The sequence below is a fragment of the Pseudomonas sp. DY-1 genome (assembly GCF_003626975.1).
GTDB lineage: Bacteria > Pseudomonadota > Gammaproteobacteria > Pseudomonadales > Pseudomonadaceae > Metapseudomonas.
Genome location: NZ_CP032616.1, coordinates 3,780,718 through 4,125,000 on the forward strand (window position 1 = coordinate 3,780,718; position 344,283 = coordinate 4,125,000).

The following is a 344,283-nucleotide window of genomic DNA, read 5'->3' on the forward strand; positions in this document are numbered from 1 at the left end:
GCCCTGCTGGCCGAGGAAGGACAGGATCAGCGGAGCGAACCGGCCGATCAGGCCGCTATCCATCCCCAGCGAACCGAACGCCTGGCTCACGTCAGTCATGCTGTGCATCTGCTGACCGGCGAGCACGCCGGGCTGACTGCCCAGGACGTTGCCCGACTGCTGGCCGAGCAAGCCGCCGATGCTGCTGAGCAACCCCTGGGTATTAGGATCAGTGAGCACACCTACACCCGGCACCGCCTGGTCGAGCTGGGCAAACTGGTCGGCCGGCAGATTGTTGCGCGCCAGGCCGAACAACGCGGTCAGTCCACCCAGAGCCTGCTCCGGGCTGACTTGCAACTGGCCACCCAACTGCTCCAGCAACGCCGCCGACTCCGCTGGCGCAACACCCGGTGCCGTCTCCTGATGCCCGCTCGCGGCAGCGGCGGCGACGACATCGCCCAGGGTAACGGCGAATACCGGGCTGGCCGCCAGGGTCAGCATGGTCGCCAGTGTCAGGCTTCGGGAAATGTGCATAGGTCGACCTCAAGGAAAAGTCCGCGCCGGAACACTACGTACCGGACTGTGAGCGGAGACTCGGCCTTATGACTGCGGCACCGGGGTCTGCGTTCCCGACATTCTGTCGGTTGCCTGGCGTCGCCCCCGGACATCCCTGCACACGGCAGCCGTGAACTAGCCTTGAAGAACACCCTCCCCGGTCTGCCGCCATGAGCGAAAACCGCATCGCCGAACTCGATGCTGCCCTCCCCGGCCTGGCACGCAAGATTCGCGTACTGGAAGCCATTGCCTGGCCCGATGGCATCGAAGAACGCTTTCTCGACGACTGGCGCGCCGGGCGCCCGAGACTCCCCGAAGTGGCACTGACCCCCCGGGATCACAGCGCCGAGATCGAAGCCCTGGAAACCCTTGCCGGCCAATGCGACAAGGGCCACCCGGCCGGCGCCTTCCTCGCCGCCACCGCACGCAGTTACGCCTGCGCCGGACACATGCTGGGCGCCATCGGCACGCCAGCCTTCAGCGACTACTCCGCGCGTCTCTACCAGCGTCCCGATCACTACTACGAACGGCAGAAAATGACGCCCCTGGACGCGGCGCGGTTCTTCCTCGACACCACCGACGCCCTTCTGGACAGTCGCTGCATCCCCGCGACCGACGCTTGCATCCCCGCCGAGGACTTCGCCACCTGGATGCGCACCGAAGTGGACGCTTTCTTCGGCCCCGACAAGGTTCGCGTCGTGGTGGACCCGGACCTCGCCTCAAAAGCCATCGCCGGCGCCACCCGCATCCGCCTGCGGGCTTCCGCGCGTTTTTCCGAGCTGGACAAGGCCCAGCTGCTGCAGCACGAGGCATTCGTCCATGCCGGTACCGCACTGAACGGTCGGGCGCAGAAGCGCCTGACCAGCCTGGCCCTTGGCGCACCGCGCACCACGCTGACCCAGGAGGGCATCGCCATGCTCGCCGAGCTGATCACCGGCAGCATCGACATCCAGCGGCTGCGCCGTATCGCCCTGCGAGTGGTGGCGGTACAGCAGGCACTCGACGGTGCCGACTTCATTGAGGTGTTCAAGGGCTTCCTGGACGCAGGGCAGACCGAAGAAGAGTCGTTCCGCTCAACCCAGCGCGTGTTCCGAGGCGCCGATGTCCGCGGTGGCAGTGCTTTCACGAAGGACGCGTGCTACGTGATCGGCATGCTTGGCGTGCACACCCTGTTGCGCGTGGCGGTGCGCGACAACCGCCCGGAATTGCTGCGCCAGCTGTTCGCCGGGCGGATGAGCGCAGGCGACGTGGTGCGCCTGTCGCCGCTGTTCGAATCCGGCTGGCTGGAGCAGCCACGCTACGTTCCGCCCTGGGCCGCCGACCTGCGTCGCCTGGCCGCTACCCTGGCGTTCTCCGCCTTCGTCGGGCGGATCAAGCTGGATATGGTGAGTCTCGAGCGCTTTGTCGAACTGGAAGAAGAATGATGCCCTTGCAGGTTTACTACTTTTCGCCGGATACAAAAAAAGGGGCCCCGAAGGGCCCCTTGAGGGACAGACGCCGCGGCTGTCACATCACGGCGTCGGGGGTATTGCAGTCGATCAGGCCGCGCTGAAGGTCTTGTGCGGGTCGATGACGAACTTCTTCGGCACGCCGGCATCGAACTCGCCATAGCCACGCGGTGCGTCGTCCAGGCTGATGACCTGCACGCCCACCACTTCGGCGATATTGATGCGGTCCCACATGATCGCTTGCATGAGTGCGCGGTTGTACTTCATCACCGGGGTCTGGCCAGTGTGGAAGCTGTGGGATTTCGCCCAGCCGAGGCCGAAGCGAATACTCAGGCTGCCGATCTTCGCCGCGGCGTCCACGGCACCCGGATCTTCGGTGACGTAAAGGCCGGGGATACCGATCTTGCCGGCCACGCGGGTGACTTGCATGAGCGAGTTCAGCACAGTGGCCGGGGCTTCGTGCTTGGCACCTTCGTGGCCGTGGCCGCGAGCTTCGAAGCCCACCGCATCCACCGCGCAATCCACTTCCGGCTCTCCCAGCAGCGCAGCGATCTGCTCGTGCAGCGGGGTGTCCAGCGACAGGTCGGCGATCTCGAAGCCCTGCGCCTTGGCGTGGGCCAGTCGGGCGGGGTTGAGGTCGCCGACGATAACCACGGCGGCGCCCAGCAGGCGAGCGGAGGCGGCAGCGGCCAGGCCGACCGGGCCGGCACCGGCCACATACACGGTGCTGCCCGGGCCAACGCCGGCAGTTACGGCGCCGTGGTAGCCGGTGGGCAGGATGTCGGAAAGGCAGGTCAGGTCACGGATCTTCTCCATGGCCTTGTCGCGATCCGGCAGCTTGAGCAGGTTGAAGTCGGCGTAGGGCACCAGCACGTACTCGGCCTGGCCACCGGTCCAGTCGCCCATGTCGACATAGCCGTAGGCGCCGCCAGCGCGGGCCGGATTGACGGTCAGGCAAACGCCGGTGTGCATTTCCTTGCAGGAACGGCAGCGGCCGCAGGCCACGTTGAAGGGTACGGAAACCAGGTCGCCGATCTGCAGGTTCTCTACGTCACGGCCCTTCTCGATCACCTCACCGGTGATCTCGTGGCCAAGCACGAGGCCTACCTGGGCGGTGGTACGACCGCGCACCATGTGCTGGTCCGAGCCGCAGATGTTGGTGGAGACGACTTTCAGGATGACCCCGTGCTCGATCTTCTTGCCGCGAGGGTCCTGCATTTTGGGGTAGTCGATCTTCTGGACTTCGACCTTGCCCGAACCGAGATAAACGACACCACGATTACCAGACATGCGTAATTCTCCGTTGTTGTTGTGAATACAAAGGCGCGACCGACGGCCACGCGGCCTTGCACTGGAGCTTGCGTCTGTTGCCGGAGCCCACCGGTGAAACCTGGCAGAGGCGGACTCCGTGAAAGCAGGGTGCGCCGTGCGCACCATTGAATCTGACGGAAGAAGGCGCACCCTCTCCCCCGACCCTCTCCCGGAAGGGAGAGGGGAAAAGCCTCAAGCGTTGAGCACCACCGTGCGGTTGGCGTTGAGGAACACCCGGCGTTCGATGTGGTAGCCGACGGCTTTGGCCAGGGTCAGGCACTCGATGTCGCGGCCCTTGGCGATCAGGTCTTCGGGGTAGTGCGCGTGATCCACCGCTTCGACGCCCTGGGCGATGATCGGACCTTCGTCCAGGTCGTTATTGATGTAATGCGCCGTGGCCCCCACCAGCTTGACGCCCTTCTGGTAGGCCTGGTGGTAGGGCTTGGCGCCCTTGAAGCCGGGCAGCAGCGAGTGGTGGATGTTGATTGCCCAGCCATCGAGCCTTTTGCACAACTCGGGTGACAGCACCTGCATGTAGCGGGCGAGCACCACCAGTTCGGCACCCGTGTCCTCGATCACCTGCAACACCTTGCGCTCTTGCGACGGCTTGTCGTTCGGGTCGAGGGGGAAGTGGTGATAGGGAATCCCGTGCCAGCGGGCGAGCGGCTCCAGGTCCGGGTGGTTGGACACCACTGCGACCACATCCATGGCCAACTGGCCGATACGCTGGCGATAGAGCAGGTCGTTCAGGCAGTGGTCGGCCTTGGACACCATCAGCACCACCTTCGCGCGATAACCGGGCGGCGTCAGTTCCACCTGCATATCGAAGGGCGCCAGGCGCTCGGCGAGGCCGGCGCGGAAGGACTGCTCGTCGAAGTCGTCCGGCTGGCGGAACTCGACACGGATGAAGAAGCGCGAAGACAGCCGGTCATCGAAGGAATGGTGTTCGGTGACGTAGCAGCGCTGCTCGAAGAGAAAGCGCGTCACTGCATCCACGGTACCGAGCACGCTCGGGCAGTGGGCGGTGAGAATCCAAGTATCGGGTGTGCGGCTCATCTCGATCTCCAACGGCGCAACAACGTAGGTTGGTGCTGAGCTTGCGAAGCCCAACAAGGAGCGCGCAGCGCTCCCTGAAGTCCATCCGGGCCCCGAGTCGTTGGGCTTCGCTGCGCTCTGCACCAACCTACGAGGAACCCGTATCGGTCAGGCCTTCACCGCCAGTCCGTATTCCGCGCTGGCATCCTGCAGCCAGAGCCAGAAGTAGTCGGAGAAGCTGCGGCGGATCAGCAGTTCCCAGGTGTCTTCGCCGGTATGGCGAATCACCAGCGAGGCCTTGGCAAAGGTGCTGCCAACGGCCTTGCCCACCGGGAAGTTGCTCGGGTGCACGTCGTAGGGGGTCGACTTCATCAGGACCTCGCGGGCTTTGGGCCCGGAGAGCTCGAGAATGGTCTGGCCGCCGCTGACGTTGACCACGGAGATGTGCTGGCCGTCCAGCGCCTTGCGCAGACGCTGTTCGACCTCGAACTCCTGGCCGCTCGGCACGATCAGCAGCCACTCGTCCGGCCCCAGCCACTGCAGCGAAGTCTCGCCACTGGCTACCAGGGTCAGGGCCACCGGCAGCTCCAGGCCCAGGGCGCTGTGCACGCCACCAGCGAAAGCCGGGTCCTTGGCGTCACCACGGATCACCAGGTGGCCGAGGAGCTTCTTCTCGCGCAGGGTAACCCCTGCGCTGCTCTTGCCTTTGCGCGCCAGCTCGTCGAGGCCGGCGTGGTACAGCGGCGATTCGGCATGGGCGGCATCAGGACGCTGTTTGTAGACGTTCACGTTAGACATTCTGGCGGTCCCCTTTCGGGTCATAGAACACGGAGCTGCAGATTTCGGCTTCGATCACGCTGCCATCGGCCAGCGGTGCGAACACGCGCTCGCCCATGCGCTTGAGGCCACCCTTGACCACGGCCATGGCGAAGGAATAACCCAGGGTCGCGCTCATGTAGCTGGAGGTGACGTGGCCGACCATCTTCATGGGGATGGACTGCTTCGGATCGAACACCAGCTGGGCGCCTTCCGGCAGCACCTTGTTCGGATCGATGGGTTTGAGGCCCACCAGTTGCTTGCGGTCTTCGCGCAGGCAGTCCTCGCGGTTCATGCCACGCCAGCCGATCCAGGAGAAGGCCTTGTTGCGACCGACGCACCAGCCCATGTTCAGGTCGTCCGGGGTCACCGAACCGTCGGTGTCCTGGCCGACGATGATGAAGCCCTTCTCGGCCCGCAGTACGTGCATGGTTTCGGTGCCGTAGGGGGTCAGGTTGTACTTCTTGCCCGCCTCGACGATTTTTCCCCAAACGCCCAGGGCATAGTCGGCCTGCACGTTGACTTCGTAGGACAGCTCACCGGTGAACGAGATGCGGAACACTCGTGCCGGTACGCCACCCACCAGGCCTTCCTTCCAGGTCATGAAGGGGAAAGCATCCTTGTCCAGGTCGATGTCGGTAACTTCGGCCAGCAGCTTGCGGCTGTTGGGGCCGGACAGGGTCATGGTGGCCCAGTGGTCGGTGACCGAGGTGAAGTACACCTTCAGTTCCGGCCATTCGGTCTGGTGGTAGATTTCCAGCCATTCCATCACCCGAGCGGCACCGCCGGTGGTGGTGGTCATGATGAAGTGGTTCTCGCCGACGCAGGCGGTCACACCGTCGTCGAAGACCATGCCATCTTCCTTGCACATCAGGCCGTAGCGGGCCTTGCCCACGTCCAGCTTGGTCCAGGCGTTGGTGTACACGCGGTTGAGGAACTCACGCGCATCCGGGCCCTGGATATCGATCTTGCCCAGGGTGGAAGCGTCGAGGATGCCCACGCTGTCACGCACGGCCTTGCATTCGCGGGCCACTGCGGCGTGCATGTCTTCGCCGCGCTTGGGGAAGTACCACGGACGCTTCCACTGGCCGACGTCTTCGAACTCCGCACCCTGCTCCAGATGCCAGCGCTGCATCGCGGTGTAGCGCTTGGGCTCGAACAGGTGACCGCAGTGACGACCGGCTACCGCGCCGAAGGTCACCGGGGTGTAGTTCGGGCGGAACATGGTGGTGCCCATCTCGGCGATGCTGATGCCCATCGAACGGGCGGCAATGGCCAGACCGTTGATGTTGCCCAGCTTGCCCTGGTCGGTACCGAAGCCCAGCGCGGTGTAGCGCTTGACGTGTTCGACCGACTCGAAACCTTCACGGGTGGCCAGTTCGATACCGGCGGAGGTGACGTCGTTCTGCAGGTCGACGAACTGCTTCGGCGCGCGGGAAGTGGACTTGTCGTGGGGCACCTGGAACAGGCCCACGGACGCTTCTTCCTTACGTTTCTCGGTCTTGGGCAGAGTGCCTTCGACCAGTTTGAAGCCGGCTTCGCCAGCAGCCTTGGCACCGGCCTCGAAACCGTCGGCCAGAGCATCGCCCAGACCGAACACGCCATTCACGGCACCGGCGCAGATGCGCTTCTGGAAGCCCTCGCCGGGCACGAAGGCGAGGATGTCTTCACGCCAGGTCGGCTTGCCGCCCAGGTGCGACGCCAGGTGTACCACCGGGCTGTAGCCGCCGGAGCTGGCAATCAGGTCGCATTCCACCACTTCACCCGGACTGGTGACCTTGTGGCTCTTCAGATCGATGGCGCAGATGCGGGCACCTGTGACGCGCTTGCTGCCACGCGCCTCGACCACGGCGCTGCCGGTGAGGATACGTACGCCACGGGCGCGGGCCTCTTCGACCCAGGCACCGCGCGGGTTGCTGCGGGCGTCGGCCACGGCCACCACTTTCTGGCCGGCGTCGAGCCAGTCCAGCACGACACGGTAGGCGTAGTCGTTGTTGGTGGACAGCACCAGTTGGCGGCCCGGGGCCACACCATAGCGATTCACGTAGGTGGAGATGGCGCCGGCGAGCATGTTGCCGGGGACATCGTTGTTCGAATACACCAGCGGACGCTCGTGGGCACCGGCGGCCAGCACCACACGTTTGGCGCGGACGCGATGAACGCGGTGACGGGCCTGGCCATGGGGCGCGACTTCGCCCAGGTGGTCAGTCAGGCGCTGATGGATGGTGAGGAAGTTGTGGTCGTGATAGCCGTTCACCGTAGCGCGCGGCAGCAGGGTCACTTCCGGCAGTTTCGCCAGTTCAGCGATGGCCTTGGCCGCCCATTCCGAGGCGGGCTTGCCGTCCAGGGTCTCGCGGGTGTCCAGCAGGCTGCCGCCGAACTCTTCCTGCTCGTCAGCCAGGATCACGCGGGCACCGCTGCGGCCGGCGGCCAGTGCAGCGGCGATACCGGCAGGGCCGGCGCCGACCACCAGCACATCGCAGTACTGGTTCAGGTGGTCGTAGATGTCCGGGTCGACTTCCAGGGGCGCACGACCGAGGCCGGCGGCCTTGCGGATGTACTTCTCGTAGGTCAGCCACAGGTTCTGCGGATACATGAAGGTCTTGTAGTAGAACCCGGGCGGCATCATGCCACCGCCGACCTTGCCGAGGATGCCCATGACGTCGTTGTTCACATTCGGCCAGCCGTTGGTGCTGGTCGCCACCAGGCCTGCATAGAGGGCCTGCTGGGTGGCACGTACGTTCGGCACCTGGGAACTTTCGGTGGAGCCGATCTGCAGCACGGCATTGGGCTCTTCCGCACCGGCGGCGACGATGCCGCGCGGACGGGAGTACTTGAAGCTACGGCCGATGATATCGACGCCGTTGGCCAGCAATGCGGCTGCCAGGGTGTCGCCGGCAAAGCCCTGATAGTTCTGGCCGTTGAAGGTGAAGGTCAGCGGCTGGCTGCGATCGACGCGGCCACCCTTGGGAAGGCGATTGACCTGGCTCATGCCGTTACTCCTGCGGTCGCGGCTTTCTTGTCGCCGACGTTGGCCTCGGTGACAGTGGGCTTCTCACCGATCTTGTAGGTTTCGAGGATCTCGTAGCTCACGGTGTGGCGCGTGGCGTTGAAGTATTTGCGGCAGCCGGCAGCGTGCACCCACAGCTCGTGGTGGATGCCGCGCGGGTTGTCGCGGAAGAAGATGTAGTCGCCCCACTCCTCGTCGGTGCAGGCGTTGGCGTCCAGGGGGCGCGGAATGTGCGCCTGGCCCTTGGCATGGAATTCCTCTTCGGAGCGCAGCTCGCCACAGTAGGGGCAGAAAATGTGCAGCATGGCGATTCTCCTTAGTGAGCCACGGCAGCGGCGCCGTGCTCGTCGATCAGTGCGCCGGTATGGAAACGGTCGATGGAGAAGGGCTTGGCCAGCGGGTGCATCTCGCCACGCGCCAGGCTCGCCGCGAAGACGTGGCCCGAACCCGGAGTGGCCTTGAAGCCGCCGGTGCCCCAGCCGCAGTTGAAGAACAGGTTCTTCACCGGGGTCTTGGAGATGATCGGGCAGGCGTCCGGGGTGGTATCCACGATGCCGCCCCACTGACGGTTCATGCGCACGCGGGAGAGGATCGGGAACATCTCCACGATGGCCTGCAGGGTGTGTTCGATGGTCCCGTAGGAGCCACGTTGGCCGTAGCCGTTGTAACCGTCGATACCGGCACCGATGACCAGGTCGCCCTTGTCCGACTGGCTGATGTAGCCATGCACGGCGTTGGACATGATCACGCTGTGGATGATCGGCTTGATCGGCTCGGACACCAGGGCCTGCAGCGGGTGGGATTCCAGCGGCAGGCGGAAACCGGCCTGCTTGGCCATGTGGCCGGAGTTACCGGCGGTGACCACGCCGACGCGCTTGGCGCCAATGAAACCGCGATTGGTCTCGACACCGATCACCGCACCATCCTGCTTGCGGAAACCGAGCACCTCGGTGTTCTGCAGCAGGTCGACACCCAGGGCGTCGGCGGCGCGAGCGTAGCCCCAGGCTACGGCGTCGTGACGGGCCACGCCCCCACGACGCTGAACGGTGGAACCCATGATCGGATAACGGGTGTTCTTGCTGCAGTCGAGGAAAGGAATCTCCTCGGCTACCTGGCGGGCGTCCAGCAGTTCGCCGTCGACGCCGTTCAGGCGGTTTGCGTTCACCCGGCGCGCCGAGTCACGCATGTCCTGCAGGGTGTGGCAGAGGTTGTAGACACCGCGCTGGGAGAACATCACGTTGTAGTTCAGGTCCTGGGACAGGCCTTCCCACAACTTCATCGCGTGCTCGTACAGCTGTGCCGCCTCGTCCCACAGGTAGTTGGAGCGGACGATGGTGGTGTTGCGCGCGGTGTTGCCGCCGCCCAGCCAGCCCTTCTCCACTACCGCGACGTTCTTCACGCCGAATTCCTTGGCCAGGTAGTAGGCAGTGGCCAGGCCGTGGCCGCCACCGCCGACGATGATCACGTCATAGACCGGCTTCGGCGTCGGATTGCGCCACATGCGTTGCCAGTTCTCGTGGTGGCTCAGGGAGTGCTTGAACAGGCCGAAGCCGGAATAACGTTGCATGCTCGGACTCCTGGATCAGCGGTAGACGGGGAAGTCGGCGCAGAGGCCGGCAACCTGCTTGGCCACCTGGGCTTCGACGTCGGCATCGCCGAGGTGGTCGAGGATGTCGCAGATCCAGCCAGCCAGTTCGGTGCTCTGCGATTCCTTGAAGCCACGGCTGGTGATGGCCGGGGTGCCGATGCGGATGCCCGAGGTCACGAAAGGCGACTGTGGGTCGTTCGGTACGGCGTTCTTGTTCACGGTGATGCCGGCGCGGCCAAGGGCGGCGTCCGCTTCCTTGCCGGTCTTGCCCTGCTTGATCAGGCTGACCAGGAACAGGTGGTTGTCAGTACCGCCGGACACCACGTCGTAGCCGCGATCGATGAACACCTTGGCCATGGCCTGGGCGTTGTTGATCACCTGGGCCTGGTAATCCTTGAAGCCGGGTTCCAGCGCTTCCTTGAAGCACACGGCCTTGGCGGCGATCACGTGCATCAGCGGGCCACCCTGGGCGCCGGGGAACACGGCGGAGTTCAGCTTCTTCTCGATCTCTTCGTTGGACTTGGCCAGGATCAGGCCGCCACGCGGACCGCGCAGGGTCTTGTGGGTGGTGGTGGTAACCACATCGGCGTAGGGCAGCGGGTTGGGGTACAGGCCGGCGGCGACCAGGCCGGCGACGTGGGCCATGTCGACGAACAGCAGCGCACCCACCTTGTCGGCGATGGCACGGAAGCGCGGGAAGTCGAGGGTCTTGGAGTAGGCGGAGAAGCCGGCGACGATCATCTTCGGCTTGTGCTCGACAGCCAGGCGCTCGACCTCGTCGTAGTCGATCAGGCCGGTGGCGGTATCAAGACCGTATTGCACAGCGTTGTACAGCTTGCCGGAAGACGACACCTTGGCGCCGTGGGTCAGGTGGCCGCCGTGGGCCAGGCTCATTCCGAGGATAGTGTCGCCGGCGTTCAGCAGGGCCAGGTAGACGGCGCTGTTGGCCTGGGAACCGGAGTGCGGCTGGACGTTGGCGTAATCGGCGCCGAACAGTTGCTTGGCGCGGTCGATGGCCAGCTGCTCGACCTTGTCGACGAACTCGCAGCCGCCGTAGTAACGCTTGCCCGGATAGCCTTCGGCGTACTTGTTGGTCAGGCCGCTGCCCTGGGCTTCCATCACGCGCTTGCTGGTGTAGTTCTCCGAGGCGATCAGCTCGATGTGGTCTTCCTGACGGTGCTCTTCTTCCTGCATCGCGCTGAACAGTTCGTCGTCGTAACCCTGGATCTGGTCTTGCTTGCTGAACATCGATGATCTCCTGCGACAACCCGCTGTCGTCTCTGTTGTTTTGGGGGCCCGGAACCGACCACTGGAGGGCTGTCGGTATCTGCCTGTTGGGGCCGATTGTGCGAGTTAGCCCGACACCCCGTTTGCCTGTTTGCGACGTGTAAATGCCCAAACCTACCCTGCCGACGAAGGAATACCGTTCGATTACCGGAGACCGTCTCGCTGAACCCCGGATGTCGGGCAGGGACGCCGCTGATGCAGGGCTGGAATGGGTGTAAGCTGGACCCCGGCGCCGGCCCGCTCCAGCGCCGCAAAACAATAAAAAGACAGAACTGCACTTCGACTTCTGCCTCACCCGCCAATACCCAAAAACGACAGTCGATGCAGCGGAGGAAAAACCAATGGCTGTTGCAAACCTTGCGGCGCCGTCCGTCGACGAATTCCAGGCCCAGCCCCGGCCGGCCGCAGTGAAGACCTTCGGCTTTCTGCTGATCCCCAACTTCACCACCATCGGCTTCGCCTCGGCGATCGAGACCCTGCGCATGGCCAACCTGGCCGCCAAGCGCACCCTGTTCCACACCTTGCTGATCGCCGCCGACCACGAACCAGTGCAGGCCAGCAACGGCATGCGCGTGGTTCCCGATCACAGCCTTGACGACGCCCCCGAACTGGATGCCCTGTTCGTCGTCGGCTCCAACCCCATGCCGACCCGCTATGACCGGCGCCTGCTCAACTGGGTGCGCAAGCTGGCCCAGCACGACGTGGCACTGGGCGGAATCTGCACCGGCAGCCACCTGCTGGCCAGCGCTGAGCTGCTCAAGGGCTATCGCTGCACGGTGCACTGGGAAGACATCGAGCAGGTGAAGGACAAGTTCCCCGGCATCGTCATCTCCAACCAGCTGTTCGAGCTGGATCGCGACCGTTACACCTGCTCCGGCGGCACGGCGTCCATGGACATGACCCTGCAACTGATCGCCCGTGAGCCGGGTGGCGTGGAGATCGCCACCCGCGCTGCCGAACTGCTGCTCTGCGACCGCATGCGCAGCGCCCGCGAACAGCAGCGCATCCCCTTGCGGCAGAAGCTCGGCCACGCACAGCCGAAGCTGAGCCAGATCGTCGCAATCATGGAAGCCAACCTGGAAGAACCCCTGGAACTGGAAGAACTGGCGCAGCTCAACGAAGTGTCGGTGCGCCAACTGGAACGCTTGTTCCACAAGTACCTGGACCGCACCCCCAGCCAGTACTACCTGGAACTGCGCCTGAACCGCGCCCGCGACCTGCTGCTGCGCAGCGAGTCGCAGGTCCGCGACATTGCCCTGGCCTGCGGCTTCGCCTCACCGGCGCACTTCTCCAAGTGCTACAGCCGCTTCTTCGGCCACTCGCCGCGCGGCGAGCGCAAGCAGAGTCCCTTGCACTCCTGATCGGCGACCGAGAACTGTAGGGCGAATTCATTCGCCAAGGGCAGCGAAGCCGCCCCCCCTCAGGCTCACAGAGCAGACCTGTGGTCTGCTTGGCGAATGACTTAGCCCCTACAAGGGAGTCACCTTGTGCCTCGCCGAAAACAAAAACGCCGCCCTCCTCTCGGGGGCGGCGTTTTCATTTCCGTACCTCGCGCGTCAAGCGTCCTGTTCAACTCCTCCGCTCAGGGCCACTACCGGCTTCTTTGCCAACAGCCAATAGGCCAGCCCTGATACCAGGATGGCGGGGAAGCTCGCGGTGATCTGCTCGGCTACGTCCTTGAACACATGGGCCAACACGAAGTACACCGCAAAACCTAGCACCAGCGCAGTGATACCCGCCGGGTTCCAGCCATTGCTGCCGTAATAGGCGCCGCCGGACTCGGCAAAGAGGTCGCGGTCGCTGATGCGCTTGCCGCGCACGCAGAAGTAGTCGACCAGGATGATGGTCCAGAGCGGGATGAACAGGCCGCCGATGACGCCGAGGAAGGTCTCGAAGTAATGCAGGAAGGAGTCAAAGGCCATGGGCACGAAGCACAGCGCCAGCTGGAGCACAACGATAATCGCCAGGGCCTTTTTCGGGGTCAGGCTCTTGAACGCCCCCAGCAGCCCCATGCCGGAGCCGTAGAGCACGGTGACGTTGGTGCTGACGGTGGCGAAGATCAGCACCAGGAAGGACACCAGGCCTAGCCCCAGGGTAGCCAGGGTGGAGCTGGGGTCGGAGTTGTTGGGGTCGATGCTGCCGGTTTGCAGTGCCACCCCGATCGTGCCGATGGCGCCGATCAGCATGAACCAGCCCTGCCCTACGTTGAGCCCCAGCCAACTGCCCACGGTGGCAGCCTTGCCGGTCTTGGCGAAGCGTGAGAAGTCCGCCACCTGGGCCCAGGTCCAGGAGAAACCGAAGGCCAGGTCAATGTAGAAGGCCACCGAGTGGGCCGGGTTCGCCACCTTGAACGCCATCAGCTCACCCAGATCCCACTGCGACAGCACGATGTAGCTGACCCAGACACCGAGCACCAGCAGCAGCACGCCTGCCACGCGCTCCAGATAGCGGATCGCCTCATGGCCAAGGAAGGTGATGATGCCCTGCGCCACGGCGGTCAGCAGTATGCCGAGCACCATCGGTCCCGCCGAGCCGGGCTGGCCGAAGGTCGGCCAGCCGAACGCTGCGCCGAACACGTGGGTGAGGGAAATAGCGGCAATGAAGCTGTTCACGCTGGGCCAGCCGATCAGCACCAGGAACTGGGCCACGCCGGTCAGGCGCGACCCCTTGGTGCCCAGGGCGGGACGGGCCACCACGGCCGTACTGGCACCGTAGCGGTAGCCGATATAGGCCACTGCCGCCCATGGAATCATCATCAACGGTAGCCAGAGGAGGCTGTACTGCAGGACGAAGACCATGCCCAGTGAAGCGGCCATGCCGCCGAAAAACCAGGAACCGGTGTTGATGCCGGAACCGAACCAGGTCCACACGGTGTCGCCGAAGCCGTAGCTGCGCTCCGCCGGTTTGACCTGATTGAGTCCGTACTCTTTGTGCGCGTCTGAATTCGACATAGCTGAAACTTCCTCGCGAACCGCCGCGGCGGTCACTTGTTGTAATTGTGAAGTCGCTTGTTCTGTTCGGGGTGGCGCAATGCCTCGTCAGGTGGGCGGGAACTCCTCGCGGATAGCGTCGGCAATGCCCTGGACGCAGACCTCCAGGATCAACTCGCCCTTCTCTCGGCTGGCCGTCTTCGCCGACGACAGAGTGCCCGGCGCCGGCGTACGGGCCGGGTCGACCGGAAACACGTCATAGGGTGGGAAGGTTGCAGGTGGGTGATCGACGACGCGGTCCAGGTCCACCAGGTCCGGGTACAAAGCCAGCATCAGGGAGGTCTCGAAGACGCCGCCGTGCTCGATGTCCCAGCCGAGGAAGCCCTCGGGATAGAGCTGCTGGATCACAGCCGGGTCCTTGACGAAGTCCCAGTAGGAGAGCACCACCACTTTGAAGTCCTGGATGCCGGCATAGCGCAGCTCGCGCAGGGCGAGGTCGATGCCTTCGACGATGAACATGGAATTTTCGTAGTGGCCGTTCATCAGTACCAGGCGACGCGCACCATGGCGCGCCAGCTCGCGGATGATGTCCTGCACCGTGCCAGTCAGGGTGGCGCCATCCAGGCTGGTGGTGCCGGGGAAGTGATTGCCGCCGCCGGACTTCTGCTGGGACTTGTAGCCGTACTGCAGCCCCGGCATGACCAGCGCACCAATGCGCTCGGCGACCCGCTTGCACACCGCCGTGGGCAGCAGCACATCGACGTTCATGCACATGTGATGGCCGTGCTGTTCCAGGGCGCCGACCGGCAGCATGAGCACGCAGTCACCTGCCGCGACACGCGCCTCGTACTCCTTCCAGGTCAGCTCACCTACAAAAACACTCTTGCTCATCGAAATACTCCAGGAATTGTCGGCGCCAGACGGACTTCCGCTCATGGCATTGCAGCAGAAGTGAATGGCCGACTTTTGTACGTATCCGACCCGAAGTTGGCAGGATCGCCAGTCCTCAGTCGTCCGCCAGTGCGCGGTGCGCCGTCTCGCAGATGCACAGCATCGCCAGCAGGGCCACGGCCGCCGCTGCCACCAGCATCCAGGCCGGTGCGAGCTTGTCGCCGGTCTGGCTGATCAACCAGGTGGCGATGAAAGGCGCGGTGCCGCCGAACAGGGCATTGGCCGTGTTGAAGCTGAAGGCGAAGCCGCTGTAGCGCACTCGTGTCGGGAAGACCTCGGCGAGGAAGCACGGCAGGGTGCCGTCGTTCATTGCCAACATCAGCCCGAAGGCGATCTGGATCAGCAGGATGAAGGCGAAGCCCTGCCCTTCGAGCAGACCGAACAGCGGCACCGTGAGCCCCAGGAACAGCAGCGACGCACCGATCAGCATGGTTTTGCGGCCGAAGCGGTCGGACAGCTTGCCCATCAGGAAGATGAAACCGATGTAGGTCGCCAGCGACACGGTAGACGCCAGGAAGGAATCGGTTTCGTTCATGCCCATCTCGGTGGATAGATAGGTCGGCATGTAGCTGAGGATCAGGTAGAAGGCCACCGCGTTGAGGCAGGTGACGCCAATGGCCACCAGCACCTTCCTGCGGTGCACGCCCATGAGTTCGCGGATCGGCACTTTGTGCTCCGCTTCCTTCTTCTCCATCGCCTGTTCCATTTCGCGGAACTTGGGGGTGTCCTGCAGGTGCAGGCGAATGTAGCGGCCAATCAGGCCCAGCGGCGCGGCCAACAGGAACGGAATACGCCAGCCCCAGCTGTGCAGTTGCTCGGTATCGAGCTGCGAATAGAGCAGTGCCGCGAACAGCGAACCGAACAGCAACCCCGCCGCCGTACTGGCCGGCACCAGGCAGGTGTAGAAACCGCGCTTGTTGTCTGGCGCGTACTCGGCGAGGAAGGCCGCCGCGCCGGCGTATTCCCCGGAGGCGGAGAAGCCCTGCACCAGGCGGATCAGCAGGAGCAGCAGCGGCGCGAACATGCCCACCTGGGCGTAGGTCGGCAGCAGCGCGATGCAGAAAGTGGCGCCAGACATGATGAGGATGGACAGGGACAGGGCGTTACGCCGGCCGTAACGGTCGCCGATATGGCCCCAGACGATGCCGCCGATGGGGCGGACGATGAACGAAATGGCGAACACCGCGAAAGCCGCCAGCAGGCCGGTGGTCTTGTCGGTGGCAGGGAAGAACACGACTGCGATCACCGCGGCCAGATAGCCGTAGGCGGCGTAGTCGAACCACTCCACGAAGTTGCCCATGAAGCTGGCGGTCGCCGCGCGGCGGAGGGTGCTGCGCTCGCTGCTGGCCATCTGGCTGTCGGACTGGCCATAGGCCAGGGTCTGGTTGGATGTACTCATTGGGCACCTCCGTCGATCGGGAGGTGCGCCTGGAAGACTGGAGTATGGACGGGAGCGCCCCGACCGTTGTTGAAGGACACACTGTCGGCCGCTCCCCGGAGGAGCGTTCCTGCAATAAACCTGACCATTGCCTGTACCTCTATTGTTATGTCGTGTTAGTTCGGCAGCGGGTAGTCAAAGGGCGGCGCGTGCGCGGGGCATGGGCCCCGTGAATGCCGCGCGTCGATTCTTGTTGTGGTGAGGCAAAACCACGGCCCGCGCAGGAGGTCGGCTCTGCGCGGGCGTGGGTTGGATCATTTGCGGATGATGTTTTTCTCCGGGCCGTAGGGGAACTTGGTGATGTTTTCGGCACCGTTCTCATTGACGATCAGGATGTCGTGCTCGCGGTAGCCACCGGAGCCCGGCAGGCCCTCCGGCAGCATGATCATCGGTTCCATGGACACCACCATGCCCGGCTCCAGCACCGTGTCGATGTCCTCTCGCAGCTCCAGCCCGGCCTCGCGGCCGTAGTAGTGGCTGAGGGTGCCGAAGGAGTGGCCGTAGCCAAAGGTGCGGTACTGCAGCACGTCGTGCTTGAGGAATATCTCGTTCAGCTCGCGGGCGATATCGCTGCAGCGCGCACCGGGCTTGATCAGTTTGAGGCCGGCTTCGTGGACCTCGACGTTGACCTGCCACAGCCGCAGGTGGTCGTCGGAGCAATGGTCGAGGAACAGGGTGCGCTCCAGCGCGGTGTAGTAGCCGGCGATCATCGGGAAGCAGTTGAGGCTGAGGATGTCGCCCTTGTTCACCTTGCGGGTGGTCACCGGATTGTGCGCACCGTCAGTGTTGATGCCGGACTGGAACCAGGTCCAGGTGTCCATCAGCTCCACTTCTTCGAAGGTGTCGGCAATGGCGCGGACCATGGCCTGGGTGGCGTGCAGCGCCACTTCATACTCCGGCACCTGGTCACGCAGCGCTTCCACCACCGCCGCGCCACCGATGTCGGCGATGCGCGCGCCGTGACGGATCATCACGTGCTCTTCGGCGGACTTGATCATGCGCATGCGCATGCAAGCGGCGGCCACGTCGACCAGTTCGGCCTCTGGATAGCGGGCGGCCAGCTTGTCGCGGTTCTGCAGGTTCAGGTGGTCGTGTTCGATGCCGATGCGGCGGGCCTTGGGCAGGGCCTGCTGGATGGCGACAAAGTAGTTATCGCGCTGCCAATCGGTGTAGACGATGTTGTCGGTGCCGACGGTGCGGCGCCACGGCTGGCCACCGTCGATGTTGGCGCTGATGCTGATGACGTCGTCCTGGGTGACCACCAGGGCATAGGGGCGGCCGAAGGAGCAGTAGAGGAAGTCGGAGTAGTAATTGATGTTGTGGTACGAGGTGAAGATCGCGGCGTCGATTTTCTCCGCTGCCAGATGAGCGCGCAGCTTGGCTTGGCGGTTGGCGTATTCCTGGGCGGAGAAGGTGGAGCGAACCTTGTCGCCGTTACGGATGCGGAGTGTCTTGGGCATTTGCATGGCGGTGAACCCTTGTTGTTTTCCACTGACTCGACACACCGGGCTGGTGGGCCGTTGGAAAGCATTGCAACAGAAGCCCCCCACCATCTTTTGTACGAATCCGACCCGAAATTGGTCAGATCCGCTGAGGTCATTGCCGGGGCTCCGAGCGGGGTCAATTGCCCTCACCCAAAGGGAGAGGGCGCTTTCCGTGCGCAAGGGGGGCCGGGGGTGAGGGCAGTTGGGTTAACTCGGACTAGCCAGCAGGCGCGAATGCTCTTGTGTAGGGGCGAATTCATTCGCCAAGGGCGGCGCAGCTGCCCCCGACAAGGCCAATGGCAGGACTGCTTCCTGCTTGGCGAATGAATTCGCCCCTACAAGGAAAGCCCCGAGCCTTTCTGCCCCAGCAAAAAAACGGGCCCGGACCGTGCTGCCAGGCACGGGCGGGCCCTAAGGTGGTGCCAAGGGTGCTCAGTGCATCGCGGCGCGGCAGAGATGCGGCTTGTCCAGCCGTTCGTTGCTGGGCGGGATGCCGAAGTGCTCGCGGTAGCACTTGGAGAAATTCTGCGCGGAGACGAAGCCGCAGCCGAAGGCCACCTGCACCACCGGCAGGGCGGTCTGGCGCAGGAGCTGACGGGCACGCAGCAGGCGCAGCTTGAGGTAGTAGCGTGATGGCGAGCAGCACAGGTACTTCTGGAACAGCCTTTCCAATTGGCGCCGCGACAGCTCGATGAAGCTGGCCAGATCATCCAGTTCGATGGGCTCTTCCAGGTTGGCCTCCATCAACGCGATCACTTCCTGCAGCTTGGGCTGCGCGCTGGCGAGGGCATCGCGCAGGGTCAGCCGGCTGGCCCAGGCCGGAATACTTTCGCCGTCCTGAAGCAGACCGGCCTCGGCCAGCACAGCGCGGGCAGACCCCAGGGCACCCAGCTTCACGCCGTGGGCAGACAGGTCGCGGAGTTGCGCGAGCAATCCGGAGTCGGCGAGTGGCGCGCCGTCGCCGCCGCAGAGGATCAGGGCGTCCAGTTCGCGTGCCTCGGCGAGTCTGCCTTCGGGCGTCAGTTGCATGCCGTTGTCGGCGCGCACCGGGGTGCCGTCGCAAGTCAGGGTGCACCAGCGATAGAGGCCCGTTGCGGACAACTGGTTGGCCAGCCGCAACGACTCCAGCGCACCGGCCAGGGCGATCAGGCTGAATTCGTCCAGCAGCAGGAAGCCGATGGATTCGAGGCGCTGCAGGGGCTTGGCAAGAGTCTGGAAGGCGCTCATGGCATCAGCACTCCACGGCACTCACGGCCAGACCACCGCGCGAGGTTTCCTTGTATTTGTCGTGCATGTCGGCGCCGGTGTCGCGCATGGTGCGGATCACCCGGTCCAGCGAGATGAAGTGCTCGCCATCGCCGCGCAGCGCCATCTGCGCCGCGTTGATCGCCTTCACCGCGGCAATCGCGTTGCGCTCGATGCACGGCACCTGCACCAGCCCGCCCACCGGGTCGCAGGTCAGCCCGAGGTTGTGCTCCAGGCCGATCTCGGCGGCATTCTCCAGCTGCGCCGGGGTCGCCCCCAGCACTTCCGCCAGCCCCGCCGCCGCCATCGCGCAGGCCGAGCCGACTTCGCCCTGGCAGCCCACTTCGGCACCCGAGATGGACGCGTTCTTCTTGCACAGGATGCCCACCGCCGCCGCGCCGAGGAAGAAGTTCACCACGTCGTCCTCGGTGGCCTCGGGGTTGAAGCGCATGTAGTAGTGCAGCACCGCCGGGATGATCCCCGCCGCGCCGTTGGTGGGCGCGGTGACCATGCGCCCGCCGGCGGCGTTTTCCTCGTTCACCGCCAGGGCGTAGAGGTTCACCCATTCCATCGCGCTCATGGTCGAGCCAATGACGTTGGGCTTACCCAGTTCCTGCAGGCTGCGGTGCAGCTTGGCGGCGCGCCGGCGCACGTTCAGCCCGCCGGGCAGGATGCCCTCGTGGCCGAGGCCGTTGGTCACGCACTCCTGCATGGCGTCCCAGAGCTTCAGCAGTCCGGCGCGGATCTCCGCTTCGCTGCGCCAGGCCTTCTCGTTGGCCAGCATCAGTTCGGCAATGCGCAGGTTGTGGCGCTGGCAGAGTTCCAGCAGCTCTTCGGCGCTGGAGAAGTCGTAAGGCAGCTCGGTGGTGTCCTGGTCGAGCTGGCCGGAGCGGGCCTGGGCCTCGTCGACCACGAAGCCGCCGCCGATGGAGTAGTAGGTGTCGCGGTGCAGTTCACCCGCCTCGCCTTCGACGATCAGCGTCATGGCGTTGGGGTGGTACGGCAAGTTTTCCTCGAGCAGCAGCAGGTCGCGCTGCCAGTCGAAGGCCACCGGGTGGCTGCCGCCCAACAGCAGTTCGCAGGACGCCTGCAGCGCCTCGATGCGCGGGGCGATCTGCTTCGGGTCGACCCGATCCGGCCATTCGCCCATCAGCCCGACCAGGGTCGCGCGGTCGGTGCCGTGGCCGACGCCGGTGGCCGACAGCGAGCCGTACAGGCGCACCTCGACCCGCGTCACCTGCTCCAGCAGGCCGCGCTCGCGCAGCGCCGTGGCAAACAGCGCCGCCGCCCGCATCGGGCCCACGGTGTGCGAGCTGGAAGGGCCGATACCGATCTTGAACAGGTCGAACACGCTGATAGCCATGCCGGTTCCCCGAATACATCTGTGGGAGCGATTTCAATCGCGATTGCAGGCCGCAGGCCTGCCCTTCCCTACAGGATTCTCCCGATCCGGCATCAGCAGAATCTGTCCGTATCCGACCCGAAAATGTACGGGGGCACCGCCCTCGCCCACAGAAACCGGGGATCATGCTGTGGATAAGCTGTAGAGCCACCGCCCAGCCCCAGGCACTGCGCCACTTCCAACCAAATGGTCAATTCTTGAACCATTTCAGCCACTTGTAGAAAGAGCTGCCCCCAGAATCTGTGCAGGGGCTTGTGGATAAGGTGTGAGCGTCCGGCCAGGGGCCCGGTGGCCGGGGCCTTTGCCGGAGCTGATCAGTAAATGCACAGCCCAGGGAAAATTAAACGCACGCTTAAATTTTGTAACCCGCGCCACCCCCGGCTTTGGCTGCTGGTATAAAAGTTTCCGTTCAAATTATGAGCAGCCCGAGACCCAGGCTAACGTTCAAGTCACAAGAACAACGGAGACCCGCCCCATGAATCCCGGCACCCAGGTAGAGGCTGATTTCATCGTCCTGCCCAGCGACACCGCCAAGGCCCTGCCCCTCTCCCCTGACGACGATTTCCCCGAGGTGTTCGCCACCTCACGCATGATCGCCCTGATGGAGCTGGCCGCATCGCGCTGCATGCGTCCCCTGCTGCAGGACGGCCAGCTCTCGGTGGGCGTCGGTGTGGATATCCGCCACCTCGGCGCCACCCCGGTGGGCGTCCGCGTATCGGCCCGCGCCACCTTCCTCGGTCAGGAAGGCAAACTCTACCTGTTCAAGGTCGAAGCCTTTGACGAGGGCGGCCTGATTGGCGAGGGCCAGCACAGCCGCGCCATCGTCGCCACCGACCGGCTGCTTGCCGGGGCCCATGCCCGCAACCAACGCTGAACCGAATTCCCCATGACACGACCCGATGCCCGGCCCCGGCGCTTGCGGCTGCCAGACGGCCGCACCCTGGCCTACCAGCTCTACGGCGCCAGCGAAGGCCGCCCGCTCTACTACTTCCACGGTTTTCCCGGCAGCCGCCTGCAAGCCGCGCTGCACCATGAACAAGCCCTGGCGGCCGACGTCTGCCTGGTAGCGCCGGATCGGCCCGGTTTCGGCTGGTCCGACTACCAGGCTGGTCGCAGCATCCTCGACTGGGCCGACGACGTGGCCTTCATGGCCGATACCCTTAGCCATCGGCGCTTCGGCGTGGTCGGCGTGTCTTGCGGTGGCCCCTATGCGCTGGCCTGTGCCCATCAGATGGGTCAGCGCCTGGACTACGTCGGGCTGCTGGCCGGCATGGGACCAATGGACATCCCCGAACTGCGTACGGCGCAATTGCCGGCTCTCAAGGTGATGTTCGGCCTTGCCCGCCTCCATCCCCGCTTTGCCAGCCCGCTGCTGTCACTGGATCGACTGATGTTCCTGCACACCCCGGAGCGCGCACTGAAAGGCCTCGCTGGCCTTCTGGCAGAGCCGGATCGCCAGTTGCTGACAGATGATCCACTGGCTGCGCAAGACTTCGCGACCTTTCTGGCCGAGGCCTATCGCCAAGGCATTCGCGGTGCCTGCCTGGAAGCTGGGCTGATCGCCGCGCCCCGTCCCTACGCGCTGGAAGATATCCAGGCGCCCGTGCACCTCTACCAGAGCGGCCTCGACCGCCACGTACCGGAGGCCATGGGGCGCTATCTCCAGGCGCGCTTGCCCCGCGCGAGCCTGCGCCTTTACCCACAAGAGGGGCATCTTTCCATCGTGATCAACCAGTTCCCCCAGGTGCTGGCGGACTTTGAACATTCCCGGCAGAACGAGGCAGCCTGACATGAGTGATTCCCTGACCTACCGCGGTGCCGTCTATCCCTGGCATTGCGATCACATGGGTCACATGAACGTGATGTGGTACGTCGGCAAGTTCGACGAAGCGACCTGGCAGCTCTTCACGCTGTTGGGCCTGGCCCCTTCGCGCCTGCGCGGGGAGAACGCCGGGATGGCGGCGGTGGAACAGCGGATCGAGTACCGCCGCGAGCTGCATGCCGGGGATGTGGTGTCCATTCACTCGCGGGTGCTGGAAGTGAAGGACAAGTCGATCCGCTTCTGCCACGAGATGCGCAATGACGAGACCGGCGAGATCGCCGCCGTCACGACCCTGGTGGGCGTGCACCTGGACACCTTGGCACGCAAGGCCCGGGCATTTCCGGAAGATGTCCGCACGCGGGCGTTGGCCTGGCAGCCCGTCGACTGACGGCTATCCCCACAAAGCGTGGACGTTCCTGTGGACAAACTGTGGGAGCGGCCACGCAGCCCGCGAAATGCCTGGGCTGCAGCCGATCGATCAGATTGTGTTCAGCCGTTCAGCTGACTCAGGCAGGACTGGGACACCTTGATCAGGCGTTGGTGAGTCTGTTCGGGCAAGGGGGTTTTCTGGGTCTTCAACACTTCGAGTTCGGTGGTGCTGAACTCGCTGCTGACGCGGTCGGCGGCGCAACTGCAATAACGCTGTAGCTTGTCGCCGGGGACATTGGCCTGGGCACTGGTCTTGCACTCCTGAATGAAGTGGTCGCGCTCGCCGCTCGGCCATTCGGCGGCTACGGCCGGCAGGCCGACCAGCACGGGGATGAACAGGGCAATCAGGGTCGGGTAACGCATGTCGGTTCCTCCTTCCTGGGCAGGGCGTCGCCGTGAGGCGGGCTCTTGGTTTCTGAGGGTTGGATGGCCTCGGGAGTTCCCCTTGCCTGACCAGGCGCCAGCCATGGAAAAGGATGTCGCCTCTAACGAATCCCAAGCGTCCAACCTGGCGTAAAGTTAGGCCCCATACGCCTGTGCCTGCAGGCGAACGGACAGAAGGACCAGGACATGACCGACCAGACCCAGCAATTCGCCAGCGACAACTACTCCGGTATCTGCCCGGAAGCGTGGGCCGCGATGGCCGAGGCCAATCGTGGCCATGAACGCGCCTATGGCGATGACCAGTGGACCGCGCGGGCCGCCGACCATTTCCGGGATTTGTTCGAAACCGACTGCGAAGTCTTCTTCGCCTTCAACGGCACCGCGGCCAACTCCCTCGCCCTTGCCTCTCTGTGCCAGAGCTACCACAGCGTGATCTGCTCCGAGACCGCCCACGTCGAGACCGACGAATGCGGCGCGCCGGAATTCTTCTCCAACGGGTCCAAGCTGCTGCTGGCCAAGACCACCGACGGCAAGCTGACCCCGGAGGCAATCCGCGAAATTGCCCTCAAGCGCCAGGACATCCACTATCCGAAACCCCGCGTTGTCACCCTTACCCAAGCTACCGAAGTGGGCACGGTCTACCGTCCCGAGGAAGTCCGCGCCATCAGCCAGGTGTGCAAGGAACTGGGCCTGAACCTGCACATGGACGGAGCGCGCTTCTCCAATGCCTGTGCCTTCCTCGGCTGCTCGCCGGCTGACCTGACCTGGAAGGCCGGGGTGGACGTACTCTGCTTTGGCGGTACCAAGAACGGCATGGCAGTAGGCGAGGCCATCCTCTTCTTCAATCGCGAGCTGGCCGAAGATTTCGACTACCGCTGCAAACAGGCCGGCCAGTTGGCTTCGAAAATGCGCTTCCTCGCCGCTCCCTGGGTTGGCCTGCTGCAGGACGATGCCTGGCTGCACTACGGCAAGCACGCCAACGCCTGCGCCCAGCTGCTGGCCGAACTGGTTGCCGACGTACCGGGCGTGAGCCTGATGTTCCCGGTGGAAGCCAACGGCGTGTTCCTGCAGATGTCCGAGCCGGCGCTGGACTACCTGCGCGCCAAGGGCTGGCGTTTCTATACCTTCATTGGCGCCGGTGGTGCCCGCTTCATGTGCTCCTGGGACACCGAGATGGATCGCGTGCGTGAATTGGCCGCGGATATCCGTGCGGCGATGGGGGCCTGATCCACGCCTCCCGCTTCCTTCCCCTGTGGGGGCGAATTCATTCGCTAAGGGCCGCGCAGTTGCGCCCTTGTCGCTCCGGCGGGCAGGCCTGCGGCCTGCATAGCGATTGAAATCGCCCCCACAAGTTTCTCCCACAGACGTGCGCCCCGCCCTTTTCCCGCCTTACCCCCGTTTTCCGTGGATCAAGCTGTGGACAATCTGTAGAGCCAAGGCTGCAGCCCGCGCCAGCCGTGGCATCCCAGTACTTGGATATTTTCTGATCTATTTCAAGAACTTGCGATTTATTCCACACAAAATCTGTGCAGCGAAAGGTACACAAACTGTGGAAAACTTCCTGAAGCCCTAGTCTCGCCTGCGATACACCGAATTGTTCATCTTTTGACCAAGCAACATCAGCGGGCCGATTACCCCCAGATCATGTGGATAAGACTGTGGAAAATCTGTTGATGCCGCTGTATAGCTAAAGCCCCGTCTTTTCTGGCCTTCAGCCTTTTTCACACAAAATAGATCCCGCTCGCCGAAAACTTTCACACAAAAGTCGTGAAGAACCCTGTGGAAAAACTCTTTGCAAGTCACCCAAAGCCAGCATTCGCGGGCTGTACAGCCTGTCGATCAATTACCGATCAGTCGAACTTTTTTGCTTCCGAACGCCCCTGATCGCACCTTGAACGGTGGAAAACCCTGCTCTTACTCACAAAGCCGGTGGATCCTTCTGTGGACAAGCTGTACAGACACTTGCCGGGACCAGGAATGGCGCGGCCTGCAGTGATTCGTACATTTTTCAAGCAATATCAACAGGTTGCGGAAAGCGCCGGACATCCGGGGCAGGCATGGGGCGCCTGCCTATACTGGAAACACCCAGTGTGCGGAGGTACTCATGGCGAACTACTCGGTGGAATCCATTCGAACGGTCGCCCTGGTCGGCCATGGCGACAGCGGCAAGACCAGCCTGACCGAAGCCCTGCTGCAGAGCAGCGGCGCGATTGCCAGCGCCGGCAGTCTGGAGCGCGGCGACACGGTTTGTGACTTCGATCCACTGGAGCGTGAGTACCGCCACTCCCTCGCCTCGGCCCTGGCGCACTGCAGCCACGCGGGTGCCGAACTCAATCTGATCGACACGCCCGGCTACCCGGACTTCATCGGCCAGTCCATTGCCGCCCTGGCGGCGGTGGAAACCGCACTGGTGGTGGTCAATGCACAGAGCGGCATCGAGCTGACCACGCGCCGCATGATGGCTATGGCCGCCGAACGCGGGCTGTGCCGGATGCTGGTGGTGAACAAGATCGACGCCGAGCGGGTCGATCTCCCCGCCTTGCTGGCCAACCTGCGGGAAGTCTTCGGTAAGGAGGTGCTGCCGCTGAACCTGCCAGCAGACAATGCGAGCCGCGTGGTGGATTGCTTCTTCGAGCCGGCCGGCGATGCCGACTTTTCCTCGGTGGCCGAAGCGCACCAGGCCCTGGTCGACCAGGTCGTGGAAGTAGACGAGGAACTGATGGCGCGCTACCTGGAGCAGGGCGAGATCGCTCCGGCGGAACTGCACGAACCCTTCGAGCGGGCACTGCGCGAAGGGCACCTGATTCCCCTGTGCTTCACCTCTGCACGCACCGGTGCGGGAGTGGCCGAGTTGTTGGATATCCTTGCGCGCCTGGCTCCCAACCCAACTGAGGGCAACCCCCCGCTCTTTCTCAAGGGCGAGGGAGCGAATGCCAAAACCTTCCGTTCCCGGCCTGACCCACAGCAACACGTACTGGCCCACGTCTTCAAGGTGGTGATCGACCCCTTCGTGGGAAAGCTGGGCATTTTCCGTGTACACCAGGGCACCCTGATGCGCGACATGCAGTTGTTCGTCGGCGATGGGCGCAAGCCTTTCAAGCTCGGTCATCTTCTGCGCCTGCAAGGCAAGCGCCATGAGGAAGTGACCCGACTGGTCCCCGGTGATTTCGGTGCCCTGACCAAGGTGGACGAAGTGGAGTTCGATTCGGTCCTGCACGACTCCCACGACGAGGACCAGATTCATCTCAAGCCCCTGGATTTCCCAGCGCCCATGCAAGGCCTCGCAATCGAGGCCAAACGCCGCGGCGATGAACAGCGCATCGCCGAGGTGCTAAGCCGGCTGCAGGCAGAGGACCCGTGCGTGAAGCTGGACTACCAGGCCTCCACCCAGGAGACCGTGTTGCGCGGCATGGGCGAGCTGCACTTGCGCTACCTGCTGGATCGCATCACCGGCACCTACAAGCTGGAAGTGGAAACCCGTCCGCCCAAGGTCCCTTATCGCGAAGCCATTACCCGCCCCGCCGAGGGGCACAGCCGACACAAGAAGCAGACCGGCGGCGCCGGCCAGTTCGGCGAGGTGTTCCTGCGCATCGAGCCATTGCCGCGCGGCAGCGGGTTCGCCTTCACCGATGAGGTGAAGGGCGGCGTGATTCCGTCGCAGTTCATACTCTCGGTGGAGAAGGGCGTGCGCTCGGTACTCGCCTGCGGGCCGCTGGCGGGCCTTCCGGTAGAGGACCTCAAGGTCACTGTCTATGACGGCAAGCACCACCCGGTGGACTCGAAGGACATCGCTTTCCAGGCTGCCGGACGCAAGGCCATGCTCGATGCCCTGCGCGCCGCCTCCGAAGTGGTGCTCGAACCAGTGGTGGCGGTAGAAGTAACCGCGCCGGAAGCCAATCTTGGGGATATCACGACGGACCTCATCGGCCGTCGCGGCCAGGTCACCGGTACAGAGTCGCTGTCCCAGGGCCTCGCGCTGGTATTCGGCCAGGTTCCCCTGGCAGAGCTGGACGGCTACGCCGGTCGCCTCAAGGCAATCACTCAGGGCCATGGCGCCTTCAGCATGATCCTCAGCCACTACAGCGCCGCGCCGCAGGACGTGCAGCAGAAACTTGCCGGGAGCTACAAGGCGGTGCAGGAGGAGGATTGAAGCGGGTGCAACTGCGGTGTTGTCTTCTGTAGGAGCGAATTCATTCGCGGAAGCGGACCGAAAGTTCGTCGTGAACCTTTCACGATTGAAATCGCTCCCACAGCCGGTTTGCTACTCACTCAGACCAACCCCTCCGCCTTCAACGCCGCCTGCACGGCCGGGAGTGCTGCTACGCGCCCCTGGAAGGCCTGGAGATCGGGGCAGTCGGAGATATCCATGTTCACGAAACCGGTCCAGTTGGTCACCGTGAAGAGATAAGCATCCGCCGCAGTGAAGGCATCGCCGGTGAGGAACTGGCGACCATGCAGCTGTTGCGAAATCCACAGCAGGCGCCGGTGAGCCATGCCGGCGTAGGTGGCCTTGGCCTTTTCATCCAGTGCCGAGTTGAACAGGGCACCCAGTGTCTTGTGCACTTCGCTGTTGATGAACGCCTGCCACTCCATGACGCGATAGCGCAGCAAGTCGCCATGTTGCGGCATCAGGTCGGTGCGCCCGGCCTCGTCGCACAGGTACTGGCAGATCACCGGCCCTTCGGTCAGCGTCTGGCCGTTGTCCAGCTCCAGCAGTGGCACATAACCCTTGGGATTGCTGCGGTAGTAGTCCCAGTTGTCCGCCGTCTTGTGTGTAGCCAGGTCGACCTTCTCCAGGGTGAAGGGCTTGCCTATATCGCACAGGACGATATGCACAGCGAGGGAACAGGCTCCGGGGGAGTAATAGAGTTTCATGGCATGGGCACCTCAGGCAGGTCGCAAGGGACCGGCGCAGGCAGCGCGCCGGCGGAAAAAGGCCCGGACAAGCATAGCGGGGGTTACCCCCACGAACAGTGGACCAGGCTGTGGACAAGCTGTTCGTGCCTGGCGCTTGCCCGCAAGCTGCGCCTTCTGCCGAGGTTTGGTGGTTTTTTCAGCGAATTCAGCAAGTTGCACACAACAGCTGTGCAACGCTGCGTCCACAAGCTGTGGATAGATGGCGCCAGCCCTCGACCGACGCGGGCTGGCAGGAACTGCTCAGAAAACCATCAGTAGTCGATGGACACATCGCCCTTGGGAACGCTGCAGCAGGAAAGGATGTAACCCTCGGCGACGTCTTCGTCGGTGATGCCACCGTTGTGTTCCATCTCCACCTCGCCAGCAGTCTTCATCACCTTGCAGGTTCCGCAGATGCCCATGCCGCAGGCCTTCGGGATGTGCAGGCCGACCTTGGCGGCAGCCGAATGCACGGTTTCGCCCGGCGCCACGCGGATGCTCTTGCCGGTGCTGGTGAACTCCACCAGGTTCATGTCGCCCGCCGGCACTTCGGCAGCGGCTTCGGCCGCCTCGGCAGCATGTTCATTAACTTCCGCGCGAATTTCTGGCGGCGTCGGGCCGAAGGCTTCTTCGTGATAGCGCTTCATGTCGAAGCCGGCAGCTTCCAGCAGGCGCTTGATCGCCGCCATGTAAGGCGTCGGGCCACAGCAGAAGATCTCGCGCTCCATGAAGTCGCCAGCGATCAGGTCGAGCATCGCGCGGTTCAGGTAGCCGCGATAACCGGACCAGGTTTCGCCGATTTCGTACTTCTCGCAGATCAGGTGCAACTTGAAGTTCTCGATGCGCGAAGCCATGTGGCGCAGTTCGCGGTGATAGATGATGTCCTTCGGCGTCCGCGCGCTATGGACGAAGATCATGTCCACCGCGCCATTGGTGTCGAAGAACCAGCGCGCCATGGACATCACCGGGGTGATGCCGACACCACCGGAGAGGAACAGCACCTTTTCCGCCGGGAAGTCGATGGCATTGAACAGGCCGACCGGGCCGTGCACTGGAATCACGTCGCCTTCTTTTAGGTTGTCGTGCAGCCAGTTGGAGACCTTGCCGCCGGGCACGCGCTTGATGGTCAGGGAGAAGCTGTAGGGCACCGACGGCGAGCTGGAGATGGTGTAGGAGCGCATGATCGGCTGGCCGTCGATCTCCAGCTCCAGGGTCACGAATTGCCCCGGCTTGAAGAAGAACACCATCGGTTGGTCGGCCATGAAGCAGAAGGTGCGTACATCCCAGGTTTCCTGGATCGCCTTGACGCAGCGAACCATGTGCCGGCCGTTGGTCCAGGTCTGGGTCGTGATCGGATTGAGGAAGTTGTTGGTCATGGACGCTGCTCCGCGCGTGGCCGGATATCGGCCTAATGTGGCGGATTGTGAATAACGCAAAAACGGCCCATTTACCTGTCCGCGACATTCACATGCTCATCGCGACCTGCCAGCAACCACCGGGGCTTGCGCGTCGGAAACGGATGTTCCCATGTCGCCCGTAGACAAGGTCGTACCTCCCAGCGCCAGCACACTCATTCCCAGCCGAACCATAAGGCTTCCGAGCGAACCACCCTCGCACCCGCAGCAGGGCAGCCAATCGGCAGGCGAGAAACGAGGGCAGGTCACGCCGCCTTGCGTGACAACCGAACCAGCCACTTATTTGCGGCGGTCGCCGGCGCGACCTGCCATTGAGGAGTTACCGATGGACGTCACTTCCACCCTGAGCCTGGGCGATCCGCTTGAACCCGCACGCAAGGCCACGGCCGAAATGCTCCGCGAACGCGATCACAGCTTCTCCCTGCCGCAGCCGTTCTACAACGATGAGCGCCTGTTCCAGATCGACATGCAGGAGATCTTCCACAAGGAGTGGCTGATCGCCGGCATGACCTGCGAAATCCCCGCCAAGGGCAACTACCTGACCCTGCAGATCGGCGACAACCCGATCATCGTCATTCGTGGCGCCGAGGGCCAGGTTCATGCCTTCCACAACGTCTGCCGCCACCGTGGCTCGCGCCTTTGCGTCAGTGAAAAGGGCAAGGTCGCCAAGCTGGTCTGCCCCTACCACCAGTGGACCTACGAGATTGACGGTCGCCTGCTGTTCGCCGGCACCGAGATGGGCGCCGACTTCGACATGAAGGAATACGGCCTGAAACCGGTGAACGTGAAGACCGCCGGCGGCTATATCTTCATCTCCCTGGCCGAGAACCCGCCGGCCATCGACGATTTCCTCGCCACCCTGGCTCACTACATGGAGCCGTACGACATGGAGAACACCAAGGTGGCCGTGCAGACCACCTTGAAGGAAGCGGCCAACTGGAAGCTGGTGCTCGAGAACAACCGCGAGTGCTACCACTGCAACGGTTCGCACCCGGAGCTGTTGAAGACCCTGCTGGAATGGGACGACGTCACCGACCCGCGCGCCAGCCAGGCCTTCAAGGACCAGGTCGCCGCCTGCACCAAGGCCTGGGACGAGGAGAAGATCCCCTACGCCCACGCCAGCTTCGGCCTGCGCAACCGTATCGTGCGCATGCCCCTGCTCGACGGCACCGTTTCCATGACCATGGACGGCAAACAGGGCAGCAAGAAACTCATGGGCCGCATCAAGAACCCGGACCTGGGCTCCATGCGCATCCTCCACCTGCCGCATTCCTGGAACCACTGCATGGGCGATCACATGATCGTGTTCACCGTGTGGCCCATCAGTGCCCAGGAAACCGTTGTCACCACCAAATGGCTGGTACACAAGGACGCGGTAGAAGGTGTGGACTACGACGTGCAGCGCCTGCGTGAAGTCTGGGATGCCACCAACGACCAGGACCGCCGCCTGGCCGAAGAGAACCAGCGCGGCATCAACTCCACGGCCTACCAGCCCGGCCCGTACTCCAAGACCTACGAGTTCGGCGTGATCAACTTCCTCGACTGGTACAGCGAACGCATGCTCAACAACCTGGGCGATACCCCGGCCACCAAGCTGCGCCAGGTCAACGAGTAATTCATCCAGAGAGCTCCGCGAGGCGACCTCGGTCGTCCTCCTGGAGCCGGAGGAACAGCCATGTCCGTATGCCTGGGCTTCGCTATTCTCCTGACGTTTTACGGACTGGCCTCGAGCCTGCTCAAGGCCTGGTCCGAACGATCACACTGAGGTCCCCAAGGACCACCCTCGCCCTCGTCGGGATGTCGGCCCTGACGGGGGCTTTTTTTGCCGGCCATTCCTGATCGCTGCGAGCCAGCGCCCTTCCTGACACACCGTCAACCAAGAAAAACCTTCAATGATCTCCAGATACTCAGAGAGATTGGTTGTGTGAAATTTCCCATTCCAGACGAATTGAGGATAAACACACACTCCTTATAGGAAATCTCCGAAGGATGCGAAGCGACTTCAGACGGACCGCGAATTCCTACAGAAAAATCGGAAACCTCAAGATCTAGTACGTCAGAGCCGTCTGATCTTTACTGACCCTACGTCAGACAGAGGGTAATGCCATGAAGAAAATCCTTATCTCCGTAGCGCTGCTGCTGACCGTAATTTCAGCGGTTTCTCACGCAAGCGACGGTAAGACGACTCATGGAGTCATTCACTTCGTAGGAAGCATTGAGAGGGGGCCATGTGAGTATTCCACAGCCACCTGGCACCGGCATGCGGGTCGCGCCAACGGCATCAGCCCAAACGGCGCCGGAGCAGTCCCCGCCGCGAGCGGGCTGTGCGCAGGAGTGGCTGACACGTCCTCCATCAGCACCTTTGAAGTCGCCAGCACCTCCAGCTCGACGATCCGCGGCAAGGTGGTGGTAGTCACGTTCAACTGAATGCACCAGGCCCCCACCGGACCTTGTCAGGCCCCCGGTGGAGGCAGCGCCCCACCGCACGTTCTATCGCAGAACAGAGGGTGTTTAATCACGAAATGTCGGGTCTTCCATCAGGTGATCCGAGATACAGATCGACCACGCCCTCGCGCAGAATCCATTCCAACCCGGGCAGGCACACAAGCTCCTGAACGTCGGGCTGCACCCGGGTCTGAAACCGACGCCTCGCCTGACTTCCTTTCTTTGCACGCTTCGCCACAAAGCACCAAGAGACTCGCGAAAGCCATGCAACAGGGCCGCTGACAAGTTTCACGACGTTTTCCAGCCCCGCCGAAAGTGGCCTTGAGAAATCGGCGAGAAACGAGCTACCGACGTCGTCGTAAATTCCTTACAGAGCCAAGAACCCCATCCGACATACCCAAAACTCAACAGGGATTATCGTGGCCCGGCATTTCGATGCAGCACTTTTCGTGATCAATTTATCTTGGAGTAAAGAATGAAAAAGCTCTCCCTCGCGTTCCTCGCCACGTCCGTCATCGCCGCCAGCGGCTCCGCCTTCGCCGCCACCGATGCTGGTCATGGCCAGATCAACTTCACCGGCATGATCAACAACGACGCCTGCTCGGTCGAAGGCGCCGCCGGCAAGGACAAATCCGTTTCCGTACCTATGGGCACCGTCTCCATCAAGGACATGGGCAGCGACACCGCACCAACCGGTGGCCGCCTGGCAGCCGCTGACTTCAACCTGAAGATCAACTGCAACGAAGGCACCAAGGTTGCCATGCTGTTCGACGCCAAGTCCGGCTCCGGCGTCGTTGCCGGTAAAAAGGTCCTGGCCCTGAACCCCGGCACCGAGTCCGCCAAGAACGTCGGCATCGCCATCATGGACAGCAATGGCCAGATCGTCGACCTGAGCGCCCCGGCTACCGCCAAGATCGAGAGCGAGCTGAACGGTGCCGACGCCACCCTCACCTTCTCGGCCGCCTACGTCACCACCGCTGACCCGAAGTCCGCCACTGCGGGTAAAGGTGACGCGACCCTGCCGTTCACCCTGCAGTACGAATAAGCCGGTACTGCGTCCCTGAAGATGGGCGAGGCCACCCGGCCTCGCCACCTCCCTGGTACCTGGTGGTAAAGCCTATGCTCCGTCGTACGATCTCTGCCTGCCTGGGCGCACTGAGCCTGGTGCTGGCGTCCCAAACTTTCGCGGGAATATCCCTCAGCTCCACCCGCATCATTCTCAACAGCGCCGACAAAGAGGCCAGCGTCACCGTCCGAAATGGCGGCCAAGATGTCCTGGTCCAGTCATGGATCGATAGCGCAAATGACACGGACGCCCCCCCACCTTTTGCCGTGACCCCACCCCTGGCACGCGTCCCGGCGAACGAGCAGCAGTTACTTCGCGTCCTGTTCGAGGGTAGCGGCATGCCCGGCGACAGGGAGTCGGTGGTGTGGCTGAACGTCCAGGAAATCCCCCAGGCCACGGCTGCCGAGAACACGCTGCAACTGGCGGTACGCCAGCGGATCAAGGTGTTCTTCCGCCCGGCGGGCCTGAACGGTGAAGCCAGCAAGGCCCCCGAGCAACTGCAGTGGCAGTTGGTGTCCAAGGCCGGCAAGACAGAGCTCAAAGTGCGCAACCCCGGCAACTATCACGTGTCCATGAGCGACGTGAAGCTGGGAAGCGAAGTGGCCGTCGAATCCGTGATGGTCGCACCTGGCGACGAGAAGACGTTCAGCATCCCGCGTCCGATCTCCGCGGGCTCCGTCGAGCTGTCGTTCTCCAGCATCAATGACTACGGCGCACAGGTGCCTTACTCCGCACGGCTCTCGACCGGCAGCTCCGCGGGCACCTCGGCAAAACGCTCCGACCGGGCGTCGTAACGGCCCCTTCCCTAATCCTCTGGTTCACCTCTGGCGGGCGTCACAGGCTCCTGCCTGGCACCGCTCATTCACCGGGGGTGAACCAGGCTTTTCGCAGGCATTGAGAAATGAGCAATTGGCCCAGTCACCCATCGGAGCAGAACGCGAAGTTGGCGGCAGCCAACCGGCAGCCCCCGCCGATGATACGCCCCAGCAGACTCGCGCTAGCCATTGCCCTGGCTCTTCCCTCGATGGTATTCGGCGCCGAGCATCCCGAACCGCTGCCGGTGGAAGATCCACAGATCGAATCGTTCAACACCACCTTTCTGAAAGGCGCGCCTTCCGCAGTCGATCTGCAGAACCTTCTGCAGGCTAACAGCGTCCTGCCCGGCAACTATCGGGTTGACCTTTACACCAATGGAATACTGGTCGGCCGCCGGGACATCGACTTCCTGCGCAACCCGCAAACCAGTGTCGTCGAGCCCTGCCTGAACTTCGACCTGCTGCAGTTGTTGGGCATCGACATGGCCAAGCTGATAGAGCAAGGCAGGCTCAGCCCCGAGGCGGACGATACCTGTCTTGATCTGGCGACGCTGATCGACCAGGCCGTACTGCGTTTCGACTCGACCCGCCTGCGCCTGAACGCCAGCATCCCCCAGGTCGCCATGCTTCGGGGCCGTCGTGGCTACGTTGATCCGGCGCTCTGGGACAACGGCGTCAACGCGGCTTTCGTCAACTACCAGTTCAATGCCAACCGGAGCCGGGATGACTACGGCCGGCAGACTGCCAACAACATGGGCCTGCGAAGTGGCATCAACCTCGGTTCCTGGCGCCTGCGCAACGAATCCAACTATCGGACCGGTACTGGCCGGCCGAGTACCTTCAAGAGCAACCGCACCTATCTGCAGCACGATGTCACCCGCCTCAAGGGGCAGTTCACCCTGGGCGAGATCTACTCCGATGCCGACCTGTTCGACAGCGTGCGCTATCGCGGCATCAAGCTGGCGTCCGACGAAGCCATGCGCGCAGACAGCGAGCGCGGATACGCGCCGGTCATTCGCGGCGTGGCGGAAACCAACGCAACGGTGGAAATCCGCCAGAACGATTACATCCTCTACTCCACGACCGTTTCACCGGGTCCGTTCGAGATCAGCGACATCTACCCCACCGGCTCCAATGGCGACCTGGAAGTCACCATCATCGAGGCTGATGGCCGCCGCCGAGTAAGCCGGCAGGCCTTCTCCAGCCTGCCGACCATGGTCCGCGAAGGTCAATTGAAGTACAGCGTTTCAGCCGGTGAGTTCAACAGCAACAGTGATGACCAGCAGACGCCTGGATTTGTCAGCGGTACTGCCGCCTATGGCGTGAGCAGCAACCTCACCAGCATTGTCGGCGCCCAGGCGACCCAGGATTTCAACGCCGTTTCGGTCGGTGCCGGCCGCAACACGTCGCTTGGCGCTGTGTCAGTCGACCTGACCCACTCAGCCAGCAAGGTGCGCGGACTTTCCGCGCGTGGTAACAGCTTGCGGGCGCTGTACGCCAAAACCTTCACTGGAACCGATACCAGCTTCACCCTGGCGGCCTACCGCTATTCCACCGAGGGCTACCGGACGCTCTCCGATCATGTCCAGGAGCTCAGCAGCGGCATGCCGGCTACCAGTGGCCGCTCGAAAATCCGTACCGACCTGACCGTCAACCAGACCCTGGGGCAGCGCCAATACGGCAACCTCTACATCAACGCCAGCGACGAGCGCTACTGGAATCGTGGAGGATCGCGCAGCTATTCCGCCGGCTACTCCAATGGCTGGCGCGACGTCAGCTACAGCTTCAGCGTGAGCCAGACGCGAAACATCGGCTCCTCCGGCCAGTCGAACGACGACACCCAGTTCAACCTGTCCGTCTCCTTCCCGCTGGGGTCGAGACCACGCGCGCCACGTGCCTATGTCTCGACCACCAGCCAGAAGCACAGCGACAGCACCCAGGTAGGGGTTAACGGCTACCTGTCCGATGACAACGATACTTCCTACTCGGTGCAGGGCAGCAAGAACAGCGGCAGTGGCAGCTCAGCATCGGCCAGCCTGAACAGCCGCACGTCGATGGCGGACATAACCCTGGGTTACAGCAAAGGCAGCGGCTATACGGCAGAGAGCCTCACCCTGGCCGGCTCCGTTGTCGCCCATGCAGGCGGGATCAACCTGGGCCAGCCAGTGGGCGAGACGTTCGCCCTGGTGGAAGTCCCCGATATCCCAGGCGTTGGCCTCAGCAACTACAGCGGTGTGAAAACCGGTTACAACGGCTATGCGGTAATGCCCAACGCCCAACCCTACCGGGTCAACTGGATCACTCTGGACACTCGCAACCTTGGCGGCGGTATCGAAATCGAAAACGCCACGCAGCAGGTGGTACCACGCCGCGGAGCTATAGTCCGGGCCCGGTACGAAGGGAAAAAGGGTCGCCGCGTCCAGTTCCAGCTGTTCGACAGCCTGGGCGAGCCTATTCCGTTCGGCGCCTCGCTGGAGGATGCCAGTGGCAAGCAGCTCGCCATCTCGGACCCGAGCGGACGGGCTCTGGCTATGGTCGAAGAAGAGCAGGCCACGCTGACCATCAAGTGGAGCGGCAAGCAGTGCTCCGCCCCCTACGCGCTACCGCCGCAGGACAAATCCAGCAACTACCAGCGCTATCGGCTCAACTGCCAGGGCTGACGGACGAAAAGTCAGCCTTCGGGTCGTTCTGCAAGGTCATTGCGACGGGCGAATTCGATCAGCTCCAGCAAAGACCCGAGGTTGAGCTTCTGCTGAATGCGAGTCTTGTAGGTGCTGATGGTCTTGTTGCTAAGCAGCATGCGCTCGCCAATTTCCTTGTTCGACAGGCCGGTCGCCAGGTACTGCAAAACCATCAGTTCCTGGTTGGACAACCGCTCCACCAGCTCACTTTCGCTCAGCACGGGTGTCTGGCTGCCATTCAGCGAAGTGGACGGAAAGACCGTGAATCCAGCGTTGATGGCGTTGATGGCCGTCAGCAGGTTCTGCAAGTCCTCTTCCTTGCTGACAAAGCCCTTTGCCCCTGCCTGGAAGCAGCGCTGGGCGAAGCCCTCCGCCGATTGCGAGGTCAGCACCAGCACATGACTGTCCAGTCCCAGCGCCTGGATTCGCGAGATGACATTCAGGCCATCGAGACGTGGAATGCCGATATCCAGAATGACGATATCCGGCTCATGCTGGCGGATCAGCTGCAAGGCATCGACGCCATTGTCAGCCTCACCGACGACTTCCATCCCATTGCGCTCCAGCAACATGCGGACGGCCATGCGAATCACTGGATGATCGTCGACGATCAGGGCACTTCTCATTGCAACCTCGAAAAAGGGGCCAGACATCCATGACGCTGCACCCAAATTTGGCCGAAGCCGACCACCGATGAAATTTCCTACAGCCGCCTAGGAAGCATCGCCTAGCTGGAGGCGTGCATCGCTATGTAACTTGGCCGTTATCCCAAATTATGTCGAGCCCGCCATGAAGAACCTGAGCATTCTGGTCCTGGAAGACGAACCGTTCCAGCGCCTGATCGCTGTGACCGCCCTTCGGCAGCTGGGGCTCGTGAATATCCACGAAGCGGAGGACGGTGCCAGCGCCTTGTCCCTGCTCAAATCCTGCGGCGGGGTCGACATCGCGTTCTGCGACCTGCGCATGGCCGGCATGGATGGAGCAGCCTTCCTCCGCCATGCCAGCCAGGCCGGCGTCATCCGTTCGGTGATCCTCAGCAGCGAAGTGGAACCCGAGCTGCGTCAAGCAACAATAGCCATGATCCGCTGCCTTGGATTGGACTTCCTCGGTGACCTCGGCAAGCCCTTCGACATGCAGCGCGCAGCCGGCCTGCTGGAACGCCACGCCGCACTTCCGGCAAGGATAGAAGCCTTCACCACGACGAGCGCGCCACCCACTCTGGAGGAGATCCTCGAGGGCCTGGCGCAAGGTGAATTCGAGCCGTTCTTCCAGCCGAAGGTGTGCATGGAAAGCGGTGAACTGCACGGCGCCGAAGTTCTCGCGCGCTGGCGCCACCCACAGCGGGGCCTGTTGTCGCCGGGCCATTTCCTGCCCGTCATGGAACGCCATGGCCTGATCGATCGCCTGTTCTGGCAGCTCGTCGAACAAGGCCTCGAACTGCAACAGGAACTCGCCCGCAGCGGCCGTCAGGTGAACCTCGCCTTCAATATCCATCCCCGGCAACTGGGCAACCTCGACATCGCCGAGCGCGTTGGCCTGGCCTTGGAATCGGCTGGGCTGCCAGGCTCCGGACTGACCTTCGAGCTCACGGAAACCGGCCTGGTAGAAGCGCCAGCAGCCAGCCTGGAAAGCCTCGTTCGCCTGCGCCTGATGGGTTGTGGACTGGCCATGGATGACTTCGGTGCCGGCTACTCATCACTGGATCGCCTGTGTGAACTGCCCTTCAGCCAGGTCAAGCTGGATGCCGCCTTCGTCCGCAAGCTGAACAACCAGCCACGCAGCCGGGCGATCATCAGCAGCGCCGTCGCCATGGCCGATGCCATGGACCTGACCCTGGTGGTGGAAGGTGTGGAAACCAACGAGCAGCGTGACCGTCTGCTGTCACTCGGTTGCAAGGTGGCGCAGGGGTTTCTCTTCGCGCGGCCACTGGATCGCAGTAGCTTCCGTAACCTGCTGGCCAATCATCCGCAGCCCGGAATTCACTGATCCCCCTGGGCCATCTCTGCCAACAACGCGCTTTCCAGCTCCAGCATCGCCCCGCGCAGTCTGTCCGCACCCGCGCGCAGGTCGGAGGGTTGTGGCGCTGGTAGCTTGCACGCCTGTTCGAGACTGTTGCAGGCGGCGATCAGCGTCTCCGCCCGGATCACGCGTGCGGCACCCTTGAGTCGGTGGGCGAGTTCCGCCAGTGCCGGCGCATCGCTCTTCCCGGCCAACTCGACCAAGGGCGCCAGATCCCGGCGATTGGTCTCCAGCAACTCGTTCACCAGATTGCGGATCAGCACGCTATCACCGCCGGTTAGCGGTGCCAGTGGCGACAGGTCGAACAGCGCGGTACCCGTCGATGCTGGCGTCGAGTTCGTATCGGCCACGGGCACGCCTCCAGACGCCCCCCAAAGCTTTTCTTCCAGCAGGTCGAGGCCGATTGGTTTGATCAGGCAGTCGTCCATGCCAGCCTGCAGTCCCCGCTCGACTTCTTCCGGCTGGGCATCGGCCGTAAGCCCGAGAATAAGCGTCGGCGGACGCAGCCCCTGGCGCTCTTCGGCGCGAACAGCGCGGGCAAGGTCGGCGCCATTCATCCGTGGCATATGGCAATCGGTGGCAATCACATCGAACGGATACGCCCGCCAGGCAGCGAGGGCCTCCACGCCATTCTCGACCGCAACCACTTCGTGTCCCAGGTAACCCAGTTGCTGGGCGAGGATCTGCCGATTCACCGGGTGATCATCGACCACCAGCACGCGCAACCTGCGGCGTTGCAGTACGCCATCGGACGAGGGCAGCGCCGGCTCGTCGACAGACTCGAGACGATGCAGGCGCAGCTCCACGTCGATCCGCGTGCCCTGGCCGGGCGTGCTGGTCAGGTTCAGCCGGCCACCCATCATTTCGCAGAGCGACCGGCTGATGACCAGCCCCAGGCCTGCGCCTTCTGTCTGGTGATTGCCACGCTCCACCTGGGCGAAGGGGCGGAACAGCCGCCCTTGCTCCTCCTGCGAGATACCGATGCCGGTGTCTTCGACAGCCAGATGGACACGCAGCAGTTCGCCTTCCAGTTCCTCACCGTGGATGTGCACACGAACATTGCCTTCGCGGGTGAATTTGATGGCGTTGCTGATCAGGTTGGAGAGGATCTGCTTGAAGCGCAGGGCGTCCACCAGCACGTCGCCCTGGATACTGGAATCGATATCCAGCAACAGGCTCAAGCGTTTCTGCCGCGCCAGCCCGTCGAACACCCTTGCCACCGACTCCACCAGCTCGCGCAGGCTGGCCCGTTGTGGCGCCAGGCTGAGCCGGCCCGACTCGATACGGGCGATATCGAGGATGTCGCCGAGCAGCGCCAGCAAGCTTCGCGCCGAGCCGTAGGCGACTTCGATGCTGGAGCGGTCGATGGGCTGATCGGCAGCGCGCTTCAATGCCAGCTCGAGGATTCCGATCACGGCGTTCATCGGCGTACGGATCTCGTGGCTCATGGTCGCGAGGAACGTAGTCTTGGCCCGGCTGGCTTCATCGGCCAGGTTCTTGGCCGACTCCAGCTCCTGCACCAGATGACGATGCTCCGTGATGTCGAGCCACCCGCAGATCACGCCCTTCACCTTGCCGGTGGAGTCCTGGAAGGGCTGGATCCAGTGATCGATCCACAGGCTCTTGCCGCCGAGTCGAACGTGGTGGACGCCCTTGATCATCCGCCCTTCCGCCATGGCCTGGAGGTACAGGCGGTGGAATTCCGGTGCTGCCTCGAAAACATCCGCGGGCAGCTCCATCGCGGTGAGGCCACGCCCCTGTTCCGGAGCCAGTCTGAGGCTGGTCGAATAGCTGCGGTTGCACGATAGCAGCCGCCCCTCGGTATCCCGCACATAGAGCGGTGGCGGCATGCTGTCGGTCAGGGTTTCGATGAAGCGCAGCTCGTCGCTGAGCTGGCGCTCGGCCGTCTGTCGGCGACGCACCTCGCGCCGCAGGTGCAGGACCCAGGCCAGAACGAGCAGCAACAACAGGGCCGAACCGATGAGGATGCGCTGAATCAGCGTGCTGTAGTCGCGCCAGGTCTGCGGGCTCATGCCCTGGCTTCCGCGCCAGCGATTGGAGGCTGCGTTCAGCTCGTCCGGCGAAATGCTGGCCAGGGCTTTCTCGATGATCGAGTACAACTCGGTATCGGCGCGGCGCACGGCGAAATTGGCAAGCGCCGGTTCGATGGGTACCAGGGTCGCGATCTTCAAACTGTTCTCGAACAGGGGCACGGTGTAGTACTGCGCCACCGGCATTGCCACCAACGCATAGTCAGCCTCGCCGGACCGGACCATGTTCATGGCATCCAGAGAGGAAACGGCGTCGACCAGTTGCATCTCCGGGTAGACCCGGTGGACCTCTTCCCGGGCCACGTTACCCCGGCTGACGGCCAGGCGCTGACCGCTCCTCCCGATCGGCTCGGCCTGCCCGCCTGCGTCCATGCGCGCCACCAGCACAAAGGGGCTGCTGGCGATAGGCCGGGTGAAGCGCAGCTGGCCTTCGCGCTCCTTGCTGGGGGTCAGGATGGCCAGGTCCGCATCGCCGCTTTGCAGGTTTTCGAGTTGGCGTGCCGGCCCCCCGGCATGACTGACTGCCTCGAAGCGCAGCCCGGTGCGTACCGAGACCATTTCCAACAGGTCCGCCACAACGCCACGCAACTGCCCGCTGTCGTCGAAGTACGCCAGCGGTGCCTTGTCGTCGTCTATCACCAGCCGCACGACTGGATGGGATTGCGTCCAGCGTGCTTCCTCGGGGGTTAGCGGCTGCAGGTCGCGCACTGGAATCACACCAATGCCCATCCAGCGCCGGGATATCTCGTCGAGCCGCGCCCGGCCAACCGCCCGCAGTGTGGCATCGAGGCTACGCAACAGGCGCTGGTCCTGCTCCCGAACGATGAATGCGATACCGACATCCGGCTGGTCGACAAAGCGGTCGAACCTGGCCATGCCGTAGAAGTTGCGGTTGAGCTGGTAATAGACCGGAAGCAGGTCGCCAAGCAGCAAGTCAGCCTCGCCGAACGCCACCGCCGCCAGACCATCCTCCACCGATCGGGCAACAACCTGCCGCGCGCCGGGATAACGCTGGCCGAGGGCCTGGTCGTGCCCAGGCACCAGGGCTACGGTGATGCCGGCAAGGTCCTGCGGGAAGTCGCGCTTATCGTCATAGCGGCGAAACAGCGCCAGGCGATCGGTCGCAATGGGCAGACTGCGAACGACCGGCAGGCCGGCACCGTCCTGCCCGTCGCCAACCAGCAGGTCAATCTCGCCGGCGACCAGGGCCTGCAGCAGGGCCGGCCGGTCAGCATAACGACGCAGCCGGACCTGCATGCCGAGCAATTGCTGGACCAGTGCCATAGCGTCGGCCGCGATGCCCTCGTAGCCACCAGCACGTCCGATGATTTCCATGGGCGCGAACTCGCCACCCGCAACCCCCAGCACCAGCTCGCGCTTTTGCCGTAGCCAGTGCCAGTCTTCCTCGCTGATCAGCAGTTCCTGCTGGTCGACCACCAGTTGGCTGGAAAGGACTAGTGGGCGGGCATCCTCCCAAGCGTAGGCAGCTGTCCCGGCCAGAAATAGCCAGCAGAGGAACAGGACAGGCAGCAGCCGTGCTCTGGAAATGAAATTACAGGTCACCTGGCCAGTCCGCCTCGAAGAATTGAATGAACAGAACATTAGTTGAGATAGGGCACTTTAATCGGGCTGGGGAACACTCCAGGAAGCTTGCCTACAGGCGCTGTAGGAAACTTCCTAAACGTCAAATCAAAAGGCAAACCGCCAATATACTTCCGGCCCTGAACATTCACCCGCTACTTGAGATACCCAAAAACAGTGCTGGCAAGCCTCAAGGGCAGGTGAAAGTTAGTACGAAGTTATCGGATCAGTCTGAACGACAAGTTGCTTAGATTCTGAATAGGATTTCAGTTAATGCCAACTTGACTCATCTCGGCGCTGAGCGAAACGAACCCAAACCTCAATGGGCCGGCGTGGCCATCCGCATCTTCGATAGCCCCCCCGTTTTCAACGGCAATTTCAGAAGGCCTGTGAGCGCTCCGTACTCATTGGAAACCTGACATGGAGAACCAACAGATGAACAAGGTACTGCTGATCGACAATCAGTCCATGATCCGATTTGCAACTCGTGTACTGCTGGAGCGAGAAGACTACGAAGTGGTCGGTGAGACCGAGAGCGGCGTAGAAGGCCTGAGCATGGCGCGTGCGCTTCGCCCCGACCTGGTGATTCTGGATATCGCCATTCCCAAGCTCGATGGCCTGGAAGTGCTGGGCCGGCTCAGCAGCATGGACGCCAACCTCAAGCTGCTGGTGCTGACATCGCTGCCGGCCTCGCTGTATGCCAACCGCTGCCTGCAGGCGGGCGCCACCGGCTACATGTCCAAGCAGGAACAGGCGGTCAGCCTGATCTCGGCCGTGCGATCGGTATTGTCCGGGTACAGCCTGTTCCCCAGCACCGTGCACCTGCCGGATTCCTCGCAGCGCGGAGAATGCAGCGATAGCCATCTGCTGGATACGCTGTCCGACCGCGAGCTGGCGGTCCTGCAGAATCTGGCTAATGGCAAGAACAACCAGGAAATCGCCAAGCAGCTGTTCATCAGCCACAAGACAGTAAGTACCTACAAATCCCGTTTGATGGACAAGCTGAAGACCCGCAACCAGGTCGACCTGATCGACTTCGCCCGCCGTTACGTGGTACCCACCCCCTGAGCGCACACGCCAGCCTGGTTTGACGCCGCCTCAGCGAGGCGGCGGCAGACCGATCACACAACCCACGTGCCGAGGCCGTGGCAGCTCGCAATGAGCCGCAGCGATTACCTCGACCTTCGCCGCCACAGGGGCAGCGAAAACCGCCGACCGCGAGGCCTCGGCATCCACGTTCATCAGCATCTGCTCGCTGGCCGCCAGCAACTCATCTCCCCCCTTCAGATACAGCCCGTGGTGGATTTGCAGCCGCTTGGCGTCATGGCCGAGCAGTTGCGTGCGCACCTCCACTTCGGCACCCAACTTCACCTCGGCCAGGTAATTGAGATGGCATTCCAGCGTGAATAGCGTGTGCCCCGTGACGGCACGTCCCTTTTCGTCAAGGCCGATTTCGTCCATCAAGGCATCGGTGGCGTAGCTGAAGATCAGCAGGTAGAACGCATCCCGCAGGTGACCGTTGTAGTCCACCCAGTCTGGAAGGACGGCGGTGCGGTAGGTAGTCAGGGCTGTGGGCATGCTATGGCTCCGATACAGGATGTTGGGCTGCGCTCCGCTCAGCACCAACCTACCGCATTCCCGTAGGTTGGTGCTGGCCTGCGAGGTCCAACGAATGGATCACTCGGCGAAGGCGAAACCGTGTGCCGACTTCGTTTCGCGGACGGCGCCAAGGACCGCCAGCAGGCAGTCGTCACGGTAGCGCTCCAGCTCGGCGATGCTGCGCGACCCCTGTTGCTCGGACGTGCCCTCCACCACCCGGTCGATCAGGGCGTCGGTCAGTTCCGGCGCCGGCAGGTAGGTCCACGGCAGTTGCAACGCCGGGCCGAACTGGGCCATGAAATGCCGCATGCCGGCATTGCCACCTGCCAGGGTGTAGGTCAGGAAAGTCCCCATGAACGACCAGCGCAAGCCGGCGCCGAAACGGATGGCATCGTCGATCTCGCCGGTGCTGGCCACGCCGTCATTCACCAGGTGCAGCGCCTCGCGCCAGAGGGCTTCGAGCAGGCGGTCAGCGATGAAGCCGGGCACTTCCTTGCGTACGTGCAGTGGACGCATGCCCAGTGCGGTGTAGATTTCGATCGCGGCCTGGACAGCCTCTGGCGCGGTTTTCTCACCGCCTACCACTTCCACCAGCGGCAGCAAATAGACGGGGTTGAACGGGTGGCCAACCACGCAGCGCTCCGGATGAACCGCGTCAGCGTAGAACTCGCTGGGCAGCAAGCCCGAGGTGCTCGAGCCGATGATCACATCCGGACGTGCTGCAGCGCTGATCTTCGCGTGCAGGTCGAGTTTCAGATCGAGACGTTCGGGAGCGCTTTCCTGGATGAAATCGGCATTGCGCACACACTCCTCGATGGTCTCGACAAAGCGCAGGCGCTCCTGCGAAGCACCGGGCGCCAGGCCCTGTTTCTGCAGCGCAGGCCAGGCATTGGCGATGCGCGAACGCAGGGCGGCCTCGGCACCGGGAGCCGGGTCCCAGGCGATGACGTCGAGGCCGTGAGCCAGGGCGCGGGCGATCCAGCCGCTGCCGATGACGCCGCTGCCGAGGGCGGCAAAGGTCTTGATCTGAGTGACGAAGGACATAGTGGCTCCTGGACGGGCAAATCGAATTGGGTTTCCGGGGAAACAGTCCGTAGGAGCGAGCTTGCTCGCGTAGCTCCTGGAAGCGTCATTCGCGAGCGAGCTCGCTCCTACACGTGCGTACGGTCAGCGGCGCTTGAGCTTCATCTTTTCGCGCCCTTCAGCCGGAGTCAGGGCACGGCCGCCAAGGCGCTGGATGATCTCGATGGCCCGTTCCACCAACTGGCCATTGCTGGCGTGCACGCCACGATCCAGCCAGATGTTGTCTTCCAGGCCTACGCGGACGTTTCCGCCCAGCAGCATTGCCTGGGCCACCATCGGCATCTGCGAGCGACCGATGCCAAAGCCTGCCCAGGTGATGCCCGGCGGCAGGTTGTCGGCCATGGCCTTCATGGTGGTGGTGTCGGCCGGTGCGCCCCACGGGATGCCCAGGCAGATCTGGATCAGTGGATCTTCCAACAGGCCTTCCTTGAGCATCTGCTTGGCGAACCAGAGATGGCCGGTGTCGAAGATTTCCAGCTCGGCCTTCACGCCGAGCTCGGTAATGCGCTTGGCGCCGGCACGCAGTTGTGCCGGGGTGGAGACGTAAATGAAATCGCCATCACCGAAGTTCAGGGTGCCGCAATCAAGGGTGCAGATTTCCGGCAGCAACTCCTCCACATGGGCCAATCGCTCCAGTGGGCCGACCAGGTCGGTGCCGGTGCCGAACTCCAGGGGCTGCTCGCCCTTGCCGATTTCCAGGTCGCCGCCCATGCCGGCGGTGAGGTTGATGATGATGTCGGTGTCGCTCTCGCGGATGCGCTCCACCAGCTCGCGGTACAAGGCCACATCGCGGCTCGGCTTGCCGGTCTTCGGGTCGCGCACATGGCAGTGCGCGACGGTGGCGCCGGCCTTGGCGGCTTCGATGGCGGCGGCAGCGATTTCCTTCGGAGTGACGGGAATGGCCGGATGCTTGCCGACGGTATCGCCGGCGCCGGTGACGGCACAGGTGACGATGACTTCGTAGTTCACGGTTGTTTCATCCTTCTGCGAGGCGATCGGAAACGGTGCGCGGGCTGGCCCGCGCACTGGGCGGTGCGTTGAGTTACTTCAGCGAAGCGAGGGCGCTATCGATGCCACTCTTACCGTCGAAGGTGGTGATCCCGGCGAGCCAGCCCTTGACCACTTCAGGGTTGGCCTTGAGCCATTGGCGGGCGACCTTGGCCGGGTCCTGCCGCTCCATGATCGGCTGCATCAGCTCCGCCTCCTGCGCGCTTGTGAAGCGCAGGTTGGTCAGCAGGCGATCTGCGTTGGGGCAGCGTTGGGCGAAGTCCGGAGCGGTGACAGTGGAGACCGTGGCGGCGCCATCATTGGGGCCGAACACGTCCTCACTACCGGTGAGGTAGGTGATGGGCATCTGAATGTTCATCGGATGCGGCTTCCAGCCGAAGAAGACTACCGGCTTGTTGTTCTTCACCGCGCGCTTGACCGCCGTGAGCATGGCCGCCTCGCTGGACTCCACCAGCTTGAAGCCGCCCAGGCCGAACTGGTTGGTGTCGATCATCTTCTGGATCGCGGTATTGGCGCCGGAACCGGACTCGATACCGTAGATCTTGCCGTCGAGCTGGTCCTTGAACTTCGCGATATCGGCAAAGGTGCGCAGGCCCGACTCAGCGGTGTAGGTGGGTACGGCGAGTACGGCGATGGCATCGCTCAGCGAAGGCTCTGCGGCGACCTTCACCGACTTGGCTTCGAGGAAGGGCTTGATGTTGTCGTCCATGATCGGCTTCCAGTAGCCGAGGAATACGTCGACCTGTTTCTTCTGGATGCCGGCGAAGATGATCTGCTGCGAGGCCTGGGTCTGGCTGGTCTGGTAGCCCAGGCTGCCAAGCAGTTCGTTGGCAACGGCGGTGGTGGCGACAACGTCGGTCCAGCCGACCACGCCTACGCGGATCTTCTGGCAACTGGCGTCTTCGGCGGCGAATGCGGCGGAACTGGAGAGGGCGAACAAACAGCAACCAGCGAATGCAGTAAGACGTTTCATTGATGCTCCCCTTGCGGCCAAACGGTTCATGTATTTGTTGTGCAGGAGCCGGGGGCGACTCCTTCCGTTTTCGGGCGCCACTACAACCCGATGGACACAAATTACGCAGCGTTGCGCCCAACGATTCGAACTAAAACGACCACCTGTTGAACAGGAACGACCACCTTTCTTGCGCTCTCCTGGCCATTCCCTTTTAGTGGGTTATCCCACCCGTGGAAACCGATCATGTCCCAGACTTTCAGCTTCCTTCTGCTGCCTGGCTTCTCGATGATGGGACTGATGTCGGCGGTGGAACCCTTGCGGGTGGCCAACCGATTTCGCGGCGAGCTTTACCGCTGGCACCTGCTCAGTCTGGACGGCGGGCCGGTAGCGGGCAGCAATGGCATGTCGCTGAATGTCGACGGCGGGCTGGAGACTCCACCGGACGGGGATTGCCTGTTCGTGGTCGCCGGCTTCGACCCGCTCGCCAGCTTCGGCCCACGTCTGGCCCACTGGCTAAACCGAGCCGAGCACGAGGGGTTGCTGCTGGGGGGGATCGATACCGGCAGCTTCGTGCTGGCCGAAGCCGAGCTGTTCAGCCGGCAGCGCCTGACCCTGCACTGGGAAGCCATCGAGGCTTTCCAGGAGCGCTACCCGGCGCTGAGCGTCACCCAGGAACTCTTCGAGATCGATGGACGGCGCATCACTAGTGCCGGCGGTACCGCCAGCCTCGACCTGATGCTCACCCTGATCGCCCGCAGCCACGGCGAAGCCCTGGCGCTGCAGGTATCCGAGCAGTTCGTGCTGGGTCGCATCCGCACCCAGCAGGACCACCAGCGCATGCAGGTCGCCAGCCGCTTCCATGTGCACAACAAGAAGCTGGTGCAGGTGATTGGCGAAATGGAGCGGCACAGCGAGACACCGCTGACTTCGCGGGAGCTGGCTGAACTGGTGAGCGTCACGCCGCGCCAGCTGGAGCGGTTGTTCCGTCTGCACCTGAAGGAGACGCCGTCGAACTTCTACCTCGGCCTGCGCCTGGAGAAGGCCAGGCAGCTACTGCGCCAGACCGACATGAGCGTGCTGGAGGTAGCGCTGGCCTGCGGCTTCGAGTCCTCGTCCTACTTCTCCCGCGCCTACCGCGCGCGCTTCAACACCTGCCCGAGCCAGGACCGGCATGAGCATCCGGATCAGGAGCCTGTGGGGGCGAATTCATTCGCCAAGCAGGCCGCAGGTCTGCCCTGAAACCTTGCAGGGGCAACCAGGCCACCCTTGGCGAATGAACACGCCCCTGCAAGGAACAAACCGCTGGCTACGCCACCCTCCCCTGCTCCGCCAGCGCCTGCTGGACCAGGGGATGCAGGCTTTCACCGTGGTGTTCCACTTGCCAAGCCATCAGTTCGATACGCATGGCCGGCGTCCAGAAGCTCTGCAGGTGTGTACGCACCCCCTTCACAGCCTGCTCCTTGTCCGGTTCGGAGGCGAAGAACTGGGCGATCTGGTTGGCCATCTTGATCAGATTGTCGGTGCTCATCGGCGTACCTCGACTTTTTCGGTCCTGCGGCGTTCCTTCAGCAGGCGCCGCTGTTCGTCACTGAACTGCTGATACCGTTTCTGCCATTCGGAGGGCTGGTAGACCCTTGAGACCTCCACCGCCGTCACCTTGTATTCCGGGCAGTTGGTGGCCCAGTCGGAGTTATCGGTGGTGATCACGTTGGCCCCCGATTCGGGGAAGTGGAAGGTGGTGTACACCACGCCCGGCGCCACCCGCTCGGACACCTTGGCACGCAGTACCGTCTGCCCGGCGCGACTGCCCACGCCCACCCAGTCGCCTTCGTTGATACCCCGGCTTTCGGCATCGCTCGGGTGGATTTCCAGGCGATCCTCCTCATGCCAGGCAACGTTGTCGGTACGTCGGGTCTGGGCGCCGACGTTGTACTGGCTGAGAATGCGGCCGGTGGTCAGCAGCAGCGGGTAGCGGCTGTTGACCTTTTCTTCGGTGGGCACATAGCCGGTGAGCATGAAGCGCCCTTTGCCGCGTACGAACTCCTCGATGTGCATGGTCGGGGTGCCGTCCGGGGCGGCGTCGTTGCACGGCCACTGCAGGCTGCCATGGCGATCCAGCTCGGCGTAGCTGACGCGCGTAAAGGTCGGCGTCAGGCGCGCGATCTCGTCCATGATCTCGGAGGGATGCTTGTAGTCCATGCGATAACCCAGCGCATTGGCCAGGGCCACTGTGGCTTCCCAGTCGGCCTTGCCGCCCAGCGGGTCCATTACCTTGCGCACCCGCGAGATGCGCCGCTCGGCATTGGTGAAGGTGCCGTCCTTCTCCAGGAACGAGCTGCCCGGCAGGAACACATGGGCGAACTTGGCGGTTTCGTTGAGGAAGATGTCCTGCACCACCACGCACTCCATCGCCGACAGAGCGGCAGTGACGTGCTGGGTGTTGGGGTCGCTCTGGGCGATGTCCTCGCCCTGGCAGTAGAGGGCTTTGAAGGTACCGCCGAGGGCCGCCTCGAACATGTTGGGAATGCGCAGGCCCGGATCGGGCTGCAGGGTTACGCCCCAGGCCTGTTCGAACTGGTGGCGCACCGCGTCGTTGGAGACGTGACGGTAGCCCGGCAGCTCGTGGGGGAAGGAACCCATGTCGCAGGAACCCTGGACGTTGTTCTGCCCGCGCAGCGGGTTCACGCCGACGCCCTCGCGGCCGATGTTGCCGGTGACCATGGCGAGGTTGGCGATACCCATGACCGCGGTGCTGCCCTGGCTGTGCTCGGTAACGCCGAGGCCATAGTAGATGGCCGCGTTGCCGCCGGTGGCGTAGAGGCGGGCGGCGGCGCGGATGTCGTCAGGCGACACGCCGCAGATCGGCCCCAAGGCTTCAGGCGAGTTTTCCGGCTTGCTGACGAAGTCGCGCCAGCGGGTGAAATCCGTTGCCTCGCAACGGGCGTCGACGAAGCTCTGGTTGACCAGGCCCTCGGTGACTATCACGTGGGCCAGGGCGTTGAGCATGGCCACGTTGGTGCCCGGACGCAGCGCCAGGTGCAGCTCGGCGCGGGCGTGGGGGGAATCCACCAGGTCGATGCGCCGTGGGTCGATGACGATCAGTCGCGCGCCCTCACGCAAGCGCCGCTTGAGCTGGGAACCGAACACCGGGTGGGCATCCGTGGGGTTGGCGCCGATCACCAGCACCACGTCGGCCTGCATCACCGAGTCGAAGCTCTGGGTGCCGGCGGACTCGCCCAGGGTCTGCTTGAGGCCATAGCCAGTGGGCGAGTGGCAGACGCGGGCGCAGGTATCGACGTTGTTGTTGCCGAAGCCGGCGCGCACCAGCTTCTGTACCAGGTAGGTTTCCTCGTTGGTGCAGCGGCTGGAGGTGATGCCGCCGATGGAATCGCGCCCGTACTTGAGCTGGATTCGCCGGAACTCGCTGGCTGCATAGGTAACCGCCTCGTCCCAGCTGACTTCCTGCCAGGGGTCGTCGATGTGCTTGCGGATCATCGGTTTGGTGATGCGGTCCGGATGGGTGGCGTAGCCGAAGGCAAAGCGGCCTTTGACGCAGGAGTGGCCGTGGTTGGCCTGGCCATTCTTGTCCGGGACCATGCGCACCAACTGGTCGCCCTTCATCTCGGCGCGGAAGGAACAGCCCACGCCGCAGTAAGCGCAGGTGGTGATGACGCTGCGCTCCGGCTGGCCCATCTCGACCACGCTCTTTTCCATCAGCGTGGCGGTCGGGCAAGCCTGTACGCAGGCGCCGCAGGAAACACACTCGGAGTCGAGAAAATTGTCGCCGCCCGCGGCAGCGACGCGAGACTCGAAGCCACGGCCGCTGATGGTCAGGGCGAAGGTGCCCTGGGTTTCCTCGCAAGCACGCACGCAGCGGTTACAGACGATGCACTTGCTCGGGTCGTAGTCGAAATAGGGGTTGGAGACGTCCTTCTGCTCATCCAGGTGATTGGCGCCGTCGTAGCCGTAGCGCACCTCGCGCAGGCCCACCTGGCCGGCGACCGTCTGCAGCTCGCAGTTGCCGTTGGCCGAGCAGGCCAGGCAGTCCAGCGGGTGATCGGAGATGTACAGCTCCATCACATTGCGGCGCAGGGTGGCGAGCTTGGGCGTCTGGGTATGGACCACCATGCCTTCGCTCACCGGCGTGGTGCACGAGGCCGGATAGCCGCGCATGCCGTCGATCTCCACCAGGCACATACGGCAGGAGCCGAACGCTTCCAGGCTGTCGGTGGCGCACAGCTTGGGGATGGTGGTGCCAAGCAGCGCCGCGGCACGCATGACCGAGGTGCCGGCCGGCACGCTGATCTCGCGGCCGTCGATGCTAAGGCTGACCTGCACGTCGCTTTCGCGGGCCGGAGTGCCCAGGTCGATGTCGCTGGCAGGATCGAAGATATTGATCATTGGTCGGCCTCCACTGGCTCAAGACCGAAGTCGGCAGGGAAATGCTTGAGAGCGCTGGTCACCGGGTAGGCGGTCATGCCGCCAAGAGCGCAGAGCGAGCCGTAGGTCAGGGTGTCGCAGAGTTCCTTGAGGAGAATCACCTGCTCGTCCCGCGCGGCGGCATTGGGAGCCGCCAGCAGGCGGTCCACCACTTCCACGCCCCGGGTGGAGCCGATACGGCACGGCGTGCACTTGCCACAGGACTCCTCGGCGCAGAACTGCAGGGCGAAGCGGGCCATGTGGGCCATGTCCAGGCTGTCGTCAGCGACCACCACACCACCGTGACCGAGCATCGCGCCCATGGCGGCGAAGGCCTCGTAGTCCAGCGGCGTATCGAATTGCGACGGCGGCACCCAGGCGCCCAGCGGGCCGCCCACCTGCGCGGCCTTCAGCGGGCGGCCACTGGCAGTGCCGGCGCCATAGTCTTCCACCAGCTCGCGCAGGGTCAGGCCGAAGGCGCGCTCCACCAGGCCGCCGTGACGGATGTTGCCGGCCAGCTGGAAGGGCATGGTGCCCAGCGAGCGGCCCATGCCGAAGTCCCGGTAGAACTGCGCGCCACGGGCGAGGATGACCGGCACCGACGCCAGGGTTAGCACGTTGTGCACCAGGGTCGGCTGGCCGAACAGGCCTTGCAGCGCCGGCAGCGGCGGCTTGGCACGGACCACGCCGCGCTTGCCTTCGAGCGAGTCCAGCAGAGCGGTCTCTTCACCGCAGATGTAGGCACCGGCGCCTACGCGCACTTCCAGGTCGAAGGCCAGGCCACTGCCGCCCACGTCTTGGCCAAGGAAGCCTGCGTCACGAGCAATGGCCAGCGCGGCGTTCAAGTTGTCCACAGCCTGCGGGTATTCGGAGCGGACGTAGATGTAGCCCTTGGTTGCGCCGACAGCGAGGCCGGCGATGGCCATGCCTTCGATCAGCAGGAAGGGGTCGCCTTCCATCAGCATGCGGTCGGCGAAGGTGCCGGAGTCGCCCTCGTCAGCGTTGCACACCACGTACTTCTGCTCGGCCACGGCCCCGCGCACGGTGCGCCACTTGATGCCGGCCGGGAAGGCTGCGCCACCCCGGCCACGCAGGCCGGAATCCAGCACAGCGGCGACGATATCGTCGCCCTTTTGGCTGATCGCGCGGCTCAGGCCCTCGAAGCCGTCGTGGGCGCGATAGTCATCCAGTGACAGCGGCCGGGTGATGCCGGCCCGGGCAAAGAGCAAGCGCTGCTGACTCTTCAGGTAGGGGATTTCCTCCACCGGCCCCAAGGCCAATGGATGGGCGCCCGCATTGCTTTGCAACGCGTCCAGTAACGACGGCACGTCTTCAGGTGCCACCGGACCGAACCCCAACCGACCCTCGGCGCTGTCCAGCTCCACTAGCGGCTCCAGCCAGTACAGGCCTCGGGAGCTCGTGCGCTTGATCTCCAGCGGCAGATTGCGCTGTTCGGCCTCGTGGGCGAACGCAGCTGCCACGTCGTCTGCCCCGACAGCGCGGGCGACGGAATCACAGGGAATGCACAGCCTCAGCATGAACCGTCCTCCAGGCAACCGTTCACCAGGGAACGCAAGCGCTCGGGCGTGAGCCGTGCATGCACGCGACCATCCAGTTCGAGGGCCGGCGAACAGGCGCAGGCGCCCAGACAGTAGACCGGTCGCAAACTGATCTGGCCATCGGCACTCGTACCGTGGTCGTCCAGCTCAAGTTGCTCGCGCAGCTGCGCAGCCAACTGTTCGGCACCCATGCTCTGGCAGGACTCGGCGCGGCACAGGCGCAGGGTATGGCGCGCCGGCGGCGTGGTGCGGAAGTCGTGGTAGAAGCTGATCACACCGCGCACTTCGGCCAGGCTGAGGTTGAGTGCATGAGCGATTTCGGGAATAGCGACGTCGGGGATGTACCCGACACCACTCTGGATGGCATGCAGGATCGGCAACAGGGCACCGGGGGCGCTCTTCTCGCGCTCCAGCACACTGTGGATCAGAGGCAGGTGAAGCGTCTCATCGGGCATACAGCGTTCCTCTGCTTCGCGGACGACAGGTCAATGCCATTCGTCGTCCGGAGGTATCGGCTGCGGCTCACCTGCCACGTCACGGAGCGTGGCCTTGCGGCGGCCGTCCTTGCGCCCTGTCCGGGCGTCTTTGCGCACTAGTCCAGAGCATTCGGGGAGCTTGCCATTCCCGCCATTCGGGAATTTCACCCCTGCGACCCTGCGCATCCTGAAACCGACCTTGGGGGAAATCGGCGCTCTTACCTTCTTTATAGGTGCTTCGCGCGCGTACTTGGGGCGAGGCGGACCTGTGGTGCTTCCGGGGATCAACTGATGCACTCCTGCAGGAGCGAATTCATTCGCGAAAGGGCTGCGCAGCAGCCCTTGTTGCTCCAAGGGCACGCCTTCGACGTGCAATCGCGAATGAATTCGCTCACACAGGCCGGTGCCAGCGCCTTGGAAACCCCCCATCCGAACCCCGCTTGCCCATTCGCGACCGGCTTGACGCTTTCGGCAATACCCCGGTCGCTTTTGCGCGATAGCGCCGGATTCCCCAGGGATATGCTCCCCTCAAAGCGCCGGCAGAAGATTCGGCGCATGGATAACAGGGGACAGCCTGATGAGCCCAGCCGAACTGCACGCCGACAGCATCGTCATCGACGGTCTGATCATCGCCAAGTGGAACCGTGAACTCTTCGAAGACATGCGCAAGGGCGGCCTGACCGCAGCCAACTGCACCGTGTCGGTCTGGGAGGGCTTCCAGGCGACGGTGAACAACATCACCGCGAGCAACAAGCTGATCCGCGAGAACGGCGACCTGGTGATTCCGGTGCGAACCACCGCCGACATCCGCAAGGCCAAGGAGCAAGGCAAGACCGGCATTCTCTACGGCTTCCAGAATGCCCATGCGTTCGAGGACCAGATCGGCTACGTCGAGGTGTTCAAGCAGCTGGGCGTGGGCATCGTGCAGATGTGCTACAACACCCAGAACCTGGTCGGCACCGGCTGCTATGAGCGCGACGGCGGTCTCTCCGGCTTCGGTCGCGAGATCGTCGCCGAGATGAACCGTGTCGGTGTCATGTGCGACCTCTCCCACGTGGGTTCCAAGACTTCCGAAGAAGTCATCCTCGAATCCAAGAAGCCTGTCTGCTATTCCCACTGCCTGCCGTCCGGCCTGAAAGAACATCCACGCAACAAGTCCGACGAAGAGCTGAAGTTCATCGCCGATCACGGCGGTTTCGTCGGCGTGACCATGTTCGCTCCCTTCCTCGCCAAGGGCATCGATTCGACCATCGACGATTACGCCGAAGCCATCGAGTACGTGATGAACATCGTTGGCGAAGACGCCATCGGCATCGGTACCGACTTCACCCAGGGCCATGGCAAGGAATTCTTCGAGTGGCTGACCCACGACAAGGGTTACGCCCGCCGCCTGACCAACTTCGGGAAAATCGTCAACCCGCTGGGCATCCGCACCGTGGGCGAGTTCCCCAACCTCACCGAAACCCTGCTCAAGCGCGGCATGCCCGAGCGCGTCGTGCGCAAGGTCATGGGCGAGAACTGGGTCCGCGTGCTGAAGGACGTCTGGGGCGAATAAGCGCTCTTCGCCCCTCTCCCTCTGGGAGTGGGGCCGGGGGTGAGGGATGTCGAATCCCGCTCGCCCCCCCTTAAACCCTCACCCCAACCCTCTCCCAGAGGGAGAGGGGGTTAATTCGGCCCGCAGCCGGGCCCAATCGAATTCCGGAGCTAGAACAACATGGCCAAACACGCCCCCGAACTGCCCATCGAAGTCGACAGCGAAACCGGTGTCTGGACCACCGACGCCCTGCCGATGCTGTACGTGCCCCGTCACTTCTTCGTGAACAACCACATGGGCATCGAGGCCGAACTGGGCCCGGAGCGCTACGCCGAGATCCTCTACAAAGCCGGCTACAAGTCCGCCTGGCACTGGTGTGAGAAGGAAGCCGAATGCCATGGCCTGGAAGGCGTGGCGGTGTTCGAGCACTACATGAAGCGTCTGTCCCAGCGCGGCTGGGGCCTGTTCCAGATCGAATCCATCGACCTCGACAAGGGCACCGCCGAGGTGCGCCTGAAGCACTCTGCTTTCGTCTACGTGTACGGCAAGGTCGGTCGCAAGGTCGACTACATGTTCACCGGCTGGTTCGCCGGCGCCATGGACCAGATCCTCCAGGCCCGTGGCAGCAGCATCCGCACTGTCGCCGAACAGGTGTACAGCGGCTCCGAAGAAGGCCACGACGACGGCCTGTTCATCGTCAAACCTCTGTAAGGCGAGGAAAGGGCAATGGCATTCGAAGCAATGTTCCAGCCGATTCAGATCGGCAAACTCACCATCCGCAACCGTGTGCTGTCCACCGCCCACGCAGAGGTCTACGCCACCGACGGCGGCATGACCACCGACCGCTATGTGAAGTACTACGAAGAGAAGGCCAAGGGCGGCATCGGCCTGGCCATCTGCGGCGGTTCCTCGGTAGTGGCCATCGACAGCCCCCAGGAGTGGTGGAGCTCGGTGAACCTGTCCACCGACCGCATCATCCCGCACTTCCAGAATCTGGCCGACGCCATGCACAAGCACGGCGCCAAGATCATGATCCAGATTACCCACATGGGGCGTCGTTCCCGTTGGGATGGTTTCAACTGGCCGACCCTGATGTCGCCGTCCGGCGTCCGCGAACCGGTGCACCGCGCTACCTGCAAGACCATCGAGGTAGAAGAGATCTGGCGCGTGATCGGCAACTACGCCCAGGCCGCGCGCCGGGCCAAGGAAGGCGGCCTGGACGGCGTCGAGCTGTCCGCCGTGCACCAGCACATGATCGACCAGTTCTGGAGCCCGCGCGTCAACAAGCGTACCGACGAGTGGGGCGGCACCTTCGAAGGCCGCATGAAGTTCGGCCTGGAAGTGCTCAAGGCCGTACGCGCTGAAGTCGGCGACGACTTCTGCGTCGGCATGCGTATCTGCGGTGACGAATTCCACCCGGACGGCCTGTCCCACGACGACATGAAGCAGATCGCCAAGTACTACAGCGACACCGGCATGATCGACTTCATCGGCGTAGTTGGCTCGGGTTGCGACACCCACAACACCCTGGCCAACGTGATCCCGAACATGAGCTTCCCGCCGGAGCCCTTCCTGCACCTGGCGGCCGGCATCAAGGAAGTGGTCAACGTCCCGGTCCTGCATGCGCAGAACATCAAGGACCCGAACCAGGCCACCCGCATTCTGGAAGGCGGCTACGTGGACATGGTGGGCATGACCCGCGCCCACATCGCCGACCCGCACCTGATCGCCAAGATCAAGATGGGCCAGGTTGACCAGATCAAGCAGTGCGTTGGCGCCAACTACTGCATCGACCGCCAGTACCAGGGCCTGGACGTGCTCTGCATCCAGAATGCCGCCACTTCCCGCGAATACATGGGCGTACCGCACATCATCGAGAAGACCACCGGCGTGAAGCGCAAGGTGGTCGTCGTCGGCGGCGGCCCGGCTGGCATGGAAGCGGCGCGTGTGGCGGCCGAGCGTGGCCACGACGTGACGCTGTTCGAGAAGAAGGATCAGCTCGGCGGCCAGATCACCATCGCTTCCAAGGCGCCGCAGCGTGACCAGATCGCCGGTATCACCCGCTGGTACCAACTGGAGATCGCGCGCCTGGGCGTCGACCTGCGCCTGGGCACCGCGGCCGATCCGGACACCATTCTCGACCTCAAGCCGGACATCGTCGTCCTGGCCAACGGTGGCCATCCGTTCCTGGAGCAGAACGAGCACTGGGGCGCGGCGGAAGGCCTGGTGGTCAGCAGCTGGGACGTGCTCAACGGCACCGTGGCGCCGGGCAAGAATGTGCTTGTCTACGACACCATCTGCGAGTTTGGCGGCATGTCGGCAGCGGACTATCTCGCCGAGAAAGGTGCCCAGGTTGAAATCGTCACCGACGACATCAAGCCGGGTATCGCCATGGGCGGCACCACCTTCCCGACCTACTACCGCAGCATGTACCCCAAGGAAGTGATCATGACCGGCGACCTGATGCTGGAGAAGGTCTACCGCGAGGGTGACAAGGTGGTGGCGGTACTGGAGAACGAGTACACCGGCGCCCGCGAAGAGCGCGTGGTGGACCAGATCGTCATCGAGAACGGTGTGCGTCCGGACGAGGGCCTGTACTACGCGCTCAAGGAAGGTTCGCGCAACAAGGGCCAGATCGACGTGGAGGCACTGTTCGCCATCAAGCCGCAGCCCTGCCTGAGCCAGCCCGGCGACGGCTACCTGCTGTTCCGGATCGGCGACTGCGTGGCCCAGCGCAACACCCACGCGGCGATCTACGACGCTTTGCGTCTGTGCAAGGACTTCTGATGAGCGCTCCCCTCTCCCTCTGGGAGAGGGGCCGAGGGTGAGGGGTGGCAAGGGCCGGTACGGACTCCCAGTAACGCCAAGCTTCCCTCACCCCGACCCTCTCCCAGAGGGAGAGGGAGCCATCCGTGCCGCTTCCAGGTCCCGGTAGGAGACCAACAATGCTGAACACCCTTCTTCCCATCCTGCTCTTCGCCGCCCTCGGCCTTGCCGTGCTTGGCGCCGCGAAGCGCTTTTTCATGTGGCGCCGGGGTAGACCCGCGAAGGTCGACTGGATCGGCGGCCTCATGAAGATGCCACGCCGCTACCTGGTGGACCTGCACCATGTGGTCGAGCGCGACAAATACATGTCCAAGACCCACGTGGCGACTGCCGGCGGTTTCGTGCTGTCGGCCCTGTTGGCGATCGTGGTGCATGGCTTTGGCCTGCACAGCCGGATCCTCGGCTTCGCCCTGCTCGCCGCCACCGTACTGATGTTCGTAGGCGCCCTCTTCGTCGCCAAGCGCCGCAGCAATCCGCCGTCCCGCCTGTCGAAGGGGCCATGGATGCGCCTGCCGAAGAGCCTGCTGATGTTCTCGGCGAGCTTCTTCATCGCCACCTTGCCGGTGGCCGGCATCCTGCCGGAAGGCTTCGGCGGCTGGTTCCTCGCCGGTATCCTCGCCATTGGCGTCGCCTGGGGTGTTTCCGAGCTGTTCTTCGGCATGACCTGGGGCGGCCCCATGAAGCACGCCTTCGCCGGTGCGCTGCACCTGGCTTGGCACCGCCGCGCCGAGCGCTTCGGCGGCGGCCGTTCCACCGGCCTCAAGGCGCTGAACCTGAACGACCCCGAGGCGCCCCTGGGCGTCGAAAAGCCTACCGACTTCACCTGGAACCAGTTGCTCGGCTTCGATGCCTGCGTGCAATGCGGCAAGTGTGAGGCCGTGTGCCCCGCCTTCGCCGCCGGCCAGCCGCTGAACCCGAAGAAGCTGATCCAGGACATGGTCATCGGTCTCGCTGGCGGTAATGACGCCAAGTTCGCCGGCAGCCCGTATCCGGGTATCCCGCTGGGCGAACACGCCGGTGGCCCGCACCAGCCGATCGTGGTCCAGGGCGGCAAGGGGCTGGTGGAAGCGGACACCCTCTGGTCCTGCACCACCTGCCGGGCCTGCGTCGAGGAATGCCCGATGATGATCGAGCACGTCGATGCCATCGTCGACATGCGCCGTCACCTCACCCTGGAAAAGGGCGCCACTCCGAACAAGGGCGCCGAGGTGCTGGAAAACCTGATCGCCACCGACAACCCCGGCGGCTTCGCCCCTGGCGGTCGCCTGAACTGGGCCGCTGACCTGAACCTGCCGCTGATGAGCGAGAAGAAGCAGGCCGACGTGCTGTTCTGGGTCGGCGACGGTGCCTTCGACATGCGCAATCAGCGCACCCTGCGAGCCTTCGTCAAAGTGCTGAAGGCCGCAAACGTCGACTTCGCCGTGCTCGGCCTGGAAGAACGCGACAGCGGTGACGTGGCACGGCGCCTGGGTGACGAGGCCACCTTCCAGCAACTGGCCAAGCGCAACATCGCCACCCTCAACCAGTACCGTTTCAAGAAGATCGTTTCCTGCGATCCGCACAGCTTCCATGTGCTGAAGAACGAGTACGGCGCCCTCGGTGGCAGCTACGAAGTCCTGCACCACAGCACCTACATCAACGAACTGGTGCAAGGTGGCAGCCTCAGCCTCGGCCAGCACAAGGGCGGCAGCGTGACTTACCACGACCCGTGCTACCTGGGCCGCTACAACGGCGAGTACGAAGCTCCGCGCGCCGTGCTCAAGGCCATCGGTATCGAAGTGAAGGAAATGGAACGTTCCGGCTTCCGTTCCCGTTGCTGCGGCGGTGGTGGCGGCGCGCCGATCACCGACATTCCCGGCAAGCAGCGGATTCCGGACATGCGCATGGTGGACATCAAGGAAACCGGCGCCGAGCTGGTGGCCGTGGGCTGTCCGCAGTGCACCGCGATGCTCGAAGGCGTGGTAGCGCCCCGCCCGGAGATCAAGGACATCGCCGAACTGGTAGCCGACGTGCTGATCGAGGCGCCGGTGGAAGCAAAAAAGCCTTCGGCGGTTAAAGCTGCCGTGGAGGTGGCGTGATGGTAGGCACAGCACTGGCAGCACGTGGAGGAGCGAGCTTGCTCGCGAACCGCCACGGCGCCGACGTGATCCCCTTCGAGAGCAAGCTCGCTCCTACGATGCATTCCGACTCGCCATTGGAGACCCGCCCATGAGCGACATCATCCGCCGCGACCCGCGTGCCGAGTGGATCGCCCGCAACCGCCTGCACCCCCTGCATGCCGCCATGCAAACGCAGGGGCAGACGAGCTGGATGGGCCCCAACGGCCTGATCCGCAAGAATCCCCACGCCGCGGCTGCCGGATTCATCGGCCCCAGCGGCGTAAAACGCATTGACCGCAGCGGTGCCCAGCAGGGCACTGCCGGCAAACGCAGCGCCGCCAGCGAGGTGATACAGCTGCCGCTGCACGTGATCGAACAACCGGCCTTCCACATCTGCGTCGTGCCGGACATGGTCGGTGGCCGTCTGTCCAGCCACGACAAGGACCTCCTCGGCCTGGCCAACAAGCTGGCCGGCAGCGAGGGTGCGGTGGTTGCCGTGCTCTTCGGCGAGGACAAGGAATCGGCCTTCGACACCGCAGGCGTTGACCGCATCCTGCGTATCGAAGGCAGCGAGTTCGATGGCTACTCACCGGAAGCCCGCGTGTTGGCGTTGAGCGCCGTGGAAAGCCAGTTGGCCCCACGTCACTGGCTGCTGCCCGATAGCCGCACCGGTGGCGGCGAACTGGGTCGTCGGCTGGCCGCGAAGCTGGGTGAGCGCCCGGCCACCCGCGTCTGGCAGGTCGCCAATGAACAGGCCACCGGACGCGCAGGTGCGGGTCGCGAAGACCTGGTACGCAGCGTGCCCCGTCTGATCCTCGCTGCGGCCGAGTGCGCAGAACCGGTCAGCGAAACCCGTCATGAAGCCCGTGAGCTGGACCTGACAGCGAACATTGCCCACAGCCTGCCACGCATCGAGGATCTCGGCCCGGTAGCCGTGGACCCGGCGCAGATCCCCATGGCCGAAGCGGAGTTCATTCTCTCCGGCGGCAACGGGGTGAAGGATTGGGCACTGTTCCACGAGGCCGCCGGGGCCCTGGGCGCTACCGAAGGTGCTTCCCGCGTGGCGGTGGACGACGGCTTCATGCCGCGCAACCGCCAGGTCGGCGCCACCGGTACCTGGGTCACCGCACGGGTCTACCTGGCCGTGGGCATCTCCGGCGCCATCCAGCACCTGCAGGGCATCGGCGCCTGCGACAAGGTGGTGGCGGTGAACATGGACCCGGGCTGCGACATGATCAAACGCGCCGATCTCTCGGTGATCGGCGACTCCGGCGCCATCCTCGCCGCGCTGATCCAGCTGGCCACCGAATACCGTCAGGGAGGGGCACGCGATGCCGCATGACGCACTGAAGATCGTCAGCCTGGTCTCCATCGGCGCGCATCCCACCTCGGGCCGTGCGCGCCGCGCCGACCAGGATGCCCGCGCGGTGGAACTCGGCCTGCGCCTGGCGGGCCCACGCCTGCGCGTGTTGCATGCCGGCAACCCCCATGAAGAAGCCTTGCGCGCCTACCTGGGTATGGGTCTGGATGAACTGATCGTCCTCGAGCAGGGACCGCAGGACGACGCCCTGCATTCGCTGGGGGACTTCCTCCGCGAGAGCGGCGCCCAGCTGGTGCTCACCGGCAGCCAGGCGGAAACCGGCGAAGGCTCGGGGCTGCTGCCCTACCTGCTGGCCGAACGCCTGGGCTGGCCGCTGGTAGTAGGTCTTGCCGAGGTGGAGAAAGTCGAAAATGGCGTGGCCCAGGTGCTGCAAGCCCTGCCTCGTGGCCAGCGCCGCCGGCTGAAGGTGCGCCTGCCCTTCCTCGCCAGTGTCGACAACGCCGCACCCACTGCGCGGCAGAGCGCGTTCGGCCCGGCCCGGCGGGGTCGCATCGAAGCGGAAGACGTCGAGCTGGTGGAGGATGTACTGTTCGCCGAGGCCCAGCTGCAACCGGCCCGCCCACGGCCCAAGCGGCTCAAGGTGATCAAGGCCAAGACCGGCGCCGAGCGGATGAAGGCGGCGACCGCCAAGGCATCAGGCGGTGGCGGCCAGGTACTCAAGGATGTCTCGCCGCAGGCGGGCGCCGAAGCTATCTTCAAACTGTTGCTGGAAGAGGGCGTGCTGCGCTGATCGCGCAGCACCTGACGCGGAGGAATAGCGCGATGATGCATGCCGATCTGATCGACCAGGAAGACTTTCGCGAGCGCCTGGTGGCGCTGGGAATCAGCATACCGCCAGGGGTGAGCGCCGAGCAGGCCTGCGAGCAGGCCGTGAGCGGTCTCAGCCCGGAGCGCGCGGTCGCCCTGCGGCGCCTGGTGGAAGAGTTGCTGGGGGGCAGCGCCACGCTGTTGCCGAACGTGCGCGAAGCCATTTCGCGCACCCTGCTGCCGGCACTGGTGCCACGCTGACACGCTGAATCCGGGAAACGAGAAAGGGCGCCAATGGCGCCCTTCTTCATTCCCGTAGGGTGCGCCATGCGCACCGCGGGGATTACGTGGTGCGCACGGCGCACCCTACCCACTCGTCGCGGGAGCGAATTCATTCGCTCCCGCGGGCCGAGACTTCACACCACCCGCACGCTGGCGAAGGTGGACTCGCCCTGGGCGCGGCTCAGTGCGACGCCGGCGGTGGACGGCGCGTTACGCACCAACTCGTCGGGCACCGGCATCAGGGCCACCACGTTGGCGTTCTGGCCGGCACGTTCGTCGCGTGGCGGAATGCCGAAGTACTCGCGGTAGCACTTGGAGAAGTGCGGCGTGGAGACGAAGCCGCACACCGAGGCCACTTCGATGATCGACATGGCGGTTTGCTTGAGCAGCTGACGCGCGCGGATCAGGCGCAGCTTCAAGTAGTAGCGCGACGGCGAGCAGTGCAGGTACTTCTGAAACAGGCGCTCCAGCTGGCGGCGCGAGACGTCGACGTAGCAGGCCAGTTCGTCGAGGTCGATGGGCTCTTCCAGGTTGGCCTCCATCAGCGCGACGATTTCCTGCAGCTTCGGCTGGTTGGTACCGAGCATGTGCTTGAGCGGCACGCGCTGGTGGTCCTGTTCGTTACGGATGCGCTCGTAGATGAACATCTCGGAGATCGCTGCTGCCAGTTCACGACCGTGCTCGCGGGCGATCAGGTGCAGCATCATGTCCATGGGCGCAGTGCCGCCGGACGAGGTGTAGCGATTGCGGTCGATGGAGAACAGGCGGGTACTGATGCCGGCACGCGGGAAAGCTTCCTGCATCGCCGCCAGGCATTCCCAGTGCACGCTGCATTCGAAGCCATCGAGCAGCCCGGCCTTGGCCAGCGCCCAACTGCCAGTGCACACGGCACCCAGTTGACGGCCCTGCCGAGCCTGGGACTGCAGCCATTGCACATGCTCGCGACAGACGCTGTGCTGGATATCGACGCCGCCGCAGACGATCACGGCATCCAGGGCCGGAGCATTGTCCAGGCCGCTGTCGGGGGTGATTTGCAGGCCGTCACTGGCGCTGACCGGGCGGGCGCCCTGGCTGAGGGTGTACCAACGGTAGAGTTCGCGACCGGAAAGGTGGTTGGCCATACGCAGCGGTTCCACCGCGGACGCCAGGGAAATCAGGGTGAAGTTGTCCAGCAGGAGAAAACCGATGGACTGGGGAACACGGTTCTGGGGTTGAGCCCCTTGGTTGAACTGTGACATTAGCGAAACCCTCAGACTAGGCACGGGCGGAGCCCCGTTTCGGGGCTTTTTGTTATGTCCTGGTACGGCTAAACCAGGTGATACCAAATCTAGGCAAAGGTCGTGCCTATCTTGATTGGTCATTCAATTAAAAATGGCGAGTTTCATCCAAGGCCCGTGCCACTGGGCCTAGGTGAGAGCGACAGAATCATTCTGTTTACGACTGCCCCGGCCCGTGCATTCCGGGGCCTGGGGCCTTAGGTAGCACTGGAGGTGTCAGCAAATGTCACCCCGCGCCGTAGGACACAATCGTCAGTAACAGACGAATGGTTCACACCGTGACCATTCGGTCTTACTCATTGCCACCGCTTTGCGCACCAGGACGGGGCAGCGGCGGGCAGGCTGGTCGATGAAGGCTCAACACTCGATCGCGCTGACAGCCAGACCACCGCGCGAGGTTTCCTTGTACTTGTCGTGCATGTCGGCGCCGGTGTCACGCATGGTGCGGATCACCCGGTCCAGCGAGATGAAGTGCTCGCCATCGCCGCGCAGCGCCATCTGCGCCGCGTTGATCGCCTTCACCGCGGCTATCGCGTTGCGTTCGATGCACGGCACCTGCACCAGCCCGCCCACCGGGTCGCAGGTCAGCCCGAGGTTGTGCTCCAGGCCGATCTCGGCGGCATTCTCCAGCTGCGCCGGGGTCGCCCCCAGCACTTCCGCCAGCCCCGCCGCCGCCATCGCGCAGGCCGAGCCGACTTCGCCCTGGCAGCCCACTTCGGCACCCGAGATGGACGCGTTCTTCTTGCACAGGATGCCCACCGCCGCCGCGCCGAGGAAGAAGTTCACCACGTCGTCCTCGGTGGCCTCGGGGTTGAAGCGCATGTAGTAGTGCAGCACCGCCGGGATGATCCCCGCCGCGCCGTTGGTGGGCGCGGTGACCATGCGTCCGCCGGCGGCGTTTTCCTCGTTCACCGCCAGGGCGTAGAGGTTCACCCATTCCATCGCGCTCATGGTGCTGCCGATCACGTTCGGCTTGCCCAGTTCCTGCAGGCTGCGGTGCAGCTTGGCGGCGCGCCGGCGCACGTTCAGCCCGCCGGGCAGGATGCCTTCGTGGCCGAGACCATTGCTCACGCATTCCTGCATGGCGTCCCAGAGTTTCAGCAGTCCGGCGCGGATCTCCGCCTCGCTGCGCCAGGCCTTCTCGTTGGCCAGCATCAGTTCGGCAATGCGCAGGTTGTGGCGCTGGCAGAGTTCCAGCAGCTCTTCGGCGCTGGAGAAGTCGTAAGGCAGCTCGGTGGTGTCCTGGTCGAGCTGGCCGGAGCGGGCCTGGGCCTCGTCGACCACGAAGCCGCCACCGATGGAGTAGTAGGTGTCGCGGTGCAGCTCACCCGCCTCGCCTTCGACGATCAGCGTCATGGCGTTGGGGTGGTACGGCAAGTTTTCCTCGAGCAGCAGCAGGTCGCGCTGCCAGTCGAAGGCCACCGGGTGGCTGCCGCCCAACAGCAGTTCGCAGGACGCCTGCAGCGCCTCGATGCGCGGGGCGATCTGCTTCGGGTCGACCCGATCCGGCCATTCGCCCATCAGCCCGACCAGGGTCGCGCGGTCGGTGCCGTGGCCGACGCCGGTGGCCGACAGCGAGCCGTACAGGCGCACCTCGACCCGCGTCACCTGCTCCAGCAGGCCGCGCTCGCGCAGCGCCGTGGCAAACAGCGCCGCCGCCCGCATCGGGCCCACGGTGTGCGAGCTGGAAGGGCCGATACCGATCTTGAACAGGTCGAACACGCTGATAGCCACGAGGCAACTCCGGTAAGGATCACACTTGGCGCCATGATCGACATTTCAACGAAGCAAGGACTTCCCACACCGACTTGCTCGTATCCAAATACGTCGTGCCCGATGCACGGAACGGCCTGCCCTTGCGGGAGCGAATTCATTCGCGAAAGGTGTACGCAGTGACTCCACAAGGAAGAAAGGGGCAGGCCCAAGGCCTGCAATCGCGATTGAAATCGCTCCCACAGGCGATCCCGCGCTCCCACCTGTTTCCTTGCATTACCCGCGACAGATAAGTTCTGAGTGCGACCGGGTCGGTAGTCAGGCGATGCGTCTGGCCCGCATCATTCCCGCGCCCGGGGGCGGGGGCCTGCAGCAGTCCGACAGCCACGCGAGTCCGGAAAACGACAATAAATCCTGCTGTGGATGGACCCTTCCCATGACTCGACCCACCACTCCCCTGCTGGCAGCGTCGCTGCTGGCTGTGTCCCTGTTCAGTGCCCAATCGACCCTGGCCGCCGCCGATCCAGAACGCTGTTCCACGGTGCATTTCGCCGACGTCGGCTGGAGCGACATCACCGTCACGACCGCCGTCACCCGCCACGTGCTGAGCGAGCTCGGCTACATCACCAAGGTCAAACGCCTATCGGTGCCCGACACCTACAAGACGATGAGTGACGGCAAGATCGATGTCTTCCTCGGCACCTGGATGCCGGCAAGCGAAAACGACATCCGCCCCTACCTGGATAAAGGCACGGTGGAGAGTCTCGGCGCCAACCTCACCGGCGCCAAGTACACCCTGGCGGTAAACCAGGCGGCCTGGGAAGGCGGTGTCAAGAGCTTCGCCGACCTGGCGAAGTTCAAGCAGCAGTTGGGCGGCAGGATCTACGGCATCGAACCAGGTAACGACGGCAACAAGCTGATCCAGAAGATGATCGCGGGGAACACCTTCGGCCTTGCCGACTTCAAACTGGTGGAGTCCAGCGAGGGCGGCATGCTGTCCCAGGTGAAGCGCGCCGAGCACCTCAAGCAATGGGCGGTGTTCCTCGGCTGGGAGCCGCACCCCATGAACAACCAGTTGCAGATGCATTACCTGGAGGGAGGGGACGACTGGTTCGGCCCGAATTACGGGGGCGCCACGGTCTACACCACCGTGCGCAAGGGCCTGACACAGGAGTGCCCGAACCTGGGGCGACTGTTGAAGAACCTCAAATTCAGCCTGGCCATGGAGAACCACCTGATGGAGGCCATACTGAATCAGAGCACCAATCGTAGACGCGAAGCGAAGGCATGGCTGAAAGCCAATCCCGACACCCTGGCTGCCTGGCTGCAGGGTGTCACCGCGCGTGACGGCAGCGCGCTACCGGTGACCCTTACCCAGGCCAAAGCGCCGTGATGCGTCGCACCCTGCGATATCCATAGGCCATGTCGTCGCGCAACATATGAACGTCGCAAACCGACAATTGCCAAGGCCTCAAGGCTTTATCGTTGAGTCACCCGATTTCGTCGCTGTCGGTTCCCGTGGACCGGCAGACCGTGAGCACACCGCTCCGGACCGAAGAACACAAGCGGCGACCTCCCCCCGAATAGAGGTCGGCCTAATAAGAAATTTCGGAAGTACGCGCACCTCCGGCCGAGGTGCTGAACCCGCCCAGGGAATGGGTTTCGTAACACTGCCAGAGGGCTGCGAGGTTCTCGAAACATTGTTATCCACACAGGCAAGACAGTCGGCATCACCGGGCTGAGCGTCGTCGAGCGCCGGTTCTGGCTCCGTGTAGCTGTCCTGGATGTCTACTGAAGGGGAAATATCCCATGCAGTCTGGAAAGATCGTGGTTCAAAACCTCTACAAGGTTTTCGGGCAACAACCACAAGAAGCAATCGATTTACTCAAGCAGGGCTGGAGCAAGGAAAAGATCCTGGCTGAGCGCGGCGCCGTGATTGGCGTCAGCGACGTGTCTTTCAGCGTCAACGAAGGCGAGATCTTCGTGCTGATGGGCCTGTCGGGTTCGGGCAAGTCGACCCTGATCCGCTTGATCAACCGTCTTATCGAGCCAACCGCCGGTGACGTGTTCATCGACGGGCAGAACGTCGCCAAACTACCCACGTCGCAATTGATCGACCTGCGTCGCCGCGACATGAGCATGGTGTTCCAGTCCTTCGCCCTGATGCCCTCGCGCTGTGTGCTGGACAACGCGGCCTTCGGCCTGGAAGTAGCAGGCAAGAGCAAGAAGGAACGCGAGAAGCGCGCCATGGAAGTGCTGGAGCAGGTCGGCCTGGCCAGCTTCGCCCACAAGTATCCCCATGAACTATCGGGCGGTATGCAGCAGCGTGTGGGCCTGGCCCGCGCCCTGGCCGTGGACCCGTCGATGATCATCATGGACGAGGCCTTCTCCGCCCTCGACCCACTCAAGCGCCGCGAGATGCAGGATGTGCTGCTGGACCTGCAGAAGAAGCACAGCCGCACCATCATCTTCGTGTCCCACGACATCGAGGAAGCCATGCGCATCGGTTCGCGCATCGGCATCATGGAAGGCGGCAAGCTGATCCAGGTGGGCACGCCCCAGGAGATCATCGAGAACCCGGCCAACGACTACGTGCGCAACTTCTTCAACACGGTCGATACCAGCCGCTACCTCACCGCTGGCCAGCTCAAGTCCGACAGCGTTCCGCTGTTCGTGCACAACGGCAAGGCGCCGGACGCACAGACGGTCTGCCAGAAGCTGCAGGCCCTGGACAAGCACTACGCCTTCATCGTCGACGAGAAGAACAACTTCCGTGGTTCCATCAGCCTCGAGAAGATCGCGCTGCTGGTCGAGGGTGGCCGCACCCTGGACCTGGAGCAGAACCTGCTCAAGCACATCGACCCAGTACCGGAAGACCTGCCACTCGACAGCGTCATCCAGCGCCTGGTGATCAACGAGGGGCCGATCCCGGTGGTCGACCAGAGTGGCCGCTATAGCGGTGCGATCAGCAAAGGCCGCCTGCTGAGCCGCCTGCGGGGAGAATGACGATGAGCGAGAAACTGGATCTTGGCAGCTGGGTGAATGACGTCGTCCAGCACCTGCTCGAAAACTACAGCGGCGCCTTCGAAAGCGTCGGCAACGTGGTCAGCGGCTTCTCCGAGCTGATCGAACGCTTCCTGATGTGGCCGCCGGCCTGGGTGCTGATCGCCGTATTCGTCGGCCTCGGCCTCTGGCGCATCGGCGTCAAGTTCGCCCTGTTCACCGCCGCATCGTTGATCCTGATCGTGCTGACCGGCTTCTGGGAGCAGACCGTGGTCACCCTCGGCCTGACCTTCTCGTCCACCTTGATCAGCCTGTTGCTCGGTATCCCGCTGGGCATCTGGGCGGCCAAGAGCGAGCGCGTCGCCGTGATCATCCGCCCGGTGCTGGACTTCATGCAGACCATGCCTGCGTTCGTCTACCTGATCCCGGCGGCCATGCTCTTCGGCCTCGGTCGCGTGCCCGGCATCATCGCCACGGTGATCTTCGCCATGCCGCCGGCGGTGCGACTGACCGCCCTGGGTATCCGCCAGGTGAACAAGGAAATCGTCGAGGCCGGTCAATCCTTCGGCTGCAACAGCTGGCAACTGCTATACAAAGTGCAGCTGCCGAATGCCATGCCGTCGATCATGGCCGGCGTGAACCAGACCATCATGATGGCGCTGTCCATGGTGATCATCGCGTCGATGGTCGGCGCCGGCGGTCTGGGTAACGACGTACTCGCCAGTATCCAGCGCCTGGACATCGGCCTGGGCTTCGAAAGCGGCATGGCCGTGGTACTGCTGGCGATCATCCTCGACCGCATCACCGAAAGCTTCGGTACCCGCCAGACATCGACCCGTGGCAGTGTCTTTGGCCGGCTCGGAGCCAAACTGCAGCGGCAGCAAGCGCACTAAGAACGCTTCACCTTTTCAATGTCAGGGAGTCGCTAATGAAAAAAATGAAGAAAGTCGCTGCATTGGGCCTGCTGGCCTGCGCGCTGGCCCAGGGTGCCTGGGCTCAGGAGCCGCAGAGCTGCAAGCAGGTTCGTTTCGCCGAGATCGGCTGGGCCGACATTGCCGCCACCACCGGCGTTGCCATGGTGCTGACCGAAGGACTGGGCTACACCCCGCGCAAGATCATGGCGTCTGTGCCCATCGCCTTCACCGGCGTGAAGAACAAGCAGATCGACGTCTTCCTCGGCTACTGGGCGCCCTCCATGGACGCGGTGATCGAGCCCTTCACCAAGGACAACGGCGTGAAGGTGCTGCCGACCCCCAACCTGGAAGGTGCCAAGTACACCCTGGCAGTTCCTACCTATGCAGCTGACGCTGGCCTGAAGAGCTTCCAGGACATCACCAAGTTCAAGGACCAGCTGGGCGGCAAGATCTACGGCATCGAGCCAGGCAACGACGGCAACCTGCTGATCGACAAGATGATCAAGGGCAACCAGTTCGGCCTGGGTGAGTTCCGTATGGTCGAGTCGTCCGAGGCGGGCATGCTGGTCCAGGTGCAGCGCGCGGTGAAGAAGAAGGAGCCAGTGGTGTTCCTGGGATGGGCACCGCACCCGATGAACACCCAGTTCGACATCACCTACCTGGCTGGCGGCGATGACGTGTTCGGCCCGGACTATGGCGCTGCCAAGGTCTTCACCGTGGTACCGCCGGACTACGAACAGCGTTGCGCCAACGTCGGCAAGCTGCTGAACAACCTGCAGTTCAATGTCGAAATGGAAAGCCAGCTGATGGAGAAGATCCTGGAGAAGGAAGATCCGGTGAAAGTCGCCACCGGCTGGCTCAAGGCCAACCCGGCCGTGCTCGACAAATGGCTGGCCGGCGTTACCACCTATGACGGCCAGGACGGCGCTGCTGCCGTGAAGAAACACATCGGCCTGTAATCCCCGGGCTCCTTCACGGAGCCCATTTCCTTGCATTTCGCCAATCGTGGCCCGGCGACGGGTCACGACGGGCACCGTCGCGAACCCGCCAGAGAACGGGCCATCGACCACGTAGTTGGCTGCCAATCCCACCTGATGGAGCAATACGTATGCGCAAGTTGAAATCCCTGTACCTGAAAACCCTCGGCGTCGCCGCCCTTGCCCTCGGCATGGGCATGGCCAACGCCGCTGACAAACCAACCCTGAAGATCGGTTTCGTGAACGGTTGGGACGACAGCGTCGCCGCCAGCTATGTCGCGGGCGAAATCCTCAAAGAGAAACTCGGTTATGGCGTCGAACTGAAGCCCGTCGAGCCGGCGATCATGTGGCAAGGCGTGGCCCGTGGCGATCTGGATGCCACCCTCTCGGCCTGGCTGCCCGCCACCCATGGCGAGTACTTCGAAAAGCTGAAGGACAAGGTCGTGGTGCTGGGCTCCAACTACAAGGGCGCCAAGATTGGCCTGATCGTCCCTGACTACGTGCAGGCCAAGTCCATCGAAGACCTGAACACCTACAAGGCCGACTTCGACGGCAAGATCACCGGTATCGACGCTGGCGCGGGTGTGATGCGCCGCACTGAGGATGCGATCAAGCAATACAACCTCGACATCAAACTGATGCCCAGCTCCGGCCCGGCCATGGCCACCGCCCTTACCCGCGCCGAGAAAGCACAGAAGCCGATCGTCGTGACCGGCTGGATTCCGCACTGGATGTTCGCCAAGTGGAAGCTGCGTTTCCTGGAAGACCCGAAGAAAGTCTATGGCGATGACGAGCACGTCGACACCGTGGTCAACCCTGGCCTGGAAGCCAAGGCCGCCGATGCCACCGCCTTCCTGAAGAAATTCTCCTGGAGCGGCGAAGAAGTGGGGGCCGTGATGCTGGCCATCCGCGAAGGCGCCAAGCCGGAAGCCGCTGCCAAGGAATGGATCGCCAAGAACCCGCAGCGCGTGGAGGAGTGGCTGAAGTAAGCCACGCTCGCGCAGTCCAAACGCCCTCGCCGGCCCTGCCTGCGGGGGCGTTTTGCTTTCAGGGAGTCCTGTGGGGTGAAATCATTCGTCAAGGGCGGCGAAGCTGCCCCTTTCAATCCCAGAGAGCAGGCCGTCCCTTCCCCCGATCAACCCGCTCGATTGATCGATCAATCAAATTCCCCCTAGACTGCGCGCTTCCAATTCCCACGCAAAATGGTGGAAGTACCCGATGCCCAAGGTCGGAATGCAGCCGATCCGTCGCTCGCAGTTGATCCAGGCCACCCTCGAAGCCGTCGACCAGGTGGGGCTCGGCGATGCCAGCATCGCCTATATCGCCCGCATCGCCGGCGTCTCAAATGGCATCATCAGCCACTATTTCCAGGACAAGAACGGCCTGCTGGACGCGACCATGCGCCACCTGATGGGGGCCCTGAGCAGCGCCGTACGCCAGCGACGCGCCGCCTTGCGCGAAGACACCCCCCGCGCGCACCTGCGTGCGATAGTCGCCGGCAACTTCGACGACAGCCAGGTCAGCGGCCCGGCCATGAAGACCTGGCTGGCCTTCTGGGCCGCCAGCATGCACCAGCCTTCCCTGCGTCGACTGCAGCGCATCAACGACCACCGGCTCTATTCCAACCTGTGCTGCGAACTGCGCCGTACCCTGCCCCAGGACCAGGCGCGTTCCGCCGCCCGCGGCCTGGCGGCGCTCATCGACGGTCTGTGGCTACGCGGCGCCCTCTCGGGTGATGGTTTCAATATCGAGCAGGCATTGCAGATCGCCTACGACTACCTGGACCAGCAACTGGCCAAGGCCGAGAGCTGATCCCTGAATTCGTTCGCGATGGGCAGCGCAGCTGACCCATTCAACATACCGGGGCAGACCTTCGGCCTGCTTGGCGATTGAAATCGCCCTACAGGACAAGCGCCCAGGCGTCATAAAAAAGCCCGGTCCAGAGACCGGGCTTCTTCATTGCAGAGTTGTTGGCCGATCAGGCCGCTTCGCCATGCAACTGGACGACTTTCGGGTGCTTCGGCGCTTGCTCCAGCGCCGCCACGTCGGCCTTCATCTGCTTGAGCAGGGCGAACATGTAGAGCAGCAGCACTACCGAGAACGGCAGGCCCGCCAACACGACCACTGTCTGCATCGCCGTGAAGTTGCCGGCGAACAGCAGGCCGATGGTCGCCAGGGTCACCACTACGGACCAGAAGATACGCAGCCAGTTGGGCGCGTCTTCGTCCAGGTCGCCTTCCTCGCGAGACAGGTTGGCCAGCATCACCGAGCCGGAGTCGGCAGGCGTGAGGAAGAGCACGAAGCCAACACAGATCGACAGGCCGATCACCGCCTTGGACCAGGGGTAATGCTCCAGCAGCAGGTAGATGGACATGGCCGGCTGCTCCAGCGCGGCTTTGCCGAGATCCGCTGCGTTCTGGTTCATCACCAGGTCGATGGCACTGTTACCGAATACCGACAGCCAGGCCAGGGTGAATCCCAGCGGAATCAGAAGCACGCCGCTGACCAGTTCGCGCACGGTGCGCCCACGGGAGATACGAGCCACGAACATGCCGACGAAGGGCGCCCAGGAAATCCACCAGGCCCAGTAGAAGAGGGTCCACAGGCCCATCCACTCTTCGCTTTTGCCGGACTGTCCGGTGTAGACGTAGAGGTCGAAGGTCTTCAGCACCAGGCCGTTGAGGTAGTCACCGAGGTTCTGCACGAAGCCGTTGAGCAGGTGCAGCGTCTCGCCGGCCAGCAGCACGAACACCAGCAGGCCGCTGAACAGGATGATGTTCAGGTTGGACAGGCGGCGGATGCCTTTCTCGATCCCGGATACCGCGGCCAGGGTGGCTACCGCGCTCATCACCAGGATCACCGCCAGCAGTGAGCCCTGGCTATGGGGCAGGCCGAACAGGTATTCGAGGCCGGAGGACACCTGCAGCGAACCGATACCCAGGTTGGTCACCAGGCCCAGCAGGGTCACGAAGATGCCGAAACAGTCCACTGCATTACCCACCGCGCCCTTCATACGGCGCTCGCCAAACAGTGGGTAGAGCGCCGAACGCAGCGCCAGGGGCTTGTTGTGACGGTAAGCGAAGTAGCCAACCGCCAGGCCCACCAATGCATAGATGGCCCAGCCGTGCACACCCCAGTGAAGGAAGGTCAACTGCAATGCCTGGCGCGCGGCGGCCTGGCTGCCCGGCTCGCCTTCCGGCGGGTTGTAGAGGTGGTCGATGGGTTCGGACGCCGCGAAGTACAGCAGCGAAATGCCGATGCCCGAGGAAAACAGCATGCCGGCCCAGGCGCCGTAGCTGAAGTCCGGACGGCTGTCGTCAGCACCCAGGCGCAGGTTGCCGTAGCGGGAGAAGGCGACATAGAGGACGAAGAACAGGTACGCACCGATGGCCAGCATGTAGTACCAGCCGAAGCTGCGCGACAGCCAGGCCTGGGCCTTGCCGAGCACGCTGCCGGCGCCCTCGGGGAACGCAATCAAGGCAACCGTGAGAAGCATGATCAGCGCAGTGGAGCCGAAGAACACGACCGGGTTCAGGCGCACCTTCTCATGATTTTTTGTTGTTGGAGCTTTACTCATTTGGAAATACCAAGGCAGTGAAAGCAGGCGCCCACAGGGCGCAACGACAGACCCGCGCCCGCGACCGGCGACGGGTGGCAACCCCCGGCCGAAGGCCTGAAATCAGGTGCGGCGAACTGCCGCATCCCGTTCCATGGTGCGCAGCTTATTCTTTGTTGTTTGAACGTTCAATAAAAATAAAGTAGGCTGATTTTCGACCTACCGGAATGGTTCCGGAAGCGGAGGAAACCCATGCCAAAAGTCGGAATGCAGCCCCTGCGGCGCACCCAACTGATTCACGCCACACTCGAGGCGGTGGACCAGGTAGGCATGGGCGACGCCAGCATTTCCTACATTGCGCGGCTCGCCGGGGTTTCCAACGGAATCATCAGTCACTACTTCCAGGACAAGAACGGACTGCTGGAAGCCACCATGCGCTTCCTCATGAACGATCTGCAGGACGCAGTGCGCAAGCGCCGCAAAGCCATGCGCGACGACAGTGCGCGCGGCTACATCCGTTCCATCATCGACGGCAACTTCGACGAGACCCAGGTCAACGGCCCGGCCATGAAGACCTGGCTGGCCTTCTGGGCCAGCAGCATGCACCAGCCGTCCCTGCGCCGTTTGCAACGCATCAACGACCTGCGCCTCTACTCGAACCTCTGCTGGCAGTTCCGCCGCGAACTCGATGTGGAAAGCGCCCGTACTGCAGCGCGTGGCCTGGCCGCCCTAATCGACGGCCTCTGGCTGCGCGGCGCGCTCTCCGGCGAAGCCTTCGAAACCGAGCAGGCCCGCCGGCTCGCCTACGAATTCCTTGATCAACAACTGACCAAGCAGGCGGCCTGAGCCGCCCGCCTTGCGCATACAACACCTAGAGAGGACAACCACCATGGCCCGATTCGAAGAACAGAAGCTCTACATTGGCGGCCGCTACGTCGACTCCACCAGTGGCGCCACCTTCGAGACCATCAACCCGGCCAATGGTGAAGTCCTGGCCAACGTCCAGCGCGCCGGCAAGGAAGACGTCGAACGCGCCGTCGCCTGCGCCATCGAAGGCCAGAAGGTGTGGGCCGCGATGACTGCCATGCAGCGTTCGCGCATCCTGCGCCGCGCCGTGGATATCCTGCGCGAGCGCAATGACGAACTGGCCGAACTGGAAACCCTGGACACCGGCAAGCCGCTGGCCGAAACCCGCGCCGTGGACATCGTCACCGGCGCCGACGTGATCGAGTACTACGCCGGTCTGATCCCCGCCATCGAAGGCGAGCAGATCCCGCTGCGCGAAACCAGCTTCGTCTACACCCGCCGCGAGCCCCTGGGCGTGGTCGCAGGTATCGGCGCCTGGAACTACCCGGTACAGATCGCCATGTGGAAGTCCGCCCCGGCCCTGGCCGCTGGCAACGCGATGATCTTCAAGCCCAGCGAAGTCACCCCGCTGACCGCCCTGAAACTGGCCGAGATCTACACCGAAGCCGGCGTGCCGGACGGCGTATTCAACGTGCTGACCGGCAGCGGCCGTGAAGTCGGCCAGTGGCTGACCGAGCACCCGCAGATCGAGAAAATCTCCTTCACCGGCGGCACCTCAACCGGCAAGAAGGTGATGGCCAGCGCCTCCAGCTCCTCGCTGAAGGAAGTCACCATGGAACTGGGCGGCAAGTCGCCGCTGATCATCTTCGAAGATGCCGACCTCGACCGCGCCGCCGACATCGCCGTAATGGCCAACTTCTTCAGCTCCGGCCAGGTCTGCACCAACGGCACCCGAGTGTTCGTGCCGCGCGCCCTGCAGGCCCGCTTCGAGGACAAGGTGGTCGAGCGCGTGAAGCGCATCCGCCTGGGCAATCCGGAAGACGCCAACACCAACTTCGGCCCGCTGACCAGCTTCGCCCACATGGAAAGCGTGCTCGGCTACATCGAAGCCGGCCGCAAGGAAGGCGCACGCCTGCTGATCGGCGGCGAGCGCGTCACCAGCGGTGAATACGCCAAGGGCGCCTACGTGGCCGCGACCGTGTTCAGCGACTGCACCGACGACATGACCATCGTCCGCGAGGAAATCTTCGGCCCGGTGATGAGCATCCTGGTCTACGACACCGAAGAAGAAGTGATTCGCCGCGCCAACGACACCGACTACGGCCTGGCCGCTGGCGTCGTGACCCGTGACCTGGCCCGCGCCCACCGTGTGATCCACAAGCTGGAAGCCGGCATCTGCTGGATCAACACCTGGGGCGAGTCCCCCGCCGAAATGCCGGTGGGCGGCTACAAGCAGTCCGGTGTCGGCCGCGAGAACGGCCTGACCACCCTGGCCCACTACACCCGCATCAAGTCCGTACAGGTCGAGATGGGCGACTACTACTCGGTGTTCTGACCGACGCCAGCGCCCAGGCGGCCCGGAGCATACCGGGCCGCACCATAGAACAAGATGCCGTGCCCCGGAGGCGACTCCGGTTTTTCTAGCAGGTAAGCCACATGTCCCAAGAATTCGATTACATCATCGTCGGCGCCGGTTCCGCCGGTAACGTGCTGGCCACGCGCCTGACCGAAGACGCCGATGTCAGCGTCCTGCTGCTGGAAGCCGGCGGCCCGGACTACCGCCTGGACTTCCGTACCCAGATGCCCGCCGCCCTCGCCTATCCGCTGCAGGGTCGCCGCTACAACTGGGCCTACGAGACTGATCCGGAGCCCTACATGAACAACCGCCGCATGGAGTGCGGCCGTGGCAAGGGCCTTGGCGGTTCCTCGCTGATCAATGGCATGTGCTACATCCGCGGTAACGCCCTGGACTTCGACGGCTGGGCCAAGGCCCCGGGCCTGGAGGACTGGACCTACCTGGACTGCCTGCCCTACTTCCGCAAGGCGGAAACCCGCGACATCGGCCCGAACGACTTCCACGGTGGCGACGGCCCGGTGAGCGTGACCACGCCCAAGACCGGCAACAACCCGCTGTTCCACGCCATGGTCGAGGCCGGCGTGCAAGCTGGCTTCCCGCGTACCGACGACCTCAACGGCTACCAGCAGGAGGGCTTCGGCCCCATGGACCGTACCGTGACCCCGGAAGGCCGTCGTGCTGCCACCGGTCGCGGCTACCTGGACCAGGCGCGCAACCGCCCCAACCTGACCATCGTCACCCACGCCCTTTCCGACCGCATCCTGTTCAGCGGCAAGCGTGCCATCGGCGTTGCCTACCTCAAGGGCAACAGCGACACCCCGATCACCGCGCGTGCCCGCCGCGAAGTGCTGGTGTGCAGCGGCGCCATCGCCTCGCCGCAACTGCTGCAACGTTCCGGCGTCGGCCCTGCTGCCCTGCTGCGCGATCTCGACGTTCCGGTCGTACATGACCTGCAAGGCGTAGGCGCCAACCTGCAGGACCACCTGGAGCTGTACCTGCAGTACGCCTGCAAGGAGCCGGTGTCGCTGTTCCCCGCCCTGCAATGGTGGAATCAGCCGGCCATCGGCGCACAGTGGCTGTTCCTCGGCACCGGTCTGGGCGCCAGCAACCAGTTCGAAGCCGGTGGTTTCATCCGTACCCGCTCGCAGTTCGAGTGGCCGAACATTCAGTTCCACTTCCTGCCGGTAGCGATCAACTACAACGGCAGCAATGCGGTGAAGGAACATGGCTTCCAGGCCCACATGGGTTCCATGCGCTCGCCGAGCCGTGGTCGCATCCACCTGAAGTCGAAGGACCCGCGCCAGCACCCGAGCATCCTGTTCAACTACATGTCCCACGAACAGGACTGGCAGGAGTTCCGCGACGGTATCCGCATCACCCGCGAAATCATGGGCCAGCCCGCACTCGACCCGTACCGTGGCCGCGAGCTGAGCCCGGGCGCGAACCTGAAGTCCGATGCCGAGTTGGACGAGTTCATCCGAACCCACGCCGAAACCGCCTTCCACCCATCCTGCTCCTGCAAGATGGGCACCGACGACATGGCTGTGGTGGACGGCCAGGGCCGCGTGCATGGCATGGAAGGCCTGCGGGTGGTGGACGCCTCGATCATGCCGGAGATCATCACCGGCAACCTCAACGCGACCACGATCATGATCGCCGAGAAGATCGCCGACCGAATCCGCGGGCGCAAGCCGTTGCCGCGCAGCACCGCCGACTACTACGTGGCGGGCGACAAGCCGGTGCGCGGAACCCCGGTTCGCAAGCTGTAAGGCACCTGCGCAACAACGAAGGCCCCTGGTGCAGCGCACCAGGGGCCTTTTCGTTTCGGGTCAATTTCCCTTGTGCGAATTCATTCGCGATCCGCGTGGCATCCCATTGCGGTTGAAACCGCTCCCACATCGGATTCCTGTTCGGCAACCCTACTCCGGCAGGTCCTGCCGAATCATCCAGTGCCCGCTGGGCGGCATCAGGCGGCTGATGTCGAATCGCTGAAGGCTGTCCTTGTCGATGACTTCGATTCGCGGGCTGACCCGCTGCGGCGACTGTTTGCCCTCCAGCGCACGGATCGCCAGATCCACTGCGACCCGTGCCTGGATAACCGGCGAGTCAGTGGGCGAGGCGAGGACCGTGCCGTCGGCGATTTCTTCCAGCACCCGCTCCGTGGCATAGAGCGAAACCACCTGGGCCTTGTAGCGGCTGCCGCCAGTACGCACCAGGTGGCCAGCAAAGGCCGCGGCCTCGGCATTGCCAAGGATGTAGTCGAGTCCGGGCTCACGCGCGAGTAACTGGCGCACCAGCACCGCCTGGGTGGAGCGGTCCACCGGGCCGTAGCCACCGCTTATCAGCGTCACCCCAGCCTGCGAGCCGAACTCTTTCAGCCCACGTTCGGCATCAGCGACCCAACCGGCATCCTCAGGACCCGGCAACCAACCCACGCGCACCGGTCGCCCGCCGCTGTGATCACGGATGTAAGCCATGGCCGCCTTGGCCATATCGGCAAAATCCACCTGGGACATCGCGGTGATGCCCGGGCAGTCGATGCGGTTGATCAGGTCGATCACCGGGACCTTGTCGCGATGCAGCAGGGCGATCTCGTCGCACAGCCCCTTGGCACCGATTGCGGCGATCACATACGCATCGGCGGCGAGCTGGATGCAGCGGGTCAGTTGCGCGCGCTGCATGTCCGGGAACTGGTAACCGCCGGCCTCGTAAACGCCGAGCTGTATGCCCTGGCGCTGCGCTTCCTCATCCAACCCCCAGGCCACGCCCCACCAGTAACGGTCCATGCCGTGGGGCAACAGGGCACAAATGCGCCAGGGCTTGCTCGCGCCGGTGAGCGGCCGGTAGCTGGCATCGCGTCCATCCACCTCGACCTGCAACGGAAACCACTCCGCGGCCAGGCAAGGGGCGGCGCTCATCAAGCTCAGCAGCAGCGCACAGAGGGTCCGCATGGAGACATTCCTTCCATGGTATGGGTTGGGAGGTTCGGATACTGGCAAGCCTAGCAGCCGTCGGCCAGTACGCCGTGATCCTTCGCGGGTGGAAAGGGAAGCGGCCGGCGCCTAAAGTGCGCAGGGTCCCGTAAGTAAGGATCGACATGGCCGAGCCCGTCTCCCTCGATGCCCGCACCACCCGCATGCTGCCCTGGCTGGTGGCGGTGGCCTTCTTCATGCAGGCCCTCGACGGCACCATCCTCAACACCGCCCTGCCCGCCATGGCCCGCGACCTTGCCGAAGACCCGCTGCGCATGCAGTCGGTGATCATCGCCTACATGCTGACCGTGGCCCTGCTTATTCCGGCCTCCGGCTGGATCGCCGACCGTTTCGGAACACGCCGGGTGTTCTTTGGCGCCGTGCTGCTGTTCAGCCTGGGCTCGTTGTTCTGCGCGCTGTCCTCGAACCTGCCGCAACTGGTGGGCGCTAGAGTGGTGCAAGGCCTTGGCGGCGCGCTGATGATGCCGGTGGGCCGGCTGGTCGTGCTGCGCGCCTATCCACGCACGGAGCTGGTGCGGATCATGAGTTTCATCACCCTGCCCGGCCTGGTCGGTCCGCTCATCGGTCCGACCCTGGGCGGCTGGCTGGTGGAATACGTCAGCTGGCACTGGATCTTCCTGATCAACATCCCGGTGGGCCTGGTCGGCGGACTTGCCGCGTGGCGCTTCATGCCCGACCTGCGCTGCAGCGGATCGGTCCGGCTGGACCTCTTCGGCTTCCTGCTCTTCGGCACCGCCATGGTGCTGATCACCATCGCCCTGGAAGGCCTGGGTGAGCTTCACCTGCCCCATGTGCGGGTGATGCTCCTGCTGCTCGGCGGCCTGGCCTGCCTCGCCGTCTACTGGCTGCATGCGGTGCAAGTCGAGCGGCCGTTGTTCGCGCCTTCGCTGTTTCGCACCCGGACCTTCGCCGCCGGCATTCTTGGCAACCTTTTCTCGCGTCTCGGCAGCGGCGCCTTGCCCTTCCTCACACCGCTGCTGTTGCAGGTCGCGCTGGGTTACCCACCAGCCCAGGCAGGGATGACCATGATCCCCCTGGCGCTCTCGGCCATGGCCGCCAAGCCCCTGGCCAAGCCCTTGCTGGACCGCCTCGGCTATCGCCGCCTGCTGCTCGGCAACACGGTGCTGCTGGGGGCGATGATCGCCAGCCTGTCGCTGATCGACGCCAATACACCCTACCCGCTGCTGCTCCTGCACCTGGGAGTACTGGGAGCGGTGAACTCGATGCAGTTCACGGCGATGAATACCGTCACCCTGCTGGACCTCGACGACCACCAGGCCAGCAGCGGCAACAGCTTGCTGTCCGTGGTGATGCAGCTGTCCATGAGCCTCGGCGTAGCGGTGGCGGCGGCGTTGCTCGGCGGCTTTGGCAAACCCGACGCGCCCAGCGTGCTGGAGGCCTTCCAGGCGACCTACTTGTGTGTTGGTGTACTGACCCTGCTGGCGGCGGCAATCTTCTTCCAGTTGCCGCCCGATAGCGGGCGTGCGGTGCGCCGCGTGCACCGCGATATCGACGAGTGACGGGGGAGGCGCGCAGGAGCCTGCTAAACTGCGCGCCATTTAGACTTTCAGGCCCGCCCCGTGACCACCACCGCCTTCTCTTCCCTGCCCCTCTCCGAGGCCACCCTGGCCAACCTGGAGACGCTGGGCTACCGCGACATGACGCCGATCCAGGCCCAGGCACTGCCGTTGATCCTCAAGGGCAAGGACCTGATCGCCCAGGCCAAGACCGGCAGTGGCAAGACCGCTGCCTTCGGCATTGGCCTGCTGGAGCCGCTCAACCCGCGCTTCTTCGGCTGCCAGGCACTGGTGCTCTGCCCCACCCGCGAGCTGGCCGATCAGGTGACCAAGGAAATCCGTCGCCTGGCTCGTGGCCACGGCAACATCAAGGTGCTGACCCTCTGCGGCGGCGTCCCGTTCGGTCCCCAGGTGGGCTCCCTGGAGCATGGCGCCCACGTCATCGTCGGCACCCCTGGCCGTGTCCAGGAGCACCTGCGCAAAGGCACTCTGGTGCTCGACGGCCTCAACACCCTGGTGCTCGACGAAGCCGACCGCATGCTCGATATGGGCTTCTACGACAGCATCGCCGATATCATTGGCCAGTTGCCGGCGCGTCGGCAGACCCTGCTGTTCTCCGCCACCTACCCAGCCGGCATCGCCCAACTGGCCAAGACCTTCATGCGCGAACCGCAGCAGGTGAAGGTCGAAGCCCTGCACGACGACAGCCAGATCGAGCAACGCTTCTACGAAATCGACCCGCGTCAGCGCATGGATGCCGTACTGCGTCTGTTGCAAAGCAACCGTCCGCAGTCCTGCGTCGCCTTCTGCCATACCCGCCAGCAGTGCCAGGAACTGGAAGCCCATCTGCGCGACAACGGCATTTCCGTACAGTCGCTGCATGGCGACCTGGAACAGCGCGAGCGCGACCAGGTGCTGGCCCTGTTCGCCAACCAGAGCTGCAGCGTGCTGGTGGCCACCGATGTCGCCGCTCGAGGCCTGGACATCGCCGGCCTGGAAGCGGTGATCAACGTCGAGCTGTCCCGCGACCCGGAAGTGCATATCCACCGCGTCGGCCGCAGCGGCCGCGCTGGCGAGAAGGGCCTGGCCCTAAGCCTGGTGGCGCCGGCCGAAGCCAACCGCGCCCAAGCCATCGAAGACCTGCAGCAAGCTCCGCTGAGCTGGCAGCGCCTCGATGAATTGATCGTGAAGAACCGCGATCCCCTGCTGCCGCCCATGGCCACCCTGTGCATCAATGGTGGCCGCAAGGAGAAACTTCGCCCCGGCGACATCGTCGGCGCCCTCACCGGCGAGGCGGGGATTCCGGGCAGCCAGGTGGGCAAGATCGCCGTCTTCGACTTCCAGGCTTTCGTCGCGGTCGAGCGCGGGATTGCCAAGCAAGCGCTTAAACGCCTCAGTGAAGGCAAGATCAAGGGACGCACCTACAAGGTTCGCATCCTCTGACCTGCGTCGGAATCCGACCTCTGCGAACCATTCGCAGCGCAGTCGTTCCGACGTGCAGGAGGCCTTGTCAGGGGCTGGACAGGCCGTGGCGGGCGAAGATGGACTGATAGGTGCCGTCTTCGCGCATGGCCTCCATGGCCTGGTCGAACTCCTCCACCAATTGCCGATGCCGTGGGTGGCTACGGCGCACCAGGATGTGCAAGCCATTCTCGCTGAGCGGCCGGGGCAGGAACTCCAGCTGGTCGCGAATGCCCGCCAGCTCTCCATTGAGGTAGAAGCGCGCTACCAACTCGTCTTCCAGGGTCAGTTGCACACGCCCGGCGGCAAGCATTCGTGCCCCCATCTGGAAGTTCTTCACCGGCACCTTGCTCAGTCCCGCATCGGCATCGAAGCTCGGCAGATAGCTATAGCCACGCACCACGGCAATGCTCTGGTGTTTCAGATCGGCCGACGACTGGAACAGGAAATCGCTGCCCTTGCGCTTGAGGAAGAGGACGCGATTGGTCAGGTACGGCTTGGAGAACTCACCGTAGCCCGCTCGCTCCTCGCTGTACCAGGCATTGACGATCAGGTCGTAATCGCCCACCTGGACTCCGCGTAGGGCGCGAGCCCATGGCACCTGGACAAACTCGGGGCGGTGCCCGGCGCGCTTGAGCGCGGTGCTCACCAACTCGCTCGCAAGTCCATTGCCCGGCAGACTGGCATCGGTGAAGGGCGGCCAGACATCGGCGGCCATGCGCAAGGTTTCAGCAGGGGCACTCGCGGTGGCGAGAAGCAGGGCGAAGAAGGCAAAACCACAGCGTCGTCTCATGCAAAGGCATCCGAGAACAGGTCTGGCCGGCAGGTAGCCAAGACTGCACGAAAACTTCGGCAGCGACCAGATACCCGGTACTTCCGTGCCTGATTCAGCGACCCCGCAATGTGACTCGCGCCGCGCTCCAGCATCGAATGCGACAGGGTGGCTGACAGCGCCACCCGCTGCCCTTAGGCTGTACCCGGCAGCACAGCCGTACACGGACATTCGCCCACAAGGCCCCTATGCCCTCGACCCGATTCACTCAAACGCTGCGCCGCCTCTGGGCGCTGGACAAGTTCAGCTACAGCCTGCGCGTCTTCGTCGCCCTCACTGGGAGCATGGCGCTGTGCTGGCAGCAGGACCGCCTGGACCTGCTGATTCCACTCTTCCTCGGCATCATTGCCAGCGCCCTGGCAGAAACCGACGACAGCTGGCAGGGGCGCCTGACGGCACTGCTGGTGACCCTCGGCTGCTTCAGCGTCGCCTCGCTGTCCGTGGAACTGCTGTTCCCCTATCCATGGGTCTTCGTCGGCGCCCTGGCCGTGGCCAGCTTCGGCCTGACCATGCTCGGCGCCCTTGGCGAGCGCTACGCCACCATCGCCTCAGCGACGCTGATCCTCTCCATCTACACCATGATCGGCGTCGACCAGCGCGGCGGTGTGCTCACCAACCTCTGGCAGGAACCCGCCCTGCTGGTGGCCGGCGCCGCCTGGTACGGCCTGCTCTCGGTACTCTGGCAGGCGCTCTTCACCCACCAGCCGGTGCAGCAGAGCCTGGCCCGGCTGTTCCGCGAGCTGGGACAGTACCTCAAACTGAAGTCAGCGCTGCTGGAACCGGTGCGCCAGCTCGACGTGGAAGCCCGTCGGCTGGAACTGGCGCGGCAGAACGGCAAGGTCGTGGCCGCACTGAACGCAACCAAGGAGATCATCCTGCACCGGGTCGGCAACGGCCGGCCCGGCCCCAAGGTCAGCCGCTACCTCAAGCTCTACTTCCTGGCGCAAGACATCCACGAGCGCGCCAGCTCCTCCCATTACGCCTATAACGAGCTGGCCGAAGCCTTCTTCCATAGTGACGTACTCTTCCGCTGCCAACGCCTGCTGCGCCAGCAAGGCGGCGCCTGCCAGGCACTGGGCCGCGCGATCCAGATGCGCCAGCCCTTCGACTACCTGGACGGAGCCCAGGCCCTGGAAGACCTGAACAAATCCCTGGAGCACCTGCGCATCCAGAGCAATCCGGCCTGGCGCGGCCTGCTGCGCTCGCTCAACGCGCTGGCGCGCAACCTCGGCACCCTTGACCGCCTGCTGATCGATGCCAGCAACCCCGACGCCCTCGCCGAAGCCCAGGACGCCAGCCTGCTGGATCGCTCGCCGAAAGGACTGAAAGACGTCTGGGAACGCCTCAGGCAGAACCTCACCCCCACATCCCTGGTGTTCCGCCACGCGCTGCGCATGGCCTTGGCCCTGACCGCCGGCTATGGCGTGCTGCACCTGATCCACCCCGAGCAGGGCTACTGGATCCTGCTGACCACGGTATTCGTCTGCCAGCCCAACTTTGGCGCCACCCGGCGCAAACTGGTACAGCGGATCGTCGGCACTCTGCTCGGCCTGGCGCTGGGTTGGGCGCTGTTCGACCTGTTCCCCAGCGCCCTGGTGCAATCGGTCTTCGCGGTGGTCGCCGGGGTGATCTTCTTCGCCACCCGCGCCACTCGCTACACCCTGGCCACGGCCGCGATCACGCTGATGGTGCTGTTCTGCTTCAACCAGATCGGCAACAGCTACGGCCTGTTCCTGCCACGTCTGGTGGACACGCTGCTCGGCGCGCTGATCGCCGGCCTGGCGGTGATCTTCATCCTGCCCGACTGGCAGGGTCGCCGGCTCAACCAGGTGGTGGCCAACACGCTCGCCTGCAACAGCCGCTACCTGCGGCAGATCATGCAGCAGTACGCCATCGGCAAACGCGACGACCTGGCCTACCGCCTGGCCCGACGCAACGCCCACAACGCCGACGCGGCGCTGTCCACCACCCTCTCCAACATGCTCATGGAGCCGGGCCACTTCCGGAAGGAAGCGGACATCGGCTTCCGCTTCCTGGTGCTTTCCCACACGCTGCTGAGCTATCTCTCCGCGCTCGGCGCGCACCGCAGCGAAACCCCCGGTGAAGCCCTGACGCCGACCATCAATGAAGCCGCCGAACAGATTGCCGAAAGCCTCGACTGCATCGCCCAGGGCCTGACCGACCGTCGCCCGATCAGTATCCATCGCGACGAGGAGGATGCACTCGCCAAGGCCCTGGAGCAGCTTCCGGAAGACATGGACGACCGCCCACGCCTGGTGCAGACCGAGCTGGGACTGATCTGTCGGCAGCTAGGGGCGCTGCGGACCCTGGCGGCGCATCTGCTGAATGAGGGGAAGGTGGCGTAGGAGAGTCATCCGCCGCCTGCACCACATGCCTTGTGGGAGCGAATTCATTCGCGAATGCTTTCCCACAAGTCGTAGGGGTTCATCCGTTCGCTACATTCAGTGAATTCCCAGCTTCGGCAGGCGCCGGCTTCTGCCACGGACTTTTACAGTCTTTGCCTTCGACATCAGGACGCAATGGACATGCCGAGCAAGGACCTCAGGGCGGGCAGAATTTCTCTGCCCGGCCAGATCTACCACATCACCACCACTACGGAAGGCCGACGGCCCCTGTTCAGGGACTTCACCCACGCCCGAATCGCCATCGCCGAGCTACGTCGCTTGCATGAGCAGAATGTGATCAATTCATTGGCCTGGGTACTGATGCCTGACCATCTGCATTGGCTGTTTCAACTCAGGGGACCCATCTCCCTTTCGACCGTCGTCAAGGTCTTCAAGGGGCGGTCCGCGAGACAGCTCGGAATGCAGTCGGGCATTGACGGCGTGGTCTGGCAGCCCGGGTTCCATGGCCACGGTTTGCGGCGGGGCGAGGATGTGTTGAAGGTCGCTCGCTATATCGTGTCCAACCCTTTGCGGGCAGGATTGGTGGCCCACATCGGCGACTACCCCTTCTGGGACGCACACTGGCTCTGAATGGAACCGAGCTCGTGGGGGCGAGTTCATTCGCGATGCGGGCCACTGGCCAGTCTCATCCTGCCGAATTCATTCGCGGTTTTCGCGAATGAATTCGCTCCTACAGGAAAACGCCCTGAAACCCCGGGTTACGCCCCCATCAACTCCTTGATCGTCTCCCCCACCTTCCGCACCGCCGCTTCGATCGCCGGGGTCGGCTTGGAGGAGTAGTTCATCCGCAGGCAGTTCCGGTACTTGCCGGAGGCGGAGAAGATGCTGCCGGCGGCGATCTGTACGCCTTTGGGCAGCAAGGCGCGGTTCAGGCGCAAGGTGTCGAAATCCTCGGGCAGCTCCACCCACAGCATGAAGCTGCCCTGGGGCCGGCTGGCGCGGGTGCCTTCGGGGAAATAGCGCATCACCCAGTCAATCATCTGGTCGCGGCTGTGTTGGTACTGGCTGCGCATGCGCCGCAAGTGCGGTTCGTAGTGGCCCTTGCCGATGAACTCGGCCAGCGCCAGTTGCGGCTGGGTCGCCGTGGCGCCGGTGGAGATGTACTTCATGTGCAGCACGCGGTCGAGGTAGCGGCCGGGGGCGATCCAGCCGACGCGGATGCCCGGTGCCACTGTCTTGGAGAACGAACTGCAGAGCAGCACACGGCCGTCGTCGTCGAAAGACTTGATGGTGCGCGGACGCGGGTACTGGTAAGCGAGGTCGCCGTACACGTCGTCTTCCAGGATCGGCACGTCGTAGCGCTGGGCCAGCGTGACCAGGGCGCGCTTGCGTGCCTCCGGCATGATGTAGCCCAGCGGGTTGTTGCAGTTCGGGGTGAGCTGGATCAGCTTGATCGGCCACTGTTCCAGGGCCATTTCCAGCGCCTCCAGGCTGATGCCGTTGAGCGGGTCCGTGGGCAGCTCAAGGGCCTTCATGCCGAAGCCCTTCAGGGTCTGCATGGCGCCGTGGAAGCTCGGCGAATCCACCGCGACTATGTCACCCGGCTCGCACGTGGAGCGAATCGCTACCGACAGCGCCTCGTGGCAGCCAGTGGTGATGACGATATCGCTGGCGGGGATCTGGCAACCGGAATCCAGCGCCAGGCGCGCCACCTGTTCACGCAACGCCTCGGTGCCGTAGATGCTGTCGTAGTAGAGGCCGCTGCCGTCCTGGCGTCGGCTGATCTGGCCGAGGCTGCGCAACAAGGGTTTCAAGGTCGGGCTGGTGATGTCAGGCATGCCGCGACCGAGTTGCAGGACGTTGTCCTTGGCGCTGCGCTTGATCAGATCGAGCACGTCGTTCCACTGCGATACATCCACCGGCCGCTGCGGCGCGCGGCTCATCGCCGGCAGCGCGGGTGTCTGACGGCGCGGCGGCACGAAGTAGCCGGACTTCGGCCTGGGTTCAGCCAGTCCGCCATCCTCGAGAATCCGGTAGGCCTGCTGCACCGTGCTCAGGCTCACGCCGTGCTCCAGGCTCAGTGCACGCACCGAAGGCAGGCGGTCGCCGGGGCGGTAATAGCCCTGTTCGATGCGCTCGCCAAGAGTTTCGGCCAGTTTGATGTAGAGCTTCATGACAGTCTCCTGAATCGGAGTTAACACGCAGCAGGACCATTACAGATGGGTGCTGAACTGGGGATTCAGATAGAAAATCACGCAATCTGTATGAAGAAAATATACAGATCGTGAATCTGTATTGTGAAATTGCCGACGGACATCATGTTCTCACCCCGATCCACCACAGGGCATGAGGAACGCAATGATGAACGGCCTGAGCGATGTACGCCTGACTCTCCACGCACGGGAACTGGAACAGGAGCAGCGCACGCCTGTATCCCTCGCATCCGCCCTGTCGGGCAATCGCTGGGACCGTTTCTGGATGCGCCTGCACACCCGTCGCAAGCTGCTGGAACTGGATGACCACGCCCTGCGGGACATTGGCCTGACCCGCGAACAAGCGCTGGATGAGGCCCTCAAACCCTTCTGGAGAGTCTGAGGGCCGGCCCGGCTGCTTCCTCAGGCGAGACGGAAGCGGCCGGTGTTCTGGGTCAGGGCGTGGCTGCCCTGCTGCAGCTGCTGGGCGGCCACCTGGACGGACTGCGCGCCCTGCAGCAACAGGTTGGCGGCCTGGTCCACCTGCTGGATGCTGCCGCTCACCTCGTCCGCCGTGGCGGCCTGCTGCTCGGAAGCGGTGGCAATCTGCGCCAGGCGATCACTCACCCGCTGCACCGCCTCGGCGATCCCGGAAAGGTCGGCGCCCATGGCCAGCACGTTATCCACGTCGGTTGCGGCCTGGCCGAAGGCGGCCTCGATCTGTGCCACGGTCTCGCCCACCACGGTCTGCAACGCTGCGACCGTTTGCGCGATCTCGGCGGTCGAGTCCTGGGTACGCCGGGACAAGCTGCGCACTTCGTCCGCCACCACGGCGAAGCCACGCCCCTGCTCGCCGGCCCGCGCCGCTTCGATAGCGGCGTTCAGCGCCAGCAGGTTGGTCTGCTCGGCGATGCCCTTGATCACATCCACCACCTGGTTGATCTGCCGGGTCTGCTCGCGGAGCTGCTGCAACGCAGCCACGCTGTTGCCCAGGTTGCTGCTGAGCTGATTCATGCTGGCGCTGGTGCGCGCGCTGCGCTGGTTGCTCTGCATGGCGATCTCACGTGTGTGCAGCGCATCACGGGCGGCGTCCTCGCAACTCGAAGCGACGCTCTGGGCAGTTGCAGCCAACTGGGTGGCGGCAGCGGCAATCTGGCTGACCTGGCCCTGCTGCTGTTCCACTGATACCAGCGTATTCCGCGCCTGGTTGCTGAGCTGCTCGACCGTGCCGCCCAGCTGTTCGCTTTCGCGATTCACCCCCAGCAACGACTCGCGCAATTGCGCCAGGGCTGCGTTGAGGGCCTCGGCAATGCCCGCGAGGTCGTCGCGCCCATGGACCCTCGCCGTGACCCTGAGATCACCGCCGCGCAGCCCTTCGGTCGCTTCGGTGATGCTCGCGGTGCCCCGGCGGATGGACTGGTTCAGGCACAGGAGCATGTACAACGCCAGCAGCGTCAGCGCCGCGAACCCCCCCATCACCTCCGTCATGCTGCCCAGCGCTTGTTCGCGATACTCGCCCAGGCGCGACGCCATGCGTGCCTGCAGTGCCTGCTGCAAGTCCTGCAGGCGACCGTTCAGTGCGTCCACCAGACTGACGAACTGCGCAGGTGTCAGGGTGAAAGGCGTTGACTCGAAGACCTGTTTGTCCACCCCGGCGAGGAAGCCGGCCATGCCTTCGTCCGCTGCGGCGAACGGCGCTTCCAGCGCGCTCATGTCACCCGGCGCCAGGGCCAGCGCCTTGCGGGCCTTGCGCAACTGGCGCGCGGTGTCCCCCAGGGCGCGACGCAGGTCGCGCAGAGCCACCCGGCTCTGCAGGGTGAAGTGCTGCGCCACCAACGCCCCATGGCCGTTACTGGCGAAGCTGCCCAGGGTTTCCTGCAGGCGCGGTTGCACGCTGGTGAGCTGCTCCATCATCAGATAGGTGTCGAGCCAGGGATCGAGGATCAGCCCGGAATCGGTGGCAACCTGTTCGCGCAGTGCCTGGAGCACCTGCAGGATGCCCTGGTAGCGCTCCAGCCCGTCGGGAAGCGCCAGGGACAGTACCCCGTCCAGCTTCACCTGACCGGCACGCCCCTGGAGCTCATCGAACAGCACCTGGCTCTGCCCGGCGATGCCTTCCACCTTGAGCTGCACCGCCACCTGATCCAGCGCCTTGGCCAATGCGGCGGCACGCTGTTCCAGCGCCGGGCGCGCGCGCTCGTCGCCACCCTTGAGGCGCGCCAGCAGGAAGCGCTGGCCATCGAGTTCATGCTGCACGACGGAAAGGGCCTGCACGACTCGCAAGCCGCTCAGTTCGCCGTCCACGACCCCGAGGCGATCACGGTAATCACCAACTATCACGGACAGGGCATAACCCAGGGGCAGGATGAACAACAGGAAGAGCAACTGGAACTTGCGGGCGAAACTGAAGCGCTCGAGTAGGCGTACCCCTGGCGTGAGCAAAGCTGTCATTGCGACCCCTCGTCTGGTTCCGGTCACCCGTGCCAGGCGGGAGGGTGTCTCCCGGGCAATGTGTCCGGCCTTTCGTTCTTTTTGTGGAGGACTCCCCTGGGAACGGGGATTAACCGCCGGAGAATAGTAGCTTTGTGCTATTGCACAGAAGAGGCCGGTCACGATCTCGACCGAGGATGTCGCGCGGCTGTATCAGGGCCAGGGCTTCCAGTCCCGAGACGGCTTGTTCAATGGAGCCTGCAGCCGCTGGAAGCCAGGTTGCGCCTGGAGCTTGCGCAAGGCTTCGGTCAGGCGCTTGTCCACGTGGCTGCCACGCGGCGTATCCGGTACCAGCCACCTCACCGGATAGAGGCCGAAATCCTGGGCGCGCAGTTGTTCACGCAGTCCCAGGCGATCGATTTCGTGCTCGGTCTCGTTCACGGCGAAGACGTAGCCATCGATGCGGCCGCGCACCAGCTTCTGCAGGCTGGCCTCGATGCTGTTGCCAGACAGCGCCGGAAAGCCAAGCCAGGGCGCATGGGCGCGATCAGTCTCGACCTTGTAGGGAAAGGCCAGGCTGCGCAGGGCCGGTGTCACGGTCGGCGCGGCGAGCTGCTCCTGTAGCTCATCCACGCGCCAGCTGTGTCCCAGCAGCGGCATCAGTTGCGCCTGCTGGCCGGCATCGAGACCGCTTGCGGCCAGCCGCTCGCTACTGAGCGCATGGGCCGGATCAAGCAACTGGGCGACGCTCAGGCTATTGGCACGCCGGGTGAACAGACCGAATCGAACCTCCCAGAGCAGGCCCGAGCCATAGCGCAACCCAGCCGGCAAACGCGGCAGGTTGCCGAGAAACGGCACCTGGAACTCGCACTGACCGTTCTGCAGCAGGTGAAAGGTGCGTGCGAAAGGGATGATCTGCAGCTCGAAATCGATATCCGGGAGCTGCTGGTCCATGGCTCGAACCAGGTCCAGCAGTGGTCCGGTGCCATCCGCTTCGGCCAGTCCGGGGACTTCAGCCACGGCCACTCGCCATTGCTCGGCAGCCGCGACGGTGCCGGCCCAGCACAGGCACAATCCGAGGCACAGCAACGAGAGTCGGCGCATGAAACACCCCAGGGCAGCAGTACGCCTGAGTATAGGTGCGCCCTCTATCGCAGCAGGCTGACCATGCGCTGGATCGCATCCTGGTGCGCGGACACCAGGGCCAGACCACCGTCGGCGTCCAGGGCATCCAGCGGAGGCGCCAGCTTACGGTAGGCGGCCAACTGCTCGATGGCTGGCAGCCGGGCCTGTCGCCCCTCATCGCGCAGGGCGTGGTAGAGCCCCAGGTTTACCAGATCGATCAGGCTGAGCCGGCCGCCACTGTCGACGTCCCACTGCCTGACGCTGCGCACGACGTCGATGTAGCTCTGATCCACCGCCCATTTCTTCAGCACGATCACACTCAGGGACTGGCCGTACTCCTGGCAGAGACGTGCGTAGACCTCTGGGCTCGGGACCTGGCTGGCGTCCTTGAAGGCGGAGAGCACCGCCAGATCGCCGACATCACAGAGCAGGCTGGCCAGCATTGCGTGGTCTGGCGAGGTGAAACCCAGGGGGCGGGCAAGCACCGCACTGATGGCGGCATGACGTGTAAGCCGTCCCCAGACACCGATGAACAGTTGCTTGTGGGCGGCGCTGTGGAGGGTGAAGAGACTTTTCAGGCTGTGGATCAGGGTGATGCGATCCACCTCCTGCAGGCCGAGCAGACGGATCACATCTTCCAGCGTCCGCGGCGGCGTGCTGGAGCGGAACATGATGCTGGAGGCGTGCTTCATCAGCAGCGCGCTGAGTGCCGGGTCCTTGCTGATCACCTGCTTCAAACGCGCGACGGATACGTTCGGGTCGGCCAGGGCGCGGCGGATGTCCAGGGTGATCATTGGCAGGCTGGGGAGTTGCTCCTCGCCATTCATCAGCTGCGTGACCACCTTTCGGTAGATCGAGTAATCCGACTCTGCTGCGCTCAACACGGTTCTCCCCATTTTTTGTGGCCGCAGTGTAGCTATGCGCCATCACGGCGCCCATGGGAGTCTGATGCCAATCGGACGGATTGCTCAGGGCAGCGGCACGCCATAGGGCCTGGCGAGATCCTTCAGCCGACCATCGGCACGCATCTGTTTCAGCACACGACCGATGTCGTCGCGCAGCTGTCGGTGGGATTCCCCCCTGGGCAAGGCGAAGTAGCCGACCTGGGTATCGATCACCGGCGTGAGCTTTCTCACCTTGCCGGAGATGCCCAGCTCCACTATGCGCGGCCGGGAATCGCGCTCGTTGCTCGCGGCCAGGTCGGCGCGGCCCGCCATCAGCAGCCGGAACGCCAGTTCGACCGAGGGCGTTACATGCAGGTCCAGCTGGCCGCGCATGGCCTCGAATCGCTCGCCGTAGATCCAGCCATGGATGATGGCGATCCGTTGTCCCTTCAGGCTTGCCAGGGTGCCGTCCCAGGCGGAGGACGTCTCACTGCGCGCGTAGAACACCACGCTGTCGCGATAGAAGCCGGGCTCGGCAAACTGGAAGCGAAGCTCCCGTGCGGCGGTCCGATAGGGGCCGATCAGCACATCGGCGCGGCCCTCCTCCACCAGCTTCTGGGCGCGCGCCCAGGGGTAGCTTTCGAAGCGCACCTGATCGCCCAGGTCGCTGGCGATCGCACGCATCACGTCGATGCCCAGACCACTGGGTGCGCCCTTGGCATCGAGGACATAGATTCCGGGGAATTCGGTGCCGACCGCGAGCAGTTCACGGCCATCGGCGAAGGGGATCAGGCCCAGCACCCAGAGAATGACGCAGAGGGTACGAAATCTCGGACGCATGTCCGCGGGCCTCGGTCGGCTGCTACCTATGAGCCTAGTCGGGCAGACATTGCTTTTCATGCCCCCGTGCGCTGGAGCCGAACACCGATGCTGGATCGATGGCGCGTGATCCGATCAAAGCGACGAGCCAGCTCCGGTCAGGTCGGCAGTTCTCGCCAGGTAAGGTAGATACGCAGGTCGAACTCCAGCTGGTGGTAGCCAGGCAGCATGTGCTCGCAGAGCTGGTAGAAGGCCTTGGTGTGATCGCGCTCCTTCAGGTGCGCCAACTCGTGGACCAGGATCATCTGCAGGAACTCCGGAGCGGCTTCCTTGAACAGCGAGGCGACGCGGATTTCCTTCTTCGCCTTGAGCTTACCGCCCTGAACCCGCGATATCGCGGTGTTCAGGCCAAGGGCCTTGTGCACCACATCGAGCTTGTTGTCGTAGAGCACCTTGTCCGGCGCCGGAGCGTTGCGCAGGTGCTCCTGCTTCAGGGCCATGGCGTAGCTGTACAGCGCCTTGTCGCTCTGCACCTCATGCCGTCCCGGGTAACGCCGCTCCAGGTAATCACCGAGACGGCCGGTGGCGATCATTTGCGCGACCTGGTCCTGGAGGCTGGCCGGGTAGCCACGGAGGTACTTGAGACTGGTCATGACGAAACAGGCGGAAATTGAAGGCGCGACAGTCTACCCGAGCAGGGCGAACCGCGAGCGTCTCCCGACCAGTCGACTGCCTCCCGAAAAGTTCCCAGGGGCTTTGCGACGCAGTTCAAGGTTCCAGCAAATTCCCCCTCGAGCGCACCACAGACATCGCTGATAGCACCGAGCCAGAGCCTTTCAAAAAACCGGCGCGGCTGATCAGAAAATTTCCTTATCCATCAAGGCCGGTCATTTCCGGCCGTTTTCTGCTGCCCACGGAAAGGCAATATCGCAATGCTGGCCAATGCCAGATTAGACGTATTCTTGACGCCAATATGCCGACAATCGGTAACTGACAAAGGCACCAGCGCCTTCGTATAAAGCGCTCGCGAGACGGCCAAACGCCTTCGGACGAAACGGCGGGCAACTGCCACCTGCAACCTCACTTTTGGTTCGAGCGACATTGGCCGGAACACTGTCCTGCATTCGTGTGACGTGGACTCGCAGCGCCCGACCGGAAGCTTCTTTCGAGAACTCCGTGATGATCGACCTCTCCACCTGGAACCTGACCCTTCCCGTAGGCGTACCCGCTGTCACCATCGAAACCCCGCTACTGGTGGGCGGCTACCGCGACTACTACTTCCAGAATGACGGCGCCACCGTGCGCTTCTGGGTACCGGTAAACGGCAGCACTACTGCCAACGCCGTCTACCCACGCAGCGAACTGCGCGAAACCTATGCCGATGGCAAGCTGCGCAACTGGACCTACCCCAGCGCCGACAACCTGCTCAGCGCCAACCTTGCGGTCAGCCAGGTACCCTCCACCGGCAAGCTGGTAATCGGCCAGATCCACGCCTACGGCAGCACCAGCCCCATGCTCAAGCTGGAGTACCAGTTCAAGACCAAGACGCAGACCGCCAACATCGTCGCCAAGGTGCGCAACTCCCCCGACGACGAAACCAGCGTGGTGATCCCTTTGCTCAGCGGCATCCCGCTCAACCAGCGCTTCAGCTACGTGATCGACCTGACACCCAACGGCCTGCTCAGCGTCATGGTCAATGGCAGCCTGTGGAGCCAACAGCTCTCCACAGCCTGGGCGCCGAAACCGCTGTACTTCAAGGCGGGGGTGTATGCGCAGGACAACGAGGGATATGAGACGGAAGCGGGAGCGGCGACCTTCTACAGCCTGAAGATCGAGCATCGGGCGCCTTGAGCCCCCTCCCCCCTGGCCCCTCTCCCTGAAGAGGAGAGGGGTGACTCGCGCCTGAATGCATGCAGACGCCGGAAACTGGGCGTGATGCCGAACTCAAACGACGGCCTTGGCACAAACTGGCGCCCCTCTCACTCAGGGAGAGGGGCTGGGGGTGACGGGCTCGACGCACCGCGCCAGCGCCTTCGGATCGAGCAACGAGCAGGGATCACCGCCCAGATAGCTGCGATACACCCTCAGCAGATCCCCTTCGCTGATCCGGCAATCGCCTGCCGGGCACTGGCTGGCGAACTCGAAGCGCCCAGCGGGCGGGTCGGCCAGGCGGATCTTCAACGACGGCCAGCCGGACGGTTTCGCCGCCGACGGCGTGAACAACCAGACGCCCTTGCGCTGCACCAGGGCGCCGCCGGCTTCGGCATAGTCGAAGACGAACATCAGGGTGCGCGATGTCTTGGTGGTGCAGTCGGTGCGATCCAGGCATTGCTGCGGATCGCTGGATACCGGCTCGGGCGGCGGCGCAGGGGCCACCGGCGGCTGGCCGGCGCAACCCGTGAGCAGCAGGGCGAAACCCATCATCAGGGGCAGGCGCATCGGAAACTCCTGTTGCCGGATACGAAAGAGCCCCGCATGGCGGGGCTCCTCGTGAAGCACGACGGGATCAGTTGACCTTGGCGGCCAGCTCGCCCTTGGCGTAACGCTGGAACATGCCTTCCAGGGAGACCGGCTTGATCTTGGAGGCGTTGCCGGCAGTGCCGAAAGCTTCGTAACGGGCGATGCAGATGTCGCGCATGGCTTCGACAGTCTTGGCGAAGTATTTGCGCGGATCGAACTCGGCCGGGTTCTTGGCCAGGAAGCTACGGATGGCACCAGTGGAGGCCAGACGCAGGTCGGTGTCGATGTTGACCTTGCGCACGCCGTACTTGATGCCTTCGACGATCTCTTCGACCGGCACACCGTAGGTTTCCTTAATGTCGCCGCCGAACTCGTTGATGATCGCCAGCCAGTCCTGCGGAACGGAGGAAGAACCGTGCATCACCAGGTGGGTGTTGGGGATGCGCTTGTGGATTTCCTTGATGCGGTCGATGGCGAGGATGTCACCGGTCGGCGGCTTGGTGAACTTGTAGGCGCCGTGGCTGGTGCCGATGGCGATGGCCAGGGCGTCCACCTGGGTCTTCTTGACGAAGTCGGCAGCCTCTTCCGGGTCGGTCAGCATCTGGCTGTGATCCAGGATGCCTTCCGCGCCAACGCCATCTTCCTCGCCGGCCTGGCCGGTTTCCAGGGAACCCAGGCAACCCAGTTCGCCTTCCACGGACACGCCGCAGGCGTGGGCGAAGGCAACGGTCTGCTGGGTAACGCGGACGTTGTACTCGTAGTCGGACGGGGTCTTGCCGTCTTCACGCAGGGAGCCGTCCATCATCACGGAAGAGAAGCCCAGCTGAATGGAGCGCTGGCAGACGTCGGGGCTGGTGCCGTGGTCCTGGTGCATGCACACCGGGATGTGCGGGAATTCTTCGATGGCAGCCAGGATCAGGTGGCGCAGGAAGGGAGCGCCGGCATATTTGCGAGCACCCGCGGAGGCCTGCACGATCACCGGGGAATCGGTCTTGTCGGCCGCTTCCATGATGGCGCGCATCTGTTCCAGGTTGTTGACGTTGAAAGCCGGAACGCCGTAGCCGAATTCGGCGGCGTGGTCCAGCATCTGGCGCATGCTGATGAGTGCCATGGTGTTTCAGTCTCCCGATTGGGTGGGCTGTCAAATTACAAAGCCTGCCGCAGGGGCAGGCCGGGTTCAAGTTCCCGGGGAGGAGCGGTCATCCGCCAACCCCGGGGGAAATCAAAAACGGGTCAGAGGGCCTTGCAGCCGCGACCGATCAGATCATCGGTCGCCACCCAGTAGACCAGGCCTTCATCACCCTTGGTGTGGAAAGCCAGGTTGCCGTCGCTGTAGAGCGCGCCGGAGCCCGAGGGTTCCCGCTTCAGGCGGTGGACGATGTCACCACCACCCAGGCGCAGGTCGATGCTCTCCTGAGTCGCATCACTGAAACGCCACAGCACTTCGGCCTGGCTGTCGCAGACCCAGCGGGCCCAGTCGTCGCTGGGGGCCTGCTGACCAGCGCAACCCGCCAACAGCGCGACGCCCGCGAAGGCGAACCATCCTTTCATCCACGTCTCCTTGGGGGATGGCTCCGGCCATCCGCGCACCGCTCCGTCATGGGCAGTGCTGTTGTCCTTCATCGCTCATAGTGGGGTCGCCACTGGCCTGAGCCTCCACCCGCTGGTCGTCCTGGTTGCTCGGGACTATCACCTGGGGCGGGCTGATCACTTCACAGGTGCTGGACGGCTTGCCACCGGCACAACCCCAGAGTCCAGCACAGAGAATCAGCAGAATCGCAGCGTAGCGCATGGCAGGCACTCCTCTTTGCATCCCCTATCAAGGGACCACGGGGGCCTGCCATGGTTTAGGCCTTTTACACCAGCGACACTGATCTTCACGGCCTCGCGAGCTAGAAAAGAGCAAGGCGAAAATGGCTGAAGACGCGGAGTTTACGACTGTAAATGAGCAGTCTGAAGCCATTTTCAACGCAGCTATTCCGACGCGCAGCAGGCCGTTACGCCTTGGCGCGCTGCTCCAGCACTTCCACGGCGGGCAGCACCTTACCTTCGACGAACTCCAGGAAAGCGCCACCGCCGGTGGAGATGTAGGAGATCTGCTCGTTCACGCCGTACTTGTCGATCGCGGCCAGGGTGTCGCCACCGCCGGCGATGGAGAAGGCCGGGCTTTCAGCGATGGCCTGGGCCAGGACTTTGGTGCCGTTGCCGAACTGGTCGAACTCGAATACGCCGACCGGACCGTTCCAGAGGATGGTCTTGGAGGACTTCAGCAGCTCGGCGAACTGGGCAGCGGTCTGCGGACCGATGTCCAGGATCATGTCGTCGTCGGCGACGTCGGCAATGGCCTTGACGGTAGCAGCGGCGCTCTCGGCGAACTCCTTGGCAACCACCACGTCAACCGGCAGCGGCACGCTGACCTTCGCGGCGATGGCCTTGGCGGTGTCCACCAGGTCGGCTTCGTACAGGGACTTGCCCACCTTGTAGCCGGCGGCAGCGAGGAACGTGTTGGCGATGCCGCCACCAACGATCAGTTGGTCGCAGATCTGCGACAGGGAATTCAGAACGTCCAGCTTGGTGGAAACCTTGGAGCCGGCAACGATCGCGGCCATCGGACGGGCCGGGTTACCCAGGGCCTTGCCCAGGGCGTCCAGCTCGGCGGCCAGCAGCGGGCCGGCCGCAGCGACCTTGGCGAACTTGGCCACGCCGTGAGTGGAGCCCTCGGCGCGGTGGGCGGTGCCGAAGGCGTCCATCACGAAGACGTCGCACAGCGCCGCGTATTGCTGCGCCAGCTCATCGGCGTTCTTCTTCTCGCCCTTGTTGAAGCGCACGTTCTCGAACAGCACCACCTGGCCGGGGGCAACGTCGACGCCGCCCAGATAGTCGGCCACCAGCGGCACTTCACGGCCCAGGGCCTTGCTCAGGTAGTCAGCCACCGGCTTCAGGCTGTTCTCTTCAGAAAACTCGCCTTCGGTGGGACGGCCCAAGTGGGAGCAGACCATTACCGCCGCGCCCTTCTCCAATGCCAGCTTGATGGTCGGCAGGGAGGCAAGGATGCGCGCATCACTCTTCACGACGCCGTCCTTCACCGGCACGTTGAGATCCTCACGGATCAGCACGCGCTTACCCTGGAGGTCGAGGTCGGTCATTTTCAACACGGTCATGGGGTCAGTCCTTCACGGGGGCTGGTAGTTAACGAGAAGCAGCGGAAACCCGCAGATAGTGGTCTGCGGTATCGAGCATACGGTTGGCGAAGCCCCATTCGTTGTCGAACCAGGCCAGCAGGTTGACCAGGCGCGGGCCGGACACACGGGTCTGGCTGCCGTCGACGATGGCGGAATGGGGATCGTGGTTGAAATCGCAGCTGGCGTGGGGCAGCTCGGTGTAGGCCAGGAGACCTTTCAGCGGACCGCTTTCGGCGGCTTCGCGAAGCACACGATTGATTTCAGCGGCCGACGTGTCGCGGGCAGTCTGCAAGGTGATGTCCAGGCAGGACACATTCACCGTCGGCACCCGGATCGCCTTGGCCTGAATGCGCCCGGTCAACTCAGGCAGCAGGCGCTCGATACCACGGGCGAGCCCGGTGGATACCGGAATCACCGACTGGAAGGCGGAGCGGGTGCGGCGCAGGTCTTCGTGGTGGTAGGCGTCGATCACGGGCTGGTCGTTCATCGCCGAGTGGATGGTAGTAATGGAGACGTACTCCAGACCCACGGACTCGTTGAGAAGTTTCAGCAGCGGTACGCCGCAGTTGGTGGTGCAGGATGCGTTGGACACCAGTTTCTCGGTGCCGGTCAAGCTGTCCTGATTGACGCCAAAGACGATGGTGGCGTCGATGTCCGACTCGTTGGACATCGGCTGGGACAGCAGCACACGCGGCGCGCCGGCAGCGAGGAAACGCTCGGCCTGCTCGCGGTGCGTGTACTGGCCGGAGCACTCCAGCACCAGATCCACGCCCAGGGCGGCCCAGTCGATGCCCTCAGGCTCGGCGTGGCGCAGCACCTTCACGCAGTCGCCGTTGATGTGCAGGCAATCGCCGTCCACGCGGACTTCGCCAGGGAAGCGGCCGTGGGTGGAGTCGAAGCGGGTCAGGTATTCGATGCTGGCCTGATCGGCCAGGTCGTTCAGCGCGACGATCTCGAAGCTCGCCCCGCCACTACGCTCGTGGAGCGCGCGCAGCACGCAACGGCCAATGCGGCCGTAGCCGTTGAGGGCGACTTTGAAGGGGCGGTTGCTTGGCATGGTGCGCTCGCAGGGCCGGAAAGGAAGAAGAAACCCCGTAGGAGCGAGCCTGCTCGCGAAACAAACGCTTCGCGAGCAAGCTCGTTCCTATTAACGGGTCAGACGTCGAGCAGTTCTTCGGCGGTGGCGACGATGTTGTCGACGGTGAAACCGAAGTGTTCGAACAGTGCAGCGGCCGGCGCCGACTCACCGAAGGTGGTCATGCCGATCACGCGACCTTCCAGGCCGACGTACTTGTACCAGAAGTCCGCATGTGCAGCTTCGATGGCGATACGCGCGCCAACCTGTACCGGCAGCACGGCCTGCTTGTACGCGGCGTCCTGCTGGTCGAACAGGCTGGTGGACGGCATGGACACCACGCGCACCTTGCGACCGGCGGCGGTCAGAGCCTCGAAGGCCTGGACAGCCAGGCCCACTTCGGAGCCGGTGGCGATCAGGATCAGTTCCGGTTCGCCGTCGCTGTCCTTCAGCACATAGCCGCCACGGGCGATGTTCGCGACCTGGTCAGCGTCGCGAGCCTGGTGGGGCAGGTTCTGGCGGGAGAAGATCAGCGCGCTCGGGCCATCATTGCGCTCGATGGAGGACTTCCAGGCCACGGCGGATTCCACCGCGTCGGCCGGACGCCAGGTGTTCAGGTTCGGGGTGCAGCGCAGGCTGGCCAGTTGCTCCACCGGCTGGTGAGTCGGGCCGTCTTCGCCCAGGCCGATCGAGTCGTGGGTGTAGACGAACAGCACGCGCTTCTTCATCAGCGCAGCCATGCGCACGGCATTGCAGGCGTATTCCATGAACACCAGGAAGGTGGCGCCGTAGGGAATGAAACCGCCGTGCAGGGCGATGCCGTTCATGATGGCGCTCATGCCGAACTCGCGAACGCCGTAGAACAGGTAGTTGCCAGAGGCATCCTCGGCGGACACGCCCTTGCAGCCCTTCCACAGGGTCAGGTTGGAGCCGGCCAGGTCAGCCGAGCCGCCGAGGAATTCCGGCAGCAGCGGGCCAAAGGCATTCAGGGCGTTCTGGCTGGCCTTGCGGCTGGCGATGGTTTCGCCCTTGGCGGCCACCTCAGCGATATAGGCATCGGCCTTGGCGGAGAAGTCGGCCGGCAGCTGGCCCTTGATGCGGCGCTGGAATTCAGCGGCCAGTTCCGGATGGGCGGCGGCGTATGCCTTGAAGCGCTCGTTCCACTCAGCCTCGCGAGAGGCGCCGGCGGCCTTGGCGTCCCACTCGGCGTAGATGTCGGCCGGGACTTCGAAGGGCGCATGGTTCCAGCCCAGGGCGGCGCGGGTCAGGGCGATCTCGTCGTTGCCCAGCGGGGCACCGTGGCACTCTTCCTTGCCCTGCTTGTTCGGCGAGCCGAAGCCGATCACGGTCTTGCAGCAGATCAGGGTCGGACGGTCGCTGGACTTGCGCGCGGTCTCGATGGCGGTCTTGATCTCATCGGCGTCATGGCCGTCGACGTTGCGGATCACCTGCCAGCCGTAGGCTTCGAAGCGCTTCGGAGTGTCGTCGGTGAACCAGCCGTGGACTTCGCCATCGATGGAGATGCCGTTGTCATCGTAGAAGGCGACCAGCTTGCCCAGACCGAGTGTGCCGGCCAGTGCGCAAACTTCGTGGGAAATGCCTTCCATCATGCAGCCATCACCGAGGAACACATAGGTGTTGTGGTCGACGATGTTGTGGCCGTCACGGTTGAACTGGGCAGCCAGGGTCTTTTCGGCGATGGCGAAGCCAACAGCGTTGGCGATGCCCTGGCCCAGCGGACCGGTGGTGGTCTCGACGCCGGCGGTATAGCCGTATTCCGGGTGGCCCGGAGTGCGACTGCCGAGCTGGCGGAAGTTCTTCAGGTCTTCGATGGTGAGGTCGTAGCCGGTCAGGTGCAGCAGCGAGTAGTTCAGCATCGAGCCGTGGCCGTTGGACAGCACGAAGCGGTCACGGTTGGGCCATTCGGGGTTGTTCGGGTTGTGCTGCAGGTAATCCCGCCAGAGCACTTCGGCGATATCGGCCATCCCCATGGGGGCGCCGGGGTGGCCGCTGTTGGCTTTCTGCACAGCATCCATGCTTAGGGCACGAATGGCATTGGCACGCTCACGACGGCTGGGCATCGCTTATCTCCTGCAGGTCTGAATAGACGGCTAATCGAAAAAAGGCCGCTATTTTCGCCCAGCCGGCAGGTCGCGGGCAATCACAGATGGTCGCTGTTCACCGGTCAGTTGCGCGAAAGTCCTCCCGCAGCCGCAAGGCAGGGCGCCTGGAACAGCTCTCCGTGCCAGAGTCCGGCCAGTGTCCGCGCCATCACTTGCAGCCAGATCAGCGCCAATCCGAGCGCCAGCGCCGCGCCAATCGGCCCGAAGAAGTCCATGCCGGTGCGCCGCTGGAGTTCAAAGGTGGCCAGGGTGAACACCGCCAGGGGGAAGGTGAAGCCCCACCAGCCCAGGTTGAATCGCATGTCCTGGCGCAGGTGGCGACGGGTGCAGAACAGCGCCATCACCAGCCACCAGAGCGCGGCGCCCCACAGCAGCAGGCTACCCAGCAGGCCAAGATCACGAGCGAGTTCCGCCACGCCCGCCAGTGGCGTGTCGGCAAAGGCAGCGGGCATGGCCTTGCCCAGGCTCAACAGCCCGAGGCAGCCAGTGGCCAGCGGCCCGACTGGCAGCCAACTGGTGGCGGCGAATTCGCTGCCCGGCAGCTTGTGCAGGGCCAGGCGCAGCAGCACCAGGGTGATCAGCGAGAACGCCAGGCTAAGGGACACGCCCCATAGCAGGTAGCCGACCACCAGCATCTGCCGCGCTGCTTCCGGAGCAAGATGCGGCGCCAGCACCCCGGCTGCGGCGGCGGCCACTTCCGGCGCGACGATGGGCAGCAGCCAGACTGCAGTGAGCTTCTCCAGGGCGTGATCCTGGCGGGTGAACATCAGGTAAGGCACCAGCAAGGCTGCGCCCAGGGCCAGCACCACATCCAGCCACCAGAGGCCATGGGCAAGGGCGATCACCTGGGAGCCCCAGTGCGGCGCGCCAAACAGCACCAGGCCATTGATCAAGGTCGCCAACCCCATGGGGATGGCGCCGAGGAACATCGACTGCACCGGGTGCAACAGCATGGGCCGCACGGTGTCGCGGAACAGCAGGACGCGGGCAAGGAACAGCAGGGCGAAGCCGCCAAAGAGCACGGCGTTGAACAACCACAGGCCTTCCGCAAGCTGCGCCTCGATCGCCCCGCCCCAAGGCAGTGCCGCCACCACCAATGCCAGCGCGCCAGTACCCATGGTCATGGCAAACCAGCTGGGCGTGAACTGACGAACGAAGGCGAAGGGTTCGGCAAGACGGGTGAAGGGGCGAGGCATCGCGGACTCCGGTCGGGTGATCCCGTGGCGGGATGAATGTCGGAGCCAGAGTAGGGAGCGCTGTGCTATATGAAAAATACATATTCAGCATCTTTGGCATGCCTTTCATCTATGAATCTTCATCACCTCAAGGTCTTTCTCGCGGTCGCCGAGAGCGGCAGCGTCAGCGCCGGTGCAGCACGCCTATTCATCAGCCAGCCGGCGGTGACACGGGAAATCCGTGACCTGGAAGCCAGCATCGGCCTGCCACTGTTCGATCGACGCCCGCGCGGAGTGAGTCTGACCGAAGGCGGCCAGCGGCTGCTGCATTACGCCCAGCGCATCTTCGCCCTGGAGGAAGCAGCCGAGCGCGACCTGCGCGGTTTCGCCAGCCTGGACGATGGCGAACTGCGCCTGGGGGCCAGCGCCACCCTGGGCAGCTACCTGCTGCCGGAGTTGATCGAGGGCTTCCACCGACTGCACCCCTGCGTGGCGATCGACCTGTCCGTGAGCAATACCCGCGAGGTGGCCGCGCAACTGGAGGACGGCAGCATCAGCCTGGGATTCGTGGAAGGCGCCTTCGATGAGCAGGCCTTCGCCAGCCACCTGCTGGACCGTGACCGCCTGCTCCCGGTTGCCGGACCGGCGCACCCATTGGCCGGGCGCAGTGGACTCGACGCACGGGAGCTCGCCGGTCAGCCCCACTACCTGCGCGAGGAAGGCTCAGCCACCCGCGCCAGCGTCGAGCAGGCCTACCGCGAGCGCGGCATAGAAGTGCGCGCGCGCATGTCCATCGGCAGCACGGAAGCGCTCAAGCGGCTGGTGCAGGATGGCCGTGGCATTGCCTGGCTCTCGCCGCACATGGTTCGCGAGGAACTGGCCAGCGGCCGTCTGGTACGCCTGGAGGTAGCGGACCTGCGTATCGAGCGCTCTTTGCATGCCATCTGGCGGCCGAAGCAGAACCTGAGCCCCGCCCCGGCCGCTTTCCTCGATCTGGTGCGAAAAGCCGACTAACCGTCGATCACCCAATATCAAAACTTTTTGATATTGGCATTGCGACGACCGGGACCGGGGGCTAGACTGCGCCACCTATGAGCCTGCGCGTACCCCAGATCCGTCATGACGACAGCGACGAGCTGGCCGCCCTGTGCAAGGCCGGCGGTGATCCGCTGCGCCTGAACGTGCTGCGGGTGCTGGCCAACGACTCGTTCGGAGTGCTGGAGCTGGCGCAGATTTTCGCCACCGGCCAATCCGGCATGAGCCACCACCTCAAGGTGCTGTCCCAGGCAGGCCTGGTGGCCACCCGGCGCGAAGGCAACGCGATCTTCTATCGCCGCGCCCTGGCGCAGAACGAGCGGATCGGCGGCATGTTGCACGCGGCCCTGCTGGCCGAAGTGGACGAGCTGGAGCTACCGACAGACATCGCCGGGCGCATCACCGAAGTGCATGCCCAGCGCGAAGCGGTCAGCCGCGACTTCTTCGCCCGTGCGGCGGAAAAATTCCAGGCGCAGCAAGACCTCATCGCAGGATTGCCGCAATACCGTGACAGCGTGCTGGCATTGCTTGACGCACTGGGTTTCGAATCCGGCTCCACCGCCCTGGAAGTCGGCCCCGGCGACGGCGGTTTCCTGCCGGATCTGGCACGGCGATTCAGCCAGGTCACGGCGCTGGACAACAGCCCGGCCATGCTGGAACTGGCGCGCATGCGCTGTAACGAAGAAGGCCTCGGTAACGTAGAACTGCGACTGACCGATGCCCTGAATGACGAGCAGGCGGCCGCCGACTGCGTGGTGCTGAACATGGTCCTGCACCATTTCGCGGCGCCGGCCGATGCGATGAAACAATTGGCCCAGCGAGTGCAGCCTGGCGGCGCGCTGCTGGTGACCGAGTTGTGCAGCCACAACCAGAGTTGGGCCAGGGAGGCCTGCGGCGATCTATGGTTGGGCTTCGAACAGGACGACCTGGCCCGTTGGGCCAATGCCGCGGGGCTCACGCCCGGCGAGAGCCTCTACATTGGCTTGCGAAACGGCTTTCAGATTCAGGTGCGGCACTTCGCCAAACCGGATTCACGAAGCGAACTCACCCACCGGTAACGAATAGGAAAACCGATAGATGAGCGAATACTCCCTGTTTACCTCCGAATCCGTGTCCGAAGGCCATCCGGACAAGATCGCCGACCAGATTTCCGATGCCGTCCTCGACGCCATCATCGCCCAGGACAAGCACGCTCGCGTTGCCTGCGAAACCCTGGTCAAGACTGGCGTTGCGATCATCGCCGGTGAAGTCACCACCTCCGCCTGGGTCGACCTGGAAGAGCTGGTGCGCAAGGTCATCATCGACATCGGCTACGACAGCTCCGACGTCGGCTTCGACGGTGCCACCTGCGGCATCCTGAACATCATTGGCAAGCAGTCCCCCGACATCAACCAAGGTGTTGACCGCTCCAAGCCGGAAGACCAGGGCGCCGGTGACCAGGGCCTGATGTTCGGCTACGCCAGCAACGAAACCGACGTGCTGATGCCTGCCCCGATCTGCTTCTCCCACCGCCTGGTGGAGCGTCAGGCCGAAGCGCGCAAGTCCGGCCTGCTGCCGTGGCTGCGTCCGGACGCCAAGAGCCAGGTCACCTGCCGCTACGAAGGCGGCAAGGTCGTCGGGATCGACGCCATCGTGCTGTCGACCCAGCACAACCCCGACGTGAAGTACTCCGACCTGCGCGAAGGCGTGATGGAGCTGATCGTCAAGCACGTGCTGCCGGCCGAGCTGCTGCACAAGGACACCCAGTTCCACATCAACCCGACCGGCAACTTCGTGATCGGCGGCCCGGTGGGCGACTGCGGCCTGACCGGTCGCAAGATCATCGTCGACTCCTACGGCGGCATGGCCCGTCACGGTGGCGGCGCATTCTCCGGCAAGGACCCGTCCAAGGTTGACCGTTCGGCTGCCTACGCCGGCCGTTACGTGGCCAAGAACATCGTCGCCGCCGGTCTGGCCGAGCGTTGCGAGATCCAGGTGTCCTACGCCATCGGCGTGGCCCTGCCGACCTCCATCTCGATCAACACCTTCGGCACCGGCAAGATCAGCGACGAGAAGATCGTCCAGCTGGTTCGCGAGCACTTCGACCTGCGTCCGTACGCGATCACCAAGATGCTCGACCTGCTGCACCCGATGTATCAGCCGACCGCGGCCTACGGCCACTTCGGTCGCAATCCCTATGAAATGACCTACGGCGAAGACACCTTCACCGCGTTCACCTGGGAGAAGACCGACAAGGCCGAAGCCCTGCGCATCGCCGCCGGCGTCTAAGCCCTGACCGATCTGCAGAAAGCCCCGCCTCGTGCGGGGCTTTTTGTTGGGCAACCGGGGCGATCCCGAATGCCCACAACCAACCACGCCCGAACGGACAAGCGATTCAGCGCCTGCTGACAAATCCCGCTCCTAGACTGGCCGCCTTCCCGATGAGCAAGGAGGCTCGCCATGAAACCCTGGACATCCCTTCTCTTCTTCCTTCCCGGCCTCGCCCTGGCCGACGCCTGCCCTGATTGGCAAAGCGACCGCGCCAAAGCCGAACTTGTATCCCTCGCAAACCGAATCGCCGACTGGGATTTCGCCTATCACAGCGAGGGCCGCGCGACGGTGGACGACGAACTCTACGACCAGGCCCGTACGCGACTCGCCCTCCTGCGTGACTGCTTTCCCGATGCAGCATCGCCAGTACGCGATCCCCTTGCGGGCAACCCCGGCAAGACCCTCCATCCGGTTGCTCAGACGGGCCTAGACAAGTTGCGGGACATCGACGACCTGCGCCGTTGGATGGGCCAACGCCGTGACCTCTGGGTCCAGCCCAAGGTGGATGGCGTAGCCGTCACCCTGGTCTATCGCGAAGGCCGCCTGGTCCGGGCCATCAGCCGGGGCGACGGCAGCCAGGGGCAGGACTGGACGCATCAGGCCAGGCGCATTGCCGCCGTTCCCGAGCGTCTGGCCGGCATCGACGACGCCATACTCCAGGGTGAGCTGTACTGGCGGCTGGAAGGCCATGTACAGGCACAACGCGGGGGCCAGGGTGCACGCGGCAAAGTAGCCGGATTGCTCAATCGACGGGCGCTGGCCAAGCACGATGCCCGCGGCATTGGTTTCTTCGCCTGGGACTGGCCGGACGGGCCGGCGCAGATGGAAAAGCGCCTGCAAGGCCTTCAGGCCATGGGTTTCGCCGATGCCGTGGCGCTGAGCCGTCCCGTCGCAAGCGCCGAAGAAATCGCTGCCTGGCGCGAACGCTGGTACCGCTCGCCACTGCCGTTTGCCAGTGACGGCATCGTCATTCGCCAGGGTACGCGGCCCGCGGCAGGTAGTTGGAGGCCGCAACCGCCGAACTGGGCCGTGGCCTGGAAGTACCCGTTCGCCAAGGCCTTGGCGGAGGTGCGTTCAGTGGCGTTCAAGGTGGGGCGCACCGGTCGGGTCACGCCGCTGCTGAAACTGTCGCCGGTCGAACTGGATGGCCGGCGCATACAACGCGTCGGCCTTGGCTCGCTCAGGCGTTGGCATGAACTGGATATCCGCCCCGGCGACCAGGTCGCCATTGCACTGGCCGGTCTCACCATTCCACGGCTTGAATCCGTGGTTTTGCGTGCTACCGAACGGCCCTTGGTGGAGGCGCCTTCGCCCAGCCGTTATCACGCCCTCAGCTGCTTTCGCCCGGAACCCGGTTGCCAGGAGCAGTTCCTTTCACGCCTTGAGTGGCTGGGTGGCCCCAAGGGCCTGGCGCTGGAAGGGCTGGGACGCGGAACCTGGGCGCGTTTGGAACTGAATGGCCTGTTGGGCTGGTTGGATCTGGACGCCGCCGCATTGGCGGCTAGGCCGGGCATCGGCGCGACGCGCGCGACCGCCCTGGCGGAAATTTTCCAGCAAGCCCGTGGGCGGCCTTTCAGGCAATGGCTGCGCGCGCTGGGGGTACCGCCCGCAGGCGCGAAGGAGCCGCAGGGGGACTGGAAGGCGCTGGCGGGCAGGACAGCCGCGCAATGGCAAAAACTGGCGGGCGTCGGGTCGGGCAAGGCCAGACAACTGGTGGCCTTCTTCCAGCACCGCGAGGTACTCGCGCTGGCGGACCACCTTGAGGTCACCGGGGTAGATGGATTTTCCGCGCCTCAGTAGGCGCGGAACTCCTTGTGACAGGCCTCGCAGCTGTCTTCTACCTTCTGCACCAGCGGCGCAACGCCCTGGGCGGTAACCGGACGGGCCTGGGCGGCGCTGGCAAGCTGGCCTGTGCTGGCCTCGAGCTCACGCACCAGTTCCTTGAAACGCTCCTGGCGCTGCCAGACCTCGTCACGAGCAGCGCTGTCCGCGTCGCCTTCCTGAACCTGCGGGAAGTGCTGCCAGGGCTCGCGGGACAGTTGGTCGAGCTTGGCCGCCCCAGTGGCGAAGCGCTGCTCGTCGAAGCTGATACGGCCGCGCAGCATGCCGCCGAGATCCTCGCTGGTGCGCAGCATCTCCTTGAAGATCGCCTGGCGCTTGCCCAGCGGCGAATTGGGGTCCACGCCACCGCAGGCGGCAAGGCCCAGGCAGGCGGCAGCAAGGATCAGAAGCTTCATGGCTTTCATCGACAGGATCACGGGTAGGACTGGAGGCGGGCGACAGTATCCCCACCTGTCCGGCAAATACCAAGCCTGGCGACAGTTTGTCGCAGAACATGGAATTGGAGATCCGCGCCGTAGCGACGCGCTTCTCCAGCCACAATCAGGTCGTTCGCAGCCAAGGAGAAAACCGATGAAGCGACACCTTTCCCGCCCGCTCGCCCTGATCGCCAAACGCCAGGCCAAGCTGGAGGAGGTGCCAGCCGAGCTGGCCGCCGCGCAAGAGGCCTGGGACCGCTGACCGCGGGGATCAGACGGAAACGACGAACACTGCCGCGATCAAGCTCATGCCGGCGAACCACACCACGGAACGCAACGCAGCCCAGTCGGCCAGGTAGCAGATGAAATACAGCACGCGGCTGGCGATGAAGGCGACAGCGAGCATATCCAGAGTGTCCTGGCTGGCGGTGCCGGCCAGGTGGCCGATGATCACCGCCGCAACGAACGCCGGAGTGACTTCGAAGGCATTGAGCTGCGCGTTGTGGGCGCGCTTGCGCCAGCCATCGAGACTGGCGAGAAACGAGCGCGGATCGTGGTTCTGGCGGAAACCGAAATCACCCCCGGTGAACTTGGCCGCGGCGGTGGACAGGTAGGGCAGGAACAGCGCGATCAGTACGCACCAGTAGGCAAGGGTCATGGCAGCTCCGTGAGGGTCGGGTCAGGCGGCGAGCCTGCCCTCCCCTTTCACACACAGCCATGGCCGGCCGTTCGCAATGATCGGCACCTCGGCCAATGGCGCGGCCTATTCCTTGAACTGGTCCTTGATGTAGGTGATCTCCCGCTTGCCATGGGGCGCCGGCAAGCCATCTTCGCCAATGTTGACGAAGACCATCTTGTCGATGGTCAGGATGCTCTTGCGGGTGATCTTGTTACGCACTTCGCAACACAGGGTGATCGAGGTGCGGCCGAACTCGGTGGCGGTGATGCCCAGCTCGATGATGTCGCTCTGGCGCGCCGAGCTGACGAAGTTGATCTCGGAGATGAACTTGGTGACCACGCGCTGGTTGCCGAGCTGGATGATGGCGTAGATGGCCGCTTCCTCATCGATCCACTTCAGCAGGCTGCCGCCGAACAGCGTGCCGTTGGGGTTGAGGTCTTCGGGCTTGATCCATTTACGCGTATGGAAGTTCATGCAACGTCCTCCTTGTGTGGGATGGAATGGATCATGAACGGCCATCCACCGCTTGTCGCGGCAAGGCTTTCAATGGCTGCGATAGGTGCTCGTCGGGGCGACGGAAAGCCTTGGGCTTGCCCGCCAGCGTCGCTATAATCCGCAGGTTTTCCAAACGACCGGCACAGCCCGGTCGTTCCCGCCTCCCTTCCGAGGGGCGCTGCAGCAAGTGGTGCCTGTTTCGAATCAGGCTCCGCCTGTCAGGCTCGGAAGGGGCGTAGACCCGGTCGGCAACCCGCTGATCGACAAACGCATCAACGGCGCCCATTCGCACACTACGAATGGAGACTCACGCATGAGCGCTGTCATGACGCCTGCCGATTTCAACGACTTCAAGGTCGCCGACATTTCCCTGGCCGCCTGGGGCCGCCGCGAGCTGATCATCGCCGAATCCGAAATGCCCGCCCTGATGGCCCTGCGCCGCAAGTACGCCGGCCAGCAGCCCCTGAAAGGCGCGAAGATCCTCGGCTGCATCCATATGACCATCCAGACCGGCGTGCTGATCGAGACCCTGACCGCCCTGGGCGCCGAAGTGCGCTGGTCGTCCTGCAACATCTTCTCTACCCAGGACCAGGCCGCTGCCGCCATCGCCGCCGCCGGTATCCCGGTCTTCGCCTGGAAGGGCGAGACCGAGCAAGAGTACGAGTGGTGCATCGAGCAGACCATCCTCAAGGACGGCCAGCCGTGGGACGCCAACATGGTGCTGGACGACGGCGGTGACCTGACCGAGATCCTGCACAAGAAATACCCGCAGATGCTGGAGAAGATCCACGGCATCACCGAAGAAACCACCACTGGCGTGCACCGTCTGCTCGACATGCTCAAGGCCGGCACCCTGAAAGTCCCGGCGATCAACGTCAACGACTCGGTGACCAAGAGCAAGAACGACAACAAGTACGGCTGCCGCCACAGCCTGAACGACGCCATCAAGCGCGGCACCGACCACCTGCTGTCGGGCAAGCAGGCACTGGTGATCGGCTACGGCGACGTGGGCAAGGGCTCGGCCCAGTCCCTGCGCCAGGAAGGCATGATCGTGAAGGTTTCCGAGGTCGACCCGATCTGCGCCATGCAGGCCTGCATGGACGGCTTCGAAGTCGTTTCCCCGTACAAGAACGGCCTGAACGACGGCACCGAAGCCAGCGTCGACGCCGCGCTGCTGGGCAAGATCGACCTGATCGTGACCACCACCGGCAACGTCAACGTGTGTGACGCCAACATGCTCAAGGCCCTGAAGAAGCGCGCTGTGGTCTGCAACATCGGCCACTTCGACAACGAAATCGACACCGCCTTCATGCGCAAGAACTGGGCCTGGGAAGAAGTGAAACCCCAGGTGCACAAGATCCACCGCACCGGCAATGACGGCTTCGACCCGCTGAACGAGGACTATCTGATCCTGCTGGCCGAAGGCCGCCTGGTTAACCTGGGCAACGCCACCGGCCACCCGAGCCGGATCATGGACGGTTCCTTCGCCAACCAGGTGCTGGCGCAGATCCACCTCTTCGAGCAGAAGTTCGCCAACCTCTCGGCTGACCAGAAGGCCCAGCGCCTGACCGTGGAAGTGCTGCCGAAGAAGCTGGACGAAGAAGTGGCCCTGGAAATGGTCAAGGGCTTCGGCGGCGTGGTCACCCAGCTGACCCGCCAGCAGGCCGACTACATTGGCGTGACCGTGGAAGGCCCCTTCAAGCCGGACACCTACCGCTACTGATGGTCCGGGTGGACGGGCCCGTCCCGTTCACCCCCGTTTTCAGCCTGGCGGAGGGTAAGCCCTCCGTCTCTAGCTCCCGAGCCTGGAAAGACCCATGTCCCAAGAACGCCGTTACAGCTTCGAGTTCTTCCCCGCCAAGACCGAAGCCGGGCACGAAAAACTGATGGCCACCGCCCGCACACTGGCCAACTACCAGCCGGATTTCTTCTCCTGCACCTATGGTGCCGGCGGCTCCACCCGCGACCGTACCCTGCAGACCGTGCTGCAGCTGGACGGCGAGGTGAAGGTGCCTACCGCCCCGCACCTGTCTTGCGTCGGCGACAGCAAGGCCGAACTTCGTGCCCTGCTGGCCCACTACAAGGACGCCGGTATCCAGCGCATCGTCGCCCTGCGCGGCGACCTGCCATCGGGCATGGGCATGGCCAGCGGCGAGCTGCGCTTTGCCAACGAACTGGTGGAGTTCATCCGTGCGGAAACCGGTGACCACTTCCATATCGAAGTCGCCGCCTACCCGGAAGTCCACCCCCAGGCGCGCAGCTACGAGGCCGATCTCGCCAACTTCGTGCGCAAGGTCAAGGCCGGCGCCAGCAGCGCGATCACCCAGTACTTCTTCAACGCCGACAGCTACTTCTACTTCGTCGAACGTGCTCGCAAGCTGGGTGTGGATATCCCGGTGGTACCGGGCATCATGCCGATCACCAACTACAGCAAGCTGGCCCGCTTCTCCGACGCCTGCGGCGCGGAAATCCCGCGCTGGATCCGCAAGCAACTGGAGGCTTATGCCGATGACGTGCAGAGCATCCAGTCCTTCGGCGAGCAGGTGATCACCGAGATGTGCGAACAGCTCCTCCAGGGCGGCGCCCCTGGCCTGCACTTCTACACCCTGAACCAGGCTGAACCGAGCCTGGCGGTCTGGAAGAACCTCAACCTGCCGCGTTGAGTTCTGCGTAGAAGACAAGAAGGCCGGGCACTGTCCCGGCCTTTTTATTTATGTACAAGCGATTTGAATCGCGAATGAATTCGCTCCCACAATCGGTGCCGGTTTCGCCAGTACGCCGCATCACCCTCACATCCTGCTTATCGGGATAACCCCCGGTTATTTGCGGCCAGCGCCCACCAGATCGGTGTTTCCGGGTTTCTGCTCCCTCCCCGTCGCTTCCCGCACGTCCACCATCCTCACCTTTGGCTATGGGCATAAGGATTATTCAGAGGTCAGGACGCCACCGCCTTACCTAGGATGCCCCCGCACCTGTCATCAGGCTGCAAAGAAGCGTGTGCCCGGCGGGTCTTTCCGCGGGCCTTCTTTGACCAGGCGGAGAGCATCATGAAAAGAACAACAAAAGGCGCGGGGACCATGTATCCCAGCGTTCTGGCCCTGGCTGTAGCACTCTCGAGCGCGCAACCTGCACAAGCCGCCAGTTTCAATATCGGGGAAATCGAGGGACGTTTCGACTCGTCGCTGTCCATCGGCGCCAGCTGGGCGATGGACGAGGCCGACGCTGCCTTCATCGGCAAGGCCAACGGTGGAACCGCGTCGACCCGCACCAGCGACGACGGACGACTGAATTTCAAGAAGGGCGAAACCTTCTCGAAGATCTTCAAGGGCATCCATGACCTCGAACTCAAGTACGGCGACACCGGCGTCTTCCTGCGCGGCAAGTACTGGTACGACTTCGAGCTGAAGGATGAGCACCGCCCGCTCTACGACATAGACGACAGCGGCCGCGACAACGCGGCCAAATCATCCGGCACCCAGCTGCTGGACGCCTTCGTCTACCACAACTACCTGATCGATGACCTGCCGGGCAGCGTGCGTGCCGGCAAACAGGTGGTGAGCTGGGGCGAAAGCACCTTCATCGGCAACGGTATCAACGCCATCAACCCCACCGACGTTGCCTCGTTCCGTCGACCGGGCTCGGAGATCAAGGAAGGCCTGATCCCGGTGAACATGCTCTACGCCACCCAGGGCCTGACCGAGAACCTCTCGGTGGAAGGCTTCTACCAACTGGAGTGGGACAAGACCGTTCTGGACAACTGCGGCACCTTCTTCGGCAGCGACACCGCGCCCCAGGGTTGCAACCTCGGCATGACCACTTTCGGCACCGACTTCGATCGTGACCCTGCACGCTATGGCTGGGTACCGCGCGAGGCCGACGACGACGCCCGCGACGGCGGCCAGTTTGGCGTGGCCCTGCGCTGGCTGGTACCGGAGCTGAACGACACCGAGTTCGGCTTCTACGCGCTCAACTACCACAGCCGCACCCCGGAGAGCGTGTGGACCGTGGGCCGCCCCAGCCTGGCCGCCATCAACGGCGCGCCAGGCCCGGCGACTGCACGCTACCACCTGGCCTACCCCGAAGACATCCGCCTCTACGGCATCAGCTTCGCCACCACCACCCCGGATGGCACCGCGTTGTCAGGCGAGATCAGCCACCGGCCGAACATGCCGCTGGCGCTCAATGGCACCGATGTTTCCACCGCGGCCAGCGTTGGCCAACTGACGGACCTGCTGCGCCTCAAGGGCCTGGCAATCTTCGATACCGACTGGGCCGACACGGCGCCCGGCAGCCCGGTGCAGGGCTACAAGCGCATGCCCTTCACCCAGGCCCAGGTCACGGCGATACACAGCTTCGACCAGGTGCTGGCCGCGGACCGCCTGAACATCGTCGGCGAGGTGGGCTTCAGCCATATCGGCGACCTCGGCTCCACCGACGGTACCGACCTGCGCTTCGGCCGCAGCAGCGTCTACGGCATGGGCTCGCTGGCGGGGGCCGGCACCGCGACCATCCCCGGTGTGGGCACGCTGCGCGGCAACCAGCTGTGCACCCGCCTGCTTAACACCGCTAACCCCGACCAATGCACCGACAAGGGTTTCTATACCCAGAACTCCTGGGGTTACCGCCTGCGCGCGCAACTGGAGTTCAACGACGCCATCGCCGGTGTGAACCTAAAGCCCAACCTGGCCTTCGCCCATGACGTCGAGGGCTACGGCCCGTCCTTCACCGAAGGCAACAAGTCGGTGAGCGTCGGCCTCGACGCCGACTACCTGTCCACCTACACCGCCAGCCTGAGTTACACCGACTACTTCGGCGGCGACTTCAACACCAACACCGACCGCGACTTCCTCGCCTTCAGCGTCGGCGCGAGCTTCTGAGGCCCCTGCACATGAGATTGAACATGATCGATTCACGACTCCTGCGCGCCGGCTGCATCGGCCTCGGCCTGATCGCCACCCAGGCATTGGCCGCAGTGCCGGTCGACCAGGTCACGCGCCTCGGCGCCGACCTCACGCCCATAGGCGCGGAGAAGGCCGGCAATGCCGATGGCAGCATCCCGGCCTGGACCGGTGGCCTGGCCAAGGACGCCGGCACCCGCGATGCCGATGGTTTCCTTTCCGACCCGTATGCCGCCGACCAGCCGCTGTTCACCATCACTGCGCAGAACGCCGAGCAGTACAAGGACAAGCTGACCCCAGGCCAGTTGGCCTTGTTCAAGCGCTACCCGGACAGCTACCGGATTCCGGTGTACCCGACCCGTCGCTCCATCAGCCTGCCCCAGGGCTACCTGGACGCCAGCCGCGAGAATGCCACCCACACCCAGCTGGCGGAAAACGGCAACGGCCTGCAGAACTACAAAAGCGGCGGCCTGCCCTTCGCCATCCCGAAGGACGGCCTGGAGGTGATCTGGAACCATATCGGCCGCTACCGGGGGCTGTCCCTGCAGCGCCAGGTGGTGCAGGCCTCGCCCCAGGCCAATGGCGCCTACACGCCGAGCCTGGTCAAGCAGCAGTTGGCCTACCCGGTGGGCCTCTCCGATTACTCGCCCACGGAGATGGAGAACATCCTCTACTTCTACCGCGAGGAATTCCTCTCTCCGGCGCGCTTGGCCGGCGGTGTGCTGCTGATCCACGAGACCATCAACCAGGTCAAGGAACCGCGCATGGCCTGGCAGTACAACGCCGGCCAGCGCCGCGTGCGTCGCGCGCCGCAGATCGCCTACGACAGCCCCGGCGCCGAAGGCATGCGTACCCTGGACGACTTCGACATGTTCAATGGCGCGCCGGATCGCTTCGACTGGAAGCTGGTGGGCAAGCAGGAGCTGTACATCCCCTACAACGCCTACAAGCTGGGTTCGCCCAAGCTGAAGTACAGCGACATCATCAAGCCCGGCCACCTCAATCCTGAGCACACTCGCTATGAGCTGCACCGTGTCTGGCATGTGACCGCGACCCTGAAGCCGGGCCAGCGCCACATCTATTCGCGACGCGATCTCTTTATCGACGAAGACAGCTGGCAAGCCGCCGAAGCAGACGCCTACGACGGTCGCGGCAACTTGTGGCGCGTTTCCGAAGGTCATACCAGCTTCTTCTATGACCAGCAGATGCCCCTGTTCAACGCCGAGACCCACTACGACGTGCAGTCTGGTCGCTACGCGGTGAATGCTCTCTACAACGAAGAGAAGAACGCCTACCAGTTCGGCATCAACTACAGCCGCAAGCAGTTCACTCCCAACGCCCTGCGCGCCACGGGTATCCGCTGATTTGCATCGTGCTCCACCTTGGCGGCCCTCGGGCCGCCTTTTTCTTGACCGGATCGGGCCATGGGCACCTTGTAGGGGCGATTTCAATCGCCAGGCAGGCCGAAGGTCTGCCCTTGAATACTGCTGGGGGCATCTACGCCACCCTTGGCGAATGAGTTCGCCCCTACGGGAGAAGCGAATCCGCGAACGCTCTGCACAGCCGCACCGGCTGAAACGTCTCTTTACAGCACCCGGCCCACTTTTTGCCTTACAGTCGGCCCCACCACCGAACTCATCCGGGCCCATTCATGAAGTTGCACCAGCTCCGCGCCATTGTCGCGATCTGCGAGAGTGGCAGCATCCAGGAAGCCTCGCGGCTGCTCCACATTTCCCAGCCCGCCCTGTCCAAGGGCATCAAGGAACTGGAAGCCGAACTCGGCGTACCTCTGCTGGTGCGTTCCAACCGCGGCATCACCCTCACCGAATTCGGCGAGCGCCTTGTACGCCGCGCGCGGCTGATCCTGGAAGAGGTGCGCCGCGCACGTGACGAGATCGAAACCCTCAAGGGCGTCATGGACGGCAAGGTCTCCATCGGCGTTTCTCCGGTAACGCCCGGCGCCCAGTTCATCGCCAGCCTCAACCGCTACCGCAAGCGCTACCCCAAGGTGCAGGTGCAGATCCACGAATTGCGCCCCTCCAAGCTGATGGAGGGCCTGCGCGAAGGCCTGCTGGATCTGGTGCTTACCTCCCTGCCCGCCTCCCGCAGCAGTGACGGCTTCCACTGGACCGAACTGTTCACCCAGCCGACGGTGCTTGCCGTGCGCAAAGGCCATCCGCTGCGCCATGTGCGCACCCTGAACGAGTTGCGCGACCAGGAATGGCTGCTGCAGGACTCACTGGAGCAGTCACGGGTCGGCTGGATGTTCGAGAACTATCAGGTGGAGCCGCCGGAGCGGATCATCGAATGCGCCTCGGTGGTGTTGTTCTCCGAACTGGCGCTGAATACCGATGCGATCAGCTATTGGTCGCTGCGGGTCCTCGACCATGTGCGCAAACTCGGCCAGGAACTGGAGATCATCGATCTGGTGGAACAGGTGCCGCCGATGAACATCTCGCTGGTGTGCCGCGACCAGGAACTGATGACGCGCGAAGCCCAGGCGCTCACCGACGAGCTGGTCTACGCCTACAAGAACCCCGCTGCCAAGGCCGGCCAGTCGCTGAACCCCACCTCCTGAGGCAATCCGCCTCGTCCCACCGTGCTGCCGTCGCCGCAGTGCGTGCATAACCAAAGCCGATACGCATGCCCAGAGGTGATTATCCCGGCCACCCTGGGCTGCGGCATGCTGCGCGCCATGCTGAACACGACAACAAGGGCAAACCATGCAGCTGATCCCACAGATCCTGGCCTGGCAGGATGAATTCGCGCAGATTCGGCGCCAGATCCACCAGCATCCCGAACTTGGCTTCGAGGAACGGATCACCAGCGAATTGGTGGCCGGCTACCTGCGCCAGTGGGGCTATGAAGTTTTCGCGGGCGTCGGCGGTACCGGCGTCGTCGGCGTGCTGTGCAACGGCAGCAGTGCGCGCAGCATCGGTATCCGCGCCGACATGGACGCCCTGCCGATCCAGGAAGAAAGCGGCGTCCCCCATGCCAGCTGCGAAGCCGGCAAGATGCACGCGTGCGGCCATGATGGGCACACCACCATCCTGCTTTGCGCAGCACGCTACCTCGCCGAAACCCGCCGGTTCGACGGCACCCTCAATCTGATCTTCCAACCCGCAGAGGAAACTCTGGGTGGTGCGCGACGCATGATCGAAGACGGCCTGTTCGAGCGCTTCCCCTGCGATGCGGTCTACGCACTGCACAACATGCCGGGACTCCCGGTGGGGGCTTTCCTGACCCAGCCCGGCGCCATGAGCGCGTCGTCCGACGTGGCGACCATCCGCCTGATCGGGGTCGGTGGACACGGCGCCATGCCACACAAGGCCCGCGATCCCATCGTCGCTGCCGCCGAGTTGTTGCTGGCGCTGCAAACCATCGTCGCGCGCAACGTGCCAGCCGGCGAAGTGGCCGTGGTCACCGTCGGCGCCATCCAGGCCGGTGAGGCCCATAACGTGATCCCGGATGTGGCCACGCTGAAGCTCAGCGTTCGCTCCACCCATCCGGATATCCGCAAGCTGCTGCGCCAACGTATCAGCGAGATCAGCCAGGGCGTCGCCCAGGTCCATGGCATCGAGTTGGACCTGGACTACGAAGAGCGCATCGGCGTGCTGATCAATACCCCAGCCGAAACCGCACTGCTGCAACAGGTGGCGCGTGAGCTGGTGGGTGAGGAGGCGGTGCTGACGAGCGTTCCCAGCGGTTATCTCGGCAGCGAGGATTTCGCCTCCATGCTGGAAGTGCGGCCCGGCTGCTACATGGTGCTGGGTAACGGCAACAGCGGGCCGAGCGGCTGCATGGTCCACAACCCCGGCTACGACTTCAACGACGCCGCCATCCCTTTCGGCGCCAGCCTCTGGGCACGCCTGGTGGAAACGAGCCTGAACGAGGCAAACGCATGAACGCCCCTTCCGACAGCAGCCGCCCGCTGGTGGTAGCGCTGCTGATGACCGTGATGGTCATCAGCGTGCTCGACAAGAGCATCTTCGCCTTCGCCGGCCCGCAGATCATCGACGAGCTGAAGCTCTCACCCGAGCAGTTCGGCTTCATCGGCAGCGCATTCTTCTTCCTCTACTCCATTTCCGGCGTGCTGGTGGGCTTCCTCGCCAACCGCCTACCGAGCCGCGGCATCCTCGCCGGCATGTCGGTGGTGTGGATGGCCGCCCAATTGTTGACTGCCCTTTCCAGCAGCCTCTTCGCCCTGGTGGCGAGCCGCATGCTGCTTGGCGCCGGCTGCGGCCCAGGCACCGCGGTAACCCAGCACGCCTGTTTCAAATGGTACGACCGGCGTGAGCGAGTCCTTCCCGCTGCCTTGATCCAGGTGGCGATCATGCTCGGAGCCATCCTCGGCGCACTCTCGCTGCCGCTGCTGATCCAGCACCTGGGCTGGCGCTCCGGCTACCTGATCCTCGCCACCATCGGTCTCGTCTGGCTGGTGCTGTGGTTGATGGTGGGCCGCGAGGGCGGGCACGATGACGCCGAGAACGAACCGGGCCATGGCGCCGTGTCCTACCGCCACCTTTTGCTGAACCGAACTTTCGTCTTCATCACCCTGGCCGGCTTCTGCACCTACCTGCCCACGGCACTGATCTACAGCTGGGTTCCCACGTATCTGCAAAAGGGCCTGCACATGAGCCCAATGCAATCCGGCTACGTGGTAATGGCAGCCACTGTCGGGGTGATCGTCCTCAACCTGGTGGTTTCCGGCCTCTCCCAGCGCGCCCTCAAGCGTGGCGCCAGTGTGCGGGTGGCCATGGCCCTGCCGCCAGTGGTGGCCTGCCTGATCGGTGGCGTCGCCCTCAGCTTGATGGGCTTCTTCGAACAGGGCCTGCTCGCCACGCTAGGCCTCTACCTGCTGGGCGGGATCGTGGTGAACCTGCTGCCCGCCTTCGCCAACTCCATCGTCGCCTACATCGCCCCAGCCCGACAGCGCGGCAGCATGTTGGCCATCCACATCGGCCTGATGACCAGCGCCGGCATGCTCGCCCCCCACGTAGTCGGCCAGGCCATCGGTTGGGAAGGCGGCGATCTGGTCCTCGGCTTCGAGTTGGCCGTCGGCCTGTTCGGTACAGCCCTGCTGGCCGGAGGCCTGCTGGGCCTGTTTCTGATCGACCCCGAGCGCAGCCGCCAGAAACTCGCCGCTCGCGCAGCCCAATCCCCCAACGCCCCGGCCCCGTGCCAGGCCTGAGTCAGGAAATCGCTCCATGTATCAACGTGTCAAAGCCCCGCAGCAGCGGCCCGCCACCCTCGAGTTGCAACCCACCTGGCGCGAGGCCGAGGTCGAAGACGGCTTCTGCGTGGTCGCCGTTGGCGACATCATCATCACCCACGCCATCGCCCAGAAGCTCAAGCGCAAGTCGCCGGAGTTGCTGGCAATCCTCGGCCGGGGCGATGTGGTGGTCGGCAACTACGAAGGCTCGGCCATCGACCTGAAGACCTACGACGGCTACCCGGAAGCCGAGTCCGGCTTCGCCTGGCTGATCAGTGACCCGGACGCCCCGGCGGACCTCGCCGCCCTGGGCTTCAACCTGATGGCCCGCGCCAACAACCATGCCCTGGACTGGGGCGCGGCAGGCATGCGCATGACCAATGAGCTGCTGGATGCCGCCGGCATCGCCCACGCAGGAACCGGCGCCAGTCTCTCCGCCGCTCGCGCCCCGGCCTTCGTCAACACGGACTGCGCGCGGGTGTCACTGATCTCCTACGCAACCACCTTCGAAGCCAATTCACCGGCCAACGATGGCCTCGGCGTGGTGCCGCCGCGTCCCGGCCTGAACCCGCTGCGCACAACGCCCCATCGACTGGTATCGGCCGAAGACTTCGCCGTACTCAAGCGCCTCAATGACCAGGAAGCGTTCCAGGACCATTACCTGCTCAAAGCCCTCTACGGCCAGCACAGTGTGCACCTGGGGATGGCACTGCACTACCGCGTCGACCCAAGCGCCGCGCCGGGCTCCCTGCGCATCCACTACGAGTGCGACAAGCGCGACCAGGCGGACATCCTGCTGAACCTGCGCCAGGCCAAGCAAACCTCCGACTTCACCATCGTCGCCCAGCACACCCACGAGCCGGACAACTTCACCTCCTCAGTGCCCAATTACCTGCCGGCACTGGCCCGCAGCCTGGTGGACAACGGCGCCGACATGCTCTGCGGCCATGGCCCGCACCAGATCCGCGGCATCGAGGTCTACAACGGCAAGCCGCTGCTCTACTCCCTGGGCAATTTCTGCTTCATGGACAACAGCCAGCAGGTGATTGCCCGTGACGAGTGGGAAGAAATGGAATGGATGGCCGCCGAGGCCATCGTCGGCCCCAAGGGCATCACCAACCCGCGCATTTCCACTCCGGCCGAATTCCTCGAGTGGAAGCGCGTGGTGGGCATCTTCAGTGAGCCGATCTGGTTCGAAAGCGTGGTTGCCGAATGCCGCTTCAACGCCGAAGGCCGCCTCAAGGAACTGCTGCTACACCCCATCGAACTGGGCTTCGAAGGACGTGACGCCGAGCGCGGCATTCCGCGCCTGGCCTTCGACAGCGAGGACAACCAGCAGCAGGCACGGCGCATCCTCGAGCGCCTGCAGGTGCTGTCCGCGGAATTCGGTACACGGATCGAGATCGACACCGTGGAGTTCGGCCAACGCATCAGCAGTATTGGCCGGGTGCTGATTCCGACAACCTGATCGACTCGCGCCACATCTGGCGGCCCACCCGGCCTCCGGACGCCCTCCAACCCTGATTCGCTGTCGCCAGGCGCCGGCCACAAGCCGGTGCCCGGGCACGGCTGCGCCCGTGAACGACCAAGGGCGCCTGACCCGGAACCTGAAATGGACCTGACCTGTTTCTCTCGCGATTACGCGGAGGCCCGCGAAAAATTCCTCGAAATCTGCCACCAGCGCCGCCTCACCGTGGAATCCCATAACCACCCGATGCAGGGTCGCGACAATGAGCAACTTGCACTGGATGTGGCCTTCAGTGGCCCGCGCGACGCCACCAACCTGCTGGTGATCAGCAGCGGCTGTCACGGCGTCGAGGGATTCTGCGGCTCGGCGATCCAGATCGACCGTCTGCGCGACGGAGACTGGAACGAGCGCTGCCGGCGCGACAACCTCGCCGTGCTTTACCTACACGCACTCAATCCCTACGGCTTCTCCTGGTTGCGGCGGGTGAACGAAGACAACGTCGACCTGAATCGCAACTTCGTCGACTTCGGCCAACCGCTGGCGGACAACCCCGATTACCGGGCGGTGGCCCCCTGGCTGATGCGGCCGGGGCTGCTGAGCGACTTGCGTCTGGTGGGCTATGCACTGCGTCATGGCAGGAAAAGCCTGCAGGCCGCTATTTCACGGGGCCAGCACAGTGACCCGCATGGCCTGTTCTTCGCCGGCGCCCGCCCAACCTGGAGCAACCTGACCCTGCGCCGGGTACTGCGCGAACACGCTCGCCAGTGCCGGCGTATCGCCTGGATCGACGTGCATACCGGGCTCGGACCACAGGGCGTCGGCGAGCGCATCTACAAAGGCCGCCAGCGTGCCGAAGACATCGCCCGCGCACGCCATTGGTGGGGCGAGCAAGTCACCAACAGCGCCGAAGGCAACTCGGTGTCGGCCCGACTCAACGGCACGCTCGACCAGATGGTGATGAGCGAATGCGCCCAGGCCCAGTACAACGGCCTGACCTTGGAATACGGCACGCTGCCCGGACGCAAGGTCCTCTCCGCACTACGTGCCGAGCAGTGGCTGCAAAACCACCCGAATACCGCTCCGGCGGTCCACCAGCGCATCAAGGAGCGCCTGCGCGGTGCGTTCTATCCGCAGCGGGACGGTTGGAAGCGCGAGGTGCTCGACCAGGCGCGCGAAGTGCTCGACCAGGCCCTGGCCGGGCTGGCCAGCCCCCTGGGTTGATGGCGACTGTAGCCGCCTTCGTGATCGCCCCAGTGGCGAAGGCGGTCACAGCTTCGGCGCATTGACCTTCGACTTACTACCCATCGCGCTTGCGGCCACGTAATCTGGCCACATGCTAGTACTTCGCATAGTCCTTCTCACCCTGCTCGCATGTCTCGGCTCAGCCGCCCTGGCCGAGCCCCTGCGCATTGTCAGCGAACCCTGGGCGCCCTACATATTCGAAGAAGAAGGCCAACTCCGTGGCCTGGATTACGAGGCCAGCGCCATCGTTTTCCAACGCATGGGCATCGAGGTCCAGTGGAGTCTGATGCCCTGGAAGCGCTGCCTGATGGAATTGGAAAACGGTCAGGCCGACGCGGTGCTGGACATCTTTCGCAATCAGGAACGCGAGTCGCAGATGGTCTTCCCCGCAGAACCGCTGTCGGAAGTGGAGTTCGTGCTGTTCTATGCGCGGCAACGACCCTACCCGTTCCAGCGCCTGGCCGATCTTCGGGGCCTGAAGATAGGTGTTTCCCCCGGTTACTGGTACGCCGACCAGGCTTTTCGTACCTCGCCACTGTTCACCCGCGAACCGGCGCCGACCCACGAGGCCAATCTCGGCAAGCTGGTGCGCGATCGGGTCGATCTCGTGGTCAACGACCGCCGCGCCGGCCTATACCTCGTCCACCAGATGGGCCTGGAAACGCAGATCGCCAGTCATCCCAGGGCGATCAGCCGCGACCGCTTGTACCTCGCTTTCCGCCGTCAATCGCAACTGGAAAGCCTGGCCGCGCCCTTCGGCGAAGCACTCAGGCGTTTCAAGCAGGAACCGGCGTACGCACAGCTCGTGGCCCGTTACCGCGAACCGGGCCAGGAAATCTCCAGCAACCGTTGAGCGCCGCGATGGCTGTACATTCTCGAGGAGCTGTTATACTCGGCGCTCCGTCAGGCATACGCCCGGATGCTGAGCCACCCTAGAGCCAGCAGGACCGGTCGGGATCGCGAGCCATCGCTGCGATTCGAGCCAGACAAGATCACCCTTTCGGGCCAGCCCCTAGAACTACACAGGATCTCCCATGTCCTTTGCTTCCCTCGGTCTCTCCGAGGCATTGGTCGGCGCTGTCGAAGCCGCCGGCTACGCCCAGCCCACCCCCGTGCAACAGCGGGCGATTCCCGCCGTGTTGCAAGGTCGCGACCTGATGGTCGCGGCCCAGACTGGCACCGGCAAGACTGCCGGTTTCGCGCTGCCGATTCTCGAGCGCCTGTTCCCCAACGGTCACCCAGACAAATCCCAGCGGCACGGCCCGCGCCAGACGCGTGTACTGGTCCTGACCCCAACCCGCGAACTCGCGGCCCAGGTCCATGACAGCTTCAAGCTCTATGCCCGTGACCTGCATCTGGTCAGCACCTGCATCTTCGGCGGCGTCGGCATGAATCCGCAGATCCAGGCCGTTTCCAAGGGCGTGGACATCCTGGTGGCCTGCCCCGGCCGCCTGCTCGACCTGGTTGGCCAGGGCGCCGTCGACCTCTCCCATGTGGAGATCCTGGTGCTCGACGAAGCCGACCGGATGCTCGACATGGGCTTCATTCACGATGTGAAGAAAGTCCTCGCCAGGCTGCCGTCCAAGCGCCAGAACCTGCTGTTCTCGGCGACCTTCTCGAAAGACATCGTCGACCTCGCCAACAAGCTGCTACACGATCCCGAACGCATTGAAGTGACGCCGCCGAATACCACGGTGGAGCGCATCGAGCAGCGCGTGTTCCACCTGCCAGCCGGCCACAAGCGCGCCTTGCTGGCGCACCTGATCACGGTCGGTGCCTGGGAACAGGTGCTGGTCTTCACCCGCACCAAGCACGGCGCCAACCGCCTGGCCGAGTACCTGACCAAGCACGGTCTGCCCGCCGCGGCGATCCACGGCAACAAGAGCCAGAACGCTCGCACCAAGGCCCTTGCAGACTTCAAGGCCAACGACGTGCGTATCCTGGTGGCGACCGATATCGCTGCCCGCGGCCTGGACATCGACCAACTGCCCCATGTGGTCAACTTCGAACTGCCCAACGTCGAGGAAGACTATGTGCACCGCATCGGCCGTACCGGCCGTGCCGGCCGCAGTGGTGAAGCCATCTCCCTGGTTGCCCCGGACGAAGACAAGCTGCTCAAGGCCATCGAGCGCCTGACCAAGCAGAAGATCCCGGCCGGCGATACCCAGGGCTTTGACCCAGCGACTGTCGAAGCCGAACGCCCCGAAGCCCGGGCGCCGCGCCCCGAGCGCCAGCCGCGCGCCGACAAGCCCAAGCGCGAAGGCAAGCCGCAGCAAGCGTCCCAGGGTCCCAGTGAGGCCAAGGAAGCTGGCGACGACTCCGAAGCCAAGCCGCGCAAGAGCCGCAACCGCCGCAGGGGCAAAGGCAAAAGCCAGGAACAGCAGGGCCAGGGCCAGGAGCAGAAGGCCGCAGCCCCGCAGCAACAACCCAAACAGGCACGTCCGCAACGCCCGCCGCAGCCGGCGGCTGATCGTGACCCTGAAGAATTCCTCGACGACGACGTGGACAACTTCGGCAATCGCGCCGACTACGTCAGCCCCTACCCGCCCAAAGGCCAGAACCAGGGTCGCAATCAGCGCCGTGGCGGCCAGGGCCAGGCTCAAGGCCAAAAACAGGGTCAGAAGCAGGGCCAGGGCCAGGGACAAGCCCAGGGCCGCAGCGGCCAGGGGCGTGGGCAAGGCCAGGGTGAGAACCAGGGCCGGCGCCAAGGAGGTGGTGGTCAGGGCAGCGGCCAGAAGCAACAAGGCCAGAAGCAAGGCCAGCAGCGTCAGGGCAAGCCCGCCAACAAGACTCGCGGCAACGGCCAGCGCCGTGGTGAAGATCAACTGGTATCCCGTGGTCGCGACGAGCCAGCGGTTCAGGATCCTCGCGCCAACAAACCGGCTCCGAAGATCATCATGAAAGAGTCCCGCGCCGACCGTTTCCCAACGCCGGAGCAGTTGGACGAGCTGCAGCAGAGCAACCGCCCGCGCGGTGAGAAACCAGCATTGCTGACCCGCAATCGCTGAGTCCCTCCTGCTCATGAAAACGCCGGCCCAGTGCCGGCGTTTTCGTTTCCGGGGGTTCGTGCATTTTCGGCAGGAGGGGTTTCAACCGCAATGCAGGTCAAAGGCCTGCCTGCACGAATCGGCGGAGCTGCCTCACGTCGATTTCGCGGATGATTTCGCTCCCACAACGCCGGGTATCCGAACGCCCGCACGTCCCATGGTGAGCCGGACAGCAAAACGCCGGCTGTGAGCCGGCGTCCTGATACTGCGGGAAAGCGAGCTTAGGAACGCACACCCTCGAAGGAGATGATCAGCTCGGCTTCCTGGGAGGCCGGGCCGAGGTCCTTCTGGATGGCGAAGTCCTTCAGCTTGATCGTGGTGGTGCCTTCGAAACCGGCACGGTAGCCGCCCCACGGATCGTCGCCCTGGCCAACGAACTTGGCCTTGATCACGACGGGCTTGGTCACGCCGTTCAGGGTCAGGTTGCCGGTCACGTCGGCAGTGCCCTGGCCGGTGGACTTGACCGAGGTCGACTCGAAGGTGGCGGTGGGGTTCTTGCTAACGTTCAGGAAGTCGCCGCTCTTGATGTGCTTGTCACGCTCGGCGTGGTTGGTATCAACGCTGGCGGTCTTCAGGGTGACCTTGATCTTGCTGGCCTCGGGGTTCTTCTCATCGAAGCTGAAGGTGCCGTCGAAATCCTTGAAGGTCCCGTAGATGTAGCTGTAGCCCAGGTGGCCGATCTTGAAGTTGACGAAGGCGTGCTGGCCTTCCTTGTCGATCACGTAGTCGGCGGCCATGGCCTGGCCAGCGAACAGTGCGGCACCGAGGGTCAGGGCAGCGAAGGTTTTCTTCAGCATCGGTGAATCTCCTTGTTGAAAGGTTGCAGCATTATTTGGCGGCGCGTCCGAGCATGCGGGTCAGGGTCGCGTCGCGGTCGATGAAATGGTGCTTGAGAGCGGCCAGGGCGTGTATACCGGCGAAAATCAGCAGGCCCCAGGCAAGGTATTCGTGGATGGCGCCGGCGACATCTTCCTGGTCAGGAATGGCGGTGAGGGTGGCGGGCACTTCGAACAGGCCGAACACGGCAATGCCACGGCCCTCGGCGGTGGAAATCAGGTAACCGGAAATCATCAGGGCGAAGAGGCCGACGTAGAGCACCAGGTGACCGACCTTGGAGCCCAGGCGGGTCATCGGGCCATGGTTGGGCAGTGCCGGCGGCGGCGGGCTGATGAAGCGCCAGGCCAGGCGCGCAACCATCACCAGGAACAGCAGGATGCCGATGCCCTTGTGGATATCAGGAGCGGTCTTGTACCAGCTGCTGTAGTAGTTCAGACCGACCATCCACAGGCCCAGGGCGAACAGACCGACGAAGACGATGGCCACACCCCAATGCAGAAGAACACTGACCAGGCCGAAGCGGGACGGAGAGTTACGCCATTGCATGAAATGAATCCTTGGAAACACAGGCTGGGTGAACGCGACTGATAAAGCCTAGCGGCTAATCTATCGAATTAAAGCGGAAAATTTCGCTTTGAAATATCGAGCAATACGATCATTTATAACGAATGGATCTTTGCAGGATTTTGTCGAAGGAACTGACTGAAAGTTCGTCAGCCGCTGCCGAAAGGCGCGGCGGAGGGGACCGGCGGCGGAAAGACCCGCCGCCAGAGGTGCAACTCAGTTGAACAGGCGGGAGAAGAAGCCCTTCTTCTCTGCCGTGGCAGCCGCCTTGGGCGTCGCTACAGGCTTGGCTTCGGCCACGGTTTCGACCGGACCCACGGCCTTGCCGGCCTTGAGGTCGGCCACCTGGGTGGCGGCGCGCTGGCCGCTGCGCAGGGCCCCTTCTAGGGTCCCTGGATACAGCGCATCGGTATGCTCGCCAGCAAATACCACGCGCCCCAGAGGCTGCTCCCACATGCGCCAGTAGAGGCTGATTTCGCCCGGCCCATAGGCCAGGTAGGCGCCACCGGCCAACGCATCCTTGCCGTAACGACGCAGTTCGAAGCCCTTGAACTGTTCGCGGGCGCCTGGGAAATGCTTGTCGAAGCGGATCAGCACCTGATCGACCATCTGCCGGTCGCCGAAAGCCTGCATCAGGCGGGCGTTGTCGCCGGACAGGTTGATCAGCAGGTTGGCGCCGCCCTTCAGGGCCGGCTCGACCCAGAGCATACCCAGCCCCTGGTCGCTATAGACCTCGCCGGAAAGGCGGCTCTTGCCCCATACCGGTTTCTTGAACTGCAGCAGCATCTGATCGCGCCAGCCGTAGTTGATGTCCTTCAGCGCGCGCAGCTGCAGGGCCGACAGAGAAGGCGTCATGCTGATCTTGCCCAGGGCCGGCAGCGGCACGGCAAGCACGACGTAATCAGCCTGGTAGCCAGCACCGCCGACCTTCACGGTCACGCCGTCCTTCTCCTGCACGATGGCGGAGACGCGGGCGTTGGTCTTGATGGTCTTGATCTGCTTGGCCATGGCCTGGGCCAACCCCTGGCTGCCGCCGGGCAGGCGAGCAGCGCGCATCTCTGTATCCGGCAGGCCACGATAGACGCGCGCCTGCTGGGCGAGGTAAAGCAGCGACAGGCGCGACGGCTCGTCGTAGCGCGAGCGGATGCGCTGATCCACCAGGGCCTTGGCAGTCGGCGGCAGGCTCAGCTTTTCCAGCCAGCGCGCCACGCTAATGGAGTCGAGGGTCTGCAGGGTGTGATTGGCCAGCGGCTTCATCGGATCGTCGATCGAGGCGGCCAGGTCATCCAGGCTCTTGTCGAAACGCTTCAGGCCTTCGACGGTACTGGGCGCTTCCTTGAGCAGGTCGGCCTCGGAGAAGTAGCGACCGTTCACCAGGTAGCCTGGATTGCGCACGTAGTCCGGCGCGGGCACGGCCTTCAGCTTGAACTGGTCGAGGTAACGATACAGGCTCGGCTGCAGCTTGGCGCTACCGACCCACTCGCTGGCGGCCAGGCCAGAGCGCCCGCCGATGCTCGGCTTGGCCTCCAGCACGGTGACCTGCCAGCCCTTCTGCTGCAGCTCGTAGGCCGAGGTCAGGCCCGCCATGCCGCCACCGATGACGATGGCCGTCGGCTGCTTGTCCTTGGCCAGCGCAGTCGCACTCAGCCCTCCCACTATGATCAGCGCCAAGGCGCGCCAGGCTGCTGGCATGAAAATCTCCCCCGGTAAAACAGTGTCGTTCTGAATTGGCGCGCAGGATACGCCAGCCCCGACGGCCCGAACAGACGTGCCTTCCGGGCGGCAGGCAGCGTCCTGCTTGTCCAGGGCGGAGGCATTGCATAGGCTTCGCCGATCGCTACAGGAGAACGACCCATGGGCCTCAATGCCGACTGGATGCAACGCGACCTCGCTGTGCTCTGGCACCCCTGCACCCAGATGAAAGATCACGAACGCTTGCCGGTGGTACCGATCCGCAGGGGCGAAGGCGTCTGGCTGGAGGACTTCGAGGGCAAGCGCTACCTGGATGCCGTCAGCTCCTGGTGGGTGAACGTCTTCGGCCACGCCAACCCACGTATCAACCAGCGCATCAAGGACCAGGTGGACCAGCTGGAGCACGTGATCCTCGCAGGCTTCAGCCACCAGCCGGTGATTGAACTGTCCGAGCGCCTGGTGAAGATCACCCCCAGGGGCCTGGACCGGGTTTTCTATGCCGACAACGGCTCCTCCGGCATCGAAGTGGCGCTGAAGATGAGCTATCACTTCTGGCGCAACCAGGGACTGGAACGCAAGAAGCGCTTCGTCACCCTGACCAACAGCTACCACGGGGAAACCGTTGCGGCGATGTCGGTGGGCGACGTCGCCCTGTTCACCGAAACCTACAAGTCGCTGCTGCTGGACACCCTCAAGGTGCCCAGCCCGGACTGCTTCCTGCGTCCCGACGGCATGGGTTGGGAGGAACACTCACGCGCCATGTTCGCCCACATGGAGCAGGCCCTGGCCGAGCACCATGACGAGGTCGCCGCCGTGATCGTCGAGCCGCTGATCCAAGGCGCCGGCGGGATGCGCATGTACCACCCGGTCTACCTCAAGCTGCTGCGGGAGGCCTGCGACCGCTATGGCGTGCACCTGATCCACGACGAGATCGCCGTCGGTTTCGGCCGCACCGGCACCATGTTCGCCTGCGAGCAGGCCGGTATTGCCCCGGACTTCCTGGTGCTGTCCAAGGCCCTGACAGGTGGTTACCTGCCAATGGCCGCAGTGCTCACCTCCGAGGCCGTGTACCAGGGCTTCTACGACGACTACCAGACCCTGCGAGCGTTCCTCCACTCGCACACCTACACCGGCAACCCGCTGGCTTGCGCCGCCGCCCTGGCCACTCTCGACATCTTCGAGCAGGACCGGGTGATCGAAGCCAACCGCAAGCTGGCGATGCGCATGACCACCGCAACCGCGCACCTGGCGGATCATCCGCACGTGGCAGAAGTGCGCCAGACCGGCATGGTGCTGGCCATCGAGATGGTCCAGGACAAGGCCAGCAAGGCGCCCTTCCCGTGGCAGGAACGCCGGGGACTGAAAGTCTTCCAGCACGCACTGGAGCGCGGCGCCCTGCTGCGCCCGCTGGGCAATGTGGTGTATTTCCTGCCGCCCTACGTGATCACCGAGGAACAGATCGACTTCCTTGCCGAGGTGGCCAGCGAAGGCATCGACATCGCCACCCGCGACTCGGTGAGCGTGCCGGTGGCGGCGGACCTGCACCCAAACCACCGCGATCCGGGCTGATCACCGCCTCTGCGCAGGTTAGGCCGAACTAGACGAGGCCCGACGATCCAGTCTTGAAACTCGATTGTTGGGCTTCGCTGCGCTCAGCACCAACCTACACGGCATCGCCGCCAGGCCTTAAACTGCGCGCCTTGTCCCACCTTTGTCCTAACGCCCATGCGCCTTTCCCGCTTTTTCATCGACGCCCCGCTCTCCCTCGGCCAGCACGAGCTGCCTGAGGCCCAGGCCCACTACATTGGCCGCGTCCTGCGCCTTGCCGCTGGAGATGCCGTACAGCTGTTCGACGGCTCCGGCCAGGAGTACCTCGGCGAACTGATCGAAGTGGGCAAGAAGTCTGTAAGGGTCGATCTGCGCGAGTCCTTCGCCGGTATGACTGAATCGCCTCTGCGGGTGCACCTGGGTCAGGGCCTGTCGCGTGGCGAACGCATGGACTGGGCGATCCAGAAGGCCACTGAACTGGGCGTGGCCGAGATCAGCCCGATCGTCAGCGAACGTTGTGAAGTGCGCCTGAAGGACGAGCGCGCCGACAAGCGCCTCGCCCACTGGCGCCAGATCGCGATCAGCGCCTGCGAGCAATGTGGCCGGTCGGTACTACCGGTTATCCACGCGCCAATCACGCTAGGCGATTGGCAGCGCGACATTCAGGCAGATCTCAAGCTGGTCCTGCACCCGGTAGCCGAGCCCCTGGCCAGCCACGCCAGGCCGGGCAACCTGGCCTTCCTGATTGGCCCCGAGGGCGGGCTTTCCGAGGCTGAGGTGGATGCCGCAAAGGCAGCGGGCTTCCACGCCGCGCGACTGGGGCCACGGGTGCTGCGCACCGAAACGGCACCGGTAGTGGCGCTCAGTGTTGCTCAACAACTCTGGGGTGATTTCTAGCCCCATGCTCTGGCCAGGTTGGTCTGAGCTGCGCGAAGCCCAACGAGCGAAATAGCCGGAGAAATGCTGGGCCCCGTTGCACAAGGACCAACCCACGGCATTCAGCCCCGCTGAATCAGATCAAACCGGCATCGGCCAGCATCTGCTCCAGCGCTACAAGGTCGGGGATCTTCGCCACGTCGGTGCCGATCTGCACCGAATCCAGCTCCAGCGCCGCCAGCGGCGCATTGGCACGGCGCACATCTTCTTCGAGCTTCAGCGAACGGGGAATACCTTGCAGCAACAAGGCAATGAACTTCACGTGCGGGCGACCGCCGAGGGCGTTGAGCACGGCCACCCGGGCACCTGAACCAACCTTCGCCTCACCACCGGCGGCGGCCTCGAAGGAGAGCAACGGCAGGCGCAGGTCGCGCCACGCCACCTGGCCCAGCAGCCAGGCCGGCAGTCCCGGCGTCGCCTGGGGAGCGCGATAGGGAATGAGTTCGGCCAACGCCACGTTGGGCACCAGCAGGGTACGGTCGGACAGCGGCAGCAGCAGCCCCGTAAGGCTGGCGGAACTGTTTTGGGTGGTAACGGCTTGGCTCATGTGAATTCCTTTAGCTGCACTGTGCGGCCAGATGTTCGACCAGCTTCGCCGCCAGCTCGCGCGGGTCGCCGCTGAAGCTGCTGTAGCCACCTTCGCGCAGACTGTCGGGCATGCTCGAGCAGGCGCAGCTCTCGGCGCTCTGTGTCCAGATCAGTCCACCTTGCCGGCGCAGGTAGGCAGCCGCGGCGCTGCCATCGCTCCCCATGCCGCTGAAGGCGATGACACCGCATTGGGCGCCGTAGTGCTGGGCCAGGTTGAGCATGGCCTGGTCGATGGACGGGCTGTAGGGCTCTGGCCAGGGGCGCTCGCTCACCTGCATCTGGCCGTCTTCGGTGAAATCCAGCTCACGGCTGATGGGCGCCACGACGACCTCGCCGCAGCGCACGGCATCGGCGTTACGAACCTGATTGACGTGCCACTGACTGTGGCGACCCACCGCCTGGGGCAGCGCGCCCTCGAAGCTGGGGTCGATGTGCTGGGCATAGATGAAGCCGATGGGCAGGCCACCGGGCAGGGCATCCAGGAACGCCTTGACCGCAGCCGGCCCGCCGAGGGAGGCGGCCAGCAGCCAAACCTGGCGTGCCGGCTCACCTGCCACCAGCGGTGTATCGGCCAGTGCCCTGGGCAATTCGAGACGCGCAGGACGCTGGGCATCCGCCAGCAGGCTCTCCAGGCTCGGCCCTACCGCCACCGCGGGGTCGCCGACGAGCTTCTTCAGCTTGCCGAACAGGCGCCGCTCCCAGCGCGGGTAGTGCTCGGAATGGCGTTCGGGAGCGTGGCCTTCGCCGAACAGGACCGGGGCGCTGGCATGTTCCAGCAGGCTGTCCACCAGGGGAGAGTCCTCGGACAGGGCCAGGTCCACCAGCCACAGGTCCGCCTCGCAGGCACCGAGGGCTTCGTCATCGAGGCGTGCCGGATCGCTGTTGAGTACGACCTGGTAGCCATTGCCGGTCAGAGCCTGCTGCAGCACATGGCGCTGCAGCGAAGTGTCGGCGAGCACGGCGATCCGTGCGGAAGTCTTCTCTGTCATGTCCGTTTGACCAGATGCTGGATGGATTCGAGCAGCAGCGATTCCTGGTAGGGCTTGCCCAGGTAGTCGTTGACGCCGATGGCCATGGCGCGCTCACGGTGTTTCTCACCGGTACGCGAGGTGATCATGATGATCGGCAGGTCCTTCAGGCGTTCGTCGTGGCGGACCAGGGTCGCCACCTCGAAGCCATCCATGCGAGGCATCTCGATGTCCAGCAGCATGATGTCCGGACGCTGCTCCTGCAGCAGGGCGATGGCGTCCACCCCGTCCTTGGCGGTGAGTACGTTCATACCGTTGCGCTCCAGCAGGCGGCTGGTGACCTTGCGTACGGTCACCGAGTCGTCCACCACCATCACCAGCGGCGGACGTTCCAGATCCACCTCTGCCGGCAGGACTGTGGCGCTGGCCGAACGCAGTTGCGGCTGCACCAGGTGAGCGTGGCGCGTACGAATGGTCGCCAGCAGATCGAGGATCACGACCACGCGGCCATCACCGAGGATGGTGGCACCGGAGATACCGTGGACGCCGGCGAACTGCGGGCCGAGGCTCTTCACCACGATTTCGCGGGACCCCACAAGGGCGTCTACCTGCACGGCCACGGCGTGTTCGGAAGAGCGCACCAGAATCACCGGCAACGGCAGGCTCTGGCCCACCAGCTTGGGTTGCTGGCCGTTGTCCAGCAGGTCGCCTAGGTACTTCAGCTCGTAGTTCTGCCCGGCGTACTCGAAACGAGGCGCATCGGGCTGGTAGTAGGTTTCCAGCTCGTAGGGCGAAACACGCACGATGCCTTCGATGGTGTTCAGCGGGATTGCATAGAGGTCTTCGCCGGAAAGCACCATCAGCGCACGGTTCACCGACACGGTGAACGGAAGGCGGATAAGGAAGCGGCTACCCTCGCCCGGGATCGAGTCGATGCTCATGGTGCCACCGAGCTGCTTCACCTCGGAGTGCACCACGTCCATGCCGACGCCACGGCCGGAAATCTGGGTGACCTTGTCGGCCGTGGAGAAACCCGGTTCGAGGATGAACTGCAGCACTTCGTGGTCCGACAGGTCGGACTCCACGTCCATCATGCCGCGCTCGATCGCCTTGCGACGCACAGCTTCGAGCTTGATGCCGGCGCCGTCGTCAGCCAGGGTGAGGACAATGTCGCCACCCTCGCGGCCGAGATTCAGGCGGATGGTACCGCTCTCCGGCTTGCCGGCGGCGCGGCGCGCCTCGGCACTCTCGACGCCATGGTCGACCGCGTTGCGCAGCATGTGTTCCAGCGGCGCCACCATGCGTTCCAGCACGGTACGGTCCATCTCGCCTTCAGCGTTGCCGACGACGAATTCCACCTGCTTGTCGAGTTCGCTGGCCACTTGCCGGACGATACGGCGCAGACGGGGTACGAGGCGGTCGAAGGGCACCATGCGCGTACGCATCAGGCCTTCCTGCAACTCGGTGTTCACCCGCGCCTGTTGCAGCAGCAGGGTTTCCGCATCGCGGTTTTTCGCCGCCAGGGTTTCCTTGAGGTCGAGCAAGTCGGACGCGGACTCGAACAGCGCTCGCGACAGCTGTTGCAGCTGCGAGTGACGGTCCATTTCCAGCGGGTCGAAATCCTCGTAGCCAGCACGCTCGGCTTCTGCCTGGTAGCGGCTGAGAATCTGCGCCTGGGTCTCGGTGTCGAGACGGCGCAACTGGTCACGCACCCGCTCGATGGTGGACTCCATCTCGCTCAAGGTGAAGCTGAAGTCGCTGACTTGCTGTTCCACCCGGCCACGGAAGATGGAGGTCTCACCCGCCAGGTTGACCAGGCCTTCGAGCAGTTCGGCAGGTACCTTCACCAGCTCCTGAGGCGCGCGACGCGCGGCGGCCTCCTGTGCGGCTTCACGGGCACGGTGAACGAACGGCAACACTCGTTCTTCACCGACCACCAGAGGCTGAACGCTGGCGGCGACGATTGGCGCGACCAATTGGGGCACTTCCGGCTGGCTCGATACGTGCGGCGGCGCCAGGTCTTCGGCGATGCTCTGATCGAGTTGCTGGCGCAGGTCTTCCAGCTCGGCCTGCAGACCTTCGTATCCCGATTGCACATCGAGGAACAGGCTTTCCGGCCAGGGTGCGCCCTGTTGCTGGGCCTCGACCAGGTGTTGTTCGAGATCGTGGGTGAGGTCGCCCAGGCGCTTCTGTCCGGCCAGCCGCGCACCGCCCTTGAGCGTGTGCAGCACGCGCAGAATCTCTTCCACATGGGCGCCGTCTTCGCGCGACTCCTCCCAGCGGCCGATAGCGGTTTCCATGGCCTCCAAGAGGTCGTCGGCCTCTTCCAGGAAGATGTCGAGGATATCTGCCTCGGCCACGGCTTCCAGGTCATCCGCGGCGGCAGGCTGCAGATGCACGGCACTCGGTACGCTCAACTGTTCGCTGGGATTGGTGCGCCAGCGCTGGATGGCGTCGATCAGTGCCTGCCCACCAGGCAAGGGGCGGCGTGCGCGCACCGCGTCGAGCATTTCGCTCAGACGGTCCTGGCAGGCCTGCAACAGACCGAACAGGGCCGGGCTGGCCCGCAGGCGACCGCCGCAAAGGCCTTCGTAGAGGAATTCCAGTTCATGGGCAAGGTCGCCGATGGGTCCGATCTCGGCCATCCGCGCACCGCCCTTGAGGGTGTGCAGGTCCCGTTGCAGGGACTCGACTTCCAGGCTGTTGTCCGGGTCCTCGATCCAGCGCTGCAGGGCGGCACCGGCACTGTCGAGGATGTCGAAACCCTCCTCGAGGAAGATTTCCACCAACTCCGGGTCCTGGTCGCTATCGAAGGGCTGGGGGGCGCTATAGGCGGCCGGCTCTTCAGCAACGCGCATTTCCAGCAACTCGGACAGGGACGTTTCGTCCATGACCTGGGTGGCTACATCCAGCTCCGACTCTTCAAGCTCTTCGTTGGCGGCTGCCAACGGCTCGCCCGGACCAGCGGCGTCTTCGTCGTCGAAATCCTGCTCGTCGAAGGCTTCGGCTTCGGGTAACGGCTGCACTACAGCGGCGGACAGGCTCTGCGCACCACCCTGGCGAAAGCCCCGGATGTCCTGGATCAACTGCAGCGGATCGGTCAGGGCGCGGCGGGCCTGGAGCTGTTCCAGCAGCGAAGCGAGGCAGTCGTGGCTCTTCTGCAGCAGTTCGGCCAGGCGCGGCGAATGGCTGTAGCGGCGGTCCACCAGACCTTCGTAGAGGGATTCCAGTTCGTGGGCGAGATCGCCGATGGGGCGGATCTCAGCCATGCGCGCACCGCCCTTGAGAGTGTGCAGGTCACGCTGCAGGGCCAGCAGGGCCGGTTTATTGTCCGGCTCACCGAGCCAGCGTTCCAAGGCCTTGCCGGCACTATCGAGGATGTCCACTGCCTCTTCGAGGAAGATCGACACCATCTCTTCGTCCAGGGCAGCCGGAACCTCATCCAGTGGCTCGGTCTCGGGCGCCTGTTCGGGATCGAAGGACGCCAGCTCGGGCAATGCCACTTCCTGCAGGGCCAGCGGCGCTTCCACCAGTTCGGGCAGCGGCGGGATGTCGTCGACGCGCGCCCAATCGGCGGCGTCCGCGTCCAGCTCCTCGATCTCCAGATCGGGGATGCCAGGCTCCAGCAGCGCCAAGGCCGTCGGGTCGACCACGTCCTGCAGCAGGGTGCGCAGGGCCTGGGCACGCTCCGGCTGGGGCGTGACCTCCAGCGCTGCAGCGACCTGGTCCATCATGCCGATCAGGGCCTCGTGGGCAGCATCGGCTTCGCTGAAGAAGCGCTCGCTGACCGGCAGGCTGCCTTCGTCGACAGCGCCGTAGACATCCAGCAGGGCCTCGCAGAGTTCTTCGATCTGCGGCAGCTCGGCCATCTCGGCACCACGGCCGAGCGTATTCAGTTCTTCCAGCAGCGCGCCCAGTTCCTGGCGCTCGGCCGGGTGCTCACGCCAACGCCGCAGCAGATCTTCGGCGTCCAGCAGGATGTCCATGCCTTCCGCGAGGAACAGGGAGATCATCTGCGGATCGCGAGTCTCGCCCTTGTCATCACGGCGAGCGGCGCTGGCCGCGTCCAATCGGTCCTGATGCAGCTTCTGGATGCGCTCCAGCAGTTCATTGGTGCCGGGAATCGCCGCCAACGGCGTGCTGTCGAGCTGGGCCACGCCCTGATGCAGGAGGTTCAGCGCCTCGCGCAGCAGTTCGGCCTCGGAAAGGTCGATGCTGAGCAGGTTGGTCTTGTATTCCTTGGCCAGTTTTTCCAGCGGCGTGGCGATCTCGGCGATCGGCAGGATGCCCGCCATGTGCGCGCTGCCCTTGAGGGTGTGCAGGGCACGCTGGAGGTCATCGTTGATGGTCTGTGGCAATTCGTGGTCGCAGGCCTTGATGAAGCCGGCGAGGGTTTCCAGGTGCAGTTCCGCCTCGTTACGGAAGATTTCCAGCAGTTGCGGGTCCAGCGCCTCGCCGGACTCGGTGATGACCGGAGCATGCGGCTCGCCCACGGGCTCGATGGCCTGATCTGAACCCGGGGCTTCAGATTTTGGGAGGAGTTGCCCCTTGGCCAGGGCGTGAGCCGTGGCGGCCAACTGGTCGACGTCATCACGCTGGCGCTGGGCCTTGCCGGCGTAGTCCTCGACCAAGGCGGGAAGCAGGTCGACCACATCCTGGACCACCTGGTAGACCGGCTCACTGGTCTCGATGCTGCGATCCAGCACGCGGTTGAGCAGGTTCTCCACCGACCAGGACAGTTCGCCAATGACCAGTGCACGCACCATGCGTCCACTGCCCTTGAGGGTGTGGAAGGCGCGGCGCACTTCGCCCAGGGCGTCACGGTCATTGCTATCGGCACGCCAGCGCGGCAGGTACTCGGCCAGGGTCTCCAGCACTTCGCCGGCTTCTTCGATAAAGACTTCCTGCAGCTCGTCGTCCACGGGTTCTTCGTCGGCTGGCGGTGGCAGCAGACTCGGCGGCACCTCGCGGGCCGGCGGATTGAAGGCGGGCACCGGGGCTGCCATGACTTCGGCCAGCGACAGCGGCCGTTCCGCAGGCTCTTGCACCGGCGCTTCCTCCGGTGCGCTGGGCAACTCCACTTCCGGCAGGCCAAGTTCGGCGAGGGCGGCTTCGTCCCACTCCAGCGGAGCCGGCAGGTCCTCCAGGTTCATGGCTTCCAGCTCGACTACCGGTTCGGCGTCGGGCAGGGTATCCAACTCGTCGAAGTCCAGGCTCGGCAGCGCCTCGAGGTCGGCTTGCGGCATTTCCAGCGCCGGCTGATCACCAGGCAGGGCCGGCGGGAGTTCTTCCAGGTCGGCGAGGTCGAAGCTCGGCAACGGCTGGTTCTCGTCGAACTCCAGCGGCGTGTCGAGGCTGAAGTCGAGCAGTTCGCCGTCCTCCGCCAGCGGCTCCTCGGCCAAGGCGGGCAGGCTGTCCAGCTCGGCCAGATCAAGGCTGGGCAGGACCTCGTCACCCTTTATCGGCTCGAGTTCCAGGCTCGCAACGGCCTCGGGCTCCAGCGGAGTGTCCAGGCTGAGTTCGATGGTATCAGCCGCCTGCTCGGCCTCCAGCGCGTCCAGACTCCAATCGTCTTCGGAGAGCAGCAGTTCGCTTTCGGCAGTAGGTAGCTCGGCCGAAAGCTCCAGGGGAGCATCCAGGCTCAAGTCGATGCTTTCGGCGGCAGGTTCGGTCTCCAGCTCGCCCAGGCTCCAGTTGTCATCAGAGACCAGCAGTTCGCTCTCGGCGACCGGAACTTCAGCAGCAGCCAGTTCCAGCGGCGCGTCCAGGCCGAGGTCGATAGCTTTGGCGGCCGGCTCTGCCTCAGGGTCGTCCAGGCTCCAGCTATCATTGGATGCGGTCAGTTCACTTGCAGCAGTTGGCGTTTCAGTCGCAGCAGCCAATTCCAGCGGTGCGTCCAGGCTGAGATCGATGCTATCGGCGGCCGGCTCGGCCTCAAGCTCTCCCAGGCTCCAGTTGTCATCGGAAACCAGCATTTCGCTCTCGACGGCCGATGTTGCGGCATCGCCAAGCGGTTCGGGTTCTACATCCAGGCCGAGGTCGACGCCATCGGCGGCCGGCACGAACGAGAATGCCTCGGGCATCACCGCTTCCGGCTCGTCTTCAGGATCAAGATGCTGGTGCAACTCCGACTCTTCGGCCGCCAGCACTTCGATTTCCTGAAGCGGATTGACCAGGGGGGCCGGGGCCTCGTCCTCATCCACCCGATCGAGGATGGATGGCTTTTCCTTCAACGGGTAACCCAGGGATTCCAGGCTTTCCTCGGCCACGTCGAGGATCAGGTCGCCCTGGGCAGCATGGTCCTCGGATAGGCGTTCGAGGTAGTACTCCACGCTGGTGATGGCATCGGCCAGGGTATCCAGGCTCTGCCAGTTGGGCACGGCCTTGCGGGCCAGCAGCTGTTCCTGGATGTAGCGGTTGCAGGCTTCCAGCAGGGCGGCGGCGCGCGGTAGCGGAATCATCGCCAGACCGCCTCGCGCCTGGGTCAGCAGCTCCGGGACGCGAGCCAGGTGCTCATGGTTCCACTGCGAAGCGATGAACTCGATAATCGCGTCCTTGGCCTGTTCCAGGCCATTGCGCGCCTCCTTGATGACCAATTGGTGAATCTGCGCCACGTCGGTGGTGGGCAGGTGGCTTTCTTCCGCAGTGCCTTCGTCCGCCGGACCGACCATGCCGGCCAGGGTGGCTTCGACGTAGAGCAGCGCGCCGGCGACATCCATCAGTACCGCGTCGCTGGGCTCACGCTGGCCAAGCGACAGGCCGTGAATAACGTCGATCTGATCGAGGATGACCTTGCGCGGCTGGCCGAAGCCCAGCACCGCCAGGGTGTCGGCGATCTGCTTGAGCGGCGGCAGCAGGGAGTCCAGTTCGGCGACCCCACTGCGGTCGCTGCGAACGAAGAGGTCGAGGCTGTCCTTGACCCGCACCAGCTCCTCACAGAGCGCAGTAACCACTGAGCGCATGGCATCGCGGTCGGGGCCGGCAAGGCGGGCGCGTTCCTCGTCTACCACGGCGGTGTCGGGCAGGGCTTCATCGAGGCGATAGCGCTCCTTCAGGGCGCGGATACGCGGCGACTGGGCCGGAGCCTTGGCGATATAGAACAGCAGGTTTTTCACCAGGTCTTCCGGAGCGGCCTGGTTGAAACCATCGGCGCCCTGTTCAAGCAGGCGCTTGAGCTCCTTGTCCACTTGGCGCAGCAGGTTGCGCACCGAGGAACCGTTGACCACCGAGCCATTGGCCAGGCCTTCCACCAGGCCCGAGGCGATCTGCCAGAGTGGGCCGAGAGGCGCGTCCTGGCAGAGTGATTCGAGGCGCGCGAACACTCGCGCCATGTAGCCGAGGTTGGCGGCCAGGTCCTGGTTGCGGATTACACCGACCAGGGCGGTTTGCAGCATCTGCCGCAGCTTGCGCAGGAGGACCGGTAGTTCGGCAGTACGCATGCGCGCCAAGGTGTCCATCGACAGCGCAGGCAGCATGCTGGAAAGGTCCGGCGCGAACAGACTGGTTTCCGAGAGCAGGTTGTCGCCGCGGGCGGCACGCAGGTCGTTGAGCAGCGGGAGCAGGACCATCGGCAAGTCACGACGGGCGCTCTGGATGCGGTCCAGGTAGGGAGGCAGCTGCAGGATGGCCTGCATCAGCACTTCCAGGGCCTCGCCCCGGTTGGCCGCTCGGCCTTCCATCAGCGCCTGGGCCAGTCGCTCCATTTCCTCGGCGAGCAGGGCCGCGCCATAGAACTCGACCATCTGCAGCGTGCCCTGGACCTGGTGGATATAGGTCAGGCAGAAACGCATGCGCGTCGGGTCCTGCGGGTTCTCGACGAAGGCCTCGAGGGCCTGCCGTGCCTGCTTCAGGGTTTCCGCGATCTCGCCCTTTACCCACTCGAGGGCAACGTAGTCGTGCCGATCAGTCATAGCCGTCTGCTATCCCTTCCGGGTGAATGCCAGAACCTGTTCATTGGCCACCGGCTCAAGGTCCGGATGTTGCCAACCTAATACTTCGCCCACGCCCAGCACCATCAGGCCTCCCGGCGCCAGGCTCTCGGCCAGGCGATTGAGAATTTCCCGACGGCGCCAGCGGCGGAAGTAGATCAACAGGTTCTGACAGAAAATTACGTCCATGCCGGACATTGGCGCCTTGGCCAGTTCCAGCACATTGAGCCGGGCACAGCACACCCGTGCGGCCAAGCTCGGCACTATCTTGTAGCGACCATCGTCCTGGGCCTGGAAATAGCGCTCGGTAAGCGCTTTTTCCAGTTGTTCCAGGCGGCGGGCGCCATACAGGCCCTCACGGGCCTTGGCCAGGGCATTGAGGCTGATGTCGGTGCCGGTGACGCCGAAATACTCCGGCTGCTCGGTGCCGCCCAGCGCCTCGGCCGCCACCATGGCCAGGGAATAGGGTTCTTCACCGCTGGAGCAACCCACGCTCCAGATCTCCAGGGGCCTTGCCAAGCCACCTTCGACACGCCCACGCAGGTAATTCGCAAGCAGTTCGAAGGATGCCGGGTGGCGGAAGAATCGAGTCTCCTGCACGGTCAGGCGATCCAGCAGGGTCGACCATTCCACCGCGCCACGCGGCCCGTCGGTGACCTGGCGGTAATAGCTGGCGTAGTCCTGGACCCCCAGCTCGCGCATGCGCGCGCTGAGATTGGCCTGGAGGAAGGACCGACGCTGGTCGCTGACCACCACGCCGGTGCGTTCCTCGAGTAGCTTCTGCCAGTCGTGAAACTCGGCTGTCGTCATGTCGGCCAGGGGTTTCAAGGCCCAGACGCCGCCCGACTGCATGCTGTCGTGCCCTTGATTCATGGCCATCGTGCCGCGACCTCAGGCCGCGGCGCCTCCCCTGGTCAGGCTATGTCCTGAGCGTCCGGCAGCTTGAAGCCGGAAACCGACTTGCGCATCTCGCTCGCCATCTTCGCCAGGTTGCCGATGCTCTTCGCGGTGGCGGTGGTACCGGCAGAGGTCTGCGAGGTGATCTCCTGAATCACGTTCATGGTGTTGGAGATATGGCCGGCGGAGGACGCTTGCTGACGAGCGGCGTTGGAGATGTTCTGGATGAGCGCCGCGAGGGTCTTGGATACCTTCTCGATCTCTTCCAGAGCCACACCGGCGTCCTGGGCCAGGCGAGCACCACGGACCACTTCGGAAGTGGTCTGCTCCATGGAGATAACCGCTTCGTTGGTGTCGGTCTGAATGGTCTTCACCAGCGCCTCGATCTGCTTGGTCGCGGCGGAGGAACGTTCTGCGAGGCGCTGTACCTCGTCCGCTACCACGGCGAAGCCGCGGCCCGCGTCACCGGCCATGGACGCCTGGATCGCAGCGTTAAGGGCGAGGATGTTGGTCTGGTCGGCGATGTCGTTGATCAGGCTCACGATGTCACCGATCTCCTGGGACGATTCACCGAGGCGTTTGATCCGCTTCGAGGTGTCCTGGATCTGCTCACGGATGTTGTCCATGCCGGTGATGGTGTTGTGCACCACTTCGTTGCCCTTGTTGGCGATGGCTACGGAGCGTTCCGCTACCGCCGAGGACTCGGAGGCGTTCGCCGATACCTGGTCAATGGACACGGCCATCTCGTTGATCGCGGCAGAGGCGCCGGCAATTTCCTGGGCCTGGTGCTCGGAAGCCTCGGCCAGGTGCATGGCGGTGGCCTGGGTTTCCTGGGCGGCGGCGGCCACCTGCACGGCAGTCAGGTTGATGGTTTCAACCAGCTCGCGGAGCTGGTCGATGGAGTAGTTGATGGAGTCCGCAATCGCACCGGTGAAGTCCTCGGTCACGGTCGCTGCCACGGTCAGGTCACCGTCGGCGAGGTCGGCAATTTCGTCGAGCAGACGCAGAATCGCCGCCTGGTTACGTTCGTTCTTCGCGGCGGTTTCGGCCAGTCGGCTACGGGTGCTCTGTACCATCACCAGGCCGATGAGGATGATCGCGCCCAGTGCGAGGGCGCCCAGCACGTAACCGGCCAGGGTGTTCAGGCCACGGCCATTGGCCAGGTTCTCGAAGCCGGTGGTCAGGGCGGACGCCTTGTCCAGCAGGGTCTGGGAGCCAGTGAAGATGGTGTTGGCGGATTCACGAACCTGGAAGAGTTCCGGCGAGGTCTCGAGGATCTCGTCCACCGAACCAGAAACGAATTCGAAGAGTTCGGAAATCTCCTGCAGGCGCTCCAGCGCCTCGGTGTTGGTGACCTTGGAGATATCCATCGCCGCGTTGCCTTCGAGCATCGCGTTCAGTACGCGGCCGAACAGGCTGGCGTCACGACCGAACATGTCGGCGGCCTGCACCGAATCTTCGTCACCGGCCAGAACCTTGTTCACCGAACCCAGGATACGTTCTGCCAGCAGCGACTGGCGTTGGGCCACGGAAACCTGGCTGGCGGGCGCGCCGCTTTCGAGGAGGATGTCCACGACTTCCTCGTACTCGACCTGCAGCTGCGGAATGGTTTCTGCAAGGGTGGCGGCTACCTGGTGCAGGGACAGTACGGTCTGTTCGCTGGCCAGGATGGCGTCGGCGTTCTTGCGCAGGCTGTCCCAATCCTTCTGCACCGTATCCACTTCGCCCTTCACGGCAACAGGTGCGGCAGGCAGGCCGGTAGAGGCGTCGCCCTTGACCAGGAAATTCCAGCGCTTCTCGAAGTCGTTACGCGCGTCTTTCAACAGAGCGAAGGCCTCGGCCTTGCCCGCCGCGGCCTCGGTGGAGTTCTTGGCGATACGCTGGGACAGCACGCGCAGCTCGCCTGCGTGGCTGATGTATTCCTTGTCGTAGTTCGCCTGGGTGTTGAGGTACGCGAAGTTCGCGAACAGCAGCACGATGGCGATGATCAGGACCACGAAGAGTCCAGCGATCAGCGACGTACTGCGCACCCCTGAAAACAGATTGCCTGCGTTTAGTCTTTTCATTATCGGGCCCCCGCCTGGACCAACCACTTTATTCCCATGTAACGCCAAAGGGCCGGCAAAGCCGGCCCAACCTTGAAGTCACGGCCCCGGGGTTCTGCCTCTGGGACCGATACAGGGCGCTGGGCGCCCTGCGTAATAACTAGACAGCTACCTCGAGGAACTCCTGGTGCTGTGCGAGTGCGTGCGGGCTGAATACCAGCCAGGGCTGCTCGCGATGGAAAACACCATGGATGAAGGGCTGGATACTGGCCTCCAGGGGAGGCAACTCCTCGCTGAAGGAATCCACCAGGAAATGCTGCATGCCGAAGACTTCGTCGACGATCAGCCCGGCGAAGATCTCCTGGTGGTCCACCACCAGGACGCGGCGCTGCTTGCGCAGGGGCGACAACTCGCTGCCGAAGAAACCGCATAGATCCATGACCGGCAACAGGCGTCCGCGCACGTTGGAAACGCCCTTGACCCAGGTCTTCACACCGGGAAGCGAAGTGTGGCGCGGCTCGTGCAGCACTTCACTGACCTCGCCCATAGGCGCCACGAACAGGCGCTCGCCCATTCGGAAACCAATGCCGCTCCAGCTCTGCACCACCTGCTGTTGCGCAGGCAGGCCCGCCGCCAGCGCGCGACAGCGCTGGTCGATTTCGAACAGGAGCTGGAAGGGAGTCTGCGAATCCGACATGACGACCGGCCTTGGCCTTTTTCTAATAATTATCTTGCAGGGACCGGCTCGGCATTCAACCGGCCAGTACTGCGCTCAGGGTCTTGATCAGGGTGTCTTCTTCAATCGGTTTGGTCAGGTAATCCTTGGCGCCCTGACGCTTGCCCCAGACCTTGTCGGTCTCTTGGTCCTTGGTGGTAACGATGATCACCGGGATGTGGCTGGTTTCGGCGTCCTTGGTCAGCTGACGGGTCGCCTGGAAACCATTGAGGCCGGGCATCACGATGTCCATCAGGACGGCATCCGGCTTCTCCTGGCGGGCCAGGGCCACGCCATCGGCGCCATTCTCGGCCTTGAGTACCTGGTGACCGTGCTTCTCGAGCATGGCGGTCAACTTGTACATCTCGGTAGGCGAGTCATCAACAATCAGAATTCGAGCCATGGTGTTCCCCATACGGAAAGGCTTCACCGGCCATAAGGCCGGACTTCAGGAGGCTTGCTCCACCGGGGTGAAATCGGGGACGTGAGTCTTGATCGCGCCGAGCAGCTCTTCCTTGCTGAAAGGCTTGGTGAGGTACTGATCGGAACCGACGATGCGACCCTTGGCCTTGTCGAACAGGCCGTCCTTGGAGGACAGCATGATCACCGGGGTGGATTTGAAAGCACTGTTGTTCTTGATCAGGGCGCAGGTCTGATAACCGTCCAGGCGCGGCATCATGATGTCGACGAAGATGATGTTCGGGTGGGAATCGGCGATCTTGGCCAAGGCGTCGAAACCATCAACTGCAGTGATGACCTCGCACCCCACTTTCTTGAGCAGAGTCTCGGCTGTGCGACGAATCGTTTTCGAATCGTCGATCACCATGACCTTCAAACCCTCGGAATGCTGTTCCATGTTCGCCCTACCATCGCCTCGGTGAGTCGTTATTCTGCTTTATATATGTGCCTGAGGCCCTACAACCGACGGGCTGCGACCCAATCGTCGGGCATTTTTAGCACAGTCTCCAGACGCAAGCTACACGGCGTCCGCATCTGCCTCACCTCCCCTGTCGAGGAAGGTTTTTCCCTTGACCGCAATCAATGCCGGCGCCACCCTGAGCGCCTTATCCAACCGGCCCGCCTGCCTTGGCGCGCCCCTTGAAACCTGTTGCGGAGACCCCCCCATGAGCGTTCGCCTCGGGATCGTCATGGACCCCATTGCGCAAATCTCCTTCAAGAAGGACAGCTCCCTGGCCATGCTACTGGCCGCCCAGGAGCGCGGCTGGTCGCTGTTCTATATGGAGCAGCAGGACCTATACCAGAAAAACGGTGAAGCTCGCGCGCGCATGCGCCCACTGAAAGTTTTCCTCGACCCCGAACACTGGTTCGAACAGGAGGCCGAGGCTGACACCCCGCTTGCCGAGCTGGACGTGATCCTGATGCGCAAGGACCCGCCCTTCGACAACGAGTTCGTCTACTCCACCTACCTGCTGGAACAAGCCGAGCGGGCCGGCGTGCTGGTGGTGAACCGCCCGCAGAGCCTTCGCGACTGCAACGAGAAGTTCTTCGCCACCCTGTTCCCCGAGTACACGCCGCCAACCGTGGTCAGCCGACGAGCGGACATTCTGCGCGAGTTTGCCGAAGAACAGCGTGACATCATTCTCAAACCCCTGGATGGCATGGGTGGTTCCTCGATTTTCCGTCACCGCGCCGGAGACCCGAATCTCTCGGTGATCCTGGAAACCCTGACCGCCCACGGTAGCCAGCAGATCATGGCGCAGGGCTACCTGCCGGCGATCAAGGACGGCGACAAGCGCATTCTGATGATTGACGGCGAGCCGGTGCCCTACTGCCTGGCGCGCATTCCGGCTGCCGGCGAAACCCGCGGCAACCTGGCCGCAGGCGGTCGTGGCGAGGCCCGTCCGCTGACCGACCGCGACCGCGAGATCGCCACCGCTGTCGGCCCGACCCTGCGGGAGAAAGGCCTGCTGTTCGTCGGCCTGGACGTGATCGGCGAGCACCTCACGGAGATCAACGTCACCAGCCCCACCTGCATTCGCGAGATCGACAAGGCCTACGACACACGCATCGGCGAACGATTGATGGATGCGATCGCCCGCAAGCTCGAGGCGCGGAGTGCTTCATAGACTTTTATGCGGACGCTCGGCAGACTGCGCCGCTATCTGAAGCAAGCTGACTGTCGATGAACGCAGCCGTGAATACCTCCACCGAACTGTCCGCCGGCGTCCGCCCGGCGGATCGGTTGGGCTTTACCCTGTTCCTCGCCGCCGTGTTGCACGTCGCGCTGATTCTCGGCGTCGGTTTTACCGTTGCCGACCCGCAGCAAATCAGCAAGACCCTGGAAATCACCCTCGCGACTTTCAAGAGCGAAGAGAAGCCGAAGAAAGCCGACTTCCTCGCCCAGGCCAACCAGCAGGGCAGCGGGACGCTGGAGCACAAGGCCAAGCCGAAGACCACCGAGCAGGCGCCGTTCCAGGACAAGGAAATCCGCAAGACGACGCCACCTGCCGCCCCGCCCCAGGCCCCAAAGAAAGAAGCCCAAAAGGCAGCGGTGGCAACCAAGAGCCCGCAGCAGCAGAAGACCACGGTCAAGCGTGAGCAGACCAAGCCACAACCCGACAGTACGCCGGCACCATCCTTCGACAGCTCACAGCTGTCCGCCGAAATCGCCAGCCTCGAAGCGGAACTGGACAAGGAGCGCCAGCTCTATGCCAAGCGCCCACGCATCCACCGCCTCAACGCGGCCTCGACCATGCGCGACAAGGGCGCCTGGTACAAGGAGGAGTGGCGCAAGAAGATCGAGCGCGTCGGCAACCTCAATTATCCGGAAGAAGCCCGCCGCCAGCGCATCTACGGCAACCTTCGACTCCTGGTTTCAATCAACCGCGACGGCACTCTCTACGAAGTGCAGGTGCTGGAATCATCCGGCCAGACGGTACTGGACCAGGGTGCCATGCGCATCGTGCGCCTCGCGGCGCCCTTCGCGCCTTTCACCGGCGACCTGGCGGACATCGATCGCCTGGAAATCATTCGCACCTGGCGTTTCGAGCGCGGCGACCGCCTGTCGAGCAATTGAGAGCGGCAACTGCGTCTAGGCTCTAGGCTTCTATTCAGCGCCCCGCGACACAGGCGCTCACGCCTCAGCCTTGCCGCTTGAAGCCTGCCGTCTTAAGCCTGAAACTAGCCGACATGAAAAGCGCACCGAGCTACCTCAAGCACCACTTCCTGATCGCCATGCCGCACATGGCCGATCCGAACTTCGCCCAGACCGTCACCTACCTGGTGGAACACAACGAGCAGGGTGCGATGGGCCTGGTGATCAACCGCCCCAACGGCCTCAGCCTGAGCGATGTGCTCGAACAGCTGCGCCCGGAATTCACCCCGCCAGCACGTTGCCAGGGCCTGCCGATCTACGCCGGCGGCCCGGTACAGACTGACCGCGGATTCGTCCTGCATCCGAGCGGCCACAGCTTCCAGGCCACCCTGGAACTCGGCGAACTGGCACTTTCCACTTCCCAGGACGTTCTCTTCGCCATCGCCGATGGCGGCGGCCCGCAGAAGTGCCTGGTCGCGCTCGGATATGCCGGCTGGGACGCCGGCCAGCTGGAAGCTGAGCTCAGCGACAACGCCTGGCTGACCTGCCCAGCCGACCAGGCCATCCTCTTCGACACTCCGTCTGAACAGCGCCTGTCGGCTGCCGCTGCGCGACTGGGCGTGAATCTAAGCCTGCTCACCGCCCAGGCCGGGCACGCCTGATGGCCGACTCGAAACCCCTGCGTCTGCTGCTCGGCTTCGACTACGGCACCAGACAGATCGGCGTAGCCGTGGGCCAGGCTGTGACCGGCCAGGCCCGCGAGCTGAAAGTGTTGAAAGCCCAGAATGGTGTACCGGACTGGCAGCAGGTCGAATCCCTGATCCGTGAATGGCAACCCGATGCCATCGTCGTCGGCCTGCCGCTTAACATGGATGGCACACCCAGCGAAATGAGCGCCCGCGCGGAAAAATTCGCCCGGCGCCTGAATGGCCGCTTCAATCTGCCGGTATTCACTCACGACGAGCGCCTGACCACCTTCGAGGCCAAAGGCCAGAGACTGGCCCAGGGGCAGCGCGACGGTTACCGCGAGCGTCCGGTGGATGCTCTGGCTGCCGCCCTGCTGCTGGAAGGCTGGCTGGCCGAAAACTCCGCAACTTCCTGATTCCAGAACGCGAGGACCGCCGATGACCCTGCCCAAGCCCGCCGAGCTGCTGCCGAGGATGGCCAGCGACCTGAAAGCCCACCTGAAGTCCCGCGCCATCGCCGAACCCCGCTACATAGGCATTCGCACCGGCGGCGTGTGGGTCGCCCAGGCTTTGCTGGAGCAACTAGGCGTATCGGGCCCGATGGGCACCCTGGACGTATCCTTTTATCGCGACGACTTTACCCAGAGCGGTCTGCATCCGCAGGTGCGCCCCTCAGAGCTGCCTTTCGAGGTCGAAGGCCAGCACCTGGTGCTGATCGACGACGTGCTCATGAGTGGTCGCACCGTACGCGCCGCCCTCAACGAGCTCTTCGACTACGGCCGCCCGGCCAGCGTGACATTGGTGTGCCTGCTCGACCTCAATGCCCGCGAGCTGCCGATCCGCCCGGATGTGGTCGGTGCGACCCTGTCCCTGGGCGCCACGGAACGGGTAAAATTGCTCGGCCCCGCGCCGCTCACCCTCGAGCGTCAGGACCTCGCTTCACCCGCCTGACCTCCCGATTTCTCGTAACCTTTCAGGGCCTGCCCCATGCCGACAGACGCCAAGCGCCCGCTGCAGCTCAACGATCAGGGCCAGCTGCGCCACTTCCTCTCGCTCGACGGTCTGCCCCGCGAGCTACTGACGGAAATCCTCGACACTGCCGACTCCTTCCTCGAAGTCGGCGCCCGCGCTGTGAAGAAAGTCCCGCTGCTGCGTGGCAAGACCGTGTGCAACGTGTTCTTCGAGAACTCCACTCGCACCCGCACCACCTTCGAGCTGGCGGCCCAGCGCCTGTCCGCCGACGTCATCACCCTCAACGTCTCCACCTCCTCTACCAGCAAGGGCGAGACGCTGTTCGACACCTTGCGCAACCTGGAGGCGATGGCCGCCGACATGTTCGTGGTGCGCCATGCCGATTCCGGCGCGGCCCACTTCATCGCCGAGCACGTGTGCCCGGACGTGGCCATCATCAACGGCGGTGACGGCCGCCACGCGCACCCGACCCAGGGCATGCTCGACATGCTCACCATTCGCCGCCACAAGGGCAGCTTCGAGAACCTCTCGGTGGCCATCGTCGGCGACATCCTGCACTCGCGCGTAGCCCGCTCGAACATGCTCGCGCTGCGCACGCTGGGCTGCCCGGACATTCGCGTGATCGGACCGAAGACCCTGATCCCGGTGGGTGTCGAGCAGTACGGCGTGAAGGTCTACACGGACCTCGCCGAAGGCCTTAAGGATGTAGACGTAGTGATCATGCTGCGCCTGCAGCGCGAACGCATGCAGGGCGGCCTGCTGCCCAGCGAGGGCGAGTTCTACAAGCTCTACGGCCTGAACTCCCAGCGCCTCATGCTGGCCAAACCGGATGCCATCGTCATGCACCCGGGTCCGATCAACCGCGGCGTCGAAATCGAGTCGGCGGTAGCCGACGGCGCGCAGTCAGTGATCCTCAACCAGGTCACCTACGGCATCGCCGTGCGCATGGCCGTGCTCTCCATGGCCATGAGCGGCCAGACCGCGCAACGCCAACTGAACCAGGAAGCCGAGGAGCTGAACTGATGCGTACCCATATCCTCGGTGCCCGGCTGATCGATCCAGCCAGCGGCCAGGACCAGATCACAGACCTCTTCCTCGAAAGTGGCAAGGTTGCCGCCATCGGCCAGGCGCCGGCAGGTTTCGAGGCGGACAAGACCCTCGACGCCAAGGGTCTGGTCGCTGCTCCCGGCCTGGTGGACCTGTCGGTCGCCCTGCGCGAGCCCGGCTACAGCCGCAAGGGCAGCATCGCCAGCGAAACCCTGGCCGCCGTGAGCGGCGGCGTCACCAGCCTCTGCTGCCCGCCGCTGACCCGCCCGATCCTGGATACTCCGGCGGTGGCAGAGCTGATCCTCGACCGCGCCCAGGAAGCCGGTCACGCCAAAGTTTTCCCCATTGGTGCCCTGACCAAGGGCCTGGCCGGTGAGCAACTGTCCGAACTGGTCGCCCTGCGCGACGTGGGCTGCGTGGCCTTCGGCAATGGCCTGGCCAGCTTCGCCAGCAATCGCGTGCAGCGCCGTGCCATGGAGTACGCCGCCACCTTCGACCTGACCGTGGTCTTCCACTCCCAGGATGCATCCCTGGCCGAAGGCGGACTGGCCCACGAAGGCCCTACTGCAAGCTTCCTCGGCCTGGCCGGCATTCCGGAGTCCGCCGAAACCGTAGCACTCGCCCGAGATCTGCTGCTGGTGGAGCAGAGCGGCGTGCGCGCTCACTTCAGCCAGATCACCAGCGCGCGTGGCGCCGAGCTGATCGCCCAGGCCCAGGCCCGCGGCTTGCCAGTGACCGCTGACGTGGCCATGTACCAGTTAATCCTCACCGACGAGGCGCTGATCGACTTCTCCAGCCTCTATCACGTGCAGCCGCCGCTGCGCACACGCGCCGACCGGGACGGTCTGCGCGAAGCCGTGAAAAGCGGCGTGATTTCGGCCATCTCCAGCCACCATCAGCCCCATGAACCAGATGCCAAGCTCGCGCCCTTCGGCGCCACTGAGCCCGGCATCAGCAGCGTGGAGTTGCTGCTTCCGTTGGCCATGACCCTGGTTCAGGACGGCCTGCTAGATCTGCCGACCCTTCTCGCCCGCCTCACCGCCGGCCCCGCCCGCGCCCTACGCTTGCCCGCTGGCCGCCTGGCCGTCGGCGCGCCGGCGGACCTGGTACTGTTCGACCCGCAAGCGTCGACCCTGGCCGGCGAAACCTGGAACTCCAAGGGCGATAACTGCCCCTTCATCGGCCACTGCCTGCCGGGCAAAGTGCGCTATACCCTGGTGGACGGCCGGATCATCTTCCAGGCATGAAGTCGCTGTACGAAAAAGCCCGCCATTCGGCGGGCTTTTTCATTTCAGGCGTGGCGGGGATCAACAGGCCTCGATGCAGTTGCGCCGCTGCTTGGCACGATAGAGACCGTCATCCAGGCGCTTGAGCAGGGATTCGATCCCTTCTCCAGCCTGCATCCCTGCCACAGAGAAACTGGCCGTCAGCCCCAGCGGCAGGCTGGGATCGGCCTGGGCGACCAATAGGCGCAGGCGCTCGGCCAATTGCAATGCGGCGTCCTGGCCGGTTTCCGGCAGCAGGGCGATGAATTCCTCTCCCCCCCAACGGGCGAAGCAATCCTCTTCCCTGAGCGCTGTGCGCACGGTTCGGCTGACTGCCACCAGGGCGCGATCACCGATCTGGTGACCGTGGCTGTCGTTGATGCGTTTGAAGTGATCGAGATCGAACATCAAGAGCGATGTGACATGCCCGTGGCGCTGGAATCGCTGCCACTCGCTATGCAGGTTGCGCTCGAAATGGCGACGGTTGGATACCTGGGTCAGCGGGTCGGTCTCACTGAGACGCATGGCGCTTGCGACCTGCTGTGCAAGCGCCTCGTTGGCCTGGCGCAGGGCCTCGGTGCGCGCATCTACCAATGCCTCGAGCTTGCGGTTCAGGGCCAGCAGTTCCTCGTTCTTTCGCTGCAATTCCAGGCTGGCCATCTTGCGCTGATGGATATTGCGGTGAGCGCCGACCATTCGCGTCGGCTTGCCGGCACCGTCGAATTCGACGAAGCGGCCATGGTCGCTGACCCACAGATAACTGCCGTCGCGGCAGCGGCAGCGGTAGTCCTCGGCATAGATCAGGCTCTCGCCATCCAGGTAAGCCTGGAAGCTGCGCATCACCCGCTCGATATCGCCAGGATGGATCACCGATTTCCAGGTATTCACGTCCTCCGGCAGGCTATCCAGCGCATAGCCGAGCATGGAGTACCAGCCGGGGCTGCGTTTGACGTGGTTGGTGAGGATGTTCCAGTCCCAGATACCGTCGCTGACGATATCCAGGGCGAAGCGCAGGGTGCGCTCGATCTCTTCGAGGGTGGTGCCATAGCAATGGTCGAGGGGCTCAAGCTTGTCCATAAGCTTCCTGCGGGCCGAACGCCCGGTTGGGACCGCTACGCCCGGGCGTCTACCCGAGCGTCACAAACGCTTACCCCCGGTCTCAGGCCTGGATGGTCGCAGCCGGGTTGATCACCCGGCCGAGGCCCAGATTACGCAGGGCGAGATGCAGCGAGCTGTGGATGACCTGCGGGTTGTCGATGGCCAGCAGTTGATCCAGAAGCTCCTTGGCCTTGGTCATCGTGACCTGGCGCAGCAGCCACTTCACCTTGGGCAGGTTGGTAGCGTTCATCGACAGGCTGTCGAAGCCCATGGCCAGCAGCAGCACGGCAGCTGCAGGATCACCTGCCATCTCACCGCAGATGCTCACCGGCTTGCCTTCGGCGTGGGCGTCATCCACCACTTTCTTCAGCGCCTGCAGCACCGCGGGGTGCAGGTAGTCATAGAGATCCGCCACGCGCGGGTTGTTGCGATCCACCGCCAGCAAGTACTGGGTGAGGTCATTGGAGCCCACCGAGAGGAAGTCCACCTGGCGCGACAGCTCCTTGGTCTGGTAGACAGCAGCGGGAATCTCGATCATCACCCCTACCGGCGGCATGGGGATGTCCACGCCCTCGTCACGCACCTCGCCCCAGGCGCGATGGATCAGGTGCAGCGCCTCCTCCAGCTCATGGGTGCCGGAGATCATCGGCAGCAGGATGCGCAGGTTGTCCAGGCCCTCGCTGGCCTTGAGCATGGCGCGCACCTGGACCAGGAAGATTTCCGGGTGGTCGAGGGTTACACGGATGCCGCGCCAGCCAAGGAAAGGGTTGCTTTCCTTGATCGGGAAGTACGACAGCGCCTTGTCGCCGCCGATATCCAGGGTACGCATGGTCACCGGCAGCGGGTGGAAGGCAGCGAGCTGCTCGCGGTAGATGGCGAGCTGTTCCTTTTCGCTGGGGAAGCGCTCGTTGATCATGAACGGCACTTCGGTGCGATACAGGCCGACGCCTTCGGCGCCGCGCTCCTGTGCACGGGTCACGTCGGCGAGCAGGCCAGTGTTCACCCAGAGCGGCATGCGCTGGCCGTCCAGGGTCTCGCAGGGCAGGCTGCGCAGCGCATCCAGGCCCTTGACCAGCTGGCGCTCCTCTTCCACCACTTCGCTGTACTGCTTGCGCAGTTGCGCCGAGGGGTTGGTGAAGACTTCGCCGTGGTAGCCGTCGACGATCAGTTCGATGCCGTCGACCTTGGAATACGGCAGGTCGACTACGCCCATCACGGTCGGGATGCCCATGGCGCGCGCAAGGATGGCAACGTGGGAGTTGCCCGAGCCCAGTACCGATACCAGGCCCACCAGCTTGCCTTCAGGCACCTCCCCGAGCATCGCTGGGGACAGCTCCTCGCTGACCAGGATGGTGTTTTCCTGGTAGACCAGGTTCTGCTTGCGCTCTTCCTGCAGGTAGGCGAGCAGGCGGCGACCAAGATCCTTGACGTCGGAAGCGCGCTCGCGCAGATAGGCGTCGTCCATCAGTTCGAAGCGGGTGACGTGCTCCATTACGACCTGGCGCAGGGCACCCTGGGCCCACTGGCCGGTGCGGATCACGCGCTTGACCTCCATGCCGATGGAGGCGTCGTCGAGCATCATCAGGTAAACATCGAAGAGAGCACGCTCTTCGGGGCGCAGTTGGGTTTCCAGCTTGCTGGATAGCCGGCGCATGTCTTCGCGCACCGCCTCCAGGGCTTGCTTGAAGCGCTCGACTTCGGCCTCGATGTCATCGACCGTGCGATCAGGCACCACTTCCAGGTCGGCCGGCGGCAGCACCACCACCGCGGTACCCACCGCAGCACCGGGAGCGCCCGGCACACCGACGAACTTGGTTTCCTGGATCCCCTTGCCCTGGCGACCCAGGCCGCGAATGGAGCCGGTCGCTTCAGCGTGGGCGATAACGCCCGCGAGCTGCGCGCTCATGGTGACAAGGAAGGCTTCCTCGCCTTCGTCGAACTGGCGGCGCTCCTTTTGCTGCACCACCAATACGCCCATCACGCGACGGTGGTGGATGATCGGAGCGCCGAGGAAGGAGGCGAATCGCTCTTCACCGGTTTCGGCGAAGTAGCGGTAACGGGGGTGATCAGCGGCGTGCTCGAGGTTCAGCGGTTCCTCTCGGGTACCCACCAGGCCAACCAGGCCTTCGTTGGGAGCCATGCTGACCTTGCCGATGGAGCGCTTGTTCAGGCCCTCGGTTGCCATGAGCACGAAGCGGTTGGACTCCGGGTCCAACAGGTAGACCGAGCAGACCTGGCTGCCCATGGCCTCCTTGACCCGCTGCACGATGATCGCCAACGCCGCCTTCAGATCCTTGGCGGCGTTCACTTCCTGGACGATCTTGCGCAGCGTGTTGAGCATGGCTAGTCAGCCTTTCTCCGGGTCAGTCTTGCGCCAGGAGGCGCGGTGCTAGTTCCTTGAGGGCCCGGCGATAGACTTCACGTTTGAAGGTCACCACCTGGCCCAACGGGTACCAGTAACTGACCCAGCGCCAGCCGTCGAATTCGGGCTTGCCGGTCAGATCCATCCGTACCTTGTTCTCGTCCGACTGCAAACGCAGCAGGAACCACTTCTGTTTCTGGCCAATGCACAGCGGCTGGCTGTTTGTACGCACCAGACGCTGGGGCAGACGATAGCGCAACCAGCCACGAGTGCAGGCAAGAATCTTCACATCCCGCTCTTCCAGGCCGACTTCTTCGTTCAATTCCCGGAAAAGTGCCTCTTCAGGTGTCTCGCGCGGATTGATACCACCCTGCGGGAACTGCCAGGCATCCTGGTTGATGCGCCGAGCCCAAAGCACCTGCCCGACATCATTGGCGAGAATGATGCCGACATTCGGGCGAAAACCATCGGAATCGATCACGGCACTCAACCTCGCAAACGCATGTTTCGGCATTGTTCCATAAAGGCCGCAAACGCAGCAATGCGAGCCTTTCTCGCGATGGGCAGCTCCGCTCAAAGCGGCTATTCTGGCCGCCCTTCGAAGCCTTGATGCAAGGAAAAACGACGTGCGTTTGGCTCTTTTCGACCTCGACAACACCCTGCTGGCCGGCGATAGCGATCACGCCTGGGGCGACTATCTGTGCGAACGCGGCATCCTCGACGGGATTGCCTACAAGGCGCGCAACGACGAGTTCTATCAGGATTACCTGGCGGGTCGCCTGAACATCCAGGACTACCTGAACTTCAGCCTGGAAATCCTGGGTCGCACCGAAATGGTGCAGCTTGACCAATGGCATCGCGAATTCATGCGCGATTGCATCGAGCCGATCATCCTGCCGAAGGGCGAAGCCCTGCTGGAAGAGCACCGCGCCGCCGGCGACAAGCTATTGATCATCACCGCCACCAACCGCTTCGTCACTGCGCCGATCGCGAAGCGCCTGGGCGTGGAAACCCTGCTGGCCACCGAGTGTGAAATGGCCGATGGCCGCTTCACCGGCCGCACCACCGACGTGCCCTGCTTCCGGGAAGGCAAGGTCACCCGCCTGGCGCGCTGGCTGCAGGAAACCGGCCTCAGCCTGGACGGCAGCAGCTTCTATAGCGACTCCCTGAACGACCTGCCCCTTCTGGAACAGGTGAGCCATCCGGTGGCAGTGGACCCCGACCCGAAACTGCGCGCCGAAGCACAGCAACGCGGCTGGCCGGTAATTTCGCTGCGCTAGGGCAGACGGTAGCGTGCGCCATGTGTCCCGGCTGAACACGCAGCGCACCCTACGAGGAAAGCCGACCCGGGTCGGTCAGAGCGGCTTGACCACCATCAGCGCGTACACCACCACCAGCAATACCAACGCGAGAACCGCCAGCCAGGTGCGCACAGCCACATGGCTGGCCACCTGAGGCGCGAGAGGCGTGCCATCCCGAAGCGCCCGGCGCGCCAGGTTGCGTATACGCACCTGCAGCCAGAGCAGAGGCAGCCAGCAGAGCGCAGCCAGTAGATAGATTCCTACACTCCACAACAACCATCGCTGACCCAACGGCCAGCCTCCGACATTGGCCAGCGCCACGCCACTCAACGGCAAGAGCACCGCGGAACTGGCGATCAACCAGAATTCCAGCCTCACCAGAGAAGCGAAGGTCGCGGCCATTTGCCGAGGATCAGCCTCTTTCCACGCCCGACGGGCAAAGAACAGCCCAGTCAGCGCCGCGCCGAAGAGCACGGCGGCCAGCAAGCCATGGAAGGTCTTGAGCAGGAAATAGAGGGTCATGCCTGGCGCTTGCACCGCATCAAAGCGGTTTGGCCAGCATCATTGCCAGCACGGAGATGAACAGCAGCAGGCCGGCCATACCGTAGGCAGCACCGAACTTGAGGCTGCGGCGAACAGGTGCGGAAGCTGGTCCGCCATCGGCCAGAGCCTGCTCCCGCAGTCGAGCAACACGCCGAAACAGCAACAGCCACGCGATACAACCGAACAGGTAGAGGATGGCGCCGCCGAGCAACCAGGTCTGACTCAGCGGCAGACCAGCCAGGTTGACCATCCACCAGCCGCTGACCGGCAGTGATACGGCGGCGAGAATCAGCAGCGGCACGCCAGCCAGCAGGATGCGCCGCAGGCTCGGTCCAATCAGCGCGGCATCGCCGGAACGAAAATTGCGCCAGCCATACCACCCCAGCCCTGCCAACCCGCCGAAGAACAGCACGGTGGCCAGGCCGTGGAGGATGCGAAATACCAGATAGTTTTCCATGAAACGGGTCCTTGTCAGCGTGGGCGGCTGAGTCAAAGCCTAGCAGCCGCCCAATCCAGCACCCCGGTTTACGTCAGCCCAGGAAGAGCTGGTATGCCGGGTTGTCGCTCTCATCCCAGTAGGGATAGCCGATCTCGTCGAGGGCGGCATGCACCAGCGAGCGCTCCTCGGCCGGAACCTGCAGACCGGCCACCACACGACCGTCGGCTGCGCCGTGGTTGCGGTAATGGAACATGGTGATGTTCCAGCGGCCACCCAGCTTGTTGAGGAAGTTGAACAGCGCACCCGGACGCTCGGGGAACTCGAAACGGAATACCAGTTCATCGCTGATGCGCGCTGCGTGCCCGCCGACCATGTGACGGATATGCAGCTTGGCCAACTCGTTGTCGGTGAGGTCCAGCACCGGGAAGCCCTGGCTGCGCAGGTTTTCCACCAGAACCGCACGTGGGTCGGTTTCCGGGTGAGTCTGCACGCCAACGAAGATGTGTGCTTCGGCGTCGGTGTTGTAGCGGTAGTTGAACTCGGTGATCTGACGCTTGCCGATGGCCTCGCAGAAAGCCTTGAAGCTGCCCGGGCGCTCCGGAATGGTCACGGCGATGATCGCCTCGCGCTTCTCGCCCAGCTCGGCGCGCTCAGCCACATGACGCAGGCGGTCGAAGTTGATGTTGGCGCCGGAGTCGATAGCCACCAGGGTTTGGTCGCGCACGCCTTCACGCTCGACGTACTTCTTGATCCCCGCCACCGCGAGGGCGCCGGCGGGCTCGGTGATGGAACGGGTATCGTCGTAGATGTCCTTGATCGCCGCACAGATTTCGTCGGTGCTGACGGTGATCACCTCATCCACATGCTGTTTGCAGATATCGAAGGTGTGCTGGCCGATCTGCGCCACGGCAACACCATCGGCGAACAACCCGACCTGCCCCAGCACCACACGCTCGCCAGCGGCCATGGCGGCCTGCAGGCAGTTGGAATCGTCCGGCTCGACGCCGATTACCTTCACCTCGGGGCGCAGGTATTTGACGAAGGCGGCGATGCCCGCGACCAGGCCGCCGCCTCCCACCGGCACGAAAATGGCGTCCAGGCGGCCGGGGTGTTGGCGAAGTATCTCCATCGCCACGGTGCCTTGGCCGGCGATCACTTCCGGATCATCGTAGGGATGGATGTAGACGTAGCCTTTCTCTTCCACCAGCTTCAGCGAGTGGGCCAGCGCCTCGGGGAAGGCATCACCGTGCAGTACAACCTTGCCGCCGCGGGCGCGAACGCCCTGCACCTTCAACTCCGGTGTAGTGCGCGGCATCACGATCGTCGCTTTCACGCCCAGCTCGCGGGCTGCCAGAGCAACGCCCTGGGCATGGTTGCCAGCCGATGCAGTGACCACACCTCGATTCAGCTCCTCGCGGGAGAGCTGGGCGATCTTGTTGTAAGCGCCTCGAATCTTGAAGGAATAGACCGGTTGCAGGTCCTCACGCTTGAGGAGGATCTGGTTGCCCAGGCGCTCGGTGAGCTGGCGGGCGGGCTGCAGCGGGGTTTCCACGGCGACGTCGTAGACGCGCGAGGTCAGGGTCTTCTTCACGTATTCTTCGAGCATCGCGGCTTCACTGGCGGGCATTTCACGGGAGGACCGAGTCTACCGCAGGGATTCGTCGGGCGACCACAGAGAATGCGGGGTTTTGCCCAGCCGACCGGCTATAATTCGCGCCCTCGACACTCCTCCTATCGGACCTCCCCAGCATGACCCAGGACCAGCTCAAGCAGGCCGTCGCCCAGGCCGCCATCGACTTCATCCTCCCCAAGCTCGGTGAAAAGAGCATCGTCGGTGTCGGCACCGGCTCTACCGCCAACTTTTTCATCGATCTGCTGGCTCAGCACAAGATGGCCTTCGACGGCGCCGTAGCCAGCTCCGAGGCCACGGCCCAGCGCCTGAAGGGGCACGGCATTCCCGTATACGACCTGAACGGCGTCAGCGACCTGGAGTTCTATGTCGACGGCGCCGACGAGAGCAACGAGCGCCTCGAGCTGATCAAAGGCGGTGGCGCTGCCCTCACCCGCGAGAAGATCGTCGCGGCGGTAGCCAAGACCTTCATCTGCATCGCCGACGAGAGCAAGCTGGTTCCGCTGCTTGGCGCCTTCCCGCTGCCGGTGGAAGTCATCCCCATGGCCCGCAGCCATGTGGCTCGCCAGCTGGTGAAACTGGGCGGCGACCCGGTTTACCGCGAAGGCGTGTTGACCGACAACGGCAACATCATCCTCGATGTGCACAACCTGCAGATCGACAGCCCGGTGAAGCTCGAAGAGCAGATCAACAACATCGTCGGCGTGGTCACCAACGGCCTGTTCGCTGCTCGCGCGGCCGACCTGCTGCTGCTCGGCACCAAGGACGGCGTCAGGAGCATGACCGCCTGACGCGGGCTCCCGGCCTGCCGGAAACCGTCTAGATTTGTTGGCTACGGCGTCTCTCGGCGCCGTCCACTGCCACGAACGAGGAGGTGCCCCATGGCCGGGAAATTCCACCTGAAGAAGGCCAACGATGGCCAGTTCCACTTCAATCTGAACGCCGGCAACGGCGAAACCATCCTCACCAGTGAACTGTACAAGGCCAAGGATTCCGCCTTGAACGGTATCGAGTCGGTCCGCAAGAACGCTGCTCGCGACGGTGCCTTTGAAAGCAAGACCGCCAGCAACGGCAAGTTCTATTTCGTGCTCAAGGCCACCAACGGCCAGGTCATCGGCCAGAGCCAGATGTACGCCAGCTCCTCCAGCGCCAGCGCGGGCATCGAATCGGTAAGAAACAACGCCCCCGGCGCCACCCTAAACGACGAAAGCTGATCAGTCGCTTGCCTGCTTACGGAACACGTAGAACAGGTTCGGCTCGCTGACCAGATAGAGGTTGCCGTCGTTATCCATGGCCACCCCTTCGGCCTGCGGCACCGCTCGCTGCAGGCCGTGCATGCCACGCAGCAGAGAGAGCGTGCTGATTGGGCGGCCATCGGCGTTAAGCTCCAGCACCAGCCGCGACTCGTCCGACAGCGCCAGCAAATGGCCGCTGCGCTCCTCGTATTGCAGGCTGGAAAGGTCACGAACGAAGAGCCTGGCATCACGCTTCGGGTCGTCCACCACGTGCACCGCGAACGGCTTGTCCGGATTGGTATGGGGGAATCCGTGGATCTCGTAGATGCGCACCGGGTCGCGTTCCTTGGCCACGAACAGGCGCTGCCCGATGGAGTCGTAGGCCAGGCCCTCGAAGCCCTTGTTTCCAGAAAGGCCGATGCCCAGGGACAGCTGCTGCGACGCACTGGCATCGATGGAGGTGGTGTTCTCTTCGACACGCACCTTGATGAGACGCTGCAGGCGCTCGTCGGTGATCACGTAGACGCCCTTGCTGATGTACTCGATGGCTTCCGGGTCGCCAAAACCCACCAACTGGATGCGGCGAATCAGGTTCCCGTCGAGGGACAGCTCGATGATTTCCGGACGCTGGTTGGTAACGGTAAAGAGGCTGTGGCGATCCGGGTCGTAGGTCAGCGCGGAGACGTCGTCCGACAATCCCTCGATGGGCTTGGCCTCGATGGCCACCTGGTAGTCCGGCAGCCAGATGGAACGCTCCCGCCACTCGGCGGCGTGGCGCCATTCTTGCAGCGCGAACAGACCGCGTTCGAAAAGCCGGAACTGCTGGGCGGCAATACCGAGCAGCACCAGCAGTAGCACCAGGAAAGCGCTGACCAGGCGCCACGGGGTCAAGAATGAACGCATCGATCAGGACTCTGGGGTTCAGGACGCGGCGAAGGATACAGAGCGCACCGGACTTCTACCTGAATTGAAGCTTAAAGCCCGCGGACAGGATATGGCGGGCGTTACAAAAGGGGACGGACATGGCCACCTCGCTGCTACCGGAAGAGCGCGCACTCACCACTCTGCACACTATCGCCCTGGCCGTGACCACATTGGCCAGCAGCGGCACCGACCGCCAGCTCCTGCTCGACGGCAGTGGCGTTTGCTGCGCCGATCTCGACACTCCCGACAAACTGATCACCCACGCCCAGGAATTGCGCGTCTTCGCCAATGCCCTGGCGATCACCCGCGATCCCTCGCTGGGCCTGTCCCTCGGCCTGCGCATGCACGTATCCGCCTACGGCATGCTCGGCTACCCGATGCTCGCCAGCCGCACCCTGCGCGATGCCCTGACCATCGCCCTCGGGCATCCGGCGCTGCTGGGCACCTACTTCAAGCTGAGCCTGGAGGAAAATGACGGCGAGGCGTGCCTCGTTGCGGTCGGCTACCGCTACGCGCCCGAGCTGACGGTGTTCAACAGCGAACTTTGCCTGACCTCGCTGCTCACCGTATTGCAGGACCTGCTCGGCACCAGCATTCGCCCGGCGCGGGTCTGCCTGTCCTATCGCCCGCCGCTGCATGCCGCCACCTATGAACAGATACTTGGCTGCCCAGCTGAATTCGGAGCCTCCCGCAATGCCCTCTGCTTCGATGCAGCCCTGCTCGACCGGACCCTGCCCCTGGCCGACCCGGTGACCTGCCACTACGGCCTGCAGCAATGCCTGAAGCTGGACGCCCAACTCAACAGCCGCCATGACGTGCTCGACCAGATCCGCCACCACCTGGCCGGCAACCTGCGCGACGCATGCGACCTGGACAGCGTCGCGCGCCAGTTGCACCGCTCCGAGCGCACCCTGCGTCGCCACCTGCAGCAGCTGAACACCAGTTTCCAGCGCCTGCTGGACGAAGTGCGCTACGACAAGGCGCGCCAGTTGCTGGTGCAGACCGACCTGCCCATCTACCTGATCGCCGAACAGCTCGGCTACAGCGAAACCGCGAGCTTCCGGCATGCCTTCCAGCGCTGGAGCGGGCAGTCACCGAGCCTGTATCGCCGCTAGGCCTGCCAGAGGCCATTGCGGGGGCGAATGAACTCGCCCCCGCAGGCTCCTTCTCGCCGCTTCGCGACCTTAATGACCGCCCGCAACTTGGCCGAAAATATCCCCTTTTGACCTGATCTATCGTTCTGCACCTACTAGGCTGCTGACAGAATCGGGACAAACAAGGGCCGCTTCACCAGCAGAAAAAGAAAAGCCCAATAAGAACAAATCCTTAGAGCTTGTGATCAGCATGACTAGCGCGATCAGCGTCGAACGTGTGTGCATGGAGTTCGGTGATCCGGGGCAGGGCGTGAAGGCCCTCGACGATGTTTCCCTGGAAATCCGCGCCAACGAGTTCTTCACCCTCCTCGGCCCGTCCGGCTGCGGCAAGACCACTCTCTTGAGGCTCATCGCGGGCTTCGAGCAACCCAGCTCCGGCGCCATCCGCCTGTACGGCGAGCCGATGCAGGGCCTCCCGCCATTCCGCCGCCCGGTCAACACCGTGTTCCAGAGCTACGCCCTGTTCCCCCACATGACCGTGGCCCAGAACATCGCCTTCGGCCTGGAGATGCGCGGGCTCTCCCGCAGCGAAATCGAGCAGACGGTGCAGCGCATGCTGGAACTGGTGAAGTTACCGGATGTGGGCAAACGCCGCGCCGACCAGCTTTCCGGCGGCCAGCAGCAGCGCATCGCTTTGGCGCGCGCGCTGGCCAACAAGCCCAAGGTGCTGCTACTGGACGAATCGCTCTCTGCGCTGGACCAGAAACTGCGCAAGGAAATGCAGATCGAGCTCAAACGCCTGCAGCACGAGACCGGCATCACCTTCATCTTCGTTACCCATGACCAGGAAGAAGCCCTGACCATGTCCGACCGCATCGCGGTGATGAGCAAGGGTCGCGTCCTCCAGGTCGGCACTCCGACGGAAATCTACGAAGCGCCCCTGAATCGCACGGTGGCGGACTTCATCGGCGAAACCAACTTCCTGGAGGGCGAAGCCCTGGAGCGCGGAGTGCTGTTGCCCGACGGTCAGTTGCTCAGCGCCTTCAGCCCGCGCCGTGGTGCCGTGACCCTGGCGATCCGTCCGGAGCGCACCTGCCTAGACGAGCAGGGCAACCTGGCAGGTGAGATCGAGAACGTGGTCTATGTCGGCACCGATACCGTGTACCACCTGAATATCGCCGGGCAGAGCGGCTTCCGAGTTCGCCAGCAGAACCGCAATGGCGCGCTGAACGTCTATTCGGCCGGTGAGAAGGTGCGAGTACAGGTACCCGGTGAAGCCATCCGGGTACTGGTCGAATGAGCACCCTGCGCGCCCAGGCGGAACGCCGCCAATTACGTCGGCGCCTGGCACTGACCAGCCCGGCCATGCTCGCCCTGCTGGTGTTCCTGGTGCTCCCACTGGGGATCATGTTCCTGGTGTCGATCCTGGCCCCGGGCGACTATGGCGGCGTGAAATGGGACCAGTATTCGCTGGAGGCCTATGTCAACTTCCTCTACGAACGCGATCTGGATGACAGCCTGGTGTTCAACACCGACTACCTGCAGATCTTCCAGCGCTCGTTCTGGCTGTCGGTACTGACCACTGTCGGCTGCCTGCTGATCGGATTCCCCACCGCGCTCTATCTGGCGCTACAGAGCGAGCGCAAACGCAACCTGCTGCTGTTCCTGGTCACCGTTCCCTTCTGGACCAACCTGCTGGTGCGGGTCTATGCGTGGATCCTGCTGCTACGCAACGGCGGTCTGGTGGACAGCGGCCTCGGCGTATTCGGCCTCTCGGACGGCGCGCTCGGCCTGCTGTACACGGATGTGGCGGTGGTAATCGGCCTGCTCTACACCTTCTTGCCGTTCATGGTGCTGCCCATCTACACCAGCCTGGAGAAGCTCGACTGGCGCCTGGTGGAAGCCGCCTTCGACCTCGGTGCCAACCGTTTCCAGGCCCTGCGCCGAGTCATCGTACCGCTGGCCATGCCCGGCATAGTCGCCGGCGCGATCCTGGTGTTCATCCCGTCGCTCGGCAACTACATCATTCCCGAGCTGCTCGGGGGTGGTAAGTCACTGATGATCGGCAACCTGATCCAGCTGCAGTTCGGTGCATCCCACAACTGGCCACTGGGCGCGGCACTGTCCTTCGCCCTGCTCGGCTTCGTGTTGCTGGCGATGCTGCTCTACAGCCTGCGCTTCAAGCAGGCCGCCGGCGGAGGCCATCCATGAACATGCAGAACCCGCTCTGGCGATTCACCGGCGTACGCCCCACCGCCTGGCTGTTCTTCGCCTTCCTCTATGTACCGATCCTGTTGCTGGTGGCACTGAGCTTCAACGGCGGGCAGTCGGCGACGATCTGGGAAAGCTTCAGCCTCAAGTGGTACTCGGTGGTAGCCAACGATCCGGAAATCGTCCGCGCTGCGAAGAACTCGCTGATCGTTGCCACCTTCGCCACCCTGATCGCCACCGCCCTGGCCACCCTCGCCGCCCTGGGGATGCGCGGCCGCGCCTTCCGCGGACAGACATTGATGAGCGGGGTGCTCGGCCTGCCGCTGCTGGTGCCGGAGATCGTCACCGCCGTGGCCACCCTGATGTTCTTCGCCTTCATCGGCCTGAAGCTTTCGCTGTTCACCATCCTCATCGCCCACGTGGTGTTCTGCATTCCATTCGCCTACTTGCCAATCCGCGCCCGCCTGGAAGGCATGGACCCGCGCCTGGCCGAAGCCGCAGCCGATCTCTACGCCTCCCCCTGGAAGGCTTTCTGGAAGGTGACCTTCCCGCTGCTGATGCCCGGCATCCTTTCCGGCGCCATGCTCGCGTTCATCATTTCCATGGACGACTTCGTCATCACCTACTTCGTCGCCGGCGCCGGTTCCACGACCCTGCCGGTGTACATCTTCAGCTCGATCAGAATGGGTATTTCGCCAAAGATCAACGCGATATCCTCGATTATCCTCGTGATTTCCATAGCTTTCGTTGCATTGTCCTACTACGTCGGGCAGCGCAAGCGCTGACCCGTCCTCGACCAGCAAGGAGCTTGACCATGACCCGTCGTACCCCGCTCGCACTTGCCGTACTGTTCGCCTCCGGCCTTGCCGGCTCGGCCCAGGCGGCAGGGACCCTGCACTTCGCCAACTGGTCGGACTACTACCCGCCGGAGCTGTTGAAGAAATTCGAGAAGGACACCGGCATCAAGGCCACCCTGGATGCCTACGACAGCAACGAGACCTTGCTGGCCAAGCTCAAGGCAGGCGGCGGCGCCTACGACGTGGTGGTGCCGTCCGATAGCTTCATCCAGATCATGGCCGGTGACGGACTGCTGCAGAAACTCGACAAGACCAAGCTACCCAACCTGAAGAACCTCAAGGCCAACTTCCAGACTCTCGACTTCGACCCTGGCCACGACTACAGCGTGCCTTACCTCTGGGGCACCACCGGCTACAGCTATGACAGCAAGCAGGTGCCGGGCGGCAAGCTGGACGAGAGCTGGAAGCCCTTCTTCGAGCCATCGGCCGAACTGAAGGGCAAGGTTGTCGCGCTGAACTCAATCGAAGACCTGTACATAGCCGCGTCTCACTATCTGTCGATCGACCAGTGCACCGAAGATCCGAAGGAAGCGAAGAAGATCCAGGACCTCCTGCTGGCACAGAAGCCGCTGCTCGCGATGTACAACAGCGATGGCACCATCGAGCGCATGGCCGCCGGCGAAGTGGCCATGCACATGCAGTGGAACGGCGCCTTCCATCGCGCCCACGCCCAGCGCGAAAGCCTGGTCTACGTCTATCCGAAGGAAGGCATCCACGTCTTCATCGATAACCTCGTGATCCCCAAGGACGCGGTGAACGTCGAGGAAGCCCACGCCTTCATCAACTGGATGATGCTGCCGGAGAACATCGCCGCCGCCTCCAACTTCGCCAAGTACAACAACGCCATCGAGGGCTCGGACAAGTTCATGGAGAAGGAGCTGTTCGACGATCCGGCCATCAACACCCCGCAAGACAAGCTTGATCGCCTGCGTACCTTCAAGCTCTGCTCGCCCAAGGCCCTGAGCCTGCGCAGCAAGGTATGGACGAAGCTGAAGAAGTAAGCCCCATTCGGAAGGGTGCGCGCAGCGCACCCTTCCCATTCTCGCCTGTCGCCCCCCCTGTTCACGCCCAGAGCTTGCCGGGGAGCTGTCGCTTTTCAGATCGACCCATGGCGCCCTCCGAACCCTCGAATGATGGACTGGCGGAGCGCAGGACACCCTACGCACTGGTTCCTTCTTTCTTAGAGAGAGTCGTTACTCCGGCCAACCATATTGGCCATTTCGATCCCTTTTTGACCCTTTGCGGGGTTCTTCGACTTGCCGGGCGCTGACAAAATCGAAGCGCATGCCACTAGCGGGCGCCTCACTGCGGCGCCGATTCAACAAAAAAAATGGCTAGAGAGATATGACGATGTCCCGTGCACCTGCGCCTCGAACCGCCCTTCCCTCTTCCGTCCAACGGACGCCGCAACTCCACCCTTACTGAATGCCCGCGCACAGCCGGATGCGCAACGGACCCGGCCTCGCACGCGCATGGATGGCTCGCATCGCGACCCAGGCGCCGCCCAGCGGCGCGCAGTAGATTGGAGAGAAGAATAAATGCCCACCCCGTCCGCCGGCCTCGAAAACAGCGGCAGCGTGCCCAACGATTTCACCCACAGCGCCCAGGGAACCTCCCTGCGCCGGATACTCGGGCTGCCCGCCCTGGTGTTCTTCGGCCTCGTCTACATGGTGCCGCTGACCATCTTCACCACCTACGGCGTGGTCACGCAGATGACTGGCGGCCGCACCGCCCTGGCCTACGTGGTCACTCTGCTGGCGATGATCTTCACCGCCTTGTCGTACAGCTTCATGGTCCGTCGCTATCCCATCGCCGGCTCCGCGTACTCCTATACCAGCCTCAGCTTCGGCGCCGGCGCGGGCTTCCTCACTGGCTGGTCGCTGCTGCTGGATTACCTGTTCCTGCCGATGATCAACTACCTGGTGATCGGCCTGTTCCTCAACGTGGCCTTCCCCGAAGTACCGGCCTGGGTCTTCGTGGTCAGCGCCATTGCCCTGGTCACCGCACTGAATGTTCGCGGCATCAATTCGGTGTCGAGCATGAGCAACCTGATCGTGGCCGCCCAGGTGATCTTCGTCCTGGTGTTCCTGGCCATGGCCGGCAAGAGCCTGTTCGGTGCCCCCATCGATTTCACCGCGCCCTTCGTCGGCGACGGTAGCCAGCCCGGCCTGGCGCCCCTGATGGCTGGTGCGGCAGTGCTCTGCCTGTCGTTCCTCGGGTTCGATGCGGTATCGACGCTGGCCGAGGAAGCCCGCGATCCGAGGCGCGACATCCCGCGCGCCATCGTCATCACCACCCTGATTGCCGGCGCGCTGTTCTTCGTCCTGGCGCTCGTCGCCCAGTTGGTATTCCCCGGCAGCGCCTTCCAGGACGTGGACGCCGCGGCCAATGAAGTGATGCTGAAAGCCGGTGGCCAGTTCCTCGCGGCCTTCTTCACTGCCATCTATGTTGCCGGCTCCGTCGGCTCGGCCCTGGCTTCCCAGGCCTCGGTGTCGCGCATCCTCTACAGCATGGGTCGCGACGGCATCCTTCCGCGTCGCCTGTTCGGCACCCTGTCCGGGCGCTTCCAGACGCCGACTACTGCCATCCTGATTGTCTCGGCCGTATCGCTGCTGGCGGTGGTTATCGACCTCGCGACCCTCGCTTCGATGATCAGCTTCGGCGCCCTGGTGGCCTTCTCCGCCGTGAACCTCGCGGTGATTCGCACCCACCTGTTCGACCGCCGCCCGCGCCAGTCGGGTGACCTGTTGCGCTACGGCCTGATCCCGGCCATCGGTTTCGCCCTGATCGCCTGGCTCTGGACCAGCCTCTCGGGCCTGACCCTGGCGATCGGCCTCGGCTGGTTCGTCGTAGGCGTGGCCTACCTCGCCGTGCAGACCAGCGGATTCCGCCGCAAGGCGCCGCACGTGCAATTCTCCGAATTCGAATGACCCCGATGAAACCGCTAGCCGAAAGGAGACGCTGATGCTGACGATCTATTCCGACGACCACCACCTGCACCACGGCAAGCACGAACTGATCGGGGGCCAATTCACCCCCTGCTTCGAGAAGCCAAGCCGCGCCGACATGGTGCTGGACCGCGCCAAGGCGGTGAACCTCGGCCCCATCCAGGCACCAGTTGACTTCGGCCTGTCGCCCATCCTGCGGGTGCACAGCGAAGGGTTCGTGAACTTCCTGAAGAACGCCTGGAGCGACTGGCAGGCCAAGGGCCGCAGCCATGACATGCTACCCATCGCCTGGCCGACCCGACGCCTGCGCCAGGTGGAACCCACCGACATCGATGGGCGCTTGGGCTACTACTCCTTCGATGCTGGCGCGCCCATCACCGCTGGCACCTGGCAGGCCATCACCAGCTCTGCCAATGTCGCCCTCAGCGGCGAGGCGGAACTGCGCAAAGGTGCTCGCGGCATCTTCTCCCTGTGCCGGCCACCGGGCCACCACGCCGCCGCCGACTACATGGGCGGCTACTGCTACCTGAACAACGCCGCCATTGCCGTGCAGTCCATGCTGGACGCTGGCGCCAAGCGGGTCGCAGTGCTGGACGTGGACTACCACCACGGCAACGGTACCCAGGACATCTTCTACGACCGCGCCGACGTACTCTTCACCTCGATCCACGGTGATCCGCGCTTCGAGTACCCCTACTACCTGGGCTTCGCCGACGAAAAAGGTGTGGGTGCGGGGGAAGGCTTCAATTTCAACTACCCACTGGCCTCGGGCATCGACTGGTCGGTATGGAGCCTCGCCCTCGCCGACGCCTGCCGGCAGATCGCCGAATACGCCCCAGATGCGCTGGTGGTTTCGCTGGGTGTGGACACCTACAAGGAAGACCCCATTTCGCAGTTCAAGCTGGATAGCCCGGACTACCTGCGCATGGGCGAAATCATCGGCAAGCTCGGCCTGCAGACGCTGTTCGTAATGGAAGGGGGTTATGCGGTGGAGGAGATCGGCATCAACGCGATCAATGTATTGCAGGGGTTCGATAGCGTGGCGTGAGGGGCCCTGGGAAATGGCATTTGTGGGGGCGAAATCATTCGCCCCCACAGAGTTTTATCAGTTGACCCGCTCGACGAATTCCACATCCACCTCGCGACCCATCAGGTCGCGATCCACTTCGCCGGTCAGCTTGACCGTAGCCTTGTCGTCGATGGACATCGGCGGCCAGTCTTCATCGTCGATTTCCACTTTCATGGTGCCAGTGGAGTCCTTGAACTCATAGATATCACCCTTGATGCGCTTGACGATCTGCCCCTGCAGCACCACCGGTGCATCGTCGGCGGCCTCCAGCGCGGCCGCGACAGTGGTGATCTGGGAAGTGGCGCCGGGGCCGGTGTAGCTGTTGGCCAAGGCGGCGGTGGAGAACAGCGGTACGGCCAGCAGAGCGAGGTATTTGGTTTTCATGGAGGTGTTCCCGTGCGTTCGTAGATGACGGGATCAGGCTAGGGCGGCCAGCTGAAACGAGGCTTAAAAGGGCCTTAAGCGAAGCTTAAAGACAGGCGCTCCCGGTGATCAGGATTCACCTGGTGGCTCGCCACCCGGCACTGGCCACCAACTCCTTGCGGAACACGTAGAACAGGTTTGGCTCACTGACGACGTAGATGTCGCCACTCTCGTCCATGGCCACGCCTTCGGCGCGGGGGATGCGGTTTTCCAGGCCATTCATGCCGCCGAGCAAGCTGATGAAGCTGACAGGCTCGCCCTGCTCGTCCAGCTCCAGCAGCAGATTGGACTGGGCGGAGAGCACCAGCAGATGGCCGGTGCGCGGATCGATGCTGAGTGCGGAGAGATTGCGCATACCCAGGCCATAGCTGGGCAACGGTCGAAGTACATCGCTGAGGCCTTCGCTGCCGTCGCTGCCGAGGCTGAACAACGCAACGGGGCCACGCTCCTTGCCGAGAATAAGCCGGCCCTGGGCCGGGTCCCAGGCGATGCCTTCGAAGCCCTTGTTGCCCGAGTCGGGGAAACCGAGGTCGAACTCAGGCGTACTACCGGCGCTCAACTCGCGGGTTTCCGGGTCCAGCTCGAAAATCGACAAGGTGCGGCGGCGTTCATCGGTCACCGCCACATGCCCCCCTTCCAGCACGGCTACACCTTCAGGGTTGGAGAAGCCCTTCAGTGGAATCTTGCGCAGTACCTCGCCGTCTCGGCTCAGCTCCACCAGGGTGGGTGACTTGCCAGTGACGGTGAACAGGGTACCGGTAACCGGGTTGTAGGCCAGGTCGGAGGTTTCGTCGTTCTCCAGGCCCGCCAGGGGCTTGCCCTGCAGCACGGCCTTGTAGCCTGGCAGCCAGATGCTGGCGGCGCGCTGCTCCTGGCTCACCTGCTGCTCGCCGAACCACACCAGCGCACGGTCATCCCAGTGCATGTACCGGGTCAGCGCGGTGGCGCCGGCTGCAACGGCGACCAGGCCCAGGATCAGTCGGCGACGGCGAACGAACGACAGAAGGCGGCGCGGCATCGGGTACTACTCGAAGAAGGGGTCGGCAAGAGATAGCCAAATGCCAGTGAAAGTTCCGTAAAACCCCGACCGGCGGTCGGCCGGGTCAGATGACCCGGCTTTTGAAACTGCTGTGCCCTACCAGCTCCAGCACCAGCTCATCGCCCTGGTTCAGCGGGCCAACGCCCACCGGAGTGCCGGTGAGGATGACGTCGCCCGGCTGCAGGCTGAAGTGGCCGGCCATGTGCTGGATGAGCGGCAGGATGGCGTTGAGCATGTCACGGCTGTTGCCGTCCTGGCGGACTTCTCCGTTGACGCTCAGGCGGATGCCGATGTCGTCGAGGCGCTCCGGGGCGTCGCCCGGCACGAAGGGCGCCAGCACACAGGCGCCATCGAAGGATTTGGCGATTTCCCAGGGCAGGCCCTTCTCCTTCAGTTTCGCCTGCACGTCGCGCAGGGTCAGGTCCAGTGCCGGGGCGAAGCCGGAAATGGCGTCGCGCACTTCCTCTTCATCGGGACGACGCGACAGCGGCTTGCCGATCAGCACAGCGATTTCTGCCTCGTAGTGCACCGCACCACGATCCAGCGGAATGCTGAATCCACCCACCAGCGGCACCACGCAGGAACCGGGCTTGATGAACAGCAGCGGTTCGGTCGGCACGGGATTGTTCAGTTCCTTGGCGTGCTCGGCGTAGTTACGACCGACGCAAACCACCTTGCCCAGGGAAAAGTGGATAGGGGTGCCATCGACATACTGGTGCTGGTAGCTCATTTACCGACTCCTGAACGGTATCCATACGAAACAGGCGGTGGATCGCTCCACCGCCTGCCTGTCTGCTCAACTAAAGATTTTTCCGGGGTTCATGATCCCGTTGGGATCGAACACTGCCTTGATCGCCTTCATCACGGCAATCTCAGGCTCCGAGCGGCTATAGCCGAGGTAATCGCGCTTGGTCATCCCCACGCCGTGCTCGGCGGAGATGGAGCCGTTGTACTTCTGCACGGTCTCGAACACCCACTTGTTCACGGTGGCGCACTTGGCGAAGAACTCGTCCTTGGACAGGTTATCCGGCTTGAGAATGTTCAGGTGCAGGTTGCCGTCACCGATGTGGCCGAACCAGACCACTTCGAAGTCCGGGTAATTGGCTTCGACGATCGCATCGATGTCGTGCAGGAAGGCCGGCACTTTGGAAACGGTGACCGAAATGTCGTTCTTGTATGGCGTCCAGTGGGAGATGGTCTCGGAGATGTACTCGCGCAGCTTCCAAAGGTTCTGCAGCTGTTGCTCGCTCTGGCTCATGACGCCGTCCAGCACCCACCCCTGCTCGACGCAGTGCTCGAAGGTGGCCAGGGCATCGTTGGCGACTTCTTCACTGGCGGCTTCGAATTCCAGCAGCGCGTAGAACGGGCAATCGGTCTCGAAGGGCGCCGGCACGTCGCCGCGAGCCAGGACCTTGGCCATGGCCTTGTCGGAGAAGAACTCGAATGCGGTGAGGTCCAGCTTGCTCTGGAAGGCGTGGAGCACCGGCATGATGGAATCCAGGTCCGGCGACCCCAGCACCATGGCAGTGAGGTTCTTCGGCGCGCGATCCAGGCGCATGGTGGCTTCGACCACGAAGCCCAGGGTGCCTTCAGCGCCGATGAACAGCTGGCGCATGTCGTAGCCGGTGGCGTTCTTGATCAGGTCCTTGTTCAGCTCCAGCAGGTCACCGGCGCCAGTGACCACTTTCAGGCCGGCGACCCAGTTGCGGGTCATACCGTAGCGAATCACCTTGATTCCGCCAGCATTGGTGCCGATGTTGCCGCCAAGCTGGCTGGAACCGGCGGAAGCGAAGTCCACCGGGTAGTACAGGCCCTTTTCCTCAGCGAAGTTCTGCAGCTGCTCGGTGATCACGCCCGGCTGGCAGACCACGGTGCGGTCGAACTCGTTGAATTCGAGGATCTGGTTCATATAGTCGAAGGCGACGACCACTTCGCCGTTGGCCGCCACGGCTGCAGCGGACAGGCCGGTACGACCGCCGGACGGCACCAGCGCCACCTTGTGCTGATTGGCCCAGCGAACGATGGCCTGGACCTGCTCGATGCTCTTGGGAAACACGATGGCGCTGGGCGCGGGGGCGAAATGCTTGGTCCAGTCCTTGCCATAGGCGTCCAGGGAAGCGGCGTCGGTCAGCACCTTGCCGGGTTCAACCAGGGTCTTCAGCTCTTCGATCAGGGCAGCGTTGGTCATCAGCGAAACTCTCAAATCATTCATGGTCGCCCTGAGAACGTTTCAGGTCGCAACCGAGCAAGGAAAAAGGAGATCATGCTAGCATACGCACCCCGCGAATCGTGCGCTCCAGCCGACTTTCCGGGTAGCAGCCCGCGCTCCCCCACGGCCCGCTTCTGACATTTTTACCGGGATACATAGGTACGCAGATGAGCAAGACCTCTCTCGAAAAGAGCAAGATCAAGTTCCTTCTCCTCGAAGGCGTCCACCAGAACGCCGTGGACACCCTGAAGGCCGCCGGCTACACCAACATCGAGTACCTCAAGGGCGCACTCTCGGGTGACGAACTGAAGGAAAAGATCGCCGACGTGCATTTCATCGGCATCCGCTCGCGCACCCAGCTCACCGACGAGGTGTTCGACTGCGCCAAGAAGCTCATCGCCGTCGGCTGCTTCTGCATTGGCACCAACCAGGTCAACCTCAATGCCGCCCGCGAGCGTGGCATCGCCGTATTCAACGCCCCATACTCCAATACCCGTTCGGTAGCCGAACTGGTGCTGGCCGAGGCTATCCTGCTGCTGCGCGGTATTCCGGAGAAGAACGCCTCCTGCCACCGCGGCGGCTGGATCAAGTCCGCAGCCAACTCCTTCGAAATCCGCGGCAAGAAGCTGGGTATCGTCGGCTACGGCTCCATTGGCACCCAGCTCTCCGTGCTGGCCGAAGCGCTTGGCATGCAGGTGTTCTTCTATGACACCGTGACCAAGCTGCCGCTGGGCAACGCCACCCAGGTGGGCAACCTGCACGAACTGCTGGGCATGTCCGACATCGTCTCCCTGCACGTGCCCGAGCTGCCGTCCACCCAGTGGATGATCGGCGAGAAGGAAATCCGCGCCATCAAGCCGGGCGGCATCCTGATCAACGCCGCCCGCGGCACCGTCGTGAAGCTGGACGCCCTGGCCGAAGCCATCAAGGACGAGCACCTGATCGGCGCCGCCATCGACGTGTTCCCGGTCGAACCCAAGTCCAACGACGAGGAGTTCGAGAGCCCGCTGCGTGGCCTGGACCGCGTGATCCTGACCCCGCACATCGGCGGCTCCACTGCCGAAGCCCAGGCCAACATCGGCCTGGAAGTGGCCGAGAAGCTGGTGAAGTACAGCGACAACGGCACCTCGGTGTCCTCCGTGAACTTCCCGGAAGTGGCCCTGCCGTCCCACCCGGGCAAGCACCGCCTGCTGCACATTCACGAGAACGTGCCGGGCGTGATGAGCGAGATCAACAAGGTGTTCGCCGACAACGGCATCAACATCTCCGGCCAGTACCTGCAGACCGACGAGAAAGTCGGCTACGTGGTGATCGATGTCGATGCCGACTACTCGGACCTCGCCCTCGAGAAGCTGCAGCACGTGAATGGCACCATCCGCAGCCGAGTCCTCTTCTGAATCGGGGCAGCTGCGAGTCGGCGATCATTCGCCGGACATGAAAAAGGGAGGCCTCGGCCTCCCTTTTTCTTTTCCGGCGTCTTTACTTGACGATCACAGTGATCTTTTCCGCTATCACCGGCGGGTCCAGTGGCACATGGTTCTTGTCCCCCACCAGCAGTTGCAGGCTGTGTTTGCCGGGCGGAAGGGTGACCTGGGTTTCGGTCTGGCCCTTGCCGAAGTGGCGGACGTTATCGGTCATGGGCAGGGGCATATCCATCGCTGGCGCCTGGTCCAGGTCAATCAGCAGGTGGTGATGGCCAGTGGCGGGCGCATCGACGCCAGCCGGCGCGACGCCCATGCCCTGGAGGCCGAATTTCACCGTGAAGGTCTGGCCAACGGTGGCGCCATCAGCCGGTTCGATGAAGTACACCTTTGCGCCATCCGGCGCCGGGGTGCGCGGAGCAGCCGCGTGGGTGGCGGTGGCGGCGCCAAGCAGCAGGGCGCCAAGGCTCAGGAAAGACAAAGTCCTCATTACACATCTCCATGTTTTTGTGAGCCAGACACCAGACCCGATGCAACCAGTTAGGTTCACTCGCTGTCCGAGCAAGGCGCTGCACCCGCGCCAGCGAAAAACATAACGAGACGAGGAAGTTCCCCATGCGCCTGCTTTACTGCCTGCCCACTCTATTCGCCCTGTTGAGCCCCCTGGCCCAGGCCGAACTGCTTGACGATGTATGGGAACGCGGCAGCCTGCGCATTGCCCTGGAGGAGAACAATCCACCCTACAGCTACCGGGAAAACGACAAACTGACCGGCTTCGACGTGGCGCTGGGGCGCGCCCTGGCTGCGGAGATGAATGTGGATGCGGAGTTCGTCGTGGACGACGACGGCAAGATGCTCGAAGGCTTGCAGAGCGGTCGCTACGACATTGCCCTGGACCGCGTCGCGGCACCAGCTGAGGGCGAGCAGACCCTGGAGTTCAGCGAACCCTACGTCTTCCCGGTAAGCGAGAGCGAGGGCAACCTGGCGCAGCCTATGACGATTCCCTTCCAGAAGGGCAATCCCGCCTTCCGCGACACCCTCAACCGCGCCCTGACCAAGCTGCGCAGCGAGGGCAAGCTCGGTGCGTTGTCTGCGCAATGGCTGGGCAAGGATCTCAGCCAGCCCCCGGCTGCCGCCAAGCGTTGAACCTCAGTCTTCGTCCAGTTCGGCCAGGCGTGCAGCCGCCTGGGCCAGTTCCTCTTCGCTGAAGACTTCGACACCCGAGCGGCGCAGGGCTGCGGCGGTAACGCCTTCACCGGCGACTCGAACGCCGCTGAAACTACCGTCATAGTTTTCCCGATTGCCGCAGGATGGGCTGCGGGCCTTGAGCAACGCGATACGGATGCCGTTACGCGCCACCAGATCCAGAGCGATGCGCGCACCGGTGACGAACGCGTCGGTCACATCCTGGCCGTCGTCGGTGAGCACCGGCAGCTCGCCGTCCAGCACAGCGGCGCCGCGACCGCCGGCGATCTCGGCCGCTGCCCGCGGCGTCGGCAAGCCACCGGCCACTTCCGGGCAAAGCGGCACGATGCGCCCCTCCGCCTGCCAGCGCTCCAACAGGTCGAACGGGCCGTGGGCGCCACCGTCATAGCGTACTTTCTGCCCAAGCAGGCAACGACTGACCAGGATCTTCTGCATATTCATCTCCAGAGGGGCGCCTTCGAGGTCACCCCGGGTAACAACTGCGCCACCTGCGCGAAGTGGCGCCTGATCGAAGGTAGGGCCTGGGCCCGTTAACTGCCAAGCCGTTCTCAACGGCAGGCGACAGGATTCCCCATCCTTCGGCGGGAAGCACTCTTCGCCACTGGCTGTGGCTCCCGCGGCCCTCCAGACTGCGCGCAACCTGCACAGGAGCGTGCCATGCCCAGAACAACGAACTACCTGCGACTCGCACTGGCTTGCGGCACCGCCCTGCTCAGCGGCACCGGCCAGGCAGCCCTTGAATCCCTGGATAACCAGGCTCTCAGCGAAATCAGCGGCCAGGCCGGAATCAACCTGCGCCTGGATGTCATGGCGCGCATCGACAGCATCAGCTGGAACGACGATGGCGGCAGCCTGTCATTGCGTAATGTGCGCATCGACAACGGCTGCCTCAAGCCTGGCGACTGCCCCAATGGTGCGGGCGGCAGCTTTCCCCTGGGCGCTGCGCAACTCGGCCTCACGCTCCCCATCTTCGGCGTCGATCAGCCGACCCTGAAGGTCGACGTGGTGAAGAATTCAGCCGGTACCCAGCAAGTCCGCCTGGAACTGCCCGATCTCACCACCATCAACGAACAACTCCAGGGCAGTGGCATTCCGGCCCAGCGCATCCGCGTGCGGGTCGCCGCCGACATGCACATTGGCGAAAGCCGGATCGGTAGCCTGGAAATTCGCGATATCACCGACCTGCGCGGCAACTTCAGGGTCTGGGGCCACTGACAGGCATGAGCTTCAGAGCGGCCCGCCGCGGCGACGGAACCATCCGGCGAGGGACAGGCGCTCGCGGTTCGCCGGCAGGACCTCATGGGGCAGTTCCGCGGACAGGAACACCACCAGGCTGCCGCCCTCGGGCAGCACATCCCGTTCACCTTGCGCCAGGTACAGGCGCAAGGCACCGCCCTGCTCCGGCTGCCAGTCGGCATTCAGGTAGGCCACCACCGACACGGCCCTGCGGTCATCGTCGCGAAAACGGTCCAGGTGCTTCTGGTAGAAGGCCCCGGGCGGATAGCAGGCGAAGTGGCATTCGAAATCTTCCAGGCCCAGGTAAAGCTCACGATTGAGGAGCTGGCGCAACTCGTCCATCAACGCAAGATAGGCATCACTGGCGGCCGACTGGCCGGGCTCCAGCCACTGGATACGATCACCGCGCACCCCTTCACGAATCTGCTGCCCTTCGCCACGCCCGACGGAAGCGGGCGCGAGTGTTCCGGCAGCCCCGCGAGCACGGCACTCATCCGCGAGGGCATTGGTGAGGTCGACGGGCAGCATCAGGCACTGGTGGGACCAGCCCTGGCTGGCCAGGTCATCAGCGATCGGGGTGAGCACGGGGTGATCTGCGGGTAGCGGCATGATTCCGGAATTCTACCAGCGAGCAGGAAATTACCTACATACACCGATGAAGATTCCGACACCTCGACAATAAAGCCCGAGTCCGCTGAGAATAGCCGCACGCTCAACCCCGCAACGCCCACCCGCCGCCACCGCCCTGCCCGCCGAACCGATGCCGTACGCGTGGGTCCGATACGAACAGCGGACTGCGTCATCAAGGAGACCCCATGCGCCTGCTCTTCGCCGTCACCCTCCTCCTCTTCGGTTTGCCTGCCCTGGCCGACGACCACGCCAGCCTTTACCAGGCGGCCGGCTGGCCGGAGCAGCGCGCGCACTTCAACGACGCCCTGACGGCGGCCCAGCAGCGTTACCAGAAGACCTTGCCGCCGGCGGTCTACCAGGCACTGGTGGACAACAGCAACCGTCGCTTCCAGCCCCAGGCCATCGACCAGCGCGCCCAGGTTGCGCTGCGTAGCCAATTACAGGACCCGCGTCCGGCACTGACCTTCTTCCAGTCGCCACTGGGCCGCAAGATCATTGCTGCAGAAACCCTGGCCACCCGCCGCGACCAGTTGGCGATGCACGCCAATGGCCTGCCGCGCATCGAGGCCGAAGCCACCCGCCGTCTGCTCATTGGCCACCTGGCCCAGGCCTTGCCGGCCCGTGAAGCCGGTGCGGAGGTCAGCCTGGCGCTGGCCGGCGTCGCTGCCGACAGCCTGAGTCAGATGCTTCCCGGCCTGTTCGGTGGCGGCCAGGCCCAGGGCATGATCGATGGCCAGCGCCAGCGCCTGATGGAGCAGATCGGCAACGATCTGGATAACACCCTGCTCTACGTCTATCGCGACCTTTCCGACCCGGAACTGGAAGAGTTCGTCACCTTTGCCGAATCAACCGACGGCAAGGCCTACTACCAGGCCGCGCTGGCCGCCGTGCGGGCCGGCCTTGCCGTGGGCCAGGACGCCTCCGCCAAGCAGGGGCTCTGAACGTTTCTCGCAGGTTGGCGCTGAGCGCAGTGAAGCCCGACAAAGGGGCCTTCAAGCAGCTCCGCCCCCACCTACGAAAACTACCCCAGCCTTTCTCGCAAGAAACTGAAGTACCGCTCCCGATACGCCGGCGATTCATTCACCAGGTGATGGCCGGCCCCCTCCAGCATTAGCACTTCGGGCTGGTCGAACTTTTCAGCCAGCACCGCCAGGTTGTGACGCCAGTCCACCGTCATGTCACCGTCCCCCTGGATCACCAACGGCCGGCGCCGGCTGCGTTGCGCCTTCTCGATACGGGGCACCCAGCGTGCCAGGGCACCGACCCAGGCAGTGGGCAGGGTTTGTGGCTGCAGCGGGTCCTTGTGGTGGACGAATTCGATGAACTCGGCATCGCTGGAGTTGACGCTGAATCGACGGGGAATGCCTTCGACGAAATGCCGCATCAACTGATAGCTGAACTTCGACCAGGCCCAGGCACGCGGCCGCACCAACGGGGCGAACAGCAGGGTCTCGCCCAGCTCCGGGCGTGGCGTACCTGTTAGCAGGTAATCCAGCAGGATTGCACCGCCGGTGCTCTGCCCGGCCAGGTGCCAGGGCTGTGGCAGGCCCAACGCGTCAGCCTCGCCCAGCAGGGCCTGGAGAGCGGCCTGATACTCGGCGAAATCGCCGATGCTGGCCCGCGTCCCGCTGGACAGCCCGTGGCCGGGCAGGTCGCAGGCGATCACCGCGAAGCCCATGGCAAGCGCCCAGTCGACCAGATGGCCATAGAGTCCCATGTGGTCGTAGTAACCGTGCAGCATCACCAGGCTGGCGCGCGGCTCGGGCGGCAACCAGAGCTGGGTCACCAGCGAGTATCCGGCTGCCTCGACGCAACCCAGGCGTGCCTGCACCCCCGGATGGCGCGTAGCAAAGTCCAGCCGGTAAAAGGTGCGGTAGGTCTGTGCCTGGCGCAGGTCAGCGCCGCCTGCGGCCAAGGGTCGCAACAACGGGCGCAGGAGATCGGGCTGGAACGGGTCTGGCATCGGGCTTTCCCTGGATGAGGCAATTCTGTCCACAGGACCGCATGGGGTCCTGGCCGGCTGCCGATATTCTGCTGCCCGACGCAACGTGGCAAGCTACGCGCCCCCGCACAGGCCCGTCACAATGCGTGCACTCAATCCCAGAACCCTGATCACCAGCCTCGCCCTCCTCGCCTGCGTCGGCGCCATCCTGTTGGCCCTGCGCTGGTACGAGTCGCGCTATGTGCGCCCTTTCAATACACAGGCCACGGTGTTCTCCGGCGAGCAGCTGCGTCTACCGGCCGAGCTCGCTGGCCCGGGCCCGATCCGCCTGGTGCACTTCTGGGACCCGGCCTGCCCCTGCAACGCCGGCAACCAACAGCATCTCGCCGAACTGATTCAGCGCTTCGCGCCCCAGGGCGTGACCTTCCATGCGGTGCAGAAACCCGGCAGCAAAGGCCATTTGCCCCCTGGCCTGGAAGCTCTGCAGCCGCTGGCTATGATGCCCGGTTCCGAGCAACTGCCGGCGGTGCCCGCTGTGGGCATCTGGGACCGTGACGGCCGCCTCGCCTACTTCGGCCCCTACAGCGAAGGCGCGGTCTGCAACTCGGCCAACAGCTTCATCGAGCCCATTCTCGAAGCCTTGATCGACAACCGCCCGGTAAGCGCCAGCAGCACCCTAGCGGCGGGTTGCTTCTGCGCCTGGCGAAAGCCGAGCTAGCCAGCGCCGAGACGCGCGCGCCAGGCTTCCGGCGGCATCCCGTACCAACGACGAAAGGCCCGGTAGAAGGGCGACAGCTCGGAGAAGCCGCACTCCCGGGCCACCTCGCGCATGGCCCGGCCCTCTTGCAACAGCTCCACCGCGCGCAACTGCTGCACCGACTCGCGTACCCCCCGCAGGCTGCTGCCCTGTCCGGCCAGCGCCCGCTGCAAGCCGCCGGCGCTGAAACCCAGCTCCGCCGCGCAGGCTTCCAGCGAGCAGTCCGCCTTGCCCAGGCGAACACCCAGCAGGTAACGCAGGCGATTGAGCAGGTCGTTTCCCACCAGCGCCTCCATCTGCGCCTCGGCGTGCTTCCAGAGCAGTTGGTGCAACTCTGGATTGGCGGTGCGCGACGGGCGCTTCAGCAGGGCCGTCGGGAACAGCAGGGCATCATGCTCGCGGCCGAATACCGGCAACAGACCGAACAAGCGCTGGTGTTCGCTCACCCGCGCCGGTCGGGCATGGCGGAACTGCACGCCGTCCAGACGGAACTCACCATCGGTAATGAAGCCCAGCAGCTTGGTGAAGAGCAGCGCCAGGCATTCCATCTGCTGGCGCAGCGACGAGAAGCCCAGGTAGTTGAGGTCGATCACCAGGCGCGCCACCGCACCTTCCACATGCAACTGGGCGACGAAGCCGCCGGAAAGGATGTGCTGGAAACGCAGGAAGCTCGCCAAAGCCTCGCCCAGGTCACGGCTGGCCAGTAGCAAATAGCCCACCACATCGAGCAGGCGCGGCTTCATGACCTCGCCCAGATGCAGGCCGATGTCGGGGTCGCCGATCAGTGCGTCGGCGGCCAGCCAGAATTGCGGCGCATCGTCGTGGCGTAGGCGGCCGTCCACCGGCGGTGGTCCCAGTCGGCGGTGCTGGTTGACGCCAAGATAAACCCGGCCAGGGTCCAGGCCGAGCTCCGTCAGCGCTTCGTAGAGCAGGCGGCGCAAGGTAGCGGAGTGGGTCAGCGGGACGAAGCTGGCGTCTGGCTCGGTGACGGACATGGCGATTCCTCGTGCATTGACCAAAGACTTTCAGTTCGCGCGTGTTTGGTCAATGCCTGCCAGCCCTGCCTTGGGGAGAATGCCGCAACCATAACAACAAGGAATTTCGTGCATGAAACGCACCCTGACTGTCCTGGCCGTCCTGATCGCAGCGGCTGCCGGCGGCGCCAACTGGTACAGCGAGAGCAAGAAGCCCGTGCGCGACGGCGAGCTTGCCATGGCCAACCTCCAGGCCCCGGTGACAGTGCGCTACGACGAGCGTGGCGTACCCCATATCCAGGCCGCCAACGAAGCCGACATGTACCGTGCCCTGGGCTTCGTCCATGCCCAGGACCGCCTGTTCCAGATGGAAATGCTGCGCCGCCTGTCGCGCGGTGAGCTTGCCGAAATCCTCGGCGCCCGCCTGGTGGACACCGACCGCCTGTTCCGCACCCTGGGAATCCGCGCCCACGCCGACGCTTACGCCAGCAAGATGGACAAGGACAGCCCGGCCACAAAGGCCCTGCAGGCCTATCTCGACGGCATCAACCAGTATCAGGACAGCCGCCCGGCACCGGTGGAGTTCGACCTGCTGGGTATCGAGAAGCGCCCCTTTACCATCGCCGACACCCTCTCCGTGGCCGGCTACATGGCCTACAGCTTCGCCGCCGCCTTCCGTACCGAGCCGGCGATCACCTACGTGCGTGATGAACTGGGCGCCGACTACCTGAAGGCCTTCGATCTCGACTGGCACCCCGAAGGCGTGATCGGCCAACCTCTCGCCCAGGGCGACTGGCAAGACCTCAACCGCCTCGCCCAGCTCAGCCAGCAAGCGCTGGTCGAAGCCGGCCTGCCACAGTTCGAGGGCAGCAATGCCTGGGCGGTTTCCGGCAGCCACACCGCCAGCGGCAAACCGCTGCTCGCCGGCGACCCGCATATCCGTTTCGCCGTTCCGGCGGTGTGGCACGAGGCGCAATTGAGCTATCCGGGCTTCGAGCTCTATGGCCACCACCAGGCCCTGAACCCGGTTGCGTCCCTGGGGCACAACCGGCAGTTCGCCTGGAGCCTGACCATGTTCCAGAACGATGACCTCGACCTGATCGCCGAAAAGAGCAATCCGGACAATCCCGACCAGGTCTGGTACCAGGGGCAGTGGGTCAACCTGGAAAGCCGCGAGGAAACCATCCAGGTCAAGGATGGCGAACCGGTGAAGCTGACCCTGCGCCGCTCGCCCCACGGCCCGATCATCAATGACGCCCTGGGCGCGGCCGCCGGCAAGACGCCGATCGCCATGTGGTGGGCCTTCCTGGAGACCGAGAACCCGATCCTCGATGCCTTCTACCAGCTCAACCGCGCGGACAGCCTGGACAAGGCCCGTGCCGCCTCCGAGAAAATCCATTCACCCGGCCTCAACATCATCTGGGCCAACGCCAGCGGTGACATCGGCTGGTGGGCTGCAGCGAAGCTGCCGCAACGCCCGGACGGCGTGAATCCCTACTTCATCCTCAACGGCAGTACCGGCGAAGCCGACAAGCCTGGCTATCTGCCCTTCAGCGCCAACCCCCACGAGGAAAATCCGCAGCGCGGCTTTATCGTCTCGGCCAACTATCAACCGCTGTCGCCGACCGGCGTCGCCATTCCGGGCTACTACAACTTGCCGGATCGCGGCGTACGCCTGAACCAGCGTCTGGCCGAGTCCGGCGTGAAGTGGGACGTGCAGAACAGCCAGGCGCTGCAACTGGACACCACCACCGGCTATGGCCCGCGCCTGCTCGCGCCGATCCTCGGCGACCTGCGTGCTGCCGCAACCGACGACGCCGAGCGCGGCCTGGTGGAGCAGCTCGCCAACTGGCAAGGCGACCACCCGCTGGATTCCACTGCCGCCACCCTGTTCAACCAGCTCACCTACGAGCTGTCCAATGCACTGATGCGCGACGAGCTGGGTGATGCCTTCTTCGACAGCCTGCTGCAGACGCGCATCCTGGACTCTGCCCTGCCGCGCCTGACCAATGAGCCGGCCTCGCCCTGGTGGGACAAACGCGATACACCGCAGAAGGAAACCCGCGCGGATGTGGTCAAGGCTGCCTGGCAGGCCAGCCTGGCGCACCTGAAGAAGACCCTCGGCGAAGACAGCTCGAAATGGCAGTGGGGCAACGGCCATACCCTGACCCACAGCCATCCGCTGGGGCAGCAGAAACCGCTGAACCTGCTGTTCAACGTCGGTCCCTTCGCCGCACCTGGCGGCCACGAAGTGCCCAACAACCTGTCCCAGCGCGTCGGCCCGGCACCCTGGGAAGTGTTCTATGGCCCCTCAACGCGCCGCCTGATCGACCTGGCGGACGCCGAACATGCCCTGGGCATCAACCCGGTGGGCCAGAGCGGCGTTCCTTTCGACCGTCACTACAAGGACCAGGCCGAGGCTTACATCCGTGGCGAGTACGTGCCGATGCACTTCGCCGAGGATGAGGTGAAAGCCAATAGCCGCGAGACGTTGAAGTTGGTGCCTGGGAACTGACTCCCTCCACCCGCCCCTCTCCCGCAAGCGGGAGAGGGGCGACTCAGGGCCTGACCTCCTGGCACAGAATGCCCCCTCTCCCTGAGGGAGAGGGCTGGGGAGGGGGGAAGAGCCCCACCTCACGAAGTAGCGTTGACGTCCTCAAACCCTCCCCAACGCCTGCGCCAGGTCTGCGCGCAGGTCCTCCAGGTCTTCCACACCCACCGATAGCCGCACCAGCGAATCGCCAATGCCCAGCTCCGCGCGAATCTCCGCCGGGATGCTGGCATGGGTCATGATCGCCGGGTGCTCGATCAGACTCTCCACGCCGCCCAGGCTCTCGGCCAGGGTGAAGATTCGCACCGTTTCGAGGAAGCGCCGGGTTCCCGCCAGGTCGCTGGCCAGGTCCAGGGAGATCATCCCGCCGAAACCGTGCATCTGCCGCTGCGCCAGTACATGTTGCGGATGCGACTCCAGGCCAGGGTAGTAGACCCGCGCCACCTGAGGCTGGCACTCCAGCCAGCGAGCCAGTTCCAGGGCATTGCTGCAGTGGCGCTCCATGCGTAGCGCCAGGGTCTTCACCCCGCGCAGGGTGAGGAAGGCGTCGAAGGGCCCGGCGATTGCACCCACGGCGTTCTGCAGGAAACCCAGGCGCTCGCGCAGCGGCTCGCAGCGGCTGTCGCCGGAGACGATGGCGATGCCACCGATCACATCCGAGTGGCCATTGAGGTATTTGGTGGTGGAGTGCACCACCAGATCGAAGCCCAGGTCCAGCGGCCGCTGCACCCATGGGCTGGCGAAGGTGTTGTCGGCCGCGAGGATGATGCCGCGCCCTCGGCAAAGCGCCACGATGGCGCTGAGGTCGGCCAGGCGCAGCAGCGGGTTGCTCGGCGTTTCCACCCAGAGCATGCGGGTGTCGTCGGTGAGCGCCGCACCGATCGCACCGATGTCGCTGAAGTCGACGAAGCTGAAGCGGTGCCCGGCGCTGACCCTGCGCACCCGCTCGAACAGGCGGAAGGTGCCACCGTAGAGATCGTTGCTGGCGACGATGTGTGAACCGCTGTCGAGCAGCTCCAGCACCGTGGAGATTGCCGCCAACCCTGAGGCGAAGGCGAAGGCCTGGGCGCCGCCTTCAAGGTCCGCGACGCAGCGTTCCAGGGCCCAGCGCGTGGGGTTGTGGGAGCGCCCGTAGTCCAGCCCCTTGTGCACGCCGGGGCTTTCCTGCGCATAGGTGGAGTTGGCGTAGATCGGCGGCATGATGGCGCCGGTCGACGGGTCGGGCGCCTGGCCAGCATGGATCACGCGGGTGGCGAAGGCGCGCGGGAAGGTGTCGTCCTGCTGACTCATGCAAGGGTCCTCCGCAGGTGGTTAAGCAGGTCGGAACGGGTGATCAGGCCGTGGAAGCCAGACGCGTCGGCAATGATGGCGACCAGCCCACGGTCGAGCTCCGCCTGCAGTTCGGCCAGGCTGGCATTCGGCGCCAGGGTCTCCAGGCGGGCGGTCATGACGCTCGCCACCGGTTGGCGGAAGTGCGTGGCGTCGGTGTGCACGCCAAGCAGGATATCGGACTCATCCACCACCCCAGCCAGGTGCCCGTCCCGGAGCACCGGGAGCTGCGAGACATCCGCCAGGCGCATGCGCTGGAAGGCGGTGAGCAGGGTGTCGTCCGGCCCCACACTGATCACCCGGCCGTCCTCGTAACGCCGCGCGATGATGTCGCGCAGGTCGCCATAGCGCTTGCGCGCCAGCAGGCCCTGGTCGGTCATCCACTGGTCGTTGTAGATCTTAGAGAGGTAGCGGGTGCCGGTGTCGCAGACGAAGCTGACCACCCGCTTGGGCGTCTTCTGCTCGCGGCAATAGCGAAGCGCCGCGGCCAGCAGCGTGCCGGTGGATGAACCGCCGAGTATCCCCTCGTTACGCAGCAACTCGCGGGCATGGCCGAAGCTTTCCTCGTCGCTGATGGAGTAGGCACGTCCCACGCTGGAGAGGTCGGCGATCCCGGGGATGAAGTCCTCGCCAATGCCCTCCACCGCCCAGGAGCCAGGGGTACCGAGGGTGCCACTGCGGGTGTATTCGGCAACGATGGAGCCCACCGGATCGGCCAGGACCATTTCCAGGTCGGGCTGCACTCGGCGGAAATAGCGGGTCAGGCCGGTAAGGGTGCCCGCCGATCCGACACCAACCACTATGGCGTCCACGTCCTGTCCGGTTTGCTGCCAGATTTCCGGGCCTGTGGTGCATTCGTGGGCCAGCGGATTGGCCGGGTTATTGAACTGATCGGCGAAGAAGGCGCCGGGAATCTGCCCGGCGAGACGGCCAGCCAGGTCCTGGTAGTACTCCGGATGGCCCTTGCCGACATCCGAGCGGGTAATGTGCACCTCGGCGCCCATGGCCTTCAGGTGCAGCACTTTCTCGGTGGACATCTTGTCCGGCACCACCAGTACCACGCGATAGCCCTTGGCCCGGCCCACCAACGCCAGGCCCAGGCCAGTGTTGCCGGCCGTCGCCTCGACTATGGTGCCGCCGGGCTTCAACCGGCCATCACGCTCAGCGCTGCTGATCATGGCAATGCCGATGCGGTCCTTGATGGAGCCGCCGGGGTTCTGGGATTCGAGCTTGAGGAACAGGGTGCAGGGGCCGGTATCGAAGCGGGTGACCCGCACCAGCGGGGTGTTGCCGATCAGGTCGAGAACTGCGGGACGAACATCTTTGACACTGTTCATGGCGTCACCTCCTTGCGCAACCAGGCAGGGGGGCGAAGCGGGCGCCCCACGCTGGAACATAGGCCGCAAGGTGAGGTGTCGCCATGGGTTCCGACGAAGGGGGCGGCGCATCAGGGGCCGAGGCCCCCACAAGGAAAAGCGCAGTTCAGCGAGCGTTGAGCACCGAAACCTGGGTGTTCAGGGTCCAGAAGTCGTAGAGCACGCCGATCAGGAAGAAGCCGCCGGTTAGCAGGTAGAGGATGCCGCTGATCCACTTGCCCTGATACATGCGGTGCACGCCGAAGATGCCGAGGAAGGTCAGCAGGATCCAGGCGACGTTGTAGTCGTACTGGCCGGCGTTGAAGCGCAGGGCCGCTTCACGGTCCATGGCGGGAATCAGGAACAGGTCGATGATCCAGCCGATGAAGAACAGGCCAAGGGTGAAGAACCAGATGGTCCCGGTCACTGGCTTGCCATAGTAGAAACGATGGGAACCCAGGAATCCGAAGATCCAGAGCAGGTAGCCGATGGCCTTGCTGTGGGTGTCCTGACGAGTGTTCATGCTGCCTCCTGCAGTGTGTAGTCGAATCGGGCAAGAAGAAGCCCGCCGAAGCGGGCTTTTCCCTGGAGCGCGAGCTTAACGGAAGCGGCGCCCCGGATCTTCTTCGCTCACCTGCAGCGACAGACCATCGCTCATGTGCTGCAGGTGCTCACCATCGGTTTCCGAACCGAGCTTGATCATCAGGCGCAGGTCGTTCGCCGAGTCGGCGTAGAGCAGCGCATCTTCGTAGGTGATCTCGCCCTGGGAATAGAGGTTGTAGAGCGCCTGGTCGAAGGTCTGCATGCCGTGTTCGGTAGAGCGTTTCATCAGGCCCTTGAGCTCGTGGACCTCGCCCTTGCGGATCAGATCGGCGACCAGCGGCGTGTTCAGCAGTACTTCGATCACCGCGCGACGCCCCTTGCCGTCGGGGGTCGGCACCAGTTGCTGGGCGACGATGGCCTTGAGGTTCAGCGACAGGTCCATCCACACCTGCTGCTGCCGATCGGCGGGGAAGAAGTTGATGATACGGTCCAGCGCCTGGTTGGCGTTGTTGGCGTGCAGGGTGGCCAGGCACAGGTGACCGGTTTCCGCAAAGGCGATGGCGTGGTCCATGGTCTCGCGGGTCCGCACTTCGCCGATCAGGATCACGTCTGGCGCCTGGCGCAGGGTGTTCTTCAGGGCCACCTCGAAGGATTCGGTATCGATGCCCACTTCACGCTGGGTGACGATGCAGCTCTGATGCTGGTGGATGAACTCGATCGGGTCCTCGATGGAAATGATGTGACCGCTGCTGTTCTTGTTGCGGTGGCCGATCATCGCCGCCAGAGAGGTGGACTTACCGGTACCGGTGGCGCCGACGAAGAGCACCAGGCCGCGCTTGGTCAGCGACAGCTGCTTGAGGATTTCCGGCAGCTTCAGCTCGTCGATGGTGGGGATGGTGGTCTCGATCCGACGCAACACCATGCCTACCAGGTTGCGCTGGTAGAAGGCACTGACCCGGAAGCGACCAATGCCCCGCGCACTGATGGCGAAGTTGCACTCGTGGTTCTCTGCGAAGTCGCGCCGCTGCTGTTCGTTCATCACGCCCATCACGGTTTCCCGCGTCATTTCCGGCGACATGGGGTTCTTGGTCACCGGCATGATCTTGCCATTGACCTTCATCGATGGCGGCACGCCCGCCGTGACGAAGAGGTCGGAACCGCCTTTTTCCACCATCAGGCGCAACAGTTTCTCGAATTCCATGACGTTCTCGCTGGCCGCTCAGGCGAATCAGAAGTTTTCCGGGCTCTTGGCCTTTTCCCGCGCGCTTTCACGACTGACCAGTCCCTTGGCGACAAGCCCCTTGAGGCACATGTCGAGGGTCTGCATGCCGAGCGAGCCGCCGGTCTGGATGGCGGAATACATCTGCGCCACCTTGTCTTCGCGAATCAGGTTACGGATTGCCGGGGTGCCGATCATGATCTCGTGAGCCGCCACCCGACCGCCGCCGATCTTCTTCAGCAGGGTCTGGGAAATCACCGACTGCAGGGACTCGGAGAGCATGGAGCGGACCATGGACTTTTCCTCGGCGGGGAATACGTCGACCACGCGGTCGATGGTCTTGGCCGCGGAGGTGGTGTGCAGGGTGCCGAATACCAGGTGACCGGTTTCCGCGGCGGTCAGCGCCAGGCGGATGGTCTCCAGGTCACGCATCTCACCCACCAGGATGATGTCCGGGTCTTCACGCAGTGCCGAGCGCAGGGCTTCGTTGAAGCCGAGCGTATCGCGGTGCACTTCCCGCTGGTTGATCAGGCACTTCTTCGATTCGTGGACGAATTCGATCGGATCTTCCACGGTGAGGATGTGGTGGTACTTGGTGCTGTTCAGGTAGTCGAGCATCGCCGCCAGCGTGGTGGACTTGCCCGAGCCGGTGGGGCCGGTGACCAGCACCAGGCCGCGGGGAACGTCTGAGATCTTCTTGAAGATCTCGCCCATCCCCAGGTCCTCCATGCTCAGCACCTTGGAAGGAATGGTCCGGAACACGGCGCCGGCGCCGCGGTTCTGGTTGAAGGCGTTGACCCGGAAACGTGCGACGCCCGGGACTTCGAAGGAGAAGTCTGTCTCGAGGAACTCCTCGAAATCCTTGCGCTGCTTGTCGTTCATGATGTCGTAGATCAACGCGTGGACCTGCTTGTGGTCCAGGGCCGGAAGGTTGATCCGGCGCACGTCGCCATCGACGCGAATCATGGGTGGCAGGCCGGCCGAGAGATGCAGGTCCGAAGCGCCCTGCTTGGCGCTGAAGGCAAGCAGCTCAGTAATGTCCATGGGGCTCCCCAATTCGAAGCAAACGGTTTGCAGACCGCTGAATGATCACTGCGCCAGGCTAGCGGCTCGCGAAGCCGACCAGCCTGGCCGTCGCTCGCTACATTTTTCAGCGGCAGTTAGAATGCCGCAGACCCCACTCAGGCCGGGCTGTAGAGCGCAGGTAATGTCCACGATAGCAGACAATATTGCAAAGGTTCGCGCGCGTATCCGTGAGGCGGCGCAAGCCTCCGGGAGAGAATTTTCCAGTATCGGCCTGCTGGCCGTGAGCAAGACCAAACCCGCAGCCGCAATCCGCGACGCGTTCGCCTCAGGAATCGTCGATTTCGGCGAAAACTATCTGCAGGAAGCCCTGACCAAGCAAATCGAGCTGGCCGACCTTCCGCTGACCTGGCATTTCATCGGCCCGATTCAGTCGAACAAGACCAAATCCATTGCTGAACATTTCCACTGGGTGCATTCGGTGGACCGCCTGAAGATCGCCGAGCGCCTTTCCGCCCAGCGCCCCGCCGGGATGCCGCCGCTGAACATCTGTCTACAGGTGAACGTCAGTGGCGAGGCCAGCAAATCCGGCTGCACCCCTGAGGAGCTGCCGGCCCTTGCCGTCGCCGTGAGCGACTTGCCGAACTTGCGCCTGCGCGGCCTGATGGCTATCCCGGAACCTACTGATGACCTGGCGGAGCAGCATGCCGCCTTCGCTCGCCTGCGCCAGTTGCAGGCAGCACTGAACCCCTCCCTGGACACCCTGTCCATGGGCATGAGCCATGACCTCGAAGCGGCCATCGCCGAAGGCGCCACCTGGGTGCGGATCGGCACCGCGCTATTCGGCGCCCGCGACTACGGCCAGCCTTCGCATTCATAAGGAAGCATTGATGAGCACTCCCCGCATTGCATTCATCGGCGCCGGCAACATGGCCGCCAGCCTGATCGGCGGCCTGCGCGCCCAGGGCGTCGCCGCCGACCATATCCGCGCCAGCGACCCCGGTGCAGAGCAGCGCGCGAAAGTCGCCGCCGAGCACGGCATAGAAGTGGTGGAAAGCAACGCCGACGCTGTACAAGGTGCGGACGTGGTGGTTCTCGCAACCAAGCCGCAAGTCATGAAAACCGTTTGCCAGGCCCTTGCGCCCAGCCTCAAGGACGGCCAACTGGTGGTCTCCATTGCCGCCGGCATCACCTGCGCCAGCCTGTCCACCTGGCTTGGCGCGCGCCCGATCGTACGCTGCATGCCCAACACTCCGGCGCTGCTGCGCCAGGGCGTCAGCGGCCTGTACGCCAACGCCGAGGTCAGCGCCGCCCAGCGCGAACAGGCCGAGCAGCTGCTGTCTGCCGTGGGCATCGCACTATGGCTGGACGAAGAGAAGCTGATCGACGCCGTGACCGCTGTATCCGGCAGCGGCCCGGCCTACTTCTTCCTGCTGATGGAAGCGATGACCGCCGCCGGCGAAAAACTCGGCCTGCCCCGCGCCACCGCCGAGCAGTTGACCTTGCAAACCGCCCTGGGTGCCGCGCGCATGGCGGTATCCAGTGACGTGGACGCCGCCGAGCTGCGCCGGCGCGTCACCTCGCCCAACGGCACCACCGAAGCGGCGATCAAGACTTTCCAGGCCGGAGGCTTTGAAGCCCTGGTGCAACAGGCCCTGAACGCCGCCGACCGGCGTTCTGCCGAACTGGCCGAACAACTGGGCCAATAAGGAGCTTTCGATGACCGGACTCAACACCGCCGCCATCTACGTGATCCAGACCCTCGGCAGCCTCTACCTGCTGATCGTCCTGCTGCGTTTCATCCTGCAACTGGTGCGCGCCGACTTCTACAACCCCCTGAGCCAGTTCGTGGTGCGCGCCACCAAACCGCTGCTCAACCCTCTGCGCAAGATCATCCCCGGCTTCGGCGGGCTCGATCTCGCCTCACTGGTGCTGGCGATCCTGGTCCAGCTCCTGCTGATGGTCGTCACCCTAACCCTGATGGGCTACGGCGTCGGCGGCTACCTGCTGCAGTTGCTGATCTGGTCGATCATTGGCGTCACCTCGCTGTTCCTGAAGGTGTTCTTCTTCGCCCTGATCATCAGCGTGATCCTGTCCTGGGTCGCGCCGGGCAGCTACAACCCCGGCGCGCAGCTGGTGAACCAGATCTGCGAGCCGCTGCTGATGCCGTTCCGCAAGCTGTTACCGAATCTCGGCGGCTTGGATATTTCGCCGATCTTCGCCTTCATTGCGCTGAAACTGCTGGATATGCTGGTCATCGGCAACCTCGCCGCCATGACCGGCATGCCGCAGATCCTCAGCCCATTCCTCTGATCTCCCCATGAGCTGGTATCGCTGGGCAGGAGAGGACCTGATCCTCGACTGCCACCTGCAGCCCAAGGCGAGCCGAGACGAGTTCGCCGGGCTGCACGGCGAGCGCCTGAAGATCCGCCTCACCGCACCACCGGTGGAAGGCAAGGCCAATACCCACCTGATGGCCTTCCTGGCGGAGGCCTTCGGTGTCTCCAAGAGCCAGGTGACCCTGGAAAGCGGTGAACTGAACCGCCAGAAGCGGGTACGTATCCGGTCCCCGCGAGCCCTCCCAGACCTTCCCGGATTGACCGCTCGGCAACCCTGACCGACCTTAAGGCGGGCATCGCCTGCCCGGCGATTGACGGCCATCCCCCAAGGCGCATAATGCCGAGCAATGACAGGCTGGCACTCTGCCTTTACCTCGTCCCGGAGCCGATCTCCGGCGGGCGTGGTGCGACCACCAGCGTCGTCGACAACCCGATTCGAGTTTTATCCATTCCCGTACGCAGGATGCGTGTTCACGAGGAGAGCCTGAATGAGCATGGAGCGTCTCAGTCAGCAAGTCGACGCCTACGTCGCCTGGAAACGTGAGTTGTTGCGGGAGATCACCCGCTATAGAAGCTGGCTGGAACATAACCGGCTCAACTCCGACGCACTCTCCACCAAACTGGAACGTGCTCAGCGCCTCCTGCGCACCGACCACATCACCCTGGCCTTCGTCGGCGAGTTCTCCCGCGGCAAGACCGAGCTGATCAACTGCCTGTTCTTCTCCGAGTTTGGCCAGCGCATGCTGCCATCCCAGGCTGGGCGCACGACCATGTGCCCCACCGAGCTGTTCTACGATCCTCGCTCCGAACGCTCTTACATCCGCCTGCTGCCCATCGAGTCACGCATGGCCGAAGCCAGCGTCTCTCAGTTCAAGCGGGCGCCCCGACACTGGGTGAACATCCCTCTGGACCCAAGCGACCCGGACAACATGATCCAGGCCTTCGCCCAGGTTGCGCGTACCAAGCCGATGCCAGTGGAGCAGGCCATCCAGCTCGGTTTCCACCCGGACATGCTCGACCCCACCGGCCGCCCCGGCGAAGTGCTGGTCCCGGCCTGGCGCCACGCCATGGTCAACTTCGATCATCCGCTGCTGCGCCAGGGCCTGCGCATCCTCGACACCCCCGGCCTGAATGCCCTCGGCAGCGAACCGGAGCTGACCCTGTCGATGTTGCCCGCCGCCCAGGCCATCGTCTTCCTGCTCTCAGCCGATACCGGCGTCACCGCCAGTGACATGGACGTCTGGCAGCAGCACATCCGCCAGCTTGATGAAGACACCCAGTCTCATCTGTTCGCGGTACTGAACAAGATCGACGTGCTCTGGGACGACCTCGCCGGCGAGAAATTTGTGCAGAACGCCATCCGCCGCATCCAGGAAACCACTGCCCGCCAGCTCGGTATCCGCAGCGACGAAGTGCTGCCGTTGTCGGCCAAGCAGGCGCTGCTGGCCAAGGTGCGCAACGACAGGGAGCTTCTCGCGCGCAGCCAGATCGGCGCGCTGGAAGAGCTGCTCTGCGATCGGATCGTCACGCAGAAGGAGCGCCTGATCGAGGATCACGTGGCGCATCAGATGATGGCCCTGCTGCAGAACAGCCTGCATGTGCTCAACCTGCGCCTGGAAAAAGTGCGAGAGCAGCAGGCGATGCTCGACAGCCACCAACAGGACAACGGCCAGATGCTCTTCGAGCTGACGGCGCGCACCAAACAGGATCATGCTCAGCACCACCGCCGCCTCCTCGGCCTGAAGACTAACCAGCGCCTGCTCAAGCGCCAGGGCGACGCCCTGCGCAATGCCGCCCGTACGGAGCACCTGGAAGAACACCTGGCACGTCTGCGCCGCGAACTCACCGGCAGCTGGACAACCGTCGGCATCAACCAGGGCATCCTGCACTTCTTCCGTTCCGTGGCGCTCGACCTGCACAACCTCGAACACGAAGCCGAGATGGCCAACAAGATGGTTGCGGCCATCTACCGCCGGCACAACGAAGAGAACCCGCTGAACGGGGTCGATGCGCCGCAGTTCAATGTGCAGCGCTACCTGCGCGAGCTTGGACAGCTGCGCTCCAAGGCCGACCAGTTCCGCCTGCATCCCAAGACCCTGCTGACCGAGCAACGCCAGCTCGGCAAACGTTTCTTCGACACTCTGGTGCAGGAAGTCATCGGCATGCACCAGCGCCTGCGCCTGGAAGTCGCACAATGGGCTGGCGATGCGCTGATGCCGCTGATGCAGCACACCCTGGAGCACAAGCAGCTTCTGGAAACCCACATGTTGCGCCTGAAGGCCCTGGCCCAGGAAACCCAGCTCACCCGCCAACGCGGTCAGCAGCTGGAGCGCTACACCGAGGAACTGGAGCAGCAGATCAGCGAAGCCAACGAAATGCTCCGGACTTTCCGCCTTCCCTCGCCGATGCAGCGGATGGGCAAGGTGGTCAACCTGCCTGTGGCAGCTCGCAAACAGCACGGTGGCGAGTCCGCCTGAACGCCCGCAGCGCCTGATTATTCAACGCTTTAGCCGCCGCCCCCTGCGCTTGCCGCAGGGGGCGGCGCTCTTTAGACTGGCGCCCTTCCCAGATTGAGAGCAGGGTCGCGATGCCCACCGCCATTCCCGCAGATTCCGTCGGCCTGGTCAGCCCCCAGGTACAGCACTTCAGCGAACCGCTGGCACTGGCCTGCGGCCGCAGCCTCGCCAATTACGAACTGGTTTATGAAACCTACGGCGAGCTGAATGCCGACCACAGCAATGCAGTGCTGATCTGCCATGCGCTCTCCGGCCATCATCACGCCGCTGGCTACCACAGCATGGAGGATCGCAAGCCGGGCTGGTGGGACAGTTGCATCGGTCCGGGCAAGCCCATCGACACTCTGAAGTTCTTCGTCGTCAGCCTGAACAACCTCGGCGGTTGCAACGGTTCTACCGGCCCCTCCAGCATCAACCCGGCCACCGGTACCCCCTTCGGGGCCGACTTCCCGGTGATGACGGTGGAAGACTGGGTCCACAGCCAGGCGCGCCTCGCCGATACCCTGGGCATCCAGCAATGGGCCGCAGTGGTTGGCGGCAGCCTCGGCGGCATGCAGGCCCTGCAGTGGACCATCAGCTACCCGGACCGTGTACGCCACTGCCTGGCCATTGCCTCCGCGCCAAAGCTCTCGGCACAGAACATCGCCTTCAACGAGGTGGCGCGCCAGGCCATCCTCACCGACCCGGACTTCCACGGCGGGCACTTCCAGGACCAGGGCGTGATCCCCAAGCGCGGCCTGATGTTGGCGCGCATGGTCGGCCACATCACCTACCTGTCGGACGACGCCATGGGTGAGAAATTCGGCCGTGGCCTGAAAAGCGAGAAGCTCAACTACGACTTCCACAGCGTGGAGTTCCAGGTGGAAAGCTACCTGCGCTACCAGGGCGAGGAGTTCTCCGGGCGCTTCGACGCCAACACCTACCTGCTGATGACCAAGGCGCTGGACTACTTCGACCCGGCCGGTCCTCATGACGGCGACCTGGCACGCACCCTGGCCGGAGCCAAGGCGGACTTCTGCGTGATGTCCTTCACCACCGACTGGCGCTTCTCCCCGGCCCGCTCGCGGGAAATCGTCGATGCCCTCATCGCCGCGCGAAAGAACGTCAACTACCTGGAAATCGACGCCCCCCAGGGCCACGATGCCTTCCTCATGCCGATTCCGCGCTACCTCCAGGCCTTCAGCAGCTACATGAAAAGGATTGCGGTGTAACCCATGCGTGCCGACCTAGAAATCATCCAGGACTGGATTCCCGCCGGCAGCCGGGTGCTCGACCTTGGCTGCGGCCGTGGCGAGTTGCTGGCCTGGCTGCGCGACAACAAGCAGGTCAGCGGCTATGGCCTGGAAATCGACCCGGAAAACATCGCTCACTGCATTGACCGGGGCGTGAACGTGATCGAGCAGGACCTGGACAAGGGCCTGGGCAATTTCGCCAGCAACAGCTTCGACGTCGTGGTGATGACCCAGGCGCTGCAGGCCGTGCACTACCCCGATCGCATCCTCCAGGAAATGCTGCGGGTCGGCCGTGAGTGCATCATCACCTTCCCCAACTTCGGCCATTGGCGCTGCCGCTGGTACCTCGCTCGCTACGGCCGCATGCCGGTATCGGAATTCCTGCCCTACACCTGGTACAACACGCCGAACATCCACTTCTGCACCTTCAAGGACTTCGAGGCGCTATGCCGCGAAATGCAGGTGAAAGTGCTCGACCGACTCGCCGTGGACAACGAGCACCGGCACAACCTGCCCAGCCGCGTTTGGCCTAATCTGTTGGGTGAGATCGGCATCTATCGCGTCAGCGGCCCGAGTCTTGCGGATCACCGCGTCGCGGTCTGAACAAAGGAGGCACACCATGCGTCGTCTAGCCCTGTTCCTTTTCGCCCTTTGCCTGGCGCTGCCGGCAGCCGCCGAGCGCAAACAGACCTTTGGCGACCTGGACGTGCACTACAACGCGTTCAACTCGAGTTTCCTGCAGCCGGACATCGCCGCCGCCGTGGGCCTGACCCGCAGCAAGACCCAAGGCGTGGTCAACGTCGCTGTGCTCAAGGCTGGCAAGGCCAGCACGGCCCAGGTCAGCGGCCAGGTGAAGAACCTGCTTGGCCAGGTCACGCCACTGCAGTTCAAGCAAATCAGCGAAGGCGAGGCCATTTACTACCTCGCGCAGTTCCCCTTCAACGAGCGTGAAATGCTCAATTTCACCCTCAATGTGCAACGCGGAGACGAAGCCGCCCACAGCTTCAGCTTCGACCAGGAATTCTTCCCCGACGAATGATGCCCTTCAATGAACTGGTGCTGGCCAGCCACAACGCCGGCAAACTCAAGGAACTCCAGGCCATGCTCGGCGACAGCGTGAAAGTGCGCTCCATCGCCGAGTTCAGCGACGTCGAGCCGGAAGAAACCGGCCTGTCCTTCGTCGAGAACGCCATTCTCAAGGCCCGCAATGCGGCAAAGGTGTCCGGCTTGCCGGCGCTGGCCGACGACTCCGGCCTGGCGGTGGACTTCCTCGGCGGTGCGCCGGGCATCTACTCGGCACGCTATGCCGACGGCAAGGGCGACGCGGCGAACAACGCCAAACTGCTCGAGGCCCTGAGCGACGTCCCCGAGGCCGAGCGCGGCGCGCAGTTCATCTGCAGCCTGGCGCTGATGCGCCACGCCGATGACCCGCTGCCGATCCTCTGTGAAGGCATCTGGCGCGGCAGCATCCTGTTCGAAGCCCGTGGCGAGCAGGGCTTCGGCTACGACCCGCTGTTCTGGGTCCCCGAATGCGGCTGCTCCAGCGCCGAACTGTCGCCGATCGACAAGAACCAACTCAGCCACCGCGCCCGTGCCATGGCCCTGCTCAAGCAGCGGCTGGGTATATGAAAGGCACGGCCTCGCACCCGGAGGCTGGAGACCGGGAGATCGGCTTCCAGCTCCCGCCCCTGGCGCTCTATGTCCATATCCCCTGGTGCGTGCGCAAGTGCCCCTACTGCGACTTCAACTCCCATGCCGCAGGCTCCGAACTGCCTGAAGAGGCCTACATCGATGCCCTGCTTGCGGACATGGACCAGGACCTCGGCCATGTCCATGGTCGCTCACTGACGTCGATCTTCTTCGGTGGCGGCACACCCAGCCTGTTCAGTGCCAACGCCATCGGAAGGTTGCTGGATGGCGTGGAGCAGCGGGTACCCTTCGCCCGCGATATCGAGATCACCCTCGAAGCCAACCCCGGCACCTTCGAGCAGGCCAAGTTCGCCGCGTACCGGCAGCTCGGCATCAACCGTCTCTCCATCGGCGTACAGAGCTTCCAGGAAGCCAAGCTCAAGGCCCTGGGACGCATCCACAACGGCGAAGAAGCCGTGCGCGCTGCCGACATGGCTCGCAAGGCCGGCTTCGATAATTTCAACCTGGATCTGATGCACGGCCTGCCCGACCAGTCCCAGGAAGATGCCCTGGAAGACCTGCGCACAGCCATCGCCCAGGGACCGACGCACCTCTCCTGGTACCAGCTGACCATGGAGCCAAACACGGTGTTCTGGAACCAGCCGCCGGAGCTGCCCGAGGACGACATCCTTTGGGACATCCAGGAGGCCGGTCAGGCGCTACTGGCCGAAGAGGGGTACGCGCAGTACGAAGTGTCCGCCTATGCCCGTGACGGCCAGCGCGCACGGCACAACCTCAACTACTGGAGCTTCGGCGACTTCCTCGGCATCGGTGCCGGCGCCCACGCCAAAATGAGCAGCCCGGAAGGCCGCATCATCCGCAGCTGGAAAACCCGCCTGCCGAAGGACTATCTGGATTCCTCCAAACGCTTCCAGGCCGGCGAACGCCACCTCGACCATGACGAACTGCCCTTCGAATTCCTCATGAACGTGCTGCGCCTCACGGACGGCGTGCCCGCGGAGTTGTTCACTCAGCGCACCGGCATGCCGCTGGCCAGCCTGGCAGCGGCGCGTAGCGAAGCAGAGGCCCGCGGTCTACTGCTGAAGGACCCGCAACGCCTGGTTGCCACCCGCGAAGGCCAGCTGTTCCTCAACGACCTGCTGCAGCATTTCCTGCCTTGACGGGCACACCACGGATTTGGAATCGTCTGCCCCCGAACCATTTCGCCAAGGACCCTCTGGATGGAAGTCGTACTGGACCTGATCGCCACCCTCTCGCGCTGGAGCCGCGGCCACCTGCACGATATTGCCCTGGCCATAATGGCCACCGTCCTGGTGCTGTTCGGGCCCGCCCTGAACGCCTGGGTGCAGCAGCGCATCGGTAGCCTCAACTTCCTGTTCCGCACCCTGCTCTTCGTACTGCTCTGCGCGGTGGGCTACGGACTGGCGATGATCTACCTGACGCCCTGGCTGGCCAAAGGTCTGGGCTACTTCAACAACTACACCCTGGCGCCCGTCCTGCTACTAGTCTTCTTCGTGATCGGTGTGATCGCCGATCGCAACTAGGATCGGCGGCTCCCGGCCGCCACCGCCGGGAGCACGCCCATGAAACCGATCAAGCACCTCTATCTGCACTTCCAGGACGGCCAACGCCTGGCCTTGCGCTTTCCCCAGCAAACCGCCAACCCGGTAGAAATCGCCCGGGGACTGCGTATCCAGCTGGAATCTCCCTTCCTCAGCATCGAAGTGGATGGCGACCTGCTGCTGATCCCGCGGGAAAGCATCAAGTACATGCAGATAAGCCCCGCACCGCCGACTCTGCCCGAGGCGACGCTGACTGGCGCGGAACTCATCAATTAGCGCGGCCTTCCGGATAGGGTGGACCACGCTTCACCGCTCGGGTTTGAAAGCGCTCAGCGGATGGATGTGAAAAGCGAAATCCACCCTGCGAAACGACGGAACCTGCGGTGTGGACGGTAGGGTGCGCCTCCCGCGCACAGCGCCCCTACGAAACACCCGCCCATTAAAAAGCCGCCCCGAGGGGCGGCTGGGATGGCCAGGCAGGCCGGAATCAGTTGCCTTCGCGCCGTAGCGCCTGGGGCGTGAAGTCCCTCGGGCTGAGCGGGGCGTTGAAATCATACATGGGTTCGTTGTTGTCGAGACCGTCGACGAAGTAACGGTCACCCACGAAATCGTAGATGGTTTCCAACGTACTGCCGAACATCGGCACATCGTAGTAGCTGATCGGGTGGCTTTCCTGCATGCCGCTCAAGCGCCCGTCCTTGTCGTAGAGATCTACAGCGAGAATCTGCCAGCTGTCCTCATCCAGGTAGAAACGACGCTTGGCGTAGGGATGGGTGAAGCCCTTGCGCAGGGTCGCTTCCACCACCCAGACGCGATGCTGCTCGTAGCGCAGCAGGTCGGGGTTCACGTAGCTGGACTTGAGGATCTGCTCGTAGGGAATGCCCTTCTGATGCACGGCGTAGCTGTTGTAGGGCACCAGCATTTCCTGCTTGCCCAGTAGCTGCCACTCGTAGCGGTCCGGCGCACCGTTATAGGAGTCCACTACGTCAGCCGTGGCCAGGCCATTGGTGTCGGGCTGCAGAGTGTCGTACGCCAGCATCGGCAAACGCCGGACACGACGCTCACCACGGTTGAACCGCCAGGCCTTGCGGATCGACAGCACCTGGTCGAGGGTTTCCTGTACCACCAGCGCCGAACCCGACAGCTTGGCCGGGGCGACGACGCGGTACTTGTAGAAGAACAGGGTGTTCTCCAGGTTCCCCGGAGTCATGCCGTCGCGGCCATAGACGAAGTAGATGTCCCGTTCCAGCTTCAGCAGGTTGTAGCTGCCATTGGCCAGGACTGCTGCCTGGTTGGTAGTGAAGTGAATCTGCTCACCGCGATAGCGCAGGATGTGGTTCCAGATGGCTTCCAGGCCGCTTGCCGGCATCGGGAAGGGAACACCCGCAGCCACGCCCTCGACACCGTTGCCGCCAGCGATCAGCGAACCGTTCACGGCATTGAAGCGGGTGGCGTCATAGATGCGCTGTGGCGCCGCGGCGCTGCGATGGGTCGGGAAGACCCGCAGCTTGTATTCCGGGTGCTCCTGCAGCAGGGCCTTGTATCCCGGCGTCAGGATCTGCTCGTACTGAGCGAGGTTCTTGCCGTCTATGACGAAGCGCGGGGCTTCACCGGCGTAGGGGTCAGGGTGATGCATGCCCGGCTGGTAGCCGGCCGGCGGGGTGGCAAGACCGCCATCCCAGGCCGGGATGGTGCCCGCGGTATTGCCGGCACGTTCGCCGCCAAGGGGGGTGAGGTCCTGCCCGAGACGGGCGGCCTGGGTAGCGTCGACCTTGGCCTGGGCTTGCAGGGCGCAGCCAGCCAGGAGCAGATATCCGAATGTTCTCAACAACACAGCCTTCTCCTCACGACGTAATAGGCATTACGTCGCTCTTATTCTTATGCCGCCCGCTCAATGAGCAGACGTTGCTATCGTCGGATCAGGTGAGGTGCCGGGTTGTCCCGGTCTAGTCAGGTGCGCCGGTGCGCCGCTGAGCGGCGCCCGGTCAATCGATGCGTTGGAACTTGAGGTCCCAGACGCCATGGCCGAGGCGCTCGCCGCGGCGCTCGAACTTGGTGATCGGGCGCTCTTCCGGGCGCGGCACGTAGCGGCCGTCCTCGGCCAGGTTGCGGTAACCCGGTGCGACGCTCATCACTTCCAGCATGTGCTCGGCGTAGTGCTCCCAGTCGGTGGCCATGTGCAGGACGCCGCCAACCTTGAGCTTCTGCCGCACCAGCTCGGCGAACGCCAGCTGCACGATCCGCCGCTTGTGGTGACGGGACTTGTGCCAGGGGTCAGGGAAGAACAACAGCACGCGGTCCAGGCTCGCATCTGCAACACAGTCACGCAGCACCTCAAGGGCATCGCAGCTGTACACGCGGATGTTGGAGAGCCCCTGGGTCATGGCGCCATTCAACAGGGCGCCGACGCCGGGACGGTGCACTTCGACACCGATGAAGTCCTGCTCCGGCGCGGCAGCGGCCATCTCCAGGGTGGCATGGCCCATGCCGAAACCGATCTCGAAGGTGCGCGGCGCACTGCGACCGAACAGGGCATCGAAGTCCTGCGGGCCGTCGGCCAGCTCCAGGCCGAACTTCGGCCAGCCCTGGTCGAGGCCGCGCTGTTGACCTTCGGTCATGCGCCCGGCACGCATCACGAAACTCTTGATGGTGCGGTGATGGCGCGTTTCGTCGGCGGCGGCCGGCGAGCCCTGTTCTTCAATCATCTTGCGAAAACCTTTCAGTGGAACTCAGCAGAACCTGTTCACGATCTTGCGAGTAAAAGACATGCCAGGCAAAAACAGGCGAGGAAGCGGATTTTACAGCTGTAAATGAGCATTCCGAGCCTGTTCTTAGCGCCCCAGGGCCAACACGCAGCTGATCGTGACCAGTTTCTCAGCGGATCAGACCATCCAGCGGCGAAGACGCGCTGGCGTAGAGCTTGCGCGGCATACGCCCGGCCAGGTAGGCGAGGCGGCCGGCAACGATGGCGTGTTTCATGGCCTCGGCCATCATCACGGGGTTCTGCGCATGGGCGATGGCGGTGTTCATCAACACGGCTTCGCAGCCCAGTTCCATGGCGATAGTGGCGTCGGAAGCGGTGCCCACACCGGCGTCGACCAGCACCGGAACCTTGGCTTCTTCGAGGATGATGCGCAGGTTCCAGGGGTTGCAGATGCCCATACCCGAGCCAATCAGACCGGCCAGGGGCATCACGGCGATGCAGCCCATCTCGGCCAATTGGCGGGCGATGATGGGATCGTCGCTCGTGTAGACCATGACGTCGAAGCCGTCCTTGACCAGTTGCTCGGCGGCCTTGAGGGTTTCGACGACGTTGGGGAAGAGGGTTTTCTGGTCAGCCAGGACTTCCAGCTTGACCAGGTTGTGGCCATCCAGCAGCTCGCGAGCCAGGCGGCAGGTGCGCACGGCTTCTTCGGCGTTATAGCAACCGGCGGTGTTCGGCAGGATGGTGTACTTGTCCGGGGAAATCACGTCCAGCAGGTTCGGTTCGCCCGGGTTCTGGCCGATGTTGGTACGGCGCACGGCCACAGTGACGATCTCGGCGCCGGAGGCCTCGATGGCGACACGGGTTTCTTCGAGGTCCTTGTACTTGCCGGTGCCCACCAGCAGACGCGATTCATAGGTGCGGCCCGCGAGGGTAAAGGGCTTGTCGATCGGCGTTTGGCTCATGCTGGACTCCTGGCGGGCAGAGGGAATTGCTTGATACGCGGAACAGGTGCTGCGGATGGCGTGGCTGGGCAGGTTGGAAACCCACTCTACTAGCCGCCGCCTATGGCTTGGACCACCTCGACGCGATCGCCTTCGCACAGGGCGGTGGCGGCGTGCTGGCTTCGCGGCACGATATCGAGATTGAGCTCGACCGCAACGCGGCGGCCGGCCAGGTCCAGGCGGGAAATGAGGTCCGCGACGGTCTGGCCGTCGGGTAACTCGAAGGATTCGCCGTTCAACTGAATGCGCATGACGGATCAGTCACAACTGGAAAGGGGACGGCATTCTAGCCCGATAGGCGCGCGGCACCAAGGCAAAAGGACGCCATTCGTCCCGCAATTTGACGCCACGGTCAAGTTAGCGATTCGCAAGATTCCAGGCCGAGAGCCCCAGGCATAGCCAACCGGCGAGGAAGGCCAGACCGCCGAAGGGCGTGATGATGCCAAGCTTGCCGACACCGCTGAGGGTCAGCAGGTAGAGGCTTCCGGAGAACAGCAGGATACCGAGGGCGAAGAAGCCACCGGCCAGATTCACCAGGCGGCCAGGTGCATGCAGCGCCAGCAGGGCCACGCCGAACAGAGCCAGGGCATGGATCAGCTGGTAGTGGGTGCCTGTCTGGAACACCGCCAGGTACTCGGGCGTCAGCCTGCTTTTCAGGCCGTGGGCGGCAAAAGCCCCCAGGGCCACCCCGGTAAAACCGGCGAATGCGGAAAGCAGCAGGAACAGGCGAGCCATGGGGACTCCAGACAGAGGGAAGACGGCCGCTATAATGGCGCGCTAATTTCCCCGGGCCAAGCCAGAATGTTTCACACGATTCGCCGCAGTCTATTCAAATTGCTGCTCTGGTTCGCGGCGGCGTCCGTGCTGCTGGTGATTCTGTTTCGCTGGGTACCGCCGCCCGGCTCGATGCTGATGGTGGAGCGCAAGATCGAGTCGTGGATCGACGGCAAACCGATCGACGTCAAGCGTGATTGGGTGTCCTGGGATGAACTGCCGGATGACCTGAAGATCGCGGTGATCGCCGCCGAAGACCAGAAGTTTGCCGAACATTGGGGTTTCGATATCCCTGCTATCCGCAAGGCCTTCGCGCACAACGAGCGCGGCGGGTCGATCCGTGGCGCCAGCACCCTCAGCCAGCAGGTGGCGAAGAACGTTTTCCTCTGGTCCGGCCGCAATTGGATCCGCAAGGGTCTGGAGGTCTGGTTTACCGGCCTTATCGAATTGTTCTGGCCGAAGCACCGCATCCTTGAGGTCTATCTGAACAGCGTCGAGTGGGGCAATGGCGTGTTCGGTGCCGAAGCCGCAGCGCGCCAGCACTTCGGTGTCCACGCCACACGCCTATCCCGCCAGCAGGCGGCCTTGCTGGCGGCGGTGCTGCCGAACCCGCGCAAATGGAGCCCTTCCCGGCCGAGCGGCTATGTCGCGACCCGCGCCGGCTGGATTCGCCGACAAATGAGCCAGCTCGGCGGTAGCAGCTACCTGCAACAGCTTTGATGACGGGGCATCGGCGTAGCCTGCGCCAGACCTGCGCGATGCCCAACATCTCCGCCGCCGTGCCTGCTTCGTTGGGCCTGGTTATACGCAGCCACAACTTGTAGAAGCGCTCGAGCTTCAAGCTCCGATCAGTGCTTCATCGCCTCGCGCGGAACCAGATGCAGGAGCTGCACATTGCCTTCCAGCAGATGCGCGCTGAGCCCCTGCTGTGGATAGATCCACGCCTCACCCTCACCGGTACGCAGGCGAAGCCGGGGAGGCCCAATGCTTGCGGCAAGCCGTGCGGCCGACACTTCGGCCATGGGCACCATGTTCAGCACCGATACCCGGTGCCCGCCCAGCTGTTCCAGCATCTCGCCACTCAGGGGCTGCTCGTCAGTGCCTTTTCCGAGGGCCTTGGACAAGCTGTCCCGCTCGCCGTCGCTGAGCTCCAGCTCCCCTTCGAGGCGCCAGACGCCCTCTTCCCGCTCTTGCTTGGTGCGATAGACCAGACGCGGGCCTTCGTCGCGAGGCTGCAACCAAAGCTCCCCCGGTGCCAGTTCGGCTAGTTTCTCCAGAGGCAGGTCACCTTCAGCCATGGGCACGATCACCGACTCCTGCCAATCCACCAGCCAGGGCAGCGGTTCAGCGCGGTCGGACTGCTTGCTCATCCACAGCGCCAGGGAAAAGAACAGCACGGCGACCGAGGCGAACAGCAGCCAATGGCTGGTACGCAGGGATGGCATGGTCATGGCGGTTTTCTCCAGGCAGAAAAAAGCCGCACCGAAGTGCGGCTTTTCCGGGTTTTAGCGTCACGCCTGAATGAAGCCCTTGAGCTTGTTCATGGCGTTCTTCTCCAACTGGCGAATACGCTCGGCGGAGACGTTGTACTTGGCCGCCAGATCGTGCAGCGTCGATTTCTCTTCTGCCAGCCAGCGCTGGTAGAGGATGTCGCGGCTACGCTCATCCAGGCCATCCAGCGCTTCGTGGAGGTTGGCGGTGGAGCTGTCGCTCCAGTCCGCATCTTCCAGCTGACGCGCCGGGTCGTAGCGGTGGTCTTCCAGGTAATGCGCCGGAGCCTGGAAGGCAGCGTCGTCGTCAGCATCTGCCGCCGGGTCGAACGCCATGTCCTGACCGGTCAGCCGGCTTTCCATCTCGCGCACTTCATGGGGCTCGACGCCAAGGGTGTTGGCCACCGCATGGACTTCATCGTTGTTCAGCCAGGTCAGACGCTTCTTCTGGCTACGCAGGTTGAAGAACAACTTACGCTGCGCCTTGGTGGTGGCGACCTTGACGATTCGCCAGTTGCGCAGGATGAACTCATGGATCTCGGCCTTGATCCAATGCACAGCGAAAGACACCAGGCGCACACCCATTTCGGGGTTGAAGCGCTTGACGGCCTTCATCAGGCCGACGTTGCCTTCCTGGATGAGGTCGGCCTGGGCCAGACCGTAGCCGGAATAACTCTTGGCGATGTGTACGACGAAGCGCAGGTGCGCCAACACCATTTGCCGTGCCGCTTCCAGATCTTGTTCATAGAAGAGGCGTTCGGCCAGTTCGCGCTCCTGCTCGACAGTCAGCAGCGGGATGCCGTTGACCGCATGCACGTATGCCTCCAGGTTCGCACCGGGGGCAAGGGCATAGACAGGTTGCAGGGAAGTGGTCATGCGAATCCTCCGATTCACTAAAGCTCGCGCAGTGTAGCACTGGCCTATATGACTGCAAGGGGGTGTAAAAGTTTCCTTACACCCCTCGCAACACCCACAGAAAACGATGGGTTCTAACGCGGCGCCAGCTCACTGAGATGACGGGCCACGGCCAGCCAGGCGCCAATGTAACCCAGCAGGACAGCGCCCAGAAGCAGGGATAGACCATCGGCTAGTGGTACGCCCACCAGGGCGAAGTCGCTGCCGTAGAGACCGGCCAGACGCACCACGGAATCGTTCAGCCAGTCCAGGCCGTAGGCCAGCACCAGCCAGGCCAGCAGGCCCGCACCAGTGCCGTAGAGCGCGCCCATATAAAGGAAGGGACGGCGCACGTAGCTATCGGTCCCGCCCACTAGCTTGATCACCTCGATCTCGGTGCGGCGGTTCTCGATATGCAGACGAATGGTATTACCGATGACCAGCAGCAAGGCCAGGATCAGCAATACCGCCAGGCCGAAGACGAAACGCTCCCCCAGCTTGAGGATCGCCGACAGGCGCTCGACCCAGACCAGGTCCAGCTGCGCCTGCTCGATGCCGGACATTTCCGACAAGCGTTGACGCAGTGCTTCCAGAGCAGCCTTGTCGACTTCCTTGGGCGTCACCAGGATCACACCGGGAAGCGGGTTCTGCGGCAGTTCCTTAAGGGCCTCGCCCAGGCCGGACTGCTGCTGCAGCTCGGCCAGCGCCTGCTCGCGGCTGATCCACTCTGCCTCGGCAACATCCGGCATGCCGGCAATTTCGTCTCGCAGCTTCTGCCCCTGGGACTCGCTGGCATCCATTTTCATGAACAGAGAAATCTGCGCCGCGCGCTGCCAGGACCCACCCAGTCGCTCAACGTTGCTGAGCAGCAGGGACAGCCCCATAGGCAGGCTAAGGGCGATAGCCATCACCAGGCAGGTAAAGAAACTACCAACCGGCTGGCGACCCAGGCGACGCAGGCTGTCCACCAGGCTGGCGCGGTGGCTTTCCAGCCAGGCATGCAGCAGGGTTCTGAAATCCGGGCCGTCGTCGCCTTTCTCCGGCGAATCAACATGCCGGGGCGAGGCCCCTACTCGTTCGGCGGGCTTCGGCGGCGGCATCTGCTTGGCGCTCATCAGACTGCCTCCCCGTCGCCGATCAGGCGGCCGCGTTGCAGGGTGAGCAGACGGTGGCGCATGCGCGCGATCAGCGCCAGATCGTGACTGGCGATCAGCACTGTGGTGCCCAAGCGATTGATGTCCTCGAATACGCCCATGATCTCGGCGGCTAGGCGCGGGTCCAGGTTACCGGTGGGTTCGTCCGCCAGCAGCAGGGCCGGGCGGTGAACGACGGCGCGAGCAATGCCTACTCGCTGCTGCTGACCGGTGGAAAGGTCGGCCGGGTAGAGCTCGGCCTTGTCCGCCAGGGACACGCGTTCCAGCGCCACACTCACCCGCTTGGCGATCTCCGCCTTGGACAGGCCGTGGATCTGCAGCGGCAACGCGACGTTGTCGAACACACTGCGGTCGAACAGCAACTGGTGATTCTGGAACACGACACCAATCTGGCGGCGCAGGAAAGGAATCTGCGAGTTGGTGATGGTCGACAGGTCCTGCCCGGCCAGCAGCAGTTTGCCGGTGGTAGGACGCTCCATTGCCAGCAGCAGACGCAATAGGGTGCTCTTGCCGGCGCCGGAGTGACCGGTGACGAAGAGGAACTCGCCGCGGCGAACGCGGAAGCTCAGTTCGTGCAGGCCAACGTGGCCATTTGGATAGCGTTTGCCGACCTGCTCGAATCGAATCATGCGGACTCCCGCTCAGCGAAGAGGGCCTTCACGAAGGCGTCGGCTTCGAAGGTACGCAGGTCGTCGATGCCTTCGCCCACGCCGATGTAACGGATCGGCAGGCTGAACTGCTTGGCCAGGGCGAAGATCACCCCACCCTTGGCGGTGCCGTCCAGTTTGGTCAGTGCCAGGCCGGACAGGCTGACCGCCTGGTGGAACTGCTTGGCCTGGTTGATGGCGTTCTGCCCGGTACCGGCATCCAGCACCAACAGCACTTCGTGGGGAGCGGTCTCGTCCAGCTTGCCGATCACGCGGCGCACCTTCTTCAGCTCCTCCATCAGGTTGTCCTTGGTGTGCAGGCGACCGGCGGTGTCGGCGATCAACACATCGACACCCCGGGCCTTGGCAGCCTGCACGGCATCGAAGATGACCGAAGCGGAGTCGGCGCCAGTGTGCTGAGCGATTACGGCGATGTTGTTGCGCTCGCCCCAGATCTGCAATTGCTCCACCGCCGCGGCGCGGAAGGTGTCACCGGCGGCCAGCATGACTTTCTTGCCATCGAGCTGCAGCTTCTTGGCCAGCTTGCCGATGGTGGTGGTCTTGCCAACGCCGTTAACGCCGACCACGAGGATTACATAGGGTGAGCAGCCGCTGTCGATCTTCAGCGGCTGCTCGACCGGACGCAGCAGCGCCGCCAGCTCGTCCTGCAAGGCCTTGTAGAGAGCGTCGGCATCGGCCAGCTGCTTGCGCGCGACTTTCTGGGTCAGGCTCTGGACGATGGCGGTGGTGGCTTCCACACCGACATCAGCGGTCAGCAGGCGGGTCTCGATCTCATCCAGCAAGTCGTCGTCGATGGCTTTGCGGCCAAGGAACAGGCTGGCCATGCCTTCGCCGATACTGGCGCTGGTCTTTGACAGGCCCTGCTTGAGACGGGAGAAGAAGCTGGACTTGGCGGGCTCGGCCTGGACGGCGGGAACGGCGGCTGGCTCGACAACCAGAGCGGGGGCGACCACCGGAGTCGGTTGCTCGGCGACAGGTGCAGGTGCAGGTGCAGGTGCAGGTGCAGGTGCAGGTGCAGGTGCAGGTGCAGGTGCAGCAGGCTCGGCGACTACCGGCGCTTCGGCAATAACCGAAGCGGACGCTTCATTTACGACCGGGGCGGGGACCGGCGCGGGCACTTCGACGGGCGCGGGCGCTGACGCCGGGGCTTCGGTAACGATCGGAGCCGGCGCAGTTACCGGCTCAACGACCGGTTGCACGGCCGAAGCAACTTCAGTCGTGGGAGCAGGTGCGGCCGGCGCCTCGGCCTCGACAGGGGCCACCGGTTCCGCCGGAGCGACGGGAGCGGTTTCCTGGGGCTTTTTGCGCAGCCAGCCGAACAAGGATTTCTTTTCCCCGGCCTGGGCCGGAGCTTTCTTGTCGTCGTTGGAACCAAACATGAGTCGATTGCATCTCAAGGGAGCGGCCGTACTGGCTCTATGCCGGCCAGCTTCGCCGCCCCGGGAAAGGATGGGGTATCCTAGCACCTCTTCGCCCGCAGGCGGTACGACCGCCGGGGCCGTCCGACAGGTCAAGAACATCAATGAAAGCCATTGCCCGACAAGCCGCCGGCTTGCTGTACTGCGCTCTCTGTCTGCCCGTTTTGGCTATCGCTGCAGACAATCAGCCCACCCACGAGTTCACCCTGGACAACGGCCTCAAGGTCGTCGTCCGTGAAGACCATCGCGCGCCCGTAGTGGTGTCCCAGCTCTGGTACAAGGTCGGCTCGAGCTACGAAACATCTGGCCAGACCGGCCTCTCCCACGCCCTCGAGCACATGATGTTCAAGGGCAGCCGCAAGCTCGGCCCCGGTGAAGCCTCGCGCATCCTGCGAGAACTCGGCGCCGAAGAAAATGCCTTCACCAGCGACGACTACACCGCCTATTACCAGGTGCTGGCCCGCGACCGCCTGGGCGTCGCATTCGAGTTGGAAGCCGACCGCCTCGCCAGCCTCAAGCTGCCGCCGGAGGAGTTCACCCGCGAGATCGAAGTGATCAAGGAAGAGCGCCGTCTTCGCACAGACGACAAGCCCACTGCCAAGGCCTTCGAGCGCTTCAAGGCAATGGCCTATCCGGCAAGCGGCTACCACATCCCCACCATTGGCTGGATGGCCGACCTCAACCGCATGAAGGTCGAGGAACTGCGCCACTGGTACGAATCCTGGTACGTACCGAACAACGCCACTCTGGTGGTGGTGGGCGATGTCACCCCGGATGAGGTCAGGGGCCTCGCCGAACGCTATTTCGCCAGCATTCCGAAGCGTGATGTGCCGCCCGCGAAGAAACCGCTGGAACTGGCCACCCCTGGGGAGCGTCGCCTCACGCTGCACGTGCGCACCCAGTTGCCGAGCCTGCTCATGGGCTTCAACGTGCCAGGCCTCGCCACCGCCAAGGACGCCCGCCAGGTCCATGCGCTGCGCCTGATCTCCACCCTGCTCGACGGTGGCTACAGTGCCCGTCTGGCCAGCCGGCTGGAACGCGGCGAAGAACTGGTCAGCGGCGCTTCCGCCTGGTATGACGGTTTCCCTCGTGGCGACAGCCTGTTCGTCATCAGCGCGACCCCCAACACGCAGAAGGGCAAGACCCTCGATCAGACCGAGGCCGGCATCTGGCGCCAGCTGGAAGACCTGAAGAACACACCTCCCAGTGCCGAAGAGCTGAAGCGCGTTCGGGCCCAGGCGATTGCCGACCTGGTCTACCAGCGCGACTCCATCACCAGCCAAGCCACCACCATCGGCCAACTGGAAACCGTAGGCCTTTCCTGGAAACTGATGGATCAGGACCTCGCAGCACTCGAGTCCGTGACCCCCGCCGATATCCAGGCCGCCGCCAAGACCTTCTTCACCCGCGACCGCCTTAGCGTCGCCCACATCCTGCCCGAGGAGGCTCGCAATGAGTGAGCGCAACGGCCTGCGTTACGGCCTGCTCGGCCTGGCCCTGATCGTCCTGCTCGGCGTGCTCGGCTTCATCGCCAATCGCCCGGAAACCACCGCCACCGCCGAAACCACCACCCCTGCACCGACCGAGGGGCTGCAATCGCTGGCAGAGCTGGGCAGCAAGGCGCCTAGCCGCCGCAGCCTGGACATCCAGAGCTGGACCACTGCCGAAGGGGCCAAGGTGCTCTTCGTCGCCGCTCCCGAGCTGCCGATGTTCGACCTGCGCCTGACCTTCGCTGCCGGCAGCAGCCAGGACGGCGCTACTTCCGGCCTGGCAACCCTGACCAACGCCATGCTCAACGAGGGCGTGAAAGGCAAGGATGTCACCGCCATCGCCGAGGGCTTCGAGAGCCTGGGCGCGGAGTTCGGCAACGGTGCCTATCGCGACATGGCTATCGCCAGCCTGCGCAGCCTCACCGCCCCCGAGCAGCGCACGCCGGCCCTGGAACTGTTCACCCAGGTAATCGGGGCGCCAACTTTCCCTGAAGACTCCCTGGCGCGAATCAAGAATCAGATGCTCGCTGGCTTCGAGTATCAGAAGCAGAACCCCGGCAAGCTCGCCGGCCTGGAGCTCTTCGAGAAACTCTACGGCCAGCATCCGTACGCGCACTCCAGCGAAGGCGACGCAAAGTCCGTCCCCGGCATTACCGTGGCCCAGATGCGTGCGTTCCACCAAAAGGCCTATGCCGCCGGCAATGTAGTGATCGCCCTGGTCGGCGACCTGTCCCGTGCCGACGCCGAAGCCATTGCCAACCAGGTATCCCGCGCACTGCCGAAGGGCCCGGCCCTGGCCAAACTGCCGGAGCCTGATGTACCCAAACCCGGCCTCAACCACATCGAGTTCCCGTCCAAGCAGACCCACCTGATGCTGGCCCAGCTGGGTATCGACCGGAACGACCCCGATTACGCCGCGCTCTACCTGGGCAACCAGATTCTCGGCGGTGGCGGCTTCGGCACCCGACTGATGGAAGAGGTGCGCGAGAAGCGCGGCCTGACCTACGGCGTCAGCTCCGGCTTTACCGCCATGCAGGTGCGCGGCCCGTTCATGATCGGCCTGCAGACCCGCGCCGAGATGAGCCAGGGCACCCTCAAGCTGATCCAGGACATCGTCCGCCAGTACCTGGCCGACGGCCCGACCCAGAAAGAGCTGGATGATGCCAAGCGCGAGCTGGCGGGCAGCTTCCCACTGTCCACCGCGAGCAATGCCGACATCGTCGGCCAGCTGGGTGCCATCGGCTTCTACAACCTGCCGCTGACCTACCTGGAAGACTTCATGACCAAGGTCCAGGCACTCGATGTCGCCCAGGTGAAGGCCGCCATGGCCAAACATCTGAACCCCGACCAGTTCGTCATCGTCACCGCCGGTCCGACCGTTCCCCAAAAGGACCTGCCGCCGCCCACCGACAAGCCCGCCGAAATGCCCAGCGGCGTACCGGAGCACTGATGCGCAAGCCGACCCCCAGACCCGCCACGCCGAAACACGGCGGCCAGGGCCAACTCCGCATCATCGGCGGCGAATGGCGCTCGCGGCGCTTCGCCTTCCCCAATGGTCCCGGCCTGCGCCCCACTCCCGACCGGGTACGCGAGACGCTGTTCAACTGGCTTGCACCCTATATGGAAGGCGCGCGGGTGCTCGACCCCTTCGCAGGCAGCGGCGCGCTCTATCTGGAGGCACTGTCCCGGGGTGCCGTCGAGGGCCTGGCGCTGGACCTGAACCCCGACTCGGTAGCCGCCTTGCGCGGTCACCTGGAGACGTTGCGCTGCGGCAAGGGCCAACTGCTGCAGAGCGACGCGCTGCGCTACCTGGACACGCAGTCGCCCAGCGTCTTCGACGTCGTTTTCCTCGACCCGCCCTTCAACAAAGACCTGCTGCAACCCGTCTGCGACCTCCTGGAGAGTCGCGGCTGGCTCGCCCCCCGAGCCTGGGTCTATACCGAAAGCGAGAACCCGCCCTCCGCGCTGGGTCTACCGGGTAACTGGCGCCTGCACCGCGAGAAGAAAGCCGGACAGGTGTACTACGCCCTGTGGCAACGCTCGGCCGGGGAAACCTCCGACGCCTGATCGACGGCACGCCGATGAATCAGTTCCATCCGCCAGCGGCCACCCGTGCCGGCTTCCAGCCGGCCTGGTGGTTGCCGGGGCCGCACCTGCAGACCTTGTGGTCGCCCTTTTGTCGCAAGCCACCCCGGCTTTCGCGACATCGGGAGCGCCTGTGGCTGGAAGATGGAGATTTCCTCGACCTGGACTGGCACGGCCCCCACGAAGCCGACGCGCCACTGGTGCTGGCTCTGCATGGACTGACCGGCTCATCCAGCTCGCTGTATGTGCTTGGCCTGCAACAGGAGTTGGCCGCTCGTGGCTGGGCCAGCGTGGCCATCAACTGGCGTGGCTGTTCGGGCGAACCCAACCTGTTGCCCCGCGGCTACCACTCGGGCGTCAGCGAAGACCTGGCCACCACCGTCCAGCACCTGCGCGCCAGCCGTCCACTGGCGCCTCTCTATGCGGTGGGTTATTCGCTGGGCGGCAACGTGCTGCTCAAGTACCTCGGAGAAACGGGTGACGACTGCGGCCTGCAAGGCGCAGTGGCGGTCTCGGTACCTTATCGGCTGGACCAATGTGCCGACCGCATCGCCCTGGGATTCTCACGGGTCTACCAGGCACACTTCATGCGGGAGATGGTGGCCTACGTGAAGAACAAGCAGCGCCTGTTCGCCCACCAGGGCCAGGGCGAGCACCTGTCTACCCTGGAACGGCTCGGTTCACTGGAAAACATGCGTACCTTCTGGGACTTCGACGGCCGCATCACTGCGCCCTTGCATGGTTTCAGCGATGCCCACGACTACTACCGCCGGGCGTCCAGCCGCTACTACCTTGGTGGTGTACGCATTCCCACCCTGCTGATCCAGTCCGTCGACGACCCCTTCGTCTTTCGCCATAGCCTGCCAGAGGCCCATGAGCTTTCGGCCTCGACCCGCATGGAACTGCATGCGCGTGGCGGTCACGTGGGTTTCGTCGAAGGGTCTCCGCAGCAGCCCGCCTATTACCTGGAACGGCGAATTCCGGACTGGCTGGGAAGCTGCCGCTAGGGCTGCTCGCACGTCAGCCGCAAGCAACAGCTGGCTACAACACTAGTTCGGCACTACCTGATCCAACGGCACGTACAGCTTCTCGTATAGCGCCTTGACCGCAGGCTGTGCCTCGGGCGCAAGGTAGCCGCCTTCCAGCGCCAGAACCTGATAAATGCCCCGACGCAGCAGTTCCTGGCTGAGATCGCCGGCATCACCACGGGTGGTGCAGAGGAAGCGCACCCAGGAGGTAACGATGATCCAGCTGTTAAGGGTCAGTGCCTCGACCTGGGCGGGATTCATGCGCAAGATGCCGGCGCCGACGAAGCCGCGGTAGATGGCCTGGGCATGATCCAGACAGCGCTGAGCGAACAGGCGATAGCGCGAGGCAAGCTCGGCATCCGATTCCAGCAGGTGCTCCAGGTCCCGGTGCAGGAAGCGGAAATCCCACATGGCCGCCAGCAGCGACTCGAGGTAGAAGGTCTTGTCCTCCACCGTCACGGGCCGACCTTCCGGCAGGCGCAAGAAGCTATCCACCCTCGCCTCGTACAGTCCGAACAGCTCGGCGATGATCTCCTGCTTGTTGCGGAAGTGGTAATAGAGATTGCCCGGCGACATGCCCAGGTGAGCGGCGATGTGGTTCGTGGTGACGTTACGCTCGCCCTGGGTGTTGAACAGCCCTAGGCTCTCCAGAACGATTCGGTCGCGGGTCTTGGGTCGTGGGGACATCAGGTGGAAATTCCTGCAATCGATGGAACGCGGCGAGCGCTAAAGGTACACCGCAAGGCGCTCCGGAAACACCCGGTGTTACCGGGACCGGGCACGCCCAGCTTTTCGATGGGCTGCCGACGGACGGGCCACAGGGCAAGCTAATTTGACAGATTAGAGCAATTGCTCTAAAAATCCAGCGACATCACAAGAACAGAGCCTTACCGTGTCCGTACAGCGGATGCGAGTGGCTCGTCCGGAGCCGCCGAGGAGCAGCGCCATGGTCGCCGACATCGCTTACCTGCAACAGACTCAACAGCAGATCAGCCAGCTGGAGTCTCTCTTCCAGCGCCAGCGCGAAGCATTTCGCGCCAACCCCATGCCCAGCGCAGCGCAACGCATCCAGTGGCTGAAATCGCTGCGCGAGCTCCTGCTCACCGAGAAGGAAGCCCTGATCGCGGCCATTTCCCAGGACTTCAGCAATCGCGCGGCGGAAGAGACGCTGCTCGCAGAGATCATGCCCAGCCTCCATGGCATCCACTACGTCAGCAAGTGCATCCGCAAATGGATGAAGCCCTCCCGACGCAGCGTCGGCATGGCCTTCCAACCGGCGTCGGCCAAGGTGGTCTACCAGCCCCTGGGCGTCGTCGGCGTCATCGTGCCCTGGAACTATCCCCTGTACCTGGCCATCGGCCCGCTGGTCGGCGCCCTGGCGGCGGGCAACCGGGTAATGATCAAGATGAGCGAATCCACCCCGGCAACTGCCCAGTTGCTCCAGGACCTGCTGGCCCGCGTCTTCCCTGAAGACCTGGTTGCAGTGGTCCAGGGCGAGGCCGAGGTCGGGGTGGCGTTCTCCCGCCAGCCCTTCGACCACCTGCTGTTCACCGGTGCAACCAGCATCGGCAAGCACGTGATGCGCGCGGCCGCCGAGAACCTGACTCCGGTGACCCTGGAACTGGGCGGCAAGTCGCCAGCCATCGTCTCCGCAGACGTGCCCCTGGCCGACGCCGCCGAGCGCATCGCCTTCGGCAAGACCATGAATGCGGGCCAGACCTGCGTGGCCCCGGACTACGTGCTGGTACCGGAAGATCGCATCGACGGCTTCGTCGAGGCCTATCGTCTGGCCGTGAAGGGTTTCTACCCGCAGCTGACCGACAATCCCGACTACACCGCCATCATCAATGAACGCCAGTTGAGCCGCCTCAAGGGCTACCTGGTCGACGCCGAAGCCAAGGGCGCGCGCCTGGTCCCGCTGTTCCCGGAAGCCCAGGGACGCCGCCTGCCGCACACCGTCGTGCTGGGAGCCACCGATGAGATGAAGCTGATGCAGGAGGAGATCTTCGGCCCCCTGCTGCCGATCGTTCCTTATCGCGCCATCGACGATGCCTTCGCCTACATCAACGATCGTCCGCGCCCGCTGGCCCTTTACTACTTCGGCTACGGCAAGGCCGAACAGCAGCGCGTGCTGCACGAGACCCACTCTGGCGGCGTGTGCCTGAACGACACGCTGCTCCATGTGGCTCAGGACGACATGCCGTTCGGCGGCATCGGTCCCTCCGGCATGGGTCACTATCACGGCCATGAAGGTTTCCTCACCTTCAGCAAGGCCAAGTCGGTGTTCATCAAGCAGCGTTTCAATGCCGCGAAGATGATCTATCCGCCCTACGGCAAGGCCATCCAGAAGCTGGTCTATAAACTTTTCGTCCGCTGAACCGGGCCTTCGCAGGCAGATAATAAAAATGAGCGAAACCACCCTCGAAGCGCCGGGGCTATCCCGGCGCAACCTGCTCAAGGTCGGCCTGCTCGGCTCGGCCTTTCTCGCCACCGCCGGTGTGACCGCAAGCCTCACCGGCTGCTCGGCCAGCGTTCCCGCAGGTGGCTTTGCCGTGCTCCGTGAGTCCGACCTGCCCTTCCTGCGCGCGCTGGTGCCAGTGATGCTGGACGGCGCCGTGCCGGCCCAAGGCATGCCGACGGCGGTGGATGGTGCCCTGCAAAGCCTGGATTACGCCCTGCATCGCCTGTCCCCGGAAATGCTCAAGCTGACCATGCAACTGTTCGATGTGCTCGCGCTACCGGTCACCCGTGGCCCGCTGACGGGCGTCTGGGGCAGTTGGGAGAAGGCCAGCGCCCAGCACGTCCATGACTTCCTCACGCGCTGGGAAAACAGCTCCATCGGCCTGTTGAAGATGGGCCACGCGTCCCTGCTGCAACTGGTGATGATGGCCTGGTACGGCAGGCCGGAGTCCTGGGCGCACTGCGGCTACCCCGGCCCGCCCAGCGTGTGATCCACGCCGATAACGACAAGAACTCGCTCGAGACCCTGACATGCCTGTACCCGATCTGTTCGCCGAAGGCCTTGCCCGCGGCTGGAAAACCCACAACGGCTCGCGCCTGGAGCAGGACCTGACGCTGGAGGCCGACGTCGCGATCGTCGGCAGCGGCGCCGGCGGAGGTACCACCGCGGAAATTCTCAGCGCGGCAGGCTTCAAGGTATTGCTGATCGAGGAAGGCCCGCTCAAGACCAGCTCCGACTTCAAGATGCAAGAGGCCGAGGCCTACCCGAGCCTGTACCAGGAAGGCATTGGCCGCATGACCAAGGATGGCGCCATCACCATCCTCCAGGGTCGCGCCGTGGGCGGCACCACCTTGGTGAACTGGACGTCCAGCTTCCGTACTCCGGACCTGACGCTGGAGCACTGGGCCAGCGAACACGGCGTAAAGGGCCTGTCGGTGGCCGAGATGGCGCCTTGGTTCGAGAAGATGGAGCAACGCCTTGGCGTCGCGCCCTGGGCAATTCCGCCAAACCCGAACAACGATGTGATCCGCCTCGGCTGCGAAAAACTCGGGCTGCACTGGAAGGTGATTCCACGCAACGTGCGCGGCTGCTGGAACCTCGGTTACTGCGGCATGGGCTGCCCGACCAACGCCAAGCAGTCGATGCTGGTCACCACCATTCCAGCCACCCTGGAGAAGGGCGGCGAGTTGCTCTATCTGGCCCGAGCGGAAAAGCTGCTGATCGAGGGAGACAAGGTCACCGGCATCGAATGCCTTGGCCTGGACGAGCGCTGCGTGGCACCCAATGGCCGCAAGATCACCGTCAAGGCGCGCCACTATGTGCTTTCCGGCGGTGGCATCAACACCCCGGGCCTGCTTCTGCGCTCCAACGCACCGGACCCGCACGGCCGCGTCGGAAAGCGCACATTCCTGCACGTTGTGAACTTCTCCGCGGCGCAGTTCGACCGGGTGATCAACCCCTTCTACGGCGCGCCGCAGTCGATCTACTCAGACCATTACCAGTGGGATGACGGCGCCACCGGACGCATGTCCTACAAGCTCGAAGTGCCGCCACTGCAACCGGCGCTCACCAGCACCCTCCTGGGTCGTTTTGGCGTCGACAACGCACTGCGCATGGAACAGCTACCGCACACCAACGTGATGCTTGCCCTGATGCGCGACGGTTTCCACCCGGACAGCGCCGAGGGCTCGGTGGTACTGCGCGGCGACGGCAGCCCGGTGCTCGACTACCGCATGACCGACTACACCTGGGACGGCATTCGCCGGGCATTCCACGTCATGGCCGAGATCCAGTTTGCCGCTGGCGCACGCGCCGTCCTCCCCATGCACAATGACGCCGACTACGTGAAGACTCTGGCCGAAGCCCGCAGCCTGATCGACAACCTGCCGCTGGAGCTCTACCGCACCCGTCTTGGCAGCGCCCACGTGATGGGCGGCTGCGCCATGGGTGAGGACCCGAAGCTGGCAGTGACCGACAGCCAGGGCCGCCACCACCAGTTGGCCAACCTGTCGATCCACGACGGCTCGCTGTTCCCCACCAGCATCGGCGCCAATCCCCAGCTCTCGGTCTATGGCCTGACGGCGAAGCTGGCCAGCGCGCTGGCCGGGCGGATAGGCAAGGCGTGACGGGCTACCGCTCGAGGACAAAACCATGGACAAGCTCATCTCCGCGCTGCTGATCGTCGCCGGCATCATTCACCTGCTACCGATCAGCGGCCTGCTCGGGGCTGAACGACTCGCGGCGCTCTATGGCCTGTCGTTCAGCGAACCCAACCTGCTGATCCTGATGCGCCACCGCGCGGTGCTCTTCGGGCTGCTCGGCGCGCTGCTCGTCTGGGCCGCCTTTCGTCCGTCGCTGCAACCGGCGGCCATGCTGGGCGGGCTGGTAAGCGTGTTGTCGTTCCTCCTGCTGGCCTGGCTCACGCCGGGCTACAACGCCGCGCTACGCAAGGTGGTGATCGCCGACTGGGTAGCCTTGGTCTGCCTGGCATTGGCCATCGTGATCTGGCTGGTGCGCCGGCCGGCTGCGACCTGATGAGCGCACTTCTTGGCCGCGGGGTTTCGCTGCGCTACCATCCGATTCCCTTTCGGTCCCCTGCCAGGACGTCGCGATGAACCGAGTGTTGTATCCGGGCACTTTCGACCCCATCACCAAGGGTCATGGCGATCTGATCGAACGCGCCTCGCGCCTGTTCGATACCGTGATCATCGCCGTTGCCGCGAGCCCGAAGAAGAATCCGCTGTTCAGCCTGGAGCAGCGTGTGGAGCTGGCGCGCGAAGTCACCAAACACCTGCCGAACGTCGAAGTGGTGGGCTTCTCCACCCTGCTGGCGCATTTCGTCAAGGAGCAGAACGCCAATGTCTTCCTGCGTGGCCTGCGCGCGGTATCCGACTTCGAGTACGAATTCCAACTGGCCAACATGAACCGCCAGTTGGCGCCGGATGTGGAGAGCATGTTCCTCACCCCGTCGGAACGGTATTCCTTCATCTCCTCCACCCTGGTACGTGAAATAGCGGCCCTGGGCGGCGATATCAGCAAGTTCGTCCATCCGGCCGTCGCGGCGGCATTGGCCGAGCGTTTCAAGCGCTGATACTGAAGGCTCGCCAGGGCCGGCCCTGAACCGTGGCGATCGGCGCGTGCGCCGATCGCGGCAATCCGGCACAATTCCGCTATTTTCTGTTCAAGGCCGCCGCTGCCTGGCGACGGCAGGAGTTGTTCCCATGTCCCTCAAGATCACCGACGACTGCATCAATTGCGACGTCTGCGAACCCGAGTGCCCGAATGGCGCGATCTCCCAGGGCGAAGAGATCTACGTGATCGATCCCAACCTGTGCACCGAATGCGTCGGCCACTACGACGAACCCCAGTGCCAACAGGTCTGCCCCGTCGATTGCATTCCGCTCGACGAAACCCATGTCGAAAGCAAGGATGAGCTGATGCAGAAGTACCTGAAGCTCACCGGCAAGGCCTGACCCATGGGCCGCCCGGTACGCGGCTCCTATCGTGGCGCGTTGCTGGCGTCGCTGCTTCTGCTCGCGGGCATTTCCCAAGCTGCCGAGCCTGGCCGCGCGGCAGTCGCCACGCCGCATCCGTCAGCCACCGTGGCAGGCCTGGAAACCCTGGCCCAGGGCGGCAACGCCTTCGATGCCGCTGTGGCCATCAGCGCCGCCCTGGCAGTCGCCGAACCTTACGGTTCAGGCCTGGGCGGCGGTGGATTCTTCCTGCTCCGTCAGGGGGGCGAAAAACCCGCCTACCGCTTCCTCGATGCCCGCGAACGCGCGCCGCTGGCCGCGAACGCGCGCCTGTACGTCCGCGACGGAAAGGTCGATCCGGCCCTGTCCCTGGACGGCCCGCTGGCCGCCGCAATTCCCGGCCTGCCTGCCGCCCTCGTGGACCTCGCCAGCCGCTACGGCCGCCTGCCGCTGGCCGACAGCCTGACACCGGCCATCCGCCTGGCTCGCGACGGCATTTCGGTGGATCGCATCTACCGCGAACGCGCCTCCTGGCGGCTGTCGTCCATGCGCGACGACCGGGAGACGGCGCGCCTGTTCCTCGACCACAAGGGTGAAATCCCGGAGGAATTCAGCCTGCTGCGCCAGCCGGAACTGGGCAACACCCTCGAGCGCATCGCCCGTTATGGCAAGGCCGGGTTCTATAGCGGCCCCACCGCGGAGAAGCTGGTGCAAGGTGTGAACGCCGCCGGCGGCATCTGGAGCCTGCGCGACCTGGCCGAATACCAGACCGTGGAACGCCAGCCGATTCGCTTCCGCCTTGCCGATGGCCGTGAGCTGATCGGCGCCCCGCCGCCCTCGGCCGGCGGCATCGCCCTGGCCCAGAGCCTGGCCATGCTGCAGGAACTGCCGTGGCGCAAGGCCGACCGCGTACAGCGCACCCACTACGTGGTAGAGGTACTGCGCCGCGCGTACCGCGACCGTGGGCTGCTCGGCGATCCGGATTTCGTCGCGACTCCACAGGCCCGGCTGCTCGATGCCGGCTACCTGAAAGACCTCGCCAAAGGTATCGATGCCCGCCGTGCTACCCCGAGCAGCAGCCTGCCGCCATCACCGCCGTGGCGCGAGGGTGACCACACCACTCACTTCGCAGTCATCGACAAGGATGGCAACGCAGTGGCCGCCACCCTGTCCATCAACCTGCCCTTCGGCGCCGCCTTCACCGTGCCCGGCACCGGCGTGTTGCTGAACGACGAGATGGACGACTTCGCCGCGAACCCCGAAGGTGCCAACGCCTATGGACTCGCCGCCAGCCAGGCCAATGCTGTGGGTTCGGGAAAACGCCCACTGTCGTCCATGAGCCCGACCTTCATCGAGAGCGAAGAGGAGTTCGCCGCGTTCGGCACTCCAGGTGGCAGCCGGATTCCCAGCATGGTGCTGTTGTCGGTGCTGGAGTACCTGGACGGTCAGCCAGTGAACCGCTGGCCGGCGGTGGCGCGCTATCACCACCAGTACCTGCCGGACCAGATCGAGCACGAGCCCGGCGCCTTCAGCAGCAGCGAAATCGCCGAACTGCGCGCCCGCGGCTACAGCCTCAAGCCGCTGGAACGCAACTACGGCAATCAGCAGGTGCTGTTCTGGAACAAGGCCAAGGGCAACCTCGAAGCCGCCAGCGATCCGCGCGGGCTGGGCCTCTCTGAAATACTCGAAATCGAGCAGATCAAGTAGGAGCGAATTCATTCGCCCCTACTGTAGGTTGGCGCCGAGTCCGCGAGGCCCAACACGCAAGGCCGAGGCCTGGCATCGTTAGGCTTCGCTGCGCTCTGCACCAACCTACGGGCGCTCCGCCTCCAGGCATTGCACGGTATACCGGCACTCACCGCACACCTTATGGACGATCGCCGTCCAGCACGATCAGTGACTCTTCATCCTGTTCCAGCCGTCGCAGCTCGCGGAACAGCAACTGCCCTTCACCCAGCATCAGCACATTTCGCAGGCTCTGGAAAATCCGGCTCGCATATCCCAGGTCGTTCATTAGGGAACTGGTCATCAGGCCATCCAGTTCACCTTTGCGCACTGAATTGAACAGCCGGGTACGGAAGCTGCCATCGAAGGTCGCGGCCTGCTCGTCCAGCCAACCCAGACGCTCGTTCCATGCCTCTTCCGGCAGGTCGGAGCGGCCCAGCTCGCGCAGCTCATGGAGCATCGCCAGCAAGTGGCGGCGCAGGTCCACATAGGCATCACGAAGGGGAGCAGGCTCCTGGTCCAGGTAACGCCCGAGGTTCTTCTGCAGGTGCTTGGCATCCTTCACCGCATCCACCAGTTGCAGCGCGGCCAGCTGGCAACTGACCCAGAACTGTTGGTGTGCCTCATCCAGAGGCAGATCGAGCCGCCCCATGAAGCTCAGCAGGTCGCCATACACACCTTTGATATGCCGCTGGTAGAGCGCTTCGGCGTCCAGATGATGGCGCTCCGGCCGAGCCTGCAGCAGGCGCTCATCGCCTTGCGCCTTTGCCAGTTGGTCCACCGGCAGGTAAAGCGCGTGGCAGATCACTTCCATGCTCAAGCGACCGAGGTGGCGCAGTTCGCGCACCACGGCGCTGGCAGCGGCATCCACCGAATCCAGGGCGCGCTCGTTGAGGTAGCGCGCGCGGGTACGCAGCAGTTCCTCCGGCCCTACAGCCAGCTCGGTGATCAGCACCTGGGGCTCTTCGCGTTCCGGCAACCAGCGCACCAGCCAGTAAGCGAGGCGTTCTTGCAGCGGCCAGAACAGCAGCACACCCATGGCGTTGATAAGGCTGTGGAACATGGCCAGCTGGATCAGCTCGTTGTCGCCCAGCCCGGTGATGCCGGCGATCCGATCGACCATCAAGCTCAACGGCCCCAGCAGGATGAAAGCCAGGGTGCAGGTAACTACGTTGAACAACACGTGGGCCAACGCCAGCCGTTGTCCACTGCGGTTTCCGCCAAGGGAGCCGACGAAGGCGGTGGTGACGCTGCTGCCGACGTTGGAGCCGATGGCAATGGCGAAAGCCTGGGCCAGCTCCAGCTGACCGCCGGCCAGGGCCGCCAGCGTCAGCATCAGCGTGGCATGACTGGATTGCAGCACCACGGTAACCAGCAGCCCCACCAGGGCGAACAGCAAGCTTCCCATCACCCCGTCGGCCTGGAAGACGGTGAGGTCGAGGCCGTCGCCGAAGCTGGCGAAGCCGTCCTTGATCTGGTCGATGCCGAGGAAGATGAAGGCAATTCCGAGGACGATGCGCCCGGCCGCCTTGCTCTTCTCGCCGAGGAAACCACCGAGCACGCCGAAGACCAGCAGCGGCAACGCCAGCGGGCTCAGGCTGAGGTTCTGCCCCGCCAAGGCCAGCAGCCAGATACCACTGGTAGCCCCCAAGTTGGCACCGAAGAGGATGGCGATACCGCCGGCGAGCTGGATCAGCCCGGCACTGATGAAGGCGATGGTGAGCAGCGATACCAGCGTGCTGGACTGCAACAGCAAGGTGCCGCAGATGCCGAACATCAGCCCCTTGAAGGAGGTGGCGGTGCTGCTGGCCAGTAGTTGCTCGAGCTTGCTGCCGGCCAGCTGGCGCAGCCCCTCTTCCAGGCACTGCATCCCGAACAGGAACAGCGCAAGGCCGGCGCAGAGCTCCAGCCAGCCGGAACTGAACCAGAAACTCAATGCCAGCCCGACAGTAGCCAGGGCAAGCAGGATGATGCGCGAGTTGTGCTTCACGGGCGGTATTCCTTCACCAGACAGGGCTCAGCTATTACCCGATACAGTCGTCTGACGGCAACCCGCATGGCGCCCGAAAACGCCGACGGCCCCGAAAGGGGCCGTCGCAATGGAGTCGGGGGAAGGAATCAGTCGTGCTTGTAGCCACTGATCGTGCAGCCCAGGCAGCGCACGAAGGCTTCTCTGCCCGGCTCGACGACCAGCGCATTGGCCGCCTCGCCGACATTACCGCCCAGCGCGGAGAACGGCAGGCTGATGATGAACAGGCCCGCACCGATCACGGTGGCGCCGATCAGCAGCGGGCGGGCGATGATGATATCGCCGGCCATGCTGTAACCGGTGGGAGCATTGACTGTGTACATCGGGTCACCGCTGGTGTTTTCCTGAACCACTTCCGCGTGAGCCGGCAGCGCCAGCAGGCCAGTGGTCAGCGCCAGGACAGCAGCGGTTGTGCGGAGCAGGTTCATACGGGCGATCCTTCAGATAGTGGTGTACGAAAAACTATAACAGCGCATGGCACATTGGCAGCGTGACGGCCTTCAATCGCCATTGAAAGCGTAGTCGGGTTTTTTCGGCACGTAAGGGCGGTAGAAGGTCAGCAACTGGCGCAGATCGGCGTGCTCGTCACCCGTGGGGTAGAACGGCTCGCCGATCACCACCCGGCGATTGGCGTAGTCCAGGGCAGCCGGGACTATAGGCACTCCGGCGCCGCAAGCGATGTGGTAGAAGCCCATTTTCCAGCGATCCACGCGTTTGCGGGTGCCTTCCGGCGAGATCACCAGCATGAACTCGCGATTCTCGCGGAAGCGCTCCACCGCTTGATCCACCATGTTCAGCTTGAGATGCCGATGGATCGGCACGCCTCCCCAGCGTTGCAGCAGCCCGGCGAAGGGCCAGCGGAAGATGGTGTGCTTGCCGAACCAGCGGGCATTCAGGCGCAGCACGAACTTCACTGTGAGGAACAACACGAAGTCCCAGTTGGAAGTGTGGTGGGCGCCGATGATCACGAACTTGTCGAGGGGTGGCAGGCGCCCTTCGATGCGCCAGCCCATCAGACGCAGCACGCCGTGGCCAATCGCCTCGGCAAAGGGATTGCGGGGCAGGTAATTACCGTACATAGGACAGACTTCTTTTCTTGTTCTAGGAATGCTCGACGCCGAGTCTCGCGACCCGGCGAGGGATTAGCGTTGGCAGCGCGGACAATAGACGCTGGCGCGCTGGCCCAGGCGGATTTCCCGCAAGGTCGAGCCGCACTGCTTGCAGAACTCGCCAGCACGGCCGTAGACGAACAACTCCTGCTGGAAGTAGCCCGGTTTGCCGTCGCCGCCGACAAAGTCGCGCAGGGTAGTGCCACCACACTCGATGGCCTGCGCAAGGATGCGTTTGATTTCCTCGGCCAGCTTCAGGTAGCGGGCCCGCGAGATGGAGCCCGCTTCGCGGCGCGGGTCGATTCCGGCGGCGAACAGCGCCTCGCTGGCGTAGATGTTGCCGACCCCGACCACCACGGCGTTGTCCATGATGAAGGGTTTCACCGCCATGCTGCGGCCACGGGACAGCTGGAACAGGCGCTCGCCGTCGAACAGGCCAGTCAGCGGCTCCGGCCCCAGGTGGCGCAACAGCTCGTGGTTCAGTGGGTCATCGCTCCAAAGCAGCGCGCCGAAGCGGCGTGGGTCGGTGTAGCGCAGGGCCATGCCCGACTCCAACTCGATATCCACATGCTCGTGCTTGGCCGCGACCAACCCAGCCTCCACCAGGCGCAGGCTGCCGGACATGCCGAGGTGGCTGATCAGGGTGCCGACTTCGGCCTGCAGCAACAGGTACTTGGCGCGGCGCTCCACATGCAGGATGCGCTGGCCGGACAGGCGCACATCCAGGTCTTCGGGAATCGGCCAGCGCAGGCGGCGCTCACGCACGATCACCCGGCTGACGCGCTGGCCTTCGAGGAAGGGCGCGATGCCGCGGCGGGTCGTTTCGACTTCGGGTAGTTCAGGCATCTGAATCTCGGTACTCGGCGCGACTCAGCTAACGCCAAGCTCGCGGATGCTTTCCTTGAGGTTCTCGAAGTCGTACTCCGACAACCCGACATAGTCCAGCACCTGGGAGCGGATGCTCATCCACTCGTAATCCTCCGCCTGGTTACCCAGCACCAGATGCGAGGCGCAGATGTGCTCCGCCATCTTCAGGATGGCCAGCAGGGTCTTGAGCTGGGCATCGCGCCCGGAGTCGTCGGTGAAGATCGACAGGGCGTTGTGATGGTTGGCGATGGCTTCGCAGAGGTGTTCCGGCAGGCGCCATGAGCGCGCAGTGAAATAACCGACCACGGCGTGGTTGGTGTTCAGCAGGCGGTTCTCGGTGTCCACCACGCGGCGCTCGGGGCCTGCGCTGGCGTAGGCCTCCTCCAGCACCATCATGTAGTCCGGGAAGCGCTTGAGCATCAGCGGGATGCCGCAATTGTGGAACAGGCCGAGCGCGTAGGCTTCGTCGGCGGACTGGTAGCCGATGCGCTTGGCCAGGGTCAGGCTGGTCATGGCCACGTCCTGGGCGGTGTCCCAGAAGCGGTTCAGCGTAACGATGGTCTCATCAGTCATCTCGCCCTTGATCGACTGCGCGTTGATCAGGTTGATCACCGTGTTGCAGCCCAGCAGGTTCACCGCCTGCTGGATCGAGGCAATGCGGTTGGTCAGGCCGAAAAAGGGTGAATTGACGATCTTCAGCAACGCACCGGACAGGCCCGGGTCCTGGCTGATCAGGCGGGCGATGGATTTCAGGTCCGGGGTCGGCATGACCTGCTCCATTTGCAGGTCGACCATGATCTGCGGCTGCGGCGGCACGCTGATGCCCTGCAGGACCTGACGGATCTGATCTGCGGATAGTTCTTGAGCCATGGGAATGGGGGGGGAAGTTTGACCGAATCGACAGTCTACCCGGTTGCACCTGCCGTTTGCGCGGGATTTCCGGCGATTTTCCGACCATCGTGCCAGGTCGCCCATGGCACCGCCGGGCGGCCCCCGGAGCCCGCACGGGCTGGGGTATAATCCCCGCCTTTTTTCCGGAGAGCGACACATGTCCCTGCCCAGCCTGCGCCTCAAAGCCAATGCCGATCGACGCCTGCGCGCCGGCCACCTGTGGGTCTACAGCAACGAAGTGGACGTGGTCACCACCCCGCTGAACCTCTTTCAGCCGGGTGACCAGGCCATCCTCGAAGCCGCTGGCGGCAAACCCCTGGGCGTGGTCGCCATCTCTCCGAACAACCTGATCTGCGCTCGCCTGGTATCCCGCGACACCAAGCACACCCTGGACAAGTCCCTGCTGGTGCACCGCATCAACGTCGCCCTGAGCCTGCGCGAGCGTCTTTTCGACAAGCCCTTCTACCGCCTGGTCTACGGCGACTCCGACCTGCTGCCGGGCCTGGTGGTGGACCGCTTCGGCGATCACCTGGTGGTGCAGCTCGCCTCCGCCGCCATGGAGCGCAACAAGGCCGCCGTGCTCGACGCCCTGGTGCAAGTCCTCAAGCCGCGCGGTGTGCTCTGGAAGAACGACTCCAGCGCGCGTGAAGCCGAAGGCCTGGAGCGTTACGTGGACACCGCCTTCGGCGTGGTGCCCGAGTGGGTCGCCCTGGAAGAGAATGGCGTGAAGTTCGAGGCCCCGGTGATGGAAGGCCAGAAGACCGGCTGGTTCTATGACCACCGCATGAACCGTGCACGCCTGGCGCCCTACGTCAAAGGCAAGCGCGTACTCGACCTGTTCAGCTACATCGGCGGCTGGGGCGTGCAGGCTGCAGCCTTCGGCGCCAGCGAAGTGTTCTGCGTCGACGCCTCCGGTTTCGCCCTCGACGGTGTAGAGCGCAACGCCACCCTCAATGGCGTGGCTGAGCAGGTTACCTGCGTGGAAGGTGACGTGTTCGAAGCCCTCAAGGAACTGAAAGCCGCCGAAGAGCGCTTCGACGTGGTCGTCGCCGACCCGCCGGCCTTCATCAAGCGCAAGAAGGACCTGAAGAACGGCGAGGCCGCCTATCGCCGCCTCAACGAGCAAGCCATGCGCCTGCTGAACAAGGACGGCATCCTGGTCAGCGCCTCCTGCTCCATGCACCTGCCGGAAGACGACCTGCAGAACATCCTGCTCAACAGCGCCCGTCACCTGGACCGCAATATCCAGCTGCTGGAGCGCGGAGGCCAGGGCCCGGACCACCCGGTGCACCCGGCCATCGTCGAGACCCGCTACATCAAGAGCCTGACCGTTCGCCTGCTGCCCAACAGCTAAGCACCTCTGCCCGGCACTGGGCCGGCCGCTGCGCCGGCCCGACCGCCAGCCTTTCCCTGCCGGCCAGGCCCGGCGTAGAATCGGGCAATTCCTCGCCAACCATCCTCCGGCGGGCCAGTGAGCCCCGGCCGAGCGAGCGGTGACCCCGCCCCGCCTTCCGGCCACCACCGACCGAATGGCCATCTGCCGTTTGCATCCGGTATGTTCCGCGCTCACGATGAGACTCTTACAGACACCTGATTAGCCGCAGGAAACCGTCATGCCCGATTACCGCTCGAAAACCTCCACCCACGGCCGCAACATGGCTGGCGCTCGTGCCCTGTGGCGCGCCACCGGGATGAAGGACGAGGACTTCAAGAAGCCGATCATTGCCATCGCCAACTCCTTCACCCAGTTCGTGCCCGGCCATGTGCACCTGAAAGACCTGGGCCAGCTGGTCGCCCGCGAGATCGAGAAGCACGGCGGTGTGGCGAAGGAATTCAACACCATCGCCGTAGACGACGGCATCGCCATGGGCCACGACGGCATGCTCTATTCCCTGCCGAGCCGCGAGATCATCGCCGACTCCGTGGAATACATGGTCAACGCTCACTGCGCCGACGCCATCGTCTGCATTTCCAACTGCGACAAGATCACTCCCGGCATGCTGATGGCCGCCCTGCGCCTGAACATCCCGGTGGTCTTCGTCTCAGGTGGCCCAATGGAAGCCGGCAAGACCAAGCTGGCCAACCACGGCCTGGACCTGGTAGACGCCATGGTCGTGGCGGCCGACGATTCCTGCTCCGACGAAAAGGTCGCCGAGTACGAGCGCAGCGCCTGCCCGACCTGCGGTTCCTGCTCCGGCATGTTCACCGCCAACTCCATGAACTGCCTGACCGAAGCCCTCGGCCTGTCGCTGCCGGGCAACGGCTCCACCCTGGCCACCCACGCAGACCGCGAGCAGCTGTTCCTGCGCGCCGGCCGCCTGGCCGTCGAGCTGTGCCAGCGCTACTACGGCGAGGGCGACGACAGTGTGCTGCCGCGCAACATCGCCAACTTCAAGGCATTCGAGAACGCCATGACCCTGGACATCGCCATGGGCGGCTCCACCAACACCATCCTGCACCTGCTGGCCGCAGCCCAGGAGGGCGAGGTGGCGTTCGACCTGCGCGACATCGATCGCCTGTCCCGCAAGGTCCCGCAGCTGTGCAAGGTGGCGCCGAACATCCAGAAGTACCACATGGAAGACGTGCACCGTGCCGGCGGCATCTTCTCGATTCTCGGTGAACTGGCCCGTGGCGGCCTGCTGCACACCGACGTCGCCACCGTGCACAGCCCGAGCATGGCCGACGCCATCGCCCAGTGGGACATCACCCAAACCAAGGATGAAGCCGTCCACACCTTCTTCAAGGCGGGCCCGGCCGGCATCCCCACCCAGGTTGCCTTCAGCCAGTCCACGCGCTGGGACACCCTGGACGACGACCGCGCCGAAGGCTGCATCCGCAGTGTCGAGCACGCCTACTCCCAGGAAGGCGGCCTGGCTGTCCTTTACGGCAACATCGCCCTCGACGGCTGCGTGGTGAAAACCGCTGGCGTGGATGAGTCCATCCATGTCTTCGAAGGCACCGCGAAGATCTTCGAAAGCCAGGACAGCGCCGTGAAAGGCATCCTCGCTGACGAAGTGAAGGCCGGCGACATTGTGATCATCCGCTACGAAGGCCCGAAAGGTGGCCCGGGCATGCAGGAAATGCTGTACCCGACCAGCTACCTGAAGTCCAAGGGCCTGGGCAAGCAATGCGCCCTGCTCACCGACGGCCGCTTCTCCGGTGGCACCTCAGGCCTGTCCATCGGCCACGCCTCGCCGGAAGCCGCCGCTGGTGGCGCCATCGGCCTGGTGCAGGACGGCGACAAGGTCCTTATCGACATCCCCAACCGCAGCATCAACCTGCTGGTTTCGGATGAAGAACTGGCCGCCCGCCGAGTGGAACAGGACAAGAAAGGCTGGAGGCCGGTCGCCCCGCGTGCGCGCAAAGTGACCACCGCGCTGAAAGCCTACGCCCTGCTCGCCACCAGCGCCGACAAGGGCGCGGTACGCGACAAGTCGATGCTCGACGGCTGAGCCTGGTAGCAGATGGTAGAAAGCCCGGCCATACGCCGGGCTTTCTGCTTTCCGTGGGGGCGATTTCAATCGCCAACGGGCGTTAGCGGTTGCGAGAGATCTACCATCGGGTCAAGAACCTTGTAGGAGCTGGCTTGCCGGCGAAACGGGGCCATTCGCTGGCAAGTCAGCTCCTACGGCCAGTACATCTGCTTGAAACACGTAATGCAGACATAACCAATGAATTGCCCCCACAAGATCAAGCCTCCCTCACCAAACCTGACCACTCAGGTAGAATCGCCGCTTTTTTGCGGTCGATCACCATGACTTCACTGGAAAAGCCCCCCGTCCCCGAGACTCGCAACGAGCTGCTCTACGGCCTGGAAGACAAGCCACGCCCCGTCGCCGCCCTGCTCGCCGCGCTGCAGCACCTGCTGGCCATCATCGTCCCCATCGTCACCCCTGGCCTGCTGATCTGCCAGGCGCTGGGCGTGTCGGCGCGGGATACCAACCTGATCGTCTCCATGTCCCTGGTGGTGTCTGGTATCGCCACCTACGTTCAATGCAAGCGCTTCGGGCCGTTCGGCGCCGGGCTGTTGATCGTCCAGGGCACCAGCTTCAACTTTGTCGGCCCGCTGATCGCCGGTGGTGCACTCATGGTCAAGCAAGGCACTCCGGTTGAGGCAGTGATGGCCGCTATCTTCGGCGTGGTAATGGCCGGTGCCTTCGTCGAAATGGGCATTTCCCGCGTGCTGCCCTTCGTCAAACGACTGATCAATCCGCTGGTGACCGGTATCGTCGTGCTGATGATCGGCCTGACCCTGATCAAGGTGGGCCTGATCAGCATGGGTGGCGGCTTCGGCGCGATGGCCAACGGCACCTTCGCCAACGGCGAGAACCTGCTGCTGTCCGGTACCGTGCTCGGCGTGATCCTGCTGCTCAACCGCATCCCGCTGGTGTGGATGCGCAGCTGCGCCATCGTCATCGCACTGCTGGCGGGCTACGCCCTGGCCGCCTGGCTCGGCCGCCTCGATTTCAGCGGCCTGCACGACGCGCCGCTGCTGCAGGTGCCGGTACCGTTGCACTTTGGCCTGGGGTTCTCCTGGTCACTGTTCGTACCGATGCTCGTGATCTACCTGGTCACTTCGCTTGAAGCCATCGGTGACGTCACCGCCACCAGCAAGGTTTCGCGCCAGCCGGTGGAAGGCCCGTTATGGATGCAAAGGATCAAGGGCGGCGTGCTGGTCAACGGCGCCAACTCCCTGCTTGCCGGCCTGTTCAATACCTTCCCTAGCTCAGTCTTCGCCCAGAACAACGGCGTGATCCAGCTCACCGGCATCGCCAGCCGCCATATCGGCATCTGGATTGCTCTTATGCTGGTGTTGCTGGGCCTGTTCCCGGCCGTGGCTGGCGTGCTGCAAGCCATTCCCGAACCCGTGCTGGGGGGCGCCGCCATGGTGATGTTCGGTGCAGTAGCCGCTTCCGGCATCAATATCCTCGCTGGCACCACCCTGGATCGCCGCGCGCTGCTGATCATCGCCGTATCGCTCGCCCTGGGTCTCGGCGTGTCGCAGGTGCCGGAATTCCTCGCCCATATGCCGGCGGCACTGCGCAACATCCTCGAATCCGGTGTGGCCACCGGCGGTCTCTGCGCCCTGCTGCTGAACTGGTTCCTGCCAGAAACCACGCGCACGTAAGAGTGATGCAGAATGGGCCTCGTTTCCCGCCGAGGCCCATGCCATGAAGCCCCTCCGTATCGGCCTGATCTCCGACACCCACGGCCTGCTACGTCCGCAGGCGCTTGCGGCGCTGGAGGGCTGCGACCACATTCTCCACGCTGGCGACATCGGAAAAGCCGAAATACTCGACACCCTTTCCGGGCTGGCGCCGCTGACTGCCGTGCGAGGCAACAACGACGAGGGGCCCTGGGCGCAGGCCATTCGCAAGGTGGAAGCGGTTCAACTGGGCGGGATCGGCATCTATTTGGTGCATGACCAGGCGGATATTCCTGACGACCTTGCCCAGCGCGGCTTCAGGGTCGTGGTCACTGGCCATTCGCACAAACCCCTGATCAACGAGCATTCAGGATTACTGCACGTGAACCCAGGCAGTGCAGGCCCGCGCCGTTTCAAGCTGCCAGTGTCGGTGGGGTTTCTCTTGATTGACGATGACGCTCGGGCGGTGCTTCGCGAGCTGGTCCTATAACCTGTGTGAGCGAATTCTTTCGCGAATGAATTCGCTCACACAGGACAGGATCGGGGGCCTCAGCGCTTTTCCCACACCTCGAAGGCGTAGGCCGGCGTGTCCGTCGTCGCCTCGTGCTCGATGCTGGAGGCCAAGCGCCAGTCCTGCTGCGACACTTCAGGGAAGAATGCATCGCCCTCCGGAGCCAGCTCAACGCGAGTCAGGTAGAGGCGGTCGGCCTGGACCAGGCCCTGGGCATAGAGTTCTGCGCCGCCGATCAGCATCAGTTCCTCGGCCTCTTCCGCACGCGCCCAGGCATCAGCGCGTTCGATCGCAGCTTCCAGGCTCGGAAAGACTTCCGCGCCTTCCAGCACCAGAGAGCTCTGGCGGCTGACCACCAGATTGAGCCGGCCCGGCAGCGGGCGACCAAGGGAGTCCCAGGTCTTGCGGCCCATGATGATCGGCTTGCCGAGGGTCATGGCCTTGAAGTGCTTGAGGTCCGCCGGCAGGTGCCAGGGCAGTTGGTTGTCGCGACCGATCACGCGGTTCTGCGCGAGGGCGGCAATCAGGCATAGGGGCAGGGTCTTTTTCATGGCGGCGAGAATACCGGCTGCCGTCCGTGAGAGAAAGCCAACGGAGGATGGGCGCCCGAATCACACATTTCCGGCACGGCCTGTGCATCCCCAAAATGAATGGTTCGACGAGCGACCTCCATTCGTCGCCAATCACTTTCCTGACCACATGGTCAATGATTGATTCTACTTATTTCGGCGCCTTTATAAGAATTAACGCAGGAGATAGGCGAAAAAGCTTGCCTAAAAAATTGTATACAAACCACTAGTCAATAGGCCGGTTAATTGTCTACAGTTGCCAGCACAATAACAAAACCGAGAGCCCACCATGACAGTCCCATCCGCAAGTCCGTCTCCGGTGCAACGACCGGAAGATGAAAACCTCGGCATTGGAGCCAACCTCGCCTACGGTCTGCAGCATGTGCTGACCATGTACGGCGGAATTGTCGCGGTACCCCTGATCATCGGCCAGGCTGCCGGGCTTTCGCCCGCAGACATCGGCCTGCTGATCGCAGCCTCACTGTTCGCCGGTGGCCTGGCCACCTTGCTACAAACGATCGGTCTCCCCTTCTTCGGCTGTCAGCTGCCTCTGGTGCAAGGCGTGTCCTTCGCTGGTGTGGCAACCATGATCGCCATCATCGGCAGCGACGGCGCCGGTGGAATCCCCGCAGTGCTGGGCGCGGTAATCGCTGCCTCGCTGATAGGCCTGCTGATTACCCCGGTGTTCTCACGGATCACCAAGTTCTTCCCGCCACTGGTGACCGGCATCGTGATCACCACCATTGGCCTCACCCTGATGCCCGTCGCGGCACGCTGGGCCATGGGCGGCAACAGCCAGTCGCCGGAATTCGGCAGCGTGGCAAACATAAGCCTGGCTGCCTTCACCCTTGGAACCGTGCTGCTGCTGAGCAAACTGGGCAGCGCCAGCATTTCGCGCCTGTCCATCCTCCTGGCGATGATCATCGGCACCGTGGCGGCAGTGTTCTTCGGCATGGCGGACTTCTCCAAGGTGCTTGAAGGCCCGCTGGTCGCCATGCCTTCGCCGCTGCACTTCGGCATGCCGGAGTTCCATATCGCGGCGATCCTGTCGATGCTGATCGTGATCATCGTGACCCTGGTGGAGACCTCCGCAGACATTCTTGCCGTGGGCGAGATCATCGGCACCAAGGTCGACTCCAAGCGCCTCGGCAACGGCCTGCGTGCCGACATGATTTCCAGCTCGCTGGCCCCGCTGTTCGGCTCCTTCACCCAGAGCGCCTTCGCCCAGAACGTCGGTCTGGTAGCCGTGACCGGCGTGAAGAGCCGCTACGTGGTCGCCACCGCCGGCCTGATCCTGGTGACCCTCGGTCTGTTGCCGGTTATGGGCCGCCTGATCGCCGCTGTCCCCACTTCGGTACTGGGTGGCGCAGGCGTGGTGCTGTTCGGCACCGTGGCCGCCTCCGGCATCCGTACCCTGGCGCAGGTGGACTATCGCAACAACATGAACCTGATCATCGTCGCCACCTCCATCGGCTTCGGCATGATCCCGATCGCCGCGCCGACCTTCTACCACCACTTCCCCGCCTGGTTCGAAACCATCTTCCACTCCGGCATCAGCTCAGCCGCGATCATGGCGATCCTGCTGAACCTGATCTTCAACCACCTGAAGGCCGGCAACTCGGACCAGCAGTCGGTATTCGTCGCCGCCAACGAACGCACCCTTCGCTACCAGGACGTCGCCGCCCTGAACGAGGGTGATTACTTCCGCGACGGCAAGCTGTATGACTGCGACGGCAACGAAGTGAAAGTGGTGACCGACCACGACGACCACCACGACGCGCCAACAGCCCCCCGAGTGAAAGTGGCGGCAGGTTCCCACAGCCACTGACAGGTAAAGGCCGGCGCACAGTGCCGGCCTTCTCTTGATGAAGGGCCCGCCTTCAGCGGTTATTCTCAGTGCTCACCCTTGGCCAAGAGGCCCTTCGTGAGCGAACCCAATCCAGCCTCCCTCCCTCCTCTCTCCGCCCTCGACCGGCTCTGGCTGACCGAGGCCATCCGCCTGCGCGAAGAACACGCCGGCCCTCTCGAAGACTCAGAGGCAAACCGTCGTGCCAATGCCGCAGGGGGAAATCTGGCGGCGCGCATCGAAGCCCGCGCCCTCTGGCTGGCCCAACGCGACGGGCAGCTCCCGGCCCTGCAGCACTGGCGCCAGGGCGCACGACTCGCCGGCCTGTTACTGGTGATGCTTGCGCTGATCAGCGGTGCTGGCCTGGCCGTTGCCGCACTCGGTGATGGCCAGCGTCCGGTCAACCTGTTCTGGGCCCTGGGCAGCCTGCTCGGCTTGCACTTGCTGATGCTGCTCGGCTGGGCCCTGTCGCTCTGCCTCGGCAACAGCGCCAGCGTGCTGGGTCGCATCTGGTTATGGCTAAGCGGCAAGCTCGCCCGCGACGCCCAGGCTGCGCACCTGGCTCCCGCGCTGCTCCTGCTGCTGCAGCGCCAGCGCCTGACCCGCTGGGGACTGGGCGCCCTGGTGCACGGAGCATGGTTGCTGACCCTGGGCAGCGCTCTGGTGGTGCTCCTGCTCCTGCTCGCGACCCGTCGCTATGGTTTCGTCTGGGAAACCACCATCCTCGGCAGCGATACATTCGTCTTCCTGACCCAAGCCCTCGGCGCCCTTCCCAGCCTTCTCGGGTTCAGCCTGCCGGACGCCGCGACCATCCGCGCCAGTAGTGCCGTGGTCAGCGAAGAAGCCGCGCGTCAGGCCTGGTCAGGCTGGCTCCTGGGGATCACCTTCACCTACGGCCTGCTGCCGCGCCTGTTGCTGGGCCTATTCTGCTTCTGGCGTTGGTCGCAAGGGCGCGCGCGCCTTGGCCTCGACCTCAGCCTGCCTGGCTACAGCTTGCTACGCGAACGTCTGCAGCCAGCCAGCGAGCGCCTGGGCGTCTGTGATGCCGCGCCCGCCGAGCAGGTCGAACCCCGCGCCGGCAGCCTGAATGGCGCCAGCCAGGGTGCACTGCTGGTGGCGATCGAACTGGATGACCGCCGCCCCTGGCCGCCGTCCCTGCCCAAGGGCGTGGGTGATGCCGGCGTGCTGGACAGCCGCGAGCAGCGCCAACGTCTGCTCGACCAACTCAGCCGTTTTCCACCTGAGCGCCTCGCAGTAGCTTGCGATCCTCGTCGCTCGCCGGATCGCGGCACCCTGGCATTGATCGGCGAACTTGCGCGCAGCGCGGGTCAGACCCGCATCTGGCTGCTCCCTCCACCCGCCGGCGACGCTCTTGATAGCCAACGCCTGGAAGACTGGCACCAGGCACTCGACCGCCTGTCCCTGCCCCATGCCCAGGGTGCGCCCCTGCACTGGCTGGAGACTGGCCATGACTAAACCGTTGAAGCTCGCCGTGGTCGGTCACACCAACGTTGGCAAGACCTCGTTGCTGCGTACCCTGCTGCGTGATCGCTCGTTTGGCGAGGTCTCCCATCGACCCAGCACCACCCGGCATGTGGAGGGCGCGCGGCTGTCAGTGGACGGCCAGCCGCTGCTGGAACTGTATGACACGCCGGGACTGGAGGACGCCATCGCCCTCCTGGATCACCTGGAGCGACTGGATCGCCCAGGCGAGCGCCTGGATGGCCCGGCACGTCTCGCCCGTTTCCTCGACGGCAGCGAAGCCCGCCAGCGCTTCGAGCAGGAAGCCAAGGTGCTGCGCCAGTTGTTGACCTCGGATGCCGGGCTCTATGTGATCGATGCCCGCGAACCGGTGCTGGCCAAGTACCGCGATGAACTGGCAGTGCTCGCGATGTGCGGACGACCGCTGCTGCCAGTGCTGAACTTTGTCGCCAGCGAGAGCCACCGCGAAGCCGATTGGCGCGAGGCCCTTGCCCGCCTTGGCCTGCATGCACTGGTACGCTTCGACAGCGTGGCCCCGCCGCTGGATGGCGAGGAGCGCCTTTACGACAGCCTGGCCCTCCTGCTCGAGCGAGCACGCCCTCAGTTGCAGCGACTGGTGGAGGATCACCAGGCGCAACGCCGCCTGCGCCTGGAGGCAGGTAGTCGACTGATCGCTGAACTGTTGCTGGACGTCGCAGCCTGCCGCCGCAGTGTGCCGGCCCAGGAAGCTGCCCTGCAGGCCGCCACCGAGACACTGCGCCAACAGGTGCGCCAGCGCGAACAACGTTGCGTGGAAGCACTGCTGCGGCTTTACGCATTCGCCCAGGACGATGCCGCCACCAGCGATCTGCCACTGCTAGGCGGCCGTTGGGGCGACGATCTATTCAACCCGGAAACGCTCAAACAGCTGGGTGTGCGCCTGGGCGGCGGCATGGCTGCCGGTGCGGCGGCTGGCGCAAGTGTCGACTTGCTGGTGGGTGGCCTCACGCTGGGTGCCGCAGCGGCACTCGGCGCCATAGCCGGCGGCGCCTGGCAGACCTTCGGTCACTATGGCGAACGGCTGTTGGGCAAGATCAAGGGACAACGCGAACTGACCGTGGACGACTCCATCCTGCGCCTGCTGGCCCTGCGTCAACGCCAGCTACTGGCGGCGCTGGACGCCCGCGGCCATGCGGCTTTCGAGGCAGTGCGCGTCGACACTCCGGAGGAAAGGCAGTGGCAGGAGGGCAAGCTGCCGACCGTGCTGGGCAAGGCGCGCGCCCATCCGGAATGGTCGTCGCTGAATCCAGGCGCCGAGCTGGAGCAGGCGGAGCGCCAGGGTTGGGTCGCAGCCCTGGCGGAAGGCTTGCGGCCCTGAAATCAGGGCCGGCGGTCAGCGGCCGCCGGCCTCGATCAGGATGCGGTCGGAGCTGCACTCACTGCGATCGCGCGCGCGACTCTCGGCGAACTGACCATCGACCACCCCAACCAGATTGTCAGCCTGCTTCAGCGCACGAGGCAGCGAAACGCGTACCTCCTGCAGATACTTGCCGCTGCAAATGAGCAGGAAATTGTTCTGCGCATCTCGGCTACCGAAGTCCTGTTCCACGCGCTCGTAGAACGCGCGCTTGGAAATGGCACCACCGATGTTGGCAACGATGTACTGACCCGCAGCCGACTGATCCAGCTGGCGCACCAGGTCCGCCGCGCGACGGAAGTAGGCATCGTCGTCCATTTGCGTCTGACAGACACCGTGCTTGTCCCATTGATAGCGGCCGAAACTGGTGCCATAGCGGAAGTTCGGCATCCATGGGCGGACGTAGGCCAGCGTGTCACCGCTGAGTTTCATCTCTGGCCCGGCGCAGTGGCCGTAGTCCTTGCCGCAGGACCGGCGATTGGGCCAGAGGCCATGCAGGGTCAGGTGGGAGATTTGTAGCTCACCGGAATCCAGGCCTTCACACTCAGGCTTCTTGCCGTTGTAGCGGGCATGCTCACAAAAGCCCGGCTGCCAGGTGGCGGCCAACACATAGCCGTCGTGCTGGTCGGGCACATTGCAGGCGCCTGCGCTCTCTCCGAAGGCGGCAGGCTTGCCGGTATTGAAGGCAATCCCCTCGGCCGAGCCGCAGTCGGCGGAGACCCAGCGCAAGGGCGTGGCACTGCCCGGAATGCGAATGCGCAGCCAGTCGTAATCGCGCTTGTTGACCTCCACCACTTCGTAGCGGCGACCTGGTTCCAACTTGAGGTCGTCCGGGTTGCTCTGCTTGCGGATGGACTGGAAAGCCTCGCAACGCTGACTGGCAATGAAACTTCCCTGGGCTGGCTCGGCCCAGGTGGAAAAGGACGACCAGAGGCCGAAAAGCCCCGTGAGCAGGGCTGCAAGCGGGGCTTTCATGGTGACTCCTGTCATCGGAAGGCCGGGGCGTCTCCGCCCCAGCAGGTCAGACGGCGACAGGCGCCTTGATGTGCGGATGCGCCTGGTAGCCCACCAGTTCGAAGTCCTCGAACTTGAAGGCGAACAGGTCCTTCACGTCCGGGTTGATCTTCATGGTCGGCAACGGCAGCGGCTCGCGCGTGAGCTGCAGGTCGGTCTGCTCGATGTGGTTGGCATAGAGGTGGCAGTCGCCGCCGGTCCAGATGAACTCGCCCGGTTCCAGGTCGCAGACCTGGGCCACCATAAGAGTCAGCAGGGCATAACTGGCGATGTTGAAGGGTACGCCGAGGAAGATGTCGGCCGAACGCTGGTACAGCTGGCAGCTCAACTTGCCGTTGGCCACGTAGAACTGGAACAGCGCGTGGCAGGGCGGCAGGGCCATCTCGTCCACCAGGGCGGGGTTCCAGGCGGAAACGATCAGCCGGCGCGAGTCCGGGTTCTTCTTGATCATTTCCACCACCTTGGTGATCTGGTCGATGGACTCGCCATTGGGTGCCGGCCAGGAACGCCACTGATAGCCATAGACCGGTCCGAGGTTGCCCTCTTCGTCAGCCCATTCGTCCCAGATGGAGACGCCGTTGTCCTTCAGGTACCTGATGTTGGTATCGCCCTGGAGGAACCACAGCAGCTCATGGACGATGGATTTCAGGTGGCACTTCTTGGTGGTCACGAGGGGGAAGCCTTCGGCCAGGTCGAAGCGCATCTGGTGGCCGAACACGCTGTAGGTGCCCGTGCCGGTGCGGTCGCTCTTGAAGGTGCCGGTCTCGCGCACGCGGCGCATCAGGTCGAGATACTGTTTCATCAGACGACTCCTTGGGCGGCCTGGCGGCGATGAGCCCAGACAATCAGGGCGATGCCGCCGATGATCATCGGCAGGCAGAGGATCTGGCCCATGGTCAGCCAGCCGAAGGCCAGGTAACCGAGCTGGGCGTCAGGGACGCGGACGAACTCCACCGCGAAGCGGAAAATACCGTAGAACAGCGCGAACATGCCGGAAACCGCCATGGTCGGGCGTGGCTTGCGCGAGTAGAACCAGAGGATGGCGAACAGCGCCACGCCTTCCAGAGCGAACTGGTAGAGCTGCGACGGATGGCGCGGCAACTGGGCCGGGTCAGTGGGGAAGATCATCGCCCAGGGAACGTCGGTGGCCTTTCCCCAGAGCTCGGCATTGATGAAGTTGCCGATACGGCCAGCACCCAGACCGATAGGTACCAGGGGCGCGATGAAGTCCATCAGCTGGAAGAAGCTCTTGTTGTTGCGCTTGCCGAACCAGAGGGTCGCCAGCATCACGCCGATCAGGCCGCCATGGAACGACATGCCGCCCTTCCAGACTTCGAAGATCAGTAGCGGATTGGCGATGTAGGCCGACAGATCGTAGAACAACACATAGCCGAGACGACCACCGGCGATTACGCCAAGCGCGACCCAGAACACCAGGTCGGAGAGTTTCTCCTTGCTCCAGCTGGGATCGAAGGCGTTCAGGCGGCGCGAGGCCAGCCACCACGCACCACCGATGCCAATGAGGTACATCAGACCGTACCAATGGATTTTCAGCGGGCCGATAGCCAGCGCTACCGGGTCGATCTGGGGATAAGCCAGCATTACAGCTCCTTAGATCAGGAAGTTCAGGCCCACTGACAGCAGCAGCAGGGCGAACAGGCGCTTCAGCAAGCGCGGCGAAAGCCTGTGGGCCAGGCGCGCGCCGAAGCGGGCGAAAAACATGCTGGTGACGGCAATGCCAACCAGCGCCGGAAGGTAAATGAAGCCAACGCTGTAGGGCGGTAGATTGGTGTTGTTCCAGCCCAGCACCATGAACGACAGCGCGCTCGCCGCGGCGATCGGCAGTCCGCAGGCCGCGGAGGTGGCCACCGCCTGCTGGATCGGTACGCTGCGCCAGGTCAGGAAGGGTACGGTCAGGGAACCACCACCGATACCGAAGATGGCCGAGGCCCAACCGATCACCACACCTGCCAGGGTCAGGCCCGGCTTGCCGGGAACGGCGCGGCTGGCCTTGGGCTTCAGGTCCAGCCCCATCTGTATGGCTACCAGTATGGCGAAGATACCAATGATCTTCTGCAACATCGGGCCCTGAATGGCAGCTGCGGTCAGGGCACCGAAGCCGGCGCCGATGAGGATTCCGACCGCCATCCAGGCAAAGATCGGCCAGCGCACCGCACCTTTGCGATGATGCTCGCGCACCGAATTGATCGAGGTGAAGATGATGGTGGCCAGGGACGTGCCAACTGCCAGGTGCGTGAGAATGCCGGGATCGAATCCATGGGCGGTGAAGCTGAACACCAGCACCGGCACGATGATCATGCCGCCGCCGACGCCGAACAGCCCGGCCAGCACTCCGGCGCAGGCGCCGAGTACCAGGTAGAGCAGGAATTCCATGGACACCCCCGAAAACAAAGCGGCATGTTAACGGAAGGCCGTTTCTCGCTCCACCGGGTGGAGATGGACGTTCAACGCAAGCTGCCGATAACCCGGAAGTGGACATTTGCAGCTGATGTAGTTTTCCTACCTGCTGCTACACTCCGGCTCATAAAAAGGAGACGACTCCATGTGCCTGATCGTATTCGCATGGCGCCCCGGACACGAAGTCCCGCTGGTGCTCGCTGCAAACCGAGATGAATTCTATGCACGCCCCACGCTTTCCATGGCGAGCTGGGAAGACGCACCCGGCGTAATCGCTGGGCGCGACCTCGAAGCCGGCGGCACCTGGCTTGGCGCCGGGCCCAAAGGCCGCTTCGCCGCCCTCACCAACATCCGCGATCCCCGAACGCCGCCGGTCGGCCGCACCCGCGGCGAGCTCTGCGTGCAATTCCTGCGAGGAACCATGGGGCCGGGCGAGTTCCTCGAGGACGCGCTGCGCCGGGCTGGCGACTATTCGGGCTTCAACTTGCTGGTGGGGGACGACCGCGAGCTGTGGTTCCTCAATCCGCGCAGCGGCGGACCGATCAACCTCAAGCCGGGCATCTACGGGGTATCCAACGCCGATCTGGATACGCCCTGGCCCAAGGTCGAGCGCGGCAAGGCGGCCATCGCCGAATGCCTGAATCCTCCCTCGACGGACGCGCTGCTCAACCTGCTGCACGACCCGGAGGTTGCCCAGGACCACATTCTGCCGGACACCGGCGTGGGGCTGAACACCGAGCGCATGCTCTCCAGCGTGTTCATCGCCACCCGCACCTACGGCACCCGCGCCAGTTCGGCCCTGATCGTCCGCGCCGACGGCAGCCGTGAGCTGGTGGAGCGCAGCTACGGCCCCTACGGCGCGAAGCTGGGGGATGTGCGGATGGAGCTGCGGGACTAGACCCGGCACCCTGTGGGAGCGATTTCAATCGCGAATGAATTCGCTCCCACAAGACAAGATTTCCTACATCCTGAAAACACAAAGGCCACCCGAAGGTGGCCTTTGTGTTTTCAGCGCTGGATTCAGGCGACCTGGGTGGCGGCCGGTTTCCAGTTGGAGGAAGCGGCTTCCTCGGCCATGGTTTCCATCGCCTGCTGGATGGCACGCTTGCGACGCTCCTCGGCCCGGCGGGTGAAGAACCAGGCAAAGAAGGTGAACAGCGAGACGGTCAACAGGATCAGGCTGGCCACGGCGTTGATTTCCGGTTTCACGCCCAGGCGCACGGCGGAGAAGACCTCCATTGGCAGGGTGGTGGAACCGGGACCGGAGACGAAGCTCGCCAGCACCAGATCATCCAGGGAAAGGGCGAAGGACATCATGCCGCCTGCCGCCAGGGACGGCGCGATCATCGGGATGGTGATCAGAATGAACACCTTCCACGGACGCGCACCCAGGTCCATGGCCGCTTCTTCGATGGACAGGTCCAGCTCGCGCAGGCGCGCCGACACCACGATGGCCACGTAGGCCGAGCAGAAGGTGGTGTGGGCGATCCAGATGGTGACGATGCCACGCTCCTGGGGCCAGCCGATCAGTTGCGCCATGGCCACGAAGAGCAGCAGCAGCGACAGACCGGTGATGACCTCGGGCATGACCAGCGGCGCGGTGACCATGCCGCCGAACATCGTGCGCCCGCGGAAACGCGGAATGCGGGTCAGCACGAAGGCAGCCAGGGTACCCAGGGCCACAGCGGCAATCGCAGTATAAATGGCGATCTCCAGCGAGCGACCCACCGAGTTCATCAGTTGGGAGTTGTCCAGCAGGCCCACGTACCACTTCACCGACCAGCCGCCCCACACGGTTACCAGCTTGGAAGCGTTGAAGGAGTAGATAACCAGGATGACCATCGGCAGGTAGATGAACAGCAGGCCTGCCCAGAGCATCAGGGTGGAGAAACCGAAGCGTTTCATACTTTGCCCTCCAGTTCCTTCGCCTGGTTACGGTTGAAGAGAATGATGGGCACGAGCAGGATCGCCAGCATCACCACTGCCAGGGCGGACGCCACCGGCCAGTCACGGTTGTTGAAGAACTCCTGCCACAGCACCTTGCCGATCATCAGGGTCTCCGGGCCGCCGAGCAGTTCCGGAATCACGAACTCGCCCACCACCGGGATGAACACCAGCATCGAGCCGGCGATGATGCCGTTTTTCGACAGTGGCACGGTGATTTTCCAGAAGCTGTTGAACGTGCTCGAACCGAGGTCCGAAGCAGCCTCCAACAGGCTGGGATCATGCTTCACCAGGTTGGCGTAGAGCGGCAGGATCATGAACGGCAGGTACGAATAGACGACGCCGATGTACACCGCCAGGTTGGTGTTGAGGATCTGCAGCGGCTCGTCGATCAGACCGATGCCCATCAGGAATGCATTGAGCAGGCCGTTGTTGCTGAGGATGCCCATCCAGGCGTAGACGCGGATCAGGATCGCAGTCCAGGTCGGCATCATGATCAGCAGCAGCAACACGGTCTGGGCTTCCTTGCTGGCACGGGCGATGGCGTAGGCCATCGGGTAGCCGATCAGCAGGCAGATCAGGGTGCTGACGAAGGCGATCTTCAGCGAGCCCAGGTACGCCGCCAGGTACAGTTCGTCCTCGTTGAGAATCAGGTAGTTGCCCAGGTTGAGGATGAGCTGCAGCTGATTGTCCGCCCAGGTGTAGATATCCGTGTACGGAGGGATCGCAACGTCGGCTTCTGCGAAGCTGATCTTCAGCACAATGGCGAAGGGCAGCAGGAAGAACAGGAACAGCCAGAAGAACGGTACCCCGATAACGAGGTGCCGGCCGGTCGGCAACAGGTTTTTCAGTTTGGGAGCTTTCATGACCGCAGTACCACGCCGCTGTCGTCTTCCCACCACACGAACACTTCGTCATCCCAGGTCGGACGGGCGCCACGACGCTCGGCGTTGGCGACGAAGGACTGGACGACGGTGCCGTTCGGCAGCTTGACGTAGAACACCGAGTGACCGCCCAGGTAGGCGATGTCGTGAACCCGGCCGCGCGACCAGTTGTACTCGCAGGTCGGCTGCTCGGTGGTCACCAGCAGCTTCTCCGGACGCAGGGCGTAGGTGATGCGCTTGTCCTGCACTGAGGTGGTCACGCCGTGGCCGACGAAGATCGGGCGCTCCAGTTGCGGGCAGGCAATCAGCGCGTGGGCCTCGGCGTCTTCCACCACTTCGCCGTCGAAGAGGTTGACGTTACCGATGAACTCGCACACCAGGCGGCTGATGGGCGTCTCGTAGATATCCACAGGGCTGCCGATCTGCTCGATGCAACCCAGGTGCATGATCGCGATGCGCTGGGCCATGGTCATGGCCTCTTCCTGGTCGTGGGTCACCATCACGCAGGTCACGCCCACGCGCTCGATGATCTCCACCAGCTCCAGCTGCATCTGCGAGCGCAGCTTCTTGTCCAGCGCGCCCATGGGCTCGTCGAGCAGCAGCAGCTTCGGACGCTTGGCCAGCGAGCGAGCCAGGGCCACGCGCTGACGCTGGCCACCGGACAGCTGGTGCGGCTTGCGCTTGGCGTACTGGGTCATCTGCACGAGCTTGAGCATCTCGTTGACACGCTCGTCGACCTCTGCGGCCGGGAGCCTGTCCTGTTTGAGTCCGAAGGCGATGTTCTGCGCAACAGTCATATGCGGGAAGAGCGCATAGGACTGGAACATCATGTTGATCGGGCGCTCGTAGGGCGGCATATCGGTGATATCGACGCCGTCGAGGAAGATGCGCCCTTCAGACGGCCGCTCGAACCCAGCGAGCATCCGCAGCAAAGTTGATTTACCCGAACCGGAACCACCGAGCAGGGCGAAAATCTCGCCTTTCTTGATGTCCAGGGACACGCTGTCCACGGCCACCGTCTCGTCGAACTTCTTGGTTACCCGGTCGATCTTTACCAGCACCTCTTTGGGTTGCTGGTTGCCCTCGAGGGCTTTCTTGTAGGCACCGGAGGCTATTGCCATTACCACACTCCCAGAAATTGCTACCCGACCACCGCGGCCGGGCGGGTTTGTACAGCATGGGCGTGAATCAGGCGTCCTGCCTGATGCCGCCTGGGTTGAGCCAGCGCGCCCGCCACACTACGGGCAGCGCCGGCCTTGCATCACTTGCCCGACTTGACCTTGGTCCAGCTGCGGGTCATCAGCCGCTGGACCTTCGGCGGCAGCTCCGCCGAAACATAGAGCTTGTCCAGCACCGCTTGTGGCGGGTAGACGGACTCATCGGTGCGTACTTCCTGATCCATGAACTCCCCAGACTTGAGGTTGGGGTTTGCATACCCGACGTAATCGCTGACTTTCGCGATCACCTCGGGCTTGAGCAGATAGTTGATGAAAGCGTGGGCGTCCTTGGCGTTCGCTGCATCGACCGGAATGGCCAGCATGTCGAACCAGAGGTTGCCGCCTTCTTTCGGGATCGCGTAGGCGATCTGGATGCCCTTGCCTGCTTCCTCGGCGCGCGAGGCGGCCTGGAAGATGTCACCGGAGAAGCCGGCGGCGACGCAGATGTCACCATTGGCCAGATCGCCGATGTACTTGGACGAGTGGAAGTAGGTCACGTAGGGACGTACCGCCATCAGCTTCTCCTCGGCCTTCTTGTAGTCGTCCGGGTTGGTGCTGTTCGGGTCCAGGCCCATGTAGTTCAGCACGGCGGGGATCATCTCATCCGCCGAGTCGAGGAAGGCCACGCCACACTGGCTGAGCTTCTTGATGTTCTCGGGTTCGAAGATGGCCGCCCACGAATCGATGTGGTCGACACCAAGCGCGGCCTTGACCTTCTCGACGTTGTAACCGATGCCATTGGTGCCCCACAGGTAGGGAACGGCGTACAGGTTGCCCGCGTCATTGCGCTCGAGTTGCTTGAGCAGGTTGGGGTCCAGGTTCTGCCAGTTGGGCAGCTGGCTGCGGTCGAGTTTCTGGAACGCACCCGCCTTGATCTGTTTGCCGAGGAAGTGGTTCGACGGCACAACCACGTCATAACCGGTGCGGCCCGCCAGCAACTTGCCTTCCAGGGTCTCGTTGGAGTCGAAGACGTCATACACCGGCTTGATGCCGGTTTCCTTCTGGAAATCCGCCAGGGTGGTCTCGCCGATGTAGTCCGACCAGTTGTAGATATGCACCGTCTGATCCGCCTGGACCTGGGAAACCAGGGTCAGGGTGGCGGCGGCAGTGATCATCATCTTGCGGATGGGGGATTGCACAGGTTCGTCCTCTTGTTGTCTCCGGACAGTGCCGGAAGGAGCCCAGGTTTTTCCTGCAACCCAGGCAAGTCAACTTGCGGTGTACCGCAGCGCGGTCCGGGCACCGGCGGGAAAACCCGCCGGGCACGGCAGCCGTGCTTACTTGCCCGACTTGATGGTGGTCCAGGTACGGGTCATGGCGCGTTGCACCTTGGCCGGCAGATCAGGGAAAGCATAGAGCTTGGCCATGGTCTCCTGGGTCGGGTAGATACCCGGGTCCTTGCGGATAGCCTCATCGACCAGCGCAGTGGCAGCGGCGTTGCCGTTGGGGAACTGCACCTCGTTGGTGATCTCGGCCATGATTTCCGGCTTCATCAGGAAGTTCATGAAGGCATAGGCGGCATCCGGGTTGGCGGCATCGGCCGGGATGGCGACCATGTCGAAGAAGGTGCCTGCGCCTTCTTTCGGAATGTTATAGGCGACCGTCACACCACCCTTGGCCTCCTCGGCGCGGGACTTGGCCTGGTACACGTCACCCGAGTAGCCCACTGCCACGCAGAGGTTGCCGTTGGCCAGGTCGGAGATGTACTTGGAGGAGTGGAAATAGGTGACGTACGGACGGATCTTGAGGAACAGCGCCTCGGCTTCCTTCAGCTGCTTCGGGTCCTGGCTCAATGGATCGTGACCCAGGTACTTCAGCGCAATAGGCAGGATCTCGGTCGGCGAGTCGAGGAAGGAGACGCCGCAGGACTTCAGCTTCTCGATATTCTCCGGCTTGAACAGCAAGTCCCAGGAATCGACCGGAGCGCTGTCGCCCAGTACAGCCTTGACCTTTTCCGGGTTGTAGCCGATGCCGATGGAGCCCCACATGTAGGGGAAGGCGTACTGGTTACCCGGGTCGGAAACTTCGACGGTTTTCAGCAGATTCGGGTCCAGGTTCTTCCAGTTCGGCAGCTTGGACTTGTCCAGCGGCTGGTAAACCTTGGCCTTGATCTGCTTGGCCAGGAAGTTGTTGGACGGCACCACGATGTCGTAACCCGACTTGCCAGCCAGCAGCTTGGCTTCAAGGGTCTCGTTGGAGTCGAAGACGTCGTAGACGACCTTGATGCCGGTTTCCTTGGTGAACTTCTCGACGGTATCGGCTGCAATGTAGTCCGACCAGTTGTAGACGTGCAGCACCTTGTCGTCAGCCTGGGCCATACCGGCCACGGCACCCGCCAGGGTGATGGCGAGCAGGGTCTTGCCGAAGGTTTTGATCATGCGGGTAGCTCCATTTTTGTTGAAGTGTCCGAGTGGCGTCGTACCGAATACGCCACCACTCGGTGAGCCTGGCCAACGCACCAGCGAAGTCTGGCAAGGTAGAGGGCTTGCTTACAACAGGCGGCATCTCGAAATGCCACCACCAAGCCCTCTTTTCTTAACCTTTGACTTCAGCCGCGGTGAGGTCCAGGCACTTGCGTGCCTTGGTCACCAGTTCGTCGACTTCGTCTTTGCTGATCACCAGCGGCGGCGAAATGATCATTGTGTCGCCCACCGCACGCATGATCAGCCCGTTACGGAAGCAGTGCTCACGGCACAGCATCCCGATGCCACCAGCGAAACGCTCACGGGTCTGTTTGTTCTTGACCAGTTCAAGGGCCGCAACCATACCGACACCGCGCGCTTCGCCAACCAACGGGTGATCGGCCAGCTCCTGCCAGCGCTGCTGCAAATACGGTGCCGTTTCGGCCTTCACTTTCTCGACGATCTTCTCTTCACGCAGGATGCGGATGTTCTCCAGCGCCACCGCCGCCGCCACCGGATGACCAGAGTAGGTGAAGCCGTGGTAGAACTCCCCACCCTCATTCAGGGTATGGACGATCTCGTCGCGGACAATCACGCCGCCCATGGGGATGTAACCGGAGGTCAGGCCCTTGGCGATCGGCATCAGGTCCGGGGCGTTGCCGTAGTACTGGCTGCCGAACCATTCACCGGTACGGCCAAAGCCGCAGATCACTTCGTCGGCGATGAACAGGATGTCGTACTTGGCGAGGATTTCACGGATCTTCGGCCAGTAGGTTTCCGGCGGGACAATCACGCCACCCGCGCCCTGGATGGGCTCGGCGATGAAGGCGGCAATCTTGTCCTCGCCCACTTCGAGAATCTTCTTCTCCAGCTGCTCGGCAGCCCAGACGCCGAACTCGGCCGGCGCCATGTCGCCACCCTCGCCGAACCAGTAAGGCTGGGCGATGTGCTCGATACCCGGAATCGGCAAGTCACCCTGCCCGTGCAGCGCCTTCATGCCGCCGAGGCTGACACCGGCCACGGTGGAGCCGTGGTAACCGTTCCAGCGGCCGATGACGACTTTCTTCTGGGGCTGCCCCTTGATCGCCCAGTAGTGGCGAACCATGCGCAGCACAGTGTCGTTGGCTTCAGAACCCGAACCGGTGAAGAACACATGGTTCATGCCTTCCGGAGCGATCTCGGCGATCGCCTTGGAGAGCTCCACCGCCGGAGGGTGAGCGGTCTGGAAGAACAGGTTGTAGAAGGGCAGTTCACGCATCTGCCGGGTAGCCGCCTGAACCAGCTCCTCACGGCCGTAGCCGACGTTGACGCACCACAGGCCAGCCATGCCATCGAGGATCTTGTTGCCTTCGCTATCCCAGATGTACACGCCTTCGGCCTTGGTGATGATCCGCGCACCCTTGGCATTCAGCGCCTTGTAGTCGGTGAACGGCGGCAGGTGGTGGTCACGACCGAGCGCTTGCCATTCAAGGGTCTTGGGGTTGGTCACTTGGCTATTCATTTCTATACCTCAGTAAACACACGTCTGGAGGGCCGGCCGAGGCGGCCGGCCTCCGTTCCGGATCAGACGGAGAGCAGCAGGAACTCACGTTCCCAGGAGCTGATCACCCGTTTGAAGTTTTCATGCTCGGCACGCTTGACCGCCACATAGGCCGTCACGAACTTGCCGCCCAGATATTTCTCGATGTCCCGGCAGGACTCCATGCGCTCCAGCGCTGCTTCAAGGGTCAGCGGCAGGCGCAGGTTGCGGCGCTCATAGCCGCGCCCCTTCACCGGTGCGCTCGGTTTCACACCCTCCACCATGCCGATGTAGCCGCACAACAGGCTGGCGGCGATGGCCAGGTAGGGGTTCGCGTCGGCGCCGGCCAGGCGGTTCTCCACACGGCGGTTCTGCGGACCGGCATCCGGTACACGCAGGCCCACGGTGCGGTTCTCCTCGCCCCACTCCACGTTCACCGGCGCGGAGGTGTCCGGCAGGAAACGGCGGAAGGAGTTAACGTTCGGCGCGAACAGCGGCAGGACCTCGGGGATGTACTTCTGCAGACCGCCGATGTGGCTCAGGAACAGCTCGCTCATAGAGCCGTCATCATTGGAGAAGATATTCTTCCCGGTCTTGATGTCGACCACGCTCTGGTGCAGGTGCATGGCACTGCCCGGCTCGTCGGTGATCGGCTTGGCCATGAAGGTCGCCGCCACGTTGTGCTTGAGGGCGGCCTCGCGCATCGTGCGCTTGAACACCAGGATTTGGTCGGCCAGGTCGAGCGCGTCGCCATGACGGAAGTTGATTTCCATCTGCGCCGGGCCTTCCTCGTGGATCAGGGTGTCGAGGTCCAGGTCCTGCATCTCGCACCAGTCGTACATGTCTTCGAACAGTGGGTCGAATTCGTTCGCTGCATCGATGGAGAAGGACTGGCGACCGGTTTCCGGGCGACCCGAACGACCCAGCGGGGCTTGCAGCGGGAAGTCAGGGTCGTCGCAGCGCTTGGTCAGGTAGAACTCCATTTCCGGCGCGACGATGGGCTTCCAGCCTTTATCTGCGTATAGCTTCAGCACCTTCTTCAGGAGGTTGCGCGGGGACAGCTCGATAGGGTTGCCCTGCTTGTCGAAGGTGTCGTGGATAACCATGGCGGTGGGCTCGATGGCCCAGGGCACCAGGTATACGGCAGCCTGGTCCGGACGGCAGAACATATCGATGTCCGCCGGATCGAGCAGCTCGTAATAAATGTCGTCCTCAACATAGTCGCCGGTTACGGTCTGCAGCAGCACGCTCTCGGGGAGACGCATGCCCTTCTCGTCCAGGAACTTGTTGGTCGGCGAAATCTTACCGCGGGCAATGCCAGTAAGATCGCTGATCATGCATTCAACTTCGGTGATTTTGCGTTCTTTCAGCCAGCTGGTCAGCTGGTCGAGCTTGGTAGTCATAAAGACCTCAGGGTTGAGAGCTTCGCTAGAAGGCATCAGCAGGTTCGTGGCATTCACGCCCATCGAGGCACCGGCCGCGATCAGTACAGTCCGAACTGCGCGACACGGCAACTTCGCCGGTTTCCTGAAGAGTTCTCCCGCTCAGCGTTTCCCCGCCTTCTCCCTGCAAGCCTCACCAAAGGCCTGGAAGATGGCGAGATAGTTCGGGTTGGTCCGCACTTGCCACTCGGGATGCCATTGCACCCCAAGGGCAAAGCTCCTGGCGCCTTCGACCGAAAAGGCCTCGACCAACCCATCAGGCGCCAGAGCCTCTACACGCAGGCCCGGCGCCAGACGTTCAACGCCCTGGCCATGAATGGAGTTGACTAGAATCTCGGACGGCAAGCCGATGCCGTCGAGTACACCGCCCGGCTGCACCTGGAGCGGGTGCCGGGGAGCGTATTGCACCTCGAGCGGCTCGTCGGCCGGCTCGCGGTGGTCCATGAATCCTTCTACTAGATGCACACGCTGGTGCAGGGTGCCGCCAAAGGCCACGTTCATTTCCTGGAAACCACGGCAAATGCCCAGAACGGGAATCCCGGCGGCGATGGCCGCACGGACCAGAGGCAGAGTAGTGCGATCCCGGGCGGGATCGTGACGGGTGCCGGGCTCGGATGCGGTGCCCTGGTAATGATGGGGCTCCACATTCGAGGGGGAGCCGGTAAAGAGGAAACCGTCCAGGCTTGCCAGGAGGGTCGCTTGGTCCATCAGTTCAGCCAGGGCCGGAATTACCAGCGGAATACCGCCAGCTCCGACCGCCACCGCACGCAGATACTTTTCACCAGCTATATGATAGGTCTGAGGACCGATCTCTCTGGTGCAAGCGGATACGCCGATCAACGGCAGGCGAGACATGAGACACCCGTATTATTTGTCTGATTTGGGTTTCGACCGAGCTTAGCGTTGTTCATTTTTTTACACAATAGGGCTGTAAAAAATTGAACACGCCCCGCTGAGCACCGCAGCCGTCATGGTTCGGAGAGAGGTTCGGATGCCCCGGAACGCCCCAAAACTGGCCATCAAGCCCGTTTTTGGGGCAAAATAGGGCTCGCTTGACATCAAGGGGTGATTCGGATTGACTCACACCTTAGATTGAGCGTGATTGATATTTTTAACAAAAAAGGTGTTGCATCATGTCGGTACCCCCGCGTGCCGTTCAGCTTCAAGAAGCGAACGAGTTCCTTAAGGAGCATCCTGAGGTCCAGTTCGTCGACCTGTTGATTGCAGATATGAATGGAGTGGTACGAGGCAAGCGAATCGAACGCGCCAGCCTGACCAAAGTCTACGAGAAAGGCATCAACCTCCCCGCTTCGATCTTCGCTCTCGATATCAATGGCTCCACCGTCGAAAGCACCGGCCTCGGCCTGGACATCGGCGACGCAGACCGTATCTGCTATCCCATCCCCGACACCCTCAGTGACGAGCCTTGGCAGAAGCGCCCGACCGCGCAGCTGCTGATGACCATGCATGAGGTCGAAGGCGAAGGCGAACCCTTCTTTGCCGACCCGCGCGAAGTACTGCGTCGTGTGGTGGAGAAATTCGACGAGCTTGGCCTGACCATCTGCGCCGCTTTCGAGCTGGAGTTCTATCTGATCGACCAGGAGAACATCAACGGCCGTCCGCAGCCTCCGCGTTCGCCTATCTCCGGCAAGCGCCCGCAGTCCACCCAGGTGTACCTGATCGACGACCTCGACGAATACGCCGATTGCCTGCAGGACATCCTCGAAGGTGCCAAGGTACAGGGTATCCCGGCCGATGCCATCGTGAAGGAAAGCGCCCCGGCCCAGTTCGAGGTCAACCTGCACCACGTCGAAGACGCCTTGAAGGCCTGCGACTACGCCGTGCTGCTCAAGCGCCTGATCAAGAACATCGCCTACGACCATGAGATGGACACCACCTTCATGGCCAAGCCCTACCCGGGCCAGGCGGGCAACGGCCTGCATGTGCATATCTCGCTGATCGACAAGAAGACCGGCAAGAACATCTTCACCTCAGATGATCCCGAGCAGAACGCCGCTTTGCGTCACGCGGTCGGCGGTGTGCTCGAGACCATGCCTGCGTCCATGGGCTTCCTGTGCCCGAACGTGAACTCCTACCGCCGTTTCGGCGCGCAGTTCTACGTACCGAACGCGCCGAGCTGGGGCCTGGACAACCGCACCGTGGCCGTCCGCGTGCCTACCGGCAGTGCGGATGCCGTGCGCATCGAGCACCGCGTAGCCGGTGCCGACGCCAACCCCTACCTGATGATGTCGGCCATCCTGGCCGGTATTCACCATGGACTGACCAACAAGATCGAGCCGAGCACACCTATCGAAGGCAACTCGTACGAGCAGTTGGAGCAGAGCCTGCCGAACAACCTGCGCGATGCCCTGCGCGAGCTGGACGACAGCGAAGTCCTGGCCAAGTACATCAGCCCGGATTACATCGACATCTTCGTTGCGTGTAAGGAAAGCGAGCTGGAAGAGTTCGAACACTCCATCTCCGACCTCGAGTACAACTGGTACCTGCATACCGTGTAAGCGAGTCCACAACGCCGGCCCCAGGGCCGGCGTTTTTGTATCTGCAACCTTTGCAACACCTGGCGCGGCGTGTCATCCAGGCTGCCGACGCCATGCAGCACCGCAAGCCAGAACAAACAGCACCCGCATGCTCTATTAGGGAGGACGTCATGCCCCGTTTGCTCGCCCCACTGTTGCTCGCATTGCTCCCCGCACTGGCCCAGGCCGAAGACCTGATCCGTGTCTACAACTGGAACGACTACATCGCCCCAGAGGTACTGGAAGCATTCCAGAAAGAGACCGGCATCAAGGTCGATTACCGCACCTTCAGCAGCGCCGATGAACTGGACAAGGCACTGGCCAGTGGCGAGCCGATCGACATCGCCGTGCCCTCCCATAACGACCTGCCCCGACTGATCAGGCAAGGCCGCCTGCAGCCCCTGGACTTCTCCCGCCTGCCCAACCGCCAGCACCTGGACAAGCAGTTGCTGAGCAAACTGGCCGCGATGGACCCGAACAACCAGCACGCCGTGCCCTACCTCTGGGGCGCCGTCGGCCTGGCCGTGAATACTCCCCAGGCGGAAAAAGCCTTCGGCGGCCCGCTGCCCCATAGCTGGAGCCTGCTGTTCAATGCCGAGCAGAGCGCGCGCCTCGGCCAGTGCGGCATCAGCCTGCTGGACGCCCCCGACGAAACCCTCTCCGTGCTGCTCAACTATCAGGGTCGCAACCTGGCGCGCAGCGCGCCAAGCCGTCTCAAGCGCAGCGCCGAAACCCTCACAAGCCTGCGCCCGCACCTGCGCTACGTCGACAGCGAGCGTTATATAGCCGACCTCAATGCCGGCAACCTCTGCGTCGCCATGGCCTGGGTCGGCGATGCCCTGAACGCTGCCGCGGCCGGCCAACCGGTGACCTTCATGGTCCCGGACGAAGGCTCGGTGGTCTTCATCGACAATCTGGTGATCCCCTCCAACGCCAATCGCGCCGACCTCGCGCACAAGTTCATCGATTTCATGCTGCGCCCGCAGATAGCGGCAAAGGTCACCGGCGCGACCCTCTACCCCAGCGGCAACGCCGACGCCCGTCAGTACCTGGACGAATCCCTACGCAACCAGCCGGGCCTGTATCCGGACAAGGACACCAAGCGGCGCCTGTTCCCGGTCGAGCCTGTGCCGGAGAAACTCAGCGCCACCCGTGACGAGGTCTGGTCCGCTTTCCGCGAAGGCCTGTAGGGGTGAATTTGTTCGCCCGGCAGGACGCAGTCCTGCCGGAAAGGCCCTCTCCCCGTCCCCGCCCTGCGCCCCAGCCTGATCGCTTCGTGCTCAGGCGCTCATCGGCACCGGAAGCAGTGCTTCCGGAAGGCGTGCCTCTTCGCCCCGCACGCGGGAGGGTGGGGCCATGCATTCGCTCTCTTGCTCCCGAACCACCGCCTGGCGTCCAATAGCGGCTCTTCGGAAAGGAGCTCCCCATGCCGCGCCCCGCCACCGCTCGCAAGCCCCGCGCCAGTAGCCAACTGCGCATCGCCGGGATTCTCGACGCCGCCCGCACGTTGCTCGCGGAACAGGGTGTGGCCAACCTGTCGATCTACAGTGTCGCCGAGCGCGCGGAAATGCCGCCCTCCTCCGTCTACCACTTCTTCTCCAGCGTCCCGGCGATTCTCGAAGCCCTCACCGCAGATATCCACGCAGCGTTCCGCGCCTGCCTGCAGGAACCCATCGAGCATGACGGCCTGCGCCACTGGCACGACCTGTCGCGACTGGTGGAAGAGCGCATGTTGTCTATCTACGCCGCCGACGCCGCTGCGCGCCAGTTGATCCTCGCCCAGCACGGCCTCACCGAAGTCACCCAGGCCGACCGCCAGCACGACATCGAACTGGGCCGACTCATGCATGCCCTGTTCGAGCGGCACTTCGAGCTGCCAGTACTGCCCGACGATGTCGATGTCTTCGCCCTCGCCATGGAACTGGGCGACCGCGTCTACGCCCGTTCGGTGCAGCTACACGGCGAAATCACCCCACGCCTGGCCGAGGAAGGCATGCGCGTGTTCGACGCCTACCTTGGTCTCTACCTGCCGCCCTACCTGCCAAAGCGCCGCCTGCACAAGGCCGACTGAGTCGATAAAACCCGATATTTATCTGCAAATAAATCAGAATTCACTTCCTGATAGATAAATCGCGCTTCAAATGCGGATTTTTATCGGATATAAAGTCGCCATCCGCACGGCGGCACACTCCGCCAGCACGGAAAAACCACCGATTGCCGATAGATATCCGGTAACCGGTCCTGATTCGTTCTGACGAGGTGTCCCATGTCCCGCATCGTTACCGTCGCCGCCACCCAAATGGCCTGTTCCTGGAATCGCGCCGCAAATATCGCCAACGCCGAGAAACTGGTTCGCCAGGCCGCAGCCAAGGGCGCCCAGATCATCCTGATCCAGGAGCTCTTCGAGACGCCTTACTTCTGCCAGAAGCCGAACCCGGACTACCTACAGCTGGCGACGTCGACCGAGACCAACGAAGCCATCGCGCACTTCCAGAATGTCGCCAAGGAACTGCAGGTCGTGCTGCCCATCAGCTACTTCGAGCAGGCTGGCCGCGCGCGCTTCAACAGCATCGCTATCATCGATGCCGATGGCAGCAACCTCGGCGTCTACCGCAAGAGCCACATCCCGGACGGCCCCGGCTACCACGAGAAGTACTACTTCAACCCGGGCGACACCGGCTTCAAGGTCTGGAACACCCGCTACGCCAAGATCGGCGTGGGCATCTGCTGGGACCAGTGGTTCCCGGAAGCCGCGCGCAGCATGGCCCTGCTGGGTGCCGAGATCCTCTTCTACCCGACCGCCATCGGCAGCGAGCCGCACGACGCCAACATCACCTCCCGTGACCACTGGCAGCGCGTGCAGCAGGGCCATGCCGGCGCGAACCTGATGCCGCTGGTGGCGTCCAACCGCATCGGCAAGGAAGAGCAGGACGGCTACGACATCACCTTCTACGGCTCCTCCTTCATCGCCGACCAGTTCGGCGCCAAGGTCGAGGAACTCAACGAGACCGAAGAAGGCATCCTGGTGCACAGCTTCGACCTGGACAAACTGGAGCACGTACGCAGCGCCTGGGGTGTGTTCCGCGACCGCCGCCCGAACCTATACTCCCCGATCAAGACCCTGGACGGCTCCCTCGAGTCGTAATGCCCGAATCCAGGGGCCAGCCCGATGGCGATGCACTGTTCGCCAGCGGGTTGGCCCCTGCTCTTTCAAAAGCTGCTCGGGATCTCGCGAGCTAGAGAAGAACAAGGCGAGAATGGCTGAGGGCGCGAAGTTTACGAGCGGTATGAGCAAGCCCGAAGCCATTTTCAACGCAGTTATTCCGACGCGCAGCAGACCCTGAACAGACTGACGGTGAATTGTCGATGAACACACTTGATAGCCTCCCCCGCGACGACGGCTTCCGCATGCCCGCCGAGTGGGAACCCCATACCCGCACCTGGATGGTCTGGCCTGAGCGTCCTGACAACTGGCGCCTTGGCGGTAAGCCCGCGCAAGCGGCCTTCACCGCTGTGGCCAAGGCCATCGCCCGCTTCGAACCGGTGACCGTCTGCGTCTCCGCCACCCAGTACGAAAACGCCCGCGCACGCCTCGATGAGCCGAACATCCGCGTAGTGGAAATCAGCACCGACGATGCCTGGGTCCGTGATACCGGCCCGACCTTCGTGGTCAACGACAACGGCGACGTACGCGGCGTGGACTGGACCTTCAACGCCTGGGGCGGCTTCGATGGCGGCCTGTACTTCCCCTGGAACCGCGACGACCAGGTTGCGCGCAAGGTTCTTGAGATCGAAGGCTCCAAACGCTACCGCACCGATGGCTTCGTGCTGGAAGGCGGTTCGATCCATGTGGACGGCGAAGGCACCCTGATCACCACCGAGGAATGCCTGCTGAACAAGAACCGCAACCCGCACCTCTCCCGCGAGGAAATCGAGGCGGTGCTGCGCGAACAACTCGCGGTGCAAACCGTGATCTGGCTACCGGATGGCCTCTACAACGACGAAACCGACGGCCACGTGGACAACTTCTGCTGCTACGTGCGCCCAGGCGAAGTCCTGCTGGCCTGGACCGATGACCCGCACGACCCGAACTTCCCGCGCTGCCAGGCCGCCATGAAGGTGCTGGAGCACGCCCGTGACGCCAAGGGTCGCCAGCTGGTGGTGCACAAGATGCCGATCCCCGGCCCGATCTACGCCACCGAGGAAGAATGCGCCGGCGTGGACCTGGTGGAAGGCACCCAGGAACGCGATCCGTCGATCCGCCTGGCTGGCTCCTACGTGAACTTCCTGATCGCCAACGGCGGCATCATTGCGCCGAAGTTCGACGACGCAAAGGACGCCACGGCCGAAGCCATCCTCAAGCGCATCTTCCCGCAGCACGAAGTGGTGATGGTGCCCGGCCGCGAGATTCTCCTCGGCGGCGGCAACATCCACTGCATTACCCAGCAGCAGCCGGCGCCGCAGAAGCGCTGAGTGAAAACCGGATAAAGCGAACCCCCGCACTTGCGGGGGTTCGTTTTTTCAGGCCTGTCGGGGCGACATCCTGTAGGGGCGAATTCATTCGCCAAGGGCAACGCAGCGGCCCCCTGATGCCTTGCAGGGCAGGCCTTCGGCCTGCTTGGCGAATGAGTTCGCCCCTACAACAGAGCCTCCATTACCCGCCTTACAGCTTCGCGATGGAAACCTCGGTGGACTTCACGAAGGCGATCACCTCGGAGCCAATGCCCAGCTCCAGCTCGCGCACGGAGCGAGTGGTGATCACCGAAGTGACGATACCGGCGGCGGTCTGCACGTCGATCTCGGAAAGCACCGGGCCCTCGATGATTTCCTTGATGGTGCCCTTGAACTGGTTACGGACGTTGATGGCTTTGATGGTCATGGCGGTTATTCCTTTGCTCGGGGTATTGGGGTTTGGGTCAAAGCGCCCAACGCAACTGCGTGGGCAGGGGGGAAACGGGTTCGGGTTCCGGTGGCGCCGGCGGCAGCGCCAGCACCCGGTCCAGCACTTCGGCTTCCAGCGCGGCCAGGCGGGCCGAGCCACGGGCTCGCGGACGGTGCAGCTCAATCGGCAGATCCAGGCCGATGGCACCGTCCTCGATCAGGATCACCCGGTCGGCTACGGCCACCGCCTCGTTCACGTCATGGGTCACCAGCAGGACAGTGAATCCGTGCTGCTGCCAGAGGCGCTCAATCAGTTGCTGCATCTCGATGCGGGTCAGCGCATCCAGCGCTCCCAACGGTTCGTCCAGCAGTAACAGGCGTGGCTGGTGGATCAGGGCGCGGGCCAGGGCCACGCGCTGCTTCTGGCCACCGGAGAGCGCCGCCGGCCACTCATGCGCACGGTCGGCCAGGCCTACCGCTTCAAGCGCTTCCAGGGCGCGCGGGCGCCAGTTGCCGGAGAGGCCCAGACCGACGTTGTCGATCACCCGTTTCCAGGGCAACAGACGTGCATCCTGGAACATCAGGCGGGTGTCCTCGCGGGCGTCTTCCAGCGGCGCCGAGCCGGCCAGCAGCTCACCACGAGATGGTTTGTCCAGACCTGCCAACAGGCGCAGCAAGGTGCTCTTGCCGCAGCCACTGCGACCGACCACGGCGACGAACTGGCCGGCAGGAATCAGCAGGTCGATGCCCTTGAGCACTTCACGCTCGCCAAAGGCCTTGCCAATTCCGCGCAGCGCCAGCGGTATGCCGCGCTTGAGACGTTGCGGAACCTGGGCAACAGTCATGCGGCACCTCCCTTGGCCTGGTAGGCCGGGTGCCAACGCAACCAGATGCGCTCGAGGCCACGAGCGGCAACGTCGGCCAGCTTGCCGAGCACCGCGTAGAGCAGGATCGCCAGAACCACCACATCGGTTTGCAGGAACTCGCGGGCGTTCATCGCCAGGTAGCCGATGCCGGAGCTGGCGGAAATCGTCTCGGCGACGATCAGCGTCAGCCACATGAATCCGAGGGCGAAACGCACGCCCACCAGGATCGAAGGCAGCGCGCCGGGCAGGATGACCTGGCGGAACAGCGCGAAACCGGACAACCCGTAGCTGCGCGCCATTTCCACCAGCGCCGGGTCGACGTTGCGGATACCGTGGTAAGTGTTGAGGTAGATGGGGAACAGGGTGCCGAGGGCAACCAGGAAAATCTTCGCCGACTCATCGATGCCGAACCACAGGATCACCAGTGGAATCAGCGCCAGGTGCGGCACGTTGCGGATCATCTGCACGGAGCTATCCAGCAGGCGCTCGCCCCACTTCGACAGGCCAGTGATGAAGCCCAGCAACAGGCCGAGGCCGCCGCCAATGGAGAAACCGATACCCGCGCGCCAGCCGCTGATGGCCAGATGGGTCCAGATCTCGCCGCTGGAAAGCAGGTCCCAGCCCGCCGCCAGCACCGCGCTTGGCGCTGGCAGGATGCGGGTGGACAGCAGGCCGGTTTCCACCGCGATCTGCCAGATCGCCAGCAGCGCCACGGGCAAGGCCCAGGGCGCCAGGCGCAGAAGTATGGATTCGAGTTTCATCCCCGCGCCCTCAGCTCTGCGACGCCAGCTTGTGCAGCTTGGCCTCGGGCAGGGCTTCGTTGGCCACCATCTCACCGAAGGGACTGACAAAGCCCAGGCCGTCGTTGGTACGGGGGCGGGCCACCTCGAGGTGGGGGAACAGAAGTTCGGCGACGCGATAAGACTCTTCCAGGTGCGGATAGCCGGAGAAGATGAAAGTATCGATACCGAGGTCGGCGTACTCCTTCACCCGCGCGGCCACGGTCGGACCGTCACCCACCAGGGCAGTGCCGGCACCACCCCGTACCAGGCCGACACCGGCCCAGAGATTGGGGCTGACTTCCAGCTTGTCGCGCCGACCGTTATGCAGGGCAGCCATGCGCTGCTGGCCCACGGAGTCGAAGCGGGCGAAGGCCGCCTGGGCCTTCGCGATGGTGGCGTCATCGAGGTTTTCGATCAGGCGGTCGGCAGCGGCCCAGGCGGCCTCAACGGTTTCGCGCACGATCACGTGCAGGCGGATGCCAAAGCGCACAGTGCGGCCCTGTTGGGCGGCCTTGGCGCGTACCTGTTCGATCTTCTCCTTCACCGCTGCCGGCGGCTCGCCCCAGGTCAGGTACAGCTCCACCTGCTCGGCCGCCAGGTCCTGGGCGGCGTCGGAGGAGCCACCGAAGTACAGCGGCGGACGCGGCTGTTGTAGCGGCGGGTAGAACAATTTGGCGCCCTTCACCTGGATGTGCTTGCCGTCGTAGTCGACGGTTTCGCCCTCCAGCACACGGCGCCAGATACGGGTGAACTCCACTGCGGCTTCGTAACGTTCTTCATGGTTCAGGTGCAGGCCGTCGGCGGCCAGTTCGTCCGGGTCGCCCCCAGTCACCAGGTTGAACAGCGCGCGGCCACCGGACAGGCGATCCAGGGTCGCCGCCTGGCGCGCGGCCACGGTCGGCGAAATGATCCCGGGGCGCAGGGCCACGAGGAATTTCAGGCGTTGGGTTACCGGGATCAGCGAAGCCGCCACCAGCCAGGAATCCTCGCAGGAACGCCCGGTGGGGATCAGCACGCCGCCAAAGCCGAGGCGGTCGGCTGCCTGGGCGATCTGTTGCAGGTAGCCGTGGTCAACCGCGCGGGCGCCCTCGGATGTGCCGAGGTAGTGGCCGTCGCCGTGGGTCGGCAGGAACCAGAAGATGTTCAAGCTCATGGAGTGGTCTCCTTAAATTCCCCCCTCTCCGTCTGGAGAGGGGTTCAAGTCACTGCTGCGCGACTTTTGCGGGTGGTACCGAAGCCGGCTGCGTCCAGATCACATCGGCGATGCTGAGTTTTTTCGGGATCAGCTTCAGCCCTGTGAAGGTGTCGGCGATTTTCTGCTGCGCAGCGACAACCTCCGGGCTCAGCGGCTGGGCACCGTAGCCCTGACGCTTCACCGCGATGGAGGTGATGTCCTTGGGCAGGCCCAGCAACGGCGCCACCTGTTCGGTGACCTTGTCCGGATCGGCCTTGGAGTCCTCACCCACGGCGCGCACTTCCTCGATCAGGGTGCTGATCACCTGAGGATGCTTCTGCGCAAAAGTCCGAGTGGCTAGGTAGAACTGATGGTTATCCACAAGCCCTTCGCCATTGCGCAGGGTGCGGGCCTCCAGTTGCTTCTCGGCGGCCGCCTGGAAGGGGTCCCAGATCACCCAGGCATCCACGCTGCCGCGCTCGAAGGCAGCACGGGCATCGGCCGGGGGCAGGTAGACGGGCTGGATATCGCTGTACTTCAGACCGGCATCTTCCAACGCACGCACCAGCAGGTAATGCACGTTGGAGCCCTTGTTCAGGGCGACCTTCTTGCCGGCCAACTCCTTCACCGACTGGATGGGCGAACCCTTGGGCACCAGGATCGCCTCGCTTTGCGGTGCCGGCGGTTCAAAGGCCACGTAGAGCAGATCAGCGCCTGCGGCCTGGGCGAACACCGGCGGCGTCTCGCCGGTTACGCCGAAGTCGATGGAGCCGACGTTAAGGCCTTCCAGCAGCTGCGGGCCGCCGGGGAACTCGGTCCATTTCACCTCGATGCCCTGATCGGCCAGACGCTTCTCCAGCGAGCCCTTGGCCTTGAGCAACACGAGGGTGCCGTACTTCTGGTAGCCGATCCGCAAGGTTTCAGCCTGTGCTTGAGTGATGGCGCCGAAAGCCAGGGCAGCCGCGAACAGGGCAGCCAGGCTCCGACGCAAAGTGATGGTGCGCATGGCGCTCTCCTCATGACTTTGCTTGTGGTGTCGTTGCCTGCTTCCCGTTGGCGGGTGAGTAAGGCGGGGGTCGTTCAGGGCGCGCGAGGCGCCGGATGAATCAGCGGTTGGGTTGCGGAGTCAGGCGCAGGTACGGCCGGACAGCCTTGTAGCCGCGCGGGAAGCGCTGGCGAATCTCGTCTTCATCCTTGAGCGAGGGGACGATCACCACGTCGTCACCGTCCTGCCAGTTGGCCGGGGTGGCAACCTTGTGGTTGTCGGTCAGCTGCAGGGAGTCGATCACCCGCAGAATCTCGTTGAAGTTGCGCCCAGTGCTGGCCGGGTAGGTGATGATCAGGCGCACCTTCTTGTTCGGATCGATGATGAACAGCGAACGCACGGTGAGGGTGTCGTTGGCGTTCGGGTGGATCAGGTCGTACAGGTCGGACACCTGGCGGTCGGCGTCAGCGATGATCGGGAAATTCACCAGGGTGCCCTGGGTGTCGTTGATGTCATCGATCCAGCGGTGATGGGAGTCCACCGGATCGACGGAAAGGGCGATCGCCTTGACCCCGCGAGCGGCGAATTCATCTTTCAGCTTGGCGGTGAAACCGAGCTCGGTAGTGCACACCGGAGTGAAGTCGGCCGGATGCGAGAACAGCACGCCCCAGCTGCTGCCCAGCCATTCGTGGAAGCGGATGCGGCCTTCGCTGGAATCCTGTTCGAAGTCGGGGGCGATGTCGCCAAGGCGGATACTCATGGTGCTGCTCCTGTGTCTGGATGTCGTTCCGTGGGGCTCACTATGCGTAGTCGCGCTGAAAGTTAAAAAGAATAAATAACAATTTGTTTATGCAATTAAAGAATATTAAATCGAGGGCGTAAAAAAGCCGGGAAGACCTCTGGAATGAGGTTCCCGGCGGTTTCCGGTATTCACTTCTGGGCCGTTGCCCCCACCCCAACCCTCTCCCTGAAGGGAGAGGGGGCTGTCCGTGCCAACGTTCGGGCCAGACACCTCCCTGTAGGGGCGAATTCATTTTCCAAGGACCGCGCAGAAGCCCCGTAGGTTGGCCCGAGCCTGCAAGGCCCAACACAACGAAGCTCCGGGCGGGCCTTTTTTGCCTCCCCCCAACCCTCTCCCGCAAACGGGAGAGGGAGTCGTCCGTGCTGAGGCCTGACATGTGAACCATCCCTGTAGGAGCGAATTCATTCGCGATTGAAATCGCTCCCACAGGCCCCAGGGCGCTTTACAGCAAGGTCAGGGTGTAGCTCAGGATCAGCCGGTTCTCGTCCTGGTCGCGGGCTGCGTCGCTGCGCAGTGCGGCGTTGCGCCAGGACACGCCGAGCCCCTTCAGCGGACCGTCCTGCAGCACGTAGTCGAGGCGGAAGTCGCGCTCCCACTCGCCCTGGTCGCTGCCCTGGGTCTCGATGTTGCTGCCCTTCAGGTAGGTGCCCACCGCCTTCAGCCCCGGCACGCCGAGCTTGGCGAAGTCGTAGCCGTATTCGGCCACCCAGGTGCGCTCGCCGGCGCTGAGGAACTTGCCGATCTGGCGGTCGGTGATCAGGTAGGCGGTGGCGCCATCCCCCTGGTTGAGGAAGGGGAAGGCACTGTCGCCGGAGGCCTGCTGGTAGCCCAGGCTGGCCGCGTGGCCGCCGAGGGTGTAGGTGAACAGCGCGCTCCAGGTGCGGTTGTCCACTTCATAGCGGTCCGGGTCGTTGGCCGCCCAGTTGCCCGAGCTGCGGAAGCCTTCGCGGCGGCCGGCCACGCTGGCGTTCTTGCCGTCGGAATCGCTGTAGAAGTAGCGCAGGTCGGACTTCAGCGCGCCCACCGGCAGCGCCCAGTTGTGGGTCAGGCCGAGGAAGTGCTGGTTGTAGAAGTCTTCCAGGTTGCCGTAGTAGTACTGCGCGAGCAGGTTGTCGCTGACCTTGTAGTCGCCCCCGGCGAAGTAGAACTTGTTGACGAACTGGCCGCTGCGGGCGTTGTTCGCGCCGGCGATCGACAGGCCACGGGCGTCGCTGGAGTTACGCCCCTTGGCGTGTTCCAGCTGGCCACCGACCAGGGTCAGGCCGGCGATCTCGCTGGAGGTCACCTGGCCACCCTCGAAGGTCTGCGGCAGCAGGCGGCCGTCGTTGTAGGTCACCACCGGCAGCTTCGGCAGCAGGGTGCCGATACGCGCTTCGGTCTTGGAAATGCGCACCTTGCCGGTCACGCCGAGGCTGCCGAAATCGTCCTTGGCGCGGCCGTCGTTGTCGGTCGGGAACACGGTGCCGCCGTAGCTGGCGCTGGTCGGGTTGTAGTGGCGGCCCTTGCCGGAATCCAGCTTCACGCCCAACAGGCCGAGGGCATCGACGCCAACCCCGACGGTGCCTTCGGTGTAGCCGGAGGCGTAGTTGAAGAGGAAGCCCTGGCCCCACTCTTCCTGCTTGGACGGCGCGTCGGCGAACTGGCGGTTGTCCGAGTTGATGTAGAAGTTGCGCAGGGTCAGGCTGGCCTTGCTGTCTTCGATGAAACCGCCAGCGGCGGCTTGCTGGGCCAGCACGCCGAGGGCGACAGCCAGGGCGAGGGACGACTTGTTCATGCTCGATGCTCCATTGCGATCTTGTAAGGGTGTGAGATGCCCGGAGCAGGAGCAGACGCGAAGCGCCGCTGCGTGACCTTCGAAGCCACTGTCTTTTTCACAGGCTCCGGTGCAAGTGCGATGCGGCGGTCCGCTTTCGGCAGGCCGCCACTCTAGAAGGCGAAGGCTAATTTCTAAAAAGAATTATTTTTCAGATACAAATAACTTTCAGCAATAAGCAATTTTACGGAGACCACCCCCGCCTCCGATCCAGCTGACCTAAGCTAATGCTAAAAAATTATTTATTTCAGCTTTTTTAGATCATTTAGATTCTCTCCACCGGACCACCGGACATCCCAGAACGCACCACCCTGTCCCGTGGACCGGCCTCCGAGACCGGCCCCCAAGCCCGTTGAGGAGCGCACCATGATTCCGATCCTGTTCCCCCGTCGCCTGCTGGCGGCCCTGACCCTTGGCGGCCTGGCACTGAGCGCCCAGGCTGCGGACTTCACCGTCGCCTACCAGACCACTGTCGACCCGGCCAAGGTGGCCCAGGCCGATGGTGCCTATGAGAAAGCCAGCAAATCCGAGATCGACTGGCGCAAGTTCGACAGCGGCGCTGAAGTCATCACCGCCGTCGCCTCCGGTGACGTGCAGATCGGCTATGTCGGCTCCAGCCCCCTGGCAGCCGCCGCCACTCGCCAGCTACCAATCCAGACCTTCCTCATCGCCACCCAGATCGGCGATGCCGAAGCCCTGGTGGCACGTAACGGTGCCGGCATCACCAAGCCCGAAGACCTGATCGGCAAGAAGATCGCCGTGCCCTTCGTTTCCACCGGCCACTACAGCCTGCTGGCGGCCCTCAAGCACTGGCAGATCGATCCCACCAAAGTGACCATCCTCAACCTCGCGCCGCCGGCCATCGTCGCTGCCTGGCAGCGCGGCGACATCGATGCCACCTATGTCTGGGACCCGGCGCTGGGCGTCGCCAAATCCAGCGGCAAGGTCCTCATCAGCTCTGCCGAACTGAGCAAGCTGGGCGCCCCCACCTTCGACGCCTGGATCGTGCGCAAGGACTTCGCCGAGAAGCACCCTGAAGTCGTCCGCGCCTTCGCCAAGGTGACGCTCGACGCCTACGCCGACTACCGCAAGGACCCGCAAGCCTGGCTGGCCGACAAGGGTAATATCGACAAGCTGGTGAAGCTCTCCGGCGCCAAGGCCGAAGACATTCCGCTGCTGCTGCAAGGCAACGTCTTCCCGCTGGCCGCCGACCAGGCGACCGCCCTGGGTGCCCCCACCACCCAGGCCATCAGCGAGACCGCGCGCTTCCTCAAGGAGCAAGGCAAGGTCGACGCCGTACTGCCTGACTACGCGCCCTACGTCAGCGCCAAGTACGTCACCAATTGATCCGCGGCGCATCGGCGGGGCGCTCTTGAAAACGACGCCCCGTCAGCGCTTGTTCGATCAGAAACCCTTGCAGAAGAGCGTTAGAAAAATGGCCTTACTCCAGCTGGAGCGCATCAGCGCACAGTACCCAGGCGCGGCCGAGCCGGTACTGACGGACATATCCTTCGACCTCGGCCCCGGCGAACTGCTGGTAGCCCTCGGCCCATCCGGCAGCGGCAAGACCACCCTGCTCAATCTCATGGCCGGTTTCGTCAGCCCCAGCGCCGGACGCATCAGCCTCGACGGGGCGCCCGTCAGCGGCCCCAGCGCCGAGCGTGGCGTGGTGTTCCAGGACGATGCCCTACTGCCCTGGCAAGACGTGCTCGGCAATGTCGCCTTCGGTCTCGAACTGGCCGGCGTGCCCCGTACCGAGCGTGAGGCGCGTGCCCGTGAAATGCTCGCCCTGGTGGACCTGGCCGGCTTCGACAAGCGCCGCATCTGGGAGCTTTCCGGCGGACAGAAACAACGCGTCGGTATCGCTCGTGCCCTGGCGGCCGATCCGCGCGTGCTGCTGATGGACGAGCCATTCGGCGCCCTCGATGCCTTCACCCGCGAGCAGATGCAGGAGTTGTTGCTGCAGGTCTGGCGACGCGCCGCGAAGCCGGTATTCCTGATCACCCACGACATCGAGGAAGCGGTCTTCCTCGCCACCGAACTCATCCTGCTGTCGCCTAATCCGGGACGCATCAGCGAACGCCTGCGCCTGGACTTCGGCCAGCGTTACGCCGCCGGAGAAAGCGCACGGGCGATCAAGTCCGATCCGCAGTTCATCGAGACGCGCGAGCACGTGCTCGCCCAGGTCTTCGCCGAACGCCAGAGGAGAAGCGCATGAGCAGCCTCGAACTCCCCGTGGCCAGCAAGCTCGTCCCGACCGTGAATCCACGCCAGCGCCGCCCGCTGAGCACCCTGTCGATCAGCCTGCTGACCCTCGGCAGCCTGCTGCTGGCCTGGTGGGCCGTGACCACCGCCGGCTTGATCGAACCCCTGTTCCTGCCCAGTCCGCAGGCCATCGCCCGCAAGGGCTGGGTGCTGCTGACCCAGGGCTACATGGACGCCAGCCTCTGGCAGCACCTGGGCGCAAGCCTCGGGCGCATCGGCCTGGCTCTGCTGGCAGCGGCACTGACTGCCGTTCCGCTCGGCATCGCCATCGGCCGCAACCGTATCGCTCGCGGCATCTTCGACCCCCTGATCGAGTTCTACCGACCCATTCCACCGCTGGCCTATCTGCCCCTGATCGTCATCTGGTGCGGCATCGGCGAGCTGTCGAAGGTGCTGCTGATCTTCCTTGCGATCTTCGCTCCCATCGCCATCGCCACTGCCACCGGTGTGCGCAACGTCGACCCGGCGCGGTTGCGGGCGGCGCAGTCGCTGGGAGCAAGCCAGGCGCAACTGATCCGTCATGTGATCCTGCCCAGCGCCCTGCCGGACATCCTCACCGGCGTGCGCATCGGTCTCGGTGTCGGCTGGTCCACCCTGGTGGCCGCCGAACTGGTGGCCGCCACCCGTGGACTGGGTTTCATGGTGCAGTCGGCAGCGCAGTTCCTCGTTACCGACGTGGTGATCCTCGGCATCCTCGTCATCGCCCTGATCGCCTTCGCCCTCGAACTCGGCCTGCGCGCCCTGCAACGCAAGCTCGTGCCCTGGCATGGGCAGAGCCACTGAACAACTTTCGTTGGGCTTCGCGCAGCTCGCGGAACTCCGCCCGCCCCAACCTACGCACCGGTAGGTTGGCCAGAGCGCAGCGAAGCCCAACAACTCCGGACTCCGAGACACAGCCATGACCCTGCACATCACCCCGCTCTCCCCCGCCCTCGGCGCCGTGGTCGAAGGGCTCGACCTCAGCAAGCTGCTCGACGCCTCGCTGCGCGCTGCGGTGGAGCAAGCCCTGCTCAACCACCAGGTACTGTTCTTCCGCGACCAGCCGCTGAACCCGCAGCAGCAGGCCGCCTTCGCCCGCAACTTCGGCGACCTGCACATCCACCCGATCTACCCGAACATCCCCGATCAGCCGGAAGTGCTGGTACTGGATACCGCCGTGACCGACGTGCGCGACAACGCCCTCTGGCACACCGACGTGACCTTCCTGGAAACACCGGCACTCGGTGCGGTGCTTGCCGCCAAACAGCTCCCGCCCTACGGCGGTGACACGCTCTGGGCGAGCAGCAGCGCGGCCTATGACGCGCTGTCGAAACCCATCCAGCAATTGCTCGAAGGCCTCACCGCCATCCACGATCTGTCTCGTTCCTTCCCCGAGGAGCGTTTCAGCCTCACCGCTGAAGAACACGAGCGCCTGGAAGACGCCAAGCGCAGGCACCCACCGCGCAGTCATCCGGTGGTGCGCACCCACCCGGTCACCGGACGCAAGGGACTGTTCGTCAACGAAGGCTTCACCACCCGCATCAACGAACTGTCAGCGGCAGAAAGCGATGCACTGCTGCGCCTTCTCTTCGCCCACGCCACCCGCCCGGAGTTCACCATTCGCTGGCGTTGGCAGGCCAACGACGTGGCCTTCTGGGACAACCGCATCACTCAGCATTTCGCGGTGGACGACTACCGCCCCCAGCGCCGCGTGATGCACCGCGCGACCATCCTGGGTGATAGGCCGTTCTGATCGGGCGGCGCCCTGTGGTCTAGGCTTTCCGTGCCGGCGCCACGCCGCCAGCGTGTTCTCAGGAGAGCAGCATGACGGACCGCGTCCCCGACCACCTCGACTTGCCCGAACTCACCCTGCGCGGATTGATCCTGGGTGCGCTGATCACGCTGGTGTTCACCGCATCCAATGTCTATCTCGGCCTCAAGGTCGGCCTGACTTTCGCGTCGTCGATACCTGCCGCCGTGATCTCCATGGCGGTGCTGCGCTATTTCAAGGGCTCGAACATCCTCGAGAACAACATGGTGCAGACCCAGGCGTCGGCGGCCGGCACCCTGTCCTCGATCATCTTCATCCTTCCCGGCCTGTTGATGATCGGTTACTGGGCGGGTTTCCCCTTCTGGCAGACCGCGATGATCTGCGCCATCGGCGGCATCCTCGGCGTGCTCTACACCATCCCCCTGCGCCGCGTGATGGTGGTGCAGAGCGAACTGCCCTACCCCGAAGGTGTGGCGGCGGCGGAGATTCTCCGGGTCGGCAGCAGTGACGACGGCGACGACGAGGACGCGGCACAACGCCGGGGCGAGCCGGGCCTGCGCGACATCCTCGGCGGCGGCCTGGTAGCAGCGGCCTTCAGCCTGTGCAGCAGCGGCTTCAAGGTGCTCGGCGAGAGCATCAGCCTGTGGGTCGGCGCCGGGCAGGCGGCTTTCCGTTTCTCCACCGGTTTCTCCTTCGCCCTGGTCGGTGCGGGCTACCTGATGGGCATCACTGCGGGCATCGCCATCCTCATCGGCGTGCTGATCTGCTGGGGCGTGGCGGTGCCACTGCTGACGTTCAATGCCACACCGGCCGAAGACCTGGGGCTGAGTGAACTGGCCACCCAGCTCTGGAGTTCACAGGTACGTTTCCTCGGCGCAGGCACCATCGGCATTGCTGCACTCTGGACCCTGGCCACCCTGTTCAAACCCATGGCGCAAGGCGTGTGGACATCTCTGCGCGCCGTTCGCGGCAAGGGTGGGACGAGCACCGCGCGCACAGAGCGCGACATGCCGCCCAACGCCCTCCTGCTGCTGTCCGGCCTGCTCCTGCTGGCCCTGCTCGGTGTCTTCGCGACCTTCCTCCACGAGGCAGCGCCAGACCTGTCCGGACTGGGGTTCTGGAGCTTCGTGGCCGGCTGCGTGTTCTTCGCCTTCTTCTTCGGTTTCCTGATCGCCGCCGCCTGCGGCTACATGGCCGGACTCGTGGGTTCGTCCAGCAGTCCGATCTCCGGCATCGGCATCATCGCGGTGATCCTGGTATCGCTGCTGATCCTCGGCATGGGCAGCCTGGAGTCCGGCCTGCTGCAACTGGCCGGCGGCAAGGTTGCCATCGCCCTGGCCCTGTTCACCACGTCGGTGGTACTGGCCATCGCAGCCATCTCCAACGACAACCTGCAGGACCTCAAGACCGGTTACCTGGTCGGCGCCACACCCTGGCGTCAGCAAGTGGCGCTGATCGTCGGCTGCCTGGTCGGCGCGATGGTGATCCCGCCGGTACTCGACCTGCTGTACAGCGCCTATGGCTTCTCCGGCGCCCTGCCTCGCGAAGGCATGGACCCGCAGCAGGCCCTGGCGGCGCCGCAGGCGACCCTGCTCACCGCCATCGCCAGCGGCATTTTCAAGAACGCGCTGAACTGGAACATGATCCTGATCGGCGTCGTGCTGGGTATCGCGCTGATCCTCGTCGACCTGGCCCTGCGCCGTACCAGCAAGGCGAGCCTGCCGGTACTGGCGGTGGGTCTGGGCATCTACCTGCCACCGACCATCGGCATGACCCTGGTGATCGGTGCCGCGCTGGGCTGGCTGATCGACAGCCGCCTGGCCAGGCGCACTCAGGCCACGGGGCAGGAGCTGGACCGCTATGCCGAAGTGCCGCGTCGCCGTGGTGTGTTGCTGGCCTCGGGGCTGATCGTCGGCGAGAGTCTGATGGGCATCCTGCTCGCCAGTCTGATCGGCACCACCGGCAAGGGTGCACCGCTGGCCCTCGTCGGACCCGGTTTCAGTCGTACGGCCGAATGGCTCGGCCTCGTCGTCTTCGCCCTGGTCTGCGCCGCGTTCTGCCGGCATGTGCTGGGTACGCAACGAGGGAGCGAGCTCATTCGCGAATGAATTCGCACAATCCAACATATAGGAGCGAGCTTGCTCGCGAACGGTCCGTGCACAACCTTTCGCGAGCAAGCTCGCTCCTACAGGTCAGTGCCCGCTCCGCCTAAATCACGCAGGTACTCCCAGGGATAGATCCCGCGCTCGTGCCCATCGCTGAACACCAGCTGCACGCCATAGCCCTGCAGCGCGATGCGTTCCAGGCGCACGTCTTGATCCACCAGCCCGATCACCCCACGCAGCCGCGCCGCCTTGCACTGCGAGCAAGGGCAGGCGCCGCGCAGGCGTGTATGGCTGATCTGCTGCTGCTCGCCGTCATCCCACTCCAGGCTCAGGCGCGCCTGGCTACGGGAGTTGCGCAGGGCTCTGGGGGCACCCATCAGGCGGCTCCCTGCAGTTGCGCCAGGGCGATACGCACGGCCTTGCGCACTTCCGGATCGCTGTCAGCTTCCGCGGCGCGCAGTGCAGGCAGCCCGGCGGCGTCACCCAGTTCCCCCAGGGCCAGTGCCGCCTCCTTGCGCAGGTTGGCAATGCCATGGCCGAGCAGTCCGGCCAGTTCGCCCAGGGCTTGCCGATAACGCAGGCGCCCCAGGGCACGGGCAGCGCGCAGGCGGACCTGCCAGTAATCGTCCTCCAGGGCCAGCACCAGCGCCGAACCGGCTTCAGCCAGGCCGACCTTGCCGAGGGTGGTGGCGGCTTCCTCACGGACCTGCCAAGTGCTATCACGCAGCGCTGCGTACAGGGCCGGCAACACGCCGGCATCACGGGCAAGACCAAGGGCTCCGGTGGCGGCGCGGCGCACTTCGAAGTCGGCATCGTCACTGGCCAGGCGCGCCAGTTGTGGCAGCGCAGCTTCGTGCTTGAGCCAGCCAAGGATGCCCACCGCCTCGCGGCGCACTGCGGCGTCGGCATCGGCCAGTGCCAGCAGCGCCGGGCCGGCTGCGTCCTCCAGGCGCAGTTCGCGCAAGGCACGCAATGCGCTACTGCGCACGAAGGCATCGGCATGGGTCACCCAGGGCAGAATCAACTGCCCAGCCTCCAGGCTCTTCAGCTCGCTCAGGCTCTGGGCGGCGGCCAGGCGCACGGGGTCGGCGGCGTCCGCCAGTGCGGCACAAAGCGCCTGCACCACTTCGGGTTCTTCCCAGGCCTCCAGCAGGCGCGCGGCCTCGGCGCGCACCTCGGCGGCCGGGTCCACCACCAGCGCATCGGTGAGCCAGGGCAGGCCCTCCGGGTCTTCCAGGTCGGCGAGTTCGATCAAGGCAATGCGGCGCACACCAGCATCGTCATCCACCAGGCGTGGCAGCAGCTCGAGGATCTCAGGGTTGTCGGTCTCACGATTGGTCATAGGGCGACTCGCAATGGCGGGTGGTCGGTGGGCAGTCCCAGCGGCGTCAGGCGTGGCAGCTCGCGGCCTTCTTCATGACGCAGCAGTTCCAGGCAATGACGCTTCAGGTGGGTGAAGCCAGGGCTGGTAAGCAGGCTGACACGGCGAGGCCGGGGGAAGTCCAGGCGCAGGTCTTCGATGAAGCGCCCGGGGCGCGGGCTCATTACCAGGATGCGATCGGCGAGGAACAGTGCTTCGTCGATGTCGTGGGTAACGAACACCACGGTGGTGCGGATGCGCGTCCAGATATCCAGCAGCAGCTCCTGCATGCGCGAGCGGGTCTGCGCGTCCAGGGCGCCGAAGGGCTCGTCCATCAACAAAAGCCGTGGGCGGTTGATCAGCACGCGAGCGATCTCGGCGCGCTGCTGCATGCCGCCGGAGAGCTGGCTGGGCCAGCGTCCGGCGAAGTCGCCCAGCCCCACCAGGCCGAGGAACTCTGCGGCACGACGCTGCCTTTCGAGCTTGCCGATGCCCTGCATCTTCAGGCCGAAGGCGACGTTGTCGAGCACGTTGCGCCAGGGCAGAAGCGTGTGATGCTGGAACACCATGCCGCGCTCGGGAGAAGGTCCCTCAACCGGCTGGCCATCCACCTCCAGGCTTCCGGCGCAGGGCTTGAGGTGGCCCGCCAGGGCGCCGAGCAAGGTGGACTTGCCGCAGCCGGAGGGGCCGAGGATGCAGACGAACTCTCCCGGCGCGATGGCGAAATCCAGGGCCTGCACCGCCTCGAAGGCATCGCGGCCCTGTCCCAGGCGGATGGAGACGCCCCGAGCCTCGATGCGGCCGGGTTCCACTGCGCGTTCGAAGCTGCTCATCAGGCGTTCCTCCGCGCGTGGTACCAAGGGGTGGCGAGCGCGCCCAGGCGTTTGACCAGGGCGCTGCTGCCCATGCCGAGCAGGCCGATCAGCAGCATGCCGACGACGATGTCGGCGTAGTTCTGCACCACGTAGGACTCCCAGGTGTAATAACCGATGCCGAACTGCCCGGAGATCATCTCCGCGGTGACCAGGCAGAACCACGACGTGCCCATGCCGATGGCAAGGCCGGTGACGATGCTCGGCGCCGCGCCGGGCAGGATCACCTCGCGCAGGATCGCCAGTCGCCCGGCCCCCAGGCTGCGCGCCGAGGCGATCAGGCGCGGGTCCACCGCTTCCACGCCATGCACGGTGTTGAGCAGGACCGGAAACAGCGCGCCGGTGAAGGTGATGAACACCATCGACAGTTCGGACGAGGGGAACATCAGGATGGCCAGGGGAATCCAGGCCACCGCGGGAATCGGCCGCAATACTTCCAGCGGCGGCAACAGGCTGTCCTCAGCCCATTTCGAGCGGCCGATGACCAGCCCCAGCAGCACACCCAGCAGGGCCGCGGCGAGGTAGCCGGCGAAGACTCGCGACAGGCTGCTGGCGAGGTGCGGCAGCAGCTTGCTGGAGTGCGCCAGCTGCCAGGCCGCGTCGAGCACGGCGGCGGGCGTGGGCACGTAGGTGAAGGTGAACAGCCCGAGGTCCAGTCGCGCATTGGCAGCCAGCTGCCAGAACAGCAGGCAGACGGCCAATGAGGCGAGGCGCAGGGGCCAGCGGTAAAGGTTGGTCATGGAGCTCCTCCGATTCCCGCAGGGTGCGCCGTGTGCACCGGGAAGTCCGCATTGGGATTCCGGTGCGCGCAGCGCACCCTACGTTGGCATCAGCGCTGGGCTACCAGCTTCTGGTTGGCACTGACGAAATCGAGCGCGGTGCCGCCATGCTGCTGGGCGTACTGCTCGGCCTGCGACTTGAGCAGGAAGGCGCTCAGTTCACCCTTGTCGCTGCGCACGAACCAGGCCTGGTTGGCCAGCAGCTTGATGCCGCTGTCGGTGGCCTGGGCGTAGATGGCACGGATGTCCTTGCCCTCCTGCTCCAGCTGCGCCAGCGCGGTCAGTGCCGCTTCCGGCGAGGCGTAATGGCGCACCTTGTCTTCGCCGCGCACCCAGATCTGCGCCAGGCGCTTGAAGTCGGTGATGGGCTTGCCGGTGGCGGCGTCGTTGGCCTTGAGCGGCAGCGGGGCGTAATCCTTCAGGGCCTTGTCGTAGTCCTGACCCGCCGCCTTGAACGCCGCACGGATGTACTGGTCGTCGATGAACTTGGCGGTATCCAGGCCACGGTCGGTTTTTTTCAGGAGCTTCAGGGTATCGATGGAGGTGGCCACAGCCTTGCGGTACTCGGGCTTCCAGGTGAGGTCACGGGTCTGCAGGCCGAGCGGACCGTGGAACAGGTAGTTCACCTCGGCCTCGATGCCGGTGACCTTCTCGATCAGCTCGCTGTACTTCTCCGGTTCGGCGGCGAACAGGCGGTCGGCCTCCAGGCTGGCGCGCAGATAGGCGGTGACGATTTCCGGGTATTTCTTCGCATAGGCCGCATCCACCAGCGCCCCGTGGAAGGTAGGCGCCTCGGCCTGGGAGCCGTCGTAGATCTTGCGGGCGAAGCCACGGTTGGGGAACAGCTCGGCGAAGGGCACGAAGTCGGCGTGGGCCTCGATGCGGTTGCTGCGCAGGGCCGAGCCGGCGATCTCCGGCGGCTGGGCGATGATGCGCACGTCTTTCTCCGGGTCCCAGCCCTGGGCGGCAACGGCGCGCAGCAACATGCCGTGGGCAGTGGAGGCGAAGGGTACGGAAATGGTCTTGCCCTTGAGCTCGGCCAGCGATTGAACCGGCGACGAAGCCGGCACCACGATGCCGTTGCCGCTGCCCCGGGTGCTGCCCGACAGCACGCTGATGAACAGGCTCTGCTTGCCGGCATCCAGGTGGGCGACGCCGTTGAACGAGCCGGGGAAGTCGGCCATGGCGCCGAAGTCCAGCTTGCCGGCGACCATCTCGTTGGTCAGCGGCGCGCCGCTGGTGAAGTTCTTCCACTCCACCTGGTAGTCGGCGTCCTTGTACTTGCCGTCATGGGGCAGGTACTTCTCCAGCAGGCCCAGCTCACGGATGAGCAGACCGCCGGTGGCGCAGTTGATGGTGGTGTCCTGGGTGCCGATGGCGATACGGATGGTTTCCGCGGACGCGGACAGGCTGGAGATGGCCAGCGCGAGGCCGGCGACGGTTGCACGAAGACGCATGGGTTTTCCCCTCGAATCATGAGTGTTGGAATCGTCTCCGCCACGCGGTTGGGTGGTGGGAAACGAGGGGCTTTCAGGTTGGGCGTCCGGGGTTGGCCGGATGGCGGATTGCGTTTCAGTAGGAGCCAGCTTGCTGGCGAAGCTCTTGCCTGCAGGTCCGTTGTTCGCTCCTACAGGCTTCTCACGCTCGGTCAGCGCAGCAGGTAAGGGATTTCCACCCTCACCGCGCCGGTCGGGCAATCCTTCTCGCAGGGCATGCAGTACCAGCACTCGTCGAAGGCCATGTAAGCCTTCTGGGTAGCCGGGTTGATGGCCAAGAGGTCCATCGGGCAGACCTCGACGCAAACGGTGCAGCCCTTCTCGGCGATGCACTTGTCTTCGTCGATGGTCACCGGCGCGCTGCTGCGGAAGAAGATTTCCTGGGGTTGATGGGCCATTTCACGATTCCTTGGAGCCTGTGGCTCTCGGCTTTCTCTTTTGTGGGAGCGGCTGAAGCCGCTCCCACAGATACCTGCGTCATGCGGCGTCACTGCGGACCCGCAGGCGGTCATAGGCCTGCTGCTCCTCGGCATCCAGCGGGATCAGGTACGGCTCCACCGCTTTCTTGAAGCTGGTCATGCGGCCGTCCTCGCCCTTCTTCAGGTGACAGTGGCAGAACCACTCGGCGTCATTGCGTTCGGGGAAGTCCACGCGGTGGTGGTACAGGCCCCAGCGGCTCTCGGCGCGGAACAGCGAGGCGCGAGCGGCCATCTCGGCGCAGTCGCGGATTACCGCCACTTCCATCGCCCGCATCAGCTCATGGGGATTGCTGGCCTTCATCTGCGCCAGGTCCCGTTCGATCTCGGCGAAGCGCGCGAGACCGATCTCCATTTTCTTCGTCACCTTGGGCGGCTGCAGGTAGTCGTTGACCATGCGCCGCAGCTTGTATTCCACCTGCGCCGGCGGCAGGCCGTGCTCTCGCTCCAGCGGGGCAAAGACCCGCGCCCGCTCACGCGCCACCTGATCGGCATCGATCTCGGCGAAGTCGCGACCGGCCACGTAGTCCGCCGCGTTGACCCCGGCGAACCAGCCATAGGTGAAGGCGCCGAGCATGTAGTTGTGCGGCACCGCAGCCATGTCGCCCGCCGCGTACAGGCCTTTCACGGAAGTTTCGGCCTTCTCGTTGACCCACACGCCCGAGGCCGAATGGCCGGAGCAGAAGCCGATCTCGGAGATGTGCATCTCGACCATCTGCGAGCGGTAGTCGGTGCCCCGGTTGGCGTGGAACTGGCCACGACTGGGGCGCTCGTTGCTGTGCAGGATTTCCTCGATGGTCTGGATGGTTTCCTCGGCCAGGTGGTCGAGCTTGAGGAACACCGGGCCGTTGCCGCCTTCGAGTTCCTGGTGGAACTCCCACATCATCTGGCCGCTCCAGTAGTCGCACTCGATGAAGCGCTCGCCCTTGCTGTTGGTGGTGTAGCCGCCCAGCGGGCCAGTGACGTAGGCGCAGGCCGGGCCGTTGTAGTCCTTGATCAGCGGGTTGATCTGGAAGCACTCCAGGTTCGAAAGCTCCGCCCCGGCGTGATAGGCCATGGCGTAACCGTCGCCCGCATTGGTGGGGTTCTCGTACGTTCCCATCAGGTAACCGGAAGACGGCAGGCCGAGGCGGCCCGCAGCGCCGCAGGCGAGGATCACCGCCTTGGCGCGTATCACCCGGAATTCGCCACTGCGGCAGTCGAAGCCCATCACCCCGCAGGCCGCGCCTTCGCCATCCAGCAGCAGGCGGGTGCAGACGACGCGGTTGCTGATTTCCACACGCGCACGCTTGAGCTGGCGGTAAAGCACCTTCTTGATGTCGTGCCCTTCGGGCATCGGCAGCACGTAAGCGCCCATGTGGTGGACCTTCTTCACCGCGTAGTCGCCAGTCTCGTCCTTCTCGAACTTCACGCCCCAGCGGTCGAGTTGCTCGATGGTTTCGAAACTGTGGGTGGCATAGGCGTGCACGGTCGCCTGATTGACGATGCCGTCGTTGGCGATGGTGATTTCCTTGGTGTACTGCTCGGGCGTCGCGTGGCCGGGAATGATGGCGTTGTTCAGGCCGTCCATGCCCATGCTGATGGCGCCACTGCGCTTGACGTTGGCCTTGTCCAGCAACAGCACGCGCAGCTCGCGGTTCTTTTCCTTGGCTTTGATCGCGGCCATCGGGCCGGCGGTGCCACCGCCGATGACGACGATGTCGTATTCCTGTTCTCGGGTGCTCATGCCTGGGGCCCCTTCTGACGGTCGATGCGCAGGCGGTACTGGAAGGCGTCGCCGCGGTAGTAGAGATGTTCGAAGTCCAGCGGCGTGCCGTCGGCAGCGTGGGTCAGGCGCTCGATGCGCATGATCGGCGAGCCCTCCTCCACTTCCAGCGCCTGGGTCAGGTCGCCGTCGGCAAGCACCGCGTCGATGGCGAGATCGGCGTGACCCAAGGGAATGCCGCAATCGTTCTCGAGGATGAGGAAAATGTCGCGGGTGGCGAGGTCGGCCTTTTCCAGCTTCTCGCCCACGGCCTTCGGCAACCAGGTGATTTCCAGGGAGACCGGCTCGCGATTGATCAGGCGCACACGGCGGATTTCGGTCACCGGGCTGCCTTCCTCCACCTGCAGGCGCGCGGCGACCGGAGCGCTGGCCGGTACGTGCTTGAAACTGCGCAGGCGGTTGAGGACTTCGTAGCCCATCTGGGTCATGGACTCGGCCAGGCCCTGCAACGTGCTGACGTTCTGGAAGGCCTTGGGCTTGGCAACGAAGGTGCCCTTGCCGTGGATCTTGAAGATCAGGCCTTCCTTCTGCAGGTCGCCCAGCGCCTGGCGCACGGTAATGCGGCTGACGCCGAACGCCTTGCCCAGCTCGCTTTCCGAAGGCATGCGGCTGTGAGGCGGGTAGGTACCGTCGAGAATGCGTCCGCGCAGCAGCTCCTTGAGCTGGCTGTAGAGCGGTACCGGGGAGAGGGGTAGCAATTCGGCCATGTCGTTGTTCGCTCGTGATCCTGACTTGTTATAACAAGTTGTGGCGAGAGCATAGCGAGCATAAGAACGCGCCGTGAAATACCGATAACGAATAAGGTTAGAAGCGTGCCCGGGTGAGTTCCTGCAGGGGCGATTTCAGTCGCCCCTGCAGGATTCGACGTCGCCTGACACGAGGGGGGATCAGAGGCTATCCAGCGCCTGCACGAAGTCCGCGACGATGTCGGCCGCATCCTCGATACCCACCGACACACGGATGGTGCCGTCGTGAATATCCAGTTCGGCCAGCGCCTCCGGAGAGAGCGCGCGGTGGGAGGTCTTGCCGGGGTGGGTGATGCTGCTGGCGACCCCAGCGAGCGACGGCGCGAATGCCGTGTTCTTAAGGGCGCGGATCAGTGCATCCACCTCGGCCAGGCCGCCGTGCAGGGTGAAGCTGAGCATGCCCGAGGCGCCCTTGGGGAACAGCCGTTGTGCCAGGGCGTGGTCCGGATGCGACGGCAGGCCGGGGTAGAACACCTGGGCCACCTTCGGATGGGCTTCCAGGGCTTCGGCCAGGGCCTGGGCGTTGGCCGAATGGGCCTTCATGCGCAAGGCAAGGGTCTTGGCGCCACGGAAGGTCAGCCAGGCTTCGAAGGGGCTGGCGCTGCCGCCAGCGTTGATCTGGAAGCGGCGCGCCTGGGCGATCCATTCGGCATCGCCGACGAGGATGCCGCCGGTGGCGTCGCTGTGGCCGTTGAGGTACTTGGTGGTGCTGTGCAGCACCAGGTCGGCGCCCTCGGCCAACGGGTTGTAGAGCGCAGGGGACAGGAAAGTGTTGTCCACCAGCAACTTCAGGCCGCGTGCCCTGGCGAGCCTTGCCAGCGCCGGCACATTGCTGACCCGCACCAGCGGGTTGGAGGCGGTTTCTGTGTAGATGAGTTTCGTCGCCGGGGTAATGGCCGCTTCCACCGCCGCCAGGTCGTTGATCTCCACCAGGGTGGCCGTGATGCCGAAGCGCACCAGCTCCTTCTCGATCAGACTCTGGGTGGTACCGTACAGCTCGCGACTGGCGATCAGGTGGTCACCGGCACTCAGCCTCCCCAATAGTGCCGCGCTCACCGAGGCCATGCCGGACGCGGAGAACAGGGCCGCCGAACCACCTTCCAGCTGGCACACCAAGTCTTCCACCGCCGCCTGGTTGGGGTTGGCGATACGCGTGTACATGTAGTTGTCGGGGTTGCCGGCGAGGAAGTCGTCCACCTGCTCCAGCGAGTCGTAGACGAATACCGAAGATTCGTAGATGGGCAGGCTCTTGGGCCGGGTGACCATCCTGCGGTCGACATCGTTGCCGCTGTGGACCGAACGGGTGGAAAGGCCGGGTTTGGGGGTGGACATGGTGGGCTCCAGGGCGGGCAAGGGTTCCTGTAGGGGCGAATTCATTCGCCAAGGACCGCGAAGCGGGCCCCGACTCTGCAGGGCAAGCCTTCGGCCTGCTTGGCGAATGAATTCGCCCCTACAAGTTTCCTCGCCCCTGCAGAGCCGCTGCAGAAAAAAAAGAACGCCGACGATAGTCGAGACTCGTCGGCGTGAGGAGAGGCGGGTCATGCTCCCGCCACCGTGGCTAGCAGGTGATCAGAATGCCGGCACGACCGCGCCGGAGTACTTCTGCTCGATGAAGGCTTTCACTTCCGGGCTGGTCAGCGCAGCGGAGAGTTTCTTGATGGCGTCGCTGTCCTTGTTGTCCGGACGGGCCACCAGGTAGTTCACGTAGGGCGAGGTGCGGTCTTCCAGCACCAGGGCGTCCTTGGATGGGTTCAGCTTGGCTTCGAGTGCGTAGTTGGTGTTGATCAGGGCCAGGTCGACCTGGTCCAGCACACGGGGCAACAGGGCTGCTTCCAGTTCCTTGAACTTGAAGTTGTGCGGGTTCTCGGCGATGTCCTTCGGCGTGGCCAGGGCGTTCTTCGGGTCTTTCAGCTTGAGCAGGCCGGACTTCTGCAGCAGGAGCAGGGCGCGACCGCTGTTGCTGCCTTCGTTGGGGATGGCGATGGTGGCGCCGTCCGGCAGCTCTTTCAGGGACTTGTGCTTGCTGGAGTAACCGCCGAAGGGTTCGACATGGACGCCCTTGACGATCACCAGGTGGGTGCCTTTGCCGCTATTGAAGTTGTCCAGATAGGGCTTGGTCTGGAAGTAGTTGGCGTCCAGGTGCTTCTGGTCGACTTGCAGGTTGGGCTGCACGTAGTCGGTGAAGACCTTCACTTCCAGGTCCACGCCTTCCTTGGCCAGCTGAGGTTTGACCAGCTCGAGGATTTCGGCGTGCGGTACCGGGGTGGCGGCAACTACGAGCTTCTCGCCGGCCTGGGCGAGGGTGACGGAGAGGGCAGCGGCCAGGGCGGTCAACAGCAAGGTCTTCTTCATGGTGGTCCTTTTCGAATCTGCGGCTCCGGCTGGATCTTCAGCCGCGAGCGAATGTTGGGATGCCCCGGTCTGGGTGTGCCGGGTTGAAGGCGACACTACGGTGATTTTTTATAGCCAACAAATACTGTTTTCTTATTCTGATATTCTATTTTTGACATATAAACGAGTCACCCCGACAGCGCTCACAACCTGACCGGCCGGTACTTTCATGTCGCGTCTGCGAATTGCCTGCGAGGCCCCGGCTCACTAGAGTGGCAGCCTTCGCAACCGCCTATCGGAACCACACCATGCTCGATGCAGCCCTCGCCCGCTTTTCCCGCCTGGAACTGGTTCCCTTGCCCACCCCGCTGGAGAAGCTTGCGCACCTGTCGCAGAAGCTCGGCCATGGCGTCTACGTGAAGCGAGACGACCTCACGCCCTTCGCCCTTGGCGGCAACAAGGTGCGCAAGCTGGAGTTCCTCGCCGCCGATGCCCTGGCCCAGGGCGCAGACACTCTGGTCACCGCCGGCGCCATCCAGTCCAACCACGTTCGCCAGACTGCCGCCCTCGCCGCGCGCCTTGGCCTGGGTTGCGTAGCGTTGCTGGAAAACCCCATTGGTACCGCCGACAGCAACTACCTCGGCAATGGCAACCGCCTGCTGCTGGACCTGTTCGGCACCGAGTGCGAGCTGGTACCCAACCTCGACAACGCCGACGAACTACTGGCCGCCGCGGCTGAGCGCCTGCGCGCCGCTGGCAAGAAGCCCTACCTGGTGCCCATCGGTGGCTCCAACGCCCTGGGTGCGCTGGGTTATGTACGCGCTGGCCTGGAACTGGCCGAGCAGATCAAGGCCAGCGGCGAGCACTTCTCCGCCGTGGTCCTGGCCTCCGGTAGCGCCGGTACCCATGCGGGCCTCGCCCTGGCACTGGAATACGCCCTGCCCGGCACGCGCGTGGTCGGCGTCACCGTCTCACGCCCGGACGCCACCCAACGCCCGAAAGTGGAAGGCCTGCTGCAGCGCACCGCCGAACTGCTCGGCGTGCCGGTCCCGGACGGACTCAAGGTTGAGCTGTGGGACCAGTATTTCTTCCCACGCTATGGCGAGCCGAATGCCGGCACCCTGGACGCCGTGCGCCAGGTCGCCAGCCTGGAAGGTCTGCTGCTGGACCCGGTGTACACCGGCAAGGCCTTCGCCGGCCTGCTCGATGGCATCGCCAATGCCGCCTTCAGCGGCAATGGCCCGGTGCTGTTCCTGCACACCGGTGGCTCACCCGCGCTGTTCGCCTATCATCCTGCGGGTACCCCGTGACATCTACTTATGCTCTATTTGCAGCAATAGATAATTTTTAATTATTTTATTGCATATAACCAAATCCCTAGAGTTGCGACACCTTTAGCCACCCTGCCCCGTGAGGCTCATATGACATTTGCAACCCTGCGTCGCCAGTTCATCCTCGGTAGCCTGAGCCTGGTGCTCGGCGCGAGCTTCGTCGGCACCAGCGCCGCCGCCGACCTGCTCCAGGACATCCAGCAGAAAGGCGCGATCAAGGTCGGCCTGGAAGGCACCTACCCGCCCTTCAACTACCAGGACGAGAGCGGCAAGCTGACCGGCTTCGAAGTGGAACTGGCCGAGGCCCTGGCCAAGGAGCTGGGCGTGAAGGCCGAGTTCCAGCCGACCAAGTGGGACGGCATCCTCGCTGCGCTGGAGTCCAAGCGCCTGGACGTGGTGATCAACCAGGTGACCATCTCCGACGAGCGCAAGAAGAAGTACGACTTCTCCACCCCTTACACCGTCTCCGGTATCCAGGCGCTGGTGCGCAAGGGCACCGAGGGTGACATCAAGACCTCCGCGGACCTGGCCGGCAAGAAGGTTGGCGTGGGCCTGGGCACCAACTACGAACAGTGGCTGAAGGAAAACGTCCCGCAGGCCGACATCCGCACCTACGATGACGACCCCACCAAGTTCCAGGACCTCAACGTCGGCCGCATCGACGCCATCCTGGTGGACCGCCTGGCCGCCTTCGAAATGGTCGAGAAAACCGGTGGCAAGCTGGCCGTGACCGGCGAACCCTTCTCCCGTCAGGAAGCCGGCATCGCACTGCGCAAGGGCAACCCCGAACTGCTGGCCGCCATCGACAAGGCCCTTGCCAAGCTGAAAGCCGACGGCACCCTGAAAAAACTCTCCGAGAAATGGTTCAAGGCTGACGTGACCCAATGATCGACGCAAGCCTTCAACTTGCGCTGGATTCCGCGCCCTTCCTGTTGAAGGGCGCGGTCTTTACGGTAGTACTGAGCCTCGGCGGCATGTTCTTCGGACTGCTGCTGGGCTTCGTCCTCGCCCTGATGCGCCTATACGGTTTCACCGCCCTGCAATGGCTGTCGCGGATCTACGTTTCGTTCTTCCGCGGCACGCCACTGCTGGTGCAGTTGTTCATGATCTATTACGGCCTGCCGCAGCTGGGTATCCAGCTCGAACCGCTACCCGCTGCGCTGATCGGCTTCTCGCTGAACATGGCCGCCTACACCTCGGAGATCCTCCGCGCCGCCATTGCCTCCATCGACCGGGGCCAATGGGAAGCCGCCGCCAGCATCGGCATGAGCCGTACCCAGACGCTGGTCCGTGCCATCCTGCCGCAGGCTGCGCGCACCGCCCTGCCGCCACTGGGCAACAGCTTCATCTCGCTGGTCAAGGACACGGCCCTGGCCGCCACCATCCAGGTGCCGGAACTGTTCCGCCAGGCGCAGTTGATCACCGCGCGCACCTTCGAAATCTTCACCATGTATCTGGCCGCCGCGCTGATCTACTGGGTGCTGGCCACCGTGCTGTCGCATTTCCAGAGTCGCCTAGAGGCGCGGGTCAACCAGCATGAGCAGGACAGCTGATGATCACCGTCCGTAACCTGACCAAATCCTTCAAAGGCCAGGAGGTGCTCAAGGGCATCGACCTGACCATCGAGCCGGGCGAAGTGGTGGCCATCATCGGCCCCAGCGGCTCGGGCAAGACCACCTTGCTGCGCTGCCTCAACCTGCTGGAAGTGCCCAGTGGCGGCTTGATTAAGGTGGGCGACATCGAAATCGACGCGAGCAAGCCGCTGAAACAGCAGCAGACGCTGATCCGCAAGCTGCGTCAGCACGTCGGCTTCGTCTTCCAGAACTTCAACCTCTTCCCCCATCGCACCGCGCTGGAGAACGTCATCGAAGGTCCGGTGGTGGTGAAGAAGGAACCCCGCGAGCGCGCCGTCGAGAAGGCACGCAAGCTGCTGGCCAAGGTTGGCCTGGCGGGCAAGGAAGATGCCTACCCCAAGCGCCTCTCCGGCGGCCAGCAACAGCGTGTGGCCATCGCCCGCGCCCTGGCCATGGAGCCTGACGTGATCCTCTTCGACGAACCCACCTCGGCGCTCGACCCGGAGCTGGTGGGCGAGGTGCTCGCCACCATTCGCGGCCTGGCCGAAGAGAACCGCACCATGGTCATCGTCACCCACGAAATGAGCTTCGCTCGTGACGTGGCCAACCGCGCGATCTTCATCGACAAGGGCGTGATCGTCGAACAGGGCGACGCCAAGGCTCTGTTCAGTGCGCCGAAGGAAGAACGTACCAAGCAGTTCCTGAGCAAGTTCCTCGGCAGCTGATGCGGCGGGTCCTTGTCGGGGCGAATAAATTGGATATGTCTGCACGACGTGTTGTAGGCAGCTGCATTGCCTGTAGGAGCTGGCTTGCCAGCGAATGGCGGCGTTTCACTGGCATGCCAGCTCCTACAAGGCGCTTGGCCCGAGGGTAAATCTCTCGCAACAGCTCACGCAGACATAGCCAATTCATTCGCCAAGCAGGCCTGCCATTCGAGCATTCATGGGGCAGCTACGCTGCCCTTGGCGAATGAGTTCGCCACTACAGGATTCGCGCCCCATCCGTTCCATCGGTAAGCCCCCTGCAAGGAAATGCGCGTAGAATCCGCGCCCCTCGCAATACAGCCCCTCCACCGGAACACGCATGAACCCGAGCACCCTCCTCTCTCTGCCGCTGCTGGCCCTCGCCCTGGGCGGCTTCGTCGTTGGCAGCAGCGAATTCATCATCATGGGCCTGCTGCCCGAAGTGGCCAGCGACCTCCAGGTCAGCCTTTCCGACGCCGGCTTGCTGGTCAGCGCCTACGCCATGGGGGTGGTGATCGGTGCGCCATTGCTGGGTCCGCTGCTCGGCCGCCTGCCGCGCCGCCAGGCGCTGCTCTGGCTGATGGGTGCCTACGCCCTGGGCAACCTCGGCTGCGCCCTGGCACCCAACTACGAGTGGCTGTTGGCGATGCGCATGTTCACCGCCTTCAGCCACGCCGGCTTCTTCGGCTGCGCCACCCTGCTCGCCGCCGAACTGGCACCCCCGCACCGCCGGGCTTCGGCCATGGCCCTGGTGCTCAGCGGCCTTACCATCGCCAACGTGCTCGGCGTTCCTGCCGGCGCCTGGCTGGGCCAGGCCACCAGTTGGCGGGTGACCTTCATGGTGGTAGCGGCCCTCGGTTTCCTCACCCTGCTGGCGCAAGCACTCTGGCTGCCCGCCACGCCCAAGCCACAAACCAATGCCGCCGGCGCCTGGGACGGCATCTTGCGGCGCCCGGTGCTGCATGCGCTGTTCGTCTGCAGCCTCTCTTCGGTGGCGCTGTTCGGCGTGTTCACCTACATCAGCCCGCTGCTGCGCGATGTCTCGGGCTTCAGCCCGGAACACGCCAACTTCGCCCTGCTGCTGTTCGGCATCGGCTTGACCGTGGGCAACCTGCTGGGCGGGCGCCTGGCCGACAAGGGATTCCGCTATGCACTGCCGATGGCCTTCACCGTGAGCACGTTGTGCCTGCTGGGGCTGTTCGTCTTCGCGCAGATTCCGGTCCTCGCCCTGGGCTGCCTGTTCCTCTGGGGCGTGGCCAGCTTCGCCATTTCCTCGCCGCTGCAATTGCTGCTGGTCGAGCAGGCTGGCGAATCGGCGAGCCTCGCCGCCACCCTCAGCCACGCAGCATTCAACCTGGGCAACGCCAGCGGCGCCTTCCTCGGTGGCCTCTGGCTGAGCAGCATGGGGCTGTCCAATCTGCCGCTGATGGGCGTGGGGGTGCTGGCATTGACCATCCTCGTCTGCCTTCCACTGCCGCGCTTGCGCGCGGTACGTGATCGGCTCAAGGAAAGCGGACAGATTCACTGACGAGCGCGCGGAGATCGATTCGGAAGCACTCCCCACGCGCTTATTCGCAATGGATCGCTCGCGCCGCACCGGGCGAACTAGCATTCGGCTTGGCTGATTCGCCGATATCAACGGAGCGCGCGAAATGACTGCCCACGAGACTGACCAAGACGCCATCCACCGCGTCGTGCGCGACTATGTCGAAGGCATGGTGTTCGCCGACGAACACCGTCTGCGCCGTGCCTTTCACCCGCAGAGCCGCATCATCGGCCACTTCCAGGGCGAGCTCGAATGGCTCTCGGTAGACGACTTCGCGGGCGCCATCCTCGACGCCGGCCCGGTGCTGGCTGAAGACGAAACGCCCGTCTGGACTATCCAGGCGCTGGACATCACCGGCGACGCCGCCTCGGCGAAGGTAGTCGACGACTACGCCGACATGCGCTTCACCGACTTCCTCTCGCTGCTGAAAATCGGCGGTCGCTGGAGCATCATCAACAAGCTCTACTACCTGCACGAGTAGCGCCCGCCGCAATCTCGAACGGTGGACCGGTGAAGCATGGCTACCCTGCCAGCACCTCGGCGAAAAGCTGGCGCAGGTGATCGCGCTCTTCGTCGTTAGCCGCCAGCCGGCGCAGTTGCACGGCGAGCTGGGCGTAGCCCGGCAACGGTGGAAGGTTGAGGTGCTCGGGGAGAATCTCGACGCCTTCGCTCACCAGCAGGGCGAAGTGCACGCTGTTCTCCAGCTCACGGGTATTGCCCGGCCAGGGGTAGGCCTCGAGCGCTGACTGGGCTGCTGTGCTGATCAAGGGGAGAGGCAGGTCCAGCCGCTGGGCGTAGATACCGAGGAAATACTCGGCCAACGGCAGGATATCGTCCGGCCGTTCGCGCAATGGCGGCAGCTCCACCCGTCCCTCGTCCAGGTACTGATAGAGCCGCGCATTGAACTTGCCAACGCGCACCGCCTTGGCCAGGTCGATGCTGGTAGCTGCTACCAGACGCACGTCCACCGGGGTCGGCTGGTGGGCGCCGACGCGAATCACTTCGCGGCTTTCAAGCGCCGCCAACAACTTGGTCTGCAGGGGCAATGGCAGGTCGCCGATCTCATCCAGGTAAAGCGTTCCGCCATTGGCCGAACCGAACCAACCGGCGCGGCTGCTGGCCGAGCCGCTGTGAGCGCCGGCCGTGTGACCGAAGAGCTCGGCCTCGGCGTAGGCCTTGCTGATGGCGCTGCAGCTCACCGCCACGAACAGGCCGGGACGGTCGCTGGAACGATGGATCTGTCGCGCCAGCAATTCCTTGCCGGTGCCGGTTTCACCCTGGATCAGCACGGGCAGGGTGCTCGGCGCGAGCTGATCGACCTCCTCGCGCAACCGCCGCGAGCGCTCGTCGACGAACACCAGCGCACGGGCGCGGATGCTGAGGGGGCTGCGGTCGGCATCGGCGAAAGTCAGCAGCGGTTGACCGGGGTTTTCCTTGCTCATGGCGAAATCTCCCGCCGGGCCCAGGCTGCGATGCAGCGGGCCCTGACGTATTGCTGAATTGGATTGGATCAGGCGCGTTTTCTGGACGATTGCTCGACGCGCGCTTGCAAGCGATAGAGGTGGGCGAAGCCTTGTTCCCAACGGTGATGCCCGGACTTCACATTGATGTGCCCGGCGCCGGTGAGGATCGCGGCTTCCGAGCCCCAGTCACGGGCTATTTCCAGCGCTCGCGCGGGGCTGGCCGCATGGTCGTTGTCCGAACCCACCAGCAGGCTGGGGAAGGGCAGCAGGTCACGCGGGATGGGCGCGAAGCCCTTGAGCGGCTCGGGGCAACCGGGGCGCTGTACATCCGCCGGGGCCACCAGCAGCGCACCACGCACGCGACGCAGTACATCCGGGTCGGACTGTGCGGCCCAGTGGGCCACGGTCACGCAGCCCAGGCTGTGGGCGATGAGGATCACCGGGGTACGCTCGGCATCGATGGCGCGCTCCAGCGCTTCCACCCAGGACGCACGGTCCGGGTTGTTCCAGTCGGCCTGCTCGACCCGGGTGGCATTGGGCAGGCTGCGTTGCCAGTGGCTTTGCCAATGCTCGTCGGGGGAGCCCTGCCATCCCGGCAGGATCAGGTAGCGAATGGCCTGGCTGCGCATGGCGAGCCCTCCTTGCTGAATTTCGATGCTGGGCAGTCTAGGTGCTCGCCATATATCTGTTAAGGAATAAGAATTTATTTGCTTATTCCTTATTGGCTTATTCACTTAAAGTCCCTCTCCGCAGCGCCACGGCCACTCTGTAGGATGGGTCGGGCGGCGCTCCGCGAACGGAGCGATACCCATCCACAAACGCGATGAAGGCAGCCGGGCGCCCATGCAGATCGACGAAGAACTGACCCTGAAGAAGCTGGAGACCTTCCTCGCCTTCATGCGCAGCGGCAACCTGTCCCGCGCAGCGGCCGAACTGAACACCAGCAACGTCAGCGTGCATCGCGCCATCCATTCCCTGGAAAGCGCCCTGCGCTGCCCGCTGTTCAAGCATGAAGGCCGCAACCTGACGCCACTGGAAAGCGCCTATGTGCTGGAAGAGAAAGCGCAGAAGCTGATCCAGGACACCGTCGAAATGGTCCGTCTGACCCGCGAGGCGGCCGGCTTCTCTGCCGAACGCTTCAAGCTCGGCGCGCTCTATTCGCTGACCGTGAAGACCGTGCCGCAGCTGGTCATGGGCCTGAAGCTGCGACGCAGCGAGCTGAACATCGATCTCACCCTGGGCTCCAACGTCGACCTGCTCTACCGCCTGAAGAACATGGAACTGGACGCCATCCTGGTCTCCCTGGATGACAGCGTGAACGACCCGGATTGCGAGCAACTGCCGCTGTTCTCCGACGAGATCTTCCTCGCCGTCCCCACCGATTCGCCCTTCGCCGACCAGGACGAAGTGGACCTGGCGGACCTCGCCGACTCCACCTTCATCACCCTGACCCAGGGTTTCGCCACCCACCGCGACGGCGCAAGGGTGTTCCAGCAGGCCGGCTTCGAGCCCAAGGTGGCGATGCAGGTGAACGACATCTTCACCCTGCTCAGCATGGTCAGTTCCGGGGTCGGCTACGCGCTGCTGCCCGGGCGCATCGCGGCGGTCTACGAAAACAGGGTGAAGCTGATCCGCCTGCAGGCGCGCTATCGCCTGCTGCAACACATCGGCGTGGTCTTCCTGAAAGCCCGCGAGCGCGACCCGAACCTGCTCGCGCTGATCGCCGAGTGCCGCATGTACAGCCTGCGCAACGAGGGCTGAAACGACAACGCCCCGGCACTGGCCGGGGCGTTGTCGGGCAGGGCGGGGTCAGCCCGTGATGCCGCGCATGGCGAAGAACAGCAGTGACGGCCCGAGCAGACAGCCGAGCGCCGTGTAGAAGGCCGCGGTCAGGCAGCCATAGGGCACCAGTTTCGGATCGGTTGCGGCCAGGCCGCCCGCCACACCGCTGGAGGTGCCCATCAAGCCACCGAAGATGACCGCCGTGCGCGGGTTGTTCAGGCCGATCAATGGCGCCACGAAGGGTGTCACCACCATCACCAGGATGGCCTTCACCAGGCCGGCGGCAATGGACAGCGCCATGACCTCGGAGCTGGCGCCGATGGCCGCACCGGTCACTGGGCCGACGATGTAGGTGACTGCGCCAGCGCCGATGGTGGTCAGGCTCACCGCATCCGTGTAGCCGAAGGCCAGGGCCACGCCGACACCGGCAACGAACGAAGTACCGATGCCGAAGAACAGCGACACCACGCCCGACACGCCGGCACGCTTGAGTTCCTCGATATTCACCCCGAAGGCCGTGGCGACAATGGCGAAGTCCCGCAGCATCGCACCGCCCAGTAGGCCAATGCCGGACAGCAACGGGATATCCACAAGGCCCTTCTGCCCGCCCGTCATCACGCCGCCGACATAGGACAGCACCAGGCCGAGGAAGATGGCGATGGCCGAGCCGTGCAGGCGGCCACGGGTGAGCTTGTCGGAGAACCAGTAGGACAGCCACATGGTCACACCGATCACGGCGAAACCGCTGATCAGGCCGTAACCGTTGATCACTTTCAGCATGGATTCGTACATGGCGGTCACCGCTGGGCAGGGGTCAGGGATTCAGCGGCGGCCGCCACCGGCTTCTTTTGCCCGAGCCGGTCGAGCACCGGGACCATGGCGAAACCAAGCACCACCGCGGCGACGCCGGCGAGTATGGCCATGGGGCCGCCGGACAGCGCGCCAAGCACATTCTGCTGGGCAGCCATGGCGACGACGATGGGGATGTAGATGGCGCTCCAGAACTCCACGCCCACCTCGGACCTGGCACTCATGAGGCCGCGCTTGTGCAGGTAGCTGCCGACGAATATCAGCAGGAGCATGGCGATACCGACGCCGCCGACATTCGCCGGGACGCCCAGCAGTTTGCCCAGCAGCTCACCGATGAACAGGCCTGCCAGGGTGCACAGGGCCAGGAAGGCCACACCGTAGATGATCATTGTTGTTGTCCTCGCATTCGGGTCGAAGTTGCTTGTTCTTGTCCTTCGAAGTGCATGGCGGTTATCGGGTCCGGCTTACCTCCTCACGCAGCAAGGCGTCCAGCGTATCCAGACGGGCGCCCTGGAAGGCGATCACCGTACCTTGGTCGAAGACCCGCCGCGCCAGACCGCTGAGCACGGTGCCGGGCGGCAGTTCGATATGCAGGCGCACGCCGCGCTCGTAGGCGGTGCGCAGGGTGGCGTGCCAGTCGATGACACGGCACATGTTGAAGGCGAGGTCATCACGCAGGCGCTCAGGATCGAAGATCGGCCGCGCCGTGCTACCGCTGAGGTAGCGGATCGCGGGGCGACGCAGTTCTACCCCGGCGAAGGCGGCGGCCAGTTCGCGCGCGGGTTGCTCCAGCAGTTCGCAGTGGGACGGCACGCTCATCGCCAGACGCTTCGCCGCACCGGCACCAAGCTTACGGGCACGCTCGGCGACGGCGGTCATGGCAGCCTCGCTACCGGCAATCACCAACTGGTTCTCGGCGTTGATGTTGGCGAGAAAGACCGGACCATCAGCCTCGGCCAGCAGGCGCTCCACGGTGCCCTGGTCAAGGCCGAGGATGGCAGTCATGCCGTAGCCCTGTGGATAAGCCCGCTGCATCAGTTCGCCACGCAGGGCCACCAGGCGCAGCGCATCGGCAAAGCCCAGCGAACCGGCGATCACCGCAGCGGCGTAGGCACCGATGGAGAGGCCCGCCACATAGTCCGGCGCCGGCCCGCGTTCGAGCAGCAAGCGCGCGCAAGAAACACCGGCCACCAACAGGCAGAGCTGCACCGCGCGAGTGGATTGCAGCGCCTCTGCCGAATCCAGCGCCAGCACGTCCTCCCCCAGCACATCGCTGGCCTCTACCAGGCTGGCCGTAGCCTCCGGCGGCAGCTGGTGAAGCATGCCCGCCTGCTGCGCGCCCTGGCCTGGAAAGGCAAACAGGCTGCTCACGCGGCGTGCTCCAGGACGTGCCATGGGTTATCCACAAGACGGGCGCCTTCAGCGCATTTCAGCAGCACGCGGCGCGCCTCGCCGGCCCACTCGCGCAGGGCCACGGCGCCGTTGGGGGTTTCCAGTTGCAGGTCGATACGGCAAGGCGCGTCGGCCAGTACCTCCAGCAGCGCGCGAGCATGCTGGCGGCTGAAAGGCATCGACGTACGCAGGATCAGGTCGAGGTCGCTGGCCTCGTGCAGCACAGCAATGCCGGTGGCGAGCTGGAATCCGACGCTGCCGGTGGGGCCCCAGGGCAGGCTGGTGGCAGCGAGTATCGGGGCGACGGCTTCCAGCGACCGAAGCGCTGGGTATTGGGCGGCAGAACGAGGCCGCAGTTGTTCGGGGCTGAGCGCACGCTGGATGGCACGGATCGGCATCATCGCGGCGAAGCGCTGGTCACGTGTGGCGCCACGAATGCCGACGGCAATCAGGCCGGGCTCGCAGAGCGCACGACGCACCACCACGGGATGGCCGGCGGCCAGTGCCTGCCGCGCCCAGGCAGGGGCTTCAGCAGGCAGGTGGTCGAGGGTCATGCCCCAGAGCAGATCGTGGGGTTTTGGAGTCTTGTTCATTCGTGGCTCCTTGGTATCTGGGTGCCAGGGATTCCCCCTCTCCCCCGGCCCCTCTCCCTTCAGGGAGACGGGTGGGGGAGAGGGGCAGCGAACTACCACTGCGCCCGCAACATCTCCCTCACACGCGAAGACGCGGCTCGGTTCTCCGCACCCAGTCGCCCGGACAGGTCGGTACTCGAACCGATGTCGTCCACCGCCCGCAGCAGGCATTCGCGCACCCGACCAACATCGGCTTCGTTCGGCTGCTGCGCGTCGCCCACCGCAACCCGCTCCCACAGCAACCCAAGGGAGGCGTAGTTCTCCAGGTCGTAGGCCATGGGCGGCACCCTGGCGGCGAGGGCTTCCAGTTCCTCCACGCTGCGCAGGGTGATGCGCGCGGCGGCGGCCTTGCCCATGGCGTGGACCATCACCCCGCCGTCATCCAGCGCTATCAGGCGCTGGGCCTGGTAGCCGTGGGCGAGGAAGGCACCGGACATGGCCTTGCCCACCAGCAGCCCGATCACTGGGTGGCCGGCGTGGCGGGCACGAGCGTATGCGTCCACCGCTCCCGCCAGTGCCTGGTGAATGCCAAGGGCTTCCTCACGGCGGCCATAGGCCTGGCTGGGGACATCCACCAACGCCACGATCACGCGCTGGGTGCCGCCCTTGTCGGCCTCGATCGCCTCATCCACCGCCTTGGCCAGGCCCCATCCCTCCAGCAAGCCGACCTCACCATTGCGGGCACGGGGGAAAGGATTCTGTGGATCGGACACAACGGCGATGAAGCGCGCGGCGCGATTGCCCAGCTCCCCGTCGATCACCTTCACCGAAGCCGGGAAGCCTTGCAGGGTTGCGCCACCGGCAAGGCCGTGCAGCCAGTTCAGTCCACGGCTCATGTCCGTTCTCCTTGGTAAAGGGCACGCACAGCGGCAGCGTCCAGTTGTTCGCACTCTTCGCCCAGCTGCGCCAGGCGCTCGAGGAACCAGGCGTGCCGGCGACTGCGCGGCAGGCCCTGTTCCGGTTGGGCCAGCAGGCCTTGCAGGGTTTCGCGGATGGCCTCGATATCGTCAGCGACATAGGCGTCCACCAGGCCGCTGGCCATGCGCTGTTCGCCACCAGTGAGGCTCCAGATGAAGGGACGGTCGCGGGAGTCGTATTCCTCGATGCCGGCTTCCTGCTCGATCACCTGCGGGCCGTTGAGACCCAGGCGCGCTTCGCGGGTGACGATCAGGTGGCTGCACAGACCGGCAGCGATGGACATGCCGCCGAAGCAACCCACCGGACCGGCAACCAGGCCGATCACCGGCTGAAACTCCCGCAGCGCGACGATGGCCGCCTGGATTTCGGCGATGGCAGCCAGCCCGAGATTGGCTTCCTGCAGGCGCACGCCGCCGGTTTCCAGCAGCAGCACGGCGCAGGTAGGAATGCCCTGGCGGTTGTCTTCAGCCGCCAGTTCCAACGCACCGGCGATCTTGGCACCCCCGACTTCGCCCATGCTGCCGCCCTGGAAAGCACCTTCGATGGCGGCAATCACCGCTGGCTGGCCCTTGATGCTGCCCTTGGCGACCACCACACCGTCGTCGGCCTGGGGCACGATGCCCTGCTGCGGCAGCCAGGGGGAAATGACCCGGTCGAAGGGACCGACGAGTTCGCGGAAGCTACCGGCATCCAGCAGCTCGCGGGCGCGCTGGCGGGCGCCGAGTTCGACGAAACTGCGCGCTTCGAGCAGGCGTGCGATATCAGTCATGTGCGGGCTCCTCTTGAGAAGAAAGGGCCTCCAGCCCCTGCTCCAGGCGCAGGCGCACCACGCCGGGCGTGGCGCCGAAGTCGTGGATGTCGATGTTCAGGGCCGGCAGCGACTGACCGTCGAACAGGCGCTGGAACAGCTGCTGCCAACGCGGGCCGCTGCCATTCACCGAGGTCACCACCTGGATCGACAGGGTGCCGGCGCTGCCGGGCTCCAGCAGCACTTCGAGGTCGCCGGAGCCGACGCAGCCGACCAGGGCGCGGCCTCGGGCCGGTTGCCCGGCGGGGAATTGGAAGGACAGGGTTTCCATGGTCACAGGCTCCCGGCTTTATCGAGGAACAGGCAGGCGGCCAGCAGATCGGCGGCACCACCCGGCGAGGCGTTGAGTTGCAGCAGGCGGGCGTCCAGCGCGCGCAGTTGGCGGCGGCCGGCAAGGCTGGCACTGCCACCGGCGTCGAGTACGGCACGGGCGCCCTGCTGCATGGCGGCGAGACCTTCCAGGCCGGCGCGCCAGAGCACGCAGGTGTCAGCCAGGGTGGCCATGATCGCCAGCAGCGCATCGAGGCGGGCGTTCTGCTCGCCGGCGCCCGCTGCACGGCTGCGGGCCAGTTGCGGCAGGCCCTGTTCGATCACAGCGGGGAAGCCGAGCTGGGCTTCCTCCCGCGCGCCACGGGCACCGTAGCGACGGGCGACCTGGGCGCCGTGACTGTCGCTGTGGAGCACCGCACGGTCATCGATCAGGGCGATGCGCGCAGCGCGCAGGGCGATGGCGTGGGCGTCGCGGCTTTCAGGTTTCAGCGCCTGTGCCGCCACCAACAGGCCGAGGGCCCAGATGGCACCCCGGTGGGTATTCACCCCGCCGGTGATGCTGAGCATCGCCGCTTCACCTTCGCGGCCAATCCGGCCGAGGGCTTCGCGCAGCGGTTGACCGACGTCGCCAAGCTCCAGCGCCGCCTCGGCCATCTGCTTGAAGCAGGGCCAGAGAGACAACGCAGAGGCATGCATCAGGCCCAGGTGCAGGTCGCTGTGCGCGCCACTGCCGCGACGGTCCACCAGTGCCGGCTTGGGCGAGAGGTCGGCTTCGTCGATCAGGGCGTCCACCGCCAGGTCCGCCAGCCGGTCGGCCAGGGGCAGGTCGGTATTGCGGGCAATCAGTGCGCTCATCACCAACTCCTGAAGCGGGCTGGGGGGTTGTAAAGGCCGCCGGACCACTCCACCAGTTCGGCGATGCTCTTCGCCGCCAGCAGTTCCCGCGTGGCTTGTGTACGGCGGATGCCGAGGTCTTCCGGCAATGCGATCAGCCCTTCGCGACGCATGCGCAGGGTCTCTTTCGGGTCATGGCGCAGGCCGATGGCGGTGACGCCGGCGACCGCGGCGATCATCGCGCGGCGCTCTTCGAGGCTGCGCGCCTTGTAGAGGTAGGCGATGCCTTCTTCAGTGAGCAGGTGAGTGACGTCATCGCCGTAGATCATCACCGGCGCCAGGGGCATGCCGGCCTTCTTCGCCACGTCGACGGCGTCCAGCGTTTCGACGAAGGTGGGTTTGCCGCCTTCCTGGTAGGTCTCGACCATCTGCACCACCAGCTTCTTGCCGCGTTCGAGCATCGTCACCGGCTCGGTCATGTCGAGCCAGGCCGGGGTCGCATGGCGGCGGCCGCGGGGGTCGTGGCCCATGTTCGGCGCGCCGCCGAAGCCGGCCAGGCGGCCACGGGTGACGGTGGAGGAGTGGCCGTCGCCGTCCACCTGCAGGGTGGCGCCGATGAACAGGTCCACGGCGTACTGCCCGGCCAGCTGGCACATCATGCGGTTGGAACGCATGGAGCCGTCGCGGCCGGTGAAGAACACGTCCGGGCGCTGGGCGATGTAGTCCTCCATGCCCAGTTCGGTGCCGAAGCAGTGCACGCTCTCCACCCAGCCGGTCTCGATGGCGGGGATCAGGGTCGGATGCGGGTTGAGCGTCCAGTTGCGGCAGATCTTGCCCTTCAGGCCGAGGGATTCGCCGTAGGTGGGCAGGATCAGTTCGATGGCGGCGGTGTTGAAGCCGATGCCGTGGTTGAGCGACTGGACCTTGTGTTTTTCATAGATGCCGCGGATCGCCATCATCGCCATCAGCACGTGCACCGGCTTGATGTGGCGCGGGTCGCGGGTGAACAGCGGCTCGATGTAGAACGGCTTGTCGGCGACCACCACGAAGTCGACCCAGGAGGCGGGGATGTCCACGCGCGGCAGGTCGCGCACATCGTCCACCAGCTCGTTGACCTGGACGATGACGATGCCGTCGCTGAACGCGGTGGGTTCCACCAGGGCCGGCGTGTCTTCGGTACTGGGGCCGGTGTAGATGTTGCCTTCGCGGTCGGCCATGAAGCCGGCCACCAGGGCGACGTTGGGGATGAGGTCAACCAGCAGGCGCGAGTAGAGCTCGATGTAGGTATGGATGGCGCCGACTTCCAGCAGGCCGTCTTCGAGCAACTGGCCGATGCGCAGGCTCTGCGGGCCAGCGAAGGAGAAGTCGAGCTTGCGGGCGATGCCGCGTTCATAGAGATCGAGGTGCTCGGCGCGGCTGACGCTGGGCATGATCATGTGCAGGTCGTGCAGACGACCGGGATCGGCCTTGGCCAGGGAGCGGGAGAGGAAATCCGCCTGCTTCTGGTTGTTGCCTTCGAGCACCACACGGTCGCCAGGGGCGATCAGTGCTTCGAGGGCTTCGACGATCCGTTCGCTGGGCAGCACGACGCCATCGGCGAGGTTGCGTACCTGGTCGAGACGGCGCTGCTTTTCAGCGCGCCGACGCGACCACTGCGGCGGGGGAGAGGGTCTTGTTGTCATGGTGGCTCCACGAGTTCCGCTGTCGTGGAGCGAACCTTAGGAGCGCGACCGGTGGGTCATCAATCAAGCCCGGGGCGCAATCGTTACGATGAAGTTAATGATCGGCCCGGCCACCCTCCACCTGACGGGACGGAGTTGATCGGAGTCCAAGAATGACACCGCGCGCGTTCCCGTAGGTCGTTGCGAATAAAAAGGCCACCTTCCCCCTGCCTGAAGAAAGGTGACCAAAACTTGTCAGCGCGCAGTAATCACCGCGAGCTTGGTGATCCCCGCCCGCTCGATGGAGGCCATGGCACGGGCCACGGCGCCGTAGTCCACCTGGTCGTCGGCCTGCAGTTGCACGCGCAGTTCCGGGTCCTTGGTCTTGGCCGCTTCCAGGCTGGTCTGCAGCAGGTCGGGCTGGATCTCGTCCTTGTTGATGAACAGCTTGCCGGTGCCGTCGATGCTCACCACCAGCGGGTCCTTCTGCTCGGGCGGGGCCACGGCCTCGGTTTTCGGCAGGTTGATCGGGATGGCGTTGGTCAGCAGCGGCGCGGTGACGATGAACACCACCAGCAGCACCAGCATCACGTCCACCAGCGGGGTGACGTTGATCTCGGAAAGGACTTCGTCGTTGTCCTGGGTGGAGAAGGCCATGTCAGGACGCCTCCTTCACGGCGCCCGCGGCACGCGCCGGGGCGGGATTGACGAGCAGCTTGAAGGCGCTCTTCTGTGCCAGCAGGTAGAAGTCGTGGGCGAAGTCGTCGAGGTCGGCGGCGGTGAGCTTGAGGCTGCGCAGGAAGTAGTTGTAAACCAGCACCGCCGGCACCGCGACGGCGATGCCCACGCCGGTGGCGACCAGCGCCGCGCCGATCGGTCCGGCCACGGTTTCCAGGCTGGCCGAGCCGGCTGCGCTGATGCCCTTGAGGGCTTCCATGATGCCCCAGACGGTGCCGAACAGGCCGATGAAGGGCGAGGTGGAGCCGATCGAGGCGAGCACCGCCAGGCCTGACTCCAGGGAGCGGCGTTCCCGCTGGATCTGCTGGCGCAGGGCGCGTTCCAGACGGTCCTGATGGTTGATTGCCTGGCTCAGGTCGCCGGGTTGGCCCCCCTGCACCTGGATCGCGGCGAAACCGGCCTGGGCCACGTGAGCGGCGGCACCGGCATGCTGCTGCAGCTGTTCGGCGGCGCTGTCCAGGCTGGTGGCGCTCCAGAAGCGCTTCTGGAACTGGCGGTCGCGGCGCTTCAGGCGGGCGAACTGGATGCCCTTGACCAGGGCCAGGCCCCAGGTGACGACGGAGAAGCCGATGAGCAGCCAGATCACCAGGTGCTCGATGGAGGCGAAGGGGTTGGTTAGCAGGTCCATGGTGAATTCCTCTCTACAGGCAAAGTCGCTGAATCAGTTCAATTTGAAATCGATGGGCACGCTGACCCAGCCGTCGCGGGCGACTTCGCCCTGCTTGGCCGGCACGAAGGTCCAGCGCTTGACCGCGCGCACCGCGGCCTCGTCGAGCAGTTCGCGGCCGCTGCTCTTCTGCACCTGGACCTCGCTTGGCAGTCCCGTGGCGAGCACATGCACGCGCAGCAGCACCGTGCCCTCCCAGCCGCGCCGCTGGGCGAAGGCGGGGTACTCGGGCGCCGGGTTCTTCAGGTAGCCGGCGTTGGCCGAGGGTGGCGTCACCGGGGTCGGCGCCGGCGGAGCCGGTGGCGCGGGCGGGGCTTCGGCCTTGGGCGGTGCGGGCGGCGGTTCGACCGGCTTGGCCACGGGCTTCGGCGCGGGCTTGGGCGGCTGCGGTTTCGGCTTGGGTTTGGGTTTGGGTTTGGGCACCGGCTTGGGTGGCGGCGGCTTCACGGCCAGTTCCTCCACCACCGGGGGCGGCGGCTCGATCACGGGCGGCGGCGGCTCCGGCGGCGGCGGTTCCACCACCGGCGGGGCCGGGGCGGTGAACTCGATGGTCATGGGCGGAATCTGCGGCGGCACTTCCGGCAGCGGCGGGGTGGGCTTCTGGCTCAGCCAGTGCAGCACGGCGCCGTGCAGGACCAGGGCGAAGGCGCCCAGCAGCCAGGCCTCGCGGCGGCTGAGCACGCGGGTGGCGCCAGGGCTACGGAAGACCGTGCGGTCCAGCGCCTGGCGCACCGGTACGCCGAGGTCGCGGACCTCGCCTGGGCGGCGTACTTCCTGCCAGTGCAGTTCGCGGCCGCTATCGGCTTCGAGGAAATTGCCCATCGGCAAGACTCCTGGAGTTGAAAAGCCCGGCTGTGCCGCCGGGCGTGTTGAACAGGCAACCGGCCAGTGACCGGCGAGATGGCCGAGCTAGAGCGGTCGGCCATGGGGAGATGATTGGCTGAACAACTTATCTCTAAAAGTAATTTTTAATGATTTACTAATTACCTTTAGAGATATGCGATTCATAAGTCGTTGAAAATAAAAGATAAAAATTAATCGATGCTTTAGGGGCATTGAATATATGCCCGGCAGGCATCTAGCCCTCGCAAGGTGCGCTGCACGCACAACGCCTCTGGCGCAGGGATATCGGTGCGCGCAGCGCACCCTACAAAAGCAAAAAGCCCCCAGCGGATCGTTCCGGTGGGGGCTTGCTGGTGGGGGAATCAGCTCTTGCGAATGGTCTGGCTGTGCTGCCCGTCGATACTCACCGGTACGTCACCGGCCAGGGTCACGCGGCGGACGATGCGCGGCTGGGTGTCGTAGTCGTCGACTGCGTAATGCTGGGTCGCGCGGTTATCCCAGATCGCCACATCGCCAGCCTGCCAGCGCCAGCGCACGGTGTTTTCCAGGCGGGTGACATGCCCCTGGAGCACGGCGAACAGATGCGCTGAATCCGGCTGGGAGAGGCCCTTGATGCGTTTGACGAAGTGCCCCAGCACCAGCGTGCGCTCGCCGCTCACCGGATGCACCCGCACCACTGGGTGTTCGGTCTCATAGACGGTGGAAGTGAAGACCTTGCGGTACGCCTCCAGCTTCTCGGCGCTGACCTGGGGGCGCGTGGCGGCGTAGTCGTATTCGTTGCTGTGCACGGCCCAGAGCTTGTCGGCCAGCTCACGCAACGCCACCGGCAGGTCCTGGTAAGCGGTCGCGGTGTTGGCCCAGACAGTGTCGCCACCGGCGGCTGGAGCGGTCACGCTGCGCAGGATGGAAGCCTTGGGATAGGCGTCGACGAAGGTGACGTCTGTGTGCCAGGAGTTGGCGCGCTGCCCCTCGGCGCCGTCCAACTGCAGCAGGTAATGGGTACCCTCGCGCACTGGCACGGTGGGGTGCGCCACCGGCTCGCCAAGCAATTTGGCAAAGGCTTCCTGACCTTGGTCGTCCAGCTGGGTCTGGCCCCGGAAGAAGATCACCTTGTACTGAACCAGGGCTGCCTGGATGGCTTCGAGGATAGCGGCATCCAGATTGCCGGACAGCGTCACGCCCCGGATTTCGGCGCCGATTCGGCCGGCAACGGGATGGATATCGAGTTCGATGGCCTGCTGTTGGGCAAGTGCGGCATTGCTCATGGTGCGGTCCTCACGGTCAGGGAGATGAGCCATATGCTTATTCGATATACATCTAATAAATTATCGAATACTCATTTGACGGAATAAGAGCCTGCATTTAAAACCCCACGCAATGCCGCGACAAATGCCTTCGCCCTATATTTTCGATGCCGGAAAAGCACCATGGACCTGCGCCAGCTCCGTTACTTCATCGCCCTGCTCGAACACCGCAGCTTCGTCCGTGCGGCCGACGCCATGGGGATAACCCAACCGGCCTTCAGCCGCAGCATCCAGGGCCTGGAGCAGGATTTCGGCTGCCAGCTGGTGGACCGGGGCAGCAAGGACCTACGCCCCACGCCCGAAGGCCAGGTGGTGCTGCAGCACGCCCTGCGCCTGGTTCAGGGCGCGAGCAACCTGGCGCGCGAAATCGACCAGATGACCAAGCTGGATGCCGGCGAGTTGTACTTCGGCAGCGGCCCCGCGCCGGCCGCCAGGCTGGTGCCGGACGCCCTGGCCGATTTCATGCGGCGCTATCCGCGTATCCGCACCCATTTCGAGGTGAACAACTGGGAAGTACTGGGGCGCCGCCTGGCCAGGGACGAGATCGAGTTCTTCATCGCCGACGTGCGCCAGTTCGAGGCCGACCCGAGCTTCCAGACCCAGCCGCTGACGCCGCGCTATGGCCGGTTCTTCTGCCGCCAGGGGCACCCGCTGCTGCTCAAGGAGAGCCTGTCGACCAATGACATGTTCGACTACCCGCTGGCCGCTACGCGGATGCCGGCAGGCATCCGCAAGCTGCTGGCAAGCTACAGCGGCCTGGCGGATTTCCAGCTCAACCTGGAGTGCGACCATGTGCCCACGCTGGTACAGGTGGTGCGCCAGACCGATGCCATCGGCATCGCCCAGCAGGAAACCATCGCCCCGCTGCTGGAGTGCGGTGCACTGGCCCTGCTGCACTGGCGCAACCTGCCAGACCGGATGGACAGCCTGGCCGCGCGCTGCGGCATCGTCACCCGCACAGGTTATCGCCTGTCACCGGCGGCGCGAGCGCTGATCGAAGTGCTGGTGGAGCTGGACTCGCTGGAGCAGGCGGCGTAAGGAGCGATCCGCCCTCCCCCCAACCCTCTGAGCTGTCTGTGCAGGTATTCAGGCCTGAGCGCCCCTGTAGGGGCGAATTCATTCGCCAGGCGGGTCGCAGGTTCGCGCATACATCGTCCGCCCTCTCCCTGAAGGGAGAGGGGGTTGTCTATGCAAGGATTCAGGCCTGTGCGCTGCTTGTGGGAGCGAATTCATTCGCGATGCCCTGTGGATAAAAAAGCCGCCTTGCGGCGGCCTCCACGACTTCCCTGTAAATGACTTCCTTGTCAGCGACTCCCTGTCAGCGCGAGGCCTGTCCCGGCCCCTGCAATGCCGCGTCGAGGAAACGCGGCTCCACCCAGTCGGAAACCTGGAAACCACGGCGGATCAGGCGTTCCTTGACAGCCAGGTCCACGCCCTGTTGCAGCAGGCCGACAAATTCAGCGTCAAGGTGTGGATCGAAATAGCGACTCAGGCTTTCCTGGGCCAGATCGCTGGCGAGGATGCCCGGCGGATAGCTGGCCAGGCCCGAAACCAGTTCGACGTAGGCACCTTTGTTGGCGTCGTCGCGCAGCCAGTTCACTGCCTTCTGTTGGGCCTTCACCAGGCGCCCCACCACATCCGGGTACTGGCGGATGAAGTCACCGGTAGCCACCAGCACCGCCTGGGTGCTGCCCGCGCCAGCGAGGTCTCGGGAGCTCAGCGGCAGTTCCGCGAGACCTCGCTCGCGCAGGGCGATCAAGTTGGAGAGACCCCAGGTCGCGTCGATCTGCTTGGCGGCCAGGGCCGCACTGGCGGCATTGAAATCGAGGTTGATCACTTTCAAGTCACGCTCGCTGAGACCCTGGCTGGCCAGGGCGCTGGCGAAGGAGAGCTGGAGGGCAGTGCCACGAAACACCGCCACGCGTTTGCCCTTGAGATCCTGCAGGGTCTTGATGCCCGAGCCCGGCACCACGCCGAGGTAACTCTTCACGCCACGGGTATTGGCGCTGATCACCCGGGTGTCCAGCCCATTGGCCTTGCCGACGATTGCCGCCAGGTCGCCCAGGTAGGCGAAGTCCACCTGGCCGTTGGCCAGGGCCTCGTTCACCACCGGCCCCGCGCCCTTGAAGAAGCGCCACTCGACACGGATTCCGTCCTTGGCGAATTCCTCTTCGAAGACCTTCTGGTCACGCAGTACGTCCACCACGCCACCGGCGCTGTGCTGCGTACCGGCACTGAGGTCGGGCACAGCGATGCGGATAGCTTCCGGCTTGGCCGCTTCGGCGTGGGCAGCCAGGGGGAACGCCCCGAGCACGCCGATCAGCAAGGGTGAGGCGAATGCACCGAGTATTTGGTTGAGCAGGGTTTTCATGGCGTGCGGGCTCCTTCGCGGGCTGCCGCCGGCAGTGGCCGGCGCTGTGGGACGGAAGCTAGGCGCGACGCCATAGGCCAAACAAATATTAAAAAATCATTCTTTAATAATTTTTTTGCCTAAGTCAGGCACGACGCGGCCTGCACCGTGGCATGCAGAACCCGCATAAAAAATATGAGGAAAACGCATCGGCCTATCCCTTCCCGACGCTATCGACTCATGCTCTTATCCATTTCAGGAATCAATCATTAGTTTATTATTCTTTTTAAGAATAATCTAAGAACCACCGTTCGGGAGATGGACATGAGCCGGACCTTTGCCTGGACGCCCGCCGCAATCGATCCAAGCGGCTGGTGGCGCGGCCATTCCGATGCCTTTCTGCCGTGGCTGCTGCCCCTTGGCCTGGCGCTGCTCTGGGTGCTGGCGAGCCACTACCATTGGATGAGCGCTCAGATACTGCCAGCGCCGTTACTGGTCTGGCAGAGCAGCCTCGAGTTCGGCTCCGGCGAGCTCTGGAGCCATCTGTGGATAAGTCTTCAGCGACTGTTCTGGGGGCTGTTGGCCGGGGTTGCCGGCGGGCTACTACTAGGTACCTGGCTGGGGGCTTCGAGGCGCGCCGAGGCGTTGGTCTATCCAACCTTCGTGGCCCTGGCGCAGATTCCCACCCTGGCGTGGATTCCTTTGTTCATGCTGTTCTTCGGCATCGGCGAGCTGCTCAAGCTGGTGGTGCTGATCAAGGCGGTGGTGGTGCCGGTGACCCTGCACACCCTGGTCGGCGTGCGCGATGCCCAGCCCAAGCTTCGTGAGGCCGCCGCCGTATTACGCTTGCCGCGCCACCTGCTGTTCCTGCGCCTGTTGCTGCCGGCTGCCCTGCCCGCCTTCCTCACCGGTTTCCGTCTGGCGCTGGCGACCGGCTGGACTTCGCTGCTGGCAGTAGAACTGCTGGCCTCCAGCGAAGGCCTGGGCTACCTGATGGTCTGGGGACGCCAGCTGTTCATGCTGGACCTGGTCTTCCTCTGCATCCTGCTCATCGGCCTGGTAGGCGCTCTGATGGATCGTGGCTTCGGGCTCGTCGAGCGGCGCTTGCTGCACTGGCCGCAACCGGCCACAGGGGAACAACGCCAGCACAGCGATGCACGGGGTTGGCGTCGCCTGCAGGGGGTCCTGCTGCCCACAGCGTTGCTGATTCTCTGGCAGGCCAGCAGCAGCCTCGGCTGGGTCGACCGCAATATCCTGGCGTCGCCGCTGGACGTGCTGCGCAGCCTGGCGGATGGCTTCGATGATGGTTCCCTGCCACATGCCATGCAGCTCAGCCTGCAGCGTGCCCTGGCTGGCCTGGTTGTCGGCGGTGGCGCCGGACTCCTGCTGGGATTGCTGCTGGGGCTTTCCAGCCACGCCGAGCGGGTGTTGGGGCCAAGCCTGTCGGCGTTGCGCCAGGTTGCGCTGTTCGCCTGGGTGCCGCTGCTCACTGCCTGGTTCGGCCTGGGCGAGGCGGCCAAGGTGGTGTTCGTCAGCCTGGCAGCCTTCTTCCCCCTGTTCATCGCGACCCAGCGCGGCATCGCCAGCCTGTCGCCGCAACTGGGCGAAGTGGCCCGCACCCTGCGTCTGGACCTGGCCAGACGTCTGCGCCTGCTGATCCTTCCCGGCGCGGCCCCGGCAATCTTCGCCGGCCTGCGGCTTTCGCTGATCTACGCCTGGCTGGGGACCATTGGCGCCGAGTACTTCATGCCATCCGACGGCGGCATCGCAAGCCTGATGCTCGGCGCCCAGCAGATGTTCCGCATGGACCAGGTAATGGCAGCCATGCTCCTGGTGGGCCTGGTCGGCGCCTTGCTCGGCGCTCTCGGACAACGCATCGAAACGCGCGCGACGCGCTGGAGAAACGCATGAACGCCTTCAACCCCTCGGCCCGGGATGCGGCCAACCAACCCCACGCCATCGCGCCGCTGGTCAGCTTCGACCGGGTCGGCAAGGTCTTCTCCGTGGATGGCCAGGCCTTCGAGGCCATCCAGGACTTCAGCCTGGCGATCAACGAAGGCGAGTTCATCGCCATCGTCGGTTCCAGTGGGTGCGGCAAGTCGACCCTGCTGCGCCTGCTGGTCGGTCTGGATACCGAATACAACGGCGAGATCCGCGTGGACGGCGCGCCGGTCCGGGGCATCGGTGGCGAGCGCGGCATCGTGTTCCAGGAGCACCGGCTGTTCCCCTGGTTGACCGTGGCGCAGAACATCGGCCTGGGGTTGGTGAACGAAAAACTGACCCAGGGCGAACGCGCTCGACGGGTACACGAGTTCGTGCAGCTGGTGGGGCTGACAGGCTTCGAGTCGGCCTACCCCCATCAGCTTTCCGGCGGCATGGCCCAGCGCGTGGCCATCGCCCGCGGCTTGGTAGCCAGCCCACGCATCCTGCTGCTGGATGAACCCTTCGGCGCCCTCGATGCGCTGACCCGCCAGCAGCTGCAGGACGAGCTGCTGGCCATCCGCGAACGCTCCGGCATCACGACCTTGCTGGTCACCCACGACGCCGAAGAGGCGATCTACCTGGCCGACCGCGTGGTGGTGATGGCGCCGCGGCCCGGACGGATCAAGTCGGTGGTGGAGATCGACCTGCCGCACCCGCGCCAGCGCACCGGCGCGGATTTCCACAGGTTGCGCGAACGCCTGCTCCACCAGCTCACCGGTGACGGCGATTACCTGCCGCCTGTGCTGCAGCGAGTGGAAGGCATGCGGCCAGAGTTCATTGCACTGTAGGTGCAGCCGCACCTGGGGGAGCTAAGTCATTCGCGATTGAAATCGCGCCCACAAGGTGGGATCGGGGTCAGTCGGCGAGGACGATCTGATTCTTCCCGCCGCGCTTGGCCTGGTACATGGCCGCGTCGGCGCGGGCGTAGAGGCTGTCGAGGTTGCCGTCGTCACGAAGGTTCGCCAGGCCCTGGCTGACGGTGACGCCGAAGCTCTTGCCGTCGACGGTGAAGCCCATCCGCTGGATTTCCCGCTGCAGGCGTTCGGCGATCTGCCACGCCAGTTCCGGCGGGCAACCGGGCAGGACGGCGGCGAACTCCTCGCCGCCGATACGGCCGAACAGGTCGCCCCGACGCAAGGTATTGCCGCCGCATTGGGCAATGCGTTGCAGCACCTGGTCCCCGATCTGGTGGCCATGGGTGTCGTTGATCTTCTTGAAGTCATCGACGTCCAGCAGGATGAACGCCAGCGGGCTGCCGAACTGCACCGAGTGCTCGAACTCGCGCTGGGCGCATTCGAAGAAGTGCCGTCGGTTGCTGCTCTTGGTCAGCACGTCGGTGGTCGCCAGGCGATGCAGTTCACCCTCCAGTTGCTTCTTCTCGGTGATGTCTTCGGCGATGCCGACAACGATGGTCGGCTGGCCTTCCCCGCCGCCCTGGCTGATGAAGCATTTGTCGCTGATCCAGCGCAGCTGGCCGTCGGCGCGGATGATGCGGTACTCGCGGGCCTCGATGGCCCCCTTCTCCAGCACTTCGGCGAAACTCTGCGCAGCGTATTCCAGGTCATCCGGGTAGATGCAGTTGCGCCACTCGCTGTAGTCCGCCAGCAGCAGCGCGGCGGAGCGCCCGAACATGGTCTCGTAGGCAGGGCTGACGTAGATGATCCGTTGCGCCTCCCAGTCGAAGGCCCAGAGCACGGCGTTCACGCTGCCCAGAAGGCTGCTGAAGATGGCCTCGCGTTCGCGCAGCCGTTCGACTTCGCCCCGGCTGTGAAGAAGGGCAAGGGTGAGTTTTTCCAGTTCGCTTGGAGATTCGAGGGACGTTTCCATTCGGCCGCTACCTTCATAGGACCTGCCTTCGACAGATTAGGCAGGCAAAAGTGCGGACGGCACGCGAGCCGACGGTCAGGCATGACTGGCATGACGGAAGGCAACGAAACGGTTGAGCAACCGGTGCAGGACGAACACCGCGACCAGGGTGAGGAACACCGACACGCACACCGAGCTCAGGCGATAGGCGATGGAGTACACCACGTCGTGCTGCGGCGTGAGGTACTGGCCGAAGACGATGGCCAAGGTGGTCAGTGCGCCGAAACCAATGCCCTGCGCGCCTTCCAGCACATGCAGGCGAGCGCAGCAGAGGGCGGCGGTCCAGTACATCAGGGTCACCAGGGGCAGCACGTCGTAATGGCTGTAGAGCACCAGCTGCAGCACCAGCCCAATGGCGCAGCCCAGCAGGGTGCCGAGGGCGCGAATGCGGCCGGCGAAGCGGATGCCGTTCCAGTGCATGGGGAACAGGACCAGGATCGACGCCACCTGGGCCGACAGCGAATCTTTCAGGTCGAAGCTCTGGAACAGCATGAAGGACAGGGTGGCGATAGTCGCCCCGAGGATCGCCTCGTGGCGCTGGCTGGGCACGTCCTTGGCCGGTATCCGCTTCAGCGGACGCGGCTCGGCATCGGGGAAGAGGAAGAACATAAGCCAGGCGATCAGGACCGTCAGCCCCGCCGCCACCAGGTTGCTGGTGACCAGGTCGTAGAGGTGGGTTTCCGGGTAACTGGCGAAGTGAAGCTGGATGGAGAGGAACACGCTGCCCAGCGCGCCGAACATGAAGAGCGCCCCCTGGGCCATCAGACGGAAGCGCCAGAAGAAGGCCAGGAAAGCCAGCGGCACTATCATCTGCGGTCGGTCGCCAAACAGGCCGTAGATCACCAGTACCTCGACACTCACCACCACGGCCTGGAGCAGGAACTGCCGCACGATGTGGGCGTTGATGACCGGCGTGAGGCCGAGCAGGAGCATGGGATAGACGCAGAAGAACGAGCCGTTGTCCCAGCCCATCAACTTGCAGATGAACAGCCCGAGGGTGCCGCCCCCAGCGAGACGCAGGCATTGCCTCAGGTCGTTCTCGGTCAGAGCTGTCCTGCGGTTCATCAATACACGTAGTGCAGGATGCTGATCGCGGCGATCTGCAGACGGCCGAACAGGTCCGCCAGGTGCGAGTCGCCCGGGTAGAGCTGGACCGTCGCCTTGGCGCCGCTGGGCAGCGTATAGGGCAGGGTTTCGGTCAGGCTGACGTGCAGGCGCTGGCGCTGAGCGTCACGCACCCAGCGGTCGGAGATCGCCGGAGCGGCCAGATCGCCATTGGCGTCGAGCTGCCCCTCCTTCACGCCGGCGTCGATGGCGCTGACCCTGGCCGCAAAAATGTGGCCGGGGAGCGCGTCGAACACCACCGCAGCACCATCCTCCAGGCGCACATAGCGCAGGGCCTTCTCGCGGAAGTCGGCACTGATGTCCGCTTCATCCGCCACCAACGCGGCCACCGGATTGCCGGCATGCAGGAATGCGCCGGGGGACAGCTGCAGGTTGCTCAAGGTGCCGGCGCGCTCGGCACGCACTTCGCTGTATTCCAGTTGCAGGTGCGCCTGCTCCAGCGCGTTACGGGCCTGGCGCAGTCGCAGGTTGTCGTCGCCGACGGCGCCACGCTGGGCCACGAGCTCGCGAATGCGCGCACCGGCGGCACTCAGCTTGGCCTGGGCGGCCTGACGCTGCGCTTCGGTCTGCTCGAACAGCTGGCGCGATACGTGCTGGCTCTGCACCAGACGCCCGAGGCGCGCAGCCTCGCGTTGCAACTCGCTGGCAGAAGCCTGGGCGGCGACCTGGTCGGCACGGGCCGCAGCGATAGCGGCGTCGAGTTGGCGGTTGTCCTGCTCGGCCTGTTCAAGCGCCAGCTCGGCGGCACGCACGGCCAGGCGGAAGGGTTCGGGGTCGAGACGGAACAGGACCTGGCCGGCCTCGACGTGCTGATTGTTGCTGACGGCGACGTCCAGCACCTGGCCGTCCACGCGTGGGGCGATGCGCAGCACCGGACGGGTCAGTTGCGCCTGGGGCGTGATGGGCATCCACAGGTCCGCCGCCAGGAAGTAGGCGAACAGCAGGACGAACAGGATGATGGCCGCCTGGACCCGCCGGGCGAATCTTTGATCCGGAGTCATGCGTACCTCGAAGGGACCCGCAGCGGATGCGGGTGGGGGAAAGACGGGAACGGCACGACCTCGGCCATTACCGCCCATGGGGACAAAGTATATTTAGCTGGGATTCGAGGATAATCTCCCACTTGCGAGAAGCAGCCTTACACAAGGGGTAACAATGGATACGCTCCACAGCATGCGGGTTTTCGTGCGGGTGATAGACACCGGCAGTTTTACCGCCGCAGCCCAGGCCATGGACCTGTCCACCGCGCAGGTATCAAGGCTGGTATCGGAGCTGGAACAGCAGCTCCAGGCCCGCCTGCTGCATCGCACCACCCGCCGTCTCGCGCTGACCGAAGTGGGCGAGCGCTACCTGCAACGCTGCCGGCAAATCCTCGGTGAAGTGGACGAGGCCGCCGCCGAGGCACGCGGTGCCCATCTCAAGCCCCATGGCCGCCTGCGCGTACACACCATGACCGGCCTGGGCCTGCAGCACCTCACCCCCCTGGTGGCACGCTACAGCGAGCTCTATCCGGAAGTGGTGGTGGAACTGACCCTGTCGCAGCGCACCCCCGACCTGCTGGAAGATGGCCACGACGTCATCATCACCTTCGCCCGCGAGCTGCCCGATTCGCAGATGGTCGCCCAGGTACTGGGGCCGATGTTCAGCGTGCTCTGCGCAGCCCCCGGTTATCTGAAGAAGCACGGCGTACCCCTCAGCCCGGTGGACCTGCAGCAGCATCGCTATCTGCGGCTGCTGGACCCGCTGTATGAGGACAGCTGGGTGTTCAATGGCGAGCAGGGTGAATTCAACGTACTCCCCGCCGAGAGCTTCCAGGTGAACGTGGCCGAGTCGTTGGCCAAGGCCGCGCAGGCCGGCATGGGCATCTGCCTGCTGCCCTCTTTCGTCGCCTGCCCGCCCGTGCGTGAAGGCAAGCTGCTGCGGCTCCTGCCGGATTACCGCCTGCGCGAGCGCAACATCTACGCCATCTACCCGTCGCGGCGTTTCCTCGACGCCAAGATCAAAACCTGGGTCGAGTTCCTCAAGGCCGAATTGCCGCCGCTACTGACCCAGGACGAAGCCCTGCTCGAAGATCCGAATCGCTGGGCGATCAACGCGAAACTATTGCGCAAAGAGAAATAGTTCTTCACTGAAACCGCTATTTTTCCCCTTTCCTGACCTCCCTAAGATGGCGCCATGTTTCGCAAGAAACCATCTGAGAGGTTCAAGATATGCAACACAACGCGATTTTTACTGCCGTTTTCGCCGTATTTTCTCTATTTTTCTCGCAATTGACCCTGGCCGAAGAATCCAACGCCTTTGTTGCACGCAACGCAGCTCTGGCCGAGCAGCGCGCCGACGCGGCCCAGCAGGAAGCCATCGCCAAGCAAGGCGCTGAGCAACAGAAGCAGTCCGACGCCCACCAGGACAGCTGATCCCTGTCACTCCCTGTTCTCCACCTCCTGACGTTGATGCGTGACAGCTCCTATATCGACGTCCTGTTCAGGCCGCTCATGACGAGCGGCCTTTTTTTGCCTACAGGAAATGCCGGTGGCGACGGGCGACTTGAGGGGCAGTTGCGCTGCCCTTGGCGATTGAAATCGCCCCTACAGGAACAGCCTGTCCCCGCCTTGTACGGGCGAATACATTCGCCAACCGAACCACCGGTTCGGCCTGCGATGCGTCCGCAGAAAGCAAAAAGGCCGGCATCTCTGCCGGCCTTTCTCATGGGCTCGCAAGCGTCAGGCGGCGGCCGGACGCAGGGAGTAGGTCTTCAACTGCTCGGCGAAATCGCGCAGGGACTGGATACCGCTGGCTTCGGCCTCGTGAATCCATTCCTTGATGGCGGCGAGCATGTCGTGGCCATTGGCGCTGGTCTTCACCCAGATCTGCTGCAGCGCCAGGCGCTTCTCGTAGATCACCTTGAGGGCCTGGCTCTGTTCCAGCATGGCGGCGATGCGCGCCTGGTGGCCTTCGTCGAGCAGGCTGGTCTCGCGGGAAAGCAGGCGTTTGGCGCGGCGGAACAGGTGGCGTACCGACTCGTCGGCCTTGGCCAGTTCCTGCTTCACCAGCGGAGCGATCACCAGCTTGCGGTACTGGGCCATGATCTGGAAACGGTTGTTGAGGATGGCCATGGCGGTGTCCATGTCCAGGTTGCCCTTGCCTTCGACGCGGTGGGCGATCGGTGCCACGCGCTGCACCTTGGCCATGCCGAGGATGCTGAACAGCTTGATCCAGGCCCAGCCCATGTCGAACTCCCACTTCTTCACCGACAGCTTGGCGGAGTTCGGATAGGTGTGGTGGTTGTTGTGCAGCTCTTCACCGCCAATCAGGATGCCCCAAGGCACCAGGTTGGTGGCGGCATCACGGCATTCGAAGTTGCGGTAGCCGATGGCATGGCCCAGGCCATTTACGACGCCTGCGGCCCAGACCGGTATCCACATCATCTGCACAGCCCAGATGGTGATGCCGCCCGCGCCGAACAGCGCCAGGTCGATCAGAGCCATAAGGGTGACACCGCCGATGGGGTAGCGGCTGTAGACGTTGCGCTCCATCCAGTCATCCGGGCAGTTCTTGCCGTAGATGCGCAACGTCTCTTCATTTTTCGCCTCTTCCGCGTACAGTTCCGCGCCTTGGCGCAGTACGGTCCACAGGCCTTTGACCACCGGGCTGTGGGGGTCGTCAGCAGTTTCGCACTTGGCGTGGTGCTTGCGGTGGATGGCGGTCCACTCGCGGGTATTCATGGCGGTGGTCAGCCACAACCAGAAACGGAAGAAATGCTTGAGCGCCGGATGCAGTTCCAGCGAGCGGTGCGCCGAGTAGCGGTGCAGATAGACAGTGACGCTGACGATGGTGATGTGGGTCATCACCAGGGTGACAGCCACCAGCTGCCACAGCGACAGGTCGAGAAAGCCGTTGTACCACATGGATGGTGTTGCCTCGGGTAAAGTGAGCGGGGCTTATCGCGTATAGCTCCTCGGATTATCACAAAGCGCCCGGAGAAAACCATCCTGTCTTTTAGATAGAAGCCCTCCGGTCGTCGGTTGCTTCTATAATCCGCCAATTGCCCGTTTCACCCATGCCAGGAAGGCCGCACCCATGCGTTTCAATTTCAGTGCCCTGCGATTGGTGCTGCCCTACTTCATTCTCGCTAGCCTGTGGGTGCTGTTCAGTGACCGCGCACTCTATTCCCTGGTGGGCGACCGTGTACTGCTGGCCGAGCTGCAGACCACCAAGGGACTGCTCTTCGTGCTGGTTACCAGCCTCCTGTTGTTCACCCTTGTCTGCCTGCACCTGCACCGCCTGAAGGACTATCTGGATGCCCGCCGCGAACACGAAAGCAGCCTGCGCCAGGCCGCCGCTGTGTTCGACAGCACCCAGGAGGGCGTGCTGGTCACAGATGCCGAAAGCCGCATCGTCCACGTCAACCGTGCCTTTTCCCGCATCACCGGCTTCGATGAAGCACAAGTACTGGGCAAGAATCCGCGCATCTTCAGCTCCGGCCGCCACGCCCCGGGCTTCTACAAGGCCATGTGGAATGCCCTGGACAACCGCCGCGAATGGAGCGGTGAAGTGTGGAACCGGCGCAAGAACGGCGAGATCTATCCGCTCTGGCAGAACATCCGCGCCATCCATGACGAAGACGGTCAGCTGACTCACTATGTGGCGGTATTCTCCGACGTCAGTGCGATCAAGCGCTCGCAGCACGAACTGGACTTCCTCGCCCACCACGATCCGCTGACCAACCTGCCCAACCGCCTGCTCTTCACCGAGCGTGTAGAACAGGCGCTGGAACGTGCCCACCGTGAGAAGCAGAACGGTGCAGTGCTGTTGCTGGACCTCGATCACTTCAAGCACATCAATGAAAGCTTCGGCCACTCCCATGGCGACCTGCTGCTGAAGATGGCCGGTGTGCGCCTCCAGGGGCTGATGGAAGGCGGCATGACCCTGGCGCGCCTGGGCGGCGACGAGTTCGGCGTGTTGTGGGAAAACTGCCCTCAGGCCGACCAGGCCGCAGCCCTGGCCGAGCGCATCCGCAGCGAACTGGCGACCCCCTTCCGACTGGACGGCCATGACCTGTTCATCAGCACAAGCCTGGGCATCAGCCTGTTCCCGAACGTCGACGCCAATGTCGAACAGGTGATGCGCAATGCCGACTCGGCCCTGTTCAAGGCCAAGAGCTCGGGCCGCGATTCCTATGCCTTCTACAGCCAGGAACTGACCGAGCAGGCGCGCCAGCGCGTCGAGTTGTTCAGCGCCCTGCGCCAGGCGATGGAGCTGGGTCAGCTGCAAGTCCACTACCAGCCCATCCAGCGCCTGGCCGACGGCCAACTGGTCGGTTTCGAGGCACTGGTGCGCTGGGCGCATCCCGAGCGTGGCCTAGTACCACCTGGTGAGTTCCTGCCAATCGCCGAGCAGAGTGGGTTGATCGCCAGCATCGACGTCTGGGTACTGGAACAGGCCTGCCGGCAGATGCGGTGCTGGCTGGAGCAGGGTCACGCATTGTCTTTCGTGGCGGTGAACCTGTCCTGCCGGCTGTTCCACCGCACCGAGCTGGATAGTGAAGTGGCCCGGGTGCTGGCCACCACGGGCCTTGCACCGGAGCGGCTGGAGCTGGAAATCACCGAAAGCGCGGTGATGGAGGACCCGGACGCCGCCGAGGCCCTGCTTGCTCGTCTGCGTGAACTGGGCGTGCGTCTGGCCATCGACGACTTCGGTACGGGCTACTCCTCGCTGCAGCGCCTCAAGCACCTGCCGGTGCAGAAGCTGAAGCTCGACCAGAGCTTCGTTCGTGGCCTGCCGGACGACAAGAACGATATCGCCATCGCTCGTGCCGTCACCGCCTTGGGCCACAGCCTGGGCATCAGCGTGCTGGCCGAAGGTATCGAGGTGGACGCCCAGGCCGGGTTCCTCCGTGAGCTGGGCTGCGACTACGGCCAGGGGTACCTGTTCAGCCGGCCCTTACCGGTGGAAGAACTCGAGCAGCTCTGGCCGGTAGCCTGAAGACGGCAGATTCGGCTTCGCCAGGCGTTGGCCCCCCCTGTCGGCAGCATCTGCGTCGCTCGAAAGCAATTTCGGTTATATAAAAATTCTTAAATAGTATTTTTAAGAATATTACCCGCTTGCTTAAGATTCGCTCCACGCCACGCGGAATACCTTCCTGAACCATGCCGCGGGCCCCATTTCTAGGAGCACGACCATGAGCGCAACCCTTCGTAGCGTGGAAGGCCAGGACGAGGCCAGCATCCTGCGTGAAATCCAGAGTGCCCTGCACGGCCTGCGTTTCGGCTCGGTGGAAATCACCGTGCACAACGGCCAGGTAGTGCAAATCGAACGCAAGGAAAAATTCCGCCTGCAGCAACCGAACCAGCGCGGTAACTGATTCACAGGACACCGTTCAAGCCTCACGAGGCTTGAAGCCCGACCGGACTGCCGGAGGGCGTTTCGACGAACACCAGTAAACAGCCCTAGCCAACACCTAAAAAAAATTCCAGTTCCAGGAGCTTGATAATGTCGATTCGCCGCTTCGCCCTCGCCGCCCTCGCCAGCGCCCTGATCGCCGGTCCGGCCGCCGCCGCCACCGAACTGCTCAACGTGTCCTACGACCCGACCCGCGAGCTCTACCAGGAATACAACGCCGCCTTCGCCAAGCACTGGAAGGCCGAAGGTGGCGACGATCTGAAGATCCAGCAATCCCATGGCGGCTCCGGCAAACAGGCCCGCGCCGTGATCGACGGCCTGAAGGCCGACGTGGTGACCCTGGCCCTGGCCGGCGACATCGACGAACTGCAGAAGCTCGGCAAGCTGATCCCGGAAAACTGGCAGGCTCGCCTGCCGCAGAACAGCACTCCCTACACCTCGACCATCGTGTTCCTGGTGCGCAAGGGCAACCCCAAAGGCATCAAGGACTGGGGCGACCTGACCAAGCAGGGCGTTGAAGTCATCACCCCGAACCCGAAGACCTCCGGCGGTGCACGCTGGAACTTCCTGGCCGCCTGGGCATGGGCCAAGAAGGAGTACGGCAGCGACGCCAAGGCACAGGAATACGTGAAGGAGCTGTACAAGCACGTACCGGTGCTGGATACCGGCGCCCGTGGCTCGACCATCACCTTCGTCAACAACCAGATCGGCGACGTGCTGCTGGCCTGGGAAAACGAAGCCTTCCTGGCTCTGAAAGAACAAGGCGGCGAGAACTTCGAGATCATTGCGCCGAGCCTGTCGATCCTGGCCGAACCGCCGGTATCGGTGGTCGACAAGAACGTCGACAAGAAGGGCACCCGCAAGGTTGCCGAAGCCTACCTGCAGTACCTGTACAGCGAGGAAGGCCAGCGCATCGCGGCGAAGAACTTCTACCGCCCGCGTAACGAGAAGGTCGCGGCCGAGTTCGCCAAGCAATTCCCGAAACTGGACCTCGTGACCGTGGACAAGGACTTCAACGGCTGGAAAGAAGCCCAACCCAAGTTCTTCAACGACGGCGGCATCTTCGACCAGATCTACCAGGCGCAGTAAGCGCGGAAGACGCCCCCTCTCCCCAACCCTCTCCCTGAAGGGAGAGGGGGCTCGAAGGCCTGATCTCCGGATCGGGCCTCTTTGCTGTCAGCGGGAGAGAAACCAAGCGTTCCAACGCAGAGTAAGGACAGAACATGTCGCGACGCATCTCCCCGGTCATACCCGGCTTCGGGCTGACCCTGGGATACACCCTGGTGTATCTCAGCCTCCTGGTCCTGATTCCCCTGGGTGCCCTGTTCCTCAAGACCACCGAGCTGACCTGGGTCCAGTTCTGGACCATCATCAGCGCCCCCCGCGTGATCGCCGCCCTCAAGCTCAGCTTCGGTACCGCCCTGGCGGCCGCCGTGATCAATGGCATCATCGGCACCCTGCTGGCCTGGGTGCTGGTGCGCTACGACTTCTTCGGCCGCAAGGTCATCGACGCCATGGTCGACCTGCCTTTCGCGCTGCCCACCGCGGTCGCCGGTATCGCCCTCACCGCGCTCTATGCGCCCGCGGGCCTGGTGGGCCAGTTCGCCACCGACCTCGGTTTCAAGATTGCCTACACCCCGCTCGGCATCACCCTGGCGCTGACGTTCGTGACCCTGCCCTTCGTGGTGCGGACGGTGCAGCCAGTACTGGCCGATATCCCCCGCGAGGTTGAGGAGGCCGCCGCCTGCCTGGGCGCCAAACCGCTGCAGATTTTCCGCCACGTGCTGGTGCCGGCGCTGCTGCCGGCCTGGCTGACCGGTTTCGCCCTGGCCTTCGCCCGTGGCGTGGGCGAGTACGGCTCGGTGATCTTCATCGCCGGCAACATGCCGATGAAAACCGAAATCCTGCCGCTGCTGATCATGGTCAAGCTGGACCAGTACGACTACACCGGCGCCACCGCCATCGGCGTGCTGATGCTGGTCGTCGCCTTCGTCCTGCTGCTGCTGATCAACCTGCTGCAACGCCGCATCGAAACCCCGTGAGGAGAGCGCCATGAGTTCCGCAAGCCTGACCGCCGCGTCCTCCGCCAACGCCGCCCGCCGGGGCAGCGCACTGGGTCGCCGTATCCTGATCGCCTTCGCCTGGCTGGCTTTCGCCCTGTTCCTTCTGCTGCCACTGCTAGTGGTCCTGAGCGAGGCGTTGAAGCAGGGCCTGGGTACCTTCTTCGAAGCCATTTTCGAGCCGGACGCCCTTTCCGCACTGAAACTGACCCTGATCGCCGTTTTCATCTCGGTGCCGCTCAACCTGGTGTTCGGCGTTGCCGCCGCCTGGTGCGTGAGCAAATACGAGTTTCGTGGCAAGAGCCTGCTGGTCACCCTGATCGACCTGCCGTTCTCGGTGTCGCCGGTCATCGCCGGCCTGATCTACGTGCTGCTGTTCGGCGCCCAGGGCTACTTCGGTGAATGGCTGCAGGACCGCGACATCCAGATCGTCTTCGCCGTGCCCGGCATCGTCCTGGCCACGATCTTCGTGACCTTCCCCTTCGTCGCCCGTGAGCTGATCCCGCTGATGCAGGAACAGGGCACGCAGGAGGAAGAAGCCGCACGCCTGCTCGGCGCCAACGGCTGGCAGATGTTCTGGCACGTGACCCTGCCGAACATCAAATGGGGCCTGATCTACGGCGTGGTGCTCTGCACCGCGCGGGCGATGGGCGAGTTCGGGGCGGTATCGGTGGTGTCCGGCCACATTCGTGGCGTCACCAACACCCTGCCCCTGCACGTCGAAATTCTCTACAACGAGTACAACCACGTCGCCGCCTTCAGCGTCGCCAGCCTGCTGCTGGTGCTCGCCCTGTGCATCCTCCTGCTCAAGCAGTGGAGCGAGTCGCGCCTGTCCCGTCTCAAGTCGAATGCTGATGAGGAGTAACCACCGTGAGCATTGAAATCCGCAACGTCAGCAAGAACTTCAACGCCTTCAAGGCGCTCAACGAAATCAACCTGGATATCCACAGCGGCGAACTGGTGGCGCTGCTTGGCCCGTCCGGCTGCGGCAAGACCACCCTGCTGCGGATCATCGCCGGTCTGGAAACCCCGGACCTGGGCAGCATCGTGTTCCACGGCGAAGACGTCTCCCAGCACGACGTACGCGATCGCAACGTCGGCTTCGTGTTTCAGCACTACGCGCTGTTCCGCCACATGACGGTGTTCGACAACGTCGCCTTCGGCCTGCGCATGAAGCCCAAGCGCGAACGTCCGAGCGAAAAGCAGATCGCCGAGAAGGTCCACGAGCTGCTGAACATGGTGCAGCTCGACTGGCTATCCGACCGTTACCCGGAACAACTCTCCGGTGGCCAGCGCCAGCGTATCGCCCTGGCCCGCGCTCTGGCGGTGGAGCCGAAGATCCTGCTGCTCGACGAACCCTTCGGTGCCCTCGACGCCAAGGTGCGCAAGGAGCTGCGCCGCTGGCTGGCGCGCCTGCACGAAGAGATCAACCTGACTTCCGTGTTCGTCACCCACGACCAGGAAGAAGCCATGGAAGTGGCCGACCGCATCGTGGTGATGAACAAGGGGGTGATCGAGCAGATCGGCGCACCGGGCGAGGTCTACGAGAGTCCGGCCAGCGACTTCGTCTACCACTTCCTCGGCGACTCCAACCGCCTGCACCTGGGCGACGACCAGCACCTGCTGTTCCGTCCCCACGAAGTCTCGCTGTCGCGTTCCGAAGTGGCCGAGCACCGTGCCGCCGAAGTCCGCGACATCCGCCCCCTGGGCGCCATCACCCGGGTGACCCTGAAGGTGGACGGCCAGGACGAGCTGATCGAGGCCGAAGTGGTGAAGGACCACGACAGCCTGATCGGCCTGGTGCGTGGCGAAACGCTGTTCTTCAAGCCCAAGGCCTGGCAGAAGGCGGCGGGGTTCTGACCGAGCGGAGCCCCTCTCCCCCAGCCCCTCGTCCTTCAGGGAGAGGGGCTGGGGAGAGGGCAGCCGGCGCACCAAACCTCCCCCTGCATTCCATATTTCACTCCACCCCGAATCGTCCCGATTCAGCGGCCCGGATACTGGCCACGTATCCATTGGCGCTATCCTGCGCCCCGACACAAGGAGTGAAACCGTGGCCGATTCCCTGATTACCTACCTGCCCCTGATTGCCGCCACCTTCCTGCTCGCCGGCACGGTGAAGGGCGTGGTCGGCCTGGGCCTGCCAACCATTTCCGTGGGCCTGCTGGGGCTGGTCATGCCTCCGATGCAGGCCGCCGCGCTGCTAATCGTGCCGTCCATGGTCACCAATATCTGGCAGCTCGCCGCCGGCAGCAGCCCCCTGGCGATGCTGCGCCGACTTTGGCCGATGCTCGCCGGGATCTTCGCCGGCACCTGGGCCATGACCTGGGTGGTGAATGCCGCTGACCTGCCCGGCGCCACCTCGATTCTCGGCATCGCCCTGGTGGTCTACGCGCTGCTCGGACTCGCATCGGTACGCTTCAGCGTGGCACCGGCCAACGAAGGCTGGCTGGGGCCGGTGATCGGCGCGGTAACCGGCGCCCTGACCGCACTGACCGGAGTTTTCGTGATTCCCGCCGTGCCTTACTTGCAGGCCATCGGCCTGGAGAAAGATGAACTGGTGCAGGCCCTTGGGCTGTCCTTCAGCGCCTCCACCATCGCTCTGGCAGTGAGCCTCGGACACAGCGGCGAACTGCTGCAACCAGCGGTGCTAGGCGCCTCGCTGCTGGCCCTGGTACCTGCGCTGCTGGGCATGGCCGGCGGGCAATGGTTGCGCAAGCGCATCAGTGCCGAACGCTTCCGTCGCTGGTTCTTCGTCGGTTTGCTGCTACTGGGCAGCGACCTCGTCCTGCGCGGTCTGTTCTAGACCCGAGGCGCCGGCCACCGCGGCCGGCGCCCATGCCACTCACGCGGCCACACCCTGGCAACGGCGGAGGCCAAAGAACTCCAGCTCGGCGAGCACGGCTACCGCCACCGCCTGACCGATCACGAAGACCTTGCCCAACAGGGTCGGCTCGACCCAACCCAGCGCCAGCAACGAGAGGCTGTCGATCACCCACACGGCGTTGATCGCCAGCACTGCCCAGATCCAGCCGCGCCGCAGCGCCTGACGATTGGCCAGCCAGCCAAGCGCCAGCGCGAAGGGCAGCAAGCCGATGCCGGCACCCAGAAGCAGCGCACGTGGCAGCCCCAGCAGTTCTTCCAGCGGGCCGGCTGCCAGCGTCAGCAACAACCCCATGGCGCCGCTGGCCAGGGCATCGGCTTGCAGGGCACGGCGCAGCATCGGGGACATATCGAGATGAGTCATGGTGGTTCTCCTGTCGATGGGGCGCCGGAGTGGCGCTTGGCGACAGATTTCCGCGAAACCCGCAGCGGGTCGATTACCTGCCAGGTAATGGCCGAGCTTCCCTCCCTGAACTATCGTCGGTGCCATGAATACATCTGCCCACCCCGTCGGCGCGCTGTTGCGCCAATGGCGCCAGCGGCGCCGCCTCAGCCAGCTCGACCTCGCCTGCGACGCGGAGATTTCCACGCGTCACCTGAGCTTCGTCGAGACCGGTCGCGCCCATCCCAGTCGCGAGATGCTGCTGCACCTGGCCGAGCAACTGGAGATTCCCCTGCGTGAGCGTAATCGCCTGCTGACCGCAGCCGGATATGCGCCGCTGTTCTCCCAACGTGCGCTCGACGACCCAGCCCTGGCCGGCGCGCGCACGGCGGTCGAGCAATTGCTCAAGGCCCACGAACCCAACCCGGCGCTGGCGGTGGACCGGCACTGGAACCTGCTGGCGGCCAATGGTGCTGTGGCGCCCCTGCTCTCGGGAGTGGCGCCGGAACTGCTGGCGCCGCCACTCAACGTGCTGCGGGTGTCACTGCACCCGAAGGGCCTGGCGCCCCATATCGTCAACCTCGGCCAGTGGCGCGCGCATCTGCTGGAACGCCTGCATCGGGATATCGAAGTCAGCGGCGACCCGGAACTACAGGCGCTGTTCGATGAGCTCAATGGCTACCCCGCACCACCTCCACCGGAAGGTCTGCCCAGCGAGGCGGTGCTCGTGCCGCTGCAACTGCGCACATCTGTTGGCGTCATCAGTTTCATCAGCACCATCACGGTGTTCGGCACTCCGGTCGACGTCACCCTGGCCGAGCTTGGGCTAGAAACCCTGTTCCCCGCCGACCCAGTCAGCGCCGAGTTGCTGCGCAAGCTGCAGGGCAAAGCCTGAAAAACATCGATTCACCCACAACAAATCATTCTTTCGGGTAGTAGCGTGAGAGCCACGGCGCAGTAGGCTGTGCCGGCACCTTTATCGACTCCTCAGAACAACAAGAACAGGAGCACCCGCCATGATCCGCAAGGTTCTGCTGTATCCGCTGATCGCTCTTCTGCTGGGCGTCGCCATGCCCGGTCTCGCCACGGAACGCTCCCCTCTGGAACTGGTACAGGTCCACGCCAGCCGTGCCACGGCCAGCCTGCTGCTGTTTCGCGGGGAAGGCTTCCAGGACGTCCATGCCGAACGAATGCGTAGCGACCTCAAGGCGCTGGATGCCGACTACCAGCGCATCTCCACGCCGAGCGGGGACTTGCGCAAGGCCCATGACGCGTTTGTTACCCAGCTCGAACAGGGCGTTTCCTACGGCCGCAAGGAAGAAGACGTGCCGTGGCGCTTTCCCCAGGAGCTGGCCAAGGCTTTGCGCGACTTCCTCATCGCCGCACGCTCTCAGGCCGGCACGGGCGGAGCTGAGGAACTGCCCGCCAAGGTGGAGTACCTCAATGTCCAGTACCTGAGCCGGTCCTACATCGGCACCTTCGAAATTGCCCGCGAGAACGGCGATACCTATATCGGCCAGGACGAACGTCGCCTGCTGCCGGACATAGACAAGGAGCTGGCGCCGCTGGACGACAAGGCCGACCCGGCGCTGGCCAAGCTGAAGACTCGCTGGGGGTTCCTGAGGACTGCACTGAGCGACCTGAACAGCCAGAGCAACACACTGGTCAGCGCCTCCGGCCGGCCCTACGCGCCCATGATGGTGGACCGTCAGGCGCGGTCGATGAGTGGGCAGTTGCTGACGCTGGGCGACCTCTCCCCCTGATTCAGAAATAGGGGTGAGAAAGCCAGATACCGCAGGGAAATGCTCGGGACTGGACGCTCGCAGGGACAGCCCCCTCTCCCTTCAGGGAGAGGGCATCCCGGCCTGTTGGGCTTCGCTGCGCTCTGCACCAGCCTACGGGGCCGCTGCGCGCCCATGGGCGAATGAATCCGCCTCCGCCGGGATAAATCAAACCGCGGCCTTCTTCTCCCGAATGCACGTCGGGCCCGCACGCTCTTCTACCGCGTGCTCGATCTCCTTGCGCAGCCCCAGGAGGAAACCGAGTTCGGCAACCACGAACAGCGGCCCGATGATCAACCCGGTCAGGTCGTCGACGAAGGCCGGCTTGCGCCCCTCGTAGTAGTGCCCGATGAACTGGACCACCCAGCCCACGACGAACATCCCCAACCCGGCGCCAAGCCAGGCAGCGGTGCTTTGCACGGCAAGAGCAGCACCGAGCCACAAGCTCAACGCGAGCAGCGCTGTCATGACCAGGCCATATCGCAGGTCGAGGCGGAAGTAGTAGAGCGCAGAGACCAGGCTGACCAGCGCAGCCGGTGACCACCAAAGGCCGAAGGATTCGAAGCCGGGGCGCGACAGCAGCACGGCGACGGCGACCACGATCAGCGGAATGCCGACGAAATGGGTGGCGATGTTGCGGCGGTCACGGTGGTACTCGGCGTATTGGCCAAGTTGGTCGATGAGGGTTTTCATTGTTGTGTCCTCAGGTTTGCAGGCAATTGCGCCGATAATGGCGTCATGCCCGAGACAACCTCTGTCAGCTAGCCGACAAAGACCATGACCGAATTCAAGCACTACCTCGATCGCCTGCGCACTGGTCAATGGTTCAGCCAGTTACCCGCCGGCCTGCAGGAAGAACTGCTGGCCATGGCGCAGCTCAGGCGCCTGGAGCCTGGTCAGCGTCTGTTCCGTCGTGGCGACCCACCCTGCGGGCTCTATGCGGTGCTGGAAGGCGCGATCCGGGTTGGCAGCATCAGCGAGAGCGGCAAGGAAGCGCTGCTGGTGCTGGTGGAGCCACCGCACTGGTTCGGCGAGATCTCCCTGTTCGACGGACAATCGCGTACCCACGACGCCTTCGCCGAGGGCCAGGTAACCCTGCTCAACCTGCCCCAGGCGCCGCTGCTGTCGCTGCTCAAACGCGAGCCTTGGCACTGGCGCGATTTCGCCCTGCTGATGAGCCAGAAGCTGCGCCTGGCCTTCATCGCCCTGGAGGAAATGAGCCTGCTGCCCGCGCCCCAGCGCCTGGCCAGGCGCTTGTTGATGATCGCCGAGGGTTACGGCGAGCGCTCCGGCCAACGGCGCGTCATCCAGTTGGCCCAGGAGCAGTTGGCAATGATGCTGGCGATATCCCGCCAGACCACCAACCAGATCCTCAAGGATCTGGAAGCCCAGGGTGCGCTGCGGCTGAACTATGGCGAGATCGAGATCCTCGATCCTGAACGGCTCAAGCGCGCGGCACAGGGCAAGCCGTAACCGGCAACTGCGGGTACGAATTCATTCGCCCAGGGTGGCGCAGCCGCCGTCTGCGATTACCTAGGGCGTACCGTCGGTTCGCTTGGCGATTGGAATCGCCCCTACACGTAACCAGCCTCGCTGCGCTCAGCGACCTGCGGTGAGGCTTTCGCGGTACTGGCTCGGGCTCTGTCCGGTCCAGCGCTTGAAGGCACGGCTGAAGCTACTGGTGTCGGCAAAGCCAAGCAGGTAGGCAATTTCACTGATGGAGCAGCGCGGGTCGCGCATATGGACCAGCGCCAGCGCCTGGCGGGTGTCGCCCAGAAGCTGCTCGTAGTTGCAGCCCTCATCCGCCAGGTGCCGCTGCAGGCTGCGCAAGCTGAGGTGCAGGGACTGGGCGATGCGCTCGGCTGAAGGTTCGCCATTCGGAAGCTGGGCCTCCAGGCAGGCACGCACCTTGCGCGACCAGGTGGGCTGCTGCAGTTGCTCCAGGGTTCGCTTGAGCACCGCTTCGTTGTGCTCGGCCAGTTCGGGATTGGAGTCCTCCAACGGTCGCTCGAAGTCGTCCGCCGCGAACTCCAGCAGGTTCTCATCGGCACCGAAGGCCAGCGGCGCGCGGAATACCGCGTGCCAGGGCTGCGGGTCAACCGGCTGCTGGCGGCGAAGGTGTACGGCGAGCGGCGCATAGTCTCGGCCGATGCGGTTGCGGCAGGTGCGCACGTAGATGGCGGCAAAGGCATCCACCGCTTCCGGCGCCGGCTCGAAGCCGTCTTCACGCACCCGCAGACGGAACAGGTAGCGCTCACCTTCGCGTGACAGCTCCAGCTCCAGCGCGTCGCTGACCACCTGGTGATAACGCACGATGCGCTCGAAGACTTCCCGCAGGCTGGCGCTGGCCACCAGGGCATAGCCCAGGGCGTGGAAGGTGGTGGGACTGACGTAGGTGGAAATCTTCAGCCCCAGGGCCGGGTCGCCGCTGGCGTCTACGGCCAACTGCCAGAGACGCGTGGTGGCGGACAGCGGGTAGCGCGCGTTGGGGTCGTCCATCAACGCCGGATCGAGCCGGGCCTGGCGGCAGAGTTCCGCGCTGTCGAGGCCGAGCGCGTCCAGCTGCTTGCGCAGGGCTCGGGTCCAACTGGCGAGGGTAGTGGGTTCGCTCATGCAGGTTGGCGTTTCCGGTCAACAGGTTGGCGTGCTCGGTCGGGCGCGGCGACGGCTCGGAACGGCACAGTAGAACCATCTCCGACAAGAGGATGGAAGCATGTCCGCCAAGCCTGCAAGCCCCCGCACGCTGAATGACCAGCAGCGATCAGCGCATATTCGTGAAGTGGTGATGGCCAGTGGCAACGCACTGCGCCAGCGTTTTCCCGTGTTGCAACATCAGGACGCCATCGGCGCAGGCATCCTCGCCTTCGCCTTGGCCGGCATGCTGGGTTCCGCCCTGCTCTATCTGAACGACCAGATCGCCTGGTGGGCCTGCCTGCTGCTCAACGCCTTCTTTGCGTCGCTGACCCACGAGCTGGAGCACGACCTGATTCACAGCATGTACTTCCGCAAGCGCAAGGTGCCGCACAACCTGATGATGGCGCTGGTCTGGATGGCGCGGCCAAGCACCATCAACCCCTGGATTCGTCGCCACCTGCACCTCAACCACCACAAGGTGTCCGGTACCGAGACCGACCTCGAAGAACGCGCCATCACCAACGGCGAACCGTGGGGCCTGGCGCGTCTGCTGATGGTGGGCGACAACGTGATGTCCTCGCTCATCCGCATGCTGCGAGCCAAGACCTGGACACAAAAGCGCGGCATCCTCTGGCGCACCCTGAAGGTCTACGCGCCGCTGGCGCTGCTGAACTGGGCCACTTGGTACGTCTTCCTCGGCTTCCACGCCATCGACACCCTGGCCTGGGCCCTGAATGCCCCTATCGCCTGGTCGGCCGGCACCCTTGAAGTGATGAGCATCGTCAACATCGCCGTGGTGGTGCTGGTGGGACCGAACGTACTGCGCACCTTCTGCCTGCACTTCGTCAGCTCCAACATGCACTACTACGGCGACGTCGAACTGGGCAACGTGATCCAGCAGACCCAGGTGCTCAACCCTTGGTGGATGTGGCCACTGCAAGCGTTCTGCTTCAACTTCGGCAGCACTCACGCCATCCATCATTTCGTGGTCAAGGAGCCCTTCTACATCCGTCAGTTGACGGCGCCGGTAGCGCACAGGGTGATGCGCGAGATGGGCGTGCGCTTCAACGATTTCGGCACCTTTGGCCGCGCCAACCGCTGGCACCCGAAGGAGCAGCCAGTCACCCAGCCCGCCCAACCCACCGTTGGATAGGGCACGGGCTGCGCGCCGCTGCCCCTATGATCGCGACAACGCGCGCCCCTGGGCGCACGCCTTCCCCGAGCACAGCTGCAAGCATGAGGTAGCGGCATGAAAACCTGGATTTGTGTGGTCTGCGGCCTGATTTACGACGAAGCCAAGGGCTGGCCCGACGAGGGCATCCCCGCCGGCACCTCCTGGAACGACGTGCCAGACGACTGGATCTGCCCGGACTGTGGCGTCGGCAAGAACGATTTCGACATGCAGGAAATCTGAGCCCGAATTCGCGGTGCCTCTTCCCTGTGGGAGCGAATTCATTCGCGATCGATACGACGCCAGCGTCATGAGGGGCAGCCCTTCGGCCTGCTTCGCGAATGAATTCGCTACAAGCTTCACCTCGTCGTCGATTCCGTCTCAAAACCTCAGGCTCACCCGCGCCGTCAGCCCGTTGTCCCGCGCGTCTTCGGCATAGGTGCCGTTATAGAACAGCCCGGCGTAGGCCTGTTCGGTAAGCTGGTAATCCACCCCCGCGTCCAGCCTGAAAGCGTCCCGGGTCAGTGCCACGGCGGCGCCACTCTCGTCGTCGATCCGGCTGTCGCTGAAAGCATGCCGCCAACCCGAGCTGATGCGCGCGGTCAGGCGCCGCCCCGATTCAAGCTCGATGCGCGTGGTACCGCGCAGGCCGAAGGTGCTGTAGCCGATCTCGTCGCGCTGGCTACCGAGACTACCCCGCGAATCGCTGTCCAGGCGCACGTAGGCCAGCTCGCTGAAACCTTCTGCGCTGAAGTCACGAAAATCCAGGGAGTAGCTGAGCTCGCCGAACACCTGGCCGCTATCGGCATCGGCCGCGCGCGTGTCACCGTCGTGGCCACTCCAGGCCGCCCCCAACTTCACGCCGATCTGGTTGTAGATCTTGGTGCCGGCGTAGGCGCCCAGATGCAGGCTGTGGATATCCGCATCCACACCCTGCACCTCCACGGAGGTGGTCGAGTAGCCGCCCATCACACCAGCGAACCAGTTACCCAGCTTGCGCTCGCTGCCCAGCAAGAGTCCGCCGATATCCCGCTCACGACGGGGCGCCCGGTGGTCCGCATCCGCCGAGCCGTGACTGCCGAAAGCCCGCGCCCAAGCCGGCGTCTGTCCCTCTTCCAGGGGCGGTTCACGGAAGGAAAAACGGATCTGCTGGATGCGCTCGGATGCGGCATCGCGGAGGAAGTGGCTGTCTTCCAGCAAGCTGGCGCGACTGGACGCGGCAAAGGGGTCGCCAAGGGCCTGCGCGCTCAGCAACAAGGAGCAGAGACCGGCAATGACGACGCGCGGCGATGGATGCTGGCCCATGCAGGGCACCTCCAGACGGGGCATGTGGATAACTCTAGTTCGATGCTGGGCAATTCAATTTCCCGAATCCACCCCCGAGTTTCTGATTTGCCGGAGATTCACGACGCTGGCGCAATGGCCACCGGCACACATAAGGAACCTGCCCATGCGCCCGCTGCTTTCCCCCGGCCTCAATGCCCATGCCTCGATGCTGCTCTGGGCATTGCTGGTAGCGCTATCGTTCTTCGCCGCTGCCCAGCTGAACCCGGCGCTCGACGCCCTGCCACTCACCGCATTGCGCCTGCTGCTTTCAGGAAGCCTGTTCTTGCCCTTGCTTCTGTTTCGCCGCCCCGGTCTTCCTGGCGGACGCGCACTGTTGGCGCATGTGGTGCTGGGTGGGTTGTTGGCACTCTATTTCGGCAGCCTGTTCGAAGCGCTGAAACACACCAAGGCACTGGACACCGCGCTGCTTTACGTCAGCGTGCCGCTGCTGACGCTCGGCGGTGAACGCCTGCTGCTGGGCAAACCGGTGCTGCAACGGCTTTGGCCGACCCTCATCGCCGCGCTCGGCGCCCTGGCCCTGCTCGGCCTCGACAATGCCCATTTCGATACCTATGCCTATACGGTCTACGGTATCGGCTGTCTCGCCATGGCGCTCTATGCCCCACTCAGCCAGCGTCTGAAACCCTGGCTCGGTGCCGAACGCGGCGCCGCTTCCCTGGCCTGCGGCAACCTGCTGGCAGGTGGCTTGCTGCTCGTCCTGGTCAGCACCCTCGGCCAGCGCTGGGACGGCCTGCAAGGCATCGCCCTGCGCGACATCGGTTGGCTGTTCTACCTGGCCCTGACCGCTACCCTCGCGACCTTCTGGCTCCTGCACAGGGCCATCCATTGGCTGCCACCGGCAACAGTGATCGCCTACAGCTACCTGAGCGGCCTGTTCGCCCTGCTGCTGCAGAGCGTCTGGCTGCACAAGGTACCCGCGCCGCTGGCCTGGGCCGGTGCCGTGCTGATTGTCCTCGGCATGCTCTGGCTGGCTCGCCTGAGCCCGGCGCGCACGGCCACCGCCTGAGTGCTTGCCATGTCGACAGGCTCGGGTTCTGATGGCGTTCCTGCCCCATGGAACCCGACCATGCTGCTCGCGAACGGACTACGCAAGATCGATTTCCAGGACCTCTTGGTGTTTCTCGAAATCTACGAGCGGCAGCACCTGGGGGAAGTCGCGGAGGTACTGAACCTCAGTGCCTCCAGCGTCAGCTACAGCCTGAGAAAACTCCGCGGTACCCTCGACGATGAGCTCTTCATCGCCACTCGCAGCGGCATGCGACCCACCCGCAAGGCCCTGGCCATGCGCCCCCACGCCCGCGCCATGATCGATCTGATGAACGCCTGCTTCAGCGAGTCCCGCGCCTTCGACCCCAGCCAGGCACCGCGTACGTTCCGCCTCTGCGCGCCGGAGTACTTCGAGCTGCTGATCCTGCCGCCTTTGCTGCGCCGACTGAGCGATGCGGGCTACCCGGTGAGCCTGGAGGTGCAACGCCTGGGCCGGGAAATTCCCGCCGAGGCCCTGGTGCAGGGTGAGCTCGACCTGGCCCTGGGCTTCGGCCCGAATCAGCACCGCGCCCACCCCGGAATAGTGAGCCTGGCGCTGCTCAAGGATGAGCTGCTCTGCGTACGTGCCGCCGAAAAGGAGCCCGTGGCGGACCTGGATGCATTCTGCGCACGACGCCAGGTGTTCCCCACACCCTGGGACTCGGATCGCAACATGATCGATGGCTGGCTGCAGCAGCAAGGCCGCTCCCGGCAGTTCGCCGCCCGCACCAACAATTACCTGGCCGCCCTGCAACTGATCCCGGCCAGCGAGTTGCTGCTGGTGCTGCCGGCGCGGGTGTATGAGCTATTGGGTAACCCCCGTACCGCCGCAAGTCCATTGCCCGACCTGCCAAGCTTTTCCCTGGAGCTGCTCTGGGCTCAGCCCTTCGACCAGGACCCGGCAAACATCTGGCTGCGCGAGCAGATTCTGAGCGTCTGCGCCGAGCAGTCACTTCTCTAGCAGGTCATCCACCACCCGGCCGAGAAAACCGCGACTCGCGTTCAGCACCTCGGCCTGGGTCTCTTCGCGGGCGAGCATGCGCGCCACCACCAATGCACCGACGCACTGGGAAATCATCGCCCAGGCCAGCTCGCCGTCTTCAAGGATTTCCGCCCAGGCACGCTGCAACTGCAGCATCCAGTGCTCGGCCTCCTCACGAACGGGAAGGTCGGCGCGGGCGATTTCAGCCCCCAGCGCCGGGATGGCGCAGCCGGTGTCGGGGTTCTGCAGATGGGCCATGCTCAGATAGCGGTCGAGGCAGCGCTCCAGCTTGTCACGGCAGAAGCCTTCGCCACGGGCGACGTGGCCGATCAGGCTCTGTGAAAGTTCGCGCTGGACGATGGCAGTGAAGAGGTCGTTCTTCGACGGGAAGTGGCTGTAGAAGGCGCCTCCGGTCAAGCCGATGGCTTTCATCAAGCCGTCGACGCCGGTGGTGGAAAAGCCGCCGAGCTTGGCAATGGCACCACTGCTTTCCAGCAGTTTTTGCCGGGTTTCTTCCTTGTGGGTGGCTGAATAACGCACGACGACCTCCGGTGGACTGGCTTGACGCACTGGCGAGCATAGCATAACGTCCGTTCAGCTAACGATCGTTCAGCAAAGGTGAACAGCATGGCTAGCGATACCGAGAACAAGAAAGTGGTACTGGTAATTGGTGCCGGTGACGCCACCGGCGGCGCCATCGCCCGGCGCTTCGCCCGCGAAGGGTATGTCGCCTGCGTGACCCGGCGAAGCGCCGACAAACTGCAGCCCCTGGTGGATGCCATTCGTGCCGAAGGTGGCGAAGCTCACGGCTTCGCCTCCGATGCACGCAAGGAAGAAGAGGTCGCCGAGTTGGTTGAAACCATCGAACGCGACATCGGCCCGATCGAAGCTTTCGTCTTCAACATCGGCGCCAACGTGCCCTGCAGCATCCTTGAGGAAACGGCGCGCAAGTACTTCAAGATCTGGGAGATGGCCTGCTTCTCGGGCTTCCTCACCAGCCAGGCGGTCGCCCGTCGCATGGTCACGCGCGAGCGCGGCACCATCCTCTTCACCGGCGCCACCGCCGGACTGCGCGGTGCCGCCGGGTTCGCCGCCTTCGCCGGGGCCAAGCACGGCATTCGCGCCCTGGCCCAGAGCATGGCGCGCGAGCTTGGCCCGCGAAATATCCACGTCGCCCACGTTGTGGTGGACGGTGCCATCGACACCGAATTCATCCGCGACAGCTTCCCCGAGCGCTACGCACTGAAGGACCAGGACGGCATCCTCGATCCCGACCACATCGCTGAGAACTACTGGTACCTGCACAGCCAGCCGCGCGATGCGTGGACGTTCGAACTGGATCTGCGGCCCTGGATGGAACGCTGGTGATCCCATAGGAGCGAGCTTGCTCGCGAAATGCTCCCGCACGGCCTCGTTCGCGAGCACGCTCGCTCCTACCTGGCCGTAGCCGAAACCAACGACGAGAACCCTCATGACCAAAACCGTCGAATTCTTCTTCGACCTCGGCAGCCCGGCCAGCTACCTGGCCTGGACCCAGCTGCCGGGGATCTGCGCCAGGACCGGCGCCACGCTGCACTATCGCCCAATGCTGCTGGGCGGTGTGTTCCAGGCCACCGGCAATGCCTCGCCTGCCGCCGTTCCGGCCAAGGCGCGGCACACCATGATCGATATGCAGCGCTTCGCCCGACGCTATGACGTGCCGATGCACTTCAACCCCTTCTTCCCCATCAACACGCTGACGCTGATGCGCGCCGCCATCGGCGTGCAGATGCGTCAGCCAGAACGCTTTGGAGCCTATCTAGATGCCATGTTCCGCGCGCTCTGGCAGGACAAGCGCAATCTCGGCGACCCCGTCGTGCTGGCCGCCGTCCTGCAGGAGGCCGGCTTCGATCCCCAGGCGATGCTGGCCCTGGTGGGTGAACAGGAGGTGAAGGACGCGCTTAAGGCAGTTACCGAAGAAGCAGTGAAACGCGGAGTATTCGGCGCACCCACCTGTTTTGTCGGTGAAGAGATGTTCTTCGGTCAGGATCGGCTGGATTTCGTCGAGGAAGCACTGGCCTGAGTCGACATCCCGAGCTTCGGCAGCGACGCCAGCAATGTGGCGTCGAGGCCGAGCATTCGCGCAGCCTTGTGTTTGGCCAGTTGGGCCGCGTCCTCGCCTTCCGGAAGCTCGGCGGCCAGCTTGGCGATGTGCAGGATGAGCGCATCCTTGGAGTAGACACCTCCGCCCAATTGGTACGCGGCCGCGATCAGCTGGCGCAGTTCCAGGGGCAGGCGCCAGCGCGTGCGCAGGGCCGAGCCGTATGGAGCGCCATGCGTACGCAGTGCCTCTTCGACCTGCTCGGCCGTCAGCTCCTCGCCTCCCAGGTCGCGCCAGCTCTGGATGCTGCGCAATACCGCCAGATCGCCGAGCAGGTGCAACAGGCCAGCGGTGTAGCAACGCTCGCCATCCCCCTCCAGGCATTGAGCCAGCCAGCGTGCCAGCTCGGCGGTGCGCTGGCATTGCTGCCAGATGCGTTCGCCGTGGGGTAGCAGCAGTGGGTCCGTCAGGTCGACACTGCGTTGCAGCGCCAGCCCCTGCGCCAGGTTGAGGCTGTGCTGCGACCCCAGCCGGGCAACGGCCTGATCCAGGGTCTGGCAACTGTTGCCCAGGTGCTGGCCAGCACTGTTCGCGGCGGCAATCAACTGACCGGTAAGCTGCGGGTCCTGGAGAAACAGGGGCTGCAGTTCGGCCAGGTCGCGCTTGTGAGACTGCATGGCGTGATCCAACGCCTCATGCACCACCTTCAACAACGGCGCCCCGGACGAGGTTTCACGCGCTTTGCCCAGGTACTCCTCCAGGCTCTGCATGTTCGGGACGGACGGAACCGGGCAGGCTAGCTCCTCGCCCGGTTCCAGCAACAGGTTACGCAGGCGCTGCAGCAGGTCCTCGGCATTGAAGGGCTTGGCCAGGTAGGCGGTAGGAGCCAATGGCAAGGCTGCGCGAACGCTGGCGGCGTCCACGCGCTCGGTGATCAGGAAAAAGGGGACTGGCGGATGGCGTCGCTGCCGCCGGACTTCGCGCAGCAGCTCAAGGCCACCGATGCCCGGCAGCCCGTAGTCGACAATCAGCAAGTCCGGCCAACCTGTGCGGCAATGCTCGAGCACGCTCTGGCTGTCCGGCAGCACCTCGAGATGTGCGTCGCATCGCGCCTTGCGCACCAGCTCGACAAGCAGCTCGGCACTCCAGCGGTCAGGGTCGGCAATCAGCACCTTGGGTGCCCGCTCCATATCTGCCATGCGTGGCGATCCAGTTCAGCTGTAACTCTGGGTGAAAAATCCTGTACGGCTCGTACAAGAAGTGCGAGCACTTCAGCAGACTAGACAATGCGGGCGCTCGCGCGCCAGCCCGGACAACGTCAGGGCAGCAAGCGCGCCGGAAGACGTTCCAGTAGTGCGGGATCGAGCCGCAGCAATCGTGCTGCTCGTTGTTCCATCAGGCTTGTCGGGGCTGCACCGTGCGACAGGCACAGCAGGGCCGCACAGAGGTTGAGTACCAGCGCTTCGCGGGAGAACACGCCAGCGCCCAGACCGTGGAAAGCCGCCACCAGTTCGCGCAGACCGAACGGCAAGCGCCAACGGATGCGCAGGGCCGAGCCGAAGCCCGCCGCCCTCCGCTGCATCACATCCTGCAGTTCATCGTTGCTCAGGCTGCCCCCGGAATCCTGCCAATCCTGCAGACTGCGCAGCAGGGCCAGTTCACCCAAGTTGTGCAACAGTCCGGCGGTGTAGCAGAGCTCGGCATCCAGCTCCAGTTCGCTGGCCAGCCAGTAGCCCAGCTCGGCACTGCGCTGGGCGGCCTGCCAGGCCAGTTCGGCCAGCTCCGCCAGGCGCGGGTCGTGCAGCCGCGCGTTGCGCTCCAGGGCCATGCCGAGCACAAGATTGAGGACGCGGGTGACGCCGAGTCGCTGCATGGCCTGACCCAGCGTCTGGCAGGGCATGCCGAAGTGCTGGGCAGCGCTGTTGGCGGCGGCGATCAGCCGTGCGGTGATCTGCGGGTCGCGGGAGAAGATTTCATCGAGGTCGCGCAGGTCGACCTGATCGGCGTGCAGGCATTGGCTGACCGCCTCGCGAACATCATCCAGCAGCGGTGCCCCCTGCCCCTCCTCGCGCACACTGTCGAGGTACTCCTTGAGGTTGTTGAGCAACAGCGCGGGCGCCTGGCCGCCGACAACGGAGTCGCTGGCCGGCAGCAGTGTGCTGAGGCGCTTGCGCAGCTTGGCCGCATTGAACGGCTTACCCAGGTAGGCCGTCGGCGCCAAGGGCCGCACGGCACGCACGCTGGCTGCATCCACGCGGGCGCTGATCAACACAAAAGGTAACGCGGGGGTGCGGGGGTGGCGACGCAGTTGGCGCAGCAGTTCGACTCCATCGATGCCGCCCAACTCTCCATCGGCAATTACCAGCTCCGGCAAGCGCCGCTTGCAGCGTGCCAGGGCTTCGAGGCCATCGGCCACCTGCAACACTTTGGCGGTGCCGCATATGTCCAACACGAGCTGGGCGAGTAGCTCCGACGTCCACGGATCGGCCTCGGCAATCAGGACTTCCGGAGCCTGGGCTAGGACGGGCATGGATACCTCGGGTGGCAGATAGGTCGTCACCGACAATCTACGCAGGGCCGGGAAATGGCCGAGAGGCAGGTCGGATTCGTCGTCAGAACAGAAGGCCGGCAGTCTAAACCGGGGGCCAGGCGGAGGATAGTGATCTAGGCCAAGGTCGGTAGCGAAAAACAACCTCATGCGGTTCCTGTCGTAGAGGGGATCTCGTTCGCCAGGTAGACCTAAGGATTGTTCTGCGGAGCTTCATACGCAGCCCTGCGCGACCCGCTCCCAGAGGGTGGGAGAGTCGTATGTGTCACTCCTGATCATCCAGGCAAAAAAAGACCCGCCGAAGCGGGTCTCTTTTCACTACCTGGGGAATCAGGCCAGTTCGTCGAAGCACTCGGCGACAATGGCGATGCCCTTGTCCAGTTGTGCGTCGGGAATGGTGACCGGCATCAGGAAGCGGATGACGTTGTAGTAGGTACCGCAGGACAGCAGGATCAGGCCTTTTTCACGAGCCTTGGCCACGATCTTGCCAACCAGTTCGGCGGCCGGCTTGCTTTCGTCGCCGCCTTCGAACAGCTCGATGGCAACCATCGAACCCAGGCCACGGACGTCGCCGATGACCTTGTGCTTGGCTGCGATTTCACGCAGGCCGGCCTTCAGGCGCTCGCCTACAGCCTGGCTGCGCTCCAGCAGTTTCTCTTCGTCGAACACTTTCAGCACGGCCAGGGCCGCGGCACAAGCGATCGGGCTACCGGCGTAGGTGCCGCCCAGGCCGCCGGGAGCGATGCTGTCCATGACTTCGGCCTTGCCGACTACGCCGGAGATCGGGAAGCCACCGCCAACGGACTTGGCGAAGGTGGTCAGGTCAGGCACGACGCCCAGTTGCTCGGTGGCGAAGAAGGTGCCGGTACGGCCAGCGCCAGTCTGTACTTCGTCGGCGATCAGCAGGATGCCGTGCTGGTCGCACAGGGCGCGCAGGCGCTGCATGAAGGCCTTGGAGTTGACGTAGAAACCACCTTCGCCCTGAACCGGCTCGATGATGATGGCAGCGATGTCTTGCGGCTGGGCATCGTTCTTGAAGATGCGCTCGATGCTGGCGATGGACTCGTCTTCGCTGATGCCGTGCAGTTCGCACGGAGCCAGGGCACGGAACACGCCGCCCGGCATCAGGCCCATACCAGCGGAGTACGGAACCACCTTGCCGGTCAGGGACAGGGTCATCATGGTGCGGCCGTGGTAGGCGCCGGTGAAGGCGATCACGCCAGCGCGGCCGGTGGCGGCGCGAGCGATCTTCACGGCGTTCTCAACGGCTTCGGAGCCGGAGGTCACCAGCAGGGTCTTCTTGGCGAAGTCGCCCGGCACGCGCTTGGCGATCTCTTCGCAAAGCTCGATGTAGGGCTCGTAGGCCAGCACCTGGAAGCAGGTGTGGGTCAGCTTGGTCAGCTGCTCCTGAACGGCCTCGATCACTTTCGGGTGCAGGTGGCCGGTGTTCAGTACGGCGATACCGCCGGCGAAGTCGATGTACTCGCGGCCGTCGACGTCCCAGACGGTGGCGTTCTCGGCGCGCTCGGCGACGATCGGGTGGATCTGGCTGACACCGCGGGCAACAGCGGCGGCACGGCGTTTCAGCAGGGATTCGTTCTTGCTCATAAGTTCCTCACGGCCGCTCATCGGGCGGCGCAATCTCAAGGATTAATGCCCCCGGTAGGGGCCAGCGCAGCATTCGATGATCGACTGCGCGGGCTTGCCGGAGGCTCGTTTTCTCTAGGGGTGGAACTGGGGCGCCGCGCGCTCTTTCGCGCCTTGCCCCGTCTTTGGATCAGATACCGCCGAGGCAGAGATACTTGATCTCCAGGTAATCCTCGATGCCGTATTTGGAACCTTCGCGGCCCAGGCCAGAAGCCTTCACGCCGCCGAAGGGCGCCACTTCGTTGGAGATCAGGCCGGTGTTGATGCCAACCATGCCGTACTCCAGGGCCTCGGCCACGCGGAATACGCGGCCCAGGTCACGGGCGTAGAAGTAGGAAGCCAGGCCGAATTCGGTGTCGTTCGCCATGGCGATGACGTCGGCTTCGTCCTTGAAGCGGAACAGTGGAGCCAGCGGACCGAAGGTCTCTTCCTTGGCCACGGCAGCGTTCTTCGGTACGTCGACCAGGATGGTCGGCTCGAAGAAGGTGCCACCCAGGGCGTGCGGTTTGCCACCGGCAACCACTTTGGCGCCCTTGGAAACGGCGTCGGCGATGTGCTCCTGGACCTTGGCCACGGCTTTCTCGTCGATCAGCGGGCCGGTGGTGGTGCCGTCTTCCAGACCGTTGCCGATCTTCAGCTTGGCCACAGCAGCCTTCAGCTTCTCGGCGAAGGCTTCATAGATGCCGTCCTGCACGTACAGGCGGTTGGCGCAGACGCAGGTCTGGCCGTTGTTGCGGTACTTGGAGATCAGCGCGCCTTCAACGGCGGCGTCCAGGTCGGCGTCATCGAAGACGATGAACGGAGCGTTACCGCCCAGTTCCAGGGAGACCTTCTTGATGTCCTTGGCGCACTCGGCCATCAGCTGACGGCCGATCTCGGTGGAGCCGGTGAAGGACAGCTTGCGCACGACCGGGTTGCTGGTCAGCTCGCCACCGACTTCGCCGGCACTGCCGGTGACCACGCTCAGCACGCCTTTCGGGATGCCGGCACGTTCGGCCAGTTCGACCAGGGCCAGGGCGGAGTAAGGAGTCTGGGAAGCGGGCTTGATCACCATGGTGCAGCCGGCGGCCAGAGCCGGGCCGGCCTTGCGGGTGATCATCGCGGCAGGGAAGTTCCACGGGGTGATGGCAGCGGTCACACCGATCGGCTGCTTGATCACGATCAGGCGCTTGTCGGGCTGGTGGCCGGGGATCACGTCACCGTAGACGCGCTTGGCTTCTTCGGCGAACCACTCGATGAAGGAAGCGGCGTAGGCGATCTCGCCCTTGGCCTCGGCCAGCGGCTTGCCCTGTTCGATGGTCATCAGACGGCCCAGGTCGTCCTGGTTTTCCATCAGCAGCTCGAACCAGCGACGCAGTTTGTTGGCGCGTTCCTTGGCGGTCAGCGCACGCCAGGCCGGCAGAGCACGCTCGGCAGCCTCGATGGCGCGGCGGGTCTCGGCGGTGCCCATCTTCGGCACGGTGCCGATGATTTCGCCAGTGGCCGGGTTGTTGACCTTGATGGTCTGGCCGCTGTCGGCGTCCAGCCAGGTGCCGTCGATATAGGCTTGCTGGCGGAACAGCTTGGCGTCTTTCAATTGCATCTCTGTCTCCTTCACACCGGCGCTGCACGGGCGCCGGGGCAGGTTGTTGTTCTTCAGCCAATGCGGGATTGGCCAGGACGGAGTGATTGGAACGGCCCGGCTTATGGAGGGGCGAGGGGGCGTTTGAAATCTCAAACGGAATCCTAGGGTGCGAGAAACTTAAGGGCAATAGGCCGTTCGATAAAATCAACAAAAAGTGGGTGCAGTTTGTCGAAATCCTGATCAAAGATGACCAGAAGCGGCACCATCGTTCAACATTGCGAACAAGGTTTTGCCGCATGGACGCAAGGGTCTGACATCGGTATCATGGCGCCCCCATACGCATCCGTAGCTCAGCTGGATAGAGTACTGCCCTCCGAAGGCAGGGGTCGTGGGTTCGAATCCCGCCGGATGCGCCAAATCAGAAAGCCCGCCAAGTGCGGGCTTTCGCGTTTCTGGTCGAAAGGCGACGTGCGCTGTCAGTCAGCTGATTCCCCGCAGAGATCGAGCGCAAGCCAGCGCTCCACTTCTGCCTGAGCCAGGCCAGCACCAAGCAGACTGAATAGTTTGCCCAGGGCTGCCTCGCGGGTCATGCCATCGCAGGAGACCAGGCCGCTGCTGGCCAGCTGGCTGCCGGCAGCATAGACGCCGAACTTCACTGCGCCTTCAGGGCATTGGCTGATAGCCGCCAGGACTACGCCGCGTGCGTGGGCGTCCTTGAGGGCGCTGAGGATGTCGGCGTTGTCCGAAGGGCCGGTGCCGCTGCCATAGCACTCCAGCAGGAGCCCCTGGACGCCGCTATCCAGCACCGCGCGCAGCTGCGTTGCGGCGAGACCGGGGAACAGCGGCTGCACGGCGAGGCTGACCGGCTGGCGCTGCATGTGGTAGTCCAGCTCGGCCGGGAATGTCGAGGCGCGCTGGCCATTGCGCAAGCGCCGGGCTTCGATGAAGGCGTCAAAGGCATCGCTCTTCTGCTTGCTGGCGCGAGTGCCATTGAGCAGCAGACCGTTGAAATAAAGGTGCACGCCGGGAGCAACGCCTGCGGCCAGCAGCGCCAGGGCGCCAAACAGGTTTGGCCAGGCATCGCCGCCATCGACGCCGGCAGGCTGCATCGAGCCGGTAAGCACTACCGGCACCGGTAGGCCGAGAAGCAGAAAGGACAGTGCAGCGGCGCTGTAGGCCAGGGTGTCGGTGCCATGCAACACCAGTACCGCATCGCAACTGTCCCGCTCCACTCCTTCGACGATGGCATCGCGCATAGTCAACCAGTTGGCCTGGGTCATGTTGGCGCTGTCCAGCAGCGGCAGCAGTTCGCGGAACATCCATGGTGGCGTCGGACGCTGCGGCTGGGTGGCCTGCTCGGCGCGTAGCCGGGCCTCGAATCCCGAGGCCGGTGCGAGGCCGGCATCGGTCATCTGCATGCCGATGGTGCCACCGGTATAGAGCACCAGGAGTTTGCGGGAGGGGGACATGTTTTCTCCGTTCTTATTAGTACTGCAGTCCTCCGCATCCTAATCCCGCGTCCCCTGGCGGCCTATCTGATTCTGCCGGCCCGCTGCGCCGGATCGCCGTATCCCTGGGTGATGCGATCGATCACCACGGCCAGCGCCACGATGGCCAGGCCCGCTTCGAAACCCAGGCCCACGTTCAGGGTCTGGATACCGGTCAGCACGTCCTCGCCCAATCCGCGGGCGCCGATCATGGACGCGACCACCACCATGGACAGGGCCATCATCACCGTCTGGTTGAGGCCGGCCATGATGGTCGGCAGGGCCAGGGGCAACTGTACGTAGCGCAGGCTCTGCCAGCGATTGGCGCCCAGGCAGGCAGCAGCCTCGGTGACCGATACATCCACTTGGCGGACACCCAGCTCGCTGAGTCGGATCAGCGGCGGCAGGGCATAGACCAGGGTGGCGAAAATGGCCGGCACCTTGCCGAGGCCGAAGAGCATCAGCACCGGGATCAGGTAGACGAAACTCGGCAGCGTCTGCATGACGTCCAGCATCGGCATCAGAAGGCGCCGCGCCAGTGGCTTACGTGCCAGAAGGATGCCGATGGGCACGCCCACCAGAACGCTCAGGCAGGTCGACACCAGCACCAGGGCGCAGGTCTGCAGCAGCTTGTCCCAGAGACCGACCACGCCGATGAGGAAGAGCAGCCCCACCAGGACAGCCGCCCGGCGCCAACTGCGCGAGGCATGCCAGGCAAGACCACCGACCAGGGACAGGAGCAGCCACCAGGGACAGACGCGCAGCAGGCCTTCGATGCCGGCGACCAGCTGCAGAAGACTGTCGGAGACCTCGCGGAAAGCATCGCCGTAATGGAGAACGAGCCAGTCGACGAAGCGGTTCACCGCGTCGGCGATGGAGTAGTGCAGGGATTGCGGGAACATGACGTCAGAGACTCCCGCGCACGCGCTCAGCGACGTCGGCTGGTACCCATGCCTGCCAGATGGCGGGCTGTTCGCGGAGGAAGCGTTCGGCTGCCTGGCGCGGCGGCAGTCGTTTCTCGCTCATCTCCGCCAGGGTGCTGTTGAGCAGCCCGATGGGCAGGTCGACCTTCTCGAAGAAGGTCACCAGCTCCGGGTACTCGGTGCGGAAGGGGGCGGAGACACCGATGGTCAGCCGCGCCGGCATGGAGCGCGTGCCGCGCGGATTGGGGTTTCGCGCATCGGCCAGGGTCTTCCACGCTTCGGCGTTGAAAGGCGGTTCTTCCAATTGCACCAGCTTGTAGCGACCCAGCAGCGGGGTTGGCGACCAGTAGTAGAAGAGCACCGGTTTGCCGCGGCGTATGGCCGAGCCGATTTCGGCATCCAGCGCCGCGCCGGAGCCGGTGCGGAAATTGACGAAGCTGTCGGTGAGGCCATAGGCCTTGAGCTTCTGGCTGTTGACGATTTCCGAAGTCCAGCCGGTGGGGCTGTTGAGGAAGCGACCCTTCTCGGGGCTTTCCGGGTCACGAAAGACCGCTTTGTAGCGCGGCAAGTCCGCCACCGAGCGCAGGTCCGGCGCCAGGGCCGGGATGCCACGCTCCGGGTCACCCTTGATCACATACTCGGGCACCCACCAACCTTCGGTGGCGTGCTTGACGGTATCGCCGAGGGCGAACACCTTGCCCTCGCCTTCGGCCTTGATCCAGGCCGGACTGCGCCCGGCCCACTCCTCGCCTATGACTTGCACGTCGTCCCGCGCCAGGGCCGCCTCCAGGCTGACAGTGCTGCCGGGCAGGGTTTCAGTGCGATAGCCATAACCCTTCTCCACCAGCAGGCGGAGTAGCTCGGTGATCAGGCTGCCGCTTTCCCAGGTGATGTCGGCGAAATGGATGGGTTGGCGCTGCTCCGCCGCAGGCAGGGACTGCGCAAGCAGCCCCAGGGCCAGCAGCGAGCCGCCCAGCAGTTTCTTGATGGTGGTCATGGGCACCTCATAGCGTCCTTGGATGGGTGGCCGGTCAGAAGTCGTAGCTGAGCCGGGTGTAATAGAAGGCCCCTTCCGGCGCTGCCGGGGCCAGGTAGCTGTACTGCTGCGCTGGGGTCTGCCGCAGGCGCGGGTTGAAGTCGTCGGGATGGCTGTCGAAGAGGTTGTTGGCGCCCACCGAAAGGCGCAGCTGCTGGGTGAACGCATAGTTCACATCCAGGTCGGTGACCCACTGGGCGGAGAAGGTCTGGTCGAACTGGGCATTGCTGGCGGAGGCGGCGTACTTGCGGTACTCGCCGTAGCGGGTCTGGTAGAGGCTGACCGTCCAGGGCCCCAGGCGATGCACGGCGCCCAGCACGAGCTTGTCTTCCGGGTAGCCGTGTTCCAGGTAGCCACGGGACTCACGGGTGACCGTCTCGAAACCGTGGGGGTTGGCGTGGACCTTCTCGATGCGGGTGCGGGTCCGTGTGTAGCCGGCGGAAAGGTCGAGGTCACCGTAGACGTCCAGGTCGATCTCGTACTTGCCGACGATATCGACGCCGCGGGTGCGGGTATCGGCGGCGTTGGTCATGAACTGCGCCCAGGCGTACTGGCCAAAGCCCGCAGCGGTGAGAATCGCCTCGGCCTCCGGGCCGGAGATTCCGCCGCTGAATAGAATGCGATCGCGGATGTCGATCTGATACGCATCGATGGTCAGCGAAGCATGGTCGCTGGGGCGAAACACCAGGCCGAGGGAGTAGTTGGTGGACTTCTCCGGCTTGAGGTCCTGGGCACCGAGGGCCTGCGCGGCCGGGTGGCTGACCGGCAGCATGCGGGTGAGTACAGGATTGCCGTTGGCGTCGACGTTGGTGGTGGTGGTCCAGGAGGTGCCGATCTGCCCCAGGGTGGGCGCCCGGTACGCATTGTTGAGGGTGCCGCGCACGCCAATCTCCGGGGTCAGCTCGTAGCGCGCCGAGATCTTGCCGGTGCTGGTGGTGCCGAAGTCATCGTAGTGCTCGGTGCGTCCGGCCAGGCCGAACTGGAATTTCTCGGTGAGTTGGGTTTCCAGGCCGAGGTAGATGCCGCCGACCTCGCGCTTGTAGGTGCCGGCATCGTCCGGTTGCAGGCCGGAAGCCTGTATGGCACCCACTTGCACGCCATCGATACCGCCGAAGGAGTAGGAGGCAAAGTCGCCTTCCTCCAGTCGGTATTCCTCTTCACGCCAGGCCGCGCCGGCGGAGAAGGTCAACGGACTGGCGGCCCAGTCGACATCGAGATCGCGGACGTAGTCCAGGGCAAGGTTGGTCTGCTCGTTGATCAGGGTGGCGACTTCGAAGCGTGTCGGGCTCGCCGCCCCATAGCTCGGGTTGACGGTGTTGAAGGCCTTCTCGTCATGCTTGTCGCGGCCGTAGGTGGCACTGAAATCGAAGCGACCGATGTCGGCATCCTCGAAACGAGAACCCAAGGTCAGCGCCCCGTCTTCATAGCGATAGCGATACTTGGGAATGGTGCCGTCGGGGTAGATCGCCGGCACGTTGTTCGGGCTGCCGGCCAGCAGCGGCGGGGTGTTGTTGAAGGATTCGTCCTGGCCGTAGGTAGCGAAACTGTAGAGACGCCAGCGGTCGTCCAGGCCGACTTCGGCATTGGCCGCCAGATTGTACTTCTCGCGGCTGGCACCACCCCAACGCGGGTCTTGCACCTTGCCTTCGGCGACGAACTTGTCGCCGATATCGGTGGGCTTGTTGTTCAGCCCATTGGCACTGAGGGTGAGGAAACCATCGCCGGGCAAGGCCAGGCCGTGCCAGACATCCGCGGACTTGCTGAAGCCGTCGCCTTGGCCGTACTGGCCAACGCGTGCGTTGGCCTGGCCACCGTTGTCGCGCTCCTTGAGGACGATGTTGATCACCCCGGCCACGGCATCCGAGCCGTACTGTGCGGAGGCACCGTCGCGCAGCACTTCGATGTGGTCGACGGCGCTGATCGGGATCATGTCCAGGTCTACCGGCTGGGCGCCGATGAATGGCACGCCGCCAGAGATATTGACCACCGCCGAGGCATGGCGGCGCTTGCCGTTCACCAGCACGAGGGTCTGATCCGGGGACAGGCCTCGCAGGGATGCGCCCTTGGGGTCCTGGCCACGAGTGGCGCTCTGGTTCTGCGGGAAGTTGAACGAGGGCAGCAGCTGGAACAGCGCTTGGTTTAGGCTGGTGGCCCCGATGCGGACCAGTTCCTTGCTGTCGATGACATCCACTGGGGCAGCACTGGTCAGGGCAGTAGTGTCGTGGCGGCGGGTACCGACGGAGATTACTCGCTCCAGCACCGGCTCCTCCGGCACTGCGGCCCGGGGCACGACCTGGGTGGATGGCGGCGCGACGGGACGCTCGCCGCTGCCCTTGACGATGAAGGCGCCAGCCGGGCTGACCTGCAGCTCAAGACCAGTGCCCCGCAGGGCAGCATTCACTGCCTGGGTTGCCGAAAGATCGCCTTCCACGGCGGCAGCGGAAAAGCGGCCCACTTCAGGCGTAAAGGAGATGACCTGCCCACTCTGACGACTGATGCTGAGCAGTACCTCGTCCAGCGGACCGGGTGCGATGTGGAAGCTGTGCCGGGTTTCTTCGGCCGCGTATGCGCAAGTGAGGATGAAGCTGGCCAGCGGGCCGAGGGCAAAGGCCGCAAGACGACGGCGATTCGAAGCAGCGATAGGACGCAAGATGACTCCCCCAAGGAATCCATTGTGGCGCTGCTCCCTGCAGCGCCTTCGCATGGGGTGTGCATCGGCGCTGCGGAATCTTGCAGATCGTTTGGTTATGGCCTTAGAACCGCTCAGGCGGGGAGCAGGCTTATCCACAGGTTGGTGCGGCGGACGATGCGCAACGGCAAGGTACGGCTGAGGGCGTCCAGCACCTGATCGCTGGCGTCCAGGCGGAACAGGCCGCTGACGCGCATGCTTTCAAGCGCTGGGTGAACGCGCAGGATGCCAGCACGGTAGGGGCGCAGCGCTGCTATCACGTCCCGCAGCGGGATATCGCGGACCTCCAGTAGTCCGTCGACCCAGGCAGTTTCGCCAAGCCTCGCCTGCAGCACCGGCCCGAAGCGATGGGGGTCGAAATCCACCGCCTGGCCGGCGGGAAGTCGCAGCCGAACACCGCTTCGGTTAACCAGCTCCAGCGGGCCGCCAAGGGCGAGGACCCGACTCCGGCCATCCCGTTCGGCGACCATCATTCCGGCACCGGCGGAAGACACCCGGCCTATGCTGGTTTGCACGACGAAGGGTCTGCGATCTGCGCGCGCCACCTGGGCAAGTAGTTCGCCACCTCGCAGGCGCACGAGCCGTCTGCTGTCATCAAAGTCCAGGTCCACTGCGCTGCGAGCATTGAGTACCAAGCGGCTGCCGTCTGCCGCGTGCAAGCTACGACGCTGGCCAGTGCTGGTACGAAGATCGGCGGTCAGTTCGTCCAATGGCGTGAAGCGATTACCCAGCACGCCGGCACCGATCACCACGCCACTGCCCACCAGGGCGCGATGCAATAGCTGACGCCGGCTGGAGGGCGCCTCGAGTACCCGTTGCAGCAACTCGCTACCGGCGTCCTGCACCACCGGGCGCCGGAAGACGCCGAGGGTTTGCTCGAGGTGCGTACAGAGGCGTTCGTGGCGCGGGTCCTGCGCACGCCAGGAACTGAACGCGTGGAAGTCTGCATCGCTGGCGGCTCCCGAGCGTAACAACACTATCCAGCGTGAAGCCTGTTCGATCAGGGCGTCCTGCTCATTGCTCATGTCGGTACTCCAGGCTAACGCGCAGGCAGCGGGTGATGGCCTTGCCCATGTAGTCGCTCACTGAACGCAGTGAGATACCCAGTTCCGCGGCTATTTCGGGATAGGTCAGACCGTTGACCTGGGACAGCAGGAAAGTGGCTTTTACCTTGGCTGGAAGACCGTCCAGCAGGCGGTCGATCTCCTCCAGGGCCTGGAGCATCTGTGCCAGCGCTTCCGGCGAGGGCGCCTCATGTTCGGGTTCGTTGAGCAGGGCATCGAGGTAGGCGCGCTCCAGGTCGCGGCGACGCCAGACCTGGTAGACCAGGCGCTGGGCGATGGTGGTCAACAAGGCTCGGGGCTGACGGATGGGCTCGATGAGCGGCGCGCTAAGCAACTGGACGAAGGTGTCGGCCGCGACGTCCTCAGCACTGGCCGGGGAATCCAGGTAGCGGCGCAAGCGTCCGCAGAGCCAGGTGTAATGACTGCTGAATAGCGTGCCCACGTAAAGGCTGTGGGAGTTCTCGGCGCCGGACATGGCCACTCCATAAATCGGTCAATGCAGGGAGGGGTCCGGTGTTCCGGTGGATGAATCCTAGCAAGGCGTCTTATACGACAAAAATATTTAAATTCTATTTTTATAGATCATTAATGAATTAGAGGAGCTCCGCATAACCTTGCTCGATGGCCTGTTGTTGGTAGTCGAGGAGGAGCCGGTAATCGTCGTCTTTCGCGGGCAGGATTTCACGGATAGCCAGGACGGCGGCAACCTTGGGAAGGTAGCTCAACGCCTGGTTCATAGCCTCGCGCACACGCTCGGCCTCGTCGGGACCGAGATCGGCCGTGCAAATGTACGGCAGGGTCGGGCTGGGGGCGCTGCGCGCTATCAGGCGCAGGCCAGCCACCTCTTTCGGCGCGTAACGAGCCAAGTAGGCATAGGTGACGCTGTCTACCGCGGCAAGATCGGCCTTGTCCTCCCGTAGCAGGCGCAGGCTTTCACGGTGGCTACCGCTGTGGATAAGGCTGGAGAAGAAGGTTCCGCTTTGCTGCAACGGGGCAAGGCGATGGCGGAAGAGATTCATGCCTGTATTCGATCCGGCGTCATTGAGCACGCCGCGACTACAGAGGAAATCATCGAGTGTGGTTCGGGCGTCGTGAACGCGGGCGAGGATCAGACTGCAATGCCAGCCGTCTGTACTGTCGGGCAGCACGTAGTCAGGACGGCCTAGAACGCGAACCCGGCCGCGCAGTTGAGTGATCAGCGGATATCCACAGGTCTGGGTCAGCAACAGGCGGGGCGAGGTCCAGAGTTCTGGCAGGCTGAGACCATCGGCGGCAATCCGATCCTCGCCAAGCAGCTCGAGTATCCGTTTTAACCAGATGGCATTGGCCTCCTCCACACATTGCGGAGCGACGTACATCAACAGTTCGGCATGGCGCATGAACGCTCCTCAGTGGGCACTGGGATGACGGGGGCTATCGATCGGACGGAGTCCGTACCGGCGGAAGAACTCGCCATAGCCGCGCACGTGAAAACCACCGCTGCGTGCCAGCCATTGTTCACGGCGCACGCGGTATACCCGAGGCAGGTAGTACCAGGGCAAGCCAGGAAGGTCGTGGTGAACCAGGTGCAGGTTGATATGGAGGAAGAGCCAACTCCAGGGCCAGGCAGACTCGTTGATCACCGTCCGCTGTTCCGGGTGCTCCGCAGGGCGATGCTCATAGAACGAACGCACCATGGCCAGGGACAACGCGGGGACGCTCACCAGCAGCAGGTAGTGCCAGACGGACAGCTGGCTGAAACGGGCGATGAAGGCGAGCATCAGCAGGGTAGCCGTGCCGTGGACGATCCACATGATCCAGGCCTTGAGGTCACCCTTCAACAAGCGAGTAGCCTCCTCCCTGGCCAGCGACCATAGCGCCAGAGGGGGGCCAAGGAGCAGACGACCGAGCAGCGTCTTATCAAGCCATCGCAATGTGCGGGAAAGCCTGTGGCTGTTACTCCATTGGCGTTGGCCGAGGTAGCGGCTTTCGGGGTCAAGACCAGGCAAGGTCAAGTCCTCATCGCGGTGGTGACGCAGGTGGGTATCGCGATAGAGGGTATAGGGATACCACACCGCAAACGGGGCATAGCCGAGCAGTTTATTGATGCTGGCCCAGCGGGTTGGGTGGCCATGGAGCAATTCGTGCTGCACGGATAGCCAGAGCACCACCAGTGGAACGAGCAGCACGGTCGTCGGCCACAGCCCGAGGTGCGGGCTAGCCAGGTGCAAGCTGAACCAGCCGGCGTAAACGCCGATGAGCAACAACCAGGTCGGCCAATCGGTTCTCGCAGTCAGGCTGCTCTGCAGGCGCTCAACCTGCCGGCGCTGGGCATCATCCAGATAGCGCGGCATGGTCGCCCTCGGCTATCGGCTGGAGATAAGCGTGACTCATGGAGGCTCCTGCGTGAGGTCAGCGGAAAGGCCAGCGGCCTGTATTCCCGTCTGTGCAACGACGCAGGAAAAACATGCAGATCGATTGGTTATCAGGTGCTAACTGGAGAATCTATGAGCAATGGAGGCTGCTTGCTGCTACATCGAAGTGGGCTGCAGCGCGTTAGACGTGCGGGTTGGGAAGACTGTGTGATGATTTTGCGCGCCCAAAGACAAACCCCCGAACCGTTTTCACGGATCGGGGGTTTGGGATAGAAGCTTGACGATGACCTACTCTCACATGGAGAAGCTCCACACTACCATCGGCGATGCGTCGTTTCACTGCTGAGTTCGGGATGGGATCAGGTGGTTCCAACGCTCTATGGTCGTCAAGCAATTCGGTTGGGATCTCGTCTGCGACGCGATCCCGAATCAGGTATGTGACAGTCTGTTTTTGCGGTTCAGGCCAATTTTCGGTCTGTCGACTTCAACCAGTCGCACCCACAATCACCAGATTGTTTGGGTGTTATATGGTCAAGCCTCACGGGCAATTAGTATTGGTTAGCTCAACGCCTCACAGCGCTTACACACCCAACCTATCAACGTCGTAGTCTTCGACGGCCCTTTAGGGGATTCAAGATCCCAGTGAGATCTCATCTTGAGGCGAGTTTCCCGCTTAGATGCTTTCAGCGGTTATCTCTTCCGAACATAGCTACCCGGCAATGCCACTGGCGTGACAACCGGAACACCAGAGGTTCGTCCACTCCGGTCCTCTCGTACTAGGAGCAGCCCCTCTCAAATCTCAAACGTCCACGGCAGATAGGGACCGAACTGTCTCACGACGTTCTAAACCCAGCTCGCGTACCACTTTAAATGGCGAACAGCCATACCCTTGGGACCGGCTTCAGCCCCAGGATGTGATGAGCCGACATCGAGGTGCCAAACACCGCCGTCGATATGAACTCTTGGGCGGTATCAGCCTGTTATCCCC

At 64.1% G+C, this 344,283-nt stretch carries 311 protein-coding genes, 1 tRNA gene, 2 rRNA genes and 1 riboswitch (2 of these 315 cut by a window edge); of the genes, 148 read left to right on the forward strand and 166 right to left on the reverse strand.

The window, feature by feature from the left end:
- Positions 1-513: the 5' portion of a DUF2780 domain-containing protein gene (locus tag D6Z43_RS17915; RefSeq protein ID WP_120653438.1), read on the reverse strand. The gene continues 120 nt to the left of window position 1, outside the view; the window shows 513 of its 633 coding nt (coding positions 1-513); it begins with the start codon at positions 511-513; its stop codon lies beyond the left edge, outside the window.
- A gap of 191 nt (positions 514-704) precedes the next feature.
- Between D6Z43_RS17915 and D6Z43_RS17920 the strand changes: the two genes are divergently transcribed.
- Positions 705-1,958, forward strand: a complete 1,254-nt coding sequence (locus tag D6Z43_RS17920) for a flavohemoglobin expression-modulating QEGLA motif protein (protein WP_120653439.1) — start codon at positions 705-707, stop codon at positions 1,956-1,958.
- A 114-nt stretch (positions 1,959-2,072) separates the two neighbouring features.
- Here D6Z43_RS17920 and fdhA read toward each other — a convergent pair whose 3' ends face one another.
- The 7 genes from fdhA to glyA form a co-directional block, all read right to left on the reverse strand.
- Positions 2,073-3,272, reverse strand: coding sequence for a formaldehyde dehydrogenase, glutathione-independent (gene fdhA / locus D6Z43_RS17925; protein ID WP_120653440.1), 1,200 nt, complete (start codon positions 3,270-3,272; stop codon positions 2,073-2,075).
- Positions 3,273-3,485: 213 nt separating this feature from the next.
- A complete protein-coding gene (purU, locus tag D6Z43_RS17930; protein WP_120653441.1) occupies positions 3,486-4,349 on the reverse strand; it encodes a formyltetrahydrofolate deformylase in 864 nt (287 codons plus the stop codon).
- A gap of 147 nt (positions 4,350-4,496) precedes the next feature.
- On the reverse strand, positions 4,497-5,126 hold the full coding sequence (locus D6Z43_RS17935) for a sarcosine oxidase subunit gamma (RefSeq protein ID WP_120653442.1): 630 nt from the start codon (positions 5,124-5,126) through the stop codon (positions 4,497-4,499).
- The gene (locus tag D6Z43_RS17940) at positions 5,119-8,136 is read right to left on the reverse strand and encodes a sarcosine oxidase subunit alpha (RefSeq protein ID WP_120653443.1); all 3,018 of its coding nucleotides are present in this window, start codon (positions 8,134-8,136) and stop codon (positions 5,119-5,121) included. The genes D6Z43_RS17935 and D6Z43_RS17940 overlap by 8 nt, the downstream gene beginning before the upstream one ends.
- A complete protein-coding gene (locus D6Z43_RS17945) occupies positions 8,133-8,459 on the reverse strand; it encodes a sarcosine oxidase subunit delta (RefSeq protein WP_120653444.1) in 327 nt (108 codons plus the stop codon). Before D6Z43_RS17945 ends, D6Z43_RS17940 begins: the two co-directional genes overlap by 4 nt.
- 11 nt (positions 8,460-8,470) lie before the next feature.
- The gene (locus D6Z43_RS17950) at positions 8,471-9,721 is read right to left on the reverse strand and encodes a sarcosine oxidase subunit beta (protein WP_120653445.1); all 1,251 of its coding nucleotides are present in this window, start codon (positions 9,719-9,721) and stop codon (positions 8,471-8,473) included.
- Between the two features lie 15 nt (positions 9,722-9,736).
- Positions 9,737-10,990, reverse strand: coding sequence for a serine hydroxymethyltransferase (gene glyA / locus D6Z43_RS17955; protein ID WP_120653446.1), 1,254 nt, complete (start codon positions 10,988-10,990; stop codon positions 9,737-9,739).
- 380 nt (positions 10,991-11,370) lie between these two features.
- Between glyA and D6Z43_RS17960 the strand changes: the two genes are divergently transcribed.
- On the forward strand, positions 11,371-12,390 hold the full coding sequence (locus D6Z43_RS17960; protein WP_120653447.1) for a GlxA family transcriptional regulator: 1,020 nt from the start codon (positions 11,371-11,373) through the stop codon (positions 12,388-12,390).
- A gap of 195 nt (positions 12,391-12,585) precedes the next feature.
- On the opposite strand, the gene D6Z43_RS17965 is transcribed toward D6Z43_RS17960, so the two are convergent.
- From D6Z43_RS17965 to D6Z43_RS17995, 6 genes are all read right to left on the reverse strand, one after another.
- Positions 12,586-13,980 (reverse strand): cytosine permease, encoded by a 1,395-nt coding sequence (locus tag D6Z43_RS17965; RefSeq protein WP_120653448.1) that lies wholly within the window; start codon positions 13,978-13,980, stop codon positions 12,586-12,588.
- Positions 13,981-14,067: 87 nt separating this feature from the next.
- A complete protein-coding gene (locus D6Z43_RS17970; protein WP_120653449.1) occupies positions 14,068-14,850 on the reverse strand; it encodes a creatininase in 783 nt (260 codons plus the stop codon).
- Between the two features lie 115 nt (positions 14,851-14,965).
- Entirely contained in the window at positions 14,966-16,309 is a 1,344-nt protein-coding gene (locus D6Z43_RS17975) for an MFS transporter (protein WP_120653450.1), read from the reverse strand.
- Positions 16,310-16,602: 293 nt separating this feature from the next.
- Positions 16,603-17,814, reverse strand: a complete 1,212-nt coding sequence (locus D6Z43_RS17980) for a M24 family metallopeptidase (protein ID WP_120653451.1) — start codon at positions 17,812-17,814, stop codon at positions 16,603-16,605.
- Positions 17,815-18,264: 450 nt separating this feature from the next.
- Positions 18,265-19,059: a GlxA family transcriptional regulator gene (locus tag D6Z43_RS17990; RefSeq protein ID WP_120653453.1), complete on the reverse strand. Its 795-nt coding sequence runs from the start codon at positions 19,057-19,059 to the stop codon at positions 18,265-18,267.
- 4 nt (positions 19,060-19,063) lie between these two features.
- Positions 19,064-20,440: an L-serine ammonia-lyase gene (locus D6Z43_RS17995; protein ID WP_120653454.1), complete on the reverse strand. Its 1,377-nt coding sequence runs from the start codon at positions 20,438-20,440 to the stop codon at positions 19,064-19,066.
- A gap of 514 nt (positions 20,441-20,954) precedes the next feature.
- On the opposite strand from D6Z43_RS17995, the gene D6Z43_RS18000 reads away from it, so the two are divergent.
- From D6Z43_RS18000 to D6Z43_RS18010, 3 genes are read left to right on the forward strand one after another with little or no spacing between them, the layout of a single operon-like run.
- Positions 20,955-21,353, forward strand: coding sequence for a thioesterase family protein (locus D6Z43_RS18000; protein WP_120653455.1), 399 nt, complete (start codon positions 20,955-20,957; stop codon positions 21,351-21,353).
- Between the two features lie 12 nt (positions 21,354-21,365).
- Positions 21,366-22,268, forward strand: a complete 903-nt coding sequence (locus D6Z43_RS18005; RefSeq protein WP_120653456.1) for an alpha/beta fold hydrolase — start codon at positions 21,366-21,368, stop codon at positions 22,266-22,268.
- 1 nt (position 22,269) lies between these two features.
- Positions 22,270-22,689, forward strand: a complete 420-nt coding sequence (locus D6Z43_RS18010; protein WP_120653457.1) for a thioesterase family protein — start codon at positions 22,270-22,272, stop codon at positions 22,687-22,689.
- 101 nt (positions 22,690-22,790) lie between these two features.
- On the opposite strand, the gene D6Z43_RS18015 is transcribed toward D6Z43_RS18010, so the two are convergent.
- On the reverse strand, positions 22,791-23,093 hold the full coding sequence (locus D6Z43_RS18015; protein WP_120653458.1) for a hypothetical protein: 303 nt from the start codon (positions 23,091-23,093) through the stop codon (positions 22,791-22,793).
- Between the two features lie 207 nt (positions 23,094-23,300).
- Between D6Z43_RS18015 and D6Z43_RS18020 the strand changes: the two genes are divergently transcribed.
- Positions 23,301-24,341, forward strand: a complete 1,041-nt coding sequence (locus D6Z43_RS18020; protein ID WP_120653459.1) for a low specificity L-threonine aldolase — start codon at positions 23,301-23,303, stop codon at positions 24,339-24,341.
- An 877-nt stretch (positions 24,342-25,218) separates the two neighbouring features.
- The gene (gene fusA / locus D6Z43_RS18025) at positions 25,219-27,264 is read left to right on the forward strand and encodes an elongation factor G (protein ID WP_120653460.1); all 2,046 of its coding nucleotides are present in this window, start codon (positions 25,219-25,221) and stop codon (positions 27,262-27,264) included.
- A gap of 119 nt (positions 27,265-27,383) precedes the next feature.
- On the opposite strand, the gene gstA is transcribed toward fusA, so the two are convergent.
- Positions 27,384-27,989 (reverse strand): glutathione transferase GstA, encoded by a 606-nt coding sequence (gene gstA, locus D6Z43_RS18030; RefSeq protein ID WP_120653461.1) that lies wholly within the window; start codon positions 27,987-27,989, stop codon positions 27,384-27,386.
- A 293-nt stretch (positions 27,990-28,282) separates the two neighbouring features.
- Positions 28,283-29,386 (reverse strand): glycine-betaine demethylase subunit GbcB, encoded by a 1,104-nt coding sequence (gene gbcB / locus D6Z43_RS18035; protein ID WP_120653462.1) that lies wholly within the window; start codon positions 29,384-29,386, stop codon positions 28,283-28,285.
- Between the two features lie 364 nt (positions 29,387-29,750).
- Between gbcB and gbcA the strand changes: the two genes are divergently transcribed.
- The 5 genes from gbcA (at position 29,751) to D6Z43_RS18065 (ending at position 36,411) form a co-directional block, all read left to right on the forward strand.
- Positions 29,751-31,040: a glycine-betaine demethylase subunit GbcA gene (gene gbcA, locus D6Z43_RS18045; protein WP_120653463.1), complete on the forward strand. Its 1,290-nt coding sequence runs from the start codon at positions 29,751-29,753 to the stop codon at positions 31,038-31,040.
- A gap of 491 nt (positions 31,041-31,531) precedes the next feature.
- Positions 31,532-31,852 (forward strand): hypothetical protein, encoded by a 321-nt coding sequence (locus D6Z43_RS18050; protein ID WP_120653464.1) that lies wholly within the window; start codon positions 31,532-31,534, stop codon positions 31,850-31,852.
- A gap of 493 nt (positions 31,853-32,345) precedes the next feature.
- Complete coding sequence (locus D6Z43_RS18055) at positions 32,346-32,915, forward strand: fimbrial protein (RefSeq protein ID WP_120653465.1); 570 nt, start codon at positions 32,346-32,348, stop codon at positions 32,913-32,915.
- 74 nt (positions 32,916-32,989) lie between these two features.
- Positions 32,990-33,730 (forward strand): molecular chaperone, encoded by a 741-nt coding sequence (locus D6Z43_RS18060; RefSeq protein ID WP_120653466.1) that lies wholly within the window; start codon positions 32,990-32,992, stop codon positions 33,728-33,730.
- A gap of 230 nt (positions 33,731-33,960) precedes the next feature.
- Entirely contained in the window at positions 33,961-36,411 is a 2,451-nt protein-coding gene (locus tag D6Z43_RS18065; RefSeq protein WP_330115670.1) for a fimbria/pilus outer membrane usher protein, read from the forward strand.
- A gap of 11 nt (positions 36,412-36,422) precedes the next feature.
- Here the strand turns inward: D6Z43_RS18065 and D6Z43_RS18070 are convergent, their stop codons facing one another.
- Positions 36,423-37,058: a response regulator transcription factor gene (locus D6Z43_RS18070; RefSeq protein WP_120653468.1), complete on the reverse strand. Its 636-nt coding sequence runs from the start codon at positions 37,056-37,058 to the stop codon at positions 36,423-36,425.
- 163 nt (positions 37,059-37,221) lie between these two features.
- On the opposite strand from D6Z43_RS18070, the gene D6Z43_RS18075 reads away from it, so the two are divergent.
- Positions 37,222-38,418 carry an EAL domain-containing protein gene (locus D6Z43_RS18075; RefSeq protein WP_120653469.1) on the forward strand — a complete coding sequence of 399 codons (1,197 nt, stop codon included), beginning with the start codon at positions 37,222-37,224 and terminating at the stop codon, positions 38,416-38,418.
- Here D6Z43_RS18075 and D6Z43_RS18080 read toward each other — a convergent pair.
- A complete protein-coding gene (locus tag D6Z43_RS18080) occupies positions 38,412-42,065 on the reverse strand; it encodes an ATP-binding protein (RefSeq protein ID WP_256660881.1) in 3,654 nt (1,217 codons plus the stop codon). The genes D6Z43_RS18075 and D6Z43_RS18080 overlap by 7 nt on opposite strands.
- A gap of 453 nt (positions 42,066-42,518) precedes the next feature.
- Here D6Z43_RS18080 and D6Z43_RS18085 point away from each other — a divergent pair, with 453 nt between their 5' ends.
- On the forward strand, positions 42,519-43,151 hold the full coding sequence (locus D6Z43_RS18085; RefSeq protein WP_120655299.1) for a response regulator transcription factor: 633 nt from the start codon (positions 42,519-42,521) through the stop codon (positions 43,149-43,151).
- A gap of 30 nt (positions 43,152-43,181) precedes the next feature.
- Here D6Z43_RS18085 and D6Z43_RS18090 read toward each other — a convergent pair whose 3' ends face one another.
- The 4 genes from D6Z43_RS18090 to choX (D6Z43_RS18105) form a co-directional block, all read right to left on the reverse strand.
- Positions 43,182-43,661 (reverse strand): thioesterase family protein, encoded by a 480-nt coding sequence (locus D6Z43_RS18090; protein WP_120653471.1) that lies wholly within the window; start codon positions 43,659-43,661, stop codon positions 43,182-43,184.
- 99 nt (positions 43,662-43,760) lie between these two features.
- Positions 43,761-44,726 carry an L-carnitine dehydrogenase gene (locus D6Z43_RS18095; RefSeq protein ID WP_120653472.1) on the reverse strand — a complete coding sequence of 322 codons (966 nt, stop codon included), beginning with the start codon at positions 44,724-44,726 and terminating at the stop codon, positions 43,761-43,763.
- Between the two features lie 123 nt (positions 44,727-44,849).
- Positions 44,850-45,734 carry a 3-keto-5-aminohexanoate cleavage protein gene (locus D6Z43_RS18100; protein ID WP_120653473.1) on the reverse strand — a complete coding sequence of 295 codons (885 nt, stop codon included), beginning with the start codon at positions 45,732-45,734 and terminating at the stop codon, positions 44,850-44,852.
- Positions 45,735-45,807: 73 nt separating this feature from the next.
- Positions 45,808-46,746: a choline ABC transporter substrate-binding protein gene (gene choX, locus D6Z43_RS18105; RefSeq protein ID WP_120653474.1), complete on the reverse strand. Its 939-nt coding sequence runs from the start codon at positions 46,744-46,746 to the stop codon at positions 45,808-45,810.
- 225 nt (positions 46,747-46,971) lie between these two features.
- Here choX (D6Z43_RS18105) and D6Z43_RS18110 point away from each other — a divergent pair, with 225 nt between their 5' ends.
- Positions 46,972-47,967 carry a GlxA family transcriptional regulator gene (locus tag D6Z43_RS18110; RefSeq protein ID WP_120653475.1) on the forward strand — a complete coding sequence of 332 codons (996 nt, stop codon included), beginning with the start codon at positions 46,972-46,974 and terminating at the stop codon, positions 47,965-47,967.
- A gap of 67 nt (positions 47,968-48,034) precedes the next feature.
- Here D6Z43_RS18110 and D6Z43_RS18115 read toward each other — a convergent pair whose 3' ends face one another.
- The 4 genes from D6Z43_RS18115 to D6Z43_RS18130 are packed head-to-tail and all read right to left on the reverse strand — an operon-like array spanning position 48,035 to position 53,161.
- On the reverse strand, positions 48,035-48,256 hold the full coding sequence (locus tag D6Z43_RS18115; protein WP_120653476.1) for a formate dehydrogenase subunit delta: 222 nt from the start codon (positions 48,254-48,256) through the stop codon (positions 48,035-48,037).
- The gene (fdhF, locus tag D6Z43_RS18120; RefSeq protein ID WP_120653477.1) at positions 48,253-51,129 is read right to left on the reverse strand and encodes a formate dehydrogenase subunit alpha; all 2,877 of its coding nucleotides are present in this window, start codon (positions 51,127-51,129) and stop codon (positions 48,253-48,255) included. Before fdhF ends, D6Z43_RS18115 begins: the two co-directional genes overlap by 4 nt.
- On the reverse strand, positions 51,126-52,685 hold the full coding sequence (locus D6Z43_RS18125; protein WP_120653478.1) for an NADH-quinone oxidoreductase subunit NuoF: 1,560 nt from the start codon (positions 52,683-52,685) through the stop codon (positions 51,126-51,128). The genes fdhF and D6Z43_RS18125 overlap by 4 nt, the downstream gene beginning before the upstream one ends.
- Positions 52,679-53,161 carry a formate dehydrogenase subunit gamma gene (locus D6Z43_RS18130; protein ID WP_120653479.1) on the reverse strand — a complete coding sequence of 161 codons (483 nt, stop codon included), beginning with the start codon at positions 53,159-53,161 and terminating at the stop codon, positions 52,679-52,681. Before D6Z43_RS18130 ends, D6Z43_RS18125 begins: the two co-directional genes overlap by 7 nt.
- 598 nt (positions 53,162-53,759) lie before the next feature.
- Between D6Z43_RS18130 and D6Z43_RS18140 the strand changes: the two genes are divergently transcribed.
- The 7 genes from D6Z43_RS18140 (at position 53,760) to D6Z43_RS18170 (ending at position 62,030) form a co-directional block, all read left to right on the forward strand.
- Positions 53,760-54,737, forward strand: a complete 978-nt coding sequence (locus D6Z43_RS18140; RefSeq protein ID WP_120653481.1) for a dipeptidase — start codon at positions 53,760-53,762, stop codon at positions 54,735-54,737.
- Positions 54,738-54,896: 159 nt separating this feature from the next.
- The gene (locus D6Z43_RS18145; protein WP_044871140.1) at positions 54,897-55,427 is read left to right on the forward strand and encodes a 4-vinyl reductase; all 531 of its coding nucleotides are present in this window, start codon (positions 54,897-54,899) and stop codon (positions 55,425-55,427) included.
- A 15-nt stretch (positions 55,428-55,442) separates the two neighbouring features.
- Complete coding sequence (gene dgcA / locus D6Z43_RS18150; protein WP_120653482.1) at positions 55,443-57,503, forward strand: dimethylglycine demethylation protein DgcA; 2,061 nt, start codon at positions 55,443-55,445, stop codon at positions 57,501-57,503.
- Positions 57,504-57,661: 158 nt separating this feature from the next.
- Positions 57,662-59,620, forward strand: coding sequence for a dimethylglycine demethylation protein DgcB (gene dgcB / locus D6Z43_RS18155; protein WP_120653483.1), 1,959 nt, complete (start codon positions 57,662-57,664; stop codon positions 59,618-59,620).
- A 130-nt stretch (positions 59,621-59,750) separates the two neighbouring features.
- Positions 59,751-60,983, forward strand: coding sequence for an electron transfer flavoprotein subunit alpha/FixB family protein (locus D6Z43_RS18160; protein WP_120653484.1), 1,233 nt, complete (start codon positions 59,751-59,753; stop codon positions 60,981-60,983).
- Positions 60,973-61,752, forward strand: coding sequence for an electron transfer flavoprotein subunit beta (locus D6Z43_RS18165; protein ID WP_120653485.1), 780 nt, complete (start codon positions 60,973-60,975; stop codon positions 61,750-61,752). Before D6Z43_RS18160 ends, D6Z43_RS18165 begins: the two co-directional genes overlap by 11 nt.
- Positions 61,753-61,784: 32 nt before the next feature.
- On the forward strand, positions 61,785-62,030 hold the full coding sequence (locus D6Z43_RS18170; protein WP_120653486.1) for a hypothetical protein: 246 nt from the start codon (positions 61,785-61,787) through the stop codon (positions 62,028-62,030).
- 155 nt (positions 62,031-62,185) lie between these two features.
- Here the strand turns inward: D6Z43_RS18170 and D6Z43_RS18175 are convergent, their stop codons facing one another.
- Both D6Z43_RS18175 and D6Z43_RS18180 read right to left on the reverse strand, forming a co-directional pair.
- Positions 62,186-63,289 (reverse strand): GlxA family transcriptional regulator, encoded by a 1,104-nt coding sequence (locus D6Z43_RS18175; RefSeq protein ID WP_120653487.1) that lies wholly within the window; start codon positions 63,287-63,289, stop codon positions 62,186-62,188.
- Positions 63,290-63,685: 396 nt separating this feature from the next.
- Positions 63,686-65,062, reverse strand: a complete 1,377-nt coding sequence (locus D6Z43_RS18180; protein WP_120653488.1) for an L-serine ammonia-lyase — start codon at positions 65,060-65,062, stop codon at positions 63,686-63,688.
- A 415-nt stretch (positions 65,063-65,477) separates the two neighbouring features.
- On the opposite strand from D6Z43_RS18180, the gene choX (D6Z43_RS18185) reads away from it, so the two are divergent.
- The 6 genes from choX (D6Z43_RS18185) to betI (D6Z43_RS18210) all read left to right on the forward strand — a co-directional run bounded on the left by choX (D6Z43_RS18185) (position 65,478) and on the right by betI (D6Z43_RS18210) (position 71,747).
- The gene (choX, locus tag D6Z43_RS18185; protein ID WP_120653489.1) at positions 65,478-66,434 is read left to right on the forward strand and encodes a choline ABC transporter substrate-binding protein; all 957 of its coding nucleotides are present in this window, start codon (positions 65,478-65,480) and stop codon (positions 66,432-66,434) included.
- 416 nt (positions 66,435-66,850) lie between these two features.
- A complete protein-coding gene (locus D6Z43_RS18190; protein WP_120653490.1) occupies positions 66,851-68,047 on the forward strand; it encodes a glycine betaine/L-proline ABC transporter ATP-binding protein in 1,197 nt (398 codons plus the stop codon).
- A gap of 2 nt (positions 68,048-68,049) precedes the next feature.
- The gene (locus D6Z43_RS18195; protein ID WP_120653491.1) at positions 68,050-68,937 is read left to right on the forward strand and encodes a proline/glycine betaine ABC transporter permease; all 888 of its coding nucleotides are present in this window, start codon (positions 68,050-68,052) and stop codon (positions 68,935-68,937) included.
- Positions 68,938-68,972: 35 nt separating this feature from the next.
- Entirely contained in the window at positions 68,973-69,917 is a 945-nt protein-coding gene (locus tag D6Z43_RS18200) for a choline ABC transporter substrate-binding protein (RefSeq protein ID WP_120653492.1), read from the forward strand.
- 149 nt (positions 69,918-70,066) lie between these two features.
- Complete coding sequence (locus D6Z43_RS18205) at positions 70,067-70,924, forward strand: glycine betaine ABC transporter substrate-binding protein (RefSeq protein WP_120653493.1); 858 nt, start codon at positions 70,067-70,069, stop codon at positions 70,922-70,924.
- A 229-nt stretch (positions 70,925-71,153) separates the two neighbouring features.
- Entirely contained in the window at positions 71,154-71,747 is a 594-nt protein-coding gene (gene betI / locus D6Z43_RS18210) for a transcriptional regulator BetI (RefSeq protein ID WP_120653494.1), read from the forward strand.
- A gap of 166 nt (positions 71,748-71,913) precedes the next feature.
- Here the strand turns inward: betI (D6Z43_RS18210) and D6Z43_RS18215 are convergent, their stop codons facing one another.
- Positions 71,914-73,458 (reverse strand): BCCT family transporter, encoded by a 1,545-nt coding sequence (locus D6Z43_RS18215; RefSeq protein WP_120655300.1) that lies wholly within the window; start codon positions 73,456-73,458, stop codon positions 71,914-71,916.
- A 285-nt stretch (positions 73,459-73,743) separates the two neighbouring features.
- On the opposite strand from D6Z43_RS18215, the gene betI (D6Z43_RS18220) reads away from it, so the two are divergent.
- From betI (D6Z43_RS18220) to betA, 3 genes are all read left to right on the forward strand, one after another.
- On the forward strand, positions 73,744-74,337 hold the full coding sequence (gene betI, locus D6Z43_RS18220; RefSeq protein ID WP_120653495.1) for a transcriptional regulator BetI: 594 nt from the start codon (positions 73,744-73,746) through the stop codon (positions 74,335-74,337).
- A 43-nt stretch (positions 74,338-74,380) separates the two neighbouring features.
- Complete coding sequence (betB, locus tag D6Z43_RS18225) at positions 74,381-75,853, forward strand: betaine-aldehyde dehydrogenase (RefSeq protein ID WP_120653496.1); 1,473 nt, start codon at positions 74,381-74,383, stop codon at positions 75,851-75,853.
- A 101-nt stretch (positions 75,854-75,954) separates the two neighbouring features.
- A complete protein-coding gene (betA, locus tag D6Z43_RS18230) occupies positions 75,955-77,643 on the forward strand; it encodes a choline dehydrogenase (protein ID WP_120653497.1) in 1,689 nt (562 codons plus the stop codon).
- 150 nt (positions 77,644-77,793) lie between these two features.
- Here the strand turns inward: betA and torT are convergent, their stop codons facing one another.
- Complete coding sequence (torT, locus tag D6Z43_RS18235) at positions 77,794-78,825, reverse strand: TMAO reductase system periplasmic protein TorT (RefSeq protein WP_120653498.1); 1,032 nt, start codon at positions 78,823-78,825, stop codon at positions 77,794-77,796.
- A 146-nt stretch (positions 78,826-78,971) separates the two neighbouring features.
- Here torT and mdtD point away from each other — a divergent pair, with 146 nt between their 5' ends.
- Both mdtD and dbpA read left to right on the forward strand, forming a co-directional pair.
- A complete protein-coding gene (gene mdtD, locus D6Z43_RS18240; protein WP_120653499.1) occupies positions 78,972-80,387 on the forward strand; it encodes a multidrug transporter subunit MdtD in 1,416 nt (471 codons plus the stop codon).
- 60 nt (positions 80,388-80,447) lie between these two features.
- Positions 80,448-81,827 (forward strand): ATP-dependent RNA helicase DbpA, encoded by a 1,380-nt coding sequence (gene dbpA / locus D6Z43_RS18245; RefSeq protein WP_120653500.1) that lies wholly within the window; start codon positions 80,448-80,450, stop codon positions 81,825-81,827.
- 67 nt (positions 81,828-81,894) lie between these two features.
- On the opposite strand, the gene D6Z43_RS18250 is transcribed toward dbpA, so the two are convergent.
- Complete coding sequence (locus D6Z43_RS18250) at positions 81,895-82,638, reverse strand: ABC transporter substrate-binding protein (protein ID WP_120653501.1); 744 nt, start codon at positions 82,636-82,638, stop codon at positions 81,895-81,897.
- Between the two features lie 227 nt (positions 82,639-82,865).
- Here D6Z43_RS18250 and yccS point away from each other — a divergent pair, with 227 nt between their 5' ends.
- A complete protein-coding gene (gene yccS / locus D6Z43_RS18255; protein WP_120653502.1) occupies positions 82,866-85,043 on the forward strand; it encodes a YccS family putative transporter in 2,178 nt (725 codons plus the stop codon).
- A 180-nt stretch (positions 85,044-85,223) separates the two neighbouring features.
- Positions 85,224-85,673, forward strand: coding sequence for a transposase (locus D6Z43_RS18260; protein WP_305955669.1), 450 nt, complete (start codon positions 85,224-85,226; stop codon positions 85,671-85,673).
- Positions 85,674-85,801: 128 nt separating this feature from the next.
- Here the strand turns inward: D6Z43_RS18260 and D6Z43_RS18265 are convergent, their stop codons facing one another.
- On the reverse strand, positions 85,802-87,217 hold the full coding sequence (locus D6Z43_RS18265; protein ID WP_120653504.1) for a PLP-dependent aminotransferase family protein: 1,416 nt from the start codon (positions 87,215-87,217) through the stop codon (positions 85,802-85,804).
- A 187-nt stretch (positions 87,218-87,404) separates the two neighbouring features.
- Between D6Z43_RS18265 and D6Z43_RS18270 the strand changes: the two genes are divergently transcribed.
- Positions 87,405-87,638: a DUF1127 domain-containing protein gene (locus D6Z43_RS18270; protein ID WP_120655301.1), complete on the forward strand. Its 234-nt coding sequence runs from the start codon at positions 87,405-87,407 to the stop codon at positions 87,636-87,638.
- Between the two features lie 20 nt (positions 87,639-87,658).
- Here D6Z43_RS18270 and D6Z43_RS18275 read toward each other — a convergent pair whose 3' ends face one another.
- The 5 genes from D6Z43_RS18275 to D6Z43_RS18295 form a co-directional block, all read right to left on the reverse strand.
- On the reverse strand, positions 87,659-89,686 hold the full coding sequence (locus D6Z43_RS18275) for a methyl-accepting chemotaxis protein (RefSeq protein WP_120653505.1): 2,028 nt from the start codon (positions 89,684-89,686) through the stop codon (positions 87,659-87,661).
- Positions 89,687-89,878: 192 nt separating this feature from the next.
- Complete coding sequence (locus tag D6Z43_RS18280) at positions 89,879-90,769, reverse strand: hypothetical protein (protein ID WP_120653506.1); 891 nt, start codon at positions 90,767-90,769, stop codon at positions 89,879-89,881.
- A 44-nt stretch (positions 90,770-90,813) separates the two neighbouring features.
- Entirely contained in the window at positions 90,814-91,671 is an 858-nt protein-coding gene (locus tag D6Z43_RS18285; protein ID WP_120653507.1) for an HDOD domain-containing protein, read from the reverse strand.
- Between the two features lie 87 nt (positions 91,672-91,758).
- Entirely contained in the window at positions 91,759-92,514 is a 756-nt protein-coding gene (locus tag D6Z43_RS18290) for an ABC transporter substrate-binding protein (RefSeq protein ID WP_120653508.1), read from the reverse strand.
- 137 nt (positions 92,515-92,651) lie between these two features.
- Entirely contained in the window at positions 92,652-93,146 is a 495-nt protein-coding gene (locus D6Z43_RS18295) for a YgjP-like metallopeptidase domain-containing protein (protein WP_120653509.1), read from the reverse strand.
- A gap of 526 nt (positions 93,147-93,672) precedes the next feature.
- Here D6Z43_RS18295 and D6Z43_RS18300 point away from each other — a divergent pair.
- Positions 93,673-94,344 carry a polysaccharide lyase family 7 protein gene (locus D6Z43_RS18300; RefSeq protein WP_120653510.1) on the forward strand — a complete coding sequence of 224 codons (672 nt, stop codon included), beginning with the start codon at positions 93,673-93,675 and terminating at the stop codon, positions 94,342-94,344.
- 132 nt (positions 94,345-94,476) lie between these two features.
- On the opposite strand, the gene D6Z43_RS18305 is transcribed toward D6Z43_RS18300, so the two are convergent.
- The 8 genes from D6Z43_RS18305 to D6Z43_RS18340 form a co-directional block, all read right to left on the reverse strand.
- Positions 94,477-94,932 (reverse strand): hypothetical protein, encoded by a 456-nt coding sequence (locus tag D6Z43_RS18305; RefSeq protein WP_120653511.1) that lies wholly within the window; start codon positions 94,930-94,932, stop codon positions 94,477-94,479.
- A 67-nt stretch (positions 94,933-94,999) separates the two neighbouring features.
- On the reverse strand, positions 95,000-96,064 hold the full coding sequence (gene fba / locus D6Z43_RS18310) for a class II fructose-bisphosphate aldolase (protein WP_120653512.1): 1,065 nt from the start codon (positions 96,062-96,064) through the stop codon (positions 95,000-95,002).
- 122 nt (positions 96,065-96,186) lie between these two features.
- Positions 96,187-96,504 (reverse strand): MliC family protein, encoded by a 318-nt coding sequence (locus D6Z43_RS18315; RefSeq protein WP_120653513.1) that lies wholly within the window; start codon positions 96,502-96,504, stop codon positions 96,187-96,189.
- A gap of 46 nt (positions 96,505-96,550) precedes the next feature.
- Positions 96,551-96,745: a hypothetical protein gene (locus D6Z43_RS18320; protein WP_120653514.1), complete on the reverse strand. Its 195-nt coding sequence runs from the start codon at positions 96,743-96,745 to the stop codon at positions 96,551-96,553.
- Positions 96,746-96,950: 205 nt separating this feature from the next.
- Positions 96,951-98,114, reverse strand: a complete 1,164-nt coding sequence (locus D6Z43_RS18325; RefSeq protein WP_120653515.1) for a phosphoglycerate kinase — start codon at positions 98,112-98,114, stop codon at positions 96,951-96,953.
- A gap of 28 nt (positions 98,115-98,142) precedes the next feature.
- Positions 98,143-99,192, reverse strand: coding sequence for an erythrose-4-phosphate dehydrogenase (gene epd, locus D6Z43_RS18330; RefSeq protein WP_120653516.1), 1,050 nt, complete (start codon positions 99,190-99,192; stop codon positions 98,143-98,145).
- 98 nt (positions 99,193-99,290) lie between these two features.
- Positions 99,291-101,291 (reverse strand): transketolase, encoded by a 2,001-nt coding sequence (gene tkt / locus D6Z43_RS18335; protein WP_120653517.1) that lies wholly within the window; start codon positions 101,289-101,291, stop codon positions 99,291-99,293.
- Positions 101,292-101,395: 104 nt separating this feature from the next.
- Positions 101,396-102,529, reverse strand: coding sequence for a TDT family transporter (locus tag D6Z43_RS18340; RefSeq protein ID WP_120653518.1), 1,134 nt, complete (start codon positions 102,527-102,529; stop codon positions 101,396-101,398).
- 111 nt (positions 102,530-102,640) lie between these two features.
- Between D6Z43_RS18340 and D6Z43_RS18345 the strand changes: the two genes are divergently transcribed.
- The 4 genes from D6Z43_RS18345 to ligB all read left to right on the forward strand — a co-directional run bounded on the left by D6Z43_RS18345 (position 102,641) and on the right by ligB (position 107,653).
- The gene (locus D6Z43_RS18345) at positions 102,641-103,522 is read left to right on the forward strand and encodes a LysR family transcriptional regulator (RefSeq protein WP_120653519.1); all 882 of its coding nucleotides are present in this window, start codon (positions 102,641-102,643) and stop codon (positions 103,520-103,522) included.
- Positions 103,523-103,599: 77 nt separating this feature from the next.
- Positions 103,600-104,601 (forward strand): metalloregulator ArsR/SmtB family transcription factor, encoded by a 1,002-nt coding sequence (locus tag D6Z43_RS18350; protein ID WP_120653520.1) that lies wholly within the window; start codon positions 103,600-103,602, stop codon positions 104,599-104,601.
- A gap of 19 nt (positions 104,602-104,620) precedes the next feature.
- Complete coding sequence (gene metK / locus D6Z43_RS18355) at positions 104,621-105,811, forward strand: methionine adenosyltransferase (protein ID WP_120653521.1); 1,191 nt, start codon at positions 104,621-104,623, stop codon at positions 105,809-105,811.
- Between the two features lie 171 nt (positions 105,812-105,982).
- Entirely contained in the window at positions 105,983-107,653 is a 1,671-nt protein-coding gene (gene ligB, locus D6Z43_RS18360) for an NAD-dependent DNA ligase LigB (protein WP_120653522.1), read from the forward strand.
- Here the strand turns inward: ligB and D6Z43_RS18365 are convergent.
- The 3 genes from D6Z43_RS18365 to D6Z43_RS18375 form a co-directional block, all read right to left on the reverse strand.
- Positions 107,647-108,099, reverse strand: coding sequence for a cytochrome c (locus D6Z43_RS18365; RefSeq protein ID WP_120653523.1), 453 nt, complete (start codon positions 108,097-108,099; stop codon positions 107,647-107,649). The genes ligB and D6Z43_RS18365 overlap by 7 nt on opposite strands.
- A gap of 283 nt (positions 108,100-108,382) precedes the next feature.
- Positions 108,383-108,769, reverse strand: a complete 387-nt coding sequence (locus D6Z43_RS18370; protein WP_120653524.1) for an MAPEG family protein — start codon at positions 108,767-108,769, stop codon at positions 108,383-108,385.
- 105 nt (positions 108,770-108,874) lie between these two features.
- Positions 108,875-109,264 carry an acyl-CoA thioesterase gene (locus D6Z43_RS18375; RefSeq protein WP_120653525.1) on the reverse strand — a complete coding sequence of 130 codons (390 nt, stop codon included), beginning with the start codon at positions 109,262-109,264 and terminating at the stop codon, positions 108,875-108,877.
- Between the two features lie 185 nt (positions 109,265-109,449).
- Positions 109,450-109,576, forward strand: a riboswitch (S-adenosyl-L-homocysteine riboswitch).
- Between the two features lie 22 nt (positions 109,577-109,598).
- Between D6Z43_RS18375 and ahcY the strand changes: the two genes are divergently transcribed.
- The 11 genes from ahcY (at position 109,599) to D6Z43_RS18430 (ending at position 125,113) form a co-directional block, all read left to right on the forward strand.
- Positions 109,599-111,008, forward strand: a complete 1,410-nt coding sequence (gene ahcY / locus D6Z43_RS18380) for an adenosylhomocysteinase (RefSeq protein WP_120653526.1) — start codon at positions 109,599-109,601, stop codon at positions 111,006-111,008.
- A gap of 94 nt (positions 111,009-111,102) precedes the next feature.
- Positions 111,103-111,948 (forward strand): methylenetetrahydrofolate reductase [NAD(P)H], encoded by an 846-nt coding sequence (metF, locus tag D6Z43_RS18385; protein ID WP_120653527.1) that lies wholly within the window; start codon positions 111,103-111,105, stop codon positions 111,946-111,948.
- Positions 111,949-112,332: 384 nt separating this feature from the next.
- Positions 112,333-114,162 carry a DUF1302 domain-containing protein gene (locus D6Z43_RS18390; RefSeq protein ID WP_120653528.1) on the forward strand — a complete coding sequence of 610 codons (1,830 nt, stop codon included), beginning with the start codon at positions 112,333-112,335 and terminating at the stop codon, positions 114,160-114,162.
- A 23-nt stretch (positions 114,163-114,185) separates the two neighbouring features.
- Positions 114,186-115,547 (forward strand): DUF1329 domain-containing protein, encoded by a 1,362-nt coding sequence (locus D6Z43_RS18395; RefSeq protein WP_120653529.1) that lies wholly within the window; start codon positions 114,186-114,188, stop codon positions 115,545-115,547.
- 287 nt (positions 115,548-115,834) lie between these two features.
- Positions 115,835-116,761 (forward strand): LysR family transcriptional regulator, encoded by a 927-nt coding sequence (locus D6Z43_RS18400; RefSeq protein ID WP_120653530.1) that lies wholly within the window; start codon positions 115,835-115,837, stop codon positions 116,759-116,761.
- Between the two features lie 145 nt (positions 116,762-116,906).
- Complete coding sequence (locus D6Z43_RS18405; RefSeq protein WP_120653531.1) at positions 116,907-118,088, forward strand: M20 aminoacylase family protein; 1,182 nt, start codon at positions 116,907-116,909, stop codon at positions 118,086-118,088.
- On the forward strand, positions 118,085-119,374 hold the full coding sequence (locus tag D6Z43_RS18410; RefSeq protein ID WP_120653532.1) for an MFS transporter: 1,290 nt from the start codon (positions 118,085-118,087) through the stop codon (positions 119,372-119,374). Before D6Z43_RS18405 ends, D6Z43_RS18410 begins: the two co-directional genes overlap by 4 nt.
- Before the next feature lie 16 nt (positions 119,375-119,390).
- Positions 119,391-120,863, forward strand: a complete 1,473-nt coding sequence (locus D6Z43_RS18415; RefSeq protein WP_120653533.1) for a CapA family protein — start codon at positions 119,391-119,393, stop codon at positions 120,861-120,863.
- A 144-nt stretch (positions 120,864-121,007) separates the two neighbouring features.
- On the forward strand, positions 121,008-122,084 hold the full coding sequence (locus D6Z43_RS18420) for a M14 family metallopeptidase (protein ID WP_120653534.1): 1,077 nt from the start codon (positions 121,008-121,010) through the stop codon (positions 122,082-122,084).
- A 112-nt stretch (positions 122,085-122,196) separates the two neighbouring features.
- Positions 122,197-122,958 carry an ABC transporter substrate-binding protein gene (locus tag D6Z43_RS18425; RefSeq protein ID WP_120653535.1) on the forward strand — a complete coding sequence of 254 codons (762 nt, stop codon included), beginning with the start codon at positions 122,197-122,199 and terminating at the stop codon, positions 122,956-122,958.
- Positions 122,959-123,139: 181 nt separating this feature from the next.
- Positions 123,140-125,113, forward strand: coding sequence for a DEAD/DEAH box helicase (locus D6Z43_RS18430; protein ID WP_174235588.1), 1,974 nt, complete (start codon positions 123,140-123,142; stop codon positions 125,111-125,113).
- Positions 125,114-125,373: 260 nt separating this feature from the next.
- Here the strand turns inward: D6Z43_RS18430 and D6Z43_RS18435 are convergent, their stop codons facing one another.
- The 3 genes from D6Z43_RS18435 to D6Z43_RS18445 form a co-directional block, all read right to left on the reverse strand.
- On the reverse strand, positions 125,374-125,949 hold the full coding sequence (locus tag D6Z43_RS18435; RefSeq protein ID WP_120653536.1) for a YceI family protein: 576 nt from the start codon (positions 125,947-125,949) through the stop codon (positions 125,374-125,376).
- 31 nt (positions 125,950-125,980) lie between these two features.
- Positions 125,981-126,535: a cytochrome b gene (locus D6Z43_RS18440; protein ID WP_120653537.1), complete on the reverse strand. Its 555-nt coding sequence runs from the start codon at positions 126,533-126,535 to the stop codon at positions 125,981-125,983.
- Between the two features lie 234 nt (positions 126,536-126,769).
- Positions 126,770-128,245: a flavin monoamine oxidase family protein gene (locus D6Z43_RS18445; protein WP_120653538.1), complete on the reverse strand. Its 1,476-nt coding sequence runs from the start codon at positions 128,243-128,245 to the stop codon at positions 126,770-126,772.
- A 162-nt stretch (positions 128,246-128,407) separates the two neighbouring features.
- On the opposite strand from D6Z43_RS18445, the gene D6Z43_RS18450 reads away from it, so the two are divergent.
- Both D6Z43_RS18450 and D6Z43_RS18455 read left to right on the forward strand, forming a co-directional pair.
- The gene (locus D6Z43_RS18450) at positions 128,408-129,814 is read left to right on the forward strand and encodes an adenosylmethionine--8-amino-7-oxononanoate transaminase (protein WP_120653539.1); all 1,407 of its coding nucleotides are present in this window, start codon (positions 128,408-128,410) and stop codon (positions 129,812-129,814) included.
- A 156-nt stretch (positions 129,815-129,970) separates the two neighbouring features.
- The gene (locus D6Z43_RS18455) at positions 129,971-130,690 is read left to right on the forward strand and encodes a 16S rRNA (uracil(1498)-N(3))-methyltransferase (protein WP_120653540.1); all 720 of its coding nucleotides are present in this window, start codon (positions 129,971-129,973) and stop codon (positions 130,688-130,690) included.
- Between the two features lie 115 nt (positions 130,691-130,805).
- Here the strand turns inward: D6Z43_RS18455 and D6Z43_RS18460 are convergent, their stop codons facing one another.
- From D6Z43_RS18460 to pilG, 8 genes are all read right to left on the reverse strand, one after another.
- Positions 130,806-131,276 carry a chemotaxis protein CheW gene (locus tag D6Z43_RS18460; protein ID WP_120653541.1) on the reverse strand — a complete coding sequence of 157 codons (471 nt, stop codon included), beginning with the start codon at positions 131,274-131,276 and terminating at the stop codon, positions 130,806-130,808.
- 10 nt (positions 131,277-131,286) lie between these two features.
- Positions 131,287-132,306, reverse strand: a complete 1,020-nt coding sequence (locus D6Z43_RS18465) for a chemotaxis protein CheB (protein WP_120653542.1) — start codon at positions 132,304-132,306, stop codon at positions 131,287-131,289.
- A complete protein-coding gene (locus tag D6Z43_RS18470; RefSeq protein WP_120653543.1) occupies positions 132,303-140,195 on the reverse strand; it encodes an Hpt domain-containing protein in 7,893 nt (2,630 codons plus the stop codon). Before D6Z43_RS18470 ends, D6Z43_RS18465 begins: the two co-directional genes overlap by 4 nt.
- A 9-nt stretch (positions 140,196-140,204) precedes the next feature.
- Positions 140,205-141,065 (reverse strand): protein-glutamate O-methyltransferase, encoded by an 861-nt coding sequence (locus D6Z43_RS18475; RefSeq protein WP_120655302.1) that lies wholly within the window; start codon positions 141,063-141,065, stop codon positions 140,205-140,207.
- 62 nt (positions 141,066-141,127) lie between these two features.
- Entirely contained in the window at positions 141,128-143,176 is a 2,049-nt protein-coding gene (locus tag D6Z43_RS18480) for a methyl-accepting chemotaxis protein (protein ID WP_120653544.1), read from the reverse strand.
- 139 nt (positions 143,177-143,315) lie between these two features.
- Entirely contained in the window at positions 143,316-143,852 is a 537-nt protein-coding gene (locus D6Z43_RS18485; protein WP_120653545.1) for a chemotaxis protein CheW, read from the reverse strand.
- Between the two features lie 55 nt (positions 143,853-143,907).
- A complete protein-coding gene (gene pilH / locus D6Z43_RS18490; protein WP_077524194.1) occupies positions 143,908-144,273 on the reverse strand; it encodes a twitching motility response regulator PilH in 366 nt (121 codons plus the stop codon).
- Between the two features lie 45 nt (positions 144,274-144,318).
- Positions 144,319-144,726: a twitching motility response regulator PilG gene (gene pilG, locus D6Z43_RS18495; protein ID WP_003455569.1), complete on the reverse strand. Its 408-nt coding sequence runs from the start codon at positions 144,724-144,726 to the stop codon at positions 144,319-144,321.
- A 268-nt stretch (positions 144,727-144,994) separates the two neighbouring features.
- Here pilG and gshB point away from each other — a divergent pair, with 268 nt between their 5' ends.
- The 7 genes from gshB to D6Z43_RS18530 all read left to right on the forward strand — a co-directional run bounded on the left by gshB (position 144,995) and on the right by D6Z43_RS18530 (position 150,877).
- Positions 144,995-145,957 (forward strand): glutathione synthase, encoded by a 963-nt coding sequence (gene gshB / locus D6Z43_RS18500; RefSeq protein ID WP_120653546.1) that lies wholly within the window; start codon positions 144,995-144,997, stop codon positions 145,955-145,957.
- A 56-nt stretch (positions 145,958-146,013) separates the two neighbouring features.
- On the forward strand, positions 146,014-146,907 hold the full coding sequence (locus D6Z43_RS18505) for an energy transducer TonB (protein WP_120653547.1): 894 nt from the start codon (positions 146,014-146,016) through the stop codon (positions 146,905-146,907).
- Between the two features lie 113 nt (positions 146,908-147,020).
- The gene (locus D6Z43_RS18510; protein WP_120653548.1) at positions 147,021-147,587 is read left to right on the forward strand and encodes a YqgE/AlgH family protein; all 567 of its coding nucleotides are present in this window, start codon (positions 147,021-147,023) and stop codon (positions 147,585-147,587) included.
- A complete protein-coding gene (ruvX, locus tag D6Z43_RS18515) occupies positions 147,587-148,027 on the forward strand; it encodes a Holliday junction resolvase RuvX (RefSeq protein ID WP_120653549.1) in 441 nt (146 codons plus the stop codon). Before D6Z43_RS18510 ends, ruvX begins: the two co-directional genes overlap by 1 nt.
- A 22-nt stretch (positions 148,028-148,049) precedes the next feature.
- Positions 148,050-148,562, forward strand: coding sequence for a bifunctional pyr operon transcriptional regulator/uracil phosphoribosyltransferase PyrR (gene pyrR / locus D6Z43_RS18520; protein WP_120653550.1), 513 nt, complete (start codon positions 148,050-148,052; stop codon positions 148,560-148,562).
- A gap of 36 nt (positions 148,563-148,598) precedes the next feature.
- Positions 148,599-149,606: an aspartate carbamoyltransferase catalytic subunit gene (locus D6Z43_RS18525; RefSeq protein WP_120653551.1), complete on the forward strand. Its 1,008-nt coding sequence runs from the start codon at positions 148,599-148,601 to the stop codon at positions 149,604-149,606.
- Positions 149,606-150,877 (forward strand): dihydroorotase, encoded by a 1,272-nt coding sequence (locus D6Z43_RS18530; RefSeq protein WP_120653552.1) that lies wholly within the window; start codon positions 149,606-149,608, stop codon positions 150,875-150,877. The genes D6Z43_RS18525 and D6Z43_RS18530 overlap by 1 nt, the downstream gene beginning before the upstream one ends.
- Positions 150,878-150,937: 60 nt before the next feature.
- On the opposite strand, the gene D6Z43_RS18535 is transcribed toward D6Z43_RS18530, so the two are convergent.
- The 3 genes from D6Z43_RS18535 to D6Z43_RS18545 form a co-directional block, all read right to left on the reverse strand.
- The gene (locus D6Z43_RS18535) at positions 150,938-151,972 is read right to left on the reverse strand and encodes a sensor domain-containing diguanylate cyclase (RefSeq protein WP_120653553.1); all 1,035 of its coding nucleotides are present in this window, start codon (positions 151,970-151,972) and stop codon (positions 150,938-150,940) included.
- Positions 151,973-152,054: 82 nt separating this feature from the next.
- A complete protein-coding gene (gene ptsP, locus D6Z43_RS18540) occupies positions 152,055-154,334 on the reverse strand; it encodes a phosphoenolpyruvate--protein phosphotransferase (protein WP_120653554.1) in 2,280 nt (759 codons plus the stop codon).
- A 22-nt stretch (positions 154,335-154,356) separates the two neighbouring features.
- A complete protein-coding gene (locus D6Z43_RS18545) occupies positions 154,357-154,836 on the reverse strand; it encodes an RNA pyrophosphohydrolase (protein WP_077524243.1) in 480 nt (159 codons plus the stop codon).
- A 145-nt stretch (positions 154,837-154,981) separates the two neighbouring features.
- On the opposite strand from D6Z43_RS18545, the gene D6Z43_RS18550 reads away from it, so the two are divergent.
- A complete protein-coding gene (locus D6Z43_RS18550) occupies positions 154,982-155,635 on the forward strand; it encodes an HAD family phosphatase (RefSeq protein ID WP_120653555.1) in 654 nt (217 codons plus the stop codon).
- 75 nt (positions 155,636-155,710) lie between these two features.
- Here D6Z43_RS18550 and D6Z43_RS18555 read toward each other — a convergent pair whose 3' ends face one another.
- The 3 genes from D6Z43_RS18555 to ilvA form a co-directional block, all read right to left on the reverse strand.
- Positions 155,711-156,178, reverse strand: a complete 468-nt coding sequence (locus D6Z43_RS18555) for a DUF2269 domain-containing protein (RefSeq protein ID WP_120653556.1) — start codon at positions 156,176-156,178, stop codon at positions 155,711-155,713.
- 19 nt (positions 156,179-156,197) lie between these two features.
- On the reverse strand, positions 156,198-156,656 hold the full coding sequence (locus D6Z43_RS18560; protein ID WP_120653557.1) for a DUF2269 domain-containing protein: 459 nt from the start codon (positions 156,654-156,656) through the stop codon (positions 156,198-156,200).
- Between the two features lie 73 nt (positions 156,657-156,729).
- On the reverse strand, positions 156,730-158,244 hold the full coding sequence (gene ilvA / locus D6Z43_RS18565) for a threonine ammonia-lyase, biosynthetic (RefSeq protein ID WP_256660882.1): 1,515 nt from the start codon (positions 158,242-158,244) through the stop codon (positions 156,730-156,732).
- 143 nt (positions 158,245-158,387) lie between these two features.
- Here ilvA and rpiA point away from each other — a divergent pair, with 143 nt between their 5' ends.
- Together rpiA and D6Z43_RS18575 are read left to right on the forward strand one after the other, a co-directional pair.
- Positions 158,388-159,059, forward strand: coding sequence for a ribose-5-phosphate isomerase RpiA (rpiA, locus tag D6Z43_RS18570; protein WP_120653559.1), 672 nt, complete (start codon positions 158,388-158,390; stop codon positions 159,057-159,059).
- 90 nt (positions 159,060-159,149) lie between these two features.
- Entirely contained in the window at positions 159,150-159,482 is a 333-nt protein-coding gene (locus D6Z43_RS18575; RefSeq protein ID WP_120653560.1) for a YegP family protein, read from the forward strand.
- Here the strand turns inward: D6Z43_RS18575 and D6Z43_RS18580 are convergent, their stop codons facing one another.
- Positions 159,483-160,406 (reverse strand): SdiA-regulated domain-containing protein, encoded by a 924-nt coding sequence (locus D6Z43_RS18580; protein ID WP_120653561.1) that lies wholly within the window; start codon positions 160,404-160,406, stop codon positions 159,483-159,485. It abuts the gene before it with no gap.
- Between the two features lie 119 nt (positions 160,407-160,525).
- Here D6Z43_RS18580 and D6Z43_RS18585 point away from each other — a divergent pair, with 119 nt between their 5' ends.
- The 7 genes from D6Z43_RS18585 to D6Z43_RS18615 all read left to right on the forward strand — a co-directional run bounded on the left by D6Z43_RS18585 (position 160,526) and on the right by D6Z43_RS18615 (position 168,585).
- Positions 160,526-161,542: an AraC family transcriptional regulator gene (locus D6Z43_RS18585; RefSeq protein WP_120653562.1), complete on the forward strand. Its 1,017-nt coding sequence runs from the start codon at positions 160,526-160,528 to the stop codon at positions 161,540-161,542.
- Positions 161,543-161,771: 229 nt separating this feature from the next.
- Complete coding sequence (locus D6Z43_RS18590) at positions 161,772-162,821, forward strand: ABC transporter ATP-binding protein (protein ID WP_120655303.1); 1,050 nt, start codon at positions 161,772-161,774, stop codon at positions 162,819-162,821.
- Positions 162,818-163,732: an ABC transporter permease gene (locus D6Z43_RS18595; RefSeq protein WP_120653563.1), complete on the forward strand. Its 915-nt coding sequence runs from the start codon at positions 162,818-162,820 to the stop codon at positions 163,730-163,732. The genes D6Z43_RS18590 and D6Z43_RS18595 overlap by 4 nt, the downstream gene beginning before the upstream one ends.
- Positions 163,729-164,517, forward strand: coding sequence for an ABC transporter permease (locus D6Z43_RS18600; protein ID WP_120653564.1), 789 nt, complete (start codon positions 163,729-163,731; stop codon positions 164,515-164,517). The genes D6Z43_RS18595 and D6Z43_RS18600 overlap by 4 nt, the downstream gene beginning before the upstream one ends.
- Before the next feature lie 29 nt (positions 164,518-164,546).
- Positions 164,547-165,590 (forward strand): extracellular solute-binding protein, encoded by a 1,044-nt coding sequence (locus D6Z43_RS18605; RefSeq protein WP_120653565.1) that lies wholly within the window; start codon positions 164,547-164,549, stop codon positions 165,588-165,590.
- Positions 165,591-166,127: 537 nt separating this feature from the next.
- Entirely contained in the window at positions 166,128-167,519 is a 1,392-nt protein-coding gene (locus D6Z43_RS18610; protein ID WP_120653566.1) for an APC family permease, read from the forward strand.
- 34 nt (positions 167,520-167,553) lie between these two features.
- Positions 167,554-168,585 carry a histone deacetylase family protein gene (locus D6Z43_RS18615; RefSeq protein WP_120653567.1) on the forward strand — a complete coding sequence of 344 codons (1,032 nt, stop codon included), beginning with the start codon at positions 167,554-167,556 and terminating at the stop codon, positions 168,583-168,585.
- Positions 168,586-168,642: 57 nt separating this feature from the next.
- Here the strand turns inward: D6Z43_RS18615 and D6Z43_RS18620 are convergent, their stop codons facing one another.
- From D6Z43_RS18620 to D6Z43_RS18635, 4 genes are all read right to left on the reverse strand, one after another.
- Positions 168,643-168,990, reverse strand: coding sequence for a NirD/YgiW/YdeI family stress tolerance protein (locus D6Z43_RS18620; protein WP_120653568.1), 348 nt, complete (start codon positions 168,988-168,990; stop codon positions 168,643-168,645).
- 115 nt (positions 168,991-169,105) lie between these two features.
- Entirely contained in the window at positions 169,106-170,047 is a 942-nt protein-coding gene (locus D6Z43_RS18625; RefSeq protein WP_120653569.1) for an SdiA-regulated domain-containing protein, read from the reverse strand.
- Between the two features lie 85 nt (positions 170,048-170,132).
- Positions 170,133-170,798 (reverse strand): fumarylacetoacetate hydrolase family protein, encoded by a 666-nt coding sequence (locus D6Z43_RS18630; protein WP_120653570.1) that lies wholly within the window; start codon positions 170,796-170,798, stop codon positions 170,133-170,135.
- A 66-nt stretch (positions 170,799-170,864) separates the two neighbouring features.
- The gene (locus tag D6Z43_RS18635; RefSeq protein ID WP_120653571.1) at positions 170,865-172,256 is read right to left on the reverse strand and encodes an FAD-binding oxidoreductase; all 1,392 of its coding nucleotides are present in this window, start codon (positions 172,254-172,256) and stop codon (positions 170,865-170,867) included.
- Between the two features lie 188 nt (positions 172,257-172,444).
- Here D6Z43_RS18635 and serA point away from each other — a divergent pair, with 188 nt between their 5' ends.
- The gene (gene serA, locus D6Z43_RS18640; protein WP_120653572.1) at positions 172,445-173,674 is read left to right on the forward strand and encodes a phosphoglycerate dehydrogenase; all 1,230 of its coding nucleotides are present in this window, start codon (positions 172,445-172,447) and stop codon (positions 173,672-173,674) included.
- An 82-nt stretch (positions 173,675-173,756) separates the two neighbouring features.
- Here the strand turns inward: serA and D6Z43_RS18645 are convergent, their stop codons facing one another.
- Complete coding sequence (locus tag D6Z43_RS18645; protein ID WP_120653573.1) at positions 173,757-174,188, reverse strand: DUF4399 domain-containing protein; 432 nt, start codon at positions 174,186-174,188, stop codon at positions 173,757-173,759.
- A 125-nt stretch (positions 174,189-174,313) separates the two neighbouring features.
- On the opposite strand from D6Z43_RS18645, the gene D6Z43_RS18650 reads away from it, so the two are divergent.
- The gene (locus D6Z43_RS18650) at positions 174,314-174,844 is read left to right on the forward strand and encodes a transporter substrate-binding domain-containing protein (RefSeq protein ID WP_120653574.1); all 531 of its coding nucleotides are present in this window, start codon (positions 174,314-174,316) and stop codon (positions 174,842-174,844) included.
- Positions 174,845-174,847: 3 nt separating this feature from the next.
- On the opposite strand, the gene D6Z43_RS18655 is transcribed toward D6Z43_RS18650, so the two are convergent.
- Entirely contained in the window at positions 174,848-175,339 is a 492-nt protein-coding gene (locus D6Z43_RS18655) for a DUF523 domain-containing protein (protein ID WP_120653575.1), read from the reverse strand.
- Between the two features lie 222 nt (positions 175,340-175,561).
- Between D6Z43_RS18655 and D6Z43_RS18660 the strand changes: the two genes are divergently transcribed.
- The gene (locus D6Z43_RS18660; protein ID WP_120653576.1) at positions 175,562-176,119 is read left to right on the forward strand and encodes a DUF6160 family protein; all 558 of its coding nucleotides are present in this window, start codon (positions 175,562-175,564) and stop codon (positions 176,117-176,119) included.
- 12 nt (positions 176,120-176,131) lie between these two features.
- Here the strand turns inward: D6Z43_RS18660 and D6Z43_RS18665 are convergent, their stop codons facing one another.
- On the reverse strand, positions 176,132-176,749 hold the full coding sequence (locus D6Z43_RS18665; RefSeq protein WP_120653577.1) for a 2OG-Fe(II) oxygenase: 618 nt from the start codon (positions 176,747-176,749) through the stop codon (positions 176,132-176,134).
- Between the two features lie 206 nt (positions 176,750-176,955).
- Here D6Z43_RS18665 and D6Z43_RS18670 point away from each other — a divergent pair, with 206 nt between their 5' ends.
- Positions 176,956-177,711 carry a DUF2059 domain-containing protein gene (locus D6Z43_RS18670; protein WP_120653578.1) on the forward strand — a complete coding sequence of 252 codons (756 nt, stop codon included), beginning with the start codon at positions 176,956-176,958 and terminating at the stop codon, positions 177,709-177,711.
- An 80-nt stretch (positions 177,712-177,791) separates the two neighbouring features.
- On the opposite strand, the gene D6Z43_RS18675 is transcribed toward D6Z43_RS18670, so the two are convergent.
- Entirely contained in the window at positions 177,792-178,733 is a 942-nt protein-coding gene (locus tag D6Z43_RS18675) for an alpha/beta hydrolase (RefSeq protein WP_120653579.1), read from the reverse strand.
- A gap of 121 nt (positions 178,734-178,854) precedes the next feature.
- Between D6Z43_RS18675 and D6Z43_RS18680 the strand changes: the two genes are divergently transcribed.
- Positions 178,855-179,430, forward strand: a complete 576-nt coding sequence (locus D6Z43_RS18680) for a DUF6436 domain-containing protein (protein ID WP_120653580.1) — start codon at positions 178,855-178,857, stop codon at positions 179,428-179,430.
- Here the strand turns inward: D6Z43_RS18680 and D6Z43_RS18685 are convergent.
- The gene (locus D6Z43_RS18685; protein ID WP_120653581.1) at positions 179,427-180,464 is read right to left on the reverse strand and encodes an AraC family transcriptional regulator; all 1,038 of its coding nucleotides are present in this window, start codon (positions 180,462-180,464) and stop codon (positions 179,427-179,429) included. The two genes, D6Z43_RS18680 and D6Z43_RS18685, sit on opposite strands and share 4 nt — an antisense overlap.
- 112 nt (positions 180,465-180,576) lie before the next feature.
- Between D6Z43_RS18685 and D6Z43_RS18690 the strand changes: the two genes are divergently transcribed.
- The gene (locus D6Z43_RS18690) at positions 180,577-182,958 is read left to right on the forward strand and encodes a penicillin acylase family protein (RefSeq protein ID WP_120653582.1); all 2,382 of its coding nucleotides are present in this window, start codon (positions 180,577-180,579) and stop codon (positions 182,956-182,958) included.
- A gap of 141 nt (positions 182,959-183,099) precedes the next feature.
- Here the strand turns inward: D6Z43_RS18690 and D6Z43_RS18695 are convergent, their stop codons facing one another.
- From D6Z43_RS18695 to pilT, 5 genes are all read right to left on the reverse strand, one after another.
- Entirely contained in the window at positions 183,100-184,284 is a 1,185-nt protein-coding gene (locus D6Z43_RS18695) for a PLP-dependent aspartate aminotransferase family protein (protein ID WP_120653583.1), read from the reverse strand.
- Positions 184,281-185,660: a pyridoxal-phosphate dependent enzyme gene (locus tag D6Z43_RS18700; RefSeq protein WP_120653584.1), complete on the reverse strand. Its 1,380-nt coding sequence runs from the start codon at positions 185,658-185,660 to the stop codon at positions 184,281-184,283. The genes D6Z43_RS18695 and D6Z43_RS18700 overlap by 4 nt, the downstream gene beginning before the upstream one ends.
- Before the next feature lie 145 nt (positions 185,661-185,805).
- Positions 185,806-186,201: a TM2 domain-containing protein gene (locus tag D6Z43_RS18705; protein ID WP_120653585.1), complete on the reverse strand. Its 396-nt coding sequence runs from the start codon at positions 186,199-186,201 to the stop codon at positions 185,806-185,808.
- Positions 186,202-186,276: 75 nt separating this feature from the next.
- Positions 186,277-187,422, reverse strand: a complete 1,146-nt coding sequence (locus D6Z43_RS18710) for a PilT/PilU family type 4a pilus ATPase (RefSeq protein ID WP_120653586.1) — start codon at positions 187,420-187,422, stop codon at positions 186,277-186,279.
- A 27-nt stretch (positions 187,423-187,449) separates the two neighbouring features.
- Positions 187,450-188,484 (reverse strand): type IV pilus twitching motility protein PilT, encoded by a 1,035-nt coding sequence (gene pilT, locus D6Z43_RS18715; RefSeq protein ID WP_028629028.1) that lies wholly within the window; start codon positions 188,482-188,484, stop codon positions 187,450-187,452.
- A 163-nt stretch (positions 188,485-188,647) separates the two neighbouring features.
- On the opposite strand from pilT, the gene D6Z43_RS18720 reads away from it, so the two are divergent.
- The 12 genes from D6Z43_RS18720 (at position 188,648) to D6Z43_RS18775 (ending at position 198,038) form a co-directional block, all read left to right on the forward strand.
- A complete protein-coding gene (locus tag D6Z43_RS18720; protein WP_120653587.1) occupies positions 188,648-189,343 on the forward strand; it encodes a YggS family pyridoxal phosphate-dependent enzyme in 696 nt (231 codons plus the stop codon).
- 10 nt (positions 189,344-189,353) lie between these two features.
- Positions 189,354-190,172 (forward strand): pyrroline-5-carboxylate reductase, encoded by an 819-nt coding sequence (proC, locus tag D6Z43_RS18725; protein ID WP_120653588.1) that lies wholly within the window; start codon positions 189,354-189,356, stop codon positions 190,170-190,172.
- Between the two features lie 10 nt (positions 190,173-190,182).
- Complete coding sequence (locus tag D6Z43_RS18730) at positions 190,183-190,776, forward strand: YggT family protein (protein WP_120653589.1); 594 nt, start codon at positions 190,183-190,185, stop codon at positions 190,774-190,776.
- Between the two features lie 7 nt (positions 190,777-190,783).
- Entirely contained in the window at positions 190,784-191,080 is a 297-nt protein-coding gene (locus D6Z43_RS18735; protein WP_120653590.1) for a DUF167 domain-containing protein, read from the forward strand.
- A gap of 210 nt (positions 191,081-191,290) precedes the next feature.
- A complete protein-coding gene (locus tag D6Z43_RS18740; protein ID WP_120653591.1) occupies positions 191,291-193,279 on the forward strand; it encodes a dynamin-like GTPase family protein in 1,989 nt (662 codons plus the stop codon).
- A gap of 110 nt (positions 193,280-193,389) precedes the next feature.
- On the forward strand, positions 193,390-194,529 hold the full coding sequence (locus D6Z43_RS18745) for a homoserine O-acetyltransferase (protein WP_120653592.1): 1,140 nt from the start codon (positions 193,390-193,392) through the stop codon (positions 194,527-194,529).
- 3 nt (positions 194,530-194,532) lie between these two features.
- Positions 194,533-195,153, forward strand: coding sequence for a methionine biosynthesis protein MetW (metW, locus tag D6Z43_RS18750; protein ID WP_120653593.1), 621 nt, complete (start codon positions 194,533-194,535; stop codon positions 195,151-195,153).
- Between the two features lie 16 nt (positions 195,154-195,169).
- The gene (locus tag D6Z43_RS18755; RefSeq protein ID WP_077524144.1) at positions 195,170-195,589 is read left to right on the forward strand and encodes a DUF4426 domain-containing protein; all 420 of its coding nucleotides are present in this window, start codon (positions 195,170-195,172) and stop codon (positions 195,587-195,589) included.
- Positions 195,586-196,179 carry an RdgB/HAM1 family non-canonical purine NTP pyrophosphatase gene (gene rdgB, locus D6Z43_RS18760; RefSeq protein WP_120653594.1) on the forward strand — a complete coding sequence of 198 codons (594 nt, stop codon included), beginning with the start codon at positions 195,586-195,588 and terminating at the stop codon, positions 196,177-196,179. The genes D6Z43_RS18755 and rdgB overlap by 4 nt, the downstream gene beginning before the upstream one ends.
- On the forward strand, positions 196,176-197,360 hold the full coding sequence (gene hemW, locus D6Z43_RS18765) for a radical SAM family heme chaperone HemW (protein WP_120653595.1): 1,185 nt from the start codon (positions 196,176-196,178) through the stop codon (positions 197,358-197,360). Before rdgB ends, hemW begins: the two co-directional genes overlap by 4 nt.
- 60 nt (positions 197,361-197,420) lie before the next feature.
- Complete coding sequence (locus D6Z43_RS18770) at positions 197,421-197,744, forward strand: DUF3392 domain-containing protein (protein WP_120653596.1); 324 nt, start codon at positions 197,421-197,423, stop codon at positions 197,742-197,744.
- 39 nt (positions 197,745-197,783) lie between these two features.
- Positions 197,784-198,038 (forward strand): hypothetical protein, encoded by a 255-nt coding sequence (locus D6Z43_RS18775; RefSeq protein ID WP_120653597.1) that lies wholly within the window; start codon positions 197,784-197,786, stop codon positions 198,036-198,038.
- A gap of 211 nt (positions 198,039-198,249) precedes the next feature.
- On the opposite strand, the gene D6Z43_RS18780 is transcribed toward D6Z43_RS18775, so the two are convergent.
- From D6Z43_RS18780 to D6Z43_RS18800, 5 genes are all read right to left on the reverse strand, one after another.
- The gene (locus D6Z43_RS18780) at positions 198,250-199,593 is read right to left on the reverse strand and encodes a DUF1329 domain-containing protein (protein WP_120655304.1); all 1,344 of its coding nucleotides are present in this window, start codon (positions 199,591-199,593) and stop codon (positions 198,250-198,252) included.
- Positions 199,594-199,747: 154 nt separating this feature from the next.
- Complete coding sequence (gene trmB / locus D6Z43_RS18785; RefSeq protein WP_120653598.1) at positions 199,748-200,467, reverse strand: tRNA (guanosine(46)-N7)-methyltransferase TrmB; 720 nt, start codon at positions 200,465-200,467, stop codon at positions 199,748-199,750.
- 169 nt (positions 200,468-200,636) lie between these two features.
- Positions 200,637-201,431 (reverse strand): thiazole synthase, encoded by a 795-nt coding sequence (locus D6Z43_RS18790; protein WP_077524138.1) that lies wholly within the window; start codon positions 201,429-201,431, stop codon positions 200,637-200,639.
- A gap of 89 nt (positions 201,432-201,520) precedes the next feature.
- Positions 201,521-201,721 carry a sulfur carrier protein ThiS gene (thiS, locus tag D6Z43_RS18795; RefSeq protein WP_120653599.1) on the reverse strand — a complete coding sequence of 67 codons (201 nt, stop codon included), beginning with the start codon at positions 201,719-201,721 and terminating at the stop codon, positions 201,521-201,523.
- A gap of 106 nt (positions 201,722-201,827) precedes the next feature.
- The gene (locus D6Z43_RS18800; protein ID WP_120653600.1) at positions 201,828-202,205 is read right to left on the reverse strand and encodes a DUF423 domain-containing protein; all 378 of its coding nucleotides are present in this window, start codon (positions 202,203-202,205) and stop codon (positions 201,828-201,830) included.
- Between the two features lie 66 nt (positions 202,206-202,271).
- Between D6Z43_RS18800 and mtgA the strand changes: the two genes are divergently transcribed.
- A complete protein-coding gene (gene mtgA / locus D6Z43_RS18805; protein WP_120653601.1) occupies positions 202,272-202,964 on the forward strand; it encodes a monofunctional biosynthetic peptidoglycan transglycosylase in 693 nt (230 codons plus the stop codon).
- Positions 202,965-203,092: 128 nt separating this feature from the next.
- Here the strand turns inward: mtgA and D6Z43_RS18810 are convergent, their stop codons facing one another.
- The 5 genes from D6Z43_RS18810 to ftsY all read right to left on the reverse strand — a co-directional run bounded on the left by D6Z43_RS18810 (position 203,093) and on the right by ftsY (position 207,829).
- Positions 203,093-203,695 carry a hypothetical protein gene (locus D6Z43_RS18810; protein WP_120653602.1) on the reverse strand — a complete coding sequence of 201 codons (603 nt, stop codon included), beginning with the start codon at positions 203,693-203,695 and terminating at the stop codon, positions 203,093-203,095.
- 60 nt (positions 203,696-203,755) lie between these two features.
- On the reverse strand, positions 203,756-204,610 hold the full coding sequence (gene rpoH / locus D6Z43_RS18815; RefSeq protein ID WP_120653603.1) for an RNA polymerase sigma factor RpoH: 855 nt from the start codon (positions 204,608-204,610) through the stop codon (positions 203,756-203,758).
- Positions 204,611-204,723: 113 nt separating this feature from the next.
- Positions 204,724-205,743, reverse strand: coding sequence for a permease-like cell division protein FtsX (gene ftsX / locus D6Z43_RS18820; protein ID WP_120653604.1), 1,020 nt, complete (start codon positions 205,741-205,743; stop codon positions 204,724-204,726).
- Positions 205,743-206,411, reverse strand: a complete 669-nt coding sequence (gene ftsE / locus D6Z43_RS18825) for a cell division ATP-binding protein FtsE (RefSeq protein WP_069081568.1) — start codon at positions 206,409-206,411, stop codon at positions 205,743-205,745. The genes ftsX and ftsE overlap by 1 nt, the downstream gene beginning before the upstream one ends.
- The gene (ftsY, locus tag D6Z43_RS18830) at positions 206,408-207,829 is read right to left on the reverse strand and encodes a signal recognition particle-docking protein FtsY (protein ID WP_120653605.1); all 1,422 of its coding nucleotides are present in this window, start codon (positions 207,827-207,829) and stop codon (positions 206,408-206,410) included. Before ftsY ends, ftsE begins: the two co-directional genes overlap by 4 nt.
- A gap of 143 nt (positions 207,830-207,972) precedes the next feature.
- Here ftsY and D6Z43_RS18835 point away from each other — a divergent pair, with 143 nt between their 5' ends.
- From D6Z43_RS18835 to D6Z43_RS18850, 4 genes are read left to right on the forward strand one after another with little or no spacing between them, the layout of a single operon-like run.
- Complete coding sequence (locus D6Z43_RS18835; RefSeq protein ID WP_120653606.1) at positions 207,973-209,328, forward strand: pitrilysin family protein; 1,356 nt, start codon at positions 207,973-207,975, stop codon at positions 209,326-209,328.
- Positions 209,321-210,808, forward strand: coding sequence for a pitrilysin family protein (locus D6Z43_RS18840; protein ID WP_120653607.1), 1,488 nt, complete (start codon positions 209,321-209,323; stop codon positions 210,806-210,808). Before D6Z43_RS18835 ends, D6Z43_RS18840 begins: the two co-directional genes overlap by 8 nt.
- Positions 210,808-211,425 (forward strand): 16S rRNA (guanine(966)-N(2))-methyltransferase RsmD, encoded by a 618-nt coding sequence (rsmD, locus tag D6Z43_RS18845; protein ID WP_120653608.1) that lies wholly within the window; start codon positions 210,808-210,810, stop codon positions 211,423-211,425. The genes D6Z43_RS18840 and rsmD overlap by 1 nt, the downstream gene beginning before the upstream one ends.
- A 14-nt stretch (positions 211,426-211,439) precedes the next feature.
- Positions 211,440-212,450, forward strand: coding sequence for a hydrolase (locus D6Z43_RS18850; RefSeq protein WP_120653609.1), 1,011 nt, complete (start codon positions 211,440-211,442; stop codon positions 212,448-212,450).
- 42 nt (positions 212,451-212,492) lie between these two features.
- On the opposite strand, the gene D6Z43_RS18855 is transcribed toward D6Z43_RS18850, so the two are convergent.
- Positions 212,493-213,158, reverse strand: a complete 666-nt coding sequence (locus D6Z43_RS18855) for a TetR/AcrR family transcriptional regulator (RefSeq protein WP_120653610.1) — start codon at positions 213,156-213,158, stop codon at positions 212,493-212,495.
- A 259-nt stretch (positions 213,159-213,417) separates the two neighbouring features.
- Between D6Z43_RS18855 and D6Z43_RS18860 the strand changes: the two genes are divergently transcribed.
- From D6Z43_RS18860 to ggt, 7 genes are all read left to right on the forward strand, one after another.
- Complete coding sequence (locus D6Z43_RS18860) at positions 213,418-214,848, forward strand: coniferyl aldehyde dehydrogenase (protein ID WP_120653611.1); 1,431 nt, start codon at positions 213,418-213,420, stop codon at positions 214,846-214,848.
- 28 nt (positions 214,849-214,876) lie between these two features.
- Positions 214,877-215,422: a twin-arginine translocation pathway signal protein gene (locus tag D6Z43_RS18865; protein WP_120653612.1), complete on the forward strand. Its 546-nt coding sequence runs from the start codon at positions 214,877-214,879 to the stop codon at positions 215,420-215,422.
- A gap of 40 nt (positions 215,423-215,462) precedes the next feature.
- A complete protein-coding gene (locus D6Z43_RS18870; RefSeq protein WP_120653613.1) occupies positions 215,463-217,058 on the forward strand; it encodes a GMC family oxidoreductase in 1,596 nt (531 codons plus the stop codon).
- Positions 217,059-217,083: 25 nt separating this feature from the next.
- Complete coding sequence (locus tag D6Z43_RS18875; protein ID WP_120653614.1) at positions 217,084-217,467, forward strand: phosphopantetheine adenylyltransferase; 384 nt, start codon at positions 217,084-217,086, stop codon at positions 217,465-217,467.
- A gap of 76 nt (positions 217,468-217,543) precedes the next feature.
- Positions 217,544-218,023, forward strand: a complete 480-nt coding sequence (coaD, locus tag D6Z43_RS18880; RefSeq protein WP_028629060.1) for a pantetheine-phosphate adenylyltransferase — start codon at positions 217,544-217,546, stop codon at positions 218,021-218,023.
- Positions 218,024-218,153: 130 nt separating this feature from the next.
- A complete protein-coding gene (locus D6Z43_RS18885; RefSeq protein WP_028629061.1) occupies positions 218,154-218,405 on the forward strand; it encodes a YfhL family 4Fe-4S dicluster ferredoxin in 252 nt (83 codons plus the stop codon).
- Between the two features lie 3 nt (positions 218,406-218,408).
- Positions 218,409-220,112, forward strand: a complete 1,704-nt coding sequence (gene ggt, locus D6Z43_RS18890; RefSeq protein WP_120653615.1) for a gamma-glutamyltransferase — start codon at positions 218,409-218,411, stop codon at positions 220,110-220,112.
- Between the two features lie 160 nt (positions 220,113-220,272).
- On the opposite strand, the gene D6Z43_RS18895 is transcribed toward ggt, so the two are convergent.
- The 5 genes from D6Z43_RS18895 to D6Z43_RS18915 all read right to left on the reverse strand — a co-directional run bounded on the left by D6Z43_RS18895 (position 220,273) and on the right by D6Z43_RS18915 (position 224,951).
- Positions 220,273-222,120, reverse strand: a complete 1,848-nt coding sequence (locus tag D6Z43_RS18895; RefSeq protein ID WP_120653616.1) for a Na/Pi cotransporter family protein — start codon at positions 222,118-222,120, stop codon at positions 220,273-220,275.
- Positions 222,121-222,248: 128 nt separating this feature from the next.
- Positions 222,249-222,587: a multidrug transporter gene (locus D6Z43_RS18900; RefSeq protein WP_120653617.1), complete on the reverse strand. Its 339-nt coding sequence runs from the start codon at positions 222,585-222,587 to the stop codon at positions 222,249-222,251.
- Between the two features lie 72 nt (positions 222,588-222,659).
- Positions 222,660-223,238, reverse strand: coding sequence for a lysophospholipid acyltransferase family protein (locus D6Z43_RS18905; RefSeq protein WP_120653618.1), 579 nt, complete (start codon positions 223,236-223,238; stop codon positions 222,660-222,662).
- Between the two features lie 63 nt (positions 223,239-223,301).
- Positions 223,302-224,114 carry a bifunctional DNA-formamidopyrimidine glycosylase/DNA-(apurinic or apyrimidinic site) lyase gene (gene mutM, locus D6Z43_RS18910; RefSeq protein WP_120653619.1) on the reverse strand — a complete coding sequence of 271 codons (813 nt, stop codon included), beginning with the start codon at positions 224,112-224,114 and terminating at the stop codon, positions 223,302-223,304.
- 24 nt (positions 224,115-224,138) lie between these two features.
- Positions 224,139-224,951 carry an HDOD domain-containing protein gene (locus D6Z43_RS18915; protein WP_162945905.1) on the reverse strand — a complete coding sequence of 271 codons (813 nt, stop codon included), beginning with the start codon at positions 224,949-224,951 and terminating at the stop codon, positions 224,139-224,141.
- 232 nt (positions 224,952-225,183) lie between these two features.
- Between D6Z43_RS18915 and D6Z43_RS18920 the strand changes: the two genes are divergently transcribed.
- The 4 genes from D6Z43_RS18920 to D6Z43_RS18935 all read left to right on the forward strand — a co-directional run bounded on the left by D6Z43_RS18920 (position 225,184) and on the right by D6Z43_RS18935 (position 230,662).
- Positions 225,184-226,380 (forward strand): class I SAM-dependent rRNA methyltransferase, encoded by a 1,197-nt coding sequence (locus tag D6Z43_RS18920; RefSeq protein ID WP_120653621.1) that lies wholly within the window; start codon positions 225,184-225,186, stop codon positions 226,378-226,380.
- A gap of 259 nt (positions 226,381-226,639) precedes the next feature.
- Positions 226,640-228,478, forward strand: a complete 1,839-nt coding sequence (ilvD, locus tag D6Z43_RS18925) for a dihydroxy-acid dehydratase (RefSeq protein ID WP_120653622.1) — start codon at positions 226,640-226,642, stop codon at positions 228,476-228,478.
- A gap of 302 nt (positions 228,479-228,780) precedes the next feature.
- Complete coding sequence (locus D6Z43_RS18930; RefSeq protein ID WP_120653623.1) at positions 228,781-230,154, forward strand: nucleobase:cation symporter-2 family protein; 1,374 nt, start codon at positions 228,781-228,783, stop codon at positions 230,152-230,154.
- Between the two features lie 43 nt (positions 230,155-230,197).
- On the forward strand, positions 230,198-230,662 hold the full coding sequence (locus D6Z43_RS18935) for a metallophosphoesterase family protein (RefSeq protein ID WP_120653624.1): 465 nt from the start codon (positions 230,198-230,200) through the stop codon (positions 230,660-230,662).
- A gap of 59 nt (positions 230,663-230,721) precedes the next feature.
- Here D6Z43_RS18935 and D6Z43_RS18940 read toward each other — a convergent pair whose 3' ends face one another.
- The gene (locus tag D6Z43_RS18940; RefSeq protein ID WP_120653625.1) at positions 230,722-231,234 is read right to left on the reverse strand and encodes a dihydrofolate reductase; all 513 of its coding nucleotides are present in this window, start codon (positions 231,232-231,234) and stop codon (positions 230,722-230,724) included.
- 307 nt (positions 231,235-231,541) lie between these two features.
- Here D6Z43_RS18940 and D6Z43_RS18945 point away from each other — a divergent pair, with 307 nt between their 5' ends.
- From D6Z43_RS18945 to D6Z43_RS18955, 3 genes are all read left to right on the forward strand, one after another.
- Positions 231,542-233,080 (forward strand): nucleobase:cation symporter-2 family protein, encoded by a 1,539-nt coding sequence (locus tag D6Z43_RS18945; RefSeq protein WP_120653626.1) that lies wholly within the window; start codon positions 231,542-231,544, stop codon positions 233,078-233,080.
- Between the two features lie 96 nt (positions 233,081-233,176).
- Positions 233,177-234,574 (forward strand): DUF2868 domain-containing protein, encoded by a 1,398-nt coding sequence (locus tag D6Z43_RS18950; protein WP_120653627.1) that lies wholly within the window; start codon positions 233,177-233,179, stop codon positions 234,572-234,574.
- Positions 234,567-235,937 carry a GTPase/DUF3482 domain-containing protein gene (locus tag D6Z43_RS18955; protein WP_120653628.1) on the forward strand — a complete coding sequence of 457 codons (1,371 nt, stop codon included), beginning with the start codon at positions 234,567-234,569 and terminating at the stop codon, positions 235,935-235,937. Before D6Z43_RS18950 ends, D6Z43_RS18955 begins: the two co-directional genes overlap by 8 nt.
- Before the next feature lie 15 nt (positions 235,938-235,952).
- Here D6Z43_RS18955 and D6Z43_RS18960 read toward each other — a convergent pair whose 3' ends face one another.
- From D6Z43_RS18960 to D6Z43_RS18975, 4 genes are read right to left on the reverse strand one after another with little or no spacing between them, the layout of a single operon-like run.
- Positions 235,953-236,951 (reverse strand): ribonuclease T(2), encoded by a 999-nt coding sequence (locus D6Z43_RS18960; RefSeq protein ID WP_120653629.1) that lies wholly within the window; start codon positions 236,949-236,951, stop codon positions 235,953-235,955.
- Positions 236,952-236,997: 46 nt separating this feature from the next.
- The gene (locus tag D6Z43_RS18965) at positions 236,998-237,792 is read right to left on the reverse strand and encodes a thymidylate synthase (protein WP_120653630.1); all 795 of its coding nucleotides are present in this window, start codon (positions 237,790-237,792) and stop codon (positions 236,998-237,000) included.
- Complete coding sequence (gene lgt / locus D6Z43_RS18970; RefSeq protein ID WP_120653631.1) at positions 237,792-238,592, reverse strand: prolipoprotein diacylglyceryl transferase; 801 nt, start codon at positions 238,590-238,592, stop codon at positions 237,792-237,794. Before lgt ends, D6Z43_RS18965 begins: the two co-directional genes overlap by 1 nt.
- A 9-nt stretch (positions 238,593-238,601) precedes the next feature.
- Positions 238,602-239,384 (reverse strand): sulfite exporter TauE/SafE family protein, encoded by a 783-nt coding sequence (locus tag D6Z43_RS18975; protein ID WP_120653632.1) that lies wholly within the window; start codon positions 239,382-239,384, stop codon positions 238,602-238,604.
- 169 nt (positions 239,385-239,553) lie between these two features.
- On the opposite strand from D6Z43_RS18975, the gene D6Z43_RS18980 reads away from it, so the two are divergent.
- Positions 239,554-240,306: an NRDE family protein gene (locus tag D6Z43_RS18980; RefSeq protein ID WP_120653633.1), complete on the forward strand. Its 753-nt coding sequence runs from the start codon at positions 239,554-239,556 to the stop codon at positions 240,304-240,306.
- Between the two features lie 122 nt (positions 240,307-240,428).
- On the opposite strand, the gene D6Z43_RS18985 is transcribed toward D6Z43_RS18980, so the two are convergent.
- The 8 genes from D6Z43_RS18985 to D6Z43_RS19020 form a co-directional block, all read right to left on the reverse strand.
- On the reverse strand, positions 240,429-241,313 hold the full coding sequence (locus D6Z43_RS18985; protein ID WP_120653634.1) for an ABC transporter permease subunit: 885 nt from the start codon (positions 241,311-241,313) through the stop codon (positions 240,429-240,431).
- The gene (locus D6Z43_RS18990) at positions 241,310-242,191 is read right to left on the reverse strand and encodes an ABC transporter permease subunit (protein ID WP_162945906.1); all 882 of its coding nucleotides are present in this window, start codon (positions 242,189-242,191) and stop codon (positions 241,310-241,312) included. The genes D6Z43_RS18985 and D6Z43_RS18990 overlap by 4 nt, the downstream gene beginning before the upstream one ends.
- A 23-nt stretch (positions 242,192-242,214) precedes the next feature.
- Complete coding sequence (locus D6Z43_RS18995; RefSeq protein WP_120653635.1) at positions 242,215-243,357, reverse strand: ABC transporter ATP-binding protein; 1,143 nt, start codon at positions 243,355-243,357, stop codon at positions 242,215-242,217.
- Positions 243,358-243,497: 140 nt separating this feature from the next.
- Complete coding sequence (locus D6Z43_RS19000) at positions 243,498-244,568, reverse strand: polyamine ABC transporter substrate-binding protein (protein WP_371924425.1); 1,071 nt, start codon at positions 244,566-244,568, stop codon at positions 243,498-243,500.
- 162 nt (positions 244,569-244,730) lie between these two features.
- Positions 244,731-245,831, reverse strand: a complete 1,101-nt coding sequence (locus D6Z43_RS19005) for a polyamine ABC transporter substrate-binding protein (RefSeq protein ID WP_120653636.1) — start codon at positions 245,829-245,831, stop codon at positions 244,731-244,733.
- Between the two features lie 157 nt (positions 245,832-245,988).
- Positions 245,989-247,356, reverse strand: coding sequence for an aspartate aminotransferase family protein (locus D6Z43_RS19010; protein ID WP_120653637.1), 1,368 nt, complete (start codon positions 247,354-247,356; stop codon positions 245,989-245,991).
- Between the two features lie 62 nt (positions 247,357-247,418).
- The gene (locus D6Z43_RS19015; RefSeq protein WP_120655307.1) at positions 247,419-248,777 is read right to left on the reverse strand and encodes a glutamine synthetase family protein; all 1,359 of its coding nucleotides are present in this window, start codon (positions 248,775-248,777) and stop codon (positions 247,419-247,421) included.
- Between the two features lie 141 nt (positions 248,778-248,918).
- On the reverse strand, positions 248,919-249,671 hold the full coding sequence (locus D6Z43_RS19020; RefSeq protein WP_120653638.1) for a gamma-glutamyl-gamma-aminobutyrate hydrolase family protein: 753 nt from the start codon (positions 249,669-249,671) through the stop codon (positions 248,919-248,921).
- A gap of 278 nt (positions 249,672-249,949) precedes the next feature.
- Between D6Z43_RS19020 and D6Z43_RS19025 the strand changes: the two genes are divergently transcribed.
- The 5 genes from D6Z43_RS19025 to aguA all read left to right on the forward strand — a co-directional run bounded on the left by D6Z43_RS19025 (position 249,950) and on the right by aguA (position 255,826).
- Complete coding sequence (locus D6Z43_RS19025) at positions 249,950-251,335, forward strand: glutamine synthetase family protein (protein WP_120653639.1); 1,386 nt, start codon at positions 249,950-249,952, stop codon at positions 251,333-251,335.
- Between the two features lie 149 nt (positions 251,336-251,484).
- On the forward strand, positions 251,485-252,543 hold the full coding sequence (locus D6Z43_RS19030) for a polyamine ABC transporter substrate-binding protein (protein WP_120653640.1): 1,059 nt from the start codon (positions 251,485-251,487) through the stop codon (positions 252,541-252,543).
- 236 nt (positions 252,544-252,779) lie between these two features.
- Positions 252,780-253,424, forward strand: coding sequence for a TetR/AcrR family transcriptional regulator (locus D6Z43_RS19035; protein WP_120653641.1), 645 nt, complete (start codon positions 252,780-252,782; stop codon positions 253,422-253,424).
- A gap of 195 nt (positions 253,425-253,619) precedes the next feature.
- Positions 253,620-254,498 (forward strand): N-carbamoylputrescine amidase, encoded by an 879-nt coding sequence (gene aguB, locus D6Z43_RS19040; RefSeq protein WP_120653642.1) that lies wholly within the window; start codon positions 253,620-253,622, stop codon positions 254,496-254,498.
- Between the two features lie 221 nt (positions 254,499-254,719).
- Positions 254,720-255,826, forward strand: coding sequence for an agmatine deiminase (gene aguA / locus D6Z43_RS19045; RefSeq protein WP_120653643.1), 1,107 nt, complete (start codon positions 254,720-254,722; stop codon positions 255,824-255,826).
- A 190-nt stretch (positions 255,827-256,016) separates the two neighbouring features.
- Here aguA and D6Z43_RS19050 read toward each other — a convergent pair whose 3' ends face one another.
- From D6Z43_RS19050 to D6Z43_RS19080, 7 genes are all read right to left on the reverse strand, one after another.
- Entirely contained in the window at positions 256,017-256,232 is a 216-nt protein-coding gene (locus D6Z43_RS19050; protein WP_003455791.1) for a molybdopterin-binding protein, read from the reverse strand.
- Between the two features lie 37 nt (positions 256,233-256,269).
- Positions 256,270-257,079 carry an aliphatic sulfonates ABC transporter ATP-binding protein gene (ssuB, locus tag D6Z43_RS19055; RefSeq protein WP_120653644.1) on the reverse strand — a complete coding sequence of 270 codons (810 nt, stop codon included), beginning with the start codon at positions 257,077-257,079 and terminating at the stop codon, positions 256,270-256,272.
- Positions 257,076-257,861 (reverse strand): aliphatic sulfonate ABC transporter permease SsuC, encoded by a 786-nt coding sequence (ssuC, locus tag D6Z43_RS19060; RefSeq protein ID WP_120653645.1) that lies wholly within the window; start codon positions 257,859-257,861, stop codon positions 257,076-257,078. Before ssuC ends, ssuB begins: the two co-directional genes overlap by 4 nt.
- Before the next feature lie 10 nt (positions 257,862-257,871).
- On the reverse strand, positions 257,872-259,035 hold the full coding sequence (gene ssuD / locus D6Z43_RS19065) for an FMNH2-dependent alkanesulfonate monooxygenase (protein WP_120653646.1): 1,164 nt from the start codon (positions 259,033-259,035) through the stop codon (positions 257,872-257,874).
- A 49-nt stretch (positions 259,036-259,084) separates the two neighbouring features.
- A complete protein-coding gene (locus D6Z43_RS19070; RefSeq protein WP_120653647.1) occupies positions 259,085-260,062 on the reverse strand; it encodes a sulfonate ABC transporter substrate-binding protein in 978 nt (325 codons plus the stop codon).
- A 100-nt stretch (positions 260,063-260,162) separates the two neighbouring features.
- Positions 260,163-260,801 (reverse strand): peroxiredoxin, encoded by a 639-nt coding sequence (locus D6Z43_RS19075; RefSeq protein ID WP_120653648.1) that lies wholly within the window; start codon positions 260,799-260,801, stop codon positions 260,163-260,165.
- 484 nt (positions 260,802-261,285) lie between these two features.
- Entirely contained in the window at positions 261,286-262,617 is a 1,332-nt protein-coding gene (locus D6Z43_RS19080) for an OprD family porin (RefSeq protein WP_120653649.1), read from the reverse strand.
- 405 nt (positions 262,618-263,022) lie between these two features.
- Here D6Z43_RS19080 and tauA point away from each other — a divergent pair, with 405 nt between their 5' ends.
- The 5 genes from tauA to D6Z43_RS19105 all read left to right on the forward strand — a co-directional run bounded on the left by tauA (position 263,023) and on the right by D6Z43_RS19105 (position 268,779).
- Positions 263,023-264,003 carry a taurine ABC transporter substrate-binding protein gene (gene tauA, locus D6Z43_RS19085; protein WP_153919585.1) on the forward strand — a complete coding sequence of 327 codons (981 nt, stop codon included), beginning with the start codon at positions 263,023-263,025 and terminating at the stop codon, positions 264,001-264,003.
- Between the two features lie 88 nt (positions 264,004-264,091).
- Complete coding sequence (gene tauB / locus D6Z43_RS19090; protein WP_120653650.1) at positions 264,092-264,874, forward strand: taurine ABC transporter ATP-binding subunit; 783 nt, start codon at positions 264,092-264,094, stop codon at positions 264,872-264,874.
- On the forward strand, positions 264,871-265,704 hold the full coding sequence (gene tauC / locus D6Z43_RS19095; RefSeq protein WP_120653651.1) for a taurine ABC transporter permease TauC: 834 nt from the start codon (positions 264,871-264,873) through the stop codon (positions 265,702-265,704). Before tauB ends, tauC begins: the two co-directional genes overlap by 4 nt.
- A 115-nt stretch (positions 265,705-265,819) precedes the next feature.
- On the forward strand, positions 265,820-266,653 hold the full coding sequence (tauD, locus tag D6Z43_RS19100) for a taurine dioxygenase (RefSeq protein WP_120653652.1): 834 nt from the start codon (positions 265,820-265,822) through the stop codon (positions 266,651-266,653).
- A gap of 71 nt (positions 266,654-266,724) precedes the next feature.
- Complete coding sequence (locus tag D6Z43_RS19105; protein WP_120653653.1) at positions 266,725-268,779, forward strand: OPT family oligopeptide transporter; 2,055 nt, start codon at positions 266,725-266,727, stop codon at positions 268,777-268,779.
- A 77-nt stretch (positions 268,780-268,856) separates the two neighbouring features.
- Here the strand turns inward: D6Z43_RS19105 and D6Z43_RS19110 are convergent, their stop codons facing one another.
- From D6Z43_RS19110 to D6Z43_RS19155, 10 genes are all read right to left on the reverse strand, one after another.
- On the reverse strand, positions 268,857-269,153 hold the full coding sequence (locus D6Z43_RS19110) for a gamma-butyrobetaine hydroxylase-like domain-containing protein (protein WP_120653654.1): 297 nt from the start codon (positions 269,151-269,153) through the stop codon (positions 268,857-268,859).
- Positions 269,153-270,118, reverse strand: a complete 966-nt coding sequence (locus tag D6Z43_RS19115; protein WP_120653655.1) for a HEAT repeat domain-containing protein — start codon at positions 270,116-270,118, stop codon at positions 269,153-269,155. Before D6Z43_RS19115 ends, D6Z43_RS19110 begins: the two co-directional genes overlap by 1 nt.
- Positions 270,115-270,969: an ABC transporter ATP-binding protein gene (locus D6Z43_RS19120; protein WP_120653656.1), complete on the reverse strand. Its 855-nt coding sequence runs from the start codon at positions 270,967-270,969 to the stop codon at positions 270,115-270,117. Before D6Z43_RS19120 ends, D6Z43_RS19115 begins: the two co-directional genes overlap by 4 nt.
- A complete protein-coding gene (locus D6Z43_RS19125) occupies positions 270,969-271,748 on the reverse strand; it encodes an ABC transporter permease (protein ID WP_120653657.1) in 780 nt (259 codons plus the stop codon). The genes D6Z43_RS19120 and D6Z43_RS19125 overlap by 1 nt, the downstream gene beginning before the upstream one ends.
- Before the next feature lie 89 nt (positions 271,749-271,837).
- Positions 271,838-273,244 carry an ABC transporter substrate-binding protein gene (locus D6Z43_RS19130; protein WP_120653658.1) on the reverse strand — a complete coding sequence of 469 codons (1,407 nt, stop codon included), beginning with the start codon at positions 273,242-273,244 and terminating at the stop codon, positions 271,838-271,840.
- A gap of 191 nt (positions 273,245-273,435) precedes the next feature.
- Positions 273,436-273,681, reverse strand: coding sequence for a ferredoxin family protein (locus D6Z43_RS19135; RefSeq protein ID WP_120653659.1), 246 nt, complete (start codon positions 273,679-273,681; stop codon positions 273,436-273,438).
- 79 nt (positions 273,682-273,760) lie between these two features.
- Positions 273,761-275,485: a fumarate reductase/succinate dehydrogenase flavoprotein subunit gene (locus D6Z43_RS19140; protein ID WP_120653660.1), complete on the reverse strand. Its 1,725-nt coding sequence runs from the start codon at positions 275,483-275,485 to the stop codon at positions 273,761-273,763.
- Positions 275,482-276,231, reverse strand: a complete 750-nt coding sequence (locus D6Z43_RS19145; RefSeq protein WP_120653661.1) for a GntR family transcriptional regulator — start codon at positions 276,229-276,231, stop codon at positions 275,482-275,484. Before D6Z43_RS19145 ends, D6Z43_RS19140 begins: the two co-directional genes overlap by 4 nt.
- Before the next feature lie 180 nt (positions 276,232-276,411).
- Entirely contained in the window at positions 276,412-277,602 is a 1,191-nt protein-coding gene (locus D6Z43_RS19150) for a PLP-dependent aspartate aminotransferase family protein (protein ID WP_120653662.1), read from the reverse strand.
- 237 nt (positions 277,603-277,839) lie between these two features.
- Positions 277,840-278,622: a MetQ/NlpA family ABC transporter substrate-binding protein gene (locus tag D6Z43_RS19155; protein ID WP_120653663.1), complete on the reverse strand. Its 783-nt coding sequence runs from the start codon at positions 278,620-278,622 to the stop codon at positions 277,840-277,842.
- A gap of 287 nt (positions 278,623-278,909) precedes the next feature.
- On the opposite strand from D6Z43_RS19155, the gene D6Z43_RS19160 reads away from it, so the two are divergent.
- The 6 genes from D6Z43_RS19160 (at position 278,910) to D6Z43_RS19185 (ending at position 284,276) form a co-directional block, all read left to right on the forward strand.
- Positions 278,910-279,911, forward strand: coding sequence for a D-cysteine desulfhydrase (locus D6Z43_RS19160; protein WP_120653664.1), 1,002 nt, complete (start codon positions 278,910-278,912; stop codon positions 279,909-279,911).
- Between the two features lie 111 nt (positions 279,912-280,022).
- Positions 280,023-280,820, forward strand: a complete 798-nt coding sequence (gene tcyJ / locus D6Z43_RS19165) for a cystine ABC transporter substrate-binding protein (RefSeq protein ID WP_120653665.1) — start codon at positions 280,023-280,025, stop codon at positions 280,818-280,820.
- Complete coding sequence (gene tcyL, locus D6Z43_RS19170; protein WP_077521557.1) at positions 280,817-281,485, forward strand: cystine ABC transporter permease; 669 nt, start codon at positions 280,817-280,819, stop codon at positions 281,483-281,485. Before tcyJ ends, tcyL begins: the two co-directional genes overlap by 4 nt.
- Positions 281,485-282,231, forward strand: coding sequence for an L-cystine ABC transporter ATP-binding protein TcyN (gene tcyN / locus D6Z43_RS19175; RefSeq protein WP_120653666.1), 747 nt, complete (start codon positions 281,485-281,487; stop codon positions 282,229-282,231). The genes tcyL and tcyN overlap by 1 nt, the downstream gene beginning before the upstream one ends.
- A gap of 358 nt (positions 282,232-282,589) precedes the next feature.
- Entirely contained in the window at positions 282,590-283,777 is a 1,188-nt protein-coding gene (locus D6Z43_RS19180) for an MFS transporter (protein ID WP_120653667.1), read from the forward strand.
- A gap of 124 nt (positions 283,778-283,901) precedes the next feature.
- Positions 283,902-284,276: a nuclear transport factor 2 family protein gene (locus D6Z43_RS19185; RefSeq protein ID WP_120653668.1), complete on the forward strand. Its 375-nt coding sequence runs from the start codon at positions 283,902-283,904 to the stop codon at positions 284,274-284,276.
- Positions 284,277-284,316: 40 nt separating this feature from the next.
- Here D6Z43_RS19185 and D6Z43_RS19190 read toward each other — a convergent pair whose 3' ends face one another.
- A complete protein-coding gene (locus D6Z43_RS19190; protein ID WP_120653669.1) occupies positions 284,317-285,237 on the reverse strand; it encodes a sigma 54-interacting transcriptional regulator in 921 nt (306 codons plus the stop codon).
- Positions 285,238-285,305: 68 nt separating this feature from the next.
- Positions 285,306-285,887: an alpha/beta hydrolase gene (locus D6Z43_RS19195; RefSeq protein ID WP_120653670.1), complete on the reverse strand. Its 582-nt coding sequence runs from the start codon at positions 285,885-285,887 to the stop codon at positions 285,306-285,308.
- A 214-nt stretch (positions 285,888-286,101) separates the two neighbouring features.
- On the opposite strand from D6Z43_RS19195, the gene D6Z43_RS19200 reads away from it, so the two are divergent.
- On the forward strand, positions 286,102-287,019 hold the full coding sequence (locus tag D6Z43_RS19200) for a LysR substrate-binding domain-containing protein (RefSeq protein ID WP_120653671.1): 918 nt from the start codon (positions 286,102-286,104) through the stop codon (positions 287,017-287,019).
- A gap of 48 nt (positions 287,020-287,067) precedes the next feature.
- Here D6Z43_RS19200 and madM read toward each other — a convergent pair whose 3' ends face one another.
- The 13 genes from madM to D6Z43_RS19265 all read right to left on the reverse strand — a co-directional run bounded on the left by madM (position 287,068) and on the right by D6Z43_RS19265 (position 297,878).
- Positions 287,068-287,832 (reverse strand): malonate transporter subunit MadM, encoded by a 765-nt coding sequence (gene madM, locus D6Z43_RS19205; RefSeq protein ID WP_120653672.1) that lies wholly within the window; start codon positions 287,830-287,832, stop codon positions 287,068-287,070.
- 5 nt (positions 287,833-287,837) lie between these two features.
- Entirely contained in the window at positions 287,838-288,239 is a 402-nt protein-coding gene (gene madL, locus D6Z43_RS19210) for a malonate transporter subunit MadL (RefSeq protein ID WP_120653673.1), read from the reverse strand.
- A 61-nt stretch (positions 288,240-288,300) separates the two neighbouring features.
- Positions 288,301-289,221, reverse strand: a complete 921-nt coding sequence (gene mdcH, locus D6Z43_RS19215; protein ID WP_120653674.1) for a malonate decarboxylase subunit epsilon — start codon at positions 289,219-289,221, stop codon at positions 288,301-288,303.
- Positions 289,218-289,835, reverse strand: coding sequence for a malonate decarboxylase holo-ACP synthase (locus D6Z43_RS19220; RefSeq protein WP_120653675.1), 618 nt, complete (start codon positions 289,833-289,835; stop codon positions 289,218-289,220). Before D6Z43_RS19220 ends, mdcH begins: the two co-directional genes overlap by 4 nt.
- A 92-nt stretch (positions 289,836-289,927) precedes the next feature.
- Positions 289,928-290,710, reverse strand: a complete 783-nt coding sequence (gene mdcE, locus D6Z43_RS19225) for a biotin-independent malonate decarboxylase subunit gamma (RefSeq protein ID WP_120653676.1) — start codon at positions 290,708-290,710, stop codon at positions 289,928-289,930.
- On the reverse strand, positions 290,707-291,561 hold the full coding sequence (locus tag D6Z43_RS19230) for a biotin-independent malonate decarboxylase subunit beta (RefSeq protein WP_120653677.1): 855 nt from the start codon (positions 291,559-291,561) through the stop codon (positions 290,707-290,709). Before D6Z43_RS19230 ends, mdcE begins: the two co-directional genes overlap by 4 nt.
- A complete protein-coding gene (locus D6Z43_RS19235; RefSeq protein ID WP_120653678.1) occupies positions 291,554-291,871 on the reverse strand; it encodes a malonate decarboxylase subunit delta in 318 nt (105 codons plus the stop codon). Before D6Z43_RS19235 ends, D6Z43_RS19230 begins: the two co-directional genes overlap by 8 nt.
- A gap of 2 nt (positions 291,872-291,873) precedes the next feature.
- Positions 291,874-292,725 carry a triphosphoribosyl-dephospho-CoA synthase gene (locus D6Z43_RS19240; RefSeq protein ID WP_120653679.1) on the reverse strand — a complete coding sequence of 284 codons (852 nt, stop codon included), beginning with the start codon at positions 292,723-292,725 and terminating at the stop codon, positions 291,874-291,876.
- Positions 292,725-294,386 carry a malonate decarboxylase subunit alpha gene (gene mdcA, locus D6Z43_RS19245; RefSeq protein ID WP_120653680.1) on the reverse strand — a complete coding sequence of 554 codons (1,662 nt, stop codon included), beginning with the start codon at positions 294,384-294,386 and terminating at the stop codon, positions 292,725-292,727. Before mdcA ends, D6Z43_RS19240 begins: the two co-directional genes overlap by 1 nt.
- Positions 294,387-294,620: 234 nt before the next feature.
- Positions 294,621-295,022, reverse strand: coding sequence for a biopolymer transporter ExbD (locus tag D6Z43_RS19250; RefSeq protein ID WP_120653681.1), 402 nt, complete (start codon positions 295,020-295,022; stop codon positions 294,621-294,623).
- A gap of 1 nt (position 295,023) precedes the next feature.
- On the reverse strand, positions 295,024-295,731 hold the full coding sequence (locus tag D6Z43_RS19255) for a MotA/TolQ/ExbB proton channel family protein (protein ID WP_120653682.1): 708 nt from the start codon (positions 295,729-295,731) through the stop codon (positions 295,024-295,026).
- A gap of 33 nt (positions 295,732-295,764) precedes the next feature.
- A complete protein-coding gene (locus D6Z43_RS19260; RefSeq protein ID WP_120653683.1) occupies positions 295,765-296,592 on the reverse strand; it encodes an energy transducer TonB in 828 nt (275 codons plus the stop codon).
- 383 nt (positions 296,593-296,975) lie between these two features.
- The gene (locus D6Z43_RS19265) at positions 296,976-297,878 is read right to left on the reverse strand and encodes a TauD/TfdA family dioxygenase (protein WP_120655309.1); all 903 of its coding nucleotides are present in this window, start codon (positions 297,876-297,878) and stop codon (positions 296,976-296,978) included.
- Between the two features lie 162 nt (positions 297,879-298,040).
- Here D6Z43_RS19265 and D6Z43_RS19270 point away from each other — a divergent pair, with 162 nt between their 5' ends.
- Positions 298,041-298,955 (forward strand): LysR family transcriptional regulator, encoded by a 915-nt coding sequence (locus tag D6Z43_RS19270; RefSeq protein WP_120653684.1) that lies wholly within the window; start codon positions 298,041-298,043, stop codon positions 298,953-298,955.
- A 280-nt stretch (positions 298,956-299,235) separates the two neighbouring features.
- Here the strand turns inward: D6Z43_RS19270 and D6Z43_RS19275 are convergent, their stop codons facing one another.
- Positions 299,236-300,288: an ABC transporter substrate-binding protein gene (locus D6Z43_RS19275; RefSeq protein WP_120653685.1), complete on the reverse strand. Its 1,053-nt coding sequence runs from the start codon at positions 300,286-300,288 to the stop codon at positions 299,236-299,238.
- Positions 300,289-300,591: 303 nt separating this feature from the next.
- On the opposite strand from D6Z43_RS19275, the gene D6Z43_RS19280 reads away from it, so the two are divergent.
- Both D6Z43_RS19280 and D6Z43_RS19285 read left to right on the forward strand, forming a co-directional pair.
- Positions 300,592-302,178, forward strand: coding sequence for an ABC transporter permease (locus D6Z43_RS19280; protein WP_371924242.1), 1,587 nt, complete (start codon positions 300,592-300,594; stop codon positions 302,176-302,178).
- Positions 302,175-303,038 (forward strand): ABC transporter ATP-binding protein, encoded by an 864-nt coding sequence (locus tag D6Z43_RS19285; protein ID WP_120653687.1) that lies wholly within the window; start codon positions 302,175-302,177, stop codon positions 303,036-303,038. The genes D6Z43_RS19280 and D6Z43_RS19285 overlap by 4 nt, the downstream gene beginning before the upstream one ends.
- Positions 303,039-303,105: 67 nt before the next feature.
- On the opposite strand, the gene D6Z43_RS19290 is transcribed toward D6Z43_RS19285, so the two are convergent.
- From D6Z43_RS19290 to D6Z43_RS19300, 3 genes are all read right to left on the reverse strand, one after another.
- Positions 303,106-304,077 (reverse strand): sensor domain-containing diguanylate cyclase, encoded by a 972-nt coding sequence (locus D6Z43_RS19290; RefSeq protein WP_120653688.1) that lies wholly within the window; start codon positions 304,075-304,077, stop codon positions 303,106-303,108.
- Positions 304,078-304,152: 75 nt separating this feature from the next.
- Positions 304,153-305,181: a DUF2955 domain-containing protein gene (locus D6Z43_RS19295; protein WP_120653689.1), complete on the reverse strand. Its 1,029-nt coding sequence runs from the start codon at positions 305,179-305,181 to the stop codon at positions 304,153-304,155.
- Positions 305,181-306,242 carry an HlyD family secretion protein gene (locus tag D6Z43_RS19300; protein WP_120653690.1) on the reverse strand — a complete coding sequence of 354 codons (1,062 nt, stop codon included), beginning with the start codon at positions 306,240-306,242 and terminating at the stop codon, positions 305,181-305,183. The genes D6Z43_RS19295 and D6Z43_RS19300 overlap by 1 nt, the downstream gene beginning before the upstream one ends.
- A gap of 154 nt (positions 306,243-306,396) precedes the next feature.
- Between D6Z43_RS19300 and D6Z43_RS19305 the strand changes: the two genes are divergently transcribed.
- Positions 306,397-307,362: a LysR family transcriptional regulator gene (locus tag D6Z43_RS19305; RefSeq protein WP_120653691.1), complete on the forward strand. Its 966-nt coding sequence runs from the start codon at positions 306,397-306,399 to the stop codon at positions 307,360-307,362.
- An 89-nt stretch (positions 307,363-307,451) separates the two neighbouring features.
- The gene (locus tag D6Z43_RS19310) at positions 307,452-307,655 is read left to right on the forward strand and encodes a hypothetical protein (protein ID WP_120653692.1); all 204 of its coding nucleotides are present in this window, start codon (positions 307,452-307,454) and stop codon (positions 307,653-307,655) included.
- Positions 307,656-307,961: 306 nt separating this feature from the next.
- On the opposite strand, the gene desA is transcribed toward D6Z43_RS19310, so the two are convergent.
- Positions 307,962-309,146 carry a delta-9 fatty acid desaturase DesA gene (desA, locus tag D6Z43_RS19315; RefSeq protein ID WP_120653693.1) on the reverse strand — a complete coding sequence of 395 codons (1,185 nt, stop codon included), beginning with the start codon at positions 309,144-309,146 and terminating at the stop codon, positions 307,962-307,964.
- A 172-nt stretch (positions 309,147-309,318) separates the two neighbouring features.
- Between desA and dibA the strand changes: the two genes are divergently transcribed.
- From dibA to D6Z43_RS19350, 7 genes are all read left to right on the forward strand, one after another.
- On the forward strand, positions 309,319-311,223 hold the full coding sequence (gene dibA / locus D6Z43_RS19320) for a phosphodiesterase DibA (RefSeq protein ID WP_120653694.1): 1,905 nt from the start codon (positions 309,319-309,321) through the stop codon (positions 311,221-311,223).
- A gap of 196 nt (positions 311,224-311,419) precedes the next feature.
- Complete coding sequence (oscA, locus tag D6Z43_RS19325) at positions 311,420-311,602, forward strand: sulfur starvation response protein OscA (protein WP_077524552.1); 183 nt, start codon at positions 311,420-311,422, stop codon at positions 311,600-311,602.
- A 128-nt stretch (positions 311,603-311,730) separates the two neighbouring features.
- Complete coding sequence (locus D6Z43_RS19330; protein WP_120653695.1) at positions 311,731-312,729, forward strand: sulfate ABC transporter substrate-binding protein; 999 nt, start codon at positions 311,731-311,733, stop codon at positions 312,727-312,729.
- Positions 312,730-312,863: 134 nt separating this feature from the next.
- Entirely contained in the window at positions 312,864-313,682 is an 819-nt protein-coding gene (gene cysT / locus D6Z43_RS19335) for a sulfate ABC transporter permease subunit CysT (protein WP_120653696.1), read from the forward strand.
- A 10-nt stretch (positions 313,683-313,692) separates the two neighbouring features.
- Entirely contained in the window at positions 313,693-314,565 is an 873-nt protein-coding gene (cysW, locus tag D6Z43_RS19340; protein WP_120653697.1) for a sulfate ABC transporter permease subunit CysW, read from the forward strand.
- Positions 314,566-314,570: 5 nt separating this feature from the next.
- Positions 314,571-315,560, forward strand: a complete 990-nt coding sequence (locus D6Z43_RS19345; protein WP_120653698.1) for a sulfate/molybdate ABC transporter ATP-binding protein — start codon at positions 314,571-314,573, stop codon at positions 315,558-315,560.
- A 190-nt stretch (positions 315,561-315,750) separates the two neighbouring features.
- Positions 315,751-316,503 carry a sulfite exporter TauE/SafE family protein gene (locus D6Z43_RS19350; protein ID WP_371924245.1) on the forward strand — a complete coding sequence of 251 codons (753 nt, stop codon included), beginning with the start codon at positions 315,751-315,753 and terminating at the stop codon, positions 316,501-316,503.
- Positions 316,504-316,542: 39 nt separating this feature from the next.
- Here D6Z43_RS19350 and D6Z43_RS19355 read toward each other — a convergent pair whose 3' ends face one another.
- Positions 316,543-316,944, reverse strand: a complete 402-nt coding sequence (locus D6Z43_RS19355; RefSeq protein ID WP_120653699.1) for a hypothetical protein — start codon at positions 316,942-316,944, stop codon at positions 316,543-316,545.
- 124 nt (positions 316,945-317,068) lie between these two features.
- Between D6Z43_RS19355 and D6Z43_RS19360 the strand changes: the two genes are divergently transcribed.
- Entirely contained in the window at positions 317,069-317,857 is a 789-nt protein-coding gene (locus tag D6Z43_RS19360) for a helix-turn-helix domain-containing protein (RefSeq protein ID WP_120653700.1), read from the forward strand.
- 121 nt (positions 317,858-317,978) lie between these two features.
- A complete protein-coding gene (locus D6Z43_RS19365; RefSeq protein ID WP_120653701.1) occupies positions 317,979-318,725 on the forward strand; it encodes a hypothetical protein in 747 nt (248 codons plus the stop codon).
- A gap of 186 nt (positions 318,726-318,911) precedes the next feature.
- Here D6Z43_RS19365 and D6Z43_RS19370 read toward each other — a convergent pair whose 3' ends face one another.
- A complete protein-coding gene (locus D6Z43_RS19370) occupies positions 318,912-319,436 on the reverse strand; it encodes a DUF962 domain-containing protein (RefSeq protein WP_120653702.1) in 525 nt (174 codons plus the stop codon).
- Positions 319,437-319,520: 84 nt separating this feature from the next.
- Here D6Z43_RS19370 and D6Z43_RS19375 point away from each other — a divergent pair, with 84 nt between their 5' ends.
- Complete coding sequence (locus D6Z43_RS19375) at positions 319,521-320,216, forward strand: Crp/Fnr family transcriptional regulator (RefSeq protein WP_120653703.1); 696 nt, start codon at positions 319,521-319,523, stop codon at positions 320,214-320,216.
- A 126-nt stretch (positions 320,217-320,342) separates the two neighbouring features.
- On the opposite strand, the gene D6Z43_RS19380 is transcribed toward D6Z43_RS19375, so the two are convergent.
- Positions 320,343-321,356 carry an AraC family transcriptional regulator gene (locus D6Z43_RS19380; protein WP_120653704.1) on the reverse strand — a complete coding sequence of 338 codons (1,014 nt, stop codon included), beginning with the start codon at positions 321,354-321,356 and terminating at the stop codon, positions 320,343-320,345.
- A gap of 100 nt (positions 321,357-321,456) precedes the next feature.
- Here D6Z43_RS19380 and D6Z43_RS19385 point away from each other — a divergent pair, with 100 nt between their 5' ends.
- Together D6Z43_RS19385 and D6Z43_RS19390 are read left to right on the forward strand one after the other, a co-directional pair.
- Complete coding sequence (locus D6Z43_RS19385; RefSeq protein ID WP_120653705.1) at positions 321,457-322,530, forward strand: fatty acid desaturase; 1,074 nt, start codon at positions 321,457-321,459, stop codon at positions 322,528-322,530.
- 96 nt (positions 322,531-322,626) lie between these two features.
- Positions 322,627-322,791, forward strand: a complete 165-nt coding sequence (locus D6Z43_RS19390; protein WP_120653706.1) for a rubredoxin — start codon at positions 322,627-322,629, stop codon at positions 322,789-322,791.
- 138 nt (positions 322,792-322,929) lie between these two features.
- Here the strand turns inward: D6Z43_RS19390 and D6Z43_RS19395 are convergent, their stop codons facing one another.
- A complete protein-coding gene (locus D6Z43_RS19395) occupies positions 322,930-323,877 on the reverse strand; it encodes an autotransporter domain-containing protein (protein WP_256660885.1) in 948 nt (315 codons plus the stop codon).
- A gap of 121 nt (positions 323,878-323,998) precedes the next feature.
- Between D6Z43_RS19395 and D6Z43_RS19400 the strand changes: the two genes are divergently transcribed.
- Both D6Z43_RS19400 and D6Z43_RS19405 read left to right on the forward strand, forming a co-directional pair.
- Complete coding sequence (locus D6Z43_RS19400) at positions 323,999-324,901, forward strand: DMT family transporter (RefSeq protein ID WP_120653708.1); 903 nt, start codon at positions 323,999-324,001, stop codon at positions 324,899-324,901.
- Between the two features lie 60 nt (positions 324,902-324,961).
- Positions 324,962-325,882 (forward strand): LysR family transcriptional regulator, encoded by a 921-nt coding sequence (locus D6Z43_RS19405; protein ID WP_120653709.1) that lies wholly within the window; start codon positions 324,962-324,964, stop codon positions 325,880-325,882.
- Here the strand turns inward: D6Z43_RS19405 and D6Z43_RS19410 are convergent.
- A complete protein-coding gene (locus tag D6Z43_RS19410) occupies positions 325,871-326,443 on the reverse strand; it encodes a TetR/AcrR family transcriptional regulator (protein ID WP_120653710.1) in 573 nt (190 codons plus the stop codon). The genes D6Z43_RS19405 and D6Z43_RS19410 overlap by 12 nt on opposite strands.
- A gap of 87 nt (positions 326,444-326,530) precedes the next feature.
- Here D6Z43_RS19410 and D6Z43_RS19415 point away from each other — a divergent pair, with 87 nt between their 5' ends.
- Positions 326,531-327,271, forward strand: a complete 741-nt coding sequence (locus D6Z43_RS19415; protein ID WP_120653711.1) for an SDR family oxidoreductase — start codon at positions 326,531-326,533, stop codon at positions 327,269-327,271.
- 103 nt (positions 327,272-327,374) lie between these two features.
- Positions 327,375-327,965 carry a 2-hydroxychromene-2-carboxylate isomerase gene (locus D6Z43_RS19420; RefSeq protein ID WP_120653712.1) on the forward strand — a complete coding sequence of 197 codons (591 nt, stop codon included), beginning with the start codon at positions 327,375-327,377 and terminating at the stop codon, positions 327,963-327,965.
- Here the strand turns inward: D6Z43_RS19420 and D6Z43_RS19425 are convergent.
- The 4 genes from D6Z43_RS19425 to gabD form a co-directional block, all read right to left on the reverse strand.
- Positions 327,926-329,182, reverse strand: a complete 1,257-nt coding sequence (locus D6Z43_RS19425) for an HDOD domain-containing protein (RefSeq protein WP_120653713.1) — start codon at positions 329,180-329,182, stop codon at positions 327,926-327,928. The genes D6Z43_RS19420 and D6Z43_RS19425 overlap by 40 nt on opposite strands.
- A 119-nt stretch (positions 329,183-329,301) precedes the next feature.
- Positions 329,302-330,513 carry an HDOD domain-containing protein gene (locus D6Z43_RS19430; protein ID WP_120653714.1) on the reverse strand — a complete coding sequence of 404 codons (1,212 nt, stop codon included), beginning with the start codon at positions 330,511-330,513 and terminating at the stop codon, positions 329,302-329,304.
- 348 nt (positions 330,514-330,861) lie between these two features.
- Positions 330,862-332,139, reverse strand: a complete 1,278-nt coding sequence (gabT, locus tag D6Z43_RS19435) for a 4-aminobutyrate--2-oxoglutarate transaminase (RefSeq protein ID WP_120653715.1) — start codon at positions 332,137-332,139, stop codon at positions 330,862-330,864.
- Between the two features lie 169 nt (positions 332,140-332,308).
- Positions 332,309-333,760: an NADP-dependent succinate-semialdehyde dehydrogenase gene (gabD, locus tag D6Z43_RS19440; RefSeq protein ID WP_120653716.1), complete on the reverse strand. Its 1,452-nt coding sequence runs from the start codon at positions 333,758-333,760 to the stop codon at positions 332,309-332,311.
- 321 nt (positions 333,761-334,081) lie between these two features.
- Between gabD and D6Z43_RS19445 the strand changes: the two genes are divergently transcribed.
- Positions 334,082-334,158, forward strand: a tRNA-Arg gene (locus D6Z43_RS19445).
- 60 nt (positions 334,159-334,218) lie between these two features.
- Here the strand turns inward: D6Z43_RS19445 and D6Z43_RS19450 are convergent.
- The 10 genes from D6Z43_RS19450 to D6Z43_RS19495 form a co-directional block, all read right to left on the reverse strand.
- Positions 334,219-335,211, reverse strand: a complete 993-nt coding sequence (locus D6Z43_RS19450) for an asparaginase (protein ID WP_120653717.1) — start codon at positions 335,209-335,211, stop codon at positions 334,219-334,221.
- 62 nt (positions 335,212-335,273) lie between these two features.
- Positions 335,274-336,131: a proline/glycine betaine ABC transporter permease gene (locus D6Z43_RS19455; protein ID WP_120653718.1), complete on the reverse strand. Its 858-nt coding sequence runs from the start codon at positions 336,129-336,131 to the stop codon at positions 335,274-335,276.
- A gap of 4 nt (positions 336,132-336,135) precedes the next feature.
- Entirely contained in the window at positions 336,136-337,149 is a 1,014-nt protein-coding gene (locus tag D6Z43_RS19460; RefSeq protein ID WP_120653719.1) for an ABC transporter substrate-binding protein, read from the reverse strand.
- 34 nt (positions 337,150-337,183) lie between these two features.
- Positions 337,184-339,838: a TonB-dependent receptor gene (locus tag D6Z43_RS19465; protein ID WP_256660886.1), complete on the reverse strand. Its 2,655-nt coding sequence runs from the start codon at positions 339,836-339,838 to the stop codon at positions 337,184-337,186.
- Between the two features lie 113 nt (positions 339,839-339,951).
- The gene (locus tag D6Z43_RS19470) at positions 339,952-340,902 is read right to left on the reverse strand and encodes a FecR domain-containing protein (protein WP_120653721.1); all 951 of its coding nucleotides are present in this window, start codon (positions 340,900-340,902) and stop codon (positions 339,952-339,954) included.
- Positions 340,892-341,416 (reverse strand): sigma-70 family RNA polymerase sigma factor, encoded by a 525-nt coding sequence (locus D6Z43_RS19475; protein WP_120653722.1) that lies wholly within the window; start codon positions 341,414-341,416, stop codon positions 340,892-340,894. Before D6Z43_RS19475 ends, D6Z43_RS19470 begins: the two co-directional genes overlap by 11 nt.
- Positions 341,417-341,534: 118 nt before the next feature.
- Entirely contained in the window at positions 341,535-342,320 is a 786-nt protein-coding gene (locus tag D6Z43_RS19480) for a phosphate/phosphite/phosphonate ABC transporter substrate-binding protein (RefSeq protein ID WP_120653723.1), read from the reverse strand.
- Positions 342,321-342,329: 9 nt separating this feature from the next.
- A complete protein-coding gene (locus D6Z43_RS19485) occupies positions 342,330-343,274 on the reverse strand; it encodes a fatty acid desaturase (protein ID WP_120653724.1) in 945 nt (314 codons plus the stop codon).
- A 296-nt stretch (positions 343,275-343,570) separates the two neighbouring features.
- Positions 343,571-343,686 (reverse strand): 5S ribosomal RNA (gene rrf, locus D6Z43_RS19490).
- A 136-nt stretch (positions 343,687-343,822) separates the two neighbouring features.
- Positions 343,823-344,283 (reverse strand): 23S ribosomal RNA (locus tag D6Z43_RS19495); it runs 2,430 nt beyond the window's last position.

Coding starts and splice junctions, on each gene's coding strand:
- D6Z43_RS18840 (WP_120653607.1), top strand. CDS start 209,321: ATGAGTGAGCGCAACGGCCTGCGTTACGGCCTGCTCGGCCTGGCCCTG.
- D6Z43_RS19190 (WP_120653669.1), bottom strand. CDS start 285,237: ATGAGCAAGGAAAACCCCGGTCAACCGCTGCTGACTTTCGCCGATGCC.
- D6Z43_RS18485 (WP_120653545.1), bottom strand. CDS start 143,852: ATGTCGGATTCGCAGACTCCCTTCCAGCTCCTGTTCGAAATCGACCAG.
- D6Z43_RS18075 (WP_120653469.1), top strand. CDS start 37,222: ATGAAGAACCTGAGCATTCTGGTCCTGGAAGACGAACCGTTCCAGCGC.
- dibA (WP_120653694.1), top strand. CDS start 309,319: ATGCGTTTCAATTTCAGTGCCCTGCGATTGGTGCTGCCCTACTTCATT.
- D6Z43_RS18745 (WP_120653592.1), top strand. CDS start 193,390: ATGCCCACCGCCATTCCCGCAGATTCCGTCGGCCTGGTCAGCCCCCAG.
- D6Z43_RS18165 (WP_120653485.1), top strand. CDS start 60,973: ATGCCGCATGACGCACTGAAGATCGTCAGCCTGGTCTCCATCGGCGCG.
- serA (WP_120653572.1), top strand. CDS start 172,445: ATGAGCAAGACCTCTCTCGAAAAGAGCAAGATCAAGTTCCTTCTCCTC.
- betI (WP_120653494.1), top strand. CDS start 71,154: ATGCCCAAGGTCGGAATGCAGCCGATCCGTCGCTCGCAGTTGATCCAG.
- D6Z43_RS18985 (WP_120653634.1), bottom strand. CDS start 241,313: ATGAAACGCTTCGGTTTCTCCACCCTGATGCTCTGGGCAGGCCTGCTG.
- D6Z43_RS19450 (WP_120653717.1), bottom strand. CDS start 335,211: ATGTCCCCCTCCCGCAAACTCCTGGTGCTCTATACCGGTGGCACCATC.
- D6Z43_RS18530 (WP_120653552.1), top strand. CDS start 149,606: ATGCGTACCCATATCCTCGGTGCCCGGCTGATCGATCCAGCCAGCGGC.
- D6Z43_RS18920 (WP_120653621.1), top strand. CDS start 225,184: ATGTCCCTGCCCAGCCTGCGCCTCAAAGCCAATGCCGATCGACGCCTG.
- D6Z43_RS18705 (WP_120653585.1), bottom strand. CDS start 186,201: ATGAACACTCGTCAGGACACCCACAGCAAGGCCATCGGCTACCTGCTC.
- D6Z43_RS18060 (WP_120653466.1), top strand. CDS start 32,990: ATGCTCCGTCGTACGATCTCTGCCTGCCTGGGCGCACTGAGCCTGGTG.
- mdtD (WP_120653499.1), top strand. CDS start 78,972: ATGGCCGAGCCCGTCTCCCTCGATGCCCGCACCACCCGCATGCTGCCC.
- purU (WP_120653441.1), bottom strand. CDS start 4,349: ATGAGCCGCACACCCGATACTTGGATTCTCACCGCCCACTGCCCGAGC.
- D6Z43_RS17995 (WP_120653454.1), bottom strand. CDS start 20,440: ATGGCTATCAGCGTGTTCGACCTGTTCAAGATCGGTATCGGCCCTTCC.
- D6Z43_RS19365 (WP_120653701.1), top strand. CDS start 317,979: ATGATCCGCAAGGTTCTGCTGTATCCGCTGATCGCTCTTCTGCTGGGC.
- gabT (WP_120653715.1), bottom strand. CDS start 332,139: ATGAGCAAGAACGAATCCCTGCTGAAACGCCGTGCCGCCGCTGTTGCC.
- pilG (WP_003455569.1), bottom strand. CDS start 144,726: ATGGAACAGCATTCCGAGGGTTTGAAGGTCATGGTGATCGACGATTCG.
- D6Z43_RS17950 (WP_120653445.1), bottom strand. CDS start 9,721: ATGCAACGTTATTCCGGCTTCGGCCTGTTCAAGCACTCCCTGAGCCAC.
- thiS (WP_120653599.1), bottom strand. CDS start 201,721: ATGCGCATTCAGTTGAACGGCGAATCCTTCGAGTTACCCGACGGCCAG.
- D6Z43_RS18665 (WP_120653577.1), bottom strand. CDS start 176,749: ATGCCGCTACCCGCAGATCACCCCGTGCTCACCCCGATCGCTGATGAC.
- D6Z43_RS19330 (WP_120653695.1), top strand. CDS start 311,731: ATGTCGATTCGCCGCTTCGCCCTCGCCGCCCTCGCCAGCGCCCTGATC.
- D6Z43_RS18735 (WP_120653590.1), top strand. CDS start 190,784: ATGAGCTGGTATCGCTGGGCAGGAGAGGACCTGATCCTCGACTGCCAC.
- D6Z43_RS19390 (WP_120653706.1), top strand. CDS start 322,627: ATGAAAACCTGGATTTGTGTGGTCTGCGGCCTGATTTACGACGAAGCC.
- D6Z43_RS18885 (WP_028629061.1), top strand. CDS start 218,154: ATGTCCCTCAAGATCACCGACGACTGCATCAATTGCGACGTCTGCGAA.
- D6Z43_RS18190 (WP_120653490.1), top strand. CDS start 66,851: ATGCAGTCTGGAAAGATCGTGGTTCAAAACCTCTACAAGGTTTTCGGG.
- D6Z43_RS18465 (WP_120653542.1), bottom strand. CDS start 132,306: ATGACAGAGAAGACTTCCGCACGGATCGCCGTGCTCGCCGACACTTCG.
- D6Z43_RS18770 (WP_120653596.1), top strand. CDS start 197,421: ATGGAAGTCGTACTGGACCTGATCGCCACCCTCTCGCGCTGGAGCCGC.
- D6Z43_RS18835 (WP_120653606.1), top strand. CDS start 207,973: ATGAAAGCCATTGCCCGACAAGCCGCCGGCTTGCTGTACTGCGCTCTC.
- D6Z43_RS18635 (WP_120653571.1), bottom strand. CDS start 172,256: ATGACCAACGCTGCCCTGATCGAAGAGCTGAAGACCCTGGTTGAACCC.
- D6Z43_RS18605 (WP_120653565.1), top strand. CDS start 164,547: ATGACCCGTCGTACCCCGCTCGCACTTGCCGTACTGTTCGCCTCCGGC.
- D6Z43_RS18125 (WP_120653478.1), bottom strand. CDS start 52,685: ATGCTGAGGCTGTGCATTCCCTGTGATTCCGTCGCCCGCGCTGTCGGG.
- rdgB (WP_120653594.1), top strand. CDS start 195,586: ATGATGCCCTTCAATGAACTGGTGCTGGCCAGCCACAACGCCGGCAAA.
- fusA (WP_120653460.1), top strand. CDS start 25,219: ATGGCGAACTACTCGGTGGAATCCATTCGAACGGTCGCCCTGGTCGGC.
- D6Z43_RS17945 (WP_120653444.1), bottom strand. CDS start 8,459: ATGCTGCACATTTTCTGCCCCTACTGTGGCGAGCTGCGCTCCGAAGAG.
- D6Z43_RS19460 (WP_120653719.1), bottom strand. CDS start 337,149: ATGACCACCATCAAGAAACTGCTGGGCGGCTCGCTGCTGGCCCTGGGG.
- D6Z43_RS18170 (WP_120653486.1), top strand. CDS start 61,785: ATGATGCATGCCGATCTGATCGACCAGGAAGACTTTCGCGAGCGCCTG.
- D6Z43_RS18800 (WP_120653600.1), bottom strand. CDS start 202,205: ATGGCTCGCCTGTTCCTGCTGCTTTCCGCATTCGCCGGTTTTACCGGG.
- tauA (WP_153919585.1), top strand. CDS start 263,023: ATGATTCCGATCCTGTTCCCCCGTCGCCTGCTGGCGGCCCTGACCCTT.
- D6Z43_RS19240 (WP_120653679.1), bottom strand. CDS start 292,725: ATGAGCGCACTGATTGCCCGCAATACCGACCTGCCCCTGGCCGACCGG.
- D6Z43_RS18615 (WP_120653567.1), top strand. CDS start 167,554: ATGCTGACGATCTATTCCGACGACCACCACCTGCACCACGGCAAGCAC.
- gstA (WP_120653461.1), bottom strand. CDS start 27,989: ATGAAACTCTATTACTCCCCCGGAGCCTGTTCCCTCGCTGTGCATATC.
- D6Z43_RS17965 (WP_120653448.1), bottom strand. CDS start 13,980: ATGTCGAATTCAGACGCGCACAAAGAGTACGGACTCAATCAGGTCAAA.
- D6Z43_RS18425 (WP_120653535.1), top strand. CDS start 122,197: ATGCTAGTACTTCGCATAGTCCTTCTCACCCTGCTCGCATGTCTCGGC.
- D6Z43_RS19430 (WP_120653714.1), bottom strand. CDS start 330,513: ATGCCCGTCCTAGCCCAGGCTCCGGAAGTCCTGATTGCCGAGGCCGAT.
- D6Z43_RS18205 (WP_120653493.1), top strand. CDS start 70,067: ATGCGCAAGTTGAAATCCCTGTACCTGAAAACCCTCGGCGTCGCCGCC.
- D6Z43_RS19260 (WP_120653683.1), bottom strand. CDS start 296,592: ATGGGCAATTTCCTCGAAGCCGATAGCGGCCGCGAACTGCACTGGCAG.
- proC (WP_120653588.1), top strand. CDS start 189,354: ATGAGCACTCCCCGCATTGCATTCATCGGCGCCGGCAACATGGCCGCC.
- oscA (WP_077524552.1), top strand. CDS start 311,420: ATGAGCGCAACCCTTCGTAGCGTGGAAGGCCAGGACGAGGCCAGCATC.
- gshB (WP_120653546.1), top strand. CDS start 144,995: ATGAGCGTTCGCCTCGGGATCGTCATGGACCCCATTGCGCAAATCTCC.
- D6Z43_RS19400 (WP_120653708.1), top strand. CDS start 323,999: ATGCGCCCGCTGCTTTCCCCCGGCCTCAATGCCCATGCCTCGATGCTG.
- ssuC (WP_120653645.1), bottom strand. CDS start 257,861: ATGAAACTCGAATCCATACTTCTGCGCCTGGCGCCCTGGGCCTTGCCC.
- ssuB (WP_120653644.1), bottom strand. CDS start 257,079: ATGACTGTTGCCCAGGTTCCGCAACGTCTCAAGCGCGGCATACCGCTG.
- mdcA (WP_120653680.1), bottom strand. CDS start 294,386: ATGACAACAAGACCCTCTCCCCCGCCGCAGTGGTCGCGTCGGCGCGCT.
- D6Z43_RS18420 (WP_120653534.1), top strand. CDS start 121,008: ATGGACCTGACCTGTTTCTCTCGCGATTACGCGGAGGCCCGCGAAAAA.
- D6Z43_RS19145 (WP_120653661.1), bottom strand. CDS start 276,231: ATGGCCGAATTGCTACCCCTCTCCCCGGTACCGCTCTACAGCCAGCTC.
- D6Z43_RS17940 (WP_120653443.1), bottom strand. CDS start 8,136: ATGAGCCAGGTCAATCGCCTTCCCAAGGGTGGCCGCGTCGATCGCAGC.
- trmB (WP_120653598.1), bottom strand. CDS start 200,467: ATGATTGAAGAACAGGGCTCGCCGGCCGCCGCCGACGAAACGCGCCAT.
- D6Z43_RS18600 (WP_120653564.1), top strand. CDS start 163,729: ATGAACATGCAGAACCCGCTCTGGCGATTCACCGGCGTACGCCCCACC.
- D6Z43_RS19025 (WP_120653639.1), top strand. CDS start 249,950: ATGTCGGTACCCCCGCGTGCCGTTCAGCTTCAAGAAGCGAACGAGTTC.
- D6Z43_RS18295 (WP_120653509.1), bottom strand. CDS start 93,146: ATGACCAGTCTCAAGTACCTCCGTGGCTACCCGGCCAGCCTCCAGGAC.
- D6Z43_RS18455 (WP_120653540.1), top strand. CDS start 129,971: ATGCGCCTTTCCCGCTTTTTCATCGACGCCCCGCTCTCCCTCGGCCAG.
- D6Z43_RS18730 (WP_120653589.1), top strand. CDS start 190,183: ATGACCGGACTCAACACCGCCGCCATCTACGTGATCCAGACCCTCGGC.
- D6Z43_RS19290 (WP_120653688.1), bottom strand. CDS start 304,077: ATGGAAACGTCCCTCGAATCTCCAAGCGAACTGGAAAAACTCACCCTT.
- D6Z43_RS19415 (WP_120653711.1), top strand. CDS start 326,531: ATGGCTAGCGATACCGAGAACAAGAAAGTGGTACTGGTAATTGGTGCC.
- D6Z43_RS18595 (WP_120653563.1), top strand. CDS start 162,818: ATGAGCACCCTGCGCGCCCAGGCGGAACGCCGCCAATTACGTCGGCGC.
- yccS (WP_120653502.1), top strand. CDS start 82,866: ATGCCCTCGACCCGATTCACTCAAACGCTGCGCCGCCTCTGGGCGCTG.
- pilH (WP_077524194.1), bottom strand. CDS start 144,273: ATGGCTCGAATTCTGATTGTTGATGACTCGCCTACCGAGATGTACAAG.
- D6Z43_RS18700 (WP_120653584.1), bottom strand. CDS start 185,660: ATGAACAGTGTCAAAGATGTTCGTCCCGCAGTTCTCGACCTGATCGGC.
- D6Z43_RS18410 (WP_120653532.1), top strand. CDS start 118,085: ATGAACGCCCCTTCCGACAGCAGCCGCCCGCTGGTGGTAGCGCTGCTG.
- rpiA (WP_120653559.1), top strand. CDS start 158,388: ATGACCCAGGACCAGCTCAAGCAGGCCGTCGCCCAGGCCGCCATCGAC.
- D6Z43_RS18305 (WP_120653511.1), bottom strand. CDS start 94,932: ATGCGCCTGCCCCTGATGATGGGTTTCGCCCTGCTGCTCACGGGTTGC.
- D6Z43_RS19355 (WP_120653699.1), bottom strand. CDS start 316,944: ATGACTCATCTCGATATGTCCCCGATGCTGCGCCGTGCCCTGCAAGCC.
- D6Z43_RS18175 (WP_120653487.1), bottom strand. CDS start 63,289: ATGTCACAGTTCAACCAAGGGGCTCAACCCCAGAACCGTGTTCCCCAG.
- D6Z43_RS19140 (WP_120653660.1), bottom strand. CDS start 275,485: ATGAGCACCCGAGAACAGGAATACGACATCGTCGTCATCGGCGGTGGC.
- choX (WP_120653489.1), top strand. CDS start 65,478: ATGACTCGACCCACCACTCCCCTGCTGGCAGCGTCGCTGCTGGCTGTG.
- D6Z43_RS18200 (WP_120653492.1), top strand. CDS start 68,973: ATGAAAAAAATGAAGAAAGTCGCTGCATTGGGCCTGCTGGCCTGCGCG.
- D6Z43_RS18320 (WP_120653514.1), bottom strand. CDS start 96,745: ATGCGCTACGCTGCGATTCTGCTGATTCTCTGTGCTGGACTCTGGGGT.
- D6Z43_RS19050 (WP_003455791.1), bottom strand. CDS start 256,232: ATGACCATCAAAGCCATCAACGTCCGTAACCAGTTCAAGGGCACCATC.
- D6Z43_RS19035 (WP_120653641.1), top strand. CDS start 252,780: ATGCCGCGCCCCGCCACCGCTCGCAAGCCCCGCGCCAGTAGCCAACTG.
- mtgA (WP_120653601.1), top strand. CDS start 202,272: ATGTTTCACACGATTCGCCGCAGTCTATTCAAATTGCTGCTCTGGTTC.
- D6Z43_RS19470 (WP_120653721.1), bottom strand. CDS start 340,902: ATGAGCAATGAGCAGGACGCCCTGATCGAACAGGCTTCACGCTGGATA.
- fdhF (WP_120653477.1), bottom strand. CDS start 51,129: ATGATCAATATCTTCGATCCTGCCAGCGACATCGACCTGGGCACTCCG.
- D6Z43_RS19185 (WP_120653668.1), top strand. CDS start 283,902: ATGACTGCCCACGAGACTGACCAAGACGCCATCCACCGCGTCGTGCGC.
- D6Z43_RS19195 (WP_120653670.1), bottom strand. CDS start 285,887: ATGCGCAGCCAGGCCATTCGCTACCTGATCCTGCCGGGATGGCAGGGC.
- D6Z43_RS19110 (WP_120653654.1), bottom strand. CDS start 269,153: ATGGGTGCCCCCAGAGCCCTGCGCAACTCCCGTAGCCAGGCGCGCCTG.
- D6Z43_RS18435 (WP_120653536.1), bottom strand. CDS start 125,949: ATGCTGAAGAAAACCTTCGCTGCCCTGACCCTCGGTGCCGCACTGTTC.
- D6Z43_RS19295 (WP_120653689.1), bottom strand. CDS start 305,181: ATGAACCGCAGGACAGCTCTGACCGAGAACGACCTGAGGCAATGCCTG.
- D6Z43_RS18090 (WP_120653471.1), bottom strand. CDS start 43,661: ATGCCCACAGCCCTGACTACCTACCGCACCGCCGTCCTTCCAGACTGG.
- D6Z43_RS19275 (WP_120653685.1), bottom strand. CDS start 300,288: ATGAAAACCCTGCTCAACCAAATACTCGGTGCATTCGCCTCACCCTTG.
- D6Z43_RS18095 (WP_120653472.1), bottom strand. CDS start 44,726: ATGTCCTTCGTCACTCAGATCAAGACCTTTGCCGCCCTCGGCAGCGGC.
- ruvX (WP_120653549.1), top strand. CDS start 147,587: ATGGCCGACTCGAAACCCCTGCGTCTGCTGCTCGGCTTCGACTACGGC.
- D6Z43_RS18995 (WP_120653635.1), bottom strand. CDS start 243,357: ATGGCAATAGCCTCCGGTGCCTACAAGAAAGCCCTCGAGGGCAACCAG.
- D6Z43_RS19105 (WP_120653653.1), top strand. CDS start 266,725: ATGACGGACCGCGTCCCCGACCACCTCGACTTGCCCGAACTCACCCTG.
- torT (WP_120653498.1), bottom strand. CDS start 78,825: ATGCGGACCCTCTGTGCGCTGCTGCTGAGCTTGATGAGCGCCGCCCCT.
- D6Z43_RS17970 (WP_120653449.1), bottom strand. CDS start 14,850: ATGAGCAAGAGTGTTTTTGTAGGTGAGCTGACCTGGAAGGAGTACGAG.
- D6Z43_RS18475 (WP_120655302.1), bottom strand. CDS start 141,065: ATGCAGTCGGGCGGCGTCTGGGCCTTGAAACCCCTGGCCGACATGACG.
- D6Z43_RS19235 (WP_120653678.1), bottom strand. CDS start 291,871: ATGGAAACCCTGTCCTTCCAATTCCCCGCCGGGCAACCGGCCCGAGGC.
- tkt (WP_120653517.1), bottom strand. CDS start 101,291: ATGCCCAGCCGTCGTGAGCGTGCCAATGCCATTCGTGCCCTAAGCATG.
- D6Z43_RS18670 (WP_120653578.1), top strand. CDS start 176,956: ATGCGCCTGCTCTTCGCCGTCACCCTCCTCCTCTTCGGTTTGCCTGCC.
- D6Z43_RS19135 (WP_120653659.1), bottom strand. CDS start 273,681: ATGGCCCATCAACCCCAGGAAATCTTCTTCCGCAGCAGCGCGCCGGTG.
- D6Z43_RS18755 (WP_077524144.1), top strand. CDS start 195,170: ATGCGTCGTCTAGCCCTGTTCCTTTTCGCCCTTTGCCTGGCGCTGCCG.
- aguA (WP_120653643.1), top strand. CDS start 254,720: ATGAACACACTTGATAGCCTCCCCCGCGACGACGGCTTCCGCATGCCC.
- D6Z43_RS18370 (WP_120653524.1), bottom strand. CDS start 108,769: ATGACCCTTGCCTACTGGTGCGTACTGATCGCGCTGTTCCTGCCCTAC.
- D6Z43_RS18415 (WP_120653533.1), top strand. CDS start 119,391: ATGTATCAACGTGTCAAAGCCCCGCAGCAGCGGCCCGCCACCCTCGAG.
- dgcA (WP_120653482.1), top strand. CDS start 55,443: ATGGCATTCGAAGCAATGTTCCAGCCGATTCAGATCGGCAAACTCACC.
- D6Z43_RS17975 (WP_120653450.1), bottom strand. CDS start 16,309: ATGAGTACATCCAACCAGACCCTGGCCTATGGCCAGTCCGACAGCCAG.
- D6Z43_RS18010 (WP_120653457.1), top strand. CDS start 22,270: ATGAGTGATTCCCTGACCTACCGCGGTGCCGTCTATCCCTGGCATTGC.
- D6Z43_RS19075 (WP_120653648.1), bottom strand. CDS start 260,801: ATGAGTATCCGCCTTGGCGACATCGCCCCCGACTTCGAACAGGATTCC.
- D6Z43_RS19270 (WP_120653684.1), top strand. CDS start 298,041: ATGGACCTGCGCCAGCTCCGTTACTTCATCGCCCTGCTCGAACACCGC.
- D6Z43_RS18980 (WP_120653633.1), top strand. CDS start 239,554: ATGTGCCTGATCGTATTCGCATGGCGCCCCGGACACGAAGTCCCGCTG.
- D6Z43_RS19125 (WP_120653657.1), bottom strand. CDS start 271,748: ATGACCAACCTTTACCGCTGGCCCCTGCGCCTCGCCTCATTGGCCGTC.
- D6Z43_RS19475 (WP_120653722.1), bottom strand. CDS start 341,416: ATGTCCGGCGCCGAGAACTCCCACAGCCTTTACGTGGGCACGCTATTC.
- betA (WP_120653497.1), top strand. CDS start 75,955: ATGTCCCAAGAATTCGATTACATCATCGTCGGCGCCGGTTCCGCCGGT.
- D6Z43_RS18560 (WP_120653557.1), bottom strand. CDS start 156,656: ATGGAAAACTATCTGGTATTTCGCATCCTCCACGGCCTGGCCACCGTG.
- D6Z43_RS18195 (WP_120653491.1), top strand. CDS start 68,050: ATGAGCGAGAAACTGGATCTTGGCAGCTGGGTGAATGACGTCGTCCAG.
- D6Z43_RS18945 (WP_120653626.1), top strand. CDS start 231,542: ATGACAGTCCCATCCGCAAGTCCGTCTCCGGTGCAACGACCGGAAGAT.
- D6Z43_RS18585 (WP_120653562.1), top strand. CDS start 160,526: ATGGCCACCTCGCTGCTACCGGAAGAGCGCGCACTCACCACTCTGCAC.
- pilT (WP_028629028.1), bottom strand. CDS start 188,484: ATGGACATTACTGAGCTGCTTGCCTTCAGCGCCAAGCAGGGCGCTTCG.
- D6Z43_RS19220 (WP_120653675.1), bottom strand. CDS start 289,835: ATGAACAAGACTCCAAAACCCCACGATCTGCTCTGGGGCATGACCCTC.
- D6Z43_RS18575 (WP_120653560.1), top strand. CDS start 159,150: ATGGCCGGGAAATTCCACCTGAAGAAGGCCAACGATGGCCAGTTCCAC.
- D6Z43_RS19395 (WP_256660885.1), bottom strand. CDS start 323,877: ATGCCCCGTCTGGAGGTGCCCTGCATGGGCCAGCATCCATCGCCGCGC.
- D6Z43_RS18145 (WP_044871140.1), top strand. CDS start 54,897: ATGGCCAAACACGCCCCCGAACTGCCCATCGAAGTCGACAGCGAAACC.
- D6Z43_RS19130 (WP_120653658.1), bottom strand. CDS start 273,244: ATGCGTCTTCGTGCAACCGTCGCCGGCCTCGCGCTGGCCATCTCCAGC.
- D6Z43_RS18810 (WP_120653602.1), bottom strand. CDS start 203,695: ATGACCATGCCATCCCTGCGTACCAGCCATTGGCTGCTGTTCGCCTCG.
- D6Z43_RS18660 (WP_120653576.1), top strand. CDS start 175,562: ATGCCCAGAACAACGAACTACCTGCGACTCGCACTGGCTTGCGGCACC.
- D6Z43_RS19375 (WP_120653703.1), top strand. CDS start 319,521: ATGACCGAATTCAAGCACTACCTCGATCGCCTGCGCACTGGTCAATGG.
- gbcB (WP_120653462.1), bottom strand. CDS start 29,386: ATGACCAACAACTTCCTCAATCCGATCACGACCCAGACCTGGACCAAC.
- D6Z43_RS18960 (WP_120653629.1), bottom strand. CDS start 236,951: ATGAAAGCCCCGCTTGCAGCCCTGCTCACGGGGCTTTTCGGCCTCTGG.
- D6Z43_RS18015 (WP_120653458.1), bottom strand. CDS start 23,093: ATGCGTTACCCGACCCTGATTGCCCTGTTCATCCCCGTGCTGGTCGGC.
- D6Z43_RS19420 (WP_120653712.1), top strand. CDS start 327,375: ATGACCAAAACCGTCGAATTCTTCTTCGACCTCGGCAGCCCGGCCAGC.
- D6Z43_RS19425 (WP_120653713.1), bottom strand. CDS start 329,182: ATGGCAGATATGGAGCGGGCACCCAAGGTGCTGATTGCCGACCCTGAC.
- D6Z43_RS18955 (WP_120653628.1), top strand. CDS start 234,567: ATGACTAAACCGTTGAAGCTCGCCGTGGTCGGTCACACCAACGTTGGC.
- D6Z43_RS19480 (WP_120653723.1), bottom strand. CDS start 342,320: ATGCGCCATGCCGAACTGTTGATGTACGTCGCTCCGCAATGTGTGGAG.
- D6Z43_RS18280 (WP_120653506.1), bottom strand. CDS start 90,769: ATGCGCCGACTCTCGTTGCTGTGCCTCGGATTGTGCCTGTGCTGGGCC.
- D6Z43_RS18395 (WP_120653529.1), top strand. CDS start 114,186: ATGATCGATTCACGACTCCTGCGCGCCGGCTGCATCGGCCTCGGCCTG.
- D6Z43_RS18555 (WP_120653556.1), bottom strand. CDS start 156,178: ATGACCCTCTATTTCCTGCTCAAGACCTTCCATGGCTTGCTGGCCGCC.
- D6Z43_RS18340 (WP_120653518.1), bottom strand. CDS start 102,529: ATGCCTCGCCCCTTCACCCGTCTTGCCGAACCCTTCGCCTTCGTTCGT.
- D6Z43_RS18935 (WP_120653624.1), top strand. CDS start 230,198: ATGAAGCCCCTCCGTATCGGCCTGATCTCCGACACCCACGGCCTGCTA.
- D6Z43_RS18855 (WP_120653610.1), bottom strand. CDS start 213,158: ATGTCCCCACGACCCAAGACCCGCGACCGAATCGTTCTGGAGAGCCTA.
- D6Z43_RS18260 (WP_305955669.1), top strand. CDS start 85,224: ATGCCGAGCAAGGACCTCAGGGCGGGCAGAATTTCTCTGCCCGGCCAG.
- dgcB (WP_120653483.1), top strand. CDS start 57,662: ATGCTGAACACCCTTCTTCCCATCCTGCTCTTCGCCGCCCTCGGCCTT.
- D6Z43_RS18130 (WP_120653479.1), bottom strand. CDS start 53,161: ATGCCCGATGAGACGCTTCACCTGCCTCTGATCCACAGTGTGCTGGAG.
- D6Z43_RS18940 (WP_120653625.1), bottom strand. CDS start 231,234: ATGAAAAAGACCCTGCCCCTATGCCTGATTGCCGCCCTCGCGCAGAAC.
- betB (WP_120653496.1), top strand. CDS start 74,381: ATGGCCCGATTCGAAGAACAGAAGCTCTACATTGGCGGCCGCTACGTC.
- D6Z43_RS18630 (WP_120653570.1), bottom strand. CDS start 170,798: ATGAGCTACCAGCACCAGTATGTCGATGGCACCCCTATCCACTTTTCC.
- D6Z43_RS18275 (WP_120653505.1), bottom strand. CDS start 89,686: ATGACAGCTTTGCTCACGCCAGGGGTACGCCTACTCGAGCGCTTCAGT.
- D6Z43_RS18000 (WP_120653455.1), top strand. CDS start 20,955: ATGAATCCCGGCACCCAGGTAGAGGCTGATTTCATCGTCCTGCCCAGC.
- D6Z43_RS19015 (WP_120655307.1), bottom strand. CDS start 248,777: ATGACTACCAAGCTCGACCAGCTGACCAGCTGGCTGAAAGAACGCAAA.
- aguB (WP_120653642.1), top strand. CDS start 253,620: ATGTCCCGCATCGTTACCGTCGCCGCCACCCAAATGGCCTGTTCCTGG.
- D6Z43_RS18695 (WP_120653583.1), bottom strand. CDS start 184,284: ATGAGTCAGCAGGACGACACCTTCCCGCGCGCCTTCGCCACCCGCGTG.
- ftsE (WP_069081568.1), bottom strand. CDS start 206,411: ATGATTCGATTCGAGCAGGTCGGCAAACGCTATCCAAATGGCCACGTT.
- epd (WP_120653516.1), bottom strand. CDS start 99,192: ATGCCAAGCAACCGCCCCTTCAAAGTCGCCCTCAACGGCTACGGCCGC.
- D6Z43_RS19455 (WP_120653718.1), bottom strand. CDS start 336,131: ATGTTCCCGCAATCCCTGCACTACTCCATCGCCGACGCGGTGAACCGC.
- D6Z43_RS18790 (WP_077524138.1), bottom strand. CDS start 201,431: ATGAGCCAAACGCCGATCGACAAGCCCTTTACCCTCGCGGGCCGCACC.
- D6Z43_RS19310 (WP_120653692.1), top strand. CDS start 307,452: ATGCAACACAACGCGATTTTTACTGCCGTTTTCGCCGTATTTTCTCTA.
- D6Z43_RS18510 (WP_120653548.1), top strand. CDS start 147,021: ATGAAAAGCGCACCGAGCTACCTCAAGCACCACTTCCTGATCGCCATG.
- D6Z43_RS18115 (WP_120653476.1), bottom strand. CDS start 48,256: ATGAGCACCGACAATCTGATCAAGATGGCCAACCAGATCGCCCAGTTC.
- D6Z43_RS18625 (WP_120653569.1), bottom strand. CDS start 170,047: ATGCCGCGCCGCCTTCTGTCGTTCGTTCGCCGTCGCCGACTGATCCTG.
- fdhA (WP_120653440.1), bottom strand. CDS start 3,272: ATGTCTGGTAATCGTGGTGTCGTTTATCTCGGTTCGGGCAAGGTCGAA.
- D6Z43_RS18965 (WP_120653630.1), bottom strand. CDS start 237,792: ATGAAACAGTATCTCGACCTGATGCGCCGCGTGCGCGAGACCGGCACC.
- ilvD (WP_120653622.1), top strand. CDS start 226,640: ATGCCCGATTACCGCTCGAAAACCTCCACCCACGGCCGCAACATGGCT.
- cysT (WP_120653696.1), top strand. CDS start 312,864: ATGTCGCGACGCATCTCCCCGGTCATACCCGGCTTCGGGCTGACCCTG.
- D6Z43_RS19000 (WP_371924425.1), bottom strand. CDS start 244,568: ATGATCACTGCCGCCGCCACCCTGACCCTGGTTTCCCAGGTCCAGGCG.
- D6Z43_RS18065 (WP_330115670.1), top strand. CDS start 33,961: ATGGTATTCGGCGCCGAGCATCCCGAACCGCTGCCGGTGGAAGATCCA.
- D6Z43_RS18050 (WP_120653464.1), top strand. CDS start 31,532: ATGAAGAAAATCCTTATCTCCGTAGCGCTGCTGCTGACCGTAATTTCA.
- mdcE (WP_120653676.1), bottom strand. CDS start 290,710: ATGAGCCGTGGACTGAACTGGCTGCACGGCCTTGCCGGTGGCGCAACC.
- D6Z43_RS19160 (WP_120653664.1), top strand. CDS start 278,910: ATGCTCGATGCAGCCCTCGCCCGCTTTTCCCGCCTGGAACTGGTTCCC.
- ilvA (WP_256660882.1), bottom strand. CDS start 158,244: ATGCTCGAAGAATACGTGAAGAAGACCCTGACCTCGCGCGTCTACGAC.
- metF (WP_120653527.1), top strand. CDS start 111,103: ATGTCCCAAGAACGCCGTTACAGCTTCGAGTTCTTCCCCGCCAAGACC.
- D6Z43_RS19230 (WP_120653677.1), bottom strand. CDS start 291,561: ATGACTGATATCGCACGCCTGCTCGAAGCGCGCAGTTTCGTCGAACTC.
- D6Z43_RS18250 (WP_120653501.1), bottom strand. CDS start 82,638: ATGAGACGACGCTGTGGTTTTGCCTTCTTCGCCCTGCTTCTCGCCACC.
- D6Z43_RS19405 (WP_120653709.1), top strand. CDS start 324,962: ATGCTGCTCGCGAACGGACTACGCAAGATCGATTTCCAGGACCTCTTG.
- D6Z43_RS18870 (WP_120653613.1), top strand. CDS start 215,463: ATGCCTGTACCCGATCTGTTCGCCGAAGGCCTTGCCCGCGGCTGGAAA.
- D6Z43_RS18505 (WP_120653547.1), top strand. CDS start 146,014: ATGAACGCAGCCGTGAATACCTCCACCGAACTGTCCGCCGGCGTCCGC.
- D6Z43_RS18470 (WP_120653543.1), bottom strand. CDS start 140,195: ATGACTGATCGGCACGACTACGTTGCCCTCGAGTGGGTAAAGGGCGAG.
- D6Z43_RS17980 (WP_120653451.1), bottom strand. CDS start 17,814: ATGCAAATGCCCAAGACACTCCGCATCCGTAACGGCGACAAGGTTCGC.
- D6Z43_RS18900 (WP_120653617.1), bottom strand. CDS start 222,587: ATGAACCTGCTCCGCACAACCGCTGCTGTCCTGGCGCTGACCACTGGC.
- ftsX (WP_120653604.1), bottom strand. CDS start 205,743: ATGAGCGCCAAGCAGATGCCGCCGCCGAAGCCCGCCGAACGAGTAGGG.
- tauC (WP_120653651.1), top strand. CDS start 264,871: ATGAGCAGCCTCGAACTCCCCGTGGCCAGCAAGCTCGTCCCGACCGTG.
- desA (WP_120653693.1), bottom strand. CDS start 309,146: ATGTGGTACAACGGCTTTCTCGACCTGTCGCTGTGGCAGCTGGTGGCT.
- D6Z43_RS18345 (WP_120653519.1), top strand. CDS start 102,641: ATGAATCTTCATCACCTCAAGGTCTTTCTCGCGGTCGCCGAGAGCGGC.
- tauB (WP_120653650.1), top strand. CDS start 264,092: ATGGCCTTACTCCAGCTGGAGCGCATCAGCGCACAGTACCCAGGCGCG.
- D6Z43_RS19250 (WP_120653681.1), bottom strand. CDS start 295,022: ATGGCCTTCTCCACCCAGGACAACGACGAAGTCCTTTCCGAGATCAAC.
- D6Z43_RS18525 (WP_120653551.1), top strand. CDS start 148,599: ATGCCGACAGACGCCAAGCGCCCGCTGCAGCTCAACGATCAGGGCCAG.
- ahcY (WP_120653526.1), top strand. CDS start 109,599: ATGAGCGCTGTCATGACGCCTGCCGATTTCAACGACTTCAAGGTCGCC.
- ggt (WP_120653615.1), top strand. CDS start 218,409: ATGGGCCGCCCGGTACGCGGCTCCTATCGTGGCGCGTTGCTGGCGTCG.
- D6Z43_RS19380 (WP_120653704.1), bottom strand. CDS start 321,356: ATGAGCGAACCCACTACCCTCGCCAGTTGGACCCGAGCCCTGCGCAAG.
- rsmD (WP_120653608.1), top strand. CDS start 210,808: ATGCGCAAGCCGACCCCCAGACCCGCCACGCCGAAACACGGCGGCCAG.
- D6Z43_RS18590 (WP_120655303.1), top strand. CDS start 161,772: ATGACTAGCGCGATCAGCGTCGAACGTGTGTGCATGGAGTTCGGTGAT.
- D6Z43_RS18655 (WP_120653575.1), bottom strand. CDS start 175,339: ATGCAGAAGATCCTGGTCAGTCGTTGCCTGCTTGGGCAGAAAGTACGC.
- ssuD (WP_120653646.1), bottom strand. CDS start 259,035: ATGAGCTTGAACATCTTCTGGTTCCTGCCGACCCACGGCGACGGCCAC.
- D6Z43_RS17990 (WP_120653453.1), bottom strand. CDS start 19,059: ATGAGCGCCTTCCAGACTCTTGCCAAGCCCCTGCAGCGCCTCGAATCC.
- madM (WP_120653672.1), bottom strand. CDS start 287,832: ATGTACGAATCCATGCTGAAAGTGATCAACGGTTACGGCCTGATCAGC.
- D6Z43_RS19005 (WP_120653636.1), bottom strand. CDS start 245,831: ATGATCAAAACCTTCGGCAAGACCCTGCTCGCCATCACCCTGGCGGGT.
- ligB (WP_120653522.1), top strand. CDS start 105,983: ATGAAACCCTGGACATCCCTTCTCTTCTTCCTTCCCGGCCTCGCCCTG.
- D6Z43_RS18865 (WP_120653612.1), top strand. CDS start 214,877: ATGAGCGAAACCACCCTCGAAGCGCCGGGGCTATCCCGGCGCAACCTG.
- D6Z43_RS18860 (WP_120653611.1), top strand. CDS start 213,418: ATGGTCGCCGACATCGCTTACCTGCAACAGACTCAACAGCAGATCAGC.
- D6Z43_RS18020 (WP_120653459.1), top strand. CDS start 23,301: ATGACCGACCAGACCCAGCAATTCGCCAGCGACAACTACTCCGGTATC.
- D6Z43_RS19115 (WP_120653655.1), bottom strand. CDS start 270,118: ATGACCAATCGTGAGACCGACAACCCTGAGATCCTCGAGCTGCTGCCA.
- D6Z43_RS18440 (WP_120653537.1), bottom strand. CDS start 126,535: ATGCAATGGCGTAACTCTCCGTCCCGCTTCGGCCTGGTCAGTGTTCTT.
- D6Z43_RS18460 (WP_120653541.1), bottom strand. CDS start 131,276: ATGAGCCAAGCCGTTACCACCCAAAACAGTTCCGCCAGCCTTACGGGG.
- D6Z43_RS18400 (WP_120653530.1), top strand. CDS start 115,835: ATGAAGTTGCACCAGCTCCGCGCCATTGTCGCGATCTGCGAGAGTGGC.
- D6Z43_RS18610 (WP_120653566.1), top strand. CDS start 166,128: ATGCCCACCCCGTCCGCCGGCCTCGAAAACAGCGGCAGCGTGCCCAAC.
- D6Z43_RS18450 (WP_120653539.1), top strand. CDS start 128,408: ATGGGCCTCAATGCCGACTGGATGCAACGCGACCTCGCTGTGCTCTGG.
- D6Z43_RS18085 (WP_120655299.1), top strand. CDS start 42,519: ATGAACAAGGTACTGCTGATCGACAATCAGTCCATGATCCGATTTGCA.
- D6Z43_RS18070 (WP_120653468.1), bottom strand. CDS start 37,058: ATGAGAAGTGCCCTGATCGTCGACGATCATCCAGTGATTCGCATGGCC.
- hemW (WP_120653595.1), top strand. CDS start 196,176: ATGAAAGGCACGGCCTCGCACCCGGAGGCTGGAGACCGGGAGATCGGC.
- D6Z43_RS18405 (WP_120653531.1), top strand. CDS start 116,907: ATGCAGCTGATCCCACAGATCCTGGCCTGGCAGGATGAATTCGCGCAG.
- tcyJ (WP_120653665.1), top strand. CDS start 280,023: ATGACATTTGCAACCCTGCGTCGCCAGTTCATCCTCGGTAGCCTGAGC.
- D6Z43_RS19485 (WP_120653724.1), bottom strand. CDS start 343,274: ATGCCGCGCTATCTGGATGATGCCCAGCGCCGGCAGGTTGAGCGCCTG.
- D6Z43_RS18110 (WP_120653475.1), top strand. CDS start 46,972: ATGTCCCAGACTTTCAGCTTCCTTCTGCTGCCTGGCTTCTCGATGATG.
- D6Z43_RS18775 (WP_120653597.1), top strand. CDS start 197,784: ATGAAACCGATCAAGCACCTCTATCTGCACTTCCAGGACGGCCAACGC.
- D6Z43_RS19280 (WP_371924242.1), top strand. CDS start 300,592: ATGAGCCGGACCTTTGCCTGGACGCCCGCCGCAATCGATCCAAGCGGC.
- tcyN (WP_120653666.1), top strand. CDS start 281,485: ATGATCACCGTCCGTAACCTGACCAAATCCTTCAAAGGCCAGGAGGTG.
- glyA (WP_120653446.1), bottom strand. CDS start 10,990: ATGTTCAGCAAGCAAGACCAGATCCAGGGTTACGACGACGAACTGTTC.
- D6Z43_RS19255 (WP_120653682.1), bottom strand. CDS start 295,731: ATGGACCTGCTAACCAACCCCTTCGCCTCCATCGAGCACCTGGTGATC.
- tauD (WP_120653652.1), top strand. CDS start 265,820: ATGACCCTGCACATCACCCCGCTCTCCCCCGCCCTCGGCGCCGTGGTC.
- D6Z43_RS18580 (WP_120653561.1), bottom strand. CDS start 160,406: ATGCGTTCATTCTTGACCCCGTGGCGCCTGGTCAGCGCTTTCCTGGTG.
- D6Z43_RS18325 (WP_120653515.1), bottom strand. CDS start 98,114: ATGACCGTGTTGAAAATGACCGACCTCGACCTCCAGGGTAAGCGCGTG.
- fba (WP_120653512.1), bottom strand. CDS start 96,064: ATGGCACTCATCAGCATGCGCCAGATGCTGGACCACGCCGCCGAATTC.
- D6Z43_RS18290 (WP_120653508.1), bottom strand. CDS start 92,514: ATGCGTCCGAGATTTCGTACCCTCTGCGTCATTCTCTGGGTGCTGGGC.
- D6Z43_RS19305 (WP_120653691.1), top strand. CDS start 306,397: ATGGATACGCTCCACAGCATGCGGGTTTTCGTGCGGGTGATAGACACC.
- cysW (WP_120653697.1), top strand. CDS start 313,693: ATGAGTTCCGCAAGCCTGACCGCCGCGTCCTCCGCCAACGCCGCCCGC.
- lgt (WP_120653631.1), bottom strand. CDS start 238,592: ATGCTGGCTTATCCCCAGATCGACCCGGTAGCGCTGGCTATCGGCCCG.
- D6Z43_RS19360 (WP_120653700.1), top strand. CDS start 317,069: ATGAATACATCTGCCCACCCCGTCGGCGCGCTGTTGCGCCAATGGCGC.
- D6Z43_RS19020 (WP_120653638.1), bottom strand. CDS start 249,671: ATGTCTCGCCTGCCGTTGATCGGCGTATCCGCTTGCACCAGAGAGATC.
- D6Z43_RS19155 (WP_120653663.1), bottom strand. CDS start 278,622: ATGAAGAAGACCTTGCTGTTGACCGCCCTGGCCGCTGCCCTCTCCGTC.
- D6Z43_RS19150 (WP_120653662.1), bottom strand. CDS start 277,602: ATGTCCACCCCCAAACCCGGCCTTTCCACCCGTTCGGTCCACAGCGGC.
- D6Z43_RS18350 (WP_120653520.1), top strand. CDS start 103,600: ATGAGCCTGCGCGTACCCCAGATCCGTCATGACGACAGCGACGAGCTG.
- D6Z43_RS19370 (WP_120653702.1), bottom strand. CDS start 319,436: ATGAAAACCCTCATCGACCAACTTGGCCAATACGCCGAGTACCACCGT.
- D6Z43_RS19010 (WP_120653637.1), bottom strand. CDS start 247,356: ATGAATAGCCAAGTGACCAACCCCAAGACCCTTGAATGGCAAGCGCTC.
- betI (WP_120653495.1), top strand. CDS start 73,744: ATGCCAAAAGTCGGAATGCAGCCCCTGCGGCGCACCCAACTGATTCAC.
- tcyL (WP_077521557.1), top strand. CDS start 280,817: ATGATCGACGCAAGCCTTCAACTTGCGCTGGATTCCGCGCCCTTCCTG.
- ptsP (WP_120653554.1), bottom strand. CDS start 154,334: ATGCTCAACACGCTGCGCAAGATCGTCCAGGAAGTGAACGCCGCCAAG.
- rpoH (WP_120653603.1), bottom strand. CDS start 204,610: ATGACCACTTCCCTGCAACCTGTCTATGCCCTTGCCCCCGGTGCGAAC.
- gabD (WP_120653716.1), bottom strand. CDS start 333,760: ATGCAATTGAAAGACGCCAAGCTGTTCCGCCAGCAAGCCTATATCGAC.
- D6Z43_RS17935 (WP_120653442.1), bottom strand. CDS start 5,126: ATGTCTAACGTGAACGTCTACAAACAGCGTCCTGATGCCGCCCATGCC.
- D6Z43_RS18720 (WP_120653587.1), top strand. CDS start 188,648: ATGTCCACGATAGCAGACAATATTGCAAAGGTTCGCGCGCGTATCCGT.
- D6Z43_RS18535 (WP_120653553.1), bottom strand. CDS start 151,972: ATGGACAAGCTTGAGCCCCTCGACCATTGCTATGGCACCACCCTCGAA.
- D6Z43_RS19385 (WP_120653705.1), top strand. CDS start 321,457: ATGTCCGCCAAGCCTGCAAGCCCCCGCACGCTGAATGACCAGCAGCGA.
- D6Z43_RS18270 (WP_120655301.1), top strand. CDS start 87,405: ATGAACGGCCTGAGCGATGTACGCCTGACTCTCCACGCACGGGAACTG.
- D6Z43_RS18975 (WP_120653632.1), bottom strand. CDS start 239,384: ATGGAATTCCTGCTCTACCTGGTACTCGGCGCCTGCGCCGGAGTGCTG.
- D6Z43_RS18650 (WP_120653574.1), top strand. CDS start 174,314: ATGCGCCTGCTTTACTGCCTGCCCACTCTATTCGCCCTGTTGAGCCCC.
- D6Z43_RS18300 (WP_120653510.1), top strand. CDS start 93,673: ATGATCGACCTCTCCACCTGGAACCTGACCCTTCCCGTAGGCGTACCC.
- D6Z43_RS18680 (WP_120653580.1), top strand. CDS start 178,855: ATGCGTGCACTCAATCCCAGAACCCTGATCACCAGCCTCGCCCTCCTC.
- D6Z43_RS19265 (WP_120655309.1), bottom strand. CDS start 297,878: ATGAGCAATGCCGCACTTGCCCAACAGCAGGCCATCGAACTCGATATC.
- D6Z43_RS18905 (WP_120653618.1), bottom strand. CDS start 223,238: ATGTACGGTAATTACCTGCCCCGCAATCCCTTTGCCGAGGCGATTGGC.
- metW (WP_120653593.1), top strand. CDS start 194,533: ATGCGTGCCGACCTAGAAATCATCCAGGACTGGATTCCCGCCGGCAGC.
- D6Z43_RS18160 (WP_120653484.1), top strand. CDS start 59,751: ATGAGCGACATCATCCGCCGCGACCCGCGTGCCGAGTGGATCGCCCGC.
- D6Z43_RS17960 (WP_120653447.1), top strand. CDS start 11,371: ATGGCTGTTGCAAACCTTGCGGCGCCGTCCGTCGACGAATTCCAGGCC.
- coaD (WP_028629060.1), top strand. CDS start 217,544: ATGAACCGAGTGTTGTATCCGGGCACTTTCGACCCCATCACCAAGGGT.
- D6Z43_RS18480 (WP_120653544.1), bottom strand. CDS start 143,176: ATGAAAAGACTAAACGCAGGCAATCTGTTTTCAGGGGTGCGCAGTACG.
- D6Z43_RS18685 (WP_120653581.1), bottom strand. CDS start 180,464: ATGTCCGTCACCGAGCCAGACGCCAGCTTCGTCCCGCTGACCCACTCC.
- metK (WP_120653521.1), top strand. CDS start 104,621: ATGAGCGAATACTCCCTGTTTACCTCCGAATCCGTGTCCGAAGGCCAT.
- D6Z43_RS18365 (WP_120653523.1), bottom strand. CDS start 108,099: ATGAAAGCCATGAAGCTTCTGATCCTTGCTGCCGCCTGCCTGGGCCTT.
- D6Z43_RS19070 (WP_120653647.1), bottom strand. CDS start 260,062: ATGCGCACCATCACTTTGCGTCGGAGCCTGGCTGCCCTGTTCGCGGCT.
- D6Z43_RS19285 (WP_120653687.1), top strand. CDS start 302,175: ATGAACGCCTTCAACCCCTCGGCCCGGGATGCGGCCAACCAACCCCAC.
- D6Z43_RS18690 (WP_120653582.1), top strand. CDS start 180,577: ATGAAACGCACCCTGACTGTCCTGGCCGTCCTGATCGCAGCGGCTGCC.
- D6Z43_RS17920 (WP_120653439.1), top strand. CDS start 705: ATGAGCGAAAACCGCATCGCCGAACTCGATGCTGCCCTCCCCGGCCTG.
- D6Z43_RS18850 (WP_120653609.1), top strand. CDS start 211,440: ATGAATCAGTTCCATCCGCCAGCGGCCACCCGTGCCGGCTTCCAGCCG.
- pyrR (WP_120653550.1), top strand. CDS start 148,050: ATGACCCTGCCCAAGCCCGCCGAGCTGCTGCCGAGGATGGCCAGCGAC.
- D6Z43_RS18005 (WP_120653456.1), top strand. CDS start 21,366: ATGACACGACCCGATGCCCGGCCCCGGCGCTTGCGGCTGCCAGACGGC.
- D6Z43_RS19030 (WP_120653640.1), top strand. CDS start 251,485: ATGCCCCGTTTGCTCGCCCCACTGTTGCTCGCATTGCTCCCCGCACTG.
- D6Z43_RS18710 (WP_120653586.1), bottom strand. CDS start 187,422: ATGGAATTCGAGAAACTGTTGCGCCTGATGGTGGAAAAAGGCGGTTCC.
- D6Z43_RS18645 (WP_120653573.1), bottom strand. CDS start 174,188: ATGAGGACTTTGTCTTTCCTGAGCCTTGGCGCCCTGCTGCTTGGCGCC.
- gbcA (WP_120653463.1), top strand. CDS start 29,751: ATGGACGTCACTTCCACCCTGAGCCTGGGCGATCCGCTTGAACCCGCA.
- mutM (WP_120653619.1), bottom strand. CDS start 224,114: ATGCCTGAACTACCCGAAGTCGAAACGACCCGCCGCGGCATCGCGCCC.
- D6Z43_RS18315 (WP_120653513.1), bottom strand. CDS start 96,504: ATGAAAGGATGGTTCGCCTTCGCGGGCGTCGCGCTGTTGGCGGGTTGC.
- D6Z43_RS18055 (WP_120653465.1), top strand. CDS start 32,346: ATGAAAAAGCTCTCCCTCGCGTTCCTCGCCACGTCCGTCATCGCCGCC.
- D6Z43_RS18140 (WP_120653481.1), top strand. CDS start 53,760: ATGAGCCCAGCCGAACTGCACGCCGACAGCATCGTCATCGACGGTCTG.
- D6Z43_RS19120 (WP_120653656.1), bottom strand. CDS start 270,969: ATGAGCAGCTTCGAACGCGCAGTGGAACCCGGCCGCATCGAGGCTCGG.
- D6Z43_RS19300 (WP_120653690.1), bottom strand. CDS start 306,242: ATGACTCCGGATCAAAGATTCGCCCGGCGGGTCCAGGCGGCCATCATC.
- D6Z43_RS18430 (WP_174235588.1), top strand. CDS start 123,140: ATGTCCTTTGCTTCCCTCGGTCTCTCCGAGGCATTGGTCGGCGCTGTC.
- D6Z43_RS19200 (WP_120653671.1), top strand. CDS start 286,102: ATGCAGATCGACGAAGAACTGACCCTGAAGAAGCTGGAGACCTTCCTC.
- madL (WP_120653673.1), bottom strand. CDS start 288,239: ATGATCATCTACGGTGTGGCCTTCCTGGCCCTGTGCACCCTGGCAGGC.
- D6Z43_RS19180 (WP_120653667.1), top strand. CDS start 282,590: ATGAACCCGAGCACCCTCCTCTCTCTGCCGCTGCTGGCCCTCGCCCTG.
- D6Z43_RS18875 (WP_120653614.1), top strand. CDS start 217,084: ATGGACAAGCTCATCTCCGCGCTGCTGATCGTCGCCGGCATCATTCAC.
- D6Z43_RS19080 (WP_120653649.1), bottom strand. CDS start 262,617: ATGAACAAGTCGTCCCTCGCCCTGGCTGTCGCCCTCGGCGTGCTGGCC.
- D6Z43_RS18445 (WP_120653538.1), bottom strand. CDS start 128,245: ATGCCAGCAGCCTGGCGCGCCTTGGCGCTGATCATAGTGGGAGGGCTG.
- D6Z43_RS18930 (WP_120653623.1), top strand. CDS start 228,781: ATGACTTCACTGGAAAAGCCCCCCGTCCCCGAGACTCGCAACGAGCTG.
- D6Z43_RS18375 (WP_120653525.1), bottom strand. CDS start 109,264: ATGAACTTCCATACGCGTAAATGGATCAAGCCCGAAGACCTCAACCCC.
- D6Z43_RS18390 (WP_120653528.1), top strand. CDS start 112,333: ATGAAAAGAACAACAAAAGGCGCGGGGACCATGTATCCCAGCGTTCTG.
- D6Z43_RS18740 (WP_120653591.1), top strand. CDS start 191,291: ATGAGCATGGAGCGTCTCAGTCAGCAAGTCGACGCCTACGTCGCCTGG.
- D6Z43_RS18265 (WP_120653504.1), bottom strand. CDS start 87,217: ATGAAGCTCTACATCAAACTGGCCGAAACTCTTGGCGAGCGCATCGAA.
- D6Z43_RS18620 (WP_120653568.1), bottom strand. CDS start 168,990: ATGAAAACCAAATACCTCGCTCTGCTGGCCGTACCGCTGTTCTCCACC.
- D6Z43_RS18675 (WP_120653579.1), bottom strand. CDS start 178,733: ATGCCAGACCCGTTCCAGCCCGATCTCCTGCGCCCGTTGTTGCGACCC.
- choX (WP_120653474.1), bottom strand. CDS start 46,746: ATGAAACGTCTTACTGCATTCGCTGGTTGCTGTTTGTTCGCCCTCTCC.
- ftsY (WP_120653605.1), bottom strand. CDS start 207,829: ATGTTTGGTTCCAACGACGACAAGAAAGCTCCGGCCCAGGCCGGGGAA.